Below are 461,373 nucleotides of genomic sequence, written 5' to 3'. Positions count from 1 at the left end.
TGATTCCGCTCCGGTTTCACCAAAGTCGAAAATCATTTTACTGGCTGCTTTAATTTTGGGTTTACTTATACCTTTTCTAATTATCTATGTTAAGAATTTATTGAATAATAAAGTCACCGATAGAACTGATATAGAAAACGCGACAAAAGAAATTCCTATTGTTGGGGAAATCCCAAGGATTGCAAGGAAAGAAAATGATCTGATTTCTGTAAATGATAGATCTGTACTTGCGGAAGCTTTTAGGATTATGGTAACCAACCTTCAATACTTATTAGTTGGGGCAGGAGATAAGGAGAAAGGAATTAAATTATTTGTAACCTCTACGGTTAAAGGTGAAGGAAAAACCTTTATTGCATTTAACCTCGCGATCACTTTAGCTAATATGGGTAAAAAGGTAGTAATCATTGGTGCCGATCTAAGAAATCCGCAGCTTCAGCGATACGAGACCAAGGCCCGTTCATATTCTGGGGTTAGTGATTATCTTTATAATGCAGATACCGAAATTAAAGATATCATTACCACAGCAAAAGCCCATGAAAAATTAGATATTATCGCTTCAGGGCATATCCCTCCCAATCCTTCAGAACTACTTAGAAGTGAAAGAATGGCAAAGCTATTAAGTGAATTGGAAGGTCTTTACGATTATATTATTGTAGATACTGCGCCATCAATGCTTGTAGCCGATACCTTTTTAATCAATAAATACGCCGATTTAACGCTTTACGTAGCTCGCGCTGGTTATACAGAAAAGAAACTACTCGGATTTGCCGTAGACGCTAAAAACGAAGGAAAATTACACGATGTAAGTTTTGTACTGAATGATGTAGAGCTTGCTAATTTTGGTTATGGTAATAAATATGGATATGCCTACGGTGAAGAAAAGAAATCGTTCTTTAAAAGGCTTAAGGAGAAAGCGGCGGCTTTGTAAAACGGTATTTTCTGTTCTGAGTTGACGGTTTGGTGGTTTTCGGGTTGTTAGGCTGCGCCCGACGGTAAGAAAGGATAGTCGAAGCCCCGTTGTGCACTCTGCGATTGCGGGATTCGTTAGTACAGGGTTTCTGATGGGTCCGCTTGAGGCCGAACCAGATCCTCCTGACTACGTCATCCCATGTCGAACAAAATCCTTTATCCACGTCATTTTGTTCCGAACCGCGCCCCTCAATTACGTCATCCTGAACTTGTTTCAGGATCTATTATGTTTGGAATATTAACAACTTAGATTCTGAAATGAATTCAGAATGATGTTTTAATTTTTTCAGACGGTCTCAAATTTAAACTAACAAAATTTTCAGCGTCTTTGATTTCTTAATGCTGGGTTTTACAAATTAAAAACCTACTCAATATTTATTTAAAATGATCAAAAAACTAGCCTTAATAGGCTTTTTTAGTATCCTATCCTTTAGCAGTTATGCGCAATGGGATTTTGACGGTTCTGTAAACCTGAACGCCTATCTTCACAATGGCGAATTACAACGACTCCCTTTTTGGATGGTTCATAATCAGCGAGGCCGGGTTTCGGAAGAAACACATCTTTCCGGATGGATTACAGGAAGAACGTTTAATGAATTCCGTAATGGAAATTCTTTAGAAATTGGCGCGGGTATTTTATATCAGGATGGAATACAAGACGAAATTTTTCTGGATGAAATTTATGCAGCTTATAATACAGACTGGCTGGAAGCGGTAGTGGGGCGCAAGCAGGAAAAAGAACTTTATAAAGGCTTAAGTGCGACCAACGAAAATATGTTATGGTCCCTAAACGCCAGGCCAATGCCGGGGATATCATTATCTACAAACCGTACAATTTTCTTTACACCGGAATCAGCCTATGGTTTTGAAGCCAGCTGGAGTGAGTATTTAATGGGCAACGATCGTTTTGTAAAAGGGACGAGATTGCATCATAAAAGCATCAATTTTGTATACCAACCTAATCCCGATTTTCAGCTTAAAGTAGGAGTGAGGCATTTTGCGCAGTGGGCAGGGGATTCCCCCGAATCAGGACCACAACCCGATGGATTTTCAGATTATATAAAAGTAATCTCTGGAAGAGAAGGGGGAGAAAATGCAGTAAAAAGCGATCAGGTTAATGTGTTGGGTAATCATTTAGGTACTTACGAACTGGAAATTAAGAAAAGAATTAATCCTGAACTTGAATTAAGTTTTATCTATAATCATATGTTTGAGGATGGCTCGGGTAGCCGTTTTGCAAATTTTCCCGATGGCAGATATGGGTTTTTCCTGGATTTTGAAGATGACCAACGACTTGTTAATGGGCTATTATATGAATTTTTCTATACCAGAAACCAAAGTATCAATGCCGGCTCTCCACACGGGGCTGATAATTATCTAAATAATTTTCTAACTTATCATTCCGGCTTTACCTATGAACGCAGAATTATAGGGCTACCTTTTTTTACTTACGATGAAGACTTAGACCAGGTTGTAAACAGTAAATTTAGTGCCCACCATTTAGGAATTTCCGGGAATATTTCTAATTATTTTGTTAGTTATCCCTGGAAATTATTGCTCAGTTTTTCTCATAACGAAGGTAGGTATGGTAGGTTCTATACCCCAAACCGGGATATCTTGTCAGGATTGTTTGATATTAGAGTATTGCAATCTTTTGTCCAATTGAATCTGCAATTTGGGGTTGAAGTTAGCAATATAGCCGAACCTCTTTACGGCGCCGGAATTAATTTAAAAAAGGAATTTTAGCAGTCTGAAATGCTTAAAAAACCATCCCTTAATTTCAGGATTCAATCTTAATTATTAAATTAGTACAAAACGATTCAAACTTAAAGGTCACAGATCGTCAACATAAAATGGGGAGTCTTTATCTGTAAAAGCCCTGATATCGCGGTATAAATCCTGCCGGGGCTATTTTATCAAATAACACCAAAACCACGTGAATTTTATTATTTACGTGGTTTTTTGGTATTTGGCCAAATCATATTATGTATGGTTTAATGAGCTTTAGAAAATCTTAAATTATATATACCTGATTAAAATCATATTCAGCTGTAGAACAATGATATACCTTGCTTGATAATATTTTTTAATTACGTTTATGAATGTCCTTGTGCTTACAGACCTTTCAAAAGTTGCCAAAAACGCTGGAGAATATGCCGTAAGGTTTTTAAATGAAATTCCGGTAAATTTCTACCTGTTAAATGTTGGCGTGTTTAATAAAGTCTCGGGAAAAATTGACGAGAAGAAAAAAACACAGATAGCTATAAATCAAATTAACGAGCGTATTGATGAACTTAAGTTGATTTCTAATAATAGTCAACATTTGTTTACAGCAAATTATTCTGAAGAAAACCTGATAAACGCTACCCGCAGATTTGTTGAAGAAAAAAAGATTGATTTAATAATCATGGGAGCACCAAATAAAAGATTAAACCACACAGCAATTATTGGGAATTTTACTAACGAAATAATTAAAAAGATAAAATGTAATCTTTTAGCAATTCCCGAGAATAAAAAATTTACTAAGCCCGATAAACTAATTATTCCGGTTGAAAGTTCGGCTGCATTCGATGTAAGTTTATTGAGTTTTCTAAATCATTCGCATTTACTACTTAAACCAGCTGGAACCCTTCTTATATTGGGGAATAAAACAGATTGTAAGCGTGATGACCAATATCCCTCTTTTCTAAAAGAAAAATTTACAATAGAGTATTCACCCGAAACCAAACTACCAGGTAAAGAATTAATGAAAAGAGTAAATGATGAATTTGACCTGATTATATTAATGGCCAAAAACCTGAGAGTGTGTAATCATTTTTTAAATGCGAGAAAAGACATGGATTTTCGGCTTAGTAATCGGTTACCAATTTTAATTCTTCATAAATAGCTCTACCTCTTATTCCTCCTACTTATCCTTTTGTACTTTTATAAAAAGTAAGTATGATTTCCCTCATAAAGGAAGAGTATCGATTTTTTCACTTTTGTATTTATAATTGATTAAGGTTGATTATTCATTTTTTTAAAGCTTGAGAATATTAAAAAGCATATTTTATGTTTACAATGTATTATGCAATAATAAATTAAACCTATTATGAAACAACCAATTAAGCGACATGAAGCTCTAAAACCTCTTAGCAGGGAACATCATCATGGTTTATTGTTATGCTGGAAAATAAGACAGGGAGTAAGAAAAGAAGTTGAGGTCGCGAGAATAAAAGCCTATACCGAATGGTTTAAAATTCATTATCTCGATCCACATTTTAAAGCTGAAGAGCAATATATTTTTCCGGTATTAGGATAATAAACTTGTAAAACGAGCCCTTAAAGAGCATCGCAGATTAAAACGATTGTTTTCCCAGGATACTGAAGTTGAAATTGCTTTAAACAATATTGAAGAGGAGTTGGATAGCCATATTAGATTTGAAGAACGCATTCTTTTTAATGAAATTCAGGAAGCTGCTTCAGTAGAACAACTAGCTGAAATTGAAAAGCACCATAATGGAATTCAGTTCTCTGATGATGACTGGCAGGATCATTTCTGGGAAAATTAAGTCAGTTTCTTAATTCAGAATCAGTATTTCAGCTTCAAAATTAAAACAGAAATTGGTTTCCACGGGAGCCGGGCAATAAAATTGATAATAATGAGTACAGTTGCTAACTATTCTAATAAAAAAATTTAGCTTTGTTCTAAGATGAATATGTCTTATATTTGTGTAAAACTATATAGATATGATACCTTCAGATTTCAGGGATTTTTTCGTTAATAGTCCAGCGACTGTTCAACAAGAGATAGTGGCTTCGTTGCTATCATTGTCTTTGCAAGAAAGTGAAGTAAAGGACAGCAACGAGGCAAAAGCAGTTACCTGTCCTCATTGCTCAGAAAAGCGTGTTCGTGCCAATGGCAAGCTCAAAGGCGTTCAACGCTATGTTTGCAATGGCTGTAAGAAGAATTTCAGTGAGACCACAGGTAAGTTTTGGTATAATATAAAAAAGAAAGAGAAGTTAAATCGGTATTTATACTGTTTGTTGTCGGGCTACAGTATCAGGAAAAGTGCAGAAGAGACGGAGATATCAATTCAAACGTCCTTTGATTGGAGACATAAATTGCTCACGTCATTTTCCAGTGTTTCGGTAGAAGAGTTTCAGGGCATAGTCGAAAGCGATGACCTGTTCTTTGCCTACTCAGAAAAAGGAGGACGTCATTTAGGTAGAAAACCGAAAATGCGAGGAGAAAAAGCAAGCAAAGCAGGCATAAGTGATGAAAAAGTAGCTGTAGTGGCAACTTGTGATAGATCTGGAAACAAAGACTTTAAAGTGGCCACAAGAGGTCGTATCAGTAAAGAGGATCTGAATAGAATACTTAAAGGGAAACTTGATAAAGCTGACGTACTCTGCAGCGACAGCCATAGAAGTTATGGTGCTTTTGCAAAAGCCAACACAATTGCCCATAAAAAGTTCAACACCTCAAAGGGACAGCGAACCGTAGATAAGGTGTACCATGTCCAGAATGTAAACAATATGGATATGAGATTGAGAAAGTTCATGGATTCTTTCAATGGGGTAGCTACAAAATACTTACAGAATTACTTGAATTGGTTCTTGGTACTTGAAAAAATCAAGAACTCAACCAGTAAAATGGCAACAGTTACAGCCATTGCCTTTGCTTCAAATAGCGCATGGTACGAGTACAAACAACAACTATTCAATATGCTAATTAGAACTTAGCCTAATTTTTCAAAAAAAACAGTTTTATAATAAACCTTAATTCGAGAAGTGGGTTTATTACGTCAACCTGAACTTGTTTCAGGTTCTATCATGTTAGATCTCCGAATAAATTTAGGAGCGGGCTCTGAAATAAATTCAGGATGACGATAAAATTAAGCGGGAGCCAAAAACACTAAACAACAAAACCAAACACGGATACCGTCTAAAGACTAGTAGTTTTCGATGTACCCTGATTACATCGAAACACTCGATCTAACAGATAAAGAGTGAAAAAATCTGCCAAACGACTAAAGTCTACCGACAATCTTAAGTAAAAATTAACATAAATTAATATATTCGCACAAATTTTTAATTAAATGAATACAGCATAGTGCTGGGCCCAAAAATTAAACGTCATCCTGAACTTGTTTCAGGATCTAATACGATAAGACTAGGATCTTAGAATCGCGAAGCAAATTCGGGATTGACGTTAAAAAGTATTTAATTCTAATATTAAGATTAATAAAAATAAATGAAATTACCCCATTTCTTTCGATTACCTGCCTTAGGGCTTTTTTGCATTTTTTTGGTTTCTTCCTGTGTTTCCCGCCAGGAAATTGTCTATTTCCAGGGTTTGGAAGAAGCAGAGGCTAAAATGGAAGAACAATCTAATAGGAGTTTACAAATTAAACCAAATGACCTGCTTACCATTAGTGTTGCTGCCGAACAGCAAGATGCGGCTATCCCATTTAACCTTCCAGTTATTGGCGTTCCAGCCGGTGGAGAACAAATTGGATTATCGGTAAATGGCAGGCAGCAACTCCAAACTTACCTGGTAGGAAAAGATGGTAATATAGATTTTCCTTTTTTGGGTAAAACTAAAGCCGAAGGTTATAGCCAGGAAGAATTTGCAGCTAATTTAAAGGAGCAAATTAAAAGATACGTTCAGGATCCCATTGTAAATGTGAGGGTGGTAAACTTCCAGGTAAGTGTATTGGGAGAGGTAACCCGCCCGGGAACTTTTGATGTAGAGGACGATTATTTTACTTTACCCCAGGCCCTGGGAATGGCCGGGGATATGACGATTTACGGTAAACGGGATAATGTACTGGTAATGCGGGAAGAAAATGGCAGAACTACTCATGCCTACCTCGACCTCGGTGATGCCGATGTTATTAATTCGCCGTACTATCATTTACAACAAAATGATGTTATTTACGTAGAGCCCAATGGTCCCCAAAGACAAAGTGCAAATTATAACCGGAATGCCGGGGTTTATATTTCTATCGCCTCCGTTTTAGTTTCAGTTGCCGTACTTTTAACCAGATAACCTATTATGTCTCAACAACAACATACCCCTATAAGACCCCAGGAAGAAGAAATTAACTTAAGGGAAGAACTCGATAAATACCTAAAGTACTGGCCCTGGTTTGTTTTCGGAGTAATCTTATGTGTACTTATTGGTTTTGTATACTTAAAATATACCACTGCGCAATACAGTACAACCGCCAGTATAATTATTAAAGATGAAGAAAGCAAAGGTCCTTCTTCAGAAATGGCCGCTTTTGCCGATCTCGGACTTTTAAGCGGAATGGGTGCCAGCAGTATCGAAAATGAAATTGGTATTTTAAAGTCTAAAACTTTAATGACCCAAACCATTAAGGCATTGGATTTAAATATTACCTATTACGATGAAGCAGGCGTAAAATCCCGGGAGCTTTATAATAATTCTCCTTTTAACATAAAGGTTTTGCAATTGGATGAAGAAAAATTAAGTAGGAATATAAAAGAAGAACTGGGAAATCGTTTTTTGATTACTCCCCAATCTAAAAATGATTTTACTTTAAAAAATACCGAAACCGATAAGACTTTTGAGGGAAAATTTGGGAACCCGGTAAATATAGGTTTTGCAGATATCACGCTCGAGAAAACCGTCATTGAGCTTGGAGATGAAGATGAAGATGAAGACCTGGAAGTTAGTGTACAATTTAGTCCGGTAGAAGCTGTAGTAAGAAAATACCGGGAAGGAGTACAGGTCAACCTTACCGATAAAAACTCCAGTCTTTTAGTGTTAAGCCTGGTAGACCCGGTGACTGAAAAAGCACAGGATATATTAGACCAGTTGATCTTAGAATACAACCGGCAGGCGATTGAAGATAAAAATCTGGTAGCTACCAATACCGCTTCTTTTATTGATGAACGTTTGAGTATTATTAACCAGGAATTGGATTCGGTTGAAGTTGGCAAAGAAGAATTTAAAGAATCTAATCAGCTTACTAATATCGAAGCTGAATCAGAATTATTTATAGAAAATGCCAGCGATTATAAGAAGCGCCAACAGGAAGTAGGTACCCAGTTGGAATTGGCCAACGCCATGTTAGATCATTTAAAAGGAAATAGACCATCAGATCTTTTACCGGCAAACCTTGGAATTCAAGAAGAGGGAGTTAATGATATGATCAAAGAGTACAATACCCTGGTTTTAGAAAGAAACAGGATTTTAAGTGCGTCTACCGAAGAAAACCCGGTGGTTGTAAGATTGAATTCCCAAATAGACCAGATGCGGGGCAATGTTTTGCAAAGCCTTGAAAGAATGCGTAGTAATCTTCTTATTGCACAGGAAGACCTGGACAGGCAGGCGGCGGTAATAGGCTCGCAAATTTCTGCAGTGCCGGCAAAAGAAAGACAGTATAGAGGAATCGAGAGACAGCAAAATATTAAAGAAGCGCTGTATTTATTTTTGCTTGAAAAGAGGGAAGAGAATTCCTTATCCCTGGCGGTTACCGCTCCTAAGGCAAAGATTGTAGATAGTGCTTATAGTGATTCCGCTCCGGTTTCACCAAAGTCGAAAATCATTTTACTGGCTGCTTTAATTTTGGGTTTACTTATACCTTTTCTAATTATCTATGTTAAGAATTTATTGAATAATAAAGTCACCGATAGAACTGATATAGAAAACGCGACAAAAGAAATTCCTATTGTTGGGGAAATCCCAAGGATTGCAAGGAAAGAAAATGATCTGATTTCTGTAAATGATAGATCTGTACTTGCGGAAGCTTTTAGGATTATGGTAACCAACCTTCAATACTTATTAGTTGGGGCAGGAGATAAGGAGAAAGGAATTAAATTATTTGTAACCTCTACGGTTAAAGGTGAAGGAAAAACCTTTATTGCATTTAACCTCGCGATCACTTTAGCTAATATGGGTAAAAAGGTAGTAATCATTGGTGCCGATCTAAGAAATCCGCAGCTTCAGCGATACGAGACCAAGGCCCGTTCATATTCTGGGGTTAGTGATTATCTTTATAATGCAGATACCGAAATTAAAGATATCATTACCACAGCAAAAGCCCATGAAAAATTAGATATTATCGCTTCAGGGCATATCCCTCCCAATCCTTCAGAACTACTTAGAAGTGAAAGAATGGCAAAGCTATTAAGTGAATTGGAAGGTCTTTACGATTATATTATTGTAGATACTGCGCCATCAATGCTTGTAGCCGATACCTTTTTAATCAATAAATACGCCGATTTAACGCTTTACGTAGCTCGCGCTGGTTATACAGAAAAGAAACTACTCGGATTTGCCGTAGACGCTAAAAACGAAGGAAAATTACACGATGTAAGTTTTGTACTGAATGATGTAGAGCTTGCTAATTTTGGTTATGGTAATAAATATGGATATGCCTACGGTGAAGAAAAGAAATCGTTCTTTAAAAGGCTTAAGGAGAAAGCGGCGGCTTTGTAAAACGGTATTTTCTGTTCTGAGTTGACGGTTTGGTGGTTTTCGGGTTGTTAGGCTGCGCCCGACGGTAAGAAAGGATAGTCGAAGCCCCGTTGTGCACTCTGCGATTGCGGGATTCGTTAGTACAGGGTTTCTGATGGGTCCGCTTGAGGCCGAACCAGATCCTCCTGACTACGTCATCCCATGTCGAACAAAATCCTTTATCCACGTCATTTTGTTCCGAACCGCGCCCCTCAATTACGTCATCCTGAACTTGTTTCAGGATCTATTATGTTTGGAATATTAACAACTTAGATTCTGAAATGAATTCAGAATGATGTTTTAATTTTTTCAGACGGTCTCAAATTTAAACTAACAAAATTTTCAGCGTCTTTGATTTCTTAATGCTGGGTTTTACAAATTAAAAACCTACTCAATATTTATTTAAAATGATCAAAAAACTAGCCTTAATAGGCTTTTTTAGTATCCTATCCTTTAGCAGTTATGCGCAATGGGATTTTGACGGTTCTGTAAACCTGAACGCCTATCTTCACAATGGCGAATTACAACGACTCCCTTTTTGGATGGTTCATAATCAGCGAGGCCGGGTTTCGGAAGAAACACATCTTTCCGGATGGATTACAGGAAGAACGTTTAATGAATTCCGTAATGGAAATTCTTTAGAAATTGGCGCGGGTATTTTATATCAGGATGGAATACAAGACGAAATTTTTCTGGATGAAATTTATGCAGCTTATAATACAGACTGGCTGGAAGCGGTAGTGGGGCGCAAGCAGGAAAAAGAACTTTATAAAGGCTTAAGTGCGACCAACGAAAATATGTTATGGTCCCTAAACGCCAGGCCAATGCCGGGGATATCATTATCTACAAACCGTACAATTTTCTTTACACCGGAATCAGCCTATGGTTTTGAAGCCAGCTGGAGTGAGTATTTAATGGGCAACGATCGTTTTGTAAAAGGGACGAGATTGCATCATAAAAGCATCAATTTTGTATACCAACCTAATCCCGATTTTCAGCTTAAAGTAGGAGTGAGGCATTTTGCGCAGTGGGCAGGGGATTCCCCCGAATCAGGACCACAACCCGATGGATTTTCAGATTATATAAAAGTAATCTCTGGAAGAGAAGGGGGAGAAAATGCAGTAAAAAGCGATCAGGTTAATGTGTTGGGTAATCATTTAGGTACTTACGAACTGGAAATTAAGAAAAGAATTAATCCTGAACTTGAATTAAGTTTTATCTATAATCATATGTTTGAGGATGGCTCGGGTAGCCGTTTTGCAAATTTTCCCGATGGCAGATATGGGTTTTTCCTGGATTTTGAAGATGACCAACGACTTGTTAATGGGCTATTATATGAATTTTTCTATACCAGAAACCAAAGTATCAATGCCGGCTCTCCACACGGGGCTGATAATTATCTAAATAATTTTCTAACTTATCATTCCGGCTTTACCTATGAACGCAGAATTATAGGGCTACCTTTTTTTACTTACGATGAAGACTTAGACCAGGTTGTAAACAGTAAATTTAGTGCCCACCATTTAGGAATTTCCGGGAATATTTCTAATTATTTTGTTAGTTATCCCTGGAAATTATTGCTCAGTTTTTCTCATAACGAAGGTAGGTATGGTAGGTTCTATACCCCAAACCGGGATATCTTGTCAGGATTGTTTGATATTAGAGTATTGCAATCTTTTGTCCAATTGAATCTGCAATTTGGGGTTGAAGTTAGCAATATAGCCGAACCTCTTTACGGCGCCGGAATTAATTTAAAAAAGGAATTTTAGCAGTCTGAAATGCTTAAAAAACCATCCCTTAATTTCAGGATTCAATCTTAATTATTAAATTAGTACAAAACGATTCAAACTTAAAGGTCACAGATCGTCAACATAAAATGGGGAGTCTTTATCTGTAAAAGCCCTGATATCGCGGTATAAATCCTGCCGGGGCTATTTTATCAAATAACACCAAAACCACGTGAATTTTATTATTTACGTGGTTTTTTGGTATTTGGCCAAATCATATTATGTATGGTTTAATGAGCTTTAGAAAATCTTAAATTATATATACCTGATTAAAATCATATTCAGCTGTAGAACAATGATATACCTTGCTTGATAATATTTTTTAATTACGTTTATGAATGTCCTTGTGCTTACAGACCTTTCAAAAGTTGCCAAAAACGCTGGAGAATATGCCGTAAGGTTTTTAAATGAAATTCCGGTAAATTTCTACCTGTTAAATGTTGGCGTGTTTAATAAAGTCTCGGGAAAAATTGACGAGAAGAAAAAAACACAGATAGCTATAAATCAAATTAACGAGCGTATTGATGAACTTAAGTTGATTTCTAATAATAGTCAACATTTGTTTACAGCAAATTATTCTGAAGAAAACCTGATAAACGCTACCCGCAGATTTGTTGAAGAAAAAAAGATTGATTTAATAATCATGGGAGCACCAAATAAAAGATTAAACCACACAGCAATTATTGGGAATTTTACTAACGAAATAATTAAAAAGATAAAATGTAATCTTTTAGCAATTCCCGAGAATAAAAAATTTACTAAGCCCGATAAACTAATTATTCCGGTTGAAAGTTCGGCTGCATTCGATGTAAGTTTATTGAGTTTTCTAAATCATTCGCATTTACTACTTAAACCAGCTGGAACCCTTCTTATATTGGGGAATAAAACAGATTGTAAGCGTGATGACCAATATCCCTCTTTTCTAAAAGAAAAATTTACAATAGAGTATTCACCCGAAACCAAACTACCAGGTAAAGAATTAATGAAAAGAGTAAATGATGAATTTGACCTGATTATATTAATGGCCAAAAACCTGAGAGTGTGTAATCATTTTTTAAATGCGAGAAAAGACATGGATTTTCGGCTTAGTAATCGGTTACCAATTTTAATTCTTCATAAATAGCTCTACCTCTTATTCCTCCTACTTATCCTTTTGTACTTTTATAAAAAGTAAGTATGATTTCCCTCATAAAGGAAGAGTATCGATTTTTTCACTTTTGTATTTATAATTGATTAAGGTTGATTATTCATTTTTTTAAAGCTTGAGAATATTAAAAAGCATATTTTATGTTTACAATGTATTATGCAATAATAAATTAAACCTATTATGAAACAACCAATTAAGCGACATGAAGCTCTAAAACCTCTTAGCAGGGAACATCATCATGGTTTATTGTTATGCTGGAAAATAAGACAGGGAGTAAGAAAAGAAGTTGAGGTCGCGAGAATAAAAGCCTATACCGAATGGTTTAAAATTCATTATCTCGATCCACATTTTAAAGCTGAAGAGCAATATATTTTTCCGGTATTAGGATAATAAACTTGTAAAACGAGCCCTTAAAGAGCATCGCAGATTAAAACGATTGTTTTCCCAGGATACTGAAGTTGAAATTGCTTTAAACAATATTGAAGAGGAGTTGGATAGCCATATTAGATTTGAAGAACGCATTCTTTTTAATGAAATTCAGGAAGCTGCTTCAGTAGAACAACTAGCTGAAATTGAAAAGCACCATAATGGAATTCAGTTCTCTGATGATGACTGGCAGGATCATTTCTGGGAAAATTAAGTCAGTTTCTTAATTCAGAATCAGTATTTCAGCTTCAAAATTAAAACAGAAATTGGTTTCCACGGGAGCCGGGCAATAAAATTGATAATAATGAGTACAGTTGCTAACTATTCTAATAAAAAAATTTAGCTTTGTTCTAAGATGAATATGTCTTATATTTGTGTAAAACTATATAGATATGATACCTTCAGATTTCAGGGATTTTTTCGTTAATAGTCCAGCGACTGTTCAACAAGAGATAGTGGCTTCGTTGCTATCATTGTCTTTGCAAGAAAGTGAAGTAAAGGACAGCAACGAGGCAAAAGCAGTTACCTGTCCTCATTGCTCAGAAAAGCGTGTTCGTGCCAATGGCAAGCTCAAAGGCGTTCAACGCTATGTTTGCAATGGCTGTAAGAAGAATTTCAGTGAGACCACAGGTAAGTTTTGGTATAATATAAAAAAGAAAGAGAAGTTAAATCGGTATTTATACTGTTTGTTGTCGGGCTACAGTATCAGGAAAAGTGCAGAAGAGACGGAGATATCAATTCAAACGTCCTTTGATTGGAGACATAAATTGCTCACGTCATTTTCCAGTGTTTCGGTAGAAGAGTTTCAGGGCATAGTCGAAAGCGATGACCTGTTCTTTGCCTACTCAGAAAAAGGAGGACGTCATTTAGGTAGAAAACCGAAAATGCGAGGAGAAAAAGCAAGCAAAGCAGGCATAAGTGATGAAAAAGTAGCTGTAGTGGCAACTTGTGATAGATCTGGAAACAAAGACTTTAAAGTGGCCACAAGAGGTCGTATCAGTAAAGAGGATCTGAATAGAATACTTAAAGGGAAACTTGATAAAGCTGACGTACTCTGCAGCGACAGCCATAGAAGTTATGGTGCTTTTGCAAAAGCCAACACAATTGCCCATAAAAAGTTCAACACCTCAAAGGGACAGCGAACCGTAGATAAGGTGTACCATGTCCAGAATGTAAACAATATGGATATGAGATTGAGAAAGTTCATGGATTCTTTCAATGGGGTAGCTACAAAATACTTACAGAATTACTTGAATTGGTTCTTGGTACTTGAAAAAATCAAGAACTCAACCAGTAAAATGGCAACAGTTACAGCCATTGCCTTTGCTTCAAATAGCGCATGGTACGAGTACAAACAACAACTATTCAATATGCTAATTAGAACTTAGCCAAAAATTTCTGAATTAAATCCGGTATTAGAGGAACATCATCATGCATTGCAGGTATGTTCCAGGATTCGGGAAGGTTTAGAGAACGATGTTGAACTGGAGCGAATAAGAGCTTATATTAACTGGTTTCAAACAAATTACCTGGAGCCACATTTTGAAATTGAAGAAAAATATATTTTTCCAAAGTTGGGCTATAACGTAAGGGTGAAAAGAGCCCTCGCAAATCACAGGCGCATTAGAAAATTATTAAGTTGTGGTTGTGAAGATGAAAAAGTACTGAATTTACTGGAAGAGGAACTGGCTGCCCATATACGCTTTGAAGAACGCATTCTTTTCAAAGAGATTAGGAATAGAAAAGAGCTGGCAGAAATTGAAAAGCAACATCACAGTATATCTTTTTCAGATGAACCATGGAAAGATCCGTTTTGGGCCTGAAATTTTTCTTTTAAATAAAGTATAGTCCGTGGCTACCCGCAACTGCACCTATAATGGTGATTATGCTTAAAATTAAAAGAAACCAGTGCGCCCGGTGAATGTATTTGTAGGTCTTTTCGGGATTATTTATAGCGTATTTTTTAAAGAGCTTATGAAAAACATAGGGCTCCAGGATAAAAAGAATTAGCGTAAAGATTATCCAAACGAGTACCATAGCGTGCAACCACCAGAATTGGATGTATAAAAACTTTTCCCATCCATCAATATAATAGATCATGTAAAATCCGCTCAGTCCGGTTAAAAACGTACTTATTTTTGCCTGAACAGCAAACCTACCTTCAATCTTTTCAAAAGTATCCATCCGTTCTTTTTCTGAAACCATCTTTTTTACCGCAGGTAAAATTACCGTGGTAACCATTGCCACACCGCCAATCCAGAATACTACTGCAATTACGTGTATAATCCTGGCAATTGTATATGTATCCATAAGCTTTTCATTTTTTAGGTATTAGCACTATTTTTCCCTTTCATTATTCAGCCGAGCCTCGAACTAAAAATATTATTCTATAATGCTTCTTGATTTTGCCTCGAGGTAATTTCCTGCTTCCTAATAGCTCTTTTTCATAATTTTCGGCTAAACTATAATAGTTTTATAGTTATTCCTTTTATAAATACCTGTTTTTTATAAGCTATTTAAAATTTTTATCTTGGTAGAGGATAAATAATTAAGTATGCTATTTTTTTATCCTAAAAAACTAAAGAAGCTTGAAGTTGAAGATTTAAGGTTTAGAGAAAGTTTCCAAATTGATGACGATAATCATTTTTTAGAGGATGCTAAATTTTGAAGTTTGCATCCAATAAATTAAAAAATATAGAATATTTTATTTTCAGATTGTATAATTGGTAAATTCTAAAAGCTCCATTAAATATGAGTAAACCTTCTTCTACTTCCCACAGAATGCTCTTTTTAAATACGCTGGCATTCACCATTTGTTTTGCGGTTTGGATGTTCAACGGGGTTACAGTAACCTTTCTGGTAGATAATGGAGCCTATGACTGGAGTTCCGTTCAAATTGGATGGCTTTTAGGAATACCGGTACTTACTGGTGCACTCTTTAGGTTGCCGTTAGGAATAATGACCGATAAATATGGTGGAAAATGGGTTTTTGGCGGCTTATTAGTCGTAAGTGCAATTCCTATGTTTTTACTACAATATGTAGATTCTTTTCTTGGATTTGCTTTATGCAGTTTTGGTTATGGTCTAACTGGAGCCGGTTTCGCGGTGGGTATCGCATATACTTCTGTATGGTATGAAAAGGACTGGCAGGGCCGTGCGCTGGGTATTTTTGGAGCTGGAAATGCCGGAGCTGCTTTAACCACATTATTTGCGCCAACAATTCTTCAAAATTTAACTAATAACGGGACAGATATAGAGAATTGGAGAATTCTTCCCGTAATCTATGCCGCCATCCTGGTTATTATGGCAATTATTTTTGTGGTCTTTGCAAAAAATAAAAAACCCGATACACAGCGTACTATAAAGAAACTTATGCAGCCACTTAAAAGTATAAGAGTTTGGCGATTTGGCCTTTATTACTTCCTGGTTTTTGGTTGTTTTGTGGCTTTCTCCCAATGGCTGGTTCCTTATTATGTAAATGTATATTATCTCCCATTGGTGACAGCCGGTATTCTGGCGGCAGCTTTTAGTTTTCCTTCCGGGATAATTAGGGCTCTTGGCGGTTGGATGTCAGATAAATGGGGTGCTCGTAAAGTGATGTACTGGGTTTTAGGAACTTCTCTTGCAATTAGCCTTTTATTAATTTTTCCAAAAATGGAGATATACTCCCCCGGAAACGGAATAATGGCCAAACAGGCTGGAGAAGTTACAGAAGTTTCTGAAACAAAAATTACCGTTGCCGGAATTGAGTACGATTTAATTCCTAAAAATGAGACAGATTTTGAAGAAGCCGAAGGGGCTTTTGTATTTCCTAAAAAAGAAACCTGGCAGGAGCCTGTGGTACAGGAGGGACAACAGGTAAAAAAGAGAGAGTTACTCGCCAGCGGGGAAACAAAGATCTTTTTCCAGGCGAATGTTTGGGTATTTACTTTCCTGGTTATTATCCTTGGTAGTATTTGGGGAGTAGGTAAAGCAGCAGTTTATAAACATATCCCTGAATATTTTCCAGATGAAGTAGGTGTAGTAGGAGGAATGGTAGGAGTACTTGGTGGTTTGGGTGGTTTTGTGTGCCCAATTATCTTCGGATATTTATTAGACGGAACGGGGCTGTGGACCAGTGCCTGGATGTTTACCCTGGTACTCACTGTAATTTGTCTTTGGTGGATGCATAGAACTATACAGAAGATGATGCATAAAAAACAACCAAAATTGATGCGCCAAATTGAATCTAAGAACGAGAAAAATATTGACTAAACCCTGAATGTTATGAAAACTAACCTGGAAGAATGGAATGTTGAAGATCCCGAGTTTTGGGAGAAAAAAGGCAAGAAAATAGCATACAGAAACCTGTGGCTCTCTATTCCTGCATTATTGCTCTCCTTCGCGGTTTGGATGATGTGGAGTATTATTACTACCAAAATGAAAGAATTTAATTTCCATTTTGGATTGATCACTCCAGATATGTCTGAAGAAATGGTCAAAGAACAACTGGCAGTTATCAATAATTTATATTACACATTACCGGCAATTGCAGGTCTCGCTGGGGCAACGCTTAGAATTCCTAATTCTTTTCTTATTGCCCTGGGAGGAGGTCGTAACGTGGTGTTTACTACAACTACCTTTTTGTTGATACCTGCTTTTGGAGTGGGATATGCGCTTTCAGATCAAAGTACACCATATCTTACTTTTGCCATACTTGCCCTTTTATCGGGTTTTGGAGGAGGGAATTTCGCATCTTCTATGAGTAATATTAGTTATTTCTTTCCGAAAAGAATTCAGGGTACTTCTCTTGGCCTGAACGCGGGAATAGGAAATCTCGGGGTTGGAATTATGCAAAAAATGATTCCCTTTGTTATAGGAATCTTTCTTTTTTCTGCAGCTGGAAGTGGAGGTGAAGTAATAGAAAACCAACCTCTTGCCGGTCTTCAAAATGCCGGGTGGATATGGATTCCTATTGTGATTGCAGCAGTAGCTGCCTTTTTTGGGATGAACAATGTAATTACAGGAACTCCTAAACTCCCCACTACTTTTCAAGGAATATTAAAAACTCTTTTTATGGTCGGTATTGGGCTTGTGGCTGCTGCGATAGGTTCATATTTACTGGTAGGACTTGAAATTAACATGTGGATTGTATTGCCTGTAGTGGTAATTCTTGCGCTGCTTCTTATGAAATATCTTAGTCCTGGGGATATTAAGCAGAGCCTTGGTAAACAATTTTCTATTCTTAACGATAAGCATAACTGGATCATGACTATTATATATACCATGACCTTTGGTTCTTTTATAGGATTTTCTGCTGCTTTTCCTAAACTGTGTCAGGATATCTTTGTTTATACCGACCCTGCCAACCCGCAGTATGTAAATCCTAATGCTCCAGATTTCCTTACCTGGGTTTTTATAGGGCCCATGTTGGGAGCACTTGTAAGACCTATTGGAGGTTGGTTATCAGATAAAATTAATAGCGGTTCCAGGGTAACTTCCTATAGTACACTGGTTACGGTTATTGCAACATTAGCCGTAGCATATTTTGTAATTCAGGCCAGGGATAGTGCTACCCCAGAAGCCTACTGGTGGCCTTTCTTCGCCTCTTTTATGGTGCTATTTGTAACTACAGGAATTGGAAACGGCTCTACTTTTAGAAGTATTCCTTATATTTTTAGCAAAGAAAAAGCAGGTCCGGTACTGGGTTGGACTTCTGCCATTGCAGCTTATGGGGCATTTATAATTCCACAGGTATTTGGAGAACAAATTCAAATGGGAACTCCCGAATTTGCTCTTTACGGGTTTGGAGTTTATTATGTTATTTGTCTGGTCCTTAACTGGTGGTATTATGACAGGGCTGGATCTGGAATTGAGTGTTAATTTTCTTTATGCAAAATTGTGAATACTGAAATTATAAATTAGAGATGGAATAGATAGTTTAGTTCCAGTCATATTCTTATATGGGTTGAATCTAAATAAGAAGTTAAAACGAAAATCTGATATATATCATATTTTGCTCTGGCAGTATTCCTCAATTTCGTCTTCCGAAAATCAAGAAGTTTATTAAAAATGTGTGGTTTGTTTTTATTAATTAAAAATCAGAACTGTAATACCATGATAATTTAGACTAAGTTTAAATTATTTGGAATTAACTAAATATGCTTGAGGAAAGCATTGTAAAATATATATATTTATAACACCCTCGATTCTAACAATTGTTAAAGCCTATATAATTATGTACAGACTTTTTAAAACCTTAAACCGGCTGGCCTTAATAAAGGCAACTATTGCAGCGGTGCTTACTGTTGTTTTGGTGCTTATTGGATCAAGAAACCTGCAAAATTTTGATCCTGCATTAATTGCATATTTAATAGGTACTGTTTTCGCGATTTTTGGAATAGCTTATAGATATTCTGTTTGGATTCAGAGGCCACCAACTAAACTTTACTGGCGTAGAAGTATGCAATTTTTATTTAGCAAATACTTTTTTCCATACTTATGGCGTTCAACAAAATTATTTTTTAGAAATATCCTATTTCAAAGATTTATCGCCTATAGAAGCAGAACCCGATGGATTGGTCACTTTATGTTGGCAACAGGTTGTTTGTTAGCTTTTGCTATCACTGTTCCTTTAACTTTTGGTTGGATCCATTTCGTGCTTAAACCCGGGGATGACACTACCTATTATGCGTTGTTATTCGGATTTGAAGCTGGTTCGTTTAGCCTGGGTTCACCACTTGCATTTATTGCATTTCACGGCCTGGTTTGGTGTTCGGTTTTGGTTACCATTGGTGCAATTATGATGATGAAAAGAAGATTTACCGATGGCGGATTAATCGCTACCCAAAGTTTTGAAAACGACTGGCTGCCCCTTATTCTTTTAATTGCTATCTCTGTCACAGGACTTGGGATTTCTTACGATTATACTTTTCTTGAAGGGAAAACCTATCAATTTATGGCGGTGACCCACGCAATTACCGTGGTGCTCTTCCTAGTATGGTTGCCTTTTGGGAAATTCTTTCATATTTACCAGCGTTTGGCCCAGTTGGGTGCAAATCTTTATAAAACCGAAGGTAAACGTAGAGGTATGGCAACCTGCTCTCATACCGGAAAGGAGTTTGCTACCCAAACTCATATAGACGACCTTAAAAATGTATCTAAAGAGCTTGGTTTTAATTATGACAAGCAAGGCGGAAAAAATCATATGGATTTAAGTCCGGAAGGAAAACGTTCAGCCTTAGCTATGGCGCATTTAAAAGCAAGAAAAGAGGGCGGAAAATTATTCGGTTAGAACAGAAAAAAGAAAAAGAAAATGGCAAAACTTCCCGTTTCAGTAGATAAGATTATAGAAAAATACGGCCCGCATAAAGCCTATGCTCCCCAAGAAGGATTTCAAGGGAATAAAGAGCCAGACAAGTTAGTGAAGACCCACTGCTGTTACTGTGGTATGCAATGTGGAATAAAATTAAAAGTAAAAGATAATAAAGTTGCCGGTTTTGAGCCCTGGGAGGAATTTCCTTTTAATGAAGGACGTTTATGCCCAAAAGGGGTGATGCGTTATATGCAAAACAATCATCCCGACCGGATACTGGATCCTTTAGAGCGAGTTGAGGGAAAAGGCTTCAAGCCTGTAGACTGGGAGCACGCAATGGGCAGAACGGTAAACGAAATAAAACGAATCCAGGAGAAATACGGTAAAGATGCTTTTGCTATGCTCTCTGGGGTGTCACTTACCAATGAGAAAAGCTATATGATAGGTAAGTTTGCCAGAGTAGCTTTAAAAACAGCCAACCTTGATTATAACGGGCGTCTTTGCATGGTAAGCGCCGGAGGTGGAAATAAGAAGGCATTTGGACTAGACAGAACTTCAAATAGCTGGGCAGATCTAAAACACGCCGAAGTAATCCTTATTGCCGGAGCAAACGTAAGTGAAACTTTTCCAACCTTAACGCATTATATATGGCAGGCAAGGGATAATGGGGCTAAACTAATTGTGGTAGATCCACGAATGATTCCGCTTGCAAGAACTGCCGATTTGCATTTACCGGTAAGGCCTGGAGGTGATTCTGCACTTTTTGGTGCAATTTTAAAAATTATGGTTGATAATGATTGGTTAGACCACGACTTTATAGATAACCATACCAGCGGCTTCCAGGATACGATTGATGCAGTAAAGGATTATGATCTTGATTGGGCTGAAGAACATACGGGAATTTCAAAAGAGCTTATTTATCAGGCTGCTGAAATGTGGGGAAAAGCAAATACCAGCTTTTTACTTCATGCTCGTGGTATTGAGCATCATACTAAGGGAGTAGACAATGTGTTAAGCTGTATTAATATTGTATTAGCATCGGGAAGAATAGGAAGGCCATATTGCGGTTATGGAACTATTACAGGCCAGGGCAACGGTCAGGGAGGCCGGGAACACGGCCATAAATGCGACCAATTACCCGGTAACCGTGATATTACCAATCCCGAACATCGCAAATATATTTCAGAAGTTTGGGGTATAGATGAAAAAGATATGCCTGGAAAAGGTATAACCGCTTATGAACAAATAGAAGCTATTCACCGCGGGGAAATTAAAGGAATGATTTCTATTTGCTTTAATCCGCTGGTGTCTTTACCAAATAATAATTTTGTTCGGGAAGCTTTGGAAAAACTGGAATTTTATGTAAATATTGATACTTTTCTTAGTGAGACTGCACGCCATGCCGATATTGTATTACCGGGATCCTTGCACGAAGAAGAAGAAGGCACCGTAACCACGGCTGAAGGAAGGGTGGTTAAGATTAATGAAGCTGTTACTCCTCCAAAAAATGCAAGAAGGGACGGCGACATTATTATGGAATTAGCGGCACGGCTTGGAGAAAAAGATAAATTCAATTTTCCTACCAGTGAAGATATTTTTAACGAATTAAGAGTAGCTTCAAAAGGAGGAACTGCCGATTATTACGGAATAACCTACAAAAAAATAGTAGATAATATGGGGGTGTTTTGGCCTTGCAAAACTTTAGATCACCCGGGAACCCCAAGGTTATGGGAAGATAAAAAGTTTGCAACTCCAGATCAAAAAGCACATTTTAACCCGGTAAGCTACAGGCCTGCTTCTGAAATGCCGAATAAAGAGTTTCCGGTGGTTCTAACTACCGGGCGCGTAGTGTCTCAATATTTGAGTGGAAGTCAAACCCGGAGAATTGGGAAATTAGTCGATAAATATCCTGAGCCTTTATTGGAAATACATCCAAAGCTTGCTTTCCAGTATGGTATAGAAAATCACGATCTGATTAAAGTGAAAACCAGAAGAGGCGAAGCTCAATTTCCTGCTCACGTGGTAGAGACTATTAGGGAAGACACCGTTTTTATACCTTATCATTGGGGCGGAAAACATGGCGCAAATCAATTAACTATAGACAATTTAGATCCAGTTTCTAAAATCCCGGAATATAAAGTCTGTGCGTGCCAGTTGGAGAAAACCGGTAAAAAAGGATCTCAACATCTTACAGAAACTGCATACCAAAGTTCATCTTAAACTATAAATAACAGAGATAGAGTAAAGAAAAAACAAAATTTAATCAAGAAAATAAACAATTATGCCGGAAACAAATTATGATCAGGAAATGGCCTTTTTCGTAGATATGCAACGCTGTATTGGTTGTGGTGCTTGCGAAATGGCCTGCGCTGAATGTGAAACGAATGGTCAGGAAAGTATGATTCATGTGAATTATGTAGATAGGAAAAAAAGTCCTCAAACTACTGTACAGGTTTGTATGCATTGTGAAGATCCTACCTGTGCTAATGTTTGTCCGGCAGATGCTATACATCAGGATGAATTTGGAGTGGTGCACTCTGCGAACAGTTCCAGGTGTATTGGTTGCTCAAACTGCGTTCTTGCCTGCCCATTTGGTGTTCCAAAGAAAATGGAAGAAGCCGAACTAATGATGAAATGCAATATGTGCTACGACAGGACGAGTGCGGGGAAAAAACCAATGTGCGCTACCGTATGCCCAAGTCAGGCACTATTCTTCGGTACCAGAGAAGAAATAGAGAGAATGAGACCAGACAGTGAGCCGGTAAATTCTTTTCTTTTTGGACAGCAGGAAGTAAATACTAAAGTAAATATTATGATGCCTAAAGGCACACATCAGTTAATTATCCCATAACTTAAAATACTATGGCAAAGGAAGATTCAAATTCTGAAAGGGAACCAAGTTGGAAAAGTGATTTCCCTATAGAAACCAGGCGTGGTACGCACGTAAGTAGAAGGGAATTTGCAAAATTCCTCGGATTATTATCAGGGGCTTTTGCCCTTAGCAATGGCTTTATTGTAATTAAAGCAATGGCCTTTCCTGCAGAAAAACTGGAGGGAGAACATTTTGTAGTTAATGAAAATGAAGTTGGAGTAGGGGAAATGTTTCAGTTTGAAATTCATGGTGCCAAAAAAATTCCTTATATTCTCATTCATCTAAAAGAAAACGAATGGCGTGCTTTTGAGCAAAAATGTACCCACCTTACCTGTGCGGTAAGATATCGTAAAGACGAGAATAAAATAGAATGTCCCTGCCATAACGGTTGGTTTAGTGCAGATACCGGTGAGGTATTGCAAGGACCACCCCCAAGACCATTACCTCAATTAGAGGTAGTAATAAAAGAAGGGAAAGTGTATGTAAAAGAAGAAAATGAGGATCAAAATATATTATAATGAGTGATTTTAGAACATCGCAAAACGAAGCACATCCCAATAAGACTAATACCATTATGACTGGGATTATATTATTGCAAATCCTGTTTGTAAGTATACAAATATGGTTTTTATTTGGTGCGCTTAATAATGCATTAGAAGGTAATTTGTTCTTTGCAATTACTACGTTTGTAGGATCGCTATTAATGGCCTTAGCTTCTTTTTGGGTACTGCGGTATTTACCGGAACCCTTAAAAAAGAAACCAAACAATAAACCCAGAGTGGATGTTAGTAGACAACCATAAACGAATACATGATTATTTAAGAATTTCGCTTACAGATAGCTGCAACTTTCGTTGCCAGTATTGTATGCCCGATGAGAACATACAATGTTTACCTAATAAACATCTCATGCAGGTTGATGAGATTGAAAAAATTGCAACCACTTTTGTAAACCTTGGAGTTAATAAAATAAGACTCACAGGAGGAGAACCTCTTGTGCGAAAAGAATTCAGGGAAATTTTAGCCCGGCTCTCCAAACTCCCGGTAGAAATAAGCCTTACCACCAATGCGGTACTTGTACATAAGTTTATAGACGACTTTAAAGCTGCCGGAATACGCGCGGTAAACGTTAGCCTTGACACCCTCAATGCCGAAACTTTTAAAAGGATCACCAAAAGAGATCAGTTTGATTTGGTATGGCGAAACATTCAATTATTACTGAAAGAAGGTTTTAGGGTTAAAATTAATGCAGTAGCGATTGAAGGCGTAATCGAAAAAGAGATCCTGGATTTTGTAGAAATTACAAGAGATTTACCTTTACATGTACGCATGATAGAATTTATGCCTTTTGAAGGAAATCACTGGAATAGCAAAAAAGTAATTACCGCTACTCAAATGCTAAAATGGGCTAAAGCCGAATATGATATGGTGAAATTAAAAGACAAACCCCATGCCACGGCCAAAAAGTACAAAGCCATTGGTCACGAAGGTACCTTTGCGTTTATCACCACTATGACTGAACATTTTTGTGGCGATTGTAACCGCATGCGAATCACAGCCGACGGGAAAATGAAGAATTGTCTTTTTGGAAAAGATGAAATGGATTTATTGGGCACTTTACGAAAAGGTGAAGATATTGAGCCATTTATTAGATTATCAGTTTTACAAAAGCATGCAGTAATGGGAGGCCAGTTTAATAAATCGTATAAGGATACCGAGACTACTCAACTGGAGAATCGAAGTATGATTAGAATTGGCGGATGATATCAGTAGAACAGGCTAAAAAAATCCTCGCTGAAAATTCAGAAAGAGGGCAAATTATAGAAAAAAAACTTGGTGAATGCCTGGGTTTAATACTTGCCGAAAATATTTATTCTCCAATTGATGTTCCTTCCTTCGATAATTCAGCAATGGATGGCTATGCAATGAATTTTGATGAAAATTCCCGTTCGTGGGTAGTTTCAAATATCATTCAGGCGGGAGATACTTCTGAAATAAATATTGCTTCGGGCAAAGCCGCTCGTATTTTTACAGGAGCAAAGATTCCGAAAGGCACAAATACTGTAATTCCACAGGAATTAATAGAGGTAATTGAGGTAGACCAAATAAAATATATTGGAGATAAAATCTCTTCAGGTAGCAATGTTAGGCTCAAAGGTTCTCAATCTAAAAAGAATTCCCTGATCTTAGAAAAGGGCCAGATTTTTGGCGCGGGCCAAATAGGACTTTTCGCCTCGGTTGGGGTATCACAGGTAAAAGTTTTTGCTACACCAAAAGTAGGCTTTATAGTTACCGGTAATGAGTTAAAAGAACCCGGCACTCCTTTAAAAGATGGAGAAATATATAATTCTAACGGGCCAATGCTTGAAGCACTTTTAAAAGAAAGTGGCGTAAAGCAAATTAAGAGCTACAAAGCTCCCGATGACAAGGCGAGCCTGCAAAAAATTATTGACCAGGCACTTTCTGAAAATGATATTCTTCTTTTAAGCGGAGGAATTTCGGTAGGGGATTACGATTTCGTAAAAGATTGTCTCAACGCAGCAAAGGTTGAAGAACTTTTTTATAAAATAAAACAACGCCCGGGAAAACCAATGTTTGCCGGAAAAAAAGATAAAAAAATGATTTTCGCGTTACCAGGAAATCCCGCTTCGGTACATAGTTGTTTTATTCAATATGTTAGGCCTTCTATAAAACACTGGTTGGGCAAAACCGCGGTGTGGGAAGCAGATCATAAATTGAAAATCACCGAAGACATTCCCAAAAAGCCTGGTTTTACCTACTTTATGAAAGGCAGAAAAGTCAATAACAGTGTAGAACTTCTAAAAGGTCAGCAATCTTTTAACCTGCAGGCTTTTGCAACTGCAGAATGCCTTTTGGAATTACCCGCAGAAAGTTCGGAAGTAACTGCAGGAACCAAAGTAAAAGTTTACGATCTTTAAGATTATTTATAAGTTTGAATAGATGCAAAGCGAATTTCTACCATATTTGTTTTTGCTGTTACCCTTAGCAGCTTTTTTCTATTCCTCGGTAGGGCATGGGGGTGCCAGCAGCTATCTCATGATTCTGGCCCTAACCGGTTTTGCACCTGAAGAAATTAGGCCCACCGCTTTATTACTTAATATGGCAGTCTCTTTTATCGCTTTTATGAACCATCGCAGGTCCTGTGAATTTCCTAAAAATCTTTTCCTGCAATTGGTGATTTTTTCAGTACCTGCAGCTTTTTTGGGCGGGTTAGTAGTTGTGGACTCATCTATTTACAAAAATATTTTAGGTGTACTTTTATTGTTTCCGGTGTTGAATTTTCTGGGGGTTTTTCCGAAGAATGAAAAAATGATTCTTAGGGATAAATTGTGGATGCCTCCATTAATCGGGATTCTAATAGGTTTCTTTTCTGGACTTATTGGTATTGGTGGAGGAATTATCCTTTCTCCATTGCTACTTATGTTGGGGTGGACTAATATTCGTCAAACTGCCGCCCTAAGTGCCCTTTTTATTTTTGTCAATTCGGTAGCTGGTTACCTGGGGACTACAGGTTTTAATTTAATAGATAACAAATCGCTATGGATCCTTATTCCGCCAGCCGTACTCGGGGGCATTCTGGGTAGTTATTTTGGCGCTTTAAAATTCAATGTAAGACTGGTAAAACATCTGTTAACATTCGTCCTGGCTGGAGCAGCTCTTAAATTAATCTTTTTCTGAAAAGTTATCCAAACATAGAAGCATTTGTACTTGCAGGTGGAAAAAGTAGCCGTATGGGGCGTGATAAAGGCCTGGTTTCTCTAAATGAAGAACCAATGATTTTACACGTGTTGCGGGAATTGGAATTTTTGAAAATACCCACCAAAATAATCGCTAATAATTCGGCTTATAAAAAGTTTAATCTACCCATTTATAATGATGTTATTCCCGAAAAAGGACCAATGGGTGGTTTGCTAACCGCCATGGAGAATACGAAAGCAGAAATGGTGCTGCTCCTTGCCTGCGATATGCCTTTTATAACTGCGAGTGCCATTGAGAAATTATTAAATAATTCTGATAATGAGCAGATAACCGCCTCAATGTTTAATCAAAAAATAAATCCACTATTTAGCATCTATCCTGTAATTTTAAAGGAAAATATTAAGAAAAGCATTGCTTTAGGAAATCTAAAAATGACCGATTTCATTCTGAAAAATCAACACGTTTTGTTACCTTTCGAGAACGAGATATCGGGTAAGATATTCAAGAATATCAATACTGAGAAAGAACGAAAAGAAGCCGAAAAGAAATGGAAGGATTAACTATAAAAGCTTTTGGAATAATCGCTGAAAAGTTGCCTGAGCAGGAATTTAAATTTCCAAAGAAAAAGGATACTGAAGAATTATTGAACAGCCTTTATAATGAATATCCCAATTTAAAAGATTTAGATTTTTCACTGGCGGTTAATCAGCAGCTTATACAACAAAACACCTCTCTGGAAGGGAACGAGGAGATTGCTCTTTTACCACCATTTTCTGGAGGATGAATAGATTTTCACGCCAAACCATATTACCCGATTTTGGAGCAGAGGGCCAGCAAAAACTCTCCCAGGCCCGCGTTCTTGTTGTAGGAGCAGGTGGCTTAGGTTGTCCTGCTTTGTTACACCTTGCTGCGGCTGGTGTGGGAACAATTGGGATAGTTGATGGCGATATTATAAGTGAGTCTAACCTTAACAGGCAAACGCTTTTTGGTCATCAACATATAGGCAGGCCTAAAGCCTCTACTGCTGCCGAAATTCTAAAAGAGAAATATCCGGATCTAAAATTTGAAATTTTTTCAGATTTTCTGAATACTAATAATGCCCTGGAAATAATTTCACAATTTGATTTAATAGTAGATGGGACCGATAATTTTGGAACCCGCTATCTTGTTAATGATGTCTGTGTTTTACTTGAAAAACCCCTGGTAATGGGTGCTATTTATAAATATGAAGGACAATTAATGATTTTCAATTATGGACCTGCTGCTCTAAATTATCGCGATGTTTATCCAAATCCGCCCGGTGAGAATCAAATTCCCAACTGTGCTGAAACCGGGGTTTTAGGGGTGCTTCCTGGAATTATTGGTACACTGCAAGCTTCAGAAGTAATAAAAATTTTATCTGGAGTGGGAAAAGTGCTTTCAGAAAAAATACTTTTCTTTAATCTTAAAAATTCATCATTTTACGAAGTAGCCATACAGCCTAATCTCAAAGGCAGGAAAAATCTTCCTGATTCTGAAGATGATTTCCGTAGCAGGGATTATAAAATTAACTGTGGAATTGCAGAGCATATAAACTGGGAAAAAGCTCTGGACTGGACATTTAATATGAATAACAGTGTGCTGGTTGATATTAGGGAGACCGGAGAAAAACCATTATTAAAGAAAGATTATTTGCGCAATATGCCCCAGGGTGAATTAAGAGAGAATCCTGAATTACTTTCAGCATATGAAAATATTCTTTTAGTTTGTGCCTCAGGGCAACGCAGTGCGCAATTGGCAACGGAATTGAAACAGCAATTTCCTGAAAAGAAAATATTTTCAGTAGAAGGAGGGATTTTACATCCTTCTTCACCTTTAAATTCGAACAAAAATGACACGTAAACCTAAAAATATATTTGTAGAAGGACCTATTTCTTCAGAAAAGATAGCCAGGTCTATTCAAAATCACAGCAGCAAAACCAATATAGGTGCGCATTCTATTTTCCTGGGACAGGTGCGGGCCGATGAGAAGGAGGGCAGCACGGTAAGCGCTATAGAATATACAGCTTATGAGGAGATGGCTCTTCAAAAAGCATTTGAAATAAGAGAAGCCATTTTTGAGAAATATAATCTTACCTGTATGCATATTTATCACAGCCTGGGAGAAGTAAAAACCGGGGAAATATGCCTGTTTGTATTTACCTCTTCCAAACACAGAAAAATGGCTATAGATGCTTGTGAAGAACTGGTAGAAAGAATTAAGAATGAGTTACCGGTTTGGGGGAAGGAGCTTCTGGAGAACAGGGACGAAAACTGGAAAGTGAATACTTAGAATATTGAAAAGAAAGAAATGGTAAACATCACTCAAAAAAGTAATAGCCTTCGCAAAGCTATAGCGCAAGCTGTGGTTAAGGTAAGCAGCCCTGACACTATTAAGGCCGTAGTAGAGAAAACAGTGCCCAAGGGAGATGTTTTTGAAATGGCGAAAACAGCGGGTCTTTTTGCTGCAAAGCGCACCAGCGATATGATTCCCGATTGCCATCCTTTACCGGTTGAGTATACAAATATTACCTACAATATTGAAAACCTTGAGATTTATATTAATGTTGAGGTACATACCATTTATAAAACAGGCGTTGAGGTAGAGGCGATGCATGCAGCTTCTGTAGTTGCCCTCACGATGTACGATATGCTAAAACCAATAGATAAAGGGATAAGCATTGAAAAAATAAAGCTACTGGAGAAAAAAGGAGGAAAAACAGATTATCGAAAGGTAGTAGAGGATAATCAAATTACTGCTACGGTTATTGTTTGTTCCGATTCTATTTCGGCGGGAGAGAAGCAGGATAAGGCAGGTAAGGTAATCATGGAAAAGTTGAAAGCTTACCAGGTTGCTGTAGAAGATTACCAAATTATTCCCGATGAAAAAGAAAGAATTCAAAAGCTTGTAAAAGAAAAAAGTGAGAAAAAAGTGAGTCTGGTGATCCTAACCGGTGGTACCGGCCTATCCCCGCGGGATGTAACCCCAGAAGCTATTCGGCCTTTACTGGAGCGTCCTATTCCTGGTATTGAAGAGGCCATAAGGGCTTACGGGCAGGACAGGACGCCTTATTCTATGCTTTCACGCTCTGTCTCGGGCTTAATTGGCAACACCCTTGTACTCGCCTTACCTGGATCTACCAAGGGTGCTGAGGAATCTATGGATGCTGTTTTTCCCGCTATTATGCATATTTTTAGGGTGATGGCAGCTTTTAAACACGATTAGGATTAAGTATGAAATCCCGATATTTTAAAAATTCCCTTTCATTATTTCTGAAAATATTTCGAAAGACTTCAGCCTATCCTGGTGATCATAAATATGGGAAACAGCCATAATTTCATTTACACCGGTTTCTTTTAGAAACGCTTCAGTTTTGGTTTTTATCGTTTCAGGATCCCCAATAAATGCATATTGAAGCATACGCTGAAAGCCGGGATGAGCAAGAATTTCCCTGTGTTCATTAGTGAAATCTACCGGTGGTTGCATGTAATCAATATTTCCGCTCATTACGCCCAGCATCATTTTAATAAGCGAAGTAGAGATTTTTTCAGCTTTAGTTGTAGTATCGGCAGCAATTATATTTACGCCGGCCACGGTGTAAGGTTTTTCAAGAAATTTTGAAGGTTTAAAATTATTGTGATAAATACTAAGGGCCTGGTGCAATTGTGCGGGAGCAAAATGGCTGGCAAAAACATAAGGTAAACCTTGTTCGGCGGCAAGATGTGCACTATCTGTACTTGAACCCAGAATATAAATTGGTACTTCTACTCCTTCAGCTACCGCGGCCCTTACTTGTGCCTGAGCGTTTTCAACTGAAAAATATTTCTGAATTTCTTTTACTTCCTCAGGGAATTTAAAAACCGATTTCATGCGGTCAGAACGGATAGCCTGAGCGGTAACCTGATCTGTTCCGGGCGCTCTTCCCAGTCCCAGGTCTATCCTGTTTGGATAAAGCGTTCCAAGGGTTCCAAATTGTTCAGCAACGATTAGAGGTGAATGGTTTGGAAGCATAATTCCGCCGGAACCTACTTTAATTGTTTTTGTTCCGCCTGCAATATGCCCTATAAGTACCGATGTGGCTGAACTGGCAATACTCACCATATTATGATGCTCTGCCAACCAGAAACGGGTATAGCCCATTTTTTCTGCGTTTTGAGCCAGATCAAGACTTTGGTCAAAAGTTTCTTTTACACTGGAATCTTTAGCTACCGTAGCTAATTCTAGAATAGAGTAGGGAATCTCACTTATATTTAAAGACATATTGATTTTTTCTTTTAATGCTTAAAGGTAGCCGAATAACAATTAGAATCCTTACAGAATACGGGGAGACAATTCAAAATCCACTTTAAAAAAATATTATACTATTAATAGAAAGTTAAGGTAAAAACGCATAATCTTTGCAGAACCTTTACAACGAAAAGGTTTTCGTTTAAATTTTTATAGCGCGATTCCTTTATATTTTAGATATATTAACAATATGAAGTTAAACTACCCATAAAAAATTTTCCCAGAGAAACATTCCGCATAAATTAGCTTTCTAAAACTTACAAAACTAACACCTATGGCATCTTATTTAAATACCAACGAGATTAGAGTTTCACTAAAACAATTAGTGAAACAATATGTAGATGAATGTGAAACCTGTCAGGAGTTGCCTGATGAGTTTATAAGCTTAATAAAGCATAATTTCCTGGCGAAATATGTTTATTATAATAAACAGAAAAAGCAAATTGAAATTGGGATAGACGAGTCTGATTCTCCCGATACCTACCCAGAAATTAAAGTTTATAAAATCCCGGTAAATAAAGCTGTTAAATGGTTAGACGGATCGTTTAGAGAGCAGCAAAACGATTTAGAATTCTACGGAAAACTATTGAACCGGAATGAAATTTTTAACTCGTCAGATGTTGTTTTGATGAGTAGATAAATAATTTTATCTCCATATATAGAGCCGCCTAAATAGTCTTGTTTTCGTCAAGCTGTCCCGAAGTATCTGGACAGGAGGACGGATTAAAAACTATTTAGGCGTTTTTTATTTTTATTATTATGAATATAGCTATAGATAGGATTTACGAGAATAAAGAAGCTTCAGATAATATCCGGATTTTAGTGGATAGGCTTTGGCCGCGAGGAATTTCTAAAGAAGATGCGCATTTAGATTTTTGGCATAAGCAATGGGCACCGAGCGATGATTTAAGAAAGAAATTTCACGAAAATAAAATTTCCTGGGATGAATTTAGCAAAAACTACAAGACAGAATTAAATGAAAATAAACATCATATTTTAAGCGATTTGGAAGATCTGGACAAAAGAAAAAGCCTCACACTTTTATACGGATATAAAGATAAAACCCAAAATCATGCAGTACTGCTAAAAGAGTTTCTAGACAATCTTTAAATTAGGCTTTTGCTTTTTTCGCTAAATCTTCCATAATCATTTTGGCATGTACCCTTGAGTTTTCTATAAACCATTTATGGGTTTCTACGCCACCGCAAATTACCCCGGCCAGGTAAATTCCTTTTACATTGGTTTCCATGGTTTCCTCATCATACTGCGGAATTTTTCTTCCATCACCAGATAATTTAATGCCCATTTTTTTTAGAAATTCAAAGTTTGGACGATAACCGGTGAGCATCAGTACAAAATCGTTTTCCAGAGTTTGTTCGCCATCGGGAGTTTCAATAACCACCTCGTTCTCCCTGATTTCTTTCAAATTAGCATTGAAAATTGCTTTGATACTTCCTTCTTTAATTCGGTTGTCAATATCGGGGCGTACCCAGTATTTCACCCTTCTGCCAATTTCTTCCTGTCTAACGATCATGGTGACTTCGCCACCTTTTCTAAATATCTCTAAAGCAGCGTCTACAGCCGAATTACTGGCTCCCACTACAATGGTTTTTAGGGTAGCATAATAGTGGGGATCTCCATAATAATGGGCCACTTTTGGTAAATCTTCCCCGGGAATATTTAGATAATTTGGGATATCGTAAAATCCTGTTGCAACCACCACATTTTTTGCCGTGTAATTATTCTTTGTAGTAGTTATACTATGCAGGTTTTCTTTAGATGCTACTTCTGTAACCTTTTCAAATAGATTGATATTAAGTTCATTAGAAGTCGTTATTCGGCGGTAATATTCTAAAGCTTCGGCCTTTCGGGGCTTTGGATTATTACTGATAAACGGAATACCATTCAACTCCAGTTTTTCTGAAGTCGAAAAGAATGTCATATTGGTAGGGTAGTGGTACAACGAGTTTACCAGGCAGCCTTTTTCCAGGATAAGATAAGAAAGGTTTTTCTTTTCGGCTTCCAGCGCGCAGGCAATACCAATTGGGCCGCCGCCAATAATTATAACATCGTAAGTATTCTTAGGAGTTTGCAAGTTGTCTTAAGTCTTTTATGGTTTCCAGTTGGTCTTCAGCTTTAAAAACATAACTCCCGGCCACCAAAACATCGGCCCCGGCTTTTATGAGTTGAGAAGCATTTTCATTAGTTACTCCTCCATCAATTTCAATTAAAGTAGAAGCATTGTGGGTTACAATAAGCTCTTTTAATCGCTGAATTTTATAGTAGGTGTTCTCTATAAAACTTTGTCCGCCAAATCCAGGGTTTACGCTCATTATACATACTATGTCGATATCCTGTATCACATCTTTCAATAAATCTACACTTGTATGCGGATTTATTGCTACTCCCGCTTGCATACCTTCAGCTTTTATTGCCTGTAGCGTTCGGTGTAAATGGGTGCAGGCTTCGTAATGTACAGTAAGATTATCGGCTCCCAGTTTCGCAAATTCCTTAATGTACCTATCGGGATCTACGATCATAAGGTGAACATCAATAGTTTTTTCGGCGTGTTTGGTAATAGCTTGGAGAACGGGCATTCCGTATGAAATATTCGGAACAAAAACGCCGTCCATAATATCTATATGAAACCAGTCGGCTTCACTTTTGTTTACCATTTCAATATCACGCTGAAGATTCCCAAAATCGGCAGCAAGAATAGATGGGGCAATAAGTTTTGTTGTCATAAGTATTGTGCTGAAAGTGTGCACACAAAAATAACAAGATTATACTTATTTGATGCCTTCTGTAAATTTATTTAAGATGTACTTTACGGAGCTTTGAATTGCAGGATTTAACAGACTTATTTGTGTGAGATAGGTGTCAAAATTTTCGTCATTATACCTGTCGTCTAAAGAAATAAAATCGGCTTCGTAACCATTAAACTGAATATTTGGAATTTTCTTCTGAAAAATGCTGATAACATTGTGATGGCGTTCATCAGCTTTTATTCTACTAAACAGATCTTCTAGAATTTGCTCTTCCCCTTCAAGAACCTGGAAAAAATTACCCTGAGAATATAAAAGAATACCGGTAATATTGTGATTATTATTCCAGTTTTTACTAAAATCTAAAGCTTCCTGAATTTCAGTTTCTGAAAGTGCCGGATTAGCCGTACTTACATAACTTATAGCGTAGCGCATACTTGTTTAAGAATTGTTGAACTTAAAAATAATAGAAATTAAGAAGTGTTGAAATTCTAAAAAGTGAAAGTTTATTTAAAATCATTGGAAAATGACGCGGTAGCATATAAATAAGCTAAAAATGATCTTTTATTACTGTGCGGGCTGCATTAAAACCGCACATGCCGTGCACGCCGCCTCCTGGTGGAGTAGAGGAAGAACAAATATAAATCTTTGGATTAGAAGTAGAGTAAGGAGATATTTTTGCAATTGGCCGGGTAAAAAGTTGGGTAATATCCTGTTTCCCACCGTTAATATCACCTCCAATAATATTTGGATTAAAGGCGTTCAACTGTACCGAATTCATAGTAGATTTCTTTAAAATACAATTTTTAAAACCGGGAGCAGCACGCTCAATTTGATCTTCAATTATTTTAGAAAAATCTTCGTTACTGCCGTTTGGCACGTGGCAATAAGCCCAGGCCGTATGTTTTCCAGCTGGAGCTCTTGAAATATCAAAAATACTATGCTGGGCCACCAATACGTAGGGAGCTTGTGTCATATTATTTTGATGAATACTTTGTTCTGAAGTCTCCATTTCTTCTTCTGAAAATCCTATGTGCACCGTACCTGCTTTTCGGCATTTTTCATTGGTAAAAGGAATAGGTTTATTAAGTGCCCAATCTATTTTAAAAACTCCCGCCCCGTATTTAAAAGAGTTCATTCTTTTACGATAAAGATTAGAAAAATCTGTTTCCTTTATTTTTAATAATTGCTTCGGAGTTAAATCGAATAAATATGTTTTAGACTCCGGAAGTTCCCTAAGCTGGGTTATATTTTTTTCAAGTTGTAATTCGCCGCCAATAGAAGTATAGTAGCTCATCATACTATTTATAAAATTTTGAGCCCCACCTTTTGGGAATGGCCAGTTATATTTATGCGCCATGGTATTTAGTACAAGTCCAAAAGAGGCTGAAGCCAGGTTATCCAGTGGTAAGGTGGAATGTGCGGCAGAACCGTAAAAGAATATTCTTGATTTTTCATTTTTGAAATAATGTTTTGCCAACATTTTAGCCGAGGGCAATGCCTTCATTCCAAATTTCATAAAATCCAGCGGATGATCGGGAATTCCTAAAGGTCCCAGAAGATCATTTTCTATTTTTCCCCAATTTTTAACCAGGGGATCAAATAATTTGAGATAGGAAGATTCATCATTGCCCAATTGGTCTGCTGTTTTTCTTAGATCGGTATAACAGGCGTGTGCGGTGCCGTCAGCAAAAGGATGAGCGTATGGAATTTCAGGAAATATCCATTCCAATCCATGTTTCTCAAGAGGTAGACTTCTTAAAAATGGAGAACCAAAACCCATAGGTAAAATGGCTGAGCCCACATCGTGCTTAAATCCTGGTAAAGTTAATTCCTGGGTTCGGGTGGATCCTCCGGGAGTAGCTGCTTGTTCAAAAATGGCAGTTTTCAGGCCTTTTTGCTGCAAATATATTGCTGCCGAAATTCCGTTAGAGCCGCTTCCAATAATTATAGCATCGTAGCTTAAAGGCATTAAGTGATATTTTTAAGGTCAAGGCTCCCAATATATTCACGAAAGGAAATTTTACCGTTAGATTCCCAAAATCATGTCGTTTGTAGTAATAAAAGTAAAATAATCCAGTTTATCATTAATTTACTCACTAAAGATTTTCACTAAATTGAGGTCTGCATTTAATTTTGCCATGGTTTCTGGTACTTTTATGATTTTCCTCCAATAATTTCCTCTATCATTTTGGTCATTTCAAGCCTGGTATAAATACTTGGGCCACCTACTTTTATTATTTTCGGACCTCTTTCCAGAAAGGATATTATTACGCTTGCAAGATCTTTGGTATGAATGCTATTCGTTTTGCATTTCCCGATCCAATTAGGGGGATGTCTGATTAAGGGAGGGGTAGGAAAGAAAAAACCCCGGTTCATCACGCCGGGGTCATTCATCAATCAAAAAACGAACAGTTATGTTAGCCGGCCGTCGCCAGCATTAACTGTTGTCATCTTAAATATCTTATCCTAAATAAGTTTTCAGGATCTTACTTCTAGAGGTGTGTTTCAACCTTCTAATTGCTTTTTCTTTAATTTGTCTAACTCTTTCTCTTGTAAGATCAAAAGTTTCACCAATTTCTTCAAGTGTCATTGGGTGCTGGTCTCCAAGACCAAAGTACAAACGAATAACATCTGCTTCACGAGGAGTTAGAGTTTCTAAAGCACGCTCAATTTCAGTTCTTAAAGACTCGTGTAAAAGTTCCTTGTCAGGATTTGGAGATTCCCCGGAACGTAATACATCGTAAAGGTTAGAATCTTCACCTTCTACCAAAGGAGCATCCATAGAGACGTGACGACCAGAATTCTTCATAGATTCCTTAACGTCGTTAATGGTCATGTCCAGTTCTTTCGCAATTTCTTCAGCACTTGGTGGGCGCTCGTGAGATTGTTCTAAGAAAGCAAAAGTTTTGTTGATCTTATTAATAGATCCAATTTTATTCAATGGTAAACGAACAATACGTGATTGCTCGGCCAATGCCTGAAGTATAGACTGGCGAATCCACCATACAGCATAGGAGATAAATTTAAAACCACGCGTTTCATCAAAACGTTTCGCAGCTTTAATTAATCCTAAATTTCCTTCGTTAATAAGGTCGGGTAGGGTTAACCCCTGATTTTGATATTGTTTTGCTACCGACACCACAAAACGTAAATTCGCTTTAGTTAATTTTTCCAAAGCGCGGTCATCACCCGCTTTAATTCGTTGTGCTAATTCTACCTCTTCATCGGCAGTAATTAAATCAACTTTACCAATTTCTTGCAAATACTTGTCTAACGAAGCAGTCTCACGGTTTGTTACCTGCTTCGTAATCTTAAGTTGTCTCATCTATCGTCTCCTTGGATTTTAATTATGAATAGCTCTTGTATTAGTTTATACGCAAGTTGTAGTCGAAATGTTACAAAAAACCTTAATTAATTTTATTTGGGCGTTACCCTGCGGGTCGGGCTTTACGTTGCAAGTCCTCGCTCGCTCCACTCGCTGTGGGCTTTCCACTGCAATCCCTAACGCAGAAAAAAAATTAAAAATAATAAAAGGTAGACTAAAGAAGTCTTTGCTTTTCGTTGAGGAGGTCTAAAAAGTTGCCAAAATGCGTCAAGCTGAACTTGTTTCAGCTTCTAACATGTTCCAATTCTCTCATATTAGATCCTGAAATAAATTTAGGATGACGATTATAAGAAATTATAAAAAGACATAAAAAAATCCCCGGAAAAATTAATTTCCGGGGATCTTGATTTATAAAGCTTAAGACTAATTAGTCGTTATCTTTACGATCTCTGTTGTCTCTGCCTCTGCGGTCATCACGGCCACGATTGTCTCGAGAACCACGATTGTCACGACCTCTGTCGTTACGATCGTTGTCTCTTGGTGGTCTTGGCTGGTAACCTTCAGGTTTTTCAAGTAAAGCTTTTCTTGAAACTTTTTCCTTACGGGTTTTAGGGTCTACACCAAAGTATTTTACATCTATAACATCACCAAGATTCACAATATCGGTAACATTATCTGTACGTTCCCAGGCCAGTTCAGAAATGTGCAATAAAACCTCGTTACCAGGAGCATCAAGATATTCTACTACAGCACCAAAGTCAAGTACCTTGATTACTTTTACTTCGTAAACACTTCCTTTTTCAGGCTTAAAGGTAATAGATTCTATTTTTGCAAGAACCTTATCAATTCCTTCTTGTTTCGTTCCAAGGATTTCAACAATACCTTCTTCGGTTACAGGATCTTCGTTGATTACTATTTCGCACCCTGTTGTTTTTTGAAGTTCCTGAATTACTTTTCCTCCAGGTCCGATCAATGCACCAATAAATTCGTTAGGAATTCTTCTGGTGATGATTTTTGGAGCGTGAGCTTTTACATTTTCGTTTGGCTCAGCAATAGTGTCAGTAAGTTTTTCAAGAATATGAAGTCTTCCTGCACGAGCTTGTTTTAGCGCTTTCACTAAAATCTCGTAAGGAAGTCCTTTTACTTTAATATCCATTTGGCAGGCGGTAATACCATCAGCCGTTCCGGTTACTTTAAAGTCCATATCTCCAAGGTGATCTTCATCTCCAAGAATATCTGAAAGTACAGCGTGACGCTCTCCATCAGAAATTAATCCCATTGCGATCCCGGAAACCGGTTTTGTCATTTTAATACCTGCATCCATCATTGCCATAGTTCCGGCGCATACCGTAGCCATAGAAGAAGAACCGTTAGATTCTAATACTTCAGAAACAATACGAACTGTGTAAGGATTGTTTTCAGGAATCATTCCTTTTAATGCACGTTGTGCAAGATTTCCATGTCCAATTTCACGTCTTGAAGTACCTCTAATCGGGTAAGCTTCTCCTGTACAAAATGGAGGGAAATTGTAATGTAAATAGAAAGTTTCTTCGCCCTGGTGAGTTGGCATATCTATGGTGCTTGCTTCTCTGGAAGTTCCCAGAGTTACAGTTGCCAAAGCCTGAGTTTCCCCACGAGTGAAAATAGCCGAACCGTGTACCGATGGTAAATAGTCGGTTTCACACCAAATTGGTCTAATTTCGTCGGTTTTTCTACCGTCTAATCGCAAACCTTCAGCAAGGGTAAGTTCTCTTACCGCTTCTTTTTCGGTTTTGCTGTAATATTTTTTGATCTGTTTTTCGCTTTCTTCTAATTCTTCTTCAGAAAATAAAGCTAAAACTTCTTCTTTTACTTTTGAAAATGCTTCGCTACGGTCTCTTTTGCTGTGACCACCTTTAGCGATATCATATATTTTTTGATAAGCTGCATCGTGAACTCTTTTCTCAAAGTCTTCGTTTTCTGCAGTAACGGCATATTCTCTTACCGGTTTTTTACCAAAAGCTTCCGCTAAACGCAATTGCGCTTCAACTTGCTTTTTGATGTGTTCGTGAGCAAACTGAATGGCTTCTGCCATTTCTTCTTCTGAAATTTCTTTCATTTCACCTTCTACCATCATCACAGAATCTGAAGAAGCACCAATAATCATATCGATGTCTGACTCTTGCAGCTGGCTGCGGCTTGGGTTAATCACGAATTCACCATTTACTCTACCTACACGGGCTTCAGAAATAGCGGTTTCAAAAGGAATGTCTGAAAGTTGAATTGCTGCTGATGCGGCAAGTCCTGCCAAAGCATCTGGCATAACATCTTCGTCGTGAGACATTAACTGGATCATTACCTGAGTCTCAGTTCTGTAGTCTGATGGGAAAAGCGGACGCAATACACGGTCTACAATTCTCATCGTTAAAACTTCACCATCACTAGGTCTTGCTTCTCTTTTGAAGAAACCTCCAGGATAACGTCCTGCTGCGGCGAATTTTTCTCTGTAATCTACTGTTAATGGAAAGAAATCCATCGTGCTTTCTTTATAAGAAGACACTACAGTACAAAGCAACATAGCGTCGCCCATTTGAACAACAACCGACCCGTGGGCCTGTTTTGCTAATTTTCCGGTTTCGATAGAGATTTCTCTTCCATCTCCTAAATCGATAACCTCTTTAAATGTTTGTGGAATCATAATAATTTTGAATTCTTCTAATGATCTGAATAACTTCACCAGATCTTTTGTTATACAATGGTCTCCGCCTATAATACCGGACGGCCGGTGGTTGTGTTGTTGTGTGTTGTGTAGACCAATGAAAAACTACTCTCTTTGAGCGACAATTTTACTCGATAATCGAGATTTAAATACTCCGAGGCTTACCTCGAAATAAATATTCTTCTTTAATTTATACCTCGTTCGAGGTAATTTACTCACTAAGTGAGATTTAAATAATGCAAAACCTGCATTTATTATGTAAATCTAATAACTATCGGATTTAGTCGATGGTTATTTTTGAAATTCTTTTATATAAAAAAAGGGGGCGTAAAGCCCCCTTTTGAAATTTATTTTCTTAATCCTAATTCTTTAACAATAGCACGATATCTCATAATATCTTTCTTCATCAAGTAATCAAGCAAGCTCCTTCTTTTACCAACCAACATTACCAAAGAACGCTCTGAGTTGTAGTCTTTACGATTCTTTTTTAAGTGATCTGAGAGGTGAGAGATTCGGTAGGTGAACAAAGCAATTTGTCCTTCAGCAGAACCGGTATCGGTTTTGCTTTTTCCGTGTTTCTCAAAAATTTCTTCTTTTCTTTCTTTGGCTAAATACATTCCAATATTAATTTTAATGATTTTTATGTATTGACAGTTCATCTGTCAGGCGGCAAAGATACTACTTTCTAAATAATTACCTATTTATAGAATATCTTTTTCTATTTTTATTTTAAGCTCTTACTGGTTGATTTTGAATAAGATCCAGATAAAGATTTACTTTGTTCTTAAGCTCAGACCTTTGTGTGATGAAATCTAAGAAGCCTTTTTCTTTAAGAAATTCTGAAGTTTGAAAATCCTTTGGGAGATCTTTCCCTGTGGTGTCTTTTACCACTCTTGGCCCTGCAAAACCTATTAATGCGCCTGGTTCAGAAATATTAATATCTCCCAGCATTGCAAAAGATGCTGTGGTACCTCCGGTAGTAGGATCGGTAGCCAGGGAGATATAAGGAATACTGGCATCTGCAAGTTGCGCCAACCTAACCGAGGTTTTAGCTAATTGCATTAGAGATAAAGCTGCTTCCTGCATTCTCGCTCCACCAGATTTAGAAATAATCATTAAAGGAAGTTGATTTTTTAGCGCGTAATCTGCTGCACGGGCAATTTTTTCACCTACAACAGATCCCATTGAACCTCCAATAAATCTAAAATCCATACAGGCAATAACCAATTCTTTTCCCTTAGATTTACCAACAGCTGTACGTACTGCGTCTTTAAGTTCGGTTTTTTCCTGGGCTGCTTTTAAGCGATCGGTGTATTTTTTGGTGTCTTTAAAATTCAAAGGATCTTTAGACGTCATATCCTTATCCAATTCTTCGAATTCGTTATCATCAAAAAGGATCTTAAAATATTCTTTACTCCCAATTCTTACGTGATAGCCATCTTCAGGACTTACATAAAAATTGCTTTCCAGCTGCTCTGCATCTACAATCTTGCCGGTAGGTGATTTGTACCAAAGTCCCTTAGGAACATCTTTTTTATGTTCGGTGGGGGTTTGAATTCCTTTTTGTGTTCTTTTAAACCAAGCCATTTATTTTCAGGTTTCAGGTTTCAGTTTATTTATATAGGGAATAAACCGAAAGTTTTACTTAAAATAAAAACAGCCGGAATTCTAAAAAATTCCAGCTGTTCATAAAATTAGATTTATAAGGTATTTACGTTGTTAAGATCTTCGAATGCCTTTTTAAGTCGGGCTTTAAAAGTAAGTTCTCCTTCACGTACCCATTTTCTTGGATCGTAATACTTTTTGTTAGGTACATCATCTCCATCAGGATTTCCAATTTGAGTGGCAAGATAATCTTTCTTACTACCCATATAATCACGAATTCCTTCAAGATATGCATATTGAAGATCGGTATCAATATTCATTTTAATTACTCCGTAGCTAATTCCTTCGCGAATTTCTTCAACAGTAGAACCACTACCACCGTGGAATACAAAGTCAATATGGTTTTCTTCCACACCATATTTTTTAGTAATATATTCCTGAGAGTTTTTAAGAATTACCGGGGTAAGTTTTACGTTACCTGGCTTATAAACCCCGTGTACGTTACCAAATGCGGCAGCGATAGTGAATTGGTCACTTACTTTGCTTAATTCTTCGTAAGCATAAGCAACTTCTTCTGGTTGGGTGTATAATTTAGAAGAATCAATATCGGTATTATCTACACCATCTTCTTCACCACCTGTAACCCCAAGTTCAATTTCAAGGGTCATTCCCATTTTGCTCATTCTCTCAAGATACTTCTTGCAAATCTCTATGTTTTCTTCAAGAGGTTCTTCAGAAAGATCTATCATATGCGAGCTGTAAAGTGGTTTTCCAAATTGCTCGTAATGTTTTTCACTGGCATCAAGCAAACCGTCTATCCACGGAAGCAATTTTTTTGCGCAGTGGTCTGTGTGCAAAATAACTACAGCACCATAGGCTTCAGCTAGCTCGTGAATGTGTTTTGCTCCTGCAACGCCACCTGCAATAGCAGCTTTTTCACCATCGTTAGAAAGTCCTTTTCCAGCGTTAAACTGGGCACCTCCATTTGAGAATTGAATAATTATCGGTGAATTTAGTTCTGCAGCGGTTTCCATTACTGCATTTGCACTACTGGAACCTATAATATTTACTGCCGGAAGGGCAAATCCCTTTTCCTTAGCATAATTAAATATTTCCTGTACTTCTTTTCCTGTGGCTACGCCTGGTTTAATGTTGTGACTCATAATTTTAGTTGAATTAGAAAAGCAAAAATAAGAAAATATGTTGGCTTAGAAAGGATAATTGATCCCTACATTGTACACAGCGTTATTAAAATTGTAATTTCTAAACCAGCGTTTGTCATCTGGCTGGGCTGGGTCGTAGGTTTTAAAGCCAATATCAAACCTAAGTACAAAGAAGTTAAAATCGTATCTAAGTCCGAAACCAGAGCCTACAGCAATATTTCTAAGATCAGAAAATGATTCAAAAGTTGCATCTTTATCCTCTACAATATCTAGCACGTTCCAGATATTACCAACATCTACAAAAACGGCCGAATTAAGGGCTCCAAAAAGATTGTACCGGTATTCAACATTGAAGGCCAGTTTCATATTAGCTTCGTTAAATTCATTGCGACCACCGCTGCTTCCAGGGCCAAGATCGTAAGCACGCCACGCACGATTATCATTAGGCCCACCGCCAAAGAAACTTCTCACAAACGGAATGCTGTTTGCGTTACCATAAGGAATGGCTACGCCCCCAAAAGCACGAAAGGCTAAAATATTACTCTGCCCCATATCCCAGTGTTTTATAAAATCGAGTTCGGTTTTAATGTATTGGGAGAAGTTTACTCCTAATACATCATAATTTCCATTCTCGTTTTTTTCAAAACCGGCTATAGAAGAAACTGCAGAAAGAACATTCCCGGCGGTTTCAATTTTAAACCTAAACCGTGTAAATTCCTGGTCGTAGAGATTCTTTTTTGTGTTCCATAAATAGGTATAATTAGACGCAAAAATGAGGTTGTTCTCTGTTAAACGTGTTTTTCTTTCGCCTATATTATTTACTAATTGGGTTTGATCATCGTCCAGTCCTGTTGTGCCTCCCGTATTGTTAGAAACGTCCCGAATAAAACTTTCGGCACCGGTTGGGATGTTTAGTAAACCTTCTTCATTTAAATAGGCGGGATCTGTAACTATACTTCCTGACTGGATAATCTCGTTAAGGTCGTTATACGAGTTTCGGTAAACATTAAAATAATTATCGATATTCAAATTTCTTACATATTGAATATTTAAAAGATCTACACGGTTAGAAAGTTGCCGGGACGGGTTCCAGCGGTAATTCATAATCCCCGAAAGATTTCTTTTATCCAGCCCTATATTATTTTGCGTACTTACCCCTAAACTCAGCGAAGTAAAAGGTTGCATATATTTGGGAATCAAACTTTCGGTATTAATTGGTAAAAATATCCGCGGAAAAGTAAGTTTAAGATCGGCTCCAATTTCTGAAATATCAAAAAAGCGATCATCGTTTCCGCTTATTGCAGCATCTGTAGAAGACCCAATACTTCCACGGCCAGAAATTTCAAAATTTTCGGCGCCACGAAAAACATTTCTGATTAAAAGGGAACCTCCAAAACCAATTCCGAATTTCTGAATATTACTTTGCGAAACATCAAAATCAAAACCCAGTGAATATTTTGGTTGTGGGGTTAGAAAAATATTGGCAACCAAATCGGTGCGGGTGGAATCGGCAGGATCTGGTGTAAATTGTACGTTTGGATATTTAAAAACGCGTAAAGAATTTAAACGATTATAAGTTCGGGAACGGGAAAGATCGCTGTAGGTGTTTCCGGGTCTAATAAAAACAGCGTCGGTTATGGCTTCGGGTTTATAACGCAGTTCGTCAAAACTATAAAGCGTATATCCTTCTTCGGTAGTAACACTATCGGTTAACGGCTGATTTCTATTGGCGTATTTATAATCTGTAAAAATATTAACCTTGCTAATTTCGTGAATTTTAAAAGGTACCCGTGAGGTGGTATCTTCTTCTGAAGCAAATCGGTTTTTTATAATCAAAGTAGTGTTTACTTTTCCGCCGGTATTAATAGTATCAGCATCAAAACTTATGTATTCCTGGTCAAAATTATAGACCCCGTTATTTCTAAAAAGGGAAGTTAAACGATCCCGTTCTTCATTAATATCAAGGGTTCTGTATTGTGCGCCTTCTTTAATAATCGATTCGTTTTTGTGAAGCTCGTATAAAGAATCTATAACTTTTGAAGCAATATTTGCGGTAATGGAGTCTAAATGATAAGCTTCGCCGGTAGCAACTTCATATTCAACACGGGCGCGTTTTTTTTTATTTTCTAAAGGAATTATTTCATAATCGGTCTCTACATTAAACCAACCATTGTTCCAGTACCAGGAGTTGAGCCTGTTAACCGATTTCCTGGTTTCTTCCTCACTTACAATAACCGGTTCTTCGCCAGTTGTTTTTAACCACTCATTAAAAGATTTTCTGGAATGCAGAAATTTTTCAAATTGTTTGTAAGAAAGAATATCTACAAGAGTATTTTTCTTGCTTTCATTTTCAAGGTATTTTTCACTTAAAATAGAATCTATATCTGGCCGTGCGAGATTATAAAAATGAAGTCTTAGTGGGATGCCCAGGAAACTGGTGTTAGGTTCCTGGTAAAGTTGATTGTAAATACGGGTCTCCTTGATCTTTTCGTCGTTAACGAAAATTTCATTCTCAGTGAGCAATTTATCATCACCCTCTACGCGTTTAACGGCATTACAGGAAATTAAAAAAAGCAGGCTTAAAAAAAATAATGATATTTTTGCGAAATGCCGATTCAAACACACATTTTTAAGAGATCAAAATTACATTTTTTGTATGGTTAGTAAAAGCCAAATTAAGTTAATAACCAGTCTTGCACAAAAAAAATACCGTTATAAACACGGACTTTTTGTAGCCGAAGGTTTTAAGACAATTAATGAGCTTATAAATTCAAAATTTAGTCTAAATCGGCTTTTTACTATCTCAGCAGATTTTAAAGTTGATTCTGATAAAATCCAAAAACTGGACGATAAGGAACTTAAGAAAATAAGTTTTCTTAAAACACCCCAGGCTGCATTGGCCTTATTTGAAATTCCAGAGGAAAATATTAGTAAGGAAAAAGAATTTACGCTTGCTTTAGATGGTATTCGCGATCCCGGAAATTTAGGGACTATCATCAGGCTTTGCGATTGGTTTGGGATAACAAATCTTGTTTGCTCTCAAGATTCGGTAGATTGTTACAACCCTAAAGTGGTTCAGGCTACAATGGGATCTTTGGCCAGGGTGAATATTTCTTACTGCGATCTAGAACCGTTTCTTAAAAATTCTGAATTACCGGTTTATGGTGCTTTTATGGAAGGGGAGAATATTTATAAAAGTGAAACAGAGGAAAATGCAATTTTGGTTATGGGGAATGAGGCTAATGGGATTTCAGCGGAAATTGAAGAATTAATACCAAAGAAAATAAGCGTTCCGCGTTTTGGAGAACTTAAAGAAACCGAAAGCCTTAATGTAGCCACCGCCACCGCAATTCTTTTAAGTGAATTTAAACGAAAGGATTTTACCCGCTAAACGCAATTTAGAATGTGCAGTTTTCCATCATAAAATTTACTCGATAATAGAGATATAAATGCTTTGGAGCCCTGCCTCAAAATCAAATTATGTTTTCTAATAATGTCTCATAGGCTTGTCGCCGAGGTAATTTACTGAAAAGTAAAATTAAGAAAAACAGCTTGTGAGCGCATTGCATCTACTTCAGAAAATTGTGTTTCCACCATTTCATTATTTATAGTAAAAACTCCTCTTATTGAAGGGGAAAATTTAAAATAATAAAGGTAAAGATCTATGCCCAGTCCCACTTCATAGTGATAGTTGTTGGTTTTTAAACGAGTATCAACATCTGGGTTATTTTCGTTACTGGAAAGGTTTATTGAAGTAGAAACCCCGCCAACTACAAAAGGTTTAAAATTATTATGCCGATCTGCCGAAAATTTTAGTAACAATGGTATATGTACATAAGTAGCGTTAACCTCTTCTATATCCTGGGTGTATGGAGGCCTGAAGTTACGGGTGTTAAAAGTAACTCCCGGTTCGAGGCGCAAATCCAGGTTATTATTCAATCTCAAATTTCCAACGAGACCAACATTGAAGCCCATGGTTTTTTCAATAATGAGATCATTGCCATTAGGTGATACTTCTTCATTATATTTAAATTTAAAATCGTAGGTATTAAATCCCAGGTAATATCCCCAGGACCAACGTTGTTTATCAAAGTTCTCGTTGTTTATAATTTTATCTCCTCCAAAAATTTGCGCATAACCAAACTGAACGCAAAAAAGTAAGACAATAACAAAAAGTTTCTTCATAGTTTTATTTTGAAGCAGTATAAATAGTGGCAACCCCAAATGTTTGTGGTTTGTCTTCTACATCTATAAACCCCGTTTTCTTTAAAATATTGTTGAAAGCTTCGCCATAAGGAAATGCAGCTGCACTTTTACTTAAATAAGAGTAAGCTTCGCGGTCTTTAGAAAATACCCGCCCAATGAGGGGCAACATATAGCCGGAGTATAATTTATAACCTTGTTTGAACGGAAATCTGGTAGGGACAGAAGTTTCCAAAACTACAAAAATTCCGCCGGGTTTTAGAACTCGTTGAATTTCAGATAATCCTTTTTCTAAATTTTCAAAATTACGCACACCAAAGGCAACGGTTATGGCATCAAAAGAGTTATCTTCAAAAGGTAAAGCCTCAGAGTCTCCCTGAACCATCTCAATCTTATCGGTTAGTTGTTTTGCGGCAATTTTCTTACGGCCTACCTTCAGCATGCCTTCAGAAAGATCGAGACCAACTATTCTTTCAGCATTAATATCGGCCATTTGTATTGCAAGATCCCCGGTGCCGGTAGCAATATCCAAAACAGCTTTTGGTTGCTGGGCTTTAACCAGGGCAATTACCTTTTTTCGCCATTTTACATCGGTTCCCATAGAGATTACCCGATTTAACCCATCGTAATTGCCAGATATTTTATCAAACATCTGTTCCACCTGTTTTTTCTTATTAAGACCGGAGTCCTGATAAGGAGTAACCTTTTTACTCATAGTAACAATTTTGGGTCAAAGATACACGATATGAAATAATTGAGGTTGAAACTTTTAGAATTTGTTGAGGTATACTTTGGTTTTTGGTTTGTCTAAAATACTGTACCTTTGTTCTTCTTTTCAATTTCAAGCTGTTATATGAAGATAATTATTGCCGGAGCAGGTGAAGTCGGCTTTCATTTGGCAAAATTGCTTTCTTTTGAGTCCCAGGATATCACACTAATTGATACCAGCCGGGATAATCTCACTTATGCTGATACGCATTTAGATATTAGAACAATTAAAGGAGATGCAACGTCAATTTCAATTTTAAAAGATGCACAGGTTAAGCACGTAGATATGCTAATAAGTGTAACTTCCAGTGAAGCTACCAATATTACCTGTTGTGTATTAGCTAAGCAATTGGGAGCCAAAAGAACCATTGCCCGTATTTCAAATACCGAATTTCTTGAAAATAAAGAGGAGATAGGTTTTACCAGTTTTGGGATAGATGAATTAATTTCTCCTGAAGCCCTGGCAGCAAGGGAAATTGCTTTGTTGCTGAATCAGTCTGCTTTTAATGATAGCTATGAATTTGAAAATGGCGCTTTAACGATGATAGGTCTTAGCCTGTCCAGAAATGCGCTATTTGTAGGTAAAACTGTAAAAGAAGCCGCCAATATTTTTCCAGATCTTAATTTTGTGCCAATCGCCATTCAGCGTTACGGGACTCAATATACCCTTATCCCGCGTGGTGACACGCAATTTAAAGAAGGAGACCAGGTGAATTTTGTCACGTTAAAACGCGGGGTAGAAAACCTTTATAAGCTTACCGGTAAAACCAAACATGCCATTAAAAATGTAATGATTTTAGGCGGAAGTAAAATTGGAAAAAAAACTGCCAAAGATTTATGTAGAAATAACTTTCACGTTAAACTGGTAGAGAGCGATAAAGAGAAGGCTTACGATCTAGCTGATGAACTTCCCAATGCGCTAATTATTCACGGCGATGGTAGAAACGTAGAGTTACTGGAAGAGGAGAATGTTCATGATATGGATGCATTTATTGCAGTTACCGGTAATTCTGAAACAAATATTATGTCCTGCCTGGTTGCGAAATCTAAGAGTGTGAAAAAAACAATCTCTTTAGTAGAGAATATGGATTACTACCAGTTAAGTCATTCAATTGGGATTGATACTTTAATCAATAAAAAACTACTTGCCGCCAATAATATTTTTAGATATGTGAGAAAAGGGGAAGTGGTAGCGATGACCAAGATCAATAACATGAACGCCGAACTACTTGAATTTATTGTAAAACCAAATTCGCAGGTTTGTAATAAGAAAATTAAGAATCTGGATTTCCCACGGTCGGCAATTATTGGGGGAATTATAAGAGATGGCGAAGGGATTATCGCGCTGGGAGATTTCACAATTACCCGTGGTGATCGTATTGTGGTATGTTGCCTGCCAAGGTCTATTAAAAAGGTTGAAAAACTCTTTCTCTAATGCCAAGACTTAATCACCAGATTATCCTGCACGTTATGGGACTGTTGCTTTTATGCAACGGTGGTTTTATGCTGCTGGCAGTTTTAATAAGTTGGTTTTATGAAGATGGTGTAACGGTTCATATTCTTGCAGCCGCTTTTATCACCCTCTTTCTTGGGGTACTTCTAATGTTTACCACCAGGGGCCACCGTAAAGAAGTAAAAAAACGTGAAGGTTATATAATTGTAACTTTTGGCTGGATTTTTATGGCTCTAAGCGGAACACTACCTTATGTGTTAAGCGAATCTATTCCTGCGTTTACCGATGCTTTTTTTGAAACCATGTCTGGTTACACCACAACAGGTGCCTCGGTTTTAAATGATATTGAATCTATTCCTAAAGGAATTCTTTTCTGGCGTAGCCTAACGCATTGGATTGGCGGAATGGGAATTATAGTTTTAGCCATTGCAATTTTACCTTTATTGGGAATAGGAGGGATGCAGCTTTTTGCTGCCGAAGCTCCCGGGCCCAGCGCCGATAAGTTAAAACCCAGAATTACAGATACAGCCAAGCGTCTATGGCTAATTTATGTGAGCTATACCGTTGCTGAAACTATCTTGCTGAAAGTGGCAGGGATGAGCTTTTTTGATGCTATAAACCATTCACTTAGTACGCTTTCTACCGGTGGTTTCTCAACCAAAAACATTAGTGTGGCTTATTGGAACGACAGACCGATTATCCAGTATATCATCATGCTTTTTATGTTCCTGGCCGGGACCAATTTTGTTTTAAGCTATTATAGTTTTAAAGGGAGGGTGCAAAAAGTTTTGCATGACGATGAATTTAAATGGTATTTCTATTTTATAGGAATTTTTACAGTAGTGGCTTCTGCATTTATTTATTTTGAAGCCGATGTTGCTCTTTCGCAAATAGATCACCCCATGGTTTGGGGAGAAGCTGAAAGTGCTTTTAGACACGCACTTTTTCAGGTGTTAGCGATAATAACGACCACCGGTTTCGTTACAGCCGATTATACAATGTGGACTCCCTTTCTTACCATTCTCTTCTTTGGGATGTTCTTTTTAGGAGGTTCTGCCGGGTCTACTTCTGGTGGGGTAAAGGTAATGCGCCATATTATAATGATTAGAAATGGCGGTATTGAATTTAAACGTGCCTTACACCCTAATGCAATACTTCCGGTTCGATTTAACGGAAAATCTATTGGAAAAGGAGTAACCTTTAATATCCTTGGTTTCTTTATTCTTTATATGCTTTCCTTTATTATTGGCTCAGTAGTTTTAGGAGGTTTGGGGCTCGATTTTGAAACAGCTATTGGGGGAGCCGCTTCTTCCCTAGGGAATATTGGACCTGCTTTTGGCGCACTTGGCCCGGTAAATAATTTTGATATTCTTCCACCTATTGGTAAATGGTGGTGTTCTTTTCTAATGCTTATTGGAAGGTTAGAACTCTTTACTGTTCTTATACTTCTTACTCCGTTTTTCTGGAGGAATAGGTAAAAAACTAACACTCTCTTAAATAAAAAAACGTCATTGCGAACAGAGTGAAGCAATCTGTAGTTTAATTACTAGAGATTACTTCGTTCCTCGCAATGACGAATATAATATTAGTTTAATACAGTTTAAATGAACTTATTAAACTGAAAATTCTATGCTTCAGCTAAAACTGATTTAATTCGCTTCATTGCTTCTTCAATTTGAGCTTCACTTGCCGCGTAAGAAATTCTTATACAGTCTGGATTCCCAAAAGCATCACCCGTTACAGTGGCAACAAGCGCTTCTTCTAATAAAAACATAGAAAAATCTGTAGCATTTTCAATTTTATGACCTTTAATTGTTTTTCCGAAGAAATGAGAAACATTTGGGAAAACATAAAAAGCTCCTTCGGGCTCTGTGGTTACAAAACCTTCAATACCATTTAATAGATCTATAATAAGTTTTCTTCTTGTCTTAAAGGTATCTACCATATAGCTAATTTTGCTAACGGGCGCCTCCAGGGCAGTAATTACCGCACGTTGGGCAATACAGTTAGCACCACTGGTAATTTGACCCTGCATTTTATTGGTAGCTCGGGCAATCCACGCCGGTGCACCTATATAACCAATTCTCCAACCGGTCATTGCAAAAGCTTTAGAGACACCGTTTACGGTAACTACACGATCGTACATATCTTCAAACTGAGCCATAGAAGCGTGACCACCTACGAAATTGATATGTTCGTAAATTTCATCACTTACAATAATAATATCCGGATGTTTTTTAAGCACATCAGCAAGGCCTCTTAGTTCTTCTTTGCTGTATACCATCCCGCTGGGATTGCAGGGAGAGCTATACCAAATCATTTTTGTTTTGGGTGTAATTGCAGCCTCCAGTTGCTCGGGAGTCATTTTGAAATCGGTTTCTACTGATGTTGGAACTTCTACCGGAACACCTTCAGCAAGTTTTACTATCTCAGCATAACTTACCCAGTAAGGGCAGGGCAAAATAACCTCATCTCCCGGATTTAATAAAACCATAGCTACATTTGCCAAAGATTGTTTGGCCCCTGTAGAAACTACAATTTGAGAGTGATTATAAGTAAGGTCATTATCCCGCTTAAATTTCTTGATTATGGCATCTTTTAATTCTACATATCCATCTACGGGAGTGTAAGAATTATAATTGTCGTTAATCGCCTGTATCGCGGCTTCTTTTATAAAATCTGGGGTATTAAAATCTGGTTCTCCCAGGCTTAACCCGATAATGTCTTTCCCTTCGGCTCTAAGTTCACGCGCTTTTGCAGCCATAGCCAGGGTTTGGGAAGTTGCTAAGTTGTTAATTCGGTTGGATAATTGTTCTTGCATTCTTTAAAATGGTTACTAATTAGTTATTAAGACGAAATTGCAGGTTTCGCACCCATTTGTTTTAAATGTTTAAAATGGGCAATTATTGCTGCGCGTGTGGTTTCGTATTCGTGGTAAGGAAGGTTGCATTCTGCAGCTGTTTCCTTTACTATTTTAGCTATTTTGGTGTAATGAATATGACTAATATTCGGGAAAATATGATGTTCTACCTGGTGATTTAATCCGCCGGTAAACCAGTTTACAATTTTATTTTTAGTCGAAAAATTAACCGTGGTAAACAGCTGGTGAATTGCCCAGGTGTTTTTCATGGAGCCGGTTTCGTCTGGTAAAGGCATTTCGGTTTCTTTAACCACGTGGGCTAACTGAAACACGATACTAAGAATTAATCCTGCTGTATAATGCATCACGAAAAATCCTATTAGAATTTTCCACCAGGAAATTGATAAAATCAACATAGGAATCACGATCCAAATAGAAACATAAATCAGTTTCGTGATCGCGATAATACTCCATTGCGTAACCGGATTTGGCATTTTTCCGTAAGAAAGTTTTCGCTTCAAATAATTTTTAGTTTGCTTAAAATCGGTAGTTAAAGCCCAGTTGAAAGTTAATAAACCGTATAAAAATACGGAATAATAATGCTGAAAACGGTGAAAACTGTACCATTTGGCATGTTCAGAAAACCTAATAATTCTTCCGGCATCCAAATCTTCGTCGTGGCCGTGGATATTAGTATAGGTATGGTGTAAAACGTTATGCTGTACCTGCCAGTTATAAACATTACCTGCCAAAACGTAAATTGTTCCGCCCATAAATTTATTTACCCATTTTTTTGAAGAATAGGAGCCGTGGTTACCATCGTGCATAATATTCATTCCTACTCCAGCCATTCCGGAACCCATTACCACAGTAAGAAGCAGCATCCACCACTGTGAAATATCAAGGGTAAGAATTAAAAAGTATGGGGTTAAAAACAAAGAAAACATAGCTACTGCCTTGAGGTGCAGTTTCCAGTTTCCGGTTTTTTTAATATTATTTTCTTTAAAATAATTATTCACTCGTTTGTTGAGTAACCTAAAGAATTTTGTAGAATCTTTTCGGGAGAATTTTATATGATTTTGAACGTTTTCCATGGAATTTTTGTAAGTGGTAAAGGTAAAATATTTAAATAGTTAATCTATATCTATACCGTATTAATATACGCTGCAATTTCAGCACCAAATTATGTATTTTTGTGGAAATTGTGAAAACTTTGGATTTAATAAAAAAATACTTCCCCGATTTAACCGATGACCAATATGCGAAATTTGCGCAAATGGAGTCACTTTACAAAGACTGGAACATCAAAATAAACGTGGTCTCGCGTAAGGATATAGATGAAATTTATTTAAGGCATGTTTTACACTCCCTGGGAATTGCAAAAATTCAGCAATTTAAACCGGGAGCCAATATCTTAGATGTAGGTACAGGTGGTGGATTCCCTGGAATTCCGTTGGCTATATTGTTTCCTGAAACCAATTTTCATTTAGTAGATTCTATTGGGAAAAAGATGAAAGTTGTAAAGGAAGTTGTAGAAGGTTTACAACTTACCAATGTTAAAACTACCAATGCCAGGGTAGAAGAGATTAAAGGAACTTACGACTTTATAGTGAGTAGGGCAGTAGCAGCAATGCCTACTTTTGTACACTGGACTAAAGGAAAAATCGCAAAGAAAAGTCAGCACGAACTTAAAAACGGAATTCTTTACCTCAAAGGTGGAGATCTCACTGTAGAGCTTCGCGATTATCCAAAAGCCAGAATTTATGAACTCCGCGATTATTTTGAGGAGGAATTCTACGAAACTAAAAAAGTGGTTTATCTTCCTTTAAAATATAAACCTTAGTCTTTTCTAATAATTACTTTTTTAGCGTAATCGCCTGCGTTGGTGTACACCTTCACAATATAAACTCCCGAGCTTAAAGATTTCTTCTGTGGAATATGGATTTCTTTAATATCAGGAATTCCAAAGTGTTGATCTACCAGTTGACCGGTGATATTGTAGATATTGATATGTTCAATTTCATAAAGTTCGGGATTGCTAATTACGAATTCCTTTTCATCCATAGAATAGAAGTATTCGATGGGTTCCTGGCTGGGTTCTTTATCTTCCCGGGTTGAGGTCACATCCTGAAATACAATTTCATATAAATCCTGATATTCTCCTGGAGGCAACGTTGCCTTAAAAGCTTCTTTTCGCAAATCGTGATACGTACTATCGCTTTTATTACGTAAATAAATTTCGGTGATTTCAGGCAGGTTTTCAAGCTCCCCGATTTCTATCATGAATTCTTTTTCTTCAGCAATTTTAAAACCTAAAGGTAGTACCTGGTCTAAATTGAAATGCGGCACACCCTGAATTACAAATTTTGCATCTTCAACTACCCAATACATATCTTCAGGGCCCTTATCTATTAAAGGGGCGTCAAAGCCCAGGTCAAAACCCTGGCTGGTTCTGGTATCTGCACCAACAAGAAGTTCCCGGTGATAACCGGTAGGAGAACTAAACAATAATCTTATTTTATATCTCCCATCTTCCCTTTTTTCTTCAGTTTTATTAGATTTGTTATTATCGCGGGCTTGCAGAAACAACGAAATATTTTCTTCTACTTCTGTTCTATAATAACGTTGACTGTTTTTAAAGATGATATTTCCGGTATCAAAACTGTCAAAGCTTCCTGCTTGTGCATCTTGCGTAGTATTCACAAAAAATCCTTGCGCCACCGGAATATATGGACTGGGGCGTTTATTGCTTTCAGCTCCCGAGGCATTTATCCTGGAGTCATTTGAAATGGCTGCAACTCCATCTATTAAATTGCGTACAGCGTAACCTCCAACATACTGCGCCAGGTAATGGGTTTTGCCGGCAAAATGATCCCAGAAATAAACTGCTCCGTTTAAAAGGTTTTTATCATTACGGCCTTCGCCCTCCCTAATATTGTCTAAAATAAATTCCTCAACACTTATGGCAGATGGGTATGGATTACCCAGCAGGTAATTTTGTTCCGATCTAATTTCGCTAACTTCTATTACTCCATTATTTGGAAAACCGTTAAAAGTATAATTTTGAAGTTTTCCTTCAGCAATATCTATATTTTCGGTGCCCTTCATGGTATAGCCTTCGCCTGGTTTTAAAGCAGTGTAGCTTCCAATTTGTTCCCACTGGCTATATTCATTGGCTTCCCTGGCTCTAAAAGCATTAATCCAGTAATCACTTATTTTAATAGGATTGGCTTTTGGTCCATCTGCGTGGGTATGTGGCCATTTAAAGTTGATGTTTTGATACTTATTTGTGCCCAATGTAGAACCATCTTTCATAACCCGGTTAACCTTGTAAGTAGTGTTTGTAGGATCTGATATTACCGGGGAGCTCCAGTAATTATAATTGAAACTACTTGCGGTGCCTTGCTGATCGCGTTCTAAGCTCCCGGAACCACTAATTTGGCTTCCTTCGGGTTGCACTAATTGTGATTCACCGTTAAGATCTATTTTTCCATTTAATTCCAGATAATGACTAATATGTAATTCGTTACCCGAAGTATTATTAGCTCCATCCATTATTAAAGAACCTGCGTCATCCAAAAGTCCTAATAAAGTGATGCTATTTGAATTATTAGTAGTTGCAGCATTTGTTAAGGTCTTACCGTCTAACCGGGCGATATTCCAGTCAATTCTTTCACCATTTACACCGGTACTGTTTGGAGTATCCCATACCTGGGGTTGTTTCCACGAGTTGATATTCCACCAATCTCCTCCAGTAGCAATATACGGGAGGGGAGCGGTATTCTGTTGGGTACTTTGAATGTTTTTTAACCGGCCGTCAATACCATTTAGTATTTTATTTTTTGTGATACCGTTGGTAGCTTCAGAGGTTATAAGTCTATAATATCCTATTAGATTTTCCCAATCCAGGTTATTAGGAACATTTAATGGTATAATTTCACCTTTTACATTTGTAGAATTGTTATCTATAATGCGTTGGTTCATCATAAATTTAAGTTGGTCTAGATCTAAGGACGTATTCCAGACTCTAACTTCTTCTATCCAGCCGTGAAAAAAGTGGGTGGGAAGTGGTTCTGAAGCACTATCGTGCATAGCCCCAATTAGAAACCTATTATCAACACTATTGGGAATTCCGGGAATGTTTTCACTCGCTTTAATGCCATCTATATATATACCAGCATCATTTCCACCTTGAATTACCGCGATGTGGTACCAGCGGTCTGAATCAATTTGATGATCTGAAGAAATAATTTCGTTATTCCATCTAAATTTAGGAGTATTATTTTCAATAATTAAATCGTATCCTCCCGTACTAAGATTAGCATTATCCCTTTTAGAGAGAACAGTTTTTATTGAAGTGGTAGCATTTTGATCTTGTTTAACCCAGGCTTCTAAGGTAAATCCTGAGGTAAGATTTAGGTTGTTACCAAAATCTATATAATCATCAACTCCGTCAAAATCTATAGTGCTGCAGTTACTAAAAATTATTTTAACTCTATCGCTACTCCCACAAGGGATAGTCCATTCCAGGGTGTAAGTGCCCGTTGCGGTTATTGTGAAAAGACTTTCGGGATTGTTTGGATCTGAAATTACAGCTCCTGCCGGGCCATTAATAATTCGCCAGGTCCCAAATTCTTCTTCTTGCGTTCTGGGGTTAGTGTAGCCTTCAAAAACACCTCCTAAATTCACCTGGTTTACACCACATTCCAAAGTCTGGTCTTCTCCTGCATTTGCAATTAATTCTTCTGGCTGATCAATAGTAACCTCGGTAGTAAATTCACAACCATTAGCATCAACCACGTTTACTGAATATGTGCCAGCAGAAAGATTGTTAGCGGTTCCTGTAGTTTCGGTTGAAGTTTGACTAATATGATCCCAAACTATAGTGTATGGAGCTGTCCCGCCAGAAGCTTCTACCGTTGCGGTAGCATTACTTCCCCCAAAACATACTAATGGTGTCTGGTCTATTTCTTCCAGTAAAAGCGCATTTTCGGGTTGTGTAATAGTTATATCATTTACGGTATAAGTTTCATTATCGTCATGAACCATTGCTTTATAAGTTCCGGCCGGTAGATTCTGGAAAGTTCGTGTGTCTTTAGGACCATATATTTCACCGGTTACAGTATTCTGAATTTCATAGTGATAAGTACCTACACCACCAGTGGGTATTATTTCTATTGATCCTTTTTCATCCCCGTAACAAAAATTGTTGATTTTCTCTATTCTTGCCGATAAAGGGAAATGAATTTCATCGTTCTCGTTGGTTGAAACACACATTCTCTGGCGAACATCCCCACAGGCTTTTTTGTGATTATTTGTCCAGTCCATATAAAAACTTTCCAGGGTGATAGCATTTCCACAAGACCAGTTTTGTACTTCACCAATTCGAAGTAATTCGGGTATTTTTTCATCTCCAATATCTATACATCCTGTAATTCTTTCTTCTGAAATAAATTCACCACCCTGTGATATTGAATAAATAAATTCTACTGAAGGATTATAGGCATTTGCATTTTGTTCTATTTTAAGATATATATAACGCTTTCCAGTATACGATTCACATTCTGAACCTAAAAGAGGGCTGCTGTCTTCTTTACCGATATAAAAGGTTTCTAAAGTAAAATCAAAGTTTTGGGTTTGTCCGCAGGGTTCAAAACATTCGCCTACATAATGGTTAAATATTTCTGTGTATTCATTCCCAACCGAATCTATAACAGTAAGGGAAACAGGATACACTCCACTTTCTAAATAATTAACTACGTGTACTCCGGGACCTTCGGTTTGATTGTTGGTATCACTAAATTCTACAGTTTCACCTGCGAAATCCCACTTATAATTATAAGGAGCAATTCCTCCCTGAACGGAGTCAAGCTCAAAAGTTGAAGTTCTTAATCCGCCGTCATCACTTAAGCATTTTGAAGTTGGAATCATACTAGCTTCCAGGGGATCTATTATTGTAACCGTTTCTTCATCGGTACATCCATTTGCGTCAGTTACCGTAACGCTGTATGTTCCCGCAGCTAGATTTTTTGCAATTTGATCCGTTTGACCGTCAGACCATAAAAACTCGAAATTAGCAGTTCCTCCTTCAATAATTGCAGTAGCAGTTCCTGTAGCAGAACCGAAAGTATTTGTTTCTGTATCAACAATATTGGTGATTACTAGTTCTTCTGGAGGATAGACGGTAATGGTTTCTTCAATAGAACATCCATTTTCATCGGTAATCGTTAAAATAAGGTTATTGGAAGCAGATGAGTTGTTTATATTATTAATTGTCGCTCCCGTTTGTCCATTACTCCAGTTGTAAGTGAGTTGGCCGGTTCCTCCCTGGGCATCAACAGTAATTGACGCGTTATTTTCCTCAAAGCAACCTTTATTGATGTCAATATTAGTAATTTCAATAAAACTTTCTGGTTCACTAATGGTAAATTCTTTTGTTGCAGAACATCCATTTATATCAGTAGCTGTAACCGAATAGACACCTGGACTTAATCCATCTTTTGCGGGCCCATTTCCTAATTCTCCCCAGTCATAAGTAATTTCTCCAACTCCACCGGTAACTATGGCCTGGGCTTCGCCGGAGGCAAAACCGTTACATAAAATATCATCAACCTGAACATTTAATTCTATTTGATTTATAGTAATCGTTTGTTCTATACTATTTGAATTGTTTGAGGCATCAGTAAATGTCCATACAATCGAGCCGGTTTCACTGAAAGTGGTAGATCTGTTTGCTTCGCCAAGAATCTCCCCTCCACAATTATCTATTGCAACCGGAGTTTCCACAGTATATTCACAACCCCAAGTAATATCGTTAACCTCTGGTAAAACGGGTTTTATACTATCTTCCACTGTTACTATAGCTGTATTTGAAGCAGTATTATTATGATTATCGGTTACCGTAAGCGTAACAGTATTCTCGCCAAGATTAGTACAATCAAATGTAGAAACATCCAGAGAGCTGGATTGGATTCCGCAGGCATCTTTTGAGCCGTTGTCTATTTGATCTGCTGTGATGCTGGCAGTGCCATTTTCATCAAGTTGAACTGTTATATCTTGAGTGATAACCTCTGGGGCAATTTTATCTTCAACAGTAACGGTAGCATTTTGTGTGGAAGTATTATTATGGTTGTCGGTTACCGTAAGCGTAACGGTATTCGCCCCAATATCAGTACAATCAAATGTGGAAATATCCAGAGAAGTGGATTGGATTCCACAGACATCGGTTGAGGTATTATCTATTTGGTCTGCTGTGATGCTGGCAGTGCCATTTTCATCAAGTTGGACTGTTATATCTTGCGTGATAACCTGGGGGGCAATTTTATCTTCAACGGTAACGGTGGCAGTTTTTGTGGCTGTATTATTATGATTATCAGTTACCGTAAGCGTAACGGTATTCGCCCCAATATTGGTGCAATCAAATGTGGAAATATCCAGAGAGCTGGATTGAATTCCACAGGCATCGTTTGAACCGTTGTCTATTTGATTTGCTGTGATAGTAGCAGTTCCATTTTCATTAAGTTGAACTGTTATATCTTGAGTGATAAGCTGAGGGGTAATTTTATCTTCAACAGTAACGGTGGCAGTTTTTGTGGCGGTATTATTATGATTATCGGTTACAGTAAGCGTAACGGTATTCGTACCAATATTCGTACAATCGAATGGGGAAACATCCAGAGAGCTGGATTGGATTCCGCAGGCATCGTTTGAACCGTTATCTATTTGATCTGCTGTGATGCTGGCAGTTCCATTTTCATCAAGTTGAACTGTTATATTTTGAGTAATAACCTGAGGGGCAATTTTATCTTCAACGGTAACAGTAGCAGTTTCTGTGGCAGTATTTCCGTTTACATCAGTTACGGTGAGAGCAACATTATTATCCCCAACATCAGTACAGTTGAAATTTGTTTTATTTATTGAAATTTGATCAATTCCGCAGTTATCTGAAGAGCCGTTATCTATATCGCTCGCTTGAATTGAAACGGAACCGCTCGAATCTAATTCAACTAAAATATTTCTAAAACTAGCGGTAGGAGCTTCTAAATCTTCAAAGTCAACTGTAAAACTGGCAGTAGCTGTATCCTCATTGCTATCTGTGACCGAGACGGTGTAATTTCCAGGTTCGAGGCCAGAGATATCTTTTTCTGTACTCGAAAAATTATTTGGACCACTCCAGGCATAGGTATAGGGAGAGACTCCGCCAGAAATATCAATATTTAAGGCGCCATCCTGGGCATTGCTACAACTGGCTGGTACATTTTCTATTAAAGAAATAGAGGGAGCAAGTTCTAATATGAAGCCTACAAAAAATAAATTCTTTTGCTGTTTTTCTTTTAAAACAGGTTTCTCGGGCCCATAGTTGACATTTGCCAATAGCGAATTTCCGGAGAGTAAGAACCATCCAGAAATAAGAGCTATTAAAAAAAACCGGGGAGTAATTTTACCCATAGGCGACTCTATTGTTAATAGAGGATAAAAGTACATATAATAAATCTATTTTAACAGGAATTTAAGCTAAAATTGTAGATATAAAACCTTTAATATCAGTTGAAAGGCATTTGTTCACGAATGTAATATATCATTATGTAGGAAAAAACTTTCATTTTTAGAATGATGACTTTCTTATAACTTTTCATATTTCAAAGAGCTCAGGGAATTATAATTTTATAAATAATTATAGGGATGGATTTAGCAGATTTTAGAAAGCACCAGGAAAAAATGAAGGGTAGAAAAACTACAAAATAGCTTAGTTTTTAGTAGGGGGAGCCTGGTTAGGTGTCGCAAATATTAAAGAGGACGGTTAAAAAAACTCTTGATTAATTTTTGAAAGAATTCTGAATAAAAAGCGGATATAGTATTAAATGATAACCTTAGTCTTTCCTAATAATTACCTTTTTGGCATAGTCTCCGGCGCTGGTAAAAACTTTTACGATGTAAACCGCTGAGCTTAAAGATTTCTTCTGCGGAATATGAATTTCTTTAATGTCTGGTATTCCAAAATGCTGATCTACCAGTTGGCCTGTAATATTGTAAATATTTATATGCTCAATTTTATGAAATTCGGGATTGCTAATTACAAATTCCCTGTTTTCCATTGAATAATAGAAGTCTACAGTTTCTTCACCGAGTTTTTCGTCTTTTTGGGTGGTGGTTATATCCTGAAAAACAATTTCATATAAATCCTGGTACTCTCCAGCGGGTAGAGTGTCTTTAAAAGCTTCTTTTCGTAAATCGTGATACGTGCTGTCACTATTGTTACGCAAATAGATTTCTACAATATCAGGAAGATTATGAAGTTCACTAATTTCTATACTGAACTCATTTTCTTCGGCAATTTTAATACCTAAAGGTAACCTTTGATCGAGGTTGAAATGAGGTACCCCTTGGATTACATATTTTCCTTCCCCAACTACCCAATACATATCTTCTTTGCCTTTATCTATTAAAGGGGCATCAAAACCGAGGTCGAAGCCCTGGCTGGTTCTGGCATCGGCACCCACCAAAATTTCCCGGTGATAGCCGGTAGGAGAATGAAATTTTAATCTAATTTTATAGCGGCTATCTGCACTTTTTTCATCAGTATTTTTGCTGGTTTTTTTGTTATCCCGCGCTTGCAAAAAGAAAGAAAAACTTTGCCCTCGCTCCATTACAAAAGAACGCTGGCTGTTTTTAAAAACAATATTACCAGAACCAAAGTCATCAATATCTCCGGGTTGTGCATCCAGGGTAGTATTCACGAAAAATCCCTGCCCTACTGGAATATAAGGTCCTGCGCGTCTATTACTCGAGGCTCCTGTGGCATTAATCCTGGAATCATTAGAAATGGCTGAAACTCCATCTATTAAATTTCGCGTAGCGTAGCCTCCAACATACTGTGAAAGGTAATGGGTTTTTCCTCCAAAATGATCCCAGAAATAAACAGCCCCGTTAATAAGGTTTTGTTCATTGCGCCCTATAGTGCCATTCACAGTATTAGTTTTCTTTATATTATCTAGAATAAATTCTTCAACACTAATGGCAGAAGGATAAGGATTGCCCAAAAGATAATTTTGTCCCGGCTTAATTTCGCTAACCTCTATGGTGCCATTATTCGGAAATCCGGTAAAAGTATAGTTTTGAAGATCTATTATTTTTGCGTCTCCCGTTGTACCTTTCATAGTATAACCTTCGCCGGGTTTTAAAGCAGTGTAGCTTCCAATTTGTTCCCATTGGCTATATTCGTTAGCTTTCCTGGCTCTAAAGGCATTAATCCAGTAATCACTAATTTTAATAGGATTTGCTTTTTCACCATCGGCATGCGTATGCGCCCATTTAAAATTGATATTTTGAAAGTCTTTTGTGCCCACGGTAGAACCGTCTTTCATCACCTGGTTAACTTTGTAATTCTGGCTATTTGAATTTGGTAAAACAGGAGAACTCCAGTAATTATAATTATAGCTACTTGCCGTACCTTGTTGGTCCCGTTCCAGTCCGCCGGAACCACTAATTTTACTTCCTTCGGTTTGTATTAATTGAGATTCACCATTAAGGTCAATATAACCGTTTAGCTCCAGATAATGGGTAATAGTTAAAGCATTTCCGGTTCCAAACCCGGTTTGGCTTTGTCCCATATTATTCTCACCTTTCATATTGAGGATTCCCTTTTCAGAAATTAATCCTAATAAGCTGATATTATTTTGGTTATTCTGCGTGGCTGGATTTTCTATATCTTCAGAAAGCTTTACGATATTCCAGGTTATTCTGCTATTATCAATACCCTGGCTGCTGGGTGGATCCCAGACATCTCTTTTAGTTATATTTTTACCATTTAATTGTTGAGGTAATTTCCAGGTTGTCTTATTAAACCATTCTTGTCCACTGGTGTAAAGGATATATGGAACCGGAGCAGTGTTTTCCTGCATTTCCTGTATGTTTTTCAACAATCCATTGGTTGTTTCACCCGTACTTCCAAGGTTATCGGTAAATCCATCGCTAATAAGATCATTCTGTGCAAGAAGTTGATAATAACCCGTTAACTTGTTCCATTCAATAGTTTGGGGAGTGTTGGGTAAGTTCAAATTATTTCCGAGTACAGTACCACTCACGTTTGTACCATCTTTTTCAAGACGTTGATTCATAAAGAATCTTATTTGTTCAATGGGAATTGCTGTATTCCAAAATCGAACTTCTTCAATATAACCTTCAAAATGATCTTTACTTTCTATAGTTTCATCTGGGATAAAAGCAGCACCAATAAGCGCAGGGGTTTCGGTTGCTCCTATTGATTGAGGAATATTTGTAGTATTTGTTTGAATTTCAATACCATCAACATAAATTCTAAGAGCTGAGCCCTCATTATAAACCGCAGCAATATGAAACCAACGATCTGTATTTATTTTTTTTCCTGAAACTACACTCTTGTTATTAACACGAAATGTTGGGGAACCATTATTAAGAAAAAGATCATAGCCTGCATTCATATTGTCTGCAGACCTTTTAGACAAAATAGTTTTTGTGCCTGAAATTGAATGTGGTTTTACCCAGGCTTCAATAGAAAAACTCGAATTAATATTATAGTGGTCTCCTAAATCTACAAAATCGTCAATTCCATCAAAGTTTAATTGACTACAGGAAGGAGGGAAGGTGATCTCAATTTCATCGGTCACACTACAACTTTCATTTGCAACAGAAGAAACACTCCAGTTAAGGGTATATGTTTGTCCCGGTTGACCTGTAAAACTGGTATTCGGATTATCCGGGTCACCAAGTAAGGCGGTCTCTCCATTATTATAAGACCAGGAGCCAGTGCCTATTTCAGGATCTATAGGAGAAGCAGCTAGCCAAAGTGTTTTTATTCCACATTCGGAAATCTCAGGAACTTCCCCTGCGTTTATTTCAGGAGGAGTAAGGGTTGTGAAGGTTTTAACTTCAGCAGCACAATTCTCGCTGGAACTTACCAGGAAGGTATATCCTTTTCCGCCTTGCAGTCCTGAAATTATAAAGCGTTCTGTCGCTATATCATAAATTATCTGTTCCTGCCCTAAATTAATTTGATTTCCTTCAGCATCTAGTATGTCGAGTATGTAAGAAATATTTTCAGGATCAATCGTTTCCTCAGCAAAAAGTCCGCCGCTTACAGGTATGGAAACTACAGCGCCAAAATCATCAAAACAGGATGCTTCTTCCAATTCAATCGGAGCGCCTACAATCAATTCTTCAGGTTGCTGGATTGTAATCGTGTCTGTTCTCACTGTACATCCTTTAGCATCGGTTACATCGGCATAATAATCTCCAGCTACCAGGTTTTCTGCAATTCTTCCCGTTTGTCCATCACTCCAGAGAAATGTAAATGGAGCTGTGCCGGTATTTTCAATTATATTAATTTCTATTTCACCATTATCTCCTTCAAAACAACTTACATCTTGCGAAATGAGTTCCAATTCCGGACTAATATTGAAAATAATATTTATAGTATCACTTACAATTTCACAAACCGCCCCGGCGTCTTCATTAGAAGTTAATATTAATTCTATTTCGCCTGAAGCAATTTCGTCTTCATTGGGGGTGTAAGTGGTCTTGATTAAATTAGGATCGGTAAATCTTGAATTATCTCCCGCTGCCGTGCTCCAAAAGCCTGAATTTATACTTGGATGCGTTATTGAAGCAGAAGAAAGATCTATAATCGGTTCGTTGGAGCAAATTTCCATATCCTCTCCGGCAAAAACCACGGCTTTTTCAACTACTTCTACCATAGTAGTTTTAGATTCTAAATTACAGCCATAGAAATCGGTGATTTGTAAAGAATATTCCCCTGCCATTTCAGCTGTAGCGTTCGGGATCTGAATTGTATCTGCCGCTACACGCTCACTTTCTTCATTTATGGTTTTTGATCTAGTGAAGCCGTTTGGTCCCGTCCAGTTAAATGTTATAGGAAACCTACCGCCATCCAGGTTTGCTGCCAATTCTATAGTTTCATCTTCACAAATGGGGCCATTATTTTCAGGGGTAAATTCGAAATCAAAAGATCTAAAGGCTGAAAATGAAATATCATCTATCCCGAAGTCGTTTCCTCCTGCAGTGGGATTCTCATTAATAATTCTTACAGTTGCCTCTGTATTATTACCCGAATTCCATAATTCAGGGTTATAAAAATTGATCCAATTTCCTACGGGCTCATTGGTAAGATCACCCAAATTACTTTCAACTACTACAGTATTGTCTACTAAAACTTGAATTCTTAAACGAGCAGGACTTGCAGGATTTACATTAGCTGTCCAGGCGCTAAAATAATAATCGGTATCTGGAATTATTTGAAGATTTTTAGACTGCCAGACTATATTTCCTATGGATACATCTCCATTAACAATTAAAAAATTGCCTTGCCCCCCGTGACCAAGTCCATTAAAATTGGAATGATAATCGTTAGCATCTTCCCCAATAGCCATCGTACCTTCAGGGCCCAACGCTCCCCATTGATCAGGATTATCATTTCTATTGACTTTAAAATCGTATCGTGTTGTAAACAACACATCTCCATTACTTATAATATCACGTTCTCCAAAATTTCTTGATTCATTATAGGGAAGGGTATATTCGGGATCATCAAAATTTCCATTTCTAATTAAATTTTCATTAGGGGTTATAGAGGCCGAAGCTTCACAACCATCTCTAGTTACATATAAAGTATAGGTTTGAGCGAGACTTATATCTATTGAAGAATTATTGGATATCCTTTCCCCGGCTGATTCCCACCTGTAACTATCGTATTCCCTATCTGCTGATAATCTAATTCTATTGGATTCTTCAAATAAACAGTAGTCTGCCACTATTCTGGGTTGTAGTGGTTCCCTTACGACTACTTTTACGGAAGCACTTCCTGGACAACCGGTTTCAGGATTAATATAAGTAGCAGTGTAAGTAGTAGTTTCCGGAGTAGAAATATTTGAAGGGTTTTCTTCGTTTGATGTCCAATCGCTCATATTGGATGTCCATTCTACTTCCGGAGTGCTAGAAGTTCCATTACCTGTAATTAGGACATTATCTACTCCCCAATACCAATCATTATTAGCATTGTGATACCTAAACCGTATTTGTACCGCATCACGATTAATCAAATTGTCAATATTGTAATTTCTTTGTACAAAATTATCAGCATCCCCTACGGTTGAAGTATAGGTGTCTATATTCGTCCAAGTCGTCCAATTTCCGTTGCTGTTCTTATATCTAGATTGTAAATAACCAATGTCTCGTTGATTTGACCAACGTGCCCCTCCGTCCCTATAATGATGCCAGAAAGATAAATTTAATGTATTATAGCCCTGGGTATTAAATACCGGACTTTCTAATCTTATATTATCAAAATCTCCATCAAAATCATGACTGTTAACTAAAAAGAACTGATCATTAGAGTTGGACCTAAAATTTACTGTTTCATCTTGGCAGTCATAAAAATATTCTTCCCACCATTCGCATTCATCTCTGTAAGCTTCTACCCCAGAACTAGTTAGTTTCCATCTGAAATTTCCGCTATCTGGATTTAAATTCCACCCTTGGTTTCCATTATTAAAATTAGAACTTAATACTTCGAAGGGTAATGAAGAGTGATCTATAAAAGAGGTAGTTGAAAATAGGTCTATATTTTCACCAGCGCAAATTTCTATTTCATCTTGTTTATTATTTTCACCTGAAATGGAAACCTGAACTTCTGTATCTGGAGATGGGGTAACTATGACATTAACTTTATATTCCTGGGGGTTTTCACAATTATTTGAGGCTAAAAAATAAGTATAGGTGACACCAATAGGTTGAATAGTGGTGTTTTCAAGAATTTCATCGATTGAACCTGTTCCACTAGCCGGAGGATTGGATATTCCATCTACAGCCTCTCTGGTCCAGGAAAAAACGGTACCTGTTGTTTCACTTGTGGGCTCGTAAGTAAAATTAATGCCACTACAAATCCCTTCGGGGGTAAGTGTACTTGTTAGGAGAGGGGTAGGGGTTACGGTAGTTGTAATTTCCTGAATATTACTACAACCCTCAGGGCTAATCAAAGTTACCTCATAAATGACCTCTATTGGATTTGTTGTTTCATTTACGATAACTTCATTTATATCACCCGAACCACTGTTCCCAGTAGTTGAAATTCCTTCTGTTGCTTCTCTTGTCCAGTTAAATCCTATTCCAGGAACATTACTGGTAAATTCATATTCAAAAGCTGTTTCTGAACAAAATCCAGGAGCTTGAAGTGAGCTGGTTAATTCAGGAATTGGGTTTTCGCGTACTGTTATCGGTTTGATTAGATAACAATCATTGTTAGTTGTTGCTTTTATATAATAGGTTCCTTCTTTAACAGTAGTTGGGTCGTCAATTTCATCGGTAGCCGCCTCATCATTCCAATAGGTAAACGTCAAAGATGAGGTAGAACTAACGGTTATTTCGGAAGAAGTAAGATCTACTTCAGCAGGAGAACATATCGGCTCAGGCTCAATAACCTCAAACTCCGGCGTTGGGTTTACCGTAATTACAACCGGAATTGTTGATCCCGTACATCCTTCTGCTTCCGGGCTAATTCTATAAGTAACATTTTGAGGCTGGGAAGTATTATTAGTAAGCTTATGTTCAATTATTCCTTCTCCGGCTAAACTTCCACTTATTGCGCCTTCAATACCTGCCGGGGCATCAACCGTCCAGGTAAAACCTGTGTTGGCTACAGCACTTGCCAATGAAATATCTGTTATTTCTCCTGAACAAATTTGATTAGTAAATGAGGCGCCTACTACCGGGCTCGGTTTTACAGTTAACGGAATTTCAATCGGTTCTCCTATACAGCCGTCAGCTTTTGGAGTTATGGTTATTGTGGCATTTACCGAAATTTCTGAATTATTTACTGGAGTGAAAACCGGAATTTCCGTCACATTGGTTCGGTTGGAAAGTCCGATAGAAGATCCCCCGGAAATATCATAGGTGATCCCGGTGAAATTCCCCGATAAATCTATTGTCTCTGTAGGAGCACCGTTGCAAAGTTCCGGGATTACAGGGGTTTCTAATCCTGGGTTTGGTTTAACTTCAATAGTAAAAGATTGAGTTTCGCCCGTGCAATTATTTGCCGAAGGTGTTAATAAAATCGTCGCTATTTGCGATTCATTAGTGTCGTTATTTGCTGTAAATGAAGTGATATTTCCTGTGCCCGAAGCGGCAAGGCCTATATTGGGATTATCATTAGTCCATTCAACGGTACTTCCCATTACCGAAAAACTTGAAAGATCGATAGTATTGACGGTTTCACCTTTGCAAATTTCAATGTCGTTGGGAGTTGTAATAGTGGGAGTAGGGTTAATTGTAATAAAAAAATAATTCTCTTCTCCCTCACAATTACCTCCAAAAGGAATTACCGAAAATTTTACTTCTATAGGACTGCTAGTGTTATTAATTGCTGTAAATGCAGGAATATCGTTTGTGCCACTAGAAGCCAAACCGATATTTGCATTGCTATTGGTTTCGTAAAACCACTCGTATCTCTTATTTGATAATTCATTTCCGCTAAAAGTAATACCGGAAACTTCCTCCGTATTACAGTATTCGTTGCCATCAATTGACGGAATTTCTACAGTAGGTTCAGGGATGGAAATTAATTGTTCAGCAGTTACCGAATTCTCAGAAGAATCAGTAAATGTCCAGGTTATAATGTATTCTCCATATGAGTCGAATTCAAGAGGATTACCAGTAGTTCCTGTTATTTCTGTATCGCAATTGTCGGTTGTTGTAGGAAACGCTGTGATTTCTGTACCGCAGGTCCAACTGATATCTGGTAATGATGGTTTAACTGGTGCTTGATTATCTACTACAGTTACTGTTTGTGTTGCGGTTGCAGTATTATCGGAATTATCGGTTACTGTCCAGGTTACTGTAGTTTCTCCAATAGGAAAAACCGAAGGGGCATCATTTGTAGTGTCTTTTATTCCGCAATTGTCATTTGTATTTGGTGTCCCCAGGTTTACATTTGACGCTGTGCAGTTATTATTATCAGTATCTACGCTCAGATTCGCAGGAGCGGAAATTATAGGATTTTGAATATCTACTACCGTTACTGTTTGTGTTGCGGTTGCAGTATTATCGGAATTATCGGTTACCGTCCAGGTTACGGTAGTTTCTCCAACAGGAAAAACCGAAGGCGCATCATTTGTAGTATTTTTTATTCCGCAGTTGTCATTTGTATTTGGTGCTCCCAGGCTTACATTAGACGCTGTACACTCATTGTTATCTGTATTTACGCTCACATTCGCAGGGGCGGAAATTGTAGGATTTTGATTATCAACTACAGTTACTGTTTGTGTTGCGGTTGCAGTATTATCGGAATTATCGGTTGCCGTCCAGGTTACGGTAGTTTCTCCAATAGGAAAAACCGAAGGCGCATCATTTGTAGTATTTTTTATTCCGCAGTTGTCGTTTGTATTTGGTGTTCCCAGGCTTACATTAGACGCCGTACACTCGTTGTTGTCTGTATTTTTGGTGACATTTCCAGGTGCAATGACATTTGGATTTTCATTATCAATAACAGTAATTACCTGGGTGTCACTATCAGTTCCTTCTTCATTGGTTATGGTCCAGGTTACGGTAGTATTCCCTACAGGAAATTGGTTTGGAGCATCGTTCTTTACGTTCCCTTCACCACTCGTTTGGGGAGAACCTAAATCTACATTTGAAGCGTAGCATTGTCTAGAATTATTGTCGACTGTTTTATCACCAGGAGCGGTAATAGTTGGTGCTGCATTTAAATAGAAACCAACAAAAAAGAAATTTTCAGAATTTTTATCTTTTAAAATAGGTGTTTCCGGTCCATAGGTAATATTGGAAAATAGCGGAGTTACTGACTGGATGAACAAGCCGTAAAGAAGAACTATTAATAAAAACCGGGGAGTAATTTTACCCATAGGCAACTAAAATGTTACAAGTGGTAAAATTACATATAAAAAAACTATTTTAACAAGAAATTAAGTCAGAATTTCAGCTTAATTCGCTAAAAATCAGATGAAATGCAAATTAAATAGGATGAAAGGTTTAATTGTAAGAAAAAACCTTCCTATTTCATAATAAACTTTTTATTCCTGTTTCCTTTGACAGTAATTAGTTTTACAATATAAACACTGGCGCCTACAGGATTTATTGTTAGAATGTTCTGTTTTTGCGGTGGGATATCGGTATGTGTCTGTACAAGTTTTCCGCCTAAATCAAATACAAGAACCTCAAATATCTCAATAAGTTCGGGATTATCAATTCTAAGTTCCTGGGTTTCGTCATTATATTTAAAATCTATAGTTGAACTTAAATCTGGTTTTTCCGGGATCTCTGGAATTTCATTAATATTATCAAAAATTAACTGAAACCTATTGTGAATTTTACCCGGCTGGGAGATTGCGTCATAGGGACGTTCCTTTAAATCGTGAATAGTATCTAGTAATTTATCATTCAGATAAACCGGAATTTCTTCTGGGAAATTTTCAAGACTATCTATATGAATTTTAAAATATCCTTCCCCGGCTATTTTTATGCCAATGGGTAAAACCTGGTCTGTTGCAAAATTGGGAATTCCCTGGATCACCACTTTTGAGGAGTCTATAAGCCAGTACATATCTTCGTGGTTGTTTTCTATTAACGGCGCATCATAACCAAGATCAAAACCATTACTGGTATTAACATCACTGGTAACTAAAATTTGACGATGATAACCTTTTGGTGAATGAAATTTAAGCCTAATTTTAGCTCTTTCATCTCTGTCCTGAGTTTTAATTTTTTCTCCTTTGGTAAGCGGTTTAAGAAAAATTGAACTGCCTGAAATTTCCTTAACACCCTGGCGCTGGGAGTTTTTAAATATAACATCTCCTCCTGCGATTGTTATATTCCCTAAATTTTGTTCATCTAAACGCGTATTTAAGAAGAAACCCTGTCCCACAGGAATAAATTGTTGTGGAGTTTTTGTACCCTTGGCATCATTAGCATTTATACGATAATCATTTGAAATTGCCTGCACGCCGCCGGCCAGCGAATATGCTGCATAACCACCTACATATTCCCGGAGTACATGTGTGTTCTCGGCTCCAAAATGATCCCAAAAATAAACCACCCCATTAAAAATATTATGTGAATTTCTTCCGCCACTAACATCTTTTAGATTATCCAGTATAAATTCATGCGTATTTAGAGCCGATGGATATGGGTTTCCTACCAGGTAATTCATATTCTGGCCAATGCTTAGTGTAATATTACCATTATGAGGTTTACCTGTGAAAACATAATTCTGTTCATCGAGTATAGAAGCCGTACCCGAACTTCCTTTCATCGTGAAGCCTTCCCCAGTGTTAAGCGTGCCGTTTGCACCAATATGCTGCCAGTCTCCGTATTGATTGGCTCTTCCGTTAAAAGCGTGTAGCCAGTAGGCACTAATTATAATTGGAGAAGTTCGGGCCTGGTCGGCTGCGGGATGTCCTCCTCTAAAATCTATGTTGACAGGATTTTGAGTATTTGTTCCGTCTCGTAAAATGGTAGAAATGGTGTAGGGAGCGTTGTTACCACTGCCTTGCAAACTAACCGGCGAGCTCCAGTAGTTATAGTTGAAACTGTTGCGGGTTCCCTGTTGATCGCGTTCTAAAAAACCACTGCTGGTTTCTTCCAGGATGCTGCCCTCATCCTGTAAGAGCTGGGATTCTCCTATTAAATCTATTATTCCATTCAGTTGTAAATAATGGGTAACCCGTAGAAATTTCCCATTATTATATTCATCCATCGCATCGCCGGGGTCGACAACTTCTAATTCTTTTTCTTCTGATAACAAGCCTAAAACCGTAATATCTTTATTTCCTGAAGCGATATTGTGATTGGTTCTCACAATATTCCAATCAATTGGTGCTCCTGAAATTCCGGTGCTGTTTGGTGCATCCCATACTTCAAAATTCGTCCATGTATCATCGGTAGCCCAGGTTTGCCCGTCTATTCTGGAAGTATAGGGGAGAGGCGCTGTATTTTCCTGAAGTGTTTCCATGTTTTTGAGTCTGCCGGGAACGGCATTTTGTGCCAAATCGGGAGTGGTTCCACCGGCGACTAAGTCTGGTTCTGCAAGAAGTTGATAGTAGCCTTCCAGATTCTCAAAACTTAGTCCGCCAGGCACATTCACGGGAATTTCTACACCCATTTGTGTACCGTTGTTGTAAAGACGCTGGTTCATCATAAACCTTATTTGGTCTACAGTAATTGGAGTATTCCAAATTCTAACTTCTTCTATCCATCCGCTAAAATAATTTTCAGCGCTGGAGGTGGTATTGTTCCAGCTGGCACCTATAAGGGTTCTTTCTCCGCCATTTCCCAGGTTGAAACTACCGCTTTCAATTCCGTCTACGTAAAGGGTGTTGTTTGAAACAGCAATATGATACCAACGGGAATTTGCATTAATTCCTGCAGATAAGTTTTCTAAATTAATTTCAAAGTTAGGCCCGCTAATAATAGTTCCTGTTGAAGCTTCAGGCCGAATCCAGGCCTCTAAACTGTAATTTCCTGTATAGAATTCTCCTAAATCTACGTAATCATCTATGCCATCAAAATCAAGGGCAATACAGTCTTCAAAAACAACATCAGCCGGTTCATAAATTGGTAGACAAGCTTCGTTTTCAATTAGAATCCCGTTTTCATCTGTTTCGGTAGGTTCTAAAACCCAGGTAAGCTTGTGGGTTTCAGGGCTCTCCACTGTGGAGGTGAAAATTACATTAGGATTGTTTATTGGATTGCTTTCATCTTCTGAATCAATATTTGAAAATTCGTAGGGTTCAGGGCCTTCCACTACCCATTTGCCAATATAACCATCCTGAGTAGGATAGGAGGTGATTTCCCCTTGAGCTTCACTAATTACAGTTGCGGTTAATTGTGCAGAGTAATTTCCACAGCTTCCGGTTTCAGCTTGTACGTTAGAAGTATATTGGTCATAAACAAAAACCCTGATTTCTTCGTTGTTAGTGGCTGTGGGACAAGAACCGCCTGTATATTCTAGAGTAGTGGTAATTACAGAAACATTCCAGCCAATTTCAGTAGGTGTCCATGGTTCTAAATTATTGGTTCCTATCACCACGGGAGTTTCAGGATCAGTAGTATCTTCCCACACGATCCCAACGTTTTGTGGTCCGTCTGGTAAAATAATATTATCTACAGCCCAAATATCCCCCTGTCTTGCTCCAACGAAACTAAACATTATCCTTAGGTTGTTTTGTCCGATATAATTTCCCACATCAATTTCAATTTTATTCTCAGGTCTGGAAGTAGGCGTTCCAGAAGCAAAATCATTATAATTTCCACTTGAAGGATCACCATTATTACTATATAATGAGGTATAAGTATTACCGCCATTGGTTGAAATTAAAACTTCAATAGAAGCTCCCTCAGTAAGGTTGTAAGCCTGATCAAAAGTTAAAATGCCTGAGTCCATTCCGTCTAAAGCAAAAACGTTGGTCTCCATAGTGGATGTGTTATTCCCAGAGACCAGAGAGAAACCTTTGTTTCCATCATCTAAACCGTGATCAAATCTTTGCATGGAGGTATTGTAGGGAGAAGAGAGATTTGCGGTAATAAATTCACGAGGTGTCAACCTTTTCCAAATATTTGGGTTGGTGTTATTGGCGCTGGTTTCAAAATTTACCAGGTTTCCATCAGAATCCTTTATTCTCCAGCCGCCGTTCTGGTCTATAGAAGCATTATCAAAATTACCACTATCATTCACTCCATCACCAGACTCATAACCCGTTTCTGCACTTAGAGTAACTTCGGTTCCCAAACAAATTAAATCTTCACTGACAGTTACTGGAGCGGGTTCAATATTAGATGAAATCACACTTAAAATGGCAGTTTTGCTTAGCACAGGGATAGTACAGGCTCCGTTTATTACTTCTGCCTGAAAAATAAGTGTTTCATTGCCTAATAAATTTGTTATTACCGAAGAAGGAAGTGTGGTCCCGGTTTCTCCTGGAATGGTTTGGAAAGTACCCTGAGTTGCAGTTCTGTATTTCCAGGCAACTATCTGGCCGGTGTGACCGGAAAGAACCAGGTCTTCTAAAAATTCCGGATCTTCACAAGTAGTATATAAACGCTCGTATCCTTCGAAATTTAATTCTCCACTAATAGGAGATTCATCTACCTGTATATAAACTATTTCTGAAATGGCTTCCTCACAAACTCCATTGTGTACTGCAGCCCTGAAGCCGGTGGTTTTGATAAGGTTTTGATAAATGTAGCTTGTAGAAATTTCCGCTTCTTCTAAAGCTAGAATTTCCCAGGTTTCACCATTATTCTTAGTAAATTCCCAACGAATTACCTCGCCATTAATGCCTGAAACCGAAATTTCTCCAGAATTATTTCCAATACAAACATTGGTGGCTTCAGATATTGTTCCGGCATCGCTGGGTTGATTTACTTCAATGGTAGTTTCAGCGGTGTTAGAACATTCTCCTGTTCCAGTACCAACCACCTTGTAAGTAGTAGTTATTTCAGGGTTCACATCAAGAGAAGCGGTAGTGCCAATTTCTTCCTGGGCTTCATTATACCATACATAGGTATCAGCTCCCTCGGCAGTTAATGTTACCAAGGTTGCCGCACATACCAGGGTTTCTGAAGGACTTATACTAACTTCCGGTAACTCATGAATTATCACTTCAATAGCAACTTTATCGCTTTCGCAATCATTTAGGCTTTGTGAAACGTAATATTGATACGTTCCCACACTTTCAGTATTGGGCAGTGGTGCTTCAGAAAGCACATTTTCATTGACATCATACCAGTTTAAGTTTGCCGCTCCAGTTACAACAGCTTCAAGGGGATTGGCTGTCTCGCCTTTACAATATTCTATAAGAATAGTAGTTTCAGGAGTTGCGGGTTTTTCTTTAATATTTACACTTACTGCTACACGTTCACTCTCGCAAACATCTGGCATTTGACTAACCCAATAAATGGTTTCACCGGGTTCGTTGGTATTCGGTACGGGAGTTTCAGAAAAAGCGTCATCGCCAGTTTCAGTTGAGTACCAGGTAAGATTTTCACCCGATACTACGGTTAAAGCCGGAACTTCTTCAAACTGGCAATATTCAAAATTTTCTATTGTAGGTGGTTCCGGAACTTCATTTAAACGTAATTGAAAAGGATTAGTTACTGCTGTAGAACAAGTAAACTCGGAAGGTCCCTGGATTTCCACATAATAATCCCCATTATAATCGGTTGTAACATTTATTATTTCTAAAGTTCCTTCATACCTGCCATTTTCATCGGCTGGTTGCGTAGTAATTGTAATATTTTCATCGGAATTATCTACTTGATTTCCATCTTTGAACCATGTGAAATTCAGTGCGGCACCGTTAGCGTGGGCTATAAATTTAAAGGAAACTTCTGAAAAACCATCCCCACAAATTGGTACTTCCGTCACTGGTTCTTCTATTATAATATCTTCATCTACGTTTAGGGTAACGGAATCTGAAATAACCGGTGTGCAACTTGCCGGACCGCTAACTTCAACATAATAATCACCGGCGTTTTGCGAGGTGGTATTGTTAAAAGATAAAGTGGCTTCGGTAGCTCCTGAAACTGCTTCGCCATCCTGAAACCACTGATATTGGAGTTCATCTCCTGCAGCAACTACTGCAAGTTCACTGGGTTGGGTAGAACAGATGCCTACGTTAAATGGTTGCGAAGTAATCGCAGGGGCTTCATAAATTGTGATAGTAGTTGTAATTTCTGAAGCGGCACAAGCATCTATATCAGGCAGCGTATATATTACGGTATGTTGGCCGGGTTCACTTGATGCAGGATTAATATTCCCAACACTATCTATTACTAACCCAGTACTTGCCGAAAAAGTTCCGGTTTGATAGGCTTCAGGTGTATCTTCAAAATTAACAGGAAAGTTTTCATTGCTTGAAGTACAAAATGGAGCATTATAAGAAATGTTTGCATATGGAATTTCGGTGATGCTAACATTTGTTGTTAGCAGTACTTCTTCACAACCCCCTGCGGCTGGCGTCGTATAAGTAATCGTATAATCTCCGGGATCGCTAGAGCCGGGAAGAATTTCTCCGGAATTTTCATCAATTGAAAGTCCTGCGGGAGAAGCTGAGAAACTTCCACCTTCTATGGTTCCGCTTATTTCCGAAAAACTTACCGGTTGAGGTGTATTTTCTGAAGCACAAAAAGGCCCGGCATAATTTAAAGTTGCTGCAGGGAATTCAGTAATTACAATATCAGTTTCTGTAGCAACCAGCTCGCATCCTGCTGAGCCTTCTAATGTATAGGTTACTGTATAAGTTGCTTGCTCACTGTTAGCCGGATTTATTGCCCCGGTTTCAGAATTAATCGCCAAACCTGGAGCCGCAGAAAAAGCACCTCCCATTATTTCTCCACCTCCGATTATTCCGGGAGTAAAAGTTGCAGAATTACCCTTACAGAATTCAAGGAAATCATAAGAAATTTCAGGAGTAGGAATTTCGGTAATCACTACCTCACTTGTAAATTCATATTCATTACAACCATCGGCAGCATGCGTGGTATAGATTACCGTGTAAGTTCCTGGGGTGCTTTCACCTGGGTTTATTGTTCCCGTGTTAGCATCAATAGATAAGCCAGCTTCAGCGGTAAATAATCCATTTTCGTAATTGCCGCTGCCCGATAAAGTTACAGCGGTGGCAACATCACCAGCCGAACACAAAGGTGTTTCGTAACTAAAATCTACTTGAGGAATTTCACTAATGCTTATTGGAGTGGTTACTTCTACCGGTTCACAGCCTAAACTTGCCGGAATGATGTAGGTAACGGTGTAATCTCCCGGTTCACTAGCGGAAGGACTTATTGCCCCGGTTTCAGAATCAATCTCGAGTCCGGTTTCGGCGCTAAATGTTCCGTTTTCGTATGCTCCTATAGGATTTGTAAAAACCACTTCTTTAGTTACGGTATCATCTTCACAAAAAATAGCATTTTCATATAGTAATTCTACCGTTGGAACCGGATTTACGGTTATTTCAAGACTTTCAGAAAGTGTTTGGTCGCAGGTTGGTACTTCCAGGTAAGAAGCATTTACTAATTTATAAGTGGTAGATTCTGAAAGATTTCCAGAATTAAACACAGCCTCCCCATTTTCATTTAAATCTATGGTTTTAGAAGTTCCATTTTCAGTATAGGTGATACGAGTATTGGGAGTTCCCGAAAGTGAGATTTCTGTAGCTGAATTCTCGCAAATATCGTGATTCTCTGTTAGGAAGCTGGCCGTAGGGTTTGGTGCAAAGTAGAGAGTAACTTCAGCATAACCATCTCCACAAGCATCGGGATCGTTCTTATTGGTTTCTGGTTCTGGCACATTCACTGTGATAGTTACTTCCTGACCAAAATCGGCTGAAGTTGGTATATATTGGATAGTAAATTTATTAGGGTAATTATTTGTAATAGGTGGAATATCTGTAAAGCTTCCCCCTCCATTATGTGAAAATGCAGGTTTAAATTTTTTGAAACCTCCAAATTCAATAATTACCTTAATTGGCACTGCCGTTGTTGTAGAGCACAAGTTTTGATTCTCGCCAAGATCGGTAATTACAAAATCTGAAACGGTAATTTCAGCATATTGACTTTCAGAACTTTCACCACAGATATTGCCAGCGACTACTTTTACAATCTCATTGGTATAAGGAGCGCTATTGGTGACGTTAACTAAAATATTACTGGTATTCTCTCCGCTTGCAATCTCCCAGCCAGAAGGTAATACCCAGCGGTAATAATCCACTTCAGGATCATTGGGAACGCTAAATGAAATATTATTCCGCGGTGGGCAAATAGCGTCTATTCCAAGATCTGTAACTATGCTTCCAGGTTGGTTTGGTACTCCAACTATAGATACCACGGGAAGACTAACCGTCTCGCTCTCACCACACTCATTTTTAGCTAAAACCTCAATATTCCCGGAAGAGGAGGAAGCACTAACCATAATGCTGTTGGTGTTTTGTCCAGAAGTAATTACCCAGCCGGATGGTAATGACCATTCATAAGAATCAGCGTGACTAATAGTGGGAATACTATATTCCAGTTGGGTTGCATCTGCACAAACTTCAACTTCCCCGGTTATTTGGATATTCTCAATTAGTGGGGCAGGTGGATCAATATTTACCTCCAGGGTTTGCAAATTACCGGTACCGCAGTTATTAGTTGCTGAAACACTAACTTCTCCACTCTCTCCATACTGCCCACTGGTAACTTGGATTTGTCGGGTATCCTGACCTGAAACTATAGTCCAGCCCTGGGGAAGGTCCCACGTGTACGACTCAGCTTCATTCATTTCAGGAATTGAAAAACTTAAAGAACTTTCAGGACAAATCACTTCGAAACCTTCTGCAATCTCCATGTTTATTTCCCCGGGTAGGGGAGGAGTTCCATAGTCTACATTTACTGCTAGACTATTTGCTTCGCTTTCACCACAGGAATTTACAGCTGTAACGCTAATGGTTCCGTTTTGATCATAATTCCCGGTGGTTACGCTAATTTGATTTGAACTTGCATCGCCATTTATAGTCCAACCTGCTGGTACTGTCCAATTATAACTCTCAGCATCTATAACTGAAGATATGGAATAGGTTTCTTCAATGCCTGGACAAACCTCTGTTCCTCCTGAAATGGCTCCCGGGTTATTTGGGGTGCCTGGTTGCACTGTAATATTTAATGTGCGTACAACACTATCCCCGCAAGAATTTATTGCAATTACTTCTATAGTTGCATTACCTGGATTACCGGTGCTAAGGTCTATGGTATTGGTCGTGCTGCTTCCGCTCCAATCGCTGGGTAAAACCCATTGATATGATTCTGCATCTTGAACTTCATTTACTGAATAACTTTGGGTAGTACCGGGACATACTTCCGTATTTCCGGTGATAGTTCCTGGCTGGCCAGGAACACCCGGTTCAACGTTTACAGAAAGTGTCTGCTCACTTTCCCCGCAATCATTCAAAGCTCTTACGCGAATTTCTCCTCCCTGGCTGCCGGGAGTTACATCAATACTGGTTCCGGTACTGCTACCTGACCAACCTGTGGGAAGTTCCCATATGTAGGAATTAGCAAAATTTACTGCTGAAATACTATACGTGGTACTAACACCCGGACAAATACTTGCTTCTCCCTGGATATTACCAATGTTTGCCGGCGGCCCGTCTTTTTCGCTAACGCTAATAACATTACTGGAAAAATCTTCCGTACAGGGTAAACTTGAGCTCACTAAAAGTTGTACGTTATCTCCTTCAGCTAAATTCGCGGAAAAAACACTTCCAGATCCCTGGTTTTGTCCATTAACCTGCCATTGATAAACTGGATTGGTTCCGGTATTTGAGGAAGATTTTATACTAAAACTCATTTCATCCCCAGGACAAATTTCCGCAGGACTGGCTTGAATAACAAGGCTTCCTACTCTTACAGTGTTCACCGTCATCTGAATATAATCACTGGTAAGATTGCAATTTTCATCATCACTACTTGTAACAATAACCCTTACACGATCATTATTTTCAAGGTTTGTAGTTGTGAATTGCGGGGTGTTAGTTCCTGCGGCAACGCCATTAATTTGCCATAGATAGTTAAGACCACTGCCGGTATCTACAGCAGCGCTGAAAGTAACTTCTTCTCCTGTACAAATTTCCCTGCCTGGGTTGGAACTTATACTTAATGAGGTGGGACAAGCCTGCCCGTACACCCCAAATGGAACTATTATGATTAAAAATATTAGGAGTAGTATTTTTCCCATAGTTGTAATGGATTAGCCGGTTAAAAAAATACGTAGGGGGTAAAGGGTTAAATGGCTTGAGAGTATAAGTCTCTGGGGAGAAGTCTATTAACGATTAAAAATACTACTTATAGGAATCGTTCTTCGGGATTTTCGTTGAAGTGAGATTTTATTCGATTAAATACTGGTTTTACGATTTTTCCTACTAAAATTTATAAAGTACTGAAAATTAATAGTGTATAAAGACGGTTTAAATAAGAAGAATTACATAGAAGAACATCAGAATTTATTAAATAAAAAAAGCCACGCAATTTTTATTACGTGGCTTTTAGAAATTATATTCTTACAGAATTATTCTCCCAAAAATGGGTATCTGTAATCTTTTGCTGGTACAAAAGTTTCTTTAATTAGTCGAACTGATGCCCATCTTAAAAGATTCATTTTAGAACCTGCTTTATCGTTAGTACCGCTGCCGCGTGCACCACCAAATGGTTGCTGGCCAACTACTGCTCCGGTAGGTTTGTCATTTATATAGAAATTACCAGCCGCATTTTGTAATAAGTCGGTTGCGATTGCAGCCATATAACGGTCTCCAGAGAAAACTGCTCCGGTAAGGCCGTAAATACTGGTATTGTCTACAGTATTAAGAAGATCTCTCCACTTTTCTTCACTATAGTTTTTATCATCATATACATAAATAGTTACTACAGGACCGAACAATTCGGTTTCCATAGTTGTGTAATGAGGATCTGAAGTTAAGATTACGGTTGGTTCAATAAAATAACCTTCAGATTTATCATAATTTCCGCCGATTACTACTTCAGCATTCTTGTCTTTTTTAGCTCTATCTATGTAGCCAGCTAATTTGTCAAAGGCTCCTTCGTGAATAACTGCATTGATAAAGTTAGACATATCTTCTGGAGAGCCCATTTTAAAGGATTCCAGATCTGTTTGTACAAAGTCTTTTACCTCTGGCCAAAGGCTTTGCGGAAGATAAACTCTGGAAGCGGCACTACATTTTTGGCCCTGGTATTCAAAAGCTCCCCGGGAAATTGAAGTAGCAACTTCTTTTGCATTAGAGGTTGGGTGAACCACAATAAAGTCTTTACCGCCAGTTTCTCCAACAATTCTTGGATAGGTTTTATATTTATTGATGTTGTTACCAATTTTACCCCAAATTCCTTTAAATACATCTGTACTTCCGGTAAAGTGAATTCCGGCGAAATCTGGACTGTCTAGTACGGTATTGGTAATCATTTCAGGATCTCCCATAACCATATTAATTACACCATCTGGCAAACCGGCTTCCTGAAATACTTCCATAATTACCTGTGCAGAAAAAATCTGGCTATCACTAGGCTTCCAAACTGCAACATTCCCCATAAGGGCAGCGCTGGATGGAAGATTACCTGAAATAGCGGTAAAGTTAAAAGGTGTAATAGCGTATACAAAACCTTCTAATGGTCTATACTCTACCCGGTTCCAGTTTCCTTCAGAAGATTCTGGTTGTTCGTTGTACATATCTGACATATATTCTACGTTAAAACGTAAAAAGTCACATAGCTCACAAGCTGCATCAATTTCTGCCTGGTATATATTTTTTGACTGCCCAATCATCGTGGCAGCATTAATTCTTGATCTGTAAGGGCCTGCAATAAGGTCTGCTGCTTTTAAGAAGATAGCAGCACGCTGTTCCCATTCCAGTTTTGCCCATTTTTCCCGCGCTTTTAAAGCTTCGTCTATAGCTTGTTGAACATGTTTTTTCTTTGCACGGTGGTAAGTTCCTACTTTATGTTTATGATCGTGAGGAGGGCGAATATCTGCCGTGTCTCCTGTTTTTATTTGTTCAGATCCAATATAAAGTGGCACTTCCATATTGGAGTTATATAGATCTTTATAAGTGAGTAAAACTTCTTCCCTTTCCGGGGTTCCCGGAGCATAAGTTTTTACCGGCTCGTTAACCGCCTGTGGAACGTGAAAAAATCCTTTTCCCATAGTTATTATATATTTTTTTTGTTTTTAATTATTGTGAGTATAAAGGTAAAAAAATTAGGTGATTTTGAATACTTATGAAAGCGCATTCACGAAAGCTTAACTATTTTTGTAAATTCAATACTTTTATTAAGATAATTTTATGTGCACCATAAGTCTCACGCCTCATCTTAAAGATTCAACAGGGTTTATCTTAACATCTAATAGAGATGAAGCGAGCGAAAGAGAAACCTATTCGCCTCATTTTAAAACCGAAAAAGAGACCCTTTTACTTTTTCCTGAAGATGCGGTAGCCGGCGGGAGCTGGATTGGAGTTAGTGAACAAAAACGGGTTTTATGCTTAATGAATGGTGGTTTTGAAGCTCATAAGCGCGAAGTTTCTTATCGAAAAAGTAGGGGCGTCGTTTTAAAAGACTGGCTAATTGCTGAAAATATCAAAACCGAAATCGAACATTATAACCTGTATAATATAGAGCCTTTCACGGTTGTTATAGCCGATTGGTCTCTCGATTTATTTTTCGCTGAATTTGTTTGGGATGGTAAAGAGAAGCATTTTAAGGACTTGCCGCTTCAGCCGCAAATTTGGTCTTCTTCTCCTTTATATACTTCAGAAATGAAAAAGTTTCGGGAAGAATGGTTTTCTAAATTTCAAAAGCAAAAAAATCTTTCGGCTAAAAATCTTTGGGAATTTCATCATTCTGCTGGAAAAGGAGATAAAGAGGTCGATTTAATTATTGATCGTGGTTTTCTCAAAACCAAAAGTATTTCCCAGGTAGCATTTTTACCCGGAAAATTGAAATTTAAATATGAAGATCTTCAGAAAAGTGAAATCACAAATCAAGAATTCCCAGCGGATTTAATTTAAGGCAAATGGAGCACTTAGTTTAAAAATAGGGATCTTAACCCTGAATTTTCGGGTCGAAGAAAAACTAATCATATTGTAATAACCGCTCATAGAGCCAAAAGGCGAGCTAAGCAAGCAACCGCTTTGGTAAGTATGTGATTCACCGGGTTTTAAAACCGGTTTTTGGCCAATAACCCCTTCCCCCTGTACAATTTCAGTATGATTTAAAGCATCTTTTATTTTCCAAAAACGCGAGGTTAGTTGTACCGAATCGTTACTTTTATTTTCTATAGTTATATGATAGGAAAAAGCAAAACGAGAGCCAAGGTTCTTAAGAAAAGTACCTTCAAAATTGGTGTTAACCGAAATTTTTATGCCTCTTGTAACTTGTTGAATCATATATTAGTAAATAGCGAAAGACGCTAAAATTGATATTATTGCCGCGACTCCTGCTAAAATAAAAAATATAAAGTTTAAGAGCACAAACTTTACAATCGTTTTAACACGCCCCTGTGCGTAAAAATTGCGCATAGCTTTATATAGGTAGAAAGAAAATACCGTGTTGGCAATGGTAAACGCCCAATTTTCTAAAAAGTAATCCAGGAGCAAGCCAAGCGCGTAAATGATAAAAAATGTGGTTTGCACATGAAAAGAAAAGATTAAGTGCTCCATATAATTGAATGGCCTTCTTAAATAAACCAGCCAAATAAAGAGGGCAAATACCGGTAAATAAAAGAATATGATGAACGGCAGTTTATTTACAAAATAATTAAAGAACAATGCGGGATTGTCCTTTACCGTATTCCAGTCTGCCGCTTTTTTGTATAACCAGTGGTTGTAATTGGTTTGGGGATAAGAAAGGCTATCCATTGCCGTTTCAGCGTTTCTAATGGTGGTTTCTTTGTAAAACCTGGAATAAATATTGAATTTTATATTTCCGGCATCTAGGTAGCTCATAGTATCCAGCTCCTCATTAGGAGTATAAAACTCCTTATAAGATTTTGCACTGTTTTTTTGCTGTTTTTGAATAATTGAATCCAGGTTCATTTCTCCAACTGGCGTGGGGATTATATTGGGGGCATTACTACTTATGCTATCCTGTTCCAGTTCCTGAAAAATTTCTTCATTATCGGCAATAGGCTGAATATTCTCAAAAGAATTAGTGAAACTCCAAATTAAAAAGAAAATAATGGAAGCGCTTAAGTAAAATCTAAATGGGTTGGCGTAGCGCATTCGCTTTCCATTAATGTAATCTTTTGAAATTTTCCCGGGAGAAAATAATAAAACCCTTAAGGTGCGATGAAATCGGGAATCGTAAGCAAATAGGCCAGAAAAGAATTCTGAGAAAAAATCATCGAATTTTAATTTTTTAGTGCTATTTAATTGCCCGCAACTGGGACAATATTTATCACTTTTATCTAACGGAATTTCACAGTTAAGACATTTGGTGCCCCTATACTTGAGATCGTATCTACTGCCTGCCATTTTTTAAATAGGTTGGTTAGTCTCTTAATTAGTTAGTGATCGTGGTAGAATTAGCCGTGCCTACGCCAATTAATCGGTCATATCTGGCACCTAGACTTCGGTAATAAATCAAAACCTGGTAGGAGTTTTCGGTTTCGTCAAAATTTCCGCTAAAGAAACCTTCGTCAATCGTTCCGTCAGCGCGTTTTAGCACATATTTGTAATTATAAAATCCTTGCTTAAAAAGCCTGGCACTTTCATAAAGATCGGAATTTTCATTGTAATTAAGCCGGGTGCTTTCATCTAAAATAAAATTATTGAACGCGCCATAAATATGTACTTCGCCTCCGTTTAATTCTGAATAATTCTGAAGTTTAAAATGCACCCAAACATATTCGGCTTCTATTGAAGGATTTTCTGCGGGTAAACTCCTTATTAGAAATTGCCCATTTATATCGGGATTATAAGTGTAGGGCTCGTTGGCACGGGTGCGATCTGGAAATAAATAATGGTGGTAGAGTTCGTTTAGGGCAACTGAGCTGATGTTTGCGGTAGTGGCTCTCAATTCTTTATTGTCAAACTGAATGTATTCGTTGCCGCCCCAAAAAGCAGTTTCGCTGTCATATCGGTAAACCAGTTCGTTGCCAATATTGTATTGAGGATTAATGTTTTTTATTGCGGTTTTCATATTATGATTCTGCATAATAAAGACATTTACAGTATTGTCTGGATTTTTTAGTAATAAATCTGGCGATTCAACCGTGAAGTTTACCACCTGTTTTTCGTCTATAAATTCAAGGTTTCTGGAGCGTCTTAAATTTATCCTAACCCGGGCCATATTTTCATAAACCATAAATTTTCGGGAGAAAACCAGTTCTTTTTCGCCGTTGAAGATCTTGATCATATAATTTCCGCTAAGCTTAACGCCTCCGGTGTCTTCGTTTGGAATTCTTAGCTCGTAATGGGAAAAAGGCTGAAGGGTATTAAAAGAATTTAAATAATTAAAGATCCTAATGTCATCAAAACCGATTAAATATTCAGATTTTGCAAGTTGGTTGGGAGTCCAATCGTAATTGTAATGTTCTATGGTATAGTAATAATCGGCTTCGTCGCCAATAATATCATCAAACTTTAAAGTTAATCGCTGGCCCAATTGTAAAATGGGATTCGCGTTATTGGTATGCGAATTTCCTGAGAGCTGAATGCTTCTTATGTAATTGGGCGGAAGCGTTTCTTCTGCAACCTGAGCGGTCAATTTTAGGGATAAAATTGATAGAAAGAGGAATATAAAACAATTTTTCATAAGAAATAGAATCTAGACAAATGTACTTACAAATCTTATTCCGCAATTTTTAACATTTCATTTTAACAGTTTTCGGTGCTTAAAAATGTTTGATTTCTTGGGTGAAGTGCGGTTAAAATTCCTAAATTTGCACGACTCAAAATAAAAAAATTTTAACATACAACCCATCCTATGTCAAAAGACATTCGAATTAAAAGAGGATTATCTCTAAAATTAGAAGGGGAGGCGGAAAAGGAGCTGGTAAAGGCTCCAAGGTCTAAAACCTACGCAATTAAACCGCCAGATTTTCACGCATTGGTACCTAAAATGGTTATAAAAGAAGGAGCTAAAGTCCTTGCCGGCGATGAACTTTTCTTTTCAAAATACACTGATGAATTACGTTTTACCAGCCCTGTAAGCGGGGTGCTTAAGCAAATTAAGCGTGGGGGGAAACGCAAGATCATGGAAGTGATTATAGAGGCCGATCCTGAAGATGCTTACAAAGATTTTGGAAAAATGGACGCTGCTAGTTCTGATGCTGAAGCTGTAAAGCAGCGCATTTTAGAAAGTGGCTGTGGTGCATTTATTAATCAACGTCCCTACGATATCGTAGCCGATCCTAAAGATACGCCAAAAGCCATCTTTATTTCTGCGGTAAGTACCGCGCCTTTAGCTCCAGACTGGGGTTTTATTCTAAAAGAAAAGCAAGCTGCTTTTCAGGAAGGAATAAATGCGCTTAAAAAACTTACTCCTGGAAAAGTGCACGTGGCAGTAGATGGCAGCTCGGCACAATATTTAAAAGATATTAAAGGAGTAGAGCTTCATAATGTAAAGGGACCGCACCCGGCAGGAAATGTTGGTGTTCAAATTCATAAGATAGATCCTATTAATCAGGGTGATAGAGTTTGGACGGTGAATCCTGAAGATGTGACTATTATTGGAAATCTTTTCCTTACCGGGAATTATAGAGCCGATAAAACCGTTGCGGTAACAGGAAGTGAAGCTACTAACCGAAAGTACTTTTCAACTAAAATTGGAGCTGAAGTTGCAGATCTTATCAATAAGGTTGATGAAGATGTTCGAATCGTTTCAGGAAATGTGCTTACCGGTTTAAAATTGGCCTATGATCAGCACGTGGGCTTTTTTGCTAACGAAGTGACCCTTCTTCCGGAAGGAAATAATTACAGGGCTTTTGGTTGGTTGCCTTTTACCTATAATCATATTCACTCCAACTCAAGGACTTCTTTATCCTGGTTGTTTCCAAATAGGAAATTTAAGCCTACTACCAATTTAAATGGAGAAGAGAGAGCTCTTGTAGTAACCGGTGAAATGGAAGAGGTTTTACCTATGGATGTTTACCCAATGCAGCTAATTAAAGCCTGTATGGCCGGTGATATTGAGAAAATGGAGAATCTTGGGATCTATGAAGTAGCTCCTGAAGATTTTGCTTTGGTAGAATATGTGAATACATCTAAGATCGAGATTCAGGATGTAATTCGTCTTGGTTTGGATTTAATGATTACTGAAGTAGGTTAAAAAGCAGTAGAATTATGGAATGGATTAGACAAAGATTAGATAAAATAAAAGAGCCCTTTGCAACTGGGAAGAAATATGAAAAGTATGCACCTGCAGTTAATGCAATAGATACTTTCTTATTTACTCCAAATCATACCACGCAAAAAGGAGCTCATATTCGTGACGCAGTAGATTTAAAGCGTACGATGATCACAGTGGTGCTTGCGCTTATTCCGGCACTTATCTTCGGAATGTGGAATACAGGTTACCAACACTTTAGCCAGTTAGATGGAGCCTTTACGTTTTGGGAAGCGATTGGTCACGGAGCATTAAAAATTGTTCCAATGATTGTGGTTTCTTATGGAGTGGGCCTTGGAATTGAATTTGCTTTCGCCATCTTTAGAGGGCACGAAGTAAATGAAGGGTATCTTGTAACAGGATTGCTTATTCCTATGATTATGCCTGTAGATTTTCCACTTTGGATGTTGGCTTTATCTGTGGTATTTGCTGTGCTTGTAGGTAAAGAAGCATTTGGAGGTACAGGAATGAATATTCTAAACCCTGCGCTTACGGCAAGGGCATTTGCCTTTTTCGCCTATCCTACTTATATGTCTGGAAACAAGGTATGGGTAAGTGAAGCCAGTAATGTAGATGCTATTTCTGGTGAAACAATACTTGGTTCATTGGCAGCAGGAGATAATGTGAGTTACGGTATGATGGATATGTTCTACGGAGTTATCCCAGGCTCTGTCGCAGAAACTTCAACACTCTTGGTACTTGTAGGAGCACTGCTTTTAATATTAACAAAAGTAGGAAGCTGGAGAATAATTTTGAGTGCATTTATAGGAGCAGCAGCAATGGCGCTTATCTTTAACGCTTTACCTTCTATGGGAATTACCGGGAACGAACTTACAAACTTCCCCTGGTATGGTCACCTTATTATTGGTGGACTTGCTTTTGGTATTGTGTTTATGGCTACAGATCCTGTCTCGGCTGCGCAAACAATGAAGGGGAAATGGATCTATGGGTTCTTAATAGGCTTCCTTTCGGTAATGATTAGGGTATTTAACCCGGCATATCCTGAAGGGGTAATGCTTGCGATCTTACTTATGAACGTATTTGCGCCAACCATAGATCACTATGTAATACAGTCGAATATTAAGCGTAGAAAGAAAAGAATTCAATCCGCCACCACACAGGTGAAAACAGCAGTTTAGTTATGGAAGAAAAATCAGTAAATAAAACAAATACTAACGGTTACACGTTCCTATTTGCGGTGATTATGGTGTTGGTTGTTGCCTCAGTATTGGCTTTTACCGCAACTTCGCTTCAACCTATTCAAAAGGAAAACGTACGTCAGGAAAAGATGCAGAGTATTCTTGCAACTATTGGCGTTGAAACCGATAGAGCAGGAGCCGAAGAGCTTTACAATCAATATATCACTAAAGCCGTAACCTTAGACGAAAACGGAGATGTGAAAGAAGACGTGGACGCTTTTATGGTAGATTTGGCTAAAGAGCTTAAACGTCCCGTAGAAGAACAAAGCTACCCACTGTATGTTGCCAATTACGAAGGTTCTAAATATTATATAGTTCCTCTAAGGGGTAACGGGCTGTGGAACGCGATATTTGGTTACATTTCTTTAAAAGATGATGTAAATACCATTAAAGGTGCTACGTTTGATCACCTTGGGGAAACCCCGGGTCTTGGTGCAGAAATCACTAAAGAATGGTTTAAAGAAAGTTTTGCCAATGAAAAGATTTTTGACGAAAGTGGAAATCTTGTAGGAGTATCTGTTGTAAAAGGCGATATAGATCCGTCAGATAAAGACGATAACAAGGTAGATGCAATATCCGGAGCTACAATTACCGGAGATGGTGTTTCTGATATGATTTCTGAAAGACTTAAACGTTATCTGCCTTACTTTAAACAGCAAACAGAAATTAAAGTTGCAACTAGGTAATTATGGCTACAGAGAAAAAAAATATTTCAGAAGAGAAGGAGGCCAAGAAGAAAGAAATGATCCTTTTTCTGTCAAATTCAGAAGAAAAAGAGCATTTCCTTTCTAAAGGCAATAGAAAATTATTGTCAGATCCTCTAGACGATAACAACCCAATTACCGTACAGGTACTGGGTATTTGTTCGGCACTGGCAATTACAGTACAATTAGAACCTGCTGTGGTTATGGCCATCGCGGTAGTCGCTGTAATGGCTTTTAGTAACATGATTGTTTCTATGTTGCGTAATTTGATTCCAAGTAGAATCAGGATTATTGTACAGCTTGTAGTGGTAGCATCCCTTGTGGTTTTAGTAGACCAGATACTTAAAGCTTATGCCTATGATGTTAGTAAGCAGCTTTCGGTATTTATTGGATTGATTATTACCAACTGTATTGTAATGGGGCGTTTGGAAGCTTTCGCTCTTGGTAACGGAGTTTATAAATCTTTCCTTGATGGTATTGGTAACGCTGCCGGATACGGTTTAATTCTTATAATCGTAGCCTTTTTCCGTGAGCTTCTAGGTTCAGGGAAATTATTTGGCTTTGAAGTTTTAGGACATAAAGGAGCCTCTTTAGCCGATTCTACGGGATTATATGCTCTAGGATATGAAAACAACGGTTTAATGTTGCTTTCCCCAATGGCGCTAATTGTAGTTGGTTTGCTTATTTGGGTGCAACGCGCCAGAAACCGTAAACTGATAGAAGAGAACTAAAAGCACAACAGCTTAAATAAAATTAAATTATGGAATTAATAAATTTATTTGTTAGAAGTATTTTCATAGAAAATATGATTTTTGCCTACTTCTTAGGGATGTGTTCCTATTTAGCAGTGTCAAAAACCGTGAAAACAGCTGTTGGGTTAGGTGCCGCGGTAATCTTTGTACTTACCATTACCGTACCTATTAACTATTTGCTGGACAACTACCTATTGAGACCGGGAGCTTTGCAATGGCTTGGTGCCGATTATGCCAATGTAGACCTTAGCTTCCTGAGCTTTATCATGTTTATCGCGGTAATTGCATCTATGGTACAATTAGTAGAGATGATCGTAGAGAAATTCGCCCCTGCATTATATGGTGCTTTGGGTATTTTCTTGCCGCTTATTGCTGTAAACTGTGCTATCCTTGGAGGATCACTTTTTATGCAACAAAAGGATTTTGGAACTATGACAGAAGCCGTAACCTACGGGTTTGGTAGTGGAATTGGATGGTTCCTGGCAATTCTTGGTATTGCGGCTATTCGTGAAAAAATAGCATACTCTAACGTGCCTGCTCCATTAAAAGGTTTGGGGATAACATTTATTATCACCGGACTTATGGCATTAGGTTTTATGAGTTTTATGGGAATTAAATTATAATCGCAAAAGAAAGATTATGACAGTTATTATAGCAAGTATAGTAGTATTTTTAGCATTAATACTCATATTGGTTTCTGTGTTATTGGGAGCAAAGGCAAAATTAGCGCCTTCTGGTCCTGTTACCATAAACATAAATGGGGAAAAGGATATGGATGTAGGTTCTGGAGGAACTTTACTTTCTACCCTGGGAGACAATAAATTATTTTTACCTTCTGCCTGTGGTGGTGGTGGAACCTGTGTACAGTGTAAATGTATCGTTGAAGAAGGTGGCGGTGCCATTCTTCCTACCGAGGAGCCACACTTTACCCGTAAAGAAATCGCACAGGGATGGCGATTAGGTTGCCAGGTAAAGGTAAAAGAGGATATGAAAATTACCATTCCGGAAGAAGTTTTTGGAATAAAAAAATGGGAAGCAACGGTTGTAAGAAATTATAACGTAGCATCATTTATCAAGGAATTTGTTGTTGAAATTCCTGAAGATATGGATTATAAAGCCGGTGGGTATATCCAGATTGAGATTCCTAAGTGTGAGGTTAAATTTAGTGATATGGATATCACCGCTCACCCTGAAGAACACGATACTCCAGATAAATTTAAAAACGAATGGGACAAATTTAAACTTTGGCCATTGATTATGAAGAATCCAGAGACTGTAGAGCGTGCTTATTCTATGGCCTCTTACCCTGCCGAAGGGCGTGAAGTTATGCTTAACGTTCGTATTGCGACTCCGCCATGGGATAGAGCTAAAGACGGTTGGATGGATGTCAATCCTGGTATTGCTTCTTCTTATATTTTCTCAAGAAAAAAAGGAGATAAAGTAATTATCTCAGGACCTTACGGAGAATTCTTTATTAACCACAGTGAATCTGAAATGCTTTACGTTGGTGGTGGAGCCGGTATGGCGCCAATGCGTTCTCACCTTTACCATCTGTTCCGTACTCTTAAAACCGGAAGAAAAGTAACTTACTGGTACGGTGGGCGTTCTAAAAGAGAATTATTCTATAGTGAGCACTTTAGAGCTTTGGAAAGAGATTTCCCTAACTTTAAGTTCTACTCGGCGCTTTCTGAACCAATGGAAGAAGATAACTGGAAAGTAAAGGAAAGTCTTGACGATGAAGGAGACGGATTTGTTGGATTTATTCACCAGGTTGTAATAGATAATTACTTAAATCATCACGAGGAACCAGAGGATATTGAATTGTATTTCTGTGGTCCGCCATTAATGAACAAAGCTGTTCAAAAAATGGGTGAAGATTTTGGAATGCCGCCCGAAAACATCAGGTTTGATGATTTTGGAGGTTAAGATTTAAATAATTTAGACGAGCTGTCTAAGAAGTTTTTAAATTCGTTATCCTGAATTCATTTCAGGATATAGGATGTTCTTAATTGAAACATTTTAGAAGCTGAAACAATCCCGAAAGCTTTCGGGGCAGCTTAACGAGAACAAGACTTTTTAGACAGCTTTTTTTATTTTTGCATTATGGCAAAATTAAACGATCAGGAACTACATAACCTTGCAATGAATATTGTAGGCAAAGAACTTGAGGAACATGGTTACGAATTTCTTGGGGTAAATAGTGAGATCAAAAAGGATCCGCAGTTTGTGGCTTTAAAAGATAAAAAACTTCATTTTGTAATTGTACGGGCTATAGAATATCCGCATAATCCCAAAGAATACGATATGGCCTTTCTTAGATCTATGAAAGAACACGCGCTCAAATTTAAAGCACGCACCTTTTACGCCGGGGTAGGGCTTGCAAATTCCAGCGATTATGAAAGGCCGGTTATGCATGGCGAAGAGTATGTGGTTAATTATGAAGGTTGGCAGGAAATTTAATTTATAATAATCATTATTTTGTTTAAATGAGAAAATTGCCTTTACTCTTCCTTCTTCTTTTCCTTAGTATTTCCTGTGAAAATGACGGTCAACAAACTTATACCAAAACCGGGCAGGCGCTCGGGACAACCTATCAGGTTAAATACTTTTCTTCGGAAAATTTCAATACTGAAAAAGCTTTAGATTCTATTTTTGAAGTGATCAATACCTCCATGAGCACGTATCAGGATGATTCTGATATCTCCCGAATAAATTCCGGAGCTGAAGACGTAAAAGTCGATGTTCATTTTCAAAAGGTATTTAAATTCTCTAAACAGGTTTTTAAAGAAAGCAATGGCTATTTTGATCCAACGGTAGGTAGTTTGGTCAACGCCTATGGATTTGGGCCCGATAAGCCCTTAAATGGACCTGATGTCGCTGTATTAGATTCCCTAAAAGAACTTGTAGGTTTTGAGGGGGTGAAACTTACTGAAGAAAATACCATCCAAAAGGAAAACCCGAATATCTACCTTGATTTTAATGCGATTGCCAAAGGTTACACCATAGATGTAATCGCTGAATATTTAGATTCTAAAAACCTTGAAAATTACCTGATTGAATTGGGTGGGGAATTAGTAGCTAAAGGCCAAAATTTAGAACGAGAATCAGATTGGATAGTGGCAATAGATAATCCGCAGCAAAATGAAGCAGAACGGACACTTCAAACTGTGCTGGCTTTAAAAAACCGGGCGATGGCGACTTCGGGAAACTACCGGAAATTTAGGTTAGATAGCAGCACTGGAAAGCGATTTGTACATACTATAAACCCTTTAACCGGTGAAGCCGAAAAAAGCAATTTGCTCAGCGCCTCTGTACTTGCCGAAAATTGTACCCTCGCCGATGGCTATGCCACCGCCTTTATGGCCTTAGGCTATGAAAAATCCTTAGAAATGCTGAAAAAGCTAGATAATGTTGACGTGTATTTTATTTATGTAGATGAAGAAGAAAGTATGCGGGTTTTTACTTCGAAAGGGTTTGAAGAGGCTCTAAGAGATTAGTTTTTATAACAAACGAGGGTGTAATCTCAAGTCTGTCTAGACTTTGAAAATTAAATTAAAATTTTTAGACTAGATTATGACACAAGAAGAGATTAAGGAATTAAAGGAAAAAGCATTAAAACAATTTTTATCAGGAGAATCCCTAACCGGCAAAAACGGCGCTTTTGCTCCAATGCTTAGGGAGTTTATGGAAGAGGCCCTGGAAGCAGAAATGTCTTCGCACCTTTCCGATGAAGAAAAAGGCTCAAAAGCAGGTAATAAGCGTAATGGCAAAGGCAAAAAGACCCTAAAGAGCAGCCAAGGGGACGTCACCATTAACACGCCCCAGGATCGTAACAGTACCTTTGAGCCGGAGATCGTAGCGAAACGCCAGCGTATCCTGGCCGATAATTTAGAAAAGCAGATTATAGGCATGTACGGGATGGGCAATAGCCTGCGGGATATCTCAGCTCATATAGAGGAAATGTATGATTCCAAGATATCCACACACGTTCTAAGTGATATTACGGACCGGGTGATTCCCAAGGTTAAGGAATGGCAGGATCGCCCCTTGGAGCCGGTATATTGCATCCTATGGCTCGACGCGATGCACTTCAAGGTACGCGAAGAAGGCAAAGTAAAGCACAAGGCCTTGTATAATATTTTAGGAATAAATAAAGCTGGAAGAAAGGAAGTGCTGGGTATGTATATCTCGGAAAGTGAAGGGGCCAATTTTTGGCTTCAGGTGCTGACCCAATTAAACAACCGTGGCTTAAAAGATATTCTGATTGCCTGTACGGATAATCTTACGGGCTTTAGTGAAGCCATTCATTCTGTTTATCCCAAGACTGATATTCAGCTATGTATTGTCCACCAGATCCGCAATAGTATGAAGTATGTGGCCAGTAAGGATCAAAAAGATTTTATGAAAGACCTTAAACTGGTGTACAAGGCTGACACCAAAGACCAGGCTGAATCGGCTTTACTGGATCTGGAAGAAAAATGGGGCAAAAGATATCCCATAGTGATCCGTTCCTGGAATGATAACTGGGACCGATTGAGTGCTTATTTTGAATATACCGCACCCATTAGAAAACTCATATACACCACAAATGCCGTAGAGGCTTTTCACCGGCAGGTAAGAAAAGTAACCAAGACCAAAGGCGCTTTTACCAATGATATGGCACTATTGAAGCTGGTTTACCTAGCTACCAGAAGAATTGAAAAGAAATGGAACGCCCCACTGCAGAACTGGGGTTTGGTAGTTCAACAATTAGCTATTAAATTTGAAGGTCGGCTAGAGTTGGACTTAGCCACCAATGAAACGAAAAACTAAAATTTTCTTCTCCCGGGGGTACCCCCGGGAGAAGAAGCAGACAGAGTTGAGCTAACACTCCCTAACAAACCGGAATAACCTCCCCTTTTGCCAATCGATATTTATCGAGTTCTTCTGGAGATAATTGAGTGGTATAAGCTACTTCCTTAACATTAAAACCGATACTTCTTAATTTATCAAAATAATCCCTGCCGTAGATTCTTACGTGATCGTACTGGCCAAAAATACGTTCGCGTTCTTTTCTGTTGGTGATGGAATCATCTTCAAAAGTATGTTTTCTCTTTAAGTCCTGCGGAATTTGCAAGATCGCCGTGCCGCCGGGTTTTAGGATTCGATAAAGTTCCTGCATAGCTTCGGTGTCATTTGGGATGTGTTCTAAAACATGATTGCAGAGAATAAAATCGAACTCATTATCCTTAAAAGGCAAATCACAAATATCGGCCTGTACATCTGCTAAAGGAGAATTTAGGTCGGTAGTAGTGTAATCTAGGTTTTTAAGCTTTCGAAAACGCTTATAAAAAGCCTGCTCGGGTGCAAAGTGTAAAACGTGCAGGTTTTTACTAAAAAACTGGGTTTCATTTTTTAAATATAACCAAAGTAAACGATGGCGTTCCAGGGAAAGAGTAGAAGGGGAGAGCACATTCTCCCGCTGATTGATATAGCCGTATGGTAAAAATTTTGAAAAGCTTTTTCCGTCTATGGGATCGGTGTACTTATTTCCGCGAAGCGCATATTTAAAGAAAGGTTTTATCCAATAACTTAATGTGATGAGCAATGGTCTGGGAACGGTGTTTAAAACTACTTTAAAAAGCTTTTTCATCAAAAATTGCTAACTCGATTTAAACCTTTATATCGCCCCAGTTTTCACCAGATTTAATGCGATAAAGCTGCATTTCTGAAACCCCAAATTGCTTGGCCAAAACTCTTATCCTGGTTTTTCTCTTCGGGTCTAAAAGTTTCTTTTTTAGCACCACGGCCTGGGCATAAGTGAGTTTTGAGTAAGTAACTACCCGTCTCAATTTTCGTTTGCGCTTGTTTTCTTTAACGCCGGGACTATCATGCTGGTGTTTAACCCATTCTTCCTGGTTGGTCCAGGCAAGATTTTCTACACGGTTATCGTCTTTCTTGAAATTCTTGTGAATAACAAACTTATCGTCTTCATTTTTATTAAGAAAAAGTTCAGCAACAATCCGGTGCACATAATACGCTTTATGCTTTCCGTTTTGAAGCCGGGGCGAAAAACTGGTGTAACCGTTGGTGCGGCCGCCATTTATTAATTCCCCTTCTGGATACTGCACGTAGCTAATTATCCTGCCGTAGCTGGAAACATCGTAAACAAAACGATCCTGCCACTCTTCTTTGTGAAGTCTTTTCCAAACCTCGCCCCTATAATTCTTTACCATAGACCTGGGCTTTAAACTCATGTTCTTCATCACTTTCAATTCCTAAAGATTCATAAATATAATCAAAGGTAGATAGCAATTGCGGTTTACCGTCTACTAGCGCTACATCATGTTCAAAATGCGCGCTGGGTTTATTATCTGCAGTTAAGATGGTCCAACCGTCAGGCAATTGTTTAATTCTTTTGGTTCCCAGGTTTATCATAGGCTCTATGGCCACAACCATTCCTTCTAAAAATTTTTTACCGCGGCCTCGTTTTCCGTAGTTAGGCATTTCAGGATCTTCGTGCATTGTTGCACCCAAACCATGGCCTACCAATTCTCTAACTACGCCATAGCCGCGATCTTCAGTATATTTTTGAATGGCATAACCAACATCACCCACACGGTTTCCGGCTTTAAATTCCCTGATGCCCACATAAAGGGATTCTTTGGTAGCATCCAGGAGTTCTTTTACTTCAGGCTTTACTTCACCAACTTCAAAAGTATAGGCGTGATCCCCGTAAAATCCGTTTTTTAAGGCGCCACAGTCTATAGAAATAATATCGCCTTCCTCCATCGGTTTATCATTAGGAATCCCATGTACTACCTGCGCATTGGGGCTCATACAAAGCGAATTAGGAAAATCATACATACCCAAAAAGCCCGGTTCGGCACCGTGGTCGCGAATAAATTCTTCGGCCATTTTATCTAACTCCAAAGTAGTAACTCCGGGTTTTATATGCGGCGCAAGCATCCCCAGGGTTTTAGATACGATTAGTGCGCTTTCGCGCATCAATTCAATTTCTTCAGGGTTTTTGGTAATTATCATATATTGAATTTAAAATCGGCCTAAAAATCCGAATTTCTTCTTTTTATTTTCTCTAATTATTGCTCTGTCCTTTAATCTCTGGTAGATCTCACCCCAACCCATCATTCCGCCAATATTGCGATCGTCTATAAAAATATCGGCCAGGATCTTACGGCTTATATTATCCTCAAAAACCTCTTCAGGATAACTTTTATTAATGGCATAAAATTGAATGCCTCTTTTTTCGCAAAATTGTACCGCTTCTTCCAGTTTATCTTCGGCACGGTAAGTCCATAAGATTAATCGGTGTCCATCTTCCTGTAGCTTTTTGAGCGTTTCAAACGCGAAGAGCTTAGGCTTTCCTATTTCCGGAAATTTATTCTCTACAATAGTTCCGTCAAAATCTACTGCTATGGATAACGAATTGGGCATAAAGCAAAATTAGCAAGATTTACCGAATATTCTCTGTTTATTCGGAATAAGGATTTGTGTACTCTTTACCTTCAAGTATTTTAGCAATATCTTCTTCAAGGCTTTCTATAGAATACTCCACAAAACGGTTCACTTCCTTTCCATCTTTCATAAAAATAATAGTAGGCACACGGTGAATATTGTATTCTTCATCCAGCTTACCGGGAGCTTTTTTAGCCCGGTTTACTGCAATATTTTTAAGATTTTTTCGGTCAAAATCAACTTCATCTAAAAGCTTAAAAAACTTCGGAACTTCGTAGCGGCTGTCACCACACCAGGTCCCCATAAACATTAGAATTTCATAATCGTGAATATTCTTCTTTATAGTTTTTAAAGCTTCTTTTTTAGGTTTGTAATTTTCGTAACCGGGAACAAACCAGTTTGAATGCGGTGCTTTTTCCAGGTTAGCTTGGGTGAATTTGCCTAAAAGCATTTCTGCTGAATTCTTATTTTCTGCATTTTCGTTTTTATTTGAAATATCTCCCGATATTAGGAAAGCACTCAAAAGAAGCAACAATATTTTATTAATCATTGAATTTAAATTAGCGGGTCTTCAGTCATAACTTCCGGCTTATCGATCCCCATTAACTTCAGAATAGTCGGTGCTATGTTCCCAAGCTTACCGCTTTTAATCAATTTTATGTCTTTATCCAGTAAAATTAAGGGAACCGGGCTGGTGGTGTGTGCCGTATTTGGACTACCATCTTCGTTTATCATAATCTCACTATTCCCATGATCGGCAATTACAATTACTGAATAATCATTTTCCAGGGCAGCTTCAGCTACATCTTTAGCGCAGGAATCTACAGTTTCGCAGGCTTTTACAGCGGCATCAAATACTCCGGTATGGCCAACCATATCGGGATTTGCAAAATTCAGACAAACAAAATCAGCCGATTCGTTTTTAAGTTCAGGAATAATTTTATCCCTAATTTGAAAAGCACTCATTTCGGGCTGAAGATCGTAGGTAGCTACTTTTGGAGAACTACACATTAAGCGTTTTTCACCTTTAAAAGGTTTTTCCCGACCGCCATTAAAGAAGAAGGTAACGTGGGGGTATTTTTCGGTTTCAGCAATTCTAATTTGCTTTTTGCCCATATATTCCAGGACTTCCCCAAGTGTAGATTTAATATTATCTTTTTTGAAAACCACATTTATACCTTCAAAACTATCGTCATATTTAGTTACTGTCACATAATATAATGGCATTTTCTTCATAGTATATTCAGGGAAATCGTCCTGGGTTAAAGCCTGGGTAAGTTGCCTGCCTCGATCGGTTCTAAAGTTAAAGAAAATCACAACTTCTTTCTCTTTTAAAGTAGCAACCGGCTCGCCAGCCTCGTTGGTCATTACGATGGGTTCTATAAACTCATCACTAACCTTGTTTTCGTAACTTTTTGCCATGGTTTCAGCAGCATTGGTAGTTTTGGTGCCTTCACCTTTAACGATAAGGTCGTAAGCCTTTTTTACTCTTTCCCAACGCTTATCACGATCCATCGCAAAATACCGCCCAATCACCGAGGCAAGTTTACTATTTGTTTTTTTTAGGTGTTCTTCAATTTCTTCAATGAAACCTTTTCCCGAGTGCGGATCTACATCACGCCCATCGGTAAAAGCATGAACGTATTTTTCTTTTACACCAAATTCCTGGGCCGCAGAGAGTAAGCCTTTTAAATGGTTAATGTGAGAATGCACTCCACCATCACTTAAAAGTCCCATAAAATGGATTGGTTTGTTGTTTTTTATCGCATAACTAAAAGCTTCTTCCAGCACGGGTTCGTCTTTTAGCGTATTCTTTTCTACCGCCATATTAATTTTCACCAAATCCTGGTAAACAATACGGCCGGCACCAAGATTCATATGTCCTACTTCACTATTTCCCATTTGTCCTTCCGGAAGTCCAACCTGCAACCCATCGGTACGCAATTCTGCGTGTGGGTATTTTTCCAGGATACTATCCATAAAAGGAGTTTTAGCTTTAGCAATAGCCGATACGTCTGGGTTTTGCGTGATTCCCCAACCGTCTAAAATCATTAGTAGAACTTTCTTATTCATAATAGTAGTTAATTTGTGCATAAAGATAAAAACAAATTGGCGGTATGCTAAATGCGCACCCGCTAATGTTTGATTAAATATAAGAGGCTCAGGTAGGTTTTAAAGGAATTTTAGCCATAAAAATTAATTCTAAAAAAAAAATAATTCCTCCTTTTCCTTTTAAATTCTACAATTTTAACATTCAGCTCGGTTCTTTGGAATACTTTTTTAATCCCTTTAGCGTTCTTAAAATAGGGTGTGAAGCGGTAATATGCTGAAATTTAGATTTATAAGCCTAAAAATGTTAAAATTTCTGTTTTGACGGCTTAAAAATCTAACTAAACAGAATATTTTGTATGTTGGCATCACATTTGGAATAAATTAACAGAACATTAATTTAAAACAACGTGTATGATTTATAGACTCCTCACTGTATTTGCCGTATTAATCTTCTCTTTTGCATTTACAACTACAGATAATTTAGACTCCAATTCTGGCAATTCAGAAATAGAAGCAATCGCTTTTCCAAATTCCTCAGAAAACAACAAAACCAGTTTTGAAACTAAGGTCGCTGAACTTTACAGCGAGTTTTCTACCAATAATAGTAGTATTCCTGCCATGCCGGTTTTCGAAAAAGCTATGAGGGGCTATGACCAACTCGAAGAAAAAGGTGAAGTAGGAAAACGGATACTTACCGTGATAGATTTCGAACTTTCCTCTACTAAAAAACGTATGTGGATTATGAATATGGAAACAAAGAAAGTTTTATTCAATACTTATGTTTCCCACGGAAAAAATACCGGCGGTGAATTCGCTACCAAATTTTCTAATACAGTGAATTCCCTGCAAAGTTCCCTTGGTTTTTATGTGACCGCTGAAACTTACTATGGAAAAAATGGATTGTCACTTTTTATAGACGGCATGGAAAAAGGCTTTAATAGCAATGCCCGTAAACGTTATGTAGTAATTCACGGAGCAGATTATGCTGAGCCTAACTTTATAGACAGAATTGGAAGGTTAGGAAGAAGTTATGGTTGCCCGGCCGTGCCTAATACCATTGCGAAAGATGTAATAGATACTATCAAAGACGAATCGGTAGTATATATTCACAAAAACAATAAAGATTATTTAAATAATTCTTCGCTGCTTAACTAATTAATTTTCAGTAAGTAATTTATAGATGGCAGCATCTCTCTTGTAGATATCTTCTGCAAAACGGGTGCTGCCATTTTCGTTCCAGGCCGTCCAGTAAAGATGGTGCACTTTTACTTTCTGCGTAACCTTAATCGTTGTTGTCTTACCCGAATCAAGAATTTCTTTAATCTTCTCATCATCGTATTTTGGCTGATCGCTTAGTAGCATCTTCGCCAGTTCTAAAACATCCTGCACTCTAACACAACCCGAACTTTGTGCCCGTAAATTTTTGTTGAAAAGCGATTTTGAAGGCGTATCGTGCAAATAGATCATATATTCATTAGGATAAATAATCTTAACTAACCCAAGCGGATTCGCCGGCCCGGCCTCCTGTCTAAATGTATAAGCTTTTACCTCAGAAGAAGACCAGTCTACCTCACTGGCAGACAATCTTTGCCCGGTGCGATCAAAAATGCTGTAATTCTTTCTTGAAATATAACTGGGATCTTTCTTTGCTGAAGGGATCACATCTTTACTTTTTATAGTAGGAGGGATGGTCCAGGTTGGGTTGTAAACTATATGTTCTACTTCATCAGAAAAAACTGGTGTTTTTCTGGCTTCGGTGCCAACCATAGTGCGATGCGTTGCCACGGTATCCCCATGTCTAACAAAGTGTAACCGGTAATTCGCAATATTCACTACAATATGTTGATCTCCCAGGTCTTTGGGGTACCAGCGCCAGCGTTCCAGGTTTACAAGAATTTGTTCCAGGCGATCCTGATATGTTTTATTCAGGGTTTTTATAGTACCGCCACCAATAACGCCATCGGTTTCTATTCCATATTTTTCCTGGTATTCCTTTACAGCTTCCTGTAGCGATTCGTCGTAAACCGTAACACTGTTAATAATTTCCTTTTCCCAAAACCCCAATTCCTTTAAGCGACGTTTTATGTTGGGAACACGTTTGTCCTTTTCATCGATTTTAATACTTTCTCCTTCTTCGGAAATAATCGTGGAGTTATCGTCGTTTTCTGCAAGTTTTCGGTATTCTTTCAAAGAGCGTTTCAGGCCTTTATAAACTTCGTGTTTGGGCACTACTGAATCTATTGCGGCAGTGATGTTTTGCTGTTGAACTCCATAATCCAGAAGGCCGGGAAGATCAATTTTATTACGTTCTATGCCCCAAATGCTATATATTTCTTTGGGATTCAGCTTACCAGAATTATAATCTGAAGCAAGGCCCAGGAAAGCATCGGTAAGAATAATTTCGGTTAGACTGCGTTCTTCATCATCTAACTGAGATAAATTAGCGAGTGAATTTTGTAAATAAGTTAAATGATAGTTTTCAGGATCGAGGCCGTCTTCAGTGGCTCTTTCAATGCTTCGGTAAAGATCTTCCCGCAGGGCTCTATCGGTCCAGATTGGTTTATAATCCCGTTTTGAATAAATAGAATCCAGTAAATTAGCGTGCTGTAAATTGATATTTCCAACCGAATTTGAAACCCCAGGAAACTTTTTGGAAATTAAATCAGCTGAAGCCAGTTTTTCAATAACTTCTGCTTCTTCCTCTTTTGTGGTTTCAATTCCAGGCTCCCTGTCTTTGTCATCCCCGCAGGAAATAAAAAGCACAAAAACAAAGAGCATTAAAAATTTAAAAAATTTCATAGGAAAAAGCAGATTCATTGATCTTTTGGGGTAAAACGGTTGACTACGCTCTTACGTCTTGAAAAGACTCATTGCGGTCAAATTGTACTTCGGCAAAAGGGCATAAAGGGTCTATTTTATAATTGTTTTCGCGTGCAAAATCTACACTATGCGCCAAAAGTTTAGTAGCAATTCCCTGGCCTTCCAGTTCGGGTCTTACCTCGGTGTGATCTATAGTAAGAATATCTCCCGGTTTTTTGGTATAAGTGAGTTCTGCGTAAATCCCTTTTTCGTCCTCTACGAAAAACATTCCGCGGCTATCGTTTTCTCGGTGTTTAATATCCATAATCTTATTTCTTAAAAATACCGTCTACAATTCCGTAATCCAGCGATTCCTGAGCATCCATCCAGTAGTCACGATTAAAATCCTTAAGTACCTTTTCCTGGGTTTGCCCACAGTTATCTGCAAGAATTTTAGCACTAAGTTCTCTAGTTTTTAAGATCTCGTTTGCCTGAATTTCAATATTTGAAGCCTGGCCTCGTGCACCGCCCATAGGCTGGTGAATCATAACCTTCCCATGGGGCTGTATAAATCTTTTACCTTTGGTTCCACCGGAAAGTAAGATTGAGCCCATTGAAGCAGCTAAACCACTACAAATCGTAGAAACGGGACTATTTAGGCTTTGCATGGTATCGTAAATTGCAAATCCGTCGGTTACGTAGCCACCGGGACTATTAATGAAAAACTGGATTTCTTTATCGCCATCCATATCAAGGTATAGTAGTCTGTCTATAACGTGTTTGGCCGATTTATCATTTACTTCACCCCAAAGGAAAATTTTGCGTTCTTTAAGGAATTTTGCGTCTATTAGGTCCTGGGTTTTACCGGATTTATTGCTCATAAAAAATTATTTTAAAATATATACTGTTAGGCATTAAAAATAAGATTTATTTGTCGGAACACTTGTTTTTTCATTACCCATTTAACAAGATTTTATCGCTTGCCCGTGGTTTTTTGCTGAATACAAGCTAGATAGAAATAAACGCCCGAAAAATTTTAATTTTCCTTTGGATTTTGAAGGCTTTAAACTTTATATTTGCAGAACAGGCGGGAGTAGCTCAGTTGGTAGAGCGTCAGCCTTCCAAGCTGAATGTCGCCGGTTCGAACCCGGTCTCCCGCTCAATGAAAAACCTCAACGATAAGTTGGGGTTTTTTTATGGAAAAGAACCAAAAAAGAATACCTCCGGGTGAGAAGCCTGTCCCGATTGAAGCCCGGTAGGGCGTAATATCGGGAAACCCGGTCTCCCGCTCTAAACAAAACCTTCACATTTCGTGAGGGTTTTTTTATGCTGAAAAGTGACCGGGTGAGAAGCGTGTTAGTTTCGTCAAGCTGAACTTGTTTCAGCTTCTAATACGTTTTGATTATCAGTATTTTAAATCTCCGAATAAATTTCGGAGCAGGGTCTAAAACAAGTTCAGGATAACGATTTCAAAAACTTTTCATACAATCTCAATGAATTCAGTTTTTTTGCTGAAGAAAGGGTGGTTGCAGCGTTGGTAATAAGAAGGTGAAACCATAGCATATTCTATTCTGTAAAACTGAGAAATAACTTTCTCCTTCCTTCTTTATTTTGTATTTTCACATTATAGAATCAATTAAAATTAGTAGATAACATTTAGTATAAACAGATAAATTCACGCACGGGGTGCCGCAAGGCTGAGATAAAACCCGAAACCTGATTTGGATAATGCCAACGTAGGGATGCAGGATTAAAATTTTCATTTTAAGACTCCATGTTTTTCGGCATTTTCCGTTTAGCGTGGAGTTTTTCTTTTTTAAAAAAGTAAAGATGGAAATTGAAAAAAGCAAACGATTTGAATTACTTCCCGTAAATCATCAAAACTGGCAAAACCGGGAAGAGTGGTTTTTTAACCGAAAACATACCGACACCTATGAGCAATGGTACGAAGGCCGGTATAAACGTGCCGAGGTTTGGCAGAAGAAGGTGATGGAACAACTTGTTTCTAAAGATAAGCGAGTCAAAACCCTATTGGAATTTGGATGTGGAACCACACGTTTTACGAGATGGTGGAAAGAAATAGGAATCGAGGCTACCGGTGGCGATATTTCTCCGCTAATGCTATCCCAGGCCGTTCATTTGTTTGAAGGCGACCTCGTAATGGCAGATTCTCACCACATGCCCTTTAAAGATCATACTTTTGATTCCCTGGCCTTTATAACCACTTTTGAATATTATAAAGATCCCGTAAAAGTTATTCGGGAAGCTTCGAGGGTTGCAAAATACGGCATAGCACTGGGAATGATGAACAGGAATTCTACTAAAGTAGTCCGCCGTCGTGTTCAGGAAATTTTCGGGGCCAATCCATTTTATCTTACTGCAACCTTTTACACCCCTAAAAAACTAACCAAAATCATAGAAGAAGCCCTTCAGGGTAGGGAATATAGTATAGAATGGTCTTGTACAGGTTTGCCAGAATGGTTTCCGGTCCAGCAATGGAGCTTGCCTTACGGGGATTTTTTCGGGCTGTATGTGACATTTAAAGATGTGGAATAATGAGTGAAAAATTAGGAAAAATCGCCGAAGCAGAATTAGAAGGCTTTATTCTGAAAAACTTTGGTCAGGCTCGTAAGGAAGTCAGTGTAAAACCCGGGTTTGGAGTAGATGTTTCATTAGTAGATTTACCCAATGAGCTGGCCTTAATCGCTACCAGTGATCCGCTATCACTTATTCCATCGCTTGGGCTTGAAGAATCGGCCTGGCTTTCGGTACATCTTATGGCTAATGATATGGCCACCACCGGATTTCCCCCTCAGTATGCTCAAATGGTTTTGAACCTGCCGGCGTCACTTTCCAGGGAAGATTTTAAAACTTACTGGAATTATATTCATCAGTTTTCTAAAGATATTGGTGTAGCTATAACCGGCGGGCATACAGGATTTGTAGAAGGCCAAAATTCTACTATTTCGGGAGGAGGAACTTTCTTTAGCGTAGCTCCCAAAAAGGAGATCGTTCTTTCTAACGGGGCAGAGGCTAATGATGTAATTCTGGTAACCAAAACCAGCGCCCTGTCTTCTTCAGCCTTATTAACGATGAGTTTTCCGGAAACAATAAAAAATAGACTTGGTAAACAAACCTATGAGGCAGGTTGCGAAATGTTTAAGCAAACTTCTTCTTTAAAAGACGGACTTATAGCGGCAGAAACAGAGCATAAATTTTCGGAAATTCACGCAATGCACGATGTTACCGAAGGCGGCGTATTAGGGGCGATCTATGAAATGGTGAAAGCTTCCGGCAAAGGTGCCCTTATTTATGATGAAGCCTTACCGATTATTTCCTGGCAAAAAGAAGTTTGCGAATTATTTAAACTGGATTACAGGGAAATAATCGGGGCAGGATCAATGATAATTTCATGTGAAAAAGGAAAAGAGCAACAGGTAATCTCACGTATAAAAGCCGAAAATATTGCCTGTGCAGCTGTGGGTGAAATTAAAAATGAAGAAGCGGGCATTAAGATAGCTAAAGGTGATGAGATTAAAGATCTTGAGTATAAAACCGAAGATCCTTACTGGAAGGCCTTTTTTACAGCAATTAAATCTGGTTGGAAATGATAGAAAAGCAAAGAATGAAAGACGGAGTGTACCTCGTGATAGATCCCCAGATGGAAAAGGCTGTTTTAATAAATAAGCTAAAAGAGATTTTGGATAAAAGTGAAATTGCCGCGGTTCAGGTGTGGAATAATTTTAAAAATGTTGAAAATCAAATTTTCCTTATAAATGAGATCTGCAAAATTTGCAAAGCCCACGGCATTCCGGTTTTGCTAAACAATAACTGGAAACTTTTAAACCAAACTGAAGTAAATGGGGTGCATTTTGATGAAATTCCTAATGATTTCAGAGAGATTAAAGAAAGCATTCCTTCGAATACTTTACTGGGATTAACCTGTAATAACAACCTGGATTCTGTAAAATGGGCGAAGACTAATAAGTTCGATTATATTTCCTTTTGTTCAATTTTTCCGTCTTCATCTGCCAATAGTTGCGATTTAGTAGATTTTGAGATTATCAGGAAAGCCAGGAAACTTACAAAAATGCCAATTTTTCTGGCTGGCGGAATTAAACCTTCCAATATGCACCTGCTTAAAGAATTAGATTTTGAGGGTGTTGCGGTGATATCAGGAATAATGAGTGCCGAAAATCCTTCAGTTTCTACAGAAAATTATAATTCAGAATTTAAAAAAATAAAAAATGAGAATTTCAACAATAGATAAATTATGCTGTCCTTTTGATAAGAACGACCTGGACCTCACTGCGATTTCTAAAGATTTGGATGGGAAAATTATAGAAGGCTTTTTAAGTTGCGCGAAGTGCAAACGTATTTATCCAATAATAAAAGGAATTCCCATCATGAACCCAGATGAATATCGGGAGTTTAAACTGGAAGCCCCGCTAATGGAAAAATGGAGCAAGCATCTAAATGGGAAGAAAGTTGAGAATTTTAGATTGGTTGAATAGTTTGAAAGAATAAGAATTTATGAAGTACCCCCTCCGGCCTGGGGCCATCTCCCCTTGAAAATAAGGGGTGGAGCTAATTTAGCCGAGTAACGTATGTTTTGAAGTTCACGTCATTCTGAATTTATTTCAGAATATAACATGTTTGACCGCCGAATAAATTTCGAGTTACCATTGACTTATTTTTAAAATGCTAATATCTAGGCTTATTATCTACTATAATTTAAATCGAAACTTGCCTGATTTGGAAGGTTCTACTTTCATTTTTTGCTCGCCCAAAAAACGAAACAAAAAAGGGCGTCCTATGTGGAGGTGTTTTTTTGGCAACAAGGCCAAAAAATCGCAAATCAGCAGCTAAATTTTTTCCAAGGCTTCAAAAATTATTGACGCTGCTGATTTACTACACTCACACACGGATTTTAAAACTCGCTAAGCTCGCCGAGCGTCAATTTTCTACGCTGGATAATTTTTTTATCACAGGTATCAGGGTGACGGAGAATTTCATAATAAAACCAGAAAAATACTTAAACTCATCCGACCTTTTCATTCAGGTGGGCTTATCCTTAAAAAGGGTAAGAGCTAAAATTTATTTTCACAAAAAAGTTGATAAAATATTTATAGCTCTCCTCCTTTCAAAGGAGGGCAATGAATTCAGCTATGCTGAAAAAAGGAGTGGTTGCATTATAAAAGTAAAATACAGTCATAAAAAAATCCGGAAGCTTTGCAGTTTCCGGATTTTTAAATTTATAACTAAAGAAGGTTTTATCCGTTCATCGAGATCAAAAACTCTTCATTGTTTTTAGTTTGCTTAATCCTGTCGTTAATAAATTCCATTGCTTCAATAGGATTCATATCGGCAAGATATTTACGCAGTACCCACATTCTTTGCAGTGCAGCTTCATCTAATAAAAGATCGTCGCGACGTGTACTTGAAGAGGTAAGATCTATTGCAGGGAAAATTCTACGGTTAGCAATTTTTCTGTCTAATTGCAGCTCCATATTACCTGTTCCTTTAAATTCTTCAAAAATCACCTCGTCCATTTTAGAACCGGTATCGGTTAGGGCGGTAGCGATAATCGAAAGGGAACCTCCGTTTTCAATGTTACGGGCGGCACCAAAGAAACGTTTTGGTTTGTGCAGCGCGTTAGCATCTACACCACCACTTAAAACCTTACCGCTGGCAGGTTGTACGGTGTTGTAAGCACGGGCCAGTCGCGTAATAGAATCCAGAAGGATCACCACATCGTGACCACATTCTACCAGACGTTTCGCTTTTTCCAGTACAATATTAGCAACCCTAACATGCTCGTGAGCTTCCTTATCGAAAGTTGAAGCTACAACTTCACCGCGAACATTACGTTGCATATCGGTTACCTCTTCCGGGCGTTCATCAATAAGTAAAACTATTTGATAAACTTCTGGATGGTTGGCCGCGATAGCGTTTGCAATATCTTTAAGCAACATTGTTTTACCAGTTTTAGGCTGGGAAACAATCATACCACGCTGGCCTTTTCCAATTGGGGAAAAGAGGTCCATAATACGGGTAGACATGCTACTTTGCTTTTCAGCAATATTGAATTTTTCCTTTGGGAAAAGCGGAGTTAAGTGCTCAAAAGAAACACGGTCTCTCACTACCTGAGGGTCTAATCCGTTAATTTTGTTGATCTTGATTAAAGGAAAATATTTTTCACCTTCTTTTGGAGGGCGAATTTGTCCTAAAACAGTATCCCCGGTTTTTAATCCGAATAAACGAATTTGCGATTGGGATACATAAATATCATCGGGAGAAGTAAGGTAGTTGTAATCTGAAGATCTTAGGAAACCATAGTTATCCTGCATAATATCCAGAACGCCTTCACTTTCTATAATCGCGTCAAATTCATAATCTGGTTCACGGTAGCGGTTGCGAGCATCACGGTTGCCGGCATCGCGACTTCCGCTACTTTTATTGTTGTTGCTACTGCGAGTATCCTTTTTGTTGTCACGAGGATTGTTCTTATTTGTGTGAGAAGAACTGTTATTGTCTTCCCTGTTTTCCCTTGGCTTTTGTTCCTGCTTTTTAGGTTCTCTTGGTTTAGAAGGAGCATCTTCTTTTTTAGGAGAAGGATCCTTTTTTGCAGGGCGGGGTTCTTTGGTTTCTGCAGTTGCAGTAGCCCGCGGTGGTTTCTTATTACTTCCTATTTTACCACTTTTCTTTGGTTGTGGTTTTTCTGAAGTTTTACTACGTTCTTCACTTTTAGGAGTTTCTTCCTTTTTAGTATCGTCGGTCAATGCTTCTTTAGCTTTTTTAGGATTTGCCGCCTGATAGTCCAGGATTTGATATACCAGGTCTAATTTTTTTAAAGTCCTGAATTTGGGAACGTTTAAAGATTTAGCGATATCCTGCAGCTCAGGAAGCTTTTTAGCTTTTAATTCTGAAATTTCCAACATGAATAATAAAGAATAAATTTGTGTTTGGGTTGATTGTTAAACTTCTCGAGGAAGAATCGAAAAAAATTTGGAGACTTAAGTAACCTGTTTTGAATTGGTTACGAAATGTTCCTGCAAGTATACAACTTTATTTTAATATTTTAAATAGCATTTCTAAAAAGAATCTTTATTTTTGTTCGCGAACTCCACCAGAAGTTATGCTACAAAGAATACAAACAGTATATTTACTTATCGCTGCCATTATTAGTGGCGGACTTATTTTCGTATTTTCACTTTGGGAAAATTCTGAAGGTGTGGCTATTTTTGCACAAGATTATCTTATGATATTTTTTGCATTTCTAGCTTCAGCTTTATTATCTTTGGTGAGTATTTTTATGTTCAAAAATAGAAAGCTTCAATTTGTATTGGGGCGCCTAAATATCTTATTAAACTTTTTTTTACTAGGAGTGTTTGTTTATTGGTTGCTAAGTTTACCTGGAGAAATGGATATTTCAGAGAAGGGTATTGGGATGTTTCTTCCAATCATTTCTATCGTTTTTCTTGTTTTGGCCAATAAGGCCATTAAAAAGGACGAAGATCTCGTAAAATCTGTGGACCGATTACGATAAGCCTATCATCTTAGTAGTATTAGTGCGTGAAAACCCGAAGTGAAAGCTTCGGGTTTTTTAGTTTTTATAAGTGTCTTTGCTTTCCGTAGTTAGGTATTAGCGAACGTTCTGTGGTGAAAGAGGTTTTCTAAAAAATTTAGTCTCGTCAAGCTGACCTTGTTTCAGCTTCAAACATGTTTTGATTATCAATATTTTAGATCCCCGATAAAAATCGGGGCAGGCTCTGAAGTACACTCAGGATGACGCTTTTAAAAACTTTTCGGTAGCCTCTTTGTTCTTAATATAAACCTACTGCAAACTGAGACTGCCAACTGCTCACTGAAAAACTGCCAACTGCTTATTTTCCCTTCAATTCTATCACTTCCAGATCTTTAATTTCAGCAGCATCAATTTTAAATCTAAGCATTGTTCGTTTTTTATGAAAACCCTGTTTGCCTGCTGCGCCGGGATTCATATGAAGTAATCCCAGGCTTTTATCGTTCATTACCTTTAAAATGTGGGAATGCCCGCTAATAAAAAGCTTTGGCGGATTTCTTTTAATTTCTTCCCTAATCGCCGGTGAATATTTGCCCGGGTAACCGCCTATATGCGTAATCCAAACATCTACGCCTTCGCATTTAAAACGTTGGTGCAGAGGGAATTCTTTTCTTATTTCCGCATCGTCAATATTACCATATACCGCCCTTAAAGGTTTTACTTTTTTTAATTCATCAGAAATATCGGTAGTGCCAATATCGCCGGCGTGCCATATTTCATCGGCTTCCGCTGCGTAATGTAGAATTCTTTCGTCAATATGACTGTGGGTGTCGCTTAACAGCAATATTTTTTTCAAATCGGGATTGTTTTTGTTTATAAAATCATTTTGAAACCGATGCCTTCAAAGGATTTAAGCTTCTAATAAATGCCTTATCTTTGCAGTTCGCAAATATAAAAATAAAGAACTCGGTTGAGGTATTTTTTAGAACTGGCATATTTTGGAAAGGCTTATCACGGTTGGCAAAATCAGCCAAACGCGATTTCGGTTCAGGAAGAAATAGAACGGGCACTTTCAGTTGTTTTTCAACAAAAAACAGCTATTGTTGGCGCAGGAAGAACAGATGCAGGCGTACACGCGAAACAGATCTTTGCACATTTTGATACCGATAACGAACTTGAAAGGGAAGCTTTTCAGTTTAAAATGAATTCCTTGCTTCCGGCCGATATCGCATTAAAGGACGTTTTTAAAGTAAAAGCAGATGCACACGCTCGTTTTGATGCTTTAAGCCGAAGTTATGAATATCATATTGTTCAGCAGAAAGATCCTTTTTTGGAAGATAGAAGCTACTTTTTAAAGAATAAGCTGGATGTTGAAAAAATGAACCAGGCTGCAGAAATCTTAAAGGATTATACTAATTTTAAGTGTTTTTCAAAGTCTAAAACCGATGTAAAAACTTATAATTGCAAGATTTCTGAATCAGTTTGGAAAACTGAAAATGGCGTGTTGGTTTTTCATATTTCAGCCGACAGATTTTTAAGAAATATGGTGCGTGCAATTGTGGGAACTTTACTGGAAATTGGTTTTGGAAAACAACCCGTAGAAAATATGCACGAGATTATAAAAAGTAAAGATAGGAGTAAGGCGGGCACTTCGGTACCGGCAAAAGCTCTTTATCTTACAAATGTTACTTATCCGGAAATAGCAATAAAATAAATGGCATCTAAAACAGGCAACGCATTCGATTTTAATTTATTTAAGCGCCTGCTTAAGTATACTAATCCCTACAAAGTAACTTTCTATTTTGTGGCGGTTGCTGCTATTTTGCTTTCATTCTTTGCTGTTCTAAGACCGTATTTATTAAAGGTTACCGTAGATGATGCAATTACGCCACAGAACTATGATAACCTGGTTTTTTATGTTGGTTTAATGGCCGGGGTTTTAGTGCTGGAAGTTATTTTTCAGTTTCTATTTGTGTATTTCGCCAATTGGTTGGGGCAGGAAGTAGTTAGAGACCTTCGTGTGAACCTTTTTAAACATATGCTCAACTTTAAAATGACTTATTTTGATAAGTCGGCAGTTGGGCGTTTGGTAACCCGTGCGGTAAGCGATATTGAAACTATTGCCAGTATTTTTAGCCAGGGACTTTTTATGATTATCAGTGATATTTTAAAAATGCTGGTAGTAATTGGGTTTATGTTTTACCAGAGCTGGCAGTTAACTTTATTGGTTTTAACGGTACTTCCGTTAATTATGTATGCTACGCGTGTTTTTCAGAAGAAAATGAAAGTCGCTTTTGAAGAAGTAAGAACGCAGGTTGCCAACCTAAACACCTTTGTTCAGGAGCGAATTACGGGAATGAAGATCGTTCAGCTTTTTACCCGTGAAAAAGCCGAATACAATAATTTTAAAGAAATAAACGGCAAACACCGTGATGCCTGGGTAAAGACAGTTTGGTATAACTCTATTTTCTTTCCCATTGCTGAAATGGCAACTTCCATAACTATAGGTCTAATCGTTTGGTACGGCGGGCTGCGGGCCGTGGCTGATGACGGAATTACCCTTGGTGTGATTATCGCTTTTATTGAATTATCTCAGTTATTGTTTAGACCCTTACGACAAATTGCCGATAAATTTAATACCCTGCAAATGGGAATGGTAGCGGCAAATCGCGTTTTTGGAATTTTGGACACAGAATCTTCCATTAATAATAATGGGAAAATTAAGGTGAGCGATCTAAAGGGTGAAATAGAATTTAAAGATGTTCGTTTTAGTTATACTGATGATGAAGAAGTGCTTAAAGGCGTTTCTTTTAAAGCAAATCCTGGGGAAACTATCGCAATTGTTGGAGCCACCGGTGCAGGGAAATCTACGGTGATCAATTTACTGAACCGTTTTTATGAAATAGATAGCGGACAAATTCTGGTAGATGGAATTGATATTAAAGATATTACTTTAGAATCCTTACGTTCTGAAATTGCCGTGGTGTTACAAAACGTTTTCCTTTTTGCCGATACTATTTTGAGTAATATTAATCTTAACAATCCCGATATTACGGAAGAAGAAGTGATTGCTGCTGCGAAACAAATTGGTATTCACGAGTTCATCAATACGCTGCCAAATAGCTATCATTATAATGTAAAAGAACGTGGGGCGATGTTATCATCCGGCCAGCGCCAGCTTATTTCATTTTTAAGGGCTTATATGAGTAATCCCAGTATTTTGGTTTTAGATGAAGCAACTTCTTCGGTAGATACTTATAGCGAACTTTTAATTCAGGAAGCAACCGATAAGATCACAAAAGGGCGAACTTCAATTGTGATTGCCCACAGGCTTGCAACCATTAAAAAAGCCGATAAGATTATGGTGATGGATGCCGGTAAGATTGTAGAAATTGGAAATCACACAGAGTTGCTTAAAAAGAAAGATGGGTATTACAAAAACCTTTACGAAGTGCAGTTTATGGCCGAGGAATCTTTGTAGAGAATTATAAAAGATCTTCTTTAATTCTATCAATCAATTCATCTGTACTTTCAAACATTACAAATTCCCCGTCTCTTATATATGAAATTTGTCCGGTTTCTTCACTCACTACCAGGGCGAGCGCATCAGTTTTTTCAGTAATACCAACAGCGGCTCGGTGACGAAGTCCAAATCTTAGCGGAATAGACCTGTCGTTAGAAACCGGTAAAATAACCCGGGTAGCGGTAATTTTGTTATCTTCTATTACCATCGCACCATCGTGAAGCGGTGAATTTTTATAGAAAATAGATTCTATAATGGGCTGGTTAAGCTCTATATTCATATCATCCCCAGAATTTTTCACAAAATCCAGGTTTGTGTTTTTCTGAATAATAATTAGCGCGCCCGTATAAGTCTGGCCCATAATTTCACAAGCGGAAATGATATCGTCTACATTTGTGCTGGTTTCTAAATCGCCTTTTAAAAACCGAAGTTGTGTAAAAAATTTTCCTTTTTGAGTGAAATTGGTTGAACCAATCATTAAAAGGAATTTCCTTATTTCCTGCTGAAAAACCACGATCAAGGCAAACATTCCCACGCCAATAAATTCACCCAGAACGCTGCTTAAAAGCTCCATTTGCAGCAATTGCGTAAGGCTTCCCATTAGGTAAATGATCACGATCCCGATAAAGATATTTACCGCAACCGTTCCTTTTACCAACTTGTATAAATAATACAGTAGTAAGGCTACAAATACAATATCGAGAACATCGAGAAAACGAAGATTTATTATATCCAAATTAGCGGGGTTTTGTGTAAAAATAGAAAATATGCGGCTACTTACTAAGTTCTGTGTATAATTTAGTGCATTCTACCGCTTCTTTTACATCGTGCACCCTTAAAATAGAAGCGCGTTTGCTTAAAGCGATGCTGTTTAAAAAAGTAGTGCCATTTAAAGCTTCCTGCGGGCTTGTATTTAAAGTTTTATAGATCAAGGATTTTCGTGAAAGTCCGGCGAGAATTGGTAATTCCAAAGTTTTAAAGAGTTCCATTTTAGAAAGCAATTCAAAATTTTGCTGTATATTTTTGGCGAATCCGAAGCCGGGATCTACAATAAGATCATTGATTCCCAAAGCTCTCGCCTCACTTATTTTTTCTGAAAAATAAAATAAGATATCCTGCAAAAGATCGTCATATTGATTCAGGTCTTTCATAGTTTGTGGCGTGCCGCGCATATGCATCATAATATAAGGAACCTGGTATTCTGCCACTGTTTTCATCATTTCGGGATCCAGGTTTCCGGCAGAGATATCATTGATTATTGCTGCCCCGGCTTCAATGCTTTTTTCAGCTACTTTTGCCCTAAAAGTATCTACAGAAATTAATGTTTCCGGAAAATGTTTCAGGATATTTTCTACCGCTGGTAGAACGCGTTTTAGCTCTTCGGTTTCTTCAACTTTAGGGGCGCCGGGCGGAGTGCTGTAACCACCAATATCAATAAATTTGGCGCCATCCATCAGCATTTGTTCTACTTGTTTCAGAATGTCTGTTTCCGAAGTTTTTCGGCTTTCAGCATAAAAAGAATTGGGGGTGGTATTAATTATTCCCATCACTTTGGGAGTGCTAAGATCTATAAGTTCGCCTTTGCAATTTATGGTCATTTTTGCGAGAGTTTGATTGAATATTCCGAAGAAAAAAGCTTCAATTATTAAACCTTGCTTCAGAAATTATAATATGCGGTTTTAGTATCTAAAATATTTGCACGAAATTTACGGAAATTAGATCTCTTTTATGCAGAATACCTCAAAACAGTATGACGCGGTGGTAGCCACCTGCCGTAGCCTGTTTATTAATAAGATGAAAGATTACGGAAGCGCCTGGAGAATTCTTAGGCTGCCGTCACTTACCGACCAGATTTTTATCAAAGCCCAGCGAATACGCAAACTTCAGGAAAATGAGGTGAGAAAAGTAGATGAAGACGAAAAATCTGAATTTATTGGGATTATCAATTACTCGGTAATGGCCTTAATCCAGTTGGAAAAAGGAGTGGTTGCCCAGCCTGATCTTGGTGTAGAAGAGGCTACTGAACTTTATGACGAAAAAATAGCTGAAACCAAGGCTTTAATGATGAATAAGAATCACGATTATGGCGAAGCCTGGCGCGATATGCGAGTAAGTTCTTTAACAGATCTTATTATTCAGAAATTATTGCGGGTTAAGCAAATTGAAGATAATAAAGGGCAAACCCTGGTGAGTGAAGGGATTGATGCGAATTATCAGGATATGATAAACTATTCGATTTTCGCAATGATTTTAATGATGGAAGGTGAAGCATAGTTTTTCATAACTTTTCAGAGAATAAAATTATTTTTTTAAACAAAGAAACATGAAATTATTAGTAGGATTTTCCAGAATATTCGTTGGAGTATTATTTATTTTTTCAGGATTTATAAAACTCAACGATCCGCTGGGATTTTCCTATAAACTCCAGGAATATTTTAGTCCGGAAGTCCTGGGGCTTGAGTTTTTAGTTCCTTATTCCCTGGTGATTGCCATTATTTTAGTGGTTTTTGAACTTGTGGTGGGAATTATGATTTTAATAGGTTACCTGCCTAAATTCACAGTTTGGAGCCTGCTGTTAATGATTGTTTTCTTTACTTTTCTTACATTTTATTCGGCTTATTTCAATAAAGTGACAGATTGCGGATGTTTTGGAGATGCGATACCCTTAACGCCCTGGCAGTCTTTTATAAAAGATGTTATTCTTTTAGTTTTAATAGTCATACTTTTCTTTAATAGAAAACTCATCGCTCCAGTTTTAAACCCAATTTCACATCGCTGGATCATCTTTTTATCTTTTATGCTTTCTTTTTGGTTTGCCTATCACGTGTTGATGCATTTACCGGTTTTTGATTTTAGAGCTTATAAAATTGGAAATAACATCAAAGAATTGATGGAAGTTCCCGAAGATGCTCAAAAAGGAGTTTATGAATATGAATGGACTTTTCTACATAATAGCGAAGAGGTGACGCTAACTACCGATGGAAGTTATCCAAGCCAGGAAGGGGAATTTGTGGGAGTGGAAACTACTATGGTAGAAGAAGGTTACGTGCCCCCAATTCAGGATTTCGAAATTGAAGATAACGGCGAGGTTATAACCGATAAGGTTCTTGATGCCGAAAAGCTTTTTATGATAGTCGCTTACGATCTAAGCCATACCGAACAGGAAGGTTTTAAAGCCATTCAGAAACTTGCCGCTGAAGCTGATGAAAATGGCTATAAAATAGTTGGTCTAACCGCTTCAAATGATGCAAATCAGCAGAAAATTCGCAACAAATTCAAGCTTAATTTTGAATTTTACCAGGTAGATAAAAAGGTTTTACAAACAATTGTAAGATCTAACCCCGGACTTTTGGTTCTAGAAAAAGGCACAATTACCCAGAAAAAGCATTGGTTTGATGCTGAGGATATAAAATTATAAATCATCCTTAAGTTTTTTTAAAATATTGGTAAAAAGCCAATCTTCAGTCGGCTTAGGCGCAGCTATGTTTATACTTATCGATATATTTGTAGGAGTGCGGATTTTTTTCCGCGGAAATGATTAAAATCAACTAAGAAATTATGAGAAAAAAGATAGTAGCCGGAAACTGGAAAATGAATAACGATCTTGCTGAAACGCAGGAGTTGCTTTCACATCTAAAAATGCAATTGGTAAAAGAGCCTAAGGCCGAAGTTATGGTAGCACCGGCTTTTACGAATTTATATTCAGCTTTTCAAGGTTTAAAAGATACGCCGGTACAGGTTGTTGCGCAAAATATGCATCAGGCCGAAAACGGAGCTTATACAGGAGAAGTTTCAGCAAAAATGCTTAAAAGTATTGGTATTAATACCGTGATTTTAGGACATAGTGAACGTCGTGCACATTTTGGAGAAAACCACGAAATCTTAGCCGAAAAAGTAAACGCAGCACTTAAAAATGAAATGCGAATTATTTTCTGTTTTGGTGAAGAATTGGCTGATAGGAAAAGCGATAAACATTTTGATCTTGTGGCAAAACAACTTCAGGAAAGTTTATACCAAATTTCAGATGCCGACTGGAAAAACGTGGTACTAGCTTACGAGCCGGTTTGGGCCATTGGAACAGGAGAAACTGCTTCGCCGGAACAGGCACAGGAAATGCACGCTTTTATAAGAAAGAATATTTCAGAAAAATTTAATGATGAAATCGCTCAAAATGTTTCTATCCTTTATGGTGGAAGCGTAAAACCGGCGAACGCCAAAGAGATCTTTGCAAATAAAGATGTGGACGGCGGACTTATTGGTGGTGCCAGCCTTAAAGCGGTAGATTTTGTTGAAATTGTAAATGCCTTTTAATTATGTCTTCTAATTATCTTGAATTCAAGTTTAAAATAGAGCCGCTACAGCCTGCTTCAGAAATCCTGGTGGCAGAGCTTGGCTATTTGGGGTTCGAGAGTTTCGTTGAAGAAGAAGATGGCATTATAGCCTATATCCCTGCCGAAGAGTATGAAGATGATCTCCTGGCAGGGGTTCATATATTACAATCGGAGGATTTTCAAATCAATTATTCCAAAGGAGAAATAGAGCAGGTGAACTGGAACGAAGAATGGGAGAAGAATTTTAGCCCTATTATGGTAGATGATGTTTGCAGCGTGCGAGCCCCGTTTCATCCGGAAGCTGATACAGAATTTGATATTGTGATCGAGCCAAAAATGTCTTTTGGCACCGGGCATCATGCCACCACGCATATGATGATTCAGCATATTCTAAAAAACGACTGGAACGATAAGACCGTACTTGATATGGGTTGTGGAACTGGCGTACTGGCAATTCTTGCAAGTCTGAAAGGAGCTAAGTTTGTTGATGCAATAGATATTGATAATTGGTGTTATCAAAATACCCTGGAAAATGTGGGTAGGAATGATTGCGACAATATAAATGTAGAAGAGGGTGGAGCCGAGCTTCTTCAGGATAGAAAATATGATATGATCCTAGCCAATATTAACCGAAATATTTTACTTCGGGATTTGCCAATTTATGTAGACTGCCTAAAAAAAGAGGGTGATCTTTTCTTAAGCGGATTTTATGAAGAGGATATTCCGGTGATTAAAAAAGCCTGTATAGAACTGGGGCTAACTTATATAGAGCATTTTGAAAGAAGTAACTGGGTTGCTGTAAAGTTTTCAGCATAAGCAATTTATAGATAATTTGTATCTTTGATGCTTTAAAATTGTAAAATGAAGATGAGTACTAAAGAAGAAGTATTAGAAGAAGTATTAGAAGAGGTAAAAACCACCACGCAGAAGGAAAATGAGATCGTACTTTATAATGACGATTACAATACATTTGATCACGTAATAGAAACCCTAATTTACGCCTGTGAACATACCGCGGTGCAGGCCGAGCAATGTGCTATTTTAGTTCACTACAAAGGAAAATGCACAGTAAAAACAGGTTCTTTTGAAGAATTAAAGCCCAGGTGCTCAAAACTATTAGAAGAAGGATTAAGTGCAGAAATAGTTTAGGCTAAAAAAGTAAAAGATTCTTTCCAGATTATAAAAATAATAATATATTTGCAGCCGCTTAACCACCTAGGAAAAGCAATAATTTAATGGCCTTGTGGCGCAACTGAATAGCGCACCTGATTACGGCTCAGGAGGTTCCAGGTTTGAATCCTGGCAAGGTCACTTTTAGAGAATTAAAATGATATCAAAACCCTGTAAATGCTATGATTTACAGGGTTTTATGTTTTTTAGAGCTTTTGTTAGAGAGACTTTTATTATATTTAATATCTAACAAATCGTCAACATAAAATTTATCCTGTCAACATGTTGACAGTTTGATTACCAGTAGCTTAAATTTTTTGTGGGTTTGACTTTCGTCTTAACTGAATATTAATTTAAAGACGATACCTATGCGTACTTCTAAAACATTTTCTATCTTATTCTGGGTTTATGCGTCCAGAGTGAAAAACAATCAAACAAATCTCTACGTTCGAATTTCTCTAGATAGCCGTAGAGTAAACATTAGTTTAAAATCTAAAGTTCCATTCGATCTTTGGGATCCTTCAACACAACGTGTCGATGGTAATTCTAAACAAGCTAGGGAGGCTAATAATCTCATTTCGGAGACCAGAACAAAGATTTTTCAGAATTACCAGGACTTAAGGTTCCAGAATAAAAAAGTAACCGCAGACCTTCTTAAATCAAATTTTTTAGGCGAAGGGCCTAGAGATAAAACCTTGTTAGATATTTTAGAATATCACAAGGAAAAGATTGAGAAAACGCTTACCAAAGGAACCATCCGTAATTTCGGTGTTACAGAGAAATACGTTCTTAAATTCTTAAACGAAGAACTTAAGACGACCACTATTTACCTTAATGAACTTAATTATAAGTTCATCAATGATTTTGCGAACTTTCTTTTTAATTATTGGCCTAAGGGCCATGTAAATGCAATGAGCCATAATACAGTGATGAAGCATTTACAGAGACTTCGTAAAATAGTAACTCTTGCTTTTCATATGGAATGGGTTGAAAAGGATCCGTTTATACGATGGAAACCTACTTTCCAAAAAAAGGAACGAGACTTCCTTAATCTTAGTGAATTGAAACAAATCGAAGATTTTATTTTTCATAATGATCGTTTGGATAGAGTGAGGGATTTATTCATTTTTAGCTGTTATACAGGAATCAGCTTTACAGATATCAATGATCTAACCAAGGATAATGTTAGGAAGGGTCTGGACGGTCAGAAATGGATATTCACATCCAGAAATAAGACTAAAACCAAAGTTAAGATTCCTTTACTGGACAAAGCTTTAGAGATACTCGAAAAGTATGACGATCATCCAATGACAGAAATAAGCCAAAGTCTTTTGCCTATTATAACTAATGTTAAGGTGAATCTTTATTTAAAAGAAGTAGCTGACCTGTGTGATATCAAGAAGAATCTGACCTTTCATATGGCCAGGCATACTTTTGCTACTACTGTAACTCTTTCCAACGGGGTGCCAATTGAAACTGTGTCTAAACTTTTGGGGCATACGAAAATAGCCACTACCCAAATATATGCGCGAGTGCTCGAAGATAAATTAAGTCAGGATATGTCTGAACTCAGTAAGAAGCTTAGGAATTGGAAGCCTAATTTTTAATTATAGTTTAAATAAAATCTAGCAGTAGGCATTTGATCAATTCTGTTCATAAGGCTTAGTAGGAGATAATGAAGTTGGTAGTGTTTTTAAATTCAATTAACAGACATGGTTTAAATGGCCAGTAAAAGTGTAATAATGTAACATTTGATGCTATTTGATTTATAAATAATCGTTAGTTGACAATTTGATGATAAGAAGGGATATCCCATCTGTAAAACTCGATTACTGAGTTTAATAATTTGAATATGGCATTTCTCGAAACCCCAAGATCATTGCTTTGAGTCCAGTTCCCTCTATTAGCAAAGACAAGGCTTCACAGAAATGTGAAGCCTTTTTTATTTTGAAGTGGTACAGAATCGCTTAAAATTCTAAAACTAGAATAATTACTGTAAATAAAGATTTATTTGCTTTTCAGATTCAGTGGAGTAAGTGTCTAAAATTTTTGATAGACAATCAGAAATATCTCCCTATTACTTGTAACTTCAGTGCTTTGAGGAGAGAAAATACTTTTTCAGGGAGATAGTAATATCATTTCAGACAAATTATATTGGGTGACCAATTTTTGAAACTATAATACAATAAGGATAAATTTAACTACTCCAAAAAATGGACTAGTAGGAAACAGGTAGGAGACAAGTTATGCCTTAGCCTTGAACAAGCTTTGATGCATTTTTGTCCCAAAAATAATTAAACGGCCAATCGGACTAAACATACCAAACTTTGGCCAGAAAGTTTATTTTGCTCTACCAAAAGTCTTTAATGTCGCAATTAATTTAGGACTACAAAAAGGTTAAGAAATTTCTTCTAAAATTTCTTTAGCATAGCTTTTTGATAGTGGAATTCTGCTGTTATTAATGATGATTTCTTTATTATTAAATGCAGTGACACAATCTTTATTGATTACATAAGAACGATGTACCTGTAAAAATGAAGGAGAATTCATCTGATCCAAAAAATCTTTAATACTGGACCTTACTAATTTTTCAGAATCCTTTAAATGTAATATTAGATATTGATCTTCTTTTTTGGCAAATAAAATCTGCTCTTCAGAAAGGATAACTTTTTTGTCTTTATCCTTTACAATGATTTGCGACTTATTTTTTATTTTACTTACAGCCAATTCAACCGCAATATATAAATCCTTATTATTAAGAGGTTTCACCAAATAACTGGTGGGTGTTGTAGCAATTGCTTTCTTTATGGTGTCTACATCATTAAAAGCCGTTAAATAGATGATGGGAATATCTAACTGATTTCCCAGCCATATCCCGGATTGGGGACCTTCTACTCTAATATCTAAAATAGCAATGTCCGGTTTTAAAAGGGCAATCTCGGAGAGCGCTGTTTCTGCATTTGTTGCCATCCCGCAAATTGTAAAACCTAGATCCTCCAACGTCTGTTTTAGAAGCTCCTGGGTTATTATTTCGTCCTCTAAAATATAGATTTGTATGCTATTCATTTGTGGGAAAAAGTAAAGTTAATTTAAAATTACTAGTGTTTTCGATCTTTAAATCTCCTTTTAATTGCTTGTTCATCATTTCTATTATCTTCATACCCATGGACTCTTTCTGACTCTCTTGTTTTTTAAAACTGCCATTGTCAAAATATACAAATAAATACCTGTTATCCCGCTTTTCAAATTTTATAAAAATTTCCGGGTGCTCTGTTTCCTGGAAAGCATGTTTATTTGAGTTATTTATTAATTCATTCAGTAAAAGAGCAAAAGGGGTGGCTTGTTTGATGTTTAATATGGAACCGTCTACGTCTAGATGGTACATTGCATTAATAGGAAAAAGCTTTTTGTAGTAAGCAACACTTTTTTCTATATTCTCTCTAACAGAAATAAGATCCTGGTTGCTTGAATTATATAACAGGTTATGTATACCTGCTATGGATTCTATCCTGCTTTGGCTATCCTGCAATTTTTCTCTTAAATCTCTATTAGAGCTTTTTGCCATCTGGAGGCCAAGTAGTCCGGAAACAATTTGAAGATTATTTTTAATCCTATGATGAATTTCTAACATCATAGTATTTTTAGTTTTGGCCTCATTTAAAGCAATTTCATTTTTTGCAAATAGCTCCTGTTTTGTTTTATACTGATAAAACAAATACAGAATAGTTAAGGAAGCAGAAAGAAAGAGTAGTAATGCAAACCACCAGGTTCTATAAAAAACTTCTTCCGAAATTACTTTAAGACTGATCCTTTCTCCTAATCTCTGTTTAGAAATATTAAAAGCTTCAACTTGTAATACATACGTTCCTGCTGCTAAATTTGCATATAAAAGTTCTTTTCCAGGAAAGGTGGTAAACCATTGTTTATCACTTTCGGAATTTAATAAACGAAATCGGTACTTAATATCTTTAGGGTTTGTCTGCCCTAAAACAGAAATTGTTGCTGAAAATCGTCTGTATTCTGAAGGCAGTACGATCTCGCTGGTGTTCTTTAAAAAGCCAGGGGATGTATTGATCATCCAGTGACCCTTATCTGAATTGAAAAATGAAATTGACGTAAATTGAGGTTGAAAATCGAGATTTTTTTCAACCAATTCGGGAGTGTTAGCTCAACTCTGTCTGCTTCTTCTCCCGGGGGTACCCCCGGGAGAAGAAAATTTTAGTTTTTCGTTTCATTGGTGGCTAAGTCCAACTCTAGCCGACCTTCAAATTTAATAGCTAATTGTTGAACTACCAAACCCCAGTTCTGCAGTGGGGCGTTCCATTTCTTTTCAATTCTTCTGGTAGCTAGGTAAACCAGCTTCAATAGTGCCATATCATTGGTAAAAGCGCCTTTGGTCTTGGTTACTTTTCTTACCTGCCGGTGAAAAGCCTCTACGGCATTTGTGGTGTATATGAGTTTTCTAATGGGTGCGGTATATTCAAAATAAGCACTCAATCGGTCCCAGTTATCATTCCAGGAACGGATCACTATGGGATATCTTTTGCCCCATTTTTCTTCCAGATCCAGTAAAGCCGATTCAGCCTGGTCTTTGGTGTCAGCCTTGTACACCAGTTTAAGGTCTTTCATAAAATCTTTTTGATCCTTACTGGCCACATACTTCATACTATTGCGGATCTGGTGGACAATACATAGCTGAATATCAGTCTTGGGATAAACAGAATGAATGGCTTCACTAAAGCCCGTAAGATTATCCGTACAGGCAATCAGAATATCTTTTAAGCCACGGTTGTTTAATTGGGTCAGCACCTGAAGCCAAAAATTGGCCCCTTCACTTTCCGAGATATACATACCCAGCACTTCCTTTCTTCCAGCTTTATTTATTCCTAAAATATTATACAAGGCCTTGTGCTTTACTTTGCCTTCTTCGCGTACCTTGAAGTGCATCGCGTCGAGCCATAGGATGCAATATACCGGCTCCAAGGGGCGATCCTGCCATTCCTTAACCTTGGGAATCACCCGGTCCGTAATATCACTTAGAACGTGTGTGGATATCTTGGAATCATACATTTCCTCTATATGAGCTGAGATATCCCGCAGGCTATTGCCCATCCCGTACATGCCTATAATCTGCTTTTCTAAATTATCGGCCAGGATACGCTGGCGTTTCGCTACGATCTCCGGCTCAAAGGTACTGTTACGATCCTGGGGCGTGTTAATGGTGACGTCCCCTTGGCTGCTCTTTAGGGTCTTTTTGCCTTTGCCATTACGCTTATTACCTGCTTTTGAGCCTTTTTCTTCATCGGAAAGGTGCGAAGACATTTCTGCTTCCAGGGCCTCTTCCATAAACTCCCTAAGCATTGGAGCAAAAGCGCCGTTTTTGCCGGTTAGGGATTCTCCTGATAAAAATTGTTTTAATGCTTTTTCCTTTAATTCCTTAATCTCTTCTTGTGTCATAATCTAGTCTAAAAATTTTAATTTAATTTTCAAAGTCTAGACAGACTTGAGATTACACCCTCACCAATTCTTCAGGCTTAAAATAGCTAAGACCTTTGTAACTCCCCATTAAAATACTGCCATCCTGCTCATCTTTATAGGTACTGAAACTATTACCTTTAAGTTCATAAACTCCATCTTTGGTAGTATATCTAATAATTTGTTCAGAGGATGGATCGAAAGAAACAATTCCTGCATACGTATTTAACCATAAAGTACGTGTATCATCTGCAACCAAACCAACTATGGAAGCGTTTAATTCATCTTTGTAAAGCAGGCTTAATTTTTTAGTTGCTGTATCAAACGTATAAATTTCACCAAATTTCGTAGAAACTATAATGCCGTAATCATTCAGATAGTTTATGGACAACAAATCATCTGTTTCTACATTTTTAAATTCATAGATATTAAAGCTGCCATTTTCGTATTCGAAAATTCCCTGGATGGTGTTTGCATAGAGTCTTGAACCATCTGTAGCAAACTCCTTCACTTGTATAGTGTCTGTCTTTGCAATTTTAATATAACTATGTTCTTTAAGGTTGTATTTATAAATGCCACCGCTTGGATCTGCCGTAAACAGAGTGTCTTTTAGTTTTACAATTTCTCCACTATGTATTTTTATCGTTTTATCCTGGACTACCTCATAATTTGAATTCAGCGTATATAGATTATTAGATTCCGCAATAATAAGATTGTTGTCTTTTCCATTGAAAATATCCCTGGAATAATTAATGTTTAGCTCGGTAGTATCTGATAGAATTTTTATTCGTTCTTCTGTGTTTTCCTTTACGTCTATCTTATAAAATCCCTCTGTATCTGTTGCTATGACATACTTGTTTTCCTTCAGTTTTTTAATTGATCGGACGCTTTTATCTTTTAAAAAAGTTTTGATTTTACCTTTTATAAAAGAATAGGATTCTAAGGTGTTTTCGTTGAGAACTACCAGGTCTTTTGTAAACTCATTGTAAGCGAATTCTGAAAAATTCTTTACTTTAATTTTAGTAAGTAACTCCTTTTGAAAATCTTTAAGGCGATACAACTCCATTGCTGTATTGTCATCCATAATCTCTGTTGAGAAAGCATAATTAAAATCTGACGTAAACTGCAATTCTTCATTTTTGCGAAGAATGCCATCAGTATTAGGTACTTCTACGAATTTGTTAAATTCTTTATTGAATTTAAACGCATTCTTATAGTTATCCACATATGTGTAAAAGGCATCACTGACTTTAAAAGGGGGGTGTATGACCGTCGGATAAAAATTAATTCCATCCGTGGTTTCAAAATCACTTTCCGCTATTTTTTTTATGAACTTTCCCTTTGTATTTAAAAGAACTCCCTCTTTTTCAGTTTGTAATTTAATCAGTGTAAAGTCATCCATTGTTATTGGATCAGCTAAAACCGTTTGAGCAACTCGTCTTGTAAAGGGTATAGAATCAATAAACCTTAAACTCAAATTATCAAGGATGGCACTATAAAATTTTTCGTTTGACGTAAGCACAATATGGTTTGTATCTCCTCCAGTAAAAGCTTTAGAATTTAAATAGTTTTTGTTTAAGTCGTTATATTCTTTGACAGCTTTAATCTCTAAGGTCTCTGTGTTGAGAAAAAATAAATCAGCCCGTGCTGCCTGGTAATATAGTTTTAAATAAAGGCCGTTGGCTTTCTTTTTAATAAAGTGGCCTTCTCTAATTTTTTTATTAGAGGTATCCGGTAATGTTAGCGTGAAGAAATGAGCCCCATCAAAACGTTGGATAATTATTTCTTGTTCTCCTAAAATATATTCGTTCGAAAGCTTGTTCTCACCCACAATCCACAGCCAGCCTGTTGTATCGTAGATAGAGTGGAAGGGACGGGAGATTAAATAACCATCTCTAAATGAAAAGGTGTTTTTATTAACTAGTAGAGAATTATCTTCCTGACACCAAAGTGTTACTGAAAAAAGTAAAAGGAATAATGAAAATAATTTTTTCAAATTTTGATTTAAAGAATATTAGATCAAATGTAAAGAAGCAGTATAGTTTTTTTAAGAAAAATATAAAATTATTTAAAAAACAGTATTTTCTGAAACATTTGTAATGAATAACCTGGATTCACTTGAACTGAGAAAAATAACGATTAATTATTATTTTAAAACCACATAATTACCGCAGAAAAATTCTATGGATTTTTTTCTTATTCTAATGCTAAGCCCGATTTAAATTTCAAAAATATAGCGAAGTGCCTGGTGATTTAAAAGCTATGTGAACAGATGATTTAGGCTGTTGAATTTAGTTATTTTTAATTTTTCAGGTTTAAAGGATATAGAAAATGTCTTTATTTTCTTTAAAAATATCCGTTCACGACAAAAATGGGGCAGTTCACGACATTTTTTTTAAGGCCTTATCCTTCTTTTCTACTTTTGACCGTAAATCAGGGATATTCAACCCTCAATACGTTTTGATAAGGTAAGTACTTAGGATATTCGAAAAGTTAATTTTAACCACACTTCTCGAAGTCAAGTTAAAAGATGTTGAAAAAGTACTTTCACATCTATTGTGTGTAGAGAAGATAATCTCTGATTATGAATAAATCTGGATAAAATGGGGCAAGCTAATGATTTATCGAACTCTCTCAGTTGGAGAGAGAAGGCTCTTTTAGAGGAGCAAGTAAGTTTAATTAATTATAATAATCACGAAAAATCACTAAAAGATAAGTTTAGTAGCATAGTTCATAAAATAGAGCTATAAACTTCTTAAGAATATGATTTGGGGATTAATTCGATTATGCATGTTGGTAATGTATTTTTATTTGGGGATAGAAATACATAGGTGTTAAGCATAATATGCTTTCGGATTAATTTTAAAACCTTTCAGTTCGCTGAAAGGTTTTTATTTTTTATAGCGTTTATGAATTGAATGCCAACAGTAAATTGGTGATCAAAAACACAATTGTCTTATATTCGGAAACGTGAGGAGGGTGTAATCTCAAGTCTGTCTAGACTTTGAAAATTAAATTAAAATTTTTAGACTAGATTATGACACAAGAAGAGATTAAGGAATTAAAGGAAAAAGCATTAAAACAATTTTTATCAGGAGAATCCCTAACCGGCAAAAACGGCGCTTTTGCTCCAATGCTTAGGGAGTTTATGGAAGAGGCCCTGGAAGCAGAAATGTCTTCGCACCTTTCCGATGAAGAAAAAGGCTCAAAAGCAGGTAATAAGCGTAATGGCAAAGGCAAAAAGACCCTAAAGAGCAGCCAAGGGGACGTCACCATTAACACGCCCCAGGATCGTAACAGTACCTTTGAGCCGGAGATCGTAGCGAAACGCCAGCGTATCCTGGCCGATAATTTAGAAAAGCAGATTATAGGCATGTACGGGATGGGCAATAGCCTGCGGGATATCTCAGCTCATATAGAGGAAATGTATGATTCCAAGATATCCACACACGTTCTAAGTGATATTACGGACCGGGTGATTCCCAAGGTTAAGGAATGGCAGGATCGCCCCTTGGAGCCGGTATATTGCATCCTATGGCTCGACGCGATGCACTTCAAGGTACGCGAAGAAGGCAAAGTAAAGCACAAGGCCTTGTATAATATTTTAGGAATAAATAAAGCTGGAAGAAAGGAAGTGCTGGGTATGTATATCTCGGAAAGTGAAGGGGCCAATTTTTGGCTTCAGGTGCTGACCCAATTAAACAACCGTGGCTTAAAAGATATTCTGATTGCCTGTACGGATAATCTTACGGGCTTTAGTGAAGCCATTCATTCTGTTTATCCCAAGACTGATATTCAGCTATGTATTGTCCACCAGATCCGCAATAGTATGAAGTATGTGGCCAGTAAGGATCAAAAAGATTTTATGAAAGACCTTAAACTGGTGTACAAGGCTGACACCAAAGACCAGGCTGAATCGGCTTTACTGGATCTGGAAGAAAAATGGGGCAAAAGATATCCCATAGTGATCCGTTCCTGGAATGATAACTGGGACCGATTGAGTGCTTATTTTGAATATACCGCACCCATTAGAAAACTCATATACACCACAAATGCCGTAGAGGCTTTTCACCGGCAGGTAAGAAAAGTAACCAAGACCAAAGGCGCTTTTACCAATGATATGGCACTATTGAAGCTGGTTTACCTAGCTACCAGAAGAATTGAAAAGAAATGGAACGCCCCACTGCAGAACTGGGGTTTGGTAGTTCAACAATTAGCTATTAAATTTGAAGGTCGGCTAGAGTTGGACTTAGCCACCAATGAAACGAAAAACTAAAATTTTCTTCTCCCGGGGGTACCCCCGGGAGAAGAAGCAGACAGAGTTGAGCTAACACTCCCAACGTGAGAATTTTCTTCCATTTTTATTAAACATTTCCTTTCACGACAAAAAAGTAACCGTTCACGACATTTTTTTTCAGCGTATACGTTTATTTTATACTTTCGTTAATAAATATTTAACAATTCTTTTAGTGCAATGTCTTATTTATAGAAGGACTGTAAATATGACAAAACCCCCCCCGCCTATGAAAAAAATCTACTTAGTGGTGATCATGCTATTTATTAGCTTTTCATCTTTTTCTCAAACGGAAGTATTTGACTGGTTTTTTCCATCAGATCTAAGTTCAACTCCTCCTTCTCAAAACATTACAGTAGCAGGCATAACAGCGACTTATTTTTCACCGAATACCATAGTATCTGACCCCGATGGTCAAGGAGGTCCTATGGTGCTGGTTTCCGGGCCGCAATCTTCTACAACTAACAGTGTTACTATTACATTTTCTTCACCAGTAGATTTAATCAGCCTTGAGGCGTTAGAGTTTAGTCCAGGAAGGTCCTGGGTATTTACCCCTACTGGAGGAAGTAATTCAACAGTGACCAGGTCAATTGCAGCAGCTAACTTTACATCTAATGTGAGAACACTTGTTTCTCTAAATTGGACAGGAGTATCTGGATTTACTATTACAAGGAGTGGAGGGGGGGCATCTGCCTTCCCTGTAGATAAATTCTTAATCACTAGTGGAGCTTCGAATAATGCCCCTGTTATAGGTGGTACGGTAGCAAGCCAGCCGGTTAACGATAATGGCACCATTGCTCCATTTTCTGCTATTACCACTACGGATACAGATGGAGATAATCTTTCTGCAACTATTACTTTGGACGCTAATTCTAAAGGGGTTTTGTCAGGAACCGGTTTAAGTGGTTCAGGTCCTTATACAATAAGCAGCAGAACTCCCGCTTCTTTGCAAAGTAGTTTAAGAGCTTTGAGTTTCAATCCAGCAGATAATAGGAGTGCTAACTCAGAGACCACAACCTTTACAGTGGTGATCAATGATGGTACGGATACTGACACGGACAATACAACTACAGTAATTTCTAATTCAGTTGCTCCAACAGTTACAGGTGTTGCGGTACCTGCAAATGGAACTTATGTAGAAGGTCAAAATATTGATTTCAATATATCCTTTAGTGAAGCTGTAGATATATCAACTACTGGAGGGACCCCACAATTAGCTATAAATATAGGAGGAGTTACACGATACGCGTCTTATATACTCGGAAGTGGTAATACAATAGTAGCATTTAGATATGTTGTGCAACAAGGAGATATAGACACTGATGGAATTTCCGTAAGTAATGCAATATCTAGCAATGGAGGTACGATAAAAGATACTGGAGGTAAAAATGCTAATCTAACTTTAAATAATGTTGGATCAACTTCTTCAGTTTTAGTAGATACTTTTGCGCCAGTAATTGCAAGTGTTTCGGTTCCGGTAAATGCCACTTATGCTGCTGGACAAAACTTAGAATTCACTGTCAATTTCAATGAAATTGTAAGCGTAACCGGATCTCCCCAACTTAGCATTACTGTTGGAGAAAATACTCGTACGGCTACCTATCAAAGTGGTTCTGGTACATCGGCATTAGTTTTTGGTTATACGGTGCAGGGTGGTGAATTTGATAATGATGGTATTGCCATTGAGAGCTTAATAGCAAATGGAGGAAGCATTAAAGATACAGCTACAAATGATGCCGACCTTACTTTAAATAGTGTAGGAACCACTACGGGAGTATTGGTAGAGGCCATCGCACCTGTAATAGTAAGTGTTGCTGTACCCTCAAACGGAAGCTATAAAGAAGGTCAAAATATTGACTTCAATATAACCTTTAGTGAAGCTGTTGATATTATAACCACGGGAGGAACACCACAACTAGCCATTAATATAGGAGGAGTTACAAGACAGGCATCCTATATAATGGGAAGTGGAAATACTGTAGTTGCATTTAGATATGTGGTACAAGCTGGTGAAACAGATAATGATGGTATCGAAGTGGGTTCACTTGTAACAGCCGGTGGGACTATAAAAGATGCTGCTGGGAATAACGCTAACTTAATTTTAAATAGTGTAGGTTCAACTTCTTCTGTTTTTGTAGATACTACTAATCCCTCTGTAACTTCTGTAGCTGCTCCAGCCGATGATACATATGCGGTAGGACAGGATCTGAATTTTGAGGTGAATTTTAATGAAAATGTAAATTTAACAGGGTCTCCGAAACTCGCCATTACAGTTGGTTCAAACATTCGACAGGCTTTATATAAAGGTGGATCTGGCACTGGCACTTTGGTGTTTGGATATACAATTCAAGCTGGTGAACTTGATACAAATGGAATAGAAGTTGGAACATTAGCAACAAATGGTGGTACTATTCAAGATGCAGCATCAAATGATGTAAATCTTACCTTAAATAATATTGAAGCAACAGCTAACGTATTAGTGGATTCTCGCATTGAACTTTCTATCCCCGGATTAACAGGAGTTAATAAGATTTATGACGGTACAACCGATGCTTCAGTTAGTGGAACTGCTGCTTTGACTGGTGTTGTTGCAGGCGATGAGGTTAATCTATCTGGAACCTCAATATATAACTTTTCAAGTGCAAATGTGAATACAGGTATAGCAATAATTACTACAGGTTTTAGTTTAGCTGGTCCTGATTCAGCAAAATATACGTTAGTACAACCCACACTTTCGGCAGATATAAGTCCAGCTGATCTAACAGTTACGGCAGACTCTGATCGGAGCAAGGTCTTTGGAAATGAAGATCCCGTGTTTACCTATACCACCACAGGATTTGTGGCAGGAGAGGATGGAAATATTTTAACTGGCGCATTAAGCAGAGTCGCCGGTGAAGATGTTGGTGATTACGCTATACAACAAGGGAACTTAACTGCAGGCTCAAATTACTTAATAAATTATACTTCAGCTGATTTTGAAATAATTGCAGCGATGCAAACAGGACTTATACTGGCTAACAATAGCTTTACTTACGACGGGGAGATGAAGTCACTTGAAGTTACAGGAGAAGCAGAAGATGCAATGGTGGTTTATGACAATAACGACAGAACGGATGCGGGAACCTATACGGTAAAGGCGACGGTAACCCGTCCTAATTATTCTACAGAGATACTTGAGGCAACTTTGGTGATAAATGCAAGACCTATAACCCTTACTGCTCAAGAACAAAGCAAGGTTTATGGAAATACTTTCACGCTTGACGATACAGCTTTTACAGTTAAAGATATAGATGGGGATAGCGTATTACCAAATGGAGAATCGATCGATGCTGTTAATATTTCATCAACTACAGGAATTGATGCAAGTACAACAGCAGATGTGGGAACATATGCAGATGAACTTGTCATTTCATCGCAAACAGGATCTGCTGGTTTTAATGATTCCAACTACGACATTTCTTATACTGATGGTGATTTGGTTGTAAATGCAAGACTTATCTCTATTACTGCGCAAGAACAAAGCAAGGTCTATGGAAATACTTCCATAATTGATGATACAGCTTTTACAGTTACGGATACAGATGGTGATAGCTTATTGCCAAACGGAGAATCGATCGATGCTGTTAACATCTCATCAGCAACAGAAGTTGATGCAAGTACAACTGCAAACGTGGGAAAGTATGCAGATGAACTTGTCATTTCATCGCAAACAGGATCTGCTGGTTTTGATGCTTCTAACTACGAGATTTCTTATACTGATGGTGATTTGGTTGTAAATACAAGACCTATAACACTTACTGCTCAAAAACAAAGCAAGGTCTATGGAAATACTTTCACGCTTGATGGCAAAGCTTTTACAGTTAAAGATATAGATGGTGATAACGTATTGCCAAACGGAGAGTCGATCGATGTGGTTAGCGTTGCATCAGCTACTGGAATTGATGCAAGTACAACCGCAGATGTGGGTATGTATGCAGATGAACTTATTATTTCATCACCAACAGGATCTGCTGGTTTTGATATTTCAAATTACATATTTACTTATGATTCAGGTGATTTTGAGATCACTCCTGCTACACAGACTGAGCTGGTTTTTGCTGACAAAAGCTTTATCTATGATACTACAACGAAGTCACTAGTTGTTACAGGTCAGGCAACAGATGCTACGGTGTCTTACAGTAATAACGATCAAACAAATGCAGGGATTTATGAAGTTGCAGCGGAGGTAACAAGACCTAATTATACTACGGCTTTGCTTGAGGCAACACTGACCATTACAAAGGCGGAAGCGGTAATTCCAGCGGATGCGGTACAGACCTTTACTTATGATGGTAACCTCAAAAATGTAACAGCAAGTCTGAATCATAATGAGGCTACTTTGATCTATACACCACAACAAGGTTATACCAATGCGGGAAATTATCCTGTTACGGTATCAGCTATCGAAACTGACAATTACCTGTCTGCTTCTAAAGAGGTGTCTTTGGTAATTGAAAATGCAGAGATCACGGGAGTAACTTTTGAAGATGATTCTTTTATTTATGATGGAGCTACAAAAGCTATAGAAGTTAATGGTCTTCCAGAAGGAGCTTCTGTAAGCTATGAGAATAACGATCAAATTACTGCAGGCACTTATGAAGTAACAGCCACCGTAAGCCAGGAAAATTATAATGATAAAGTCCTGACTGCAGATCTTGTTATTGAAAAAGCAGAAGCGGTAATTGCTGCAGAAGCTACTCAGACTTTCACCTATGATGGTACTGTAAAGAATATTACAGCTTCGCTGAACCATTCAGAAACCTCACTGACTTATGCTCCTCAGCAAGGTTATACCGATGCGGATATTTATACGGTAATTGTTGCTTCAGCAGAAACCGACAATTACCAGGCTGCTTCTAAAGAAGTGTCATTGGTAATTGAAAATGCAGAGATCAAAGGAGTAACCTTTGAAGATGATACTTTTATTTATGATGGAGCTACTAAAACTATCGAAGTTAGCGGTCTTCCAGAAGGAGCTTCTGTAAGCTATGAGAATAACGATCAAATTACTGCAGGCACTTATGAAGTAACAGCCACCGTAAGCCAGGAAAATTATAATGATAAAGTCCTGACTGCAGATCTTGTTATCGAAAAAGCCGAAGCTACAATCACTGCAGAAGCTACTCAGACTTTCACCTATGATGGTAGTGTAATGAATGTTACTGCTACGCTAAACCATTCAGAAACTTCACTGACTTATGCTCCTCAGCAAGGTTATACCGATGCTGGTACTTATAGAGTCACTACTGTTTCAGCTGAAACTGATAATTACCTGTCTGCTTCTAAAGAGGTGACGTTGGTAATTGAAAATGCAGAGATCACGGGAGTAACTTTTGAAGATGATACTTTTACTTATGATGGGAGTACAAAAGCTATCGAAGTAAGCGGTCTTCCTGAAGGAGCTTCTGTAAGCTATGAGAATAACGATCAAACAGCTGCAGGCACTTATGAAGTAATTGCCACCATTAGCCAGGAAAATTATAACGATAAAGTCCTGACTGCAGATCTTGTTATCGAAAAGGCAGAAGCGGTAATTACGGCAGAAGCTACTCAAACTTTCACCTATGATGGGACTGTAAAGAATGTTATTGCCACGCTAAACCATTCAGAAACTGCTTTAACTTATACTCCTGCACAAGGCTATACCGATGCCGGTACTTATGGCGTCACTATTACTTCAGCTGAAATTGATAATTACTTGTCTGCTTCTAAAGAGGTGACTTTGGTAATTGTAAATGCAGAGATCACGGGAGTAACTTTTGAAGATGATACTTTTACGTATGATGGAAGTACAAAAACTATCGAAGTAAGGGGTCTTCCTGAAGGAGCCTCTGTAAGCTATGAGAATAACGATCAAACTGTTGCAGGCACTTATGAAGTAACAGCCACAGTAAGCCAGGAAAATTATAACGATAAAGTCCTGACTGCAGATCTTGTTATCGAAAAGGCAGAAGCGGTAATTACGGCAGAAGCTACTCAAACTTTCACCTATGATGGGACTGTAAAGAATGTTATTGCCACGTTAAACCATTCAGAAACTGCTTTAACTTATACTCCTGCACAAGGCTATACCGATGCCGGTACTTATGGAGTCGCTATTACTTCAGCGGAAACCGACAATTACCTGTCTGCTTCTAAGGAGGTGACTTTAGTAGTTGAAAATGCAGAGATCATGGGAGTAACTTTTGAAGATGATACTTTTACGTATGATGGAAGTACAAAAACTATCGAAGTAAGCGGTCTTCCTGAAGGAGCTGAAGTGAGTTACGAGAATAATGGGAAAGCCAATGCCGGAAACTATGAGGTTATCGCAATAATTAGCCAGGAGAACTATAATGAACTTGAGCTAACTGCGAATATGATAATTGAAAAAGCATCGCAAAGCATCACTTTCAATGAACTTGAAGATTTAGATCAACTAACAGATGAATATTTTCAATTAGATGCAACTTCAACTTCGGGCTTACCGGTAATGTATTCTTATACCTATGAGAACGAAAATCCTGCTGCCACAGTTGGTCCTCGAGGATTTGTAAGAATTCTAAATGGGGGACAAATCACTATTACAGCTACTCAGGAAGGAAACCAAAACTACGAAGCGGCCACTCCTGTAGTAAGAACTCTAACTATAATTGGTAGTGAGGCCCGCTTGAATAGTGCGGTTATCAATGGGACTACCTATACTAATCCTTCTGATGAAATATATTACCTCATTGGTTGCGGGAGTTCAGAGGATGAGGTTAGAATAGAAATTGAACAAAATGGAGGTTCTTCCATCGATCGGAGCAGTAGTTTTACTATAAGCACGCCGGCCCCTGGAATCTACCGGGAAGTGGTGACAGTGATTTCTGGAGATGGAAATATTACAAGAACCTATAACATTACCGTAGAGAAGAATTTCAATTTCGAGGATATCGTTGTTCAGAAGTTTAATAATGTGTTACTGGTCAATAATAACCCAGAAACCAATGGTGGGTACAAATTTGTAAGTTACCGTTGGTATAAAGATGGGTCTGTGATCGGAAATGGTCAATACTATTCCGCAGGGAATAATGCTGATGATCAACTGAACGCTGATAGTTCTTACTACGTGGTAATGGAAACTGAGGATGGAGAATTTTTAAGAACCTGTACTTCTGCGATTCAGTTAAGGAGTTCTTTAAATGTTGCTTTAGCACCAAACCCGGTTAATTCTGGAGGAACTATGGAACTTTTAGCAGATTTCCCTAAAGACGAACTTGAGACTATGAATCTTTCAATACATAATCTTAACGGAATGCTTATTAAGCAAATGAAATCGAATAACAAAAGTACAAGCATAGCCTTACCATACAATCTTGAAATGGGAGTTTATATTCTTAAAATTGAAACTAAGAATATTCGTAAATCACTCAAATTCATCATAAAATAAGGCGCTTTGTACTTTTTGAAAATTACTTTAAAAGATTAAACATATATATGAAAACTAATAATATCAAAGCAGCCGCTAAGAGTGCTATTTTAGCACTTGCTATAGTACTCGCTCTCTTTAGTGTAAATGGGGAGGCTTTAGCGCAATCTAAAAATGAAGTCTCATTTTATCTGCAGGGATCTTTTTCGAAGCTAAAGTATGAAGCTTTAGGGCAGGACAGCGAAATGGAAAATGGTTTTGGCCTGGGAGCTAATTATGCTTATTATTTAACTGAAAATTGGAGTCTTGGCACAGGTGCCGAATTACAGTATATGGAAGGATCGATTTCTCTGCCCACTGTGCAGGGTTCTTTTATGACCCAGGATGCTGAAGCAGATGAGTTCGAATTTAGATACCGAGCTACTAATTTTGCAGAAAATCAGGAAGTGTATTTTCTTAATATTCCTCTCCAGGTTCAATATGAATCCTCTGGTACGGTGAGGTTTCATACGGCTGCCGGAGTTAAAGCAGGCTTAGTTTTGACTTCAGAATATCAAAGCTCGGCTACTTCGCTTGAAACCAGCGGCTTTTATCCTCAATATGACGTGGAACTCACCAGTCCTGAATTTGCCGGATTTGGAGAATTTGCTGCTATAAACAATACTGAGTCTGAACTGGACCTGAAAACAAACTTTGTAGCCCATGTGGAAAGCGGGGTAAAACTGATGCTGGAAAACAGCCAGTCGCTCTATATGGGACTTTTTCTTGATTACGGATTAAATGATATTAAACCTGATACTTCCGGAAAAAGGCTTATTGATTACAACGCTCAAAATCCGACGGATTTTGTCTTTGGTAGTTTGTTATCCTCTCGGAGGGATATTAATGCATTACAGGAGTCAGATGAAGTTAAGTCCCTGGCTTTTGGTATAAAAATTCAATATGCATTTCAATTTTAAATATATTATGATATTATAAGTATATGCCCTTTCAGTAATGAAAGGGCTTTTTGTTTTATAATAAAAAGATCTTTTTTTATTTCGTCAGCTTTCAGTATCCAATTTCAGGCACAGGCTTTACGACTAGTGAAGGATGGTATTTAAGATATCCCCAGTTTGTTAGATCCCGAAGTAATTTGTGGTAGGTCGTTCTGGAACGTATTTTGGCTAATGCCATCACTTGTTTACTTTTAAGTATAATTGTTTTAGGAAAGCGCTTTTGGTTCCATAAATCAAAAATGCCATGTATAAGCTGCGGTGTGAGGACGATATCTTTTCGTCACCAGTGAATTTTTGTAATACTTCGTATAAGAGACTAATTTAATTGACGGCGCTCATTTTTTGTAGTTTTCAGATTTGTAAATCGCTTTGCTTTCCCTGTGTATTTTCGAAAAATTCTGAGCGCTAATCGTGATATACATGATATTTATATTTAAGAGATTTGAGCTCATCATATTCCATATTTACTTTCAGGTAAGGTTTTCCGAAAGTAGGTTTCACCATTTCTATATTTTTAAGGACTTCTCTAAGATCCTTTTTCTCAGGTAGGGATTCAGGCAATTGGGGTGTGATTGGTTTATGGGCCAGGGTATTCTGCAGTGCTTGTTCAAAAGAAGGAGGGAGTTTCCTTTTTGCCTTTTCAGGCAGGCTTTCAAATAGGGCGGCAAGCATGGCTTGTGTAGGTTTGGTTTGAGTACTTTCAATAGCTCTTACAATAGCAATAGAAGCATTGATCCTCTTCTCCAGGTGGTTTTCCAGGGATTTCATATTAGGACCGAGGTGTTGGGTAGGAGAGAGCCTGTTAGTTTCAAAAAAGTCCGGCATCAGATCCAAGCTTGCTGATTGTCTAAGTCCTAAATCCTTATTGAATTTTCGGAAGCGTTTGGCTACCGAAGTTTTAATTTTGAAGGTCACGAAGCTCTCCTTTTTTTGTTTTTTTCCATTTTTTACTAATTTTTTCTTCGTGTTTAAAGGGCTGACAAGTTTTTTTAGTAAAAAAACGCAGGTCCATAACCAGACATCCTTTAGGATGCTGCCAAAACATAGCTTTTGCTATTAAATTTCACGAAAAGGACGACTTAACATCGCTCTGCGTGTTACCCTCTTGCTCTACCCCTTAGTTTTATATTCATAGTTTTCATAGAGGTTTTACCATATTTAGTTTTCTATTTATTAGTTAACTTTCTATCGGGGGAGAGCCCTCCATAATTGTTAACTATGACCAGACTGATAAGGGCGAATTATATGCTCTACAAAGCTTCGGGCTTATGCTTAATTTGATAAAAGCCCTTGTCAGTTATTTCCGGACCGGCATCAAATGGAAATTCAGGTTTTAAGACCTATTATTAGGGGTTCGATGGTTATCTGGATACGTGGTCTAATTCTTAAAATCTAATTAGTATGAAGAATCAGGACTTTACTTGTTTTATCGGTATAGATATATCGAAAAAAATGTTCGATGTGGCTATCATTCATGATGAAAGGACTACCTCGTATGTTTTCGAAAACTCTAAAAAAGGAACCAATGCTTTTATTAGACTTCTCAAGAATCAAAAGATTTCTTTGTTTGACACGCTTATCTGCTTGGAACATACAGGTGTTTATGGCAAACTTATCATTGCTAAACTTGTAGAGAAACAAGCCCATTTTTGTGTAGAAATGCCTATTCAGATTACTCGAAGTATTGGTCTGCTTAGAGGGAAAAACGATAAGGTAGATGCCAAACGTATTGCACAATATGCTTCTAAGAACTTCCAGGACTTGAAGCTCTATGAACCTATCCCCGAGGTGCTTGAAAAAGCGAAGATACTCCTCAAAATAAGAAGACAGCTTGTCAACGTAAAAGCAGACCTCAATAAATATCCCAATGAACTTGAGCTTTTCTCTCCTGAAATAGGAAAACTTGCTAAAAAGAACTTGAAAAAAATCAATAAAACTCTTGTTGATGAAATTAAACGTATTGAAGGTGAAATCAACAAACTCATACTTTCCGATGACAAGCTTAACAAAGCCGTCGGATTGGCAACTTCCGTTACAGGTATAGGACGTATTACCGCACTCCATTTTACCATATTTACTAGCTTTTTCACCAAATATGACAATCCAAAACAACTTGCCTGTTATTGTGGTGTAGTGCCTTTTGATTATACCTCTGGCTCTTCTATAAACCGTAAATCTAGAGTACATCCAATGGCAAACAGAACACTTAAAAAACATCTGCATATGAGTGCTTTGGCAGCGATCAACCATGATCCCGAGATTAGGGATTATTTTGAAAGGAAAGTTGGAGAAGGAAAGAATAAAATGCTTATTGTAAACAATGTAAGGAATAAACTCGTACATAGGATCTGTGCCGTCATTAAAAGACAGCAACCTTATGTTAAAAGTGTAGCTTAAAACTTTTTGCATTTTTTCTTGGTTTTAACATGGAAATCTTTTCGTCCCACAGGGACAAAAATTTTGACTATTAAAATGAATTTAATAGCCTTTTAAATGCCTAAAACCTTAATTCTGTTTTTTATGATTTGAAAAGAAAATCTTTGAAGTTTACTATAGAAAAATGACCAAATATTTGAGAATTTCGTAAAATGAAAAACGGATCCTGAACACCATAATCCGTTTTAAAAACTTTATTATTTACTCGTATAGAATCCCTTCATTGGCAAAATTGAAATAGTCTCCTTCGGGTGTTAGAATGTATTGGTGGCGAGAGAAAATCTGGTCACTAACATTCCATTTTCAATCTTGTGGATTTTGGATCCTCACCCACATTTCCAATTAGCTGTACTGTGTATCTAAGTGTTTTTCATAACTAAAAAGATTTAAAAGTTTATAATTGATTTACTTATTGTATCCTGAGCGTTTTCCTTTATTTATTTTTTAATTCCGCTTCCTTTTTGTGGATTCTATATGATTTCATTTTTCCGATATTAGATTTACTTCCCGTAGGCCTTCACTGTTACCTTTTTCTGATGCTATTACATTTTCAAGATTTAGAATTAGGGAGGACTTATAAATAGGGAGCGCAGAGACCGGCTTTATGCAGTCGGGACCAATTTCTTAAGCTTGGTATTTCGCATTACAGAAAAAGTTAGTAGCAGTGAAGGCCGGGAGTAATTCAGATAGAAAAGTGGAAGAATAGGGAAGGAGCAGGAAGCGGAATTAAATTAAGAATGAAAATCCCCTTTGTAGCATTTGGTTTTAATCTAACGATTAAATTTTAATTTTTATCGTCTTTGAATTTACTGTTAAGATCAGATGATTTTTCATTTAGTTAAAAATGTTTTAATAATAACCATTAAAATTCGAAAAATAAATTACCTTTGTTAACCAAATGGTTAAACCAAAAAGTTAATAATGGCAAAAATAAAGACTGAAAATACAGAGAAGCATATTTTAAATGCTGCTGAAAATATCTTCCAAACCAAAGGAATGAGCGGTGCGAGAATGCAGGAAATTGCCGATAAGGCGGGAATAAATAAAGCGATGCTGCATTATTACTATCGCAGCAAACAATCGCTGTTTGAAGCAGTATTTGAAAAAGCTTTTTCTTTACTGGCGCCTCAACTCAACGCTATTCTAAATGACGATTCTTCTATAGAAGATAAAATCACCAATTTTACCCATAACTATATTACGTTTATTACCAAACATCCCTATATCCCAAATTTTATCATTCAGGAATTAAACCGTAACCCCGGTTTTATTGAAAAGCTTCAGGCAAACAGCGCTTTTCCATCTTTAGATAAATTCAATGCACAGGTAGAAAAGGAAGTAAAAGACGGTATTTTAAAGCCTACCGACGGAAAACAGCTTTTTATTCATATTCTGTCGCTTAATATATTTCCTTTTGTTGCCACACCTCTGGTAAAAGGCTTTTTGAAATTAAATGACCGGGAGTTCAAAAAATTGATGGAACAACGTAAGACCGAAGTTTCAGAATTTATTATTAATTCCATTAAAAAGTAAGTGATGAAGAAGTTGGTGTTCATACTTATTGGTTTCGTGCCCCTTTTGACACCTGCGCAGGAAGTTCTGACTTTGGAAGAATGCTATGCGCTTGTTGAAAAGAACTATCCGCTGGCTACTAAAGCCAAATTGCTGGAAGAAAAAGCAAATTTTGACATAAAAGTTTTAGAAAAAGACCGCTTACCTAAATTGGATATCAATGCCCAGGCTACTTATCAGTCAGACGTAATTGAGTTTCCCGGCGATATCCCAAATGCCAATTTTGAAACACCAAATAAAGATCAATACCGTGCCACAATGGATGCGAACCAACTTATCTACAACGGCGGAAGCATTGCGGCAAGAGCCAGTTTAAAAAATGCCGAAATGAAAACCCTTCAACAAGAGGTTGCGGTTAATCTATACGAATTAAAAGGCCGAATCAATAAAAATTACTTTAACGTTTTGTTGTTTCAGGAGCAAATAAACTTGTTACAATCTAAAATGGAACAACTGGAAGCACGCGTAAAAGAGGTGGAAAGCGGCGTGAAATATGGAGCCGTTTTGGCTTCCTCCCAACAGGTATTACAAGCTGAAATATTAAAGTTGGAACAACAAGTTACCGAAGCAGATTTTACCAGAATAAAAGCCCTGAATCATTTGTCGCAACTTCTGGCAACCAATTTAAACGAGCGCACAAATTTGGTCAAACCGAATATATTCATCAACGTAACTAATGATTCCGATAGACCGGAAGTAAAACTTTTTGAACTGCAACAGCAGCAATTGGAAACCTCAAAAACAGTTATTGAAAAAGCCAATTACCCCAAATTATTGGGATTTGCCCAGGCCGGTTATGGCAACCCGGGACTCAATATGTTAGAAAATTCGTTTGAGGATTTTTATATGGTGGGTTTAAAAGTAAACTGGAATATTTTTGACTGGGGAAAGACAAAGCAACAGAAAAAAGCGGTGGACATTTCAAAAGAAATGATAACAACGGAAAAAGAAACCTTTAAGCTGAATAATAGCATCAATATCAAGGAAGCAATGAGCGAGATTAATAAATACCGGGAATTGCTGCAAAGCGACTCCGGCATCATAGAAATGCGTAAAAAAGTACTGGAAGCTACTACTGTCCAATTTCAAAATGGGGCGATTACTTCTTCGGAATATATTACCGAATTGAATAATCTCTACGAAGCAGAGATTAATCAGGATTTACACGAAGTACAATTATTGCTGGCAAAAGCGAATTACAAGATGATAAAAGGGGATTTAAATCAATAATAAAAATGAAAAGTATAAAAATAATAATTGCAGCAAGTGTTTTTAGTGTACTGATTTCCTGTTCAGATACTGAAAAAGCCGACGGCTATGGCAATTTTGAAGCTACTGAAATCACGGTTTCTGCTGAAGCAAACGGCAAACTTCAATTCTTGGAAGTAGATGAAGGCGAAGTTTTGGAAAAAGGACTGCTTGTAGGTTTGGTAGATACGCTCCAGCTTTATTTAAACAAGCAACAATTACTAGCTTCAAAAGAAACAGTTGCTTCAAAATCTGGCGGGGTTTGGTCACAAGTTAGCGTATTTCAAGAGCAATTGCAAACGGCAAAATCTGAACAACAACGGGTTAAAAATATGTTTGATGAAAGTGCCGCTACCCAACGCCAACTGGACCAGGCCAATAGTCAGGTAGATGTGCTTAAAAAACAAATAAAAAACGTGGAAACGCAAAATTCGCCCATTCTGAACGAGGTAAAATCCATCGAAGCCAAAATAGCGCAAATCAATGATCAGATTAAAAAATCTAAAATAGAAAATCCGTTAAAGGGTACGGTTTTGACCCAATATGTCGAAGCAAGTGAAATAGTTTCCTTTGGAAGACCGCTTTATAAAATCGCCGATCTAAGCTTAATGACCTTACGCGTATATGTGAGCGAACCGCAGTTGGCCAATATTAAAATTGGTCAGGAAGTTACCGTAAAAATTGATGCGGGAGAAGAACTGAAATCTTATTCAGGTAAAATTGATTGGATTTCAGATACCTCAGAATTCACCCCTAAAATCATTCAAACAAAAGAAGAACGCGCAAACCTTGTATATGCGGTCACTATCAAAATTAAAAACGACGGTAGCCTAAAAATTGGAATGCCTGCGGAAATGTGGATAAATTAAAAAAAAAATTAGATCAAATACAATGAAAAAGACAATTCTAACAACGCTAATTCTTTCAGCTTTAATAATAGGCTGTAAAGACACTATAAATAAAAACAATGAAACTTCTGAAACTACCGAGGTGTTTCAAAATCAAAAAGAGAAAATCACTAAAAAGTCTGAAGATCAGGCAGCACTGTATAACAACACTTGGGTAAACGAGATTGAAATGGACAACGGGGACAAATGGGAGGCTAATTTAGAAACCAACGAGGGTGTAGAGGAAATGCTGAAATTGGTAGAATCCAGTAATCCCAAAAGCGTGCAAGACTATCATAGCTTGGCATTAAAATTAAATGAAGAAAAGAACTATGTAGTTAAGGAATGTACGATGGAAGGATCCTCGCACGATAACCTGCACGTTTTCCTGCATCCGCTTATCGAGAAAATTTCAGCGCTGAGGAAAGTTTCTTCTAAAGAAGAAGGTGCTAAAATCACAGGGGGTATCAAAGAAAACCTTGAAAGCTATTACGATTATTTTAAATAATTAAAACAAGAGTATAAGATGATTAGACTACGAAAAACTTTTTAAAAGCAGGATTGCTGTCTAATTACATTTTCTAAAATTAGAGACGAGTTGAAATCAAATATTAGTAATTAATTAAAATTAAATATTATGAGCAATTTAAATGAAATTGGTTTAAATACCGAAAAGTCAAAAAACAATGCCGAAAAATTAAATAAACTTTTAGCTAATTATTCCATCTTTTACCAAAACACCAGAGGTTTTCATTGGAATATTAAAGGAGATAAATTCTTTGCACTTCACGTAAAATTTGAAGAGTTGTATAACGATTTAAAGGTAAAAATCGATGAAGTGGCTGAACGCATTTTAACCCTGGGCTACACCCCGGAACACAGATACTCAAAATATAATACTGAATCTATTATTGCCGAAAGCGAATTAATTTCTGATGGTTTAGAAGCTGTAGAGAATATTTTGAATGCCTATTCTACTATTTTAACGATGCAAAGGGAAATTCTTGATTTGGCTGCCGATGCCAATGATGAAGGTACCGTAGCCCTGATGAGCGATTACATTCAGCAGCAAGAGAAAGAAGTTTGGATGTATTCTTCATTATTAAATAAATAGAAATATGGGTATTTCCCTGCGCAATATCGTCAAATCCTATAAAAAGGTAAAAGCAGTTGAGGACATTTCGTTCGAGGTGAAACCGGGCGAACTGTTTGGGCTGATTGGGCCCGATGGCGCAGGGAAAACTACCATTTTTAGGATACTCACCACCCTTCTAATTCCGGATAACGGCAGCGCAACAGTAGCAGGATATGATATTATAGAAGATTATAAAGCCATACGTAAATCGGTTGGTTATATGCCGGGGCGGTTTTCACTCTATCAGGATTTAAGCGTAGAAGAAAACCTGAATTTTTTCGCCACCATTTTTGGGACGACGATTGAAGAGAACTACGAATTGATTGAGGATATTTATGTACAAATTGAACCTTTTAAAAACCGGCGCGCTGGAAAGTTATCGGGTGGAATGAAACAAAAATTGGCTCTATCCTGTGCTTTAATCCACAAACCAAAAGTACTTTTCCTGGACGAACCCACCACGGGTGTAGATCCTGTATCACGGAAAGAATTTTGGGAAATGCTTAAGCGCTTGCAGAAAAAAGGGATTACCATTCTGGTCTCGACACCGTATATGGACGAGGCGGCTTTATGCGACAGGATTGCCTTGATTCAGGATGGTGGGATTTTGGAAATTGACACTCCGGAAAACATTGTAAAAAAATTTCCAAAAACCATTTACAACGTGGGCGCCAACAATATGTATAAATTAATACAAAGCCTTCAACAATATGAACACGTGTATAGCGTATTTCCTTTTGGGGAATTTGTGCATTACACCGATAAACGGGAGTCTTTTAAAATAGAAGATTTAAAGTCCTATCTGAAAAAAGAAGGGCTCACACAAATAAGCATAGAAGCCACTCAACCTAATATAGAGGATGCCTTTATGGAATTAGCCAAATAATGGAAAAAGAAAACGTCATAGAAGCCGAAGAATTAACCAAAGCTTTTGGGGATTTTAAAGCGGTAAATGCCATAAGTTTTGAAGTGAAAAAAGGGGAGATTTTTGGGTTTTTGGGAGCTAATGGCGCCGGAAAAACAACGGCGATGAAAATGCTGATTGGGATTTCCAAACCTACATCCGGCAAGGCAAATGTTGCCGGTTATGACGTGTATTCGCAAACGGAAAGCATCAAGAAGAACATTGGCTATATGAGTCAGAAGTTTGCATTGTATGACGATTTAACGGTGAAAGAGAATATTACTTTTTTCGGGGGTATTTATGGTTTATCGAGAGCAAAAATTAAAGAGAAAAGAGAACAATTGATTGCAGAACTGGGTTTGGAAGACATCAGTAATAAATTGGTGGGTTCGCTGCCTTTGGGATGGAAACAAAAACTATCCTTTTCGGTATCGCTTTTACACGAGCCTAAAATTGTTTTTTTAGATGAACCCACCGGCGGTGTGGACCCCATTACCCGGCGACAATTTTGGGAGATGATCTATAAAGCAGCAGACCAGGGTACCACTATTTTCGTGACTACCCATTATATGGATGAAGCCGAATATTGCGACAGGGTTTCCATAATGGTAGAAGGAAAAATAGAAGCGCTGGATACGCCTAAAAAATTGAAGGAGCAGTTTAAAGTCGATTCTATGAATGATGTGTTTTTGAAATTGGCGAGAAACATTGAATAGTAACCCAGACCTCACAGGTTTCGCAAACCTGTGAGGTCTATTGCCCACAAAAAATGAAACGATTTACAGGCTTTATAAAAAAGGAATTCTACCATATCTTTCGGGATAGGCGGTCGCTGTTTATCCTTTTTGGAATGCCAATTGCCCAAATCTTGCTTTTCGGGTTTGCCATTACCAACGAGATCAATAACGTTGATATCGCCATTTTAGACCATTCTAAAGATGCTACTACCGAAGAAATAATCAATAAGATTTCAGCATCAAAATACTTCAGTATAAAACAAATGATCGGCCGGGAAGCAGAAATTGAAACTGCTTTTAAAAATGGAAAAATTAAAGCGGTATTGAATTTTGAAAATGATTTCGGTAAAAAACTCGTCAAAGAAAGTAAAGTCACGATTCAGATAATAACCGATGCTACAGATCCAAATACGGCCAATTCCATCACTAATTATTTAAATGCCATTCTGCAAAACTACCAGCAATCAGAAAATAGGGGAATTCAGATAGAATATCAGATTATCCCTAAAACGCGAATGGTTTACAACCCGGAACTTAAAAGTGTATTTATGTTCGTGCCCGGGGTGATGACCATTATTTTAATGCTGGTTTCGGCAATGATGACTTCCATCTCCATTACCCGGGAAAAAGAATTGGGAACGATGGAAATTTTATTGGTTTCACCGCTAAAACCATTTCAGGTAATCGTTGGGAAAGTTGTGCCTTATATCTTCCTATCTATTATAAACGCCGCCGTAATTGTGCTATTGAGCATTTTTTTGTTTGGAATGCCGGTTCAGGGCAGCTTGTTTTTATTGGGCGCAGAAAGCGTGCTATTTATCATCACTTCCCTGGCATTGGGGATTCTAATCTCCACCATCGCAGAGACTCAGCAATCGGCAATGATGATTTCCCTTATGGGCCTAATGCTGCCCGTAATCCTTTTGTCGGGATTTATTTTTCCTATAACGAGCATGCCCGAGCCTCTACAAATTATCAGTCATATCATCCCCGCTAAATGGTTCATCATCATTATAAAAGGGATTATGCTAAAAGGAATTGGGATGTCATTTATTTGGAAGGAGACCCTGATTTTAATTGCAATGACGGTCTTTTTTATTGGATTAAGCGTCAAAAAATATAAAATACGGCTGGAATAATGAAAATCATAGGCTATATCATACAAAAAGAGTTTAGGCAAATCTTTAGAAATAAAGGGATGTTGCCAATTATTTTTATCCTGCCCATATTGCAGTTGCTCATTCTATCGAATGCGGCTACTTATGAAGTGAAAAATATAAAATTCGCTTATATAGATAACGACCATACCTCCACTTCCCGCGCCCTGATCGAAAAGTTCAACGCTTCTACTTATTTTAATGTCCTTGCCGATTTTTCTTCTAACAAAAATGCGGGTTCGGCAATGTTGGCAGGAGAGGTTGACGTCGTACTGGAAATACCCAATAATTTTGAACGCAACTTACTTACTGAAAAATCGGGTGAATTATCAATTATCATCAATGCGATTGACGGTGCCGCGGCCGGTGTGGAAAGTGGCTATATAAACCAAATTGTGCAAAAGTTTAATCAGGAGGTTAGATTGAACATAATGCAAAGATCAGAAAAAGGAATACAACCGGTACAAATACAAGCTATTCCTTCTTTTTGGTATAACATCACTTTAGATTATAAAACTTTTATGGTGCCGGGGATCCTAGTTTTACTGGTAACGATGATCACTTTGTTCCTCTCCGGAATGAACATAGTGCGCGAAAAAGAAATAGGCACCTTAGAGCAAATAAACGTAACACCAATTGGCAAAGGCCAGTTTATCATCGGCAAACTTTTTCCTTTTTGGGTTATTGGAATGGGTTTATTAACCATAGGTTTAATACTCGCAAAAGTCATTTTTTACACACCAATGATTGGGAGTATATTTCTGCTTTATGCCTACACTTCTGTTTATATTTTAGTGATTTTGGGAATGGGTTTGTTTATCTCCAATTTTACAGATACGCAACAACAAGCTATGTTTATCGCCTGGTTTTTTGTGGTGATTTTCATTTTAATGAGTGGATTATTTACACCTATAGAAAGCATGCCCAAATGGGCGCAGATAATTACTGAATTCAACCCTATAAAATACTTTGTGGAAATTGTACGGATGGTATTGCTAAAGGGCTCGGGCTTAAAAGATATTTTACCACAATTTTGGAAAACCGTTTTATATGCAATAGTGATGAATGGGCTGGCCGTGTGGAGCTATAAAAAAACAAACTAATGGAAAACGATACAAAATATCATTTGACAAAAAGCGAATCTTCATCGCTTAAAGGTCCCAGATCAAGGTTTAAAGAGTTGGGTTTTGCAATAAGGGTGTTTTTCAGTTTTATCAAGGGTTTCCGTAAAATGCACTTTATAGGGCCTTGTGTTACTGTATTTGGTTCCGCTAGGTTTAAACCAGATTCCAGGCATTATAAAGATGCAGAAAAAATTGGAGCCGAACTTTCTAAATTAGGCTTTGCCATCATGACCGGTGGCGGCCCGGGGATTATGGAAGCCGCCAATAAAGGAGCTTATGAAGCCGGGGGGTATTCGGTGGGGGTTAATATTATTTTGCCATTCGAGCAAAAACCTAATCCTTACTTACATAAGTGGATTGATATCCCATATTTCTTTGTTAGAAAATTTTTATTGATGAAATACTCCTATGCTTTTGTGGTTATGCCGGGAGGAATGGGCACTTTAGATGAACTTTTTGAGGCTATTACCCTAATACAGACCAAAATGATCCAAAATTTTCCTGTAGTAATTTTTGATACCAAATACCACAAAGAATTATGTGAACATATTCAGGTAATGGCCAGAAATGAAAGTATCAGTGCAGAGGATATGGAGTTGCTATTTATGACCGATTCTCCCGAAGAAGTGATAATGCATATAAAAACACACGCTATCGAGAAATTTGGTTTGATAAAAGAAGAGTACCAACCAAAATGGTGGTATGAGGAAAACCGAAGAAAATTTTAAATCCCTGGATAATGAAAAAAAGCAAAATATTTAGATATGTTATTGCAATTTTGATACTTGCTTTTGCTTTAGTAACGCTATTTATGAGCAGCTCTGTCCTATTTAATTGGTTTGGCATACGGGCAAAGCAAGGAGATTTTGTACCATTTATAGTATGGACAAATTTTGTGGCCGGTTTTATCTATTTAATCGCAGCCTTAGGCTTTCTTCAATCTAAAAAATGGACTCTCTGGATTCTAACCACAGTTGCATTACTCTTATTTATAGCTCTAATGATACTACTTCTGCATATAGACCGTGGAGGGTCTTTTGAATTTGAAACAATTAGGGCTATGGTATTCCGTATAGTTCTCACTATTACTTTTTCTTTACTTGCATATTATCAACTTATAAAATATAAAAGATGAAAAAACTCCTTAAATTTTTAACGCTGGCCGGATTTATATTTATAATGTCCTCCTCTCATAGCCTGCCAAAAGCAACTACCTATTCCTTAACGGTCAAGGTGGAGGGTTTACGCAATTCAAAAGGTGTGGTTCAATTTGCTTTGTACAATAAAAAGGGAACTATTCCTGATGAAAAGTTTGAAAACTATTATCGTATAAAAACTTGCGAAATTGATAATAATAGCGCATCTGTAACCTTTTCTCAATTACCTGAAGGTAGATACGCCATCAATATCCTGCACGATGAAAATGAAAATGGTAAAATTGATAAGAAATTTTTGCCTCCATTACCCAAAGAAGGTATTGGTTTTTCCAATTATGAGTCTCTAGGACTTAAAAATAGGCCTAATTTTTCCATGGCAAGCTTTCTCGTAACCCAAAACAGCACCAAAAAAGTTAAGATCATCTATTTATGAGGAAAGCCTGGTTCATACTCTTTTTAATCAATCTATTCTTAGCAACAATTCAAGCTCAAGAACGGGACACCTTGCCAAAGTTAGATCTCGGTAAACTAGCCCTGGTTAATCAAAGTGATAGTTATATCACCTTCCCTATCGATATTGGAAATATTGAACCTTTAATGTTCGAAGCGAACCTAAATCCCAATTTTGTAATTCGCGAGAGAAAAGATTCTCGGTTAATGGCGGTACTTACTCCCCAAATAACCATTAGGATGTACAACAAAGAGTCCTATCCCGTTCAAACGCCCAGTTATATTCCGCAAATATCATTTTATTATCTCTCTGGAGACCCCAACGGCCTAAACCAAAACACATATTATGGAAGAATAGCGCATTACTCCAACGGTCAAGATGGGGCTTTTTATAGAGACTCCTTGAAAATAAATGTAACCAATGGAAATTTTGCCACTAATTATATGGAATTTGGATTAATCCGTACTTCCTATAGCCAAAATAAAAATGCAGTGAAATTCTTTAAAAGCTCCCTGGAGGTTCATCCTAAAACCTGGATGATAGAGGAGCTGCGTGGGCATTATAGCGGCTTGCGTTGGCACAATTCTTTTTTTGCCTATAAGTTGCCTTTAGACAGTAACATTTTTAGCAAGACAAGACGAGCAAATTTCTCTGTAAAGATTGAAACTACCTTAATGTTAGATCAAATTAACTATTGGGAATTACTTGACGCCGACCGGATAAATGCTGCGTTAACCTTTTATTACCATCCAAAATTTCTGGAAGATATTGGATTTTTTGTTCAATTTTATCACGGAATGGATTATTACAATATTTATTTCAGACAGCAGCTTAGTGTCATTAGATTTGGATTAATGACTGAAATTCTACGATTTTAAAACATACAAAATGGAAAAAGACAGCATAGCAATAATAAAATCCAACGGGGATAGTGAAAATTTTAAGGTTGAAAAATTAAAAACTTCCCTGAAAAGAAGTATGGCTTCAGAAGAAGAAATAGAATTAATTGCCGCCGAAATAGAGTCGATGCTCTACAACGGTATGTCAACAAAAAAGATTTACCGAAAAGCTTTTTCGTTTTTAAAAAAATACAACCGTATTTCGGCTTCCAAATATAGTTTAAAGCGTGCTATTTTAGATTTGGGTCCCACCGGTTTTCCCTTTGAACGTTTAATTGGCGCTCTTTTAAACCACAAAGGTTTTAAGACAACTGTTGGGGTCATTCTGCAAGGTAAATGCGTTACACACGAAGTGGATGTGTTAGCTGAAAAAGATGAAAACACCTATGCGATTGAATGTAAATTTCATTCAGATCCCAAAGCCATTAGTAATGTAAAAGTACCGCTCTATATAAATTCGAGGTTTTTAGATATTCAAAATCACTGGAACAAAAATCCGGAAAAAGCATCGCATTTAAAACAAGGCTGGCTGGTGACCAACACCCGCTTTTCTAAAGATGCCATTGACTACGCCACCTGCGTAGGATTGCATTTGTTAAGTTGGGATTATCCTGAAAACAATGGAATTAAACAAAACGTGGACAAGTTTGCACTCTATCCGATAACGACTTTAACCACCCTGACAGAACGTGAAAAGAATCTTATAATCGAAAACAACATTATTCTTACTGAAGAGCTTTACGAGTCAAAATTTATACTGGGAAAGGTAGGTGTTTCAGGATTACGCCAAAAAAGAATATTGAATGAAATAAAAAACCTCTGTAATTTGTAGGAATTGATTATGGAAAAAGCAGATGATCTTAAGGCTGACAAGTCCCCTAAAAGTAAAAAGCTGGAAAATTACGATGCACGTGGCGTTCAAACCCTGTTTAGAACCCTTTCCAGAAATCATTACAACTTATTGAAAATGGTGGATAATAAGGCGAAAATCGTTCTTACCGTCAATTCTATTATCACTTCACTTTTATTGGGTTTGTTGTTTATAGCACCTAAATCACAAGAAGTTTCAATAGAAATTGGAACACGAATTTTAATGATTTGCAGTATGCTTTCTATGGTTTTTGCCTTGTTTAGTATGTTACCACACCGCTATTTTGGAAAATCTTATAGGGCAAGTGGTTATAAAGGCACTTTATATGCCGAAAATTTTTCAAAGCTCTCCCTCTCTGAGTTTAAAGCTGAGTTTGAGAGAATTATGACCAAAGGTCAAAATATTTATGACGAAATGATAACAGATCTCTATTTTCTAGGAAAAATAGTTGCAAAAAAACAAAAGCTATTGGTTGTTTCTGTCATTATTTTTTTGATAGGTTTGATTTCGGTTATCTTATATACACTCTTTACTGACCCAATTGCATTTGGTTAAATAAAATATTTAGATTTTATTAATGAGATAAAGTCTTGGCTCAAATTTTTCTACGGCTTATTCTGTGCTTTTATATTTTCAATTACACCACTATCAAACAAAATATCTGTAATATACCTGTATATTCATCCCGAGTTATCTTCTGTAAATAAGCTTAATGAATAGTTCTTCCGGGAATTATTGGAACCTTACAGGCATCAGAAGTAATAAAAATTTTATCGGGAGTGGGAAAAGTACTTTCAGAAAAAATACTTTTTTTTAATCTTAAAAATACTTCATTTTACGAGGTGGCCATACAACCTAATCCCAAAGGCAGAGAAAATTTGCCAAAATCTGAAAAGCAATTTAGGAACAGAAACTATAATATCAACTGCGGAATCGCAGAGGGTTTAAACTGGGAAAAACCCTGGACTGGACGCGTAATATGAATAATAGTATACTTTTAGATATCAGGGAAAACGGAGAAAAACCATTTTTTGAGAAAGAATATTTAAGTAAAAAACCGATGGAAGAAATAAGGAATAATCCTGAATCGCTATCAGCTTATGAAAATATTCTTTTGTTTTGTGCATCGGGGCAACGCAGCTCCCAACTTGCAAAAGAATTAAAACAGCAATTTCCCGAAAAGAAAATATTTTCAGTAGAAGGAGGTATTTTAGACCCTGCTTCACCTTTAAATTCTAATGAATATGACACGTAAACCTAAAAATATTTTTGTAGACGGACCTATCTCTTCAGAAAAGATAGCTAACTCTATTCAAAATCACATTAGCAAAACCAATATTGGTGCCCATTCTATTTTTTTGGGTCAGGTACGGGCCGATGAAAAAGATGGCAGTGTAGTGAGAGCTATTGAGTATACTGCTTATGAAGAGATGGCGCTTCAAAAAGCATTTGAAGTAAGAGAAGCTATTTTTGAAAAATATAATTTAACCTGTATGCATATTTATCACAGCCTGGGCGAGGTGAAAACGGGCGAAATATGTCTCTTTGTATTTACCTCTTCTAGACATAGAAAAATGGCGATAGATGCTTGCGAAGAATTGGTAGAAAGGATTAAAAATGAGTTACCTGTTTGGGGAAAGGAATTGCTGGAAAACAGTGATGAAAACTGGAAAGTGAATATTTAAATATTGGAAAGAAAAAATGGTAAATATTACTCATAAAAGCAACACCTTACGCAAAGCAATAGCACTAGCGTTAGTTAAGGTAAGTAGCACTGATACGATTAAAGCCGTAGAAGAAAAAACTGTCCCAAAAGGGGATGTGTTTGAAATGGCTAAAACAGCTGGCCTTTTTGCTGCAAAACGCACCCGCGATATGATTCCCGATTGCCATCCCTTACCGGTTGAGTATACAAATATTACCTATAATATTGATGATCTTGAAATCTACATTAATGTTGAGGTACATACCATTTATAAAACTGGCGTTGAGGTAGAGGCTATGCATGCCGCTTCTGTGGTAGCTCTTACGATGTACGATATGCTAAAACCTATTGATAAAGGAATAAGCATAGAAAAAATTAAGTTGCTGGAGAAAAAAGGAGGAAAAACAGATTACCGCAGGGTAGTAGAGGAAAATCAGATTTCAGCTACGGTTATTGTGTGTTCCGATTCGATTTCGGGGGGAGAAAAGCAGGATAAGGCCGGCAAGGTGATTATGGAAAAGCTGGAAGCTTACCAGGTAGCTGTAGAAGATTACCAGATTATTCCAGATGAAAAGGAAACAATTAAAAACCTTGTAAGAGAAAAATGCGAGAAAAAAGTGAGCCTGGTGATATTAACCGGCGGCACCGGCCTGTCTCCACGCGATGTAACACCGGAAGCTATTCAGCCTATGTTGGAACGTCCTATTCCAGGTATTGAGGAAGCTATAAGAGCCTACGGGCAGGATAGAACACCTTATCAATGTTATCACGCTCAGTGTCGGGATTAATTGGAAACACCCTTGTGCTTGCCCTTCCGGGGTCCACCAAGGGTGCTGAAGAATCAATGGATGCAGTTTTCCCGGCAATTATGCATATTTTTAGGGTGATGGCTGCTTTTAAACACGATTAAAACCTATTGTTGTGAATGGTTTTGCACCAGAATGTGGGGAATTGATTTAAGAAACAAAGAATTTGTTTCCTGATCACGATCATAAAACGGGTCAAAAGTTCTGTTTACTTTTAGCTTTATTATTCTAACAAATCTCTGATTATATAGAATAGCTTTCCGAAGTAAAATTTTTCCGGGACTAATTTATAGTCGGCATAGGTTTGTTAAAAATTGAAATTATGAAAAATGCATCATTGACAAAAGATCTTGAATATAACGGTGGCAAACCTGCAGTGAAGGTTTTAATGGATACATCCAGCAGCAGGGAAATAAGGATTGTCATGCGAAAAGGGCAGGTGATGAAGGAGCATAAAACTCCATTTCCAATTGTAGTTGAGATCTTTGAGGGCGAAATAACCTTTGGAGTAAACAGGGAGACACATACTCTCGTAAAGGGAGATCTTGTTTACTTGGAAGGCAACGTACCCCATGATCTTAAGGCTGAAAAAAACAGCACAGTGAGACTTACCCTTTCTAAAAGTGACACAGCCGAAAGGGTAAAAGAAGTCGCGGATAGCTCCACATAACAATTTTTATTTGGGTTAAAGTGATAATAGGGTAGAGTGTCTTCCATAAACTAAAGCCGGAAAGAATCACATAAAATGAAAAGAAGCTCGAAAATTATTATGAAGCCTGTTGTTGCTTTCCTCAGGATTAAAAAATAAATTTATCAAGCCATCGCCTCACTGAGGAAGCCGGTCTTTGTTCAATGTGTAATCTATAGTTTGCTCCTTGAAAAACACACACTGGAAATACAATTGTTCTCCATTATTATTAAAAGAAACCTGAAGTAATCGATACGTCAGGTTTTTTCTCTTTACAATTGATAAGCGTTAATAGATCAAAGCTGATAAAACACTAAATTTTCTGTAAGAATATCTTTTAGGAATTTCCATAGAAAAGAGCATTATTTTGGTTGTTATTTTTTGCAGCATAAAGCCGTGTAAGAGATGTTTGCAAATCGAATTCAAGAGATTCCTCTTTTATTTTTTCTTTAAGTTCTTCCCGGTACTTTTCGGGAATTTCTCTCATTTTTATGTGCCACGATTAAATTTAATCCCCATAACATATTTCAAAAACAAATAACATTTTTAATACCAATCCAGAAGTCTTTGCTCCCCTTCGATATTTTTAATATCTGTAATATCCTGGGACATTTCAATGACTCCTTTATAATTTTTCTGTTCGTCACGGACAGCAAAATATCTTATGTAGATAAGCCTTTCCTTAAAATTGATCCAAAAAGATGCTTCATTTTTAGTCCCTTTTTGAAACTCCTCCAGTATCTTTAGAACCGTTCCCACACTTTTTGGAGGATGGCAAAACTTCACTTCCCTTCCAATTATCCCTGCACTTCTGGGGAAAACCCGCTCTTCACCACGATTATAGAATATTACCTTATCATTTTCGTCTACATAAGTTAGGTCCAGGGGCATGGTCTTAAGCAATAGATTTACCTGCTCTACCGTCATATAACCTTCATCATAGTGTGCAGTGTCTTCCAGGGAAAATGATAGCTCCCGTTTAGAAAAGTCTTTAGAAGGATGTATGTATTCCTCTTCTGAAAAAGAAGCCGGTTCCTGAGATAACATCCATCCAATCTCCTCTTCACCTTTTCGTACCCTTATCCAATCCTGATCTGATAAAATCCTTATTGCGTTCGGGAATAAAACTGATTCCTCAGTGAGTAATAATCTGTATATACTGCTTATAAGGTAAGAAGTATCCTGTTCAATAACCTCAGTTTGTCTTGATTCAATCTTTTTGCGCAATAATCTGAATTGTTCCCTGATGGTGTCATGAAATGACCACATATTCTTTGAAGGGCCATTCCATACTTTTTCTTCCAGTATGGGAAAAAGTTGGTTTTCTTTACGTTCAAATCTTCGTTCTATCTCTTGTAACTGGTTAAAAATATTGTAATATTTTTGATTTTCGGAAATGGGATCAACCCTTTGCATTTCTTCCACTAATCCTGTGATCACCTCCTTCTCCTGGAAATATATGCTAACAGGATGCCCGTCCGGCAAAGCCGGTATATCTATTGTTTCATTCATTTGTATTGTTTTCGTCAGCAAAGAAATGACTACGATCATACGGAGGCTATGACCCAGATCATATTTGCCATGGTATCGTTGATATTATTGTCTTTCAATCCACTGTTTTACTCCGGCAATCTCTTCATGGGCCTGTAATAGCCCCTGTTCAAATGATTTTTTATTTGTAATTAATCCTTCCGTACAAAGGGATTGGTAATGTGATACTCCTTGCTCCAAATTCTCGTAAAAGCTCATCCAGTTCTTAAGATCCCGCGGACCTGGGACAACACAATCGGAAATCTCCTCCTTTAGAAAGTCTATATAAAGCTGTAACTCCCTAAGGAACATATGAGGGCGATTGAGATTCTTTAGTAAAGATTCCCTTCCGTAGATATGATCTGTCATTTGCTGCAGGCTTGAAATTTTGGAAAAATTCACAATGTTGGGACCGGGACAAACGGTAACGGCATTCAATTTATTAAGGAAGGGTTCTTCATATTTCAAGGCTGCAGAATTACTAAGCCCTATACATAAACATTCTTTTGAAAGGAGGTCTTCTTTTTGTTTTTGATATTCTGCGGGATGAAGATTGGCAGCTGAGAGTTGTGCCAGTTTAAGCTTTTGATATTTAATGGAGGCGGTACAAATGGGTTCTTTGGTAAACTCTGTATTAGATACCAGATATTTCTCTGTACAGGGGCTTCCAGGTTTTTTTCTTTTGATACGGTCCAGTCTTTCTTTTTCAGCACTGGTGTCTTTTAAATAATTAAAACGCACTCCCAGCGGGGAGGATTTACTCAACACCACATCCTTTTCCTCACTTTTGGCCAACAGGTGCAGTGTTTTCTCATCTACTGTCGTTGCTTCTGGACAAAGTAGAAAAGGTGTTCCCCAGCCGGTGCCGTTTACCTGGTAATGCTGTAGCAGCAGGTTGTTCTCTTCGTGATTTCCAATGCCTCCCTGCACGGTTATATTGATTGGATGCGGCTTTTCGAAGCCTTCTTTGCCATAGGCTTGTATGGCAGGCTGATACAGGCTAAACAGTGCTGTAGCCAGTTCCTCCCTCTTATCTTTAAATTCCTGAAGTATAGGTCCCAACAACAGACCCTGGGTAGCAAAAGCATGACCACCGCAATTAAGCCCTGATTCTATTCTGAATTCGCTTACCCAAATACCTTTTTTTGCTAAATACTTTCCCTGTATTAGGGCAGAGCGGTAGTCACTCACTTTGATGACTACCCTCTTTTTAAATTTTCCCCAGGCACTTGCATTAAATTCCTGAAATTTTTCGAGGTAACTATAAAGCCGGGGATTTAATCCTGCAGAAAAAATAACAGAAGAATTTTCTAAGTCACTTTCTGCGTATGCTTTTAAAGCCACCAAAGCATCAGATCCGTCTGGTATTATATCTCCACTGGAATCCAAGTTGTTCTTGTCCACTTTTGTCATAATGTTCACCTCAATTGCACCCGCACGCAAATTGGTTCTAAGAAAGTGCTCCAATTTGCGTCTTTCTTCTGAGTTTTGGCTTTTGATGAATTTATGATATTGTTGTTTTAACAAATTTTCTTCCGGCAACATTTCCAGATATTTAACGATCTCAGAACCTTTTTCAAAAGCAGAGGATCGCAATTCTTCAAATTTGGTTTGGACGTTCCTGTTTAACAGGTTTAGGTAATCTGTAAGACGTCGGGTACGGTAATTTTCCTGGGATGGATCAATGGCCACGTAGGGCTCATTATTTTGCTTATAATAATATTTTCGCATTACCTCTACAAGGTTATCTTCAATGATGGAAATAGCCGAATTAATGCCGTAACAGGCTACTTTTACCGGGGTGTCTATAGTGAAAGCAATTCCCATTACAGGTATATGGAAAGAGTGTGGAGAAGGAGTATTCATGAATCAGGTTTTAAAGATTAACTTCAAATATTGGCATCTTAATCTTGTCTATTTATGATCTATATCATAAAACAGCTCATTACTTTTTTTCTAAAAATCAATCTCTATTACCTTTTGTTTCTCAGCTATTTCAGCTTCTTGAAATTTTCTTAATTCTGATTCACATCATATAATAAAAAAACTCGCTATTATAATTTTGCTTGGAAGTAATCGGAAGCTGGAATTATGAGAAATGATCTAATCAGGAAATATATCGTTGCTGGCCAAGGTACACTAGTTATCCTACAGTTCCTTATTGGAATTCTGAGCTATTTTCAGTTGAACAATAAGGACACTAAAGGATTCCTTTGCGGCAACCAATAAGGAAGAAGTCTCTATATACCCTTGCCTTTTTGTGAGAGCCTGTGTATTCTTTGTGGCTGTAACAAACACATTACCAAAAGGCATAAAGTAGAGTCGCCATATATTACCGCAGTATTAAAGGAATGGTGGCAGAACGCTTTTAAAACGCTTGAAACCCCAGTATTTAAATGTTTTCACGCTGATCCAAATTTTTGAACTCACGATTAATTCACAATTTAAATAGAACGTATTGAAGTAATTTGACACTTCTGTACTCTTCAAATTTAAAAAAATATGATTGATTTTAAATGAAATCTATGAATAACCTTCTTAATTAGTTGAAATGAAAAAAACAGGTTATAAATTTAAGATTTGAGAAAAAATATAATTTTTAATTATATTTTTTTGTATTTATGTATTATAATTTTTTATAACAGATTTTTTAAATTATTCCTTTTGTATAATTTTTTCATTAATCAATGATGAGAAAGGCATCCCCCTTAACTTTCCATGAAAAAAAGCAAAGAATTAGAAGAAAAAAGATTGGCCGATCTCCAATCCTATGAGATTCTCGACACTTTACCTGAAAAAGAATTAGACGATTTAGCTGAAATAGCTTCTGCGATTTGTGATACTCCTATTTCCTTAATTACTTTTTTGGATGAAAAACGACAATGGTTTAAAGCTAAGAAAGGTTTGGCTGTCAATGAGACTTCCCGACAGGCATCGTTTTGTCAGTATACTTTAAATAAACCCGAAGAAATTCTAGTAGTCAATGACGCTTTGAAAGATAATAGGTTCAAGGACACTTCCTTAGTGACTGGCGATCCTCGAATAAGATTTTACGCCGGTGCTCCTTTAAAGACTCCAAGTGGAAATGTATTAGGATCTTTATGCGTAATAGACAAAAAGCCTAGAGAAATTTCTGAAAAACAGAAAAGGGCCCTGACATTGTTAGCTCAAAAGATTATGAACTTTTTAGATAATCGAAAAACCTTAATAAAGCAGGAGCAGGCCATGGAAAGAAAATCCAAAAGCCTTATAAAGCTGACAAATAATATACCCGCAGGTATTTTTCAGTTAAGAATGACTCCAGATGGGAGATTGAAATTTATCTTTCTAAGTCAAGGTATGAAAGAAATACATCCATCAATTGACTTAGATGAGTGGATAAAAGACCCTACAGTAGGATACAGTATCATTCACCCAGAGGATCTATCAGAATTCATTAAAAGTCTTGAAGAATCTCACAAACACCTTTCCCTCTGGTATCATGAATATAGGGTAAAGGATAATAACGGGTTTAAATGGCATGTAGTCCGAGCCAGACCTGAAAAGCAAGTGAACGGAACCGTAGAATGGTATGGAAGCTTCCAGGACATCAGTAAATATATTGAATACGAAGAGGCTATGGAGCAAATTTCTTTTGATATATCTCATGTTTTACGTAAACCTGTAACTAGTCTTTTAGGTTTAATTAATTTAATGACAAGCGCAAAAAAATTAAATGAGGATAGTATGAAAGAATATTCAAATCATATTGATGAAGTAGCTAAAGAGTTAGAGGAATTCACCAATAAATTAAACGATATATATTCAACTAAAAAGAAAAAGATATCTGGTTATTACAAAAATACTTATGGCGGCTCTTAATACTTTAAGAAATTTATTTTTTTGAGTTTTTTATACAAAATCACCATATCCTAATGAGTAAAAAAGTAATTGTAGTAATAGATGATGATAAAATTTTTCATTTTATGATTAAAAAAATCCTGCAAAGAATTGATGAAAATGTTAAGGTTTTGTCCTTTTATGATGCAATACAGCCTTAAAATTTCTAGAAAGCGTTAGTTTCTCAGATAATTTATTTCCTGACTTTATTTTTCTAGATATTAATATGCCGTTGATGAATGGTTGGGAATTTTTAGAAGTCTTTCAAAATGAGCTCTGTGAGGTTTCAAAGAGTGTTCCTTTATATATTGTATCTTCATCAAATTACTCTCAGGACAAAGAAAAAGCACAGCAAAAAAACGTCACAGGTTACCTTGTGAAACCATTAAAGACTGTCCAGCTTGAAAGTATTATAAAAAATCGATAAAATGGTTTAGTTGATCAAAAATTGCCTTCTACACTTTTTAATTAGCAAAGCAAGATGTGTGCCTGTGGGCACAATCTTGATTGCTCCCGATTGTCGCAATAAAAAAAGAGAGGTTTAAGGGGAAGTTCAGGTTATTTAAGTATTTTCTCTAAAATCAAATAAAACTTACTCTAAAAGTTGATAACTATAATAGCTTTGATTATCCCAAGTGATAATACTTAAAGAATTTCCATCATCTCGATTTAGATTTTCCTGAGTAAACATTTCGAACTGTTCTACAGCTTCTATTAAAGCGGTCTCATTTTCATAAATAAAATAACGGGAAGAAGTGTTATTCCAGTTTCCTGATGAACTATCAGGATAGGGAGTTCTTCCATTTTCAGGAAAGGTATATGAAGATAATGATTGCATATCATCCAGTTTCTCGAAGAAATTAGCACACAACTCCGTTTGATCTAAATTAGTACCGCAAACTACAGCGAAGGAATTTTCAGGATATCTGAAGGTAATGGGGTTTATTAAATCAGTAAAATCGGTAGTTCGGGGAAGAATTTCAATTTGTTCTGTATTGATATTTACTTGGTAAATATCAGTTTGGTCTGCACGGACAATTTTAAGCTTTTGCGTAGTTTCCGGTAATTCCAAGGTGGCAATAGCTGGACCAAAAGCAGTCAAACATATACCTGGCTTATGAATATTATTTATTATAACCGTCATTTCATCTTTCTCAAAACTTTTAGAAAAATCAATCTTATAATTGAAACAAGGATAAATTTCAGAGGTTCGAAGAGTTAATTTTAAGATCGGTAAGCTTTGATCGTTACTGGAATAGACCTCTTCTGGATAGAGTTCTATATCAGTGGCAAGAATTTCATCATCAGTAATTGTAGTTTCCTCAGGTTCACAGGATACTAAAATAAAAATGAATAATAATACGTGTAATGGTCTCATATTTAATAGATGCAAAAAGGACCAAATGGTTGCGTTAAATTCTAAAAAATAGAATCAGTGGAGAAATTAATAAAATTTAAAATCAATTTAGACTTGAACTTTATTTACTTTTTTCATCTTAAGCATTTTCCTTTTGCGGGTGAAAAGAAAATAATATGTAGATAAGGGTGAATAGGTCATTCTGCTATTTTCATTTACTTCTTTCAGCGCCATTGCATTACCTTTTGATGCCTTTCATCTCCAAGCTTTGAAATTATAGAGGAGCTATAAATAGCCTGCCGGTTTATGCGCTCCGATTAATTTTAAAGCTTGTTCCTTTAGCAGCAACAGGTAAAGTGATGTAAGAAGGCTTAAAAAATCTAAAATCCTGATCGGTGAATTTTAGTTACCGCCTAGTGGACTTGAGTTAAAAAGCTTTTTCGATATTATTCTTTCAATATTTAATATTTTAAGCTTTTTGGCTCGTGTCCAAGACAAATTGTAATGAACCTCTTTTGCTGAAATGGAGCTTTTGCGAAGTGGAGATAAAAGTGGTGAGTGGGTTTGAAATTCAGTTTTTCCGTGAAATTTGTCGCAAAAATCAACCTATTTACAGGGGATGCGAGAGCATTTGTCGCAAATTCCGTGAAAAACAACAAAATGCAAATGCTTAATTTATTGATTTTCAATGTATTGTAATTCGGTAACTTCGCTCTGCGTGTTACCCTCTTGCTATTCGATTTCGTCCCGCAGTCGGGACAAAATTTTCATACATGTTGGTTCGCACCAACTGCTTTTTTAGGGCAATTAAAAAATTCCCTTTAATAGTTTAATGGGTATACTTATTTAGCGAAAGTCAAATCAGTAGAATTCCTGTGATGATATTGTTTCTGCAGTATTCATGAAAATGAATTTTTCGTTTGATTTGGTGCCTTTTGATCTAATTTGACATAAAACTTTGAATTGCTTCGAATCAGAAATTTTGAGACGGCAGATTTTTGATATTGAGAGACTCAAAACCTGTCAAAAATTTCCAATATTTACTTGAAAACAATCTATTCGAATTTGCACCACACTTTGGCAGTAAAAGGTAAGGTGGTATAAATGATTTCAGAAAAAAGGAATTTAGAAATTCTGAATATTAAATCCCAGTTCGGCCTAACTGTGCTTAAGCCAAAAATTATCCCATCAATTAATATAAAGGTTTTTGGCAGGATATAAAGCATTTATAAGAATTGAAGTTTTTAATATAAGTAAAAGTATTGGGATAGAAGGAAATGCTATCGTTTGTGAAATTTGGACTTTGTCTTTTAGTTTCATCTCTATTATGAGATTTTAATCTTGTAAACGTACTTTTAGTTGAGAGAATAAGTGTTCTATTGCTTAGGAACTATCAATTGATTTGAAAAAAGAAATAAATACTAATATTAAAAAATTCTAGCCATTATAAAATAGAATAAATAAGGTGGATGACGTTTTGTTTTGTATCTCTATATTTTAAATTACCATCCTAAAGTATCATATTCTCAATTAAATAATTATATATTTACCATATACTTATGGATTTTATTTAAAAAACTCCACTATTGGCTCACGGTATAATAAATAATTCTTTTTTTATTAATCGTCTTAAAAAGGGCGAGAATACTGCCTATGAAACTTTGTTTCGTCTCTATTTCGATAGGTTGTTCTATTTTGCTAAAAGTTACTTGGAAGATGAGGATGAGGCAAAAGAGATTACCCAAAATGTATTTTTCAAATTCTGGAAAAAGAGGGCTTCACTAAACATAGATTCCAATCTGAATGCTTACTTATTCAGAATGACAAAGAATGAATGTTTGGATTATTTTAAACATCAGAAGGTAAAAGCCAATTACCAGGATGTTATTCAAAGAGAAAGAGCTTCCCTTAATCAAACATCCTTGCAGAATCACCCAGATCTTCTTCTTATCGAATCAGAATTAGAAGAAAAAGTGAGTCAAATCCTGAATGAACTTCCTCCTCGTTGTAAGCAGATCTTTATCAAAAGCCGTTTTGAAGGTTTAAAATATAAAGAGATAGCCAGCGAAATGAATATTTCTATTAAAACTGTAGAGCATCAAATCGCTAAAGCTTTGCGCTTATTTCGAAGAGAACTGCAAGATTATATGGGACTTTTCTAATAATCTATTAAAAAAAATCTTAAAAAAACAAAAACTGAATAGGGGTAGTCTTGTTCTGTATCGTCATATCTATATAAGAATTATGAGAAAAGAAGATTTAATACAATTTATAAAGGGTTCGGGAGACAGAAATTTTCAGGAATCAGTAATTGATTGGGTGAAGGCCTCTCCTGAGAACCGCAGGTATTACAATAGAGTAAAAGCTGAGTATGTAAGTAAGTTTCATATTGACCAAAACGTGGATATAGATAAGGAATTTGATCGATTCCTTTTAAGAAAAAAGCAAGGATTCAATCGGAGCTTAGTCCTTAAGATCGCATCGGTAATCATTTTTGCTCTTTTAGCCGGTGGTGGTTGGTATTTAACGGATAGAGAACTGTCCTCTGCGCCCCTGGCTATTTATGAAGCGCAACCCAGTATTATGGAAGAGCACATTCTGCCCGACGGGAGTAAGGTTTTATTAAATTCAGGTAGCATTATAGAAATAGCCTCAGACTTTAACAAATCAGACCGTAACATTTATCTGGAAGGTGAAGCCTTTTTTGAAATTGAACGGGACACGGCCAAACCTTTTATTGTAAACACCGAAAGCAATTTACAAGTTAAAGTATTGGGAACCAGTTTTAATGTTAAGTCATATAAATCTGATCAAACAATTGAAACAACCTTAGTAAGTGGAAAAGTAGAACTACTTCAAAACAGTAAAAACCTGCCTGGTATAGGGCTTTATCCAAATCAGAAGGCCACCTTTTATAAGGCAGAAGATAAAATAAATATAGAGCTGGTTTCTACTGCTGAAATCATATCCTGGAAGGAGGGGATTCTCATATTTGATAATGAGCCTATCCAAAAAGTACTTACTAGTCTGGAACGCTGGTATGATGTGGAAATTGAAATTAAAGATAGTGTGATTAGTACATATACATTTTCGGGTAAAGTAAAGCATAAAACGAGTATAGAGGAAGTCTTGGAGTTAATTGAAGCTTCTTCTCCTATAAAATATCAGTTAGATAAAAAACAAAAGATCTTTATATTAAGTGAGAGCAATTAAAAAGGTAAGGGAAGTGCAGCAACACTCCCCTTACTGTTTAGCATTGTTTCTTTTTGAATGAACCAGAATAATAACTAAACCTTCAAAACTATGAAAAAAAAGTTAAATGGCCCTCTGCCTATTTGTACCACCGACGATTTTTCTAAAAAGTTAATCAGGATTATGAAGATCTATTCCTTAATATTATGTCTCACGATTGTAAAAATATCAGCTTCTAGCTTAACGGTATACGGGCAAAACATTGAGTTGAATTATCAGGATACAGAATTGAGAGCTATCTTGTATGATCTTGAAGAGCAAACCGATTATAATTTTTTCTATAACAATAAGTTAGTTAATGAGAAGGTGAGAATTAATATCAGTTTTTCCAGTGAGAATGTTCAGGAAGTGATGTTCCAAATTTTAAAATCAACGAACATTAATTTTAAAATTATTAATAATAATATCGTCTTATACAAAGATGATTTTTCAGAGGCTTCTGAATATATATCAAACCATCCATCAGGTAGGAGATTAACCTCACAGGGTATTATAGATACTTACGATTTTCAGCAGGTAGTGGAAGGAAAAGTAATGGACGACAATGGGCTTCCTTTGCCGGGAGTAAATGTAATAATTCAAAATACCAATACAGGAACGCAAACTGATTTTGATGGCGTTTTTAGTATCGAGGCCGAGGAGGGGGATGTGTTGGAGTTTAGTTATTTGGGAATGGAATCACTCACCTACCGAATAACTGACTTGGAATCCCCAATAGAAGTAGTGATGTTGCAAGATGCTGATCAGCTAAGTGAAGTATTAGTAGTTGCTTATGGAAAACAAAGTCGAGCATCATTTACAGGAGCTGCAGTTGATGTAGATGTTAGTAAAATTGACGAATCCCCGTTAGCATCATTTCAGGAAAGCCTCCAGGGTAATGTTGCCGGTTTACAAATGTCTGCGCAGAGTGGACAACCTGGGGCAGCGCCGGATATCCGTATAAGGGGAATTGGTTCTATCAATGCCAGTTCAGACCCATTATATGTAGTAGATGGAATTCCGGTTGTATCGGGAAATATTTCCCAGATAGCTACAAGCTCTAATACCATTGCAGGTATTAATCCAAAAGATATAGAAAACATCACGGTTTTAAAAGATGCTTCAGCCACTTCTATCTACGGGTCCAGAGGGGCGAATGGGGTTATCCTCATTACCACCAAACAGGGGAAAGAAGGGAAAACCACCTTTGAAGTAGGTGTTCAACGCGGAATTAGCCAAATGCTCTTACCGGACCGAAATAAACCTCTTAATACTGCTCAGCATTTAGAATTACTTATTGAAAGTAGGGTAAATGCCGGGGATACCCAACAGGAAGCAGAAGACTTTATATATGGTAATGTAGATAGAAATATTGACACGGACTGGGAAGACGTTATTACCCGTAATGGTAGTTACGAGCAATATAATATAAGCGCGAGTGGTGGTTCAGAAAAAACCCAATTTTTTGCTTCCTTAGGTCTTTATGAGCAGGAAGGGGTAATTATTGGAATTGGTTATAACAAGCTCAATGCCCGATTAAATGTTAATCATCAAGCGACCGATAAATTAAAAATTGACTTTGGGATTGCCGCTAACAATCAGAAACTTAATACAAATAGTGATGGCGGGAGTGCCCATAATCCGGTTCGGGCCTTAGCACGGGTTGTGCCTTGGGAGCCCGTTTATAATGAGGATGGTAGTTATAATACAGATATTCTTCTCACCTATAACCCTGTTGGTCTAGTAGAGCAGAATGTACGGGAAACAAAAATTTATGGAATTCTGGGTAATTTAAGTTTAACCTACGATTTTACAGAAAACTTTAGTTTTCAAACAAAAGGCAATGTTGATTTCAATCTAGCAGATGAATTCCGTTTTGACAACCCTGTTTTTGGTGAGGGTAGAAATGACGGTGGAAGAGGCCGCGCCTATAACAATAAAATCATCAATTATAACATCACCAATCTCCTAAAATACAACTGGCGAATTAATGAGGATCACAATCTCGATTTCACTTTAGGACAAGAAGCCCAGAAGATAGAGAGGAGTTCAGTTTATGCTTTTGTTAGTAATTATGGAGCTCCGGGCCTTACAACCCTGGAAAATGCGTCGGTTTATCGAAATGCTACAAACAGCAGAACAGCCTCCTCAATTTCCTCTTACTTTATTAATGCAAGTTATGCTTTCGGGAATAAATATTATTTGAACGCCACTGCCCGTAGGGATGGTTCTTCTCGCTTTGGTTCAGACGTAAGGTATGCAAACTTTGGGTCGGTGGGTGCCGCCTGGAATATTGCTGCTGAAGATTTCATGGAGGATGCAGAGATGGTTAAGGAGCTAAAATTGCGTTCCAGTTATGGAGTTAACGGAAACCAGGAAATTGGAAATTTCGCTTCCCGTGGCTTATATTCCACAGGAGCAGATTATAACGGAGAACCTGGGTATGTTTATAGTCAACAATCCAATCCCAGTCTAACCTGGGAAAAGAACAAGCCTTTTAATGTGGGATTTGATTTTAATTTTAATCACCGCATTACCGGTACTGTAGAATATTACAATAGGACAACCACCGATCTGTTATTCAGAGTACCTATCTCGGCTACCAACGGAATCACCAATTTTCTGACAAACATCGGAGAGATGAAGAATTCAGGCTGGGAGTTTGCCCTCAACACCGTAAATATTGATAACCCGGATGGTTTGAATTGGATCACCAATTTCAACTTTACGACTAATGCCAATGAGATCACCAAATTACAGGATGATGAATCAATTGTAGACGGATATTTTATAAGGGAAATCGGGGAAGATTTTTACACTTTCTACATGCCTGGTTTTGCAGGTGCCGATCCTGAAAACGGAGACGCTTTATGGTACACAGACGAAAGTGAAACGACCACTACGAATCAATATAGTGAAGCTCAACCTTACAAACAGGGAAGCGGTTTACCCGATTTCTATTCAGGACTAACCAATACCCTAACTTACAAAAACCTAAGTTTTTCTTTTATGCTATATCTAAACTACGGAAATAAAGTTTACGATTATTGGGGTAGGTATACAAACAGTGACGGGAGTGCAAGGCTAAATGACAGAGGCAATATGACACAAAACATCTATGAGAATAGGTGGCAAAACCCTGGTGATATCACTGATGTACCTAAAGTGGTTTGGGGTAATTCCCAATCAGGACTTTCAAGCCAACATTCCACAAGATTTCTGTATGATGGTACTTATTTAAGATTACGGGATGTCACCCTATCTTATGATCTGCCTGAAAGTTTCATAGAACGTATAAGAGTAAATAATCTTAGGTTATATCTGAAAGGGAATAATCTTTTAACCTGGGTGAAAGACGATAAAATAGAATTGGATCCAGAAGTTGGAATTACAGGTCAATCTGATCTCAGAATTCCTATTTCAAGACAGCTTTTAGTTGGATTAGATCTTTCATTTTAAAAATAAGCACAATGAAAAAAAGTATAAAATTTATATTAGTTATTTTCTGGACTTTTTTATCCATCTCTTGTAGCGAGGATTTCCTAGAAATAGATCCGGAACAAAATGTAGCTGCAGAAAATGCAGTAATAGACCTTAGTACCCTTCAAACTGCGGTAAATGGTGTATATAGTAATTTACAAAGCAATGGGTACTATGGAAGGAATTTATATGTTATGCCTGAACTTATGGCTGATAATCTTTACCTAAGTTTGAGAAATACGGGTAGATATCTTGATTTCAATAACTTCGTTGTGAGTGAAGAGGATTCTTATGTAGAAAGTGCCTGGAATTCAATATATGAAGTGGCGGTAAATGCTACACGAGTAATTGAGGGGGGCGAAAATTTACTGGAGCAATTTCCCGGTCAGGAAGCTCAAATAAAGCAATTACTTGGAGAAGCTTACACTTTAAGAAGTTTGGCTCATTTTGACCTCGTACGTTTATTTGCGCAACCTTATAATTTTACTGCAGATGCTAGCCACCCTGGTATACCCCTAATCACCGAAATTAATGAAAATGAAGTTTCCCCATCCAGAAATTCGGTAAATGAAGTTTATCAACATATAAACTCAGATCTCAGTACAGCGGTTTCATTAATGACGGAGGCCAATCAGGACGGCAGGTTTTCCGTGAATGCGGCATACGCCTTAGCCGCAAGAGTGGCCTTATATGAAGAAGAAAACGAGAAGGCCATAACTTATAGTACAAATGTTATTGAAAGTAGTGTTTTTTCACTTATTCCAAATGAAAGGTATATGGAACTATGGTCGGTGGATTTCAACGAAGAAACCCTTATGGAAGTTATCAATACTATAGCAGATAATGCTGGGACCAATGGTTTGGGGCACTTTTTTGACGTGACTGGATATGCAGATGCCTTGGTTACAGAGGATCTTGTTGCTACTTATGATGAAAGTGATGTTCGCTTGCATGCCATTTTAGAAGGTTCTAAACCGGGAGCAGAAGAGGAAGCTTATTTCGTGAATAAGTTCCCCAATGGGACTTTGCATGATGATAATATTAAAATTTTAAGACTAGCAGAGCAGTATCTAATAAGAGCTGAAGCTTATGCAAAGACCGGGCAAAACGAGCTTGCCCAACAGGATTTACAGGTAGTGATGAGCAGAGCAAATCCAGGTGCTGAGGAAGTTGGTGAAGTCGGGAATGAATTAATTGATAGAATCCTATTAGAAAGAAGAAAGGAGCTCGCTTTTGAGGGTCATAGATTATTTGATTTAAACAGAAACAAAAGAGGAGTGAGTATTGATCAGGGAGAAGGAAATGTGATTGAAGCTTCGTATCCCAATGAGAAATTCATATTACCAATTCCTTTAAGTGAAATAAATGCAAACACAAACATCGAACAAAATCCGGGTTACTAATGAATTAGCCATAATTCAATAGGTATTTAATCTAAATCGCGGGAAGGCATTATGTTTTTCCGCATTTAGATTTTATAATTATTAACCAAGCACTTTAACAATGACTAAAAACCTATTACCTTTCATACTACTTTTAAGCTTGTTGGTAACTCTTTCCTGCGGAACCAAACCAAACCCCGTTTCACAGGATTCAGATGAAATTATAAATGATAAGACGCTGGATAGCTTTTTTCAGGAACTTCAGGAAAAAGACATGTTTAGTGGTGCTGTGGCCGTAAAGAAGAATGGTAAAATTCTGTTGAAAAAAGGATACGGTAAGGCAAATTTTCAGTTTGATAAGGATTTTAAAGCTAATACTCCTATGGAGGTAGCCTCCGTTTCCAAACAATTTACAGCAGCAGCAATAGTTTTATTGGAACAACAGAGTAAATTAAATATTGAAAATAATGTTCAAGCTTATTTAGATGATTTTCCCTACTCTGAAATTACCATAAAACATCTGTTAACTCATACTTCAGGCCTGGTAAATTATGCCAGTCATTTTAGACAAAACTGGGACACTACGAAGGTCGCATACAATAAAGACATATTTACCTATTTTAAAACTGAGAAACCAGATCTGGAAAGTGTTCCAGGGGAGAAATATAGCTATTCCAATTCGGGATATGTAGTATTGGCAGAAATAATTGCGAGAGTAAGTGGGGAGCCATTAGATGAATTTCTGCAAAAAAAAATCTTTCAACCTGCAGATATGAAAGCGAGTGCTTTCTATGAACGAGACACTATTTGGAAAATGAAAGGTTATGCTCCTGCGTATATGCTGGATCTTAAAACCTGTGAATATACGAAGCCGGAGAATCTTCCGGGAAAATATTACTATACATTCTTAAGTGGCAGATTAGGCCCGGGCAGATTATCTTCAAGTGTAAATGATCTCATTAAATGGGACAGCATTTTAAATACCAATGCTATATTCAGTAAAAAAAGCAAAGATAAAATTTTCCAGGTTTATAAGCCAGAAAAGGACAGCTCCGATTACGGATTTGGATGGCATATTTATAATGATGATAGCCTGGGTAAGGTAGTTTATCACACCGGGAGTTGGGCTGGAAATCTCACTTCTATTAAAAGATATATCGATGATAGGAGTCTGATAATTGTTCTAAATAACAGGTATAATACCGCTTACTTAAAAGATATCCGGAAGCAGGTTGAAGGTTATTTAAAGGGACAAACTCTGGAAGTGCCTAAACAGAAAATAGAACATCTCTTACCAAAAGAGATCTGTAATTTAAATAAAGAAAACCTGTATTCCTGGTATGAAAGTATTGCAAACGAAGTGGAGATCTCTCTTGAAGCTTTAGCAGATATGGAAAGGGAATACCGGGAAATAGATGAGCCCCGAAAGGCAGATCTGGCAAAGGACCTAAGCTCTTTTATTACAACTACAAACTAACATATAGAAATGAACAATTTGAAATTCAGATTAATAATTCCCCTCAGCTTCCTGCTTTTCCTTGGGCAGTATACTAAAGCGCAGGATTATGACCTCATTATAAGAAATGGCACTGTCTATAATGGATTAGGAGATAAGCCAAGGATACAGGATATCGGAATTAACCAGGATAAAATTGTAAAGTTGGGAGACCTCACAGATAAAACGGCGGTCACGAACATTGATGCTAATTTTAAAGCTGTGACTCCCGGTTTTATAGACACTCACGCACATATAGAAAACATCAGGCAGTTACCCACTGCTGAAAGTGCTATGCGCCAGGGCGTAAGTCTTCTCATTGGCGGTGCAGACGGGGGTGGTCCCGATGATTTCCCAAGCTATGTTGACAAAGTAAGCGAGCTGAAGTTAGGGGTTAATGTGGGTTACCAGGTAGGTCATAATTCGGTTCGCGAGAGGGTTTTGGGCACAGAGAACCGTAACCCAAGCGAAGAAGAATTATTGCAAATGCAGGAATTGGTAGCTCAAGCCATGAATCACGGCGCCTTTGGTCTAAGTACCGGGCTAACCTATGTGCCAGGGACATATTCTGAAACCGAAGAGGTAATTGCCCTGGCCAAAGTTGCAACAAAACATGGAGGTTTTTATTCTTCCCATATTCGCGATGAAAGCCTGGGCTTGATCGAAGCTGTCTCAGAAACTATTGAAATAGCCGAAAAGGCCGATATCACGGTAGTACTCAGTCACCATAAAGCCCTGGGGGCCGGGATGTGGGGCGCAAGTGAAAAAACGCTGAAAATGGTGGATTCTGCCAATGCAGCCGGTTTAGATGTGAGATTAGATCAATACCCATATACAGCCAGTTCTACAGGAATATCAGCTTTAATCCCTTCCTGGGCACGCGCAGGAGGAAGTGATAAGTTTAAGGACCGACTTCAGGATAAGAAACTAAGAGACAGTATTGAAAAAGGAATTCTTTATAATATAATCCACGTGAGGGTTGGGGACGAATTGGAACGTCTACAATTCAGAAAGTTCGACTGGAAACCGGAATTACAGGGAAAAACCATGGTAGATTGGCTGGAAATGGAAAATCTCGAGCCTACCCCCGCCAATGCTGTAAACCTAATCATTCAGGCTCAAAAAAACGGTGGAGCGCAAATGATCTATCATGTAATGCATGGAGAGGACGTAAACCGAATCATGAAACATCCTAAAACCATGATAGCTTCAGATGGGAAATTATCCCAACCGGGCGAAAATCATCCTCATCCCAGGTCATACGGTAGCTTCCCAAGAGTTTTAGGGGTGTATGCAAGAGATAAGAAGGTGCTAAGTCTTTCTGAGGCTATAAAAAAAATGACTTCGATGCCCGCTGATCTTCTCGGACTCCATAACCGGGGAAGAATAATGGAGGGTTGTGTAGCCGATTTGGTAATCTTTGACCCTGAAAAAATTAAAGATATGGCCACTTTTGAAGAGCCTCATCAATATCCATTAGGTATTGAAACTGTTATTATAAACGGACAGATAAGCCTGGAAGGTAGTGAGCTTACAGGAACTACTGCAGGGAAACTTATTACCTCAAAAAATATAAAACTTTAAAATCATGAGATCATACAACTCATTTTTCATAGTATTCCTTTTTTTGCCCAGCCTCATTTGGGCTCAGGAAACCATAACTAATAGCATTTTAAATGATAAGGATAGTTTTTATTATATAAATACTAAGGATTATCCTGAAGGCGAAAAAAGTCTCCCGATAGGCGTATTTGATTCCGGGATTGGCGGGTTAACGGTTCTTGATGCCATCGTTAATTTTGATGGTTTCAACAATGAATCCCTTGATGAAGGTGCCGATGGTGAAATCGATTTCAAAATAGAAGAATTTGTTTACCTGGCGGATCAGGCCAATATGCCTTACGGTAATTATTCAGCAGAAAAAAAGGATGAGCTATTACTAGAGCATATCCTTAAAGATGTACAGTTTCTTCTTGGGAACAAGTATTATCCTTCTCCTGAAACCGAAACCTTCAAAACCGATAAATCGCCTATTAAAGCTCTGGTTATTGCCTGTAATACGGCAACTGCCTATGGTAAGGAGAATATTCAAGCTTTTTTGAGACAGGCTGAATTAGACATTAAAGTAATTGGTGTTATTGATGCGGGGGTTAGGGGTACTTTGGAAAAGCTCGCTCTCAATGAAGATGCTACCATCGCCGTAATGGCTACAGCCGGCACTGTTTCATCTAAAGGTTATGTCAATACTATCTATGAGCAAAAAGACAAATTGGGGTACACTGGTAACATTGAAGTATTTCAGCAGGGAGGGATAGGCATCGCTGAAGCAGTGGATGAGGATTCGGATTATTTCGACAAGAATTTAACCAAACCACGGGAAAGTTATAAGGGGCCGGATTTACATGGGAATTTAAGGATTGATAAAGCTCTAATGGATATATATAACTTCGATTATGAGGATTTCAAAATGCTTTGCGATGCCCAAGGCAGTGATGATTGTAATATTCTACAGATTAACGATGCAGAGAATTATGTGCGCTATCACCTTGTTTCTTTAATGGAAAGGATTAGAAAAGCAGATGTTCAACAACCTTTAAAATCTATAATTCTGGGCTGTACTCATTATCCTTATTTAACCAGGGAAATCGATCGTGTACTAAATGAATTGTATAACTACCAAGAAGAAGATGGGAGCTACCGTTACCGCAGGTTTATGGCTAAAGACATCAACCTTATTGATCCTGCATTAAATACTGCCCTGGAATTATTTCAGCATTTAAAGGAGGAAAAACTTTTCAATGAGAAAGGAAATATAAATAACAGTGAATTTTACATTAGTGTCCCCAATCAGGATAATTCAAATAATATAACCAATGAAAAAGGAGATTTTACTTATGAGTATAAATACGGCCGGTCTGAAGGAGAAATTCAGGAATACGTAAAAGTTGTACCGTTTAGCAGAAGAAGCATCTCGGCGGATATTTTTGCCCGATTGGAATTCCAACTTCCCTTTACTTATAATTTAATAGAAGAATTTATTGGAGATAGTACCAGGATTAGCAGATAGATTTATATTGTCAATTTACTTTTTTCATCTAGAGCATTTTCCTTTTTCACGTCGAAAAGAAGTGAAATAAAGAGAAAACAGAGAAATATAATAGTTTTGCTCCTTTATTTCATTTACTTCTTTCAGCGCCCTCACATTCCCTTTTTCGATGCATTTATTTTACAACATCCTTGCCTGGTGAAGGGTATAAAAAGAGTAGGCAAAGCCGAAGCGGCTTTATGCCGCTGTCCAGGAAAGGATGTTGTTATTTGCATCTTAAAAAGGGGAGGGCTTATGGTTGACGTTTAGGTATGGTTTAGGAAATACCACTATTTTGTTGGGAAAGAAAAACTAGGATTTGAAGTTCAATTTAGCGGACTTCATTGAAAAATTCCGAGTGGAATGAAGCGTTCCGATTTTTCATCGGGTTAGCGTAAGGGAAGTCGCAATTTCTTTGATGGTGTCCAAGATCTTTTTATAGAAGCGCTTTTCCCGAAATGAAGCTCTTGCGAAATGTAGTGGGAACGGGCTAAACGTGTATTAATTTAGTCGCTAAGCATTTCACAAATTAATAGCATTCTTCAACTTCTTATTTCAAATTTACAATTGTTCAATTTATAATTTTACTGCAATGAAAACTAAATATGAGATAGAGAGGAGTCTTCTAACCTGTTCTGAAAAAAGAGTATTTTTTGGTTTCGCAAAAACTATATAATACCCTATCAAAAAATTAAAAATATCTATACTAAATATCAAATTCCTTTACCGCTACTTTTTAAACCTTGATTATTCTACAATATTCTACAATTGTTGTAGAATATTTTAACAATGATTTTATTAGTCTTATGCATTTCTTCAAATTTTGAATGATGGAGATTAGTTCTTAAACGCCAAAATCTATTTATCAGGGTAATATAGCGTGGTTAATGCTTTTAATAAAAAATTAAGAAATTTTGGATCGTTTCGTGCGTTAATGCCTACGAAAATTGGTAGTCAAAAAGTCTAAGCTACCGCGCTTCAAATTGAATTAATAATTAAATGATTAAACTATGTTAAAAAAGAATTTAAACAAATTGGCTTTAGTATTAGGAGTTGTATTATTTGCTTCTTGTTCAGAAGATGATAGTATTGACAACCCAGATAACAATACTGGTGAAGAAACTTCAGTTTATATTACTGACTCACCAGTTGATCAGGCTAATGTTGAAGCTGTTTTTATCACGGTATCAGAAGTTAAATTAAACGGTAAAGCTATTGAAGGTTTCCAGAAATCTACAATCGAAATTAGTAGCTTAACTAACGGAAGTACAGAAATGTTGGGAAAATTGAATCTAGATGCTGGAACAACTTCAAGTATAGAATTGGTGTTAGCAGATTCCGATGATGACAATAATGCTCCTGGGAACTATTTAGTTACTAAAAGTGGTACAAAACAAGAACTTTCAGGTGTTACTCAGATTCAGCTTAACGATCAAGTTGAGATCAAAGAGGATGGGCCAAATGATATTGTACTTGATTTTGATCTTAGAAAAAGCATTAAACAAGAGGGTGATCAGTATACATTTGTATCTGATGGTTCACTTCAAAAAAGTTTAAGGGCGGTAAATACTTCTAATGTTGGGGTAATTGAAGGTAATGTTGAAAATAGTTCTGATGCTAATGCTGAAACAGTAATTGCTTATGCATATAGGAAAGGTGAGTTTAATGAATCAGAAAAGGATGGTGACCAGGGGGTAAGGTTTAATAATGCTGTAAGTAGTTCGGTAGTTTCAGAATCTAATGGTGATTTTGAAATACATTTTCTGGAAGAAGGTGACTACGAGATGTATTTTGCTTCCTATTCAGACGATGATCAGGATGGGAAATTAGAATTTTCTGGTTTAATCAGGGCTGAAGCTATTGGCGGGCTTAACCTCAATGGAGTTTCTGTAGATGCTAATACTACAGTAAACCTTGAAGTTACTTTTAAAGGTATATTAGATTTATAAATAATTTTATTTATAAAAGTTTAATAAATACTTATTAGACACTATCTCATTAAGTGTGTAAATAAAAAGGGAGTTTTGACTTTAATTATTAAAGTTCAAACTCCCTTTTTAAATGGTGACGTTGCCGTCACATTACCTTTTTCGATGCTTTAGTTTTACAACATTCTGGCCTGGTAAAGCGTATAGAAAGAGTAGGCAAAGCTGAAGCGGCTTTATGCCGCTGTTCAGGAAAGGATGTTTTTATTTGCATCCTAAAAAGGGGAGGGGATTAAGGATGATATTTCGATATGGTTTAGGAAACACCACCACTTTGTTATGAAGGAAGGACTATGATTTGGAGTTCAATTTAGCGGACTTCATCGAAAAATTTCGAACGGAAATGAAGCGTTCCGATTTTTCATCGGGTTAGCGTAAAGGAAGTCGCAATTTCTTCGATGGTGTCCAAGATCTTTATAGAGAGGCGCTTTTCCCGGAATGAAGCTTTTGCGAAATGTAGTGGCAATGGGCTGAACGGGTATTAAAATATTTCGCTAATCATCCGTATACGAATAGAAGGATAAGCTTTTTCTTCTAACCTTTATTAAAAGTAAAAAGCTGAACAATTAAAAAAATTCAATTTAAAAGCTCCAAGGTTTTTTCTCCTACAAAGTGGCTTTCAAAGGTAAACCTTACTTTATAATTTCCAGTTTTTGTATAAGTAAATACCCGGCTACAGATACCATTTCCCATGTAAAGGTTGTGTTGATGGGTAGTGGGAATATAAGTAGTAAGCTTTTCGCCATCGGTATTTGTGAACCCCATTCGATTTAGGAAATCTTTTAATAAGACTGTAATTTTAAGGTTGCTTTTGTTGAAAAAAACAACTAACTTCGCTTACACCTTGTAATCGCGATGAAATCGCTAAAAAGATTACAAGGTGTAAGCAATAAACAAGATAGTAAAGGGCAGTTAAAAAGTGTGAAACACTTTTTAACTGCCCTTTACATTTCTTCAATTTAAATTACTCATCTTTAATAGTTATTTTGTCACAAATTTTTAAGATATTTGTGACAGAATTTTACATAAAAAATGCCTGAATCCATTGAAAATAGAGTGAAAAATAAGATTAGTAATTATAAGAGAGGAAAAATTTTTTTCCCGTCTGACTTTACTAAATTAGGTTCCTCTACAGCTATTAGACAAGCCTTAAATAGATTAGAAGAAGATGGGTTTTTGACAAGACTAGCTCATGGAATTTATTTATATCCTAAAAAACATCCTATTTTAGGTGAATTAATACCTACAACAGAAGAGATTGCATTAGCTATTGCAAAAAGAGATAAGGCTCGGATAATTCCTACAGGAAATCAAGCCCTTAATAAACTCGGTCTTTCAACTCAAGTACCTATGAACATAGTCTATCTAACCGATGGCTCTTCCCGATCAATCAAGATTAATAATGGTAGTATTAAATTTAAAACAGCTTCTCCCAAAATATTTTCAGTAAAAAGCGATAAGATCATTCTTATAATACAGGCATTGAAACAATTAGGTAAGGAAAACATTACACCTAAAGTCAAAGAAAAAATAAAAGAAGTATTAAAACAAGTTGACTCTGAGGTGATCCAAAAAGACATTCAATTAGTGCCGGTATGGATCAATCAGATAATTAAGGAGTCTGTTGAAAATAGCGATGAATAAATGGAAGAATGGTTTAATCTGAGTGAAAAGGATCGAAAATTAATTATAGATCAAGTTAGTTCGAAAAAAGGTTTACTCCCTGTGGCTATCGAAAAAGATCTATGGGTAATGATTGCTTTGAAAGCAATTTTTAGCACTGAATTAAAAGACTATTTGGTTTTTAAAGGTGGAACTTCATTAAGCAAGGCGTGGAGTATAATTGAAAGGTTTTCAGAAGATATTGATTTAGCAATCGATAGATCATTTTTTGGTTTTGAAGGAGATTTAAGTAGAACTCAAGTAAAAAAATTAAGAAAAGCATCCTGTAAATATGTAAGTGAAAAGTTTGAAGAACAATTGAATGAAGCCTTGTTAAAACAGGGTGTGAAAGAATTTGAAATAAGCATTACAGAATTCGAAGAGTCAGATACTGATCCGCTAGCAATTGAATTACGGTATAAGTCGCTAGTAGAAAAGCAGGAATACCTTCATCCCAGAATATTGATCGAAATTAGTTCAAGATCCTTGATCGAACCTTATGAGTTGAGAGAATTAAAATCTTTAATTAGTATGGTTTATCCAGATCAAAAATTTAGTGGTGATAAAATCGAAATTCCTACGGTTCTTCCATCTCGAACGCTATTAGAAAAAATGTTCTTGCTTCACGAAGAATTTCAAAAACCAAAAGATCGAAAAATAAGAAGTGCTCGTATGACAAGACATTTATATGATATTTCTAAATTAATGGAAACAAAATACTTAGATCAAGCTTTAGAAGACAAAGATTTGTACACTACAATTGTTGATCACCGAAGTAAGCTCACCAAAATTTCTTGGGTAGATTATTCTAAACATAATTATGAAACCTTAAAATTCACGCCACCAGAAAGTATTATGGAAGAATACAAAAGGGATTATTCTGCAATGGAGGAAAGTATGTTCTATGGTAAAACTGAACCATTCGAGGATTTAATTGATAAGTTAAATCAATTAAATAAACGTATAAATAAAATTGACTAAAAATCACCGATTGAATTTTAGCAAGAGGGTGTAATCTCAAGTCTGTCTAGACTTTGAAAATTAAATTAAAATTTTTAGACTAGATTATGACACAAGAAGAGATTAAGGAATTAAAGGAAAAAGCATTAAAACAATTTTTATCAGGAGAATCCCTAACCGGCAAAAACGGCGCTTTTGCTCCAATGCTTAGGGAGTTTATGGAAGAGGCCCTGGAAGCAGAAATGTCTTCGCACCTTTCCGATGAAGAAAAAGGCTCAAAAGCAGGTAATAAGCGTAATGGCAAAGGCAAAAAGACCCTAAAGAGCAGCCAAGGGGACGTCACCATTAACACGCCCCAGGATCGTAACAGTACCTTTGAGCCGGAGATCGTAGCGAAACGCCAGCGTATCCTGGCCGATAATTTAGAAAAGCAGATTATAGGCATGTACGGGATGGGCAATAGCCTGCGGGATATCTCAGCTCATATAGAGGAAATGTATGATTCCAAGATATCCACACACGTTCTAAGTGATATTACGGACCGGGTGATTCCCAAGGTTAAGGAATGGCAGGATCGCCCCTTGGAGCCGGTATATTGCATCCTATGGCTCGACGCGATGCACTTCAAGGTACGCGAAGAAGGCAAAGTAAAGCACAAGGCCTTGTATAATATTTTAGGAATAAATAAAGCTGGAAGAAAGGAAGTGCTGGGTATGTATATCTCGGAAAGTGAAGGGGCCAATTTTTGGCTTCAGGTGCTGACCCAATTAAACAACCGTGGCTTAAAAGATATTCTGATTGCCTGTACGGATAATCTTACGGGCTTTAGTGAAGCCATTCATTCTGTTTATCCCAAGACTGATATTCAGCTATGTATTGTCCACCAGATCCGCAATAGTATGAAGTATGTGGCCAGTAAGGATCAAAAAGATTTTATGAAAGACCTTAAACTGGTGTACAAGGCTGACACCAAAGACCAGGCTGAATCGGCTTTACTGGATCTGGAAGAAAAATGGGGCAAAAGATATCCCATAGTGATCCGTTCCTGGAATGATAACTGGGACCGATTGAGTGCTTATTTTGAATATACCGCACCCATTAGAAAACTCATATACACCACAAATGCCGTAGAGGCTTTTCACCGGCAGGTAAGAAAAGTAACCAAGACCAAAGGCGCTTTTACCAATGATATGGCACTATTGAAGCTGGTTTACCTAGCTACCAGAAGAATTGAAAAGAAATGGAACGCCCCACTGCAGAACTGGGGTTTGGTAGTTCAACAATTAGCTATTAAATTTGAAGGTCGGCTAGAGTTGGACTTAGCCACCAATGAAACGAAAAACTAAAATTTTCTTCTCCCGGGGGTACCCCCGGGAGAAGAAGCAGACAGAGTTGAGCTAACACTCCCTTTAGCAATTGTTCTTTGGAATAGCTTTTTTCCAATTAAAAGAATTCACGCTTCGATATGCCTATGCATTCAGAGAAGCTAAATAAAAGAACACCTCGAAGGTGTATAAATACCAAATTTTATTCTTCTAAATAATTCTATTCCTAGTCTAAAAACTTTTTAACAGTTGATGTGAGCTGAATCCAATTCGTGCAATTAAAATAAGAAAGCCCACGCCGTTGTATATGCTTCGTGCATTTAGTGAGCGTTATTCAAGACCTCACCTTACGGGTGTACAAGTACCCTCATCATTGAATTTAATCTACTATAAGTTCAATACTGGCTTTCTCGGCCTTGTATTTTATTTTGGTCAACAGTTCGTGATAATTCCAGCTCCTCTAATCTTAAAGGGAAGGGTTGTATATGCTGCGTGCATTTAGTGAGTGCTATTAGGGACCTCACCTTACGGGTGTACAAGCACCCTCATCATTGAATTTAACCTACTATAAGTTCAATTCCGGCTTTCTTGGCCTTGTATTTTATTTTTGTCATCAGTTCGTAATAATTCCAATTCCTTAAAAGAAATCCGTCTTCTTTTTTGGCAATTTCCATTTTATCTTCCTGGTTTAACAAAATGAGTGTCCCCGCTTGATTTTTAATGCAAAAATCAATTAGCCTTCGGCTGTATACATGCAAGCGGTTACTTACATAGTTTTTTTCCTGTTCGTGGAATCCTCCCACAGCTTTTGTTTTGCGTTTACGACCTTTTCCCGGTCTGCAATAGGTGGCTCCGCTTTGTGCCCTTTTGCGAGCAGCCTGTATGGCTAGCCTTCTATATAGAAACTCTTCTCGACTGCCAATACTAAGGGTTTTCTTTCCGGATTTCACTATAATAGGATGCTCAATAGATAAAGAAGCTTCTGCAATAACTTCCGGTTTTAGTTTATGCTTTTCTTTTTCAATTTCAAATACGGCCAACCAATAAATTTTTTGACCTTTCAGTTGAATTTTAGAGGTACATAGCTTGATTTTGCCGGCTACTACTTGTTCCAGTAACCGTCGTTTATCCGTGTAATCTTTCCCTAGATACGTTTTAAAGGGGATGGAAAACAAACGAAAACAAAAGGCTTTTTTTTCCTCTTTAAAAGTGAAGCCTAGAATACATATTGGTCCAAACGGAAAAGCGATATCCCTTCTGAAATTTGCCAGGGAACGTTCTCCGCTCCTATATTCCAGCAAGTTGTTACGAAAGTTATTGATTATATTATAGTTCAGGTTGGCTAAAATGTTGGTAGGAATTTCCCCTTTAAAACGATCGGAAACCACCCGGTAGGTACAGTTGATTTTTGAACGATTGAGTATGCCGTCTTCAGCTTTTTTTTCATCCGCTAACTTATATTTTATTCCTTCCGATAAATAAAAGAATTCCTTGATCCTTTCCTGCACGTAGAGGTGGGAAACAATAAGGTTGGCCGCCCTGAAACTTCGGTTTTGCCAGCGATACAGGGCATCATAAGCCTCCTTTTTTTCTTCTTTGGTAGGGGCGTCCACCTGTAGCTGGATCTTTCGGGTGAGTTTTATGGTATCTTTTCCCATGACTAAGCTGATTGTTGTTCGTAATTAAGCTGTGTCAGTTTATAGGCAGCCATAAATTCCTTGTGCACTTCCTTTTTGGAAAGGTTCAGTTCTTTGGCAATAGCCGCAAATGAATATTGCTTTTCTGTACGCAGCTGTAACACCTTTTCCTGTTCCCAGGTCATAGTACCCTGGATCTTTACCGCCAACATCGGTTGTGGTTTAGCTTCGAGCGAACTCCCTTTGTTAATGATATTTTTAATATCATTAATGGCGCTTTTTACTTCGGTACTGGTTTTGGTGATGCTGGTTCCCATTGTCTGGGCAATGGCCTTATACTGAAAACCGTAATTTAAACAGAGTTCAATAAGTCGTTTTCTTTCACTACTAAGCAAAGGGAGGACATTCTGAATCCGATCGAAAGCTTTCTGGTTGGCTTCCTGCATCATTAGATGCTCATCTTTTTCTTCCGGATCATAGCCGTGCATATATTCCTGGTAGTCCTCGTAATATTCTAACCTGCCTATGCCCCGGTAAAAATTATGCCGGGGGCGACAATAATAAAAGGTACAATCCCTTTTCATCACATAACGAAGGAAAAAGTAAATATGTTCCGGGTGTTCAATCCCTTCCCTATTCTCCCATAGTTTTAAGAAAGTATCCTGAAGGATGTTTTCTATGACAAATTCATCCTTTATCAATTGCTTCCCTAACCAATAGATTCTTCTGTGGTATCTGGTATAGATAATCTTCAAAGCATCGGGATGGCCTTGTTGTAATAATTCAAAAATAGGCTGTAACATAAGCAGTCGTTATTTAGCCGGAGGTAATTACCTCCAGAATTAAACTGAATTTAGCTAAAGCGAATTCTTATAAGGTATAAAGAGAAGGTAGCTTTGAGAACAATTGAGAAGAAAGCCTGTTTTTACAAACAAAAAGGCGTGGAGACTCAACTTATCGAACAGAGGCACTGGTATACCTTACCACGATCAAGTAAGCCCACGCCCGGGTCGTGAGCATTTACACTTATCATCTTGTGGTTTGTTGAAAATTACCAGTTTTCTGTTCAAGACTCAAAGCGAATGCTTCTAATGTTTTACTTAAAGAAGTATCGCAAATATAAAAATTAAATCATTTTGATCTAACTATCAGCTAAGTAATGAAAAATATCTTTTTGTTACAAGAACTTGTAACATTTTTTATTCAAAAATTTCTTGTATTTACCTTCCAAGGAATTTTTTATGGAGGAATTAGACCTAAAACGACAACAAATTTTCGGGAAGCATGTTAAGAGGCTTCGAGAAGAAAAAGGTTTAAGTCAAGATGATATTGCCGCAAGATGCCGAGTTACAAAAGGTAGCTTAAGTGTTATTGAGAATGGTAATAGAAATTTTTCCTTTACTACATTATTAGCATTAGCAAAGGCTCTGGAAGTAGAACCTAAAACGCTTCTCGATATTGATTTTGAATTATTTTCTGAATAAATTCCTTTAATTCGCCTCTCTTTACGGTTTTCCGTATTTTTCTCTTTTTCGGTTTTTGCTGATAAAGCATTTTAAGCCAATTATAGAGTGAGAACTATAAGCTTAAAACAACAACATAAGATACGTGGCAAAAGCTAGCTATCGATTTTGTAAAAGAACTTTGGGACCTGGAGAGCTTACTTAGCCGTGCCGTTGCAGAAAACAATTACAAAAAGAACTACGGGTTTTCCCTTATTTTTTATAGGAAATTATAATTATTTTTAGTAATTATGTTAAGAATACTTAGGTTACCCTACATTCCTAATGATAAAATCAACTCTGAACCTTTATTTGCTGATTAAAAAATAAAAATCCCACGGGGTACGCAGGATTTAAGATTTTTCTTCGGCTTATAGCCTTATTGTGAAAAGCTTTCAGTATTTCAAAGATAAAAAATAAAAAGCAATTTACAACATACAACTTGTGCAGGTGCTATTTAAGTCTGCATAGAGTACAAAAAAAGGAGATAAGTCTAATAAGACCAGAAAGTGGGTTTGGACCACCAAATTCAATTATTAGTGCACTAATAACTTTCTCTCTTTTGAACAAAGTAAACGCAAATATAAAAGAGATACAAGTTATATAGAACCTATTTTTATTAAATTTGAATTTAAAACTCAAACCATGAGTAACTTAACTTTAGGAATTGATTTAGGAACAAATAGCATTGGCTGGGCTATTCGAGATGTATCAGCATTGAAAAATCAAATTATAAAATCGGGTGTATTAATTTTCGATAAAGGAGTTGGGGAAGAAAAAGGTATAGAGTTTCCGAAAGTTAAAAAACGTACAGAAAGTCGTGGCAAACGAAGAAATTATCAAGCCGAAAAATACCGTAAATGGGAATTACTGGAGTTTCTAATTAATAAAAATATGTGCCCTTTAACCATAGGGGAGTTAGATGAATGGCGAAAATATAACAAAAACAATCCTAGAAAATATCCCCAGACTGAAGCCTTCATCAATTGGTTGCGATATGATTTTAATGGAGATGGCAAACCAGACTTTCATCTCCTAGGAGGTGATGCACACGAAAACCATTATTTATTCCGTGCTAAAGCAATAAGTGAAAATGAAGCTGATAAAAAAGTCTTTCAGGAGAATCCTCAAATCTTAGGAAGGGTATTTTATCATTTAGTGCAACGCCGTGGTTTTAAAGGGCGTGATGAAGAGGAAGCTAAAACTATGTTAGAGGGCAGCAAAAATAATGACACGCCTGGCAGAAATGAAATTAAAAATTATATTATAAAACACCGAAGCTTAGGAGCAGCATTATACCATTATCAAAAAGAAAAATCTACTAATGGTGAAAAAATAAGGATCCGTCAGCGCTATAATCTTAGAAAAGATTATGAAAACGAATTAAAGGAAATCTGTCAGGTTCAAGGCTTGGAAAAAACATCTTATGAAAAACTTTGGAAAGCAATTATCTGGCAAAGGCCTTTGCGTACCCAAAAAGGTTCGGTAGGATTGTGTACCTATGAAAAAAACAAAAGACGCGCCCCCATTAGCCACCCGTTGTATGAAGAATATAGAACCTGGGTTTTTATCAATAATTTAAAGATTGAAGCTCCGGAAGGTTGGAAGCAGGAAGATTATTTAAAAGAAAAGATCTATCCTGTTTTTTATAAGACGGGAAATAATTTCAGCCTTAAATCTATTCTCAATCAATTAGACAAAGATGAGGCAACAATTACTTCCGGTTATGCAATAAGAGAAAAGACAAAAGTACTTTCAACAAAGCTACTGAAACAATTTGAAGATGTTTTTGGTGAAAACTGGAAAGAAAATTTAGGTTGGAAAGAGGCTTTTGTTCGAAATGCTCAACCAGCAAAGAAAAATTCAAGTTACTATACTTTTGAAGACCTTTGGCATGTATTATTCACCTTTGATAGTGAAGAAAAATTAAAAGAATTCGCGTTAGAAAAGTTAAAACTCGAAAAGGCGAAGGCAGAGAAATTTTCTAAAATAAGACTTCAACAAGGCTATGCTACTTTAAGTCTATCAGCTATAAAAAAGATTCTACCTTACCTTCAAAAAGGCTATGCTTATTCCAAGGCTGTATATATGGCCAACCTTCAAAAAGTTCTGGGAACATATGAAATCTCAGATGAGTTTATTAATCATTTTGCTGTTGAAATTGATGAAATTTACGAAAGTGTTTCTACCCAGCGTAAGTTAAATAATGTTTTAAATAGTTTATTCAGAACAGAGCTGGTGGCTGAGGGAGATTATCATTTAGCCGAACAGGAAGAATTGGATAACTCAGATATTAATTTGATTAAGCAGAATATAATTGATGTATTAGGCGATAAAACCTGGGAAGAGATTAATGAAGACCAGAAAGAGGAATATGTAAATTATGTAAAAGAAAAATATAAAGGATTTCTTCAAAAACCATTTCAAGCCAAGAAAGGGAGTTTTGTAGAACAGCCTAGAATTCATGACGCTATTTTCAACTATTTGCAGGAATATTATCCAGAACAGGTTCCCAAAAAAAACATTCAATATTTATGGCATCCTTCAGAACAGGAAAAATACCCAAATTCAGATACTTATCAGGAAATAAATCAAAAAGGCAAAGTATTTTATATTAAGGAATACGAACTCAATTCTTTTTTACACCGCTACCCTGATGCCGAGGCAGACGGGATTTCATTAAAACTTCTAGGAAATCCGGAACCAATAAGCAAAGGTTTTAAAAATCCGATGGCTTTAAAAAGCTTACATAAATTAAAGCAATTGCTAAACTTTTTATTACAAACACAACTAATTGATTCTCATACTAGGATTGTTGTTGAAATTGCAAGGGAGCTAAATGACGCCAATTACCGTAAAGCTCTAGAACAGTGGCAAAATGAACGAGAAAAGGAAAACCAAAAGTTAAGTGATACTATTGAAGAAATCAACCAAGAATGTAACACAAGTTTTGACCCTAACAGTAAAGCTTTAATTCGAAAAATCAGGTTATGGGAAGAACAAGGTAAAAAATGCATGTATACCGGAGCGATGATCAATAAATGCGACTTGTTGAATGGCGAATACTATGATTTTGAGCATACTATTCCCGCAAGCATTAGTTTTGATAATGAATTAAAAAACCTAACACTGGCCGACAAAAATTACAATTCGAATATCAAAGGCAAAAAATTCCCCACACAACTTGATAATTATGATTCAGAATGTGATTTTGATGGAAAGCCTCTTCAGCCTATCCTGAAAAATATTGAAGCCTTATTCGGCAAAAGAAGTGTAGAGAAAAAGACTTTAAAGAAAAAAGGTATACAGAAAGAAATTACTATTGAAAAGTGGAGCAAGATTGCGGAACTTGAATTTCAACTTAGTAAATTAAGTAGTCTAAGAGGTGTTGAGCCAAAAGATAAAAGGGATAGCCTTATCCAGAAAAGGCATAAGTTAAAGTTCGAATTAGATTATTTAAAGCAAAAACTACAAACTTTTACTATTGAAGAGTTCAAAGCTGGCTGGCGTAATAGCCAGTTACGCGACACCCAAATAATGACCAAATACGCAGTGCCATATCTTAAAACAGTTTTTAATCGTGTAGAGGTTCAAAAAGGAAGTGTTGTTGATATATTTAAAGAAGTGTACAATGTGAAATTAAGAAGTGATAAAAAAGATCGTTCAAAACACAGTCATCACGCAGTAGATGGAGCTATTCTCACATTAATTCCGAAAGCTGCCCAACGGGACAAAATTATTAAAGAATATCAATTAAAAAAGGATGAAGGCTTCGGAGAGGTTTATCATGAAGCCCCAAAAGAGTGGGATAACTTTAAAGTCTCATATATAAAAAACATAGAAGAAGAAATACTCATTAATAATCTTAAAGAGCATAGAACTTTAAATGCTACCTTTAAAAAGGTTCGAAAACGAGGCAAAATAGATAAAAAAGAAAATGGAAACCCAAAATGGGCAAAAGGGGATACTATACGAGGTCAGTTGCACGGAGAATCCTTTTATGGGGCAATTAAACAACCAAAGCGGGACGATAACAATAAGATCAAATTTGATAATGGGAAAATGCAGTTACACGAGGATATTAAATTAGTAATAAGAAAACCTCTCGTGTATGCTAAAGATGCTGCATCGCCAGGCTTTAAAAGTTTAGCAGACATAGAAAAAGTTATTGTGGATAAAGCATTATTTGGTTTGATTAAAGAACAAGTAGATGAAGCTGATAGTTTCAAGTCAGCATTAGCCAACGGAGTCTATATGCTAAATAAAAATGGAGAAAAAGTCAACAAAATAAGGCATATAAGGTGTTTTGATAGGTTAAAACACTCAACAGCCGTAAAACCACACGAACACGATTTTAAATCTGAAAAAGAATACAAGCAAACTACTTATGCCCAAAATGGCGAAAATGCATTTTGTTTGTATTATAAAGGAGATATAAAAGGTAAAGAGGAGCGGGCTATTAATATAGTAGGTATTTTCGATTTAGCTAAATTGGACATTGGAAATGAAAGTGACTTTTTTGAAATACCCCTGTTCAATTTAATTAAAAAGAAGAGTTCAGAAATTTCCTTATATGCTGTTCTAAAATCTGGACAAAAAGCTATTTTCTACAAAGAAAATATAGAGGAATTAAAAGAACTTGATGAAAAGGAACTTTCTGAACGAATGTATAAAATGTATCAGTTTGAGGGAGATTCTAATAAAATAAAATTTAAACATCATTTAGTATCAGGTCCAAACACCGATATTTCTAAAAAATTACCAAAAGGGTACAAAGAAGCTTCACCATTTGGAAGCTTCGAAAAGCAACCTTTGATGCGGCTAACAGCCGGAAATTGGAATTTTGCCATAGAAGAAAAAGATTTTGAAATGAACTTAGATGGTTCAATTAATTGGAATTTATAATCTATGATCAAACGCACTCTCTTTTTCGCCAATCCAGCTTACTTAAGCACAAAAAATGAACAGTTAGTGGTTTCTTTCCCTAAAGAAGGAAAAGAAAATAAAATAGTTCCCATTGAAGATATTGGGATGGTAGTTTTAGAAAACCCGCAGATTACTCTAACCAACGGACTAATAACCAAACTTATTCAGAACAAGGCTGCGGTAGTAAATTGCGATAAACAGCACTTACCCTGCTCTATTTTGCAACCCCTCGTGGGACATACTGAACAAACAGAACGCTTTTCGGCGCAACTCAGTGCTAGTTTACCTTTAAAGAAAAATCTATGGCAGCAAACCATTAGTGCTAAAGTTAGTAACCAGGGGCAACACCTTTTTAAGAGAAATAAAAACCATAAAAAACTGGTGCGTTGGGCTGGAGAAGTCAAAAGCGGCGATACCGAAAATCATGAAGCCGTTGCAGCCGCTCATTATTGGCAAAATCTTTTTGAAATAGAAGGATTTACTAGATATCGGCACGGAGACCCTCCTAACAATTTACTTAACTATGGGTATGCGATTCTACGAGCAATTACTGCAAGAGCCTTAATTAGTTCCGGCTTACTGCCAGGTGTGGGAATCTTTCATCATAATAAATATAATGCCTTTGCTCTGGCCGATGATATTATGGAACCTTATCGGATTTATGTAGATGACCTGGTTTATGAAATAGTGGTTGCAGAAGAGAATATTGACGAATTGACCACAGACTTGAAATCCCAACTTCTAAAAATTCCTGCTTTAGATGTTTTTATTGATGGAAAATGGAGTCCGCTAATGGTAGCCCTTAGTAGGACGACTAATTCACTTTATGAGTGTTTTGCTAATCTAAGCCGAAGGATTCTTTATCCAGTTTACCAGTAATAATATTCGGTTTGGATAAAGTTGAAAATTCAATAGTAACTATATGGATGAAAAATTTTCACGTTTAAATCAGTATCGAAGTATGTGGGTATTAGTGTTTTTTGACCTTCCAACGGAGACCAGGGTAGAACGAAAAGCTGCAGCTCGTTTCAGGAAAGATCTTCTTGATGACGGTTTTGGAATGTTTCAATTTTCAATCTATACCAGGTTTTGCGCTAGTCGTGAAAATGCTGATGTCCATACCAAACGAACCAAGAGAAACCTACCAAAAAAAGGAAAGGTATGTATAATGCAAATTACGGATAAGCAATTTGGGATGATTGAACTCTTTCATGGAAGAAAAGAAACAGCCCCCGAGGCTCCTATCCAACAACTTGAACTTTTCTAGGATTTTAAATCTCCTACTGAATACTGTCAAGACATCTCAAAAGCTTCTTATTTTTTAATTCTAATAGATCACTTAAAAAACAGGATACCAGCCTTTTATAGCGGGTATCCTGTGAATCCTAATTAAAAATACAATTCTGAAAGCAATTCACAACTAGGCGCCAGGGGGTACATAAGGTCGTCGTCCTGTGAATCCTAATTAAAAATACAATTCTGAAAGCAATTCACAACTCGCTTCCCAGGTTGAAAGGGGTTTTTGTTCCTGTGAATCCTAATTAAAAATACAATTCTGAAAGCAATTCACAACCGTATGTTGGCGCGGTTGCCTGTGATTCACCCTGTGAATCCTAATTAAAAATACAATTCTGAAAGCAATTCACAACTGATGATTACCTACATAAATCATGTGTTGACCTGTGAATCCTAATTAAAAATACAATTCTGAAAGCAATTCACAACTTAACTCAAGATTGGCTTTATCCAGGAAATCCTGTGAATCCTAATTAAAAATACAATTCTGAAAGCAATTCACAACCCCTGTTGCAAACAGGTGGGTAGCGCTATGCCTGTGAATCCTAATTAAAAATACAATTCTGAAAGCAATTCACAACTGACAAGACAGCTTCCACCCTGGACGCTGCCTGTGAATCCTAATTAAAAATACAATTCTGAAAGCAATTCACAACTTCTGAATAAGTTTAGGTTTTGGTTAGTAGCCTGTGAATCCTAATTAAAAATACAATTCTGAAAGCAATTCACAACTTTTTAATTCTTTAATATTCGCGACCTGGCCTGTGAATCCTAATTAAAAATACAATTCTGAAAGCAATTCACAACTTGTAGTGTTTGAAAATTTCGTTTACAAGTCCTGTGAATCCTAATTAAAAATACAATTCTGAAAGCAATTCACAACTGGTTCTTTAATTCCTAATTGAAAGGCGGCCCTGTGAATCCTAATTAAAAATACAATTCTGAAAGCAATTCACAACAATGGTAACATTTATGGGATTCCTTTTAGCCCTGTGAATCCTAATTAAAAATACAATTCTGAAAGCAATTCACAACGAGATGATTATAAGTCACGCAGGAGATAATCCTGTGAATCCTAATTAAAAATACAATTCTGAAAGCAATTCACAACTTCCACGTGTTCGTGTCCCGGATCAAAAGTCCTGTGAATCCTAATTAAAAATACAATTCTGAAAGCAATTCACAACCGTTAAATTTTGGTTCACAAATTCAGGTTTCCTGTGAATCCTAATTAAAAATACAATTCTGAAAGCAATTCACAACTAACGAAGCCTTTTCTTCAAAAATTAAAACCTGTGAATCCTAATTAAAAATACAATTCTGAAAGCAATTCACAACCTAAGCCTTGCTGTGCTTTTTTTTTGCTTCCTGTGAATCCTAATTAAAAATACAATTCTGAAAGCAATTCACAACTCAGTTTTAGACAAATATACCGAGCTAAAACCTGTGAATCCTAATTAAAAATACAATTCTGAAAGCAATTCACAACCAACTATCCCGAAATTGCCAATGTGATTATCCTGTGAATCCTAATTAAAAATACAATTCTGAAAGCAATTCACAACCCGGCGTCGAAATTAGCGACGGCGATATTACCTGTGAATCCTAATTAAAAATACAATTCTGAAAGCAATTCACAACTAACGGCCGCCTGTAATTCTTCATTGGCTTCCTGTGAATCCTAATTAAAAATACAATTCTGAAAGCAATTCACAACTACTGGCTTTTTATTAATAGCTGGTTAAAACCTGTGAATCCTAATTAAAAATACAATTCTGAAAGCAATTCACAACCCGTCCTCAGGAGTTTCAGCGTGAATACCGCCTGTGAATCCTAATTAAAAATACAATTCTGAAAGCAATTCACAACCAAGAATCCCTACTTCTTTTTTGTATTTTCCCTGTGAATCCTAATTAAAAATACAATTCTGAAAGCAATTCACAACCTTAACGGCTTCGTCGATGGGAAAACAAAACCTGTGAATCCTAATTAAAAATACAATTCTGAAAGCAATTCACAACTTGCGTCCAGTGAATAATCTTCCCGGTAAACCTGTGAATCCTAATTAAAAATACAATTCTGAAAGCAATTCACAACCTTCGGACCTTAACAGCCTGGCCGAACTTTCCTGTGAATCCTAATTAAAAATACAATTCTGAAAGCAATTCACAACTTACCTTCCTTTAGGAATAACCAGTTTAGACCTGTGAATCCTAATTAAAAATACAATTCTGAAAGCAATTCACAACTTGCGTTGGCTTCAATTATAAAAAAAGTCCCTGTGAATCCTAATTAAAAATACAATTCTGAAAGCAATTCACAACTATCTTTCCCAGGTCTTCGCGTATCGCTTCCCTGTGAATCCTAATTAAAAATACAATTCTGAAAGCAATTCACAACTTCGATCGCTTCTTTTAAATCTCTGTCGGCCTGTGAATCCTAATTAAAAATACAATTCTGAAAGCAATTCACAACCCAAAACAACGCGCCAAACGCCGACGCTGGCCTGTGAATCCTAATTAAAAATACAATTCTGAAAGCAATTCACAACCCCAGACCATTCTAAGAAGAAAGGAATATCCCTGTGAATCCTAATTAAAAATACAATTCTGAAAGCAATTCACAACTCTTCTGGCTTTGTCCTAAATAGAACATCACCTGTGAATCCTAATTAAAAATACAATTCTGAAAGCAATTCACAACTCGCTTATTAAGGTGATAAGGCCGTTATTTCCTGTGAATCCTAATTAAAAATACAATTCTGAAAGCAATTCACAACTTGTTGCCGGAATGAAGTTCCGCAACGAACCTGTGAATCCTAATTAAAAATACAATTCTGAAAGCAATTCACAACTTTTGAATGGCCTTGTAACCCGGCGATATTCCTGTGAATCCTAATTAAAAATACAATTCTGAAAGCAATTCACAACCCTTGAAAGGTTCAACCCTTAGCCGTCACTCCTGTGAATCCTAATTAAAAATACAATTCTGAAAGCAATTCACAACTATTTGGCGGAAATTTAAAAATGCAAATTGCCTGTGAATCCTAATTAAAAATACAATTCTGAAAGCAATTCACAACATTGTAACCAAATTGGTTTACGTAAATCCTCCTGTGAATCCTAATTAAAAATACAATTCTGAAAGCAATTCACAACTGCGCCCGAAGATATGGTAAAGCCATTTATCCTGTGAATCCTAATTAAAAATACAATTCTGAAAGCAATTCACAACGCAGCAGCTATGGATAGTCTAAATAAAGTCCCTGTGAATCCTAATTAAAAATACAATTCTGAAAGCAATTCACAACTGGTTTAGTACCAGTGAAGATGTAGCAGAGCCTGTGAATCCTAATTAAAAATACAATTCTGAAAGCAATTCACAACTGATCCCTTCTTGTATTTCGTCTTCCATAACCTGTGAATCCTAATTAAAAATACAATTCTGAAAGCAATTCACAACTCATAATGAGTGAGTATTAATTGTTGAAGACCTGTGAATCCTAATTAAAAATACAATTCTGAAAGCAATTCACAACTGCTAAGTGGTAATGATGGAGAAAGCGCGCCTGTGAATCCTAATTAAAAATACAATTCTGAAAGCAATTCACAACAGGATATTCATTATAATTTTTATCAGCCTTCCTGTGAATCCTAATTAAAAATACAATTCTGAAAGCAATTCACAACTTAAGAGCGCAAGGCTTTCATAAGAATTTCCCTGTGAATCCTAATTAAAAATACAATTCTGAAAGCAATTCACAACTATACTTGAAGTATAATGACATATCTGGACCTGTGAATCCTAATTAAAAATACAATTCTGAAAGCAATTCACAACTCAGGAGCTCTATTCTCTTCTTTCCATACTCCTGTGAATCCTAATTAAAAATACAATTCTGAAAGCAATTCACAACTGCGCCCGAAGATATGGTAAAGCCATTTATCCTGTGAATCCTAATTAAAAATACAATTCTGAAAGCAATTCACAACTCTATGGTTTTAGTATTATCAAAAACAAATCCTGTGAATCCTAATTAAAAATACAATTCTGAAAGCAATTCACAACCTACTTCTTCAGAGTTAGGATATTTAGAATCCTGTGAATCCTAATTAAAAATACAATTCTGAAAGCAATTCACAACCCCCGATTTCGCTCTTTTATTGATTTTTTAACCTCCTCTTTCTTTTGAGTGGTTTTGAGGTTCAGAAACTCTTCCAGGTTATAGACAGCTCAGATTTCGCGACAGAGAAAGTTCCTTTATCATATTTTTGCTTTACACGTTCAGCTGCTACCGCAAAGAGAGATTGAGAACCTCCTGGCCCTTTAAGTTTGTTTTTAATCTTGAAATTAAAAAAATTTACCTTTAAGCACTTGGCTTTAAAATTCTAATATTAGCAGTGGTAGATTATTCACCTACTTGGTTGTTTTATGATTTGGGAACAAAAATGATTTCATTAGATTGATCTGAAATTCATTCTACTAAGTCTGAATAGGGGCTTATTTGTTCTTCTGAAAATTCATCTCACAAATGATAATCCGAATTCTGTAAGATTTCTTTGATTTTAATGTCTAAATACTTGAATATTAGTACCTTTGCCCAAGACGATACAAATGGCATCAAAATTTAGGTTCACAAATCGTCAACATAGAAAATAAGTTATCAGTATTTATAGGCTATTTGAGAAATCGGTGAATCCTGGCAAGGTCACAAAATAAAATCCTAATAGGCTTATTTATAAGATGTTAGGATTTTTTTGTTTTTAATTGTGACAGTTATGTGTCCCTTACAATAGATAATTCATGCTTCAGGTTAATATCATGGTCTTTTGCAGAGCCAGGGTAATTTCAATGCCGTCCAGCTCACCTTTAAGGTTGATATCCAGTAGCAATATATCAGGTGGTTGATATTTATGTGTGCTAAAGCTTCTTCAACCGGGGAAGAATTTCGGTAACTTTTTATCCCAGTTTAGTACGTTGTAAGAAGATATTTGTAGCAATAACCATCTCAACTTCCACAATCAATATCTTAATGCTTTCGCTCATTATGCGCTTTTTTGGAGAAGAAAATCAAATTCAATATGAGTTCCTTGATCACTGCGTTCTCTCATCTTCCCATTTAGTTGCAGGGTTAATAGTTCTACCAATTGCGAACCGAAACCGGTGCCTTTGGGAGCAAGACCTGCTGTTTTCCCGACACCATTATCTGTCACCTCCAGTCTTAAATTTTGATTACTGTCCTTTGCCAGACTTATATGTATAACACCCTGTTGCTGTTCTGGAAATGCATACTTAAGGGCATTAGTGAGCAGCTCGTTTACAATAAGGCCAATGGGAACGGCTGTATCAACATCCAGTTCCAGGTTATCCATAGCGCATTCAATTTTTACACGCTCTTCTGCATTAAAACTGTCGAGAATACCTTCACTTAGGTTGATGAAGTAATCCTTCATTTCAATACTTCCCAGATTTGTCCCTTGATATAATTTTTGATGAATAATACCCATCGATTGTACTCTGTTTTGGCTGGCGATCATAGCGTCTTTAGTGGCAGGGTCATCTATTTGAGCCGACTGCAAAGCAATCAGGCTTTTTACCATTTCTAAATTGTTCTTCACACGATGATGTATTTCTTTAAGAAGCAGTTCATTTTCTGCGTTGTGTTTATCAAGCAACACATTTTTATGGGCTAGCTCTTCATTTAGTGCTTTTAGTTTTTGATTACTCCTTTGTTTAAGTCTGTAATTACGATATAATAGTCCTAGCAATAAAGCACCAATAATTAAGGCAACAATATAAATAGTTTGTTGTTGCCGCTTAGCAGTAAGCTCTTTATCTTGCTTGAGCACATTCACCTGTAATTCATTTTCACGAAGGCTTCTTTCGTTTCTTTCTACTTCGATAACGTTGTTAGCTTCCGACCACTCTATATGATATTCAAGAGCGGTCTTATAATCTCCTTTGAGGGCATACAATCTGGATAATTCTTCTATAAAGTAGGCTGTATTTACCTTAGTATTTATCGCGATTGAGGAGTTCTTGGCAATTTCATAATATTCTATTGCTTTATCGTATTTACCTTCTGCCTTAGCAATCTTGCCTAACAGAACATGCGCGAATTGATAAACATCAATAGTTCGTAGGTTATACTCCTCCAAAAATTTTATGGTTTTATATAAGTAAGGTTTAGCCTCTTCGTATTTTTCCTTTTGAATAAGGCTGCTACCCATTGAATAAGAATGCCAGGTATGATGAAAGGGATTAGTGATTTGAGGTAATAACTCTTCTATTTGATGCATATAATAGTCACTTGAATCAGGATCTGACTCTCCGTAATGGTAAAATAACAATTTGTAGGCAACAACAAGAGCCTCATTCTTTTCCGGATAATCTGAATTCTGATAGCCAATCATACTTTCCTTTAAAAATTGAAAAGATTTTTCTTGCTCTTCCGGCAACCCATATTGATAAAGAAATCTGCCTCTATCTTTCAATATCTTAAGCTGAATCTCAGGCCGATTATCATCTTTTAGCAAGTCCAGGGCTTTTACAAAAAGCTCGAGCCCCGGTTTTGGCTCTCCTCTTATAATTTTTATCAACGCCCAATTAATCAATAGATCATAACCCAAAACCTTATCTTTTTTGTTTTCCGGGATTTTTTCATAATAAGCCCAACCTATGGGTGCCAGCGAATCTACTACGTTAAAGTTATGAGACCTATTAGCTCTATCTGTGATATCACGATACAAATCAGCCAAACGTTCATATTGTAGAGGCTTGCTATTTTGCAGTAGTAGCGCAGCCCTATCAAAGTAAAAAACAGTACTGTCCCTGTTAAAATGGGGCATTTCTTTAAACCACAATGCCTTGTCCTGGTAGGCTCTACTCAAAGCAGCAACTTCATCTGAAGAAAGGTCCTGGTCAAGACTTATTTCAACTGCAGTTTTTGCACTATTTTTAACCCGGGGACTTTGGGAAAATCCGCTCACATGCAAGAGCAAAGCAGTACACCATATAAAGGATTTAAACAAGGAGTTGATCATCGCTTTGCTTGTTAGATTGATATGAGTGATTCCTTTTGTCATTAGATTTTAAATGATACACAACAGAACTCGGTGAAAACACCCCATTATAAGAATGCCCGTTGGCTAGAGATTCGTGAATTTGAGCCTGCGAAAAGCTAAAGCCGGAACAAATACAACCAGTACTATGGCGGAAATTATTTTATACATATCACTAAATAAACTGGGGGAAGAAAAATATTCTAGTAATTAGAAATATACGACAATCCCTTCAAAAAAATTATGTTTAAATCATTTAAGTAACTGAAATACAAAAAATTAGTTTGTTAAAGAAAGGTTCCTTTTTAATTTTGGGAAATTTAAACTATGGGTGCTTTATGTGTTTCCATAATCAGACTCGGCTAAATTTTAATATTTTTACAAGGAATTATAACAATTGCTTTTATCCTTGTAATTAGCTCTTTATTATTGAGAGAAGTATAAGATATAACAAGTCGTAGTAAATAAATAGGTTGAAGAAATTTTTCATTTTTATATCAGTCTTGACATTGCTTTATAGTTGCGATGAAGAATTCAAGCCTCTTAAGTTTGAAAAACAAGTAGCATATAAAATTTTTCCTCAATTAATAGATTCACTTCATAGAGACGTAAGAGTTCCAATTCCGCCACCTCCTTTTATACGTGATAATAATGCGGATATTTTAGCATTAGACACCATTGAATCTAAAAAAAAATGGGAGGAATATGAATTACTGAAAAAGAAATATTATAAAGATTCAGTAAAATTGGTTATCGCTATTAGTGACTCCACATATTTATTAAGTAAAAATGATAAAAAAGCTTTTCTAAAATTCTATAAGAAGGAGAATATTGAATTAGATTCAACAAAAGTTGATTCTAGATATAAAATCATTTTAGATAGTCTAAACGCAGATAAAAAGCTAAAATTGAAATATTTATCAGAATTTCCGGAAGGATCAGAAATATGGAGTCAAAAAAATGAGTATGATTTCTTTTTAAATGGAGCTACTGGATTTAGCAGAATAAAATTTGATAAAACATATTCTTTTGGAGTGCTAACAAGTAATTATTCAATGGGAAGATTGAACGGATTTGGAGTAAGAATTTTCATAAAGAAGGTCAATGGTCTATGGATAATTGATAAAATAGAAACAACAACTATTTCGTGACAGCATACCTGCAAAAACACCACATATTCGCAATTTCGGCTATCCTGCGAGAAGAGAATTTATAGAAATCAGGCAGTTCTAATTAGGGGAAGTTTGCAAAAAAAAATCCTAAAAATGCTTCCTGTAAGTTTGTCAAGCGCTTGTTTCCTGAAAAATTTCCAAATATTAGTTTTCCTCATTTTCCAGGCGATAAATTATTTTTTTCATTTGAGCAATCTCTCTTTTTTGAGCTGCAATAATTTCTTTAGCGAGTTCTTTGGTTTTAGGATCTGTTTTAAACTATTTACAGAAATAAGAATAAGAAGATTAATCAAAATGTTTTTACCTTTAGAAGTCTGAATAAAATTTGTAAGAGCCTAAATTGATGTCTGGAATATTATTATTTATTGGAATTGTCTTATTGCTCCTCGCAATTCACGACTTTTTTTTCACAACCCTTTCGGGTAGCGGTACAGGGTTCTTATCCAGGAATATTTCTATTTTATCTGATAAGATCATTCAGTTTTGTGTGAAGATTTTTGGAAGAAAAGCCTATAATTATAATGGATTGTTCGTGAATCTTATGATTCTGTTTATCTGGCTTCTCTTAATTTGGGTTGGGCTGTTTTTAGTTTATTCCTCAAATCCCGATGCTATTACCAGTAGTAGTGGTAAAGTAGCAAATTTTTGGGAGCGCCTTTATTTTACAAGTTATACACTCTCCACACTTGGGATGGGTAATTTCACGCCAAATACTGCAGCATTTGAATTGTTAACCGGTGCCTTTTCTTTCTTCGGATTTATCTTTTTTACCAGTTCAATGACCTATTTTCTTTCGGTTTCATCTGCCCTCGTCAATAAGAGAACCCTGTCTAAAAGTATTTATCACCTTGGGAAAACTCCACAGGAAATTGCAAAAAATATATTAAGCTTTGATTCCTCATTCAGCTACCAGCAATTTTCAGAGCTGCAAAAGTTAATAGATAAACATTCAGTGAATCATCACGCATATCCTGTAGTTCATTTTTATAGGCAAAGTAAGAAAAAGGATAGTTTTAGTATTAACATTGCAAGGTTAGATGAAGCAGTTAGCATTCTTCTTTATTCAGAAGAAAAGAATAATTATAGGACTGAATTAAATGTTTTGCGATCTTCTTTGTCTAGTTTTTTAGAAGATATGGAAAAGAATTTTGCTTCGAACCTTTCAATAGGGGAGAACACGGGAGATTCCTATAATTTTCCCTCTTTGAAATCTAAGGAAGAAAAAGAACTGCGAAGTCGCAGGAATATAGTGGAAGGTTTATTTAGAAGTGAAAACTATACCTGGGAAGATATTTTTGCTAAAAGTTAAGATTTTTAGAAATTCCACTGCCGAGCTTTTAACTCACGAACTGTCGCGGTAATTAGATTTAACTACTTCATTGAATTCGAGCACAGGTTTGTACTTCAATTTTTTTCTGAAATACCTTACTTGTTTCTAATTTGAAGTAGCTAAAACCTGTTTTTTCCGGCTTTGAGGCGCCTTAGCTTTAAGCCTTTTACCATACCATAAAAGGAAACCGGTTACAGGTAGGGAGCTACATAATAAACTAATTAAAAAAGCAAGAATTTTGCCCGGCAAACCGGCGATGGCTCCTACATGAATATCGTAGTTCATCCTTAATATTTTCTCGGCTACCCCCGCTTTTTCGTAGACACCATAAATAGTTTCGGAGGGAATTTCAGAGAGGTCATTTTGATCGTAAAATCTATAATCTGAATCGTAATAAATACCATCACTATTGCTAACTTCTACATATATACTGTGATTTTCATCATAGGGATAATGAATTTCATAGTCTTTCGCATTCGGAAATTTTTCTTTGAGAAATGGCATTAGTTTTCTAATAGGCTCATTTTCCTGTGATGAATTTTGGAAGCTTCCGCCTGGATTCTCAGGAACAGAGAATACTACTTCTTTTTCACCTCCAATACCATTATAAAAGACTTTCGCAAAAGTTTCAAAAGTCATTACCAGCCCTGTGAAGATGAAAATTACTGCAATAAAGCTGGCATAGAAACCAATAATTTGGTGAAGATCATAATTTTTCCGTTTCCATTTGGTGCTCGATTTCCATTGAAACCAGGTACGTTGTTTTCTAACTTTTTTGTTTTTAGGCCACCATAGAATAATGCCCGAAACCAGCATAAGAAAGAAAATAAAGGTACTCCAGGCTACAATTTCGCTTCCTATTTCTTTAGGCAACCACAAATGCATATGGCCATCTAAAACAAAATGAAAAAATCCTGATAAGTGATTTTCAGTATAAAGAATTTCACCGGTCCAGGGATGAAGAAATACCGATTGATAGAATTCCGGTTTTTCTTCATAAAAAATAACTTCAATAGGTTTTTTACCACCACCGTATAAAGTACCGTGAATATATTTGCCGGGGAAAACGCTTTGCGCAATATCTTTAGCTTCTAATGGATCTATCTCAGGATTGGTTTGCGGAACAACTTCTGGGACCTTAGAAGTTAAAGCGGTTATTTCTTCCTGAAACACCCAGAGGCAACCGGTTATAGATACTATAAAAACAACTAAACCTGTTGCCAGCCCAAGGTATAAATGCAGGGTTCTAATGTATTTTCTGAATTTTTTCCCCGGTTTATTTTTATCCATTACCAGAATTTTAAGATCCGGGCGCTACCGGAAATAGTTGTTTATTTCTATCTATATAGAATAGGTCTAAATAAATATTAGAGCGAAAGTAAAATCTTCTTACTTAAAGCACAAATTTTATTTAGAATATTTTTAAATAGAGATTAAGAGATCATTCTTGCTACATCGATGTATAGCTATTGAAGATCTTACAATTTCTACGCTACAACCTCAAAGAAATTATTACAATAATATTTAGATTTCAATTTCGTAAATACACTTATCTTGCCTGCTTAAAATAACAACTATGGCTTCAGGAATTTTTGCCCTTTTAGATGATATCGCAGCGCTAATGGACGATGTAGCGGTAATGGGAAAAGTGGCAGGGAAAAAAACAGCGGGTCTTTTAGGTGATGATCTTGCTGTTAATGCAGAGAAAGCATCAGGGTTCATGTCTTCCAGAGAATTACCGGTGCTATGGGCAATTACCAAAGGGTCCTTTCTCAATAAGCTTATTATTTTACCACTGGCATTTTTACTAAGTGCTTTTTTGCCGTCGGCTATTACTGTAATCTTGATTATAGGCGGACTCTACCTGGCCTATGAAGGAGCCGAAAAGGTACATGAATACCTATTTCCGCATTTGCATAAAAAAGAGAAACCTAAACTTGAAAAACTCTCTGAAGAAGAAGTTTTAAGCAGGGAAAAAGAGAAGATAAAATCAGCAATTTTAACCGATTTTATACTTTCGGTAGAAATAATTATAATAGCCTTAGGAACAGTAGGACAGGAGCCTTTACTTACGCAAATTCTGGTAGTTACCCTAATTGCCATAGTAGCCACTGTAGGAGTTTATGGTATTGTGGCCCTAATTGTGAGAATGGATGAGTTTGGCGCGAAACTTATAAGCTTAAACGAGGAAGAAAACAGTTTTTCCGATAAAATTGGTCGGTTTTTGGTAAGTGCATTACCTAAGGTAATTAAAAGTTTATCGGTTATTGGGACTATAGCTTTGCTCTTAGTTTCTGGAGGAATTTTTGTACATAATCTTGAATTTTTCCACGGTTTGTTTGAGAGTATTCCGGGAATTATCGTTGAATTTCTTACAGGCCTGGTGGTTGGATTCGTTGTATTTGCCCTTATAAAAATTGGCATTAAAATGTGGAAGAAATTTAAAAGCTAGTAGCTATCTAAATTGAAGATTTTTTAGAAGAAGTTTTAAAAAAAGAGGCTGGCTCAAAAGTATAATTTCGTCAAACTGATTTGTTTCTCAGAATAACGATTTAAAAACTTTTAAGACAGCCTCTTTATATTTAAGGGTGAAAATCTTTAAATTTTATACCACTTCTGTTTCTTCTGAAACTTCTGCTTCCGAAGCTTCATCAGCATCAAGAACATTAAATTTTTCCAGTTGTTTTTCTTCCCCGGTAAAATATGGGAAAACATCTAAAATTGGAGATTCAGTAATAGACGGGATTGAGTAATCTCCCATAGTCTCTTCCATTGCGCTGGTAGTATTCTCAAAGGCTTCTTTTACATCGTTAGCCTGAACTAACAAGTAAATATTGGTCTTTTTCTCTTTTCCGCTTTCTTCATCTAAAGCTACGAGAGAAACTTTCGATTTAAACCACCTGTCAGAATTTTCAAAAGGGTGTACTTCAGCAAAATTAGCGACTTTTATATTCATAATTCTAAAATCTTCACTGGTATAGGCAGTCATCTCTTCGCTAATCCTTGCTTCTGCTTCAGTATAAGAAACCGCATCTAAAAGATAGGTATCTGTAGTCATTTTCTGCTCTCCGGTTTCGTGTGTTTTTTTGTATTTCACCTTACATTCAAACCAAGTTACGCTCATAATCTATATTTTTTTAGGGCTCCAAAAATAGGATTTAAAAAGCGCCAGCTAGTAAATATGTTTAATAGATATTCACAATTTTAATCTTTACTCAATAATCGAGATTTAATGCTCCGAGGTAGTTTACTATTATAATTTTTTGCCGTGCAAGACAAGAATATGAAAATGAATGAGTTTGGGTGATCACAAAAAAAGATTCACTGTTGCAGAGCTTAAAAGGGAAGTGCTGGAAGTAATGAATATTTCAACAATGGGACCAGCGAGTTTGAAGCTGAAAATTGTATTTAATCTCTTTGGCGTCCATTAATTTCATCAATATCAATGCGGTAAACTATAGGAGAATTTGAGTTGCTTTTACTGGAGAAATTCTCGATAAAATCCGGGATAGATTTTCCTTTATTTTTTATGGTTTTTTTTACTCCTTCAGAAAAGAAATGCAGCATATATTTAGCATCTGTTCCTTCTAATTCTGTGAATTTGCCGTACAATAAAACCGACTTCCATTTTTCTAATGTAGAAATTTCATCTACCTGAAAAGTGACTAATGGATTTTTTCGCATTGCTTCTATTTTGCCTCCCTGCCCCGAATAGCTTAAAATGCTATTTTGTTCAGGGTCATAATAATAGGTGATGGGAATTATTTCTCCCCTTCCCCTGGAGAGATATCCGAGCCTTCCTATATAATTTTCGGCAAGTAGCTGGGTACTTTCAATTAAGGTCATGGCTCTCATAATAGTTTTAATTTAGAAGGTAATTAAAGCTCGCGGGGGTGAAATTCTGCTTAAAATTCCTGTCTAATTTATCGCTGAATCTCTAAATAAAATATGACGGCTATCATTAAAACTCAATTTTACTCGGTAAACTAAATACTAAATGCAGGTGGGGTTTTAAATAGATGAAAATAAAAATGCCGAAAAATTGTTTTGAGTACTTCGCAAATTGACTCATAAAAGTAAAATTGTGACTTCACAGCGTCTTAATAATTTTCTCCTTGTATATTTGAATAAAGAAATATTACTAATTGGAATCTTTTAAAAATATAAACAAAAATCGTGGCCTTCAATATCTTATTGGAATTGGCTCAATTCTTTTTATTTCATTTATCTGCTATCTCTTTATTGATATTATAGGTTACCACGTGGTAGCGCTACTTTTACTTCTTGTTGTTTCTATATTAGCAATGTTTTTTAAGATACTCCCGGTGGTAGTTGCTGCCGTTTTAAGTGCTTTAATCTGGAACTTTTTATTTATTCAACCTCAATTAACCTTTAAAATTAGTACGCCCGAGGATGCACTTTTATTCCTGATGTATTTTGTGATTGCAGTAATGAATGCAGTTTTTACAACTAAAATTAGAAAAGCTGAAGCGGCATCCCGCAAAAGGAAGGAAAGGGAAAAGACCATACAATTATATAACACACTGTTTAATTCGCTTTCACACGAATTAAAAACGCCTATTGCGGCCATTATTGGCTCGGTAGATACGCTAAAAGAAAGTAGGAAGAAACTTTCTGCCGATAATAAAAGTGAACTTTATAATGAAATTGAAATAGCTGGTAACAGACTTAACAGGCAGGTTAAAAACCTTTTAAATATGAGCCGTTTAGAAAGTGATTCCATCCATTTACAGCTCAATTGGTATGATGTAAATGAGATTGTCTATAATGTTATTGAAAATAATAAGTTAGATTGCAATCAGCACCAAATTCTTTATCAGCCAGAAGATAACCTACCTCTTTTCTTGTTTGATGCTACTTTAGTAGAGCAAATTTTACATAATATTGTCCATAATGCTATTCAGTATACACCTAAAGGTTCTAAAATTGAAATTAAGGTGTCTCATAATAGTGAAGACTGTGTATTTGAAATTTCAGATAACGGAAAAGGTTTTCCAGAGGAAAATAAAGAGCGGGTTTTTGAAAAGTTTTATCGGTTACCAAATTCGGCCACCGGGGGCACTGGGCTTGGGCTTTCTATTGCACAGGGATTTGCTGAAGCTCATAATGGAAAAATTAAAGTTCGTAACAGAAGCAATGGCGGAGCCCAATTTACGGTAACAATTCCGGCAAAAATGACCGACCCTAAAAATTACCAAAATGAATAATGCAGAAATACTTGTTATAGACGATGAGCCGCAAATTAGAAAACTGCTTAAAATCACGTTGGAAAGTAACGACTATAAAGTAGTGCTGGCCGAAACCGGGACAGAAGGTGTTCATTTGGTGGCTAACCATACTCCCGATCTTGTTATTCTGGATTTAGGACTACCTGATAAAAGTGGGCATTTAGTGTTGAAAGATTTAAGGGAATGGTATGATAAATCTATAATAATACTTTCCGTTCAGGATAGCGAAGCCGATATTATTAAAGCTTTAGATAATGGTGCTACAGATTACCTTACCAAACCTTTTAGAACCGGCGAACTTTTGGCCAGGATAAGAGCTTCATTAAGAATAAACCAAAACACAGATTTACAACCCATTATAGCAACCGGAGATTTAGAGATCGATTTAAGCTCAAGAATAGTAAGCAAAAATAATACTCCTGTTAAATTAACTGCTACCGAGTATAATTTAGTAGCCTTGCTTGCAAAAAACCAGGGTAGGGTTTTAACACATCAATTTTTATTAAAAGAGATTTGGGGATTTGGTTCTCAAAATGAAACCCAATATCTGCGGGTTTTTATAGCTCAACTTAGGAAGAAGTTGGAAGAAAACCCCAATAGCCCTATTCATATAATTACAGAGAGTGGAGTGGGTTACCGTTTTGTGTAATCTTTATAAAATCTTTATAGTACCGGTTTAAATTTTATATTCTGCTTATAGCCTTAAACCTAACTTTGCATTATAATTCTAATCAAAGTAGAGTGGCTAAACCTCCAAAAAGATCACCTGGCGAAAAAAATCAATCTTATTCCCATCTAAAATGGCCGGCTATTGTAATAGCTATTTTAGTAGTGATTATAGTGGTCGCATTCGATTACTGTAGCCGCCAGGGTATTTTATAATAAGGGAGAAATGTTGTCATTTTTCAAGAATATTATATCCGAAATATACCGTGAGAGAAGATTAAGTAAAATTGCTGCAATTTTAAGCATCTTCGGTGTATGTCTTCTCATTTTTGATTTAGGTTTTACTCATATTGAGAGTGAAAGAAATTTTCTAAAAAACCTCTATTATGGGATTATAAGCCTGGGCTTTCTAATTGTATTAGTTCGTAGTTTTTTACCGCGACCGCAAACCCCAAAAAAAGTAAGGCTATTCGATTGGCTACTCGCTGTTTCGTTTGGGATTCTTCTTCTTTTAAGAATAGATTTTATTGTTGCAAATCTTGGCTTCTTAAAGTTTTTCAATCAAATGGGTTGGGTCTATCTTGGGCTTTTTCTTTTTTTTATACGTGAAATATCTTCTTTTAAAGTAAATTTTAAGAGAGATTATTTAAATCCTGCCCAATTATTTGTTGCCAGTTTTCTTCTCATAATTTTCTTAGGTACTTTTTTCCTTCTTCTTCCCAAAGCAACCCATGCCGGGATTGGCCTTATTGATGCACTTTTTACCGCCACCAGTGCAGTTTGTGTTACAGGTCTAATCGTTGTAGATACCGGAAGTTATTTTACCACTTTTGGACAAAGCGTTATTATGGTTTTAATTCAATTGGGAGGGCTGGGGATTATGACCTTTGCCAGTTATTTTAGCTATTTCTTTAGAGGCAATAGCTCTTATGCCAATCAACTTATGCTAAAGGATATCAGTAATTCCGAAAAAATAGGCGAAGTTTTCGTGGTCTTAAAAAAGATATTGCTTTTAACCTTTTCAATAGAGGCGGTAGGGGCCCTTTTTATTTATTTCAATTTAGATAGTGCAATAATTAATTCTGTACCAGATCGTATATTTTTCTCCATTTTTCATAGTATTTCAGGATTCTGCAATGCCGGTTTCTCTACGCTGGAAAACAGCCTGTATGAGCCTGGCTTTCGTTTTAATTATCCCTTACATCTAATTATTGCTGCCTTATTTATTCTGGGAGGTATTGGTTTTCCAATTTTGTTGAATCTCTATAAATATGTGAGATATTATACTTTACGTAAATTACAAAAAATAAAAGATCCGCATCGCGCGACTTACATGCCCTGGGTTTTAAATCTTAATTCCCGAATTGTATTAACCACAACCCTTATTTTGCTTTTAACCGGTACAGTCTTCTTTTATATTTTTGAATATAATAATACACTAAGCGGGCATAGCGAATTTGGTAAAATTGTTACCGCTTTTTTTGGAGCCGCAACACCCAGGACTGCTGGTTTTAATTCTGTAGATACCTCGGCATTGCATTTCTCTACTTTAATGCTTGTATTTCTTTTAATGTGGATTGGTGCCTCACCAGCTTCAACCGGTGGTGGAATTAAGACCAGTACTTTTGCCCTGGCAACACTTAATTTTTTGAGTCTGGCGAAAGGAAAAGACAGGATTGAGGTTTATAAAAGAGAGGTTTCTAACATCTCTATAAGAAGAGCCTTCGGCATTATTAGTTTATCTCTTATAGTTATTGGCCTGGCTATATTTCTAATAGCATTTCTTGAACAGGATAAAAATATTATCGCAATTACTTTTGAAGCTTTTTCGGCCTACAGTACAGTGGGCTTAAGTATGGGAATTACAGCCGGCTTAAGTTCTACTTCTAAATTAATAATTATTGCTACAATGTTTATTGGCCGGGTTAGTATGTTAACCCTGCTTATAGCCATTCTACGAAATATTAAACATCTTAATTATCGCTATCCTTCAGAAGAAATTTTAATCAACTAAAACACTTTAGAATGAAATATATTATCATAGGATTAGGAAACTTTGGAGCCTCCCTTGCAGAAAAATTAACCTCTATGGGAAACGAAGTTATTGGTGTAGACAGTAATCTTGGTAAAGTTGAAGCTATAAAAGAAAAAATCACCCACGCAATAAGCCTTGATGCTACCGATTTTAATGCAGTAAACAATTTACCCCTTGAAGATACTGACATTGTAATAATTGGAATTGGCGAAGATAAAGGAGCAAATATTATGGCTACAGCCTTAATGAAACAACTAAAGGTAAAACGGTTAATTAGTCGGGCTGTATCACCTTTACAACAAATGGTTTTAGAAGCGATGGACGTAGAGGAAATAATTCATCCTGAAGAGGAAACCGCAGAGCGATGGTCGAAAAAATTAAACCTGGAAGGAGTGGTAGATTCCTTTGAAGTTACAGGGGAATACAGTATAGTTGAAAGTGAAATCCCTAAGGAATTTGATGGAAAAACCCTGGATGAAATTGGTTTAAAGAAGAAGTATAATATTATAGTGCTTACTACAATTAAATATACTGAAGGGAAAAACGAAATCGGTTCTGCAAAAACCTTGTCTAGTGTTCAGGGGGTGGCTACCGCAAAAACCGAATTACATTATGGAGATATCATGGTGTTATACGGAAATAATCAGGATATCAAAAAGCTTTTAAAAGAGATCAGAAAATCCTAAGCACGACAGTTAGATTTTACTTGATAATCGCAATTTGATGCTCCGCACCGACATTTCGGGATGCCTCGAAAGGTAGTTTACTAACCAAAGCTTATCTTTCTTTTAAGGAATTTGTTACTTTTGAGCTATGAAACTTCTGGCCGTTCTTTTAGGAATTTTTTGTTTGCTTATCTCTGCAAACCCCTGCTGTATTGAAGATAATTGCGAATCAGCTTCCGAATTGAAAATTTCGGAAAATGAAGAAAACCAGAAGGAAAATGACTGTGGCTTATGCTCTCCTTTTATAAGCTGCGGAAGTTGTATTGGTTTTATTCCAAATACAGATGAAGTAGTGACAGTCCTTGACCCTCAACCCGTACCATTTACAAATTTATTCGGACTCACTTTTAAAAGTGTTGAAGCTGAATATTCTGATAGGGTTTGGCAACCGCCCCAAGAGGTTATTATTTCTTGAAAACAGAATTAATAACCTAAATTTTTACAATGATTAAACTCTTATTTAAACTTGCGATCTTCCTTATCGCTTTTCACGCTGTGGGACAAAATTCCCTCGAGACGGTAATAAAAAATGCCGAAGATAATACACCTTTACTTGGGGCCAACGCCGTAGTTTCCGGGACTGAAATTGGAGCTACTGCAAATATAGATGGGGAAGTAACTTTAAAAAAAATCCCAAATGGCCCCCAAACAATCGTTTTTAGTTTTGTAGGTTTTACTACAAAAGAAATCACACTAGATTTCCCCAGGAGCACAAAAGATACTCTGGAGATTTTCCTTGAACCCGGCGGGGAAGAAATGCAAGAAGTTATTATTCAGTCTACCCGCTCCCGGCGCAGTATTGCCGATTTGCCAACTCGAGTAGAAGTAATTTCTGGCGAAGAACTTACTGAAAAAGGGAATATGAAACCCGGTGATATCAGGATGTTGCTTAACGAAACCACCGGAATTCAAACCCAGCAAACTTCGGCTATATCCGGTAATTCGAGCATTAGAATTCAGGGACTGGATGGGAAATATACACAGCTCCTAAAAGATGGATACCCGCTTTATTCAGGATTTTCCGGCGGACTCAGTTTACTGCAAATTGTGCCTTTAGATTTGCAACAGGTTGAGGTAATTAAAGGTTCTTCTTCCACGCTTTACGGCGGTGGAGCTATCGCGGGTTTGGTAAATCTTATTTCTAAAACCCCTGGCGAAGAAAGAGAACTCAATTTTATGCTAAATGCAACTTCAGCATTAGGACTCGATCTTAGCGGATTTTATTCTGATACCTATGGAAAACTGAGCACTACCATTTTTGCATCCTATAATATTGGTTCACCATATGACCCTGCAGATATTGGTTTAACAGCAATTCCTGAGTTTAATCGTTATACTATTAATCCCAGGGTTTTTTACGAATTCACCGAAAATACAAAATTGGATGTAGGCGTGAATACGACGGCTGAAGAACGCACCGGTGGTAATATAGCTTACCTGGAAGGAGAGGATGTAGAAGATCCTTATTTTGAGAGAAATAATACAAATAGAACCACTTTGCAATCGGGTTTTGAACATTCCTGGAGTGAGGATAATCGGCTTAACCTCAAGAATAGTTTCAGCTTTTTTGACCGTGAAATTCAAACTGGCGATTATGTTTTTGCAGGTAATCAATTTGCCTCGTATAATGAAGCTTCTGTAGTTTTAGGTACCGATGATATGGAATGGATTGGAGGCCTGAATTTATGGGTAGATCGTTTTGAGCAGGATGTTTTAACTGATGCTCCCGTGGTAGATTATGAGCATCTTACCTACGGGGCTTTTGTTCAAAATAATTGGAGGGCCAACAACTGGTTTCAGCTGGAAACAGGGCTTAGAACCGATTATCAAAATGAATATGGATGGTTTGTTTTGCCAAGAATTTCAGCGATGTTCACAATTTCTGATGCTATTACTACCCGAATTGGCGGCGGAATGGGCTATAAAACGCCTTCGGTTTTTACAGAAGATGCCGAGCGACTTCAGTTTAGAAATGTAATACCGATAGATGTGAGTACTACCGAAGCTGAAAATTCTATAGGAGGAAATTTTGATATTAATTACCGAACCGAACTTTTTGAAACCATAGAATTTACAAGTAATACGCTTTTCTTTTACACCAAAATTGATAATCCCATAATTCTTGAGAATACATCAGAAGGCGTTTTTGAATACCTGCAACCTAATGGATTTATTGAAAGTAGAGGAATTGAAGCGAATTTAAAATTTGGTTATAAAGATTTTAAATTATTTACCGGTTATACTTATGCCGATGTAGATCGTACTGAAAACGGAAATACTTTCGAAATGCCACTGGTATCAAAACATCGCTTAAATAATGTGCTCATGTATGAGTTACACGAAAAGCTTAAAATTGGATTAGAAGGCTATTATTTTAGTCCGCAGCAATTAGGCGACGGCGCCACCGGACAGGAATACTGGATTTTTGGTCTAATGATGGAAAAATTATGGGAAGATTTTTCGATTTTCCTGAATTTCGAAAACTTCACCGATACTCGTCAAACACGGTTCGACTCTATATACACCGGTTCAATATCCGATCCACAATTCAGAGATATTTATGCCCCTGTAGATGGTTTTGTAGTAAATGGAGGGATAAAATTGTTTTTTTAAATAAAGGTTTAATAAAAGAAACTGTCTGAAAAGATATAATTTCGTCAAATTGCCGAAGCATAAGTATTGTTTTATTTCTATGATTAATAACATCTTAGATTCTGAAATAAATTTCAGAATGACGACTTAAAAATCTTTTCAGACAGCACCTTAAATACAAGTCAAAAATATTTTGATTGAAAAAGTTCTAAACAGAAACTTTAGGTTCAATATTTATAGCGGTTAGTGAATTTTTTAGTTCTTCCAGTTCATCAAGTAGCTTATTTCTGCCATTTTGAAAAATAGTGGTTTTATTGGTGAATAAGTCCTGGTAATAGGAGATTCCGTCTAAAAGATTAAGCTTAAATTTCTCTAATTTTTTCTTCTGTTTTGCAGAAGGTTCCTCCATAAATTCTTCAATTTCATTTTTAAAATAATCCAGGTATATTTTTAATTCTTTTAGAAACATATTGGGACGGTTAGGCATTTCCATCACAGAAAATTTTCCGTAGATATGTTGTACCATTTTTGAAAGAGAAACTACTTTAGAAAAGTAAGCCATATTTGGTCCCGGACAAATAGCAACCCCCTGGGCCTGCCCCTTTATTCTAATGTCGTTTTCAAGAAAAGAGGCATTTCCCAGGCCAACACATAAACAGGCTTTTTCGGTAATTTTGTTTTTCTTTTTATCTAATACCTCCTGGGAGAAATTGTCTTTTTGTTCTTCCAGTTCTTTAAGTTTTATATCCTGAAATTTTTTAGAGGCAGAACAAATTCCTTTTTCGTCATATTCTTTACTTAGAGCCAGGAATTTTTTAGGGCAGGAACTTCCACTTTTATTATTAGAAATTCGCTTGTCTTTCAGTTGTTCGTTGGTGGTTCCTCTAACGGTATTAAAAGGGATGCCTAAAGGCGAGATATGACTTAAATAAAGATCTTTTTCTTTCGCTTTCACCAATAATCTACGCGTTTCAATATCAACCGAAGTAGCTTCAGGCACCAGTAAAAATGGAGTTCCCCAACCTACAGATGATACCTTGTAGTGATCCAGTAAAAAGTTATGCTCTTCAGCAGTGCCTACACCGCCCTGTACCGTGATTTTAAGATCAAGAGGTTGTTGCGGAACCGGTATTTCTTTCTGGTTTAAGGCTTTGCTCATTAATTCGTGAGCCGATTGAATAAGCTGATCTTTTTTCTCATTAAATTCTTCCAGAATCGGCCCCAGCAGGTGACCGTCGGTAGCAAAAGCGTGGCCGCCGCAGTTTAGCCCAGATTCAATTCGATATTCTGAAACCCATAATCCTTTTTTTGCCAGGTAATTTCCCTGGATTGAAGCCGATCTAAAATCGCTTACTTTCAGAATAATTTTCTTTTTAAGATTTCCATTTGCGTCAGGAAAGAAATCTTTGAAATTTTCAAAATAGCTATAAAGCCTTGGGTTTAATCCCGCTGAAAGTACAATAGAAGAAGATAGTTTTGAATTTGCGAATCCGCGTAATGCGGCATGGGCATCATTGAATTCTACAGGCAGTTGCTCGTTTTTAACGAAATTGTCCTTATCAATTTTCGCCATAATATTTACATCTATGCTTCCTGGGCTTAGATGATTTTCAATATAATTGCTTAATTTTTCTTTCGTCTCTACACCGGTATTCAGCAAATTTTGAAAACCCTGTTTGATTTCAGAATGATTGGGTAGTATGGAAAGGTAATTTTCTAAAGCTGTTTTACTTTCTGTGAGCTCCTTTTTAAAATTCTCAAACTTATCCTGAACAATATTGTTTACAAGATCTAAATAAGAGGTGATCCTTTCTGCGCGGGAATCGGGACTTTTCTTGGGAATCTCCTTATAAGGCAAATCGAATTTCTTACTGTAAAAAGCATTCATTTTCTCAATAAGTTCATCGTCAATAATGGAGATGACCGAAGATATTCCATATTTAGCGACCCGCAAAGGACTGTCTATTGTAAAAGCTGTTCCCATTACCGGGATATGAAAACTGTGTATTTGGTTCGTTTTGGTCATATTCTAAGAATTATTACCGGCACTGCAAGAATTTGCAGCGTTACCGGGCTTGTTTAAAATGAGGAATTAAAATTCCAATTTGTAAAGGAAAGAAGTTGAAAGCTGCTAAAATATGACACGGGTCATATTTCGAAATTTAAACTGAGCTAAGAGAAGAGTTAATGTAAAAGCTACTTTTTTGGATTCAGTAGTGGTAGAGAAGAAATTTTATGGAAAATATTTCATATAAAAAAGCCCCCAAAAGCTAAAACTAATGGGGGCATTTTGTATTAAGATACTTACTTAAAAATCTGATTCAGAAATAACTTAGTCTATTTTTCTAAAGTTAGCTTCGCCATCAAACTCCAGTTCTGTACCGTCAGCCAGTTCTATTTCCTGCTCCTTTTTCTGTTTTTCCCATCCAATTACCTGTGCATCAGTATAATTTTCTTCTATATAAGAAACGATTTTAGAGGGCAGGGCAGACATTGGTATTACCGTATCATTCTGGCTTTCAATTTCGATGATATTTCCATTTTCGTCCAAATCCAGTTCAAGACCGTTGGAGAGGATTACTTCAAATTTTTCATCTTCCCAAATTTGCCATTTACTGTTTTCTTTTACCTCTTTTACATTAGCCGAAGAAAAATTCTGCTGAATATAGTCCTGGGCTGTAGATGGTAAATTGTTAGTATTTGTTTGTGCAAAGATTCCAATAGAGCACAATGCGAAAATTCCTGATAAAATTACTTTTTTCATAATAGTTGTTTTTTATTCGGTGCGAAGTAAACTTTCAAAACTGGAAAGAATTTGGAATTTACAGTCCAAAAATCCTAAAAATCTCCTAAATTTTTCTCTGTAAATAGGGATTACTAATAAAATGAGTTCTCATTAAATTTGGTTTCCATTTCCCATTTTCTTCCAGTTTTGATTTTCATATTTGTATTTTTTGGGAGAATTGTAAAAAAAGTGTCAGATTTGAAACTTATATGTTATTCTTGCAATTAATAAGATTTCCATAAGCAGATAAAAAATTTTCATGAAGATTCAACATTTACTTATTCTAAGTCTACTTTTATTTTTTAGTAACACTCAAGCCCAGGATATAACTGAAAATAGTTTTGGTAATGGCATAATTAACACGGTAGCAAGAGATAGTTCTTTTAGCTTGAAGTTTGGTGCGAGATTTCAATCTTTATTTGTTAGCGAATGGCGGGATTCTGAATTTGAAGGATTTGAATCTGAAAGTTCAAATATTCTTATTCGGCGTGCCAGGCTAAAATTTAGTGGATTTGCGTATTCTCCCAAATTAGAATATAAACTGGAGTTAGGGTTGTCTAATCGCGATATTTCGGGAGCTTCCGTATTTACTAATAATGCTCCGCGCTATGTTCTTGATGCGGTTTTGAAGTGGAATTTCTATGAAAATTTCATCTTATGGGTCGGGCAGGCAAAATTACCTGGGAATAGGGAGCGGGTAGTTTCTTCTGGAGATCTTCAATTTGTAGATAGATCTTTATTGAATAGTAGATTTAATATAGATAGGGATCTTGGGGTGCAACTGCACCATAAAATCAATTTAGGAAACCAATTTGTAATAAAAGAAATTTTCGCTTTTTCACAGGGAGAAGGAAGAAATGTAGTTACCGGAAATCTTGGCGGTTTTCAATATACCGGGCGCTTAGAAGCTTTACCTTTTGGAGAATTTCAGGATTATCGTGAGGCTTCTTTAGAAAGGTATGAGACTCCCAAATTAGCCATGGGAGTGACTTATGATTATAATAATGATGCAGTAAAAACCCGCTCTAATATGGGCGGTTATATGTTTACCGAAAATGGTTTTTATTCTACCGATATCACTACATTTTTTGCAGATTTTATGTTTAAATACAAAGGAGTATCAGTGCTTGGGGAATTTGCTCACCGGGATGCCGAAAATCCCATCGCTGTAGAAGAAGATGGAACGCCTACCGGTGCTATTGTAAATGTTGGAAATTCAATTAACCTGCAAGGTGGATATTTATTTGATAACAATATAGAGGTTGTGGGAAGGTTTACCCAGGTACAGGAAGATATTTTGGGGTCGCTGTTTCCTAATGAAAAACAATATACTTTCGGTATTTCTAAATACTTATCTAAACACAAATTAAAAGTACAAACCGATTTAAGTTTTAGGGATAGCCCAGATCCAGATTGGAATAATCTTATGTATAGGCTTCAGGTAGATTTCCATTTATAATTTTAGAGAAAGAAAGAAGGAAACTCTGCCTGGTGTGAATTTTTGAGTGTTTTAAAACTATTGCCATGAAAATTCTAATTATCGAAGACGAACAGGATATGTTGCAAAACATGAAGGATTTTCTAATAAGGGAAAATTTCGTGGTAGAAACGGCAACCAGCTTGACTGAGGCACGTGATAAAATAGGGGTTTATAGCTACGACTGCATTTTACTGGATATTAATTTAAAAGATGGGAGTGGATTCCAGCTTTTAGAAGAATTGAAACAAAAAAAGATAGAAGACGGGGTTATTATTGTTTCAGCAAGAAATTCGTTAGACGATAGGCTAGCGGGACTTAATTTGGGCGCCGATGATTATCTTGCGAAGCCTTTTCATATGGCAGAGCTAAACGCTCGTGTAAAAGCTGTATTGCGAAGACGCCAGTTTAACGGGAATAACACAATTAAGATTGGCAACCTTAGTATAGACCTGGATGAACACGAAGCGAGTATAGATGATAAACCCTTAAATTTAAACCGAAAGGAATACGAGATATTATTGTTCTTTTTTTCAAACCAAAACAGGCTGGTGAATAAGTCGGCTTTGGCAGAGCATGTTTGGGGCGATCATATAGACCAGGCCGATAGTTTTGAATTTATTTATTCCCAGATTAAAAATCTTCGAAAAAAGCTAAAAAGCGCCGGGGCCGAAATTGAAATTAAGGCGGTATATGGCATTGGCTATAAATTAATTACCCAATGAAATTATTAAATTATACCACCAGTTATTTTGCAGCGATATTGCTAGTTCTTTTGGGGATTTGGGCGGTGATTTTTTATCTGGAAATGCTGGATGAAATTTATGACAGCCTGGACGATGGCCTGGACAACCAAAAAATGTTGGTGATTAACCGGGCAAAGGAAAACCCTGAAGTGCTGCAACGTTCAGAATTTAAAGATGGTAGTTACACCATTAGGCCTATAGATAAAAATAATGCCGTAAGCTTCAAAGATTTTTATCGCGATACGCTTATGTATATGCAAAATGAAGATGAGTATGAACCGGTAAGGCTGCTGGAAACCGTATTTAAAAAAGACGATGAATTTTATAAGCTGAAAATTATTACTTCTATGGTCGAAGAAGACGACCTTATTGAAGATTTGCTGTTTTCTCTTATTCTTCTTTATGTAGGTTTGATTTTGAGTATTGTTTTACTCAATAATTTAATTCTGAAGAAAATATGGAACCCATTTTATACTTTGTTGCAACAACTTAAAGATTTTAGGCTGGGTATAGACCAAAAGATAGAGACAGCTCCTTCAAATATTGAAGAATTTAATTTGCTAAATAGCCGGGTAGAGCAAATGTTGGGAAAATCAATTTCCAGTTACAATAGTCAGAAACAATTTATAGAAAATGCCGCGCACGAATTACAAACTCCTTTGGCTATTAGCATCAATAAATTAGAACTATTAGTAGAAAAGGAAGACCTGAATAATGAGCAAATTGAGTTAATCGCTTCCGTTTTAAATAATTTGGAAGGTTTAACCCGAATGAATAACGCTCTGCTTTTACTTTCTAAAATTGAAAATCAGCAATTTCCAGATGAAGAGATAGTAGATTTTAATGATTTAATTTCTGAATTAAAAAATAATTTTGAAGACCTGGCCAGTCATAAAGAAATGAAAATTAGCATAGAGCGTACTTCAGATTTAAAATATAAAATGAATAAAGGCCTGGCAGGAATTTTACTTTCTAATTTGCTTAAAAATGCTATTGTTCACGGGCAAAAAAATAGTGAAATAGGAATAATAATTTCAGCAAAAAACTTTACAATAAGTAATATTGCCAGAAACGGAGCTTTAGATCCTGAAAATGTATTTTCCCGGTTTCAAAAGAATTCTCCTTCTAAAACTTCTACGGGGATAGGCCTGGCCATAGCAAAAACCATTGCTGAAAAATGCGAAATACAATTAACTTACCAATACGAACAAAAACACACTTTTCAACTTAATTTCCTCGCTAAGTTGTTATTTATTTCCTAAATAAAATTTCTCCTCCAAATATTCCAGATTTCTTCCAGTATTGTACTTCAACTTTGTTTAAAATTCAAAATAATAAAGATGAAAAAGTCAATTTTTTTAATCCTGGCAATTGCAATGGGATTTACCGCTTGTGAAGATGATGATTTGCGAAATTCTGATATTCCGTCAGTAGTATTAAATGGGTTTACAGAAGAATTTCCTAATGCTACAGGAGTAGAATGGGAGAAAAAAGCTGAATTCTTTGAAGCCGAATTCGCTCTTGAGAATGTAGATTATGAGGCTGTATTAAATACAGAAGGAAGCCTTATAAAGTATAAGTATGATATGGTTTATGATGATCTTCCCGCAGCAGTAAAAACTACAATCACCACCGATTATGATAAAACAAAAATTGATGAAGTTGAGTTGCTTAAAATTTCAGAAAACACTTATTACCAGGTAGAGTTTGAGGAAGAACCTACCGATGCTAATGTTATTTTTGAAGAAACAGGAGAGGTTACCACTGAAATTACCACCTGGTAATATAAAAAAAAATGAAAATGGTGAATAAAATAGTAACGCTAATTGTATTGGGCGTATTAAGCCTTGCCGGCTTAATACTCTTTGGTTATAACGAATTTGTAACCAAAGATATACTTCAGGATCAACCTGTAGCCTACGAGATAATTAATGAATGGGAGTTGCCTAAAGAACTTGATGAAGTTTCAGGAATAGATTGGTTAGGCGATAATAAAGTGGCTTGCATTCAGGATGAAGATGGCATCATTTTTATTTTCAACCTTGAAACTTCAAAAATAGAGAAAAGTATAGAATTCGCAGGTTCGGGTGATTACGAAGATATCCGCATTGTAGGGAAAACCGCCTATATTCTAAGAAGTGACGGCGAAATTTTTGAAGTTCAGGATTTTTTGTCGGGCAATTCAAAAACCAAAACCTACAGTAATTTTTTAACCGAAAAACAAAACCTGGAGAGCCTGGCCTGGGATAAAAATAATAAGCGTTTACTGCTGGCCATAAAAGATAAGGAACCAAAAGATGATAATTATAAAGGAATTTATCAGTTTTCTCTAACCGATAAAGAATTACAGAAAAAGCCGTTATATCGTTTAATTATGGAAGACAGGTTGCTAAATGATAGAAACACCAAACTCAATAAAAAACTGCAACCTTCTGCACTCTCCATACACCCCGAAAATGACAATTTTTATATCCTGGACGGCAGGGCTCCTCAACTAATTATTGCCGATAGAGAAATGAAATTAATAAAGCGCTATGCTTTAAACAAGGATGATTTTGCACAGGCTGAAGGTCTTACTTTTAGTGAGAATGGCAGGCTGTTTATTTCTAATGAAGGAAAAGGCGGAAAAGCAAACATCCTGGAAGTGATTTTTAAATAGATTTATGAAAGAATTAGAAGAGAATACCAGCGTAAAAAAAAGTAAAGCTCCCTTATTGTTTTCATTAATCGTAATTCTTGTTCTTGTAGGCGGTTACTTTTTTATTCCTGGGATGAACGAGTTTTTTAATGAAGCCTGGCAGGTATTAACCAGCAACGACAACCAAAAAATAAAAGCCTGGGTTTCTAAGTTTGGGTGGTTAGGGCCATTGGTGCTTATTTTAGCCATGATTGCACAAATGTTTCTTTTAGTGATTCCGTCAGTAGCATTAATGATTGTCTCAATTCTGGCTTATGGCCCGGTGGTTGGCAGCTTAATAGTTTTTGTTGCAATATTTTGCGCTTCTTCAGTAGGATATTTTATAGGCCGTTATTTTGGTCCGGTAATCGTTCAAAAATTACTGGGACCGAAGACTGAAAATAAGATAAGTGATTTTTTAGAAGATTATGGTTTTTGGGCTGTGATTGTGACCAGGATCAATCCGTTTTTAAGTAATGATGCTATTAGTTTTGTAGGCGGAATTCTAAAAATTGGTTACTGGAAATTTATTGGCGCCACCTTATTGGGTATAGCACCACTTACAATTTTTATAGCCTTAATTGGGGATAGTACCCAACAACTAAAAAGCGGCTTATTATGGGGCTCTTTGGTTAGTTTAGCACTATTTATTTTATATGTCTACTGGGATAAAAAGAAGCGGTGAAAAATTACCGAACTTAGGAGCTTTTAATTTTATAGAATGTCCATAAGGTGAGCGATAGCTCATTCCCGGCGTATATTTTAAGAAATTAAAAAACTAAAAGTACAGCTTCTGGAAATTTAAAAGATGTATTTTTAACCTATGGAAAATCAAATTGAAGAGCAGGTTTTTAAAAGTAAAAATCTTTTAAATTATACTTTCGCTAACGGCTATGAATCCTGCCAATTTATAAACTGTAATTTCTCTACGGGAAATCTAAAAGGGGTTCTATTTACAGATTGTGAATTTGAAGAATGCGACCTGAGTAATATAAATCTTGACCATACCTCATTTCAAAATTGCAATTTTAAGGCCTGTAAAATGATGGGATTGCTTTTTAATAATTGTGAAACTTTCGCTTTCTCTATTTCTGTGAATGAGTGTATTTTAAACCACTCTTCCTTTTTTGGAATGAAACTGAATAAAACCGTTTTTAAAAATTCGAAACTACAGGAAGTAGATTTTTCTGGCGCCGATTTATCTCATTCAAAATTTCTAAATTCTGATCTCTCTGGTGCTGTTTTTCAAAATACAAATCTTACCAAAGCCGATTTCAGCAGCGCTCAAAATTATAATATAGATCCTGAAAATAATAAATTAAAAGGTGCTAAATTTCACCTTTCGCAGGTCAGTGGTTTATTGAATAAATATCAAATTAAAATTGAACACTAACGAATTACTAAGTTTATGAAACTTAGTTTTAAAAGAAGATAGTTATGAGTTTATTGAATAAATTAATAGGCAATGCAGCCAGTATTTCTAAAGAAGAATTAGATAAAAAATATGGCCGATTATTGACCGAAACCGAAGATATAGAACTCGGATTTTCTTTGTTGCGCGATATTTTTATGTTTACTAATAAACGGCTCATCTTAATAGATATTCAAGGACTTACCGGGAAAAAGCAGGAATATTTATCGCTTCCATACCGGCATATATCTAGATTTTCTCTTGAAACTGCCGGAACCTTTGATTTAGACGCCGAATTAAAAATCTGGATTTCCAGTGAAAATACTCCAAGCGTAAGCAAACGCTTTAATAAAAGCATAGATATTTATGCGGTACAGCGATATCTTGCTGAGAAGGTTATTTAGGAAATCCCAGCCAGATAAATTACAGGATATAGTTTAAAAGAGGATAAAAAGTGGATCCGTAGAATTCATAGAAAACCTAAGTTTAGGTAAAATGGTAAATCAAATTCTGTATAGAACCTTTTGGTGGAGTATTAAAGATTAACTAAAGTTTATTATAGATTACATCGCGGTGCATATATCTATTGATACTTTTATAATAATCAAACACAAGATATTATGATTACCATCTGGTATATTCTATTTTTTATTGTTCTTTTTATCCTTGTATTTTTTTGGCGAAAGAGACATGCTAATCGTGACTCCAAGACCGATAATACAAAAGCAAAAAAAGAAGATTTTAACCCGGAATTTTCATCCAAACCTGAAAACGATGAAGAAGAGGAAAACAACAATAAAAAATAAATTATTATCAAATCTTTACTCGATAATTGAGATTTAAATGTTCCGGAGCTTGCCTGGAAATCAAATTATATCTTCCAGGAATAGCTGCTTAGCCTGAGGTAGTCAGGAATCACCATATTTTTTAAATAGAAATTTCAGCGGTTTTTTTCAAACAACTCTAAACTTCATGTTGTTTGAATAATCAATAATCCTGGATAAGTTATAAATAACAAAACCTCCCGGCAATTTTCTTTATAAGGAAAAATTAATAGGAATAATTAAATTTCGGGTTTCCGTTTAACATTTGGCTTGGTTGAAATAATCACACAAGCTTAATTATTACTGGTTTTGAAGCCTGTTTCAATGCTTAACTACTGCCCTGGGATTATTAACAAAGGTTTTACCAGAAATTAGTATAAAATCTTCCTTCGCCTTCCTAATTTTATAAAGAAGCCTTGTTTAGCTACCCAATTCGAGGTTTTACAGCTTGTAAAATAAACTAGTGAAAGCTTATTACCAGTCTGGGATTTAACTCTAAAACTTTTAAAACTATGATTTCAAATACCATTTGGAATTCCTTTGAAACGGCTTATGAATTTCCGGTTCTGGAAGATAATCTTCAAGTAGATGTAAGTATAATTGGTGGTGGAATTACTGGTATTTCTACCGCTTATTTTCTTAAAAAGGCCGGTTTAAAAGTAGCGGTTCTTGATGCAGGAAAAATTGGAATGGGAACAACCGGGCATAGTACGGGAAACCTTTATCTAATAATAGCCGAGTTACTGTCTTCGCTGGATTCTAAATATAATAAAGAGACTACTAAAAAAGTGTTGAAAGCCAGGGCTTCAGCTTTGGAAATTATAGAAAATATTATTCAGGAAGAAGAGCTGGATTGCGATTTTACCCGGCAGTCAATGTTTCTTTTTTCTGATGATAATGCGCAAAAAATTGAAAAGGAAATTTCAGCATCTTTAAAACTGGGAGTTTTGCATGAAGCTGTCGCAGAAGATAATTTTTCCTTTGAGGCAACAAAAATCCTCAAATATCCCGGTCAGGCACAGTTTAATCCTTTTTTGTACGTTAATCAATTAGCAAACAGTATCAATTCAAAAGAGTGTCAAATCTTTCAGGATTCTAAAGTTGAGAAAATTGAAGAATTGGAAGATGGCAGTTATAATTTAAAAACTGCCAAGGCTAGTGTTTCAAGTAAGTATTTGGTACACGCTACGCATAGTTCTAAGGGCGTAGACCTTAAGTTTGATACGACCCTGGGTCCATACCGGGAATATGCCATTGCTGCAACTCTGACGGACGATAATTATCCGCAGGGAATTTTCTGGGAATATAAGGGCAAAGAAAAATACTCTTTTCGCTCTTATACACGGAATGGTAAATCTTACGTAATGGCGGTTGGGAAATCTTATAAAGTAGGGCAATCAGAAAATAATACTGAATTAATGGATTCCCTGGTAAAGTTTTTAAAGGAAAAATTTCCTGTGGAAGAAATCACACATTTTTGGGGTGGACAAAATTATAAGCCTGCAGACCTTTTACCATCTATTGGGAGAAAAAATATACATAAAAATGAATTTATAGCCACCGGATTTTCAACCGACGGTTTAATTTACGGCAGCCTTGCCGGAAAAATTATTACAGATTTAATTACCGATCAGGATAATGAATACGAGGATATTTTTAATCCGTTGCGGGTTAATCCTGGAAAATCCTCAAAGTCTTTTATCCAGGAAAACCTGAATGTTGCGAAAGAATTTTTTAAAGATCATATTCTGGGTAGTTCTACAGAAGAAGTTGAAAAACTAAATGCAGGAGAAGGTAGAGTAGTGGAAATTGAAGGTAAAAAATTTGGCATTTCCCGCGATGAAAATAACAAGTACGAAATAGTATCGGCCAGTTGCACCCATTTGGGATGCGTAATTCATTGGAATGATTTAGAAAAATCCTGGGATTGTCCTTGCCACGGTAGCAGGTTTACCCCATCGGGTGAAGTAATTGAGGGTCCTGCAATGGATGCCCTCCCCAGGATAAATAACAAGCAATAATAAAAAATTAGCCCTGAAGCTTTTAAAAATTAATAGAATGTAAATAATAACCCACAAAAACTTAAAATTATGAAAGCATTAGTTTGGCATGGAAGAAACGACGTTAGAATAGACAATGTCCCCGATCCTAAAATCAAGGAACCTACAGATGTAATCCTTAAAATAACTTCGACTGCAATTTGTGGTTCAGATCTTCATATTGTAGATGGAATAGTTCCCACCATGGAAAAGGGGGATATCTTAGGTCATGAATTTATGGGCGAAGTTGTAGAAGCCGGCCGGGAAGTGAAAAAATTTAAAGTAGGAGATAGGGTAGTGGTACCATTTACAATAGCCTGTGGAAATTGTGAATATTGCGATGATACTCTTTACAGTTTGTGTGATAATTCCAACCCAAATCCAGAAAAAGCAAAGGCAAATTTAGGACATTCTATTTCAGGAATTTTTGGATATTCCCATATGCTTGGCGGTTTTGATGGCGGGCAGGCCGAATACGTGAGAGTTCCTTATGCCGATGTAGGACCTATTAAAGTTCCGTCTACCTTAAGTGATGACCAGTCACTATTTCTATCTGATATTTTCCCTACAGGATATATGGCAGCCGAAAATGCCGATATAAAAAGAGGAGATACAGTAGCTATTTGGGGTTGCGGTCCTGTTGGGCAGTTTGCCATTCAAAGTGCGTTTATGCTGGGTGCCGAAAGGGTTATCGCTATAGATTCAGTTAAAGAAAGACTGGATATGGCAAAGCAGCATTCCAGGGTTGAGCTTATTAGAACAACCGACCGTGATGATGTGTATGAAAAACTCATGGAAATGACCAATGGAAAAGGCCCTGATTCCTGTATAGATGCAGTAGGCGCAGAGGCCCACGGGGACACTTTTATTGGAAAAGCTGTAGATAAAACTAAAGAAGTTCTTCAATTGCCTATGTCCAGACCATATGTGCTACAACAAATAATGATGAGTTGTAAAAAAGCAGGAACAGTTTCAATTCCCGGGGTATATATAGGGATGGTTAATGAGATTCCATTTGGTGCAGCAATGAATAAAGCCCTCACTTTTAAAATGGGACAAACCCATGTTCAGCGTTATCTTAAACCTCTACTGGATAAAATTGACGAAGGACTTATTGATCCTGGTTTTATAATTACCCACAGGATGAAGCTGGATGAGGCTCCTAAAGCTTACGACCTTTTTAAGAAGAAAGAAGATAATTGTGTAAAGGTTGTTCTTACACCTTAATTAATCATCTTTTTATCAGGTCTCTTTCGGAGCTATTTTGCGGCCGGAACGCCTGATTTTTTTATATTTATGGAGAACTTGAATCTATGGCTTTTAAAAATGTAATAAACTGGGGTATTGCAGTACTGGGTTTTTGTATAATTGCTTTTTTCTTATTTAGACTCGAACAAGCTTTTTCAGCAACAACAACGGCGAAAGCTGCGCAACAGGCGATTCAAAATTTTCAAATTAGTATATGGGTAGGATGGCTCTTAATCACGGGTCCCGCTATTTATGTTCGATGGAAATATGCTAATCATATACTTTTTATAATAGATTATCTTATTGCTATTACCGCTTTTATCATTTTAGGCGTGTATGTAAATCGAGGAGCAGAACTTGAATTGTGGGCACTTGGTAATTCCTTTAGAGGAAATGTCACTTTTATGTTACTTAGGAATATTTTACTTATTTGCGGAATGACTGCCTTTATACATGCAGCCATTTGGTGGTTTTCTAAAAGATGGCATCGCAGGTAATTGAAAATGAATCAAATAATCACAAAGAATTTTTATGAATTCTCTGTAATTATTTTTCATCATTTCAGCATATAAAATTTCGGGGTTTCCTCTCTTTAATAAAACTGAAATCCAGTTATTAAGAATTCTTTGCTACATTCTCTACGCGTTGTGTAGTATCTGCTTTGGTAAGGCTAAGCCGAACAATACTATTTTCCCTGGCTTTTAGGTCGTGTGGCACATTTCCTTCCAGTGCTATCAAATCTCCTTTTTTCAAAGCCTGTTTTTCTCCATTAACCCCAAAATCTATGGTTCCTTCAAATATTTCTACCACGATAGGGAAGGGAGTTTTATGTTCTTTAAGGCCCTGTCCCGTTTTAAAGGCCATTCTTATTTCTTTGCTTACTTCTGTCTCAAATAATACTTTTACCGCGGGTGATTTCTCGTTATATTCAAGATCTTCGGTTAGGGATGCTTTTTTCATTTTTAATACTTTTAAAATTATTTTATTCAATTTAAAATTTACTCAATAATCGAGATTTAATGCGCTGAGGTAGTTTACTCTTCTTTATGAAGTTTCAACTTCATCGTTTCCATAAATGAGTTCTAAAAAATCAGTTTTTGGCAGCGCACCAAAATAATCTTCTATTATTATTGGTTCCATTAATTTAGTGATTTCCTTCCTGTCATATCTTGCTCCCAGTAATAGAGCCTCCAGTTGCTGTACCGGTTCTTTTCCGAAGAAATCTCCATAGATCTTAAAATTAATTATTTCCCCTTTTTCTACGAAAATTCTAAGATCAATTTCGCCTACTGAAAAACGTTTACTACGCTGAATATTGAATTTAGGCGATTTGCCGAAGTTCCATTCCCAGGTTCCATACTTTTCATCTTTTAGTGCGTGTACCGCTTTCCATTCTTCCTCTGAGAGGTGATAGGTTTCAAAATCTTCATTTTCGTGATATAATCCCTTAAGAATTAAAGCTCTAAAATCTTCGATATTTATTTTTTCTGTAAGAAATTCACTGATATTTGCCACCCGGCTACGGCTGGATTTGTGACCCTTAGATTGAATTTTGGTCATTTTCACATTCAAGGCTTTTACCACCTCTTCCAAATCACAGTCCAGAAGTAAGGTGCCGTGGTGTAACATTCTTTTTCCCGTAGAAAACTGTGCATTTCCCGAAATTTTTTTGTCGTTTGCCAACACATCATTCCGTCCTTTTAATTCTGCTGGAACTCCCATTTTTTTCAGAATTTTTATCACCGGTTCGGTAAATTTCGCAAAGTTGTTTAAGCTTTTTACATCGTGCTTCGTGATAAAGCTAAAGTTTAGATTCCCAAAATCGTGATATACGGCGCCCCCGCCAGATACTCTTCTCACCACGTGAAGTCCCTTTTCTTCTACATAATCAAAATTAATTTCCTCAAGAGTGTTCTGGTTTCGGCCAATAATTATTGAAGGTTCATTTATATAAAAGAGCAAATAATCTTTTTCGGGATTAAAATTCCGCAGTGCATATTCCTCTAGTGCGAGATTTATTCTGGGATCGTTAATTCCTTCGTTGTCAATAAAAACCATTTTTCATTTTTTAATTGCCAAAAATGCTATCTTTAAATTAAAAACATTTTTGGTGCTTATTTCTAATTTCAATTTTTATCCAGGCTCATTGTGAGAATGCTGTAAGACTACAAAGTAACAGTTATAATTAAGGATGTATAATGATTGAAATCATATTTAAAACCTAAAGTTACTCGATAATTAAGAGATGAAATATATAGATAATATTATTTGAGAGCTTCCCGCCATTAATTGATATAGAACTATAAGAAAATTGTATACTATTAAATTTCCAGTAATAAAGAGTCTTTTGATGAGGTTAAAATAGTTTTCAGACTCCTGTAGTGAACGATTCAGTAAAAATTAATTATCTTACCAACTTTTGGAAACAAAAAGAAGTATTAACGAGAATTATTTACTATTTTATATTTAAAAATTGATTATGGGCAGACCTTCCACAAAAGCGAAAGATTTGAGAGATGGCTATTATATTGAAGTCAGGAATAAGAACCAACGAAGCGGGATTAAAATTCGAAGAGATACCAAAGAGCAGTTACTTCTCGCTATTGAAGAGTATAAAGAAAGCAAAGAAGTGATTGTTTTAGGAAAATCTGAGAATGGAAAAATGAAAGAGATTCCAGATCTTAAAGTTGATTAATAGCTTTCCGTACGTGATAGAAAAGTATTGATGGGTGTAATATCTATTCAAGAATTTAATCCTGCCGAATAGATTTCACTTTCAATCATTTTTGTCATTTAAAATCAAAAAACCCCGTAATCTTAGGATTTCGGGGTTTTTGATTGTTATTAAAAAAAATGGAATGCAAGGTCTCAAGAGAAAATTCGTCATCTTTAATTCTCTCCTACTTTTTGTATTATTATCCTGTGTACTTTTAAAACCTTCCTCTAAATACTCTAAAAAAGCTCCTTGTTTTTGCGGTAATAGATGCTTTTAAAGGTAAATTTTAATAAATATATTTAGTTTTAAGGTTAATAAATTAATGATTTTTATTACTTTGCGTTAAAGTTGTACAATAATTTTATAGATTTTGGTGGTTTTAAATGACGATGAATGAATTAAACTGCAAATAGTAAATTTATAATTTCAACTTTTTTTCTGCTAAAACTATAGAAATAACCAATCAATAAAAGGTTTTTCTTAGTATATAAAAATTATACCTCCCTACTGTATATTGGCGTCCTGGCACTTAATAGTTCCCTGCTATTAAACCCTAAACCCATCATCATGATTAAGTTTTTGGTGAATTATCACCAATACTGTGATTTGGATGATGAGTGATGTCACGATAAATAAATTTGTTAGCATCTCAGGCTTAAAATATTACTAGTGCTCTTGAATATTTTATTCCTGGTATAAGGATATAAAACTTTCAAATTCTATTAACCACTTAAAACCAATTTATTATGTCAGATTCAGATCACCATGGAATGCACAGTTTTGAAGGTAAAAATGTGCTTTGTTCGCATCATTCTTTTGAAAAAGAAAGTTTTGGCCGTTTTGGCAGAATGTTCAGAGATTTGCCCCCGCTTTATAATACACCATCAGCACTCTCTGGGCTGGGAAAGATCAAGGGGCCGATGGATGGCGGCAATACTCCTAAATTTACTGATTCAGTTCCTTTAGGGATGGTTTTCTTTGGGCAGTTTATTGACCATGATATTACCTTCGATACCACAACCAGTTTTAGTAGCATTAATAATCCTAATGAAATTGAAAATTCGCGTTCTGCTAATTTGGACCTGGATAGTGTATTTGGGGGAGGTCCAGAAGATGATCCTTTTCTTTACCAACGCAGAGAAGAAGGTTTTTACCTCTTAACCGCATTGAGTAACAATAATATGGATCAAAATAAGGCTACTGAAAAGCATGATCTGCAACGGAATGGAAAGGGAACTGCTGTAATAGGAGATCCCAGAAACGATGAAAACAGGGTGATTTCTCAAATGCAGTTAGCTTTAGTTAGATTTTATAATGCCAATTATAAAATGCTTAAAGACGCTAATTCAGGTTATAGTCCCGAGCATTTGTATGAAGAGGCCAGAAAAATAACAACATGGCATTATCAATGGGTTGTAGTAAATGAATTTCTTCCAATTATGTGTGGAAAATATTTAGTTGCCGATATTTTAGGTAATGGCCGTAAATTTTATGAACCCCTCTATAGTGCATTTATACCAGTAGAATTTTCTGTAGCTGCTTTCAGGTTCGGGCATACCATGATTGCCCAGGATTTAAAACTGCAGCTAGATGGAGTTACTAAAAGTATTTTTTCAACAGAATTTGGAAAAGGTTTTACAAGAATTACAAGTAGCGATCAGGCTATTGAGTGGGACGCTTTTTTCGATTTTGGTACTGATTTCCAAAAGGCAGAAAAACTTGATACCACATTAGCCCCTATTTTATTAGAATTACCTTTTGTGACATCCGGCAAAGCAGATGATAAGTCTTTAGCCACAAGAAATTTTAGGAGAGGACAAAGTTTTCTGTTACCCTCTGGCGAAAATGTAGCGAGATATATGCATAGAGAGGAAGACGAAATAGAGCAGGTGGTAGATTTTGTTCACAATAAAATAAGCACTCATGATATTGATTTGTCTGCTGGCATACCGCTATGGTATTATATTTTGGCAGAAGCCGAAGTAGTAGGCAGGCAGGATTCTGGTAGTCAGTTTTCTTCTGGAGAAGGTCTTGGCCCTGTAGGCGGGAGAATAGTTGCCGAGGTACTTATAGGGCTTTTAGAATTAGATAGAGATTCATTTTTGGGTAACAACCGTGATTGGGTACCTACCCATGGCAAAGAAGGTGTTTTTACAATGAAAGATTTAATGGAAAAAGCAGATGAAGCTTACGATCTTTAGAATTAATTTCTATAGAAAATGAGGCTGAAAAACTATATTAAAAGACACTATCTCGCAAAGGGTGTAAATTTTAAAAAACAGGGGTTGGACTTTTTATAGTCTGCCCCTTTTTTTATTTAAGTAGTTAAAGATCTTCTGTATTCTTTTTTTGTAAAGTCAGTTAAAAAGATTTTTAACTCCATTTTTCAATTTCAGTCATTAAATCTTCTATCTCCCTGTTAATCCTCTATTCCGGGAACCATTTATAGATTGGTCAATCCTTTGGTTAAATTGCTCTAAAGTCATTGGCTGAAAATTCTTATTTAATTTAGTTCCTTTTTTCAAATCTCAGAATTGCTTCTTCACTTTTACGTTTTAAAAACTCGTGTATAAATTTTCTTTTTCTAGCTTCTACATCCATATTTTTCATAATTTAATAAAAAATACAAATTCTAATTTTTAAATATTTTGTTTAAGATTGTTGCGAACGTGCATTTTACTTTTGCGAGTGCATTTTTCACGGCTATAGCATTTTTATTGCTTTCATAATTGTATTTCTATCCAGGATTCACCGAAATAAACTTAGAGAAGAAAATACAAGAATGGTTGATTCAAATCCTAACCTGACTTCCCAATCTCCCCATCAGTTGCTTTACATTTAGAATAGTGTTTTTGCTATAATTCCTCCTGTGTTACTCCTAACCGGTTTCTTTCGATTTTACACCAGATCCCCAGTCCTTTTGTAATTCGCTCTGGTAAATACTCATTATAATAAATATTATTACTACAAAGAGACATTCAATTTAGACTCTTTCATTAATTCAATAAAACTTGAAAACTAAATTAGTGTAAAAGTTTTCTTTGTTATATATTTGCCTCGAATTTTAAAAGTTGGTTTAACCAGAACAAAAAATAATGAAGAAACTAATTGTATGTTTTTTATTGGGTATAAATTTCTTAAGTGCACAAGAAAGTGACTTGCTTACCCTTAAAGATGCCATTAACTATGCCCTGGAAAATAAAGCAGAAGCAGAAAAAGCCAGGCTTGAAATCAAAAGGGGAGATGCACAAATAGCCGAAGTAAGATCTGCTGCACTACCACAGCTTTCCATAAGTGGAAATACTAATTTTAATCCTTTACTACAGGAAAATGTTTTACCGGGAGAAATCTTTGGAATGCCTGGAGAAAATGTACGGGTAGCCTTTGGGCAAAAATGGACTTCCAACGTGAATGCGCAGTTTAGCCAGGTGCTTTTCAATCAATCGGTGTTTACCGGTTTGAAAGCCGCAAAATCTACCAGGGAATTTTACATAATCAATGCTCAGCTTACGGAGGAAGAGATTATTGAAAAAGTAGCTACCTCTTATTACCAGGTTTATGAAACCCAACAAATGCTGGAGAACCTGAATAAAAATTTAGAGATCACACGGGAGACCGTTACTATAATAGAGGGGCTTTACGATAATGGTCTTGCAAAAAAAATAGATTATGACCGCAGTAGGGTTGCCCTCAATAACCTTAGTGCTAACAGACAACAATTGATAAATGCGCTTCAGCTTAGTGAAAATGCTTTGAAGTTTATGATTGGAATGCCCGGCGATGTTCCTGTGGTATTACCAGAAGAATCATTTAGCCCCTTATTTCTTCCAGAAACAGTACAGGAAGGAATGCAGGAACGTACCGAAATAACATTGTTGAATAAACAGGTCGAACTCCTTAATTATCAGAAGGCGGCCACGAATGCCGAATATTACCCTACTGCTTCACTTACCGCTAACTACGGGTATTTAGGTCAGGGACCCGAAGTGCCATTATGGAATGGAGAGGATAAAGGAGTGTTCTGGTCAGATTTTTCAGCAATTGGAATCAATATACAAATTCCGGTATTTAATGGTTTTGCTACCAGGGCACGGGTAAAACAAAATCAAATAGATATAGAACAGGCTCAGCTTGATATCAAAGATACAAAGCTAGCTATGGAACTTGCTTACGATAATGCCATGTCTCAACTTGAAAATAGTTGGATTACCATAGAGAATCAACAAGAAAATGCACAACTCGCAGAGGAAGTCCTTACCGATACGCAGAATAATTACGAGAATGGTTTGGCGACACTAACAGATCTTTTAGATGCTGAAAGAGCATTGGCCGATGCCAGGAACAATCTTACCAATGCACAGTTGGACTATAGACTGGCTGAGATAGAAGTATTGAAATCACAGGGAAAATTAAGAACACTAAATAACAATTAATAAAAATGAAAAAAAAGACCATCATAACCATAGTAGTATTGGTAGGAATTGCTGCAGCTTTCTTCTTTATACTGGAAAATAATAAAAAGAAGAACCAGGAAGAGGTAAACATCGTAGCCGAAAAAAATAACAATGTAGTTGTTAGAACAATTGAGGTAGGAAAAGAAGATATCGAAGGAGCGTTTAATGTTAACGGTACCTTTTTAGCTAAGACTACCTCCCAGATTTCCGCTGAATTAAATGGTCAGGTTGCGGCCATTTATGTACAGGAAGGAGAATCAGTAGTCTCAGGGCAGGTACTTGCTCGACTTGTTGGCGATAAAATAAATGTCAATGTAAATAATGCAAAAGCCGCTTTAGACAATGCAGTGGCTACACTTAACAGGTATAAAGCAGCTTACGAAACCGGTGGAGTTACCGCTGTTCAATTAGACCAGGCAAAATTGCAGGTTGATAATGCCCGGGCCCAGTTTGAATCTGCATCCTTAAACTCCGGAGACACCCAAATTAAAGCGAAAGGCAGCGGAATTGTTAACAAGAAATTCGTGGAAGAAGGAGCTATTGTTGCACCTGGCACCCCAATTTTGGAAGTAGTCGATATCTCTACTTTAAAGCTTAAAGTAGAAGTAGATGAAGCCCTGGTGAGCCAGCTTAAAATTGGCGATTCTGTGAAAGTAAATCCCAGCGTAAAAAATAATTCAATTCCTGGGAAAATAACGTTTATAGCACCAGCATCTAATGGTGCTCTTAAATTTCCTGTGGAAATTACTATAGAAAACCAAAATTATGATTTAAAAGCCGGAATGTATGGTACGGCCACTTTTAATGCTTCCGGAGTAGATAATGTACTCACAATACCACGTGAAGCCTTTGTAGGGAGTGTAAGCGATAATCAGGTATTTGTGGTAAATGATAATGTTGCTTCCTTAACAAAAATACAAGCTGGAGTAAATTACGGTGATAAAGTAGAAGTGACTAAAGGTTTAAAAGAAGGTGATCAGGTAGTGACCAGCGGACAAATTAACCTTAGTGATAATACGCCCGTAAAAATCCTGAAATAATCTGAAAAAAAGATAAAATGAAATTAGCAGAAGTATCTATTAAAAGGCCCAGTGTAGTAATTGTAATGCTTATCGTATTAATTTTCGGTGGTCTTTTCAGCTATACCCAACTCAACTACGAGTTGATCCCTTCCTTTGAAGTAAAGGTGGTCACCGTAGCTACCCCTTATCCGGGTGCCTCTCCGGCCGAGGTAGAGAATACTGTTTCCCGGGAAATAGAGGATGCAGTTTCCTCCCTGGAGAGCATCAAGAAAATTGAAACAAAATCTTTTGAAAGTCTTTCTTTGGTAACCATCCAATTTAATAATGAGGCCGATGTAGATTTTGCCTTAAATGAAGCGCAACGAAAAATAAACGCAATCCGTTCAGATTTACCTGAAGATATTGAAGAGCCATCCCTTTCTCAGTTCTCACTTTCAGATATGCCTATTCTAAGCATGGGTATAACCGGAGATCTTACAGAAAATGAGCTTTACGACCTGGTAGATCAAAAAATTCAACCTGAATTTTCAAGACTTACGGGAGTAGCACAGGTAAATGTTATTGGTGGACAGGAAAGAGAGATTAGAGTTAATCTGGACCCAAACCGTCTGGAAGGCTACGGACTTACAATTCCGCAGGTACAACAGATGATTACTGCTTCCAACCTTGATTTTCCAACTGGAAGTTTGAAAACGAGAGAAAACAGTACCCTTATACGTCTTGCCGGAAAAATAAATTCTGTAGAAGAATTAAGAAATCTGGTAATTGCTTCTCAAAATGGTCAGGATATTAGGTTGACTGATGTAGCAGAAGTACAGGATACACAAAAAGAGGTAGAAAAATTAGCAAGGGTAGACCGGCAAAGTACCTTATTACTCCAGGTACAGAAGCAAACCGATGCAAATGCAGTGACGGTAAGTGAATTGGTTCAGGAAAAAATTATAGAAATAGAACAACAATATACCGAGCAGGGAGTAAATATAAGCCTTGCTAACGATTCTTCTGTTTTTACCCTTGCCGCTGCGAATTCTGTGATCAAGGATCTTTTGATAGCCGTGGCCCTGGTTGCTTTTGTTATGCTATTCTTTTTACACAGTTACCGTAATGCGCTTATAGTGATGGTGGCCATTCCTACCTCGCTTATCGCAACTTTCATTGGGATGTATGCGCTTGGATATAGTCTTAATCTTATGAGCTTACTTGCACTTTCGTTAGTGGTAGGAATCCTGGTAGATGATGCGATTGTGGTAATTGAAAACATTCACCGGCATATGGAAATGGGTAAAAACAAGGTTCGAGCCGCTTACGATGGGGCTAAAGAAATTGGGTTTACCGTAACAGCCATTACCCTGGTAATCGTAGTAGTGTTCCTACCTATAGCAATGAGTTCTGGTTTGGTATCAGATATTATACGTCAATTTGCCGCAACCGTTATTATATCAACCATGTTGTCATTACTGGTTTCTTTTACTGTAGTGCCATGGTTATTCTCTAGGTATGGTAAATTGGAACACATTAGTCAGAAATCTCTTTTTGGTAGAGTCATCCATAAATTTGAGGCAGGCTTAACCTGGTTCACCCATGAAGTGACAAGGATTCTAAACTGGTGCCTTGACCATAAAATAAGCACATTTGTAATTGCCGCAGCTCTTTTTGTGAGTTCTATAGCTCTTGTGGGAATGGGATATATAGGATCTGATTTCTTCCCGGGCACCGATAAAGGTGAATTCCTGGTACAACTGGAAATTGACAAAGATGCCTCTATTGAAGAAATGAATTTTGCGACTCAAAGAGCTGAAGAATACCTGGATAATATTCCTGAAGTAGCAAGTATGATCACTACCGTTGGGCAATCCAGTGATGGCGGAATGGGAGCGGTACAGGCCATAAACTATAAATCTGAGATCAATGTTACCCTTGTAGATAAATCTGAAAGGGAGGACAAGACCAGTATTTTTGCAGCGAAACTGAAAAGAAAATTAGAGAATGAACTTGTTGGTGTGAAAATTAAAACAGTACCTGTAGGCCTTATGGGAGCTGAACAAGCACCACTTCAAATGATTATTACGGCTGGGTCTATGGAAGAGGCGCTAGCCTATGCAAAACAAGCTGAAGCAGAACTAAAAACTGTTGAAGGTGCCACCGAGATCGATTTGAGTGTGGAAGAAGGAAATCCCGAGATCGCCATAACTGTAGACAGGGATAGAATGGCCTCGCTGGGTCTTAATGTAGGAGTAGTGGGGCAATCTTTACGAACAGCCTTTAGTGGTGATACCGATAATAAATTCCGAACCGGAAGCAATGAATATGATATCAATATTATACTAGATGAGGCCTACCGGAACAGTATTGAAGATGTAAGAAATATAACCTATACCAATAATGCAGGTCAGCAGGTGAAGCTTTCCCAGTTTGCCGATATTCAATATGGTTCTGGACCTTCGGTATTGGAACGTTTTGACAGATCTCCATCGGTAACTGTAATGGCCCAGAATGTAGGTAAAACTACAGGCGCAGTAGCCCAGGAATGGGAAGAGAAACTGGCAAATATCGAAAAGCCTAAAGGGGTTAACTGGACCTGGGGAGGAAATATGGAAAACCAAAGCGAAGGTTTTGGAACCCTGGGAATCGCACTTCTTGCCGCAATTATATTGGTATATTTAATTATGGTGGTCCTTTACGATGATTTTGTTAAGCCGTTTATTGTTCTGTTCTCAATTCCACTTTCCTTTATCGGAGCTTTGTGGGCATTAGGACTTACCAATCAAAGTTTAAACATTTTTACCATTTTGGGTATTATTATGCTGATTGGACTAGTGGCAAAAAACGCGATCCTGCTGGTAGATTTTGCCAACCATAGAATGGCCCACGGGGAACCGGTGAGAAAAGCACTTATTCAGGCAAACCATGCACGGTTAAGGCCTATTTTAATGACTACCATAGCCATGGTATTTGGTATGTTACCAATTGCCCTGGCCTCGGGTGCTGCTGCTGAAATGAACAATGGATTAGCCATTGTAATTATTGGAGGTTTGCTATCCTCTTTATTTTTAACCCTGGTAATTGTACCAGTAGTCTACTTGATTGTAGTTGGGTTGGAAGAACGCTTCTCTAAACACAAGAATGTGAAATATGAAGAGTTAATAGTAGCTGAGTACGATCACGTTGATCCTAAACACGAATATGAATTTTAATTGGTTGGTTGATAAGGACTGCCCACTTGTTGGGCGGTTCTTATTTTTTAATTACTAAATTTTTAGAGGGAGTCCAAACCTTGATTTTCAGAATAATTAAAAGGCGATTATGTAAAGAACACTAATCTTTAGCTTTTTAGTGCTGCTATGCCGAAAGTCTTATTTCATTAAACGAAATCAATTCTCGTATCATCTATTTTTCTAAAGAAACCACAACTTTCAGAAAAATATAAAACAGTCTCTTTTGGTATTAACATATTAAAAGGTAGGGAAGCTCGGCTTGAAGTATTTAGTGTCAAGCCTTGAAAAATAAAGCAAAGGTTCTAAAACTGAAAATATTTAAAATACTTAATTAATGTTGTAATTTGTAACCCCTGAATAGAATGTGATGATTGAAGAAAACAAATTTATAGAAAAAGTAGCCAGGTTATTCGAAGAAAATGGGGCCAAATCCCTCACTATGGACGATATAGCCAAAGAATTTGGGATATCTAAAAGGACGCTTTATAAGGATTATAAAAATAAGGAAGAACTTTTAGGGGAAGTCCTTACATATAGGTTAGGAAGGGTTTTAGAGAGAATGAAAAATTTGGAAAATAAAATTGACAACCCTATAGATAGAATGCTTTCCAGAGATAAGGAAATAAAGAATGCATCTTCTTCGAATAGGACTATAATGTTAAGGCAACTTACAAAATATTACCCTCAGATATTCAGTAGACATATGAAGGATTTTTCTGAAAAATTCTCTTTAATTTTATTGGAAAATATTAAAAAGGGAAGAGAGCAGGGCTATTACCGTAAAGATTTCGATGCTCAATTCTATTCAAAGTTATTTTTTCAACTTGCGATGTCTTATAATACCCCATACCTGGATACAAGTAATATCTCCCATTATGAGTATCAGACAGAAGGTTTGCGTTTTTATTTATACGCCATTACTACACAAAAAGGCAGGGAATATTTAGAAGCATTAAAAGAAAACAATCGTGATTAATTGAGCGTTCAGAAGTCTTTAGATAATATTTAGAATTATTCTTGAGGCATTTTTCTATTTATCCACTTTAGGAGATATTTCTATTATTCTCACAAATTAAGCGAATATGAAAAATCCTTATTCAGTTATAGGTTCTTGCTTGCTGTCCCTGAAATTCTTCCAAATAAAGCTTCTGTTGTTAGCTTCTAAAAAAATGCTAACTTTAGAAAATGCGCTGTGTAAAGAATTAAGAACCAGGAACAGGCGAAACTTATTCGTTATTTTACGCTGCAGTAGGACCTGTTTCTATTGAAACTAAAATTATTTTATCTCAAACAATATTTCCGGCAAAATCCGGACTATCCACTGGAAGGTCACCATACTTAACTTGGCTGCCCTTACTTTGCGTTTGTGTACTTAGCTGCTCCCCAAAACTCCAAAATGTAGAAGCTCCCATTGAAGAAGCTGAATCATTTTCCTATACCGGGACTGAAGCCATTAGGGAAGAATGGTGGACTTCATTTGATGATCCTGTTCTAAATAAACTTATTGATAGCGCCCTCACAGAAAACCTGAACCTTGCCGCCACCTGGGAGCAATTTATGGCAGCACAGGCGAACCTGAGGGGCGAAAAATCCTTTTTATGGCCAGATATTGAACTTGCTGTCCGAAATGCCATAAGCCGTCCGGAACCTGATTTTGCCGGAGGTGAAAATTTTCAGGCAGGTCTTGCGGCCGGTTATGAGCTCGACTTGTGGGGAAGGATACGTGCTGGCATTGAGGCGGAAGAATTTAGGGCAGAGGCTTCCTTTTATGATTATCAGGCTGCAGCTATGACTCTTTCTGCAGAAATAAGTGCCGCCTGGTTTCAGTTGCTCACGCTGAAAAAGCAACTGGAGTTAACAGATCAACAAATCGAAACCAACGAAAATATAATAAGGCTTATCCGGGCAAGATTTACAAGCGGACAAATACGGGCTGTAGATATCCTACGCCAGGAACAATTACTCGAAAGCACCCGGGATCAAAAGATTTTTTTCGAAACGGAACTGGAATTAGTGAAAAACCGACTGGCCGTGCTTTTGGGGCGTCCACCTCAAAATCTTTTTATCACACCAAAAAAGGACCTTCCAGAATTGCCTCCTCTTCCCGAAACCGGGCTTCCACTGGAACTTATTAGGCGTCGCCCTGATATTAAACTGGCTTACAATCTTGTTTTGGCTTCCGACAGGGATATGGCAATGGCCATTAGGAGTAAATATCCACGTCTTTCTTTAGACCTAAGTGCCCAATCAAGATCCAATAATTATAACAACCTCTTCCAGGACTGGGCATATACCCTCGCCGGGAATCTTGTAGCACCCCTATTGTATGGTGGCCGACTTAGAGCAGAAGTTGACCGTACCGAAGCTCTAAAAAATCAACAACTTTACCTGTATGGGCAAACGGTGCTGGATGCTTTTAGGGAAGTGGAAGATGCTTTAATACAGGAACAAAAACAAAAAGAAAGAATTCAGGTATTGGAGCGTCGGCTGGATCTTGCACAAAAAACAAACAAACAATTAAGAATAGAATTCCTTAACGGACTTAGTGAATATTTAGACGTTTTACTTTCCCTGGATCAGGAACAGCAGTTACAAAGGGATATTCTGGAAGCGCGACAAACACTCCTGGAGCATAGGATTACCTTGTACCGTACCCTTGCCGGTGGGTTTGAAACAGAACGTACAAATTCCGCCGAATTTTAAATAAAGAGAAAGGCACTTATGAGCACAAAAAAAATATTGATCATCTGCCTCGGCATTCTGCTCCTTGCAGCGATTGTTACTTATTTTATTTTTTCCACTGAGCCTACGGCAAGTTCTGAAGGTGCCACAAAACAAACAGCAATGTTGGTAGATGTAGTGCAGGCAGATGCGGGTGATTTCCGTCCTGTCATTGAGGCTACCGGAATGGTACAGCCTGTAGAGGATGTTATTCTGAGTCCGCAGGTAAGCGGGCAGATTATAAGCAGATCTCCGGAATTTATTCCGGGAGGATTTGTTCAAAAAGGGGCGGCACTGCTGCAGATCGATCCATCAGATTTCCGGAATACCCTTGAGCTGCGAAGAAGTGATCTCCTGCAGGCTCAAACCAATCTCAACATGGAAATGGGGCGGCAGGAAGTGGCAGAACAGGACCTGGAACTTGCGGGGATAGATTCCCTTTCTGCAAATCAACGCTCCCTGGTTCTTCGAAAACCGCAACTTGACGCGATAAGAGCACAGGTAAAAGCTGCGGAAGCTTCAGTAGCACAAGCCGAACTGGAACTATCACGAACCACAATAAAAGCTCCTTTCGATGCCCATATTTTAAGTCAGAATGTAACCGTGGGATCACAGGTCTCGCCCGGAGACGAGCTGGGACGCTTAGTAGGTAGTGAACAATACTGGATTACCCTTACAGTTCCGGTAAATAAACTTCAATGGTTGTCTTTTCCAAAATCAGAGGAGGAGACCGGATCTACCGTAGAGATCAGAAATTCTGGCTGGCCTAAAGGTGTTTTCCGGGTAGGATATCTGGATCAACAGGTAGGCGCACTCGATGAACAAACCCGTCTGGCCCGCGTTCTCGTAAGAGTTAATGATCCATTAGCCAGAGAAGATACTACAGATACCAAGAGAGAACTTATGATAGGCGGATTTGTAGAAGCACAGGTACAGGCCAGAGAGGTAGAAAATGTGGTGCGCTTAAACAGGGATTATCTCCGTACTAACCAAACGGTATGGGTAAATGAAGATGGGGAATTATCCATCAGGGAAGTCGAGATCATTCTTACAGATTCAGAATATGCATACATCAGTCAGGGTCTTAGTGAGGGAGAAGAAGTGGTTACTACCAATCTGAGTGTGGTTTCTGAAGGAGTGAAACTTAGGAAGGCAGAGCCAGAAACAACTTCCGGAAACAATAATGAGCAGGAACCAAATATAGAGGAATAGCAGCAATGGGGAAGCCGGAGGATAAAAAAGTACGGAAGGAAGGAGCTATAGCGTTTATGGCCAGAAATTCCATTGCTGCAAACCTGTTAATGATCATCTTAATAGGCGGTGGAATCTGGACGATGTTCAATATTCAGAAGGAAGTATTTCCTCAGTTCCAGCTGGATTATGTAGAAGTGAATGTGGTTTATCCAGGTGCTGCTCCGGCTGAAGTGGAACAGGGAATTTTACTGCCGGTAGAGGAAGCTATCCGCGGTATTCAGGGGATTAAAGAGATTACTTCCACCGCTAATGAGGGCTCGGGCAATATCCTTATTGAACTTGTCGCCGGTACAGACAGAATGCAGGCTTTTCAGGATATAGATCAGGGGGTACGGCGTATCCAGACTTTCCCCGATGATATTGAGCGCCCACAGGTAAATCTCCAATCCCGGCAACGGGATGTTATGGAAATTGCTATATATGGAGAAACTGATATTTGGACCCTTCGAATTCTTGCTGAACGACTTCGTAACCAACTTCTTGGCGATCCACAGATTACACAGGTAGAGATAGGAAATGTACCCGATTATGTTACCCATATTGAGATCCCGCGTCATAACCTTAGACAGTATAATCTCACTTTGGGACAGGTAGCCAATATTGTTGCTCAGTCCAGTGAAGATGTACCGGCGGGTGCAGTAGAAACCCATTCCGGAGAAATTTTACTCCGTATGCAGGAGCGCAAACAGTGGGCGGAAGAATTCGGAAACATTACAATTGTTACTTCCGGTTCAGGAGCAAGGGTAACTCTTCAGGATATAGCTAGTATCACCGACGGATTTGAAGAAACCGGATTTCACGGCCAGTTCAATCAAAGCCCTTCCGTAGATCTTAGTATCTACCGAATTGGGGATCAATCTCCGCTGGATATTGAAGAAACTGTCCTAGAGATCATGGAAGATTTTCAATTACCCCCGGGAGTGGAATTCCGTATAGACAGTAATAGTGCCGAAGATTATCGGGAAAGGCTTTCCCTGCTTACCGAAAACGGTCTTCTTGCCATCGTAATTGTATTGGTGATCCTGGCGCTGTTCCTGGAGTATAGGCTGGCTTTTTGGGTGATGATGGGAATGGCCATTTCATTTATTGGTGGTATTATTTTTCTGCCCCTCTTTGGACTTAGCATTAACATGATCTCTATGTTCGGATTCCTGGTTGTTTTGGGTATCGTTGTGGATGATGCCATCGTAGTAGGAGAAAATATTCATGAATACAGGCAAAAAGGATTAAGTGCGATCGATGCTGCCATTGCGGGAACCAGAGATGTTTCCAAGCCCGTGATCTTTAGTATCCTCACCACGATTATTGCTTTTATACCACTACTTTTTATGCCCGGGGAAACAGGGAAATTCTGGTGGCCTCTCCCGGCAGTTGTAATTGTTATCCTGGCCGTTTCTCTTTTGGAAGCACTATTTATACTGCCTTCCCATCTTGGCCATCTTAAAGAGAAAAAAACGAAAGGATGGACTGCGCGGCTCGAAAAAATGCAGAAATCTTTTGCCGAAGGCTACAACCGCATTATTGATAAGTATTACCGCCCCTTGCTGGACCTGTGTCTTAAATACCGCTATATTACCTTGAGCGCAGCTATAGCACTCCTTCTTATCGTAGGTGGCTATGGTTATAGCGATCATATGGGAATGATCATGATGCCCGAAGTGGCGGCCGATGAGATTGAAGCCGGGGTAAGATTGCCTGTAAGTACCACCCCTGAACAGGCTGCCCGGGTTGCAAAAGAAATAACTGAATCTACCCGCAGAATGTTTGAAGAACACAATCTTTACGCAGTTGCAGAAGGCGTGAAGACCAACGTACGCGGACAAAATTTTATTGATGTTGAAATTGTAATGCTCCCACCAAATGAGCGGGATATGTCTGCAAGAGAGCTCATAGCATTGTGGCGGGATAATATAGGAGATATTGAAGGCGTAGACCAGATCACTTTTGAAGCAGAACGAGGCCCGGGTGGTTATCAACAAGATATAAGTGTAGATCTAAGTCATGCCGATATTGACGTGCTGGAACAGGCAAGCACTAAGTTTCTTGAAGAGATGGAAGCTTTTGAAAATACCCGTGACCTAAATGATAATTATGACAAGGGGAAATTGCAATACGATTTTAAACTTTTGCCTGAAGGTCGAAACCTGGGACTTACCTCAAACGAGGTAGGCCGGCAGGTGCGGGACGCTTTTTTTGGAGCTCTTGCCATGCGTCAGCTAAGAAGCACCAACGAAATTGAAGTACGGGTAAAACTGCCGCTGGAAGAAAGACGGGATATGAATAATCTGGAGAATTTCCTTGTTCGTACTCCCGCCGGAGTAGAAGTTCCGCTTTTGGATGTGGTTGAGGTAGAGCAGCGGGAAGCTTTCACCAGTATAAATAGGCGTGACGGGCGCAGAGTGGTGAATGTGGGAATGGACGTAGAGCCTTCTAATGCAGTTAACCAGGTGCTGGCCTCTGTACAAAATGAAGTTTTGCCTCAGCTTAGGGCAGATTTTCCAGGCCTTACCTGGAGTTTTGAAGGAAGCCAGGCGGATATGCGGGAATCTACCAACTCCCTCTGGAGCGGTTTTTCTATGGCGATGCTCATTATTTATGCACTTTTAGCTATTGCTTTTAGCAGTTACACGCAACCCCTTATTGTACTTTCTGCAATCCCGTTTGGGATCGTGGGAGCCGTAATAGGACATATTTTACTTGGTTACGATCTTTCAGTAGTAAGTTTAATGGGGGTTATTGCCCTTTCGGGTGTGGTGGTGAATGACTCTTTGATTATGATAGATTTTGCCAATAAAAAAAGGGAAAACTCCTCTGTTTATGAGGCCATTCATGAAGCCGGCCTCCGTCGTTTCCGGCCAATTATGCTTACCACGCTCACCACTTTTGGAGGCCTCACACCTATTATTCTGGAAACTTCCAGCCAGGCAGAATATCTTATTCCTATGGCTATTTCATTGGGCTTTGGGATCGTTTTTGCAACCTCAATTATCCTTGTAATTGTTCCCTGTCTTTACCTTGTTTTGGAAGATGTTAGTTTGCTAATTAAAGAAGGCCGTACTGTAAATCGAAAAACAGAAGCACCGGAAGCATAGAGAACTAAATGATAGGGCTTATCTTCTCTATATTCATACCTCTGAACACTCTTTTCAAATTGAAGACCCTTCCAAAAACTGACAGCCGAATTTCTTTGATTTTTCGATAGTCTGAAAAATCTTCATCTGGTAGTTGTGTAAGCTTCCCATAAAAACGAACTGTTTAAAGTAAAATATATTACTTTTATGGAACTTGCCTGTAAATTAAATTCTAATGTTAGAACTGGGAAAAGTTTATTTACCTACTTGGCTTTCATATGATCCGGAAACAAATATGATTTCACTGGATTTGCCTGAAATTCATTCTCCAGATTATTTTAAAAACGTTCCTTATTCTTTACAATTGGCTTTTAGTGGAAGTAGGGTTACAATTATGTACTATGGTGAGGATGACACTTACCTCTCACAGGTTCTTCACTTTGAAGATTGGGATATTGCAGGGGGAGATTTAGAATCAGAAAGTTTCGGAAAAATTCAGGAAAGAGCCTTGAGGGCCTTGGGTAAATATATTCCCGACCTTAATAAGGAGGTATACGATCTTTTTAACGAAGAGTAGATTCAATTAAATGGTGAAAGCTTTTGACTCAGAATTAGAAAAAATGACACCCTATTTTTCTTCTTAGAGTTGTTACTTTCTGAGAAATCTTAATATTTCATAAATAATTGTTATACAGGTATTTGATCTGCTCCAGTGTGCAATTTTTAGGAGAAAAATTGGTCGCTGGATTGCACACTGATATTTTGATATTCCTGAAAACGAAAAACCCCGTAAATCCTAGGATTACGGGGTTTTTGATTGAGTTTGGTACTCAAAAAGTGGAGTCGGAGGGGTTCGAACCCTCGTCCAAACAAGCAATTAAATTGCCTTCTACACGTTTAGTTTTCACTTAAATTGTCGGGAAAAAGTCTGGCTGAAAACGACCTAACTTCTTCCGTATCCTCAATTAGATTTCAAAACTGCATCAAGGTCCTACAGTTCCTATATTTACTTTATCGGTGCCCCTAATGCGAATGCCGTAAATCAAGGCCTTCGCGGGACATCTTGGCTCCCTACCTTGTAGGGACTAAGCAATCCTACTGTGATTCGGATTATGCAGCCAAGGCGTAGTTATCTTCGCCGTTTAAAAAAGTGTGAAATATGAGATTTACGAGCTATATCCCAGCGCTCGACGTGCTTACAACTCAATTAGACTCGCTGTCAAAACCAAGTCGACCCCATATGTAAAGAACATAATCATTTAAAACTTAAGCATAACTAAACTTAAGGCTTGCAAAGATACAATTTTAAATTCATATCTTTGAAATACACACACAAAGGAACAAAACCCATACCAGAAATGATAAAATTTGCATTGATTAAAGAAGAAAAAACTCCACCAGACAGGCGCGTTGTTTTTTCTCCTGGAAAACTTAACGAACTCATAAAAAAGTTTCCCGAAGCAAATTTTAAAGTACAAAGTTCTGATATTCGAATATTTACCGATCAGGAATATCGGGATGCCGGTTTTGAAGTTACCGAAGATGTTTCCGATTGTGATGTTTTGCTGGGAGTTAAAGAAGTGCCTCTGCCTGCTTTAATTCCGAATAAAAAGTATTTTTTCTTTTCCCATACTATTAAAAAGCAACCTTATAATCGAGATTTACTAAGAGAAGTACTTAAACTTAATATCGAATTATACGATCACGAGGTTATTGTAAAAGAAAATGGAGCCAGGCTTATTGGTTTTGGACGCTATGCCGGGCTTGTAGGTGCCTACAACGGATTTCGAGGTATTGGTTTAAAAGAAAATTTATACAATCTTCCAAAAGTAGAATCGCTGCCAGATCTTGATGCCATGTTGGCAGAACTGGATAAAATTAAAATTCCGCCTATAAAAATCGTCCTTACCGGTAGCGGTAAAGTTGCCAAAGGGGCAAAGGAGGTGTTAGACCATTTAGGAATTAAGAAACTAAGCGTGGAAGATTACCTGCAATTTGAAGATAGGAAGCCGGTGTATTGTAATATTGGGGTGTTGGATTACAATAAGAGAAAAGACGGGTCAAAAGGAAGCCAGGAAGAATTTTTTAAAGAACCACAGAAATATGACGCCAACTTTTTGCGTTTCGCCCATACCAGTGATTTATTTATTTCAGGGCATTTTTATGGTGACGGGGCGCCCGTATTTTTCACTGCTGAAGATGCGAAATCCAATGATTTTCGAATTAAATGTATAGCAGATATTTCTTGCGATATCAACGGGCCAATCGCCAGTACCATTCGGCCTTCAACGATTGCAGAACCTTTTTATGGCTATAATACTGAAACCGAAACCGAGGTAGATTTTTACGATAAAGAGAGTATTTTAGTGATGGTCGTAGATAATTTGCCTTGTGAACTTCCAAAAGATGCAAGCGAAGGTTTTGGTGAAATGTTTCTGAAACACGTTATTCCAGCCTTTTTCAATAATGATAAAGAGGGTGTTTTAAAACGTGCCCAAATGGCCCAAAACGGAAAATTAACCTCAAAATTTAGTTATCTGCAAGATTATGTAGATGGTGTCTAGATTTGATTCCTGAAATATTCCAGCAGGAAACAACATAGAAGTCCCAACAGGTAAGCAACCAAATCCCAGGCCGAAAAATTACTACCCAGAATAATCATTACGAATTCAGGTGGTTGATATTGTAGTACTTTTACGATGTTGATAAGCTGGAGAAATTCAAACGTAAATGAAAATATTAGTACGGTAAAAAGGCCTTTCAATATTGAAATTCTGCTAATTCCCATCACAAAACAGTAGAGAAGTATTACAACCAGGAAATCTCCGAGATAAGGCCTTATAAAATCATCTTTTACATATAGAGCGATAAGTATTTCAATAATTAATAGGAATAAAAAACCGCTGAGGTAATTTTTCCGGGAATTTCTTTTTAATGCTTTCATTTTGCCATATTATTGCTGTTTTTTAATTTTCTTCATGCATTTTGAGTATCCAGCGATGTGATTTCTGATTTATATTCCGAAGGTAAAATCAGCGATTTAATAAGTCCGTCAATATTTATACTTCTGCTTATTTTATAGGCTGGGATCACCGGGTTTAGAAATGAAAATTTTCTGAGGTTCAAATATTGGCGAACACTCACGGGAGTGATAAGGCTTTGTGTTTCCAGTAATAGTTGGTAACGCACCAGCCCCAAATGTTTTCGGTATTGATGGTAAAGATCTTTGGTATATGTGCCATACTCCAGGTCTCGCTCTAGATGAGTTTGCCGCATCCTTTTAAATTCTTCAAAATTTTTAGGTAGGCCTTTTAAACTCATTCGTTTTCCAACCCGAAAGAAAACATCAAAAACTTCTTCTTTTTCAGAAAGCTTCAGTTTGCGTTCCAGGATTTCAAAAGACCTAATGGAATAATCTATGAGCATAAAAAGCACATCGCGGTAAGCCCAGTCTGGAATACTTTTTCCACGTTTAGCTTCCACAGAAGCGTGAATAGAGTTGATATTATCTATTGCCTTTAGTGCAGCGTGTTTTTCAGCAAAAACAATTTCCCGCGCATAAGAAACCGTTGAAAAAAGCCTGCCTAACGGATCTTTGGGTAAACGCCCGGTAAAATAAAGCCAATCTACGGCCTTATTGAGCGCAAACTCTGCCGAAGCACCGGCAAAAATAAAAAGAATGGTATCGCCCTTTCCCCAAATTTCACGAACAATTGATTTTTTGTCTACGAAGTACTCCATGTGTTTAGATTTATTCTATAGGAACTTAGTTAACTTCCGGCAAACGGACTTCCAAAAATACCAACAGCCAGTTCTGCCCAAATCATAAAAAATACTGCAAGAATAATTCCACCGATTATAAGTCGGTTTTTGCTGCTGGAAACCTTTCTCAGCACAAGGTCAATTCCCATCCCGGTTACCAGGAGTAAAATTCCCATAATAATAAAATCTGAAACAGTCCATACCACTTCGTCACTAAACTGCATAGCGATAAAAGGAATTAATAAAAGTACGCCTACGATAAGTAGGATAATTAAAAATCGGTTAGTTTTCATAATAATAAATTTTGATTAATACTTATTTTAAGCACTTTGAAATTCAAAGTGGAATGATAAAAAAATTAGTATTATGGTTTTTGATTCTTTTGATTCAATAAATTTTCAATCGCGTTTATATGTTTCTGAAAATCTTTCCGCCCAGCTTTGGTGGTGCTGTAGCGCGTATTAGGTTTTCGATCTATAAAAGATTTTTCAACTCTTACATAACCTTCCTTTTCCAGAGCTTTGATATGGCTTGCGATATTGCCATCGGTAACTCCCAGGAGTTGTTTTAGGCTGGTGAAATCGGCATATTCATTTACCATTAAAACACTCATTATTCCCAGGCGCACCCGGTGATCAAAAGCTTTATTTATATTGCTTATTATATTTTTCATTAAGCATTTTTTCTGTCATACTTATTGTACATCCAGATACCGTAAACAATATGAAAAAGGCCGAAACCAGCTGCCCAAAAATACAATCCGTAGTTCAAAAACTGGGTCGCAATAAGACCCAGGATTAAATTTGAATACCCTAAACTTCTAAGATCGCCAAATGTATATTTACTGGCGTGAATAAGGGCAAGACCGTAAAAAATAAGCATACACGGGGCTATAAGGCCTATAAGTTCATATTGCAATAATACCAGGCAAAATAAGCCGCCGGCAGTAAGGGGTGCAAAGAAATTAATTAGCAGTCGTTTACTGGTACTATCCCAGATTTTTTCTTCTGTTTTTTTTGCTTTTCGGGTGGTAAGAAAAATGGCCGTTCCAATGGCTAGCGTAAGCACTGCAATTGAAACAAAAAATAATTGCAATAACAATTCCCTGCTTATCGATGTTGTACTCAGTGAAGCTATAGCTAAATTTTGCTCCGCTAATAGAACTTTTGCAATTACGGCTCCTATAATAGCATAACAACCCGCAAAAACTCCGGCTAGTCCGCTTAAGGAAATAAATCGAGAAGAGCGGTTCATCATTTGTTTGATGTCGCTTAAATCTTTAAGATACTTTTCGTTATCCATTATAAAGTACTTTGAAAAACAAAGTAAATTAAAAAACTTCAATTATTATCTTAAAATCAACAAAATATTAAATGCTATTGTGGTTTTAATTTTTTTCCGAACTTTATCAAAAATCAGCATTATGACAAACCGAATTTTCTTCATTCTCTTTCTTTTCATATTTACCGGTACTACACTTTCCAGCCAGGAAGTGGAACTGATGAGTTACAACATCAAATTCGCTAACGAGACCGATGGTGAAAATTCCTGGTCTAAGCGGCAAGATCATATTACCAAGCAAATTAGATTTTATGAACCCCAAATTTTTGGTGTTCAGGAAGCTTTGGTAAGCCAGTTAAAACATTTTGAGTCTAAAATGAAGAATTATAAATACGTTGGAGTAGGGCGCGATGATGGAAAAAAAGCGGGGGAATTCAGTGCGATTTTTTATAATTCTGCAGCGTTTGAAGTGCTGGAAAATGATACTTTTTGGCTTTCAGAAACGCCTAATGAAATTTCAGTAGGCTGGGATGCTGCGATGGAAAGGGTTTGTACCTATGCTAAATTCAAAGAAAAAAAATCGGGAAAAGTATTCTGGGTTTTCAATACGCATTTTGATCATGTAGGAGAAAAAGCAAGAGAAAACAGCGCAAAACTTATCTGGGAAAAAATTTCAGCATTAAATAAGGAAAATTTGCCGGTGATTTTAATGGGCGATCTTAATCTCGAACCCGATACAAGCGGAATTCAGTTTTTAATGCATAAAATGAATGATTCTAAAGCGGTGGCGAAACTCGATTTTGGTCCTGAAGGCACTTTTAATGCTTATAATTTTAACGAACCGGTAAATAGAAGAATTGATTATATTTTTACTTCAGATAATATTGAAGTTAAAAAATATGCCGTTTTAAGCGATTCAAAAGATCTCAAGTATCCTTCAGATCACCTGCCGGTTTTTGTGAGAGTGGATTTTAAATAGGCGGATGCATTGAAAAGTTGTTAAAAACGTCATCCTGTATATAATCTACTTTTCAGATATTAGATCCTGAGACAAGTTCAGAATGACGATTTTTTTAAAACTATTTAGAAATCCATAAAGGTACTTCGGGGTTTTTTCCGAATAACTCCTCGGTTACACTTCCAACTAATAGGCTTGAAATATTATTAGCACCTTTATCGGCCACAATTAAAATATCAACCTTATTTTTCTTTGCACATTCCAATAAATTGCTGGCTACACTGGCTTCCCTGCCGGGAATAATTAACGGAGTCACTTCGCCCTGGTAATCTAATTTATTAAGGAATTTATCTCCTTTTTCCCTGACGTGTTTTTCAATTTTTGGAGCCATGGCTTCTTTGTTAACATAAGGCGAAAATTGAACGGGAACCGAATAAACGTGCGCCGCAGTTACGGGAGCCGAAGTAGCATCCTGAAGCATTTGTGCTATTGGAAAGATTTTTCGAGATTCGCGGGAAAAATCGGTTCCTGCCCAAATTGTTTTTATTTCTGGATGAAAATCACGTGGAACAGAGAGAATATCACATTTTAAAATACGCAGCAATTTGTTGCTTACAATCCCGGTTCCTTTTTTTCTATTCTTGTTCCCAACCATCACCAGGTCTATATAATATTTATTGGCAATATAATTTATCAAAGATTCGGTATAGGGATCTTCAGAAATAAGAACTTCCCATTCGGCATTACTACTAAAATGGGTTTCTACTTTCTCATTGAGTTCGTCTCCAATAATTTCATCAAGATTTACATCCTTCATTTGTTCATCAAAAAGGGAAGAAATCTCATATTTCTTAATATTATGTACAAAATATACCTTTTCAATCTTTAGCTTATCTGATAGGAAAGAGGCATATTTTATAATTGAATTATCAATGTCTGAAAGGTCTAAAGCAACCAGAATATTAGTGATTTTTTCCATAATGCCTGTGTTTTATTTTTGGTTGTTATTTTTTTCGAGGTTTCTTTTCTTAACGATATCATTTACGATATCCTCATAATTTTCCATCTCTTTTTGTTCTTTTTTATCCTTCATTTCTACCAGATCTTCTTTTAAGCCTTTGTAGAGCGAATAGCACATAATAAGCAGAATGACGGCAAAGGGCAAACCGGTTACAATGGTTGCAGTTTGCAGGGCCTGTAATCCGCCACCAATTAGTAATACCGCTGCCACAGCTCCTTCGGTAACCGCCCAAAAAATACGTTGGCCTTTTGGTGCGTCTATTTTTCCGCCTGAAGTTAAACTATCAATTACCAGTGAACCTGAATCTGATGAGGTAACAAAGAAACCAGCGATAAGAATTACTGCCACAACGTTTATCACCATAGAAAGGGGATAATCTTCAAAGAAAACAAATAGGGCAGTGGCAATATCATCGTTTACTGCGTCTACAATACTCATATCGCCACCAAGCGCTTCCTGAATTGAAACACTACCAAATGCCGAAAGCCAGAAGAAAGTTACTAAAGAAGGTACTAATAAAACTCCTAAAACAAATTCTCTAATGGTTCTTCCTTTAGAAATACGGGCAATAAACATTCCTACAAATGGCGACCAACCAATCCACCAGCCCCAGTAAAATACAGTCCAGTCGTTTTGCCAGGAGCTATTGGTAAAGGTTTCACTCCAGGTAGAAATTTCAATAAAATTGAATAAATAACTACCGGTATTTTCAACAAAAGATCTAAAAATAAAAACGGTGGGACCAAGAACTATAGCGAGGCCGAGTAGAACAAGGGCAACCCTCATATTCCATTCACTAAGAAATTTAACTCCTTTGTCTACCCCAAGAACTACTGAAATTGTAGCAATAAGCGTAATCCCGGCAATTAATAAAACTTGTGTTGTAATCCCGCTGGGAACATTGAAAACGTGATCCAAACCTGAAGCAATTTGCTGAACTCCAAAGCCAAGTGATGTTGCCAGCCCGAATAAAGTAGCTAAAACGGCAAAAATATCTATCGCATCACCAATTTTTCCGTAGATTTTATCGCCCAGGAAAGGATAGAAAATAGACCGAATCGTTAACGGTAAACCACGGGTGTAAGTAAAATAAGCAAGGGCGAGGCCAACTAAGGCGTAAACACCCCAGGCGTGAAAACCCCAATGCAGAAAGGTGAAATTCATAGCTTCCTGGGCTGCAGCTGCAGTTCCGGCTTCGGCAGTTGGAGGCGCTGTAAAGTGCATTACAGGTTCGCCCACACTAAAGAATAACAATCCAATTCCCATACCGGCACTAAACAGCATCGCAAACCAGGAGAGTGTTTTAAATTCGGGTTTGGCATTTGGGCCACCTATGCGCATATTTCCAAACTGCCCCAGCGCAAGATAGACCAGGAAAACAAGGAAAATATTCACGCACATAATAAAAAACCAGTCGGCGTTATTTGCAACTGCGTTTTGAATATCTGCAAAAACAGTTTCTGCCTGTTTTTCAAAAATAAGGGTGAGCGAAATACTAACAATAATGATAAAAGACGAAATAAAGAAAACGGGACCGTTTACCTCTAATCCAAAAATTGATTTTTTCTCATCGCTTCTGGTAACTTTCTTTGCCATATAAGTGGTTTTCAGAAATTAAATTAAAAATAGTAGCCTATGTTGATATTGAATCTTGCTTCCCATTTCGCATCGGGATTACCGGCTGCAAAATCGTCTACAAAGTTACCGCCAAGCCACGAATGGTTGTAGCCTGCGGCATAATCTATATAGGTGTAAACCTGCCCGGCCGTAACCAATACTCCGGTAACATTCATATAAGAATCGGTAAATTCGTTGTTTCGTTTTTTCATATAACCAAAATCATTGTAGAATTCCAAATTAGAAATAGGGCCTAGACTTACGGGAATATTTCTGGAGATTGCCAGGGAATACAAGTTAAAATCTGCCGCAACCTGGTAAGGCGCGCCGTAGGCCCCAAAGCTAAGTGATTCTCTGCTTTCGCCTTCAGCATTTATGGGATTATGTGATGCGGTTAAAACCTGGGCTTTTAGATTCCAGCGATTTTGAGTGATCTCGTAATGTGCCGCTAAGCCATAATGATCTCCGGTTTCCTGGGTGTCTAAATTATAAAGGCCGCCGTATTGCGCTGAAACGCCTAATCTATTGGCTGCTTTATCCCCAAATTTATAAACAAACTTCCCGTTAAATTGATTCACTTCTTTGTTTCTCCCAAGCACATCATAAGAATATCGGCTGGTGGAAGATTCGGTATTACTACCAAACTGCAATTCTTCAGAACTTTTAAAGAAAGCGAGGTGGTATTCGTATTTTTCGCCCGCGTGAATATATTTCACTCCCATATCGTGATCGTCTTCCAGCCCCATATAATAAGTTAAGTTAAAGAACCAATTGTGGGAATTATACTGTTGAATTCCAAATGGAACCTGGGTTAAACCAACCTGGATTTCATCAATTTCATTGAATTTATAGCCCATCCAGCCCTGCTTCATAACACCACCACCAAAGGCATCAGAGTATAAACGATATTCAGCGTTTAGGTAAACGCCTTTATATTTAGCATCAAAGTTTATTCTGAAAATATCGTAACCAAAATCTCCTCCGCGCTTTTTTTGACCTTCTTTCCAGGAAGAAAGGTTGTAGTTGTAACGTAGTGCGCCACCTACCGTTATTTCAGGCTCATCTTGCGCAAAACTAAAGTTGCCACATAAAAAAATGAATATGGGTAAAAAATAAATGACCCGGTTAGGCAGTTTGTTTCGAGTAATTCTGGACATTAATTTTCTGGTTAATAAGTAAATTTTATTAATTTAATAAAAATGGCCAGTTTTAAGTAGGCTATTTGAATATTTTAACTTTTGTTCAGGTTTGCTAAAGCCTTTAAATCGCCGCCACGGATTTTTGACCCGGTTTTCAGGATTATAAATTGTAATTAAAGCGAACTGCGCCTTCTAACTTTTACTTCTGGTTCGTCTTCACCAAAAGGATGTTGAGGAGAGAAAAAGGCAAAGCTTTCAAAAATTCGTAAACTTATTTTTCATTATAAACTTTAGGAGATTTTATAATTTATTTACCGTTTTTCTTATCGCCACTAAATTACTTAATAATTTATAAAGGTGTTTAATATCCAGCATATTAGCGCCATCGCTTTTTGCATTTGCGGGATCAAAATGGGTTTCTATAAATAAACCATCTACTTTATTTACTACACCTGCGCGGGCTATGGTTTCTATCATATCTGGCCTTCCGCCGGTAACGCCGCTACTTTGGTTGGGTTGCTGCAGGGAGTGAGTTACATCTAATACCGTGGGTGCAAATTCCCGCATAGTTGGAATCCCTCTAAAATCTACAATCATATCCTGGTAGCCAAACATTGTCCCACGATCGGTTACCATAACCTGCTCATTATTGCAGTCGGTTACTTTGGTTACCGCGTGTTTCATACTTTCAGGACTCATAAATTGCCCTTTTTTTAGGTTCACCACTTTGCCGGTTTCTGCGGCCGCAACTACCAAATCTGTTTGCCGAACTAAAAAGGCGGGGATTTGTAGGATATCTACATATTCAGCAGCCATTTTTGCATCGCTTACTTCGTGAATATCGGTTATGGTTGGGATTTCGAAAGTTTCGGAAACTTTACGCAGAATTTTTAAAGCTTTTTCATCTCCAATTCCTGTAAAACTATCAATTCGGCTACGGTTTGCCTTTTTAAAAGATCCTTTAAAAACATAGGGAATCTCCAGTTTGTTAGTGATCTCAGCCACTTTTTCGGCTATACGAAGCGCCATTTCTTCGCCTTCAATAGCGCAAGGGCCAGCAAGCAAGAAGAAGTTGTTGGAGTTTATATTTTTTAACTGGGGAATTCTTTCAAGTTTCATAGAAAAGGAATTAAGAGAACAAATATAACAGAATTAAGCGGTAGCGGCAATCCAAAAATTAGGTGTTTTCCCGAGTTCATTTTTTTTGATTTAGCTAAAAAGGCAAGAAGTTTTTGTTGTACTTTCCTTGCTAATTTATTAAACAATGGAACTGCAAAATCTTCTAATATCAGAACTTCAACACGAAGTAGTAATCACTGAAGAATTTCTAAAACGTATTCCTAAGGATAAAATGGATTGGCGGCCACATAAAAAATCTATGAGCATACGGCAGTTGGCAAATCATCTTGCGGAAATCCCGAGCTGGATTACCGCTACTATGGAAATGGATGATATGGATATGGCCGGTTATAAAGCGCCCGATTTTGCTACACTTGAAGAAATCCTGGAAGTATTGCAAAATAATACTTCAGAAGCCGAAGCAGCTTTGAAAAAACCCGATAAGGAATATAAGAAAAACTGGAAGATGATTCTGGATGGAAAGGTTTTAATGGATATGCCTAAATATAGTGTGCTTAGAATGATGGTGCTTAATCAATTGCCGCATCACAGGGCGCAGTTAGGTGTTTATTTTAGATTGCTGGATATTCCGGTGCCTGCTACTTATGGTCCCTCAGCCGATGAAAGTTAAAGATCAGTTTTAAATTCATAGCTTTGCAAAAAGTTCAGCTATGCAAAATTTAATAGAACAATTTAGAAATTATTACACACCAAAGCGTTTGCTTATCAATGCGCTAATAATGACGGCTGCTACCTTGTTCTTTATTTACCAAAGACCCGAAGAACCTTTATTGGGAATAGGTTTTGGAACAATTGCCGCAATTTATTTTGGTTTTTTCGTCTACAGAAAGCTAAAACCCACCTCCTAATCTTAAACAATCTTTTGATTTACAGTTAGTTCGGTTTCTAATATTTTATTTTGAATAAGTAGCATTAGATACTTGTTTCTTTAAAAATAGCCGTACATTTGCAGCCTTAAAAATGAGGCGCTTATATGACAGCTATTAAAAACATCGCGATTATCGCGCACGTAGACCACGGTAAAACTACCCTGGTAGACAAGATTATGTATCACTGCCGTTTGTTCAGGGACAATCAAAACACAGGAGATCTTATCCTGGATAATAACGACCAGGAACGTGAACGTGGTATTACAATTACTTCAAAAAACGTATCGGTAGTCTATAAAGACACCAAAATCAATATTATTGATACTCCTGGCCACGCCGACTTTGGTGGAGAGGTAGAACGAGTATTGAACATGGCCGATGGGGTACTATTGTTGGTAGATGCCTTTGAAGGGCCAATGCCGCAAACCCGTTTTGTTTTGCAAAAAGCTATAGACCTTGGTTTAAAACCTTGTGTTGTAGTAAATAAGGTAGATAAACCAAACTGTACTCCAGATGAAGTACACGAAAAGGTTTTTGACCTGATGTTTGAATTGGGTGCCGAAGAATGGCAGCTTGATTTCCCAACGGTTTATGGTTCTGCCCTAAACAACTGGATGAGCGACGATCCTAACGAGAAAACAGAAAATATAGAACCGCTTCTGGATATGGTTTTGGAACATATTCCATCTCCTAAAGTAAAGGAAGGTTCTCCACAGATGCTAATTACTTCTTTAGACTTCTCTTCTTTTACCGGAAGAATCGCTATTGGAAGAGTACAACGTGGACACCTAAAAGAAGGTATGCCGGTTTCTTTAGTGAAGCGTGATGGCAGCATCAAAAAAACAAAAATTAAAGAACTCTTTATTTTTGAAGGTTTAGGCCGTAAAAAAGTAGATGAAGTTGAACCGGGTGATATTTGTGCGCTGGTTGGTCTTGAAGGTTTTGAAATTGGTGATACCGTTGCCGATATTGAAAACCCTGAAGGCTTAAAAACTATCGCGATAGATGAGCCTACAATGAGTATGCTTTTCACAATTAATGATTCTCCGTTCTTCGGGAAGGATGGGAAATTTGTGACTTCAAGGCATATTAAAGAAAGGCTTACCAAGGAACTAGAGAAAAACCTTGCCCTTAGGATAAAGGAAACCGATAGTGCCGATAAATTTTTGGTTTATGGTCGTGGGGTAATGCACCTTTCTGTTCTTATCGAAACGATGAGAAGAGAAGGTTATGAGCTTCAAATTGGTCAGCCACAGGTTATTATCAAAGATATTGATGGTGAGAAATGTGAGCCGGTAGAAGAACTAACTATAGATTTACCTGAAGCAGTTTCTGGTAAAGCTGTAGAAATGGTGACGATGCGAAAGGGAGAAATGCTAAGCATGGAAACCCGTGGTGAGCGAATGATTATTCAGTTTATGGTTCCTTCAAGAGGAATTATAGGTTTGCGTAACCAGTTGCTTACCGCTACTGCAGGTGAGGCTATTATGGCGCACCGTTTTAAGGAATACCAGCCGCTAAAAGGTGGAATTCCACAAAGACAAAACGGTTCGTTGATTTCTATGGAACGAGGAAAAGCAATTCCTTATTCTATAGATAAACTTCAGGATAGAGGGAAGTTTTTCGTAGATCCGGGAGAAGAAATTTATGAAGGTCAGGTAATTGGTGAAAATTCACGTCAGGATGATATGGCGGTAAATATTACCAAAACCAAAAAACTTTCTAACGTTCGTTCTTCGGGTGCAGATGATAAAGCGAAAATTGTACCTGCGCTTAAGTTTTCTTTAGAAGAAGCTTTAGAATATATTCAGAAAGATGAGTATGTTGAGGTGACGCCACATCACTTAAGATTGCGTAAAATTTACCTGACAGAAAACGAGCGAAAAAGAAATAAAATAGTTTAATCACTCAACCTTAAAGAGTTTGTTTGGAAGTTTTCAAAAGACGTCAACCTGAACCTGCCCGCCTGAACGGACGGGCAGGTTCAGGTTGACGTAAAAAAGAAGCTTTACAAACAAACTCTTCTTTTTTATGGAAATACTGGGAATTAGTCTTACAGAATGGATAGGTTACCTATCCTCTTTTTTTGTGGCGATTTCTTTCTTTATGAAGAATATCTTAAAGCTTAGAATTGTAAATAGCCTGGGTTGTATTTTCTTTATTATCTACGGGGTTTTAATAGATTCCTGGCCGGTAATTATCACCAATGCAGTAATTGTTTGCGTAAATTTCTACTATCTTTTTATCAATAAAAAACCACACAGGGTAAAAGCTGATGAAGTTCAGCCTTAAATCCCCCCGACCCCCGAAGGGGGAGTTTGAGGTTTTTATAGTTTTTACCTGGTAAAATTTTGTTGGTTTGTTTCGTAAAATGAAGATAGTAATTCGGGAGTTTTCGTTATTCGTAGCGTGCTTTTACAGAAAACCTTTTATAATAGTTTAATTTGAAGGCTCTTCTTTTTTAATTTTGCTATTCAGATACTTGAAAATAATCTTTATTCCTTCTCTCTTTAAAAGAAATCTATAATTTCCACACCACATTTTGAGAAAAAAGTAAGGAAAGTTCTCCCCTTCGGGGCCAGGGGGATTTTATACTGATTTTTGAACAACTTCAAAAACGCGTTGCCCATCGCATTTTAAGGTTTTTGAAGGATATTTCAGCAATAGAGCATAATCGTGCGTAGCCATAAGAATGGTGTTTCCGTTCTTGCTTATTTCCTGAAGTACTTCCATAACTTCTACCGAGGTTTGTGGATCCAGGTTTCCGGTAGGTTCATCGGCAAGAATTAGTTCTGGATCGTTTAAAAGAGCTCTGGCAATGGCTACACGTTGTTGCTCCCCGCCAGAGAGTTGATATGGAAATTTAAATCCTTTAGATTTCATTCCTACTTTATCCAGTACTTCATCAATTTTGAGATCTATCGCTTTTTGGTCTTTCCAGCCAGTGGCTTTTAGTACAAAAAGTAAATTGTCTTTAATATTTCTATCGGTTAGCAATTTAAAATCCTGAAAAACAACGCCGAGTTTTCGTCTTAAAAACGGAATGTCTTTTTCTTTAAGCGTACGTAAATTAAAATCTACAATAGTTCCTTCGCCTTCGGTAAGTGGTAAATCGCCGTAAAGCGTTTTCATAAAACTACTTTTTCCGGTTCCGGTTTTACCAATAAGATAAACAAAATCGCCTTTGTTTATATGTACATCTACTTCAGATAAAATAAGGCTTTCACGCTGATAGATAGCAGCGTTATTTAATTCCAGGACGGTATTAGACATAAAGTTTTAGGCTTTTCTTCAGTGTAAAAATATCGGTAAATATACATTTTTCAAAAGGCGCGGGTTTACTTTTTTTTACATTAACATAATTATCACTTTATATCGGCGTTAATAAAGCAAGGTTTAAATTATCTTTGAATACTCAACTTAAAAATCAATAAATGACACCTAACAAAATTTTACTGTTTGTTGTTTTAATTTTCTTCTCTTTTAAAGGAATTTCACAGCGATCGGCCAACTATACACACGATCTCGCTGAATTTAACAAAGCCCTTGAACTTTATAATAATCAGCAATTTTTGGCTGCCCAAAACTTGTTTGATGAAGTAAAAGAACAAACTGAAGACGAGAAAATTGAAGGAGATTGTGCTTATTATATTGCCAACGCGGCCGTAAGGTTAAACCAACCCGGCGCCGATAGGTTAATGGAGCGCTTTGTAAGTCGTTATCCAACCAGCACAAAAACCAATTCGGCTTACCTTGATGTAGCCGATTATTATTTCCAAACCGGGAAATATTCCCTGTCGCGTAAGTGGTACGATAAAGTTGATGAAAAAAGTATGAGCCGGGCAGATAAGGAACGTTATTATTTTAATAATGGTTACGCTTATTTTAGGTCAAAACAATACGACCGGGCCCGTACATATTTAGAAAGGGTTCGTGATTCCCAGGAATTTGGTTCCCAGGCAAAATATTATATAGGTTACATGGCTTACGAAGGTGAAGATTATGAAGAAGCCAATGAAAACTTTGAAGCGGTAAGCGATAACGATAGGTATAGTGAAGACCTTTCTTATTTCCAGGCCGATATGAATTTTAAACTGGGAAATTTTGAAGAAGCTGTTAAACTGGCGAAAGAACAATTGCAAAGTTCTAATCGCCTGGAGCGTTCTCAATTAAATAAGATTATTGGTGAAAGTTATTTTAACTTAGAACAGTACGAAGAGGCTTTGCCTTATTTAAAAGAATATGATGGCGAACGTGGTAGATGGAATAACACCGATTATTACCAATTAGGTTACGCATATTATAAACAGGGAGAGTATGAAAATGCAATCTCTGAATTCAATAAAATTATAGACGGTAAAAATGAAATAGCTCAAAACGCTTATTATCATTTAGCACAATCTTATTTGGAATCCAATCAAAAACAGCAGGCTTTAAATGCTTTTAAAAATGCCGGCGAAATGGATTTCAACCCAAAAATTCAGGAAGATGCGTATATGAATTATGCAAAACTGAGTTACGAGATCGGGAATAGCTATGAGAGTCCGTCGCAGGTTTTGATTAATTATATTGAGAAATATCCGGAATCTGAAAACCGTGAGGCTATGGAAAGTTTACTTATAGATTCTTTCCTTACTTCAGGTAATTTTGAAGAAGCCATGCGTTTGCTGGAAAACAATCGCAATTTTAGCGATAAACAAGCTTACCAAAAAGTAGCTTATTATTATGGACTTCAGCTTTATGAAGAAGGTGATTATGATAAAGCTATTAATAATTTTGAAAAAGCACTTTCTGAACCAAGAGATCAAAAAATTACTGCTAAAGCCACTTTTTGGAAAGCCGAAAGTGAATATAACATCAACCGTATTGATGATGCAATAATCGGTTATCGAGAATTTTCAGGAATGAATGCCGCCCAAGGCACCGACGAACTTGAAAACCTGGATTATAATCTTGGTTATGCATATTTCAAAAAGAATGAATATTCCAGGGCGATAGAATATTTTAAGCGTTATTCTGAAAATGGATCTAACGATGTTGCCCGTAGAAATGATGCTTTATTACGCCTTGGAGACACTTATTTTGTAAGCAGTCAATATTGGCCGGCGATTGAAGCTTATGATAAAGCGCTTTCGCTAAGCGGTGATAACGATTATGCAGCGTTTCAGAAAGCGATGAGCTACGGATTTATTGATAGAAGAGATACCAAAATTTCTGACCTAAAAAGCTTTATAAATCAATATTCTCGTTCTTCTTTTAGAGACGATGCAATGTATGAGTTGGGGAACACCTATGTTTCAGCCAATAATACCAGTGAAGCTTTATCGGCTTACGATAGGTTGATTAGAGAAGTGCCACAAAGTGCATTTGTGCCAAAAGCAATGCTTAGACAGGCGCTTATTCATTATAATGCCGATAACGGAAACCGGGCTTTAGAAAGATTGAAAAAAGTGGTTAGCGATTATCCAAATACACCTGAAGCTATGCAGGCGGTTTCTACAGCGAGAATGGTTTATGTAGATCTTGGCCGCACCGATGAGTATGCGAGTTGGGTACAAAATATAGATTTTGTTGAAGTGACCGATGCCGATTTAGATAATACTACTTACGAATCTGCTGAAAATCAATATTTCAATAATGAATATGACAGGGCGATTAGCGGATTTGAAAATTACCTGCAGCGTTTCCCTAATGGAATTCATTCTATAAATGCGAACTTTTATTTAGCGCAAATGTATTTTAGAAATGGAAACAAGGAGAAAGCAGCAACCAATTATCGTTTTGTAGCCGAGAAGCCTAAAAATGAATTCACCGAAGATGCGCTTTCCAGGTTATCTGAAATCTTGCTGGAAAATGAGAATTACCGTGACGCGGTAAGTTATTTGGAAAGATTAGAGAAAGAAGCCAGCTCTGAACAGAATGTGATTTTTGCACAATCTAACCTTATGAAATCTTATCTGGAATTAAACCAGCCTGAAAAGGCGGCTAATTATGCCGATAAAGTATTGGCTAATTCAGAGTCAGATTCAGAAGCAAGAAACGATGCCCGCCTAATTGTAGCACGTGCTGCTTTCGCATCAGGAAATATGAGTAAAGCTAAAAGTGCATATGCTGAAGTGCAGAAAACAGCTAAGGGAGAATTGGCTGCCGAAGCTTTATATTACGATGCTTATTTTAAAAACGAGAGCAGAAACTACGAAGCTTCTAACGCCGCAGTACAAATCCTGGCTAAAGATTTCTCTGGCTATAAACGCTGGGGCGCCAAAGGTTTGGTATTAATGGCCGATAATTTTTATGAACTGGATGATGCTTACCAGGCTACTTATATTCTGGAGAATGTAATCAGTAATTTTAGTAACTATCCTGAAATTGTTCAGGAAGCTAAGCAGGAATTGTCCAGAATAAAGACAGAAGAGGCAAAAACCAATTCTTCGGTAGAAGCAAATAACTAATTCAACTTTCAATCTAACATTTAAGAATTTCTATATGCAAATGTTTTCAATAAAAAGAAACCTGTTTTTAAGTCTGTTTTTAATGGGTGGGGTTCTTTTTGCTCAAGATCCTATAGACAGCGAAACTGTAACTGTAGTAAAACCATATACCCCAACCGTTAAAGATGCGAATAAAATAAAGCAAACTCCCGGTGAAGCAGATTCTGTTAGAACCGAAAAAAGACCGGTGCAATACAGCATATTTTCTGTTCCCGTTGCTTCTACCTTTACACCAGCAAAGGGACGCGCTACTACGGTAGAAAGAGAACGTCCCGTAAAAGTTTATGATAATTATGCGAGCCTTGGTTTTGGAAATTACGGCAACCTTTTAGCCGAATTTTACACTAACCTGGAAGTGAACCGTACCGATAATTTTGGAATCTACTTAGACCATAATTCATCCCAGGGCGGGATTGATGGAATTGCGCTAGACGATAAATTTTATGATACCGAGCTAAACTTAAGTTATAATTCTAAAACCCGAAATTTAGGTTGGAAAACCGAAGTAGGGGCACAGCATCAACTTTTTAACTGGTACGGTTTACCGCAAAATGCTAATTTTAGCAATGCAGAAATAAATGCGATAGATCCTTCACAGAATTATTTTTCAGCTTATGCAGGTGCCGAAATCGAACTTTACGATTCCTTTTTTGATAATGCAAGGGGGAAGTTTAGACATACCGGCGATTCCTATTCAACTGCGGAAAATCATTTTGATGCCCGCGGTACTTTTGAAGTGAATATTGCTGATGAGCTAATCACAACGAACATCTATACCGATATTGTTAATGGCCAAATGGGAGAACAATTTCTGGCAACCGATAGTTATGATTATACTTTTATGAACTTCGGGATAAATCCCAGTTTGTTAATTTTAAGGGAAGATCTTACTTTAAATCTTGGGGTTGCTTTTTTCTATAGTCAGGATGTAGAAAACAGCGATGGTAATTTTTACATTTACCCAAAAGTAACAGCAAGTTATAGATTAGGTGGCGATTATTTTACACCTTACGCCGGGCTGGAAGGCGGCTTACAGCAAAACACCTATTATAGTTTTATTCAGGAAAATCCTTATGTTTCCCCAAATTTGGAAATAAAACCAACCGATAATGAGTACAACGCCTATGTTGGGGCCAAAGGAAAATTAAGTAATAGTATTTCTTATAATTTTAGAACAGGTTATGAATCGCAATTCAATAAACCTTTATTTAGGCGAAATGCTCAGGCCAATGATATCACTACCGAAAATTATGCCTACGGAAATTCTTTTGAAGTGGTTTATGATGATGTAAAAACTCTTTCTGTTGCCGGGGAATTAAATGTAGATGTAAACCGAAATTTCCGATTGGGAATTAATGCTGAATATTTTAATTATAGCACAGAAGACCAGGTAGAAGCCTGGAACCTTCCCGATTTTAAAGCTTCTTTAAATGCCGACTATCAAATTAATGAAAAGTGGTACACCGGCGCCAACTTGTTTTATATTGGGGAGCGTTTTGACCAGGAAAGACTTGCCTCGGCAGGAGACCCCTCTATGAGTACAATTAGCCTTGATAGCTATTTTGATGTAAATGCTCATTTAGGCTATAGGTTTAACGACAGGCTTTCGATATTTGCTAAAGGAAGTAATCTTTTAAATAACGATTATCAACGTTGGACTAATTTCCAGGTGCAGGGATTACAGGTTCTTGCAGGCGCAACTTATAAATTCGATTTTTAATAAAAAAATCATCTTAAATTCTAAAAAAGCATCATTTTTTGATGCTTTTTTTTGTTATTAATAATATCTTCGGCGAAATAATAGTCAGTAAAAAGCTTCAATTCAAGTGTTTGTAGGAGTTTGTAAGTAGAAATTCCTTAACAATAACACAACATTAGAAATTCAAAATTAACAATAGAACTAACTAATATTGTACCCAAATTTTTAAGGTGGTTTTTAACAAAGGCCAATTCTAAACATTAAAACTATTAAAATAGCTACTTAAATGGCAAAAGGCAAAAAGTTTAAAAGGAGTGACCGGTCCCGTCCCTATTTGAATATTCTGGACTTCATGGTTCAGGAAAAGGCATTCCTTGCAATTGTTATTGTTGGTATTATCATGGCCGGAATTTTTACCGGTAATAAAACAGCAGCGATGTGGCTGGGTTTTTTCTTTGCTGCCTATGCTACGGTAGCTAACGATAGTATTCAATCTCTTGGGACTTTTATAGAAAGTAACAAAGCAAAACGTTGGTGGATTTTATGGCTCTATGTAGGAGCTATATTTCTTGGAGTAGTTAGTTTTAGCTGGTTTTATTTTGATGGCGATGTGACTTTCCAGCGACTTCTAAAACCCGATGGGACTTCACCCTATCCACATCCTGAATCTTTTAGCTTTTTTCAAATTATAGCACCTTTAGTCTTGCTTATTTTAACCAGGCTTAAAATGCCGGTTTCTACCACATTCCTTATCTTAAGTGTATTTAGTGCTGATACCTCGGGAATTACCTCTGTAGTTTGGAAAAGTTGGACAGGCTATATTATGGCCTTTATCCTTTCATTTTTGGTATGGTATCTTTCTTATAATTTTATAAAAAAATACTTTAAAAGTAGGAAATTCAATCGTAGTTGGACCGCAGTTCAATGGCTTGTAAGTGGTACACTTTGGGGAGTTTGGGTAATGCAGGATGGCGCTAATATAGCAGTATTCCTACCACGAAACCTGGATGCTTTTCAATTTGTGGTATTTGCACTTACTATTTTTGGAGGTCTCGGATTGTTATTTTACCTAAGAGGAGATAAAATACAGGAAGTAGTTAGTGAGAAATCAAGAATTTCTGATATACGTGCGGCGACGCTGGTAGATTTAACTTATGTCATCTTACTTATTTATAAACTATTTATAAGTACAGTACCAATGAGTACTACCTGGGTTTTCCTTGGTATTATTGGGGGTAGGGAAATCGCGATAAGTTTGGCGAGAAACAAAAAAGGTAAAAAACATAGAAAGAAAGCCGGTAAGATGATCTTTAAAGATTTTGCTTATGCAATGATTGGCTTATTTGTATCTGTAGGCCTTGCTGCGGCAGCAAATAAAAGTATTCGTGATCAAATAATCAATGCGATCTTTTAAGCAATAAATAAAAGCTTTAAAATGCGCCTTTAATGGGCGCATTTTTTATTTTTATGGAAAAATTTATCACTATGAAAAGAATCTTACTCGTCTGCCTTCTAAGCAGCATCCTTATTTCCTGTAATTCTGAAGATAAAGAGGAAGCAGATCTCCTGGTTTATAACGCTGAAATTTACACGGTAGACGATAACTTTAGTTCTGCGGAAGCATTTGTAACAAAGGATGGAAAGTTTCTAGAAGTAGGTAATGCCGAAACACTTCAGGAAAAATATAAAATAACCGAAAAACTTGATGCAGGTGGGAAAAGTGTTTTTCCTGGCTTTATAGATGGCCACGCTCATTTTTACATGTTGGGGCTTCAACAGCAGCTTGTAGATCTTACAGGAACTAAAAGCTTTATTGAAGTAGTGCAACGTATTGTGGATTTTCAGAATAAACGTGGTGCAGCATTTATTACCGGGAGAGGATGGGATCAAAACGACTGGGAAAGTAAAGAATTTCCAACCAAGGATACCTTAGATCAATTATTCCCCAATACTCCAATTGCCATTACCCGTATAGATGGTCACGCACTTTTAGCCAACCAGGCCGCTTTAGATAAAGCAGGGATTACCACCGAAACTCCTTTTGATGGTGGAGATATTGAACAAAAAGATGGTAAACTTACCGGGATAATAGTAGATAACCCTATGAGCCTAATTACCGATGCGCAACCTGAACCTTCTACGCAGGAGCAAGTGAACGCCTTGCTGGATGCTCAAAAAATTTCTTTTGAATACGGGCTTACAACCGTGGTAGACGCTGGGATAGACAGGGAAACCATAGAGCTTATGGATAGTCTTCATAAAGAGGAAAGTCTTAAAATAAGGTTGTATGCAATGATTAGTAATACAGAAGAAAACCTTGATTATTATCTCGATAAAGATCCTATTAAGACCGAAAGATTAAATGTACGTTCAGTGAAATTTTATGGCGATGGTGCCCTTGGTTCCAGAGGTGCTGCTTTAAAAGAAGAGTACAGTGATCGCGCCGGGCACTTTGGAGCACTACTTTCCCCAGTTGAAGATTTTAAAGAAACCGCCGAACGGCTTGCGGCTTCAAAGTTTCAATTAAATACCCACGCTATTGGAGATTCGGCTAACTACCTTGTTTTAAAAACTTACGATGAACTGTTAGAAGATGGTGGAGATCGTCGTTGGAGAGTAGAACATTCACAGGTAATAGATACTTCAGATTTTAAATATTTCAGTAAAAATATAATTCCGTCTATCCAACCCACCCACGCTACCAGCGATATGTACTGGGCAGAAGATCGCTTAGGTAAAGAAAGAATGCAGGGAGCTTATGCCTTTAAAAAACTACTGAACCAGGCTGGGATTGTAGCTTTGGGAACCGATTTCCCGGTAGAAGAGGTAAGTCCGTTTTTGACTTTTTATGCAGCGGTTGCAAGACAGGATACCGATAATTATCCTGAAGATGGTTTTATGATAGATCAGGCTTTATCTCGCGAAGAAACTTTAAAAGGAATGACCATTTGGGCGGCTTATGCTAATTTTGAAGAAGAAGAAAAAGGAAGTATAGAAGCAGGAAAATTCGCCGATTTTATAATCCTGGATAAGGATATTATGAGAGTTGAGGCATCTGAAATTCCCGAAATAAAAGTTTTGGAAACTTATGTAAATGGCGAAAAAGTATATTAATTCATTCTATTAAAATGGATATCTTTGCACCTTAAAAATATAAGAAAATGAACGACGGATTATATGCAAAATTTTATACCACTAAAGGTCAGATTTTAGTGGAATTGGAATATGAAAAAGTACCAGGAACAGTGGGAAACTTTGTAGGTCTTGCTGAAGGAAAACTGGAAAACGATGCTTTTCCGCAGGGAAAACCTTATTACAACGATCTTAAATTTCACCGCGTGATTCCTAATTTTATGGTTCAGGGTGGAGATCCTCAGGGAACAGGCGTTGGTGGTCCCGGTTATAAATTTGAAGATGAAATTCACCCCGATTTAAAACACGATGCTCCCGGGAAACTTTCTATGGCAAACGCCGGTCCCGGAACCAACGGAAGCCAGTTTTTTATTACCCATACCGAAACTCCCTGGTTAGACGGCAAACACACCGTTTTTGGTAGTGTAATTGAAGGTCAGGATGTAGTTGATAGCATTAAGCAAGGCGATAAAATTGAAAAACTGGAAATAATAAGATCTGGCGAAAATGCACAGAATTTTAATGCTGTAGAGTCTTTTAGACAATTTGATGGCGCTAAAGCCAAAAGAGAAGATGCTGCTAAGAAGAGGGAAGACGAATTACTCGGAAAACTTTCAGAGGGTTTTAAAACTACAGAAAGCGGACTTCGATATAAAATTGAGAAAAAAGGAGAAGGAGCAAAACCTGAAAAAGGACAAACCGTATCTGTACATTATAAAGGAATGCTAACCGATGGAAGTGTTTTTGATTCTTCTTACAAGAGAAATCAGCCATTAGAATTTCCGGTAGGAGTAGGGCACGTAATTAGTGGATGGGACGAAGGTATTTTACTTTTAAATGTAGGAGACCAGGCTCGTTTCGTTATTCCTTCGCATTTGGCTTATGGTGAACAAGGAGCAGGTGGTGTAATTCCGCCAAACGCAGCTTTGGTTTTTGATGTGGAATTGGTGGCGGTGAAATAAAAAGCCGAATCATATAGATTTAAAATAAAAAGACCTCACAGTTTCCGAAACCTGTGAGGTCTTTTTTTTGACGTCATCCTGAATTTATTTCAGGATCTAAGTTGTTTCGAAATATAAAAGCTTAGAATCCCGATTCAAATTCAGGATGACGATCTTCTAAACTTAAATATACTCTCTTTTACTTAGAATCCGGTTGCGGGGTCATTCTAAGATATGATTTCACCTCTTTAAAACCTTTAGGGAACATCTTCTTTGCATCTTCATTAGAAACCGAAGGACTAATCACTACATCTTCACCTTGTTTCCAATTAGCCGGTGTGGCTACTTTTTGATAGGCGGTAAGTTGCAGCGAATCGATTACCCTAAGTAATTCATCAAAATTTCTACCGGTACTGGCAGGATAAGTAATCATTAATTTAATGGTCTTGTCTGGTCCAATTACATAAACCGAACGTACCGTAAGCGTATTATCGGCTTTCGGGTGGATCATTCCATATAGGTTGGAAACCTTTTTATCTTCATCGGCAATAATTGGAAAATTAACCGTGGTATTTTGGGTTTCGTTTATATCATTTATCCAGCCTTTATGCGACTCTACTCCATCTACACTTAAAGCCATCACTTTAGTGTTGCGAGCTTCAAATTTATCTTTGTATTTCGCTACCGTTCCTAATTCTGTAGTACAAACCGGTGTATAATCGGCAGGATGCGAAAATAAAATTCCCCAGCTATCTCCTAAATAATCATAAAAATTGATTTTTCCTTCTGAAGTTTCAGCATCAAAATTTGGTGCTTTATCTCCTAATTTTAATTCGCTCATAATATTGTATTTTTAAGTTATTCGAATTATAAAATTAAAGAATAATATTCAGTATAACCTACTAAACCAATAGGATTTACTTGCTTTGTGATAAAATTAACTGATAGCCTTTAAATACTTATGTATATAGGTTTTTAGAATTTTAAGATTCCGGGGCATACTTCCACTTTATATTACAACCAATACTTGGTTTCTGATCTTCTATAATTTTTTTATTAGAAAGTACTGCATCCATAGCGTCGCGCAAATGTCTTCCGTTTACCGGAATTCCATTTCCCGGGCGGGAATCGTCTAATTGGCCGCGATAAATAAGTTTTAATTCATCATCAAACAGATAAAAATCTGGCGTACAGGAGGCTTTGTAAGCTCGTGCTACGTCCTGGGATTCGTCGTAGAGATATGGAAAAGAATACTGGTGTTTCCTGGCTACCTCGTTCATATTATCTGGATGATCTGCAGGGTAGTTTTCTACATCGTTGCTCATAATAGCAGCAAAACCAAACCCCAGCACGCGGTAATCTCCTGCCAGTCTCACTATTTCTTCGTTTACATGTTTTACAAAAGGGCAGTGGTTGCTTATAAACATAATTAATGTACCCTTCTTACCCTTAATATTTTCAAGAGAATATCTATTGTTGGTAATAACATCTACCAGGTTAAAATCGGGCGCCGGTGTACCCAGCTCTATCATATTTGAAGCGGTTCTGGCCATTTCTTTTCTTATAAATTTACTCGATAATCGAGATTTAAAATGCTCTGGTGCTTACCTCGAAATTAAAATATTGTTCCATATTTATATATCACTGGCTCACCTCGAGGTAATTTACAAATTCACTTTGGAATAGCCACTTTTTTTCTAAATTGGACATACAAATTACTTAATGGAAATTTCCTGGAAAGATTTTGAAAAAGTAGAAATGCGAATTGGAACAATTACTGAAGTTTCAGATTTTCCTGAAGCTAAAAACCCTGCTTATAAAATGGTGATTGATTTTGGGAAAGACATTGGCCAAAGAAAAACTTCAGCTCAAATCATAAAGCGTTACAAAAAAGAGGATTTACTCAATCGACAAATCGTAGCGGTGGTTAATTTTCCGAAGAAACAAATCGCCAATATTATGAGCGAATGCCTGGTTTTAGGAGCTGTGGGTAAAGAAAATGATATCGTGCTATTAAATCCCGACTTTAATGTAGAAAATGGACTGCGAGTAGGATAGAAACCTAATCTTCTATTTTACTGTACTTACTACCACAGGCTTCAATGCATCTTGGATTATGAGGGGTGACAAATAAGTTACCTTCTTTCAATTCGTAGCTTAGCGTAACATTTCTATCTGCACAATTTGAGCTAATCATTTTCTCTGAAGCATCGTAAGTGGCTTCGTTAATTTCTTCACCGTAACAGAAACTTGTAGAGGAATAAACGATTCCATCTTCATCAAATTCCAGGGTTTTGCCGTTTTCTACCGTTTGCCACGTGCCACTGCCATCACCGGGATCGGCCAGGGTTTCGGTTAATTGCCATTTTCCGGTAATTTCTTTTTTGTCTAAATTAAGGTCTGGGCTATTTGGAGTTGTAGAACAGCCGCCGGCCAATGTGGCGAATAATGCTATAAAAAGTAAATTTTTCATCTTTTGGTTTTGGGTTATATTAAATAGATGCACACAACCACAAAAGGTTGCGTACATCTTTCCAAAAGTTTACATTTCATCACCAAAGAAGATGGCATTCATCAATAATTTATTGGTCCCAAACCAGAAAGCCCTGAAGTTTGTATTATCGGTAAATAAAATAACATTACCACGTCCCATTCCTGTGATTTTAAACGGAACTGTGCCCGCAATAGAATCTAATCTCGGTACACTAATATATCCGCTTAATAGTGGGTTTTCTGTATACTGAATAGGGTTATTATAACTTTGCTTATCAGCTTCAATAAAAATTGTGGTATTCCTAAATAAAGGAAGTTTGTTATTAGTATAACCAAAATTAACCGGGTGAGAACGATCTATATTTGCTTCAAAAATAGCACCGCCAATTCCTTGCGCACCTCTAAAATCTCTTTGCTCTTCAAAACTAATATCTTCGGCAACCAGGCTGTCTTTTTTGATTTCGAGATCCATAAAATCCTCTCTTTCAAAAAAGCGCGCGGCATTACGATAGCCAATTAAAGTTCCGCCATCCTGAATCCATTCTTTTAGTTTTTCTATATCTCCATCATCTAAAGCACTGCCCCACGAATTTGGAAGAATAATATCGGTATATCGGCTTAGATCGGTTCTGGAAAATCTTCTGGTATCCAATTTTGTAATTTTCATATCGTAACGCTGATCGAATAAATGCCAGATCTCACCGGCATCGTATGGCGTTATTCCTTCTCCCACAATTAAAGCGACTTTTGCAGGTTGCAATGCTCTAAATTGATTGCTTCCAAGGTTCACACCCTGGGTTAATCCGGTGTTTATTCCTTCGATTTGTACATTAGATTTTTTTGATACTTCTTGCAGAAATTGATACATTTTATCAGCGTCTAATTCTTGATTTTGAACCGGAATTAAAATTGTTCCGTAATCATATTCTTTATTTTCTAAGGAAAAAGGCTGCATTCCCACTTTTGCCCGCAGGCCTTCCTCAAGAACCATATTTAAAGCTTTTGGCGAATAGAAATCGTGCCATTGCATTATATACGCATAAGTGCTTTTTTCTAATGGCTGAACTTCCGGTTTTTCCAGGTTTTCTATTTTCTGTCCGGCTTTATTCATTTTTACATCTTCGGCAAAATCCAGGTTGAAAGCTAAAGGAAGCGTCCAGGCCGAAATATCGTAGAATAAGCTATCTTCAAATTCGGTTCTGCGCTCAAACATCGCTTTTACTAATCTATGCTGACGCTGATTTTTAGGAACTACATAAGCAGAATTCTTTTTGAAATTCTTTCCATTGGTGGTAAAGTTTTCCTCTATTTTATGGAGTTCTATTTTATGTTTTTCCAGGATTTTCGCCAGTTCGTAGGCTGAAGATGCATCTTTTTCGCTTCCGAAAACATAAGCACCTTTTTCAGCAGAATTGCGGGCATTTTTATAAAAATCACGCTGATAATTCAGGATTTTCTCACGCATATTTTTAGCGGCTTCCAACGTAGAAAGCGCCGCGGTAAATTGATTTCTTATCGTGAACGGGAAAGTAAGAACCCCATTCTCGGTTTCCTGGGCGTGACCACGGGAACTTCCCTGTTCAAAAAGAATTCCTATACTTCCGTTAATATCTGGAAAAGTAGAACCTTTTCCGTAGTAAAAATCGTCGTAGTTTTCTTCGGTATAATAAAAAGATCCTAATTCATCAAATGCTGCGGCGTGGTAAGCACCTATTTCTTTGGTGAGTTCCTGGTTAATATCTGGCGTAAGAGGGTGCGTTCTGGATGGAATTCCCGGTTGGAAGAAAAAGCTGGAATTGGAGCCCATTTCGTGATGATCTGTCAAAATATTTGGCATCCATTTATGAAATGTTTCAATGCGCGCCTGGGATTCTGGTAATTGTACCGGCAGCCAGTCGCGGTTCATGTCAAACCAGTAATGGTTGGTTCTTCCACCCGGCCAAACTTCGTCGTATTCCCTATCTTGAGGATCTGGGTTTATATTTTCACTTTTGTTGGTATTGGCCCAATAGGAAAAGCGTTGCAATCCATCGGGATTAAACACAGGATCAAAGAGAATAACTGTATTGTCTAATAATTCTTCTATTTCTTCACCTTCAGCCGCAGCGAGATGATAAGCTACTAAAAGCGCAGCATTAGATCCGCTGGCCTCGTTTCCGTGGATAGAAAATCCCTGGTTCACCACAATGGCCATTTCTTTGGTGTTGAGCGAAGAAGCGTTTTCCCGGGTTAAAGCGAGGTGGTTTTGCCTTATTTCTTCCAGGTTATTATGGTTCTCTTCAGAAGTTATTTTGAGTAGAATAAGTGGGCGTCCCTCGTAGGTTTCTCCGCGGTTCTCTATGCTAATTCTAGGGGAAACCCTTGCCAATTCCCGCATATAATTTAAAAGTAAATCGTGGGTTACGTGCCATTCCCCGGGAATATAACCAATTACCTCCTGCGGTTTTGGAATTTTCTCATTGTAGCTAACATCTTGTGGTAAGTAATAATCAAGACTTAAATCTTCCTGCTGAGCAAAGGAGTTAAAACAGATAAAGAAAATAAGTAAGGGTAGAAGTTTTTGCATGGTAATTTTTATTTGGGATATAAATATAAAAAAACCGTCCTGAAAATACCGGGACGGTTTTATATAGTTTCTAAAGTAAATTACCCCGGAATAAACTCATGAGGCATTACTAAATATACTTTAATTTTGAGACCAAGCGTAATAATTCTAGAGGGTCCCGGAGCAATCGAGTAAAATTTTAGATGTCGTCAAAACTTACATCGGTAAACTTCTCTGGAGAAACGCCTTGTGCCTCACCGTTTTCTGAAGTTTCATATTCCTTTTTGAAATCTTTCTGGTGTCGTTCGCTAATTACCTCTTCTCCTTTTTCATTAAGAATAAAGTCGGTCATCTCCTGTAAAATTTCATTAAAACCTGCAAAATCCTCTTTGTAAAGGTAGATTTTGTGTTTTTTGTAGAAAAAAGAACCATCATCGTTGGTAAACTTCTTACTCTCGGTAATAGTTAGGTAATAATCGTCTGCACGTGTGGCTCTCACATCAAAGAAGTAAGTTCTTCTTCCGGCCCTTAGCACTTTAGAGAATATTTCTTCTTTCTCCATCATTCCCTTGTCGCTCATAAAATAGATTCTTTATAGTTTAGTTTTAGTACTGCTCAAAAATCTAAAAATTTTTAACATCTAGCAAAAAATTTTCACATTTCTTTTTCATTTAGCTGTTTTGCGTACAATTCTTTGTAATAACCTTGTTGGTTTATTAATTGGGAATGAGTGCCTTGTTGCACAATAGCGCCGTCTTCAAGAATAATTATTCTATCAGCATTTTTTGCGGAAGAGATCCTGTGACTCACAATTATCGTAGTTTTCTCTTTTGAAATTTTAAAGAGGTTATTAAGGATAGCTTCTTCGGTTTCAGTATCTACAGCTGAGAGGCAATCGTCAAACAACAAGATCTTTGGATCGTGAATTATGGCGCGAGCAATAGAAACACGTTGCTTTTGTCCGCCAGAAAGCGTTATACCGCGTTCTCCCAATACAGTATCGTAACCCTTACTGAAACCTACAATGTTTTTATGAACTGAAGCATTTTTAGCAGCTTCAAAAATCTCTTTATCAGTAGCATCGGTTTTTCCGAATTTAATATTGTTTTTAATAGAATCGCTGAATAAAAATGCATCCTGCGGAACGTACCCAATACTATTTCTTAAACTATCCAGGTTTAAGTTTTCTATGTTTTTTCCGTCTATGCCAATAGATCCCTGGTCAACATCATACAATCTTCCAATAAGTTCCAGGATAGTAGATTTCCCTGCGCCGGTTTTTCCTATTATAGCAAGTGTTTCCCCGTTACTTACTTCAAAAGAAACATTTTTAAGCGCGGTAATATTGGTGTCATCGTAAGTAAAACTCACATTTTTGAAAGCAATGCTTCCGTGAATTTCATCGGGTGTATTTTTCTTATTAGTAATTTCAGGCTGTTCATCTAAAAATTCGTTGATGCGTTCCTGGGAAGCATCAGCCTGCTGCACTAAAGAAGTTACCCAGCCAATAGAGGCAATAGGCCATGTGAGCATATTAACATAGAGGAGAAATTCAACAATAACGCCAATATTTTCAATTTCACCGTTTATATATTGGTTACCGCCTACATAAATTACCAGTACGTTACTAATACCAATTAATAAAACCATAAGCGGAAAGAAAAAAGCCTGCACTTTTACCAAATCGATATTTTTATCCCGACTTCCATTAGCAAGATCTACAAAATTATGGTTAATCTGGGTTTCCATCCCGTAAGATTTTATCACGGCAATTCCGCTAAAACTTTCCTGTGTAAAAGTATTGAGCCTGGAAAGATATTGTTGCACTACAGTACTGCGTTTATGAATGGCAACACTAATTTTATAGATAGAAAATGCTAAAACCGGAAGTGGAGCAACCGTATATAAAGTAAGCTCTGGCGCTGCCTGCACCATAAAAATTAAAACAACAATGGTAGAAGTAAAGGTGGTTACCGTATACATAATTGCGGGCCCAAGGTACATTCTTACTTTACTCACATCTTCACTAATTCTATTCATTAAATCGCCGGTGCGGTTCTTTTTATAGAAATTAAGCGAAAGTTCCTGGTAGTGTTGATAGATCTCGTTTTTGAGATCAAATTCAATATACCGGGAAACAACAATAAAGGTTTGCCGCATTAAAAAGGTAAGAAAAGCTGCCACCAGGGTAGCTCCTATAATAAGCGCAATGTTTATGGCGAGTTCGGTTCTAAGTACTTCTATTGTACTTATTTCCCCATTAATATATTGCTCTATCGCATCAGTAGAATCACCAATTAGCGGAATATAATACAGCGCGAAAACACGGGCAACTATGGTTATTACGAGACCAATTAATAACTTCCATTTATATTTTAGGAAATATTTATTGAGATGCTTAAGGTTTTTCATCTAAGAGTAAAAAAGCTAAATTTTGAGGATATGTTATTTTAACACGTTTTAAAAACCTCTTTGTTGAAATATTCTTTATTTTTGCACTGTGATTTTCAGAAATATGAAAACACTAATTTATAAAATGTAACAAGTTATGCAAGTTGATGTTCTAAATGCAAATGAACTTAAAAAATCTGCACCGGTCTTCGGTCAGCTCTCTTTTGACAACCACGAGCAAGTAGTTTTTTGCAACGACAAAGATACAGGTTTAAAGGCAATTATTGGTATTCATAACACGGTTTTAGGACCGGCATTGGGTGGTACTAGAATGTGGAACTACAGCAGCGAATGGGAAGCATTAAATGATGTTTTACGTCTTTCTAGAGGAATGACGTTTAAAAGTGCGATTACCGGACTTAACCTTGGTGGCGGGAAAGCTGTAATTATTGGTGATGCCAAAACCCAAAAAACTCCGGAATTAATGAGAAGTTTTGGGCGTTTTGTAGATTCCCTTAGCGGAAAATACATTACTGCTGAAGACGTAGGGATGGAAACTGCAGATATGGATACCGTACGAGAAGTTACCAAATACGTCACCGGAATTTCTGAAGATAAAGGTGGGGCTGGAAACCCATCTCCAGTTACCGCTTACGGTGTTTTTATGGGGATAAAAGCCGCTGCAAAACACAAATTTGGAACAGATGATCTTGAAGGGAAATCGGTATTGGTTCAGGGAATTGGCCACGTTGGTGAAACCCTTGTAGAACATCTAACTCAAGATGGTGCTAAAGTTTTTATAAGTGATATTAACGAAGAACGTCTTGAAGCAGTAAAAAATAAATATGGAGCAATTATCTATGATGACGCCGATGTATATGCAGCCGAAGTAGATATCTATGCACCTTGTGCCCTTGGAGCTACGATTAATGATGATACCGTAAACCGCATTAAAGCAAAAGTTATTGCCGGTGCAGCGAATAATCAATTGGCCGATGAAGTTACTCATGGTACAATTTTAAGAGAAAGAGGTATTGTTTACGCGCCCGATTTTCTAATTAATGCCGGTGGAATTATAAATGTTTACGCTGAATTAGAGAATTACGATAAAAAGGAAATAATTCGTAAAACCGAAAATATTTACAATACTACTCTAGAAATTCTGTCTAAAGCAGATAAAGAAGATATGACCTCACACTTTGCAGCACTTAAAATTGCGCAACAGCGAATTGATGATAGAAAAAATCACAATTTGAAGTAGTCAATTTCAAAAGTTTGGTATTTTTGCAGGGCGAAAGAATATTCTTTCGCCTTTTCTAATTCTAAAAAGTTCTTTTACACTTATGTTGACAAGAAGACATATTCGGGTTAAAGTAATGCAATCACTCTATGCCTTTAACCAAAGCCAAAACGATAACCTGGGAACCGAGGAGAGATTCCTGCTTAAAAGTATGGAAGAGATGTACGATCTTTTTCTGGTGCAATTAAGTCTAATCGCCGAATTAAAAGGCCAGGCCGAAAACTTTTTAGAAAAATCTCAACAAAAGCACCTTGCGACAAGCGAGGATAAAGACCCAAATAAAAAGTTTGTGGCCAATGCTGTTTTTGAAATTCTTGAGCATAATGAAAGCTTACAGGATGCACTGGAATCAAGAAAAATAACGCACTGGAAACGGGATGATGATTATGTGCAAATTATCTGGCAGGAGATAAAGAAGAGCGATCTTTACGAAAATTACATGGAAACCCGGGATTCCAGCTTTAAAGAAGATAAAGAATTTATTATCGCTATTTTCAAAGAAGTAATTGCACCCAACGAAAAATTATACGATTATCTCGAAGATGCCAAGCTTACCTGGGTAGACGATCTTCCTTTGGTAAATACAGCCGTGCTGAAATTCCTACAGAAATTAAAGCCTAATTCTGCTGAAAACCTAAAGATTGGAAAGCTTTATAAAAATGAAGAGGATAAGGATTTTGCAAAAGAATTATTTAGAAAAACTTATTTAAACGATGATGCTTTAGCCAATGAAATGCTGGGAAAAACCCCCAACTGGGATAAAGATCGAATTGCCGAAATTGATATGATACTTATCAAAATGGCTATTTGTGAATTTTTAAAATTCCCTTCCATTCCGGTAAAGGTTACTATTAATGAATACCTGGAGCTTGCCAAGGAATATAGTACTCCTAAGAGTAGCATCTTTATCAACGGGGTATTAGATAAACTTTCTAAAGAATATAAAGAAGATAATAAGTTAAATAAAGTAGGGCGGGGCCTTATGTAGTCAATAAAATTTCTTATTTTTAAAAATTAAATTATAAAGTTCACTATTATGAAAAATGGAATCTTAATGTTAGCTGCAGTAGGGGCGCTGCTATTTACTTCTTGTAAAGAAAACAACGATAACGCCTCAGAAAAAGTTAAAGCTGAAAACGTAGAAAGCGCTGCAGAGCGTGATGCCCAGGCCACTGTGTATCCAAAAATGGAATTCGAAGAATCGGAGCACGATTTTGGGAATATTCCTAAAGGTGAAAATGTAGAACATACGTTTTCTTTTACTAATACCGGCCAGGCGCCGTTGGTTATTACAAATGCAAAAAGTACTTGTGGCTGTACAGTACCAACCTGGACAAAAGAACCAATTCAACCGGGAGAAACCGGCGAAATGCTGGTTAAATTTAACGGTTCGGGAAAAGGGCAGGTAACAAAAACTGTTACATTAACTGCTAATACTGAAGCCGGTACAGAGCGTCTTAGAATTAAAGCCTTTGTAGAAACCGAAGAAAATGCTAGTTAGTAAATGGATCAATTAACTCAGTTTGCCCCAATAATATTAATGTTTGTAGTGGTGTATTTTTTTATGATACGCCCACAAATGAAAAAAGCTAAACAGGAACGTAATTTTGCTTCAGAATTAAAACGTGGTGACCGCGTGGTAACCAAAAGTGGAATGCACGGCAAAATCCTTGATTTTAGCGAAAAAAATAATGCGGTAATTATAGAAACCGGAGCAGGAAAAATAACCTTTGATCGTTCTTCCATCTCGATGGAAATGAGTAAAAAACTCAACGAACCGGCCAAGCCAGAAAAAGAAAGTAAGGCAAAAGCCATTAAAGAAAAGAAATAATATTTCTGCTTATTCAATAGAATTCAAATTCCCCAGGGTCGAAACTCTGGGGAATTTTTTATTTTTAGGAGGCTGCTTTAAAAGTTTTAAGGACGTCACCCTGAACTGGTTTCAGGGTCTAACTTGAAAGGAACACCACCTCAACTTAGATTCTGAAACGAGTTCAGAATGACGTTTCAAGTGGCGCTGAATTTTTTTCAGACTTTTACTCGAATTTATTTCGCGAATCTAAATAAAAGGAATTTTACCTAGAGCAAGGCTCAGGTTGACCTAAAATAAAGATTCAAACAGGCTTTTTATATTTATCCTGAAGTCCAACAACGCTTAGAATCATTGGTTTGATTTTCTGTAAGCGAGCTTATTTTGTAGCTTCCCTTTTGGCTTTAGTAATATAATCGGCGTATTCTCTTTGTAGTAAAGGCAATTCCTTTTCCCAGGTTGGATGGGTTTCAATATATTGGGCTACCGATTCTACAGGCATTTTTTTATGTTTAAGTAAACCCGTTATTTATACTGTTTTGAAGTCAATTCAGCGATTTTCACTATTACTTCGGTGGCTTTTTGCATGCTTTCTACCGGTATATATTCATATTTTCCGTGGAAATTATGGCCTCCCGCAAAAATATTAGGGCAAGGCAGTCCCATATAACTCAGTTGAGCGCCATCAGTTCCGCCGCGAATAGGTTTTAAAATTGGGTCCACATCTACCGCTTTCATCGCATTTTCAGCAATTTCTATAATATGCATCACCGGCTCAATTTTTTCTTTCATATTAAAATATTGATCGGTGATTTCAACTGAAATACAATCATTTTCATACTGCGAACAAATCTCTGAAGCCAGGTCCTGAATCATTTTCTTGCGCGCTTTAAAATGCCCTAAATCGTGGTCCCTAATTATATATTCCAGGACGGTTTCTTCCACATCGCCTTTCATATCGCTTAGATGAAAAAATCCCTGCCGGCCTTCGGTATGTTCGGGAGTTTCCAATCGCGGCAACGAATTAATAAAATCTACAGCAATATACTGGCTGTTTACCATTTTATCCTTGGCATAACCTGGATGCACACCTTTCCCATGTACCTTCACAATAGCTCTGGCGGCATTAAAATTTTCAAATTCCAGTTCACCAATTTGACTGCCATCCATAGTATATGCCCATGCTGCGCCAAATTTTTCTACATCAAATTTATGTGCTCCCCGGCCTATTTCTTCATCTGGAGTAAATCCTACGCGAATTTTGCCGTGAGGAATTTCGGGATTATCCAGTAAATATTGCATCGCGGTCATAATTTCGGTAATTCCCGCTTTATCATCGGCGCTTAAAAGGCTGGTGCCATCGGTAGTGATTATGGTTTGCCCTCTATATTGTTTTAAATCATCAAAATAATCTGAAGAAAGGATGATGTTTTTCTCTTTATTCAGGATAATATCATTACCGTCGTAATTTTCAATAATTTGTGGTTTTATATCGGTCGCATTAAAGTCTGGAGAAGTATCAAAATGCGATATAAAACCTATTACCGGTACCTTATGAGAAACATTTGCCGGAAGCGTGGCCATCACATAGGCGTGATCGTCAATACTTACCTCGCTCATTCCCATTTCTTTGAGTTCTTTAGCCAATTTTTGGGCTAAAACCCATTGTTTATCAGTACTTGGAGTGGTTTCGCTGGTGGGATCGCTTTGGGTATCAATCGTGATATAGCTAATAAAGCGATCTATGATGCGCTGCTTGTTAATCATTTGGTTAGTAGTTTAATTCAAAATTAAACATTCGTATTTCAGCTTCAAAACCTTTTAAGATTTACTGCCAGTTTTTTATGATTTCTGTTATTTTTGCACAAACCAACTTCTATGTACAAATCTTCGATTAGGCCTTTATTATTCCGATTTGATCCGGAATGGGTTCATCACTTCACCTTTAAAACTCTTAAAAAAGTCGGTAAAACTGCCGCTTTCAGAAATATTTTAAAAAAGAAATTTCAGGTTGAAGATCCTCGTTTAGAACGGGAGGTTTTCGGTTTAAAATTTAAAAACCCGGTAGGTCTTGCTGCAGGATTTGATAAAGATGCGAAGCTTTTTCAGGAACTTTCAGATCTGGGCTTCGGTTTTATTGAAATAGGAACAGTAACTCCAAAACCGCAACCGGGAAATGAGAAAAAACGACTTTTCAGATTAAAAGAAGATAACGCCATTATTAACCGAATGGGTTTTAATAATGATGGCGTGGAAGCTGCTGTTGAGCGTTTAAAAAAGAATAAAAATGTTTTAATTGGCGGAAATATTGGGAAGAACAAGACTACCCTAAATGAGAATGCGGTAGATGATTATAAGATTTGCTTTGAAGCGCTTTACGATCATGTGAATTATTTTGTGGTAAATGTGAGTTCGCCAAATACTCCAAATTTGCGAGAATTACAGGATAAAGAACCGCTTACCAATTTATTAAATACCCTGCAAAACTTAAATGCTAAAAAGCCAAAGCAAAAACCAATTTTATTAAAAATAGCGCCCGATCTTACCGACGCGCAACTTTTGGATATTATTGATATCGTAAGAGATACCGGTATCGCAGGGGTAATTGCAACAAATACTACTATTTCACGTGAAGGTTTAAAATCTGAAAACAAGAACGAAACCGGCGGACTTAGTGGAAAGCCCTTAAAAAATAGATCTACAGAAGTAATTCGTTTTCTTTCAGAAAAAAGTAATAAAGCTTTTCCTATAATTGGTGTAGGCGGAATCCATTCTCCTGAAGATGCGTTGGAAAAACTGGATGCCGGAGCTAGCTTAATTCAACTTTATACCGGCTTTATTTATGAAGGTCCGGGACTGATAAAAGCTATCAATAAAAAGTTGCTGAAAGAATATAAAGCTTAGAACAAAGAGACCGGAATCAAGACTTTTATTGAGACAAACAATGAACATTAAACCTTAAACTTTACAGTAATTGTTAGAGCAACTTATCCCTTTTTTAACCGCCTCGGCGATCCTAACTATCTCCCCGGGTCCAGATATTATATACGTGATGGTTCAGGGAATGGCCAATGGTAAAAAGTATGGCTTTGTTACAGCTCTTGGTCTTGCTACGGGTATTATAATTCATACCAGTCTTGTGGCGTTTGGGGTTTCTGCAATAATTAAAAATTCTGATACACTTTTTTTTATCATCAAGCTATTTGGTGCAATTTATCTGCTATATCTTGCCTGGCAGGTTTTTAAGAGCGATCCCAAGATCGCCTATTCGGCAGAAGGGATAAAAGAGAAATCATTGTTTTCTCTTTTTAAGCAGGGTTTCATAATGAATGTGCTTAATCCAAAAGTAACTATATTTTTTCTAGCCTTTTTTCCCGGTTTTCTATGGGCGCCAAATGGAAATACTGTGATACAATTCTATATTTTAGGTGCGTTTTTTATGCTTTTAACCATTCTTATTTTTGGAAGTGTAGCCTTATTGGCGGGAAAGATATCTAACTACCTCAAGAAGCATAAGCATTCCGGTATTGTATTAAAATGGCTGCAAATTGTAGTTTTTATAGGAATAGCGGTTTTTATACTCATTTAAGAATTCTCAATAATTTCTACTTACAGGAAAATTAATAGTATGCCTTTTTGAATGCTATCAATTTAATAAAATGAATTAATTTGCATTGGTTTTTAAATATTCCTTAAAATACTATCTTTGGAGATATGGATAAAATCAAGCTTATTGAGTGTCCGCGAGACGCGATGCAGGGAATAAAAACCTTTATTCCTACTGAAAAAAAAGTACAGTATATTCAGTCTTTGCTCCGTTGTGGATTTGATACCATAGATTTTGGAAGTTTTGTATCTCCAAAAGCGATTCCTCAAATGGCTGATACTGCTGAGGTTTTATCTAAATTAGATCTTACTACCACAAAAAGTAAATTGCTCGCTATTGTAGCGAATACGCGTGGCGCCCAAGATGCTTCTGTACATCCGGAAATTGATTATTTGGGTTATCCTTTTTCCATTTCTGAAAACTTCCAAATGCGTAACACCCACAAAACTATTGGCCAGTCTGTTGAGATTTTGAGTGAGATCCTGGAGATCGCTGAAAAATCGAATAAAAAAGTGGTGGCTTATCTTTCTATGGGTTTTGGAAATCCTTATGGCGATCCCTGGGATGTAGAAATTGTAGGGGAGTGGACCCAGAAACTATCTGCAATGGGAGTGAAAATCCTTTCTTTATCTGATACTATTGGAAGTTCAACTCCAGAAATTATCGATTATTTATTTTCAAATTTAATTCCAGAATATCCGGAAATTGAATTTGGGGCCCATCTTCATACCACACCTTCAAAATGGCACGAGAAAATAGACGCTGCTTATAAAGCCGGTTGTAGGAGGTTTGATGGTGCAGTTCAGGGGTTTGGCGGTTGCCCAATGGCCAAAGATGAGCTTACCGGCAATATGCCTTCAGAAAAAATGCTTTCCTATTTCAACTCTAAAAAGGCAGACTCTAATATTAAAATGACCAGTTTCGAGTCGGCTTATAACGAAGCTTCTAAAATTTTTAACGTCTACCATTAATAGTGTTTATTTTAATTAAATAGGCTATTAGAGAAAGCTATTTAAAATTAATCTAAATAAACTTGCCCTAAAGAAAATGTGTTTTTATATTTGCGACTCAATAACTTTAATCAGTCTAAATAAAGCAATATGAAAAAGCTGTTTTTCTCGGCAATCTTAGGTGGGCTAACGCTTGCCTCTTGTTCATCTGACGATGATCTTAATCCTGATAACCCTGAATTAGAAATTCCTGCAACCTATAGTTTTGAAAGAGATGATAATTCAACAGTAAATTATACAGGGCAAACTACAAGACTTCAGATGACTTCTGAAATTCTATCTAAGTTTACCGATTTTGAAAATGGAAGTGAAGCCCTTTTGCTTAACATGTTTGCAAATGAGAATGCTCCTTTTGAAAACGCAAGCCTTAACGAATCTTCAAAAAGCGTAAAATCTAAAGTAGCTGCCTCTAATTTATATTTTTCAGCAAATACTGTTGAAAGCGCAGAAATTAGAAACGATTTTGAATCTTACATTACCGAGCAATTCACCACGGTAAAGGACAATAAAGATGAGTTGGCAGAGGCTGGAATTGCAGGGCAGATTGCCCAGGGAACGCGGGTTAGATATGTTGATGGGAAAGGTTTGGAAATGAACCAGGCTTTTGCAAAAGGCTTAATTGGAGGCTTATTGACTGATCAAATCTTGAATAACTACCTTTCTCAGGCAGTTTTGGATGAAGCTGATAATCGTGCAAATAATGATGCAGATATAGTTGAAGCAGAAAAAGTTTATACTACAATGGAACATAAATGGGATGAAGCCTATGGATATCTTTATGGAGATCCTTCTATCCCAACCGAAGATCCTAATTCTGTTTTAAACGAGAGTGAAGATCATTTGCTTTTTAGCTACCTGGGACAGGTAGATGCAGATGAGGATTTTTCGGGAATAGCCGAGGAAACATTTGAGGCCTTTAAAAAAGGTCGTGCTGCCATCGTTGCCGGAGATTATCAAACTCGTGATGAGCAGGTGAAAATTATTCGTGAGAATATTTCAAAAACTATCGCGGTAAGAGCTGTACACTATCTTCAAGGAGGAAAATTAGCTCTTGCTGAAGGAAATAATGGAGCTGCTTTCCATGAGCTTTCAGAAGGATTTGGATTTATCTATAGTCTTAGGTTTACTCACAACCCAGAGACAGGTTCACCTTATATTTCAGCTGATAATGTAAGGAATTATTTAGAGCAGCTAATGAATGGAAACGGTTTTTGGGATGTGACTCCAGAAACTCTTGATGGAATCTCTGAGGAGATTGCTGCTGCCTTTGATTTTACTGTAGCAGACGCATAATTGAAAGAATTTGCCGGAGTTAGACCTGTTCTACTCCGGCTTTAAAAAATATATAGCTATGATTAAGATTTCAAAATTTTTATTGATTGCAACTTTAATGTTCGCTTCTTGTTCTACAGGAGACGATAGCGATGATGGAGGCGGTTCTAATGGTGGCGACAATTTTGATAGGGGTGCAATGCTGGCTAATTGGGCAGATAATATTATCGTGCCTTCTTTTGTAGCTTTTCAGGAAGAAACTCAGCAATTGGAAGATATCGCAAAAGCTTTTGCTGAAAATCCTGGGCTTACAGAACTAAATGTTCTTAGAGCGCAATACAAAGCATCTTACCAGGAATTTCAAACTATTGAAATGTTCCAGATTGGGAAAGCGGAAGAATTGAATTATAGAAGCTTCCTGAATACATACCCTACAAACTCTGATAATATTGAATCTAAGATAGCCTCCGGAAGTTATAACCTTGAGTTGCCATCAAGTTTCGCAGAACAGGGATTCCCTGCATTAGATTATTTACTTTACTCTTATGGAACAGCAGAAGAAACCCTGGAAGTTTTAAAGGCAAATCAAGAGTATATTAATTATACAGTGGCAGTTGCGGAACGAATAAATGCATTAACTGCTGAAGTTACCTCATCATGGCAAGGTGATTACAGGGATACTTTTGTAAATAATACCAGCTCTTCCAGTACAGGTTCTGTAGACCGGTTTACCAATGATTATGTGATGTATTTTGAAAAGATCCTTAGGTCTGGAAAAATTGGGTATCCTGCCGGTGCTTTTACCGGTTCTCCTTCTCCGGGAAATGTTGAAGGTCTTTATGCCGGTGAAATTTCAAAAAACCTGTATTTGCAGGCCTTAGATAGTTTTGAAGATTTCTATTATGGAGTTAAAATTAATGGAGGCGAAAATGGCCCTAGTTACTTCCAGTATTTAGAATATCTTGATAACGGTACAGATTCAGAAAGTATCACTGCTTCTATAGCCAATCAATTTTCAGCGATTAGATCTCAAAGTTCAGAATTAGATAGCAACCTGAAATTACAAGTTGAAACAGATAATTCTAAGATGTTAGCTGCATTTGATGAGCTTCAAAAGGAAGTGATTCTTTTGAAGGTTGATATGATGCAGGCGCTTTCTATTAGTGTAGATTATGTAGATTCTGACGGAGACTAAATAGTTGATGCAACTTTCTCCAAGCAAATATCAAAAAAAGACGACGGAAGCCGCCCCCTTGGCGGTTTTTCGTTTGTTTTTTGGTTTAATGATGTTTGCCAGTATAGTTCGCTTTTGGCTGAATGGCTGGATCGAAAAATTATATATTGCACCAAAATTCTTCTTTTCCTATTATGGATTTGAATGGGTGAAACCCTTAGGGGATTTTACTTATTTACTTTTTATCCTTTGCGGTATTACTGCTTTAATGGTGGCTGCGGGTTATAAATACCGCTTTGCTATCATTCTGTTTTTCCTCAGTTTCACTTATATCGAACTGATGGATAAAACTACTTATCTAAATCATTACTACTTCATTAGCATTCTTAGTTTTCTAATGATTTTTTTACCGGCTAATGTCTATTTTTCTATTGATGCCTGGCGGAACCCAGCCAGAGCTTTTCAGAAAATACCACAGTGGTGTGTAGATGCTATAAAACTATTGCTGGGAATAGTATATTTTTATGCAGGACTTGCAAAAATTAATTCAGACTGGCTTTTTAAGGCAATGCCGTTAAAAATATGGCTGCCTTCAAAATACGATCTTCCGCTGCTGGGGGATCTTATGCAACATGAATGGGTGCATTATGCGTTTAGCTGGAGCGGTATGTTGTATGATCTTTTTATACCTTTTCTATTGCTTTGGAAAAGAACCCGTTTTGTTGCCTTTTTAATGGTGATTATTTTTCATGTGCTTACGCGTGTTCTTTTTCCAATAGGGATGTTTCCATTCATAATGATTGTTAGTGCACTGATATTTTTTAGTCCGCAGATTCACCATAGAATACTGAATTTTATATCGAAATGGTTCAGCATATCAAAGCAAAGATTTGATAATTTAAGAACCTATCATTTTTCAGGAGTACAGAAAAACTTAAGCATTAGCATTCTTTCAGTCTTTTTCATTATTCAGCTTTTATTCCCGTGGAGATATCTACTGTATCCGGGAGAATTGTTTTGGACTGAAGAAGGTTTTAGGTTTTCCTGGCGGGTAATGCTGATGGAAAAAGCCGGCTATGCCCAGTTTAAGGTTATAAACGCTGAGACTGGAAATCGATTTTATGTAGATAATTCAGATTTCCTTACTCCTTTTCAGGAGAAACAAATGTCTTTTCAGCCAGATTTTATTATTCAATATGCTCATTTTTTAGCCGATCATTTTGAAAAAGATGGTCATGAAAATATTGAGATCTACGTAGAGAACTATGTGGCTCTCAATGGTAGAAAGAGCACTCCTTATATAGACCCGGAAGTTAATTTGCTTAATTTTGCGGACTCTTTTAAACATAAAACATTCATTTTACCATTTGAAGATGAGATTAAAGGTCTTTAGTATATTATTCTTTTTAGGATCGTTCGTTTATGCTCAGCATACGTTTAGCGGGAAGGTGATTTCGGCGGAAACCGGGGAGCCAATTCCAAATGCAGAAGTTTGGAATAAAACAGAATCTGATGTAACGATTACCAATGAAAATGGTGATTTTGAAATCACAGATCTTAGCTCAGGCACTTATGATTTTGCTGTTTTTAGTTACGAATATGCTATCCTGGAAAAGCAAATAACTATAGATGGAGATCTTGAAATGGAATTTAGCCTTTCGCCTTTAGCTGAAAGTTTGAGCGAAGTAATGATAACCAATAGGAGGGAACAGCTTTTTGCTTTAAGGAAACTTAGAAAAGTAGAGGGAACTGCGATCTATGCCGGCAAGAAAAGTGAGGTGGTAGTAATGGATAAAGTCTCTGGAAATCTTGCTGCAAATAATGCAAGGGAGATTTACAGCCAGGTGGTTGGTTTAAATATTTATGATAATGGTGACGCCGGACTTCAATTGAATATTGGTGGTCGTGGCCTTGATCCTAACAGAACTCAAAATTTCAACACCCGCCAGAATGGTTACGATATCTCTGCAGATGTACTTGGGTATCCAGAAAGTTATTATACGCCACCACCGGAAGCATTAAGAGAGATTCAGGTGGTTCGTGGCGCGGCTTCACTGCAATATGGGACACAATTTGGAGGACTCATTAACTTTAAATTTAAAGAACCTCCTCGTGATAAAAAACTGGAGCTAGTCTCCAGGCAATCGCTTGGATCTTATAATCTTTTTACCAGTTTTAATAGTTTGGCCGGTACTATTGGCAAATTTAGCTACTACACCTATTATAATTATAAATCGGGAGAAGGCTTTAGACCTAATTCAGAATACGAATCTAATAACTTCTTTTCTCATTTCGGCTGGAAATTTAACGATAGAACGAAGCTGAGTTTTGAATACACTTACTTAGATTATCTCGCCCAGCAACCGGGTGGGCTTACCGATGCCCAGTTTTATGAAAATCCTGATTATAGCAACAGGGAGCGGAACTGGTTTGACGTAAATTGGAATCTATATGCGCTAAAATTTGAACATCAGTTTTCTGATAGAACTGATTTTAGCCTGAATATTTTTGGTTTAGATGCTTCCAGGAAAGCGATTGGTTTTAGAGAAAATAGAGTTTCTCAGCCAGACGATCTTTCCGCACCACGGGAATTATTGGTGGACGACTTTTCTAACTGGGGAGCAGAGGCAAGGCTGTTAACCAGGTATAATTTGTTTGATGAAGAATCGGTTTTATTGGTTGGAAGTAAATATTACGATGCTAATAATTTTCAGAAACAGGGACCGGGAACAACTTCAGCCAAGCCGGAATTTACATTTACCAACGATGAATTTCCGAATTATCCAAGGCAGTCAGATTATAATTTTCCGAACAAAAACCTGGCATTTTTTGGAGAGAATATTTTTAATCTCACTAATAAGCTTTCTATCACTCCCGGTTTTAGAATTGAATATATTAATACGAAGGCGAACGGTTCTTATAAGGAAATAATTCTTGATCTTGCCGGTAATCCTTTAATTAACGAAACCAGGGAAGAGCAAAAGAACCTGGAAAGAAGCTTTGCATTATTAGGCGTTGGTGCGAGTTATAACCTGGATTCTTCTAATGAGTTATACGGGAATTTTTCTCAGAATTATAGATCTGTGACTTTTAGTGATATTAGGATAGTGAACCCAAGTTTTGTGGTAGATCCAAATATTTCAGAAGAAAAAGGTTTCACCTCAGATCTTGGAATTAGAGGAAGATTGAAGAATTATTTATCATATGACGCCAGTATTTTTGGTTTATGGTATCAAGATAGAATTGGTGAAGTGCTGGGGGTTGAAGATGGCTTTATAGTAAGAAGGCGTGGGAATATTGGAGATGCTTTTATCTATGGGTTAGAAACTTTCGCCGATTGGAATATTCGAAATACCTTTTTTGAACAGGCTGAGAATTACCGCTTGAATCTTTTTGTGAACACCGCTTTTACAAATTCTGAATATACCGCTTCCGAAGAATCTAATGTGGAAGGAAATCAGGTTGAATTTATACCATATGTGAACCTTAAAACAGGTTTAAATTTTGGGTACTCTAATTTCTTAGCCGGTTTTCAGTACACCTACCTATCAAAACAGTATACAGATGCTACGAATGCGCCGCAGGATATTAATGATAATCAACGTGGAATAGAAGGAAGTATTCCGGCTTACGGTATATTAGATTTTTCGGCTTCCTATAGTTTTGGGAAATTTAAATTGGAAACCGGGGTGAACAATCTTTTAGATAACTCATATTTCACCAGAAGAGCTACAGGTTATCCAGGTCCAGGCATTATTCCGGCGCAACCAATTAGCTGGTATTCAAGTCTTCAGTTTAAGTTTTAAAGATTTTTCTGCTTAATTTATCTTAAACTCGGTCATAAGGCTGGTTCACAAAAGAGATAATAAATTGAATAAAATTAGATAAGAGTTAAACGGAGAAAACTCCTCTATTTCAGTTTTTAACCGTATATTTGCACGCAATTAAATCTTTAATTGCTATGATCGCACACGAATCCAAAATCTTAGGAGAAGGCCTTACTTACGACGATGTATTGCTTGTTCCTGCTTATTCTGAAGTACTACCCCGAGAAGTAAGCATTCGCACAAAATTCACTAAAAATATTTCAATAAACGTTCCTATTGTTTCGGCAGCTATGGATACGGTAACCGAATCCAGGATGGCTATTGCTATGGCGCGGGAAGGTGGAATTGGTGTTTTGCATAAGAATATGACTGCCGAACAACAAGCGCTTAAAGTGCGAAAAGTAAAAAGGGCAGAAAGCGGAATGATTATAGATCCCGTGACCTTGCCAATCACAGCCAATGTGAGCGATGCAAAAGCGAGTATGCGTGAGCATAGTATCGGCGGAATTCCTATTGTAGATGAAGACGGAAAATTGTTGGGGATTGTAACTAACAGAGATTTGCGTTTTGAGAAAAATCTTAAGCGTCCAATTGCTGAGGTTATGACTTCAGAAAATTTGGTGACTGTTGCAGAGGGTACTTCCCTGGATCAGGCAGAAGATATTTTACAGGAATATAAGATTGAAAAACTTCCCGTAGTTAACGATAATTATAAATTAGTTGGGCTTATTACTTTTAGGGATATTACCAAACTTACCCTAAAACCTAATGCTAATAAAGATAGCTTCGGAAGGCTTCGCGTAGCAGCTGCCGTTGGTGTAACTGCTGATGCGGTAGTACGGGCTGAAGCTTTGGTGAATGCCGGGGTAGATGCTATAATAATTGATACCGCCCACGGCCATACCAGGGGTGTGGTTACGGTGCTGAAAGATATTAAATCTAAATTTCCAGATTTGCAAGTAGTAGTAGGAAATATAGCTACCGGCGAAGCTGCGAAATATTTGGTTGAAGCCGGCGCAGATGCTGTTAAAGTAGGAATTGGCCCGGGTTCTATCTGTACTACCAGGGTAGTAGCAGGTGTTGGGTTTCCACAATTTTCTGCCGTGCTTGAAGTAGCTGCAGCACTAAAAGGTAGTGGTGTTCCCGTTATTGCCGATGGTGGAATTCGTTATACAGGAGATATCCCAAAAGCATTAGCCGCAGGAGCCGATTGTGTGATGCTAGGTTCATTGCTTGCAGGAACTAAAGAATCTCCGGGGGAAACCATTATTTACGAAGGAAGAAAATTCAAATCTTACCGCGGAATGGGATCGGTTGAGGCCATGCAAAAAGGGTCTAAAGATCGTTATTTCCAGGATGTAGAAGATGATATTAAGAAACTGGTACCTGAAGGTATTGTAGGTCGTGTTCCATATAAAGGGGAACTCGAAGAAAGCATTCACCAGTTTGTTGGCGGTTTAAAAGCCGGGATGGGTTATTGCGGTGCTAAAGATGTAGAAACCCTAAAGGAGACTGCAAAATTTGTGAAAATTACCGCTTCGGGAATTCATGAGGGCCATCCGCACGATGTAACTATTACCAACGAATCTCCTAATTATAGTAGGTAAACTTATTGCCATATAAATTAAAAAGCCCTCTCAAATTTTATAATCTGAGAGGGCTTTTTTAATACGTCATCCTGAACTTGTTTCAGGATCTAACTCCAGAGGATTTGAGAAGCTGAAACAAGTTTAGCTTGACGAAAGATATTCAAGGCTTAAAATATTAGCTTATTCTTTCTCTTCTTCAGTAGGAGCAGAAATTTCAATTCCCATTTTATTCATTACCTTTTCGGTAATATCATATTCTTCTGCAGAGAAAGCAAGGCTGTTTCCACCGGCGTGTAGAATTTGAGTAAATCCTTCTTCGTCTATTACAGCTCGCATTGCAGCGTCAATTTTTTCGTAAAGTGGATTAGTAAGCTCATTTCTTCGCATTTGCATCATTAATTGGGCTCTTTGTCTAAACTGCTTGATTTGGTTCTCAAGTTCAATAATTTTAGACTCACTTTTCTGGCGAGCTTCTTCAGCAAGGCTTTCGGCATTAGCCTGGTAAGTTTTTACCAAGGTATCGTATTGCTTAACATTGGCCTGGAAATCTTGTTGTAGTTGCTTGTCATAGGCTTCTAATCCCTTATTTACTTCTTCCATTTCAGGCATTTGTGAAAGAATGTAATCGGTGTCTATAGTTCCTACTTTGGTTTGTGCGCTTGCAAAAATGCTAAAAGTTAAAAAGGCAATTAATAAACTGCTTCGTATCATATTAAAATTGTTTTTGGCAAATATAATAGCAGCTTTTAATTATTCATATTAAAACTTAAAACTATTTCTTGTCCAAAACACTTTTGTTATTTTCTACAAAATCCTTAAAATCTTTCATATACTGGTATGATTGTTTTCTAAAGGCACCCGGCATAAAGATGCCCATTAACTTCATAAAACCACTAAAGCTAAATTCGCTATGAGAAATCCAGAGCGTATTACCTTCTGGAGTTTCTTCAAAAAAGTTTTCCTGAATATTGTAAACCCCTTTAGCCGAATAATTTGCGTGAAACTGAGTTGGAAGATCGTTTTTAATAATTTTTTCTTCCATTTCAATATCCCGCTTTCCCATCTTATATTTTAGCATATTCTTTGAACCTTCTTCTCCTAATTTTCCACTAATAGGTTCCATAGAAATAAACCCACGTTGCCAATGTTTCATATTATCAGGGTTGCTGAATTTTTCAATCACTTCGGTACGGGGTTTTATTATTTTAATTTCAGTGGTATATTTCATATCAAACGGTTTTTTAAAGAATTAAAAACAAATGCTTTTTAAACTTCATTTAAAGATACTTAAGATAAAACAATTATAATTTTTAACTAGCTGTAATCGTTTAAGCATAAGCTTGTGGAACCTAAATGAATTCTTATTTTTGCTTACTGGCAAATTACAGGCGTTAAGTCATTTGAAAATGGTATGTAAATTGCTATCTCAATAATTGATGATTTTGAAGATATCACCTGTTTTTATATGTTTTCTGCTGGCTGGTTTTATGCTTGCGGGTTGCTCTTATCTTGAAAAAGAAGAAGATCGCACAGTTATAGTAAGGGTTAACGATGCTTATTTGTATGAAGAGGATATTAATGCACTAATAAACGAAAATACTTCTCAGGAAGATAGCGCTATTATAGTTTCTAATTATATAAACCGCTGGGCCACGCAGCAATTACTTATAGACAGGGCGCAATTAAATCTTCCCGAAAGTCAACAAAGAGAGTTTAGAGATCTCATAGAAAATTATAAAAATGAACTTTATACGAGTGCTTATAAAGATGCGGTAGTTAGCAGGCAATTAGATAGTACTGTACCATTGGAGGAAATGGAAGCTTATTTTGAAGAAAATAAAGGCAATTTTAAGCTTACAGAAGATCTATTGAAATTAAGGTATGTAAGCCTTGCTGAAAATAACACCAATATAAATGAAATAAAATCTTACCTAACCAGCTTTGATGAGGAGGATATTGAAGAGCTAGACAAAATTTCTCTTCAGTTTAAAAATTATTCTTTTAATGATTCGGTTTGGGTGAAGTTAAAAACGGTTTACGATAAAATCCCTGCTTTAACTTTAGAGCATAGGGATAAACTCTTAAACAAATCTAATTTTCTTCAGGTAGAAGATTCATTAGGTGTATATTTGATCTATGTAAAAGATGTGTTGGAACGAGGGCAGGATGCTCCTTTTGAATATGCCGAACCAACCATAGAAAAGATTTTGCTTAACAAGCAAAAATTAAATTTGATAAAGGAACTTGAAAAAGATATTACAAAAGATGCAATTAAAAATGAACAATTTGAAATCTATAATTAATACCACCGGCTTTCTTTTAGCCATTTTACTTGGATTTAGCGGTTACTCTCAAGATGTGATCGTGACCGATAGTACTTCTATACAGCCTGAGGATGAGATCGCAAAAAATACCGTTGCTGAAGAAAATAACTCAGAACGCAGAAAAGTAGATGGAATTGCGGCAGTAATTGGTGATTATATTATTCTTGACAGCGATGTAGATATGATGTACAAGGATATGCAAAGCCAGGGAATGTCTACCGCTGATGTTACCGATTGTCAACTTGCCGGTTCTTTAATGGAAAACAAACTTTATGCGCATCACGCTATTCAGGATAGTATTATTATCATGGATGCTGAGGTTAACAATTATATAGACCAGCAAATTTCTGAAATGGTTCGCCAGGTAGGTTCAATGGAAAAAGTTCTTGAATTCTATAACAAAGAAAATGAAGCTGAATTTAGAAGCGAGTTGTTTGAACTGAATAAAGAGCGCCAGTTAGCCAGCCGTATGCAACAACGAATTATTGAAACGGTAGAAATTACTCCAGAAGAAGTAAGAGCTTACTATGAAAGTATTCCGGAAGATGAGCGCCCGGTTTTTGGTGAAGAAATTGAACTTTCTCAAATTGTTATAAAACCTGAAATTCCACAGAGTGAAAAAGAAAAAGTGATAGAGCGTCTAAATGAATTTAGAGCAGATGTTTTAGATAACGATGCAAGTTTTGCTACTAAAGCTGTTTTATATTCACAAGACCCTGTAAGTGCCAGGGACGGTGGTAGAATTTCGCTTTCAAGAAAAGATAATTTTGTAAAAGAATTTAAAGATGTTGCCTTTAGTCTTCAGGAAGGAGAGGTAAGTGAACCTTTTGAAACTGAATTTGGATATCACATTATCCAGGTAGATAGAATTAGAGGTCAAAATGTAGATTTAAGACATATCTTGCTTATTCCAGATGTAACAAATGCCTCTGTTGAAGAAGCCAAAGCTAAAATTGATAGTATTAGAAAGAGGGTAAACGAAGGCGTTTTGGATTTTGCCGAAGCTGCTCGTGAATTTTCTGATGAGGAAGAAACAAAAGCAGACGGTGGGAAACTTATTAACCCTAGAACAGGTGATACCCGTTTTGAGTTATCTAAGATAGATCCTAAGTTATACGATGAGGTAGGAGAGTTACAGGAAGGAGAACTTTCACTAAGATTGCGTGATCAGGATAGAACTGGGCGCCCATATTTTAAGCTGATAAAAGTAAATGAAAGAATTTCTGAGCACGAAGCTAACTATGCTACAGATTTTTCAAAAATAAAAGAGCTGGCACTACGCGACAAACAGCTTGAAGCTATTGAAGAATGGCAAAGAGAAAAAATTGGTGATACTTATATTAAAGTGAATGGAAAGTTTAAAGACTGTGAGTATAGTAGTAACTGGTTAAAAAATTAGTAATTTATCAATGTCAGATGTTGCTCTTGTAGAAAAACTGGTAGTTAAGCACCGGGATTTAAAAAAAGAAATTGCCAAAGTTATTATAGGGCAGGATATGGTTGTAGACCAAATCCTGCTTTCTGTTTTTTCAGGAGGACATTCTTTGCTTGTTGGGGTTCCCGGTTTGGCAAAAACATTAATGGTAAACACCATTTCCCAGGCTTTAGGACTTGATTTTAAAAGAATCCAGTTTACCCCAGATCTAATGCCAAGTGATATTCTTGGCGCAGAGATACTGGACGAAAACAGGAACTTTAAATTTATAAAAGGTCCGGTTTTTTCAAATATAGTCCTGGCCGACGAAATTAACCGAACTCCCCCAAAAACACAGGCGGCTTTACTGGAGGCTATGCAGGAGCGATCTGTTACTGTTGCCGGGCATAATTACCGCCTCGCCAATCCTTATTTTGTATTGGCTACTCAAAACCCAATAGAGCAGGAAGGAACCTATCCATTGCCAGAAGCGCAATTAGACCGGTTTATGTTTTCTATTCTACTGGAATATCCAAGTTTTCAGGAAGAAGTAGACGTTGTAAAAAGTACAACTTCAGATAAAACTCAAAAGATAAATGCTTTATTTTCTGCGGAAGAAATCGTGGAAATTCAGCAATTAATTCGTAGAATTCCTGTTGCCGATAACGTGGTAGAATACGCGGTGAAACTGGTAGGAAAAACCAGGCCGGATTCTGCTGAAGCACCGGAATTTGTGAAGAACTATCTCGATTGGGGCGCAGGCCCAAGAGCATCTCAAAATCTTATTCTTGCCGCTAAATCTCACGCTGCTGTTAATGGGAAATTTTCCCCTGATATTGAAGACGTACAAGCCGTAGCCATTGGGATTTTACGCCATAGAATTATCAAAAATTACAAAGCTGAAGCCGAAGGAATTTCGGAAGAAAAAATAATTCGAGACCTATTTTAATGATACGTACCTTTATTAAATATAGGGTTTTAGTTAGTGTGATTTTCTATATTTTATGGGGAAGCGATTTTATTACTAATGTTCTTGATTTAAATAAAGAAACAAGTAGTTTTATTAATTGGACAACAGTCGCGATACTTTTTATATTCTGGTTATTCATACTTATTGATATGATCAAGCAGAATTTAAAAGATAAAACATTCTGGATTCTTTCTATGTTTTTTGTGCCCTTCTTCGCGCCGGTGGTTTATTTATTCCGAAGAAAGAAGTTGCTACATCTTCAAAATAATATGTTTAGAAACTCTAATTAGCTTTTGAAAATCTGTTCTTATCAAGAATGGGTTTAAATTCTACTTTCTTCTGTGCTTTAGAATAGATTTTTTTTAGCTTTGTTCTAAGATGAATATGTCTTATATTTGTGTAAAACTATATAGATATGATACCTTCAGATTTCAGGGATTTTTTCGTTAATAGTCCAGCGACTGTTCAACAAGAGATAGTGGCTTCGTTGCTATCATTGTCTTTGCAAGAAAGTGAAGTAAAGGACAGCAACGAGGCAAAAGCAGTTACCTGTCCTCATTGCTCAGAAAAGCGTGTTCGTGCCAATGGCAAGCTCAAAGGCGTTCAACGCTATGTTTGCAATGGCTGTAAGAAGAATTTCAGTGAGACCACAGGTAAGTTTTGGTATAATATAAAAAAGAAAGAGAAGTTAAATCGGTATTTATACTGTTTGTTGTCGGGCTACAGTATCAGGAAAAGTGCAGAAGAGACGGAGATATCAATTCAAACGTCCTTTGATTGGAGACATAAATTGCTCACGTCATTTTCCAGTGTTTCGGTAGAAGAGTTTCAGGGCATAGTCGAAAGCGATGACCTGTTCTTTGCCTACTCAGAAAAAGGAGGACGTCATTTAGGTAGAAAACCGAAAATGCGAGGAGAAAAAGCAAGCAAAGCAGGCATAAGTGATGAAAAAGTAGCTGTAGTGGCAACTTGTGATAGATCTGGAAACAAAGACTTTAAAGTGGCCACAAGAGGTCGTATCAGTAAAGAGGATCTGAATAGAATACTTAAAGGGAAACTTGATAAAGCTGACGTACTCTGCAGCGACAGCCATAGAAGTTATGGTGCTTTTGCAAAAGCCAACACAATTGCCCATAAAAAGTTCAACACCTCAAAGGGACAGCGAACCGTAGATAAGGTGTACCATGTCCAGAATGTAAACAATATGGATATGAGATTGAGAAAGTTCATGGATTCTTTCAATGGGGTAGCTACAAAATACTTACAGAATTACTTGAATTGGTTCTTGGTACTTGAAAAAATCAAGAACTCAACCAGTAAAATGGCAACAGTTACAGCCATTGCCTTTGCTTCAAATAGCGCATGGTACGAGTACAAACAACAACTATTCAATATGCTAATTAGAACTTAGCCATTTTTTTCAATCTGATCAAGTTTATTTATGAAATTCATAATTTTCAACCTAATTATTAGGTTTAGTTGAATTTAAACCATCAATAATTACGAAATGTAAAATTATTTTCATTAAATTTTGATAATCACTTCTTATTTTCAAAATCCACTCGAAATCCTTAAATTTGCTAGACTTTTTTAGAACTAAATATATAATAATATGGCATACGATATTGATATGATCAAAAAGGTGTACAGCCAAATGGCCGAACGTGTGAATACTGCACGCGAGGTGGTTGGAAAACCTTTAACCCTTTCAGAAAAAATTCTTTATTCGCATTTATGGGATGGTGCTGCCAAAGAGGCTTACCAAAGAGGAAAAGACTATGTAGAATTTGCGCCAGACAGGATTGCCTGCCAGGATGCAACTGCCCAAATGGCCTTATTGCAATTTATGCAAGCCGGGAAAAAACAGGTTGCTGTACCAACTACGGTACATTGTGATCACCTTATCCAGGCCAAAATGGGAGCTGCGATAGATTTGCAGGCTGCTAATAAATCCAGTAGTGAGGTTTTTGATTTTCTTGAATCTGTTTCCAATAAGTACGGAATTGGATTTTGGAGACCCGGTGCAGGAATTATTCACCAGGTGGTATTAGAAAACTATGCCTTCCCTGGCGGAATGATGATTGGTACCGATTCTCACACGGTAAATGCCGGTGGGCTTGGAATGGTAGCGATTGGTGTTGGTGGAGCTGATGCAGTAGATGTAATGGCCGGTATGCCATGGGAACTTAAATTCCCAAAACTTATTGGAGTTAAGTTAACCGGAAAACTTTCAGGTTGGACTTCTTCAAAAGATGTGATTTTAAAAGTAGCCGGGATCCTTACTGTAAAAGGAGGAACCGGAGCAATTATAGAATATTTTGGGGAAGGAGCTCGATCTATGTCGGCAACCGGAAAAGGAACTATTTGTAATATGGGAGCTGAAGTTGGTGCAACTACTTCAACTTTTGGTTACGATGAGTCTATGGATCGTTACCTGCGTGCTACAAACCGTGCAGATGTTGCTGATGCAGCAAATAAAGTTAGCGAACACCTAACCGGAGATGATGAGGTTTACGCAAACCCTGAGCAGTATTTTGATGAATTGATCGAGATCAATCTTTCAGAATTAAAACCTCACCTTAATGGACCTTTTACTCCAGATTTAGCAACGCCTATTTCTGAAATGGGAGTTAAAGCTAAAGAAAACGACTGGCCAATTAATGTAGATTGGGGACTTATAGGATCCTGTACTAACTCTTCTTACGAAGATCTTACCCGTGCAGCTTCTATAGCCAAACAGGCGGTAGATAAAAAAGTAAAGGCAAAATCCGACTTTGGTATAAACCCAGGTTCAGAAACAATTCGATTTACAGCAGAGCGTGATGGCTTACTTCAAATTTTTGAAGATCTGGACGCTACTATTTTTACCAATGCATGTGGACCTTGTATAGGCCAATGGGATCGTAGCGACAGAAAAGGAGAGGAGAAAAACACAATTGTACATTCTTTTAACCGTAACTTTTCTAAGCGTGCCGATGGTAACCCAAATACTCACGCTTTTGTAGGTTCTCCAGAAATGGTTGCTGCAATTGCAATTTCAGGACGTTTAGATTTTGATCCAACCCGGGATAAACTTATAAATGAAGATGGCGAAGAGGTAATGTTAGACGAGCCAACAGGAATCGAATTACCTTCTGATGGTTTTGATGTGGAAGAAGATGGATATGTGCCACCAAATGACGATGGAAGTTCTGTGGTTGTTAAAGTAGCTGAAGATAGTGAAAGACTTCAATTATTAACCCCGTTTGAACCCTGGGATGGTAAAAACCTTACCGGAGCGAAATTGTTAATTAAAGCTTTCGGAAAATGTACTACCGACCATATTTCTATGGCAGGACCGTGGTTGCGTTACAGAGGGCACTTAGATAATATTTCTAACAACTGTCTAATTGGAGCGATTAACGCTTATAATAAGAAGACAAATTTTGTAAAGAATCAACTTAATGGCGAGTACGATGGTGTTCCTGCGGTACAGCGTGAGTATAAAAAAGCAGGTGTTTCAACAGTAGTTGTGGGAGATCATAACTATGGGGAAGGTTCTTCAAGAGAGCACGCGGCCATGGAGCCCCGTCATCTTGGTGTGAAAGTGGTATTGGTAAAATCTTTTGCCCGTATTCACGAAACTAACCTTAAAAAACAAGGGATGTTAGGATTGACTTTCGATAATGAGGCCGATTATGACCTTATTCAGGAAGACGATACCTTTAACTTTATAGATCTTGAAGATTTTGCTCCAGATAAGCAAATTACGATAGAGATTGTACATGCCGATGGTAGTAAAGACACTATTAAAACAAACCATACTTATAACAAACCTCAAATTGAGTGGTATAAACATGGTTCTGCTTTAAACCTTATTAAAAAGCAAAACGCTGCTTAATTAGTTAAGGTTATATTTTATAAAGAGGCTGATTAATTGTTATTCTTCACCTCGTCACCCTGAACTTGTTTCAGGGTCTAACTCCTAAGAATTTAGATTCTGAAATAAATTCAGAATGACGGGTTGATCAAAATTTAATCAGCCTCTTTTTTATGCCTAAAATCTAGATGTTAAGTACCTTTGCTCTTTACGTCTAAGTATTAAAAATCGGCAATGAAGAAGCTTTTCAAGAACCAGTGGACCAACATTATTTTTATTGTAATTATCCTGGTGATGATTATCCCACAAACCCGTAAACCCATTCAAATTGTAGTAAATAAGATATTTGCTTTTAGCCCTTCGGCTACCGATGAAGAAGATAGAAAAGAGCTTGAAACCTATAATTGGACTTTGGAGACAGAATCGGGTAAAAAAATAGATTTTGCTGAATCTAAAGGAAAAGTAATTATTGTAAATTATTGGGCTACCTGGTGCCCACCCTGTATCGCTGAAATGCCAAGTTTCCAGGAACTTTATACCGATTATAAAGACAAGGTGGAGTTTTATTTTATCTCGGGCGAGGATCACGAAACTACTAACAACTTCCTGAAGCGTAAAGGTTACAATTTCTCCAGTTACAGGATGCTCTCTGAAGATCCCAAACCTTTAGATGGTTATACGCTGCCATCTACTTATGTAATTGCTAAAAACGGAACTATTGTAGTAGATAAAAAAGGCGCAGCCGATTGGAATAGTCAGAATTTTAGAAATTTGTTAAATCAGCTTTTAGCTGAATAACTTAGAGAGTTTTCCTGAAAAATGATTTTACAAAATCGAAACTATAAATTGACAACATAATTTTCAGGTCTTCTGAAACCGAAGTTTCTTCGTCAAGATATTTAAAGATTTCTTGTGGAGAATTTTTAGTGTAGAATTTGGAGAAAATTTCTTCCCCTTTTTGATTATTCTGGGTAAGCACATCCAGGAAAATCGCATCGTATTTTCTGAATTTATTATTTATTAAATTCTCTCCCGGTAATTTTCCGCTTTTAATATTCTCAATAATTCGGTTTATGCGTTTTTCGGTATTTTTAAAAGAATATCCGGTTGAAGGTTTTACCCAGCCACCACCGGTACCAATTTTGGTGATTTGTCGGGTATTCGCTTTATCAAAAGGAAAATCTGTCATTGGGATAACACCAGTTTCAGTGCTTTTAATCGTAAAATCCTTTGTTTTTAAAACCTTTTCAAAATATTTCTGAAGCATGTCGTCATATACTTTGTCTTCCGTTAAAAAAGGAGAGAAGAAGGTATATTCAACTAAAGCTTTTTTCTCGGTAAACGGGAGAATATACGTAAACGCAGTAGCATCGGGATACTTAATTCGGTAATCCATCATTGTAAAAGAATCCGGGCTAAAAACAGGTTTTTCGGTTGCTACTTCCCAGCCTTTAAAATGCTGAAAAATAGTAGTGTGTTTTTTACTTTCAAGGTAAGAGGGATCTATTCTACTATCGAAAAAATGTGTAGCACCGTAGGATTTTTTTCGGCCTTTGGCCTTCATTGTTACAGGATCAATTTTCTGGATTTCATCGGTAATAAATTCTATGTCACCAGATTTTTCTATTTCTTCCTGTAAGTTGTGGTGATAATCTGCTGCCTTGATCATCTTATAAGAATAGGGAGACAATTGTAAATTAATATTTTCTTCAGAAGAAATAAATTTTCCTTCGTTCCAGGATTTGGTAAGTAAATGATCCCATTTGCCATCTCCTTTTTCCCAAAAACACCAGGTTTTAACCGGCATAGAAAAATCGGAATCTATTATGGCAATCTTTTTTCCTTTGAAAAAAACATCCCGGCTAAGTTGCCGGGCTAATTGAAGGCCTGCAAGTCCTCCACCAATTATTACATAAAAATATACGGGACCTAGCATAGAATTTCTAACGCAGCATTATCATTTTATTTTTTAAAGTATTTTAAAGGTACGAATAACATTCCAAAACATTCCCCATCGTCTTTACCAAGATGTTTGTGGTGCATTTTATGCGCTCTTCTTATTCCTTTGGCATAAGGATTATTAGCATTTCTAAAAATCTTAAAACGTTGATGGATAAAAATATCGTGAACGGTAAAATAGGTGATGCCATAAGCTAAAATTCCCAGACCAATAGGCAATCCTATCCAAACATCTTCGTAGCGCCAAAGCAGGAAAAAACCAATACTCACCAGGGCATAAAAAATAAAGAAAAGATCGTTGCGCTCCCACCAGTGGCTATGGTCTTTGTGATGGTGGTCTTTATGCAGTTTCCAAAGTAGGCCGTGCATAATAAATTTATGGGTAAACCAGGCCATTCCTTCCATTCCTGCGAAGGTGCCCAGAAAAACCAGAATCCACAATAAAATATCCATATTAAATAAGTTTTAATCTATAAGAAATGTATGATTTGGCCAAAAGTCCTGCTTTTTCATAATCAGGAACTCGAATCCTGCTATTCCTAATCTCTAGAGAAGGAACTTTTTTAAGTTTATGCAATAATTTTCTATAATAAATATAAGCGGTATAAACGCCAAATTTAGCTTCTACCGGTAAATGCGAAATTCCGCTTAAGCCGTGTTTAAAATCTTCTTCAATTTCGGCTATAATTCTTTGTTTGCTGGCTTCATCTAATTGTTCAAGATTTGTACCGGGAAAATAACTTCGGCTAAGATCTTCAAAATCGGCTTTTAGGTCCCTTAAAAAATTAACCTTCTGAAAAGCAGAGCCTAAACTCATTGCCGATTGCTTCAGTGATTCATATTTTTTATTATCTCCTTTTACAAAAACCTTTAAACACATAAGGCCCACAACATCTGCACTTCCGTAGATATATTCTTTGTATTCGGCTACACTAAGATAGTCAGATTTATACAAATCTAAGCGCATACTCTTCATAAATGCACGATAAAGAGATTCGTCTATTTCATACTTATGCACGGTTTCCTGAAAAGCATTTAGAATAGGATTTAAACTAATCTTGTCTTGAATGGCTTTATAAAGATCTACCTCAAAATCGTTAAAAAGTTTTTCTTTATCATAGTCGTGAAAAGTGTCTACAATTTCGTCGGCAAAGCGCACAAAGCCGTAGATATTGTAGATATCCTGGCGAATAGAGGGGGCGAGCATCCTGGTTGCTGTAGAGAACGAGGTGCTGTAATGATGAGTAACAGTTTTGCTACAGGCCCGGGAAACCTTGTCAAAAATGGCTTTCATAATTTAATCTTCTTTTTGAATTAATCCCGCGGCGAGCTTTCCTGAAATAAGAGAAGGAGGAACCCCGGGACCGGGAACACTTAGCTGCCCGGTAAAAAATAATTTGTGCACTTTTTTGCTCTTTAATTTAGGTCTTAAAAATGCAGTTTGCAACAGGGTGTTTGCCAGGCCATAGGCGTTACCCTTATAAGAGTTGTATTCTTCTTTAAAATCTTTTACACAAAAAGATTCTTTAAAAAGAAGATGATCGGTTACATTTTGATTGGTTAAACTTTCAAAACGGGTAATTATTTTTTGAAAATATTTCTCCCTAATTTCAGGAGTATCTTCCACATCTGGTGCCAGAGGAATTAAAAATATTCCTGCTTCTTTACCTTCCGGTGCGGCGGCATCATCGGTAACTGAAGGGAAACTAGCATAGAATAGCGGATTTTCTGGCCACTGGGCATCATCGTAAATTGCTTTCGCGTGCTTCTCAAAATCTGTATCAAAAAATAAAGTGTGATGCGTTACATTTTCCAGTTTCTTATTGAAACCGGCAAAGAATAATAAGGCTGAAGGGGCAAAGGTCTTTTTTTGCCAATAAGATTCCTTGTATTGTCTCTTATATTCCGGTAATAAAGTTTCGGTGTGATGATAATCGGCACCGCTAAGAATGTAATCAGCTTCTATTCTTTCGCCGTTTACCTGCATTCCGGTTGCGGTATTGTTTTCAATAAAAATTTCAGAAACCGGCGCATTAGTGTTGATTTTAACGCCCAGCGAATTTGCAAGGCTTTCCATTGCTTCAATCACTTTGTACATTCCGCCTTTGGGATGCCAGGTTCCCAGCCCGAAATCGGCATAATTCATAAAACTATAAAAAGCAGGAGTATTGCTGGCTTTAGCGCCAAGAAACAACACGGGGAATTCAAGAATTTGAATTAATTTTTGGTTGCTAAATTCTTTCCTAACTTCTTTTGAAATGGTGCTAAAAAACTGGCCTATTTTGCCTGCGGTAGTTGGAGTTACTAATTCTAAAGGAGAAACGCCGGGACGATACACCAAATCTTTAATTGCGATATCGTAATTGTTTTTGGCTTCTTCTATAAACTGCTTCAGTTTTTTGGAGCTTCCGGGCTCTTCAGCTTCAAAGGCTGCGCAAATTTTATCGAGGCTGTCTTCTATGGTAATACTATCATTTTTTCCGAAGAAAACTTTATAAGCGGGACTCAATTTTTCCAACTCATAATAATCTGAAGGTTTTTTACCGAAATCGGCAAAGAAACGTTCAAAAACATCGGGCATCCAGTACCAGGTAGGACCAATATCAAAACAGAATCCTTCCTTTTTTAATTGGCGCGCCCGCCCGCCAATATTCGCATTTTTTTCAAATAGTTCTACTTTATAACCATCTCTTGCCAGGTAGCAAGCAGCGGCGAGAGAAGCAAATCCAGAACCAATTATGGCAACTTTCTTTTTCATATTTAAAGCTTGTCTATAAATTGGTTTAGGTTGGTATGGGTCGTGACAAATGCAGGAAGTTCTTTATGCTGAATTTCCCTTATTTTATGTCCAAATAACAATAGCTCGTAAGTTTTCTTTTCACAAACCTGTTCGTTAAACTGATTTATAAAATCTTCAACATCTCCGGGAGCGGTGGTGAAATAACTTACAAAACTCAGGTTATCGTGGCGTTCTAATAAATAGCCAAGATCGGTTAATGGTAAACTGGGACCGAGATAAATTGCCTGGTTGCCGTGATAAAGGAGTTCATAGTACAAGTAAATTATACCAATATCGTGTATTTCATTTTCCGGTAGAAAGAGTACGTATAACTTATCAGAACTGGGTTTGATTTCCTTCTTTATTTCAGCCAAATTATAATATAGTTTTTGTTTAATGAGATCTACAATATAATGCTCGTGAATTGGCTTAATGGTATCGGTTTGCCATAACATACCAATTTGTTCCAGTAGTGGAAGAAATACCTGGTGAAAGATTTGCCTAAAGCTTTTATCTTTTCGCAGCGTCTCGTAGGTATTGTTAAAAAGCTCCTCATCAAAATTCATCATAGAAAGTTTAAATGAATTTTGAGCACGGTTCTCCTTGCTGGTACTTGCAGAAATACTTCGCACCATTTTAGCAATTTCCTCATCACTAAGCTTGGAAATCCTCGAAATCTTATAACCGTGTTCGTTTAGAAAAGCGACGTTTAAGATCTTTTGAAGGTTAGAACTATCGTATGTTCTTATATTTGTAGAAGTACGATCGGGATTCAGGATATTATACCTTTTTTCCCAAATTCTTATGGTGTGCGCCTTGATTCCGCTTAAATTTTCAAGGTCTTTTATACTGAAATTCTGCTTAATTAGTTCCATATTGTGTTTAAGATAGTCAAATCTAGCTAAAATTCAACATTAAACACTTTATGGAAGTGTTAAAATGTTTAATACTTTAGTTAAAAAGTTAAACACTAAAATTTATGACGAAAATTGCTTCAAAACTTGTTCTTATAACCGGTGGTGCATCTGGTATAGGAAAAATAATGGGCCGTGAAGTTTTAAAACATGGGGGGAAACTGGTAATTTGGGATCTCAACAAGCTCAATTTACAGCAAACGCTAAATGAATTTGAAGAATTTGGAGATGTTTATGGGTACACCATAGATATAACCAATACCGCTTGGGTTAAGGAGATGGCTAAGCAGGTTGAGAATGAAATTGGCGTCATTGATATTTTAATCAATAACGCGGGAATTGTTTACGGAGGTTATTTTCATGAGAATTCTTCAGATAAAATTGAAAAAACGATGAAGGTGAATGCAATTGCCCCAATGCAACTTGCTCTAACTTTTCTCCCGGGAATGATGAAAAGGAAAGAAGGCCATATTTGCAATATCACTTCTTCGGCCGGCCTGGTCTCCAATCCTAAAATGGCGGTTTACGCTGGGAGCAAATGGGCTGCCACAGGCTGGTCTGATAGTTTACGGCTGGAGATGAAACAACTTAAAACCGGGGTTGGCATTACCACCGTTACTCCTTACTATATAAATACTGGAATGTTTGATGGGGTGAAATCTAATATCCCTATTCTCGACCAATACAAAGTGGCTAAAAGAATAATTAAGGCAATAGAAAGGAACAGAATTTATTTAAGTATGCCATGGAGTATGCGTTTTGTAAGATTTTCTCAGGGCCTTTTCCCAATTTGGTTCTACGATTGGTTTGTAGGAAGAGTAATTGGAGTTTATAAAACAATGGACGAATTTAAAGGCCGAAAAACATAAAATTATGACTGAAACTTCAGCACAAACAATTTCTGAAATATATAAAAGACAAAAAGTATTTTTTGCTTCTCAGAAAACGAAAAGTATAGCATTTAGGCTTCAGCAATTAAAAACGCTAAAAAAAGCCATTCTTCAATATGAAGATAAAGTGAATGAAGCGCTTTGGAAAGACCTGCACAAATCTAAAGAAGAAGCATTTCTTACTGAAACCAGCTTACTCCTGGAGGAGGTGAGTTATCATATTAAACACCTAAAAGCCTGGGCAAAGCCTAAGAAGGTTGGGACGCCTTTACAAATTAAACCTTCACGCTCAAAGATATATTTTGAGCCGCTTGGAATTGGTTTAATAATGGCCCCGTGGAATTATCCATTTCAGCTTACAATTAATCCGCTTATTGGAGCAATTTCTGCAGGCTGTTGTGCGGTTTTAAAACCTTCGCCAGATACTCCAAATGTAGCCAGGGTGATAGAAGAAATGATTTCTGAGTTCTTTCCTTCTGAATATATAGCGGTAGTCCAGGGAGGGAAAGAAACAAACCAGGAGTTGTTTAAATTTCCGTTTGATGTGATGTTCTTTACCGGAAGTCCTGGAGTTGGTAAAATTGTAATGAAAGCTGCTGCGGAGCACTTAAGTAGGGTAATTTTGGAGCTGGGAGGTAAAAGCCCCTGTATTGTAGATAAAGAAGCAAACCTAAAAATTGCCGGAAAACGAATTGCCTGGGGTAAAATTGTAAATGCAGGACAAACCTGTATTGCACCAGATTATTTACTGGTTCAAAAAGAGGTAAAAACAGAATTACTGGCTGAAATCTCAAAATCTTTTAAAGAAATGTTGGGAGAAAATATCGCAAATAGTCCTCATTACGGCAGAATTGTAAACCCGGCTGCTATGAATCGGTTAAAGAAATATTTAGAGGGAGATGTTTATTACGGCGGAAAAATTAATTTAGAAGAAAAATATATTGCTCCTACCATTTTAAATAACGTGCAGCCTGAAGATGAAATTATGCAGCAAGAAATCTTCGGGCCAATTTTACCGGTGATGGAATTTATTGAAATAGAGGAAGCCCTGTCTTATATTAATAAGAATGAAAAACCGCTGGCACTTTATTATTTCGGAAAAGATAAAGGGGCAGAAAAAGTCTTGCGGGAAACAAGCTCGGGTGGGGCCTGCATTAACGATACCCTTTTACATGTAGCTAACCATAAACTACCATTTGGCGGTGTGGGAAACAGCGGAATGGGAAAATATCATGGTAAAGAAAGTTTCCTGGCTTTTACGCACGAACGGGGAGTGGTGAATTCTACTACAAAACTGGATATACCTTTAAAGTATCCGCCTTATAAGTTTTTTGGATTGATAAAGAAAATAGTGGGATAGTAATTTAGAAAGTGCCCGGAGCGGGAGTCGAACCCGCACGCCCTAATGGACACATGGCCCTCAACCATGCCTGTCTACCAGTTCCAGCACCCGGGCTTAAAACAAGTCTGGAAATAGTATATTTCCAAGGGCTGTAGTAAAAAAATAAATTCTAAAAGAAAGAATTCTGAACTTAAAAAAGTGATCTGGCTGGGGCTCGAACCCAGGACCCTCTCCTTAAAAGGGAGATGCTCTACCAACTGAGCTACCAGATCGTTTTCAATATTTCAAAAAAGTCAAAATGAATTCTATTAAGAATTCTGAACTTAAAAAAGTGATCTGGCTGGGGCTTCCCGAAACTCTACTTCACTGCGTTTCGTTCGGGACAGGCTTCTCGCCAACTAAATCAAAATTTATTTTGTGATCTGGCTGGGGCTCGAACCCAGGACCCTCTCCTTAAAAGGGAGATGCTCTACCAACTGAGCTACCAGATCAATAAAAAGCATCCGTCGTTTTGCGAATGCGGGTGCAAATATACATTCATTAATTTATTTTTCAAGCCTAAATTGAGATAAATTTATATTAGATTTGAATCCTTCTAATAATAAGTACTTTAACTATGAAAATATTTTTAACCGGGTACATGGGATCCGGGAAGTCGGTGGTAGGAGAGAAGCTTGCTAAAAATCTGAATTACAAATATGTAGATCTCGATGATCAGATAGAAGTGATCGAGGGAAAAAATATCAACGATATTTTTGAAGATAGGGGCGAACTATATTTTAGAAAGCTGGAGGCGCAAATTCTAGACGATATTTTGGAGAATAATTCAGATATGGTGATCTCGTTAGGTGGGGGAACGCCATGTTATGGAGATAATTTTGACCGAATTTGTGCACAAAAAGATGCAAAAACCATTTATTTAAAAGCTTCAATTCAAACATTAACCGAAAGGCTTTTTCTTGAAAAAGTTCATCGGCCGGTGATAAGTCACCTGGAAACCCGTGAGGCTTTAGAAGAATTTATTAGGAAACATCTTTTTGAGCGTGCATATTATTACAGCCAGTCAGATATTACAGTGAATGTAGACGAAAAAGAACCTGAATTTATTGTAGATCAAATTATAGAAAAGTTATAAAAGCTCTGCTTTAAACTTATTGGCTTCAAAAGAAACCTCTACCATTTCGTTTAAAGAAGTGGAAAGCGAAATCCCCTTAAAATCTGCTTTTACCGGGTATTTTTTATGGTTTCTATCTACTAAAACTGCTGTCTTAAACTGTTTAAGCGGAACATTTAAAAAGTGTCTTACACCATAAATTAAAGTAGTCCCTGAGTTTAATACATCGTCTACTAGAATCACCGATTTGTCCTGATAAATCTCGGGCTCAAGGGACGTGGTGATTTCTTCCAGCGGATTTTTCTTATTTATGTGAACTTCACATACCTTAATTTTAAGAGGAGAAATAGATTCCAGGGCATCCTTTAAGAGCGCAGCTAATAGATAGCCTTTTTTAGCGATACCGGCCAGGATAATTTCTTTTTCCTCAATATTACTTTCATAAACCTGGTAGGCTATACGTTTAATTTTATGCTGAATTTGTTCGTGATTTAAAATAAGTACACGTTCTTTCATTTGTTTATAATTTTGGGTCTCGCTTTCTTTTCAGCATTAAGCTGACTTCTTTTTGAATTTAAAAAACAATTCGTTTCCCTGTCTTGGTTTTATAGAATTGTAACAGGCTTCCAGGATTTCTATTTCGAAATAAGGACTAAAATACGTTAAATATTCTTCTTCACTGCCGCCAAAGGGTGGTCCGTTTTCTGTTAGCGGGAAACTAAAAAGCAAACCACTTAATATCCCATTTTCTTTTAAAAGTTCTGCCGATTTTTTAGCGTAAGCCTGCCTGGAATCTACTGGAAGCGCGCAGAAGAATGTCTGCTCTAAAATAAGATCAAAAGAATCTTCTATATCAAAGAAATCTATCTGTAATAATTGTTCGTCAGGAAAATCGGGAAAACGGGTTTTAAGATTTCTAAGAGGTTTTTTGCTAATATCGGCTACATAAACATTTTTAAATCCCTGTTTAAATAAATATTCGGCTTCATAAGCATTTCCGGCCCCGGGAATTAATATTTTAAGTTCTTTATCTTTAAACTGATCTATATAATGTTTCAACGGGGTAGATATTTCACCAATATCCCAGCCGGTTTGGTTTTGTTCATAACGTTGTGACCAGAATTCTGAAGAAAAACTATGCTTCTTTATCTTTTTCATCTGGATTTGGATCTGTATTTTCAAACCAGTCATCTATATCACGACGATCTTTTTTAGTAGGCCTTCCGGTACCTTTTTTACGATAATAATCTTTAGAATATTTTAAAAGTTCTAATTTTTCAAAAGCTTCTTTTGGGGTGACATCAATTATATAAAGATTTACCAGTTTTGCGCCAACCCGGCTGGGCGGAAGGTCTAGAACTTCAATTTGATAATCTATCTGGTTTTTTCTTATGGTAAGTTTATCGTTCGGGAAAACTTCTTTAGATGGTTTTACATTGGCGCCATCTACTTTCACTTTCCCCTGCTTGCATGCGTTGGTGGCAATGCTTCGGGTTTTAAAATATCTTACGCACCATAAAAACTTGTCAACTCTCATAAAATCTCTCCTTTAAAACTGCGTTAATCTTAAACAAAAATACAAGAATATTGTATCTTGCGCGCCAAAAATAAAGACAATGCGATTAAACAAATTTTTTATTCTAAGCCTTATTTTAGCTTCAAGCTTAATTTCCTGTAATGATGATGACAGTAGGAATACTCCACAAATTGAGGAAAGAGACCCTGAGGAACAGGCTTTGGCTGATGCCGATTCGATAAATAATTTTCTGGATACTCATTTTTATAACTATGAGGAGTTTGAAAATCCTTCTGATGGGTTTGACAATATGGTGCGTATTGATACCATAGCAGGTGATAACGCCGATAAAACACCTCTTTCGGAAGAAGAGAATCTAATGATGAAAACGGTTGTTAGAAATGATGTAGAATACAATATGTATGTATTGAAAGTAAGAGAAGGTGAAGGCCAGCAGCCAAAATTCACCGATTCTACCCTTGTTAGTTACCGCGGGGAATTATTAAATCTTAGCGCCTTCGATAATGCAAATACTCCTGTTTGGTTTGATCTTACAACACTAATTAGAGGTTTTAGCGCAGGGATAGTTGAGTTTAAAGGAGCTTCAGGGTATAAAGTAAATCCTGATAATACGGTAGATTTTACTGATGATTACGGAATTGGAGCTTTAATTTTCCCGTCAGGTTTAGGATATTTTTCAAGTTCGCAAACCAGTATTCCGCCTTACAGTCCCCTGGTTTTTAACGTGCAGTTATATCGTGTTAATGAAACCGATCACGATCGGGATGGTATTCCCAGCTGGATGGAAGATTTAAATGAAAATAAAAATATTTTGGACGATGATACCGATGGTGATGAGACTCCAAACTTTGCTGATGCCGATGATGATGGTGATGGAAAACCAACCCGTGAGGAAATAATTATCAACGAAGATGGTAGTGTAGAGTTTCCCGATTCTAATGGCAACGGAACTCCAGATTATTTAGATCCTGATACTTTTGAATAGGTAGTAAGAGCTTGAGTATTTTAATGGAAAAGAGGTTAGGTAAAAGTTAACTTAAACGTCATCCTGAACTTGTTTCAGGATCTAAGTTGTTTAAAAACATGTTAGAAGCTGAAACAAGTTCAGCTTGACGAAGAAAGGCTTTTACATAACCTCTTCTTTTTTTAATAAACAGAATAGAACTTTCCTGTTTGGTTGTTTTTAAATTTAGAAAGCATAAGACAAACTCAAAATCCATTGAGAAGGTCTTGAATCTATCGAAAAATTATCAGAAGCTTCTTCGCTAAAAGCTGTATTTTCGGTAAAAGCACCTTCATATCTTACATCAAAACCTAAACGACCCAGGTTTAATCCGGCTCCTAATTGATAGCCTACAGTAATATCTTTTTCCACATCTCCAATTTTGAGCGGTGTATCTTCCAGTTCGTTATTTATAATATATTGAAAGGAAGGTCCTGCTTTAATATTCAAAGGGCCTAAAACATTTACACCCAATAATACCGGAGCGTCAATTTTATCAATTTTATAGTTGAAAGTTTCATATTCGGTATTAAGGCGGGTGAACATTAATTCGGGCTGAAGAAAAATTCCCACGATCTCAAAACGACTGAAAAGCCCAATATGATAACCAGATTTCTCTTTTCCTTCAATAATTTCACCTAAATCGTTAGCGGCGCTTTCTCTCTCAAGGTCTCCTGTGGCGCCATAGTTGAAACCACCTTTAATTCCAAAATCTGCTTCCTGGGCCATAAGTCCTATGGAGGAAAACAAGAAAACAGCGATAAACATTAATTTCTTCATAGTAGATTGTTTTATTGTTAGGTTTTGATAACGCATAAATAGTGCCTATTATTTTTGATTGAATGAAAAAAGCCTTTAAGAATCACATTCTCAAAGGCTTTAAATATACTTAAAAAGATGTTTTATTTTCTTTTTAAAACTTTTTCTGCGGCTTTAATAATCGCTTCTGCATTAAGTCCGTATTTTTCAAAGAGCTGTTCCGGTGTACCGCTTTCTCCAAAAGTATCCTGAGTGGCCACAAATTCTTGTGGTGCAGGATTGTTTTCAGCTAAAGTACGGGCTACACTTTCTCCAAGTCCGCCAAGGAAGTTGTGTTCTTCTGCAGTAACCACACACCCGGTTTTCTTAACCGATTTGATTATCGCTTCTGCATCTAAAGGTTTTATGGTGTGGATATTAATCACATCGGCGCTAATCCCTTTTTCTGAAAGTTTTTGTGCCGCCTGTATCGCTTCCCAAACCAAATGGCCCGTGGCGATAATGGTTACATCTTCCCCTTCATAAAGTTGAACGGCTTTCCCAATTTCAAAATTCTGATCTTCTGGGGTGAAATTGGCCACTTTTGGTCTTCCAAATCGAAGGTAAACCGGTCCATCATAATCTGCAATTGCTAAGGTTGCTGCTTTGGTCTGGTTAAAATCGCAAGTATTAATTACCGTCATTCCCGGTAACATTTTCATAAGACCTATATCTTCCAGGATCTGGTGAGTTGCCCCGTCTTCTCCTAAAGTAACTCCCGAATGCGAAGCACAAATCTTTACGTTTTTCCCTGAATAAGCGATAGATTGACGAATCTGGTCGTAAACCCTTCCTGTAGCAAAATTGGCAAAAGTTCCTGCAAATGGAATCTTGCCACCAATGGTAAGTCCGGCGGACATCCCCATCATATTGGCTTCAGCAATTCCCACCTGGAAGAAACGTTCTGGATTTTCATCTATAAAATCCTGCATTTTAAGTGATCCCACAAGGTCGGCACAAAGTGCTACTACATTAGGATTAGTTCGGCCAAGCTCGGTAAGACCCGCTCCAAATCCCGAGCGGGTATCTTTTTTTCCTGTATCTGTATATGTTTTCATTCTAATTTTCTTTGTCATTTCCGTCCCGAAAAAAGCGGGATAAACTGCGGCGGAAATTTATTTTTTAATAATCTCCTAAAGTTTCCGGGTTTTGAGAAAGTGCGTTTTCCAACTGTTCGTCGTTAGGCGCTTTTCCATGCCAGGCGTGGGTATGCATCATAAAGTCTACGCCATTACCCATCATGGTTGTCATTAACACACAAACCGGTTTTCCTTTTCCGGTGCGGGATTTGGCTTCGGTTAGACCATCAATTACCTGTTGCATATCGTTACCGTTTTCGATTTCCATAACATCCCAGCCAAAAGCTTCAAATTTAGCTTTTAGATTACCCATTGGCAAAACGGTTTCTGTACTTCCATCTATCTGCTGGCCGTTTACGTCTACCGTTGAAATAATATTATCAACTTTATTTCCGGCGGCATACATAATGGCTTCCCAGTTTTGACCTTCCTGTAATTCTCCATCTCCGTGAAGTGAAAATACCAGGTGATTATCTTTATTTAACTTTTTTGCTTGTGCGGCACCAAGAGCGACCGACATTCCCTGTCCCAGTGAACCTGAAGCGACACGAATTCCCGGCAGGCCTTCGTGCGTTGTTGGGTGCCCCTGTAACCTGGAATCTATAAGGCGAAAAGTATTTAATTCATCTACAGGGAAGTAACCGCTTCGGGCTAAAACGCTATAGAAAACCGGAGAAATATGGCCGTTGGAAAGGAAGAAAAGGTCTTCGTCTTTCCCGTCCATATTAAATTCGGGTTTATGTTCCATAATTCCGCCCTGGTACAAAGCGGTAAAAAACTCTGTACAGCCCAGTGAACCTCCGGGGTGACCCGAATTCACCTTGTGAACCTGCCTTAAAATATCCCGGCGAACCTGGGTAGCAAAATCTTCTAATTCTTTGATTTTTGACATTAAAGTAAAATTGTGTTGTTAAAATAATAGCCACAAAAATAGCTTTTTATAAAGCTTTGTCAAAGTGCTTGCCCCTCAGTTATTAAGAAAACTAATGAAGTAACTAACAATTTCATGTTTTGAACTTCTTTTACTCGATAATCGAGATTTAAATGCTCCGTCTCGAGAAATCGGGATGCCTTGATAGCAAAAAAATGCTTCGTGGGTTTGCCTAAAGGTAGTTTACTTGAGTATCTTTGCACTCACTTAAAATACACTATGAAATTTGATTTGTTGAGTACCGATGCCGGTAGTAAAGCCCGGGCCGGGACCATTACAACCGATCACGGTAAGATTGAAACTCCTATTTTTATGCCTGTTGGTACAGTAGCTTCGGTTAAAGGAGTACACCAGCGGGAACTTAAAGAAGACATTAATCCCGATATAATATTGGGAAATACCTACCACTTATATTTACGACCCCAAACCGAAATTCTCAGGAAAGCCGGCGGTTTACATAAGTTTATGAACTGGGACCGAAATATTTTAACCGATAGTGGCGGGTACCAGGTGTATTCCCTTTCTGCAAGAAGAAAAATTAAAGAAGAAGGCGTAAAATTCAAATCACATATAGATGGTTCGTACCACGTTTTTACACCAGAAAATGTGATGGAAATTCAACGAACAATCGGTGCTGATATTATTATGGCTTTTGATGAGTGTACACCTTATCCCTGCGATTATAAATACGCAAAATGCTCTATGCATATGACGCATAGATGGCTGGACAGGTGTGTAAATCATTTAAAAAAAGTAGATCCTTTATACGGGTTTGATCAAACACTTTTTCCAATAGTTCAGGGAAGTACTTATAAAGATTTAAGAAAACAATCGGCTGAATATATCGCTTCAGTTGGCGCTGAAGGAAATGCGATTGGTGGACTTTCTGTAGGAGAACCCGCTGAAGAAATGTATGCGATGACGGAGGTTGTTACTGCAATTCTTCCGGAAGATAAACCACGATATTTAATGGGCGTGGGAACTCCTATTAATATTCTGGAGAATATTGCTTTAGGCGTAGATATGTTTGATTGTGTGATGCCTACCAGAAATGCCCGTAACGGGATGCTTTTTACAGCTCACGGTACTATTAATATTAAAAACAAAAAGTGGGAAGACGATTTTTCTCCCTTAGATGAAATGGGAACCACTTTTGTAGATAAAGATTACAATAAAGCATATGTTAGACATTTATTTAGTGTGAATGAACTTCTCGGCAAGCAAATTGCTACTATTCATAATCTCGGATTTTATATGTGGTTGGTGCGTGAAGCCAGAAAACATATCTTAGCTGGAGATTTTACCACCTGGAAGAATATGATGGTAAAACAAATGGACAAAAGACTTTAGAATTTGAAAATTTTAGATTGGTACATATTAAAACGCTATCTGGGAACTTTTTTCCTAATGCTTTTACTATTTATACCAATTGGAATTACGGTTAATCTTGCTGAAAAAATTGGAAAGATCCTGGATAATGAAGTGCCTTTTATAGAAGTAGCCCTTTATTATGTAGACTTTACGATCTATTTTGCCAATTTATTATTTCCGCTTTTCTTGTTTTTATCGGTTATTTGGTTTACCTCCAAACTCGCCAATAATACCGAGATTATCGCATTTTTGAGTAGTGGGGTTTCCTTTTGGAGGTTCTTAAGACCTTATCTTATTGGCGCAACTATTGTTTGTATTTTAGCGCTGATTCTTGGAATGTTTCTCGCGCCAAAAGCCAGTAAAGGTTTTAATGAATTTAAATACGAATATCTAAAGAAAGGAACCGAAACCCAGGAGACCAGGGATGTTTATCGGCAAATAAATGACAACGAATTTATTTATGCCAGTCATTTTCAGCCATTAGGGAAATCGGCGCGAAATTTTACTTTAGAACATTTTGAAGGAAATAAACTTGAATATAAGATAAGTGCTTCCAGCCTAAGATTTAATCCGGAAGACACCACTTATTCCTTAACTAATGTAAATAAGCGGATTATAGGAGTTGATGAAGATTCTATTATTCATCAAAATAAACTGGATACTATTCTGCCTTTTGAATTTGATGAATTAACCCCTGAAACTTATATTGCAGAGACTCTAAATTATACCGAGCTAAACGAATTTATTGAGCAAGAACGCCGTCGAGGTTCTGGAAATATAAACCGATATCTTGTGGTTGCCTATAAAAGGTGGAGTATTCCTGTTTCAGCATTTATTTTAACGATTATTGCCGTGGCAGTTTCTTCTATGAAGCGTCGGGGAGGTATGGGTGTAAATCTTGCTGTGGGAATAACTTTAGCCTTTATATTTATATTTTTCGATAAGGTTTTTGGTACCATGGCCGAGCAGTCTACTTTTTCGCCATTAATTGCCGTATGGTTTCCAAATATCAGTTTTGGAATTCTCGCTATTTTCCTACTTTATAGAGCCAAAAGATAAGTCGGGAAATTTCTCAAAATTTAATGGTCTTTCTGTATAATTCTTCCTTTTAAAGTTTGTTATATTTGTAAGCTAATAAAAAACAAACCATAACAACTTATGGAATATTTAGAATTTGAATTACCCATTAAAGAGTTGGAAGAGCAGTACGCAAAAGCCTGTAACATAGGTGAAGAGAGCGATGTTGATGTTACGGCTACCTGCAGGCAAATTGAGAAGAAATTAAAGGAAACCCGAAAAGATATATATAAGAATTTAACGGCCTGGCAACGGGTTCAGCTTTCCCGGCATCCTAACCGCCCTTATACTTTAGATTACATAAATGCAATTTGTGGTGATACATTTTTAGAGCTCCACGGCGATAGAAATGTAAAAGACGATAAAGCGATGATTGGTGGTCTTGGTAAAATAGAAGACCAGAGTTTTATGTTTATTGGCCAGCAAAAAGGCTATAACACTAAAACCAGACAGTATAGAAATTTTGGGATGGCAAATCCTGAGGGTTATCGTAAAGCTTTACGTTTAATGAAGTCTGCAGAGAAGTTTGGACTTCCTGTGGTAACATTTGTAGATACTCCAGGAGCTTATCCTGGGCTTGAAGCTGAAGAACGCGGCCAGGGAGAAGCTATTGCCCGGAATATCCTGGAAATGACAAGGCTTAAAGTGCCAATTATTGTAGTTATAATTGGAGAAGGTGCCAGTGGAGGTGCTTTAGGAATTGGGGTTGGAGATAAGGTAATGATGCTTGAAAATACCTGGTATTCTGTAATTTCACCTGAATCCTGTTCTTCTATTCTTTGGCGTAGCTGGGAGTATAAAGAACAGGCAGCAGATGCTTTAAAGCTTACTGCCAAGGATATGAAAAAACAGAAACTGATAGACGAAATTGTAAAAGAACCAATTGGTGGTGCTCATAGTAATAGAGAGGAAACTTTTAATACGGTAAAAAATGCAATTTTAGGAGCTTATTCTGAATTTAAAAACTTATCACCAACAGATTTGGTGAATAAAAGAATGGATAAGTATTTAGATATGGGAGTTTTTAAAAGCTAAAACCTTACATACCATAACTTCTTAAATTTCCGAAACCTTGGTTTCGGTTTTTTTTGCACTTATCAACACTATTATTAAGTTTTCAACAGGTGAATTGTTGATTACCGGTTAATTAAGTAACCGATCTAATATTAAGATGCTCTTAACAAATTTTATACTTTCGTGATATGGATAAAATGACCGCCCCGCAGCAATTTTCAGCAAAAAAAAGTAACGTAATTAGCCTTGAAAAAGGTAAAATCCCCCCGCAAGCTGTTGATTTAGAAGAAGTTGTGTTGGGAGCCATGATGATTGATAAAAAAGGGGTAGATGAAATTATTGATATCCTTAGCCCCGATGCTTTCTATAAAAACTCCCATAAATTAATTTTTGAAGCCATACATAAACTCTTCGAAAACACGGAGGCGATTGACTTATTAACCGTTTCTAACCAATTAAAGAAAGATGGTAATTTTGAAAAGACCGGCGGCGATTATTACCTAATTCAGTTAACTCAAAAAGTATCTTCTTCGGCACATATTGAGTTCCATGCGCGTATTATTCTTCAGAAATATATTCAACGTAGCCTTATTAAAATCTCCAACGAGATTATTGAAGAAGCTTATGATGAATCTACCGATGTTTTTGATCTCCTGGATAGTGCCGAAGCAAAATTATATGAAGTAACCCAGGGGAATATTCAAAAATCTACAGAGACTGCACAGAGTTTGGTAATTCAGGCGAAGAACAGGATTGAAGAGATCTCTAATAAAGAAGGTTTAAGCGGTGTGCCGTCAGGATTCGATAAGTTAGACCAATTAACTTCCGGTTGGCAACCCAGTGACCTTATTATTGTTGCTGCACGTCCCGGGATGGGTAAAACGGCCTTAACTTTATCTATGGCTCGAAACATTGCAGTGGGTCAAAATATGCCGGTGGCGTTTTTCTCACTGGAGATGTCTGCTGTACAGTTAATTACCCGATTAATTTCTTCGGAAACCGGTCTTTCTTCAGAGAAATTAAGAACCGGAAACCTTGAGAAACACGAATGGGAGCAGCTTAACGTAAAGGTAAAAGATCTTGAAAATGCCCCTTTATTTATTGACGATACGCCTTCACTTTCAATATTTGACCTTAGGGCAAAAGCCAGGAGATTAGCTTCACAGCACGGTATTAAACTTCTTGTAATTGATTATTTGCAGTTAATGACTGCCGGTGGAAGCCAAAAAGGTGGCGGGAACAGGGAGCAGGAAATCTCTACTATTTCAAGAAACCTGAAAGCCCTTGCTAAAGAATTAAATATTCCGGTTATTGCACTTTCCCAGTTATCCCGTGCGGTTGAAACCAGGGGAGGAAGCAAGCGACCATTGCTATCTGACCTTAGGGAATCTGGAGCGATTGAGCAGGATGCCGATATTGTTTCCTTTATTTATCGTCCTGAATATTATAAAATTGAAGAATGGGATGATGAAGAAAGAACGCCAACCGATGGGCAGGGTGAATTTATCGTGGCCAAGCACAGAAACGGTGGACTGGAAAATATACGACTTAAATTTATTGGTCATCTTGGTAAATTTGATAACTTAGAAGAGTTCGATTCGCCTTTTGAATATCATTCTAAAATGAATACCGGCGGAAATGAAGAAAATGAGTTTGGATCTCCAAACCTGCCTAACCCAAGCGCAAATGAAGCCTTTGGCAGCTCAATGAACAGTGGGTTTAATAATGATGACGATGACGAAGTGCCATTTTAAAATTTCTAATAAAATAAGAAAGAATACCTTAAATAATATATTTCTAAAAGACCAGAAAAGCGGCAAAATAACCGTTCTTCTGGTCTTTTTTGTTTTGCTATTTTTAAATGGTTTGAAGGTTTCAGCTTCTCAACTGCTTATTCCTATGGGTGAAGATTCCCAAAAGAATCATTTAAAAGCCTATGGCATAACCTACTTTGCTTTAGAGGAAGAATTAGAAGTTAGGTGGTTGCTTAATTATCGTGGGGGTTCGTTTTTAATTTCAGATACCGAGTTATTAAGAAAAGAATGCAAAATTAGGGGTGTTTCTTTTGAAGTAATTAGCGATTCAAAAACCCAATCTATTCTTGAAGAAATTAGCAGTCCGTCGCAAAATATGGAAACCGTGGTGTTAGAGAAAGCGCCAAAAATTGCGGTGTATTCTCCACAGGGGAATAAACCCTGGGACGATGCGGTGACGATGGCGCTCACTTACGCTGAAATTCCTTACGAAACCATCTATGATGAAGCGGTATTAAATGATGCTTTGATTTTATATGATTGGTTGCACTTACACCACGAAGATTTTACCGGCCAGTACGGAAAATTTTATAGAACATTTAGAACTACGCCCTGGTATATCCAGGAAAAACAAGAAGCTGAAGCTTTAGCACAAAAGTTGGGCTATAATAAGGTTTCCGAAGAGAAATTGGATGTAGCTTTAAAAATTAGAGATTATGTTGTTGGCGGCGGCTTTATGTTTGCGATGTGCAGCGCAACCGATAGTTTTGATATCGCCCTGGCTGCTAAAGGAGTTGATATAGCTGAAACTATGTTTGATGGCGATCCCAGTGAGCCCGGTTATCAATCTAAAATAGATTTCAGTAATACTTTCGCGTTTACCGATTTTACGTTAGAACGAAGCCCGATGGTCTATGAGTTTTCTTCTATAGATATGACTGCTAAAAGAAATATTCCGAAGGAAACTGATTATTTTACCTTAATGGATTTTTCTGCTAAATGGGATGTGGTGCCAACGATGCTTACACAGAATCATACACGCCTGGTTAAAGGATTTATGGGGCAAACTACTGCCTATAATCCCGATAATATTAAGGCTAATGTTTTGGTGATGGGAGAAAGCAAGTTAAATGGTGAAGCGCGTTATATTCATGGAATAAAAGGAAAAGGCTTTTTCACCTTTTACGGTGGGCACGACCCTGAAGATTATCAGCATAGAGTAGGGGATCCAAAAACCGAACTGGAATTACACCCAACGTCTCCCGGTTATAGACTTATTTTAAACAATGTGCTTTTTCCGGCAGCGAAGAAAAAACCACAAAAGACTTAAACTGAAACTAAGTCTTTTATTGGAAATACTAAGTGTGGTCAACTTAAATTTTGTGGTATTTCTGATATTAGATTTGACTAATGTAATTACCTTGTCTTCTTCAGTATATGGAATATTATTAATTTCAGTAGGAATTTTAAGTGCTACAGGAATTTATCTAAAAGAAAGTAATAAAAAGTAACTATGAAATTTTTTCAGAAGGAAATAAAATTAAAAGCGAGATCAAGAGGTTTTCATATCGTAACCGATGAAGTGCAGCAGCAACTTCCCGAATTAAAAGAGATTAATTCAGGAATGCTACATGTTTTTATAAAGCATACTTCTGCAGGAATAACCATTAACGAAAACGCTGATTCTACGGTGCGGGAAGATTTTGAGAGTCATTTTAATGAAATGGTGCCCGAAGATATGCAGTATTATAAACATACCTTAGAAGGATCAGATGATATGCCGGCGCATATCAAGGCTTCCTTGCTGGGAAATTCACTTCAGATCCCTGTTACTAATGGAAAATTGAATTTGGGAACCTGGCAAGGAATTTATCTGGCAGAACATAGAGATAATGGCGGTTCCCGAAAATTGGTTTTAAGCCTTTACGGGGTTTAAGTTTAATAAATTATATAAGATTTATCGGTTTATTTAAGAGAACGACAGGAGTATAGAAGCCTAGGTACAAAGCTGAACAATAGAAATATATTTCACTGATTATTGTAGAAGAATTTTCGTGTATTAGTGGCAAAATAATATGCCATTTATTATTTATAAAAGTCGTTTAAGTATTTGATCAGAAATTAAATCAATCACTCGTCAACTCCTTATCTGGAAAATAAAAACAAAAAAATCCGGCTCAAAAGAACCGGATTTTTAAATAAGAGAGTATAATTATTTGTATTTACTTTACTTTATCTACAACTGCTTTAAAAGCTTCTGGATGGTTCATCGCCAAATCGGCAAGTACCTTACGGTTTAAACCTATTCCATTTGCTTTTGCAGCTCCCATAAATTGAGAATAAGACATACCGTGTTGACGGGCTGCGGCATTGATACGCAATATCCATAGTGAACGGAAATTACGTTTCTTTACTTTGCGGTCTCTATATGAGTAAAGCATTGCTTTCTCTACCGCGTTTTTAGCTACTGTCCAAACGTTTTTACGACGTCCGAAGTAACCTTTTGCTTGCTTAAGAACCTTTTTTCTTCTGGCTCTCTTCGCAACTGAATTTACTGATCTTGGCATATTTGTATGTGTTTTGTAGCAGGCGGTCGATTATCGACTCTTTTAACTTAAACTTCAAGCTACCTCACTGAGTGTAGTAGAAGTGTTGCCCAACTCCAGGGTTTTTAAATTATTTAAACCGTTAAGAGCTTATTGTTACTTTAAACGCAACATAAGTTTAACATTGTCCTTATCAGCATCATGTACTAATGTACTGTGCGTTAAGGCTAGCTTACGTTTCTTTGACTTCTTTGTTAAGATGTGACTTTTAAACGCGTGCTTTCTTTTTATTTTACCAGTACCGGTAAGCTTAAAACGCTTTTTGGCACTAGATTTTGTTTTCATTTTCGGCATGTTATCCTCTTTTTATATTATAACTCTCTTATTACTTTTAATTTTATTTTGCTTTTCTGGGAGATAAAAACATAGTCATACGTTTTCCTTCCAGTTTTGGCATTTGTTCTACTTTTCCAAGTTCTTCAAGATCTTGAGCTAATCTAAGCAATAGGATTTCACCTTTATCCTTAAATACGATAGATCTACCTTTAAAAAATACAAAAGCTTTTAGTTTTGCGCCATCTTTTAAAAATTTCTCTGCATTACGTTTTTTAAACTCGTAATCGTGATCATCGGTATTAGGACCAAAGCGTATTTCTTTTACAACAACTTTACTCGCTTTGGCTTTCATTGCCTTTTCGCGCTTCTTTTGTTCATAAAGAAACTTTTTATAATCCATCGCTTTTACCACCGGGGGTTTTGCATCTGGAGATATTTCTACCAAATCCAAACCTAAATCTTCGGCTATGGTTAATGCTTCTTTGGTGGGATAAACCCCCATTTCTACATTATCACCTACAAGGCGAACTTCTTCTGCCCTGATTTTTTGGTTAATCCGGTGTTGATCCTCTTTAACTGCTCTAAGCGGTCTTTTCGATTTTTTTCTACGTATTGCTATGGCTGATCTATTTTTGGTTAAACTTCAAACGTCTTCAACGTTTTTTTAATTTCCTTATTTATAATTGCGGCAAAGTCTTCTACCGGCATAGTGCCAATATCGCCTTCCCCTCTTTTTCGTACAGAAACCGTACCATCCTGTTCTTCCTGTTCCCCTATAATCAACATATACGGAAATTTGTTCATTTCGGCTTCCCTTATTTTCTTACCAATGGTTTCATTTCGGTTATCTGCCAAAGCGCGAATTTCGTTATTTTCCAGCAAAGTTAAAACTTTTTGGGCGTATTTTTCATATTTCTCACTGATTGAGAGCACCATAGCCTGTTCGGGCATTAACCACAATGGGAAGTTACCTGCTGTATGTTCCAGTAAAATAGCGATAAAGCGCTCCATACTGCCAAAAGGAGCACGGTGAATCATTACCGGACGGTGTGTCTCATTGTCACTTCCTTTATAGGTAAGTTCAAAACGTTCTGGCAGGTTATAATCTACCTGAATGGTGCCAAGTTGCCAGCTTCTGCCAAGTGCATCTTTCACCATAAAGTCTAACTTAGGGCCGTAAAAAGCGGCTTCCCCGGTTTCAACAACATAATTAAGACCTTTTTCTTTAGCTGCATTAATTATGGCAGTTTCAGCTTTTTCCCAAACATCGTCAGATCCTATATACTTTTCTTTATTCTCTGGGTCTCTTAATGAAACCTGTGCTGTAAAGTTTTCAAAACCTAAAGAATCGAATACATATAAGGTAAGGTCTATTACTTTTTTGAATTCTTCATCTAATTGATCTGGAGTACAAAAAATATGTGCATCATCCTGGGTAAAACCTCTCACTCGCGTTAACCCGTGTAATTCCCCGCTTTGTTCATAACGATAAACGGTGCCAAATTCAGCAAAACGTTTTGGGAGATCGCGGTAACTCCAGGACTTCGCGTTATAAATCTCACAGTGATGCGGGCAGTTCATAGGTTTCAATAAAAATTCCTCACCTTCATTAGGAGTTTTGATTGGCTGAAAACTGTCTTCGCCATATTTAGCATAGTGTCCTGAAGTCACATAAAGTTCTTTTTGACCAATATGCGGACTTACCACCATTTCGTAACCCGCTTTCTTTTGCGCCTTTTTCAGGAAATCTTCCAGGCGTTCTCTTAAAGCAGCTCCTTTTGGAAGCCATAACGGTAGTCCCTGTCCAACTTTCTGAGAAAAAGTAAATAATTCAAGTTCCTTACCAAGCTTACGGTGATCTCTTTTCTTAGCTTCTTCAAGCAGTTCTAAGTATTCCTTTAATTCTTTTTGCTTCGGAAATGAAATTCCATAAACCCGGGTTAACTGCTGATTGTTTTCATCGCCCCGCCAGTAAGCTCCGGCAACACTCATTAATTTCACGGCCTTAATAAAGCCGGTATTTGGAATATGGCCGCCGCGGCAAAGATCTGTAAAGTTGTCGTGATCGCAGAAAGTGATTTCACCATCTTCCAGGTTCTCGATTAATTCAACTTTAAACTGATTATTTTGTTCCTTATAATAGGAGAGCGCATCTGCCTTAGAAACTTCGCGAAGTTTAAAATCATGTTTTTCGCGAGCAATCTGAAGCATTCTATCTTCGATTTTCTTAAAATCGTTTTCCGAAAGCTTGTGTTCACCAAAATCTACATCATAATAGAATCCATTTTCTATGGCCGGTCCAATAGTTAATTTAGAACCGGGGTACATTTCTTCTATCGCCTGGGCCATTACGTGTGAGGTAGAATGCCAAAAGGCTTTTTTACCTTCATCGTCTTTCCAGGTAAATAAGGTTAAACTGCCATCTGTTGTTAACGGCGTAGAAACTTCTACAATATTATTATTGAATTTTGCTGAAATTACGTTTCGGGCCAGTCCAGAGCTAATGCTATTAGCAACATCCATTGGAGTGGAGCCTTTTTCAAATTCTTTTATACTGCCATCGGGCAAGCTTACCTTAATCATGTATATGTAGTTTTAATGAGCGCAAAGATAATAGGTTGATTTTGCCTGCGCAATATACTTATATATAAAGGAGGATATTTATTGCTGAAATATTAAAAAGAAGTGGTTTTTCTTTATTCTGAAACATTAACTTTTGTCATCCTGTTATTTCTTCAAAATTTTTTTTATCTTACAAGTTCCTTTTATAGAGAAGATTAGAAATTAGTTTTAAGATTTCTTTAAAAAATTGTTTCCAGGGGCTTGCGGGGGAAGAAAACAGCAGTATATTTGCACCCGCTTTGAGACACAACGAGGGTTGCGGGATAAAGCGGAGAAGTTCATTACATATTGGGATACGGTGTTTTTTTAAGGTTGAAAAAAGCTTAAAAAAATAAAAGTAAAAAAACTTATTTTTTTACTTGCCAGAAACAAAAGAGGGTGTATATTTGCAGCCGCAAAAACAGCGAAGGATTTGTAAGGAATCCGAGCTATTTTTAAGTTCTTTTGAAGGTGTTGCTTTTTAAAAATAAAGTCAAAAATTTTTCTAAAAAATATTTGGTGTATAACTAAAAAGTAGTGTATATTTGCAGCCGCTTACAGACTGAGCGAGTTCCCAGAAATATTGAAAAGAAATCCCGGGTGGGTGCGTAAAGCGATAGGGTTCGAGTCCTTAGGTTTCGGCAAGAATATCCCGAATAAAATCGGGGAAGTTCATTGATTTATTGAATTGACAGCGCGTACATTTTTCGAGAGAAGAATGATACAAATAATTTAGAATTAAGACTAGAGAAGTCATCTTTGAGTACAGACGTTTGATTGTTGTAATTATATTAAGAAACAACGATGAAGAGTTTGATCCTGGCTCAGGATGAACGCTAGCGGCAGGCCTAACACATGCAAGTCGAGGGGTAACATTGGTGCTTGCACCAGATGACGACCGGCGCACGGGTGCGTAACGCGTATACAACCTACCTTTTAGCAGGGAATAGCCCAGGGAAACTTGGATTAATGCCCTATAGTATGGTGATCTCTCCTGAGATTATCATTAAACATTTATGGCTATTAGATGGGTATGCGTCCTATTAGTTAGTTGGTAAGGTAACGGCTTACCAAGGCAGCGATAGGTAGGGGTCCTGAGAGGGAGATCCCCCACACTGGTACTGAGACACGGACCAGACTCCTACGGGAGGCAGCAGTGAGGAATATTGGACAATGGGCGAGAGCCTGATCCAGCCATGCCGCGTGCAGGAAGACTGCCCTATGGGTTGTAAACTGCTTTTACAGAGGAAGAACCACTCCCACGTGTGGGAGTTTGACGGTACTCTGCGAATAAGGATCGGCTAACTCCGTGCCAGCAGCCGCGGTAATACGGAGGATCCAAGCGTTATCCGGAATCATTGGGTTTAAAGGGTCCGTAGGCGGGCAGTTAAGTCAGTGGTGAAAGTCTTCCGCTCAACGGGAGAACTGCCATTGATACTGATTGCCTTGAGTTATTATGAAGTGGTTAGAATGAGTAGTGTAGCGGTGAAATGCATAGATATTACTCAGAATACCGATTGCGAAGGCAGATCACTAATAATATACTGACGCTGATGGACGAAAGCGTAGGTAGCGAACAGGATTAGATACCCTGGTAGTCTACGCCGTAAACGATGGTTACTAGCTGTTCGGATCGATTAAGATCTGAGTGGTTAAGCGAAAGTGATAAGTAACCCACCTGGGGAGTACGTTCGCAAGAATGAAACTCAAAGGAATTGACGGGGGCCCGCACAAGCGGTGGAGCATGTGGTTTAATTCGATGATACGCGAGGAACCTTACCAGGGCTTAAATGTAGTCTGACAGGAGTGGAAACACTTTTTTCTTCGGACAGATTACAAGGTGCTGCATGGTTGTCGTCAGCTCGTGCCGTGAGGTGTCAGGTTAAGTCCTATAACGAGCGCAACCCCTGTGGTTAGTTGCCAGCGAGTAATGTCGGGAACTCTAGCCAGACTGCCGGTGCAAACCGTGAGGAAGGTGGGGATGACGTCAAATCATCACGGCCCTTACGTCCTGGGCCACACACGTGCTACAATGGTAGGGACAGAGAGCAGCCACTTCGCGAGAAGGAGCGAATCTACAAACCCTATCACAGTTCGGATCGCAGTCTGCAACTCGACTGCGTGAAGCTGGAATCGCTAGTAATCGCATATCAGCCATGATGCGGTGAATACGTTCCCGGGCCTTGTACACACCGCCCGTCAAGCCATGGAAGCTGGGGGTACCTGAAGTCGGTCACCGCAAGGAGCCGCCTAGGGTAAAACTGGTAACTGGGGCTAAGTCGTAACAAGGTAGCCGTACCGGAAGGTGCGGCTGGAACACCTCCTTTCTAGAGCAATGTTTAGCTGATTTATCAGTGATAACAACGCGCAAGAATCAAAGGGAAGTTCTTAAAGACCTTTTTTGGTCTTGATTCTAAGCTGTCGATTTAATATTTAAGAAATTGTATGGTGTATACTGTGGGATGTAGGTTGGATTATTCAATATACATTTTATAGTATTCATTACACAAAGGACAGTCTCATAGCTCAGCTGGTTAGAGCGCTACACTGATAATGTAGAGGTCGGCAGTTCGAGTCTGCCTGAGACTACTACCGAAGTACGAAGTACACGGTTAGAAGTTAGAAGGTGCAGAGGAGATTGAAGTTCATTACAAATTGAAAGGAAATTTTAGAAGTTGGGTAACCCAGTTTGCAGTAAGCAGTAGCAGTTAGCAGTAATAAAGACTGCGTACTAAGTACTGACCACTGCCAACTAACAATGGGGGATTAGCTCAGCTGGCTAGAGCGCCTGCCTTGCACGCAGGAGGTCATCGGTTCGACTCCGATATTCTCCACAATTCCTTTAGATTTAAGGGGGATAGGTATTACAAACATCAGGAAACGCGTAAGCATATTCGTTTGTTTGCCATTGAAATTAGGTCGTTTGAGAGGAAAAAAGTTCATTGACATATTGAGAAACAAAGAATACGAGAAAACTACAGTTATAGAAGTTTACTTTTATAACGAGGTAAATTAATTAAATTAATAGAATAATATTGTGATTAAGGTCACGAGAAATTCGAGCATAAGCAAGAAGCATACAAGCTAGATAAGGGCGTATGGGGAATGCCTAGGCTCTCAGAGGCGAAGAAGGACGTGATAAGCTGCGAAAAGCTGCGGGGATTGGCACATACAAGTTGATCCGCAGATATCCGAATGGGGCAACCCACTTAACTGAAGGTTAAGTATCCGCAAGGAGGCAAACCCGGAGAACTGAAACATCTAAGTACCCGGAGGAAGAGAAAACAATAGTGATTGCGCTAGTAGCGGCGAGCGAACGCGCATTAGCCCAAACCATAAGGTTTACGGACCTTATGGGGTTGTAGGACCACAACATTTGTTGCAAACAGAATTAGAACAAGTTGGAAAGCTTGGCCATAGACGGTGACAGCCCGGTATAGGTAAAGAATGTAACGATAGTGGTATCCTGAGTAGTGCGGGGCACGAGAAACCCTGTATGAATCCGGCGGGACCATCCGCCAAGGCTAAATACTCCTGAGAGACCGATAGTGAACCAGTACCGTGAGGGAAAGGTGAAAAGAACCCTGAACAAGGGAGTGAAATAGATCCTGAAACCATACGCTTACAAGCGGTCGGAGCCCTTTAGGGGGTGACGGCGTGCCTTTTGCATAATGAGCCTACGAGTTACCGTTTCCAGCAAGGTTAAGCAGTTCAGCTGTGGAGCCGTAGCGAAAGCGAGTCTTAATAGGGCGATTTAAGTTGGTAATGGTAGACGCGAAACCGTGTGATCTACCCTTGGGCAGGTTGAAGCTGTGGTAACACATAGTGGAGGACCGAACCCGTTGACGTTGAAAAGTCTTGGGATGACCTGAGGGTAGGGGTGAAAGGCCAATCAAACTCGGAAATAGCTCGTACTCCCCGAAATGCATTTAGGTGCAGCGGTATAATAGTTTTATAGAGGTAGAGCTACTGATTGGATGCGGGGGCTTCACCGCCTACCAATTCCTGACAAACTCCGAATGCTATAAAATGTTTTATATCAGTGAGGGCATGGGTGCTAAGGTCCGTGTCCGAGAGGGAAAGAACCCAGACCATCAGCTAAGGTCCCAAAATATATGTTAAGTTGAAGAAACGCGGTTGGACTGCCCAGACAGCTAGGATGTTGGCTTGGAAGCAGCCATTCATTTAAAGAGTGCGTAACAGCTCACTAGTCGAGCGGTCCGGCATGGATAATAATCGGGCATAAACATATTACCGAAGCTATGGATTTCATATTTAGATATGGAGTGGTAGGGGAGCATTGTAACAGAGATGAAGGTGTACTGCGAGGTATGCTGGATTGGTTACAAAAGAAAATGTAGGCATAAGTAACGATAATGCAGGCGAGAAACCTGCACACCGAAAGACTAAGGTTTCCCCAGCTATGCTAATCAGCTGGGGGTTAGTCGGGACCTAAGGCGAACCCGAAAGGGGTAGTCGATGGACAACAGATTAATATTTCTGTACTTGCCCCACGTTAAAGCGGACGGAGGCGAAAAGTTAGTGCGCACTGACGGAATAGTGCGTTGAAGGATGTGGTAACACTCCGATAGTACACAAAGGCTTCGGCTGGCGTGATAATCTAGCAAATCGACTTCCAAGAAAAGCGAGTGGCGGCAACCCGTACCGTAAACCGACACAGGTAGTTGGGATGAGAATTCTAAGGTGCTCGAGAGATTCATGGCTAAGGAACTAGGCAAAATAGGCCCGTAACTTCGGGAGAAGGGTCGCCCCGCTTCGGCGGGGCCGCAGTGAAGAGGTCCAGGCGACTGTTTATCAAAAACACAGGGCTCTGCTAAATCGAAAGATGATGTATAGGGCCTGACACCTGCCCGGTGCTGGAAGGTTAAGAGGAGATGTTAGCTTCGGCGAAGCATTGAATTGAAGCCCCAGTAAACGGCGGCCGTAACTATAACGGTCCTAAGGTAGCGAAATTCCTTGTCGGGTAAGTTCCGACCTGCACGAATGGTGCAACGATCTGGACACTGTCTCAGCCATGAGCTCGGTGAAATTGTAGTATCGGTGAAGATGCCGATTACCCGCTACGGGACGAAAAGACCCCGTGCACCTTTACTATAGCTTAGTATTGACTTTGGACAAGTGATGTGTAGGATAGGTGGGAGACTTTGAAGCGCCGTCGCCAGGCGGTGTGGAGTCATTGTTGAAATACCACCCTTTACTTGTTCGGAGCCTAACCTCATTAGATGAGGGACAGTGCTTGGTGGGTAGTTTGACTGGGGTGGTCGCCTCCAAAAGAGTAACGGAGGCTTCTAAAGGTTCCCTCAGCACGCTTGGTAACCGTGCGTAGAGTGCAATGGCAAAAGGGAGCTTGACTGAGAGACATACAGGTCGATCAGGTACGAAAGTAGAGCATAGTGATCCGGTGACACCGCATGGAAGGGTCATCGCTCAAAGGATAAAAGGTACGCCGGGGATAACAGGCTGATCTCCCCCAAGAGCTCACATCGACGGGGGGGTTTGGCACCTCGATGTCGGCTCGTCACATCCTGGGGCTGGAGAAGGTCCCAAGGGTTGGGCTGTTCGCCCATTAAAGTGGCACGCGAGCTGGGTTCAGAACGTCGTGAGACAGTTCGGTCTCTATCTGTAGTGGGCGTTAGAAATTTGAGTGGACCTGATCCTAGTACGAGAGGACCGGATTGGACCAACCTCTGGTGCACCAGTTGTTCCGCCAGGAGCATTGCTGGGTAGCTACGTTGGGAAGGGATAAGCGCTGAAAGCATATAAGCGCGAAACCCACCACAAGATGAGATTTCTTTAAAGGACCGTGGGAGACGACCACGTTGATAGGCCATAGGTGTAAAGGCAGCAATGTCATAGCCGAGTGGTACTAATAATCCGTAAAGCTTGATGCGATTCCCACGCCTTGCAAAAGGTGTGGGGACTTGAATGCTATTACCAAAGTCTTTCTTTATTCTTTGTTTCTTAAATATGTCAACTTATTAGAGTAGGCAGTTGTAAGTAAAAGAGTGGGTAGTAACAATACTGCGAACTTATAGACTGTAAACTGTTTACTAAAGACTTAAGGTGGTTATGGCAACGGGGCTCACCTCTTCCCATTCCGAACAGAGAAGTTAAGCCCGTTAGCGCAGATGGTACTGCTATTTGTGGGAGAGTATGTCACCGCCTTTTTTTAGAAGACCCTTACATTAACTTGTAAGGGTCTTTTTTTTGTCCTAAAATGAAATATCATAACTCCCAAAAGGTGTGTTTCTATGTATCTGCCCGATGCGGACAGAGAAATTAGCCCGCTAGTGTCCCGAATCTGCCGGAGTACTGCTATTTTGGACTGTTCTAAGGGGAGCCAAAGGAGTGAAACGAAGATGGAATAGCGTTTAGCGTTAGAGTTTATTCAGCCGAAATTGGGATGGGTAATAAGCCTGGAAATTTAGACTAAAATTAGAATTCTGTTCAACTTTACTCGACTAAGAAATATGAAGAGCAAGTAACCAGATATTGTAATAATTCAGAAAAATAGTTGAATAAGAAATAGGAGAAGACTGTTTTTCAGTTTCAAAAAAATACTATTTTCAGCAGAAAATTATCAGATAAAATTAATCGAAAACCGCCTTTACTACGGTTATTATTCCTTTAAACATTAGAAGAATTGCAGCAATTATAGCTACTATTCCCCCAATAAGAACTGGAATATAAAAAGGATGATGCTGGTTATTAAAAGCGGTGAATAGTACAGAAGGACCTATTAAGGTTAGGGGTAATGCAAAAGCGAGGTACTTAATTCCTTTTCCTAATATTTCTTTGTTGGTATGTTTCATCTTGATTTCTTACTGCACAATATATGTAGTAGAATCGACTTCTGAAAGTCTAAAGTATCCAAAAGGATAATTTTCTGGATTCGTTTGGTTTACTACATTTCCTTTAACTGTTGCGGGTTGGGACTGAAACGGGCCACCTCCGTTGTTGCCACCCTGGGAGCGAAGTATGTATAAATAATTATAGAAAGGCTCCGAAATTCCTTCCATAGTAATATAGATTTCATTGGTGGCAGCTAAATCTTCGTTAGAATAATTAGATGATATCTGGTTACCATCGGTAAATTCATCTTCATAGATCTCTAATGAGAATTTGGAAGTAGATATATTACTAAAACTAAAGAGGTAGAAATTGTCTTCTCCTGCAGGATCTGTAAAAAACACTTCAACTTCAAGATCTTCACGGGTAAATCCCCCTTCGCTATTCTGCTCAATATAATCTATACCTGCTACTGGAATAAAAGTGGACGTAGCCGTGTAAATTTGGTTATTATAGTTTATTTCCAGGGTATAATTTTTATCAAATTCTGGTTTAAAATTTGAATTTATATAAATACCATTTTCCTGATGTGTAAAAATAAATTCTTCGCCGCTACCGGTTTCAATAATAACCTCGGCATCAGTTACCGGTTCAATTCCTTCTTCATAAAAACCTATAGTTTCTGAAAGTTTAATTTGCTGATTATTGCCTGATGTACCTAAGTGCCAAAGAATAGAAGCATCTATAACTAACCTTGGTTCACTTTCTTCCAGATCCAGGTCTATTACTTCTTCGCATGATGTGAACGAAAAAAGAATGACGAACAATAATGTAATGTATAAATTTTTCATCTTAAAAATTGAAATTATAGGTTACAGAAGGGATAATTCCGAACAGGCTTAACTTAGCCGATTCGTTTCTTCCAGTATCTTCATTCTCTCTAAAACTAATAGAATTAGCATTTTTCCGGTTGTAAACATTGTAAATTCCAAAATTCCATGAAGATTGAAAACCTTGTTTTTTATTAGGTTTGGGAATATATGTGGCCGAAAGATCTAACCTATGGTAGGCTGGTAATCTATTGCTGTTTCTATCTCCATAAACCGGAACGTTTATGCCGTTAAAATTATATTGTCCTGTGGGATAGGTGACCGGTAAACCGGTTTGGAAAGCAAAATTAGCACTAAAATCCCATCTTTTATTGTAATCATAAGTTCCCGTAAGACTTATATCGTGTGTTTTATCATAATTAGTAGCGTACCATTTTCCATTATTAATACCGCTTTCAGCTGGAGTTCTTCCTGGAGTTTGTTGTTCAGATCTTGATAAGGTATAGGCTACCCAACCGGTAAACCGTCCTTCATTTTTCTTAGCCAAAAGTTCTAGACCATAGGCCCTGGACCTACCATTTAAGATTATAGTTTCAATATTGTTATTGGCGATAAGATTTGCTCCATTTACATAATCTATTCGGTTTTGTATATCCTTATAGAAAACTTCAGTCTCTAAACTATATTTTCCTTGATTAAAATTTCGAAAATACCCCACTGCATATTGATCCAGAATTTGAGGTTTAATGAAAGGTCCGCTGGGTGCCCAAACATCGAGGGGAGTAGGAGAGTTGGTGTTCGAAATTAAATGAAGATATTGTGCCATTCTATTATAACTGGCTTTAACCGACTGATTTTCGCTGAAATTATAAGCCAATGCTATCCTGGGCTCAAAGTTGGAATAGGTTTTTATAACTTCAGACTTTGAATAGGAATTCTCATTTATGGGTTCAGCCTCTTCATAAATATCAAGAGCGTTATTGTAAATAATAGGGTTGTTATTAGCATATTGATTTAAACTTTCCTGCCCCAATCTTAGAAAATTACTGAATCTTAGTCCATATTCAGCAGTAAGTTTATCTGAAATATTATGTTCTACAGAAAAGTAGGCAGCATTTTCAAGCGCATATTTATTGGTAAGTTTAAAGAAATTAATTCCAGAATTTTCATCTATTGGAGCAATTTCTCCAGGATTAAATTCGTGGTAAGTGCTGTGAAGACCGTATTCTAATTGAAAAGTATCGTTTAAATAATGGTTAAAATCATATTTTAGATTTAGATTTTTGATACCGCTATCCCAGTTAAAGCCTACAAAATTAAGGGTTAATCCGTAGTAATAATCGCTATATATAAGTGATAAATTGGTAAAAATATCATCTGAAACTACGTGATTCCATCTAAGGTTAAATACTGAATTTCCGTAGGTGTTCAGGAAATTCTGGTTGATATCAAAAACATCACGCCCAAAATACCCTGAAAAAAGTAATTTATTGTCATCGTTTAATCTATAGGTTAATTTGGTATTGAGATCATAGAAGTAAGCAGAGTTTGGATTATCGGCCAATTTCAGAAATAAGTGTGCATAAGAACTTCGGCCGGCTATTAGAAAAGAGCCCTTATCTTTTACAATAGGTCCTTCAGCCAGTAATCTACTTGAAATCACCCCAATTCCGCCTTGTGCTTTAAACTCTTTACTGTTACCGTCACGTTGATAAATATCCAGGACCGATGAGACCCTTCCTCCATACTTGGCAGGAATTCCACCTTTATACAATTTTAAATCTTTTACAGCATCGGGATTAAAAACCGAAAAGAATCCAAAAAGGTGGGATGAATTAAAAATAGTTGCTTCATCTAATAAAATAAGGTTTTGGTCTACCGCACCACCCCGCACATTAAACCCAGAGGCACCTTCTCCCGCATTGGAAACTCCTGGTAAAAGCTGTAGTGATTTCACGATATCTACCTCCCCAAATACCACAGGTAATTTTTGAATAGTATTCATTGAAAGTTTACTAACGCTCATTTCTGGGCTCTTAATATTGAGACCTTCATTATTAGATTTTATAACTACTTCCTCTAAATTTTCAGAACCTTCAGTAAGTTCGGTATTAAAGGTGGTATCTTTTGTAATTGTAATGGTCTGGCTTATAGTTTGGAAACCCAGATAAGAAATTTCAACCGTATAGGTGCCTTCAGGTAATTTTATAGAATAAAAACCATATTCATTGGTGACTACACCTTTTTGTTCCTCCGGAATTATAACATTTACTCCTATTAAAGTTTCATTACTTGCTGAATTGGATATGGTACCTTTAAGTGTATAAATTTCCTGAGCATTAATTCCCATTGAAGTACATAGGAAAAATAGCAAAAGCGGAAAGTAAAATGATATCTTCAATTTTTTTAGGTAAAGATAGTGTAGAAACCAAGCAAATTAAAAGTTTACAGAAATAATTAAGATTTGTTTAAAAACATTAAACAAAAATTTCAAATAAAAAAGCCGGAAAATAATTTCCGGCTTTAAAAATCAATTAAAATTATAACTAATTTATCCTAGAATTTCATTCAATAATTTGCTTGGTCTCATTGCTTTAGAAGTAAGATCTTCGTCTGGCATATAATAGCCTCCAATAGATACGGGAGATCCTTGAGCATCAATTAACTCTTTATTAATTTGCTCTTCATTTTCCTGTAATTTAGAAGCAACATTCTTGAAATGTTCTTTTAACTCGGCATCTTTATCTTGCGCAGCCAGTGCTTGTGCCCAATATAATGCCAGGTAAAAATGGCTGCCACGGTTATCCAGTTCGTTAACTTTTCTAGATGGCGATTTGCTGTTTTCCAAAAATTTATTGGTTGCTTCGTCTAAAGCTTCAGAAAGAATAAGCGCTTTTTTATTTTCATATTTTTCACCTAAATGCTCCAGAGAAGCGGCAAGAGCAAGAAATTCTCCAAGGGAATCCCAACGCAAGTGACCTTCTTCAAGAAACTGTTGCACGTGCTTTGGAGCAGATCCACCGGCACCGGTTTCAAATAATCCTCCACCATTCATTAAAGGAACAATAGAGAGCATTTTTGCACTGGTTCCTACTTCTAAAATCGGGAAAAGATCGGTTAAATAATCTCTTAACACATTTCCTGTAACCGAGATCGTGTCTTTCCCTGCTTTCACTCTTTCTAAAGTGTATTTGGTAGCTTCAGCAACCGACATTATTTTGATATCTACACCTTCGGTATCGTGATTTGGTAGATATTGGTTTACTTTTTTGATTAATTCTGCATCGTGTGCGCGGTTTTTATCTAACCAGAAAATTGTCGGCCAACCGGTAGCTTTTGCTCGGTTTACCGCTAACTTAACCCAGTCCTGAACCGGTGCATCTTTCACCTGGCACATTCTCCAAATATCTCCTTCTTCAACTTCGTGCTCTGTCAAAGTTTTTCCACTTTTATCAATTATCTTAACAGTTCCAGCAGCAGGAATTTCAAAAGTCTTATCGTGGGAACCATATTCTTCAGCCTTTTGAGCCATAAGACCTACGTTTGGAACAGTTCCCATAGTGGTAGGATCAAAAGCGCCGTGTTTTTGGCAGAAATCAATAGTTTCCTGGTAAAGAGGGGCATAACTACTATCTGGAATTACCGCTTTGGTATCCTGGGTTTTGTTATTTTTATTCCACATTTGCCCAGAAGTTCTAATCATTGCCGGCATTGATGCATCAATAATCACATCACTTGGTACATGAAGGTTGGTAATTCCTTTATCAGAATTTACCATCGCTAAATCTGGTCCCTGTTCAAGATCAGCTTTTATTTTAGATTCAATTTCTGCTTTTTTATCGGCAGGTAGTTTTTCAATTGCATTCAATATATCTCCTAATCCACTGTTTGGATCTCCTCCTGCATTTTTAAGCTCTTCTCCATATTCGTTGAAAACATCTTCAAAAAATACTCGCACAGCGTGGCCAAAAATAATGGGGTCAGAAACCTTCATCATTGTGGCTTTCATATGTAGTGAAAACAACACTCCTTTTTCTTTAGCATCTTTTACCTGCTCTCTAAGAAATTGTAAAAGCGCTTTCTTACTCATTAGGGTGGCATCTATAACTTCCCCTTTAAGTAGGTGTAAATTATCTTTGAGTACTTTTTTATCTCCACTTTTAGAAGTAAACTGAATTTTCACATCGGTTTCTTCAGTAAGGGTTAAAGATTTTTCATTGGCTTTAAAATCCCCACCATTCATAGTGGCGACATGAGATTTGGAATCTGAGCTCCATTCTCCCATAGAATGCGGATGTTTTTTAGCGAAATTTTTGATAGCTTTTGGAGCGCGTCTATCTGAATTTCCTTCACGAAGAACCGGATTTACTGCGCTTCCTTTTACTTTATCGTAAGTAGCCTGAATTTTCTTCTCATCTTCGTTCGCCGGCTCATCGGGATAATCGGGTAATTTATAACCCTTTTCCTGCAGTTCTTTAATAGCAGTTTTTAGCTGCGGAATAGAAGCACTAATATTTGGTAATTTAATGATATTCGCCTCAGGTTTCTTAGCTAAAGCCCCAAGTTCGGCTAAGTCATCGCTTACTTTTTGATCGTCTGAAAGGTATTGAGGGAATTGAGATAAAATTCTCCCCGCCAGTGAGATATCCTTAGTTTCCATACCTACGTTTGCCGCTTGGGTATACGACTTTACAATAGGATAAAAAGAATAAGTAGCTAAAGCCGGGGCTTCATCTGTTTTGGTATAAATGATCTTTCCAATCTGTGTCATTTTGTAATTTTTATAGCTGATTAATTTTGAAATGTCTAAACTCAATGAACGCCCAATTTTCATCGGGCGTTCGAGCTCTGCGCAATATAATATTTTTCAAGCTTTTATCATAGCTGAAGCAGCATTAAAGCCTGTTAATTATTACAAAAAAGACATGAAAAAAGCCACTTCATCTTAATAACTAAAATGAAATGGCTTCTACTGAAATAATACGTTCTCACTGAATTTTCGAAATTCTTTAAGGGAAAAATCCCGGTGTGCATTATTTCAATGATTCAAAAATTAAAACTTCGAGAAGCTATATTTCTGAATCTAAGGGGTTTTTATCTTTCAAACTATTTTTGACCTGGCAAAACATAAGCGTTATATAGAAGATAAAAACCATATGTAAAGATTTTTAGGCTTTACCCGGAATTTTAATTTAATAAGAAATCCTTTTGTCATTCTTTATTAACTAATTCCTATATTAAATATACAACCAAAAATAAGTTTTTGCAATAAATTTAACATTTTGTTAGGCAGGGATTTATAGCCTGATTTCTTTGCTTTTTAGGTATTAAAAAGCCCCGATTTACGGGGCTTTCAATGTCTTTGAATTTTAACCTGTTTATTCGGTTACAGCACGGTAAGCATTTATTCTTCCTTTTCCAAAGAATAAGCTTTGGCCGTTTCCATCAACCTTATCAGCTGTCTTTTCAATTTGTTTTGCAACTTCTTGTGGACTCATGTTACCGCCATTTTTAGCGATAATCAAAGCAGCAACACCTGAAACATGTGGTGCAGCCATACTTGTACCTGCGCTCCAGAATAATGACCCATTATTACCGGTACTAAGAATCATATCTTCAAGAGCAACATCATAATCCCCACCAGGAGCAGCAACATCTATTAAAGATTTTCCATGAGTTGTATAACTTGCAGGAATATCAAAATTAGTATAATCTGCAGTCCAATCGTAACCATCGGGAGCCGTTGCAGATACAGTTACCACATTATTAAGTCCTCCCGGCAGTTTAATGTATGCTGAATTTCCATCATAATTTACTCCATCATTACCGGCAGAAGCTATAATTGTACTTCCTTTTTTATATGCGTAATCTATAGCTTTCTGCTGGGCATTTACAATTTCCATAACGTACTTAGCAGGTATTTTATAAGGAACATCATTGGCATCAATTAATTTTCCATTTTTATTTAGGGTAGCACCTAAGCTCATATTGATAACGTCTGCAGAGTTTTGGCCTGCATAAACAATACCGGCATTAATAGAACTGAAGGCGCCACTTCCTGTAATTTCTGAAAGAACTTTAACTGCGACAAGTTCGGCATGTGGTGCAACACCAATAAGACCCAATCCATTTTGAGCAGCAGCAATGGTTCCTGCTACATGAGATCCGTGATTATCAAAAGGAGTGCTCTCTAAAACATTCCAGTCTTCTCCGGGTACAAATGAAGCTGAGAGCGAAGTATTTAAATTTGGCGCCAGTTCTGCGTGCTCGGCATCTATACCAGAGTCAAGAACAAATACACTTGCACCGCTACCTGTAAAACCAGCATTCCACGCTTCTGGAGCGTCAATGGCCTCTAATCCCCAAAGGTAATCGTAGAAATAATAAGGTTCTGTACTTCCAATACTAGGTGTGGCTTCAGGAAGATTGGCTTCTACGCCTTTAGATGTAGGTATCCAGGCTATTTCATAATCAGGAACCACAGAGCTAACGTTCTTCTTTTTCATGGTGTTCTCAATGAAATTTACATCTTTTGAACTTACAACAGAAATTCCAATTTCAGGTATAGAACTTACGATCTCACCACCGCTTGTTTTAAGATCACTTTCTACACTCTTCGTTAAATCGGAAGATTCAGAAATTACCATATAATTTTTAAATGGAGGCTCTTCCAAATCTGCAGCAATATTTTCATCACTTTCACTTAAATTTTCTTCTTTTTCACATGAGCTAAATACAGCTCCAAATAAGAAAACGCATACAAGCATTTTCCATAATTTGATTGTTGTTTTTTTCATAAAATATGTTTTAGTTTTTCAAGACCATAAATTACAAGAATAACAACAATTAAGAAGAATTTAATATCATAAATTTATAATATGTGGCATATGGACTAAAAAAATCACGATAAATACTAAAAAATTTACTGAAATATTAATGATAGGATCTTAAGTATTTTGGCTTACTTAAAAAATAACTCATAAAAAAAGCCCCGAATTTTCGGGGCTTTCTATAAGTTTAATAAGATGTGTCTTATCTTTTAGCTTCCTTAATACGGGCTTTTTTCCCGGTAAGTTCTCTAAAGTAATAAATACGAGCTCTTCTTACTTTTCCTCGTTTGTTCAATTCAATTTTTTGAATTGCAGGAAGGTTTAAAGGAAAAATTCTTTCTACTCCAACAGTACCACTCATTTTTCTAATGGTGAAAGTCTGCGAAGCACCGCTACCTCTTTTCTGAATTACTACCCCTTTAAAAAACTGGGTACGGGTTTTTTGACCCTCTTTAATTTCGTAATACACAGTAATGGTATCACCTGCAGAAAATTCAGGTAAATCTTTTCTTTCAACGAATTCGTCTTGTACGTACTTAATTAACGATTCCATAATTTCTTATTTAATGTAAAATCTAAAACAACATTCACGGACCTCGCCAGAGGTTATTTTAGAACGAGTGCAAAAGTATTAATTTTAATTTATAATGCAACTTAGAAATTGCAATTATTTTTCTGTTTCATCCAAAAGATCAGGCCTTAAGCGTTTGGTTCGTTCCCAGGCTTTTTCTTCCCGCCAGGTTTCAATCTTCGGAAAATTACCAGAGGTTAATATTTCCGGAACTTTCCATCCTTTATATTCCGCAGGTCTTGTGTAAACCGGGGGAGCGAGCAGGTTATCCTGAAAAGAATCGGTTAAAGCTGAAGTCTCATTGCCTAAAACACCGGGAATTAACCTGATGATCGCATCACAAACCACAGCAGCACCCAGTTCTCCGCCAGAAAGCACATAATCGCCGATAGAAATTTCTTTGGTGATAAAGTGATCGCGTACTCTTTGATCTACACCTTTATAATGCCCGCAAAGGATTATAAGATTTTCCTTAAGCGAAAGTGTATTGGCGGTTTTTTGATTAAAACGATCGCCATCGGGACTCATATAGATTACTTCGTCATAATCCCGCTGACTCTTAAGATTTGAGATGCACTTATCTATTGGTTCTACCATCATCACCATCCCGGCGCCACCGCCAAATTGATAATCATCAATTTGTTTGTAATTATCGGTCACATAATCTCTTAAATTATGCAGGTGAATTTCTACGTGACCGTTTTCTATTGCTCTCTTTAAAATAGAAGCATCAAAAGGACTTTTAAGCAAATCTGGAACTACGGTAATTATATCTATGCGCATATTTTCTTATAAAATGCAAAGATGCTAATTAAAATTTAAGCTGAAGAAAAATTATTCTTTGGCTTTGTTCTTCTCATCCTGAAGCATACGGCCTAAACGTTGTTCTTTTTCCAGGGCTTTAGCGCGGTAAGCGTCAAACTCTTTTTCGGTTTCGTTTAACCTATGTCTTGCTTCTTTAGTAGTAGCATTAGAGTTTTTAAACTTATAGATGAAAAAAAGTAGCGCCAGGATAAGAATACCAACTATTCCCCACATTAAAGCCATATAGCTTCCTTTGCTAAAAGGCATTCCGAGAAATTTTATGGCATCTTTTTCTTCGTTTACACGCTGAAGATCTTCCTGGGTTTCGGCTAATTGATTTTCAAGATTTTCGATTTCTTCATTTTGACTGGAAATAGTACTTTGCTCTTCCTGAAGCTCGTTCTTTAATTCCTGAACGTGGCGTTTTGTGTTGTCCCGTAATTCAATTAAAGCATCATAATCTACTACTTTGTATCCCTGGTAGTTGTTTGAAGATTCAATAAGATTGTCAAATTCATCTTCAATAAAGTTAGAGGTAGCCAATGAATCCTGAGCAGATAAAAAACTGACTGAAAATATTAAAAGTAAACTTGAAAAAATAATGTTACGCATCATTTGGGGTTTTTCTGGTTGGAATTTATATGCTTGAACGCCTTCTTTTTTTACTTATTGTAAAAGACTTCGCTAATTTGAAGCCAATTTTTATAAATTCCTTTAAATTAATAATTTGAGCGCGCAAATGTAAAGTATTTCGAATAAAAAACCCACCAAATTTAGGCGGGTTTTCCGGTATTTTATCTTATTCTAAAATATTAATAATAAGTGAACCTTCTCACTTTCGCAATATACTTTGCCAGCCTTATTAACTGGTGACTGTAACCGTATTCGTTATCATACCAGATATAAAGGATCACATTTTTACCATCTGCCGAAACTATGGTCGCCTTACTATCATAAATTGCCGGAGCGTTAGATCCAACAATGTCTGATGATACCAGTTCATTATCCAAAGAGTATTTAATTTGTTCTACCAGTTCACCTTCCAGCGCATATTTCTTTAAAATATTATTTACGCCGTCTATATTGGTTTCGGCTTCCACCTCAAGATTTAAAATAGCCAGGGAACCATTGGGAACAGGAACCCTAATTGCATTTGAAGTAAGTTTTCCTTGAAAAACAGGTAAGGCCTTCGCAACAGCTTTCCCGGCGCCGGTTTCGGTAATAACCATATTAAGGGCAGCAGCACGACCTCGGCGATATTTGCTGTGCATATTATCTACCAGGTTCTGGTCGTTGGTGTAGGCGTGAATAGTTTCTAAATGCCCGTGTACCACGCCCAAAGTATCCTGAACGGCTTTTAAAACCGGGGTGATTGCGTTGGTAGTACAGGAAGCTGCTGAAAAAATCGAAATTTTATCAGGATTATGTTCTTTATGATTTACCCCGTGAACAATATTGGGAATGCCTTTCCCTGGTGCAGAAAGTAAAACCTTTGCCGCTCCTTTTGCTTTTAAATGTCTGCTTAAAGCTTCTTTGTCTCTAAACGCACCGGTGTTGTCTATAATTAAAGCTTTATTTATTCCGAATTTCGTATAATCGATATCCTCAGGTTTGTCTGCGGAAATCACTTTTACCGTGGTGCCGTTGATAATAAGAGCGCTGTTCTTTTCATCTATACTAACGGTTCCTGAAAAATCGCCGTGAACTGAATCATTTTTTAATAAAGAAGCACGTTTTTCTAATACATTTTTGTCTATCGCACCGCGAGTTACAATTGCCCGCAAACGCAACTGACTTCCCTTACCGGTTCGTGCCATAAGTTCCCTGGCTACCAAACGGCCGATACGACCAAAGCCATAAAGCACAACATCTTTAGGTACAACTTTATCATATTTTTTGGCATCTTTCAGTTTATCTGAAATAAAAGCCATAGCGTTTAAATGTCCCTGGTCTTCTAAATGATATTCGTAGGTTAATTTCCCAATATCCAGTTTTGCAGGTGGCAGATCCATATCCTGGATTGCTTTTGCAATTTCTACGGTATCAAAAATAGAAATAGGTTTTTCTACAAATTCTCCCGCATATTCGTGAAGATTTAGAATATCGCTAACATTCCGGTTAAGCAGCTGATTTCTGAAAATTACGAGTTCTATGGATTTATCATACCAAAGATCGCTTATAATGTTAATAAATTGTACGGTCGCTTTGCGCCGGTTTGCCTGAAAAGAAAGTTCTTTTTCGTAAACTTTGTTGAAGCTCATGTGTGGTTTGAGTTGTTTTAATAATGGCGCAAAAGTATATATTTCAAACGTTTTCGTAAAGAATTTTTTTGCATAAAAAAACCCCCTTGTGGTAAGGGAGTTTTTAAGATTATATTCTAGGACTTCTATCGCCACACCATGCGTTGCTTTTCGCCATTTCTATCAACTATGGTAATCACAATATCTTCTGCTAGATTTTTATTTCTAAAGATTCGTTCAACATCACTTACGCTGGATACATTTTTATTATCTATAGCGGTAATAATAGTTCCCACCAATTCTTCAGCAGGTAATCTAGGAGAAAGGGTGCGGTGAATTCTAACCCCGTTTTCAACATTTAATGCCTGCAATTCTTGCTGGCTGGCATTAGAAACCTCAATCTTTATAGGCTCTATAGTGTAAGTTTCAAACTTAGTTAGGGTTACTTTAGCTTCTCTTTGCTTTCCATCTCTAAGAAATATTACATCAATTTCATCGTTTGGGCGCTTGGAATTAATATAACCCGTTAAATCAGAGAATTTATTAATAGCAACATTGTCTAATTTTCTAATAATATCGCCTCGTTCAAGACCGGCTTTTTCAGCACCACTACCTTCAGTAACCTCGGCAACCATAACTCCCTGCGTAGTTTCGAGTCCAAATTCTTCTACAGCCCTGGGATTAATGCTGCCGCCTCTAATACCTAAAATTCCTTTTTGTACATCCCCATACTCCATAATATCTTCAACAATCTTACGGGTATTATTAGAAGGTACGGCAAATGCGTAACCTATATAACTTCCTGTTTGGGAAGTAATAGCCGTGTTAATTCCCACCAGTTCGCCATTAATATTCACTAAAGCACCACCACTGTTTCCTGGGTTAATTGCTGCATCAGTCTGAATAAAAGATTGTGAAGTAGCATCGTAGGTGTTTAAATCTCTTGCTGTAGCACTAATAATTCCTGCGGTTACTGTAGATTTCAGGTTAAAAGGATTCCCAACTGCCAACACCCATTCTCCAAGTTTTACGTTGTTAGAATCGCCAAATGGAATATAATCTAAACCTTCGGCATCAATTTTTAATAGCGCGATATCTGATGTTTCATCGGCACCTACAATTCCTGCAGTGTAGGTTTTATTATTGTTCAAGGTAACTTCAACCTCATTTGCTTCTCTAATCACGTGATTGTTGGTTACAATATAACCATCGGGGGAAATAATAACTCCCGAGCCGGCACCCTGAAGTGCTTTCCCACCACTGTGATTCCCTTGAATTAGGTCTCTCATAGTACGCGGACCTTTAAAAACAGCCACGTTTTTTACGTGTACAACTCCGTTAACCGTATTTTCCGCAGCTTCAGTAAAATCTGCATTTGTGCCGTAGATATCTCCGGAATAGTTTGCAGGAATTAATTCAGCACTGGTATTGGAAACCGGGGGTAAACCTGCCGGAATTTCTTCTTCGAAAAACATTTTATAGCTTCCTAGAGTCAGTGCGCCTCCAAGGATGGAAACGAGAAGTAGTTTAGATAAATCTTTCATTTTCAATGTTGTTTTTTATATAATTCAACTTTAAAATTATAATATTAGTATTTTCAGTTTTTAACTTTAACGGCCATTTAACACCCCAAAAAATCGTGTATTTTATAGTATCTTTGTAGCCCTTAAAATTTAATCAATGAAAATTCCATTTTATAAATATCAGGGCACCGGAAATGATTTTGTGATGATTGACAACCGTCGACAACTATTATCCAAAAACAATACCAAAATAATTAAGAAGCTTTGCGACCGTAAATTTGGTATTGGTGGCGACGGACTGATACTTTTAGAAAATCCAGAGATAGATGGCGACGATTTTAAAATGGTCTATTTCAATGCCGATGGTAATGAAAGCAGTATGTGCGGCAATGGGGGGCGCTGCCTGGTCGCCTTTGCGAAATTCCTGGAAATTATAGAAAACGAAGCAACTTTTACCGCGATAGATGGTTCGCATAAAGCGACTATTAAAGATCACCAGATAAGTTTACAAATGCAAAATCTTTCAGAAATAAAACAGCTTGGGAACAGTGCTTTTCTTGATACTGGTTCTCCACATCACGTAATTTTTACTAAGAATGTATCTAACCTTGATGTGAAAAAAGAAGGTGCTGTAATTAGATATTCAAATGAGTATGTGGCTAATGGCGGTACCAATGTCAATTTTGTAGATATGCAGGAAGATAATACCTTTTTGGTTAGAACTTACGAAAGAGGAGTGGAAGACGAAACGCTTTCCTGCGGCACCGGCGTTACTGCAGTTGCCCTGGCGGCCCACGCTTCTGGAAAAGCAACTGCTAATACAGTAAAACTTATTGTTCCCGGAGGGGAATTATCGGTTTCTTTTAAAAAGGAAAATGAAATCTATACCGATGTTTGGTTAACCGGCCCTGCAGAACAGGTTTTTAAAGGAGAAATAGTATGCCAGGCTTAAAAGGAAATAAGGTTTATTTACGAGCCCTGGAGCCCGAAGATCTCGATTTTGTCCATACCGTGGAGAATACCGAAGAATTTTGGGAAGTAAGTGCTACCCAATCTCCTTATTCCCGCTTTCTTATTAAACAATACCTGGAAAACGCACACCGCGATATTTACGATATTAAACAATTACGACTGGTAATTTGTGATCTTCAGGATAATGAAGTAGGGCTGATAGATATTTTTGACTTCGAGCCAAAAGACCGAAGGGCGGCTTTGGGAATTTTAATAGCCGAACCTTCTGAACGCGGAAAAGGATATGGCGCAGAAGCCCTAAAATTGCTTTGTAATTACTGTTTTACACACCTTAGCATGCACCAGGTTTACGCAAATATTACCGAAGGAAATGAAACTAGCGTAAAAATGTTTGAGAACCTGGGTTTCCAAAGGGTAGGCGTAAAAAAAGACTGGACCTATTCTGAAGGACGGTTTAAAGATGAAATTCTCTATCAATTGATCAATAAATAATGTACATCAAAAAAATTCTACTGGCTATTGCCATTCTTGGGCTAATAGGCCTTTCTATTTTCAGCTATTATATTTATACCAGTATTTTTTCAGGAAACACTAGTTTTTCAGAAGATGAAAAGTTGGTTTACGTACCCACTGGAGCCGATTATCAAACCGTAATAGACAGCCTTCAACCTTATGTTGAAGATATGGAGTCTTTTGATCTTATAGCTAGAAAAAAAGGCTATGCTTCCAATATTAGGGCTGGGAGATATGCTATAAAGACCGGGATGAATAATAATGAATTAGTGAATGCTTTGCGTAGCGGAAATGTGCCGGTGAAACTAACCTTTAATAACCAGGAACGCCTGGAGAATCTCGCAGGAAGGGTTGCCCAGCAAATAGAAGCCGACAGTACCGCTTTAATTGAAGTTTTTAAGGATGAAGAGTTTTTAACCGAAAATGATTTTACTGAAGCCGAAGCTTTAGCGATGTATATTCCCAATCAATATGAATTTTACTGGAATACCTCTGCTGAAGAATTTAGAGAACGAATGAAGCGTGAATACAATCGTTTCTGGACTGAAGAAAAAAGGCAAAAAGCCGAAGAAATAGGCTTAAATCCTAAAGAAGTTTCAACTTTAGCCTCGGTAGTTCATAAAGAGACCGCGAAGGTAGATGAACGCCCAAAAGTAGCCGGGGTTTATATGAACCGCTATAAAAACGGCTGGAAATTAGATGCAGATCCCACGGTAATTTATGCGCTTAAACATAAAACTCAAAAGTGGGATACCATTATAAAAAGGGTGCTTTACAAAGATCTGGAACTCGATTCACCTTATAACACTTATATCTATAAAGAATTACCTCCTGGCCCTATTTTTATGCCCGATATTTCAGCAATTAATGCCGTGCTTAATTATGAAAATCACGATTACTTCTATTTCGTAGCCGATGTTGAAAATTTTGGATACCATAAATTCGCGAAGAATTTAGCGCAGCATAATCGAAATAAGCAGGAATATGTGCGTTGGATTAACAAGCAAGGCGTAAAAAGATAAGAATAATTTTAGTTCAACATTATTAAGAAAACGCTAACGCCTTTATCTATGCTTTCTTAGAGCCGTGTTAAGCCTTCTATCAACTTTATAATTTACTTAACACGTTGTACATCAGATTTTTAAAATTTGTTGTACATTTGCACGGCAAAATTGAAAGGGGCATAAGCTTATTTTTTAAGCCCAGCCATTAACCTTTCAGAAACAAAATGTAATGAGAAGGAAAATTGCAAAATTTTCAATCTTGCCTGTTTTTGCAGGTTGCATGTTTTTCAGTTTTTCAACTAGAGAAGCAGCAAATTTGGAAATTGAAGGTTATTCAACTTCCAATCTAGATCTAAACTATACCGTAGCCCTTATAGAGGAAAGCGAATTAGTAAAAGATCAAAGCCTTGAAAGGGCGTTACCTGAACTGGGAAAGTCCTATGTAGGTTTTAAGGAAGCGGTAGGTTTTAAAGAATCCCGCGGAAATTATCAAACAATTAATGAGTTTGGTTATATGGGGAAATACCAGTTTGGTATTGGAACCCTGGAATTACTGGGCATTTACAATAGTGCAGAATTCCTTAACTCACCACAACTCCAGGAAGCCGCATTTTACACCAATGCTTCCAGAAACAAATGGATCTTAATTCGTGATATTGCCCGTTTTGACGGTAAAGTGATTAACGGAGTTAAAATAACCGAATCTGGTATTCTTGCGGCTGCCCACCTGGCAGGGCCGGGAAGTGTGAAAAAATACCTTAGAAGTTGGGGCGCACAGTCTTTTAGTGATGCTTTTGGAACTTCAATTAGGAATTATATGCGAAAATTTGGGGGTTATGATACTTCGTTTGTAAAACCCGAGAAAAACCCAAGAGTGAATATTAAAGCTTTTAGGGCTTAAATTTCTCGCTGAAAGATAAAAATAGCAGGCCTCTTATGGAGGTCTGTTTTTGTTTTCTTCCATTCTGAAACCGGTTTGGTTACAATGTATTCGGTAGGTAGTGTAAGATCGCAAGCCACACAAAGCCTGGTTGTGGGATTTAATAACTGAAGCAAATCTTCCAGTAATTTATTGTTTCTGTAAGGAGTTTCAATAAAAATTTGTGCTTCCTGTTTTTCAAAAGAAAGTCGTTCTAAATCTTTTATTTCTTTTTTCCGTTCTTTTTTATCTATCGGTAAATAACCATTGAAGGTAAATCGTTGCCCGTTCATCCCACTGCCCATCATTGCCAGTAGAATTGAAGAAGGCCCAACTAAAGGAATTACCTGAATACCTTCGTTATGAGCAATTTTCACAATTTCAGCTCCGGGATCTGCAACACCGGGACAACCAGCTTCACTAAGTAATCCTATATCTTTTCCTTCTTTACAATCGTTTAAAAATGAAGGGATTTCTGAGGCTTCAGTGAATTTATTTAGATGAAAAAATTGAAGACTGGATTGCTGTTTTTCGGGAAGTAATTGTTTTACGTGCCTTCTGGCGGTTTTTTCATTTTCAGCAATAAAAATATCCAGGTTTTCCATAATTTCTTTAACCTGCTGCGGTAAAACCTGCATTGGGTTTGCCGCTCCCATAGTGGTTGGAATAAGGTAAAGTTTTCCGGAATACTTAAAGTCTGCCATTATGCTTTGTCTTCTTCTTTCAATTGGTCTGCAATCTTATCGCAGGCTTCATCAAGCATTTGGTATACATTTTCAAACCCGTGGTCGCCGCCAAAATATGGATCTGGAACATCCACGTTTTCCGCAGGGAAAATTTCATCCAGGATCAGTTGTACTTTAGCGCGATCGTCGTCGTTTCTGGCAAGAGAGATCACATCTTTAAAATTCGAATTATCCATCACATAAATGCGATCGAATTTATCAAAATCTTCAGCCTGGAATTGCCTTCCGCGTTGGTAGGTGATATCCAGGTTGTTCTTTTTTGCTATTGCAACAGACCGTGGATCGGGAGCATCGTCTATATGATAATCGCCGGTTCCGGCCGAATCTACAAAAACCATAGATTCGTCTACTTTAGATTTTAAAATACCTTCGGCAAGCGGTGATCTGCAAATGTTGCCGAGGCACACCATCAATACCTTAGTCTTCATAAAAATACGTTTATATGGTAAGTTTCTTGTTGAGGTCTTCAACAAATTTTTTGAATTGCTTATCGGTCGTGGCCAGGTTATCTACCGTTTTACAGGCGTGTAAAACCGTGGCGTGATCGCGTTTTCCAATCTGGGAACCAATGCTCGCCAAAGAGGCTTTTGTAAACTTTTTAGCAAAGAACATAGCCAGCTGCCTTGCCTGTACTATATGTCTTTTTCGGGTTTTAGACTGCAAAGTTTGCACATCCATCTGGAAATAATCACTAACCACTTTTTGAATATAATCTATAGAAACTTCGCGCTTGGTATTTTTCACGTAGTTGTCTACGATCTTTTTTGCGAGCTCTAAGGTAATATCTTTCTTATTAAAAGAAGAGTGGGCGATAAGTGAAATAATTGCACCTTCCAATTCCCTGATATTGGTCTTAATATTATTAGCTAAAAACTCAACGATTTCTTCCGGCATTTCTACCCCGTCGCGATAAAGTTTGCTTTTTATAATAGAAATACGGGTTTCAAAATCGGGATGTTGCAATTCTGCAGAAAGTCCCCATTTAAATCTTGAAAGCAGGCGTTGTTCAATATCCTGCATATCTACCGGCGCTTTATCACTGGTAAGAATAACCTGTTTTCCGTTTTGATGTAAATGATTAAAAATGTGGAAGAATACATCCTGCGTCCCTGCTTTTCCAGAAAGCAACTGGATATCATCAACAATTAAAACATCAATAATCTGGTAGAAATGAATAAAATCATTTCTATTATTTTTCTTTACCGATTCAATATACTGCTGTGTAAATTTTTCAGCAGAAATATATAAAACCGTCTTTTCTGGATATTTATCTTTAATTTCAACCCCAATAGCGTGTCCCAAATGCGTTTTTCCTAATCCTACCCCGCCAAAAATAAGCAAGGGGTTAAAAGAGGTGCCGCCCGGTTTATTAGCCACCGCTAAGCCCGCCGATCTTGCTAATCTATTAGAATCTCCTTCCAGGAAATTTTCAAAATTATAACTTGGATTAAGTTGCGATTCAATTTTTACATTTCTAATTCCAGGAATTATAAAAGGGTTTTTTAATTCGGGGTTTTTATTTTTTAAAGGTACATCTACTTCCTGGGAGGCCATATGACTTCGTTGCGTACTCGGTATTTTTTCGGTAAAAGGCATTTTATTGCCGTAGGTATTTTCCATTTTGATCACATAGACCAACTTGGCTTTTTCTCCTAATTCTTTGGTAAGGGAAACTTTTAAAAGCTTAACATAATGTTCTTCTAACCATTCGTAAAAAAACTTAGAAGGCACCTGTATGCTCAGTGCACAATCTGTAAGTTTTACTGCTTGTATAGGTTCAAACCACGTCTTATAAGCCTGTGGAGTAATGTTATCTTTGATAAAAGCCAGACAGCTATTCCAAACTGATTGCGCAGTTTTTGACATGCTTTGTGTTGTATTATTTTAGATTAGTAGTGGTTTATTAGCAGTTAAAAGAGTTAGGGGTCTTTCAACTTTAGTAGAACAAATATGTGAACAAATTATGTAATAAAAAAACCGGTTTAGGGTTGAATTTTAATAAAAATTTGTGCATACTTAATTCCGCTTATGAAAGTACAAAACCTCATTCACTTTACCTGTTAAATTCAATATGAAAAGTCACGTTTCTTATGTTAAAGTCCGTTATGCGGAAACCGATCAAATGGGTGTGGTTCACCACGGTAATTATGCTCAATACTTTGAAATTGCCCGCTTAGACTGGCTTTCGGCCCTTGGAATTTCTTATAAGTCTATGGAAGAAAATGGAGTTATGTTGCCTGTGTATGAGCTAAATACAAAGTTTTTAAAACCGGCCGTTTTTGAAGATGAACTTAAAATTGAAATGAGATTAAAAGAACTTCCATCGGTAAAAATAACTTTTGAATACCTGGTTTTTAACCAACGTGAAGACTTTATTACAAAAGCTTACACAACATTGGTTTTTATGGATTCCAAAACCAAAAAACCAATTCGCTGTCCACAGTATATTTTGGATAAATTGACATAATCATATCAAAAAACCTCACAGGTTTCCAAAACCTGTGAGGTTTCATTTTCAAAGAATCGTCATTACGAGCGGAGCGAAGTAATCTACAAATGTTTACTCAAATTCTACAGATTGCTTCTCCCGATTATCATCGGGATCGCAATGACAAGAAAAATTCAATCTTCCAACTTTTTAATTCCAACTTTATAAGTAGCATCAAATTTTTCGAAAATAGCTGCAGCTTCTTTTTTTCTCACTGAAATATAAATCTTGCAATCCAACTCTAGTTTTTGTTCAACGATATTGAGATTATTTTCTTTTATTAATCGCATCACAATATTCATTTCAGGATAATCAAAACTAATTTCAAAAAGTTCATCAATAGTTCTCTTAACGATATTGGCTTCTTCCAATGCCATTTGCGCTGCAGTTTTATAAGCCTGAATCAACCCACCAACACCCAATTTTACACCGCCAAAATATCTAACCACCACAATTAAAATATTGGTAACCTCAAACGATTGAATTTGCCCATAAATAGGCATTCCGGCCGAATTTGAAGGCTCGCCATCATCATTGGCGCGATATTGAAAATCAGATTTTCCCAATTGCCAGGCATAACACCAGTGCCGCGCTTTGTGGTGCTTTGATTTTAATTCTTCTAAATAAAGATTCGCTTCTTCTTCAGTCTTTACCGGAAAAGCATAACCAAAGAATTTAGAATTTTTATCCTTAAAAAGGACTTCTGGTGAAGCTTTGGTGATGGTTTTATAAGTGTCTTTCATTATTGCTAATTTTTAAATCAGACGTCATTACGATCCCGATTTTTATCGGGAGAAGTAATCTGTAATTGGTTAGCCCTTAGGTTTGAGATTGCTTCAGCCACAAAAAATGGCTTCGTAATGACGGATATAATAATTTTCTACTGGCTACTCGCCACCAGGATAATACTTATTACGGCAAGCGCAATTCCAATCCAGTTTTTCTTAAGTAAAACTTCTTTAAAAAGTACAATTCCCAGAATAGTTGAAGCCAATACAATCCCTACGTGGTTTAAAGTGAAAATTACTGAATTTTCAAATCCGGGAGACCGTAGTGCCATCACTAAAAAATAAATAGAAAAATAATTCGGGATTCCCAGTGCGATTCCACCGGCGATATTTTTCCAGGTAATTTTTAGTTTTCCTAAAACTGCCTGTCCAATCAAGATCGCTGTCCCGATAATGCCAGCGATTCCAAAAATGCTGGAAGAAAAAAGCCCCACATCGGTTTCAGAAACATAGAAATTTTCCAGGTAATTTATGGTGGTGTCTATAATCCCGCTTCCAATAAAAACCAGCAAGGGAAAAATCAGGTTTTCTTTCTTAATAGTAATGCCTTTTTTGGTTTTAATAGAACTCAAATAAACAGCTGCTAAAGCCAGGATAATACCCGAAACTTTTAAAAAACCCAGGCTTTCGTCGTAGATAAATATTCCGAAGAAAACTGGAATGGCAACCGACATCTTTGTGGCTACAGAAACTACTGAAAGTCCGCTGCGTTGCGTGGTAATCGCCGCGAGGTTAAAAACCGTAATAAACATGGCGCCCAGAAAAACAGTACCCAAAAACCAGGATTCCGAAGGAATTCTTACAATATCATCAACACTTTCTATATATCCAAAAAAACCAACGATGCAAGCAATAAAATAATTGGCGATAATGGCTTGCAGCGTGTTAATACCGTATTTTTTATAAAGCCGAAAAACGATAAAAATAACGGTAGAAGAGAGGATGCTTAGCAGCAGGTAGATCAAAATAATTCCTTTTTAGCGGTAAATAAATCGATGACATCTTCCCGGGTAGGTTCAATATTCCAGGTATAGATTCCTAAATTTTCAGCGGCATCAGTATTTTCTTTGGTATCATCTATAAATAGACATTCCTGGGGTTTTAGGTCGTGTTGTTTTAATACGAATTCATAGATTTCAGCATCGGGTTTTCTGAAATTTATCTCGTGAGAAAGATAAAATGCATCAAAACAAGCATTGAAATCTTCGAAAAACGGTACATTACCTTTAACCCAATCAATATGGATTTCGTTGGTGTTGCTCAAAAGAATTAACTGGTAGTTTTTTTCTTCGGAAAGTTTCTTTAAAAACTGGTAGCGATATTCAGGGAAATCAACCAAAATAGCATTCCAGGAATTTCTGAAATGTTCTGTTTGTAGCTGAGAATGTTCGCTCTGATAAGATTTTACAAATTCTTCAGAAGAAATAAGCCCTTTTTCATATTGCTGATTTATATCCATCAAATTCTCTGAGAGCTTTTCGATTTCATATTTATTCATTTCGCGCATCGTAGCCGGTTTATCCAGGTTTATGAATACGTCTCCAAAATCGAAAATTATCGTTTTAATCATTTCTATAAGTTTTTAAATTATCCCGCTCCAAACTGATTTCTGAAAACATTTTTCCTGAAAACTCCGGTGCTTTTAGGCCTTTATGAAATTCAGAAATCCCGGTAAAAACTCTTGCTTCATCCCAAAGATCTACATCAATAAATGTCTGAAGCGTTTTTGCACCACCTTCAATAATAACCGATTGTAGATTATGCCGGTAAAGCACCTCGCAAATTTGCTGCGATAGATCTTGCTGAAAATCGAGTTTTTCAAATATTAAATTATTCTTGTCTGAAGTTTCATTTTCGTTTAAAACTATGGTTTTTATACTGCCATCAAACAATGCAGATTCCTGCGGAATTTTTAATTCTTTATCTATCACCACCCGAACCGGGTTTGTACCTTCCCAAAGTCTTGTATTCAGTTTGGGATTATCAGCAATGGCGGTGTTTGTGCCCACTAAAATAGCCTGTTCTTCGCTGCGCCATTTATGCACCAGTTGTTTAGAATATTGATTGGTGATCCAAACAGGTTCCCGTTTTTCCTGAATTTTGGGAGCGATAAAACCATCGGCGGTTTGGGCCCATTTCAAAATAATATAAGGCCGTTTTTTTTGATGAAAAGTAAAAAAGCGTTTGTTTAAATCCTGGCATTTTTTTTCCAGAATCCCTACCTGCACTTCGCAACCGGCTTCCATCAATTTTTTAATACCGCGGCCGGCAACTTCGGCAAAAGGATCTACCGTACCAATAACAACTTTTTTTATGCCTTTAGCGATAATTAAATCGCTACATGGCGGCGTTTTCCCGAAATGGCTACAGGGTTCCAGGCTCACATAAATAGTAGCCTTTTTTAAAAGCGACTCGTCCTTAACCGAATTAATCGCGTTTACTTCGGCATGTGGGGCTCCTGCTTTTTGATGCCAGCCTTCACCAATTATTTTGTTTTGATGAACAATTACGCTGCCTACCAGCGGATTGGGATAGGTAGTTCCCAGACCGTTTTTGGCCAGTTCGATACAGCGTTTTATATATTTTTCGTGTATATTCACGCCACTAAAATAGGATTATTTACCAAGAATGAACACGCTAAAAATACGGGAAATTCAACCCGAAGACAATCAACAAGTTGCCGAAGTAGTAAGAACGGTTTTAGTAGAAATGGGCGTTCCTAAGGTTGGCACCGCCTATGAAGACGAAGCCCTGGACGATATGCATGCCACTTACCAGCACCCACGAATGAATTATTTTGTGGTAGAAAACGAAGGAAAAATAATTGGGGGAGCGGGAATTGCACCCTTAATCGGACTGGAAGAAAAGATATGTGAATTACAGAAAATGTATTTTTTGCCTGAAGCACGAGGCAAAGGTTTGGGCGCGCAAATGATGGATACCTGTCTTAAATTTGCCAAATCACAAGGTTTTAAGCAATGCTACATTGAAACCCTGCCCTATATGGAAAGCGCCAGAAAACTCTACGCCCGCAGCGGATTCAAATCTTTAGAAAGACCCCTCGGTGACACCGGGCATTATAATTGTACGATGTGGATGATTAAGGATGTTTAGGAAGGAAAAGTGATGAGAGAAGAGTGAAGAGTGAAAAGTGAAGAGTGAATAGAGAGTTATTTAAAGGTCGAAGTTCGGGGTTTTAAATTTATTGTTTTACAAAACCACAAACCACTGACAACCGATAACTGAGAACCGATAACTGACAACCGAAAACCGACAACCCACAACTGGAAAGATGAAACTAAAACCCCAAAAAGAAATATTCGCTAAATCACTGGAAAACGAATATCCTGCGGAAGAAGTGCTTTCTTTTTTCTTTTTGCTTACCGAAGCTTTTTTTAAGATAAATCGGTTGAATCTTGCTTTAAATCCAGAGCTTGAAATTGATGAAAATCAGGTTGAGAAATTGGATTTAGCCTTGGCTCGTTTAAAAAAACACGAACCCATTCAACATATTATTGGAGAAACAGAATTTTTTGGATTAACTTTTAAAGTCGATAAAAATGTATTGGTACCCAGGCCGGAAACCGAAGAATTAATTGAATGGATTTTAGAAGATTTTTCGGAAGAGGAAGCTCTTAAAATTCTGGATATTGGTACGGGTAGCGGTTGCATCGCTATTAGCCTGGCAAAAAACCTTCCAGAGGCTAAAATTTCAGCTATAGATATTTCAGAAGAGGCTTTGAAAATTGCAGCTCAAAATTCAGAGATAAATAAAGTACAGTTAGATTTTATTCAGCAGGATATTCTTCAGTTAGAAAATTTAAAGGAAAACTACGAAATAATTGTTTCCAATCCGCCATACGTTCGGGAGTTGGAAAAGAAGGAAATGCACCGGAATGTTTTAGATTATGAACCTGAAACCGCATTATATGTTAAAGATGGAAATCCTTTAATTTTCTATGAGAAAATCATGAAATTGGCTAAAACCGCTTTAAATCCGGGTGGAAAACTCTATTTTGAGATCAATCAATACCTGGCAGAAGAAACCGAAAAGATGATGCAAAAACAAGGCTTTAAAACCGAATTGCGAAAAGATCTTTTCGGAAATTTTAGAATGCTAAAAGGGGAAGTATAATAATTCCTACAATGTTTTTAAAACCTTATAGGTATATGAATTCTTTATTATCTCAAGCACATTTAAGAAACCAGGTTCACGAATAGAAAATCTAAAAGTTTTGGAAAATAACAATAAAAACCAACTTAAAAGCATTGCCGTTTTTTGCGCAAGCAGCGAAGGCAATGACGAAAAAATATACACCGAATCTTACCGATTGGGAAAAATTTTAGCCCAAAAAAATATTAAACTGGTTTTTGGCGGCAGTAAACTTGGCTTAATGGACCAGGTTGCGGCCGGAACACTTCAAAATGGAGGAGAAGTTATCGGGGTGATTCCAGATTTTTTAAAAACCAAAGAAGTGGTTCATACCGATCTAACCGAGTTGATCACTACCAAAGATATGCACGAGCGCAAGCTTAAAATGCACGAATTAAGCGATGGTTTTATTGCGCTCCCCGGCGGATTTGGAACTTTTGAAGAGCTTTTTGAAATCGTAACCTGGGGGCAGTTGGGATTGCATCAAAATCCTATTGGATTATTAAATATCAACGGATTCTACGACGATCTTATCGCGATGCTTAAAACAATGGTAAGAAAGGGATTGCTGAGAAAGGAGAATTTTGATCTTTTACTTATTGCTGAAGATATAGAGGAATTACTGGAAAAAATGTATAATTTTAAACCAATGCCGGTTCCCAAATGGATGAATAAAGACCAGACCTAAAAAGCCCGAAAAGATGAAAATTCATAAACTTCAAATTTATTCCGATAATATTAAGGAGCAACTTCGGTTTTACCGGGATCAATTGAATTTAAAAATCAACGATTATTCCGAAGATCATTTTGAAGTTGAGACCGGGTATTCCACAATAAAATTTCAGTATAAAGAAAACGCGACAGCTTACCATATTGCCTTTCATATTCCCGATAATCAACATAATAAAGCGCTGGAATGGGTGAAAGAGCGGGTTCCTGTTTTAGAAGGTAATGGGCAGGAAATTGTAGATTTTATGGCCTGGAATGCCAAATCGCTCTATTTCTACGATGAAGATAAAAATATAATCGAATTCATTTCCCGTAAAAATTTCAGCAAACCGGAATCGGCATTATTTTCAGAAAGAAGTATTTTAGGAATTAGTGAAGTTGGATTGGTTACGGAAAACATTCAGGAAAAATTCAAATTTTTAAATTCAAATTTTCAATTGGAAAAATACGATGGCGATTTTGAGCATTTTTGTGCGATTGGTGATGATGAAGGTTTGCTCATTACCATTAATCAAAAGCTTAAAGATTGGTTTCCTACCGATGATAAAGCTTATAAATCTGAATTCGAAATTGAATTTACCCACAAAGAGGAAAAGCATTTCCTTATTTTTGAAAACGATAAATTAAAAGCTCAGCACTAACTTACCAGTTCCATTTTTTATGAGTACCGAAGAAAAAATTAAGCAGTTACGCGAAGAATTACACAGGCATAATTATTTATATTACATAGAAGATAAGCCCGAAATCAGCGATTATGATTTTGATATAAAGCTGAAAGAATTACAGGATTTGGAAGAAAAAAATCCTGAATTGGATGATCCTAATTCTCCTACGCGTCGTGTAGGTGGTGCAATAACCAAAAATTTTAAAACTGTAGTTCACGATTATAGAATGTATTCGCTTTCCAACTCCTATTCCAAAGAAGAGCTGGAAGATTGGGAAAAGCGCATTGAGAAATCTATTGGAGGTAAGGTGCAATATGTTTGCGAGTTAAAATATGACGGTGCTTCGATTAGCCTGACTTATGAAGATGGAAAGTTAAAACGTGCTGTTACTCGTGGAGACGGATTCCAGGGAGATAATGTGACCAATAATATAAAAACCATAAGATCTGTACCTTTAAAGTTGAAGGGGGAATTTCCGCAAAAATTTGATATTCGGGGTGAAATTGTTTTGCCATATGAAGGTTTTGCGAAAATGAATGCTGAAAGGGTTGAAGCCGGCGAAGAACCTTATGCAAATCCTCGAAATACCGCTTCCGGAAGTTTAAAACTTCAGGATAGTGCTGAGGTTGCCAAAAGGCCTTTAGAGTGCCTGCTGTATAGTTTGATGGCCGATAATTTACCGGTGAAATCTCAATTTGAAGGTCTGGAAAAAGCCAGGGACTGGGGTTTTAAAGTTCCACCTGAAGCTGAATTAAAAGATAGTATTGCTGAAGTTCTGGATTACGTAAACTATTGGGATCAGCACCGCCACGATTTGCCTTATGAAACTGATGGGGTAGTGGTGAAAGTAAATAGTTTTGACCAGCAGGACGAACTGGGATATACCGCTAAATCCCCACGTTGGGCAATGGCTTATAAATTCAAGGCCGAACAGGAAAGCACCAAATTAAATAAAATAACCTACCAGGTTGGGAGAACCGGCGCAATAACTCCTGTGGCTAATCTTGATCCTGTACAGTTAGCCGGAACCACCGTAAAACGTGCGTCTTTGCATAATGCCGATCAAATTGAAAAACTTGATGTGCGGGAAGGTGATACCGTTTTTGTAGAAAAAGGCGGAGAAATTATTCCGAAGATTGTTGGGGTTGATTTCACCAAAAGAGATCCCGAAACCCCGGAAACCAAATATGCCGAAACCTGCCCCGAATGCGATAGTGAATTAATTAGAAAAGAAGGCGAGGCTCAACATTACTGCCCAAATTATAATGGCTGTCCGCCACAGATTGTGGGAAGAATTCAACATTTTATTTCCCGAAAAGCGATGGATATAGAAGGCCTGGGTGGAGAAACCGTTGCTTTATTGGTTAATGCTAATCTAATAACCAATTACGCCGATCTCTATACACTGAAAAAGGAAGAAGTTCTTCCCCTGGAAAGAATGGCTGAAAAGTCGGCGGAAAATTTGATTAACGGAATCGAAAAGTCGAAAGAAATTCCTTTTGAACGCGTTTTATTTGCCCTGGGAATAAGATATGTTGGCGAAACTGTTGCTAAAAAACTGGCGAAACATTATAAAAATATTGATGCTTTGGCTTCAGCTTCAACCGAAGACCTGACAGCGGTTGATGAAATTGGAGAACGCATCGCCGAAAGTGTAACCGATTTCTTTGCTTCCGAAGAAAACAGGGAGATTGTTCAGCGTTTAAAAGACTACGGACTTCAATTGGAAATCGCCGCAGAAGAATTGAAAAATCAGAGCGATATATTAGAAGGAAACACATTTGTGATTTCCGGAGTTTTTGAAAAAGTTTCCAGAAACGAGCTTAAGAAAATGATAGAAGATAATGGCGGGAAAGTTTCGGGATCAATTTCAGGAAAAACCAATTATTTAGTAGCCGGGGAAAATATGGGCCCCAGCAAACTGGCAAAAGCCGAAAAAGTTGGGACTAAGATTATTTCAGAAGAAGAATTCCTGGAGATGTTATCTTAAGTGCTGATGTACTTCACCAGACCGCAATAAATTAAAAATCAATTTTTACAATTCAAATAAATCATATATTTTTGTATCTAAGCGAATACACTTAGCTAGATGTTCTTTATTGAGAAAACGGTAGAATTTGACAAGTGGTTAAGAAAACTAAAAGACTTAAGAGCAAAATCTAAGATTTTGTTCAGAATCCAGAAACTGGAAACCGATGAACACTTTGGAGACTGCAAACCTGTTGGAGGGGGAATAAGTGAGCTAAGAATTAATTATGCGAAAGCATATAGAATATACTTCAAGGAAAGAGATGGGAAAATTATTATTCTGCTGATTGGAGGAGATAAATCAACCCAACAAAAGGACATCGAAAAGGCAAAAGAAATTTGGAGCAAATTAAAAAAGTAAAAATGGAAACATCAAAATTTGATATTGCAGACTATTTGGACAGTAACGAAATGATTGCCGAATATCTTAATTCCGTTTTAGAAGAAGGCGACAATGCAGATTTAATTATTGCACTCAGGCATATAGCAAAGGCTATCGGAATGACAAAAATTGCGGAAGAAACCGGGTTAAGTAGACCTAGCATATACAAAGCATTATCTGATGGAGCAAAACCACAATTTTCGACAATAATGAAAGTTTTAAAAGCTGTTGGAGGACAAATTAGGGTAAACCCAATTTCAAGATAAAACGACACTAAAACTGGGCTTAAGTCAATAATGGCTTAATCTTCATCATACAAAATCCCTGAATAGCCTTTAAGCTGTTCAGGGATTTTTAATTTTTATAGGTTAATAACTAAGGCTTATTAATTAAGCAGAAAGATTTTTAATAGTTCCTTCCATTATTTTCAAGGGGAGTTGGAGGGGTTTTACGAGTTGTTAAACCTCAATCTTTAATCCATTAGTTTCAATATTATTTTTATCATCTAAGTAAAAATCAATTCTTCCCAGGTAAAGTCCGTAACAACCAACCTGGTTTACCAAAACTTTTTTGCCGACTTTATTGGTTTCAATAGTTGGTTTATCTAGAAAAGTATGGGTGTGCCCGCCAATAATTAGATCTATATTTTCTGTTGCTTGAGCCAGTTTAATATCAGAAACCTTATCACTACTGTATTTGTAACCTAAATGCGAAAGGCAAATTACCAGGTCGCAGTTTTTCTCTTCTTTCAGAATTCGGCTTTGATCCTGGGCTATTTCTACAGGATCCAGGTATTTGGTTTCTTTATAAAGCCCTTCATTTACCAAACCTTGTAATTCGATTCCCAAACCAAAAATACCAATTTTCACTCCGTCTTTAGTGAGAACTGTATGATCGTGAGTTTGCCCATTCATCACTGTATTACTAAAATCGTAATTTGAAGAAATAAAATCGAATTCGGCGTGCGGAAGTTGCGCATATAATCCATCTATCCCGTTATCAAAATCGTGGTTTCCTATGGTGGCTGCGTCGTATTTCATTTTACTCATCAGCTTAAATTCCAGTTCCCCGCCATAAAAATTAAAGTATGGTGTGCCCTGGAAAATATCCCCGGCATCTAATAATAAAGTATTGGGATTTTCATTTCTAACCTGCTGAATTAAAGTCGCTCGCCTGGCTACTCCGCCCATATTGGGGTTCCTGGAATCGTCGGATCCAAAAGGTTCTATATGGCTATGCACATCGTTGGTGTGCAAAATGGTAATATGCTTTTTATAGTTGGGTTTAAACGAAAGTGAACTTAAGCCACCAATTCCTATAAAGGCTGTGGCTGCTGAGGTTTTTTGTATAAAATTTCTTCTTTTCATGCCTTACTTTCTTATAAATCTATTGTCTTTGTCCACTTTTAAAGTATCTACCTTTTTAAAATAATCTATAATGGAATTTCGTATTTTGTAGTCTACTTTGTGGAGTGCTACTGGATCTTTGAAAAAGTTCATATTGTCGCCGCCTTGTTGCAAATAATCTGAAGTTGCTACAAAATAGGTTTTATCTTCATCAATTTCCTCTTCGTCAATTTCAGCGCTGGTTACTTTATAATTTTGATCCATTTCTATTTGAATTCCACTAACGGGATGAGCGGTTTTTGCCCGTTCCAGGTAAGTAAGCATCTCGTTAATTTTTTCCCCCGAAAGTTCAGCGACTACAATCTCATTTTCAAAAGGCATTAAGGCGTAAGCACTTCTGGTAGAAATATTTCCTTTATTTAAGCCAGATCTAATTCCGCCGTGATTCAACAACACCATATCTATATCGTTTCCTGTTCTGCTCTTGAAGACGGGATTGGCCTGTGCCATCACAATATCGGCCATTAAATTACCAATAGCGGTATTTAAATCGCCGTCACTTTTCACCATATCGCGGGGATTATAAGCTAAAGTGCTATCCAGGGTTTTATTTAGATGTTCCTTAAATGGAGCTACAAATTCTTCTATACTGGCATTGGGTTCAATATTTTCATCTATAGCAATTCGTTGCCCTTTTATTTCGGCAGTTTCAACCTTATTTCCTTTACAACTAAATAAAATTATCGAAAGAAGCAGGTATAAACTTAATCTTATTTTTTTCATTCGTTTTTAATTTTCACCCATTTTAGGAATTTGCCGCAAACCAATTATGAATTTCTTTTATCTGGCAATTTTTGGATTTCAGCATTATACGATCATACTGATTTTATCTAATTTTTCTTAAAAGCTCAAAGATAAATAGATTATCCGGCTCAACTTAGATTTTACTTTTGAAAATTTAAAGGTATTACAACGGAATAATTAATCCCTTTATCGAAAAACAGGTTAAAATTTCTAAAAATAGCAATGCTTTAATCAAATGGACATTATTGATAAAAGGATTTTTATATTTTCGAGCCGCAATTAAATGAAAATGAGTCTTTTTCAATACATTCTTATATTACTCGTTCCGCTGCTAGCTGCAAATTTATATGCTGCAGTAGCTGAAGCCAACTGGTTAATGCAGGCCACACAGCTTATTTTTGTTCCGGGTCTTGCCGGTATTTATATTAAGCTGAAAAAAAATATGGGTTTGAATGCGATACTCTTTTTTCTCTTTTTCTTTCTGGCTCAAATAAGCGGCTTCATATTTAATACTAATAACTTAAGCCTTTTTGCTTTCTTCTTTTATATTATCGCATATTTTGGTTTAAGCAGGGAAGCTTTAAAGAATACGCAAATGGAACCTGCCAGTAAAACCATATTGGTTTATTTTTTTCTACTAATAGCGGTAAATACCTATTTGCTATTTACCCACGTGCTTGAACTTAAACGCTATATGAGTAGTGAGCTTGAATTTGGCATTTATATAGCCTATTACGGGGTTTTACTGGTTATGGGCATTATTTCCCTTATTTATTATTTGAATTCGTACTCCAAAAAGGCAATTTATTTTGTGACGCTGGTGCTTACCTTTATATTTTCAGATGTTTTTAGAGATTCTGCGCATTTTTATATGAAAGATTCTGCTATTTTAATTACCGGTAATTTGCTCTGGTATACAGGTTTAATCTTTAGCTTGCTATTCTTCCTAACTCCCGAGCGAAAACTTCGCTTATTGAATCTTCTTTAATAAGTTGAAGCTTTTCCCTGTTTATTTTTTAACAGAAAAAACAAAGCTGTTAAATATGTGCTTTTCTTTTAAATACAAAAGTAGATTTTTGTTCCTGAAATTGGCAAAATCAATACATTTGTCGCCCGAAAATTTTGCATTTTTCAGTTTTACGCCGAGATCGTGCAAATCTTTTCGATTATCATAAAAATTAAAACAGAAATGAAATCATTTATTGGTACGGGTGTGGCTTTGATAACTCCTTTTAAGGAAGATTTATCTATAGATGTGCAAGCCCTGGAAAACCTGGTAGAAAACCAGGTAGAAAATGGAATAGATTACCTGGTGGTTTTAGGAACTACCGCAGAAAGCGCCAGCCTTAATAAAGAAGAAAAACAACTTGTAATAAATACTGTTGTAAAACAGAATAATAAACGCCTACCCCTGGTTTTGGGAATGGGAGGAAATAATACGTACAGCCTTTGTGAAGAACTAAAAGCTGCAGATCTCTCTGCTTTTGAAGCAATTCTTTCTGTTTCTCCTTTTTACAATAAACCCACGCAGGAAGGAATTTACCAGCATTTTAAAGCCGTTGCTGCCGCTTCCCCGTTGCCCTTAATTCTTTATAATGTGCCGGGAAGAACTGCCTCGAATATCCTGCCCGAAACCATAAACCGAATTGCCAGGGATTTCGATAATATAATTGGGGTAAAAGAAGCTGCCGGCGATATGGTACAGGCTATGAAATTAATAAGCCTGGTGCCAAAGGATTTCCTGGTAATTTCAGGAGATGATATGCTTACGTTGCCTATGGTTTTAGCCGGAGGAAAAGGAGTGATCTCGGTAATAGCCCAGGGATTCCCTGCAGAATTTTCCAAAATGGTTTCACTCGGATTAGAAGGGAAACCTGCCGAGGCTTACCAACTTCATTATAAATTACAGCGATCTATAGATTTGATTTTTGCTGAAGGAAACCCCGCCGGAATTAAAGCGCTGCTAACTTTAAAAGGAAGTATTCAAAATAACCTGAGATTACCATTGGTAAAAGCAACACCTGCGCTTCAGCAACAAATTGAAGATTTTCTAAAGAATTTTAAATAAACGAGCTGGGAGTATTAAATCTCGATTCTCGAGTAAATTTTAAAAACTAATTACAGAGAATGTCTGAAAAGTTTTTTAACCGTCATTCTGAACTTGTTTCAGAATCTAAGGTGTGGATATTCAAAACATGTTAGAAGCTGAAACAAGTTCAGCTTGACGAAACTAGACGTTTTAGATAGTCTTATTTTTTCAGCAAGTACCTTAATTTTTCCATTTTCAGTATAATAAAAAGAGAGTAAAAAGGTTGTCTAAGGTGGTAACACAAAGTTTTTTTTATACTGAAGAAAAATGTACTTTTGCCAGATGTTTTTACAAATGATGAAGAAAGCAATTTTATTAGTAGCAGTTTTAATGTTAACTGTGTCCTGTGGCGAGTATCAAAGCTTACTTAAAAGTGATGATGCCGGCGCTAAGTATACTTACGCTGAAGATTTATATAATCAAGCCCAGGAAGAAAATAGCAAGAAAAAATATCGCAAGGCCCTTAGGTTGTTTGAGCAAATTGTTCCGCAGTATCGCGGGAAGCCACAGGGGGAGAAACTTAGTTTCTTATTTGCCAATACCTATTACCAATTAGGAGATTATTACCTTTCTTCTTATGAGTTTGAGCGTTTTCAGCAATCTTATCCTAATAGTGATAAGGTAGAAGAGGCGGCTTATAAAAAGGCGAGAAGTTTTTACGAACTTTCTCCAAGATACGACCTTGATCAAACCGATACCAATAAAGCAATTGCAGAACTTCAGGCTTATTTAAACACTTATCCTGAAGGTGAGCACGCCGAGGAAGCCAACGATATGGCTGCTGAATTGCGTATAAAACTGGAGAAAAAAGCATACGAAATCGCCAAGCAATATCATTTAACAGGAGAAGCCAGAGCCGGGAACTACCAGGCGGCAATCACCTCGTTTACCAACTTCCTATCTAATAATCCCGGGTCTCCGTTTAGGGAAGATGCACATTATTATAGATTTGATTCGGCCTATCAACTGGCAGTAAACAGTTTTAGAGACCTGATGGAAGAACGACTTGTGGAAGCCCTGGAATATTCCCAGGAATATAAAAAATATTACCCTGAAGGTGAATATTCTGAAGCCGTAGAAGCTTCAGCCGAAGACATAAAATCACGCTTACAAAATTTTTAATAGTAGATAGAAAGATGGATATTAAAAAGACAGACGCACCAATTAACACAGTTACCTTCGATAAGAACAAGGTAGACGAGCCAACAAGTAACATATATGAGGCTATTTCAGTGGTTGCGAAAAGAGCAAATCAAATAAATTCTGAGATCAAAAAGGAATTGTTGGAGAAGCTTGACGAATTCGCGACTTACAACGACAGTCTTGACGAGATTTTTGAAAATAAAGAGCAAATTGAGGTTTCTAAGTTTTACGAAAAACTTCCAAAACCACACGCTCTTGCTATCCAGGAATGGTTAGACGGTAAGATCTATTACCGAAACACTCAAGATTCTGAAGAAGCAGAAGCTTAATTAAGATGTCTGTACTAAAAGGCAAAAAAGTGCTTTTGGGCATAAGTGGAGGAATCGCCGCTTATAAATCTGCTTTTTTAGTACGTTTATTTATTAAAGCCGGTGCACAGGTAAAAGTTGTGATGACGCCGGCTGCAAAAGAATTTGTCACCCCGCTTACGCTTTCAACACTTTCAAAAAACGAGGTTTTTTCCTCTTTTACTGAAGATGATGAAGATGAGCAATGGAACAATCACGTAGAACTCGGCCTTTGGGCCGATTTTATGCTTTTAGCCCCTGCCACTGCCAATACTTTGTCTAAAATGGCCACGGGCAACAGCGATAATTTTCTGCTTGCCACATATCTTTCGGCAAAATGCCCGGTTTTCTTTGCACCTGCAATGGATTTAGATATGTATAAACACCCTTCCACAAAAAAGAGTTTTGAGAGCCTAAAATCCTACGGAAATATTATGATTCCCGCGGGAACGGGTGAACTTGCCAGCGGATTAAAAGGGGAGGGAAGAATGGCAGAGCCCGAAGAAATAATTAGTTTTCTTGAAGCACATTTTTCTGAGAACCTGCCCTTAAAGGGAAAAAAAGTGCTTATCACCGCCGGTCCAACTTACGAAGCTATAGACCCTGTTAGATTTATAGGAAACCATTCCAGCGGAAAAATGGGGTTTGAACTCGCTAAAAAAGCCGCTTCCCTTGGTGCTGAGGTGATCCTGGTTTCGGGCCCTACCCATTTGGAAATTGATGATCCCAGGATCAATTTAATTAGCGTGGTTAGTGCCCGCGAAATGTATCTCGCCGCACACGATTATTTTGAAAATGTAGATGTAGCTATCGCTGCCGCGGCGGTTTCAGACTATAAACCGAAGATCGTAGCTGCTCAAAAAATAAAAAAGGCTGAAGAAAACCTAAGCCTTGAACTCACAAAAACCCAGGATATTCTTCTTTCTTTGGGAAAAAAGAAAACTCATCAAAAATTGATAGGTTTTGCTTTAGAAACCAATAATGAGCTGGAACACGCCCGGGAAAAACTTGCAAAGAAAAACCTCGATTTTATTGTGCTTAATTCTTTAAACGATGCCGGTGCAGGGTTTAAAAAAGATACCAATAAAATTACTTTGGTCTATAAAGATTCAGAAAAGGCTTTTGATTTAAAAACCAAGGCCGAGGTTGCTACCGATATTTTTAACGAAATTGTACATTTGTTAGATGCGTAAATTACTATTTCTTATCCTCTTAGTTACCGGGATGCCTTTTGCGGCAGCCCAGGAACTTAATTGCGAAATAGTGATCAATACCGAGCAAACCGGGCAAAGCAATCTATCAGTGTTTAGAACTTTAGAGAATTCGCTGCGGGAGTTTGTAAACCAAACTTCCTGGACAAATAAAGAATTTGAACCGGGAGAACGCATCAGTTGTAGTATGTTTATTACCATAAACGATTTTGAAGGTGAATCTTTTAGCGGGACAATACAGGTGCAGTCTTCCAGGCCTGTTTACGGCTCTAATATGGTGAGCCCAATCTTAAATTTTAACGATTCTCAATTCAGCTTTAATTATCGAGAATATCAGCCTTTAAACTACAGTCAGAATTCCTTTTCAAATAACCTGGTTTCGGTAGTTTCCTTTTATGTCTACACCATTTTAGGAATGGATGCCGATACTTTTGCTCCTGAAGGTGGTACCAATTATTACCAGGAAGCCAACCGAATTGTAAATACCGCGCAGCAAAGCGGACGCTCCGGCTGGAGTGGAGCCGACGGACAATCTTCACGGTTCCGTTTAAATGCCGATTTGCTCTCTAATATGTTTACTGAATACCGTACTGCTTTATACCAGTATCATCGCCAGGGTTTAGATGTATTGCATAAGGATCCTGAAGCTGGAAAAATTGCAATTGCTGATGCTCTGGAAAGTTTAACTACCATGAATTCCAGGAGAGCGAATTCTTTATTGCTTAGAAGCTTTTTTGATGCCAAAGCCGATGAGGTGACGCAGATCTTTAGCGATGGCCCCGAAATTAATCGTCCTGGATTAAGTCAGACACTAAGTGGCCTGGCGCCCCGATATTCCCGTAACTGGAGAAATATTCAGTAAAGATTTTTACTCGATAATCGCGGTTTAAAAGTTGAATATCCGTAAACAGTATACTTTAAAATTTAGACGTCACCCTGAACTGGTTTCAGGGTCTAAATTGAATGGTAGGTACTATTCGTGTTAGATGCTGAAACAAGTTCAGCATGACGATTTTTTCATAAATTCACTTCTATGAGGGAGACCGGATATACATTTGAAAAGTATTATTTCTTTAGCAAACGTCTGTATAATCGAATTTTTCCCTTTTGATATAACTTCCGGGTTTACCCAAAGTTTATTGTTGATTAGGAATAATTTCTCCCGTATATTTAGCCCAAATTTAGTTCACTTTGCTCACAGCGCTATCCATTAAAAATTACGCCTTAATTGAAGATATAAACATCAAACTTCAAGAGGGTTTTACTATTATTACAGGAGAAACCGGTGCCGGTAAATCTATTATGCTGGGCGCACTTGGCCTCCTTTTAGGTAACCGTGCCGATTACGGAAGTATTCGAGATACAGAGAAAAAATGTGTAATAGAAGGGAGTTTCAACATCTCTAATTATAAGCTGAAAGATTTTTTTGTTTCTGAAGACCTGGATTATGAAGAAAATACAATAATTAGAAGAGAAATTCTGGCTTCGGGGAAATCCCGCGCTTTTGTAAACGATACGCCGGTAAAACTGACTTCTCTTAATAAACTTGGTGAATATTTAATCGATATCCACAGTCAGCATGAAACTTTGAGTTTGGGTAATAACGATTACCAATTCCAGGTGATAGATACTATTGCTAACAGTGATGCTTTACTGTTGGAATATAAAACCGAACTTAAATCTTATAAAAGCCTGCAAAAAAAGCTGGTTGCCCTAAAAGAACAACAAGCACAGGCTACTAAAGAATACGACTATAACCTGTTTTTACTGAATGAACTTGAAGATGCGCGTTTGGAAAACGGAATGCAGGAAGAACTGGAAACTCGTTACGAAGAATTGAGCAATGTAGAAGAGCTAACCGAAAATCTAAGTTCGGCTTTAAATTTACTGGAGCAGGAAGAAATAGGGAGTTTAGACAGTTTAAAGCAGGCTCGAACAGCATTAGCTAAGATCGCTAATTTATCGTCAAATTATGAAAGTTTACACCAGCGTGTAGAAAGCGTAATTATTGAGTTAGATGATCTTTCTGCTGAAGTGAACGAGGCGTTGGATAATGTAGAGGCTAATCCTGAAGAACTCCAATCTACCAATCAAAAGCTTCAGTTAATCTATAATTTACAGAAAAAACATTCCGCAGAAAGTATTGCTGAATTGTTACAAATAAAAGAGGAACTACAGGAAAAAGTTTCGGTAAGTGAAAATGCCGAAAATGCACTTTCAGAATTAGAAAACGCAATTGTTAAGCAGGAAACTAAATTAGGAAGTATCGCGGCGAAACTGCACGAAAAACGAAAAGCAATAGTTCCGGCGTTTATTAAAGAAGCCGAAAGTTTACTGGCTGATCTTGGAATGCCAAACGCCCGATTAAAAATAGAATTAAAAAAAGCCCCGAATTTTCTCGCTAACGGTCAGGATGAACTTTTCTGGTTGCTGGCGGCGAATAAAGGAGGAGATTTTAAAGAAATTAAAAAAGCAGCTTCTGGTGGGGAACTTTCCCGAATTATGCTGGCAGTAAAAAGTATTTTGGCCGCGCAAAGCAAACTTCCCACAATTATTTTTGATGAAATTGATACGGGTGTTTCAGGAGATATTGCGCAGAAAATGGCGGGGATTTTACAACGAATGGGGAATGCGATGCAGGTGATTGCCATTACGCATCTTCCGCAAATTGCCGGGAAAGGAAACAGTCATTTTAAGATATTTAAAGAAGATTCGGCGAATGCCACTACTACCAAGATAGAAGAATTGAAAGATAGCGAGCGTGTAGAAGAGCTTGCCATGATGCTTGGCGGTAAGAATATTGGAGATTCGGCGCGGGCTCACGCACGTGCACTCCTGGATTAAAACTATGGTCTGAAAGTAATTTTGCTATCTTTACGCGATAATTGAGATTTAAATATTTCGGGGCTTGCCTCGAAATTAAAATTTTATACTTTTTGAATGCTTTGTGAGCTTGCTCCAAGCTAGTTTATACTAACAACACGAAAAAATATATCACTATGTCATATAACCTGTTAAAAGGAAAAAAAGGAATCATTTTTGGCGCTTTAGACGAAAATTCTATCGCCTGGAAAACCGCTGAGCGCATTAAAGAAGAAGGCGGGGAGTTTGTATTAACCAACGCTCCAATTGCTTTAAGAATGGGAACACTTAAAGAGCTTGCCGAGAAAACCGGTTCAGAAATTATTCCTGCCGATGCTACCAAAATAGAAGACCTGGAAAACCTGGTTGAAAAATCTATGGAGATCCTTGGCGGAAAAATTGATTTTGTGCTTCACGCTATCGGGATGTCTGTAAACGTGAGAAAAGGGAATCATTATACCGAACAGAATTACGATTTCACCCAAAAAGGCTGGGATATCTCTGCGGTTTCTTTTCATAAAACCATGCAGGTACTTTACAAAAAAGAAGCGATGAACGAGTGGGGAAGTATTGTAGCACTTAGCTATATGGCGGCGCAACGCGTATTTCCCGATTATAATGATATGGCCGATAATAAAGCCTTTTTAGAATCTATAGCGCGTAGTTTTGGTTATTTCTTCGGAAAAGATCATAAAGTGAGAGTGAATACCATTTCACAATCGCCAACCCCAACCACTGCAGGACAGGGTGTAAAAGGATTTGACGGCTTTATCGCATACGCCGATAAGATGTCGCCGCTTGGTAATGCAACGGCATTAGAGTGCGCCGATTACACTGTGAGTTTATTTTCAGATCTTACTAAAAAAGTAACGCTTCAAAACCTCTTCCACGATGGCGGGTTCTCTAATATGGGAGTTAGCCAGGAAGTGATGGATTCTTTTATTAAAGGGCAGGAGGAGAAATAAGAAAATTATGTTTTTTCATCATGCTGTTCCGAAACTTCGGGACAGCATGACGTGCAATAATAAAGTAGTTTCAGGGTAACGTTAGTTTTAATATTAACTCTACCCTGATTTTTTCATTTTTACAGTTCCCATAATTGTCCACAGGGATATTTTATTAAATCATTTTTCACCACCAAATATTTTCTTGTTATAAAATATAATTTTTACTTATCTTTGACGTTAGTAACGTGAAGCGAAATCACAAGTGATTAGATCATTTAGAGATAAAGAAACTGATATAATTTGGAAAGGAATTCAATCACGAAAACTTCCGGCCAATATTCAAAATGGGGCCAGAAGAAAATTGAGAATGATAAATAATGCTCATACAATAAATGACTTAAGAATTCCTCCCGCTAATCACCTGGAAAAACTGAGTGGAAATTTTGAAGGTATGTTTAGCATTAGAATCAATAAGCAATGGAGAATAATGTTTAAATGGGAAAATGATAATGCTTTTGAAGTTCAGATTATAGACTATCATTAACTTTAAAATCGTAAATATGAAAAAGTTAAATAACATACATCCCGGGGAAATATTAAAGGAAGAATTTTTAGTTCCTTTAGAAATTAGTGCATACCGACTTTCAAAAGAAACCTTTATTCCTCAAACCCGAATAAGTGAAATTATAAAAAAAAAACGAAGAATTACTGCAGATACCGCTTTACGCCTTTCAAAATATTTTGGAACAACTGCTAAGTTTTGGTTAGGGTTACAGGATGATTACGATTTGGAAGAGGAAAAAAAACTAAAAGGAAAAGAATTGAATAATATTAAGCCCTTAGAAAATAATGCTGCTTAATTTTAGCGGACTGAACGGAGGGGGAAGTTAGGAGAACGTTTTGAAGAAAATCACGTTTTTACGTCATGCTGAACTTGCTTCAGCATCTAACCTGATTTGAAATTGTGTTCATCTTATACCCTGAAACAAGTTCAGGGTGACGTATTAAAGAAATTAATAACTAAAAGCTCAAAAACCTCTACCAGCTATGACCCTGGAATATTCCTTTATAATTCCTGTTTATAACCGGCCCGGGGAGGTTAGGGAGTTGTTAGAGAGCATGCTTCAGCTTCAGTTTGATCGTGATTTTGAAATTGTACTGGTAGAAGACGGCTCCAGTATTTCTTCAGGAGGAATTGCAACAGAATTTCAGCAGCAACTCAATATAAGTTACTATTACAAAAAAAATACCGGGCCCGGAGACTCGCGTAATTTCGGCATGCAAAAAGCTAAGGGTGATTACTTTCTTATCCTGGATTCTGATGTTTTATTGCCCGAAAATTATCTGCAGGAAGTAGATGCTTTTCTTCAGCATAACTACTGCGATTGTTTTGGTGGTCCCGATGCTTCCCATCCTTCTTTCAGCAAGACTCAAAAGGCCATAGATTACTCCATGACCTCTTTTTTTACTACCGGTGGGATTCGGGGTAAAAAGTCTTCGGTAAACGATTTTCAGCCGCGCAGTTTTAATATGGGAATTTCAAAGAAAGCCTTTGAAGTCTCTGGAGGATTTGGGGAAATTCATCCCGGTGAAGATCCCGATCTTTCCCTTCGGCTTAAAAAACTGGGCTATAAATTATGTTTAATTCCCGACGCGGTGGTGTTCCATAAACGCCGCATAGACTGGTCAAAATTTTATACCCAGGTTCAAAAATTTGGGATGGTAAGGCCTATTTTAAACACCTGGCACCCCGGCTCGGGGAAGCTCACTTACTGGTTTCCGGCGGTTTTTAGCTTAGGTTTTTTATTCGCTATTTTACTATTAAAACTGGGAATTTGGTGGTTATTTCTTTTATATGTGCTATATTTTGTGATTATTGCCACTGATGCCGCGATAAAAAATAAAAGTTTAGAAATAGGTTTTCTTGCTGTTTATGCCGCTTTGGTACAATTTTTTGGGTATGGTTATGGTTTTATGAAATCGCTTTGGCATATTCATATTTTAAAACAAGACCCGGAACACGAATTCCCGAATTTATTCTTTAAAAATGTTTAAAAACATAAGATTTAAACGAATCTCTATTAAAAAATCCAGCTTAAAAAGCTTCGGGTTTTTCTTGCTGTTTTCTTCACTCATCTGGTTTTTTGTACAAATTTCTAAAGAATATACGCAGGTAATAGACATCCCGGTTTCTTATGAGAATGTACCTTTAGATAAAACTATTTCTAAAGAACGCCCCGAGAATTTACAATTAAGAATTCAGGATAAAGGTTTTGCCATTTGGTATTACCAGATTTTTAAGCCCGAGGTAAAATTAGATCTCGGCAAAGCTTTAGAAGAAGAGGATGAACTGGTTTATAATTTTGAAGCAAACCGCGAGGTATTGGAAGAGCAGGTAAATATTAACTTCGAAAAAGCCCGTTTTATCCAGGAAAGCCTTTCAGTAGAATTTCAGCCCAAAAAGAATAAATGGGTACAGGTAACACCTCGTATAAATTTAGGTTATGCTGTAGGTTATTCGGCCCAAAAGGCGGTAAGCCTGCAACCCGATTCGGTACAGGTTAGCGGACCCGAAAATATTATTGATACCCTGCAGAATTTAAATACAGTTTATTTAAAGATCAACGATATTAATGCGAATGTTTCCGGCAGGGTTAAAATTGATACTACAAACCTGGGGATGTTGAGTTTTTATAGCACCGAAGTCACCTATAGCCAGGAAGTAGAGAAATTTACCGAAGGCAGTGTGAAAGTGCCGGTAGAAATTCTTAATAAGCCCGAAGATACCAATATTTCTATTTTTCCGAAGGAAGTTTTAGTGTATTTCCAGGTGAATTTAAAGCAATATGAAATGGTGAAATCCGAAAACTTCAGGGTGGTTTGCGATTTTAACGATATAGATGATGCCGACGATTTTATTATTGCCAGGATTGCAGAAGCGCCTTTATTTGTTAGAAACCTCCGGCTTAACGATCGTAGAATTCAATTTGTGATAAAACGATGATGGTAGTTGGACTTACCGGCGGTATAGGCAGCGGTAAAACCACCGTAGCGGGCTTTTTTAAAGATAAAGGCATTCCGGTTTATATTGCCGATGATGCCGGGAAACGCCTCCTGGAAACTTCAGCAGAGATCAGGGAAAAAGTTACTGCCCTTATTGGGAAAGAAGCTTATACTGGCAAAACGCCCAACCGCAAACATATCGCTTCGGTAGTATTTAATGAATCTAGTAAACTGGAAGCGCTAAACGGCATAATTCACCCCGCTGTAGCCAAAGATTTTGAAACCTGGAAAAGCGAACAAAATTCAGTTTATGTAATTTATGAAGCTGCAATTTTGTTTGAAGCCGGCGGTTATAAAAAATGCGATATAAATATTTTGGTTACCGCCAGTAAGGAAGAAAAAATAAAGAGATTACAGCAGCGCGATAAAAGTTCTATTGAAGAAATTGAAGCCCGAATGGCCAAACAATGGAGTGATGAACAAAAGAAGAAACTGGCCGATTTTGAAATAGAAAATCACGATTTAAGCCTTACTAAATCGCGGGTTAACGAATTGCACGACATTATCTTAAAACGAGGTAAAAATTAGCAGAAGTTTTGTTAACATTTGGTTAAACGCTTGAAGCGCTAAATGTTAAAATATTACTTTTGGCAGCATGAATAAAAAGCTTTTTTTACTCCTCGTTATCTTAATGAGCCTTTCCCTTATCGGTATTATTTTCGTGCAGGGATACTGGATTAAGAGTACTGTAGAAGATAAAGAAGCACAGTTTACCTACGATGTAAAACAGGTACTCTTAAGAGTGGTTAATGAAATTGAAAACCAGGAGATTGAAGATTACTGGATGAAATTTAAAGATGCCGACAGCACTAACAGTCGGTTGCAGGCCGCTACTATTACCGAATATTCTTACGTAAACGAAAATAAATTAAGAAACCAAACCCTGTTTCATTCAGATGCTATTCTGGAAGAAGATTATAAGGTTTCTTCTGGCTTTATAGAATCGGCTCGCGACAGTATCCCGTTCACCAAGCTCATCAATAAAAAGGTGACCAGTATTGTGAATAATCGCAATAATATAGACGGCAGCGGACTTAGTTCTCAGCAGCAAATAGAGCGTATTGTTCGTATGGACGAATATGAGAAGAATTTGCTTAAAGAATATATTGCCGAGCATACCAGCAGGCTTCCGCTGCACCAAAGAGTGAACGAAGCTACTATAGAAAGGCTTTTAGCCCAGGAGTTGAGCAATCGCGATATCAATTCAGAATTTGAATATGGCGTTTACAGCAATAGTATTTCTACAAACCTGCACAGCGAAAATTTTTCGCTAAGCCATCCCGCTACATACGGGGTTCCGCTTTTTGCAGACGATATGGGAAATAGCAATTACCAGTTGCTGGTTAATTTTACCGAAAAGAAAAAAGTAGTGCTTTCATCTATAACATTAATGGCCGCACTTTCTATAATTTTTACGCTTATTATCGTGATCGCCTATTCCAGCGCCTTATCGCAGTTGATAAAGCAACGGCAAATTTCACAGATAAAAACCGATTTTATAAATAATATGACGCACGAATTTAAAACGCCTATTGCCACTATAAACCTGGCTTTAGACGCGATTAAAAATCCTAAGATTAGCAGCGACGAAGAAAAGAAAAAGCGCTATCTTAAGATGATTCGTGACGAGAACAGGAGAATGCACGCCCAGGTAGAAAACGTGTTACGAATATCTAAGCTGGATAAAAACGAGCTGGACCTTAAAAAAGAAAGGCTGCAGCTAAACGAGATTGTAGAAGATGCCATGACCCACGTAGAACTTATTGTAGAAGATCGTGGCGGTTATATACAAACCCATTTTGGAGCCCTGCGCTCTTCAATTTTGGCGAACCAGGATCACTTTACCAATGTGATCGTGAATATCCTGGACAACGGAGTAAAATACTCATCAGAGATACCAAAAATTGATATTTATACTGAAAATGTAAAGAACTACATCATTCTTAAAATTCGCGACCAGGGCGCGGGAATGTCTAAGTTGGTTCAAAAAAAAATATTTGAAAAGTTTTATCGCGAACATACCGGCGATATCCATAACGTGAAAGGTCACGGTTTAGGTTTGGCCTATGCTAAGCGAATTGTAGAAGACCATCACGGGCAGATTTCGGTAGAAAGCGAAAAAGGAAAAGGAAGCACATTTATAATTAAATTACCTCTAATATCTTAAATATATGGAAACTGAAGACAAGAAAATTTTGTTAGTAGAAGACGATCCAAACTTTGGAACTGTCTTAAAAGATTATTTGGCGATGAACGATTACGAAGTAACGCACGCCAAAAATGGAATGGAAGGTTTTGAAAAGTTTAAAAAAGACGATTTCGACCTTTGTATTCTTGATGTAATGATGCCTTACAAAGACGGCTTTACGCTGGCTAAAGAGATAAGGGAAAAGAACGAAGAAATCCCAATTATCTTCCTTACCGCCAAAGCGATGAAAGAAGACGTGCTTAAAGGCTACAAAGTAGGAGCAGACGATTACCTAAACAAACCTTTTGATAGCGAAGTATTGCTTATGAAGATTAAAGCCATTATGCAGCGTAAAGCTACAGATAGCGTGGCAGATTCTAAGCAATTTGAGTTCGAGATTGGTGGTTTTCACCTTAACTCTAAACTAAGGTTTTTAACCTATAAAGAAGAAGAAGCTCAAAAACTTTCTCCAAAAGAGAACGAGTTATTGCGTTTACTTGCCCTGCACGAGAACGATTTGATGCCAAGAGAACTGGCACTTACTAAAATTTGGAGAGACGATAACTATTTCACCTCCAGAAGTATGGATGTATATATCGCCAAACTGCGTAAATACCTTAAGAAAGACGAGAATGTAGAGATTTTAAACATTCACGGCGAAGGATTTAGATTGGTGGTTAAAAACCAGGAAAACGCCGAAGCATAAAGCGAGGTGATTTTCAGTTTCCGGGAATAATGAGAGTGGCTTAAATGTATATTTTAGTCCTTTTAGCGTTTATCGTCATGCTGCCCCGAAGCTTCGGGGTTGTTTCACGAACCGTCATTCCGAATTTGTTTCAGAGGACGTCATCCTGAACTTGTTTCAGGATCTAACTTGTTAGAACTTATATCAACTTAGATGCTGAAATAAATTCAGCATGACGATTTTTAAACGAATGCCTAACGTAAAAAGCGACTTTAGCAAAAAGCCACTCTCATTGTTTTCTTACCCGGAAAAATTTTAATAAAACACTCCCGGCCGCTACCTGGCCAGGCATTTTTATGCCCGGGTTTAAATTACGGAAAACCGTATAATTAACGTAATTTTTAAATCTTTCGCGCCACAATATTTATCTTTACTGCCGGAGGCGCTAAAATCCGGCTATGAAGCAAAGTTACTTTACATCACCCGGTTTTACTTTTCGTCTACAGCCGTTTGGTACACCTACTGCGCTTTTTCTACTCTTTTTTTTACTGAATTTTTCTTTTGGGTTTGGGCAGGGAGTTACTATTTCTAGTGATGGTGATGAAGGGCCTGTTTTCACTCAGCAACAAACTATCCCCTTAACTTTTGAATTTGAAGAACCAATTAATGGTTTTGAAGAGGGAGATATTAATGTAAATGGTGGGAGCATTATAAATTTTGATGCTAAAGCCCCTTCTTATAATTGGGAAGATAGTTTAGAAATAGCTAATAATATTGGGTATACTAATTATGGAAATTTAATTTTAGCTACAGATTATAATTCGAAAAATGAAATGTTTGCCTTAACACTGGAAGATGGTGTTAGGAAATTTGAAGCCAATGGTGATTTAGCAAACCAATTTTTTATTCCTTTTGATCAAGATTATAACGGAAAAAGAATAGAGCGTCCTTTCGATTTAAGTATTGATAGTAGAGATTATATTTATATAGCTGATTCCGAAAATTGCAGAATTTTAATTTTCGATGAAAACGGAAATTTAGATGACATAATTGGTGGAAATTGTTCCAATAATCCGGAAAAATATGAATTTAGTAGACCTTTTGGTTTAGCAATAGATGATGACGATCGACTTTATATTGCTGATTCCGACGCAAGCCGAATTCATGTATATTCATTCGAAAGGGATTATACATATTTTGATAAAGTTGAGACTCCCATCCGTTTAGATGTGGATAATGAAGGAAATATTTACGTAAGTGATCGGGGAGGTAATAATGGTAGAATAATAATTTTTAATTCAGCCTTTAATCAAATTGGAACTATAGATAATCAAGATGGTCTTGGATCTCCCGGAAGTGTTATTGTAGATGATAATAATATTTACATATCCGACCTAGGAAATGTAAATCTTACTGAAATTTTTGAGGCTGGAGATAACCCTCTCGTATTATTAAATTTACTCACTGGCTTAGCAAATGCTGAGTATAGTGTAAAAGTTTTTGATAAACAGAATTCAATTGTAGATACAATAAAAGACCAAATAGACATCCCTATTGATTTAGCTTTTAGAAAGTGCGATTTTTTAGCAGTAAATAATGGTGAAGTTGATCTTGATAATTTACAAATGAAATTCGATTTAGAATTCTATAATTTATTACCGCATTCTTTTACTGCAAATTTAGAAATAGATGAACAATGTGTTTCAGCAGAAGTTAGTGTAGCAGGAAATGTTGGTAAAGATGCAAATTGCGATCCAACTCCAAATACAGGAACTACGTTTACCGCCACCTGGGATCAGACAAAACCGGTAAGAGATAATTGTGTTGAAGATGATATAACAGTTCCAAGTGGTTTTATGGTACCAGACTATATTGATAATGGAGAAGTTAGTTTTGATGATAATTGCGGTGTAGAAAATTTAATTTATACCCAAACTCCAGAAGATGGAGAAACTATTACACAAAATACCACAGTTACAATAACTGCTACCGATAAAGCTGGAAATGTTTCTGATGTTTGTTCTTTTGATTTGGTGGTTGAAACTCCAAATACACCTCCTGTAGCCGTAGATGATACTTACGATGTAGATCAGGATGCTATTTTAAATAAACCTGCTCCTGGAGTTTTAGAAAATGATACCGATGACGAAGATGATGTTCTAACTGTCCAAATTGTAACTCCGCCTGCAAATGGTACCGTATCTTTAGATCCTGATGGCTCATTTACCTACGAACCAGATGCAGGATATTTTGGTACTGATACTTTTACCTATATAGCTAATGATGGCGAAGAAGATTCCAGTCCTGCCACCGTAACCATAACTGTAAATGAAGTAGTACCTCCAAATACTGCACCGCAAGCCGTTAATGATCAATATGAAATAGATCAGGATGAAACTCTAACGAGAGCTGCGCCTGGTGTTCTGTCAAATGATACTGATGCCGAAGGTGATGCGCTAACAGCAGAAATTGTAGATCAACCCGAAAATGGAACTGTGACTTTAGATCCTGACGGCTCGTTTACCTACGAACCAGATGCGGGATATTTTGGCACCGATACTTTTACTTATACTGCCAATGACGGCCAAGAAGATTCCAGTCCTGCCACTGTAACCATAACTGTAAATGAAGTAGTTCCTCCAAATACTGCCCCGCAAACCGTTGATGATGACTACGAAGTAGATCAGGATGAAACTTTAACGATATCTGCTCCCGGTGTTCTGGAGAATGATATTGATGACCAAAATGATGATCTAACTGTCCAAATTGTAACTCCGCCTGCAAATGGTACCGTCTCTTTAGATCCTGATGGCTCATTTACCTACGAACCAGATGCTGGATATTTTGGTACTGATACTTTTACCTATATAGCTAATGATGGAAATTTATATTCCGATGAAGCTACGGTAACTATAAATATTAACGAATTTATTCCAGCAAACAGACCACCAAATGCTTTAGCTGAATCTTACACAATAAATCAAGGGGAAGTACTTAATATAGCTGCACCGGGTGTTTTGGAAAATGATAGTGATCCTGATGGAGATAATCTTACCGCAGATCTAAGAAGACCTGCTGCAAATGGTGATTTTAGTTTTGCTTCCAATGGTTCGTTTACCTACGAACCAGATCCGGGTTTTACGGGAGTAGATGATTTTATTTACGTAGCCTACGATGGCGAAGATTTTTCGGGTGAGGTAAGAGTTACAATTACTGTGAATCAGGTGAATTCTGCTCCTATTGCCGAAGATGATACTTATGAAGTAGATCAGGATGAAATTTTAAATATTCCTGCGCCCGGCGTTTTAGGAAATGATGAGGATGAAGACGGGGATAACTTAACTGCAAATCTGGAAGACGGTGCCCAAAATGGAACGTTGACTTTAAATTCTGATGGTTCTTTTGAATATGAACCAGATGATGGATTTTCGGGGCAGGATAGTTTTACTTATAGCGCAAATGACGGGGAATTAGATTCTAATATTGCTACAGTTACAATTACGGTAAATTCTACAGATCCAGCAGCTCCCGACATAGAATGTTTAAACCACGAAATTTTTCTCGATGAAAACGGCCAGGCCACTTTAGATCCTCGAGATATTTTTGGTGGTGAACTTGGCAATTTGGAGTTAAGTGCAGATACCGAAGATTTTGATTGTTCCAATCTTGGCGAAAACACCGTGATTTTAACCGCTACAGATCCTAATACAGGCTTAAGCAGCAGTTGTCCTACCGAAGTTTTGGTATTGGATGATATTGCACCCGAAGCTAATTGTGTGGCCCCGGGCCGTACATTTCAGTTACAGGATGGGAGTGTTACGATTTCGCCTTCGGCTATAGATTTAAATTCCAGCGACAATTGTGAAATCACCAGGACGCTTTCCGAAGACACTTTTACAACTCCCGGAACAAAAAATATTATTTTGTATGTAGAAGATGCTGCCGGAAATACCGATGAATGTTCCACTACCATAGAAATTTTACCCGAAGATACAGATCGTGTTTACCGCTGTATCGAAGAAGAAGATATTCCCAATATTAGGTTGGATGAAGATTGTGAGCTTAATATTCCCGATTATACCCGTTTAATTGAAACCGAAAATTTCAACCCGGCGATCACGCAAACTTACGAAGAGCTAACCGAGGATACCTATTTAATAACTGTTGAAATCAGGGATGCAGATACAGATGAATTTGTAGGAGATTGTGAATTTTCGGTAAATATTGTAGATTTAATTCCGCCCACAATTTCCTGCCCCGACGATCAAATAGAAAGTTTTGATCCCAATACCGGTTTTCAAGTTCCCAATTACGAAAATATGGCCGGGATTTCAGATAATTGTGACGAAGTGATTTTTAGACAGGAACCCGCCGCCGGGGAGATAATTTACAATAATACCACGGTAAATCTTTTTGTAGAAGATGAAGGCGGACTGGAAGCCAGCTGTAGTTTTGAGCTGGAATTAACCGAAGCCGATGTTTTAAATATTTCCTGCCAAATAGATAAAAATGTAAACCCCGATGCTAATTGCAGTTTTTGGCTGCCCGATTATAGCGATACCGCCGAAGTTAATTTTTCTGCTGCCGATATAACACAAACGCCACCGGCAGGGACAATAATTACCGAGAATACACAAATTAAACTTACCGCCAGCCTTGATGGCGAAACAGACGACTGCTATTTTATGGTGAACCTGGTAGATTCTGAAGATCCGGTAGCAAATTGTGTTTCTGGCTATGTGGTGAATTTAGGCAACGACGGCACCGCAACAATAAACCCTGAAGACCTGGACAATAACTCAACCGATAATTGTGGAATTGTTTCTATGGCTTTAAGTCAGGTTGATTTCACCACCGCCGATATTGGCGTGGTTCCGGTAACTTTAACCGTGCGAGACGATGCCGGAAATATAGATTCCTGTGAAACTACGGTAGAAGTAGTTAGTGAAGCTTCGGGAACGTTTGAATGCCGGGAGAATATTGAAGTTTTTCTCGATGAAAACGGCGAAGCCGGTCTTAACCTGCAAGACCTGTACACCGGAGATTCCAGCGGACTCAATTTCGTAGCAAGTCAGTTAAATTTCACTTGCGAAGATTTGGGTGCCGGCATTATTCAATTGGAATATTCTGGCGATGAAACTGGCAGTTGTATGATAAACGTAGAAGTACGCGATAAACTTCCACCCGAAATCAATACAAACCTGGTAGAACTCACCTTAAATCCTGAAGGTTTCGCCTACCTGGAAGAAGCCGATATTTTAGCCGAAGATAATTGCAGCGAAGAATTAATTTACCGTTTTAGCAAGTCGGTTTTCACCTGTAAAGATGTGGGAGTAAACTCGGTAAATGTTGAGGTAGAAGACGTAAATGGAAACAGGAGCAATCAAAATATCCAGGTAAGAATTAGCGGGGAATCTTGTGAATTTTCGGAAATAGGAGAGTATGAATTTTTGTTTTTATACCCAAACCCCAACAACGGTATTTTCACCATCGCCACCCCCGAAGGAGTGTTTATTGAGCAGGTACGGGTTTTCGATTCCCGGGGCCGCTACCTGATGCAGCAAGACTACAACGCCAACGCCCGCTTCTACAGGATGATCATCCAGGGCGTGGAAGAATCGGTCTACACCCTGCAAATCTTCACTAATGAAGGCGTAACGGTAAAACGAGCGATTATTAAAAGATAGTTTTTCAGTATGCGGTTGGCAGTCTCAGTGGGCAGGGGTTAGTTGTTTTTGGTTTGTTGTTGGAAGTTTCCCGTCACTTCGAGTTTCCGAGTTGTTCTTGAATTCGTCATCGCGAGCAAGGAAGGAGCGTGGCGATCTTTTCTAAATTTTAAATTCCCCTTTCGGGGGTTAGGGGGAATTTCACTTCCTCACCACATCTGGCACCATAAATTCATAATCGCCATTATTGCGAATTACATCCCGAACCACGGTTGATGAAATATGACTTTTTCCTGAAGAAGTAATAAAAAACAGGGTGTCTATGCCGCTCATTTTGTAGTTGGTTTGTCCAATAGCTTTTTCAAATTCCAGGTCTTGTGCGTTTCGCAAGCCGCGTAGTAAAAATCCGGCATTTTGTTCTTTACAACAATCTACAGTAAGTCCTTTGTAAGTGGTTACCGTTATTTTAGGCTCTTCTTTAAACGTTTCTTTTAAGAAGTGCAGTCGTTCTTCCAGCGAAAACATATATTTTTTATCGGAATTCGTCCCAATCGCCAGGATGATTTCATCAAAAAGCGGAAGTGCCCTTTCAATAATATCGGTGTGGCCTAAAGTAATAGGATCAAAAGACCCCGGAAATACTGCTTTTCTCATAAAAACTTTTTTGTCTTTCCCGCACTTCGATTCCTCAGTATAAACTCCGGCGGGAAACCAAATTTAGTCATTTAAAAATTTGGAAGAAATATAATAAATAATAAATGTGGGTGAAAATCAATTGTTCTACCCGGCTAAAAGCATAAGACTTTTGATAAGTACTTAAATTGTCATCCTGAATTTATTTCAGGATCTAAGTCGTTCATATATTAGTTCAACTTAGAAGCTGAAAACAAGTTCAGCTTGACGAAAAACAATTATGCCTGGAAAACCTAGCACTTAAATCCCCCTAGCCCCCGAAGGGGGATTTAAGTGCCGTTTCTATCGCGCTTCCATAGAGACTGGTTAAAGTGATGCCGGCGGCTTCAGCTTGTTGTGGTAAAATACTGGCCTGGCTTAATCCCGGGGTGGTATTCATTTCAATAAAATGAGGTTCCCCATTATGAAAAATAAATTCAGAACGGGTAAAGCCGCGCATTTTTAGTTTTCGATAAATCAGCTTTGCGATCTCCTGTACCTGTTTGGTTTTTTCTTCAGAAATATTCGCCGGGGTGATCTCCTGCGATTTTCCTAAATATTTAGCCTCGTAATCAAAGAATTCATTTTCAGAAATAATCTCGGTAACCGGAAGCGCCTTTACTTTTCCTTTATAGGTGATCACCCCTACAGAAACCTCGGTGCCATCAAGGAAAGATTCAATAATCACTTCATCATCTTCTTTAAATGCGGTTTTTGTAGCGGGAATAAGCTCTTCTTCAGTTTTAACTTTGGTGATCCCAAAACTGCTGCCGGCGCGATTGGCCTTTACAAAACACGGTAAACCAACTTTGGCAATAATTTCTTCAGAATTTACTTTATCCTCTTTATTCAGGAAATAATTCACCGCGGTTTTTATTCCGTAAGGTTTTAAAACGCTTATCAGGTCGCGTTTATTAAAGGTTAGTGCCGCCTGGTAATAACCACAGGTAGTTTGCGGAATTCCCACCAATTCTAAATATGCCTGTAGCAGGCCATTTTCTCCCGGTGTACCGTGAATGGTGTTAAAAACGCAATCGAAAGAAATTGTTTTTCCACCAATTTTAACCGTGAAATCGTTTTTATTAATCGGGTAGGGCGTATCATCATCGGCCACCACAAACCATTCTTTTTGCAAAATATGCACGCGGTAAGGTTCGTATAGATCGCGGTTAAGATGTTTATAAACCATATTTCCGCTATTAATGGAAATTCGGTATTCACTGGAAAAGCCGCCCATGGCGATGGCAATTTTTTTCTTCATTTCTCCGTTATCAATTGTCGGTTGTCGGTTGTCGGTTGTCGGTTGTCTGTTTTCAGTTAACAGTTAACAGTTTTTCAGCTATTTGGCCTGGTTAGAATGCTCTCTGAGAACTCAAAACCCAGAACCGATAACTGTGAGAACAAATCTACAAACAATCTGCCACCAAAAGCAGGGGTTTTATATCTTTGCTGCTTAGAAACAAATGTATGGGATTCTTTAAATTTATTTTCAGCAAAACATTTTTAATTCAATTAGTGATTGCTGCAATTTTAATAATAGTAATCGCTTTTTTAGCTTTAAAATGGCTGGATTACTCTACAAATCAGGATCAGCGTATCGCAGTTCCAGACCTCTCTAAACAGTCTTTAGACGTGGTAGATGATCAACTGGCGGAACTCGATTTGAGATATGAAATCCTGGATTCGGCAAATTTTAATCCCGATTTTCCTCGATATTCGGTAATAGAACAAGTGCCCGAACCGGGACAATTCGTAAAAGAAAATCGAAAAATTTATCTAACATTAAATCCGTCTGGTTACCGAAAAATAATGATCCCCGATTTGATTAGAAGAACTCGCAGGCAGGCCGAACCTACCCTGAGATCTTTAGGATTTGAGATAGGTGACGTGAGTTATAAACCCGATATTGCAGCAGATGCAGTATTGGAATTAAGACATAAAGGTCAAAAACTGGAGCCTGGAGATGAACTGATGAAAACTTCTAAAATTGATCTTGTTTTGGGCGATGGTTCGGGTAGGTATAGAATGGAAGGTGAAGAAGAACAGGATAGTATAATTTCTGAAGAGGAAGAAATGGAATTTTAATGAAGGAAGACGAGCAACACGAAATAGAGGAACAGGACGAAACTTTATACGAACATCATAAATTTGATGCCGGTCCCGGCCAAAAACCACTTAGGGTAGATAAATTTTTGATGAATTTTATTGAAAATGCAACCCGGAATAAAATTCAGAAAGCGGCCAAAACAGGCAATATCTACGTTAACGAAGAACAGGTAAAACAAAATTACAAAGTAAAAGCCGGCGATGTGGTACAGGTGATGTTTGAGCATCCGCCGTATGAGTTTTTACTTACCCCAGAGAATATTCCGTTAGATATTGTGTACGAAGATGATACCTTATTGGTGGTGAATAAACCCGCTGGAATGGTAGTACACCCTGGCCACGGAAATTACAGCGGTACTTTGATTAATGCGCTGATCTATCATTTTGAAAATCTTCCAAATAACTCCAGCGACCGCCCGGGATTGGTACATAGAATAGACAAAGATACCAGCGGACTTCTAGTTATCGCAAAAACCGAAGAGGCGATGGCGCATCTCTCTAAACAGTTTTTTGATAAAACCAGCGAGCGCGAATACGTGGCTCTGGTTTGGGGAAATGTTGAAGAAGAGGAGGGCAGGGTAGAAGGCAATATTGGCCGCCATCCCAAAAACCGCTTGCAAAACACGGTTTACGAAGGTGACGACGCCGAAAAAGGAAAACCAGCGGTTACCCATTATAAGGTTTTAGAACGTTTTGGTTATGTAACGCTTGTTTCCTGTAAACTGGAAACCGGAAGAACACACCAGATTCGGGTGCATATGAAGCATATTGGGCATACGCTATTTAACGATGAACGCTACGGAGGCGAAAAGATCCTAAAGGGAACCACTTTTAGTAAGTATAAACAATTTGTAGATAATTGTTTTAAAATATTACCAAGACAGGCGCTACACGCCAAAACATTGGGCTTTATTCATCCAAAAACGAAAGAAGCGATGAGTTTCAATACCGAGATCCCCGAAGATATACAGGCCTGTATCGAGAAATGGCGCAACTACGCCAAAAACCAGAAAGAGGTTTTGTAAGGGATTTTCTTTACTTTTTTACCGTCACCCCGAATTTATTTCGGGGTCTAAGTTGTGGAGAACTCAAAATCATGATAGATCCTGAAATAAATTCAGGATGACGTGGCTTTCATCACCCCAAATTTATGCCTGAGCCTGCCCCGATTTTTTATTGGGGGTCTAGGTTTAGAATGTTCAATTTATAAAGTAATCCCGAAAACTTCGGCATAGCATGACGTCACTCTTACCGTCACCCCGAATTTATTTCGGGGTCTAAGCTGTGGAGAACTCAAAATTATGATAGATCCTAAGACGAGTTCAGGATGACGTGGCTTTCATCAGCCCAGATTTAAGTGCAGCTAAAGTTTCTTTATATTTATGAATGCAGAAGAGCTACATATACCTGCTTTCTAATTCCACCAGAACAATGATCTATATAGGTGTAACTTCAGATTTAAAAAAGCGAATAACTGAGCATAAAAGCGAAATTGGCTCTTCCTTTACCAGAAAGTATCACCTTAAATTTTTAATTTATTTCGAAGAATTTTCAGAAATTCATCAAGCCATAGCCAGGGAGAAGCAATTAAAAAACTGGCATAAGGACTGGAAATGGAATCTGGCAAAATCTAAGAATCCAAGCTTAAAAGATCTTTATGAAGACTTGTAGTTGTTGACGTGTCCTTACCGTCACCCTGAACTGGTTTCAGGGTCGAAACATGTTTAATTTTCCGATTATGAAAAGTATTTATGTTCAACTTAGATCCTGAAATAAATTCAGGATGACGTCACTCTTACCGTCACCCCGAATTTATTTCGGGGTCTAAGTTGTTTTTTAATCGCGCGTTTAAGCTTGTTAAGAATTTATATCATGTTAGATGCTGAAACAAGTTCAGCATGACGTGGCTTTACCTTCGCCTCATCCCGTTTTATACTATTTAAAGCTCCTCCCCTTATTTTCAAGGGGAGGTGGCCGCAGGCCGGAGGGGTTTCTGTTGAAAAATATTTCTCACTTTCAAATTAAGTGGATAAAATCAACTCTTCCCCGTAGGTTTTATGAGTAACTCATTCACATTCACACTATCGGGTTGGGTAGTTGCGTAAAGTACTGCATCGGCAATATTTTTAGGAGCTAATTTTGGCTCGCCGTTACCATAATCCTTGTCTTCCAGTAATTCCTTATCGGTGATATCTTCTCTAAGGCTGGTTTCCACAGTCCCCGGTTCTATAGAAGTCACCCGAATATTAAAATCAGGAGAAAGTTCCATGCGCATGGCGCGGGAAAGTTCTATCACCGCAGCTTTAGACGCACCGTAAACAGCGCCGCCTTCAAAAATCTCTTTTCCGTCTACCGAGGCAATGTTGATTATATGTCCGCTGTTTTGTTTCTTCATCGTTGGAAGCGCGGCGTGAATACAACGCAGCGTTCCTTTAACGTTCACTTCTATAGTTTGCAGCCAGTCTTCCAGTTTTCGGTTTTTAAGATAGGTGAGGGGCATCACTCCGGCAGAATTTACCAGAATATCTATTTGCCCAAATCGCTCGTGTATTTTCTCAAAAGCTTCAGTAACGCTTTTATCGCTGGTAACGTCCATTTCCACTTCAAAACTACCGCTAAGCCCTTTTCCTATATCTTTTAATTTATCCAGGCTTCTGCTGGCTAAAGCTACTTTACAGCCTTTTTTAGAAAGTTCTTCGGCAATAGATTTTCCAATTCCGCTACTTGCGCCAGTTACTACGGCTACTTTATCATTCAAATCCATGTTGTTGTTTATTAATTGATTTGCAAGTTGCGAGGAATTAAGAGCTTATGGCGTTAAAGAAGTTTGAAATAACAGGAATTTAACTAGGGAGTTTTCAACTATCAACGACTTAGATGCTGAAACAAGTTCAGCATGACGTGAGATTCGTCACCCCGAGACCCGTGATAAAATAATTATCTAGCGTAGTAAATTGACATTCGGTGAGCTTAGCGAGTTTTAGAATCCGTGTGTGAGTGTAGCAAATCAGCAGCGTTAAAAATTTTTGAAGCCCTGGAAAAAATTTAGCTGCTGATTTGCGATTTTTTCTGCCTCCGACGACTGAAGGGAGAGGAAGGCACTGCAAAAAAAACACCTCCACATAGGGCGCCTTTTTTTGTTTCGTTTGAATTGTATCCGACGAACGCAGTGAGAGGAATACACGCAAAAAATGAAAGAGAGAACCTCCAAACTAAGTAAGTTTCAATTTGAATTATAATAATGGAAAACAAGCCTAAATAACAATTTAGAAAATACGTCATCCCGAATTTATTTCGGGGTCCAGGCTGTTTTGAAATCGAGAGTATAGGTTGGTAAGAATTTAGATCATGTTAGATGCTGAAACAAGTTCAGCATGACGTAGCTTTCGTAAGCCGAATCCAAATCGGTGCAGGCCTTAAAACCAGTTCAGACGTCCTTGCCGTCACCCCGAATTTATTTTCGGGGTCTAAGTTGTGGAGAACACGAATCATGTTAGATCCCCGATCAAAAATCGGGGCAGGCTCTGAAACAAGTTTAGGATGACGTGGGATTCCTTAGTTCAACGAACAATTCACGTTGGTCATCATCTTCCAGGCGCAGCTAAACCCGGGTAGTTTTTTAGCCGAATTCAGTTTTTTCTTAAACCTGATCTTAATGAATTTCCCTCCGGAAGTTTTAAATTGATAATGCGCCGAATTAAGCAAACGCCCGTTATAATCTATAATTATGCCTCCGGTATTTCTCCAAAGAAAACTGCCGCTAAAAGCTTTTACAAGTTTGGGATGTTTAGAGGAACCTTCCATTTTTTTGAGTTTTTTGGAAGTATAAGATAAGGAAAAGAAGTGTTAAACTGATGCTTAGACTAAAATTAATTGATTTTCAGTGCTTTTGGAAATTTCAATATTTCTTTTTAGAAATTCGATTCCCGGTAATTTGGCGTTGTGCTGTAGATTTAAACCTCGAGATCTCTTTCCCATTTGTGAAGGTTTTTTTTAAAGCAGAATAAAATTATTTGGGCGTTCCCCTAACGGGTCGGGCTTTCCGCTACAATCTTTTTGCTCGTACCTCGAAAAAGGATTTTCACTGCAATCCCTAACGCGGGAAAGTTTGTTCGTTATTAAACTAAAGCATAAAAACTTCCTTATTATGCCATTTTAGAGCTTCTTGAGATGGAAACCATTCTTCTTTTTCGGGTAATAGAATTTGCTTTCCATCAAAAGCTGAGAGAGGAAAGCTAGAGTTTTCTTCTTCTATTGTTGGTGAAATTCTAACTAAGAAATCTGAATTAATCGTTATTAAACCGCGATCAAAAGCTTTGTCATGTAAAGCATTAATCGCAATTCCATTTCTTGGATTTAATCTATTTTTCTCATCTAAACTCCAGGGTTTAATATGTCCGGCGATAAGTAATTCACTATTTTTTAATCCAGTAATACAGCAAGTATTATTATAAGAAGCTAAAATCGAACTGCGGAAAAATGATTGATTGATTCTCACCTTTACAATTTGTTCTCTTGTTCTTCCTTCGGGTGTTTCATAGGTACTGATATCGTTCAGTTCTTCAATTGATTTATTTTCTAATTCTGCTAATAATTTCTCGCTTTCAAATGGCAACTCTTCCCAGTTATTATAGAATTCATCCCAGATATTTTTCTCTAATTTGCTTGCGTTTGAGGCTCCTTTAATCCCTCTTGCCTGAAGACTTGGGTCGAGGCTTGCGAAATTTACTAATTTATATGCGATAGAACTTGGGGTTCTACCAATCAATTCTGCCAAATGAATTACCTGAGGATTTGATCTATGTAGTTTACCGAAAGGCAGTTTACAATAAAGATTTATAGCTATAATCAATTCTTCTCGACTCCAAAGTTTTTGACCTTTTTTCATAAGCTATCAGCTTGGGTAACGAACTTATTCAGGCAGTAATTAGATAAACATTTATGCACTTGTGTTTCTTCTTTTGTATGAGATAAATCCAATACTATATTGGTTCTATTTCCGCATTTTGGACACGTTACTGGTTGATCAGTATAGGAGGATATTTCTTTAAATTCGATCATATTATTTATTAAATTTTAATATTCACCTTTTTCTAAAAGAATTCTTTTTATCACTTAAAACTGTTATTTTATATCGTACATATCTCCCATAAGGTAGCTCAATTTAACATTTAATTCAGAAACCAAAAAGGGTTTTCCGTAATGCGATAAATTTTTATCAACCATAAAAACTCATAACTATCTCTTCTTAAATACCAGTTTTACCAAAAGAAATCCCCTAACTTTAAAACAAAAAATGTTTCAGCAGCAATTCTTCTTAATATTAACAGTGTTCGTTATGAGTAAATTACTTCTTTTTGATTTTAGTGCCACCGAGGATTGGACCGCCTGGGAAATAGAAAACGACGTGGTGATGGGTGGAAATTCCACGAGTAAGCTGGAACGCAGTGAAACGGGAAATGCTATTTTTACAGGCCATGTTTCTCTGGAAAACAATGGTGGTTTTGCCTCCTTGCAATATCATTTTGATTCTAAAAATATTAAAGGCTACAAAAAAGCGCTCATTTTATTGAAAGGGGATGGAAAGACCTGGCAATTCAGGATGAAAGCCAATCTAGAGGACAGAGCTTCCTATATTTATACCTTTAAAACCACCGGAGACTGGCAAACAATTGAAGTTCCGCTAAAAGAGATGGAACCAGTGTTTCGTGGAAACAAATTAGACCAGCCTAACTTTTCAGCCGAATCGATCCAGGAAATTCGCTTTTTGATCGGGAATAAGAAGGCGGAAGATTTCCGGCTGGAAATAGATAAGATTGAGTTGGAGTAAGTTTTCGCAGCAGGAATCAAAAAATAATTTTTTGATTATAAAATTTTTTTAATCGCAATAACTCATAACTATACTTCCATAAAAAACTAATAAAGGGCGACTTTCCTGTTTTCTATGCTTTCACTTATATTTGGAGTAAAAATCGCCCAACTATGAAAATTGTTGTTTCTCCGGCCAAAAGCCTGGATTACGAATCTAAATTACCTACTACCCGCGGCACACAGCCTGCTTTTTTGGAAACTACGGCTAAACTTAACCGTAAGATGTCCAGAATGACCAAAAATGAGATTTCTGAATTAATGAGCATCAGCGATAAGCTCGCCGATCTTAATTATACCCGCTACCAGGATTTCGAGGAGGAACATAACAAAAAGAATTCCCGCCCCGCAATGTATGCTTTTGCCGGCGATGTTTACACTGGCCTGGATGCCTATACAATCCCCACCGAAAAACTGGATCGTCTGCAAGATAGCCTGCGCATCCTCTCCGGACTCTACGGTGTTTTAAAACCTTTGGATTTAATGCAGCCTTATCGTTTAGAAATGGGAACTTCGGTAGGAATTGAGCGCAAGAACAGTCTTTACGAAGTTTGGCAGCCAAAGCTTAGCAAGTTGCTAAATGAAGAAATGGAAGAAGGCGAACTTTTTATCAACCTGGCCAGCAACGAATATTTTAAAGCAATAGACACCAAAAAACTAAAAGCTGAGGTGATCTCTCCTGTTTTTAAAGATTTTAAGAACGGAAAATTAAAGATCATCAGTTTCTTTGCTAAAAAAGCCCGTGGCGCGATGGTGCGTTATATTATAGACAAAGACGTAAAAACCATCGAAGATCTTAAAAGTTTTGATTATATGGATTACCGCTATAGCGAAGAGCATACTGAAAAGGAAAACGAGCCGGTTTTTATTCGCTAGTTTTTTAGTGAAGAGTGAAAAGTTAATAGTGAAGAGTGAAGAGTGAAAGGTGAGGAGTGAGGAGTCTTCTTTTTCGTCATCGCGAGCGAGGGATGAGCACGGCGATCTTTTGTCTAGGTAAGGTAGTAATTGAAAAGATTTTCGCGTGCATAACCTTCTACATTTGGTAGATGTATTATCAGAGAGTTCCAGGGCGATATAAAAAATTAATATATAGGGTAAGCGGCCTATCGAAAATTGATCGTGAAATTTGAAGTAAGATGTCGTTTAAATTTTATGCTGTTTGAGCGAAACGTCTTTTCCTCCTTACTTCTTCTTTTTCCGCGAGTTCATAAAATTTAGACATTGCACGAAAAATTTAGATCCATTTTCGTAAGCCTAGATTTTTTGGTTCTTTTTCATCAATGGAAAAAGAATAGCACGTCAATTTATTTTAGCCGCTTTATTAAATTCATTACGATCTTATTTACTCCACATCTCTCTCGGCAGATTAAAACTTTTTTATCCACAAGGAAGTCACGTCACTTCAAGTTTTTGGCGCGAGACGGAAGTATCGAGGAGTGCAATTTTAGTTAGAATTTCTATTGGTTCTCGATACAGCCTTATTCTTACTCTCGCTTAAATACCGCTACCCGAACTGACGACGAGATTTTGCAATGAAAAATATTAGTTTAGTTCAGAGGAAAGAATAAAGATACAGGAAACAAGAGTTAGGAATCAGGATTATTTTCTTAAAACCTTGAACCCGCAACAACAAACCACAAACCACAAACTGACAGCAAACCGAACAACTTTTACCAATCTCACAACAAATTATTAACGCTTCCTTGGCAGCAGAAAAAGGAATAGCAGTCTAATTTCGTATCCAAATGAGAAAGTTTTATTTCCTTATAACACAACCTAAACCTGCCAAATTTGAAACAACAATACACGCAATTAATCCTGCTGTTTTCGGGAATAATTTTACTAGTTTTTTCGGCCTGTAACAATAAGCAGGAAATAAAGAAAGAAGTTCTGCCAACCCAATTAGATACCATTTCTCTTAACCCGCCGGTCTTTAAAACCTCCTATAGGTTGGATTCTATTTCGGGGCAGGAACATCTGGACAGTCTTTTTAATAATTTTTCTGATGAGGAAGCACGATTGATTTATACCCTAAACCGAATTGACAAACACCGCGTTAAACCCGGCACCAAACTTATAATTCCCGATTCTTTGGTAAGCGATTTGAAAGTGTATGCACCATTTCCGACGCTTTTAGAACCTTTGGATGCAATAGACAAAACTGTGATAATTTCTAAACGAATCCAGGCTTTTGCGCTTTACAAAAACGGAAATTTATTGCATTGGGGGCCGGTGAGCACCGGGAAACAAAGCACGGGTACACCTGCAGGTCTTTACTATGGAAATTATAAAGCGAAACGAAAAATTAGCACCATAGATAAATCCTGGATTATGCCTTATTATTTCAATTTTATGAATTTTGAAGGGATTGGTACGCACGAATATACGCTACCGGGATATCCTGCAAGTCACGGCTGTGTAAGGATGTACCAGGAAGATGCTAAATTTATTTACGATTGGGCGAGTATGTGGGAATTGGAAAACGATGTAATCGTACAAAATGGAACTCCGTTTATGGTAATTGGCGAATATGATTTTCAGGATATTCAACCCTGGTTTAAACTTGAAAAAGACCAGAGAAGCAATGAGTTAAGCAAGAAAGAGAGAGATACGCTTAGAGTTTATGCCCAGCGTTATAAAAACGATCCTTTAAACTTTAAATTCGAAGATTTAAGCGATCAGGAAATTGTGCTTTAGATGCCTGCAGATTTTGTATTTTAGTAAGAAATTCGGTTTTATGAAATTCAATTTTTCAATTTTTAATTTATTCTTTGCTTTTCTATTTTGCTTCGGAAGCCTTGCGGCCCAGGAAACAACGGTGATGGTGAGGGCACTTGCAAAAGATGCGAAATTTATAGGAAGCTCTATTGGTGGTGCTAAAATTATTATTAGAAATGCTGAAACAGGAGAAATCCTTGATGAGGGTTTAACCACCGGAAGCACGGGAAACACCAAACTAATCCTGCAAACTCCCCTAGAGCGCTACGATAAACTTACCGATGAGCAAACAGCCGGATTTGAAGCTAAATTGAAGCTTGAAGAACCTACTTTTATAACTGTGGAAGCCCACGCCCCAATTAATAAAAAACAGGCAAAAGTAATTTCCAGCACCCAAGTTTGGGTGATTCCCGGGAAAGATATTACCGGCGATGGAGTAGTACTGGAAGTGCCCGGATTTGTTGTAGACATCTTATCACCACAAACACACGAACGAATTAAAGCTTCAGAAGAAATTAGTCTTAAAGCCAATATTATAATGATGTGCGGTTGCCCCGTAACCGAAGATGGTGTGTGGGATGCCAACCAATATGAAGTAAAGGCAATTATAAGTTCTGGAGAAAAAGAAACCCGGGAAATCACTTTAAATCCCACCGATAAACCCAGCACTTTTGCTGCGAAAACAAATTTAGAAAAAGCTTACTATACGATTACCATCTATGCTTTTGATCCTGTAACCGGTAATACGGGAGTTGATAAAACGAATATTATTATTAATTAAGTTCTCGGTTCTCGGTTCTCGGTTCTCGGTTCTCGGTTCTCGGTTGTGGGATGTGGGATGTGGAATGTGGGTTGTCAGGTTCTCTTGCATCGTCATCGCAAGCCAGGAACGAGCGTGGCTATATTTTGTTTAAATTGTTCTGTCACTTAGAGTTTCCGGCGATAGGTGGAAGCATCGAGAAGTTCAAACTTCTACTGGTTAATACCGCCACTCGAACTGATGGTGGTGATACTACGAATGCCAGAACTTGCAAAAACAGATTGACCCATCCTGCTATCGCAGTCTTCGCAATGACAGGAAACTACAACTCAAAACAACAAACAGAAATTGAGAACTCGCAACCCGCAATTGAAAACCGGCAAATGCCAACTTACTCTTTACACTCAAAACACTTTCTTAAGCCTGGGCTAATTTCAAGATCTTCTGAACCTTTTAATGGTTCGTTTAGCAATTCTTTTTCAGAGATAATTCGGTGAAATTCTTTTGCGTATGCTACTAAGTTCTCCCGGCGGGATTTGATTTTTTCGGAAATCTCTTTTCCATCTAATTCGTAAATTTCTTTAGGCCATACTTTAAATGCATCTGTTATCGCTTCATCGTTCATTAATTCCTGTAGTTTTTTTGCTTCAGAAGTAAATATTTCTTCAGGAGTATTGGTTAGAAAATAAACATCGTTAGGATACACTAATCCCGGCATATAATCGATTTCCTTTTCAAAAGGGCGCACTTCAGGTTCAATATTTTCATTAGAAATTATCCCGGGAATAACGCCTTCTAAATTGAAAAAAGCATTATCCCTATCGCCGGCAACGGGAATGGCTTTAAATGTACCATCATCTCCCTGAATTGCCCAGCCCCATTGTTTGGCGTGCCTGTCCCAATCACCAATTAGCAAATCGAATAACCGCGCTCGTACCAGGGCATTTTTATCTATCGAAACTTTTTCCGGATGTTCTTCTTTTAATTCCTGCAGGTGTTTGGTGTCAAGGATGGCATCTACATTTTTATAGCCTGTCCAGTTCTTTTCACCTTCGGTTTCATACTCTAACAGAAACAAACGATTTCCGTATTTTTCATTGTATTTATCTCCTAAAAAATCCTGTTTGGGTAGAAAAACCACTTTGGGGTGCGTGTGTAAAACATTAGCTTTTTCTGAAAGTGCAGCGGTGAGAATGGCCCCGTATGGGTGCGAAGCTGAAATAGCATCTATCACAATATTTTCGAGTCCGAGGCTTCGTGCAAATTCGGGCACGTGGCTAGAAGGATCTTTGTTTACACTGCGCAGGGAATAGAGATAAGCGTCTTTATCTTTTAAACGAAGGGAATGGGTTTGGCTGCCGCCACCTTCTTTTACAATTTCCATCCCGCCGTAAAGCGTATCGAGAAAAAGTACCGGAACTTTTACCGGGGTGGCCCAGGCTTCCCTATAATTTTCGCCCTGCATAATATTTTTAAGCGGATTGGTTTTATACAAACTGCTGGCAGCCACTAAAACCGAATCGTATTCACGAAAATCTATATGCTCAAGGTCTTTAAATTCTTTTATCGTTGCGGTTTGGAATTCCCTGTCGGTACCGGAAACCGAGAAGTAAATAAGTCCGATAAATCCAATGAGAAGTATTAAAATTAGCCAAAGCAGCTTTTTCATTTCCTGTAATTTTATAGTGAATTAAAAATACAGATTTATCAATAAATGCAATAAAAAAAGCGTTTATACTTGTTGAGGTCTTAACTGTATTTCGCTTAAAAGATCGGTAAGCTGATTAAGCGAATGGCTTGCGATTAAATCTTTATGAATTTTGATATCCACATCTCCCGATTCCAAAACAAAAGTGCTTTTATACTTTCTAATGGCGCTAAGTTGCGTAAGATCTATACTTTTAGGAAAGAGTGAGTTTTTAGTGAGAATATTATTATCTATTTGTAGGTAATGAAATTTATGTTCGTAATACCAGGTGCCAATTTCTAAAAATCCCAGGATTAGCCAGGGATAAATAAAAATAGCTTCTGACCCGATGATAAACGAGCTACTACCAATAATTACTGAAACAATGCCGTACAGCAACCTATACTTTAGCCTTTTCTTTTGATAATATATAGTCACAACTTAACTTTTAAAAGTGATATTTGAAAAACACTAATATCCAAATCGATGCCTGTAAAGTGGCAATTCGAAAGTATATAAATGAAAATTCAAATAAAATTATGGTTAAGTTATTGAAAGATTTTGGGGGTGATTTTAATGAAATTAAACAAAAAATATCATTATTTCAATAATTCTTTAATATTTTCTTCTAATTCATCCCCTCTTAAATTGCGTCCTACTACGCTGCCTTCGGTATTTATTAGGAAATTGGAAGGAGTTTTTCTTATTCCGTAGTTAGTAAAAACCGGACCTTCCCAGCCCTTTAAACTGCTTAGATGTACCCATTTTAACTTGTCTTTCTCTATAGAGTTAACCCAGTCTTCTTTATGGAGATCACGGGAAACAGCTACAATTTCCAGTCCGTCTGACTTATATTTTCGGTATAACTTTTTTAGTTCGCGATTTTGCATTTTGCTGGGTTCGCAGGTAGACGCCCAGAATTGTAAAAGTGTAACATTTCCGGTTAAAGCTGAAAATTTCTGGTTTTTTCCATGTTGATTTGTCAACTCAAAATCGGCATATTTTTCTCCTATTTGCGGAATATTATCGTTATTCAAATAAGAGAGGATCCGCTTCCCAAAAGAACTTTTTTTGATTTCCTCAGGGAACATTTCGAAATACTGGCTGGTAGTTTCCTGGCCCCACTTTCCGGAAACTTCATAAAGCATACGCAGGCTTATTAGGGCGTTAGGATTGCTTTTTATAAATTCTTCCTGGCGTTTTCTAAGTTCGGTTTCACTAATTTTATCATAATCTTCATAAACTGCTTTTATTTCGTCAACTAATTCCTGAGAAATAGAGCCGGTAACTTCGGCATCCTGGAAATCGGTATTGCTTGCATCAAAACGCATAGGTTTGTCCTGCAGCCATAATTCTTTGAATTTAGAACGATCTTTAGTGTGCAGCATTACCCACATACTGGGTTCAGGAAGTTTGGTGTCGAATTTAAAGCTATTATTTTGGACTTCTGCAGAATCTAAGGTTCCACCGTTAACCAGGTCCTGAAAATACAACCAGCTGCCATCTTTAATGTCATTGGTTTTTCCTGTTAGAGAAAAGCTAGATTCTTGCGCCTGAAGCGAGGTGACAATAAATAGAAAACTGAAAATGACGAAAAGCAACCGCATAAATCAACAAATTTAAAAGTGAATACGTTGAAGATAGCGATTATAATTTACTCAATAATCGAGTATTTAAATACGTCGTGGTGGATTACTTTAAGTCAGGGCGCATTGGAAGATTTAATGCTTTCCTTTTATTGTTTTGACTCCGGAAATTCCCACTTCCAAAAACGGAATTTCCCCGTGAGCAGAAATGGAACTCCTGCACCAATGATCATCCCGGCAAAGAAATTTAAATTATGAGCTTCAAAAATAGAACTCCAAATGAGTCCGCCGGTAATAAGAAAAAGACCAAATAATCTCGCTTTATTCACAGTTAGAAAATATAGGATGGGATTAACCTGCTACGATCGCTTTTAAGGCAAAGTCTAAGATAATAACCAGCATAAGGGCGCTAAAAATAATTCCTACTAATTTTAAAATATTGATACGATCTTTCATATTTAAATTTTTGGTTACACAAAGATTTTGGTAATGCTTCCGTAGTTAAAATCAGTTTGATTTTGGAAGCATCAATCTCTGAGAAATTCAGTTTTTCAAAACTGAATTTTAACAAAACTAAGGGTAAATATAAGGAATTTTAAATGTTTTATCCAAATTTAATCTTAAACACAGGTTTTTTATACGTGTTTTGGTTAAAAAATTATCGGTTTTGTAAGCTGTAATAGAGATGGTTTTTTTGAAGAGGGGAAAGAGAATATTTTTAATGTCGAGGCATCCCGATGGTTCGGGACGGATTATCGAGTGAAAATTTTCTAATGATTAAGATATTCCGAATGCATTCTTACACTGGATTATTCCAACCGTCTAAAGCGGCTTCTATGGTAAAATCAAGGATATAAACAGCAATAATAATAAGAGCTATTATTCCCAGGATTTCTAAAAAATTAAAATTATATTTTCTATTAGTTTTATGATTTTCCATACCTGATTTTCGTGATAAGTAGATAAAAATATTAAAATGTTACATAAAACTGCTAAGAAAATAAATTTTTTGAAAAATTGTTCAATTCAAAGGGAAATCGCGGTGTTGATGCCAAACTTTACCGTCATGCTTTAAAAGGCTGAAGCTTTGGGCGGTAAAAGAATCTGTAAAATCGCGCGTTTTAAAATCTGCCCAGGCTTCAGGAAATTGTTTATAATGAAGATCTCGCGAAGCAAGTGTAATATGCGGATGAATTTTAGAAAATTTCTCGTGTTTCTTTAACTGCAAATTTGCTGAGATTACTTTTTGCAATTCGGTGTGAAGAATTTTTAATGGCTCGTGATCTTCAATATTTATAAAAATTACTTTTTGGCCGAACCTTCCAAAATCTTTTAAATTTAGCTGAAAGCTTTTTTGATTTTTAGCAAAGCATTCTAAAATATCAATTAGTTTTTCCTCTTCGGCTTCTGAAATTTTAAACGGAATTTGAAGTGTTATATGCGCCGGAAGTTTCAGCGCATGTTCAGCTTCATATTTTTTAGCTATTTCCTGCTTCAGCGATTTTACCCGCTTACAAATTTCGTTCGAAGGAATTATGGCGAGAAAATATAAAGGCATTTGAGATTGAATTTTCGAGAGTTAATTTAATTCTCTTTCTCTTACAAAAACCGTTTTCTTATTAAAATAATAGATGATCAAACCAAAGGTAAACAACAGTAAATTTTGTACAAGGCTGTCTACCATAAAATTTAAATCGTCTCCCGTTGCCATTTTTATAAGCTTTCCAATTATAGAAAGTCCGGGGCCAATCATCATGATAATTGCCCAAAAATGGATGGCCGTTTTTGCCAGTCTGTGCTTATTAAATAGTAAATATAAAAGCACTAATTCTATAATTACTGCAATTAATCCCAGGAGATTACCTGAAATTACCATGTAGGTATTCCAAATGAGTAGAAGAAAAATATAAGCAATAAGGAGTCGGTAAAACCACTTGTTTTTAAATACTGTTTCCATAAAGGGTATTATTTAGAAGTTTTGGCCTTCTTCGGGGTAAAATCTATAACTTTTTGATGTCTTAGCAAATCCTCAAAAGTTTCACGTTCTCTAATTAAATGGCCTTTACCTTTGTACCATAAAACTTCAGCCGGGCGGTAGCGTGAATTAAAATTGCTGGCCATAGAAAAAGAATAAGCACCGGCATTGCTAAAAGCGATAATATCACCTTCGGTAATTTCGGCAATTCGGCGGTTGTTGGCAAAAGTATCGGTTTCGCAAATATAGCCAACCACTGAGTAAAACCTGAATTTCCCCGCGGGATTGGATACATTTTTAATATCGTGGTGCGACCCGTAAAACATGGGGCGAATTAAATGATTAAATCCGGTGTCAACTCCGGCAAAAACTGTGGAAGTGGTTTGTTTTATCACGTTCACTTTAGCAAGGAATTTTCCGGCTTCACTCACCAAAAATTTTCCCGGTTCAAAAACCAGGGTGAGTTCGCGACCGTATTCTTTGCAGAAATTCTTAAAACGCTCGGTTAATTTTTCTCCCAATTCTTCAATATCGGTTTCGATATCATTTTCGCGGTAGGGCACTTTGAATCCGCTCCCAAAATCAAGAAATTCAAGGTTTTTAAAGTTTTTAGCCGAATCAAAAAGAATTTCAGAAGCACGTAAAAAAACTTCAATATCAAGAATATCACTACCGGTATGCATATGGATTCCGTTAATATTCATTCCGGTATTTTCAACAATACGCAGCAAAAGCGGCATTTGGTGAATAGAAATCCCGAATTTAGAATCTACGTGACCTACCGAAATTTTAGAGTTTCCACCTGCCAGAATATGCGGATTTATACGAATACAAACCGGTACCTCTGGATGCTTGGCGCCAAACTGCTCCAGGATAGAAAGGTTGTCTATATTAATTTGCACACCCAATCGCACCACCTGTTCAATTTCTTCTAAAGAAACCCCGTTTGGTGTATAAATAATATCTTTTGGAGCAACTCCGGCTTCCAGGGCGAGCTTAACTTCCTGTACCGAAACAGTGTCCATCCCGCTACCCAGGGAATTCAAATATTTCAGAATAGAAATATTAGAAAGCGCTTTTACCGCATAATGGATGCGCAAATCTTTAACTTCTGAAAAAGCATTTTTTAAGCGGTTAAACTGAAAAGCGATTTTTTCGGCATCATATACATATACAGGGCTTCCGAATTCTTTGGCAACAGCAAGCAGATCTTGATTGGTCATAACAATTGAAAAATTTAAGTGGCAAAAAACAGGAGAAATTTCAACTCCCACAAGTGCAAGTCTCAAAAATAACGAATTCCCTGAAATTGTTAATATTTAGAGAGAAGATACTTTAACTCGCGGTTGCTACGGTACTTTCTTTTCGCTTTCTAATAAGTATAATTGCGAGGGCAATAAAAACACCCAACCCGGCCATAACAGCCCCCACCAAAGATGCCGAGGTAAAGCCGTAGCCAAATGCAATTGGTAAGCCGGCAAAATAAGCACCGGATGCATTTCCCATATTAAAAGCACTCTGGTTCATAGAAGAACCTAAACTCTCTGAACCTTTAGCAGAGTTGATCATTACCATTTGAATAGGAGTGGAGAGACAAAAAGCGATAGTGGCGATAAGAAAGGTCATCACCAAAATGGCGATTTGATTTTCAGCTACATAGGCATTGGTTATTAATGCAAAAACCATTAAGATCATACTCATAATTACAGCATAAATAGGAGAAAATTTTTCAGCGAGTTTGGCGCCAATAAGATTTCCTATTACCATTCCCACGCCTGCCAGGATCATAACATAACTTACAAAACCTTCGGGATGCCCCGCTACATCGGTAATCAAAGGTGCGATATAGCTGTACCAGGCGAAAAACCCGCCGGTGCCAATGGTAGTGAGTAAAACCACCATCCAGAGTTCGCCACGTTTCAGTACATTTAGATCTTTTCTAATGCCTTCAGAAGAAGATTTTGGAAGATGCGGCATCCAGAATTTTACGCTGACAATAGCCATTAATCCTACCACGCCCACCAGCATAAACGAAACATTCCAACTATAATTATGGCCTAAATAAGTTCCCAACGGAACTCCAAACACATTGGCCAGGGTAAGGCCTGTAAACATAATGGCAATAGCTTGTGCCGATTTTCCAGGTTTGGCCAGTTGGCCGGCAACCACGGCGCCAATTCCGAAGAAAGCCCCGTGCGGTAATCCCGATAGAAAACGGGAAACCAATAATAATTCGTAAGAATTAGCAAAAGCGGAAAGTGAATTAAATACCGTAAACCAAACCATAAGAAGGAGCAGGGTTTTATGCGCCGGCCATTTTCCGCCAAAAGCAGTAAGCAAAGGAGCGCCAACCACCACGCCCAAAGCGTATGCCGAGATAAAATGTCCCGCTTGTGGAATACTTATGTCTAAAGCCGAAGCTACATCGGGAAGAATTCCCATAATTACAAATTCGGTTAATCCAATACCGAATCCTCCAATAGCCAGTGCCACAAGTGCTTTATTCATTCTATAGGTTAATTTTTAAGCAAAGGGCAAAATTAAAAGGGATAAACTTAATAATAGGGAATTATGGCAAAAATTTACGATAAGCTTATAGTGGCGAAATCGCAGTAATAACGGGGATTTTAAAAATATGAAATCCTTAATGAAATGCTAAATTTTCGTGTGGCTTTAGATTATGGCGGGGCTGGGGATATCCTAAAAAAGATTGGTACAATAGCTATACATTTGTTACTTTTGCTAACCATAAATTAAGAACCTCTATGGAAGCAAACGAGGTTTGAATTGGAAAATGATTTTAAAATACGAGGCAAGCCTCGGGGAACTAAACCCTCATTGAGGGATTAATACTGAAGAAATAGCTGATTATGAACATACACGAATATCAAGGAAAAGAAATTTTAAGCAGTTTTGGCGTACGCATTCAGCGTGGTTTAGTTGCACATAATGCAAAAGAAGCCGTAGACGCCGCCAAGGAACTAACCGAACAAACCGGTACCGGATGGCACGTAATTAAGGCCCAGGTACACGCCGGTGGACGTGGAAAAGGTGGTGGTGTAAAACTAGCCAAAAATCTAAAAGAGGTAGAAGAAGTAGCAGGAAACATTATTGGAATGAATCTGGTAACGCCACAAACCTCTGCTGAAGGTAAAAAAGTACACCAGGTATTAGTTGCCGAGGATGTTTATTATCCTGGAGACAACGAGCCTGAAGAATATTATATGTCTGTATTACTAAACCGTGCAACCGGCCGTAATATGATTATGTATTCTACTGAAGGTGGTGTAGATATTGAAACCGTTGCTGAAGAAACTCCGCATTTAATTTTTACTGAAGAGATAGATCCTGCAACAGGACTTATGCCTTTCCAGGCTAGAAGAATAGCTTTTAACCTAAAACTTAGCGGAACTGCTTTTAAAGAGATGACAAAATTTGTAATGTCTCTTTATACTGCTTTCGAAAAATCTGATTCTTCGCTTTTTGAGATTAACCCGGTTTTAAAAACCAGTGATGATAAAATTCTTGCAGTAGATGCAAAAGTAACGCTTGATGATAATGCGCTTTTCCGTCATAAAGACTATGCTGAAATGCGTGATATTCGTGAAGAAAATCAAACTGAAGTGGAAGCTGGGGAAGTTGGACTTAACTTTGTAAACCTAGACGGAAACGTTGGTTGTATGGTTAACGGTGCCGGACTTGCAATGGCAACAATGGACCTTATTAAGCAAGCTGGTGGAGAACCTGCAAACTTCCTTGACGTTGGTGGTACAGCTGATGCAAAGCGAGTTGAAGAAGCTTTCCGTTTGATCTTAAAAGATGATAAAGTTGAAGCCATCCTGGTAAATATCTTTGGAGGTATTGTTCGTTGTGACCGTGTGGCGCAGGGAATTGTAGATGCCTACAAAAACCTTGGAGATACTATTAACGTGCCAATTATTGTACGTTTACAGGGAACCAACGCAGATATCGCCAAGAAATTAATTGACGATAGCGGATTTAAGATTCACTCTGCGGTTGAGTTCCAGGAAGCTGCAGATAAAGTACAGGAAGTACTTAAATAATCCCGAAGCTTCGGGACAGGAATTTATTTCCTGTTGAATTAAGACTGTCTAAAATTTAAGGTGGACTGTCTGAAAAGTTTTACAAAACGTCATTCTGAATTTATTTCAGAATCTAAGTTGTTAAGAATTTTAAAAGCTGAAACAAGTTCAGCTTGACGTAAGAGGGGCTTTACAGACCGTATGCTAAATTTTAGACAGTTTTTTTATGCACTAATTTTAAATAGTTAAAATCTTATAAAAAAATATAAACCTTGTAACATATAGAGTTTTAGATCGGTCTTTAAAATGTATAACCTTTAAATTTTATTATTATGAAGACTTTAAAATTAGTATTGTGTGCATTGGCGCTTAGCGCCGGAAGTTTACTTCACGCTGCCCCTGGAAATTCTCCTGAAATTTCAGATTCCTTTAAAAAAGAAATTCAGGATTTGTTGAAAAACATAGAAATTGAAATTGAAGAAGAAGTCGTGGCAAATCTTGTAGTTAGTTTTAACGAAGACAATGAAATGCAGGTGCTGTACGTTGGCACCGAGCATACCCTAGCTGGGAAGTTGATTAAAAAACACTTGAATAATAAGAAGATTAAAACAGTTTTAGATTCTTCTGTCAAAAAATATAAGTTACCAATAAGATTAAAACCTTAAGTATTTTTCAATCAAAGAATTTAAAAAACAAAAAACCCGGTTCATCACCGGGTTTCATTTTTTATAAATAGAATTGAATTTTATTCTTCTTCTCTTTCAGGATACCATTCCAGTATTTCAACTTCAATATCTTTATTACCTTCATTTACCAAATTTTTGAACTTTTCAACTTCGGCAAAACCATCCTGACCCCTAAAATGATAAGGAATCACTTTTTTAGGTGCAAATGCTAAAACGCCATCGGCAGCATCTTCAACCGTCATAGTATAGGGAAGGTTCATTGGGATTAAAGCAATCTCAATATTTTCTAATTCCTTCATTTCAGGTATATTTTCAGTATCACCTGCAATGTAAAGTCGTTGTCCGTTTCTTTCTACAACATAACCATTACCACGTCCTTTGGGATGATGAGATTCAGGATCTTCCGGAAGATTATACATAGGGATGGCTTCAATATAAAACTCAAGTACACGAGTGGTAGCACCATTTTCCAAAACCCTTACTTTATCGTTCATTTCTTCGGGCATTTCATCTTTTACGGCTTGTGGTACTATAATATGAGTTCCTTTAAGACTCAAAGCCTCCAGGGTTTCAATACTCATATGGTCTCCGTGAATATCGGTGATTAAGATAAAATCTGGTTTCTCAATTCCTTTAAAAGCTTCGGCACCCCCAACAGGATCGATGTAGAAAGTGACATCGCTCCAATTTACCGCGGCAGTAGCGTGGGAGATGGGTTGAATGTCTATAGAAGCCGAATCAGCTTCCAGAACATTCTTTTCCTCACCATAAGGATTTTTATTTATTTGGTTTTCAGATTGATTGTTTTTTCCTTCATCCTTACAGCCGGTAAATAAAATTCCCACTGCAAGTAACGTGAATAAATATTTCATAGTTGATTATTTTGCATTAAAATTAATTAACCTACATTAGAATAGCCTCGTTTTTTTAAATTTTTTATGCCAGATCCAGGCGCATTTTTATATCACCACGGGTATAAGGATTGTTTTCGCCAATAGGAATTTCCCTAAAACCATATTTTTTATAGATATAGATCGCGTTTTCAAGCTTTCTGTTAGAAAAAATAATTAAATGATCCCAGCCTTTCTTTTTAGCGAAATCAAGGCTGTGTTCCATTAATTGCTGACCTATTTTCTTTCCCTGGTATTCCGGGCTAACCGCCATTTTGGTCAATTCAAAGACGCCGTTTTCAATTTTCATTAAGGCCACACAACCAATTATTTTTTCATCATCTTTTACGAAAAAAATAGTACCACCGGTTTCAATAATATATTTTTCGGGCTTTCCCAGCACTTCTTCATCGTGGGGTTCTACCCAAAAATATTTTTCTAACCAGGCAAGGTTTAAGTTTTTAAAATCTTCGATATAAGCTGAATTAAAAGAAATAATTTCCATTTTTGCTAAACTAAAATTTTTGGCTAAAATATAAAATAAAGCGGTCTCAGCCGATTTACCTTGAAGCCGAAAACGTTGAATTATAAATTATTTTTTACTTTCACAGCCGACTGATTATCCAAAAATGAATTTTATGAAAAAGCTTTCAGTAAATTTCCTGTTTCTGTGTTCCTTTTTACTAATTAACGCCTGTTCTTCGGCGGTTAGGACAGAAGAAAATAAAACAGATAAAATTAAGCTAGAAGAAAAGCAGCTTAGCATTTTGCCGCCCGAAGAACTTTACGGCGAATTGTTTTTCGATGTGCAAGAGAATGAATCCCTGTTTGCAGATAGTAAAACTTTTGTAGATGCAGTGCCGAGAATGGCTCCCAGAGAGATTCAGAAAAAATATGCTGAAGAAAAACCTACAAACAATACTGAATTTAAAGCTTTTTTGAATGAAAATTTCGAAATTCCGGCCTTAAACAGTGAGTATAAAACTGACTCTTCTTCAATAAATCTGCATATAAATAAATTATGGGATGTGCTGAAGCGCCCTGCTGACGAGCAGGTTTCAGGGACTTTAATCCCTTTGCCAAACCCTTATATAGTTCCCGGAGGAAGGTTTCGTGAGATCTATTATTGGGATAGTTACTTTACCATGCTTGGACTCCAGGAAGATGGCGAAACTGAAACTATAAGGAATATGGTTGATAATTTTGCCTGGCTTATCGAAAATTATGGTTTTATACCTAATGGAAACCGTACTTACTATTTAAGCCGGTCCCAGCCACCATTTTTTGCAAAAATGGTACAGCTTCTCGCTGAAATTGAGGGGGAAGAGGTTTACATAAAATATCTTCCGGCTTTACAAAAAGAATATGATTTTTGGATGAAGGGTAGTGAAAATCAAGAACCGGGAGCTTATAAAAGAGTGGTAAAACTTTCTGATGGCGAAATCTTAAACCGTTACTGGGACGATAAAAACACTCCAAGGCCCGAAAGCTATCGCGAAGATGTGGAAACGGCTGAAGAGGCTATTACTAAAAACCCAGATCGTAGTAAAGCAGAAGTTTATCGTGACCTAAGAGCCGCTGCCGAATCTGGTTGGGATTTTTCCAGCCGTTGGCTAAGTATAAATGGAAATGGAGACTTCAACCTTTATAGCATTCACACCACGCAAATTATTCCGGTAGATCTTAACAGCTTGCTTTATAATCTGGAGAAAACGCTTGCCCGGGCTTATAAATTGGATGCAGCTGAAGAAAAGGCCGAAGTATTTCGTATAAAAGCCGAAAATCGAAAAATTGCTATTCAAAAATACCTTTGGGAAGAAGAGACCGGTTTTTATTTCGATTATAATTTTAAAAAGGCTCATAGAACGGGAATCTATTCCCTTGCCGGAGTTTATCCTCTCTTTTTTAAAATTTCAGAAGATGCTCAAACCGGTAAGGTTGCCAAAACGCTGGAACAAGTTTTCCTGAGGCCGGGCGGACTGGTAAGTACCCCGCACAATACCGGGCAGCAATGGGATGCGCCAAACGGTTGGGCGCCGTTGCAGTATATGAGTATTGAAGGACTTCGCAATTATAACAAAGACTACTTAGCTTCAGAAATTAAGCAGCGCTGGTTAAATCTTAACCAAAACGTATATGAGAATACTTATAAATTACTTGAAAAATATAACGTTGAAGACCTGAGTAAAGAGAGCGGTGGAGGAGAATATCCTACCCAGGACGGTTTTGGGTGGACCAATGGCGTTTATCAGAAACTTTCAAAAGAAAAATAGGGAAAAGAGATTTCAGGTGCTTTTATTTTTGGCCGGTAGTTCGGTTTTTTTCTTGTTTCCACGGCAATTTTCCTTCTATTTCTACCTCCAGCGTAAAGCTCAAAAAGGTACGAATTAGGATTATGAGCCCGAGATTGAGGATTTGCTCCATTTCGGCACCGTAAACCACGGTAGCAATAATATCGGCTGCAATCAGGATCTCCAGGCCAAGCAGGATCGCACGGCCTAATTCTTCCCTGATTTTTTGAAAACTCCTAATATTTTCTCCCTGTAGTTTAAAAGCATACCTGCCCAAGGCGAGAAAGGTTCCAATCACCATAACCAGGATGCCCACCACTTCTATTACCAAGGCTGTTATTTCAATAAGTTCTTCTACTTTATCTGTCATGCTTTTATAAAATCTGTTATAAAAAATGATAATGCTTTTCCTACTTGCGCGTAATTATGTTCCATGGGAGCGGCTTCGCAAATATGTATGTATTTACAATTTTTTTCTTCGGAAGCGATTTGAAGAAAATTTCTAAGCATATTTAGTGCAAAACCTGATGGCGATTGCGCGCTGGAAGGAAAGTTTATAATTGCGTCACAGTCAAGTTCCAATCCAAAAGGCTGTTTATTTACAAATTCCAGTTGCGAATTAAAAGCCGCCATTTTTCTCTGGTGGGTTTGCAAAATAAGATCTTCAAAAAGATGAAATTTAATATTAGAAACCGAACTTATTTCATCAAAAATATATTGTGGGGTATAATTTTTATGGATTCCGAACATCGAATATTTCCCCAGAAATCCGTCTCGTTGCGCAAAGCTGAAACCGTTACCACTGTGGCGATGTTCTAATTTTCTAAGATCGGTATGCGCATCAATATTTAAAATATTTAGTGGCTTTCTTATTGCTTTAGAAGTTCCTTTAATATTCCCGTAAGCATTGTTGTGACCGCCGCCTATAATAATTGGAATTTTCCCGGCTAAAACTATTTTTTCAACCAATAAACTTACTTTTTCGTCAATATTTTCTACCAGGTCGCCAAGTTTCGGATAATAGTTCGGGTCTTCTTCATCAATATTGGCTGCTTTTTGCATTTCTGCTTTACAATTAATCTCTCCAAGTAGAATAATATTTCCAGGGGTTGTAAATTCATTATTTTGAATATTCAGCAACGAATTTAAACAGGCGTCCCAGGCTTTTGAAGCACCGGGTTTCCCGTGATTGGCTCTAACTCCAATATCTTCCGGAATTCCAAAAAGTACAAATTTTGCTTCCGTTTTTGCTAAATCTTCTAAATTTTCAACAAAACCTATTTTTTCTCCAAATCGCGTTTCACCATCACGAATGGAAATGTGTTTTTCAACCGACTTATAATTATAGATTTTTAAGCCTTCCATTATTCCAGCATTTTTCCGTTAATAAAAACCGATTCTATGGAATTGGTACCAAAAGCATAAGGTAAAAAGGTGTAAGACGGAATCTCTTTAGTTAATATAAAATTGGCTTTTTTTCCTTTAGTAATACTACCATGTGTTTTGCTGAGTTCCATTGCGTAAGCACCATTTATTGTAGCTGCATTTATAGCTTCTTCCGGTGTCATTTTCATTTTTATACAGGCCAGGGAAACTACCAAATTCATATTTCCGCTTGGGGTACTACCGGGATTAAAATCGGTTGCTAAAGCTAACGGCAGTCCCGAGTCCAGAATTTCCCGGGCTGGTGTGTATGGAATGCTTAAAAACAGTGAACAGGAGGGAAGCGCCACGGGCATTGTGGTGGTCCCTTTTAAACTTTCAATATCTTCCGGGCGCATTATTTCTAAATGATCTACGCTTAAGGCATCGTGTTCAATTCCCGCCTGGATACCGCCAATAGCATTAAATTGATTCACGTGAATTTTTGGTTTTAAACCGAATTTTTTTGCTGCAGAAAGCAATTTTTGAGTATCAGCAACGCTGAAATACCCTTTTTCACAAAAAATATCTATATATTCTGCCAAGTTCTCCTCGGCTACTTTTGGTAAGATTTTCTCAATTACCAAATCCATATAAGCATCTGGTTTTTCTTTGTATTCCTTTGGAATAGCGTGCGCTCCTAAAAAAGTAGCTTTAATAGGAATATTATAATTTTGCTGAAGTTTCTTTATAACTCGCAGCATTTTTAACTCGCCTTCTTCGGTTAAACCGTAACCCGATTTAATCTCAACAGCACCGGTTCCAAGTTTCATTACTTCCTCGAGCCTTTTCGCCGATTGTTGGTAAACTTGTTCTTCCGGAGTTTCCTGCAAGGTTTTAGCGGAGTTTAGAATTCCGCCACCGCGATTGGCTATTTCTTCATAAGAAAGTCCGTTAATGCGATCGGCGAATTCCAATTCCCGGTTCCCGGCATAAACAATGTGAGTATGGGAATCACACCAGCTGGGCAGGATTATTTTCCCTTCAGCATTAATAGTTTTATCGGCTTCGATTTCAGGTAAAGAATTCATTTCGCCATAATCGGAAATTTTATCATTTTCAATGAGTAGCCAGGCATTTTTTAGCGTGGGCAGCTCTTTCATTTCAGCACCAGAAAGTTTCTCTACCGTTTCGTTTCTTACCTGCAAGAGTTCTTTAATATTGATAAATAATTGTTTCATTTCACTTAGCTTTTGTGTTTGTTTTCTGCCGAAAAACGTGAGTTAAACAAAGATAAAAACTAAGCCCGGAAAACGGGCTTTTTAAATAGAAACAAAAAAGCTACCCAGCAATGATTTTTATAAACGTCATCCTGAGACCCGTAATAAAAAAAATATCTAGCCCAGGAAATTGACGTTCGGCGAGCTTAGCGAGTTGTAAATTCCGTGTGTGAGTGTAGCAAATCAGCAGCGTAAATAATTTTTGAAGCCTTGGAAAAAATTTAGCTGCTGATTTGCGATTTTTTGGCCTTGTAGCCAAAAAAACACCTCCACATAGGACGCCCTTTTTTGTTTCGTTTTTTGGGCGAGCAAAAAATGAAAGAACAACCTTCCAAATCAGACATGTTTCGATTTAAATTAAAGCAGATAATAAGCCTAGATACTAACATCTTAAAAATACGTCAATGGTAATTTATTTCAGGATCTAACTTAATTAGAATTGAAATCATATTATAAGCTGAAACCAGTTCAGCTTGACGATACCAACGTTTTTCAGGCAGCTTTTTATAAATTCTAATTTTTAAGCGATTTCATATCGATCACAAAACGGTATTTTACATCAGATTTTACAACCCGATCAAAAGCTTCGTTAATGTTTTGTATATCTATCATTTCAATATCGGAAACAATATTATGCTCACCACAAAAGTCTAACATTTCCTGGGTTTCTTTAATACCGCCAATCACCGAGCCTGCAATTCGTTTACGGCCGCCAATTAATCCACCACCGTGAACTGGATCTAAAGGTTCAATAGCGCCAACCAAAACCATAGTAGCATCTCTTTTCAATAAAGCGATATAGGGATTCATATCGTGGCCAACCGGAACGGTATTTAGAAGAAAATCGAAACTACCAGCTTGTTTTTTCATATCATCCTCATTCTTTGAGACCAAAACTTCATCAGCTCCCAGTTTTTTTGCGTCCTCAGATTTTGAAGGAGAAGTAGTGATCATCACCACGTGAGCTCCTAAAGCATGGGCAAATTTTACGCCCATATGTCCGAGTCCGCCAAGTCCAATTACGCCTACTTTATCGCCTTTTTTCACATTCCAGTAGCGAAGGGGAGAGTAGGTAGTAATCCCGGCGCAAAGTAGGGGAGCCGTGGCTTTAGCATCTATATTTTCAGGAATTCTAAGTACAAATTCTTTATCTACCACAATTTGTTCAGAATAACCTCCAAAAGTATGTCCGCCTAAATGTTTGTCTTTACTATTATAAGTTAGGGTAGCACCTTTTTCACAAAATTGTTCGAGATCTTCTTTACAGGAATCGCATTCCTGGCAGGAATCTACCATACAACCAACGCCCACAAGGTCACCTTGTTTAAAATTACTTACGTTTTTCCCCACCTGGGTTACACGACCTATAATTTCGTGGCCTGGTACAACAGGATATTTAGAATTTTTCCAGTCGTTTCTAACCTGGTGGATATCGCTATGGCAAACACCGCAGTATTCTATTTCAATCTTTACATCGTCTTCGGTAATTTCCCTACGTTCAATATTTAAGGACTTTAAATCGGCATCACTGGTTTGCGCGCCGTATGCTTTTACTTCACTCATATTAATTCATTTTTTCTTAAAGATAAAGAATAGAGAAGCTAATATTAAATGCAAGTATTGGTTTAACTTTATTTAACTTCTGTTTAAAATCAAAAAGCCTCAATTAGGAAACGGCCTAAAAACACAGGGCATTTAGAATATTTCTTTTTACATTAGGGCGAATTTTGAAAGTTTTAAAAATGACGAAAAAACATCCCGGAATAAATACTATTTGTACCCATAGCGGCGAACTGGAAGACAAACAATTTAAAGGCGCTGTTTCACCATTATATATGGCGACCTCCTATGCATTTGAAGATGTAGAGGTGAAGCGCTATCCAAGATATTTTAATACGCCAAACCAGGTGGCTTTAGCTCAAAAAATGGCCGCTTTGGAACACGGGGAAGCCGCCTTGATCTTTGGTAGCGGAATGGCAGCGGTAAGCACCGCACTTATGGCTTTTGCGCAAAAAGGAGACCACGTGGTATTTCAAAATACCCTTTATGGAGGAACCAGTAATTTAGTTACCGAAGAATTTGAAAAATTCGGAATTCAATTTTCGTTCACCCAGGACTCAAAACCCGAATCTTTTGAAGCGGAAATTAAAGAAAATACAAAGGTGATCTATATTGAAACCCCTTCAAACCCATTACTTACCGTAACCGATATAAAAGCGATTGCTGAAATTACCAAAAAGCATAACCTGGTGAGTATGATAGACAATACTTTCGCTTCCCCGGTAAATCAAAATCCTATAGATTTTGGTATTGATATCGTATTGCATTCAGCAACCAAATATATGGGCGGGCATAGTGATATTCTTGCAGGAACGGCGATAGCTTCTGAAAAGCATATTGATAAAATCTTCCAGTTGGCTAAGAATTTCGGCGGAAGTTTAAGCGATTTCACCGTTTGGATGCTGGAACGTAGTTTAAAAACTATGGGATTAAGAGTTAGAGCACAAAATGAAAATGCTTTGGAATTAGCTCGTTTTCTTGAAAAACACGAAGATATTTCCCGGGTTTATTATCCCGGTTTAGAATCTCATCCAGATTACGACCTGGCAAAATCTCAAATGAAAGGTTTTGGTGGAATGATGTCTTTTGAATTGCGCGACGGACTCGATTTTGATCTATTTCAGAAGAAATTAAAGCTGATTAAATCTTCTATGAGCCTGGCAGGTGTAGAATCTACTATATTATCACCTTCAAAAACTTCTCACGGTTTACTTTCTCCTGAAGAAAGAGAAGCCCAGGGAATAAAAGATGGATTGATGCGATTTTCGGTAGGAATTGAAGAAAAAGAAGATTTAATAGAAGACCTGGAACAGGCGTTGAAAGAGGTTAGCAGTTAGAAGATTTCCGTCACAGTTTATCCTGAGAATTATCGATGCGGAAATGACAAAATAGATTTCCGTCTTCACGGAAATGACTAAAAATTAATTATGAAACTAGATATATTAGCTATAGGCTCGCATCCAGATGATGTGGAATTAAGTTGTTCTGGCACTATTGCAAAAGAAGTAGACAGAGGTAAAAAAGTGGGGATTTTAGATCTTACCCGTGGTGAAATGGGTACTCGCGGAACTGCCGAAACCCGCGATAAAGAAGCAAAGGATGCTGCAAAGATACTCGGAGTTTCGGTTAGGGAAAATCTGGAATTTAGCGATGGTTTTTTCGAAAATAATACTGCGCATAAACTGGAAATTATAAAGGTTTTGCGGCGTTATCGTCCCGAAATTGTTTTATGCAATGCGGTAGATGATAGGCATATTGATCACGGAAAAGGGGCGAAGTTGGTAAGCGATGCCTGTTTTTTAAGCGGATTGCGCAAAATAGAAACTATTTTTGATAGGAAAAGTCAGGAGGCCTGGCGCCCAAAACACGTTTATCATTATATCCAGTGGAAAAATTTAAAGCCCGATGTGGTGGTAGATATTTCGGGATATATGGATAAAAAAATGGAATCGGTTTTGGCATATAAAACGCAATTTTTTGATGAAAATTCTAAAGAGCCTCAAACTCCAATTTCCAGCAGTAACTTTTTAGATAGCATTAATTACAGGGCGCGGGATCTTGGAAGAATAATTAACACCGAACACGCCGAAGGTTTTACGGTAGAGCGCTACCCGGCAGTAGATTCAATTTTCGATTTGATCTAAGCTCAAATTTGGTTTTTGCTAATTATTTAATTTGAAGCTTATTAGCTTTATGTTCGGGAATTCGTACTGAGAATCGTTCTAATATTGAAAATTTTTCTTTGGGAAATAGCTAAAATAAACTACATTTGCAACCGCAATTAAAATGGTGGTTGTAGCTCAGCTGGTTAGAGTGCCTGATTGTGGTTCAGGAGGTCGCCGGTTCGAACCCGGTCTTCCACCCCTTTATTCAAGCCTTCAGTTTTCTGAAGGCTTTTTTTATGGGGTAATTTTGAGGAACGTAAAATATTAAAAAATAGACGTTATGTTGTCCCGAAGCTTCGGGATGGTTTCAGCATCAAATACGTTTTTTATCCCGAAATTTCTTCGGAATCTAATAATTAGAATTCTCAACTGCTTAGGCCCCGAAATAAATTCGGGGTGACGTTTAAGAGAGATGTCATGTCCCGAAACTTCAGGATGGTTTTAGTATCTGATACGTTTTGAGTAAGAAAATGTTAGACTCTGAAATGAATTCAGAATGACGATTCCAGGTATTTATTTTTTCACCTAAGTTTCTAAAATCTTATAAGCAATCCTTATTTTTACCGAAATCAAAATTCCTATAAATGAACTCCAGAGAAGCGCAGCTAAAAGCATTTGATCGATTATTAACCATTATGGATGAACTTAGGGAACAATGTCCCTGGGATAGGAAACAAACTATGGAATCGTTGCGGCATTTAACCATTGAAGAAACCTATGAACTTGGCGATGCGATTTTAGATAACGATCTGGAAGAAGTTCGAAAAGAACTGGGCGATTTATTGCTTCACCTGGTTTTTTATGCAAAAATTGGAAGTGAAACCAAAGATTTTGATATTGCCGATGTAGCTAATGGAATTTGCGATAAATTGATATCCCGCCACCCACACATTTACGGAGATGTTGAGGTTGCAGATGAAGAAGAAGTAAAGAAGAACTGGGAAAACCTGAAACTAAAAGAAGGCAAAACCAGTGTTTTAGAAGGGGTGCCACGATCTTTGCCTGCCGTAGTAAAAGCCAGTCGAATTCAGGAAAAAGTAGCCGGGGTTGGTTTTGACTGGGAAAAACCTGAGCAGGTTTTTGAAAAGCTACAGGAGGAGTTAGGAGAATTACAGCACGAAATAAATACCGATAATAAAGATAAAATGGAAGCCGAATTCGGCGATGTAATGTTTTCCATGATCAATTATGCCCGTTTTCTTGGGATAAATCCTGAAAACGCTTTGGAGCGCACCAACAAAAAATTTATAACTCGGTTTCAGTATTTGGAAGGCAAAGCTAAAGGGCAGAATAAAGCTTTAAAAGACATGACCCTGGCTGAAATGGATGTTTTTTGGAACGAGGCCAAATTGATGTAAAGTTCAAATTTTAGGGTTCAAACGTTTACTGCAGCACTAAAATCCTATTTGCTAAATAGAATAAGTTTAGGTTCAATTTTTAGCGTTTTGAAGCCTAAATTATTTTTAATCCATTTCAGGCTTTTCGCAGTATAGAAAAAAACGTGGGTACGATCGTTTTTATAATACCAGTTATCAAAATCTGTTTCTTTAGAATAAATAGAGGTTTTACAATATAGTTTTCCGTTGGGATTTAAACGTGCAGCCAATTCGCTAAATTCCCGTTTTGGCTCATAAAGATGCTCCATTACTTCACAGCAAATTATAAAATCGTAAGTAGTATTTAATACTTTGGTATTGGGATAGAAAAAAGGATCGAATAAAGCAATGTAATATCCTTGTTTTTCAAGAATGTTAGCAGCAACCGGCCCGGTGCCACAGCCGTAATCCAGCCCTGAATGTTTTGTAGAGAAATCCTTGAGAATTCGGGAGGTTATGGGACTTACAAAATCCTGGTACCCGCGATCTTCTACGTCGTTATTGTGGGTAAGATATCGTTCTTCTTCGGCTTTTTTAGAAATATAGTATTGGGGTAAAAGTTGAATGCCCCCACAATTGGTGCATTCAACAAATTCCCTGTTCTTACTCTTCCAAAATTCTTTTGTTGAACCTTCGCAAAGAATACAATTCATAACCGCTTTTTCTTAGTAAAGCGACTTGATTTTAAGAAGTTTTTCTTTCCAAACTTCCAGTTGTTCTTTCTGGGCGGCTATATTTTTATGTACATCCTGTACCAGCGGATTATCCTCATTTACATTAGAGAAAAACTGCAGGTTGTTTTCCAGTTGTCTAATTTCTGCCTTTGTCTCTTCAATCTTTTTGGTAAGGAAATAATGCTCATTGCGAAGTTTTTTATCGTCGTCGGCATCATTTAAGGCCTGTACCTTGTTTTCGTATTTCAGCATTTCAGCTTTGGTGTGATCTACATCCAATTTGTTGAAAAGTTGATCTAAAACCTTATTAAATTTTCCTTCAATAAAACGCTTGTTGTGAGGTACTCTTCCAAGATTTTTCCAGTCTTCAATAAACTGTTTTATTTTAGGAAGATCTTCTTTTTTATCGCCTGTTAGTTCTAAAGATTTAACCTGCTCGAGCATTTCTTTTTTCTTATCAAAAGCTTCAAATTCCTCTTTATTTTCATCATCACGGCTTTCGTGCATGCGTTCAAAATAATGATTGCAGGCAGCTTTAAATTGTTTCCAAACCTTGTCACTATCTTTTCTTGGTACGTGACCAATCTTCTTCCAGTCGGCCTGTATTTTCTTCATTAAAGGCGTGACCGTTTTAAAATCGTCGCTATCTTTATTGTCTTCAGCAATTTTAATAAGCTCTTTTTTCTTTTCAAGATTATCGTATTGCTGTTTTTTTAAGTTTTTGTAGAAAGCGTTTTTGTTTCGGTTAAATCGGCGAACGTTTTGTTTAAAATCGGTCCAGGTTTCTTCATTTTTACTACGCGGAACTTTCCCCGCATTAAAAAATGCTTCCCTTAGCGCTTCAACTTCCTTAATTTTTTGTTGCCATTTATTATGACTTTTATACTCCTCGTCGGCGATTTCCTTAATCTTCTCTATAATCACCTGTTTGGCTTTCCAGTTTTCTTCGTAACGCTCATCCATCGTATTGAAGAATTCCTGTCGCTTATCGTGAATTTGTTTGGTAGCGCTACTAAAACGCTCCCAAATATCTTCACGAAACTCCTTGGCAACCGGCCCAAGCTCTTCTTTCCACATCTTGTGAAGCATTTGTAATTCCCTAAAAGCTCGGTTTATATCGTCTTCCTGAGCCAGTTCTTCGGCACGGTCAATTACTTTTAGTTTTTGATCTAGATTATGTTTAAAATCAAGATCGCGGAATTCGCGATTTAAGTGAAGAAAATCGTAGAAGTTCTCTACGTGATGATGGTACGTATTCCAAACATCGTTATATTTTTCTCGCGGAATTGGTCCCGCAACACGCCAGCGATCCTGGAGCTCTTTAAAATGCTTGTAGGTGGTATTTATATTTTCCTCAACATCAATAAGGCCTTTTAATTCTTCAATTATTTCCAGGCGCTTAGCCAGGTTTTTATTAAGGTCTTGTTTTAGTTGTTTGTAGTAATTATTGCGTTTTTCCCTGTAATCAAAGTAAAGTGAATTAAAACGTTTTTTAAGCGGAGTAGAGTAGTGGAAGTCTATAATATTCCCACCCTCGGCAAGAAATTCCTCTTTTTTCTCCTCCTCTTCTTCATTAAATTTCGCATTGAATTCCGCACGAATTTCAATCACGTGATCTTTAATGGCCTGAACTTTCTCCTTTTTTAACAGCGATTCAAATTCATCTACCAGCTGCTCCTTGCTCATGGCGTGATAATCTTTCTTCTGAATATCGTGCCGCTCGGCCTTTGTCTCATCTTCGCTGTCTTCAGCAACCGAATCGTCTATATGATCCTGGTGATGTTTTGAAGTTCTACCTTCTTCTTCGGAAGTTTCATTCTCATCATCCTCATCCTCATTTTCGTTTGTATCGACTTCGTCTGAATTTTCGGTACTGGATTTTTCTGATTCTTCCTCAACTTTAGTTTCGGGTTCAGCCTGAACTTCTTCTTGCTCTGAGTTCTTTTTCTTCCGACTTTCTTCAAGCAGCGCATCATCTTCGTCGTCTTCCTCTTTGCTCGCTTTATTCTCTTCTGAAGTATTTTTTGTATCTCCTGCTTCAGCAATCATGGCATCTTCCAGGCTGTCGTCTTCAGATTTAATTTCAGAGGCAGTTTCTGCCGGTTCAATCACAGCACCTTTCTCTTCTGAAGTTTTTTCGGTTTCAGACTTTTGAGAAAATGAATTCTCCTCTTCATTAGCATCCTTGTTTTCTTCCGTCAACTTCTTTTTATCCTGGGTATTCTCGGGATTATTAGTTTTTTCGTTAGAAAACTCCTCTTTGTTTTTATCATTTTCTTGCTGATCCATATCTTTCAATGTAAAGGTTCGTGTAAATTAATTAGGCTGAAAGATAGTAACTCCACTAAAATTGGGCAAACAATTCCCTTTTTTTGTATAATTTATAAGCAAAAGGTAGTGGTCATTTTGTCCATATCTTCCAGGCGCTTTCGGCTTGTAATTCCAACATTTTTAAACCGTTGGTTACCGTTGCTCCCTTTGCCTGTGCGCTTGCCATTAATTTTGTGGTGCGAGGATTATAAATAAGGTCGTAAACCAGGTGTTTTTCGTTAATATGTTGAAATGGAATCTGCGGATTCACATCAACATCGGGGAAAGTTCCTAGCGGGGTGGTGTTTATTATAAGGGTGTATTCTTTCATTATTTCTTCTGAAAGATTATCGTAGCCCAATTTTCCTTCTCCTGAAGATCTTGAAACAAATTTATAGGCTATATCAAATTTCTTTAAGGCGTAAGCCACCGCTTTAGATGCACCGCCGGTGCCCAGAATAAGCGCTTTTTTATGATGTTCTTTCAGTAAGGGTTTTAAAGATTCCGAAAACCCAATATAATCGGTGTTATGGCCAATTAGTTTATTGCCGTTTACATTAATAGTGTTAACCGCGCCAATTTCTTTAGCTTCAGGAGCCAATTCGTCTAAATACGAAATAATCTCCTGTTTATAAGGAATTGTAACGTTTAAGCCTTGTAGATTAGGCGTTTCTTTAATAACATCCCTGAATTCTTTTAAATTCTCCAGATCAAAATTTTGATATTCTGCCTCAATATTTTCTTTCTTGAATTTTTCAGTAAAGTAAGTCCGGGAAAATGAGTAACTGATATTTTTTCCGATTAGCCCAAAATTTTTCATCGCATTGCGGGTTTTTGGTTTTTCTTTTCGTACCAGGCGAGTCCAAGTACTATAAGTATTCCTGCAAAGATAAAGAAAATTGCGAGCCAGGTCTCGGCAGAGGAGAATGCAGGGAAATACCGGTCGTAATAATCTATTATTGCGTTACCCTGACTGTCTAAAATCATTTCCCCCCTTCGTCAAGTTTAAAGATCTTTTCTTTCCACGGCCAAACCACGCCCAGGGAGCCGGTTATAAACCCGATAATTGCTGCGAAGGTATCTGTTTTATAATTTTTTAATACAAAACCGAGAAGGTGGGAAAGCGTGACCAAACCGGCCAGGGAACCCGCGCCAAATACTAGTATTACTTCCAGTAACCTTATACGTTCAGGATCGGCCAGGAAGCTTAAATCCCAAAGGAATAAATCGGCTATAGTATCATAAAGTGCATTTACAGAATCTACTAAAAGAAGTACATAATTCCCTAGTAAAATTAGAATAAAAGACCCGGAAAGGCCGGGAAGCGTCATCCCTGAAACACCTATAATTCCGCAAAAAAATACAAACCAAAGATTATCGTTTTCTTTTGCGGGTTCTAGAAAACTGATGGCCACGCCTACAATTATTCCCAGCAAAACAAATACCAGGGAACGTTTGCTCCATTCTTCAAAATCTTTACTGATGTAATAAATGGAACCTACGATCATTCCAAAGAAAGCGGCCCAAACGTAAAGTTCGTAATGAAGAATTAAGTAATCCAGAACTTTGGAAACGCTAAAATAACTAATAAGCATCCCAAGAATAAGTAAGCTCAGGAATTTTCCGTTCGTATAGTAATATAAACTTCTAAACCTACCGTTGATAAGCAGAATAAAAGCTTTATAATTTATTTTTTGAAGAGAATAGATGAATTCTTCATAGAAACCGGCAACAAAAGCTACCACACCACCAGACACACCAGGAACTTTATTAGCTGCTCCCATAGCTAAACCTTTAAGCACCAAAAGCACTTTATCAGTAAAGGTTCTAGTTTGTTGCATTTACTTTGGTTGAACTTTTTGAGGCAAAAATTTCCAGTCCCAGAATTAATAAAAATCCTGCAAGCATCAAAATAATAGCAAAGAATGTTTGTGGTTCGCCATTAAAATTCCAGGGTAAAACCGAAGCTTCTCTTAGCACAACTTCTTTATCGCCATACATTTCGGTTTGTAAAACGTGTTTCCAGGGCCAGATTTTATTGAGGGATCCAGCTATAAAACCGGTTAGTACTGCCAGGGTTATACTGCTGTAATGTACAAAAAGCCATTTCAGAATTTTAGAAAAACTAAGTAATCCAATAACGGCGCCTACCGCAAAAATTCCCAGGGTTTGGAAATCAAAATCGTGCGCGGCTTCGGTAATTCTTTTATAAGCTCCTAAAAGAACTAAAATAAAAGCGCCGGAAATTCCGGGAAGTATCATCGCGCAAATTGCAATAGCACCTGAAAAAAAGATAAATAAATTACTGTCGTTCGCTGCCATTGGAGGCAGGGAAACAATATAAAAAGCTACTCCCGCCCCAATAAGTAAAGCAAGAACGATCTTAAAATTCCATTTTGGGATTTGTTTGCCAACATACCAAATACTGGCAAGTACAAGACCGAAGAAAAAAGACCAGATTAAAACCGGGTGGTTCTCCAGTAAATAATTCGCAATCCTCATAAGTGAAAAAACACTAATAAGAATTCCTGTAAAGAGCGCTAAGATAAAGGGCCCGTTAAGTTGGTGCCACATGGCTTTAAAACCTTTTTCTTTCCAGGTAGTAATTAACGAAAAATTTACCCCGCTAATGGTAGAGATTAATTCTTCATAAATTCCTGAAATAAAAGCAATAGTACCTCCCGAAACTCCGGGAACCACATCTGCCGCGCCCATCGCCATACCTTTTAGGGATACTGAAAGATGGTCTTTAAAGCTTTTTCGCATGTGTACAAATTAAAATTCCGGCTCAAAGTTAGTAAAATAACTAAGAGAGGTTTATAAAGGAATTTATAATTTGTCTTACGCTTTTTCGGTTAAAGATTTGAGGGAATAATTCTTCGATTACAATATAATACTCGGCGTCTAACTTTAGTCCTTTATTAAGGTGAAAATAAGCTTTTTCCCCTTCATTATGGCTAAAATAAAGTCCGGCCAAACGAAATTCAATCTCGGCAGTATCCGGATAAAATTCCAGTGCCTGATTAAGGTTTTGAATAGCCGTTTCAAATTCACCAAGATCTATTAAAATATCGCAGCGTCTAACCCAGGTTTCCAATTCGTAGTTCCCAAGATCAAGACTTTTTTTATAGCCGCGCTCAGCTTCTTCATAAAACTTAAGGCGGTTATTTATTTTGGCGTAACGTTTCCAATACAAAACGTTTTCCTCGTCTATATTTATCGCTTTGTTAATATAATAAAGAGCTTTCTGATAATTTTTCTTTTTAATATAAAAATCGGTGATCGCAATCCAGCCTTTATCTAAAAGCGGATCTTCGTGTACGCAATCTTTATAATGCTTAAGTGCAAGCTCGTTTAGACCTAATTTCTCAAAACATTTACCAATTCGCAAATAAGCAAAAGAAGTAGGATCGTCTAGCTCTAAAGTTAAACGGTAGTTTTCAATAGCTTCGTGAAACCGACCTAATTTCTCCAGTACTTTTCCTTTTTCAAGATAAGCACCTATAAAATAATCGTCACTAATTATGGCGAAATCGAAAGCCGATAAGGCTTTGTCATAATCTTTTAAATCAAAATATTGTTTTCCTACCTGATGCCAGGCTACCTCGCAGTAAGGGTTTTTGTCTAAATACATATTAAGGTACTCGATGGCTTCGTTTTTTTGATCCAGAAAATCGAAACAATACATAATATTGTAAAGCGCCGAATAATCTTCTTCATCGGCTTCCAGACATTTCATAAAACTGAATTTCGCATTCTCAAAATCTTCAAGAAACAAATACTCCATCCCGATTAGGGAATAAACTTCAGCAGGGTCAAGGGTGATATCAAGCGCCATTTCTAAAACCTGAATGGCGTGAGCGTGGCGATCTCGTTTAGAAAGAATTTGTGCTTTTTGTATATAGATTTCTTCGTTAGAAGATTCTAATTGTTGTAAATCGGTAAGCATTGCTTCGGCTATATCCAGTTTATCTTCAAAAACCAAAATCTCTATTTTAAAGAGTTTTAGATTAGTAGAAGTAGGATGCTGGGCCAAGCCTAATTTAACGGCTTTTTTAGCCAATGCAAATTTCCCGTTCTCTAAATAATAGTTAATAATATCTTCAAATTCCGCTGAATCAAAGAATAAAACATCGTTCGTTTTAAGCATAGATTCAAATCGGGAAAGTGAGAAATTGTTTTCGTCGTTATGGCTTAATTGCATACGTAGGTAATTACGGGATTTCTACTTTACTCACTAAGTGAGATTTAATACATTCCAGGGTTTAGTTGGAATTGTTGATCTTTTTGAACTTAATGCCTTGCGGCACTGCTTTAAGGTATTTCCTAAAATTAAAAATGAATAGTGTTAAAAAGCTCAAATATCAATATTGTTGTTAACAAATTAATTAACAGTGTCGTGCTGTTTCATTATCACCTCCAATACGTCAATAATGATGCCACAGCCTTCTTTTATTTCTTCTTCAGAAATGGTGAGTGGCGGGGTAATTCTCACCGCTTTTTTCTCGAATAAAAGCCAGAAAAGGATAAGGTTTTTTTCTTTACATTTTAAGATTAACTGATTCGTAATTTCTTCGGAAGTGGTAATGATAGCAAGCATTAAGCCCATTCCTCTCACTTCAGAAATTAACGGATGAACCAATAATTCTCTGAAGAGTTTTTCCTTTTTAAGACTTTCTGACATTAAGTCTGAATCGGTGATCTCTTTTAATGTAGCTAAAGCTGAAGCAGCAATTACAGGATTTCCCCCAAAGGTAGTAATATGACCCATTTTTGGATTGTCAGAAAGGGTATCCATCATTTTAGCTGAAGCCGAAAAAGCGCCAATAGGCATTCCGCCGCCCATTCCTTTGCCTAAAGCTACAATATCGGGAACCATATTAAAATTCTGAAATCCAAAGAGTTTTCCTGTTCTTCCAAAACCCGGCTGGATTTCATCTAGAATCAATAGAGCCCCAACTTCCTCGCAGCGTTGTTTCACCTTTTGTAAATAATTGTCCTTAGGAAGTATAAACCCGGCTCCACCCTGGATACTTTCCAGGATTACGGCGGCAGTTTTCTCGGTAATCTTTTGCAGCTCTTTTTCCTCATTAAACTGAATAAACGAAATTCCTCCCAAAAGTGGCCTAAATGGTTTTTGACGTTCTTCATAATCCATTAAACTTAAAGAACCCATGGTATTGCCGTGGTAGGCCTTGTGGGATGCGATAATTTCAGCTCGTCCGGTATAACGCCGCGCTAATTTTAAAGCGCCTTCTATAGCCTCGGTACCCGAATTGGTAAGGTAAGTTTTCTCTAAAGGTTCAGGGAAATGCGTTGCCAGCAATTTTGTTAGTTCAACGGCCGGTTGCTGTGCGTATTCTCCATAAACCATGACGTGCAGGTACTTTTCAGCCTGCTCTTTAATTGCGTTTACTACTTTTGGATGACAATGTCCTAAACTGCACGCCGAAACACCAGCTACAAAATCCAGGTGTTTTTTTCCGTCAGTTGTAAAAATATAGGAACCTTTGGCCGATTCTACTTCCAAACCTAAAGGGTGCGGAGTCGTTTGAGCCTGGTATCTCAGGAAATCTTTATTCATTGGGTTGGTCTTCTTCAGCTTCTTCCTGGGTTTTTTCTGCTTTTTGTAGGGATTGCGGTTTTTTTAATTTTGGGATGCTATCTCTTACCCTATTTTGTAGTTCTTTGGCTTCAGTTTCAGCTGCATTTTCTTCATCCTCTTCTTCAGCATTAATCAATTGCTGGGCTTCTTTTAGCTGCGGAATACTATTTTTTGCCCTGTTTTGAAGGTCTTCGGGTTTAAGTCTTGATTTATCGTTAAGCAGCATATCGTCTCCTTCTTCGCGTTCATCAAAAAACTCTTCATCTTCTTCCGGTAATGGAATTCCTTCAATTTTAACCAATTGGGGTACCGGTTTGCCTTTAAACAAATCTTCTTTTGTAAGTAAGCGCTCATCGCCCCGCCAGTTAAAACCAATCAATTCCCGAACATTTACGGGGAAATCTTCTTCCGGAGTTAAATTACCGTCTACATTGGTAAAATAATCTATGTATTCTATTTCCTGGTTTTCAAACATAATAGTAATAGAACTGGACAGGGTTTTATTAATTCCTATAAGTTCCTGCTCGCTATTTCGGCTGTAATAAAGTGTTTCGGTATTTTTATTGATATTAACCTGTCTTAATTCGTTGTCAGCAAACAAGCCTACCAGGTCCATTCCTTTTACCTGGTTGTAACCATCAATAGTATCTTTTTGAATTAAAAATGCATTATTAAAAACCCGCATAGAATCCAGTTGTTCGGTTTTTGTGTTACTTTGTAGATGAATGGTGTCTCCCGTCATTTGACTGAGCCCACTCCAAAGCACGGGACTTCTGCGCTTAGTGACCGAAGTAACCGGGCCGCTGGTAATATTAATCATTTTAGTAAGTCCGGTTTCCTGGTTAATATGTACCGAATCACTCTTCCCGCTCATATCGCTTTTATAAAGCCGAACATCGTAAAATCCGCGGATAATACGTTTTTCGGGCTTACCGGTAATCATTATGGTATCGCCGTGAATAAAAAGGGAATCCTTATCCTGCACGCTCGCGGCAACCGCCCGTTTGGTAATAAAAACCGAATCTTTATCGCGGAAAACTTCAGCATAATGCCCTGTGACGATGCTTTCGTTAATGGTATCTATCACTTCAATATTATTCGTGGCTGAAGCAAAATTGGTATTCCTGTTGAAATACAGGCTATCGCCCTTAACGGTTCTGTTTTCGTAATCTATTTTTGAATTCTTTACAAAGTAACCTGTATCGCCCCGCGTGTCATAGAATCCACGTTCGCAATAGACGGTACTGGTTTCACTTTCTATAGTTGAAGGGCCATAAAGGTAGGCGTGACCGGTTTCGCCATAAAAATCAAGTTGTTCTGAATTGATGATGTATTCGGGATTGGTAAGCACCACATCTGAAACAAAAGAATATTTGTCATCTTCCATAAAGTAACGGCCAATATTACTGGTAATCACCCCACCGGTGTCAATTACCTTTCCACCACTTCTATAATAGGCCTGTTGTTTTAACCGGTCAAAAAAAAGGCTGTCAGATTCCAGGGTAGTTTGCGGGCGTTTCATTACCACTTCACCACTGGCGAAGGCAAACTGGGAATTCCCGTTATATTCAGCATAATTACTGTTTAGCTTTACGGTGTCGCCCTGTTGCATTCTCACATTTCCAAAAGCCCTAAAGAAATTTTCATCTTTATAATGAATGGCGAGATCACACCAAACTTCAATCCCTTCGTGCTTAAAATAAACCTGGTTTTCAACTTTGCTTAAAACAAATGCTCCCGGATATTTTTCATCCTGAATATTTCTGTCGGCCCTATAGTCAATTTCTTTTGCTTCCTGTCCCAGAATAAGACCAGGAAAGACAATAAAAGTAAATACTATAAAAAGAATGATTTTTTTCAAGCTGAAATTTTTTTCAAAAGTAATTAAAATTTAATGTAATGGAATTTTAAACGGGGAAGCTTATTTAATAAAAAATATTCTTTTTTAAAGAGATAATTGTAATGAAAGTTTAAACAATTTACAAAAAAGAACAATTTTTCGTTAATATTATTAAAATTTAAGGTTTGAGAAATTTTCTTTAGAAAATTTTAACTGCTTTAGTAAAACCGTCCCGACGATCCTCCCGTATGTTTACTAAATAACTAAAAACTTAAATTATGGAAAAACCACGTATTAAGGTAGATGCAGTTAATGCAAAACCTTCAAAAAACAGTAATTCCCGAAGAAAATTCCTTAAAATGGGAGGACTTGCAATGGCAGGTTCGGGATTGTTACTTTATGGATGTAGTGACGATGATGATATGAACCCTGACCCTATGCCACCGGGAGAAGTTTTTGATCTTGGAAGCGGCGATGTTGGGATTTTAAATTATGCTTATGCTCTGGAACAGCTTGAGGCAGCTTTCTATACCAATGTATTAGATGGCTCTTACTGGGCAGGAGCCAGTGCAGAAGAAAAATTGATCCTGGAAGATTTATACGATCATGAAGTAATTCACCGTGAATTTTTTAAGGCCGCTATTAGCGCAAATGCCGAGGCCAGCCAGGTTTTACCAGAACTTGAATTTGATTTTAGCAGTGTAAATTTTGCAGACAGAGATTCGGTATTGGCTACCGCAAGGGTATTAGAAGATACCGGAGTAGCGGCGTATAATGGTGCAGGTAGACTATTGCAAACACCAGACTTTTTAGTAATTGCTGGAAAAATAGTTTCTGTGGAAGCAAGACATGCTGCTGCAATAAGATCTATTTACCTGGAAAGTGACACGGCTTTTGCTGGTGATGATATTATTGATAGTAATGGTTTAGATCTTGCCAAAGATCCGCAAACCATTCTTAGCGAAGTAGGAGCCACCGGCTTTGTGGTAACTGAATTTACCGCCAATAACCTACCTCAATAATTATTAATCAACTTAAAAACAATATTATGAATATTATAAAATTTTTAGACGAATTTACTTCAGAAGACCTTACTAAAAAGGCTTCTTCGAGAAGAGAAATGCTTGGTAATCTTGGGAGTTTAGGGAAAAAGGCGGCTATGGTAGCTGTACCTTTCGGCCTTGCTTCAACTTCTGGAAAGGCATTTGCACAGAATAGTGGAAATGACGCTATAAGTGCATTACAACTTGCCCTTACCTTAGAATATCTTGAAGCTGAATTCTATATTAAAGCTTTAGACTCTGGGGTATTGCCCAGTGGTGGAAGAGCCGAAGCAGTCTATAATCAGATTTCCAAACATGAATCGGCGCACGTTGAATTTCTTAAGGCAGGATTAGGGGAAAATTCGGTAGATTCTCCGGAATTCGATTTTACGGCAGGAGGAGCTTTCGATCCCTTTAATCCAAATAACGATATGGCGTATGCCCAATTATTAGCTTTAGCACAGGCGTTTGAAGATACCGGGGTGAGAGCTTATAAAGGACAGGCTACAAATTTAATGGGAACCGAATTTTTGACTCCTGCGTTGCAAATACATTCTGTAGAAGCGAGGCATGCGTCAGAGATTAGAAGGTTAAGAGCCGATGTTCTTGGCGATAATACTAATGAAAATGCTCTAGGCTGGATCACGCTAAACAATCGCGGACCGGGAATGCCGGAAGCAACGCAGGCTGTTTACGATGGAGAAGAGAATGTAGTACAGGCTGGTGTAAATCTTGTAGATGCTACTGGATTTAGCGCCGAAGCTGTTTCGCAATCTTACGATGAGCCAATAAGCGGTGAAGTTGCCCAACAAATCGCGGGTCTATTTATTGTTTCATAAGAATATCTGACTGAATTCTAATTTTTTGTTATAGAGAATTTTGAGGCAAAAAAAGCCGTTTCAATTTTGAAACGGCTTTTTAATTATGTGATATTTAAGTTTTTCTTAGCGCTGAATAGTTTGCGTTCTATCAGGTCCTACAGAAACCACTTTAATAGGTATTTCCAGCTCCTTTTCAAGGAATTCTACATACTCATTAAATTCCTTCGGAAGTTCATCAGCCTTAGTCATTCCGGTAAGATCTGCCGCCCAACCTTTAATTTCAGTATAAACAGGAGTTACATTTTCTGCTTCAATGTTATATGGTAAATGCTGAATTTCCTTTCCTTTATAATTATAAGCAGTACATACTTTTAGGGTTTTAAATCCGCTAAGTACATCACCTTTCATCATAATTAACTGGGTAATTCCGTTAACCTGAACTGCATATTTTAAAGCTACCAGGTCTAACCAGCCACATCTACGTGCGCGACCGGTGGTGGCACCAAATTCGTTGCCAACCCGTCCCATAGTTTCACCGTCTTCATCAAAAAGCTCGGTAGGGAAGGGGCCGCTTCCAACACGGGTGGTATATGCTTTAAAAATGCCGTAGGCTTCACCAATTTTATTAGGGGCAACACCAAGGCCTGTGCAGGCACCTGCAGCAGTAGTGGTAGAAGAAGTTACAAAAGGATAAGTCCCGAAATCTATATCGAGTAAAGATCCCTGCGCTCCTTCAGCGAGAATAGTTTTTCCTTGTTTTTGCGCTTCGTGTAAATAGGCTTCACTATCTATAAAAGTTAGTGATTTTAAAGTCTGGATTGCATTAAAGAATTCTTTTTCCAATTCGGCAAGATCATATTGAACATCTACATCGTAGAATTTGATCATTTTCTCGTGCTTATCGGCCAGTGTTCTGTATTTTTCTTTCCAGTTAGAAAGCTCTAAATCACCTACACGAATTCCGTTTCTTCCGGTTTTGTCCATATAAGTTGGGCCAATACCTTTTAGGGTAGAACCAATTTTGGCCTTTCCTTTAGAAGCTTCAGAAGCAGCATCCAACAGCCTGTGGGTAGGCAAAATTAAATGTGCTTTTCGTGAAATAAGTAGTTTAGATATATAATCTATTTTGTGTTTGCTGAGGTTGTCCAGTTCTTTTTTAAAGATCACAGGATCTATCACAACACCATTTCCTACAAGGTTAATGGTTTCATCGTGAAAAATTCCGGAAGGGATGGTATGTAATACGTGTTTTTGACCGTCAAATTCCAAAGTGTGGCCTGCGTTTGGCCCGCCTTGAAATCTCGCAATAATATCGTATTTAGAGGTAAGTACATCAACAATTTTTCCTTTGCCTTCGTCACCCCATTGGAGACCGAGTAGTAAATCTACCGCCATTGAAATCTTAAGTTAGTTGGTTGTTTTTTTGTTCCCGTAAAAATATAAAGAATGTTTGGTAATTTCTATATCAAACACTTCTTCGATAGTTTTTTTAATAGATTGAATACGCGGGTCGCAAAATTCTATTACTTCGCCGGTATCGGTGAGAATAACATGGTCGTGCTGCCGGTCAAAATAAGATTTTTCATATTGTGACTGGTTTTGCCCAAATTGATGCTTTCTAACAAGTCCGCATTCCAGTAATAATTCTATAGTATTATAGAGTGTGGCACGACTTACCCGGTATTTCTTATTTTTCATTTTAATGTAGAGTGATTCTATATCAAAATGATCGTCGTTATTGTAGATTTCCTGAAGTATCGCAAAACGTTCGGGGGTTTTTCTGTGCCCTTTTTCTTCCAAATACTTGGTGAAAACGTTTTTAACTACTGCCTGATCGTTCTTATTTACAACTTTTTTACTCATAGTTTTTTATACCTTACAAAGGTATGGGATTATTCACGGCTAACCTTATCTATGCCGTTAATTTTTTTGAGTCTGTTCATGATTTTTGTAAGTATCGCATTGTTCTTAACCCTTAGCGTAATTTGCCCATTAAAAACCCCGTCTATACTTTCAAAATTAATCTTTTGCATATTCACATTCAGGTTACTGGAAATTTCTCGAGTGATCTCACTTACCAATCCTAAATTGTCAATTCCGGTTAATTTCACCACTGCTTTAAAGTCTTGTTGTGAAGAATCTATCCATTTTGCGGGAATAATCCGGTAGGCGTAATTGCTTTGAAGCTGTAGCGCATTTGGGCAGTTTTTCTTATGAACTTTAATACCATCATTTACCGTAACAAAACCAAAAACCTGGTCTCCGGGAATTGGGTTACAACAATTTGCTAATTTATATTCTAAAGTTTCGTCTTCATCCCTTCCAAAAACAAGTTGGTCGTATTTTGAAGTGATTTCATCTTTATTAAGATCTTCGGCAATAACCGGTTTTTTGATCTTTCGCTTAATATAACTTACCAGTGCGTTGCTTCTTGAAGCGGCAAATTCTTTGAGTTTTTGGTTATCAATTTTTCCAATTCCAACACGATAAAACAGGTCCAGGCTGGTTTTAAGGTTAAAATGAACCACAAGCTCGTTAATGATTTTCTCGTTAAACGGAATTTTTTGAGCCCGTAATTTTCGGGTAAGGATTGCTTTGCCTTCTTCGGCAATTTCCCGTTTTTCGTCTTTTAAAGAAGTTTTTATCTTAGCGCGAGCCCTTGCAGTTGTTGCATAATCAAGCCAATTCACATTGGGCTGTGCGTTTTCTGAAGTAATTATTTCTACCTGGTCTCCGCTTTTTAATTCGTGACTTAAAGGCACCAGTTTATTATTAACCCGGGCGCCCCTTGTTTTTAAACCTATTTCGGTATGAATACTGAAAGCAAAATCTAAAGGCGTAGAACCTTTTGGTAAAGATTTTAAATCTCCCTGGGGCGTAAAAACAAATATTTCTTTTGAATAAAGATTCAGCTTAAATTGCTCGACAAAATCTACGGCATTTACATCGGGATTTTCTAAAGCTTCCTGAAGCCGGTTTAACCATTCTTCTATCCCGTGATCTTCCTGAATATCGCCTTGTTTGTATTTATAATGAGCTGCATAACCTTTTTCAGCAATCTCATTCATTCGCTGACTTCTAACCTGAACTTCTACCCAGCGACCTTTTGGGCCCATTACGGTGATGTGCAGCGCTTCGTAACCTGTAGATTTAGGTGAAGAAATCCAATCCCGAAGTCGGGTAGGATTTGGTCTAAAATGATCGGTTACTATAGAATAAATTTTCCAGGCAAGAAATTTTTCGTTGGCCTGATCACTTTTGTATATAATTCTAATGGCAAATTTATCGTAAACCTCGTCGAAGCTCACATTTTGGGCTTTCATTTTACGATGAATAGAGTATATTGATTTAGGCCTCCCTTTAATATTATAATTAAAATTCTCCTGCGTGAGGGAATCTTCAATTACTTTGGAGAATTCTCTAATATAGGCGTCCTGCTCTTCCTTACTTTCTTTTATTTTGGTATATATCTCGTTATAGACCTCGGGTTCGGTATATTTTAATCCCAGGTCTTCGAGTTCGGTTTTAATGTTGTAAAGTCCTATTCGGTGGGCAAGCGGGGCATAAATATAAAGGGTTTCTGAAGCAATTTTTTCCTGCTTATCGCGCCGCATCGCATCCATAGTTTGCATATTATGCAATCTATCGGCTATTTTGATAATAATTACCCGAATATCATCATTAAGGGTAAGCAGCATTTTTCGGAAATTTTCGGCTTGCAGCGAAACATCTTTATCTTTCTTTAAACTTGAAATTTTTGTGAGCCCGTTTACGATAGTCGCTACGGTTCCCCCAAACATTTCATCAATATCTTTAAGTGTGTATTGGGTATCTTCTACCACATCGTGTAAAAGTGCAGCAATGATAGAAGTGGCATCCAAACCAATTTCTGCAGCTACAATTTTTGCCACTGCAATTGGATGAAAAATATAAGCTTCGCCAGATTTTCTACGCTGGTCTTTATGGGCATCTACAGCGGTGTCAAAAGCTTTTCTAATTTGCTTTTTGTCATCATCACTTAAACTACGGTAACTTATGCGCAGCAGTTCTTTATATTGCCTTGCAATTTGTTTGTTTTCTTTTTCTATAGCTGCTTCTGTCATAAATTAAAAGTACAATTAAGATGGTAAAGAAACAACTACAAGCTGCGCTTTAAGTTCCTGAATCTTTGTAAAAGAGTAGGATGCGAATAGTGCATAAAAACATAAGCTTTATGCGGAGTAAGATTGCTTAGGCTATTTTTGGTAAGTTTTTTTAAACTTGAAATTAACGGCCCGGCACCATAAGTTCTCTTCGCATAATTATCTGCCTGATATTCAAATTTTCGGGATAAATAATTCATTAATAATCCTGTAATTTCTGAAATAGGACTGTACAAAATCCCGAAAGCAATCAAACCAATATGAAAACTGGGTTCTTGTACTCCCAGCGCTTGCGACAGTGCAGGGCTTCCTACAAATAACGAAAGCAACCACAATGTGAAACCTGTGGTTAAGATAGAAGCGGCCAAATTCACAATAATATGATTCTTTTTATAATGCCCGACTTCGTGAGCCAGTACCGCCACAATTTCCTCTTCTTCCAGGTCTTTTACCAAAGTGTCAAAAAGTGTGATACGTTTTTCCTTGCCAAATCCCGAAAAATAAGCGTTTGCTTTGGTACTTCTTTTAGAACCATCTATAATAAAAATATTATCTAGCGTAAAACCTACACTTGCCGCATAGGTTTCAATTTTAGTTCGTAAAGATCCTTCTTCCAAAGGACTTTGCTTATTAAATAAAGGAACAATAAGTTTGGCGTAGAACATATTGAGAAATACAGAAAAAACAGCAACAAGTATCCAGGCATACCACCAGAAATCGTTGCCTGCGAATTGATAAAACCAAACGATAAGCGCCAGGATTCCGCCGCCAAGTATCGCCATCATTAACCAGCCTTTTATTTTATCAAGAAAGAAGGTTTTTTTGGTGGTTTTATTAAAACCGTATTTTTCCTCGATCACAAAAGTGCTATACCAGGAGAATGGCGTAGTGAGAATATCGCTGCCAATCATAATTATTCCGAAGAAAATTAAAGCAACTAAAATTGCGTTTTCTGTGAAGTTCCTGGCAATATCATCTACCCAGGCGAATCCGTCAAAAATAATAAAACCTAAGGTGAGTATTACTGAAAACGTAGAAGTAAGAATCCCAAACCGGTAACGTTCCTTTTTATAGCGTTGTGATTTTTCGTATTCTTCCTTATCGTAAACATCACTGAGTTCCTGCGGAACAGGATCATCAAAATGTTTCGCGTTTAAAGTATCCAGGATTTTATCGATAATAAAGTCGATAATAATAATGGCGATAATGATATAAAATAAGATTTCAGGATTCAAAGGCTTTTTATTTTAATGCTGAATTATACTTAAGAGTTTTGGTGTTTCTTCTTTAAAAACCGCGCTGTCTTTTGGCTTCAAAAATAAGTATTCCTGCCGCAACAGAAACATTCATAGAATCAATTTCACCACTCATTGGAATTATAATATTCTGCGTTGAATTTTCGCGCCATTCTTCACTCAATCCGGTGGCTTCAGTTCCCACCACAATCGCTGCCGATTGGGTGAAATCTATTTGGTGATATGGTTTTGACGCTTGCAAAGCCGCAGCGTAAATTGAAATATTATTTTCTTTTAAAAAATCGATAATTTCTAAAGTGCTCCCGGTAGCGATTTGATTGGTGAATACACAACCTACACTGGAACGAATAATATTGGGATTGTAAAGATCGGTTTTGGGGTTGGCGATAAAAACTGCATCTACTTTTGCAGCATCGGCAGTTCTTAAGATCGCCCCTATATTTCCTGGTTTTTCAGGAGCTTCAGCGATAAGAATTAAAGGATTTTTTGTTTCAAATTTAATACTTTCAAGACTGTTTTCTTTTGTTTTGAAAATCGCTAAAACACCTTCGGTACTACCACGGTAGGCTATTTTTTCATAAACTTCCTTAGAAATTTCAGTAATCAGATTTTCGTTTGAAAGCAGTTCTTCAATTTCTTGAAAATCGATTAAATCTCGACAAAAATAAACCGCCTGCAGTTCAAATTTTCCTTTTAAAGCCAATTGAATTTCCCTTTCACCTTCAACTAAAAAAACACCTTCTTTCCTGCGCTGCCGTGATTTTTCCTGTAGCTGGAGCAGGTGTTTTACCTCTTTGTTTTGTGTGCTGCTAATTTGCTTAATCATAAGTGTAAAAATAGGGAGTTTAAACCTATTGCAAAGAAAAAGAGGTTAACAAAATACCGAATTCGGCTTAGTTGTTAACCTCTTTAAAATCTGTGAATTTATTACTATTTACTCGCGCTATCGTATTTTTCCTTATAACGTTGGTAAAGCTCGGTTTGATGAGTTTCCAAACTTACTTCGCGCCCCTGGATAAAAGCGTGGGTTAAGATATTTCCCCGCATATCTAGCGCATCACCTTCACTAATAAATAAAGTGGCAGTTTTTCCTTTTTCTAAAGTTCCAACCATATCATCTATCCCAAGTATTTTTGCCGTATTCGAGGTGATTAATTTAAGAGCTTCTTCTTTTCCTAAACCGTAAGCACCGGCAGTTCCCGCATAAAATGGTAGGTTCCTGGTGTTCATACGCTCCATACTTCCGCTGCTTTCCAGGGCTACCAACACCCCTTTGTTATGTAGGATTCCGGCTAATTTATAGGGAAAATCGTAATCGTGGTCTTCACTATTTGGCTGGTCATGCGGGCGCTGTACCAAAACCGAAATATTATTCTCTTTAAGTTCTTCAATAGCTTTATGTGCTTCGTAACCACCAACAATTACTAAATGTTCTATCTCTTGTTTTTGTTTAAAATCTATGGCATCAAGAATTTCTTTTTTGCCGTCTACGTGAATATAAACACGTTTGTCTCCGGTAAAAACATTTTTCATTGCATCGTAAGCAAGATTTGTTTTCTTATTGTTACCTGCTAAATAAGCTTTAGCCGAAGTAAAAAATTCTTCAAGTTCTAAGAGATCTTCCTGGTAATCTTCGCTGGGTTTTATACCGGGATCTTCCCCGGCCCACCAACGGCCTCTTGTAAAACTACTTGGCCAGTTTATATGTAAACCGTCATCCTCCTTAATTACAGCATCTTCCCAGTTCCATGCGTCAAATTGTACGATGGAAGAAGTTCCAGAAATTGTACCGCCTCTCGGCACAATTTGTCCCATTAAAACTCCATTTGGACGCATACTTTCTACCAGTTTACTTTCAGCATTATAAGCGATTAAACTTCTAATATGTGGAAGCATAGAGCCTATTTCATCTTCATCATCAGTAGCACGAACAGCATCGATCTCTACCAAACCTAAGGTAGCGTTTGGAGCGATAAATCCTGGGTAAACGTGTTTTCCTTCCGCTTCAATAATTCGGCCGCGATATTGCATTTTTGTAGCGGTAGCATCCATCACCTGGGTGATTTTACCGTCTTCAAAAATAATTAAACTGTTTTCTATAATTTCGCCATTTCCTAAGTGGGCTGTGGCTCCAACTATTGTTATTGCTTCGGTTTGTTTTGAAGCAGGTGTTTGTTGTGCAAAAGAATTTCCTACACAGGTAAATAGTGCAAGTAGTACTAAATATTTCATCTTCATTTGTTCTTTTTAATGGATTTCTTCCAGAGTGTTACAATGGATGTGTTGTTCTTCTTTCTTCGTTACCGGTTGGGTTTTTAAGCCTTTATTTTTAGCCTCCAACATTTGGGTAATTAATTGACTTCTTTGTTGCTGAATTTCTTTTCTTAATTTTTTATCCCGTTCTATATCAAAGAATACTTTTCCCTGAATTAAGGTTTTTTCTGCTTTGGCGTAAATAGATAAAGGATTATCAGACCACAATACCAAATCGGCGTCTTTTCCTGTTTTCACACTTCCAACGCGATCGTCTATGTGCAACAACTTTGCCGGATTCAAGGTTACGAATTTCCAGGCATCTTCTTCAGAAACTCCGCCGTATTTTACAGATTTTGCAGCTTCCTGGTTTAATCTTCTACTCATCTCGGCATCATCACTGTTTATTGCAGTTATAATTCCCTGGTTATGCATAATTGGTGCGTTAAAAGGAATGGCATCGTTCACTTCATATTTATAAGCCCACCAGTCAGAAAAAGTGGAGCCACCGGCGCCGTGTTCTTTCATTTTATCGGCAACTTTATAGCCTTCTAAAATATGCGTGAAAGTATTAATTCTGAAATCAAAATTTTCAGCAACTTTCATCAACATATTAATTTCACTTTGAACATATGAGTGTGCTGAAACAAAGCGTTCACTATTAATAATCTCCAGGAGGGTTTCCATTTCAAGATCTTTCCTGTAATCTTCATCGTTTTCCCTTGTTTCTTCATATTCTTTTGCGCGGGTAAAATAATCGGTAAACACCTGTTCTACACCCATCCTGGTTTGTGGAAACCTGGAACGGCTTCCCCAGTTAGATTGCTTCACGTTTTCACCCAGTGCGAATTTTATAAATTTCGGGGAATTTTCAAAGATCATATTCTCAGCATTTTCACCCCATTTTAACCTTAAAATTGCCGATTGGCCCCCAATAGGATTTGCCGAGCCGTGTAAAAGCTGAACGGTAGTTACCCCGCCTGCAAGGTTTCGGTAAATATTCATATCTGTAGGATCTACCACATCTTCCATAGTAACTTCTGCAGTAGAATTATGCCCTGCTTCGTTAATGGCAGAAGCGGCAATATGGGAATGTTCGTCTATAATTCCAGAAGTAAGATGTTTTCCGCTAGCATCAATAACTTTGGCATTTCCGGCGTTAAGGTTTTTTCCAATCCTGGAAATCTTCCCGTTTTTCACCAAAACATCGGTGTTTTCTATAATTCCTTCCTCTTCATTGGTCCAAACAGTTGCGTTTTTAAAAAGAATGTTTTCCTCTTCCGGCATTTCTGAAAATCCGTAAGCTTTATTCGGAAAACTTACCGGCATAATTTCGCGAATATCTTCCTCTTTATCTTTTCCGTTTTCTTCTTCGTCATCTTCAACTTCAGCGGTTTCAACTGAAGCTTTCTTAGTCGCGGTGAAATTGGTTTCAGAACCATCGCTTAAATAAGCCGTTCCAGAAATTTTCTTTTTATTGTCATCGGTTTTGGCCACTAAACGGGTAAAACCAGATTTTGTAGTATCGGCAGGAGAAAGTAATAAATTCATCCAGTTATCTGAAAAACTAAGTTTTGCACCCAGTTTTGTTTCACCAGATTTTACGCTTGCTTTTGGAGCTTCTGGCTTTCCTGAAATATTCAATTCATAAGTATTACCTTCAAAATTAAGATCGTAGGTTCCGGTAATATCGGTAGTATTCATTTTGTTAATCACCATTTTTTCGCCCTGGATCCAGTTTTCAAAAACACTGGTTTCTTTATCAAAATAGTCTCCTGAAGTTATTATGAAATTTGCCCAGGCGCCTTCTTTTAAAGTTCCCAAACGATCTTCTTCGCCTAGAATTTTTGCCGGAGTAGTGGTTAAGGCAGCAAGAGCATCTTCTTTACTTAAACCGTAGGAAACGGCTTTTAATAAATTATTTCTGAAATCTTTTTCAGCATCAAGATCGTGACTGGTAATGGTAAACGGAATTTCATTTTCGGCTAACATTTTAAGGTTTGCCGGTGCCTGGTTCCAGGTTTTCATTTCTTCTATAGTCACGTGTTCTGCCATAAAAGGGTCTTCCACATCGTAAGCATCAGGAAAAGTAAGTGGAACTATAAATGTACTTCCGGTTTCTTTTATTTCCTCAAGACGTTGATATTCTTTACCATCTCCTAAAATCGCATAATTTACATTGAATTCGTCACCAATTTTACCTGCTCTTAAAGCATCCAGAAGATTATCTGTTGCGAAGATTTGCGTCAGGTTTCTGTTTCTGTTCAAGGCTTCTAAAGCTAAATCTTTGTTGTTAGATTTTCCTTTTCCGTACCATTCGGCATCTAAATAGGTCTGCCTAATTAAAGCCATCGCTCCCATAGTTGAGGTTGGATACGATTGTCTGGACAGTTTGCTTTTATCAAAAGAAAGATATTGGGCCGAGCGATCTTTTAATATTCTATCACCTTCTGTTCCGCCGGGGTTCAAAGCTACCAGTATCCCGGTACCGCGTATAATTCCGTCAGGAACGTGAGTGTTTACCGCTCCAAATCCGGCTTTATGGAGTGAAGACGCAGCTTTTTCATCATAACTAAAAGTTTGTACTGCATCGGTTTCCGGTCTAATATGGTCGTTCCAGTAATAACCTTCACGATTCGCATCATATTGTGGCTCACCATTTCCGCTGCTAGCTTCTTCGGGTTCTTTTATTCCAAAACTGCTGTATAAATCAATAAATGAAGGATAAACTTCTTTCCCTCCTAAATCTATAATAACACTGTTTTGCGGTTGGTTAACAGATTTGCCAATGGCAGTAATTTTGCCATCTTTTACCACGAACATCCCATTTTCTATTGTTTGCTGCGGACTTACGTGAATTTTCGCATTTTTAAAAACGGTGTAGTTAGTTTGTGGATTTTTTACCCCGTCGTTTTTGGGGAAGTATTCCTGCGCCCTGGTTTGCAAACCGACCAGAAATACCAGACATAGTAAAAGTCTTATTTTCATAAATTGTAGTTGAATTAAATGTGGTTTTACTCTAAAGGCTGGTAAATTAAGAAAATTATAATAAAGCCGAAATTGGTTTTTGAAGATATACTTGAATTTATTTTTCTTAACCCTAAATTCACTAATTATTAGGTTAAAGTCTATTCTTTTCTTCAGAAAAATAATTAACCAGTAGTGCGACTACATAACTATAGCTTTTCATCCCATCGGCCTGGTTATTAACTATTAAAAACCGATTGTAAAATGCCTGAAACAAGGGTTCAAAAGGATTTTGATGAGCCAGCCAGAATTCTTCTACTTCCCGGTAGTTTTCCAAAATTCCTGGATTAAGTTTTGCTTTTAAGCTTTCAAACTTTTCAGAATCTCTTCGGTATAATTCATTTAAACAATATCGCAGGGCAAAAGTATATCCTGAATACCTAAAATATGCATCAGGATGGTTCATCGTGCTTAGGCAGGCAATAAAATTAGCTTCATTTTCTTTCGCAAAACCCAGTTGGTGGCCAATTTCGTGGCTGGCTGTGGTAGGGATTTTATAGGCAACAATTTGCGTATTTACCTGTGCCTCGCCGGTAAATGGGTTGAGGTACCCGTTAAAACCCATATAAGAAAGTGGAATACTATATAAAGATCGCTTTAGAGATTCTCCTTTGTAAGTGAGTTCTGGATAATCTTTGCTAATATTGGCATAGCCTTCTATGGTTTTTTCAAAGATTTCGTTTTTAGAATAGGGAATTGCCACGCTAACCGAATCATTTTCGGTTAGTTGATTGTGGAGTTTATTAGATTCTCTAATTAATATTTCTGAAAGTTGGTAGAGCTCTTCGGTGGTATAATCGTTTTCAATTTCCAAAGTTTCATGCAGCGGTAAGCGATAATAATTAAATCCCCAGAAAATATGAAAACAGGCATATACCACAGATAATACCGCAAGAGTATCTATAATCCAAAACCGTGGATTTTTAAATTTCTGCTGAAAACGTCTTATTATCCAACGAATTATTAAAATTCCGAAGAAAGTATATAAAAGGTCGCCAAGAGAAAATGGCAAAAATCCGTGCCCATAGCGCATTAATTTTGAAATTTCCGGGTATAGAAATCGACTGTACCAATTTTCTACCAGTTCGGGATATCCGGCCAGGAAAATGATAAAAACGATCTGCACCGGCAGCAGTAAAACTAAAATATAAAGTCCTTTTTTCTTCAATCGGTAATCGAGATTTTATGCTCCGAGGCTTGCCTCGAAATTAAAAATATTATTTTCTATGAATGCCTCGTGAGTTTGCTTCGAGGTGGTTTACTTTTTAAAATTACAATTATTAGCAAAACACGACTTAAAATTTTAAATAACTATTCCTCATTTGGTTAAATAAGTTTTAAAAAGCCTCTAAATTTTCCTTCTTTGTTTATTACCAATACCTTTGTGAAAGACCAAAATATAAAACAATGAACGAAGAAATAAGGGAATTAGAACCAAAAATCTTATGGAATAAATTTACCGATCTTAACGAGGTGCCCCGACCTTCTAAAAAAGAAGAACGGGTAATTGAGTTTATGAAAAGTTTTGGGAATAATCTTAATCTCGAAACCCTGGTAGACGAAACGGGAAATGTGGTTATAAAAAAACCGGCCACTGCGGGAATGGAAGATAGAAAACCTATTGTGCTGCAGGCGCATTTAGATATGGTGCATCAAAAAAATAATGATACCGATTTTGATTTTGAAACCAGCGGAATCAATATGTATGTGGATGGAGATTGGGTGCGAGCCAAAGGAACAACCCTGGGAGCAGATAACGGACTTGGAGTTGCCAGTATGATGGCGATTTTAGAAAGTACCGAAATTCAGCATCCTGCCCTTGAAGCTTTGTTTACTATAGATGAAGAAACCGGGATGACCGGAGCCAAAGGTTTAGATTCTAATTTACTGGAAGGTGATATTCTTTTAAATTTAGATACCGAAGAAGACGATGAAATTGGAATTGGATGTGCCGGTGGAGTGGATATCACGGCAGTTCGGGATTACGAAGTAGAGCACACACCCGATAATTCGGTTGGTTACCAAATAAAGGTAAAAGGCCTACAAGGCGGGCACTCTGGTATGGATATTATAAAAGGCCTTGCCAATGCCAATAAAATTATGGCTCGGGTTCTTTTTGATTCTAATCGTGATTTTGGTTTGCGTGTTTCCAGCATAAAAGGTGGCGGATTACGAAATGCAATTCCTCGTGAAAGTGAAGCAATTGTCGTGGTAGATAAATCGAATACCGAAACTTTTTTAACCGAAATTATTCAGCAGGTTCGGGAGATTAAAGCGGAATTTGCTTCGCTGGAACCCAATATGGATATTGAAATTTCTGAAACTGAAATTCCAAATGAGGTAATGAAAGTTGAAGATCAACAAGAAGTGGTTAAAGCTATTTCGGCCGCGCATAACGGCGTTTACAGGATGAGTCCCGATATTGAAGGTTTGGTTGAAGCTTCTAACAATATTGCCAGTGTAAAAGTTGGTGATGGGAAAGTGAAAATTAATTGCCTAACAAGGTCGTCGGTTGAATCTTCAAAAGATGATTTGGCAAATAGTTTAGAAGCAACATTTGAACTTGCGAAATTTAAAGTGAAATTATCGGGTGAATATCCCGGTTGGGCACCAAATCCTAATTCGGCTATTTTAAAAGTAGTAGATGAATTGTATAAAAACCTGCACCAGGAAAAAGCAGATGTTGCTGCCTGTCACGCCGGACTTGAATGTGGAATAATTGGAAACCATTACCCTGAAATGGATATGATCTCTTTTGGACCTACAATTAGAGGAGCACATTCCCCTGATGAACGCGCGAGCATTACCTCAGCCCAAAAATACTGGAAATTCTTAATTGAAGTTTTAAAGAATATTCCAAAGAAATAATTGGGGATATTTTTAAAAAGTAAAAAGGCTGTTTGAGTTATTTTCTCACGTCAAGCTGAATTTACTTCAGCTTCTAAGTTCTTTTGAAAATAGATCCTGAAACCAGTTCAGGATGACGAAAGATTAAAAATCAAACAGCCTTTATTATGTAAAATCAGGAAATTTATTCCTGTATTCCTACCAATTCTACTCTAAAAACAAGATCGGTGTTTGGAGGAATTACGCCACCGGCGCCTCTTTCACCATAGCCTAAATGACTTGGGATATAAAGTAAGGCTTCATCACCAACTTTAAGTTGTTGAATACCTTCTTTAAAACCTGGAATCATTGGAGCATCTGGGCCGTAAACTACTGTCATTGGACCATAGCCGCCCTGGTTCTTTCTGCTTTCATTAAATAAGCCCATTTCTTTTGCAAGTTCTTCTTTGTTTGTATCAAAGATCTCACCGTCGCTAAAATAACCTTCGTAAAGCACTTCTACCATTTGTCCGGTTTTTGGTCTTTCACCATCACCTTCTTGAAGATAATGTACCTTTAAACCGCTATCTAAAGTTTCAGCTTCGCCTTCGTGGCTTTCAAATTCTTGGGCTTTGGCTGTTTTAGCTTCCTGGCGTTTTTTAGCTTCGGCATCTTCTTTGTCTTTTATTGCCTGCAATTCTTCTTCAAATACTTTAGGAGCATCAAAATTTTTAGCGGCTTTTCCTTTTCTAATGATGTTCACCTCTTCCATGGTAACCTTTTTTGCAGGTCTGTCTTGTGGGCCGGTTTCAACTTTACCTATAGAATCTACAACATCCTGGCCTTCTACAACCTTTCCAAAAACAGTATGCCTGCCATCAAGGTTTGGAGTAGGGGCAAGAGTTACAAAAAACTGACTGCCGTTAGTGCCTGGGCCTGCGTTAGCCATAGAAAGAATTCCTTTAGAATCGTGACTTAAGCTGTCTACAATTTCATCTGGGAATTTATAACCGGGACCACCGCTTCCGGTTCCAGAGGGATCACCTCCCTGGATAACAAAGCCGTCTATAATTCTGTGAAAAGTTAATTCGTCGTAATAATTTTTTCCTTTATGGGTGCTGTCTACCATTTTGTTATTGCCTTCAGCAAGGGAAACAAAACTGGCAACCGTTATTGGAGTTTGCTCAAAGTAGAGTTCAGAAACAAACGTTCCGTAATTGGTTTTAAATTCAGCATACATCCCATCTTCTAAATCGGGATATTCATCGTTACAGGAAATCATGGTAAATACCATGGCACAAAGTAGTAGAAATTTACTGGTTCTCATTTATTATAAAAATTAAAAAGGCTTTATTAGCCCTGGGTTTACTTATTCTTGATTTTGTATTTCTTCTTTTTCTTTGATATCATTTAATGTGACTTTTGTTTTTATAGGCCAGTTAGTGCCTATTTTATTTTTATCACCATAATATCCAAAAGCTTTATACGAAGGAAATAAAAATGTTACCGTTTCTCCTTCTTTCATTAATTTTAAGCCCTGTCTTAAACCGCTAAAAAGTTTTTCCTGATCTACGGCATAAGTTCTGGTGGCTTTTTCTCCTTCAGCATAAATTGCTTCATCGTTTAAGGTAGAAATACTATAATCGAATTCTACAATATCACCAAATTCGGGGGTAATAGTGTTAGTGGTATCGTCACTTTTTTTATTGTAAGTGTACCAAAAGCCATCTTGAGACGACTGATATTCTCTCGTGGAATCCTGGTTTATAACAGCTTCAATAAGTTGCATTTCTTTTTCCAGTAATGCCTGGTTTTTAGCGATAGATTCACTAATGTGAGAACCCGATTTCTGGGTCACAGGGTAACGAGCTTCGGGAGATTTGCAGGCTCCAAAAGCAAGTATTGCTATAAAGATTAAATATTTATTCATTGTTGCAATTCCTTATAATCTGGAAGAATTGTATTGAATTTCGCGATGGTGTTTTCCATAGAAAGTTCACTTTTTCCTCCGGCTGCATTATTATGGCCGCCGCCTTCAAAATGAGCCCTCGCAAATTCATTCACATTAAAATCACCTTTAGATCTAAACGAAATTTTAATAATTCCTTCCTGTTTATTTTCTATAAAAATAACGGCAAAAACCACATTTTCTATTGCCAGGCCGTAATTTACAAAACCTTCGGTATCTCCTTTTTGAAAATTATGTTTATCCAGTTCTTCCTGTGTTATACTAATGTAGGCGGTTTTAAATTGAGGTTTTACACGCAGGTTTTGCAGGGCGGTACCTAAAAGCTGAAGCCGGTCTTCATTAAATGTATCAAAAACATTATTATGAATTTTGTGATTAACCGCTCCTTTATCAATTAGATCGGCAATCACGCGGTGGGTTTCGGCACTTGTGGCACTAAACCTAAAAGATCCCGTATCGGTCATAATCCCTACGTAGAGACAGGTTGCGATTTCGGGAGTGATTTTAGGTACGGCACGTAGTTTTTCTATAAAATGATATACCATTTCGCAGGTAGAACTCATTTCGGCATCGCTATACGTATAATTAGCAAAGTCTGATGGTTCCCGATGATGGTCTATCATAATAAAAACCGCTTCAGAAGCTGTTAAAATCTCCTGCATATCGCCCGAACGGTCTAAATGATTAAAATCCAGCGCAAAAACCAGATCGGCATTATTTATAAGATTTTCGGCATTGGTTTTCTCTTTTTCATAGATAATAACGTCGTCATTTCCCGGTAGCCATTTTAGAAATCTCGGGTAATCATTAGGGGCTATCACATTTACCTTATGCCCTTTGTCTCTTAAAAAATGCATAAGTCCTAAAGATGAACCTATGGCATCGCCATCGGGGCCTTTATGTGGTACGATAACTATATTTTTGGCCTGGGAAAGTTCGGCAGTGATCTCTAAAATTGCTTGTTCTATCATATCTTAATATAAAACACCCCAAGATAAATTCTCAAGGTATTAAGTTGAAAAAAATGAAACATCTAAGGTTCCAAATCTCATTTTCCTTAGTGAAAATCCCAAGGTTGTCATGTTATACCTCGCTACGAGTATGCAGTAAAGGTACAATTTATTAATACCAGCTTAAAAAACCAATCTGGATTTTTGTATTCAACAAATCAACAAAAAATGAAGATAATTTTATCGCTCTTTTTAAGCTTTTTTCTATTTAGACTTTGAAAATGCAGCTGCCTGAGGGCTAAATCCATATAAAACTTTAAAGCACTTGTATTTGCAGCTTATTTAATTATTTTTGCCAAAATTTAAAAAACCATAAGATGGCAGGAAAAAGAACATTCACTATGATAAAGCCCGATGCTGTTGAAGCAGGGAATGTTGGTGGAATATTAGAACAAATTACCGCTTCAGGTTTCAGAATTGTAGCTTTGAAAATGACTCAAATGACTACCGCTGATGCTGAAGAATTTTATGCAGTGCATAACGAACGTCCTTTCTTTGGAGAGTTGGTAGAGTTTATGACTCGTGGACCAATCGTATCGGCTGTGTTAGAAAAGGATAACGCGGTAGACGACTTTAGAGCTTTAATTGGAGCAACAAATCCAGAAGATGCTGCTGAAGGAACTATTAGAAAAAAATATGCAAAATCTGTTGGTGAAAACGCCGTTCACGGAAGTGATAGCGACGAAAACGCACAGATTGAAGCTGGTTTCCATTTTTCTGGTAGAGAGATGTTCTAAGCATAACTTTTTAAGTAATATAAAAGAGGCTGTCTGAAAAGTCTGATCTCGTCAAGCTGAACTCGTTTCAGCTTGACGATTTTCAAAATTTTTCATATAGTCTCTTTTTATTTTATGGCTACAAGTTTAATATGTTCTCCTACAAACACTTAAAATTCCGTTTTTCATCTAAATAATAAGAACGCTATCGAATAAATAAGGTTTTTAGCCAGCTTATCTTTAAATTATTGTTCAAATTTAAAAGTTGGAAGTATGAAATTTATTGATAGCTATTTGGTCGTTTTTGTTTTGTTGTTAAGCATCTCAGTTACCGCACAGGAATTAGAAGGGAAGTGGATTGTTTCCGGAAATAAAAGTTTTGGTGGTTTTCCCGGGATATATTTGATGGAAGTGAGTGAAGATTCCTTATCCCATTATAATTTTGATCAGTTTGTCACTAAAACTGCTTATCAAACTGAAGGAAACAAGTTGAAAATAGATACGCTCGCCTTTGCCGATTTCAGTTTTAAAAATCCTAACCGATTAAGTATTTCTTCAGAAAGATTGGAACAACCTATAGATTATATACGTTTAATCCCTACCGAGACCAACGGGAGGCTTGAAGAGATTAGAAAGATAAAATACGATTTAGTTCGTGGTGGAAAAAACTTTATCATAGACTTTCAGGATCACACTGATGGAAAAATAATGGAGTCTTTTTTAAAGAAAATTGATGATACCTTCTTTTTGGTAATTCATCGCCATGGTAATCCCATTACAGCTGTACCCATTGAGAAAATCACTGAAGATAAAATACACTTATATGGTTTTATGGCAGGTCCCGAAAAACTAGTAGCTAAAGCAATTGATTAATTTGAAATGGAGTTAAATAAAAAACCTGCCTTAAAGAAATATTCCAGGCAGGTTTTGTAAAATTTATATTGGATTATTTTATTTTTCTTCAGGTACCGGGAAGCCACGGTCACGCATTAGCGCATCAATTTCAGCATCACGGCCTCTAAATTTCCGATAGGCTTCAGCGGGGTCCATCGCGTTTCTTGGCGCAAAAAGATATTTCACCAGTCTTTCTGCCATATTCTCATCGTAGAATCCGCCGGGAGATTCAGCAAAGGCTTCCGCCGCGTCAGAGGTTAATACATCGGCCCATAAATAACCATAGTAGCCGGTTGCATAACCTTCACCTGAAAATACGTGCCCAAAATGTGGAGAACGGTGGCGCATCACAATTTCATCTGGCATTCCAAGTTCATCCAAAGTTTCTTTTTCAAACGTTCTGGGTTCAATTTTATCGGGATCTGTGGTGTGATATTTCATATCCATTAAAGCCGAAGCTAAAAACTCGGTCGTCGCAAATCCCTGGTTAAAAGTAGCTGCTTTTTTAATTTTAGCTACTAATTCATCTGGAATTACTTCCCCGGTTTCATGATGTTTCAGAAAGCGGTTTATCACCTCATCTGTAGATAACCAACGCTCAAGTAATTGAGATTGGAATTCGGTATAATCACGAACACCGCTGTTTAGGGTTGGATATTTAATATCTGCCGCTAAAAAGTGTAAGGCGTGACCAAATTCGTGGAAAAATGTTTCAGCATCGTCCCAGGAAACTAAAACAGGTTCTCCCGGTGCGGGTTTTATAAAGTTAGAATTGTTGGAAGCCAATACGGGTTTGGCTCCTTCCAGTTCAGAATAGCTTCTGTAAGTCGTTGCCCAGGCACCGGAACGTTTTCCCTGGCGTGCAAAAGGATCTAAATACCAAAGCCCAATAAGTTCTCCGGTATCTTTATCCTGTACTTCCCAAACGTTTACGTCTTCATGAAAAACAGGAACGCTGCCTTCTTCTACCGGTTTAAAATCAAAATTAAAAAGTTTACCGGCGGTATAGAAAAGCGCATCGGTTAAGTTGCCCAGTTCTAAATATTGCTTTACTTCTTCACTATCCAAATCGTATTTTTCTTTTCTTACTTTTTCGGCATAATAGCGATAATCCCACGGCTTAATTTCAATATTAGCGCCTTCACCATCGGCTACGGCTTGCATATCTTCTACTTCTTCTTCAACTCGGGCAAGTGCGGCTGGCCAAACGGCTTCCATAAGTTCCATGGCATTTTCTGGATTTTTTGCCATTCGGTTTTGTAAGCGCCATTGGGCAAAATTATCGTACCCCAGTAATTCTACACGTTCATCTCGTAGTTTTAGGATCTTTTTAATCACTTCGTTATTATCAAACTCATCATCGTTATCGCCCCGGGAATAGTAATTTTTCCAAACTTTTTCGCGAAGTTCGCGTTCATCAGAATAAGTTAAAAAAGGATCCATGGAAGAACGCGTGTTGGTTACGGCATACTTGCCGGTTTCACCATTAGCTTCAGCCGTGCTGGCTGCAGCTTTCACATAAGACTCCGGAAGACCACTAAGTTGCTCTTCGGTTAAATAAACAATATAGTTTTCTTCTTCCGCAAGAACATTATTAGAGAATTTGGTATATAATTCAGAAAGTTCACTGTTTATTTTAGCGTAACGCTTTTTATCTTTTTCGTTTAGATTCGCACCTTCCATCGCAAATTCCTCATAAATAAGATCAATTACACGTTGTTCGGGTGCCGATAACGGATTTTCTTCTGAATTTTTATAAACTGTTTTAATCCTTTCAAAAAGCTTAGAATTCTGTGAGATTTTAGAACTGTAGGCAGAGATTTCAGGAGAAAGTTCTCCTTGAATTTCTCTAAATTCAGGACTGGAAATATTGCTGCTAAAAATGCCGTAATATGTAAAAACCCGGTTTAGAAGATCGCCGGAATCTTCAAAAGGCACAATAGTATTCTCAAAAGTTGCCGGTTCTGGATTAGCGGTAATTTTATCAATTTCAGCCAGATGTTTTTCCATCGCTGTAAGCACTGCCGGTTTTATAAGGTCTACTTCCATTTTGTGAAAAGCGGGAACTCCTGCATACGGTCCGTTCCATTCAGCAAGTAAAATATTATCCATATTTTTCATTTCATCGTTTTGTTCCTGGGCATTGGCTTGAAATCCTGCGACCAGCGCAAAAATCCCCAGGCTTTTTATAATTTCTTTTTTCATTTTGTGTGGTTTTGTTTTCAATCTATGAAGGTAGTGATTTTGGGAAAATTGGCGTCTATAGAACTTTTAGATTTTCTCTAGCTTATTAAAAATTTAAGCTGAAATACGTTAACAATTAAAATTAATTTATCTTTGATAGCGTAAATAACTAATTACAAACTATAAATAAGTCAATATGAAATTTTTAAGTAAAACTGTTTTGATTTTAGGAGCCGTAGCAATGATTGCCTGCGGAGATAAAAAAGAAGAAAAAGAAGATAAAATTACTATTGGTGATGGTACCAGCCCACAATCTCAAACTGAAGCCGCTACAGATAAATCTGCTTCAGAAATGAGCGCTTCAGATGAAGACGTGGTTCAGGTTACTATTGAAGGAAACGACCAAATGCGTTTTAATAAAGACGAAATTAGAGTAAAAGCGGGACAAACCGTTAGACTTACTTTAAAACACGTTGGTGAGATGGAAAAAACCGTGATGGGCCATAACTGGGTATTATTAACCAAAGGGACCGTAATTAATGAATTTGGACAAAAAGCTGTTCAGGCTAAGGATAACGATTATATTCCTGAAGGAACCGATGCGGTGATTACCCACACTAAAATGATTGGTGGCGGAGAAGAAGTAACCATAGAATTTGAAGCTCCTGAAGCTGGTGAATATGACTTCATTTGTAGCTTCCCGGGTCACTATTCTGTGATGAAAGGTAAATTTATTGTAGAATAATAGAACTTTTATAATATTACTCTATAATCGAGATTTAAATTCTCCGGGGCTTGCCTCGAAATTTAAATAATTTTTTACTATCAATTCCTCGTGAGCTTGCTTCGAGGTAGTTTGTTGAAAATGCCTTTACTACGGAAAATTCCGTTTCGTAAAGGCATTTTTGTTTTAGATAGCCTTTTCTATGGGGAAGGCTATTTTTAGTTCTTCTGAAAGATTTTTTATTTGAAAAACCGAAGAAATTTCATTTTTAACTTCTAATTTCAGGGGGTTTTTATGAGCTCCATATTTTATAGCCTCTCATTTTATGAATTGTGGAAAATATTGCCATAACCAAAATTTTGATCGCGTATTTTTACTGAAATTGGTACGCTAAGATTGCTAAAAATAGTAGTTTTAGGCTTCATTTTAGAGTACCTTAACTATGAGTGAGAACAAGCACTTTGTAATTGATTTTGATAGCACATTTACCCAGGTAGAAGCCCTGGATGTTTTAGGAGAAATTTCCCTGGCCAACGATCCCGATAAGCAAAAGAACCTTGATGAGGTAGAAGCTTTAACCGATAAAGGAATGAAGGGAGAGATTTCTTTTAGAGACTCCCTGGTAGAACGAATTAAACTTTTAAAAGCTAATAAAAGTGATTTGCCAAAATTGGTAGAAAATTTAAGTGAGCGGGTCTCTTCCTCATTTGTTAGAAACCGGGAATTCTTTAACGATTATCATGAAAATATCTATATTGTTTCTAATGGTTTTAAGGAATTTATAGTTCCTATTGTAGAACCTTACGGGGTTAAACCCGAAAATGTTTTTGCCAATACTTTTGAGTTTGGTGAAGATGGTAGTATTGTTGGTTTTGATAAAAACAACGTGCTTTCTTCCAATAATGGAAAAGTAGAACAACTAAAAAGCTTAAAATTAAAAGGCGATGTTTACGTAATTGGCGATGGTTATACCGATTATGAAATAAAAGCCGCCGGACTCGCTAATAAGTTTTATGCCTTTACCGAAAATGTAGAAAGGGCAAATATTCTTGAAAAGGCAGACCATATTACACCAAGTTTAGACGAATTTTTATTTGTACACAATATGAACAAAGCAATCTCTTACCCAAAAAATAGAATTAACGTACTTCTTCTTGAAAATGTACACCAGGACGCGGTAGACATTATGAAAAAAGAAGGGTATAATGTAACTGTACATCCCGGCGCAATGGATGAAGATGAACTTTGCGAAAAAATTAAAGATGTATCGGTAATTGGAATTCGGTCTAAAACGCATTTAACCGAAAAAGTACTGGAAAATGCCAACCGCTTAATTGCTGTGGGTGCTTTTTGTATAGGAACCAACCAAATAGACCTGCAGGCTTGTTTAAAGAAAGGAGTTGCAGTTTTTAATGCTCCTTATAGTAACACGAGATCTGTGGTTGAACTGGCTATTGGTGAGATAATTTTATTGATGCGTAACCTACCCGATAAAATGCGATTAATGCACGAAGGGAAATGGGAAAAATCTGCCACAAATAGTTTTGAAACCAGGAGTAAAAAACTTGGGATTATTGGTTATGGTAATATTGGTGCACAACTTTCGGTAGTAGCAGAATCTGTTGGTTTTGATGTTTATTATTACGATGTTGAAGAAAAATTACCAATGGGAAATGTTACTAAATGCAATTCCCTTAAAGAACTTCTGGAAACGGTAGATATTGTTACCCTTCACGTAGACGGAAGAAAAGAAAATAAAAATATTATTGGTGAAAAGGAATTTGGTTATATGAAGGATAACATGATCTTCCTTAATTTAAGCCGGGGCCACGTAGTAGATATAAAAGCGCTGAAAAAGAATATAGAATCTGGTAAAATAATGGGTGCGGGAATAGATGTTTATCCACAGGAGCCGAAAACCAATAACGAAGAATTTATTTCTGAATTAAGGAATTTACCAAATGTGATTTTAACTCCGCATATTGGCGGAAGCACACTGGAAGCCCAGGAAAATATCGGGAATTTTGTTCCTGGAAAAATTATAGAATATATAAATACCGGAAGCACCACCAACTCGGTTAACTTCCCGAATTTACAATTACCGGTGCTTCAAAATGCGCATAGGCTTATTCATATTCACGAAAACAGGCCCGGAATTCTGGCAGAGATCAACAGAATCCTTGCCGCGCACGATATTAATATAGAAGGCCAGTATTTAAAAACCAATGAAACCATTGGTTATGTAATTACCGATATTGATAAGAAATACGATAAAAAAGTAATCAAAGACCTAAAAGGCTTAAAAGGAACAATACGTTTTAGAGTTTTATATTAGAAAATATTTTTTCTGAAAAATATATCCCGGGACTTATTTCTTTAAATGGAAGAAAATAAGTTTCGGGATTTTTGTTTTAATACGTAGTATATAATCACTTAAGATTTAAACCTTTTGAAATAAAACCATAATATTTTTCTATTTTTAATAAATCGAGAAGTGCCCTACTATTTCTTTTATATTCATTGCAATTTTTCATTAAAATTAAAATATGGCACCAAACAAATTTGGTTATTTACATTCCGAAGATTATTATGAAGAGTTTACTAGAAGTTATGAAGTTCGTTATGTAGCGGAAATAGTACATTTAGGTCTTCATAAATTCAGAACATTAAAAGATTCATCTTCTTATATTTTAAATAGTAAAGTAAAACTCCAATTTGATACCTGGGATCAACAATACTCCAGGAAATTAGATAAAGAAGCTAAAGAGAAGAGCAAAGTAAGCGCTTCTAGGTTGACGAAGGAGGCAAGAGAAATTCAGGAAGGCTTAGAATCTATTCTTCATCATACTCTCGAGATTGATGATGCTGTTAATTGGAATTCTTTGAAAGACTTTTCAAATTTTGATGAGCAACTACCACCCAAACCAGAGGAGCCAACAAAACCTATTGAATCAGAATATAAGTCAAAAATAGATCCTCCTTTAAAAAGATTTTATGAACCAAAACTTTCTATTCTAGATAAATTAGTTTCTTCTTATAGGAAGAAAAAAGTTCAAGAAGCCAAAGATAAATTTGATTTGGCTTTAGAGAAATGGAATTCGGAGAATGATGATATTGTCTACTATAATAGTATTATTAATCGTAGGTATCAGTCAGAATTAGATAATTACCAAAAAGAAGTTAAAAAATGGGAAAATGATGTTGCGGCTTTTAAAAATAGAAAAAAAGAATTTTATAAAGCGCAAGACCGAAATAATCAATCTATAGATGAACTAAAAAATCAATTTTTACAAAGAGATCCAAATGCTATAAATGAATATTTTGAAATTGTATTGAACAATTCAGATTATTCAAATTTCAATTTCCCAAAAGATTTCGAATTAGAATATTTAGCACATTCCAGCACGCTAGTAGTTGAATATTACTTACCTGATATCGAGGATATTCCTACACTTACGGAAATTAAATATATAGCTTCCAGGGACGAACTTAAGGAAGTTCATCTATCTAACACTAAAAAATTAAAATTATATGATACTATTATTTACCAAATAGTAATAAGATCTCTCCACGAACTTTTTGAAGCTGATGTAATAAATGCTGTGGATTATATAACTTTTAATGGTTGGGTAACAACGGTAGATAAAGCAAAAGGACAAAAAACAAACTGCTGTATTACTTCTATTCATGTATCTCGGGAAGAATTTTTGAAAATAGATCTATATCAAGTAAAGCCCAAACTTTGTTTCAAAGGATTAAAAGGAATAGCAAGTCCAAAAATTCACAACCATATTGCTATTAAACCGATTCAAAATATCAATAAAACTGATAAACGATTTATTGATTCTAAAGATATTTCAGGAAATATTCAGGAAGGAGATAATTTAGCCTCTATGGACTGGGAAGATTTTGAACACTTAATAAGGGAATTATTTCATAAGGAATTTAGCTCAAATGGTGGGGAGGTAAAAGTCACACAATCGAGTAGAGATGGAGGCGTAGATGCTATCGCATTTAATCCGGATCCTATTATGGGTGGTAAAATTGTTATTCAAGCGAAGCGGTATACAAATACTGTGGGTGTAAGTGCTATTAGGGATCTGTGGGGAACTACAATGAATGAAGGTGCCTCAAAAGGAATAATAGTAACAACATCTAATTACGGACCTGAAGCTTATAACTTTGCAAAAGATAAACCTTTGAGTCTTATTAACGGTAGTAATCTTTTGTATTTAATGGAAAAGCACGGTTATAATGTAAAAATAGACTTGAAGGAAGCTAAAGAAGCTGCTAAGTAATCACAATAATTTACTATTTGTAAAAAAATATTTATCAAAACCTCTCTGAAGATTCTAGAAATTCTAAAACTTCCTGCCAATTTTTAGCCCGAGTGAGATTGTCTAAATTCACGTTATGGAATGCACGAAACATAATGGTTTCTCCTTTAAAATAATCAAGGTTTTTAAGATGATCGTCTATCATTATATCGGTGTCAATAATACTTTTATCGCCACAAAAAATAATATTTTTCCAATGGATAAAAGGGAAATGTTCACTTAACCAAACTCTTTTTTCGACTCATTCCTTGTGGGCTTGCCCCGAGTTTCTTGATTATAACTATTTTTAAGGATCCAGAACTATGGCTGGAATATTTCAGTAAAAGATTTTTAGAAAAGTCGGATTTTAATCTAACTGAATTTTCAAAGGTCCTGAGATATGGTATACGTGGCAGCAATCTGCACCCACTTTATATTCCTGTTCCAGTATTAAATTTCCCTCCTGAAATCCTTTAAAAAGAAGATTTATTTCTTCATTTTTATATTCAGGGACTAAATTATCATTGAAAATGGAATAAAAACCATTTCCAGCATTTTCTGTAGAATTGAGGTCAATTTCGCGATTGTTGGTAATATCGGTGAGCGCAATACTATCTAAAACTACCGGGTTCTCTTCAGCGTTTGCTATTTCAATATTAATACTTCTAAACTCTTCGGTACAAATTCCGTTGCATTCTGTTTCATCCTCTTTTCCGCAGGAAAAAGTGAATAAAATGATTCCGATGAGTAAAATAAATCTATGTAGCATAATAAGGCTCTTTTCTTATAAGACGCAAAAGTCTTAAAAAGGTTGCGTGAAACGCTGGAAAGATTAGTTGTTTCCTTTCAAAATAAATTCAGTAGCCAGTTGCGCATGTAGCTGTGTAGTATCTAAAATCGGAATTTTAGTATCTTTTTCTTTAATAAGCATTGGGAGTTCAGTACAGCCTAAAATTATCGCTTCGGCACCGCGATCTTTTAATAGTTGCATTTGCTCTAAATAGAAGTCTTTGGCGGCATCGGTAAATTTTCCCTGTGTAAGTTCCTCAGAAATAAACCTGTGGGTTTCATCAATATGTTCTTGCGCGGGAACTAAAGTTTCAATCTGATGTTTTTCCGCTAATCTTCCATGCAGGAAACTGCCTTTCATGGTGGGTTTTGTTCCTAGGAGACCAAGCTTTTTAAAACCTTTCTGTTTCGCTTCTTTCGCAATTGCATCGGCAATATGAAGTATAGGAATATCGATTTTGGGTTGCACAAAATCATACACCAAATGTGGTGTATTCGCGCAAATTATTATCGCCCTGGCACCTGCATTTTCCAGTTTTTGAGCAATTTCTAAATATGAATTTTTAATTTTTTCGGGATCGTTTTCACGCATCAACTTTACGTTGAGGCTGTATAAAAGTAGCGGCGGATTTTGTTGCTTCCCAATTTCTTCGCCTACAAGCTCATTTAATAGTCGGTAATATTCTATGGTAGAGTGCCACGAGGTACCACCAATCATTCCCAGTAAATTCATAAATTATAGTTTTCCACTAAATTATGCAATTTTAAGGGTTTCGTTAAATTCTTCTTCTTTTTCTTTATTTCGAAATGAACTTAAAACCTCCACAGCTTCAAGAGCCGCAAATTCTGAATTATAGGTAAATGTGATTTTAGACGCTTCCGAATCTGGATAAATATCACAGATATCTTTAATTTTAGAAAGTTCCCTGGTAATGTATGCTATGCAATTACCAACATTAAGTTCTTCCAATAACATAGTAGCTTTCATAACTTTTAGTTTTTAATTACCACAAATTTAAAGTCGGAAGCCGGGAAATTTTATGAGGAAAATCAGTTTAGGCTAATTTACTTGAGAAAAACAGGGCTTGTTTCTTACTTTTGCAAATTACTTTTTGAAAAAATAATGTTTGAGTAGGGGAATTAGATTTTTCTTACCAGGAAGGGCTTTTAAAAAAATAAAGAAATTGCGTAAAAAAAGGCAGCCGATAAAATATACTGAAGGCAGGATTTTTAGTTCCCTGGCCAACCTGGCCTGGCCTATAATCCTGGCTAATATTTTGCAAACAGCCTACCAATTAATAGATACGTTTTGGCTGGGAAGACTGGGAGCCAATGCCGTAGCGGCGGTGAGTATTAGTTTTCCTATTCTTTTTCTTGTTCTTTCGCTGGGAGCCGGTTTAACGCTGGCAGGTACAGTAATTGTCTCGCAATATAAAGGTGCTGAAAACCAGGATCAGGTTAATTACAGCTCTTCACAAACTGTTTTCGTAATCTTTTTTATTTCGGTTTTACTGGCTGTTGTTGGTTATTTTTCAGCTGAGCCCTTAATGAAACTCATAGGAGCCGGGCCCGAGATTTTAAGTGATTCGGTAAGTTATTTTAAGGTTTCTTCCCTGGGCTTTATTTTCCTGTTTATGTTCTACGTTTTCCAGTCGCTTATGCGTGGGATAGGGAATGTGCTGCTGCCTATGTATATCGTTTTGGCCACAGTTTTCCTGAATTTAATTTTAGATCCCTTATTTATTTTCGGTTTTGGTCCTATTCCTGGTTTTGGGGTAGCAGGAGCAGCAGTAGCCAGCGTGATTACCCAGGGCTTATCGGCTTTTATTGGATTATTAATTCTTTTCCGCGGAAATAAAGGCATAAAAATTAATTTAAGCAGAATGAAATTCGATTTCGGCTGGACGCGAAGTATGTTTAATATTGGGATTCCTTCCAGTATAGAAATGTCTACACGCGCCGGCGGCATGACGGTAATGGTAATGCTGGTAACCAGTTTTGGAAGTGAAGTAGTAGCTGCTTACGGAATTGGAAGCAGGATTTTAAGTCTTATTGTAGTTCCTGCACTTGGTTTTGCCATTGCAACAACTACTTTAGTTGGGCAGAATATTGGAGCCGGAAAAATAAAGCGAGCTGAAAAAATTGGAAATCTAAGTGCTAAAATCGCTTTTTTCGGACTTACCGCTGTTGGTTTAATTCTTTTCTTTTTAGCTGAACCAATTACCGCATTTTTTGTACCCAACGATCCCGGTGTGATTAGGGACGGCTCTTTATTTATAAAGATTATGGCACCAAGTTTTGGAGTGCTCGGGGTACAGCAGGTTTTAAATGGAGTTTTTAATGGCGCCGGATTTACCAAGGCTTCGCTGTTAATTTCGGTATTTGCGCTTTGGATTGTGAGATTTCCTACCGCTTTTATTTTATCTAATAATACCGATCTTTCTTTTGAAGGAATTTGGTGGGCGTTTCCAATTTCTAACCTTATCGCGGCAATTGTAGCTTTCACTTATTATAAAATGGGCTATTGGAAGTTAAGGACTATTCGTTACCGGCACCGCCAACTTTAAATTTTTAGAAATATTTAGTTTTCTGAATTATTGTCCTGATAAAAAATAAATACCAATTTTATTCTCTCATAAGTTTTAAAAATGAAGACCGAAAACCAACAGCGAATTGCACTAAGCACCTACTTTTTTCTATCTGGGTTTTGCTTTTCTACCTGGGCTTCTCGAATTCCTACTATTAAAATGGCTTTCGATTTAAATGAAGCTGAACTGGGGAATTTACTTATGGTAATGCCGGTGAGTTCCCTTATTGGTTTGCCGGTCTCAGGCTGGTTGGTTTCCCGCTTTGAAAGCAGGTTTCCACTAATCGTTTCTTTCGTATTATTGGCAGCTTCCCTTAGCATTATTGGAATAGCCGATGAGCTCTATTTGCTAATCATCGGGATCTTTACTTTTGCCTTTTCTATGCGAATTTTTAATATTGCGATGAATACGCAATCCTTAACCCTACAAAAAGCATTTCCCAGAAAGATTATTGGATCTTTTCACGGTCTTTGGAGCACCGGCGGGCTTTTAGGAGTAGGTTTCTCTACGATCCTTATAAAATTAGAAATACCTATTTATCAACATCTACCGGCCGTTTCTATTTTCACCCTTATTTTATCTTTAATTGCTTTTTCTTTTCTACTGAAGAAGGATAGGTCTACCCAGGGTAACAAACTTCGCTTCGGAAAACCGGATAAACCTACAATGTATCTTGGTTTCCTTGTGTTTCTTGCAGCAATTACCGAAGGCGGGATGTTTGATTGGAGCGGAGTATACTTTAAAGAAGTGGTAAACGAAGATGTCTTTACATTGGGATATTTGATTTTTATGGTTTTTATGGCACTTTCTCGGTTCTTTTCTGATAGAATTGTGGAAAGAATAGGAATGGAAAAGAATTATATAATAAGCGCTTCCCTGGTATGTTTGGGTGTTTTAATAATGATCGTTTTTCCTTATTTCTGGCCGGCAATTATAGGTTTTTGCCTGGTAGGAATTGGAGTAGCCTCAATAATCCCAATGACCTTTCTTCTGGCAGGTTCTTCTAAAAAATATTCCCCGGGAATGGCTATTTCAATTATTACTACTTACGCTATTGTAGGGATGCTTTTAGGTCCGCCGCTGGTTGGATATCTGGCGCATCTTTTCAATCTACAGGTTTCTTTTATTCTCTTTTTTATTTCAGCTTTAATGCTTATTCCTATTTCGCAGCTGTTTTTTAAGCAGAAAGAAGAAAATGCTCAGGAATAACTTTTTTTCATAAAAATCACTAATCCTTATCTGCAGGAGTAATCATAATATGGGCGCGGTGTGTACCGGGATCCATAAGCCACGGCATTCCTGGAGTATGTGGTTTATCTGGAAGTCCTGTTTCTTCGGTGGTGGCAAAGGGCATATAAATTACATATCGCAATTTTGCATCTTTCAGCTCCCCGGTTTCCCGATTTAAATTCGCTTCTTTTCCAGAAAGTATATAGGTCATACTTGGTGCATCGGGCATTTTGAGTTTTCCGCTTTCTACTTCCTGTTTGCGAACTGCGCGGGTTTCCATCATATCTTTTCCTTCCGCTTTCAATTCCCTGCCGCGGGACATAAAATCGTCGAGTTTTTTATTGTAACAACTCACTGAAATTCCACTCATATTAGGGTTATCGGCAATGCAAACCAGGTTGTTGGTACCTTCCTTTAGCAAAACCACTTTTCCGTCCTTATCGTATCCATAAACTGTAACTTCGTCCCGGTTTTCTTCAGGCGCAGCCATACTTGCCATTGTTATCTGAATTTCTTCAGAAATAAATTTTTCCTGCGCTATGCCGTTAAAACTAAAAGTAAGGACAAGTAAAGTGAGAAGTAAATTTTTCATTGTATATCATTTTTAATTCAGAATGGTTTTAATATAATAAAATTGCCACGCAACAGTAAACGTCATGCTGAACTCGTTTCAGCATCTAAGATGAAAAGTATTTCAATTTAACTTAGACCCTGAAACCAGTTCAGGGTGACGATTCAACTTGAGCCTAGAACACATTTTAAAAGTCATTAACTATCCTAAATTATAGTTTTTGGAAATCTTTCCTCTAAAGTTACTAATTTTAACTCACTTCTTTTCTTAAAACTTCTAAAGGCGGTTTTCTTATTACGCTTAAACTATTACTTAATCCAATAATCAATACCAGTAAGACAATTCCCGGGAATACCACCAAAAACGGAACCAGCGAGGGTGTAAACGGAGATTCAAAAACTAACCATGCCAATAACTGACTGCTAATTAGAGAAAGTAATACACCCGATAGACCGCCTAATACCCCTAAGTAAATGTATTCCAGGGCGGTAATATTTAAAATCTGTTTGCCTTTGGCACCCAAAGTGCGTAGCAGCACACTTTCCCGAATTCGTTGATATTTACTGGTTCTTATCGCACCTAGTAGCACGATAACTCCCGTTAGAATACTGAAAAATGCCATAAAATTAATGATCCAGGAAATTCTGCCTAAGAGCATTTCAATAACATTTAAAACCTGCCGAAGATCTATTATAGAAACATTGGGAAATTGTTTAACCAATTCCTGCTGTAATTTTGCCGATGCATTTTCATCTGGCACTTTAGTGGTTAACACGTGAAATTGTGGTGCTTCTTCTAAAACTCCTTTAGGAAAAACCAGGGAGAAATTTAGTTGCATTCGCGACCAATCTACGGTTCTTACGCTGCCTACTACGGCATCGAGCAAAACTCCCTGCACGTTAAAAACCAGCTCATCGCCAATTTTAACTTGAGCATCCTCAGCAAAATTATCGCTTATAGACACGGGAACGGGATTAATATCGCCTCCTTCAGCGGTCCATTCTCCACTTTCAATATATTCTGAAGCAATAATAGAGTCGCGATAAGTCACCCTGAATTCGTGATCTAAAACCCAACCGTTAATTTGAGAAGTAGTGTCGTTTCTTATTTCGTTAACCGATTTTCCAGCTATATTTTGTACACGCATAGTGACAATAGGAATATCGCTTAAAACCGGTAAATTATTCGCTTTTATGGTTTGAGCTACGGCTTCCCGTTGTTCAGATTGCACATCTAATAGAATCATATTAGGGCTATCGGCCTGGGATTCTATAGAAGCCTGCGCCAATAATAGATCTTTACTAAAGTAGAGTGTACTAATTAAGAAAGTACCAACGCCAATAGCGAGTACCAGCGTTAAGGTTTGATTTTGTGGTCTAAAAAGGTTCAATAAACTTTGCCGGGCTACAAAACCCCAGCTATGGGGGAAATACTTACGAATAGCCCTCATAAATAGATAGGCTATTCCGGCCAGGATTGAAAAAGTAACTAAAATTCCGCCTACAAAAGAGAGCGAATATTTCCAATCCTCTAAGAGCCAGAGCGAAAACAGAAAAATGAAAAGAAAAATACCTGCGGAAACCAGGATAATTGCTTTTCGGGATTTTTTAGAATCTTCTTTTATTACCCGTAGTGCCTGTAAAGGGGAGATATAAAGTGTACCGATTAAGGGATATAATGCGAATAGAACTGACATTAATATTCCTAATAAAATTCCCATTACAATTACCTGTAGCGAAAAAGTGATTTGAACATCTACCGGTAACAAGCCTTCTAAAAGCCAGGGAAATAATTGCTGAAGAATTAAACCGAGGGCAGTACCAATAATGCCGCCAATTAAACCCATAAATGCAACCTGGATGAGATAGATAAGAAAAGTTTGTTTCTTGCTGGCTCCTAAACATTTTAGTACAGCTACGGCACGCAACTTTTCTTTGATATAAATATGAATGGCGCTCGCAATACCAACACAACCAAGCAGCAGCGCAATGAAAGCTACGAGATTAAGGAATTTACCAAAATTTTCATAACGCCTTCCCAGCCGGTCGCTGGTAGAAGTGTGGGTATCTATATCGGCTTCTTCAGCATCAAGGATAGGATCAAGCCCTTCACCCAGTTTTTCCATATCCATTTTAGGCTCGGCTGTGAAATAGAATTCGTAATCTATTCGGCTTCCGGTTTGTACCAGCCCCGATTCTTCAATAAACCTATAAGGAATAAGTACCGGTGGCGCTACGGAACTAAAAATAGCCGTGCTTCCCGGAACTCCGTTAAGGGCACCGGCAATAGGCAAGGTGACTTTTCCAATTTTAATACTATCTCCAGATTTTATCCCTAACTGAAGCATGACGGTGGCATCAACCAAAGCCGCACCATCTTCCTGGTAAGTTTTTGCAGCTTCTGCCGGCTGAGTTTCCAATTCGCCGTAAAAAGGAAATCCGCCTTCAATTCCTCTTACCTGCATTAATTTTGTGGCTTCATTTTGTGGAAAAGCAGCCATCGAGGCAAATTTGATCTCCCTGGCTTCAGCTCCGCCCAGCGAGTCCATAATTTGCATTACACGCTCATTGGGAGGATCGTCGCTGTCTATTTTATAATCTGCGCCCATTAGCGCTTTAGATTGTAAAGAGATATTATCCTTTAGATTCTCTCCAAAAGATTGAATTGAAACTACCGCGGCAATTCCCAATACGATAGAAGCCATAAACAGCGTTAACTTTTTACCGCTGGCTTTCCCGTCACGCCAGGCCATTTTAAAAAGCCAGTTAATACCGGGTTTAGAAGGTTTATTGTTGTTCATCTTTTATACTTGCGTTTCCTGATTTTCAACAATTTTTCCTCCTTTTAGTTTCAGGATATGCTGTGTTTTTGCTGCTAATTCAGTATCGTGGGTAACGATAATCAGGGTAGTGCCTGCTTCTTTATTTAGATCGAAAAGTAATTCTTCTACTTTTTCGCCGGTTTCAGCATCAAGATTTCCCGTGGGTTCATCGGCAAATAAAACAGAAGGCCGGGTAGAAAAAGCACGTGCTAAAGCCACTCGTTGTTGCTCTCCTCCCGAGAGTTGGGAGGGATAATGATGAATACGATCTCCCAATCCCACTTTTTCCAATAATTCTTTTCCTATTTTAGAAGCATCTCTATTCCCCTGAAGTTCTAATGGAACGGCAACATTTTCTAAAGCAGTAAGTGTAGGTAGCAACTGGAAATCCTGGAACACAAATCCAATATGTTGATTTCGCAATAGCGCTCTTTCATCTTCATCTAGCGTGCTAAGTTCGCTTCCGCATAGATCAATAGTTCCGGAATCTGGCCTGTCTAATCCCGCGCAAAGTCCTAGTAGCGTGGTTTTTCCACTTCCAGACGGACCTACAATAGCAAAGGTTTTTTGTTCTTCTACTTCAAAATTAATATCCTGGAGAACTTTAAGTTTTTTAGAACCGCTGGAATAGCTTTTCTCCAGGTTGCGAACGTTTAATATCTTTGCCATCTTATTACTTGATTATTTTCTTTTTTGAATGAAGACAAAATAAGGAAATGATTTGATTATAAACCCCGTTGCTATGAGAAACTTGAAGTATTATTTTGCTATTTTTTCAATATTTATAATGATTTCCTGCGGAGAAAATGCCGAAAAGAAAGTTGAAGAAAAAAGCAAGGAAGAAACGCAAATCGAAACCGAAGCTAAGGTAAGTGAGAAAAACGTGATTCTTTTCTTCGGAAATAGCCTTACAGCGGGAATGGGATTAGAAGCTTCTGAAGCATTCCCGGTGCTTATTCAAAATAGGTTGGATTCGCTGAACTACAATTATGAAGTAGTAAATGCAGGCTTAAGCGGAGAAACCACTGCGAGTGGGAAAAACCGTATAAACTGGGTTTTAAATCAGGATGTGGATGTTTTTGTATTAGAACTTGGAGCAAACGATGGTTTACGCGGCATTCCCATAGCCGAAACCCGAAAGAATCTTCAGGATATAATTAGCACGGTAAAAGAGAAAAACCCCAATACTAAAATAGTTTTGGCGGGAATGCAAATTCCGCCGAATATGGGAGAAGAATATACCACCGATTTTAGAAATATTTTCCCTGAACTTGCCGAAGAAAACAATGTAGAACTCATTCCCTTTCTTCTTGAAGGTGTAGCTGGAGATCCAGAACTCAATCAACAAGACGGAATTCATCCCACCGCTGAAGGTTATGAAATTGTAGCCGACAATGTATGGAGTGTTTTGGAAGATGTAGTCGAGAAAGAATGATCTCAAATTGATTTTTCAGTAAATATAATTTCACAATTAAAGCTTTGGGGCCTACTGAGAAAACTTTTAGCCGTCATTCTGAATTTATTTCAGAATCTAAGTTGTTTATCATTAGAGTTTGTTAACATCCGAAATAAGTTCAGCTATACAGAACAGTTATTTGAACAGCCTTTTTTTAACTTAAAAGGATACCTCTTAATACTTCAATTCTTCTTCTCATTTGGCACTAAAGTTTTCAAAAAAAATGCTATTTTAGGCTTTTGTTAAGAATAATTGCTCTAAACCCTTTCTTATTCCATTTTTTAATAATTTTAGACTTATTAAATCCTGAACATTTAGTGCTTCTTTTCTTAATAATTTAAAGTGATTCATTCAATCTAAAAACAGAAGACTTTTTATGAAAAGAAGAAAATTTGTTCAATTAGCCGGTATGGGTACAGGGGCTTTAATGCTTCCTTCCTATTTAATGGGAAGTAATATTTCTGCCGAAGCACTCTTGCATCCCGGTATGGATATCCTCACCAAAAGAAAACTCGCCGACGTAGCCTTAAATACTGCGAAATCTCTGGGTTCTACCTATGCAGATGCCAGGATAGGCCGTTATCTTAATCAGTACGTTTTTACTCGTGAAGATAAAGTTCAAAACGTGGTAAATACGGAGTCTTTTGGAATAGGAATTCGAGTAATAGCTAATGGTACCTGGGGTTTTGCCTCTACCAATAGCGTCACCGAAGATGGTATTATGAAAGCCACGCAGCAAGCCGTTGCTATCGCAAAGGCAAATTCTAAAATTCAGAAAGAACCGGTAAAACTTGCTCCGGTAGAATCTCACGGGGAAGTTTCCTGGAAAACTCCAATTAAAAAAGACTTTAAAGAAGTACCTGTTTCAGAAAAAGTAGACTTATTGCTTAGCGCGAATGCTGCTGCTATGGATAATGGAGCCAACTTTGTGAATTCAGCGCTTTTTATGGTTAATGAACAAAAATATTTTGCTTCAACCGAAGATTCTTATATAGACCAGGATGTGCATAGAATCTGGCCAACTTTTGGTGTAACCGCCATAGATCGTGAGGCCGGGAAGTTCAAATCCCGTGATGCTATGAGCGCCCCAATGGGAATGGGTTATGAATATATGGATGGGCTGGAATCTGAAAAACTTGAAGGCCCTGGAGGATTAAGATTATATCGTAACAGTTATGATATGGTAGAAGATGCCACTTTAGCCGCTAAACAGGCTAAAGAAATGCTTTCAGCTAAATCTGTAGAGCCAGGTAAATATGATTTGGTGTTAGAACCAAACCACTTAGGATTAACCATTCACGAATCTGTAGGTCACCCATTAGAACTGGATCGTGTGCTTGGTTATGAAGCTAATTATGCCGGCACCAGTTTTGCTACGTTAGATAAATGGAAGTCTGGAGATTTCCAATACGGTAGTGATATTGTAAATCTTGTTGCCGATAAAACCCAACCGGGTTCTCTTGGTGCCGTAGGTTTTGATGATGAAGGGGTGAAAACCAAGAAATGGGATCTTGTGAGAAATGGAGTTTTAACCAACTACCAGGCTATTCGCGATCAGGTGCATATGATAGATCAAAATGAATCCCACGGATGTTGTTACGCGCAAAGCTGGAATGATGTTCAGTTTCAACGTATGCCTAACGTTTCATTAGAGCCGGGGAAAGAAAAATACTCTATAAACGATATGATCAAAAACGTGGAAAAAGGTATTTATATCGCCGGGCGCGGTTCTTATTCCATAGATCAGCAACGTTATAACTTCCAGTTTGGCGGTACCGTATTTTTTGAAATAAAAG

At 37.3% G+C, this 461,373-nt stretch carries 378 protein-coding genes, 8 tRNA genes, 3 rRNA genes, 1 other RNA gene, 4 pseudogenes, 1 CRISPR repeat array and 1 riboswitch (2 of these 396 cut by a window edge); of the genes and pseudogenes, 233 read left to right on the top strand and 161 right to left on the bottom strand.

All coding sequences use genetic code 11. The features are described from left to right. The 14 genes from B5488_RS08505 to B5488_RS08450 all read left to right on the top strand — a co-directional run. On the top strand, positions 1–928 hold the end of the coding sequence (locus tag B5488_RS08505; RefSeq protein ID WP_079734879.1) for a GumC family protein. 1,484 nt of this gene lie to the left of the window's left edge; 928 of the gene's 2,412 nt are visible here — the last part of the coding sequence; its start codon lies beyond the left edge, outside the window; its stop codon occupies positions 926–928. Positions 929–1,353: 425 nt separating this feature from the next. Then, complete coding sequence (locus B5488_RS08500) at positions 1,354–2,715, top strand: capsule assembly Wzi family protein (protein WP_079734878.1); 1,362 nt, start codon at positions 1,354–1,356, stop codon at positions 2,713–2,715. A 352-nt stretch (positions 2,716–3,067) separates the two neighbouring features. Beyond that, on the top strand, positions 3,068–3,856 hold the full coding sequence (locus B5488_RS08495; RefSeq protein ID WP_079734877.1) for a universal stress protein: 789 nt from the start codon (positions 3,068–3,070) through the stop codon (positions 3,854–3,856). A gap of 204 nt (positions 3,857–4,060) precedes the next feature. Next, complete coding sequence (locus tag B5488_RS18335; protein ID WP_317041978.1) at positions 4,061–4,270, top strand: hypothetical protein; 210 nt, start codon at positions 4,061–4,063, stop codon at positions 4,268–4,270. Positions 4,271–4,316: 46 nt separating this feature from the next. Further along, positions 4,317–4,520, top strand: a complete 204-nt coding sequence (locus B5488_RS18330; protein ID WP_317041977.1) for a hypothetical protein — start codon at positions 4,317–4,319, stop codon at positions 4,518–4,520. Positions 4,521–4,698: 178 nt separating this feature from the next. Further along, positions 4,699–5,694, top strand: coding sequence for an IS1595 family transposase (locus B5488_RS08485; RefSeq protein WP_079733415.1), 996 nt, complete (start codon positions 4,699–4,701; stop codon positions 5,692–5,694). Between the two features lie 511 nt (positions 5,695–6,205). Beyond that, a complete protein-coding gene (locus B5488_RS08480; protein WP_079734880.1) occupies positions 6,206–7,003 on the top strand; it encodes a polysaccharide biosynthesis/export family protein in 798 nt (265 codons plus the stop codon). Positions 7,004–7,009: 6 nt separating this feature from the next. Then, positions 7,010–9,421, top strand: a complete 2,412-nt coding sequence (locus tag B5488_RS08475) for a GumC family protein (RefSeq protein ID WP_079734879.1) — start codon at positions 7,010–7,012, stop codon at positions 9,419–9,421. Between the two features lie 425 nt (positions 9,422–9,846). Continuing rightward, the gene (locus tag B5488_RS08470) at positions 9,847–11,208 is read left to right on the top strand and encodes a capsule assembly Wzi family protein (protein ID WP_079734878.1); all 1,362 of its coding nucleotides are present in this window, start codon (positions 9,847–9,849) and stop codon (positions 11,206–11,208) included. Positions 11,209–11,560: 352 nt separating this feature from the next. Next, positions 11,561–12,349 carry a universal stress protein gene (locus B5488_RS08465; RefSeq protein WP_079734877.1) on the top strand — a complete coding sequence of 263 codons (789 nt, stop codon included), beginning with the start codon at positions 11,561–11,563 and terminating at the stop codon, positions 12,347–12,349. A gap of 204 nt (positions 12,350–12,553) precedes the next feature. Beyond that, a complete protein-coding gene (locus B5488_RS18325; protein ID WP_317041978.1) occupies positions 12,554–12,763 on the top strand; it encodes a hypothetical protein in 210 nt (69 codons plus the stop codon). A gap of 46 nt (positions 12,764–12,809) precedes the next feature. After that, positions 12,810–13,013 (top strand): hypothetical protein, encoded by a 204-nt coding sequence (locus B5488_RS18320; RefSeq protein ID WP_317041977.1) that lies wholly within the window; start codon positions 12,810–12,812, stop codon positions 13,011–13,013. Between the two features lie 178 nt (positions 13,014–13,191). Then, positions 13,192–14,187, top strand: a complete 996-nt coding sequence (locus tag B5488_RS08455; RefSeq protein WP_079733415.1) for an IS1595 family transposase — start codon at positions 13,192–13,194, stop codon at positions 14,185–14,187. 6 nt (positions 14,188–14,193) lie between these two features. Next, on the top strand, positions 14,194–14,622 hold the full coding sequence (locus tag B5488_RS08450; RefSeq protein WP_079734876.1) for a hemerythrin domain-containing protein: 429 nt from the start codon (positions 14,194–14,196) through the stop codon (positions 14,620–14,622). 10 nt (positions 14,623–14,632) lie between these two features. On the opposite strand, the gene B5488_RS08445 is transcribed toward B5488_RS08450, so the two are convergent. After that, positions 14,633–15,109: a hypothetical protein gene (locus tag B5488_RS08445; RefSeq protein ID WP_079734875.1), complete on the bottom strand. Its 477-nt coding sequence runs from the start codon at positions 15,107–15,109 to the stop codon at positions 14,633–14,635. A gap of 441 nt (positions 15,110–15,550) precedes the next feature. Here B5488_RS08445 and B5488_RS08440 point away from each other — a divergent pair, with 441 nt between their 5' ends. From B5488_RS08440 to moaCB (B5488_RS08370), 15 genes are all read left to right on the top strand, one after another. After that, positions 15,551–17,053 (top strand): MFS transporter, encoded by a 1,503-nt coding sequence (locus B5488_RS08440; protein WP_079734874.1) that lies wholly within the window; start codon positions 15,551–15,553, stop codon positions 17,051–17,053. Between the two features lie 12 nt (positions 17,054–17,065). After that, entirely contained in the window at positions 17,066–18,661 is a 1,596-nt protein-coding gene (locus tag B5488_RS08435) for an MFS transporter (RefSeq protein ID WP_079734873.1), read from the top strand. Positions 18,662–19,016: 355 nt separating this feature from the next. Then, a complete protein-coding gene (locus B5488_RS08430) occupies positions 19,017–20,072 on the top strand; it encodes an MFS transporter (protein ID WP_079734872.1) in 1,056 nt (351 codons plus the stop codon). Positions 20,073–20,093: 21 nt separating this feature from the next. Further along, complete coding sequence (locus tag B5488_RS08425) at positions 20,094–22,313, top strand: molybdopterin oxidoreductase family protein (protein ID WP_079734871.1); 2,220 nt, start codon at positions 20,094–20,096, stop codon at positions 22,311–22,313. 61 nt (positions 22,314–22,374) lie between these two features. Beyond that, entirely contained in the window at positions 22,375–22,944 is a 570-nt protein-coding gene (locus tag B5488_RS08420; protein WP_079734870.1) for a 4Fe-4S dicluster domain-containing protein, read from the top strand. A gap of 11 nt (positions 22,945–22,955) precedes the next feature. After that, a complete protein-coding gene (locus B5488_RS08415) occupies positions 22,956–23,483 on the top strand; it encodes a QcrA and Rieske domain-containing protein (protein WP_079734869.1) in 528 nt (175 codons plus the stop codon). Next, on the top strand, positions 23,483–23,767 hold the full coding sequence (locus B5488_RS08410) for a DUF6755 family protein (protein WP_075324696.1): 285 nt from the start codon (positions 23,483–23,485) through the stop codon (positions 23,765–23,767). Before B5488_RS08415 ends, B5488_RS08410 begins: the two co-directional genes overlap by 1 nt. Beyond that, positions 23,748–24,728, top strand: a complete 981-nt coding sequence (moaA, locus tag B5488_RS08405; protein WP_079734868.1) for a GTP 3',8-cyclase MoaA — start codon at positions 23,748–23,750, stop codon at positions 24,726–24,728. The genes B5488_RS08410 and moaA overlap by 20 nt, the downstream gene beginning before the upstream one ends. Next, entirely contained in the window at positions 24,725–25,903 is a 1,179-nt protein-coding gene (locus tag B5488_RS08400) for a molybdopterin molybdotransferase MoeA (protein WP_079734867.1), read from the top strand. Before moaA ends, B5488_RS08400 begins: the two co-directional genes overlap by 4 nt. 22 nt (positions 25,904–25,925) lie before the next feature. After that, positions 25,926–26,663 carry a sulfite exporter TauE/SafE family protein gene (locus tag B5488_RS08395; RefSeq protein WP_079734866.1) on the top strand — a complete coding sequence of 246 codons (738 nt, stop codon included), beginning with the start codon at positions 25,926–25,928 and terminating at the stop codon, positions 26,661–26,663. Continuing rightward, positions 26,648–27,244, top strand: a complete 597-nt coding sequence (gene mobA / locus B5488_RS08390; RefSeq protein WP_317041984.1) for a molybdenum cofactor guanylyltransferase — start codon at positions 26,648–26,650, stop codon at positions 27,242–27,244. Before B5488_RS08395 ends, mobA begins: the two co-directional genes overlap by 16 nt. Next, positions 27,232–27,468, top strand: coding sequence for a MoaD/ThiS family protein (locus B5488_RS08385; protein ID WP_079734864.1), 237 nt, complete (start codon positions 27,232–27,234; stop codon positions 27,466–27,468). The genes mobA and B5488_RS08385 overlap by 13 nt, the downstream gene beginning before the upstream one ends. After that, positions 27,465–28,565, top strand: a complete 1,101-nt coding sequence (locus B5488_RS08380) for a HesA/MoeB/ThiF family protein (protein ID WP_079734863.1) — start codon at positions 27,465–27,467, stop codon at positions 28,563–28,565. The genes B5488_RS08385 and B5488_RS08380 overlap by 4 nt, the downstream gene beginning before the upstream one ends. Next, on the top strand, positions 28,555–28,995 hold the full coding sequence (locus B5488_RS08375; protein WP_079734862.1) for a molybdenum cofactor biosynthesis protein MoaE: 441 nt from the start codon (positions 28,555–28,557) through the stop codon (positions 28,993–28,995). Before B5488_RS08380 ends, B5488_RS08375 begins: the two co-directional genes overlap by 11 nt. Before the next feature lie 18 nt (positions 28,996–29,013). Beyond that, a complete protein-coding gene (moaCB, locus tag B5488_RS08370) occupies positions 29,014–29,928 on the top strand; it encodes a bifunctional molybdenum cofactor biosynthesis protein MoaC/MoaB (RefSeq protein WP_079734861.1) in 915 nt (304 codons plus the stop codon). A 24-nt stretch (positions 29,929–29,952) separates the two neighbouring features. On the opposite strand, the gene B5488_RS08365 is transcribed toward moaCB (B5488_RS08370), so the two are convergent. Continuing rightward, positions 29,953–30,963: an LLM class flavin-dependent oxidoreductase gene (locus B5488_RS08365; RefSeq protein ID WP_079734860.1), complete on the bottom strand. Its 1,011-nt coding sequence runs from the start codon at positions 30,961–30,963 to the stop codon at positions 29,953–29,955. A 301-nt stretch (positions 30,964–31,264) separates the two neighbouring features. Here B5488_RS08365 and B5488_RS08360 point away from each other — a divergent pair, with 301 nt between their 5' ends. Next, a complete protein-coding gene (locus B5488_RS08360; RefSeq protein WP_079734859.1) occupies positions 31,265–31,630 on the top strand; it encodes a hypothetical protein in 366 nt (121 codons plus the stop codon). A 119-nt stretch (positions 31,631–31,749) separates the two neighbouring features. Further along, positions 31,750–32,100 carry a DUF488 domain-containing protein gene (locus B5488_RS08355; RefSeq protein WP_079734858.1) on the top strand — a complete coding sequence of 117 codons (351 nt, stop codon included), beginning with the start codon at positions 31,750–31,752 and terminating at the stop codon, positions 32,098–32,100. Between the two features lies 1 nt (position 32,101). Here B5488_RS08355 and B5488_RS08350 read toward each other — a convergent pair whose 3' ends face one another. The 10 genes from B5488_RS08350 to tamL form a co-directional block, all read right to left on the bottom strand. Next, the gene (locus B5488_RS08350; RefSeq protein WP_079734857.1) at positions 32,102–33,085 is read right to left on the bottom strand and encodes a YpdA family putative bacillithiol disulfide reductase; all 984 of its coding nucleotides are present in this window, start codon (positions 33,083–33,085) and stop codon (positions 32,102–32,104) included. Continuing rightward, positions 33,072–33,734: a ribulose-phosphate 3-epimerase gene (gene rpe, locus B5488_RS08345; protein WP_079734856.1), complete on the bottom strand. Its 663-nt coding sequence runs from the start codon at positions 33,732–33,734 to the stop codon at positions 33,072–33,074. Before rpe ends, B5488_RS08350 begins: the two co-directional genes overlap by 14 nt. A gap of 45 nt (positions 33,735–33,779) precedes the next feature. Then, positions 33,780–34,190, bottom strand: a complete 411-nt coding sequence (locus tag B5488_RS08340; RefSeq protein ID WP_079734855.1) for a BLUF domain-containing protein — start codon at positions 34,188–34,190, stop codon at positions 33,780–33,782. 115 nt (positions 34,191–34,305) lie between these two features. Continuing rightward, positions 34,306–35,727 (bottom strand): phytoene desaturase family protein, encoded by a 1,422-nt coding sequence (locus B5488_RS08335; protein WP_079734854.1) that lies wholly within the window; start codon positions 35,725–35,727, stop codon positions 34,306–34,308. Between the two features lie 492 nt (positions 35,728–36,219). After that, positions 36,220–37,083: a sigma-70 family RNA polymerase sigma factor gene (locus B5488_RS08325; RefSeq protein WP_011708302.1), complete on the bottom strand. Its 864-nt coding sequence runs from the start codon at positions 37,081–37,083 to the stop codon at positions 36,220–36,222. Positions 37,084–37,510: 427 nt separating this feature from the next. Then, positions 37,511–39,760 carry a polyribonucleotide nucleotidyltransferase gene (locus tag B5488_RS08320; RefSeq protein WP_079734852.1) on the bottom strand — a complete coding sequence of 750 codons (2,250 nt, stop codon included), beginning with the start codon at positions 39,758–39,760 and terminating at the stop codon, positions 37,511–37,513. A gap of 368 nt (positions 39,761–40,128) precedes the next feature. After that, positions 40,129–40,398, bottom strand: coding sequence for a 30S ribosomal protein S15 (gene rpsO, locus B5488_RS08315; RefSeq protein ID WP_037315875.1), 270 nt, complete (start codon positions 40,396–40,398; stop codon positions 40,129–40,131). Positions 40,399–40,510: 112 nt separating this feature from the next. Beyond that, positions 40,511–41,368 (bottom strand): acetyl-CoA carboxylase, carboxyltransferase subunit beta, encoded by an 858-nt coding sequence (gene accD / locus B5488_RS08310; RefSeq protein ID WP_079734851.1) that lies wholly within the window; start codon positions 41,366–41,368, stop codon positions 40,511–40,513. Between the two features lie 113 nt (positions 41,369–41,481). After that, positions 41,482–42,549 (bottom strand): class II fructose-bisphosphate aldolase, encoded by a 1,068-nt coding sequence (gene fbaA / locus B5488_RS08305; RefSeq protein WP_079734850.1) that lies wholly within the window; start codon positions 42,547–42,549, stop codon positions 41,482–41,484. A 45-nt stretch (positions 42,550–42,594) separates the two neighbouring features. After that, positions 42,595–45,174, bottom strand: a complete 2,580-nt coding sequence (gene tamL, locus B5488_RS08300) for a translocation and assembly module lipoprotein TamL (protein ID WP_456114824.1) — start codon at positions 45,172–45,174, stop codon at positions 42,595–42,597. 31 nt (positions 45,175–45,205) lie between these two features. Here tamL and B5488_RS08295 point away from each other — a divergent pair, with 31 nt between their 5' ends. Then, positions 45,206–45,940 (top strand): TrmH family RNA methyltransferase, encoded by a 735-nt coding sequence (locus tag B5488_RS08295; RefSeq protein ID WP_079734848.1) that lies wholly within the window; start codon positions 45,206–45,208, stop codon positions 45,938–45,940. A gap of 131 nt (positions 45,941–46,071) precedes the next feature. Here the strand turns inward: B5488_RS08295 and porT are convergent, their stop codons facing one another. Then, positions 46,072–46,734 carry a type IX secretion/gliding motility protein PorT/SprT gene (porT, locus tag B5488_RS08290; protein WP_079734847.1) on the bottom strand — a complete coding sequence of 221 codons (663 nt, stop codon included), beginning with the start codon at positions 46,732–46,734 and terminating at the stop codon, positions 46,072–46,074. Between the two features lie 4 nt (positions 46,735–46,738). Continuing rightward, positions 46,739–47,467, bottom strand: a complete 729-nt coding sequence (gene ubiE, locus B5488_RS08285) for a bifunctional demethylmenaquinone methyltransferase/2-methoxy-6-polyprenyl-1,4-benzoquinol methylase UbiE (RefSeq protein ID WP_079734846.1) — start codon at positions 47,465–47,467, stop codon at positions 46,739–46,741. A gap of 138 nt (positions 47,468–47,605) precedes the next feature. Here ubiE and trkA point away from each other — a divergent pair, with 138 nt between their 5' ends. Together trkA and B5488_RS08275 are read left to right on the top strand one after the other, a co-directional pair. After that, a complete protein-coding gene (trkA, locus tag B5488_RS08280; RefSeq protein WP_079734845.1) occupies positions 47,606–48,955 on the top strand; it encodes a Trk system potassium transporter TrkA in 1,350 nt (449 codons plus the stop codon). Next, positions 48,955–50,451 carry a TrkH family potassium uptake protein gene (locus B5488_RS08275; protein WP_079734844.1) on the top strand — a complete coding sequence of 499 codons (1,497 nt, stop codon included), beginning with the start codon at positions 48,955–48,957 and terminating at the stop codon, positions 50,449–50,451. Before trkA ends, B5488_RS08275 begins: the two co-directional genes overlap by 1 nt. Positions 50,452–50,600: 149 nt before the next feature. Here the strand turns inward: B5488_RS08275 and B5488_RS08270 are convergent, their stop codons facing one another. Next, positions 50,601–51,794, bottom strand: a complete 1,194-nt coding sequence (locus tag B5488_RS08270) for a pyridoxal phosphate-dependent aminotransferase (protein WP_079734843.1) — start codon at positions 51,792–51,794, stop codon at positions 50,601–50,603. Positions 51,795–51,820: 26 nt separating this feature from the next. Continuing rightward, positions 51,821–52,927, bottom strand: coding sequence for a fatty acid desaturase family protein (locus B5488_RS08265; protein WP_079734842.1), 1,107 nt, complete (start codon positions 52,925–52,927; stop codon positions 51,821–51,823). Between the two features lie 119 nt (positions 52,928–53,046). Here B5488_RS08265 and rsmG point away from each other — a divergent pair, with 119 nt between their 5' ends. Further along, on the top strand, positions 53,047–53,676 hold the full coding sequence (gene rsmG / locus B5488_RS08260; protein ID WP_079736559.1) for a 16S rRNA (guanine(527)-N(7))-methyltransferase RsmG: 630 nt from the start codon (positions 53,047–53,049) through the stop codon (positions 53,674–53,676). On the opposite strand, the gene B5488_RS08255 is transcribed toward rsmG, so the two are convergent. The 4 genes from B5488_RS08255 to pruA form a co-directional block, all read right to left on the bottom strand. Then, the gene (locus B5488_RS08255) at positions 53,673–60,281 is read right to left on the bottom strand and encodes a LamG-like jellyroll fold domain-containing protein (RefSeq protein WP_170065295.1); all 6,609 of its coding nucleotides are present in this window, start codon (positions 60,279–60,281) and stop codon (positions 53,673–53,675) included. The genes rsmG and B5488_RS08255 overlap by 4 nt on opposite strands. A 422-nt stretch (positions 60,282–60,703) precedes the next feature. Then, the gene (locus B5488_RS08250) at positions 60,704–69,742 is read right to left on the bottom strand and encodes a PKD-like domain-containing protein (RefSeq protein ID WP_079734840.1); all 9,039 of its coding nucleotides are present in this window, start codon (positions 69,740–69,742) and stop codon (positions 60,704–60,706) included. A 149-nt stretch (positions 69,743–69,891) separates the two neighbouring features. Then, positions 69,892–79,602 carry a LamG-like jellyroll fold domain-containing protein gene (locus B5488_RS08245; protein ID WP_079734839.1) on the bottom strand — a complete coding sequence of 3,237 codons (9,711 nt, stop codon included), beginning with the start codon at positions 79,600–79,602 and terminating at the stop codon, positions 69,892–69,894. A gap of 330 nt (positions 79,603–79,932) precedes the next feature. Further along, the gene (gene pruA / locus B5488_RS08240) at positions 79,933–81,576 is read right to left on the bottom strand and encodes an L-glutamate gamma-semialdehyde dehydrogenase (protein WP_079734838.1); all 1,644 of its coding nucleotides are present in this window, start codon (positions 81,574–81,576) and stop codon (positions 79,933–79,935) included. A gap of 139 nt (positions 81,577–81,715) precedes the next feature. Here pruA and B5488_RS08235 point away from each other — a divergent pair, with 139 nt between their 5' ends. Further along, a complete protein-coding gene (locus B5488_RS08235; RefSeq protein WP_079734837.1) occupies positions 81,716–82,438 on the top strand; it encodes an NRDE family protein in 723 nt (240 codons plus the stop codon). On the opposite strand, the gene apaG is transcribed toward B5488_RS08235, so the two are convergent. The 3 genes from apaG to B5488_RS08220 are packed head-to-tail and all read right to left on the bottom strand — an operon-like array spanning position 82,430 to position 85,184. Next, positions 82,430–82,816, bottom strand: coding sequence for a Co2+/Mg2+ efflux protein ApaG (gene apaG, locus B5488_RS08230; RefSeq protein ID WP_079734836.1), 387 nt, complete (start codon positions 82,814–82,816; stop codon positions 82,430–82,432). The genes B5488_RS08235 and apaG overlap by 9 nt on opposite strands. Positions 82,817–82,819: 3 nt before the next feature. Continuing rightward, a complete protein-coding gene (locus tag B5488_RS08225) occupies positions 82,820–83,902 on the bottom strand; it encodes a DUF3667 domain-containing protein (RefSeq protein ID WP_079734835.1) in 1,083 nt (360 codons plus the stop codon). Between the two features lie 28 nt (positions 83,903–83,930). Continuing rightward, positions 83,931–85,184, bottom strand: a complete 1,254-nt coding sequence (locus B5488_RS08220; protein ID WP_079734834.1) for a type IX secretion system plug protein — start codon at positions 85,182–85,184, stop codon at positions 83,931–83,933. Positions 85,185–85,355: 171 nt separating this feature from the next. Between B5488_RS08220 and B5488_RS08215 the strand changes: the two genes are divergently transcribed. From B5488_RS08215 to B5488_RS08175, 9 genes are all read left to right on the top strand, one after another. Continuing rightward, positions 85,356–86,699 (top strand): Na(+)-translocating NADH-quinone reductase subunit A, encoded by a 1,344-nt coding sequence (locus B5488_RS08215; RefSeq protein WP_079734833.1) that lies wholly within the window; start codon positions 85,356–85,358, stop codon positions 86,697–86,699. Positions 86,700–86,713: 14 nt separating this feature from the next. Then, a complete protein-coding gene (locus tag B5488_RS08210) occupies positions 86,714–87,895 on the top strand; it encodes an NADH:ubiquinone reductase (Na(+)-transporting) subunit B (protein ID WP_079734832.1) in 1,182 nt (393 codons plus the stop codon). 2 nt (positions 87,896–87,897) lie between these two features. Then, complete coding sequence (locus B5488_RS08205) at positions 87,898–88,641, top strand: Na(+)-translocating NADH-quinone reductase subunit C (RefSeq protein ID WP_079734831.1); 744 nt, start codon at positions 87,898–87,900, stop codon at positions 88,639–88,641. A gap of 2 nt (positions 88,642–88,643) precedes the next feature. Beyond that, positions 88,644–89,390, top strand: a complete 747-nt coding sequence (locus B5488_RS08200; protein WP_079734830.1) for an NADH:ubiquinone reductase (Na(+)-transporting) subunit D — start codon at positions 88,644–88,646, stop codon at positions 89,388–89,390. A gap of 29 nt (positions 89,391–89,419) precedes the next feature. Beyond that, entirely contained in the window at positions 89,420–90,034 is a 615-nt protein-coding gene (nqrE, locus tag B5488_RS08195) for an NADH:ubiquinone reductase (Na(+)-transporting) subunit E (RefSeq protein WP_079734829.1), read from the top strand. Between the two features lie 16 nt (positions 90,035–90,050). Then, a complete protein-coding gene (nqrF, locus tag B5488_RS08190) occupies positions 90,051–91,337 on the top strand; it encodes an NADH:ubiquinone reductase (Na(+)-transporting) subunit F (protein ID WP_079734828.1) in 1,287 nt (428 codons plus the stop codon). A gap of 177 nt (positions 91,338–91,514) precedes the next feature. Next, positions 91,515–91,871 (top strand): Na(+)-translocating NADH-quinone reductase subunit F, encoded by a 357-nt coding sequence (locus tag B5488_RS08185; protein WP_079734827.1) that lies wholly within the window; start codon positions 91,515–91,517, stop codon positions 91,869–91,871. A 26-nt stretch (positions 91,872–91,897) separates the two neighbouring features. Next, on the top strand, positions 91,898–92,908 hold the full coding sequence (locus B5488_RS08180; protein ID WP_079734826.1) for an FAD:protein FMN transferase: 1,011 nt from the start codon (positions 91,898–91,900) through the stop codon (positions 92,906–92,908). 76 nt (positions 92,909–92,984) lie between these two features. Further along, a complete protein-coding gene (locus tag B5488_RS08175) occupies positions 92,985–94,223 on the top strand; it encodes an IS256 family transposase (protein ID WP_079733433.1) in 1,239 nt (412 codons plus the stop codon). A 61-nt stretch (positions 94,224–94,284) separates the two neighbouring features. Here the strand turns inward: B5488_RS08175 and B5488_RS08170 are convergent, their stop codons facing one another. The 6 genes from B5488_RS08170 to gpmI are packed head-to-tail and all read right to left on the bottom strand — an operon-like array spanning position 94,285 to position 98,939. Continuing rightward, positions 94,285–95,043, bottom strand: coding sequence for a class I SAM-dependent methyltransferase (locus B5488_RS08170; protein WP_079734825.1), 759 nt, complete (start codon positions 95,041–95,043; stop codon positions 94,285–94,287). A 19-nt stretch (positions 95,044–95,062) separates the two neighbouring features. Continuing rightward, positions 95,063–95,626: an HNH endonuclease gene (locus B5488_RS08165; protein ID WP_079734824.1), complete on the bottom strand. Its 564-nt coding sequence runs from the start codon at positions 95,624–95,626 to the stop codon at positions 95,063–95,065. After that, positions 95,610–96,434: a type I methionyl aminopeptidase gene (gene map / locus B5488_RS08160; RefSeq protein ID WP_079734823.1), complete on the bottom strand. Its 825-nt coding sequence runs from the start codon at positions 96,432–96,434 to the stop codon at positions 95,610–95,612. Before map ends, B5488_RS08165 begins: the two co-directional genes overlap by 17 nt. Positions 96,435–96,443: 9 nt before the next feature. Continuing rightward, positions 96,444–96,845 (bottom strand): BT0820 family HAD-type phosphatase, encoded by a 402-nt coding sequence (locus tag B5488_RS08155; RefSeq protein ID WP_079734822.1) that lies wholly within the window; start codon positions 96,843–96,845, stop codon positions 96,444–96,446. A gap of 37 nt (positions 96,846–96,882) precedes the next feature. Further along, a complete protein-coding gene (locus tag B5488_RS08150) occupies positions 96,883–97,416 on the bottom strand; it encodes a TlpA family protein disulfide reductase (RefSeq protein ID WP_079734821.1) in 534 nt (177 codons plus the stop codon). A gap of 5 nt (positions 97,417–97,421) precedes the next feature. Continuing rightward, a complete protein-coding gene (gpmI, locus tag B5488_RS08145; RefSeq protein ID WP_079734820.1) occupies positions 97,422–98,939 on the bottom strand; it encodes a 2,3-bisphosphoglycerate-independent phosphoglycerate mutase in 1,518 nt (505 codons plus the stop codon). A gap of 390 nt (positions 98,940–99,329) precedes the next feature. On the opposite strand from gpmI, the gene B5488_RS08140 reads away from it, so the two are divergent. Beyond that, positions 99,330–100,073 carry a murein L,D-transpeptidase catalytic domain family protein gene (locus tag B5488_RS08140; protein WP_079734819.1) on the top strand — a complete coding sequence of 248 codons (744 nt, stop codon included), beginning with the start codon at positions 99,330–99,332 and terminating at the stop codon, positions 100,071–100,073. Here B5488_RS08140 and B5488_RS08135 read toward each other — a convergent pair whose 3' ends face one another. The 3 genes from B5488_RS08135 to B5488_RS08125 are packed head-to-tail and all read right to left on the bottom strand — an operon-like array spanning position 100,074 to position 102,598. Continuing rightward, positions 100,074–101,717 (bottom strand): L,D-transpeptidase family protein, encoded by a 1,644-nt coding sequence (locus tag B5488_RS08135; protein WP_170065318.1) that lies wholly within the window; start codon positions 101,715–101,717, stop codon positions 100,074–100,076. It abuts the gene before it with no gap. Positions 101,718–101,760: 43 nt separating this feature from the next. Next, entirely contained in the window at positions 101,761–102,042 is a 282-nt protein-coding gene (locus B5488_RS08130) for a GNAT family N-acetyltransferase (RefSeq protein WP_079734817.1), read from the bottom strand. Positions 102,043–102,046: 4 nt separating this feature from the next. Then, complete coding sequence (locus tag B5488_RS08125; RefSeq protein ID WP_079734816.1) at positions 102,047–102,598, bottom strand: ClpP family protease; 552 nt, start codon at positions 102,596–102,598, stop codon at positions 102,047–102,049. 206 nt (positions 102,599–102,804) lie between these two features. Here B5488_RS08125 and B5488_RS08120 point away from each other — a divergent pair. The 5 genes from B5488_RS08120 to B5488_RS08100 all read left to right on the top strand — a co-directional run bounded on the left by B5488_RS08120 (position 102,805) and on the right by B5488_RS08100 (position 106,231). Then, positions 102,805–102,877 (top strand) — tRNA-Gly (locus B5488_RS08120). A 512-nt stretch (positions 102,878–103,389) separates the two neighbouring features. Further along, a riboswitch (TPP riboswitch) is annotated at positions 103,390–103,477 on the top strand. A 70-nt stretch (positions 103,478–103,547) separates the two neighbouring features. After that, on the top strand, positions 103,548–104,273 hold the full coding sequence (locus B5488_RS08115; RefSeq protein ID WP_079734815.1) for a class I SAM-dependent methyltransferase: 726 nt from the start codon (positions 103,548–103,550) through the stop codon (positions 104,271–104,273). After that, positions 104,273–105,328 (top strand): AIR synthase-related protein, encoded by a 1,056-nt coding sequence (locus B5488_RS08110; RefSeq protein ID WP_079734814.1) that lies wholly within the window; start codon positions 104,273–104,275, stop codon positions 105,326–105,328. The genes B5488_RS08115 and B5488_RS08110 overlap by 1 nt, the downstream gene beginning before the upstream one ends. Next, the gene (locus B5488_RS08105; protein WP_231919818.1) at positions 105,325–105,987 is read left to right on the top strand and encodes a thiamine phosphate synthase; all 663 of its coding nucleotides are present in this window, start codon (positions 105,325–105,327) and stop codon (positions 105,985–105,987) included. The genes B5488_RS08110 and B5488_RS08105 overlap by 4 nt, the downstream gene beginning before the upstream one ends. Continuing rightward, positions 105,965–106,231, top strand: a complete 267-nt coding sequence (locus B5488_RS08100; protein ID WP_079734813.1) for a Trm112 family protein — start codon at positions 105,965–105,967, stop codon at positions 106,229–106,231. Before B5488_RS08105 ends, B5488_RS08100 begins: the two co-directional genes overlap by 23 nt. Before the next feature lie 759 nt (positions 106,232–106,990). Here B5488_RS08100 and rho read toward each other — a convergent pair. Next, the gene (rho, locus tag B5488_RS08090) at positions 106,991–108,658 is read right to left on the bottom strand and encodes a transcription termination factor Rho (RefSeq protein ID WP_079734811.1); all 1,668 of its coding nucleotides are present in this window, start codon (positions 108,656–108,658) and stop codon (positions 106,991–106,993) included. A gap of 197 nt (positions 108,659–108,855) precedes the next feature. Here rho and B5488_RS08085 point away from each other — a divergent pair, with 197 nt between their 5' ends. Further along, positions 108,856–109,266: a DUF4293 domain-containing protein gene (locus B5488_RS08085; protein WP_079736557.1), complete on the top strand. Its 411-nt coding sequence runs from the start codon at positions 108,856–108,858 to the stop codon at positions 109,264–109,266. 337 nt (positions 109,267–109,603) lie between these two features. Here B5488_RS08085 and B5488_RS08080 read toward each other — a convergent pair whose 3' ends face one another. Next, positions 109,604–110,098 carry a metallophosphoesterase family protein gene (locus B5488_RS08080; RefSeq protein WP_079734810.1) on the bottom strand — a complete coding sequence of 165 codons (495 nt, stop codon included), beginning with the start codon at positions 110,096–110,098 and terminating at the stop codon, positions 109,604–109,606. A 114-nt stretch (positions 110,099–110,212) separates the two neighbouring features. On the opposite strand from B5488_RS08080, the gene truA reads away from it, so the two are divergent. Next, positions 110,213–110,956 carry a tRNA pseudouridine(38-40) synthase TruA gene (gene truA / locus B5488_RS08075; RefSeq protein WP_079734809.1) on the top strand — a complete coding sequence of 248 codons (744 nt, stop codon included), beginning with the start codon at positions 110,213–110,215 and terminating at the stop codon, positions 110,954–110,956. Further along, a complete protein-coding gene (locus B5488_RS08070; RefSeq protein WP_079734808.1) occupies positions 110,957–112,723 on the top strand; it encodes an ABC transporter ATP-binding protein in 1,767 nt (588 codons plus the stop codon). It abuts the gene before it with no gap. Between the two features lie 4 nt (positions 112,724–112,727). Here the strand turns inward: B5488_RS08070 and cdaA are convergent, their stop codons facing one another. Together cdaA and folP are read right to left on the bottom strand one after the other, a co-directional pair. After that, positions 112,728–113,501 (bottom strand): diadenylate cyclase CdaA, encoded by a 774-nt coding sequence (cdaA, locus tag B5488_RS08065; protein WP_079734807.1) that lies wholly within the window; start codon positions 113,499–113,501, stop codon positions 112,728–112,730. A 37-nt stretch (positions 113,502–113,538) separates the two neighbouring features. Continuing rightward, complete coding sequence (gene folP, locus B5488_RS08060) at positions 113,539–114,363, bottom strand: dihydropteroate synthase (protein ID WP_079734806.1); 825 nt, start codon at positions 114,361–114,363, stop codon at positions 113,539–113,541. 130 nt (positions 114,364–114,493) lie between these two features. Between folP and B5488_RS08055 the strand changes: the two genes are divergently transcribed. From B5488_RS08055 to B5488_RS08025, 7 genes are all read left to right on the top strand, one after another. Further along, positions 114,494–115,039, top strand: coding sequence for a DUF1599 domain-containing protein (locus B5488_RS08055; RefSeq protein WP_079734805.1), 546 nt, complete (start codon positions 114,494–114,496; stop codon positions 115,037–115,039). 49 nt (positions 115,040–115,088) lie between these two features. Then, positions 115,089–116,183 (top strand): BT_3928 family protein, encoded by a 1,095-nt coding sequence (locus B5488_RS08050; RefSeq protein ID WP_079734804.1) that lies wholly within the window; start codon positions 115,089–115,091, stop codon positions 116,181–116,183. 140 nt (positions 116,184–116,323) lie between these two features. Beyond that, complete coding sequence (tpiA, locus tag B5488_RS08045; protein ID WP_079734803.1) at positions 116,324–117,076, top strand: triose-phosphate isomerase; 753 nt, start codon at positions 116,324–116,326, stop codon at positions 117,074–117,076. 2 nt (positions 117,077–117,078) lie between these two features. After that, positions 117,079–117,912, top strand: coding sequence for a 50S ribosomal protein L11 methyltransferase (gene prmA / locus B5488_RS08040; RefSeq protein ID WP_079734802.1), 834 nt, complete (start codon positions 117,079–117,081; stop codon positions 117,910–117,912). 51 nt (positions 117,913–117,963) lie between these two features. Further along, complete coding sequence (locus tag B5488_RS08035; protein WP_079734801.1) at positions 117,964–118,245, top strand: ATP-dependent Clp protease adaptor ClpS; 282 nt, start codon at positions 117,964–117,966, stop codon at positions 118,243–118,245. 88 nt (positions 118,246–118,333) lie between these two features. After that, positions 118,334–118,407, top strand: a tRNA-Arg gene (locus tag B5488_RS08030). 227 nt (positions 118,408–118,634) lie between these two features. After that, positions 118,635–119,873, top strand: coding sequence for a site-specific integrase (locus B5488_RS08025; RefSeq protein WP_079734800.1), 1,239 nt, complete (start codon positions 118,635–118,637; stop codon positions 119,871–119,873). A 790-nt stretch (positions 119,874–120,663) separates the two neighbouring features. Here the strand turns inward: B5488_RS08025 and B5488_RS08020 are convergent. The 4 genes from B5488_RS08020 to B5488_RS08005 all read right to left on the bottom strand — a co-directional run bounded on the left by B5488_RS08020 (position 120,664) and on the right by B5488_RS08005 (position 125,737). After that, positions 120,664–121,332, bottom strand: a complete 669-nt coding sequence (locus B5488_RS08020; RefSeq protein WP_079734799.1) for a LytR/AlgR family response regulator transcription factor — start codon at positions 121,330–121,332, stop codon at positions 120,664–120,666. Next, complete coding sequence (locus B5488_RS08015) at positions 121,325–122,344, bottom strand: histidine kinase dimerization/phosphoacceptor domain -containing protein (RefSeq protein ID WP_079734798.1); 1,020 nt, start codon at positions 122,342–122,344, stop codon at positions 121,325–121,327. Before B5488_RS08015 ends, B5488_RS08020 begins: the two co-directional genes overlap by 8 nt. A gap of 140 nt (positions 122,345–122,484) precedes the next feature. Then, positions 122,485–123,723 (bottom strand): IS256 family transposase, encoded by a 1,239-nt coding sequence (locus B5488_RS08010; protein ID WP_079733433.1) that lies wholly within the window; start codon positions 123,721–123,723, stop codon positions 122,485–122,487. A 52-nt stretch (positions 123,724–123,775) separates the two neighbouring features. Beyond that, entirely contained in the window at positions 123,776–125,737 is a 1,962-nt protein-coding gene (locus B5488_RS08005; RefSeq protein WP_079734797.1) for a ligand-binding sensor domain-containing protein, read from the bottom strand. 1,041 nt (positions 125,738–126,778) lie between these two features. Between B5488_RS08005 and B5488_RS08000 the strand changes: the two genes are divergently transcribed. The 3 genes from B5488_RS08000 (at position 126,779) to B5488_RS07990 (ending at position 136,423) form a co-directional block, all read left to right on the top strand. Beyond that, entirely contained in the window at positions 126,779–128,017 is a 1,239-nt protein-coding gene (locus B5488_RS08000) for an IS256 family transposase (protein ID WP_079733433.1), read from the top strand. 247 nt (positions 128,018–128,264) lie between these two features. Continuing rightward, a complete protein-coding gene (locus B5488_RS07995; protein ID WP_172839997.1) occupies positions 128,265–135,485 on the top strand; it encodes an MBG domain-containing protein in 7,221 nt (2,406 codons plus the stop codon). A gap of 47 nt (positions 135,486–135,532) precedes the next feature. Then, positions 135,533–136,423 carry an outer membrane beta-barrel protein gene (locus tag B5488_RS07990; protein WP_079734795.1) on the top strand — a complete coding sequence of 297 codons (891 nt, stop codon included), beginning with the start codon at positions 135,533–135,535 and terminating at the stop codon, positions 136,421–136,423. Between the two features lie 444 nt (positions 136,424–136,867). On the opposite strand, the gene B5488_RS07985 is transcribed toward B5488_RS07990, so the two are convergent. After that, positions 136,868–137,377, bottom strand: coding sequence for a BfmA/BtgA family mobilization protein (locus B5488_RS07985; RefSeq protein ID WP_079734794.1), 510 nt, complete (start codon positions 137,375–137,377; stop codon positions 136,868–136,870). Positions 137,378–137,863: 486 nt separating this feature from the next. On the opposite strand from B5488_RS07985, the gene B5488_RS07980 reads away from it, so the two are divergent. The 20 genes and pseudogenes from B5488_RS07980 (at position 137,864) to B5488_RS07880 (ending at position 154,221) form a co-directional block, all read left to right on the top strand. Beyond that, complete coding sequence (locus B5488_RS07980; protein ID WP_079734793.1) at positions 137,864–138,859, top strand: IS110 family RNA-guided transposase; 996 nt, start codon at positions 137,864–137,866, stop codon at positions 138,857–138,859. A 960-nt stretch (positions 138,860–139,819) separates the two neighbouring features. Then, a complete protein-coding gene (locus tag B5488_RS07975) occupies positions 139,820–140,431 on the top strand; it encodes a TetR/AcrR family transcriptional regulator (RefSeq protein ID WP_079734792.1) in 612 nt (203 codons plus the stop codon). 3 nt (positions 140,432–140,434) lie between these two features. Beyond that, the gene (locus B5488_RS07970) at positions 140,435–141,700 is read left to right on the top strand and encodes a TolC family protein (RefSeq protein WP_079734791.1); all 1,266 of its coding nucleotides are present in this window, start codon (positions 140,435–140,437) and stop codon (positions 141,698–141,700) included. Between the two features lie 5 nt (positions 141,701–141,705). After that, on the top strand, positions 141,706–142,587 hold the full coding sequence (locus B5488_RS07965) for an HlyD family secretion protein (RefSeq protein WP_079734790.1): 882 nt from the start codon (positions 141,706–141,708) through the stop codon (positions 142,585–142,587). 22 nt (positions 142,588–142,609) lie between these two features. Next, positions 142,610–143,113, top strand: a complete 504-nt coding sequence (locus B5488_RS07960) for a hypothetical protein (protein WP_079734789.1) — start codon at positions 142,610–142,612, stop codon at positions 143,111–143,113. A gap of 129 nt (positions 143,114–143,242) precedes the next feature. Then, positions 143,243–143,719, top strand: coding sequence for a Dps family protein (locus B5488_RS07955; RefSeq protein ID WP_079734788.1), 477 nt, complete (start codon positions 143,243–143,245; stop codon positions 143,717–143,719). A 4-nt stretch (positions 143,720–143,723) separates the two neighbouring features. Next, positions 143,724–144,626 carry an ABC transporter ATP-binding protein gene (locus tag B5488_RS07950; RefSeq protein ID WP_079734787.1) on the top strand — a complete coding sequence of 301 codons (903 nt, stop codon included), beginning with the start codon at positions 143,724–143,726 and terminating at the stop codon, positions 144,624–144,626. Next, the gene (locus B5488_RS07945; RefSeq protein ID WP_079734786.1) at positions 144,626–145,360 is read left to right on the top strand and encodes an ABC transporter ATP-binding protein; all 735 of its coding nucleotides are present in this window, start codon (positions 144,626–144,628) and stop codon (positions 145,358–145,360) included. Before B5488_RS07950 ends, B5488_RS07945 begins: the two co-directional genes overlap by 1 nt. Positions 145,361–145,413: 53 nt before the next feature. Beyond that, a complete protein-coding gene (locus B5488_RS07940; protein WP_079734785.1) occupies positions 145,414–146,520 on the top strand; it encodes an ABC transporter permease in 1,107 nt (368 codons plus the stop codon). Continuing rightward, positions 146,520–147,641, top strand: a complete 1,122-nt coding sequence (locus tag B5488_RS07935) for an ABC transporter permease (RefSeq protein WP_079734784.1) — start codon at positions 146,520–146,522, stop codon at positions 147,639–147,641. The genes B5488_RS07940 and B5488_RS07935 overlap by 1 nt, the downstream gene beginning before the upstream one ends. After that, a complete protein-coding gene (locus tag B5488_RS07930; RefSeq protein WP_079734783.1) occupies positions 147,641–148,390 on the top strand; it encodes an LOG family protein in 750 nt (249 codons plus the stop codon). The genes B5488_RS07935 and B5488_RS07930 overlap by 1 nt, the downstream gene beginning before the upstream one ends. Before the next feature lie 11 nt (positions 148,391–148,401). Then, positions 148,402–148,797 carry a hypothetical protein gene (locus B5488_RS07925; protein ID WP_079734782.1) on the top strand — a complete coding sequence of 132 codons (396 nt, stop codon included), beginning with the start codon at positions 148,402–148,404 and terminating at the stop codon, positions 148,795–148,797. Beyond that, positions 148,794–149,252, top strand: coding sequence for a DUF2141 domain-containing protein (locus tag B5488_RS07920; protein ID WP_079734781.1), 459 nt, complete (start codon positions 148,794–148,796; stop codon positions 149,250–149,252). The genes B5488_RS07925 and B5488_RS07920 overlap by 4 nt, the downstream gene beginning before the upstream one ends. Next, positions 149,249–150,148, top strand: coding sequence for a hypothetical protein (locus B5488_RS07915; RefSeq protein WP_079734780.1), 900 nt, complete (start codon positions 149,249–149,251; stop codon positions 150,146–150,148). Before B5488_RS07920 ends, B5488_RS07915 begins: the two co-directional genes overlap by 4 nt. A gap of 10 nt (positions 150,149–150,158) precedes the next feature. Then, the gene (locus B5488_RS07910; RefSeq protein ID WP_079734779.1) at positions 150,159–151,001 is read left to right on the top strand and encodes a restriction endonuclease; all 843 of its coding nucleotides are present in this window, start codon (positions 150,159–150,161) and stop codon (positions 150,999–151,001) included. Positions 151,002–151,010: 9 nt separating this feature from the next. Further along, entirely contained in the window at positions 151,011–151,595 is a 585-nt protein-coding gene (locus B5488_RS07905; RefSeq protein WP_079734778.1) for a Pycsar system effector family protein, read from the top strand. 424 nt (positions 151,596–152,019) lie between these two features. Beyond that, positions 152,020–152,295, top strand: a complete 276-nt coding sequence (locus B5488_RS07895) for a rhodanese-like domain-containing protein (RefSeq protein ID WP_079734776.1) — start codon at positions 152,020–152,022, stop codon at positions 152,293–152,295. Further along, positions 152,285–152,725 carry a molybdenum cofactor biosynthesis protein MoaE gene (locus tag B5488_RS07890; RefSeq protein WP_197686308.1) on the top strand — a complete coding sequence of 147 codons (441 nt, stop codon included), beginning with the start codon at positions 152,285–152,287 and terminating at the stop codon, positions 152,723–152,725. Before B5488_RS07895 ends, B5488_RS07890 begins: the two co-directional genes overlap by 11 nt. A gap of 16 nt (positions 152,726–152,741) precedes the next feature. Beyond that, positions 152,742–153,655, top strand: a pseudogene (gene moaCB, locus B5488_RS07885) (bifunctional molybdenum cofactor biosynthesis protein MoaC/MoaB). 218 nt (positions 153,656–153,873) lie between these two features. Beyond that, the gene (locus tag B5488_RS07880; protein WP_079734770.1) at positions 153,874–154,221 is read left to right on the top strand and encodes a cupin domain-containing protein; all 348 of its coding nucleotides are present in this window, start codon (positions 153,874–153,876) and stop codon (positions 154,219–154,221) included. 355 nt (positions 154,222–154,576) lie between these two features. Here B5488_RS07880 and B5488_RS17860 read toward each other — a convergent pair whose 3' ends face one another. The 3 genes from B5488_RS17860 to B5488_RS07870 form a co-directional block, all read right to left on the bottom strand. After that, complete coding sequence (locus B5488_RS17860; RefSeq protein ID WP_154045347.1) at positions 154,577–154,726, bottom strand: hypothetical protein; 150 nt, start codon at positions 154,724–154,726, stop codon at positions 154,577–154,579. A 59-nt stretch (positions 154,727–154,785) separates the two neighbouring features. Further along, a complete protein-coding gene (locus tag B5488_RS07875) occupies positions 154,786–155,751 on the bottom strand; it encodes a PAS domain-containing protein (RefSeq protein ID WP_079734769.1) in 966 nt (321 codons plus the stop codon). Between the two features lie 84 nt (positions 155,752–155,835). Beyond that, positions 155,836–157,635, bottom strand: coding sequence for a hypothetical protein (locus B5488_RS07870; RefSeq protein ID WP_079734768.1), 1,800 nt, complete (start codon positions 157,633–157,635; stop codon positions 155,836–155,838). Positions 157,636–158,487: 852 nt separating this feature from the next. Here B5488_RS07870 and B5488_RS07865 point away from each other — a divergent pair. The 3 genes and pseudogenes from B5488_RS07865 to B5488_RS18390 all read left to right on the top strand — a co-directional run. Next, positions 158,488–159,630 carry a GAF domain-containing protein gene (locus B5488_RS07865; protein WP_079734767.1) on the top strand — a complete coding sequence of 381 codons (1,143 nt, stop codon included), beginning with the start codon at positions 158,488–158,490 and terminating at the stop codon, positions 159,628–159,630. 53 nt (positions 159,631–159,683) lie between these two features. Then, positions 159,684–159,809 carry a hypothetical protein gene (locus B5488_RS18270; protein WP_262507348.1) on the top strand — a complete coding sequence of 42 codons (126 nt, stop codon included), beginning with the start codon at positions 159,684–159,686 and terminating at the stop codon, positions 159,807–159,809. A gap of 35 nt (positions 159,810–159,844) precedes the next feature. Next, positions 159,845–160,075: pseudogene (locus tag B5488_RS18390) on the top strand (response regulator); the annotation flags it as partial. Between the two features lie 165 nt (positions 160,076–160,240). Here the strand turns inward: B5488_RS18390 and B5488_RS07855 are convergent. Further along, positions 160,241–161,026, bottom strand: coding sequence for a hypothetical protein (locus tag B5488_RS07855; protein ID WP_079734765.1), 786 nt, complete (start codon positions 161,024–161,026; stop codon positions 160,241–160,243). Positions 161,027–162,591: 1,565 nt separating this feature from the next. Here B5488_RS07855 and B5488_RS07850 point away from each other — a divergent pair. From B5488_RS07850 to B5488_RS07815, 8 genes are all read left to right on the top strand, one after another. After that, positions 162,592–163,167, top strand: a complete 576-nt coding sequence (locus B5488_RS07850; RefSeq protein ID WP_079734764.1) for an RNA polymerase sigma-70 factor — start codon at positions 162,592–162,594, stop codon at positions 163,165–163,167. Between the two features lie 82 nt (positions 163,168–163,249). After that, positions 163,250–164,218 (top strand): FecR family protein, encoded by a 969-nt coding sequence (locus tag B5488_RS07845; protein ID WP_079734763.1) that lies wholly within the window; start codon positions 163,250–163,252, stop codon positions 164,216–164,218. Between the two features lie 90 nt (positions 164,219–164,308). After that, positions 164,309–167,695 carry a SusC/RagA family TonB-linked outer membrane protein gene (locus tag B5488_RS07840; protein ID WP_079734762.1) on the top strand — a complete coding sequence of 1,129 codons (3,387 nt, stop codon included), beginning with the start codon at positions 164,309–164,311 and terminating at the stop codon, positions 167,693–167,695. A gap of 11 nt (positions 167,696–167,706) precedes the next feature. Then, a complete protein-coding gene (locus B5488_RS07835; RefSeq protein WP_079734761.1) occupies positions 167,707–169,119 on the top strand; it encodes a RagB/SusD family nutrient uptake outer membrane protein in 1,413 nt (470 codons plus the stop codon). A gap of 100 nt (positions 169,120–169,219) precedes the next feature. Continuing rightward, positions 169,220–170,575 (top strand): serine hydrolase domain-containing protein, encoded by a 1,356-nt coding sequence (locus B5488_RS07830; protein WP_079734760.1) that lies wholly within the window; start codon positions 169,220–169,222, stop codon positions 170,573–170,575. 18 nt (positions 170,576–170,593) lie between these two features. Continuing rightward, a complete protein-coding gene (locus B5488_RS07825) occupies positions 170,594–172,177 on the top strand; it encodes an N-acyl-D-amino-acid deacylase family protein (protein ID WP_170065299.1) in 1,584 nt (527 codons plus the stop codon). A gap of 4 nt (positions 172,178–172,181) precedes the next feature. After that, a complete protein-coding gene (locus B5488_RS07820; protein ID WP_079734758.1) occupies positions 172,182–173,660 on the top strand; it encodes a glutamate racemase in 1,479 nt (492 codons plus the stop codon). A 1,028-nt stretch (positions 173,661–174,688) separates the two neighbouring features. Further along, on the top strand, positions 174,689–175,627 hold the full coding sequence (locus B5488_RS07815) for a DUF4382 domain-containing protein (protein WP_079734757.1): 939 nt from the start codon (positions 174,689–174,691) through the stop codon (positions 175,625–175,627). A gap of 612 nt (positions 175,628–176,239) precedes the next feature. On the opposite strand, the gene B5488_RS07810 is transcribed toward B5488_RS07815, so the two are convergent. After that, on the bottom strand, positions 176,240–176,428 hold the full coding sequence (locus B5488_RS07810) for a hypothetical protein (protein ID WP_079734756.1): 189 nt from the start codon (positions 176,426–176,428) through the stop codon (positions 176,240–176,242). A 267-nt stretch (positions 176,429–176,695) separates the two neighbouring features. On the opposite strand from B5488_RS07810, the gene B5488_RS07805 reads away from it, so the two are divergent. From B5488_RS07805 to B5488_RS07795, 3 genes are all read left to right on the top strand, one after another. Beyond that, entirely contained in the window at positions 176,696–177,307 is a 612-nt protein-coding gene (locus B5488_RS07805) for a DUF6088 family protein (RefSeq protein ID WP_079734755.1), read from the top strand. After that, complete coding sequence (locus B5488_RS07800; protein ID WP_079734754.1) at positions 177,308–178,306, top strand: nucleotidyl transferase AbiEii/AbiGii toxin family protein; 999 nt, start codon at positions 177,308–177,310, stop codon at positions 178,304–178,306. 86 nt (positions 178,307–178,392) lie between these two features. Beyond that, the gene (locus tag B5488_RS07795) at positions 178,393–179,631 is read left to right on the top strand and encodes an IS256 family transposase (RefSeq protein WP_079733433.1); all 1,239 of its coding nucleotides are present in this window, start codon (positions 178,393–178,395) and stop codon (positions 179,629–179,631) included. A 536-nt stretch (positions 179,632–180,167) separates the two neighbouring features. Here the strand turns inward: B5488_RS07795 and B5488_RS07790 are convergent. Both B5488_RS07790 and B5488_RS07785 read right to left on the bottom strand, forming a co-directional pair. Beyond that, positions 180,168–181,268: a hypothetical protein gene (locus B5488_RS07790; RefSeq protein WP_079734753.1), complete on the bottom strand. Its 1,101-nt coding sequence runs from the start codon at positions 181,266–181,268 to the stop codon at positions 180,168–180,170. Positions 181,269–181,270: 2 nt separating this feature from the next. Next, complete coding sequence (locus B5488_RS07785; RefSeq protein WP_079734752.1) at positions 181,271–182,050, bottom strand: RNA polymerase sigma factor; 780 nt, start codon at positions 182,048–182,050, stop codon at positions 181,271–181,273. Between the two features lie 438 nt (positions 182,051–182,488). Between B5488_RS07785 and B5488_RS07780 the strand changes: the two genes are divergently transcribed. From B5488_RS07780 to cas2, 4 genes are all read left to right on the top strand, one after another. Next, on the top strand, positions 182,489–182,731 hold the full coding sequence (locus tag B5488_RS07780; RefSeq protein WP_079734751.1) for a helix-turn-helix domain-containing protein: 243 nt from the start codon (positions 182,489–182,491) through the stop codon (positions 182,729–182,731). A gap of 663 nt (positions 182,732–183,394) precedes the next feature. Then, entirely contained in the window at positions 183,395–187,654 is a 4,260-nt protein-coding gene (cas9, locus tag B5488_RS07775; protein ID WP_079734750.1) for a type II CRISPR RNA-guided endonuclease Cas9, read from the top strand. A 3-nt stretch (positions 187,655–187,657) separates the two neighbouring features. Next, positions 187,658–188,554, top strand: coding sequence for a type II CRISPR-associated endonuclease Cas1 (cas1, locus tag B5488_RS07770; RefSeq protein ID WP_079734749.1), 897 nt, complete (start codon positions 187,658–187,660; stop codon positions 188,552–188,554). A gap of 43 nt (positions 188,555–188,597) precedes the next feature. Further along, positions 188,598–188,942, top strand: coding sequence for a CRISPR-associated endonuclease Cas2 (gene cas2, locus B5488_RS07765; RefSeq protein WP_079734748.1), 345 nt, complete (start codon positions 188,598–188,600; stop codon positions 188,940–188,942). 108 nt (positions 188,943–189,050) lie between these two features. After that, a CRISPR array of direct repeats spans positions 189,051–193,115; the repeat unit is 46 nt; unit sequence CCTGTGAATCCTAATTAAAAATACAATTCTGAAAGCAATTCACAAC. Positions 193,116–194,016: 901 nt separating this feature from the next. Here cas2 and B5488_RS07755 read toward each other — a convergent pair. Next, a complete protein-coding gene (locus B5488_RS07755; RefSeq protein WP_079734747.1) occupies positions 194,017–196,056 on the bottom strand; it encodes a histidine kinase dimerization/phosphoacceptor domain -containing protein in 2,040 nt (679 codons plus the stop codon). A gap of 449 nt (positions 196,057–196,505) precedes the next feature. Here B5488_RS07755 and B5488_RS07750 point away from each other — a divergent pair, with 449 nt between their 5' ends. Next, positions 196,506–197,183 (top strand): hypothetical protein, encoded by a 678-nt coding sequence (locus B5488_RS07750; protein ID WP_079734746.1) that lies wholly within the window; start codon positions 196,506–196,508, stop codon positions 197,181–197,183. Between the two features lie 364 nt (positions 197,184–197,547). Continuing rightward, positions 197,548–198,513: an ion channel gene (locus B5488_RS07740; protein ID WP_079734745.1), complete on the top strand. Its 966-nt coding sequence runs from the start codon at positions 197,548–197,550 to the stop codon at positions 198,511–198,513. 126 nt (positions 198,514–198,639) lie between these two features. Here the strand turns inward: B5488_RS07740 and B5488_RS07735 are convergent, their stop codons facing one another. Continuing rightward, positions 198,640–199,824, bottom strand: a complete 1,185-nt coding sequence (locus tag B5488_RS07735; RefSeq protein WP_079734744.1) for a PepSY-associated TM helix domain-containing protein — start codon at positions 199,822–199,824, stop codon at positions 198,640–198,642. Between the two features lie 286 nt (positions 199,825–200,110). On the opposite strand from B5488_RS07735, the gene B5488_RS07730 reads away from it, so the two are divergent. Next, complete coding sequence (locus tag B5488_RS07730; RefSeq protein WP_079734743.1) at positions 200,111–200,986, top strand: DUF808 domain-containing protein; 876 nt, start codon at positions 200,111–200,113, stop codon at positions 200,984–200,986. A gap of 153 nt (positions 200,987–201,139) precedes the next feature. On the opposite strand, the gene B5488_RS07725 is transcribed toward B5488_RS07730, so the two are convergent. Both B5488_RS07725 and B5488_RS07720 read right to left on the bottom strand, forming a co-directional pair. Beyond that, entirely contained in the window at positions 201,140–201,658 is a 519-nt protein-coding gene (locus B5488_RS07725) for a DUF4494 domain-containing protein (RefSeq protein WP_079734742.1), read from the bottom strand. Between the two features lie 284 nt (positions 201,659–201,942). Then, a complete protein-coding gene (locus B5488_RS07720; protein ID WP_079734741.1) occupies positions 201,943–202,389 on the bottom strand; it encodes a pyridoxamine 5'-phosphate oxidase family protein in 447 nt (148 codons plus the stop codon). 290 nt (positions 202,390–202,679) lie between these two features. Between B5488_RS07720 and B5488_RS07715 the strand changes: the two genes are divergently transcribed. The 6 genes from B5488_RS07715 (at position 202,680) to B5488_RS07690 (ending at position 209,822) form a co-directional block, all read left to right on the top strand. Next, entirely contained in the window at positions 202,680–203,762 is a 1,083-nt protein-coding gene (locus B5488_RS07715) for a sensor histidine kinase (protein WP_231919817.1), read from the top strand. Continuing rightward, a complete protein-coding gene (locus B5488_RS07710; protein WP_079734740.1) occupies positions 203,755–204,432 on the top strand; it encodes a response regulator in 678 nt (225 codons plus the stop codon). Before B5488_RS07715 ends, B5488_RS07710 begins: the two co-directional genes overlap by 8 nt. A 243-nt stretch (positions 204,433–204,675) precedes the next feature. Then, positions 204,676–206,463, top strand: coding sequence for a TrkH family potassium uptake protein (locus B5488_RS07705; protein WP_079734739.1), 1,788 nt, complete (start codon positions 204,676–204,678; stop codon positions 206,461–206,463). Between the two features lie 11 nt (positions 206,464–206,474). Then, on the top strand, positions 206,475–207,170 hold the full coding sequence (locus tag B5488_RS07700) for a potassium channel family protein (protein WP_079734738.1): 696 nt from the start codon (positions 206,475–206,477) through the stop codon (positions 207,168–207,170). Positions 207,171–207,297: 127 nt separating this feature from the next. Further along, the gene (locus B5488_RS07695; RefSeq protein ID WP_079734737.1) at positions 207,298–207,624 is read left to right on the top strand and encodes a DUF6660 family protein; all 327 of its coding nucleotides are present in this window, start codon (positions 207,298–207,300) and stop codon (positions 207,622–207,624) included. A gap of 29 nt (positions 207,625–207,653) precedes the next feature. Next, positions 207,654–209,822 carry a TonB-dependent receptor gene (locus tag B5488_RS07690; protein ID WP_079734736.1) on the top strand — a complete coding sequence of 723 codons (2,169 nt, stop codon included), beginning with the start codon at positions 207,654–207,656 and terminating at the stop codon, positions 209,820–209,822. A 187-nt stretch (positions 209,823–210,009) separates the two neighbouring features. Here the strand turns inward: B5488_RS07690 and B5488_RS07685 are convergent, their stop codons facing one another. Beyond that, positions 210,010–211,827 (bottom strand): hypothetical protein, encoded by a 1,818-nt coding sequence (locus tag B5488_RS07685; protein ID WP_079734735.1) that lies wholly within the window; start codon positions 211,825–211,827, stop codon positions 210,010–210,012. A 306-nt stretch (positions 211,828–212,133) separates the two neighbouring features. Then, positions 212,134–212,565: a PepSY-like domain-containing protein gene (locus B5488_RS07680; RefSeq protein WP_079734734.1), complete on the bottom strand. Its 432-nt coding sequence runs from the start codon at positions 212,563–212,565 to the stop codon at positions 212,134–212,136. A gap of 280 nt (positions 212,566–212,845) precedes the next feature. On the opposite strand from B5488_RS07680, the gene B5488_RS07675 reads away from it, so the two are divergent. From B5488_RS07675 to B5488_RS07620, 12 genes are all read left to right on the top strand, one after another. Further along, the gene (locus B5488_RS07675) at positions 212,846–214,045 is read left to right on the top strand and encodes a porin (protein WP_079734733.1); all 1,200 of its coding nucleotides are present in this window, start codon (positions 212,846–212,848) and stop codon (positions 214,043–214,045) included. Positions 214,046–214,110: 65 nt separating this feature from the next. Beyond that, complete coding sequence (locus B5488_RS07670) at positions 214,111–214,788, top strand: response regulator transcription factor (protein WP_079734732.1); 678 nt, start codon at positions 214,111–214,113, stop codon at positions 214,786–214,788. Further along, positions 214,785–216,071: a sensor histidine kinase gene (locus B5488_RS07665; protein ID WP_079734731.1), complete on the top strand. Its 1,287-nt coding sequence runs from the start codon at positions 214,785–214,787 to the stop codon at positions 216,069–216,071. Before B5488_RS07670 ends, B5488_RS07665 begins: the two co-directional genes overlap by 4 nt. Positions 216,072–216,149: 78 nt before the next feature. Then, positions 216,150–216,593, top strand: a complete 444-nt coding sequence (locus B5488_RS07660) for a PepSY-like domain-containing protein (RefSeq protein ID WP_079734730.1) — start codon at positions 216,150–216,152, stop codon at positions 216,591–216,593. Between the two features lie 17 nt (positions 216,594–216,610). Continuing rightward, a complete protein-coding gene (locus B5488_RS07655; protein WP_170065280.1) occupies positions 216,611–217,468 on the top strand; it encodes an SdiA-regulated domain-containing protein in 858 nt (285 codons plus the stop codon). A gap of 4 nt (positions 217,469–217,472) precedes the next feature. Beyond that, positions 217,473–218,171: a TVP38/TMEM64 family protein gene (locus tag B5488_RS07650; RefSeq protein WP_079734728.1), complete on the top strand. Its 699-nt coding sequence runs from the start codon at positions 217,473–217,475 to the stop codon at positions 218,169–218,171. Positions 218,172–218,309: 138 nt separating this feature from the next. Further along, on the top strand, positions 218,310–218,879 hold the full coding sequence (locus tag B5488_RS07645) for a pentapeptide repeat-containing protein (protein ID WP_079734727.1): 570 nt from the start codon (positions 218,310–218,312) through the stop codon (positions 218,877–218,879). 44 nt (positions 218,880–218,923) lie between these two features. Beyond that, complete coding sequence (locus B5488_RS07640; RefSeq protein WP_079734726.1) at positions 218,924–219,301, top strand: PH domain-containing protein; 378 nt, start codon at positions 218,924–218,926, stop codon at positions 219,299–219,301. Positions 219,302–219,517: 216 nt separating this feature from the next. Further along, positions 219,518–219,703: a hypothetical protein gene (locus B5488_RS07635; RefSeq protein WP_079734725.1), complete on the top strand. Its 186-nt coding sequence runs from the start codon at positions 219,518–219,520 to the stop codon at positions 219,701–219,703. A gap of 530 nt (positions 219,704–220,233) precedes the next feature. Continuing rightward, positions 220,234–221,742 (top strand): FAD-dependent oxidoreductase, encoded by a 1,509-nt coding sequence (locus B5488_RS07630; RefSeq protein WP_079734724.1) that lies wholly within the window; start codon positions 220,234–220,236, stop codon positions 221,740–221,742. A 69-nt stretch (positions 221,743–221,811) separates the two neighbouring features. Continuing rightward, positions 221,812–222,987 (top strand): zinc-dependent alcohol dehydrogenase, encoded by a 1,176-nt coding sequence (locus tag B5488_RS07625; RefSeq protein WP_079734723.1) that lies wholly within the window; start codon positions 221,812–221,814, stop codon positions 222,985–222,987. A gap of 86 nt (positions 222,988–223,073) precedes the next feature. Further along, the gene (locus tag B5488_RS07620) at positions 223,074–223,505 is read left to right on the top strand and encodes a hypothetical protein (protein WP_079734722.1); all 432 of its coding nucleotides are present in this window, start codon (positions 223,074–223,076) and stop codon (positions 223,503–223,505) included. A gap of 118 nt (positions 223,506–223,623) precedes the next feature. Here the strand turns inward: B5488_RS07620 and B5488_RS07615 are convergent, their stop codons facing one another. Both B5488_RS07615 and B5488_RS07610 read right to left on the bottom strand, forming a co-directional pair. Continuing rightward, positions 223,624–223,968, bottom strand: coding sequence for a cupin domain-containing protein (locus tag B5488_RS07615; RefSeq protein ID WP_079734721.1), 345 nt, complete (start codon positions 223,966–223,968; stop codon positions 223,624–223,626). A gap of 84 nt (positions 223,969–224,052) precedes the next feature. Next, positions 224,053–225,066 carry a lipoate--protein ligase gene (locus B5488_RS07610; protein WP_079734720.1) on the bottom strand — a complete coding sequence of 338 codons (1,014 nt, stop codon included), beginning with the start codon at positions 225,064–225,066 and terminating at the stop codon, positions 224,053–224,055. 421 nt (positions 225,067–225,487) lie between these two features. On the opposite strand from B5488_RS07610, the gene B5488_RS07605 reads away from it, so the two are divergent. The 10 genes from B5488_RS07605 to B5488_RS07560 all read left to right on the top strand — a co-directional run bounded on the left by B5488_RS07605 (position 225,488) and on the right by B5488_RS07560 (position 242,038). Further along, on the top strand, positions 225,488–225,703 hold the full coding sequence (locus B5488_RS07605; RefSeq protein ID WP_079734719.1) for a hypothetical protein: 216 nt from the start codon (positions 225,488–225,490) through the stop codon (positions 225,701–225,703). Between the two features lie 767 nt (positions 225,704–226,470). After that, positions 226,471–227,925, top strand: a complete 1,455-nt coding sequence (locus tag B5488_RS07600) for a peroxidase family protein (RefSeq protein WP_079734718.1) — start codon at positions 226,471–226,473, stop codon at positions 227,923–227,925. Positions 227,926–228,819: 894 nt separating this feature from the next. Beyond that, positions 228,820–230,157, top strand: a complete 1,338-nt coding sequence (locus B5488_RS07595) for a TolC family protein (RefSeq protein ID WP_079734717.1) — start codon at positions 228,820–228,822, stop codon at positions 230,155–230,157. A gap of 5 nt (positions 230,158–230,162) precedes the next feature. Then, positions 230,163–231,218, top strand: a complete 1,056-nt coding sequence (locus B5488_RS07590) for an efflux RND transporter periplasmic adaptor subunit (RefSeq protein ID WP_079734716.1) — start codon at positions 230,163–230,165, stop codon at positions 231,216–231,218. Positions 231,219–231,235: 17 nt separating this feature from the next. Beyond that, positions 231,236–234,394 (top strand): efflux RND transporter permease subunit, encoded by a 3,159-nt coding sequence (locus tag B5488_RS07585; RefSeq protein ID WP_079734715.1) that lies wholly within the window; start codon positions 231,236–231,238, stop codon positions 234,392–234,394. Positions 234,395–234,782: 388 nt separating this feature from the next. After that, positions 234,783–235,391: a TetR/AcrR family transcriptional regulator gene (locus B5488_RS07580; protein ID WP_079734714.1), complete on the top strand. Its 609-nt coding sequence runs from the start codon at positions 234,783–234,785 to the stop codon at positions 235,389–235,391. A 317-nt stretch (positions 235,392–235,708) separates the two neighbouring features. After that, entirely contained in the window at positions 235,709–237,118 is a 1,410-nt protein-coding gene (locus B5488_RS07575) for a TolC family protein (RefSeq protein WP_079734713.1), read from the top strand. Between the two features lie 18 nt (positions 237,119–237,136). Then, positions 237,137–238,348, top strand: coding sequence for an efflux RND transporter periplasmic adaptor subunit (locus tag B5488_RS07570; RefSeq protein ID WP_079734712.1), 1,212 nt, complete (start codon positions 237,137–237,139; stop codon positions 238,346–238,348). 5 nt (positions 238,349–238,353) lie between these two features. Continuing rightward, on the top strand, positions 238,354–241,482 hold the full coding sequence (locus tag B5488_RS07565; protein WP_079734711.1) for an efflux RND transporter permease subunit: 3,129 nt from the start codon (positions 238,354–238,356) through the stop codon (positions 241,480–241,482). A 214-nt stretch (positions 241,483–241,696) separates the two neighbouring features. Continuing rightward, positions 241,697–242,038 carry a hypothetical protein gene (locus tag B5488_RS07560; protein ID WP_079734710.1) on the top strand — a complete coding sequence of 114 codons (342 nt, stop codon included), beginning with the start codon at positions 241,697–241,699 and terminating at the stop codon, positions 242,036–242,038. A gap of 258 nt (positions 242,039–242,296) precedes the next feature. Here B5488_RS07560 and ssrA read toward each other — a convergent pair. Beyond that, positions 242,297–242,699: a transfer-messenger RNA gene (ssrA, locus tag B5488_RS07555) on the bottom strand. A gap of 120 nt (positions 242,700–242,819) precedes the next feature. Between ssrA and B5488_RS07550 the strand changes: the two genes are divergently transcribed. After that, positions 242,820–244,025 carry an NAD(P)-dependent oxidoreductase gene (locus tag B5488_RS07550; RefSeq protein WP_079734709.1) on the top strand — a complete coding sequence of 402 codons (1,206 nt, stop codon included), beginning with the start codon at positions 242,820–242,822 and terminating at the stop codon, positions 244,023–244,025. On the opposite strand, the gene B5488_RS07545 is transcribed toward B5488_RS07550, so the two are convergent. From B5488_RS07545 to B5488_RS07525, 5 genes are all read right to left on the bottom strand, one after another. After that, positions 244,022–244,405, bottom strand: a complete 384-nt coding sequence (locus B5488_RS07545; RefSeq protein ID WP_079734708.1) for a ribosomal maturation YjgA family protein — start codon at positions 244,403–244,405, stop codon at positions 244,022–244,024. The two genes, B5488_RS07550 and B5488_RS07545, sit on opposite strands and share 4 nt — an antisense overlap. 32 nt (positions 244,406–244,437) lie before the next feature. Further along, positions 244,438–245,202, bottom strand: coding sequence for an oxygenase MpaB family protein (locus B5488_RS07540; protein ID WP_079734707.1), 765 nt, complete (start codon positions 245,200–245,202; stop codon positions 244,438–244,440). Positions 245,203–245,231: 29 nt separating this feature from the next. Continuing rightward, positions 245,232–245,516, bottom strand: coding sequence for a hypothetical protein (locus B5488_RS07535; RefSeq protein WP_079734706.1), 285 nt, complete (start codon positions 245,514–245,516; stop codon positions 245,232–245,234). A 71-nt stretch (positions 245,517–245,587) separates the two neighbouring features. Continuing rightward, on the bottom strand, positions 245,588–245,896 hold the full coding sequence (locus B5488_RS07530) for a winged helix-turn-helix domain-containing protein (protein ID WP_079734705.1): 309 nt from the start codon (positions 245,894–245,896) through the stop codon (positions 245,588–245,590). Next, positions 245,896–246,525, bottom strand: a complete 630-nt coding sequence (locus B5488_RS07525; RefSeq protein WP_079734704.1) for a hypothetical protein — start codon at positions 246,523–246,525, stop codon at positions 245,896–245,898. The genes B5488_RS07530 and B5488_RS07525 overlap by 1 nt, the downstream gene beginning before the upstream one ends. A 121-nt stretch (positions 246,526–246,646) precedes the next feature. Between B5488_RS07525 and B5488_RS07520 the strand changes: the two genes are divergently transcribed. Continuing rightward, positions 246,647–247,483 carry an endonuclease/exonuclease/phosphatase family protein gene (locus tag B5488_RS07520; protein ID WP_079736554.1) on the top strand — a complete coding sequence of 279 codons (837 nt, stop codon included), beginning with the start codon at positions 246,647–246,649 and terminating at the stop codon, positions 247,481–247,483. A gap of 100 nt (positions 247,484–247,583) precedes the next feature. Here the strand turns inward: B5488_RS07520 and B5488_RS07515 are convergent, their stop codons facing one another. The 4 genes from B5488_RS07515 to kdsA all read right to left on the bottom strand — a co-directional run bounded on the left by B5488_RS07515 (position 247,584) and on the right by kdsA (position 252,358). Then, on the bottom strand, positions 247,584–248,441 hold the full coding sequence (locus B5488_RS07515) for a universal stress protein (RefSeq protein ID WP_079734703.1): 858 nt from the start codon (positions 248,439–248,441) through the stop codon (positions 247,584–247,586). A 12-nt stretch (positions 248,442–248,453) separates the two neighbouring features. After that, a complete protein-coding gene (locus tag B5488_RS07510; RefSeq protein WP_079734702.1) occupies positions 248,454–250,079 on the bottom strand; it encodes a BCCT family transporter in 1,626 nt (541 codons plus the stop codon). Between the two features lie 23 nt (positions 250,080–250,102). Next, entirely contained in the window at positions 250,103–251,257 is a 1,155-nt protein-coding gene (locus B5488_RS07505; RefSeq protein WP_079734701.1) for a hypothetical protein, read from the bottom strand. A gap of 282 nt (positions 251,258–251,539) precedes the next feature. After that, positions 251,540–252,358: a 3-deoxy-8-phosphooctulonate synthase gene (kdsA, locus tag B5488_RS07500; RefSeq protein ID WP_079734700.1), complete on the bottom strand. Its 819-nt coding sequence runs from the start codon at positions 252,356–252,358 to the stop codon at positions 251,540–251,542. Positions 252,359–252,503: 145 nt separating this feature from the next. Here kdsA and B5488_RS07495 point away from each other — a divergent pair, with 145 nt between their 5' ends. From B5488_RS07495 to B5488_RS07480, 4 genes are all read left to right on the top strand, one after another. Further along, positions 252,504–252,989, top strand: coding sequence for a DinB family protein (locus B5488_RS07495; RefSeq protein WP_079734699.1), 486 nt, complete (start codon positions 252,504–252,506; stop codon positions 252,987–252,989). Positions 252,990–253,029: 40 nt separating this feature from the next. Further along, positions 253,030–253,227, top strand: coding sequence for a hypothetical protein (locus B5488_RS07490; protein ID WP_079734698.1), 198 nt, complete (start codon positions 253,030–253,032; stop codon positions 253,225–253,227). Between the two features lie 125 nt (positions 253,228–253,352). Beyond that, the gene (gene typA, locus B5488_RS07485; RefSeq protein WP_079734697.1) at positions 253,353–255,152 is read left to right on the top strand and encodes a translational GTPase TypA; all 1,800 of its coding nucleotides are present in this window, start codon (positions 253,353–253,355) and stop codon (positions 255,150–255,152) included. Positions 255,153–255,279: 127 nt separating this feature from the next. Then, entirely contained in the window at positions 255,280–255,540 is a 261-nt protein-coding gene (locus B5488_RS07480; RefSeq protein ID WP_079734696.1) for a YgjV family protein, read from the top strand. 297 nt (positions 255,541–255,837) lie between these two features. Here B5488_RS07480 and B5488_RS07475 read toward each other — a convergent pair whose 3' ends face one another. Then, a complete protein-coding gene (locus tag B5488_RS07475) occupies positions 255,838–256,521 on the bottom strand; it encodes a cell division ATP-binding protein FtsE (protein ID WP_079734695.1) in 684 nt (227 codons plus the stop codon). A gap of 161 nt (positions 256,522–256,682) precedes the next feature. Here B5488_RS07475 and B5488_RS07470 point away from each other — a divergent pair, with 161 nt between their 5' ends. The 5 genes from B5488_RS07470 (at position 256,683) to B5488_RS07450 (ending at position 265,532) form a co-directional block, all read left to right on the top strand. Further along, complete coding sequence (locus B5488_RS07470) at positions 256,683–259,700, top strand: tetratricopeptide repeat protein (RefSeq protein ID WP_079734694.1); 3,018 nt, start codon at positions 256,683–256,685, stop codon at positions 259,698–259,700. Positions 259,701–259,740: 40 nt separating this feature from the next. Continuing rightward, on the top strand, positions 259,741–261,459 hold the full coding sequence (locus B5488_RS07465; protein WP_317041974.1) for a TonB-dependent receptor: 1,719 nt from the start codon (positions 259,741–259,743) through the stop codon (positions 261,457–261,459). Positions 261,460–261,724: 265 nt separating this feature from the next. Beyond that, complete coding sequence (locus tag B5488_RS07460) at positions 261,725–262,852, top strand: hypothetical protein (protein WP_079734692.1); 1,128 nt, start codon at positions 261,725–261,727, stop codon at positions 262,850–262,852. Positions 262,853–262,923: 71 nt separating this feature from the next. Then, on the top strand, positions 262,924–264,552 hold the full coding sequence (locus B5488_RS07455; protein ID WP_079736553.1) for an amidohydrolase: 1,629 nt from the start codon (positions 262,924–262,926) through the stop codon (positions 264,550–264,552). Between the two features lie 47 nt (positions 264,553–264,599). Next, positions 264,600–265,532, top strand: a complete 933-nt coding sequence (locus B5488_RS07450; RefSeq protein WP_079734691.1) for a peptidylprolyl isomerase — start codon at positions 264,600–264,602, stop codon at positions 265,530–265,532. Between the two features lie 178 nt (positions 265,533–265,710). Here B5488_RS07450 and B5488_RS07445 read toward each other — a convergent pair whose 3' ends face one another. After that, positions 265,711–266,352 carry a peroxiredoxin gene (locus B5488_RS07445; RefSeq protein WP_079734690.1) on the bottom strand — a complete coding sequence of 214 codons (642 nt, stop codon included), beginning with the start codon at positions 266,350–266,352 and terminating at the stop codon, positions 265,711–265,713. 142 nt (positions 266,353–266,494) lie between these two features. Next, positions 266,495–267,064, bottom strand: a complete 570-nt coding sequence (locus B5488_RS07440) for a thioredoxin family protein (protein ID WP_079734689.1) — start codon at positions 267,062–267,064, stop codon at positions 266,495–266,497. Between the two features lie 169 nt (positions 267,065–267,233). On the opposite strand from B5488_RS07440, the gene B5488_RS07435 reads away from it, so the two are divergent. After that, positions 267,234–267,569: a tRNA-binding protein gene (locus tag B5488_RS07435; protein WP_079734688.1), complete on the top strand. Its 336-nt coding sequence runs from the start codon at positions 267,234–267,236 to the stop codon at positions 267,567–267,569. 4 nt (positions 267,570–267,573) lie between these two features. Here the strand turns inward: B5488_RS07435 and B5488_RS07430 are convergent, their stop codons facing one another. From B5488_RS07430 to B5488_RS07415, 4 genes are all read right to left on the bottom strand, one after another. Beyond that, positions 267,574–267,984, bottom strand: coding sequence for a hypothetical protein (locus tag B5488_RS07430; RefSeq protein ID WP_079734687.1), 411 nt, complete (start codon positions 267,982–267,984; stop codon positions 267,574–267,576). A 69-nt stretch (positions 267,985–268,053) separates the two neighbouring features. Next, entirely contained in the window at positions 268,054–270,570 is a 2,517-nt protein-coding gene (locus tag B5488_RS07425) for a M14 family metallopeptidase (protein ID WP_079734686.1), read from the bottom strand. A 178-nt stretch (positions 270,571–270,748) separates the two neighbouring features. Then, positions 270,749–271,129 carry a PUR family DNA/RNA-binding protein gene (locus B5488_RS07420; protein WP_079713867.1) on the bottom strand — a complete coding sequence of 127 codons (381 nt, stop codon included), beginning with the start codon at positions 271,127–271,129 and terminating at the stop codon, positions 270,749–270,751. Between the two features lie 74 nt (positions 271,130–271,203). After that, on the bottom strand, positions 271,204–272,961 hold the full coding sequence (locus B5488_RS07415; RefSeq protein ID WP_079734685.1) for an ABC transporter ATP-binding protein: 1,758 nt from the start codon (positions 272,959–272,961) through the stop codon (positions 271,204–271,206). Between the two features lie 136 nt (positions 272,962–273,097). On the opposite strand from B5488_RS07415, the gene B5488_RS07410 reads away from it, so the two are divergent. From B5488_RS07410 to yajC, 4 genes are all read left to right on the top strand, one after another. Then, the gene (locus tag B5488_RS07410; RefSeq protein ID WP_079734684.1) at positions 273,098–274,201 is read left to right on the top strand and encodes a Glu/Leu/Phe/Val family dehydrogenase; all 1,104 of its coding nucleotides are present in this window, start codon (positions 273,098–273,100) and stop codon (positions 274,199–274,201) included. An 82-nt stretch (positions 274,202–274,283) separates the two neighbouring features. Continuing rightward, the gene (gene nusB / locus B5488_RS07405; protein ID WP_079734683.1) at positions 274,284–275,228 is read left to right on the top strand and encodes a transcription antitermination factor NusB; all 945 of its coding nucleotides are present in this window, start codon (positions 274,284–274,286) and stop codon (positions 275,226–275,228) included. A gap of 48 nt (positions 275,229–275,276) precedes the next feature. Continuing rightward, a complete protein-coding gene (locus B5488_RS07400) occupies positions 275,277–275,741 on the top strand; it encodes a DUF1573 domain-containing protein (RefSeq protein WP_079734682.1) in 465 nt (154 codons plus the stop codon). Positions 275,742–275,744: 3 nt separating this feature from the next. Further along, on the top strand, positions 275,745–276,071 hold the full coding sequence (gene yajC / locus B5488_RS07395; RefSeq protein ID WP_079734681.1) for a preprotein translocase subunit YajC: 327 nt from the start codon (positions 275,745–275,747) through the stop codon (positions 276,069–276,071). 358 nt (positions 276,072–276,429) lie between these two features. Here the strand turns inward: yajC and B5488_RS18265 are convergent, their stop codons facing one another. Together B5488_RS18265 and pepT are read right to left on the bottom strand one after the other, a co-directional pair. Further along, on the bottom strand, positions 276,430–276,552 hold the full coding sequence (locus tag B5488_RS18265; RefSeq protein ID WP_262507347.1) for a hypothetical protein: 123 nt from the start codon (positions 276,550–276,552) through the stop codon (positions 276,430–276,432). A gap of 23 nt (positions 276,553–276,575) precedes the next feature. Continuing rightward, on the bottom strand, positions 276,576–277,817 hold the full coding sequence (gene pepT, locus B5488_RS07390; protein ID WP_079734680.1) for a peptidase T: 1,242 nt from the start codon (positions 277,815–277,817) through the stop codon (positions 276,576–276,578). Positions 277,818–277,928: 111 nt separating this feature from the next. Here pepT and B5488_RS07385 point away from each other — a divergent pair, with 111 nt between their 5' ends. The 8 genes from B5488_RS07385 (at position 277,929) to guaB (ending at position 288,547) form a co-directional block, all read left to right on the top strand. Continuing rightward, positions 277,929–278,954, top strand: coding sequence for a quinone-dependent dihydroorotate dehydrogenase (locus B5488_RS07385; RefSeq protein ID WP_079734679.1), 1,026 nt, complete (start codon positions 277,929–277,931; stop codon positions 278,952–278,954). A gap of 70 nt (positions 278,955–279,024) precedes the next feature. Then, positions 279,025–279,639, top strand: coding sequence for a LysE family translocator (locus B5488_RS07380; protein ID WP_079734678.1), 615 nt, complete (start codon positions 279,025–279,027; stop codon positions 279,637–279,639). Positions 279,640–279,764: 125 nt separating this feature from the next. Then, positions 279,765–280,628, top strand: a complete 864-nt coding sequence (locus B5488_RS07375; RefSeq protein WP_079734677.1) for a hydroxymethylglutaryl-CoA lyase — start codon at positions 279,765–279,767, stop codon at positions 280,626–280,628. A gap of 129 nt (positions 280,629–280,757) precedes the next feature. Beyond that, a complete protein-coding gene (locus tag B5488_RS07370; protein WP_079734676.1) occupies positions 280,758–281,960 on the top strand; it encodes a DUF4856 domain-containing protein in 1,203 nt (400 codons plus the stop codon). 58 nt (positions 281,961–282,018) lie between these two features. Then, on the top strand, positions 282,019–283,134 hold the full coding sequence (locus B5488_RS07365; protein ID WP_079734675.1) for an imelysin family protein: 1,116 nt from the start codon (positions 282,019–282,021) through the stop codon (positions 283,132–283,134). A 7-nt stretch (positions 283,135–283,141) separates the two neighbouring features. Then, positions 283,142–284,506 (top strand): HTTM domain-containing protein, encoded by a 1,365-nt coding sequence (locus tag B5488_RS07360; RefSeq protein WP_079734674.1) that lies wholly within the window; start codon positions 283,142–283,144, stop codon positions 284,504–284,506. Continuing rightward, complete coding sequence (locus tag B5488_RS07355; protein ID WP_079734673.1) at positions 284,487–286,919, top strand: TonB-dependent receptor; 2,433 nt, start codon at positions 284,487–284,489, stop codon at positions 286,917–286,919. Before B5488_RS07360 ends, B5488_RS07355 begins: the two co-directional genes overlap by 20 nt. A 155-nt stretch (positions 286,920–287,074) precedes the next feature. Then, on the top strand, positions 287,075–288,547 hold the full coding sequence (gene guaB / locus B5488_RS07350) for an IMP dehydrogenase (RefSeq protein WP_079734672.1): 1,473 nt from the start codon (positions 287,075–287,077) through the stop codon (positions 288,545–288,547). 162 nt (positions 288,548–288,709) lie between these two features. Here guaB and B5488_RS07345 read toward each other — a convergent pair whose 3' ends face one another. Further along, positions 288,710–289,240, bottom strand: a complete 531-nt coding sequence (locus tag B5488_RS07345; protein WP_079734671.1) for an OmpH family outer membrane protein — start codon at positions 289,238–289,240, stop codon at positions 288,710–288,712. 61 nt (positions 289,241–289,301) lie between these two features. Then, on the bottom strand, positions 289,302–289,757 hold the full coding sequence (locus B5488_RS07340; protein WP_079734670.1) for an SRPBCC family protein: 456 nt from the start codon (positions 289,755–289,757) through the stop codon (positions 289,302–289,304). Positions 289,758–289,965: 208 nt separating this feature from the next. Here B5488_RS07340 and B5488_RS07335 point away from each other — a divergent pair, with 208 nt between their 5' ends. From B5488_RS07335 to B5488_RS07305, 7 genes are all read left to right on the top strand, one after another. Further along, a complete protein-coding gene (locus B5488_RS07335) occupies positions 289,966–290,832 on the top strand; it encodes a peptidyl-prolyl cis-trans isomerase (protein WP_407690213.1) in 867 nt (288 codons plus the stop codon). Next, complete coding sequence (locus B5488_RS07330) at positions 290,795–292,252, top strand: peptidylprolyl isomerase (protein ID WP_079734669.1); 1,458 nt, start codon at positions 290,795–290,797, stop codon at positions 292,250–292,252. Before B5488_RS07335 ends, B5488_RS07330 begins: the two co-directional genes overlap by 38 nt. 10 nt (positions 292,253–292,262) lie before the next feature. Continuing rightward, positions 292,263–293,216 carry an AAA family ATPase gene (locus B5488_RS07325; protein ID WP_079734668.1) on the top strand — a complete coding sequence of 318 codons (954 nt, stop codon included), beginning with the start codon at positions 292,263–292,265 and terminating at the stop codon, positions 293,214–293,216. Next, positions 293,216–293,527 (top strand): PLDc N-terminal domain-containing protein, encoded by a 312-nt coding sequence (locus B5488_RS07320; protein ID WP_079734667.1) that lies wholly within the window; start codon positions 293,216–293,218, stop codon positions 293,525–293,527. The genes B5488_RS07325 and B5488_RS07320 overlap by 1 nt, the downstream gene beginning before the upstream one ends. 125 nt (positions 293,528–293,652) lie before the next feature. After that, positions 293,653–294,648, top strand: a complete 996-nt coding sequence (locus B5488_RS07315) for an IS1595 family transposase (RefSeq protein WP_079733415.1) — start codon at positions 293,653–293,655, stop codon at positions 294,646–294,648. 201 nt (positions 294,649–294,849) lie between these two features. Continuing rightward, positions 294,850–297,117 (top strand): aconitate hydratase, encoded by a 2,268-nt coding sequence (locus tag B5488_RS07310; protein ID WP_079734666.1) that lies wholly within the window; start codon positions 294,850–294,852, stop codon positions 297,115–297,117. Between the two features lie 213 nt (positions 297,118–297,330). Beyond that, positions 297,331–297,894 (top strand): TlpA family protein disulfide reductase, encoded by a 564-nt coding sequence (locus tag B5488_RS07305; protein WP_079734665.1) that lies wholly within the window; start codon positions 297,331–297,333, stop codon positions 297,892–297,894. Between the two features lies 1 nt (position 297,895). Here B5488_RS07305 and B5488_RS07300 read toward each other — a convergent pair whose 3' ends face one another. From B5488_RS07300 to B5488_RS07280, 5 genes are read right to left on the bottom strand one after another with little or no spacing between them, the layout of a single operon-like run. Next, positions 297,896–299,032 (bottom strand): lycopene cyclase family protein, encoded by a 1,137-nt coding sequence (locus tag B5488_RS07300; RefSeq protein ID WP_079734664.1) that lies wholly within the window; start codon positions 299,030–299,032, stop codon positions 297,896–297,898. Positions 299,033–299,058: 26 nt separating this feature from the next. Continuing rightward, entirely contained in the window at positions 299,059–299,508 is a 450-nt protein-coding gene (locus B5488_RS07295) for a sterol desaturase family protein (RefSeq protein ID WP_079734663.1), read from the bottom strand. A gap of 1 nt (position 299,509) precedes the next feature. Further along, positions 299,510–300,349 (bottom strand): phytoene/squalene synthase family protein, encoded by an 840-nt coding sequence (locus B5488_RS07290; protein WP_079734662.1) that lies wholly within the window; start codon positions 300,347–300,349, stop codon positions 299,510–299,512. Between the two features lie 3 nt (positions 300,350–300,352). Next, positions 300,353–301,813, bottom strand: a complete 1,461-nt coding sequence (locus B5488_RS07285; RefSeq protein ID WP_079734661.1) for a phytoene desaturase family protein — start codon at positions 301,811–301,813, stop codon at positions 300,353–300,355. A 2-nt stretch (positions 301,814–301,815) separates the two neighbouring features. Further along, entirely contained in the window at positions 301,816–302,709 is an 894-nt protein-coding gene (locus tag B5488_RS07280; RefSeq protein WP_079734660.1) for a MerR family transcriptional regulator, read from the bottom strand. Positions 302,710–302,813: 104 nt separating this feature from the next. On the opposite strand from B5488_RS07280, the gene B5488_RS07275 reads away from it, so the two are divergent. Next, a complete protein-coding gene (locus tag B5488_RS07275; protein ID WP_079734659.1) occupies positions 302,814–303,617 on the top strand; it encodes an SDR family oxidoreductase in 804 nt (267 codons plus the stop codon). A 4-nt stretch (positions 303,618–303,621) separates the two neighbouring features. Continuing rightward, positions 303,622–304,998 (top strand): aldehyde dehydrogenase, encoded by a 1,377-nt coding sequence (locus tag B5488_RS07270; protein ID WP_079734658.1) that lies wholly within the window; start codon positions 303,622–303,624, stop codon positions 304,996–304,998. A 12-nt stretch (positions 304,999–305,010) separates the two neighbouring features. On the opposite strand, the gene B5488_RS07265 is transcribed toward B5488_RS07270, so the two are convergent. The 3 genes from B5488_RS07265 to B5488_RS07255 form a co-directional block, all read right to left on the bottom strand. Next, positions 305,011–305,094: transfer RNA gene (locus B5488_RS07265), tRNA-Leu, on the bottom strand. A gap of 85 nt (positions 305,095–305,179) precedes the next feature. Continuing rightward, positions 305,180–305,252: transfer RNA gene (locus tag B5488_RS07260), tRNA-Lys, on the bottom strand. Between the two features lie 146 nt (positions 305,253–305,398). Beyond that, positions 305,399–305,471 (bottom strand) — tRNA-Lys (locus B5488_RS07255). Positions 305,472–305,596: 125 nt separating this feature from the next. Between B5488_RS07255 and B5488_RS07250 the strand changes: the two genes are divergently transcribed. Then, positions 305,597–306,115 (top strand): shikimate kinase, encoded by a 519-nt coding sequence (locus tag B5488_RS07250; protein ID WP_079734657.1) that lies wholly within the window; start codon positions 305,597–305,599, stop codon positions 306,113–306,115. Here the strand turns inward: B5488_RS07250 and B5488_RS07245 are convergent. From B5488_RS07245 to B5488_RS07235, 3 genes are read right to left on the bottom strand one after another with little or no spacing between them, the layout of a single operon-like run. Continuing rightward, positions 306,110–306,610 carry a phosphoribosyltransferase family protein gene (locus tag B5488_RS07245; protein WP_079734656.1) on the bottom strand — a complete coding sequence of 167 codons (501 nt, stop codon included), beginning with the start codon at positions 306,608–306,610 and terminating at the stop codon, positions 306,110–306,112. The two genes, B5488_RS07250 and B5488_RS07245, sit on opposite strands and share 6 nt — an antisense overlap. Before the next feature lie 36 nt (positions 306,611–306,646). Further along, positions 306,647–307,252, bottom strand: coding sequence for a methyltransferase (locus tag B5488_RS07240; protein WP_079734655.1), 606 nt, complete (start codon positions 307,250–307,252; stop codon positions 306,647–306,649). Beyond that, a complete protein-coding gene (locus B5488_RS07235; protein WP_079734654.1) occupies positions 307,230–307,631 on the bottom strand; it encodes an RNA-binding S4 domain-containing protein in 402 nt (133 codons plus the stop codon). The genes B5488_RS07240 and B5488_RS07235 overlap by 23 nt, the downstream gene beginning before the upstream one ends. Before the next feature lie 79 nt (positions 307,632–307,710). Between B5488_RS07235 and B5488_RS07230 the strand changes: the two genes are divergently transcribed. After that, positions 307,711–308,616 (top strand): FKBP-type peptidyl-prolyl cis-trans isomerase, encoded by a 906-nt coding sequence (locus B5488_RS07230; protein ID WP_079734653.1) that lies wholly within the window; start codon positions 307,711–307,713, stop codon positions 308,614–308,616. Positions 308,617–308,820: 204 nt separating this feature from the next. On the opposite strand, the gene B5488_RS07225 is transcribed toward B5488_RS07230, so the two are convergent. From B5488_RS07225 to B5488_RS07215, 3 genes are all read right to left on the bottom strand, one after another. Then, on the bottom strand, positions 308,821–309,414 hold the full coding sequence (locus B5488_RS07225) for an outer membrane beta-barrel protein (protein ID WP_079734652.1): 594 nt from the start codon (positions 309,412–309,414) through the stop codon (positions 308,821–308,823). Between the two features lie 122 nt (positions 309,415–309,536). After that, on the bottom strand, positions 309,537–310,490 hold the full coding sequence (locus B5488_RS07220) for a transketolase family protein (RefSeq protein ID WP_079734651.1): 954 nt from the start codon (positions 310,488–310,490) through the stop codon (positions 309,537–309,539). 64 nt (positions 310,491–310,554) lie between these two features. Then, positions 310,555–311,403: a transketolase gene (locus tag B5488_RS07215; protein WP_079734650.1), complete on the bottom strand. Its 849-nt coding sequence runs from the start codon at positions 311,401–311,403 to the stop codon at positions 310,555–310,557. A 258-nt stretch (positions 311,404–311,661) separates the two neighbouring features. Here B5488_RS07215 and tgt point away from each other — a divergent pair, with 258 nt between their 5' ends. From tgt to B5488_RS07185, 6 genes are all read left to right on the top strand, one after another. Beyond that, complete coding sequence (tgt, locus tag B5488_RS07210; protein WP_079734649.1) at positions 311,662–312,792, top strand: tRNA guanosine(34) transglycosylase Tgt; 1,131 nt, start codon at positions 311,662–311,664, stop codon at positions 312,790–312,792. A gap of 3 nt (positions 312,793–312,795) precedes the next feature. Further along, positions 312,796–313,872 (top strand): LptF/LptG family permease, encoded by a 1,077-nt coding sequence (locus tag B5488_RS07205; RefSeq protein ID WP_079734648.1) that lies wholly within the window; start codon positions 312,796–312,798, stop codon positions 313,870–313,872. A 99-nt stretch (positions 313,873–313,971) separates the two neighbouring features. Continuing rightward, entirely contained in the window at positions 313,972–314,925 is a 954-nt protein-coding gene (locus tag B5488_RS07200) for an acetyl-CoA carboxylase carboxyltransferase subunit alpha (protein WP_075327587.1), read from the top strand. A 167-nt stretch (positions 314,926–315,092) separates the two neighbouring features. Further along, a complete protein-coding gene (gene dnaB, locus B5488_RS07195; RefSeq protein ID WP_079734647.1) occupies positions 315,093–316,658 on the top strand; it encodes a replicative DNA helicase in 1,566 nt (521 codons plus the stop codon). Between the two features lie 145 nt (positions 316,659–316,803). Then, entirely contained in the window at positions 316,804–317,988 is a 1,185-nt protein-coding gene (locus B5488_RS07190; protein ID WP_079736551.1) for an asparagine synthetase B, read from the top strand. 183 nt (positions 317,989–318,171) lie between these two features. Then, a complete protein-coding gene (locus B5488_RS07185) occupies positions 318,172–318,594 on the top strand; it encodes a secondary thiamine-phosphate synthase enzyme YjbQ (protein ID WP_079734646.1) in 423 nt (140 codons plus the stop codon). A 286-nt stretch (positions 318,595–318,880) separates the two neighbouring features. On the opposite strand, the gene rplT is transcribed toward B5488_RS07185, so the two are convergent. The 4 genes from rplT to thrS all read right to left on the bottom strand — a co-directional run bounded on the left by rplT (position 318,881) and on the right by thrS (position 322,123). Beyond that, on the bottom strand, positions 318,881–319,225 hold the full coding sequence (gene rplT, locus B5488_RS07180) for a 50S ribosomal protein L20 (RefSeq protein WP_079734645.1): 345 nt from the start codon (positions 319,223–319,225) through the stop codon (positions 318,881–318,883). A gap of 135 nt (positions 319,226–319,360) precedes the next feature. Next, positions 319,361–319,558: a 50S ribosomal protein L35 gene (rpmI, locus tag B5488_RS07175; RefSeq protein ID WP_037319922.1), complete on the bottom strand. Its 198-nt coding sequence runs from the start codon at positions 319,556–319,558 to the stop codon at positions 319,361–319,363. 43 nt (positions 319,559–319,601) lie between these two features. Continuing rightward, positions 319,602–320,153, bottom strand: coding sequence for a translation initiation factor IF-3 (gene infC, locus B5488_RS07170; RefSeq protein WP_075327583.1), 552 nt, complete (start codon positions 320,151–320,153; stop codon positions 319,602–319,604). Positions 320,154–320,176: 23 nt separating this feature from the next. After that, a complete protein-coding gene (thrS, locus tag B5488_RS07165) occupies positions 320,177–322,123 on the bottom strand; it encodes a threonine--tRNA ligase (RefSeq protein ID WP_079734644.1) in 1,947 nt (648 codons plus the stop codon). Between the two features lie 819 nt (positions 322,124–322,942). Here thrS and B5488_RS07160 point away from each other — a divergent pair. The 5 genes from B5488_RS07160 (at position 322,943) to rrf (ending at position 328,330) form a co-directional block, all read left to right on the top strand. Beyond that, positions 322,943–324,468, top strand: a 16S ribosomal RNA gene (locus B5488_RS07160). Positions 324,469–324,656: 188 nt separating this feature from the next. Beyond that, positions 324,657–324,730, top strand: a tRNA-Ile gene (locus tag B5488_RS07155). Between the two features lie 171 nt (positions 324,731–324,901). Continuing rightward, positions 324,902–324,975: transfer RNA gene (locus B5488_RS07150), tRNA-Ala, on the top strand. Positions 324,976–325,217: 242 nt separating this feature from the next. Further along, positions 325,218–328,053: ribosomal RNA gene (locus B5488_RS07145) — 23S ribosomal RNA — on the top strand. Positions 328,054–328,221: 168 nt separating this feature from the next. Continuing rightward, positions 328,222–328,330 (top strand): 5S ribosomal RNA (gene rrf / locus B5488_RS07140). Together the 16S, 23S and 5S rRNA genes with 2 tRNA genes alongside form the textbook arrangement of a ribosomal RNA operon. A gap of 422 nt (positions 328,331–328,752) precedes the next feature. Here rrf and B5488_RS07135 read toward each other — a convergent pair. The 10 genes from B5488_RS07135 to B5488_RS07090 all read right to left on the bottom strand — a co-directional run bounded on the left by B5488_RS07135 (position 328,753) and on the right by B5488_RS07090 (position 341,770). Next, complete coding sequence (locus tag B5488_RS07135; RefSeq protein WP_079734643.1) at positions 328,753–328,974, bottom strand: DUF6095 family protein; 222 nt, start codon at positions 328,972–328,974, stop codon at positions 328,753–328,755. Positions 328,975–328,983: 9 nt separating this feature from the next. Continuing rightward, entirely contained in the window at positions 328,984–329,802 is an 819-nt protein-coding gene (locus B5488_RS07130) for a DUF4249 domain-containing protein (RefSeq protein WP_079734642.1), read from the bottom strand. 1 nt (position 329,803) lies between these two features. Continuing rightward, complete coding sequence (locus tag B5488_RS07125; RefSeq protein ID WP_079734641.1) at positions 329,804–332,131, bottom strand: TonB-dependent receptor; 2,328 nt, start codon at positions 332,129–332,131, stop codon at positions 329,804–329,806. Positions 332,132–332,332: 201 nt separating this feature from the next. Next, positions 332,333–334,552 carry an NADP-dependent isocitrate dehydrogenase gene (locus B5488_RS07120; RefSeq protein ID WP_079736550.1) on the bottom strand — a complete coding sequence of 740 codons (2,220 nt, stop codon included), beginning with the start codon at positions 334,550–334,552 and terminating at the stop codon, positions 332,333–332,335. Positions 334,553–335,159: 607 nt separating this feature from the next. Continuing rightward, positions 335,160–336,578 (bottom strand): S8 family peptidase, encoded by a 1,419-nt coding sequence (locus B5488_RS07115; protein ID WP_079734640.1) that lies wholly within the window; start codon positions 336,576–336,578, stop codon positions 335,160–335,162. Positions 336,579–336,813: 235 nt separating this feature from the next. After that, positions 336,814–337,164: a 50S ribosomal protein L19 gene (gene rplS / locus B5488_RS07110; RefSeq protein WP_037319936.1), complete on the bottom strand. Its 351-nt coding sequence runs from the start codon at positions 337,162–337,164 to the stop codon at positions 336,814–336,816. A 114-nt stretch (positions 337,165–337,278) separates the two neighbouring features. Further along, entirely contained in the window at positions 337,279–337,965 is a 687-nt protein-coding gene (gene trmD / locus B5488_RS07105; protein ID WP_079734639.1) for a tRNA (guanosine(37)-N1)-methyltransferase TrmD, read from the bottom strand. A 51-nt stretch (positions 337,966–338,016) separates the two neighbouring features. Then, positions 338,017–338,601 (bottom strand): hypothetical protein, encoded by a 585-nt coding sequence (locus B5488_RS07100; RefSeq protein WP_231919815.1) that lies wholly within the window; start codon positions 338,599–338,601, stop codon positions 338,017–338,019. A 197-nt stretch (positions 338,602–338,798) separates the two neighbouring features. Further along, the gene (locus B5488_RS07095; protein WP_079734637.1) at positions 338,799–340,247 is read right to left on the bottom strand and encodes a glyceraldehyde-3-phosphate dehydrogenase; all 1,449 of its coding nucleotides are present in this window, start codon (positions 340,245–340,247) and stop codon (positions 338,799–338,801) included. A 125-nt stretch (positions 340,248–340,372) separates the two neighbouring features. Beyond that, positions 340,373–341,770: a trypsin-like peptidase domain-containing protein gene (locus tag B5488_RS07090; RefSeq protein ID WP_079734636.1), complete on the bottom strand. Its 1,398-nt coding sequence runs from the start codon at positions 341,768–341,770 to the stop codon at positions 340,373–340,375. A gap of 136 nt (positions 341,771–341,906) precedes the next feature. On the opposite strand from B5488_RS07090, the gene dapF reads away from it, so the two are divergent. The 4 genes from dapF (at position 341,907) to B5488_RS07070 (ending at position 345,139) form a co-directional block, all read left to right on the top strand. After that, a complete protein-coding gene (gene dapF, locus B5488_RS07085; protein ID WP_079734635.1) occupies positions 341,907–342,701 on the top strand; it encodes a diaminopimelate epimerase in 795 nt (264 codons plus the stop codon). After that, a complete protein-coding gene (locus B5488_RS07080; protein ID WP_079734633.1) occupies positions 342,689–343,213 on the top strand; it encodes a GNAT family N-acetyltransferase in 525 nt (174 codons plus the stop codon). The genes dapF and B5488_RS07080 overlap by 13 nt, the downstream gene beginning before the upstream one ends. After that, positions 343,213–344,256, top strand: coding sequence for an endolytic transglycosylase MltG (mltG, locus tag B5488_RS07075; protein WP_079734632.1), 1,044 nt, complete (start codon positions 343,213–343,215; stop codon positions 344,254–344,256). Before B5488_RS07080 ends, mltG begins: the two co-directional genes overlap by 1 nt. Before the next feature lie 211 nt (positions 344,257–344,467). Beyond that, a complete protein-coding gene (locus B5488_RS07070) occupies positions 344,468–345,139 on the top strand; it encodes a peptidoglycan-binding protein LysM (RefSeq protein WP_079734630.1) in 672 nt (223 codons plus the stop codon). On the opposite strand, the gene B5488_RS07065 is transcribed toward B5488_RS07070, so the two are convergent. The 3 genes from B5488_RS07065 to dnaA are packed head-to-tail and all read right to left on the bottom strand — an operon-like array spanning position 345,136 to position 347,769. After that, positions 345,136–345,861, bottom strand: a complete 726-nt coding sequence (locus B5488_RS07065; protein ID WP_079734628.1) for an SAM-dependent methyltransferase — start codon at positions 345,859–345,861, stop codon at positions 345,136–345,138. The two genes, B5488_RS07070 and B5488_RS07065, sit on opposite strands and share 4 nt — an antisense overlap. Beyond that, the gene (locus B5488_RS07060) at positions 345,861–346,331 is read right to left on the bottom strand and encodes a low molecular weight protein-tyrosine-phosphatase (protein ID WP_079734627.1); all 471 of its coding nucleotides are present in this window, start codon (positions 346,329–346,331) and stop codon (positions 345,861–345,863) included. The genes B5488_RS07065 and B5488_RS07060 overlap by 1 nt, the downstream gene beginning before the upstream one ends. A 10-nt stretch (positions 346,332–346,341) precedes the next feature. After that, on the bottom strand, positions 346,342–347,769 hold the full coding sequence (gene dnaA, locus B5488_RS07055; protein ID WP_079734626.1) for a chromosomal replication initiator protein DnaA: 1,428 nt from the start codon (positions 347,767–347,769) through the stop codon (positions 346,342–346,344). Between the two features lie 205 nt (positions 347,770–347,974). Here dnaA and B5488_RS07050 point away from each other — a divergent pair, with 205 nt between their 5' ends. Beyond that, positions 347,975–348,370 carry an acyl-CoA thioesterase gene (locus B5488_RS07050; protein WP_079734624.1) on the top strand — a complete coding sequence of 132 codons (396 nt, stop codon included), beginning with the start codon at positions 347,975–347,977 and terminating at the stop codon, positions 348,368–348,370. Between the two features lie 155 nt (positions 348,371–348,525). On the opposite strand, the gene B5488_RS07045 is transcribed toward B5488_RS07050, so the two are convergent. From B5488_RS07045 to ribD, 4 genes are all read right to left on the bottom strand, one after another. Beyond that, positions 348,526–349,134 (bottom strand): IMPACT family protein, encoded by a 609-nt coding sequence (locus B5488_RS07045; protein ID WP_079734623.1) that lies wholly within the window; start codon positions 349,132–349,134, stop codon positions 348,526–348,528. A 137-nt stretch (positions 349,135–349,271) separates the two neighbouring features. Continuing rightward, positions 349,272–350,144, bottom strand: coding sequence for a hypothetical protein (locus B5488_RS07040; RefSeq protein ID WP_079734622.1), 873 nt, complete (start codon positions 350,142–350,144; stop codon positions 349,272–349,274). Then, positions 350,141–350,749, bottom strand: coding sequence for an HAD family hydrolase (locus B5488_RS07035; protein WP_079734621.1), 609 nt, complete (start codon positions 350,747–350,749; stop codon positions 350,141–350,143). The genes B5488_RS07040 and B5488_RS07035 overlap by 4 nt, the downstream gene beginning before the upstream one ends. Next, entirely contained in the window at positions 350,742–351,779 is a 1,038-nt protein-coding gene (gene ribD, locus B5488_RS07030; RefSeq protein WP_079734620.1) for a bifunctional diaminohydroxyphosphoribosylaminopyrimidine deaminase/5-amino-6-(5-phosphoribosylamino)uracil reductase RibD, read from the bottom strand. The genes B5488_RS07035 and ribD overlap by 8 nt, the downstream gene beginning before the upstream one ends. A 28-nt stretch (positions 351,780–351,807) precedes the next feature. Between ribD and B5488_RS07025 the strand changes: the two genes are divergently transcribed. From B5488_RS07025 to B5488_RS06995, 7 genes are all read left to right on the top strand, one after another. Then, positions 351,808–352,293: a GNAT family N-acetyltransferase gene (locus B5488_RS07025; protein WP_079734619.1), complete on the top strand. Its 486-nt coding sequence runs from the start codon at positions 351,808–351,810 to the stop codon at positions 352,291–352,293. Positions 352,294–352,471: 178 nt separating this feature from the next. After that, entirely contained in the window at positions 352,472–353,314 is an 843-nt protein-coding gene (gene prmC, locus B5488_RS07020) for a peptide chain release factor N(5)-glutamine methyltransferase (RefSeq protein WP_079734618.1), read from the top strand. A gap of 100 nt (positions 353,315–353,414) precedes the next feature. Further along, complete coding sequence (locus tag B5488_RS07015) at positions 353,415–354,020, top strand: LOG family protein (protein ID WP_231919814.1); 606 nt, start codon at positions 353,415–353,417, stop codon at positions 354,018–354,020. Between the two features lie 13 nt (positions 354,021–354,033). Continuing rightward, on the top strand, positions 354,034–354,702 hold the full coding sequence (locus B5488_RS07010) for a VOC family protein (protein WP_079734616.1): 669 nt from the start codon (positions 354,034–354,036) through the stop codon (positions 354,700–354,702). A 19-nt stretch (positions 354,703–354,721) separates the two neighbouring features. After that, positions 354,722–356,716 (top strand): NAD-dependent DNA ligase LigA, encoded by a 1,995-nt coding sequence (gene ligA, locus B5488_RS07005; protein WP_079734615.1) that lies wholly within the window; start codon positions 354,722–354,724, stop codon positions 356,714–356,716. Positions 356,717–356,815: 99 nt separating this feature from the next. After that, positions 356,816–357,115, top strand: coding sequence for a type II toxin-antitoxin system RelE/ParE family toxin (locus B5488_RS07000; RefSeq protein WP_079734614.1), 300 nt, complete (start codon positions 356,816–356,818; stop codon positions 357,113–357,115). 2 nt (positions 357,116–357,117) lie between these two features. Further along, positions 357,118–357,402 (top strand): addiction module antidote protein, encoded by a 285-nt coding sequence (locus tag B5488_RS06995; protein WP_079736549.1) that lies wholly within the window; start codon positions 357,118–357,120, stop codon positions 357,400–357,402. Positions 357,403–357,594: 192 nt separating this feature from the next. Here the strand turns inward: B5488_RS06995 and B5488_RS06990 are convergent, their stop codons facing one another. Together B5488_RS06990 and B5488_RS06985 are read right to left on the bottom strand one after the other, a co-directional pair. Beyond that, complete coding sequence (locus tag B5488_RS06990) at positions 357,595–358,503, bottom strand: bifunctional metallophosphatase/5'-nucleotidase (protein ID WP_079734613.1); 909 nt, start codon at positions 358,501–358,503, stop codon at positions 357,595–357,597. Between the two features lie 3 nt (positions 358,504–358,506). Beyond that, complete coding sequence (locus tag B5488_RS06985; protein ID WP_079734612.1) at positions 358,507–359,265, bottom strand: 5'-nucleotidase C-terminal domain-containing protein; 759 nt, start codon at positions 359,263–359,265, stop codon at positions 358,507–358,509. Positions 359,266–359,575: 310 nt separating this feature from the next. Here B5488_RS06985 and B5488_RS06980 point away from each other — a divergent pair, with 310 nt between their 5' ends. From B5488_RS06980 to B5488_RS06905, 16 genes are all read left to right on the top strand, one after another. After that, entirely contained in the window at positions 359,576–360,274 is a 699-nt protein-coding gene (locus B5488_RS06980; RefSeq protein ID WP_079734611.1) for a hypothetical protein, read from the top strand. A gap of 201 nt (positions 360,275–360,475) precedes the next feature. Further along, positions 360,476–361,354, top strand: coding sequence for a 4-hydroxy-tetrahydrodipicolinate synthase (gene dapA, locus B5488_RS06975; RefSeq protein WP_079734610.1), 879 nt, complete (start codon positions 360,476–360,478; stop codon positions 361,352–361,354). Between the two features lie 315 nt (positions 361,355–361,669). Continuing rightward, the gene (locus B5488_RS06970) at positions 361,670–362,497 is read left to right on the top strand and encodes an outer membrane protein assembly factor BamD (protein ID WP_231919813.1); all 828 of its coding nucleotides are present in this window, start codon (positions 361,670–361,672) and stop codon (positions 362,495–362,497) included. A gap of 14 nt (positions 362,498–362,511) precedes the next feature. Continuing rightward, positions 362,512–362,847, top strand: coding sequence for a DNA-directed RNA polymerase subunit omega (locus B5488_RS06965; protein WP_079734608.1), 336 nt, complete (start codon positions 362,512–362,514; stop codon positions 362,845–362,847). Between the two features lie 5 nt (positions 362,848–362,852). After that, positions 362,853–364,058, top strand: a complete 1,206-nt coding sequence (gene coaBC / locus B5488_RS06960; RefSeq protein ID WP_079734607.1) for a bifunctional phosphopantothenoylcysteine decarboxylase/phosphopantothenate--cysteine ligase CoaBC — start codon at positions 362,853–362,855, stop codon at positions 364,056–364,058. Continuing rightward, positions 364,051–364,938, top strand: a complete 888-nt coding sequence (gene porD / locus B5488_RS06955) for a type IX secretion system protein PorD (RefSeq protein ID WP_079734606.1) — start codon at positions 364,051–364,053, stop codon at positions 364,936–364,938. The genes coaBC and porD overlap by 8 nt, the downstream gene beginning before the upstream one ends. A 329-nt stretch (positions 364,939–365,267) precedes the next feature. Beyond that, on the top strand, positions 365,268–366,920 hold the full coding sequence (gene recN / locus B5488_RS06950; protein ID WP_079734605.1) for a DNA repair protein RecN: 1,653 nt from the start codon (positions 365,268–365,270) through the stop codon (positions 366,918–366,920). A 155-nt stretch (positions 366,921–367,075) separates the two neighbouring features. Further along, positions 367,076–367,903: an enoyl-ACP reductase FabI gene (locus B5488_RS06945; RefSeq protein WP_079734604.1), complete on the top strand. Its 828-nt coding sequence runs from the start codon at positions 367,076–367,078 to the stop codon at positions 367,901–367,903. Between the two features lie 244 nt (positions 367,904–368,147). After that, positions 368,148–368,429, top strand: coding sequence for a type II toxin-antitoxin system RelE/ParE family toxin (locus B5488_RS06940; protein WP_079734603.1), 282 nt, complete (start codon positions 368,148–368,150; stop codon positions 368,427–368,429). Positions 368,430–368,445: 16 nt separating this feature from the next. Beyond that, complete coding sequence (locus B5488_RS06935) at positions 368,446–368,745, top strand: HigA family addiction module antitoxin (protein ID WP_079734602.1); 300 nt, start codon at positions 368,446–368,448, stop codon at positions 368,743–368,745. A 187-nt stretch (positions 368,746–368,932) separates the two neighbouring features. Beyond that, entirely contained in the window at positions 368,933–369,940 is a 1,008-nt protein-coding gene (locus B5488_RS06930; RefSeq protein ID WP_079734601.1) for a glycosyltransferase, read from the top strand. Further along, positions 369,933–370,889: a CdaR family protein gene (locus B5488_RS06925; protein ID WP_079734600.1), complete on the top strand. Its 957-nt coding sequence runs from the start codon at positions 369,933–369,935 to the stop codon at positions 370,887–370,889. The genes B5488_RS06930 and B5488_RS06925 overlap by 8 nt, the downstream gene beginning before the upstream one ends. Next, a complete protein-coding gene (coaE, locus tag B5488_RS06920; RefSeq protein ID WP_079734599.1) occupies positions 370,886–371,476 on the top strand; it encodes a dephospho-CoA kinase in 591 nt (196 codons plus the stop codon). Before B5488_RS06925 ends, coaE begins: the two co-directional genes overlap by 4 nt. A gap of 67 nt (positions 371,477–371,543) precedes the next feature. Further along, positions 371,544–373,115 carry a sensor histidine kinase gene (locus B5488_RS06915; protein ID WP_079734598.1) on the top strand — a complete coding sequence of 524 codons (1,572 nt, stop codon included), beginning with the start codon at positions 371,544–371,546 and terminating at the stop codon, positions 373,113–373,115. Between the two features lie 4 nt (positions 373,116–373,119). Beyond that, positions 373,120–373,842, top strand: a complete 723-nt coding sequence (locus tag B5488_RS06910; protein ID WP_079734597.1) for a response regulator transcription factor — start codon at positions 373,120–373,122, stop codon at positions 373,840–373,842. A gap of 437 nt (positions 373,843–374,279) precedes the next feature. Further along, positions 374,280–379,508 carry an Ig-like domain-containing protein gene (locus B5488_RS06905; protein WP_079734596.1) on the top strand — a complete coding sequence of 1,743 codons (5,229 nt, stop codon included), beginning with the start codon at positions 374,280–374,282 and terminating at the stop codon, positions 379,506–379,508. 180 nt (positions 379,509–379,688) lie between these two features. Here the strand turns inward: B5488_RS06905 and coaD are convergent, their stop codons facing one another. Both coaD and B5488_RS06895 read right to left on the bottom strand, forming a co-directional pair. After that, the gene (coaD, locus tag B5488_RS06900) at positions 379,689–380,141 is read right to left on the bottom strand and encodes a pantetheine-phosphate adenylyltransferase (protein WP_079734595.1); all 453 of its coding nucleotides are present in this window, start codon (positions 380,139–380,141) and stop codon (positions 379,689–379,691) included. A 289-nt stretch (positions 380,142–380,430) separates the two neighbouring features. Next, on the bottom strand, positions 380,431–381,420 hold the full coding sequence (locus B5488_RS06895) for a D-alanine--D-alanine ligase (RefSeq protein ID WP_079734594.1): 990 nt from the start codon (positions 381,418–381,420) through the stop codon (positions 380,431–380,433). A gap of 206 nt (positions 381,421–381,626) precedes the next feature. Between B5488_RS06895 and B5488_RS06890 the strand changes: the two genes are divergently transcribed. The 3 genes from B5488_RS06890 to B5488_RS06880 all read left to right on the top strand — a co-directional run bounded on the left by B5488_RS06890 (position 381,627) and on the right by B5488_RS06880 (position 383,936). Then, positions 381,627–382,244 (top strand): PASTA domain-containing protein, encoded by a 618-nt coding sequence (locus tag B5488_RS06890; protein WP_079734593.1) that lies wholly within the window; start codon positions 381,627–381,629, stop codon positions 382,242–382,244. Beyond that, positions 382,244–383,290 (top strand): RluA family pseudouridine synthase, encoded by a 1,047-nt coding sequence (locus B5488_RS06885; RefSeq protein WP_079734592.1) that lies wholly within the window; start codon positions 382,244–382,246, stop codon positions 383,288–383,290. The genes B5488_RS06890 and B5488_RS06885 overlap by 1 nt, the downstream gene beginning before the upstream one ends. Positions 383,291–383,651: 361 nt before the next feature. Further along, on the top strand, positions 383,652–383,936 hold the full coding sequence (locus B5488_RS06880) for a GIY-YIG nuclease family protein (protein ID WP_079734591.1): 285 nt from the start codon (positions 383,652–383,654) through the stop codon (positions 383,934–383,936). 364 nt (positions 383,937–384,300) lie between these two features. Here the strand turns inward: B5488_RS06880 and B5488_RS06875 are convergent, their stop codons facing one another. From B5488_RS06875 to B5488_RS06865, 3 genes are all read right to left on the bottom strand, one after another. Next, positions 384,301–385,029 carry an SDR family oxidoreductase gene (locus tag B5488_RS06875; RefSeq protein ID WP_079734590.1) on the bottom strand — a complete coding sequence of 243 codons (729 nt, stop codon included), beginning with the start codon at positions 385,027–385,029 and terminating at the stop codon, positions 384,301–384,303. A gap of 791 nt (positions 385,030–385,820) precedes the next feature. Then, entirely contained in the window at positions 385,821–386,069 is a 249-nt protein-coding gene (locus B5488_RS06870; RefSeq protein WP_079734589.1) for a hypothetical protein, read from the bottom strand. A 319-nt stretch (positions 386,070–386,388) separates the two neighbouring features. After that, positions 386,389–387,153, bottom strand: coding sequence for an HNH endonuclease (locus tag B5488_RS06865; RefSeq protein WP_079734588.1), 765 nt, complete (start codon positions 387,151–387,153; stop codon positions 386,389–386,391). A gap of 450 nt (positions 387,154–387,603) precedes the next feature. Here B5488_RS06865 and B5488_RS06860 point away from each other — a divergent pair, with 450 nt between their 5' ends. The 4 genes from B5488_RS06860 to B5488_RS06845 all read left to right on the top strand — a co-directional run bounded on the left by B5488_RS06860 (position 387,604) and on the right by B5488_RS06845 (position 391,632). Then, positions 387,604–388,095, top strand: a complete 492-nt coding sequence (locus B5488_RS06860) for a CIA30 family protein (protein WP_231919812.1) — start codon at positions 387,604–387,606, stop codon at positions 388,093–388,095. Positions 388,096–388,247: 152 nt separating this feature from the next. Continuing rightward, positions 388,248–389,009 (top strand): peroxide stress protein YaaA, encoded by a 762-nt coding sequence (yaaA, locus tag B5488_RS06855; RefSeq protein WP_079734586.1) that lies wholly within the window; start codon positions 388,248–388,250, stop codon positions 389,007–389,009. A gap of 915 nt (positions 389,010–389,924) precedes the next feature. Continuing rightward, positions 389,925–390,830 (top strand): L,D-transpeptidase, encoded by a 906-nt coding sequence (locus B5488_RS06850; protein ID WP_079734585.1) that lies wholly within the window; start codon positions 389,925–389,927, stop codon positions 390,828–390,830. 40 nt (positions 390,831–390,870) lie between these two features. Further along, positions 390,871–391,632: a hypothetical protein gene (locus tag B5488_RS06845; RefSeq protein WP_079734584.1), complete on the top strand. Its 762-nt coding sequence runs from the start codon at positions 390,871–390,873 to the stop codon at positions 391,630–391,632. Positions 391,633–392,002: 370 nt separating this feature from the next. On the opposite strand, the gene B5488_RS06840 is transcribed toward B5488_RS06845, so the two are convergent. From B5488_RS06840 to B5488_RS06805, 9 genes are all read right to left on the bottom strand, one after another. Next, positions 392,003–393,280: a hypothetical protein gene (locus B5488_RS06840; protein ID WP_079734583.1), complete on the bottom strand. Its 1,278-nt coding sequence runs from the start codon at positions 393,278–393,280 to the stop codon at positions 392,003–392,005. A 63-nt stretch (positions 393,281–393,343) separates the two neighbouring features. Next, complete coding sequence (locus B5488_RS06835) at positions 393,344–393,736, bottom strand: hypothetical protein (RefSeq protein ID WP_146128742.1); 393 nt, start codon at positions 393,734–393,736, stop codon at positions 393,344–393,346. A gap of 161 nt (positions 393,737–393,897) precedes the next feature. Continuing rightward, a complete protein-coding gene (locus B5488_RS06830; protein WP_079734581.1) occupies positions 393,898–394,905 on the bottom strand; it encodes a TlpA disulfide reductase family protein in 1,008 nt (335 codons plus the stop codon). A 128-nt stretch (positions 394,906–395,033) separates the two neighbouring features. Then, positions 395,034–395,213 carry a hypothetical protein gene (locus B5488_RS06825; RefSeq protein WP_079734580.1) on the bottom strand — a complete coding sequence of 60 codons (180 nt, stop codon included), beginning with the start codon at positions 395,211–395,213 and terminating at the stop codon, positions 395,034–395,036. Between the two features lie 470 nt (positions 395,214–395,683). Continuing rightward, positions 395,684–395,824 (bottom strand): hypothetical protein, encoded by a 141-nt coding sequence (locus B5488_RS17855; RefSeq protein WP_154045346.1) that lies wholly within the window; start codon positions 395,822–395,824, stop codon positions 395,684–395,686. An 81-nt stretch (positions 395,825–395,905) separates the two neighbouring features. Next, positions 395,906–396,442: a 2'-5' RNA ligase family protein gene (locus B5488_RS06820; protein WP_079734579.1), complete on the bottom strand. Its 537-nt coding sequence runs from the start codon at positions 396,440–396,442 to the stop codon at positions 395,906–395,908. A gap of 21 nt (positions 396,443–396,463) precedes the next feature. Continuing rightward, complete coding sequence (locus B5488_RS06815; protein ID WP_079734578.1) at positions 396,464–396,841, bottom strand: hypothetical protein; 378 nt, start codon at positions 396,839–396,841, stop codon at positions 396,464–396,466. Positions 396,842–396,849: 8 nt separating this feature from the next. Next, positions 396,850–398,082 (bottom strand): diaminopimelate decarboxylase, encoded by a 1,233-nt coding sequence (gene lysA, locus B5488_RS06810; protein ID WP_079734577.1) that lies wholly within the window; start codon positions 398,080–398,082, stop codon positions 396,850–396,852. A 112-nt stretch (positions 398,083–398,194) separates the two neighbouring features. Beyond that, complete coding sequence (locus tag B5488_RS06805) at positions 398,195–399,367, bottom strand: MFS transporter (protein ID WP_079734576.1); 1,173 nt, start codon at positions 399,365–399,367, stop codon at positions 398,195–398,197. 362 nt (positions 399,368–399,729) lie between these two features. Here B5488_RS06805 and sucC point away from each other — a divergent pair, with 362 nt between their 5' ends. After that, positions 399,730–400,923: an ADP-forming succinate--CoA ligase subunit beta gene (gene sucC, locus B5488_RS06800; RefSeq protein WP_079734575.1), complete on the top strand. Its 1,194-nt coding sequence runs from the start codon at positions 399,730–399,732 to the stop codon at positions 400,921–400,923. Between the two features lie 311 nt (positions 400,924–401,234). Beyond that, positions 401,235–401,567 (top strand): hypothetical protein, encoded by a 333-nt coding sequence (locus tag B5488_RS06795; protein WP_079734574.1) that lies wholly within the window; start codon positions 401,235–401,237, stop codon positions 401,565–401,567. Positions 401,568–401,647: 80 nt separating this feature from the next. Here the strand turns inward: B5488_RS06795 and B5488_RS06790 are convergent, their stop codons facing one another. Then, complete coding sequence (locus B5488_RS06790; protein WP_079734573.1) at positions 401,648–402,460, bottom strand: MBL fold metallo-hydrolase; 813 nt, start codon at positions 402,458–402,460, stop codon at positions 401,648–401,650. A 64-nt stretch (positions 402,461–402,524) separates the two neighbouring features. Then, positions 402,525–402,983, bottom strand: a complete 459-nt coding sequence (locus B5488_RS06785; protein WP_079734572.1) for a GNAT family N-acetyltransferase — start codon at positions 402,981–402,983, stop codon at positions 402,525–402,527. A gap of 133 nt (positions 402,984–403,116) precedes the next feature. On the opposite strand from B5488_RS06785, the gene treF reads away from it, so the two are divergent. Further along, positions 403,117–404,751, top strand: a complete 1,635-nt coding sequence (gene treF / locus B5488_RS06780) for an alpha,alpha-trehalase TreF (RefSeq protein ID WP_079734571.1) — start codon at positions 403,117–403,119, stop codon at positions 404,749–404,751. A 22-nt stretch (positions 404,752–404,773) separates the two neighbouring features. Here the strand turns inward: treF and B5488_RS06775 are convergent, their stop codons facing one another. From B5488_RS06775 to B5488_RS06760, 4 genes are all read right to left on the bottom strand, one after another. Continuing rightward, a complete protein-coding gene (locus tag B5488_RS06775; protein ID WP_079734570.1) occupies positions 404,774–405,139 on the bottom strand; it encodes a DUF1622 domain-containing protein in 366 nt (121 codons plus the stop codon). Further along, positions 405,136–406,134 carry a formimidoylglutamase gene (locus B5488_RS06770; RefSeq protein WP_079734569.1) on the bottom strand — a complete coding sequence of 333 codons (999 nt, stop codon included), beginning with the start codon at positions 406,132–406,134 and terminating at the stop codon, positions 405,136–405,138. Before B5488_RS06770 ends, B5488_RS06775 begins: the two co-directional genes overlap by 4 nt. Further along, positions 406,134–407,372, bottom strand: a complete 1,239-nt coding sequence (hutI, locus tag B5488_RS06765) for an imidazolonepropionase (RefSeq protein ID WP_079734568.1) — start codon at positions 407,370–407,372, stop codon at positions 406,134–406,136. The genes B5488_RS06770 and hutI overlap by 1 nt, the downstream gene beginning before the upstream one ends. 552 nt (positions 407,373–407,924) lie before the next feature. Next, positions 407,925–408,974 carry an NAD(P)-dependent alcohol dehydrogenase gene (locus B5488_RS06760; protein WP_079734567.1) on the bottom strand — a complete coding sequence of 350 codons (1,050 nt, stop codon included), beginning with the start codon at positions 408,972–408,974 and terminating at the stop codon, positions 407,925–407,927. Between the two features lie 179 nt (positions 408,975–409,153). Between B5488_RS06760 and B5488_RS06755 the strand changes: the two genes are divergently transcribed. The 4 genes from B5488_RS06755 (at position 409,154) to mazG (ending at position 412,494) form a co-directional block, all read left to right on the top strand. Beyond that, the gene (locus tag B5488_RS06755; protein WP_079734566.1) at positions 409,154–410,308 is read left to right on the top strand and encodes a trans-sulfuration enzyme family protein; all 1,155 of its coding nucleotides are present in this window, start codon (positions 409,154–409,156) and stop codon (positions 410,306–410,308) included. Between the two features lie 90 nt (positions 410,309–410,398). Further along, on the top strand, positions 410,399–411,115 hold the full coding sequence (bshB1, locus tag B5488_RS06750; RefSeq protein WP_079734565.1) for a bacillithiol biosynthesis deacetylase BshB1: 717 nt from the start codon (positions 410,399–410,401) through the stop codon (positions 411,113–411,115). 144 nt (positions 411,116–411,259) lie between these two features. After that, positions 411,260–411,335: transfer RNA gene (locus B5488_RS06745), tRNA-His, on the top strand. 385 nt (positions 411,336–411,720) lie between these two features. Beyond that, positions 411,721–412,494 carry a nucleoside triphosphate pyrophosphohydrolase gene (gene mazG, locus B5488_RS06740; RefSeq protein WP_079734564.1) on the top strand — a complete coding sequence of 258 codons (774 nt, stop codon included), beginning with the start codon at positions 411,721–411,723 and terminating at the stop codon, positions 412,492–412,494. 44 nt (positions 412,495–412,538) lie between these two features. Here the strand turns inward: mazG and B5488_RS06735 are convergent, their stop codons facing one another. From B5488_RS06735 to B5488_RS06700, 8 genes and pseudogenes are all read right to left on the bottom strand, one after another. Beyond that, positions 412,539–413,165 (bottom strand): class I SAM-dependent methyltransferase, encoded by a 627-nt coding sequence (locus B5488_RS06735; RefSeq protein WP_079734563.1) that lies wholly within the window; start codon positions 413,163–413,165, stop codon positions 412,539–412,541. A gap of 12 nt (positions 413,166–413,177) precedes the next feature. Further along, entirely contained in the window at positions 413,178–415,475 is a 2,298-nt protein-coding gene (locus tag B5488_RS06730; RefSeq protein ID WP_079734562.1) for a DUF349 domain-containing protein, read from the bottom strand. A gap of 112 nt (positions 415,476–415,587) precedes the next feature. Beyond that, positions 415,588–416,316, bottom strand: coding sequence for a shikimate dehydrogenase family protein (locus B5488_RS06725; RefSeq protein WP_079734561.1), 729 nt, complete (start codon positions 416,314–416,316; stop codon positions 415,588–415,590). Further along, positions 416,313–417,337, bottom strand: a pseudogene (locus tag B5488_RS06720) (DUF368 domain-containing protein). The gene B5488_RS06725 and the pseudogene B5488_RS06720 overlap by 4 nt, the downstream one beginning before the upstream one ends. Continuing rightward, the gene (locus B5488_RS06715) at positions 417,324–418,262 is read right to left on the bottom strand and encodes a DUF368 domain-containing protein (protein WP_079734560.1); all 939 of its coding nucleotides are present in this window, start codon (positions 418,260–418,262) and stop codon (positions 417,324–417,326) included. The pseudogene B5488_RS06720 and the gene B5488_RS06715 overlap by 14 nt, the downstream one beginning before the upstream one ends. 40 nt (positions 418,263–418,302) lie before the next feature. Beyond that, positions 418,303–419,700: a tetratricopeptide repeat protein gene (locus B5488_RS06710; protein ID WP_079734559.1), complete on the bottom strand. Its 1,398-nt coding sequence runs from the start codon at positions 419,698–419,700 to the stop codon at positions 418,303–418,305. A 180-nt stretch (positions 419,701–419,880) separates the two neighbouring features. Further along, positions 419,881–421,080: an aspartate aminotransferase family protein gene (locus tag B5488_RS06705; protein WP_079734558.1), complete on the bottom strand. Its 1,200-nt coding sequence runs from the start codon at positions 421,078–421,080 to the stop codon at positions 419,881–419,883. After that, the gene (locus tag B5488_RS06700) at positions 421,073–422,953 is read right to left on the bottom strand and encodes an OstA-like protein (protein ID WP_407690218.1); all 1,881 of its coding nucleotides are present in this window, start codon (positions 422,951–422,953) and stop codon (positions 421,073–421,075) included. The genes B5488_RS06705 and B5488_RS06700 overlap by 8 nt, the downstream gene beginning before the upstream one ends. 266 nt (positions 422,954–423,219) lie before the next feature. Between B5488_RS06700 and B5488_RS06695 the strand changes: the two genes are divergently transcribed. Then, entirely contained in the window at positions 423,220–423,963 is a 744-nt protein-coding gene (locus B5488_RS06695) for a ferritin-like domain-containing protein (RefSeq protein ID WP_079734556.1), read from the top strand. 26 nt (positions 423,964–423,989) lie between these two features. Beyond that, positions 423,990–424,823: a ferritin-like domain-containing protein gene (locus tag B5488_RS06690; RefSeq protein WP_079734555.1), complete on the top strand. Its 834-nt coding sequence runs from the start codon at positions 423,990–423,992 to the stop codon at positions 424,821–424,823. 105 nt (positions 424,824–424,928) lie between these two features. Here B5488_RS06690 and B5488_RS06685 read toward each other — a convergent pair whose 3' ends face one another. The 8 genes from B5488_RS06685 to B5488_RS06650 form a co-directional block, all read right to left on the bottom strand. Further along, the gene (locus B5488_RS06685) at positions 424,929–426,200 is read right to left on the bottom strand and encodes an adenylosuccinate synthase (protein WP_079734554.1); all 1,272 of its coding nucleotides are present in this window, start codon (positions 426,198–426,200) and stop codon (positions 424,929–424,931) included. A 12-nt stretch (positions 426,201–426,212) separates the two neighbouring features. Next, positions 426,213–426,668 (bottom strand): Fur family transcriptional regulator, encoded by a 456-nt coding sequence (locus B5488_RS06680; RefSeq protein ID WP_037315154.1) that lies wholly within the window; start codon positions 426,666–426,668, stop codon positions 426,213–426,215. Positions 426,669–426,697: 29 nt separating this feature from the next. Further along, positions 426,698–428,908: a RelA/SpoT family protein gene (locus B5488_RS06675; RefSeq protein ID WP_079734553.1), complete on the bottom strand. Its 2,211-nt coding sequence runs from the start codon at positions 428,906–428,908 to the stop codon at positions 426,698–426,700. A gap of 35 nt (positions 428,909–428,943) precedes the next feature. Then, positions 428,944–430,182 carry a M48 family metallopeptidase gene (locus tag B5488_RS06670; protein ID WP_079734552.1) on the bottom strand — a complete coding sequence of 413 codons (1,239 nt, stop codon included), beginning with the start codon at positions 430,180–430,182 and terminating at the stop codon, positions 428,944–428,946. Positions 430,183–430,234: 52 nt separating this feature from the next. After that, positions 430,235–431,029, bottom strand: coding sequence for a TrmH family RNA methyltransferase (locus B5488_RS06665; protein WP_079734551.1), 795 nt, complete (start codon positions 431,027–431,029; stop codon positions 430,235–430,237). A 104-nt stretch (positions 431,030–431,133) separates the two neighbouring features. Continuing rightward, positions 431,134–432,441 carry an amidohydrolase family protein gene (locus B5488_RS06660; protein ID WP_079734550.1) on the bottom strand — a complete coding sequence of 436 codons (1,308 nt, stop codon included), beginning with the start codon at positions 432,439–432,441 and terminating at the stop codon, positions 431,134–431,136. A gap of 9 nt (positions 432,442–432,450) precedes the next feature. Then, on the bottom strand, positions 432,451–435,444 hold the full coding sequence (locus B5488_RS06655) for an amidohydrolase family protein (protein ID WP_079734549.1): 2,994 nt from the start codon (positions 435,442–435,444) through the stop codon (positions 432,451–432,453). Between the two features lie 133 nt (positions 435,445–435,577). Beyond that, complete coding sequence (locus B5488_RS06650; protein ID WP_079734548.1) at positions 435,578–436,651, bottom strand: DUF3810 domain-containing protein; 1,074 nt, start codon at positions 436,649–436,651, stop codon at positions 435,578–435,580. A gap of 239 nt (positions 436,652–436,890) precedes the next feature. Here B5488_RS06650 and B5488_RS06645 point away from each other — a divergent pair, with 239 nt between their 5' ends. Then, positions 436,891–438,351, top strand: a complete 1,461-nt coding sequence (locus B5488_RS06645) for an aminoacyl-histidine dipeptidase (RefSeq protein ID WP_079734547.1) — start codon at positions 436,891–436,893, stop codon at positions 438,349–438,351. 163 nt (positions 438,352–438,514) lie between these two features. Here B5488_RS06645 and B5488_RS06640 read toward each other — a convergent pair whose 3' ends face one another. Genes B5488_RS06640 through B5488_RS06630 form a run of 3 tightly spaced genes read right to left on the bottom strand, consistent with a single transcriptional unit; the run spans position 438,515 to position 441,249 of the window. Continuing rightward, complete coding sequence (locus B5488_RS06640; protein ID WP_079734546.1) at positions 438,515–439,636, bottom strand: peptidylprolyl isomerase; 1,122 nt, start codon at positions 439,634–439,636, stop codon at positions 438,515–438,517. A gap of 42 nt (positions 439,637–439,678) precedes the next feature. Continuing rightward, complete coding sequence (gene gldI, locus B5488_RS06635; RefSeq protein ID WP_079734545.1) at positions 439,679–440,239, bottom strand: gliding motility-associated peptidyl-prolyl isomerase GldI; 561 nt, start codon at positions 440,237–440,239, stop codon at positions 439,679–439,681. Further along, positions 440,236–441,249, bottom strand: coding sequence for a DHH family phosphoesterase (locus B5488_RS06630; protein ID WP_079734544.1), 1,014 nt, complete (start codon positions 441,247–441,249; stop codon positions 440,236–440,238). Before B5488_RS06630 ends, gldI begins: the two co-directional genes overlap by 4 nt. A gap of 356 nt (positions 441,250–441,605) precedes the next feature. Here B5488_RS06630 and B5488_RS06625 point away from each other — a divergent pair, with 356 nt between their 5' ends. Further along, on the top strand, positions 441,606–442,025 hold the full coding sequence (locus tag B5488_RS06625; protein ID WP_079734543.1) for a nucleoside-diphosphate kinase: 420 nt from the start codon (positions 441,606–441,608) through the stop codon (positions 442,023–442,025). Positions 442,026–442,277: 252 nt separating this feature from the next. Further along, a complete protein-coding gene (locus B5488_RS06620; RefSeq protein ID WP_079734542.1) occupies positions 442,278–442,877 on the top strand; it encodes a hypothetical protein in 600 nt (199 codons plus the stop codon). 78 nt (positions 442,878–442,955) lie between these two features. On the opposite strand, the gene B5488_RS06615 is transcribed toward B5488_RS06620, so the two are convergent. Further along, on the bottom strand, positions 442,956–445,103 hold the full coding sequence (locus B5488_RS06615) for a M3 family metallopeptidase (RefSeq protein ID WP_079734541.1): 2,148 nt from the start codon (positions 445,101–445,103) through the stop codon (positions 442,956–442,958). A gap of 175 nt (positions 445,104–445,278) precedes the next feature. Between B5488_RS06615 and azu the strand changes: the two genes are divergently transcribed. From azu to B5488_RS06600, 3 genes are all read left to right on the top strand, one after another. After that, positions 445,279–445,827: an azurin gene (gene azu / locus B5488_RS06610; protein ID WP_079734540.1), complete on the top strand. Its 549-nt coding sequence runs from the start codon at positions 445,279–445,281 to the stop codon at positions 445,825–445,827. Positions 445,828–446,248: 421 nt separating this feature from the next. Further along, the gene (serA, locus tag B5488_RS06605) at positions 446,249–448,141 is read left to right on the top strand and encodes a phosphoglycerate dehydrogenase (RefSeq protein ID WP_079734539.1); all 1,893 of its coding nucleotides are present in this window, start codon (positions 446,249–446,251) and stop codon (positions 448,139–448,141) included. A 211-nt stretch (positions 448,142–448,352) separates the two neighbouring features. Beyond that, positions 448,353–450,104, top strand: coding sequence for a restriction endonuclease (locus B5488_RS06600; RefSeq protein ID WP_079734538.1), 1,752 nt, complete (start codon positions 448,353–448,355; stop codon positions 450,102–450,104). A gap of 34 nt (positions 450,105–450,138) precedes the next feature. Here the strand turns inward: B5488_RS06600 and B5488_RS06595 are convergent. The 4 genes and pseudogenes from B5488_RS06595 to B5488_RS06580 all read right to left on the bottom strand — a co-directional run. Further along, positions 450,139–450,369 (bottom strand): annotated as a pseudogene (locus tag B5488_RS06595) (5' nucleotidase, NT5C type); the annotation flags it as partial. Positions 450,370–450,489: 120 nt separating this feature from the next. Beyond that, entirely contained in the window at positions 450,490–450,891 is a 402-nt protein-coding gene (locus B5488_RS06590) for a hypothetical protein (RefSeq protein WP_079734536.1), read from the bottom strand. A gap of 63 nt (positions 450,892–450,954) precedes the next feature. Then, positions 450,955–451,644, bottom strand: coding sequence for an aspartate/glutamate racemase family protein (locus B5488_RS06585; RefSeq protein WP_079734535.1), 690 nt, complete (start codon positions 451,642–451,644; stop codon positions 450,955–450,957). A 21-nt stretch (positions 451,645–451,665) separates the two neighbouring features. Continuing rightward, positions 451,666–451,899 (bottom strand): hypothetical protein, encoded by a 234-nt coding sequence (locus B5488_RS06580; RefSeq protein WP_079734534.1) that lies wholly within the window; start codon positions 451,897–451,899, stop codon positions 451,666–451,668. 196 nt (positions 451,900–452,095) lie between these two features. On the opposite strand from B5488_RS06580, the gene B5488_RS06575 reads away from it, so the two are divergent. Together B5488_RS06575 and B5488_RS06570 are read left to right on the top strand one after the other, a co-directional pair. Continuing rightward, positions 452,096–453,478: an MATE family efflux transporter gene (locus B5488_RS06575; RefSeq protein ID WP_079736548.1), complete on the top strand. Its 1,383-nt coding sequence runs from the start codon at positions 452,096–452,098 to the stop codon at positions 453,476–453,478. A gap of 81 nt (positions 453,479–453,559) precedes the next feature. Further along, positions 453,560–454,708 (top strand): MFS transporter, encoded by a 1,149-nt coding sequence (locus B5488_RS06570; protein ID WP_079734533.1) that lies wholly within the window; start codon positions 453,560–453,562, stop codon positions 454,706–454,708. A 19-nt stretch (positions 454,709–454,727) separates the two neighbouring features. Here the strand turns inward: B5488_RS06570 and B5488_RS06565 are convergent, their stop codons facing one another. The 3 genes from B5488_RS06565 to B5488_RS06555 form a co-directional block, all read right to left on the bottom strand. After that, on the bottom strand, positions 454,728–455,321 hold the full coding sequence (locus B5488_RS06565) for a hypothetical protein (RefSeq protein ID WP_079734532.1): 594 nt from the start codon (positions 455,319–455,321) through the stop codon (positions 454,728–454,730). Between the two features lie 229 nt (positions 455,322–455,550). Beyond that, the gene (locus B5488_RS06560; protein WP_231919811.1) at positions 455,551–458,100 is read right to left on the bottom strand and encodes an ABC transporter permease; all 2,550 of its coding nucleotides are present in this window, start codon (positions 458,098–458,100) and stop codon (positions 455,551–455,553) included. A 3-nt stretch (positions 458,101–458,103) separates the two neighbouring features. Next, positions 458,104–458,790: an ABC transporter ATP-binding protein gene (locus tag B5488_RS06555; RefSeq protein WP_079734531.1), complete on the bottom strand. Its 687-nt coding sequence runs from the start codon at positions 458,788–458,790 to the stop codon at positions 458,104–458,106. A gap of 73 nt (positions 458,791–458,863) precedes the next feature. On the opposite strand from B5488_RS06555, the gene B5488_RS06550 reads away from it, so the two are divergent. Both B5488_RS06550 and B5488_RS06545 read left to right on the top strand, forming a co-directional pair. After that, a complete protein-coding gene (locus B5488_RS06550; RefSeq protein ID WP_079734530.1) occupies positions 458,864–459,556 on the top strand; it encodes an arylesterase in 693 nt (230 codons plus the stop codon). Between the two features lie 397 nt (positions 459,557–459,953). Further along, positions 459,954–461,373, top strand: the 5' portion of a protein-coding gene (locus B5488_RS06545; protein ID WP_079734529.1) for a TldD/PmbA family protein. The gene runs 221 nt beyond the window's last position; 1,420 of the gene's 1,641 nt are visible here — the first part of the coding sequence; the start codon lies at positions 459,954–459,956; its stop codon lies off the right edge, out of view.

It is taken from the genome of Salegentibacter salegens, from assembly GCF_900142975.1.
GTDB lineage: Bacteria > Bacteroidota > Bacteroidia > Flavobacteriales > Flavobacteriaceae > Salegentibacter > Salegentibacter salegens.
This window is presented reverse-complemented; position numbering and strand designations above follow the sequence as displayed.

Bases quoted from the DNA above. Each gene is read 5' to 3' on its own strand.
- pepT (WP_079734680.1), bottom strand. From the start codon at position 277,817: ATGATTAACAAGCAGCGCATCATAGATCGCTTTATTAGCTATATCACG.
- B5488_RS07520 (WP_079736554.1), top strand. From the start codon at position 246,647: ATGACAAACCGAATTTTCTTCATTCTCTTTCTTTTCATATTTACCGGT.
- B5488_RS06860 (WP_231919812.1), top strand. From the start codon at position 387,604: ATGAGTAAATTACTTCTTTTTGATTTTAGTGCCACCGAGGATTGGACC.
- B5488_RS07605 (WP_079734719.1), top strand. From the start codon at position 225,488: ATGGGCAGACCTTCCACAAAAGCGAAAGATTTGAGAGATGGCTATTAT.
- B5488_RS06620 (WP_079734542.1), top strand. From the start codon at position 442,278: ATGAAATTTATTGATAGCTATTTGGTCGTTTTTGTTTTGTTGTTAAGC.
- rpsO (WP_037315875.1), bottom strand. From the start codon at position 40,398: ATGTATTTAGCCAAAGAAAGAAAAGAAGAAATTTTTGAGAAACACGGA.
- B5488_RS07835 (WP_079734761.1), top strand. From the start codon at position 167,707: ATGAAAAAAAGTATAAAATTTATATTAGTTATTTTCTGGACTTTTTTA.
- B5488_RS08360 (WP_079734859.1), top strand. From the start codon at position 31,265: ATGGCATCTTATTTAAATACCAACGAGATTAGAGTTTCACTAAAACAA.
- B5488_RS07820 (WP_079734758.1), top strand. From the start codon at position 172,182: ATGAGATCATACAACTCATTTTTCATAGTATTCCTTTTTTTGCCCAGC.
- B5488_RS06705 (WP_079734558.1), bottom strand. From the start codon at position 421,080: ATGAATAAAGATTTCCTGAGATACCAGGCTCAAACGACTCCGCACCCT.
- B5488_RS07525 (WP_079734704.1), bottom strand. From the start codon at position 246,525: ATGGATAACGAAAAGTATCTTAAAGATTTAAGCGACATCAAACAAATG.
- B5488_RS07215 (WP_079734650.1), bottom strand. From the start codon at position 311,403: ATGTCAAAAATCAAAGAATTAGAAGATTTTGCTACCCAGGTTCGCCGG.
- B5488_RS06815 (WP_079734578.1), bottom strand. From the start codon at position 396,841: ATGGAAACAGTATTTAAAAACAAGTGGTTTTACCGACTCCTTATTGCT.
- B5488_RS07010 (WP_079734616.1), top strand. From the start codon at position 354,034: ATGAAAATTCATAAACTTCAAATTTATTCCGATAATATTAAGGAGCAA.
- B5488_RS06655 (WP_079734549.1), bottom strand. From the start codon at position 435,444: ATGAAAATAAGACTTTTACTATGTCTGGTATTTCTGGTCGGTTTGCAA.
- ligA (WP_079734615.1), top strand. From the start codon at position 354,722: ATGAGTACCGAAGAAAAAATTAAGCAGTTACGCGAAGAATTACACAGG.
- B5488_RS07090 (WP_079734636.1), bottom strand. From the start codon at position 341,770: ATGAAAGATTTATCTAAACTACTTCTCGTTTCCATCCTTGGAGGCGCA.
- rho (WP_079734811.1), bottom strand. From the start codon at position 108,658: ATGTTGGAAATTTCAGAATTAAAAGCTAAAAAGCTTCCTGAGCTGCAG.
- B5488_RS08205 (WP_079734831.1), top strand. From the start codon at position 87,898: ATGGAAGAAAAATCAGTAAATAAAACAAATACTAACGGTTACACGTTC.
- B5488_RS07095 (WP_079734637.1), bottom strand. From the start codon at position 340,247: ATGAGCTTCAACAAAGTTTACGAAAAAGAACTTTCTTTTCAGGCAAAC.
- B5488_RS18265 (WP_262507347.1), bottom strand. From the start codon at position 276,552: ATGCCTGTAGAATCGGTAGCCCAATATATTGAAACCCATCCAACCTGG.
- B5488_RS07705 (WP_079734739.1), top strand. From the start codon at position 204,676: ATGTTGTCATTTTTCAAGAATATTATATCCGAAATATACCGTGAGAGA.
- B5488_RS08410 (WP_075324696.1), top strand. From the start codon at position 23,483: ATGAGTGATTTTAGAACATCGCAAAACGAAGCACATCCCAATAAGACT.
- B5488_RS07990 (WP_079734795.1), top strand. From the start codon at position 135,533: ATGAAAACTAATAATATCAAAGCAGCCGCTAAGAGTGCTATTTTAGCA.
- B5488_RS07550 (WP_079734709.1), top strand. From the start codon at position 242,820: ATGATAAAATTTGCATTGATTAAAGAAGAAAAAACTCCACCAGACAGG.
- B5488_RS07025 (WP_079734619.1), top strand. From the start codon at position 351,808: ATGAACACGCTAAAAATACGGGAAATTCAACCCGAAGACAATCAACAA.
- B5488_RS07595 (WP_079734717.1), top strand. From the start codon at position 228,820: ATGAAGAAACTAATTGTATGTTTTTTATTGGGTATAAATTTCTTAAGT.
- B5488_RS06580 (WP_079734534.1), bottom strand. From the start codon at position 451,899: ATGAAAGCTACTATGTTATTGGAAGAACTTAATGTTGGTAATTGCATA.
- B5488_RS08340 (WP_079734855.1), bottom strand. From the start codon at position 34,190: ATGCGCTACGCTATAAGTTATGTAAGTACGGCTAATCCGGCACTTTCA.
- B5488_RS07375 (WP_079734677.1), top strand. From the start codon at position 279,765: ATGGATAAAATCAAGCTTATTGAGTGTCCGCGAGACGCGATGCAGGGA.
- B5488_RS07545 (WP_079734708.1), bottom strand. From the start codon at position 244,405: ATGAAAGCATTAAAAAGAAATTCCCGGAAAAATTACCTCAGCGGTTTT.
- B5488_RS07535 (WP_079734706.1), bottom strand. From the start codon at position 245,516: ATGAAAACTAACCGATTTTTAATTATCCTACTTATCGTAGGCGTACTT.
- moaA (WP_079734868.1), top strand. From the start codon at position 23,748: ATGTTAGTAGACAACCATAAACGAATACATGATTATTTAAGAATTTCG.
- thrS (WP_079734644.1), bottom strand. From the start codon at position 322,123: ATGATTAAGGTAAGCTTGCCCGATGGCAGTATAAAAGAATTTGAAAAA.
- B5488_RS08480 (WP_079734880.1), top strand. From the start codon at position 6,206: ATGAAATTACCCCATTTCTTTCGATTACCTGCCTTAGGGCTTTTTTGC.
- B5488_RS07060 (WP_079734627.1), bottom strand. From the start codon at position 346,331: ATGAAGACTAAGGTATTGATGGTGTGCCTCGGCAACATTTGCAGATCA.
- B5488_RS06690 (WP_079734555.1), top strand. From the start codon at position 423,990: ATGAATATTATAAAATTTTTAGACGAATTTACTTCAGAAGACCTTACT.
- B5488_RS07530 (WP_079734705.1), bottom strand. From the start codon at position 245,896: ATGAAAAATATAATAAGCAATATAAATAAAGCTTTTGATCACCGGGTG.
- B5488_RS06725 (WP_079734561.1), bottom strand. From the start codon at position 416,316: ATGAAAAATTTTGGGCTAATCGGAAAAAATATCAGTTACTCATTTTCC.
- gldI (WP_079734545.1), bottom strand. From the start codon at position 440,239: ATGAATAAATATTTAATCTTTATAGCAATACTTGCTTTTGGAGCCTGC.
- B5488_RS08085 (WP_079736557.1), top strand. From the start codon at position 108,856: ATGCTACAAAGAATACAAACAGTATATTTACTTATCGCTGCCATTATT.
- B5488_RS06685 (WP_079734554.1), bottom strand. From the start codon at position 426,200: ATGGCGGTAGATTTACTACTCGGTCTCCAATGGGGTGACGAAGGCAAA.
- B5488_RS18325 (WP_317041978.1), top strand. From the start codon at position 12,554: ATGAAACAACCAATTAAGCGACATGAAGCTCTAAAACCTCTTAGCAGG.
- B5488_RS07620 (WP_079734722.1), top strand. From the start codon at position 223,074: ATGGCTTTTAAAAATGTAATAAACTGGGGTATTGCAGTACTGGGTTTT.
- B5488_RS07185 (WP_079734646.1), top strand. From the start codon at position 318,172: ATGAAATTTTTTCAGAAGGAAATAAAATTAAAAGCGAGATCAAGAGGT.
- B5488_RS07310 (WP_079734666.1), top strand. From the start codon at position 294,850: ATGGCATACGATATTGATATGATCAAAAAGGTGTACAGCCAAATGGCC.
- rplT (WP_079734645.1), bottom strand. From the start codon at position 319,225: ATGCCAAGATCAGTAAATTCAGTTGCGAAGAGAGCCAGAAGAAAAAAG.
- B5488_RS07650 (WP_079734728.1), top strand. From the start codon at position 217,473: ATGAAAGAATTAGAAGAGAATACCAGCGTAAAAAAAAGTAAAGCTCCC.
- nqrE (WP_079734829.1), top strand. From the start codon at position 89,420: ATGGAATTAATAAATTTATTTGTTAGAAGTATTTTCATAGAAAATATG.
- B5488_RS08140 (WP_079734819.1), top strand. From the start codon at position 99,330: ATGATTTATAGACTCCTCACTGTATTTGCCGTATTAATCTTCTCTTTT.
- B5488_RS06695 (WP_079734556.1), top strand. From the start codon at position 423,220: ATGGAAAAACCACGTATTAAGGTAGATGCAGTTAATGCAAAACCTTCA.
- B5488_RS07295 (WP_079734663.1), bottom strand. From the start codon at position 299,508: ATGGATATTTTATTGTGGATTCTGGTTTTTCTGGGCACCTTCGCAGGA.
- coaD (WP_079734595.1), bottom strand. From the start codon at position 380,141: ATGAGAAAAGCAGTATTTCCGGGGTCTTTTGATCCTATTACTTTAGGC.
- B5488_RS07340 (WP_079734670.1), bottom strand. From the start codon at position 289,757: ATGAAATATACCACTGAAATTAAAATAATAAAACCCCGTACCGAAGTG.
- B5488_RS07995 (WP_172839997.1), top strand. From the start codon at position 128,265: ATGAAAAAAATCTACTTAGTGGTGATCATGCTATTTATTAGCTTTTCA.
- B5488_RS07400 (WP_079734682.1), top strand. From the start codon at position 275,277: ATGAAAAATGGAATCTTAATGTTAGCTGCAGTAGGGGCGCTGCTATTT.
- B5488_RS07230 (WP_079734653.1), top strand. From the start codon at position 307,711: ATGCGATTAAACAAATTTTTTATTCTAAGCCTTATTTTAGCTTCAAGC.
- B5488_RS07440 (WP_079734689.1), bottom strand. From the start codon at position 267,064: ATGGCCAGAACCGCTTCAAATATGATAGAGCTGGGTACACCGGCGCCC.
- B5488_RS07270 (WP_079734658.1), top strand. From the start codon at position 303,622: ATGACTGAAACTTCAGCACAAACAATTTCTGAAATATATAAAAGACAA.
- hutI (WP_079734568.1), bottom strand. From the start codon at position 407,372: ATGAAACAATTATTTATCAATATTAAAGAACTCTTGCAGGTAAGAAAC.
- B5488_RS07815 (WP_079734757.1), top strand. From the start codon at position 174,689: ATGTTAAAAAAGAATTTAAACAAATTGGCTTTAGTATTAGGAGTTGTA.
- B5488_RS07480 (WP_079734696.1), top strand. From the start codon at position 255,280: ATGGAAATACTGGGAATTAGTCTTACAGAATGGATAGGTTACCTATCC.
- B5488_RS06915 (WP_079734598.1), top strand. From the start codon at position 371,544: ATGAATAAAAAGCTTTTTTTACTCCTCGTTATCTTAATGAGCCTTTCC.
- B5488_RS06990 (WP_079734613.1), bottom strand. From the start codon at position 358,503: ATGAAAAGAAGAAATTTTATACAAAAAACCTCAGCAGCCACAGCCTTT.
- B5488_RS06905 (WP_079734596.1), top strand. From the start codon at position 374,280: ATGAAGCAAAGTTACTTTACATCACCCGGTTTTACTTTTCGTCTACAG.
- B5488_RS07220 (WP_079734651.1), bottom strand. From the start codon at position 310,490: ATGAAAACATATACAGATACAGGAAAAAAAGATACCCGCTCGGGATTT.
- treF (WP_079734571.1), top strand. From the start codon at position 403,117: ATGAAAAAGCTTTCAGTAAATTTCCTGTTTCTGTGTTCCTTTTTACTA.
- cas1 (WP_079734749.1), top strand. From the start codon at position 187,658: ATGATCAAACGCACTCTCTTTTTCGCCAATCCAGCTTACTTAAGCACA.
- B5488_RS07065 (WP_079734628.1), bottom strand. From the start codon at position 345,861: ATGGCAGACTTTAAGTATTCCGGAAAACTTTACCTTATTCCAACCACT.
- rpe (WP_079734856.1), bottom strand. From the start codon at position 33,734: ATGACAACAAAACTTATTGCCCCATCTATTCTTGCTGCCGATTTTGGG.
- B5488_RS08215 (WP_079734833.1), top strand. From the start codon at position 85,356: ATGTCAAAAGACATTCGAATTAAAAGAGGATTATCTCTAAAATTAGAA.
- B5488_RS06570 (WP_079734533.1), top strand. From the start codon at position 453,560: ATGAAGACCGAAAACCAACAGCGAATTGCACTAAGCACCTACTTTTTT.
- B5488_RS07695 (WP_079734737.1), top strand. From the start codon at position 207,298: ATGAAACTTCTGGCCGTTCTTTTAGGAATTTTTTGTTTGCTTATCTCT.
- B5488_RS07685 (WP_079734735.1), bottom strand. From the start codon at position 211,827: ATGACCAAAACGAACCAAATACACAGTTTTCATATCCCGGTAATGGGA.
- B5488_RS06890 (WP_079734593.1), top strand. From the start codon at position 381,627: ATGGGATTCTTTAAATTTATTTTCAGCAAAACATTTTTAATTCAATTA.
- B5488_RS07505 (WP_079734701.1), bottom strand. From the start codon at position 251,257: ATGTCCAGAATTACTCGAAACAAACTGCCTAACCGGGTCATTTATTTT.
- trkA (WP_079734845.1), top strand. From the start codon at position 47,606: ATGAAGATAATTATTGCCGGAGCAGGTGAAGTCGGCTTTCATTTGGCA.
- B5488_RS08435 (WP_079734873.1), top strand. From the start codon at position 17,066: ATGAAAACTAACCTGGAAGAATGGAATGTTGAAGATCCCGAGTTTTGG.
- B5488_RS07280 (WP_079734660.1), bottom strand. From the start codon at position 302,709: ATGGAACTAATTAAGCAGAATTTCAGTATAAAAGACCTTGAAAATTTA.
- B5488_RS08415 (WP_079734869.1), top strand. From the start codon at position 22,956: ATGGCAAAGGAAGATTCAAATTCTGAAAGGGAACCAAGTTGGAAAAGT.
- B5488_RS07670 (WP_079734732.1), top strand. From the start codon at position 214,111: ATGAAAATTCTAATTATCGAAGACGAACAGGATATGTTGCAAAACATG.
- B5488_RS07660 (WP_079734730.1), top strand. From the start codon at position 216,150: ATGAAAAAGTCAATTTTTTTAATCCTGGCAATTGCAATGGGATTTACC.
- B5488_RS07930 (WP_079734783.1), top strand. From the start codon at position 147,641: ATGGAAAACGATACAAAATATCATTTGACAAAAAGCGAATCTTCATCG.
- B5488_RS07410 (WP_079734684.1), top strand. From the start codon at position 273,098: ATGCAAGTTGATGTTCTAAATGCAAATGAACTTAAAAAATCTGCACCG.
- B5488_RS07190 (WP_079736551.1), top strand. From the start codon at position 316,804: ATGGGTGAAGATTCCCAAAAGAATCATTTAAAAGCCTATGGCATAACC.
- B5488_RS06630 (WP_079734544.1), bottom strand. From the start codon at position 441,249: ATGATAGAACAAGCAATTTTAGAGATCACTGCCGAACTTTCCCAGGCC.
- B5488_RS07905 (WP_079734778.1), top strand. From the start codon at position 151,011: ATGGAAAAAGCAGATGATCTTAAGGCTGACAAGTCCCCTAAAAGTAAA.
- B5488_RS07910 (WP_079734779.1), top strand. From the start codon at position 150,159: ATGGAAAAAGACAGCATAGCAATAATAAAATCCAACGGGGATAGTGAA.
- mltG (WP_079734632.1), top strand. From the start codon at position 343,213: ATGTACATCAAAAAAATTCTACTGGCTATTGCCATTCTTGGGCTAATA.
- B5488_RS07865 (WP_079734767.1), top strand. From the start codon at position 158,488: ATGAAAAAAAGCAAAGAATTAGAAGAAAAAAGATTGGCCGATCTCCAA.
- B5488_RS06550 (WP_079734530.1), top strand. From the start codon at position 458,864: ATGAGAAACTTGAAGTATTATTTTGCTATTTTTTCAATATTTATAATG.
- B5488_RS07325 (WP_079734668.1), top strand. From the start codon at position 292,263: ATGTCAGATGTTGCTCTTGTAGAAAAACTGGTAGTTAAGCACCGGGAT.
- dnaB (WP_079734647.1), top strand. From the start codon at position 315,093: ATGGATAAAATGACCGCCCCGCAGCAATTTTCAGCAAAAAAAAGTAAC.
- B5488_RS06840 (WP_079734583.1), bottom strand. From the start codon at position 393,280: ATGAAAAAGCTGCTTTGGCTAATTTTAATACTTCTCATTGGATTTATC.
- B5488_RS07330 (WP_079734669.1), top strand. From the start codon at position 290,795: ATGCAATTAAAAATGAACAATTTGAAATCTATAATTAATACCACCGGC.
- B5488_RS07960 (WP_079734789.1), top strand. From the start codon at position 142,610: ATGAAAAAGACAATTCTAACAACGCTAATTCTTTCAGCTTTAATAATA.
- B5488_RS07965 (WP_079734790.1), top strand. From the start codon at position 141,706: ATGAAAAGTATAAAAATAATAATTGCAGCAAGTGTTTTTAGTGTACTG.
- bshB1 (WP_079734565.1), top strand. From the start codon at position 410,399: ATGAAACTAGATATATTAGCTATAGGCTCGCATCCAGATGATGTGGAA.
- nqrF (WP_079734828.1), top strand. From the start codon at position 90,051: ATGACAGTTATTATAGCAAGTATAGTAGTATTTTTAGCATTAATACTC.
- B5488_RS07630 (WP_079734724.1), top strand. From the start codon at position 220,234: ATGATTTCAAATACCATTTGGAATTCCTTTGAAACGGCTTATGAATTT.
- B5488_RS17860 (WP_154045347.1), bottom strand. From the start codon at position 154,726: ATGAGAGAAATTCCCGAAAAGTACCGGGAAGAACTTAAAGAAAAAATA.
- B5488_RS07100 (WP_231919815.1), bottom strand. From the start codon at position 338,601: ATGATGCGTAACATTATTTTTTCAAGTTTACTTTTAATATTTTCAGTC.
- kdsA (WP_079734700.1), bottom strand. From the start codon at position 252,358: ATGAAACTTGAAAGAATTCCCCAGTTAAAAAATATAAACTCCAACAAC.
- B5488_RS07370 (WP_079734676.1), top strand. From the start codon at position 280,758: ATGAAAAAGCTGTTTTTCTCGGCAATCTTAGGTGGGCTAACGCTTGCC.
- B5488_RS08025 (WP_079734800.1), top strand. From the start codon at position 118,635: ATGCGTACTTCTAAAACATTTTCTATCTTATTCTGGGTTTATGCGTCC.
- B5488_RS08495 (WP_079734877.1), top strand. From the start codon at position 3,068: ATGAATGTCCTTGTGCTTACAGACCTTTCAAAAGTTGCCAAAAACGCT.
- B5488_RS07250 (WP_079734657.1), top strand. From the start codon at position 305,597: ATGAAAATATTTTTAACCGGGTACATGGGATCCGGGAAGTCGGTGGTA.
- serA (WP_079734539.1), top strand. From the start codon at position 446,249: ATGAGTGAGAACAAGCACTTTGTAATTGATTTTGATAGCACATTTACC.
- B5488_RS06845 (WP_079734584.1), top strand. From the start codon at position 390,871: ATGAAATTCAATTTTTCAATTTTTAATTTATTCTTTGCTTTTCTATTT.
- map (WP_079734823.1), bottom strand. From the start codon at position 96,434: ATGATAATTACCAAAAACCCTGAAGAAATTGAATTGATGCGCGAAAGC.
- B5488_RS18335 (WP_317041978.1), top strand. From the start codon at position 4,061: ATGAAACAACCAATTAAGCGACATGAAGCTCTAAAACCTCTTAGCAGG.
- B5488_RS07130 (WP_079734642.1), bottom strand. From the start codon at position 329,802: ATGAAAAATTTATACATTACATTATTGTTCGTCATTCTTTTTTCGTTC.
- B5488_RS06945 (WP_079734604.1), top strand. From the start codon at position 367,076: ATGTCATATAACCTGTTAAAAGGAAAAAAAGGAATCATTTTTGGCGCT.
- B5488_RS08395 (WP_079734866.1), top strand. From the start codon at position 25,926: ATGCAAAGCGAATTTCTACCATATTTGTTTTTGCTGTTACCCTTAGCA.
- B5488_RS07735 (WP_079734744.1), bottom strand. From the start codon at position 199,824: ATGGATAAAAATAAACCGGGGAAAAAATTCAGAAAATACATTAGAACC.
- B5488_RS07320 (WP_079734667.1), top strand. From the start codon at position 293,216: ATGATACGTACCTTTATTAAATATAGGGTTTTAGTTAGTGTGATTTTC.
- B5488_RS08100 (WP_079734813.1), top strand. From the start codon at position 105,965: ATGAGAATTTCAACAATAGATAAATTATGCTGTCCTTTTGATAAGAAC.
- B5488_RS06715 (WP_079734560.1), bottom strand. From the start codon at position 418,262: ATGCGAAAAAGCTTTAAAGACCATCTTTCAGTATCCCTAAAAGGTATG.
- B5488_RS08000 (WP_079733433.1), top strand. From the start codon at position 126,779: ATGACACAAGAAGAGATTAAGGAATTAAAGGAAAAAGCATTAAAACAA.
- B5488_RS07795 (WP_079733433.1), top strand. From the start codon at position 178,393: ATGACACAAGAAGAGATTAAGGAATTAAAGGAAAAAGCATTAAAACAA.
- B5488_RS08180 (WP_079734826.1), top strand. From the start codon at position 91,898: ATGAGAAAATTGCCTTTACTCTTCCTTCTTCTTTTCCTTAGTATTTCC.
- B5488_RS07600 (WP_079734718.1), top strand. From the start codon at position 226,471: ATGTCAGATTCAGATCACCATGGAATGCACAGTTTTGAAGGTAAAAAT.
- B5488_RS07045 (WP_079734623.1), bottom strand. From the start codon at position 349,134: ATGAAAGACACTTATAAAACCATCACCAAAGCTTCACCAGAAGTCCTT.
- B5488_RS06585 (WP_079734535.1), bottom strand. From the start codon at position 451,644: ATGAATTTACTGGGAATGATTGGTGGTACCTCGTGGCACTCTACCATA.
- accD (WP_079734851.1), bottom strand. From the start codon at position 41,368: ATGGCTTGGTTTAAAAGAACACAAAAAGGAATTCAAACCCCCACCGAA.
- B5488_RS08150 (WP_079734821.1), bottom strand. From the start codon at position 97,416: ATGATTAATAAAATATTGTTGCTTCTTTTGAGTGCTTTCCTAATATCG.
- B5488_RS07690 (WP_079734736.1), top strand. From the start codon at position 207,654: ATGATTAAACTCTTATTTAAACTTGCGATCTTCCTTATCGCTTTTCAC.
- B5488_RS07645 (WP_079734727.1), top strand. From the start codon at position 218,310: ATGGAAAATCAAATTGAAGAGCAGGTTTTTAAAAGTAAAAATCTTTTA.
- porT (WP_079734847.1), bottom strand. From the start codon at position 46,734: ATGAAGAAACTTTTTGTTATTGTCTTACTTTTTTGCGTTCAGTTTGGT.
- B5488_RS07700 (WP_079734738.1), top strand. From the start codon at position 206,475: ATGAAATATATTATCATAGGATTAGGAAACTTTGGAGCCTCCCTTGCA.
- B5488_RS07470 (WP_079734694.1), top strand. From the start codon at position 256,683: ATGACACCTAACAAAATTTTACTGTTTGTTGTTTTAATTTTCTTCTCT.
- B5488_RS07585 (WP_079734715.1), top strand. From the start codon at position 231,236: ATGAAATTAGCAGAAGTATCTATTAAAAGGCCCAGTGTAGTAATTGTA.
- B5488_RS07580 (WP_079734714.1), top strand. From the start codon at position 234,783: ATGATTGAAGAAAACAAATTTATAGAAAAAGTAGCCAGGTTATTCGAA.
- B5488_RS08210 (WP_079734832.1), top strand. From the start codon at position 86,714: ATGGAATGGATTAGACAAAGATTAGATAAAATAAAAGAGCCCTTTGCA.
- prmC (WP_079734618.1), top strand. From the start codon at position 352,472: ATGAAACTAAAACCCCAAAAAGAAATATTCGCTAAATCACTGGAAAAC.
- B5488_RS06665 (WP_079734551.1), bottom strand. From the start codon at position 431,029: ATGATTAAGCAAATTAGCAGCACACAAAACAAAGAGGTAAAACACCTG.
- trmD (WP_079734639.1), bottom strand. From the start codon at position 337,965: ATGCGCATAGATATAATTACCGTAGTTCCAGATTTGCTTAAAAGTCCT.
- tgt (WP_079734649.1), top strand. From the start codon at position 311,662: ATGAAATTTGATTTGTTGAGTACCGATGCCGGTAGTAAAGCCCGGGCC.
- B5488_RS07115 (WP_079734640.1), bottom strand. From the start codon at position 336,578: ATGAAAAAAACAACAATCAAATTATGGAAAATGCTTGTATGCGTTTTC.
- sucC (WP_079734575.1), top strand. From the start codon at position 399,730: ATGAACATACACGAATATCAAGGAAAAGAAATTTTAAGCAGTTTTGGC.
- B5488_RS07290 (WP_079734662.1), bottom strand. From the start codon at position 300,349: ATGAAAGCCATTTTTGACAAGGTTTCCCGGGCCTGTAGCAAAACTGTT.
- fbaA (WP_079734850.1), bottom strand. From the start codon at position 42,549: ATGAGTCACAACATTAAACCAGGCGTAGCCACAGGAAAAGAAGTACAG.
- B5488_RS08245 (WP_079734839.1), bottom strand. From the start codon at position 79,602: ATGGGAAAAATACTACTCCTAATATTTTTAATCATAATAGTTCCATTT.
- B5488_RS07035 (WP_079734621.1), bottom strand. From the start codon at position 350,749: ATGATTAAAACGATAATTTTCGATTTTGGAGACGTATTCATAAACCTG.
- B5488_RS07435 (WP_079734688.1), top strand. From the start codon at position 267,234: ATGGAAATTTCCTGGAAAGATTTTGAAAAAGTAGAAATGCGAATTGGA.
- B5488_RS06965 (WP_079734608.1), top strand. From the start codon at position 362,512: ATGGATATTAAAAAGACAGACGCACCAATTAACACAGTTACCTTCGAT.
- B5488_RS07915 (WP_079734780.1), top strand. From the start codon at position 149,249: ATGAGGAAAGCCTGGTTCATACTCTTTTTAATCAATCTATTCTTAGCA.
- B5488_RS07740 (WP_079734745.1), top strand. From the start codon at position 197,548: ATGTCTGGAATATTATTATTTATTGGAATTGTCTTATTGCTCCTCGCA.
- B5488_RS07665 (WP_079734731.1), top strand. From the start codon at position 214,785: ATGAAATTATTAAATTATACCACCAGTTATTTTGCAGCGATATTGCTA.
- B5488_RS07955 (WP_079734788.1), top strand. From the start codon at position 143,243: ATGAGCAATTTAAATGAAATTGGTTTAAATACCGAAAAGTCAAAAAAC.
- B5488_RS08430 (WP_079734872.1), top strand. From the start codon at position 19,017: ATGTACAGACTTTTTAAAACCTTAAACCGGCTGGCCTTAATAAAGGCA.
- B5488_RS08255 (WP_170065295.1), bottom strand. From the start codon at position 60,281: ATGGGTAAAATTACTCCCCGGTTTTTTTTAATAGCTCTTATTTCTGGA.
- B5488_RS06590 (WP_079734536.1), bottom strand. From the start codon at position 450,891: ATGCTACATAGATTTATTTTACTCATCGGAATCATTTTATTCACTTTT.
- B5488_RS07245 (WP_079734656.1), bottom strand. From the start codon at position 306,610: ATGAAAGAACGTGTACTTATTTTAAATCACGAACAAATTCAGCATAAA.
- B5488_RS07475 (WP_079734695.1), bottom strand. From the start codon at position 256,521: ATGTCTAATACCGTCCTGGAATTAAATAACGCTGCTATCTATCAGCGT.
- B5488_RS06985 (WP_079734612.1), bottom strand. From the start codon at position 359,265: ATGAAAAAAATAAGATTAAGTTTATACCTGCTTCTTTCGATAATTTTA.
- B5488_RS07855 (WP_079734765.1), bottom strand. From the start codon at position 161,026: ATGAGACCATTACACGTATTATTATTCATTTTTATTTTAGTATCCTGT.
- rplS (WP_037319936.1), bottom strand. From the start codon at position 337,164: ATGGAATCGTTAATTAAGTACGTACAAGACGAATTCGTTGAAAGAAAA.
- B5488_RS07285 (WP_079734661.1), bottom strand. From the start codon at position 301,813: ATGAAAAAGAAAGTTGCCATAATTGGTTCTGGATTTGCTTCTCTCGCC.
- yajC (WP_079734681.1), top strand. From the start codon at position 275,745: ATGGATCAATTAACTCAGTTTGCCCCAATAATATTAATGTTTGTAGTG.
- B5488_RS07720 (WP_079734741.1), bottom strand. From the start codon at position 202,389: ATGAGAGCCATGACCTTAATTGAAAGTACCCAGCTACTTGCCGAAAAT.
- B5488_RS08465 (WP_079734877.1), top strand. From the start codon at position 11,561: ATGAATGTCCTTGTGCTTACAGACCTTTCAAAAGTTGCCAAAAACGCT.
- B5488_RS07895 (WP_079734776.1), top strand. From the start codon at position 152,020: ATGAATAATAGTATACTTTTAGATATCAGGGAAAACGGAGAAAAACCA.
- B5488_RS06930 (WP_079734601.1), top strand. From the start codon at position 368,933: ATGACCCTGGAATATTCCTTTATAATTCCTGTTTATAACCGGCCCGGG.
- B5488_RS07810 (WP_079734756.1), bottom strand. From the start codon at position 176,428: ATGGGGTTCACAAATACCGATGGCGAAAAGCTTACTACTTATATTCCC.
- B5488_RS07540 (WP_079734707.1), bottom strand. From the start codon at position 245,202: ATGGAGTACTTCGTAGACAAAAAATCAATTGTTCGTGAAATTTGGGGA.
- B5488_RS07240 (WP_079734655.1), bottom strand. From the start codon at position 307,252: ATGAAAAAGATAAAGAAGCATAGTTTTTCTTCAGAATTCTGGTCACAA.
- coaBC (WP_079734607.1), top strand. From the start codon at position 362,853: ATGTCTGTACTAAAAGGCAAAAAAGTGCTTTTGGGCATAAGTGGAGGA.
- B5488_RS08165 (WP_079734824.1), bottom strand. From the start codon at position 95,626: ATGGTAAAGAATTATAGGGGCGAGGTTTGGAAAAGACTTCACAAAGAA.
- prmA (WP_079734802.1), top strand. From the start codon at position 117,079: ATGTCTTCTAATTATCTTGAATTCAAGTTTAAAATAGAGCCGCTACAG.
- B5488_RS08500 (WP_079734878.1), top strand. From the start codon at position 1,354: ATGATCAAAAAACTAGCCTTAATAGGCTTTTTTAGTATCCTATCCTTT.
- B5488_RS06820 (WP_079734579.1), bottom strand. From the start codon at position 396,442: ATGCCTTTATATTTTCTCGCCATAATTCCTTCGAACGAAATTTGTAAG.
- rpmI (WP_037319922.1), bottom strand. From the start codon at position 319,558: ATGCCGAAAATGAAAACAAAATCTAGTGCCAAAAAGCGTTTTAAGCTT.
- B5488_RS07590 (WP_079734716.1), top strand. From the start codon at position 230,163: ATGAAAAAAAAGACCATCATAACCATAGTAGTATTGGTAGGAATTGCT.
- B5488_RS06680 (WP_037315154.1), bottom strand. From the start codon at position 426,668: ATGAGTAAAAAAGTTGTAAATAAGAACGATCAGGCAGTAGTTAAAAAC.
- B5488_RS06600 (WP_079734538.1), top strand. From the start codon at position 448,353: ATGGCACCAAACAAATTTGGTTATTTACATTCCGAAGATTATTATGAA.
- B5488_RS07080 (WP_079734633.1), top strand. From the start codon at position 342,689: ATGCCAGGCTTAAAAGGAAATAAGGTTTATTTACGAGCCCTGGAGCCC.
- B5488_RS07675 (WP_079734733.1), top strand. From the start codon at position 212,846: ATGAAGATTCAACATTTACTTATTCTAAGTCTACTTTTATTTTTTAGT.
- dnaA (WP_079734626.1), bottom strand. From the start codon at position 347,769: ATGTCAAAAACTGCGCAATCAGTTTGGAATAGCTGTCTGGCTTTTATC.
- B5488_RS08225 (WP_079734835.1), bottom strand. From the start codon at position 83,902: ATGGCAGGCAGTAGATACGATCTCAAGTATAGGGGCACCAAATGTCTT.
- pruA (WP_079734838.1), bottom strand. From the start codon at position 81,576: ATGGGAAAAGGATTTTTTCACGTTCCACAGGCGGTTAACGAGCCGGTA.
- moaCB (WP_079734861.1), top strand. From the start codon at position 29,014: ATGGTAAACATCACTCAAAAAAGTAATAGCCTTCGCAAAGCTATAGCG.
- B5488_RS08110 (WP_079734814.1), top strand. From the start codon at position 104,273: ATGAGTGAAAAATTAGGAAAAATCGCCGAAGCAGAATTAGAAGGCTTT.
- B5488_RS07570 (WP_079734712.1), top strand. From the start codon at position 237,137: ATGAGCACAAAAAAAATATTGATCATCTGCCTCGGCATTCTGCTCCTT.
- B5488_RS07950 (WP_079734787.1), top strand. From the start codon at position 143,724: ATGGGTATTTCCCTGCGCAATATCGTCAAATCCTATAAAAAGGTAAAA.
- B5488_RS08020 (WP_079734799.1), bottom strand. From the start codon at position 121,332: ATGAATAGCATACAAATCTATATTTTAGAGGACGAAATAATAACCCAG.
- B5488_RS06805 (WP_079734576.1), bottom strand. From the start codon at position 399,367: ATGAATAAAGCACTTGTGGCACTGGCTATTGGAGGATTCGGTATTGGA.
- B5488_RS08355 (WP_079734858.1), top strand. From the start codon at position 31,750: ATGAATATAGCTATAGATAGGATTTACGAGAATAAAGAAGCTTCAGAT.
- B5488_RS08400 (WP_079734867.1), top strand. From the start codon at position 24,725: ATGATATCAGTAGAACAGGCTAAAAAAATCCTCGCTGAAAATTCAGAA.
- B5488_RS06910 (WP_079734597.1), top strand. From the start codon at position 373,120: ATGGAAACTGAAGACAAGAAAATTTTGTTAGTAGAAGACGATCCAAAC.
- B5488_RS08365 (WP_079734860.1), bottom strand. From the start codon at position 30,963: ATGTCTTTAAATATAAGTGAGATTCCCTACTCTATTCTAGAATTAGCT.
- B5488_RS06760 (WP_079734567.1), bottom strand. From the start codon at position 408,974: ATGAGTGAAGTAAAAGCATACGGCGCGCAAACCAGTGATGCCGATTTA.
- B5488_RS07365 (WP_079734675.1), top strand. From the start codon at position 282,019: ATGATTAAGATTTCAAAATTTTTATTGATTGCAACTTTAATGTTCGCT.
- B5488_RS08035 (WP_079734801.1), top strand. From the start codon at position 117,964: ATGAGTACTAAAGAAGAAGTATTAGAAGAAGTATTAGAAGAGGTAAAA.
- B5488_RS08125 (WP_079734816.1), bottom strand. From the start codon at position 102,598: ATGAGCAATAAATCCGGTAAAACCCAGGACCTAATAGACGCAAAATTC.
- B5488_RS08185 (WP_079734827.1), top strand. From the start codon at position 91,515: ATGGCAAAATTAAACGATCAGGAACTACATAACCTTGCAATGAATATT.
- B5488_RS08135 (WP_170065318.1), bottom strand. From the start codon at position 101,717: ATGAAATTTTTTAAATTTTTAATGCTCTTTGTTTTTGTGCTTTTTATT.
- B5488_RS08170 (WP_079734825.1), bottom strand. From the start codon at position 95,043: ATGAAAAAGCTTTTTAAAGTAGTTTTAAACACCGTTCCCAGACCATTG.
- B5488_RS08015 (WP_079734798.1), bottom strand. From the start codon at position 122,344: ATGATCAATACATCCCCTGGCTTTTTAAAGAACACCAGCGAGATCGTA.
- cas9 (WP_079734750.1), top strand. From the start codon at position 183,395: ATGAGTAACTTAACTTTAGGAATTGATTTAGGAACAAATAGCATTGGC.
- ubiE (WP_079734846.1), bottom strand. From the start codon at position 47,467: ATGAGTAAAAAGGTTACTCCTTATCAGGACTCCGGTCTTAATAAGAAA.
- B5488_RS07430 (WP_079734687.1), bottom strand. From the start codon at position 267,984: ATGAAAAATTTACTTTTTATAGCATTATTCGCCACATTGGCCGGCGGC.
- B5488_RS07875 (WP_079734769.1), bottom strand. From the start codon at position 155,751: ATGAATGAAACAATAGATATACCGGCTTTGCCGGACGGGCATCCTGTT.
- B5488_RS08055 (WP_079734805.1), top strand. From the start codon at position 114,494: ATGCAGAATACCTCAAAACAGTATGACGCGGTGGTAGCCACCTGCCGT.
- B5488_RS07680 (WP_079734734.1), bottom strand. From the start codon at position 212,565: ATGAAAAAAGTAATTTTATCAGGAATTTTCGCATTGTGCTCTATTGGA.
- gpmI (WP_079734820.1), bottom strand. From the start codon at position 98,939: ATGAATAAGAAAGTTCTACTAATGATTTTAGACGGTTGGGGAATCACG.
- B5488_RS07925 (WP_079734782.1), top strand. From the start codon at position 148,402: ATGAAAAAAAGCAAAATATTTAGATATGTTATTGCAATTTTGATACTT.
- B5488_RS07940 (WP_079734785.1), top strand. From the start codon at position 145,414: ATGAAACGATTTACAGGCTTTATAAAAAAGGAATTCTACCATATCTTT.
- B5488_RS06675 (WP_079734553.1), bottom strand. From the start codon at position 428,908: ATGACAGAAGCAGCTATAGAAAAAGAAAACAAACAAATTGCAAGGCAA.
- B5488_RS07560 (WP_079734710.1), top strand. From the start codon at position 241,697: ATGTTAGAACTGGGAAAAGTTTATTTACCTACTTGGCTTTCATATGAT.
- B5488_RS07655 (WP_170065280.1), top strand. From the start codon at position 216,611: ATGGTGAATAAAATAGTAACGCTAATTGTATTGGGCGTATTAAGCCTT.
- B5488_RS06660 (WP_079734550.1), bottom strand. From the start codon at position 432,441: ATGAAGATGAAATATTTAGTACTACTTGCACTATTTACCTGTGTAGGA.
- B5488_RS07785 (WP_079734752.1), bottom strand. From the start codon at position 182,050: ATGTTACAGCCTATTTTTGAATTATTACAACAAGGCCATCCCGATGCT.
- mazG (WP_079734564.1), top strand. From the start codon at position 411,721: ATGAACTCCAGAGAAGCGCAGCTAAAAGCATTTGATCGATTATTAACC.
- B5488_RS08485 (WP_079733415.1), top strand. From the start codon at position 4,699: ATGATACCTTCAGATTTCAGGGATTTTTTCGTTAATAGTCCAGCGACT.
- nusB (WP_079734683.1), top strand. From the start codon at position 274,284: ATGTTGACAAGAAGACATATTCGGGTTAAAGTAATGCAATCACTCTAT.
- B5488_RS06895 (WP_079734594.1), bottom strand. From the start codon at position 381,420: ATGAAGAAAAAAATTGCCATCGCCATGGGCGGCTTTTCCAGTGAATAC.
- B5488_RS08200 (WP_079734830.1), top strand. From the start codon at position 88,644: ATGGCTACAGAGAAAAAAAATATTTCAGAAGAGAAGGAGGCCAAGAAG.
- B5488_RS08175 (WP_079733433.1), top strand. From the start codon at position 92,985: ATGACACAAGAAGAGATTAAGGAATTAAAGGAAAAAGCATTAAAACAA.
- B5488_RS07120 (WP_079736550.1), bottom strand. From the start codon at position 334,552: ATGACACAGATTGGAAAGATCATTTATACCAAAACAGATGAAGCCCCG.
- B5488_RS06555 (WP_079734531.1), bottom strand. From the start codon at position 458,790: ATGGCAAAGATATTAAACGTTCGCAACCTGGAGAAAAGCTATTCCAGC.
- porD (WP_079734606.1), top strand. From the start codon at position 364,051: ATGCGTAAATTACTATTTCTTATCCTCTTAGTTACCGGGATGCCTTTT.
- B5488_RS07920 (WP_079734781.1), top strand. From the start codon at position 148,794: ATGAAAAAACTCCTTAAATTTTTAACGCTGGCCGGATTTATATTTATA.
- B5488_RS08425 (WP_079734871.1), top strand. From the start codon at position 20,094: ATGGCAAAACTTCCCGTTTCAGTAGATAAGATTATAGAAAAATACGGC.
- B5488_RS07355 (WP_079734673.1), top strand. From the start codon at position 284,487: ATGAGATTAAAGGTCTTTAGTATATTATTCTTTTTAGGATCGTTCGTT.
- B5488_RS07450 (WP_079734691.1), top strand. From the start codon at position 264,600: ATGAACGACGGATTATATGCAAAATTTTATACCACTAAAGGTCAGATT.
- tpiA (WP_079734803.1), top strand. From the start codon at position 116,324: ATGAGAAAAAAGATAGTAGCCGGAAACTGGAAAATGAATAACGATCTT.
- B5488_RS07225 (WP_079734652.1), bottom strand. From the start codon at position 309,414: ATGAAGAAATTAATGTTTATCGCTGTTTTCTTGTTTTCCTCCATAGGA.
- guaB (WP_079734672.1), top strand. From the start codon at position 287,075: ATGATCGCACACGAATCCAAAATCTTAGGAGAAGGCCTTACTTACGAC.
- B5488_RS07975 (WP_079734792.1), top strand. From the start codon at position 139,820: ATGGCAAAAATAAAGACTGAAAATACAGAGAAGCATATTTTAAATGCT.
- B5488_RS06880 (WP_079734591.1), top strand. From the start codon at position 383,652: ATGCAGAAGAGCTACATATACCTGCTTTCTAATTCCACCAGAACAATG.
- B5488_RS06785 (WP_079734572.1), bottom strand. From the start codon at position 402,983: ATGGAAATTATTTCTTTTAATTCAGCTTATATCGAAGATTTTAAAAAC.
- B5488_RS07845 (WP_079734763.1), top strand. From the start codon at position 163,250: ATGAGAAAAGAAGATTTAATACAATTTATAAAGGGTTCGGGAGACAGA.
- B5488_RS07385 (WP_079734679.1), top strand. From the start codon at position 277,929: ATGTACAAATCTTCGATTAGGCCTTTATTATTCCGATTTGATCCGGAA.
- B5488_RS08265 (WP_079734842.1), bottom strand. From the start codon at position 52,927: ATGGAAAACGTTCAAAATCATATAAAATTCTCCCGAAAAGATTCTACA.
- B5488_RS07300 (WP_079734664.1), bottom strand. From the start codon at position 299,032: ATGCTAGGTCCCGTATATTTTTATGTAATAATTGGTGGAGGACTTGCA.
- B5488_RS07890 (WP_197686308.1), top strand. From the start codon at position 152,285: ATGACACGTAAACCTAAAAATATTTTTGTAGACGGACCTATCTCTTCA.
- B5488_RS07805 (WP_079734755.1), top strand. From the start codon at position 176,696: ATGCCTGAATCCATTGAAAATAGAGTGAAAAATAAGATTAGTAATTAT.
- B5488_RS07000 (WP_079734614.1), top strand. From the start codon at position 356,816: ATGTTCTTTATTGAGAAAACGGTAGAATTTGACAAGTGGTTAAGAAAA.
- B5488_RS08155 (WP_079734822.1), bottom strand. From the start codon at position 96,845: ATGCCCAATTCGTTATCCATAGCAGTAGATTTTGACGGAACTATTGTA.
- B5488_RS07625 (WP_079734723.1), top strand. From the start codon at position 221,812: ATGAAAGCATTAGTTTGGCATGGAAGAAACGACGTTAGAATAGACAAT.
- B5488_RS07415 (WP_079734685.1), bottom strand. From the start codon at position 272,961: ATGAAAAACCTTAAGCATCTCAATAAATATTTCCTAAAATATAAATGG.
- B5488_RS07360 (WP_079734674.1), top strand. From the start codon at position 283,142: ATGCAACTTTCTCCAAGCAAATATCAAAAAAAGACGACGGAAGCCGCC.
- B5488_RS07515 (WP_079734703.1), bottom strand. From the start codon at position 248,441: ATGGAAAAAATCACTAATATTCTGGTTGCTTTAGACCTTTCAGACATT.
- B5488_RS06615 (WP_079734541.1), bottom strand. From the start codon at position 445,103: ATGAAAAAAGAAATTATAAAAAGCCTGGGGATTTTTGCGCTGGTCGCA.
- B5488_RS07790 (WP_079734753.1), bottom strand. From the start codon at position 181,268: ATGGGAAAAGATACCATAAAACTCACCCGAAAGATCCAGCTACAGGTG.
- B5488_RS08130 (WP_079734817.1), bottom strand. From the start codon at position 102,042: ATGGATATTAAACACCGAGAAAACGATAGCCGCGGAATGTTTTTCGTA.
- B5488_RS08320 (WP_079734852.1), bottom strand. From the start codon at position 39,760: ATGATTCCACAAACATTTAAAGAGGTTATCGATTTAGGAGATGGAAGA.
- apaG (WP_079734836.1), bottom strand. From the start codon at position 82,816: ATGATTCAACAAGTTACAAGAGGCATAAAAATTTCGGTTAACACCAAT.
- dapA (WP_079734610.1), top strand. From the start codon at position 360,476: ATGAAATCATTTATTGGTACGGGTGTGGCTTTGATAACTCCTTTTAAG.
- B5488_RS06640 (WP_079734546.1), bottom strand. From the start codon at position 439,636: ATGAGAACCAGTAAATTTCTACTACTTTGTGCCATGGTATTTACCATG.
- B5488_RS07610 (WP_079734720.1), bottom strand. From the start codon at position 225,066: ATGGTTTTTATTGACAACGAAGGAATTAACGATCCCAGAATAAATCTC.
- B5488_RS07935 (WP_079734784.1), top strand. From the start codon at position 146,520: ATGAAAATCATAGGCTATATCATACAAAAAGAGTTTAGGCAAATCTTT.
- B5488_RS07050 (WP_079734624.1), top strand. From the start codon at position 347,975: ATGAAAAGTCACGTTTCTTATGTTAAAGTCCGTTATGCGGAAACCGAT.
- typA (WP_079734697.1), top strand. From the start codon at position 253,353: ATGACAGCTATTAAAAACATCGCGATTATCGCGCACGTAGACCACGGT.
- B5488_RS08275 (WP_079734844.1), top strand. From the start codon at position 48,955: ATGCCAAGACTTAATCACCAGATTATCCTGCACGTTATGGGACTGTTG.
- B5488_RS06925 (WP_079734600.1), top strand. From the start codon at position 369,933: ATGTTTAAAAACATAAGATTTAAACGAATCTCTATTAAAAAATCCAGC.
- B5488_RS07755 (WP_079734747.1), bottom strand. From the start codon at position 196,056: ATGACAAAAGGAATCACTCATATCAATCTAACAAGCAAAGCGATGATC.
- B5488_RS07070 (WP_079734630.1), top strand. From the start codon at position 344,468: ATGAGAAGGAAAATTGCAAAATTTTCAATCTTGCCTGTTTTTGCAGGT.
- B5488_RS06710 (WP_079734559.1), bottom strand. From the start codon at position 419,700: ATGCAATTAAGCCATAACGACGAAAACAATTTCTCACTTTCCCGATTT.
- B5488_RS06560 (WP_231919811.1), bottom strand. From the start codon at position 458,100: ATGAACAACAATAAACCTTCTAAACCCGGTATTAACTGGCTTTTTAAA.
- B5488_RS08070 (WP_079734808.1), top strand. From the start codon at position 110,957: ATGGCATCTAAAACAGGCAACGCATTCGATTTTAATTTATTTAAGCGC.
- B5488_RS06980 (WP_079734611.1), top strand. From the start codon at position 359,576: ATGAGTCTTTTTCAATACATTCTTATATTACTCGTTCCGCTGCTAGCT.
- B5488_RS06770 (WP_079734569.1), bottom strand. From the start codon at position 406,134: ATGGAAGGCTTAAAAATCTATAATTATAAGTCGGTTGAAAAACACATT.
- B5488_RS07425 (WP_079734686.1), bottom strand. From the start codon at position 270,570: ATGCAAAAACTTCTACCCTTACTTATTTTCTTTATCTGTTTTAACTCC.
- B5488_RS07800 (WP_079734754.1), top strand. From the start codon at position 177,308: ATGGAAGAATGGTTTAATCTGAGTGAAAAGGATCGAAAATTAATTATA.
- B5488_RS07980 (WP_079734793.1), top strand. From the start codon at position 137,864: ATGAAGAATCAGGACTTTACTTGTTTTATCGGTATAGATATATCGAAA.
- B5488_RS07135 (WP_079734643.1), bottom strand. From the start codon at position 328,974: ATGAAACATACCAACAAAGAAATATTAGGAAAAGGAATTAAGTACCTC.
- B5488_RS07510 (WP_079734702.1), bottom strand. From the start codon at position 250,079: ATGGCAAAGAAAGTTACCAGAAGCGATGAGAAAAAATCAATTTTTGGA.
- B5488_RS08380 (WP_079734863.1), top strand. From the start codon at position 27,465: ATGAATAGATTTTCACGCCAAACCATATTACCCGATTTTGGAGCAGAG.
- B5488_RS08385 (WP_079734864.1), top strand. From the start codon at position 27,232: ATGGAAGGATTAACTATAAAAGCTTTTGGAATAATCGCTGAAAAGTTG.
- B5488_RS07615 (WP_079734721.1), bottom strand. From the start codon at position 223,968: ATGAAAAAAGCATCCCTAACCGAAGATCTTGAATATAACGAGAAATCA.
- B5488_RS07730 (WP_079734743.1), top strand. From the start codon at position 200,111: ATGGCTTCAGGAATTTTTGCCCTTTTAGATGATATCGCAGCGCTAATG.
- B5488_RS06645 (WP_079734547.1), top strand. From the start codon at position 436,891: ATGAACGAAGAAATAAGGGAATTAGAACCAAAAATCTTATGGAATAAA.
- B5488_RS08270 (WP_079734843.1), bottom strand. From the start codon at position 51,794: ATGCAAGAACAATTATCCAACCGAATTAACAACTTAGCAACTTCCCAA.
- B5488_RS06775 (WP_079734570.1), bottom strand. From the start codon at position 405,139: ATGACAGATAAAGTAGAAGAACTTATTGAAATAACAGCCTTGGTAATA.
- azu (WP_079734540.1), top strand. From the start codon at position 445,279: ATGAAATTTTTAAGTAAAACTGTTTTGATTTTAGGAGCCGTAGCAATG.
- lysA (WP_079734577.1), bottom strand. From the start codon at position 398,082: ATGACCAATCAAGATCTGCTTGCTGTTGCCAAAGAATTCGGAAGCCCT.
- B5488_RS17855 (WP_154045346.1), bottom strand. From the start codon at position 395,824: ATGGAAAATCATAAAACTAATAGAAAATATAATTTTAATTTTTTAGAA.
- B5488_RS07315 (WP_079733415.1), top strand. From the start codon at position 293,653: ATGATACCTTCAGATTTCAGGGATTTTTTCGTTAATAGTCCAGCGACT.
- B5488_RS06875 (WP_079734590.1), bottom strand. From the start codon at position 385,029: ATGGATTTGAATGATAAAGTAGCCGTAGTAACTGGCGCAAGTAGCGGA.
- B5488_RS08010 (WP_079733433.1), bottom strand. From the start codon at position 123,723: ATGACACAAGAAGAGATTAAGGAATTAAAGGAAAAAGCATTAAAACAA.
- B5488_RS18270 (WP_262507348.1), top strand. From the start codon at position 159,684: ATGAGTAAAAAAGTAATTGTAGTAATAGATGATGATAAAATTTTTCAT.
- folP (WP_079734806.1), bottom strand. From the start codon at position 114,363: ATGACCATAAATTGCAAAGGCGAACTTATAGATCTTAGCACTCCCAAA.
- B5488_RS06865 (WP_079734588.1), bottom strand. From the start codon at position 387,153: ATGAAAAAAGGTCAAAAACTTTGGAGTCGAGAAGAATTGATTATAGCT.
- B5488_RS08115 (WP_079734815.1), top strand. From the start codon at position 103,548: ATGGAAATTGAAAAAAGCAAACGATTTGAATTACTTCCCGTAAATCAT.
- B5488_RS06830 (WP_079734581.1), bottom strand. From the start codon at position 394,905: ATGCGGTTGCTTTTCGTCATTTTCAGTTTTCTATTTATTGTCACCTCG.
- B5488_RS07870 (WP_079734768.1), bottom strand. From the start codon at position 157,635: ATGAATACTCCTTCTCCACACTCTTTCCATATACCTGTAATGGGAATT.
- cas2 (WP_079734748.1), top strand. From the start codon at position 188,598: ATGGATGAAAAATTTTCACGTTTAAATCAGTATCGAAGTATGTGGGTA.
- B5488_RS08250 (WP_079734840.1), bottom strand. From the start codon at position 69,742: ATGGGTAAAATTACTCCCCGGTTTTTATTAATAGTTCTTCTTTACGGC.
- B5488_RS07200 (WP_075327587.1), top strand. From the start codon at position 313,972: ATGGAATATTTAGAATTTGAATTACCCATTAAAGAGTTGGAAGAGCAG.
- B5488_RS08440 (WP_079734874.1), top strand. From the start codon at position 15,551: ATGAGTAAACCTTCTTCTACTTCCCACAGAATGCTCTTTTTAAATACG.
- B5488_RS06995 (WP_079736549.1), top strand. From the start codon at position 357,118: ATGGAAACATCAAAATTTGATATTGCAGACTATTTGGACAGTAACGAA.
- B5488_RS07420 (WP_079713867.1), bottom strand. From the start codon at position 271,129: ATGAGCGACAAGGGAATGATGGAGAAAGAAGAAATATTCTCTAAAGTG.
- B5488_RS08455 (WP_079733415.1), top strand. From the start codon at position 13,192: ATGATACCTTCAGATTTCAGGGATTTTTTCGTTAATAGTCCAGCGACT.
- B5488_RS07780 (WP_079734751.1), top strand. From the start codon at position 182,489: ATGGAGGAATTAGACCTAAAACGACAACAAATTTTCGGGAAGCATGTT.
- B5488_RS07725 (WP_079734742.1), bottom strand. From the start codon at position 201,658: ATGAGCGTAACTTGGTTTGAATGTAAGGTGAAATACAAAAAAACACAC.
- B5488_RS08475 (WP_079734879.1), top strand. From the start codon at position 7,010: ATGTCTCAACAACAACATACCCCTATAAGACCCCAGGAAGAAGAAATT.
- B5488_RS07305 (WP_079734665.1), top strand. From the start codon at position 297,331: ATGAAGAAGCTTTTCAAGAACCAGTGGACCAACATTATTTTTATTGTA.
- B5488_RS08420 (WP_079734870.1), top strand. From the start codon at position 22,375: ATGCCGGAAACAAATTATGATCAGGAAATGGCCTTTTTCGTAGATATG.
- B5488_RS07445 (WP_079734690.1), bottom strand. From the start codon at position 266,352: ATGAGCGAATTAAAATTAGGAGATAAAGCACCAAATTTTGATGCTGAA.
- B5488_RS08335 (WP_079734854.1), bottom strand. From the start codon at position 35,727: ATGCCTTTAAGCTACGATGCTATAATTATTGGAAGCGGCTCTAACGGA.
- B5488_RS07945 (WP_079734786.1), top strand. From the start codon at position 144,626: ATGGAAAAAGAAAACGTCATAGAAGCCGAAGAATTAACCAAAGCTTTT.
- B5488_RS08235 (WP_079734837.1), top strand. From the start codon at position 81,716: ATGTGCACCATAAGTCTCACGCCTCATCTTAAAGATTCAACAGGGTTT.
- B5488_RS07490 (WP_079734698.1), top strand. From the start codon at position 253,030: ATGCAAAATTTAATAGAACAATTTAGAAATTATTACACACCAAAGCGT.
- B5488_RS07830 (WP_079734760.1), top strand. From the start codon at position 169,220: ATGACTAAAAACCTATTACCTTTCATACTACTTTTAAGCTTGTTGGTA.
- B5488_RS07335 (WP_407690213.1), top strand. From the start codon at position 289,966: ATGATTTTGAAGATATCACCTGTTTTTATATGTTTTCTGCTGGCTGGT.
- B5488_RS06790 (WP_079734573.1), bottom strand. From the start codon at position 402,460: ATGAAATATTTATTCACGTTACTTGCAGTGGGAATTTTATTTACCGGC.
- B5488_RS07495 (WP_079734699.1), top strand. From the start codon at position 252,504: ATGGAACTGCAAAATCTTCTAATATCAGAACTTCAACACGAAGTAGTA.
- B5488_RS06735 (WP_079734563.1), bottom strand. From the start codon at position 413,165: ATGAATTGTATTCTTTGCGAAGGTTCAACAAAAGAATTTTGGAAGAGT.
- B5488_RS08325 (WP_011708302.1), bottom strand. From the start codon at position 37,083: ATGAGACAACTTAAGATTACGAAGCAGGTAACAAACCGTGAGACTGCT.
- B5488_RS07840 (WP_079734762.1), top strand. From the start codon at position 164,309: ATGAAAAAAAAGTTAAATGGCCCTCTGCCTATTTGTACCACCGACGAT.
- dapF (WP_079734635.1), top strand. From the start codon at position 341,907: ATGAAAATTCCATTTTATAAATATCAGGGCACCGGAAATGATTTTGTG.
- B5488_RS07970 (WP_079734791.1), top strand. From the start codon at position 140,435: ATGAAGAAGTTGGTGTTCATACTTATTGGTTTCGTGCCCCTTTTGACA.
- B5488_RS06970 (WP_231919813.1), top strand. From the start codon at position 361,670: ATGATGAAGAAAGCAATTTTATTAGTAGCAGTTTTAATGTTAACTGTG.
- B5488_RS06565 (WP_079734532.1), bottom strand. From the start codon at position 455,321: ATGAAAAATTTACTTCTCACTTTACTTGTCCTTACTTTTAGTTTTAAC.
- B5488_RS08220 (WP_079734834.1), bottom strand. From the start codon at position 85,184: ATGAAAAATTGTTTTATATTCCTCTTTCTATCAATTTTATCCCTAAAA.
- B5488_RS08050 (WP_079734804.1), top strand. From the start codon at position 115,089: ATGAAATTATTAGTAGGATTTTCCAGAATATTCGTTGGAGTATTATTT.
- B5488_RS07345 (WP_079734671.1), bottom strand. From the start codon at position 289,240: ATGATACGAAGCAGTTTATTAATTGCCTTTTTAACTTTTAGCATTTTT.
- B5488_RS06730 (WP_079734562.1), bottom strand. From the start codon at position 415,475: ATGGATCAGCAAGAAAATGATAAAAACAAAGAGGAGTTTTCTAACGAA.
- B5488_RS08295 (WP_079734848.1), top strand. From the start codon at position 45,206: ATGGTTAGTAAAAGCCAAATTAAGTTAATAACCAGTCTTGCACAAAAA.
- B5488_RS07125 (WP_079734641.1), bottom strand. From the start codon at position 332,131: ATGGGAATTAATGCTCAGGAAATTTATACACTTAAAGGTACCATATCC.
- B5488_RS07565 (WP_079734711.1), top strand. From the start codon at position 238,354: ATGGGGAAGCCGGAGGATAAAAAAGTACGGAAGGAAGGAGCTATAGCG.
- B5488_RS08445 (WP_079734875.1), bottom strand. From the start codon at position 15,109: ATGGATACATATACAATTGCCAGGATTATACACGTAATTGCAGTAGTA.
- B5488_RS07710 (WP_079734740.1), top strand. From the start codon at position 203,755: ATGAATAATGCAGAAATACTTGTTATAGACGATGAGCCGCAAATTAGA.
- B5488_RS08470 (WP_079734878.1), top strand. From the start codon at position 9,847: ATGATCAAAAAACTAGCCTTAATAGGCTTTTTTAGTATCCTATCCTTT.
- B5488_RS06885 (WP_079734592.1), top strand. From the start codon at position 382,244: ATGAAGGAAGACGAGCAACACGAAATAGAGGAACAGGACGAAACTTTA.
- B5488_RS07235 (WP_079734654.1), bottom strand. From the start codon at position 307,631: ATGAGAGTTGACAAGTTTTTATGGTGCGTAAGATATTTTAAAACCCGA.
- B5488_RS07275 (WP_079734659.1), top strand. From the start codon at position 302,814: ATGACGAAAATTGCTTCAAAACTTGTTCTTATAACCGGTGGTGCATCT.
- B5488_RS08105 (WP_231919818.1), top strand. From the start codon at position 105,325: ATGATAGAAAAGCAAAGAATGAAAGACGGAGTGTACCTCGTGATAGAT.
- B5488_RS06935 (WP_079734602.1), top strand. From the start codon at position 368,446: ATGAAAAAGTTAAATAACATACATCCCGGGGAAATATTAAAGGAAGAA.
- coaE (WP_079734599.1), top strand. From the start codon at position 370,886: ATGATGGTAGTTGGACTTACCGGCGGTATAGGCAGCGGTAAAACCACC.
- B5488_RS07465 (WP_317041974.1), top strand. From the start codon at position 259,741: ATGTTTTCAATAAAAAGAAACCTGTTTTTAAGTCTGTTTTTAATGGGT.
- B5488_RS07640 (WP_079734726.1), top strand. From the start codon at position 218,924: ATGAGTTTATTGAATAAATTAATAGGCAATGCAGCCAGTATTTCTAAA.
- B5488_RS07460 (WP_079734692.1), top strand. From the start codon at position 261,725: ATGGCAAAAGGCAAAAAGTTTAAAAGGAGTGACCGGTCCCGTCCCTAT.
- B5488_RS06755 (WP_079734566.1), top strand. From the start codon at position 409,154: ATGACGAAAAAACATCCCGGAATAAATACTATTTGTACCCATAGCGGC.
- B5488_RS07635 (WP_079734725.1), top strand. From the start codon at position 219,518: ATGATTACCATCTGGTATATTCTATTTTTTATTGTTCTTTTTATCCTT.
- B5488_RS07455 (WP_079736553.1), top strand. From the start codon at position 262,924: ATGAAAAGAATCTTACTCGTCTGCCTTCTAAGCAGCATCCTTATTTCC.
- B5488_RS06625 (WP_079734543.1), top strand. From the start codon at position 441,606: ATGGCAGGAAAAAGAACATTCACTATGATAAAGCCCGATGCTGTTGAA.
- B5488_RS08375 (WP_079734862.1), top strand. From the start codon at position 28,555: ATGACACGTAAACCTAAAAATATATTTGTAGAAGGACCTATTTCTTCA.
- B5488_RS06870 (WP_079734589.1), bottom strand. From the start codon at position 386,069: ATGGAAGGTTCCTCTAAACATCCCAAACTTGTAAAAGCTTTTAGCGGC.
- B5488_RS06795 (WP_079734574.1), top strand. From the start codon at position 401,235: ATGAAGACTTTAAAATTAGTATTGTGTGCATTGGCGCTTAGCGCCGGA.
- yaaA (WP_079734586.1), top strand. From the start codon at position 388,248: ATGAAAATTGTTGTTTCTCCGGCCAAAAGCCTGGATTACGAATCTAAA.
- B5488_RS07880 (WP_079734770.1), top strand. From the start codon at position 153,874: ATGAAAAATGCATCATTGACAAAAGATCTTGAATATAACGGTGGCAAA.